The sequence below is a fragment of the Streptomyces sp. S.PB5 genome (genome assembly GCF_030403745.1).
In the GTDB taxonomy this organism is placed as follows: Bacteria; Actinomycetota; Actinomycetes; order Streptomycetales; family Streptomycetaceae; genus Streptomyces.
In genome coordinates this window covers 56,152-501,857 of record NZ_JAQMWP010000009.1, presented here as the reverse complement: position 1 = coordinate 501,857, position 445,706 = coordinate 56,152, and the positions used below count along the sequence as shown (strand labels likewise).

The following is a 445,706-nucleotide window of genomic DNA, read 5'->3' as shown; positions in this document are numbered from 1 at the left end:
TTTGGCACGCTGTTGAGTTCTCAAGGAACGGACGCTTCCTTTGTACTCACCCTTCCGGGCTTTCCTCCGGGCAGTTTCCCTTCGGTCTTGCGTCTCCGACTCTATCAGACCGTTTCCGGTCCCGATTTCCTCGGTGCTTTCCAGGTTCCCGCTTTCGCGTTTCCCTTTCCGGCGGCTCCGACTTTATCAGAGATTCTGAGTCGGAATTTCCACCCGCTTCGGGGACTGGTTCCGGCGCACGAGGCGGCCGGGTTCCCGTTCAGGCGGAGCCGTAAACGTACTGGAGCGGGGCGCCTCAATGCAAATCGAGGCGCCCCGCTCCGCGTTCACGCGTACGAGGTCCGACGGTCCGTCAGACCTCCACCACCACCGGGAGGATCATCGGCCTGCGGCGATACGTGTCAGAGACCCACTTGCCGAGGGTCCGTCGCACCAGTTGCTGCAGTTGGTGGGGTTCGACCACGCCGTCCTGAGCCGAGCGCTCCAGGACCTCGGTGATCCTGGGGATCACGTCGGTGAAGGCGGAGTCCTCGATGCCGGAACCGCGCGCCTGGATGTGCGGGCCACCCGTGATCTTGCCGGTCGACGCGTCGACGACCACGAAGACCGAGATGATGCCCTCGTCGCCGAGGATCTTGCGGTCCTTCAGCGCCGGCTCGCCCACGTCACCGACCGAGAGGCCGTCGACGTACACGTAGCCTGCCTGGACCTTGCCCGCGATCTTGGCCTTGCCCTCGATGAGGTCGACGACTACACCGTCCTCGGCGATGACGATCCGGTCGTGCGGGACGCCGGTGAGGGCGCCGAGTTCGGCGTTGGCGCGGAGGTGGCGCCATTCGCCGTGGACCGGCATCAGGTTCTTGGGTCGGCAGATGTTGTAGAAGTACAGGAGCTCGCCCGCGGACGCGTGGCCCGAGACGTGGACCTTGGCGTTGCCCTTGTGGACGACGTTGGCGCCCCAGCGGGTCAGGCCGTTGATCACGCGGTAGACCGCGTTCTCGTTGCCGGGGATCAGGGACGACGCCAGGATCACCGTGTCGCCGTTGACGATGCGGATCTGGTGGTCGCGGTTGGCCATCCGGGAGAGGGCGGCCATCGGTTCGCCCTGGGAGCCCGTGCAGACCAGGACCACCTCGCGGTCGGGAAGGTCGTCGAGCGTCTTGACGTCGACCACCAGACCCGGCGGGACCTTCAGATAGCCCAGGTCCCTCGCGATGCCCATGTTGCGGACCATCGAGCGGCCGACGAAGGCGACCCTGCGGCCGTATTCGTTGGCCGCGTCCAGGATCTGCTGGATGCGGTGGATGTGGCTGGCGAAGCTCGCCACGATGATCCGCTTGCGGGCGTTCCCGAAGACCTGGTGCAGGACGTTGGAGATGTCCCGCTCCGGCGGGACGAATCCCGGGACCTCGGCGTTCGTGGAGTCCGAGAGAAGGAGGTCGATGCCCTCCTCGCTCAGACGCGCGAACGCGTGTAGATCCGTCAGACGGTTGTCCAGCGGGAGCTGGTCCATCTTGAAGTCGCCCGTGTGGACCACCATGCCCGCGGGGGTGCGGATGGCGACGGCCAGGGCGTCCGGGATGGAGTGGTTGACCGCGACGAACTCGCAGTCGAAGGGGCCGATGCGTTCGCGGTTCCCCTCCACCACTTCGAGGGTGTAGGGGCGGATGCGGTGCTCCTGGAGCTTCGCCTCGATGAGCGCAAGGGTCAGCTTGGAGCCGATCAGCGGGATGTCCGGCTTCTCGCGGAGCAGGAACGGGACGGCACCGATGTGGTCCTCGTGGCCGTGCGTGAGCACGATGCCCTCGATGTCGTCGAGGCGATCCCTGATGGACGAGAAGTCCGGCAGGATCAGGTCGATTCCGGGCTGCTCCTCCTCGGGGAAGAGCACGCCGCAGTCGACGATCAGCAGGCGGCCGCCGTACTCGAAGACCGTCATGTTTCGGCCGATCTCGCCGAGACCGCCGAGCGGGGTGACCCGCAGGCCGCCTTCGGGGAGCGGCGGGGGCGGGCCGAGTTCAGGATGCGGATGACTCAAAAGACTCTCCTCACCACACGCGCCACGTACCGGTGGGCACGTGGCGCGCGTGACGTTCGTGCGTGTAGCAGTTGTCGTTGTGGTGCAGGCACCGGTTGTCCTGCTTATTCAGTTGTGAAGTCCGTTGCGCGCCCACGGCGCGCTAAGTCTGGTGCTAGAGCTGTACCCCGCCTGCGGCAAGATCGATCTTGAGCTGCTCGATCTCTTCCGGCGCAAGTTCCACCATCGGGGCGCGCAGCGGTCCGGCGGGCAGGCCCTGGAGGGCGAGCGCGGCCTTCGTGGTCATGACGCCCTGGGTGCGGAACATGCCGGTGTAGACCGGGAGCAGCTTCTGGTGGATCTCGGTGGCCTTCTGGACGTCACCCGAGGTGTACGCCTCGACCAGCGCGCGCAGCTCGGGCGTGACCACATGGCCGACGACCGAGACGAAGCCGACCGCGCCCACGGAGAGCAGCGGCAGGTTGAGCATGTCGTCGCCGGAGTACCAGGCGAGGCCGGAGCGGGCGATGGCCCAGCTGGCGCGGCCGAGGTCGCCCTTGGCGTCCTTGTTGGCGACGATGCGCGGGTGCTCGGCGAGCCGGACCAGTGTCTCGGTGTTGATCGGGACACCGCTGCGGCCGGGGATGTCGTAGAGCATGACGGGCAGCTCGGCGGCGTCCGCGACGGCCTTGAAGTGCCGGTACAGACCCTCCTGAGGGGGCTTGTTGTAGTACGGCGTCACGATCAGGAGGCCGTGTGCGCCGGTCTTCTCGGCGGCGCGGGCCAGCTCGATGCTGTGGTGCGTGTCGTTGGTGCCGACTCCGGCGACGACGTGGGCGCGGTCGCCGACCGCCTCGAGTACCGCTCGTACGAGGTCCGATTTCTCCGCGTCGCTGGTGGTGGGGGACTCACCGGTGGTGCCGTTGATGATCAGGCCGTCGTTGCCTGCGTCGACCAGGTGGGTGGCGAGCCGCTGTGCGCCGTCGAGGTCGAGTGCACCGTCCGCCGTGAAGGGCGTGACCATGGCGGTGAGGACCCGCCCGAAGGGGGTCTGCGGAGTGGAGGTCGGAGCCATGGGTAACACGCTACTCGCTGCTCAAGGCGGGGTCTGCCCTCGGGGGGCGGTAAAAGTCATGACAAAGGTGGAGCCCGGCACTGCCTGCTCGGGGGTTCAAGCAGTGCCGGGTCCGTTTGATCAGGCTAGATGAACTTCTCTAAATGCCGCAATACGGACACCTCGCGAGGCTGACCCGTACATCTGTGCCCGAACGGGGAACGCGGGTGCGTTACGGAGCCACACGGCCGTTCGCATTGAAGGCCGCGTACGTGAGCGGCATGAGCTTGGCCCACTCGGCCTCCATCTTCTCGCCGACCATCTCGATCTCCCGCTGCGGGAAGGACGGGACCTTGGCCAGCTCGTGCTGGGTGCGCAGGCCGAGGAAGTGCATCAGCGAGCGGGCGTTGCAAGTGGCGTACATCGAGGAGAAGAGGCCGACGGGGAGGACCGCGCGGGCGACCTCGCGGGCGACGCCGGCGGCGAGCATCTCCTGGTAGGCCTCGTAGGCCTGGCGGTAGGAGTCCTCCATCGTGCGGGAGACCAGCTCCTGCTGGGCCTCGGTGCCCTCGACGAAGACGTACTTGCCGGGGCGGCCCTCCTGGACGAGCTTGCGGTCGGCGCCGGGGATGTAGAAGACGGGCTGGAGCTCCCGGTAGCGGCCGGACTCCTCGTTGTACGACCAGCCCACGCGGTGCCGCATGAACTCGCGGAAGACGAAGATCGGGGCGCTGATGAAGAAGGTCATCGAGTTGTGCTCGAACGGGCTGCCGTGCCGGTCACGCATCAGGTAGTTGATGAGGCCCTTGGAGCGCTCGGGGTCCTTCTGGAGCTCCTCCAGGGACTGCTCACCGGCGGTGGAGACGCGGGCGGCCCACAGGACGTCGGAGTCGGCCGCGGTGTGCTTGACCAGCTCGACGCTGATGTCGGTGCGGAAGCTGGGCTTGAGGTCGTCGGCGGGGGTGTCGGTCACGGCTCGGAGGGTCCTTCCATCACTTCTCTCGGGCGGCGCCCACTCTACGACCCGGCACTGACATCGGGGCGTTCGGTGCCGGGACGCGACATCTTCGGCGAAGTTCTGTGAATTCGGGGCATCAGGGCACCTTTTCGGGCACTCGTGCGTCTGTATCAACAAGAGTCACTTATTCGAGTATCCGAGCTTGAAAGGAGCGTCCACCCGATGTTCCGTCGGCGTGAGCCCGTCCCGTTCGCCTTCGTCGCCGAGGCCGACAGGTTCCGCAGCAATGTCACTCCCCCGCCTCGGGAGAAGGCCTCCGTGGCGGAGATGGCCGGGCGTTGGCTCCTGGGCGTCACCATCGTCGCCGCGCTGGTGGGGTCCCTGGTGCTAGGGATGCCGGCGCTGACGCTCGATCACTCCTCCAACGGCACTCAGGAGTCACAGGCGTCCCAAGGACACTGACTCATCCAGGCCCCCTGAGGTGGCTCATGGAGACATCCGGCGGATAGCCTCACCGGGCACAGCCCACACATGGACGAGTGAGGACCAGCCGTGCCCCTGCCCTTCCTGACGGCCGACCGCGCGTACGAGACAGCCGACGATGCCGCGCTGCCCTTCGACGACCGCGAGCACTGGCGGCGCCCCTATCGCCCTGGGCCCTACCGGGTGGGCGCGGCGGCGCTCCTGCTGCTCCTCGCCTCGTACGTACTGTTCGCGGCGGTCATCATCGCCCTCACGGGATCCGTGTCCGAGGGCGGTGCGGTCTTCGGCGGTGCGCTCGCCATCATCGCCGTCGCGCTGCGGTTGCTGCGCGTGGGCGTGTGGGTGAACGCCCGCGGCGTGCGGCACGTGGGGTTCTTCCTGACCCGTACGGTGCGCTGGGAGCGGGTCGTCGCCGTGCGGACGGTGCAGCAGCCGGTGCGCTGGCTGGGGCTGCCGCGCACGGTGCAGGGGCAGGCGCTGACGGTCGTACGCAATGACCGGGCGGCTGAGGACACTTCGCTGCTGTTGACCACGCACAACGCGGACTTCCTGGGGCGGCCGGACGCGTTCGACCGGGCGGCCGACTCGGTGGAGGCGTGGGGCGCGGAGTATCAGCGCGGCGCCTGACACTCCGGTTGCGGCGACCACCCCGCGGCGACCGCAACCGTCAATTGAGGAACCACGACGGCGATCAGCCAGCTCCGCGAGAGCGGCGCCGGTTTAGGCGCAAAAAGCGGTCAGGCCTGGAGCGGCTTTCCGTCGTGCAGGGCGATCGCTTGCTGCATCGCCTTGCGGGCGCGCGGGGTGTCGCGGGCGTCCTGGTAGGCGACGGCCAGGCGGAACCAGTTCCGCCAGTCGTCGGGAGCGTCCTCGGTCTCGGCCTTGCGCTTGGCGAAGACCTCGTCGGCCGAGTCGCGGTCGATGCGGCCGCTGGGGGTGCGCTTCAACTCGTCGACGGGGAGGCCGCCCTCGGCGTCGAGCTCCGCGGCGAGGGCGTTGGCCTTGCGGACGAACTGGGTGTTCTTCCACAGGAACCACACGCCGATGACCGGCAGGATCAGCACCGCCACCCCGAAGGTGACGGTGAGGAGCGTGCCGGTCTGGATGAGCATGACGCCACGGCTGCCGACCAGGACGAAGTAGAAGACCAGGACGGCGGCCGTTATGGCGTAGGACAGCTTGGCGCGCATGGTGTCGTCAGCCCAGGTCCAGGAAGTGTTCCAGGCCGAAGGTGACGCCCGGGGTGGTCACCACGCGGCGGGCGCCCAGCAGGATGCCCGGCATGAAGCTGCTGTGGTGGAGCGAGTCGTGGCGGATGGTCAGCGTCTCGCCCTCGCCGCCCAGGAGGACCTCCTGGTGGGCCAGCAGGCCCCGGAGGCGGACGGAGTGGACGGGGATGCCGTCGACATCCGCGCCGCGGGCGCCCTCCAGGGCCGTCTCGGTGGCGTCCGGTGCCTGAGCCGTGCCCGCTGCCCGCCTGGCCTCGGCGATGAGCTGGGCCGTGCGGGTCGCCGTACCGCTCGGGGCGTCGACCTTCTTCGGGTGGTGGAGTTCGACGACCTCCACCGACTCGAAGTAGGGGGCGGCGATCTGCGCGAACTTCATGTTGAGGACGGCCCCGATGGAGAAGTTGGGCGCGATGAGGACGCCCGTCTCCGGGGAGGCTGCCAGCCAGCCGTTCAGCTGGGCGAGGCGCTCGTCGGTCCAGCCCGTCGTACCGACGACGGCGTGGATGCCGTGGCCGACGCAGTACTCCAGGTTGGCCATCACCGAGTCCGGCGTGGTCAGTTCGACGGCGACCTGGGCGCCGGTCTCGGCGAGCGTCTCCAGCTTGTCGCCCCGGCTCAGGGCGGCGACCAGCTCCATGTCCTCGGCGGCCTCGACGGCCTTGACCGCCTCGGAACCGATCCGGCCCTTGGCACCGAGGACCGCCACGCGCAGCTTGCTCATCACTTGCTTCCTTAAAGACGCTTTCCGAAAAGACGCCGACCTGAGACCGGCGGGATCCGGCCGGGTCCGGCGGGGTTACGCCACTGCCTCGTGCAGCCGCGACGCCTGCTTGTCCTTGAGCGGGCCGATGACCGACAGCGAGGGCCGCTGCCCCAGGATGTCGCGGGCGACCGCGCGGACGTCGTCCGGGGTGACCGAGGCTATCCGGGTCAGCATGTCGTCGACGGACATCTGCTCGCCCCAGCACAGCTCACTCTTGCCGATGCGGTTCATGAGCGCACCGGTGTCCTCCAGGCCGAGGACGGTGGAACCGCGGAGCTGGCCGATGGCGCGGGCGATCTCGTCGTCGCTCAGGCCGTGCTCGGCGACTTGGTCGAGTTCGTCGCGGCAGATCTTCAGCACGTCGTGGACCTGGGACGGCCGGCAGCCGGCGTACACGCCGAAGAGGCCGCAGTCGGCGAAGCCGGAGGTGTACGAGTACACGCTGTAGGCCAGACCGCGCTTCTCGCGGACCTCCTGGAACAGACGGGAGGACATGCCGCCGCCCAGTGCCGTGTTGAGCACGCCCAGCGCCCAGCGGCGCTCGTCCGTGCGGGCCAGGCCCGGCATACCGAGGACGACATGCGCCTGCTCGGTCTTGCGGCCGAGCAGTTCGACGCGGCCCGAGGTGCGGATCGTACGGCGGCCGTGGCGCGGGGATATGGGGCTCGCCTCGGCGTTCTTGAAGGCGCCCGCCTTCTCGAAGGCCGCGCGGACCTGCCGTACGACCTTGTTGTGGTCGATGTTGCCCGCGGCGGCCACGACCAGGTGGGTCGGGTCGTAGTGCTTCTTGTAGAAGCGGCGGATGCGGTCGGCCGTCAGGGCGTTGACGGTGTCGACCGTGCCGAGGACCGGGCGGCCGAGGGGGTTGTCGCCGAACATGGTGTGCGCGAACAGGTCGTGCACGCAGTCGCCCGGGTCGTCCTCGGTCATGGCGATCTCTTCGAGGATCGCGCCGCGCTCGACGTTGACGTCCTCTTCGAGGATCAGCGAGCCGGTCAGCATGTCGCAGACGACGTCGATGGCGAGCGGGAGGTCGCTGTCGAGCACGCGTGCGTAGTAGCACGTGTACTCCTTCGCCGTGAACGCGTTCATCTCGCCGCCGACGGCGTCGAGCGCCGAGGAGATGTCCAGGGCCGACCTGCGCGTCGTGCCCTTGAAGAGCAGGTGCTCCAGGTAGTGCGTGGCGCCGTTCAGGGACGGCGTCTCGTCGCGGGAGCCGACGTGGGCCCAGATGCCGAAGGTCGCGGAGCGGACCGACGGCAGGGTCTCGGTGACGATGCGCAGGCCGCCCGGGAGGGTGGTCTTGCGGACCGTGCCGATGCCGTTCTCGCCCTTGATCAGGGTTTGGGTACGGGCGACGGCCCGCGCCTCCGAGGAGGTGCGGGCCGTCGCCGTGGAGCTACTCGACGTCACTTGTCGGTGTCGTCCTTCTGGTCGTCAGCCGACTCCTCGCCCTCGATCACGGGGATCAGGGAGAGCTTGCCGCGGGAGTCGATCTCGGCGATCTCGACCTGGACCTTCTGGCCCACGCCGACGACGTCCTCGACGTTCTCCACGCGCTTGCCGCCGGCGAGCTTGCGGATCTGCGAGATGTGCAGCAGACCGTCCTTGCCCGGGAGCAGCGAGACGAACGCGCCGAAGGTGGTGGTCTTGACGACCGTACCCAGGTAGCGCTCGCCGACCTCCGGCATGGTCGGGTTGGCGATGCCGTTGATCGTGGCGCGGGCGGCCTCGGCGGCCGGGCCGTCGGCGGCACCGATGTAGATGGTGCCGTCGTCCTCGATCGTGATCTCGGCGCCGGTGTCCTCCTGGATCTGGTTGATCATCTTGCCCTTGGGGCCGATGACCTCACCGATCTTGTCCACGGGGATCTTGACGGTGATGATCCGCGGGGCGTTCGGGGACATCTCGTCCGGCGTGTCGATCGCTTCCATCATCACGTCGAGGATGTGGAGGCGGGCGTCACGGGCCTGCTTGAGAGCGGCGGCCAGGACGGAGGCGGGAATGCCGTCCAGCTTGGTGTCGAGCTGGAGGGCGGTCACGAACTCCTTCGTGCCGGCGACCTTGAAGTCCATGTCGCCGAAGGCGTCCTCCGCACCGAGGATGTCGGTGAGGGTGACGTAGTGCGTCTCGCCGTCGATCTCCTGGGAGATCAGACCCATGGCGATACCGGCGACGGGGGCCTTCAGCGGCACACCGGCGTTCAGCAGCGACATGGTGGAGGCGCAGACCGAGCCCATGGACGTCGAGCCGTTGGAGCTCAGCGCCTCGGAGACCTGGCGGATCGCGTAGGGGAACTCCTCGCGCGTCGGCAGGACCGGGACCAGGGCGCGCTCGGCGAGAGCGCCGTGGCCGATCTCGCGGCGCTTCGGGGAGCCGACGCGGCCGGTCTCGCCGGTGGAGTACGGCGGGAAGTTGTAGTTGTGCATGTAGCGCTTGCGCGTCACCGGCGACAGGGTGTCCAGCTGCTGCTCCATGCGGAGCATGTTGAGGGTGGTGACGCCCAGGATCTGGGTCTCGCCACGCTCGAACACCGCGGAGCCGTGCACGCGCGGGATGGCCTCGACCTCGGCGGCGAGCGTACGGATGTCCGTGACGCCACGGCCGTCGATGCGCTTCTTCTCCTTGATCACGCGCTCGCGGACGAGCTGCTTGGTCAGGGAGCGGTACGCGGCGGAGATCTCCTTCTCGCGGCCCTCGAACTCCGGCAGGAGCTTCTCGGCGGCGAGCGCCTTGACGCGGTCCAGCTCGGACTCGCGCTCCTGCTTGCCGGCGATGGTCAGCGCGGAGGCGAGCTCCGGGCGGACGGCGGCGGTGAGCGCCTCCAGGACGTCGTCCTGGTAGTCGAGGAAGATCGGGAACTCGCCGGTCGGCTTGGCGGCCTTGGCGGCGAGGTCGGCCTGGGCCTTGCAGAGCACCTTGATGAAGGGCTTCGCGGCTTCCAGACCGGCGGCGACGACCTCCTCGGTCGGCGCCTCGGCGCCGCCCTTGACCAGCTGGATGGTCTTCTCGGTGGCCTCGGCCTCGACCATCATGATCGCGACGTCGCCGTCCTCCAGGGTGCGGCCCGCGACGACCATGTCGAAGACGGCGTCCTCGAGCTCGGAGTGCGTCGGGAAGGCCACCCACTGGCCGTTGATCAGCGCGACGCGGACGCCGCCGATCGGGCCGGAGAAGGGCAGACCGGCCAGCTGGGTGGACGCGGAGGCGGCGTTGATCGCCACGACGTCGTACAGGTGGTCGGGGTTGAGCGCCATGATCGTGGCGACGACCTGGATCTCGTTGCGCAGGCCCTTCTTGAAGGACGGGCGCAGCGGGCGGTCGATGAGGCGGCAGGTGAGGATCGCGTCCTCGGACGGCCGGCCCTCACGGCGGAAGAAGGAACCCGGGATCTTGCCGGCGGCGTACATCCGCTCCTCGACGTCCACCGTGAGGGGGAAGAAGTCGAGCTGGTCCTTGGGGTTCTTGGAGGCGGTGGTGGCCGACAGCACCATGGTGTCGTCGTCCAGGTACGCCACGGCGGAGCCGGCGGCCTGCTTGGCCAGGCGGCCCGTCTCGAAGCGGATGGTGCGGGTGCCGAAGGAGCCGTTGTCGATGACGGCCTCGGCGTAGTGGGTCTCGTTCTCCACTAGCGATTTCTCCGTTACTTTTCGTCTGTTTCGTCTTTTGTCCCGCTCCGCCCGTGTGGCGGGGGGACGTGGCGGAGAAGCGCGCCGTCCGTTGCGGGCCGGTCTTCGATCGAAGCACCCGGGTTCGCAAAGCCCGGGGGCCACTACCGAGGACCGGCGGCGGCGAGGTGCACTTCTCCTCGTGGTACTGCGTGTACTGCGTTGGTACTGCGTTGTGCTACCACACTACAAAGTAGGTGTGACACTCCGCACGTTCCCGCACATACGGCTTGCCTACGGGCTCACTTTCCGTACGTACGGCAAAGGGAGCGGCCCCCGATCGTTTCGGGAACCGCCCCCTTCATGCGTCTTACTTGGCGCCCGCCGCACCACGGCGGATGCCGAGGCGGTCGACCAGCGTACGGAAACGCTGGATGTCCTTCTTCGCCAGGTACTGGAGAAGGCGGCGGCGCTGACCGACCAGGATCAGCAGACCACGACGGGAGTGGTGGTCGTGCTTGTGGGTCTTGAGGTGCTCGGTCAGGTCCGAGATCCGGCGGGACAGCATGGCGACCTGGACCTCGGGGGAGCCGGTGTCGCCCTCCTTCTGGCCGAACTCGGCGATGATCTGCTTCTTCGTAGCGGCGTCGAGCGACACGCGTACTCCTCGTAGTCTTTGAGTGGCCACCGAGTGCCCCCGGTCTTTGTCTCGGGGGAGCTTCCGTTACTCGGGAGGCGGGGATCCGCTGGGCGCGGCCTCCAGGATCCTCTGGGGACTCCGGGGGTGCGTACACAAACGGCCGTCGACCAGGGTACCAGGCAAAGGCGGAGGTGTTCGCCCCGGTTCCCGAAGCACCCCGACGGGGCACAGGGGGCCACTAGGGTGAGCGCCGGATCGTGATCACACGGCATCGCACGACGTCGGGAAGGGGTCGCCGGGACATGGCGGAGACGGCAGACGAGATCAAGGCGCGCAAGGAGCGGGAGCGGGACGAGCTCTACGCCCTGGACATCTCGGGCGTCGAATGGCACAGCGCGCCGGGTACCGAGGAGCACGAGGAGCGGGTCGAGATCGCGTATCTGCCCGAGGGCGCCGTGGCCATGCGGTCCTCGCTGGATCCGGACACCGTGCTGCGGTACACGGAGGCGGAGTGGACGGCGTTCGTGCTGGGGGCGCGGGACGGGGAGTTCGACATCGAGCCGGCGCCGGGGTCGCAAGACGCGGGGTGACGGTGAGGGGCGGTACGCACGCGCGTGCCGTGAGTCGTGGACAAGGGGCGGTACGCGTGCGTGCCGCCCCTCTTCGTTGCCTCCGCCCCAGCGCCTCGGCTCTCGTCGCTGCCGTCTCAGTGCTTCAGCCCGGCGCTCCCGACCGCGAGCGCCATCAGCACCGGGTCGGTCGGGTACTTGTCGTCGGCGGCCAGTTCCCGCTTCCCGAAGAAGACCCGGCCCTTCTCGTAGAGGATGTCCGACTGCTCCGGGTCGCTGAGCTCGCCGTCGTCGTCCTCGGGGAGGGTGAAGAGGAGCAGCGGGGTCTCCTGGTCCGTCGCCGGGTTCCAGCGCACGACGGCGGCCGGAGCGACCGCACCCGCGCCGCGTCGGTAGATCAGGAGGTCGTCGCCGCTCATCCGCAGCGGATGGACCTTCTGGAGCTCACGCCCGTCGAACTTGCCGGTCGTCCTGCCCGTGGCCAGGTCGAACGCCACGATCCAGTCCGACGGCTCACCGGCGGCGATGTTCTCGTCGCTGGTGACGAAGGCCCGGGTGCGTCCGACGACCACGCCGTCGCACGCCTCGTACTCGCCGAAGAACGACAGTCCGAAATATCGCTCGCCGCACTTCGCCTCGTAGCCGTTCAGGGCGATCGTCGTACGGTGTCTGCCCTCGCCGTCGAGCGAGATCAGGTCGGTCACCTCGCTGTCCCCCGCCGCGACGGCGAGCACCGGCGGATCGGACGACGGCAGGTAGACGGTCTGGACACCGCTCGCGACCCTGTACGTCCACCGCGCCTTGCCCGTGCGCGGGTCCAGCTCCTGCACCTGGAAGGTGACGTCCGGCAGTGAGCCGCAGCTGAGCAGGGACAGCAGCGCGCGGCCGCCGGCGAGGGCCTTGTCCTCGCACTTGGAGCCGAGGGTGCTGTTCCAGAGCTGCTTGCCGGACTTCATGTCGTACGCCACCGACCCCTGTCCCCAGGCCACGGCGACCACACCCTTCGTCAGGGTGAGGTTGGTGGTGGTGACGAAGGCGGACCCGGCCCCGGGCATCTTCTTCTGCCACAGCTTCTTGCCGGTGTCGAGGTCGAAGAAGACCACCCGGTCGCAGACGCCCTCCTTCTCCGACCCCGCGGGCTGCGGAGGCTGGACGACGACGGCGGTACGGCCGTCCGCCGTGACGTGTCGGCTGGTGGCGCAGATGTGGCCGTCGAGCTTGCGGGTCCATGCCTTCTCGTCGGCGTCGAGGGCGATGTCGTAGCCCTCGAGGCGGTCGGCGACGCCCTTGACCATGACCTTGTCGGTGGCCCAGGTGCCGGGCGCGTAGCGCGGTTTGGCGTCGTTGGTCTTGGCGAGGTTCCCCTCGTCGTGCTCGATCATCAGCAGGCCCTCGGGCGAGACGGGGGCCCGCTCGGTCGTCTCCCTGATGTCGTCCGGGCTCTGGACGAGGGACTGCTCGGCGTCGGCGGGAGCGCTGTCGCCCCCGGACGCGAGCAGCCACCCGCCTCCGCCCAGCGCGACCGCCGCGATGACCGCCACGGCACCCAGCAGTTTCGTACGGCGACGCCTGCGGGCGGTGTCGGCCGCGAGTGCGGATTGGGTGTAGATCGAGGGAGGCGGGCCGAAGCTCACGCGAAGGAATCCCTTCTGCTTCTGTCAGGAAAGATGACCGGATCGGGTTCGCGTTTCGATGATCGAATCGGCCCCACTATCCCGGTCGGCCGGTGCCGGGCGGGGGTGGGGGTCGGGCCGGGGTGGGCCGCCGCGTGCCCCAACGGCCTTGCGGGGCACGGGGCTTCGGAGATCCGCGCGGCTGTTTCCCTCACCTTCCGTTTGTGTTCGGCGTGTTCACGAACATCGCCCTCTTTCGTCACGAATGCGAAAGCTGTGTACGCCACTTCTGGGCAGGTTGTGACGCAGCGGACGTGCGCTCGGGGGTGGACGGGCCTGCCGGGGTGGGGCTTGTGGTGATTAGGCTGGTACCTGGCGCGACGCCAGACCCGTGGACCGGGCGTCGGCGTCCGAGGGGGAGAGCCGGTGGATCGGACGACCTCGCACGACTTCGAACGACTAGAAGACGACAAGAGAAGGTCGCCCCTAGCACGGTATGAGGGTGCTCGACCACACCAGGAGGAATTGTGAGCAGCGATCGGGACGGGATCCGCGGGGGCTGGGCCACACCCGGCGATGACCAGCCCGACGCCGAGTCCGCCAGCGAGATGACGGGCGAGTTCACCATCGACTACGCACCGCCCGCCTGGTACACGCAGAACGCGTCGGCGGGCTCGGGCGACGGGGCGAAGGCGGGGGGTCCGACGGGCTCGACCGGATCACCGGACGCTTCCGCTCCTTCCGGCACTTCCGGCACTTCCGGCCCTTCTGGTACGGCGGGTTCGGGCGCGGCCGGTGCGCCGGGTTCCGGTGTCTCCGGTACGCCCGCTGCCTCGCCGTCCGCCGCGGACTGGTCCTCTTCCTCGCTGCCCGGGCTGACGCCTCCGGCGCATTCGCGTCCGCAAGGTTCCACCACAGGGCCTGGGGCGCCGTTCACGCCGCCGGCTCCTGGTCCGGGGGCTCCTTTCACTCCTCCCGCGCCTGGTCCGGGGGCGCCGTTCACTCCTCCTGCAGCTGGTCCCGGGGCGCCTTTCACTCCTCCTGCGGCCGGCCCGGGAGCACCGTTCACGCCTCCCGCGCCGCCTGCAGCCGGGCCGGGGGCTGCGTTCACGCCTCCGGCGCCGAGTCCCGGGGCGCCCTTCCAGCCGCCTGCGTCGGCGCCCGCGCCGTCGGGTGAGGGGGCGGGGGCTGTGCCCAGGCTTCCGGTGGGGAGCGGGTTCGAGCCGCAGCCGCCGCAGCAGCAGAACGCGCAGCCACCGCAGGCAGAGGTGCCGCCGCGGGCCCAGGTGCCGGCTCCTGCGCCGGCCGCGGATGCCGCGTCGCCGACGGCCGTGCCGAACGTTCCGGGCTTCCAGTCCCAGTGGGGCGCGCCGGCTGCGCCGCCCGCGTCGTCGCCGTCGAGCTTCACGCTGCCTGCGCCCGCGAACCCGCCCGCCGCGACGGACCCCGGTTCCGTCCCTGCGGCGCCCACGAGCTTCACCCTGCCCGCGCCCGCGGCCCCGCCGGCTCCTGCGGCAGCCGAGTCCGAGTCCGAGTCGGAGTCCGAAAACGGTGACCTGGAGAGCGGCGCCACCATGCGGTTCTCCCCGGTCGCCCTGAAGCGGGAGATCGCGGAGCGCACCGCTGAGGCGGAGGCCGAGGCCGAATCGCCGTCGGTGGAGGAGGGCGGAGCGGTCATCGACTCCGACGCCGCCGGATCCGCCGAGGGTGCCGTGGTCGTGCCGGAGGCAGCTGCCGAAGAGGCCACTGCGGTCGAGGAGGACGCCGCGGTCGCCGACTCGGTGAACGACTCCGTCACCGACGACGAGGACGTCCCGGAGACGGTCGGTACGGGCGCCGACGACGAAGACGTCCCGGACGTGGTGGAGACGGACGTCGAGGCGCTCGCTGGTACCGCCGAGGAGGCTCCTGAGGCTCCGGCGGAGAGCGCCCCGTCGGTCCAGGACGCCGACAGCGACGACTCGGCGCTCTCGGCGGCCGAGCCGGAGGACACCGCTTCCGACGAGGAGACCGAGCCGGAGGGGGCGGCGCTTCAGGACGCCGGTTCCGGGGATGCGGCTCCTGTGGATGCCGGTTCTGTCGATGCCGGTTCCGTGGATGTCGGTTCTGTCGATGCGAGTGCCGCGGGCACCGAGCCGACGGACACCGAGTCGACGGACGCTACAGCGTCGGACGCGGAGGCCTCGGACGCGGAGGCCTCGGACGCCGAGCCCGTGGACGCGGTACCCGTCGGCACGGAACCGGCAGACGCCGTCCCGGCAGACGCCGAGCCGACCGACGCCGTACCCGCTGACGCGGCCCCCACCGACGCCGAGCCGGCGGACGCCGTACCCGCTGACGCCACCCCCGAGGACAGCGTCCCCCAGGACGCCGTTCCCCAGGACGCACCGCCCGCCTGGGCTCCCCCGCCGGCGCCGCAGGGTGGGATGCCGCCGTTGCCGCCGTCGTACCAGCCCGCCGCGCCCGCGCCCGCGGCGCAGTGGCCGGCGCAGCAGCCGGGCCCGGGGGCGGCCGTGCCGCAGCCCGCGGCCGCGCAGGCCGAGCCCCCCGTACCGCAGCAGCAGCCGCCGTTCCAGCCGCAGGCACCGCAACCCGCGCCCGCCGCCTGGAACCCGCCGGCCATGCCCCCGACCGCACCCCAGCCCGGCACCCCGGCCCCGGCAGCCCAACAGCCGCCCGCCGCACCGAACGCCCAGGGCGGATACGGCTTCCCCCAGCAGGGTGCAGCCCAGCCCACCCCTGGAACCGCACAGCCCCCGGCGCCCGACGCCCAGGCCGGCTACGGCTTCCCGCACCCCGGCGCGGCCCAGCCCGCCCCCACCCCGGGAATCCCGCACCCCCCGGCCCCCAACGCCCAAGGCGGATACGGCTTCCCCAACCCGGGCACGCCTGGCGCCCCGAACGGCCAGCCGGCCCCCGCCCCCGAGGCCCCTCAGCCTGCGAACGCCCAGGGCGGTTACGGCTTCCCGCAGCAGGGCACGGCTCAGCCGCAGCCCCCGGTTCCCAACCCGCAGGGCGGATACGGCTTCCCGCAACAGGGCGCAGCAGCCCAGCCGCAGCCCCCGGCCCCTGACCCGCAGGGCGGATACGGCTTCCCGCAGCCCGGCGCTCAGGCCCCCGTACCCGGCGCTCCGGGCGGCAACGGCACCCCCGCCGCCCAGCCGGCCCCCGCGCCCGGCTACGGCTTCCCGCACCCGGCCGCCCCCAACGCCCCGCAGGCGCCCGCCCCCGGCGGTTACGGCTTCCCCCAGCAGCCCCAGCCCGGGGCACCGCAGGCCCAGCCCGACGGTCAGCCCCCGGCGGCCGCCCCGCAGGGATTCGCGCCGCAAGCCCCTCAGGCGCCCCAGCCTCCCATCGACCCCCGCACCGGTGCCGCCTGGCCGCAGCCCATCCAGCACGACCAGCGGCAGATGACCAACCCCGGTGCCGCGCCGCTCGGTTACACCGCTGCCGTGGAGCTGTCGTCGGACCGGCTGCTGAACAACAAGAAGCAGAAGGCGAAGAGCGGACGGCCGGCGGCGCAGCAGTCCCGTTTCAAGATCGGCGGGAAGAAGGAAGAGGCCGAGCGGCAGCGGAAGTTGGAGCTGATCCGGACGCCCGTGCTGTCGTGCTACCGGATCGCGGTCATCAGCCTCAAGGGCGGTGTCGGCAAGACGACCACGACGACCGCGCTCGGCTCGACCCTGGCCACGGAGCGGCAGGACAAGATCCTCGCGATCGACGCCAACCCCGACGCCGGTACGCTCGGGCGGCGCGTGCGTCGGGAGACCGGGGCCACGATCCGTGACCTCGTCCAGGCGATCCCGTACCTCAACTCGTACATGGACATCCGCCGGTTCACGTCCCAGGCGCCGTCCGGGCTCGAGATCATCGCGAACGACGTCGACCCGGCCGTGTCCACGACCTTCAACGACGAGGACTACCGGCGCGCCATCGACGTGCTGGGCAAGCAGTATCCGGTCATCCTGACCGACTCCGGTACCGGGCTGCTGTACTCCGCGATGCGCGGTGTGCTCGACCTCGCCGACCAGCTCATCATCATCTCCACCCCATCCGTCGACGGTGCCTCCAGCGCCAGTACGACGCTGGACTGGCTGTCCGCGCACGGGTACGCCGATCTCGTCTCGCGGTCCATCACCGTCATCTCCGGTGTCCGCGAGACCGGCAAGATGATCAAGGTGGAGGACATCGTCAGCCACTTCGAGACGCGTTGCCGGGGTGTGGTCGTCGTCCCGTTCGACGAGCATCTCGCCGCCGGTGCCGAGGTCGACCTCGACATGATGCGGCCGAAGGTGCGGGAGTCGTACTTCAACCTCGCCGCGATGGTCGCCGAGGACTTCGTACGGCACCAGCAGATGCACGGCCTGTGGACCAGCGACGGCAACCCGCCCCCGGTGGCGGCCCCGCCGATGCCCGGTCAGCAGATGCCGGGGCAGCAGGTGCCCGGCCAGCCCGTCCCCGGGCAGCCGTACCCGCAGCAGGGCTACCCCCAGCAGCAGCCCCCGCCGCAGCCCGGCCAGCCGTACGCCCCTCAGCCGGGTCAGCAGCCGTACCCGCCGCAGCAGGGACAGCCGTATCCGCCGCAGCAGGGTCACCCCCAGCAGCACCCTCAGCAGCCCGGGCAGCCCTACCCGCCCGCGGCTCCCCCGCAGCAGTAGCCCGTACGACCGAAGGGCGGCCGGTGCCCATCAGCACCGGCCGCCCTTCGGCGTCGTGAGGGAGGAGCAGCGGCTACCGGGCCGCCGCCACCAGTTCCCGGCACCGCTTGACGTCCTCCGCGATCTGCACCAGAAGGGCCTCCAGCGACTCGAACTTCGCCTGGCCGCGGACGAAGGCGAGGAAGTCGACGGCCACGTGCAGGCCGTAGAGGTCCAGGCCCACGCGGTCGATGGCGTACGCCTCCACCGTGCGCTCGGTGCCGTCGAACTGCGGGTTCGTGCCGACGGAGATCGCGGCCGGCATGGCCTCGCCCTGGACGTGGAGCCAGCCGGCGTAGACGCCGTCGGCGGGGATGGCGGTGTGCGGGAGGGTCTCGACGTTGGCCGTCGGGAAGCCCATCTCGCGGCCGCGCTGGGCGCCGCGGACGACCACGCCCTCCACCCGGTGCGGACGGCCCAGGATCTCTCCGGCACCCTCCAGGTCGCCCTCGGCCACCAGACGGCGGGTGAGGGTCGAGGAGAACGGCTCGCCGCCGCCCGCCGCCCCCGACACGAACAGGTCGACGACCTCGACCTCGAAGTCGTAGGTCTTGCCCTGCTCGGCGAGGAACTCCACGTTGCCCGCGGCCTTGTGGCCGAAGCGGAAGTTGGGGCCCTCGACGACCGCCTTGGCGTGCAGTTTGTCGACGAGGACCTTGACGACGAACTCGGCGGGAGAGAGTTTCGAGAACTCCGTCGTGAAGGGGAGGATCAGGACCGCGTCCACGCCCAGTTCGGCCATGAGTTCGGCGCGGCGGTGGTGCGGGGCCAGCAGCGGGGGGTGACTGCCGGGGCGGACGACCTCGCTGGGGTGCGGGTCGAAGGTGACGACGACCGAGGGAACGCCCAGCTCACGGGCGCGTTCCACGGCATGCCGGATGATCAGCTGGTGTCCGCGGTGGACTCCGTCGTAGGAGCCGATGGTGACGACGCTGCGTCCCCAGTCCTCGGGGATGTCCTCCAAGCCACGCCAGCGCTGCACTGTGACCGCTCCTCGTCGAACCTGTGTCCGTATATACGGCTGACCTCTTACGCAGGTCTAAGGGTGCCATGCCGCGTCCCTCCGGCCCGCATCGGCATGGGGGCTGTGACCCGGCCCACGTACGGGTGACGCCGTCGAGCGGCTATGCGGGGACCCGCACACCCGCCAGGTTCTCGATCATCCGGCGCGTGCTCGGACCGACGACCGCCGCCCACTCCTGCGGAGCGTCCGTCAGCCAGCCCGCCACCTGCGCGGCGAAGCCCTGCACCTGACGGCCCAGATCGACGAGCGAGCGGTCGAAACGGGCCGCGCCGTCCGGAGTGCGCACGAGGAGGAGACCGGTGCGGTGGACGAGGTCGCGCAGACCTTCGTCGGGGTGGCGGGCGGCGGCGTGGAGCAGCGCGTCGAGGACGACCGGCGCATGCTCGTGCCTCAGCAGGAATTCGAGCAGTTCTCGACGCAACGGGCGGGAGTCCGGGGTGCCGGGGGCGGTGAGTACGGCGGCCAGGGCAACCCGTACCTCCTCGGGCGCACCGTCCAGGAGGCCCGTCACCAGCGGGAAGAGCACCGAGCGCGCCCCCGGCCCCTGGTCGAGGCGCCGGTCGACGTACGCGGCCACGTCCGCCGCGGTCTCCGGACGCTGCTCCACCGCCTCCCGCACGAGTACGGCGATCCGCCGGGCCGGTGTGGGTGTCGTGACGTCGGCGAGCGTGCGCAGCGCCTCTCCGGCGCCGGGGCGGCGCAACCGTGCTCGGAACGCGTCGAGGACCGGCTCCGGGTGCGTGGCCAGGGCCGCGACCAGCGCGCTCGGCGGGAACTGCGGGTCGCCCGCCATGAAGTGGCCCAGCGCCTGCGGGAGATGGCGGGCCCGCGTGTGGGGATCGCGGACGAGGAGGGCGAGCGCGCCGCCGTGCAGGGTGCAGTCGGCGGGGCGGGCGAGAAGCGTGAGGGCGGCATAACGGAGGAGTTCGCGATCGGCCTCCGTGGTCACGTGCGGGGCCGCGCGCAGGCCGTACGCCACGGCGGCCACCCTGCGGTCCGGCCGTTCGTCGTGCGCCCAGCGGTCCACCGCCCGGCACACCGCGGACGGCTCGTCCTCCGCGAGCACGGCCAGCAGTTCGTCGGCCCGGCGGTGCGCACAGTCGACCAGCACCTCGGTCAGGTCGTCGAGCGCCAGCTGACGGTGGGTGTGCAGCAGCGCCTGCGCGGCCCTGGCGACCGTCGCGTGCGGGGTGGCGGGGAGCGGGCGCTCGTCGTCGAACCAGCGGGTGAGGTGAGGTTGTACGGCGGTGGGATCGGCGGCGAGGAGCCGGGAGGCGGCGTCCAGGAAACGGGGGGCGGTGTCGTGTGCGGGGCCGTCGGCGAGGACCAGACGGCGGAAGAGGTCGAGGAGGGACACGGAAGGCAGGGGGAGGGCCAGCCAGAAGTCGGGGGTGAACTCGGTGGAGAGGGGGCGGGGTCGGGTGGGGTCTTGGGGGTGGTTCTGGGGTTGGGGTTGAGGTCGGAGGTGGCTTTGGGGTTGGGGGGCTGTGGGGTCCTGGGGCCGGGGCGTGGCGGGGTACTGGGTCCGTTCCCGGCGGCGCCAGTCCGCCACCCGGTCCGCCAGCAGGCGCAGCACGCCCGTGTACGGCGTCGCGTCCGGTACCCGGCGCAGGGACTCGGTCAGCAGGCGGGCCGCCCACCAGGAGTCCGGGTCGGCGTCCAGGGCCTGGATCAGCTCCTCCAGGCGGAGGGCCAGTCGGGGGGTGCCGTGCTGGCGGGCCAGGAGGAGCAGGGACTGGATGACCGGGCCGATGCGGTGGTGCGGCACCGGCAAGGGGTGCGGGGTACGACGGTGGACCAGGGCGCGCAACGCCTCGTCCAGGTCCAGGTGCATGCCCTGGATCCAGTCGGCGAGCTCCTCGTGGGCGAAGCGGTAGCCGTTGCCGGCAGGGACGAGGAGGCCTTCGGTGAGGACGGCGGACGCCCAGCCGGTGCCGCCGCCGAGCCGTGCGGGGGCCTGGCCCCAGGGGAACACCGCCTCGAAGGACTCCCGGTCCAGCTCGCCCTGGCCCGGGCCGAGGCTGCGGCGAGCCGCCTCGTGGACCTGCCCGGAGACCTTGGCCGCGAGGCGGCGTACGGCCGTGCCGCGGAGACCGTTCTCGGCGGCGAGGCGGACGGCGATGCGGAGGCACATCAGGTCCAGGTGGGCGGCGAAGACGTCGTGGCGGTCGATGCGGGGGCCGGGGGCGCCGATGTCGGTGCCGGTGTCGGGGAGGGCGGCTCGGACCTCGGAGAGGAGGCGGAGGGTGAGGGGGTGGCCTGCGTCGGTGGCGGTGAGGGTGTGTTCGGGGATGCGGTAGCGGGCGCGGGCCTCGCGGGCCTCGTCGTCGTACAGGTCTCCCAGGTGTACGCAGAGGGGAGTCTCGCCCCCGCCGCCCCTGCCCGTCCCGTCCTCCAGGGGCTGCCGCCCCTTCGACCCCGCACCCCTGGGGGCTGCGCCCCCAGACCCCCCTTCGGCCTGAACGGCCTCGTCCTCGAACTCCCCCGGAGGGGGCACCCCCGGACGGGCTGAAAGACCCGAACCTGAGAATCCCGCCCGTTCCCAGTACTCCGCCCTGCACGCCACCACCAGCCGCGCCCCCGTCTCCCCGAGCCACCTCGCCGTCCCCTCCGTCCACTCGGCCACGCGGTGGGCCAGGACGGGCGGCATCTCCTCGGGGCCGTCGAGGAGGAGCAGAAGGGGGCGGCCCGCGGCGTGCGCGAGTCGGGAAAGCCGCTCGGGGGTGACGTCTCCCAGGTCGGCGACGTACACCGACCGCGACGCCGCCACGATCCTCGCCGCCCTCGCCAGCGCCCGGCGTGCCGCGTCCGCGACGGAGGTGTCCTCGTCCTTCAGATCGGCTCCGCGCAGCCACAGAGTGGGGGCGGGGCGTGCACCCCGGTTGCGGCGGGCGGCGAGGGATGCAAGTTCGGTCGTACGGCCGCTGCCTGGCGGGCCGACGAGCGCGAGGACGGACGCCGCGCCCTGGGTGAAGGCCTCGAACTCCGCTGTCGTGGCGGCCCGTTCGACCGGTTCGACCGGGCCGAAGGCACCGGCGGGGGCCTTCCCCACGTAACCCGCCAGCGCTCCCGGCGGACCGTCCTGGCCCACCGAGGTGGCGGTCAGCTCCAGTACCCCCGCGAGGTTGAGGTCGACGCCGTACGCCGGCACGGTCGCCGCGTTCTCGGCGAGGAGGTCGGCGAGCGGGCCGTCCGGGGCCGGGAGCAGAGGGACGGCGTACCCGGCGTCGCGGCGGCCGCTCTGCAGCGCGGTGCCGAGGACGCCGAGGACCGCGCCGGTCGCGGCGTCGAGGACCGGTCCCCCGGCCGCCCCGCCGCCGAGCCGCAGCGCGTCCTGTCCGGCCGTGCCGATCGCCAACTCCAGTGCGCCGTCGAGAAGATGGAAACGGTCCGTCGCCGTGTACGTCACGGAGGCCGTGTCGAGCAACCGCGCCTCGCGCCAGCCCCCGGCGGCGATCCGCACATAGGCGCCGGTCTCGATCCGCTCCCGCACGGTCACCGGAAGCGGGTCGACGCCGAGCCCCTCCGTGCGTACGAAGGCCAGGTTCAGCTCGGGCAGCGCGGTCACCGCGTCGGCGGTCACCACGCAGTGACGGTCCTCGGCGGCGTACAGCAGGAGCCTCGGCAGCCCGTCGACCGCCTCGTGGCTGGTGATCACGGTGCCGTGGTGATCGGCGACGAATCCGGTGCCACGGGGTCGTCCGGCGAGGTCGTGGATGCGGACGAGGGCTTCATCGGGTGCACGTCCGAGAGCACCAGCGCCAGGCCCTGAACCGGAACCCGCGGGCCCCTTGCCGGAAGCCTCAGCCCACTCGTCCGCCCGCGACTCCCCGAAACGCTCCCCCACACCGGAAACCCCGGACCACCGCCCCGCACCCCAAGCCGCCGCTCGCCCCTCGGCGCCGGAAGTCGTGGTGTGTGCGCTCGTCGCGGAGCCGGCGGAACGCCCGCCCCCGCCGGGCACACCGGAGCGCCCGCCCATGTCGGAAGCCGTCGTGTCCTCACCCGCGCGTCGGCGGTCGCCCGCAGCGCGCGGGCCACGTCCCGCCATCGTCGAACCTCCCCGCCGTGCCCGTGTCCATGGGCCCGTGTTCGACGTTAGGCATGGGTTGATCGGCGGGACAGATCGCGCGGTGAACGCGCCCCCTTCCGCTCCCCCGGTTCACTCCGAGCGCCTGCCCGGTCGGGTGAATGGGCGGGGAACGTTGGATACACCCTAGGGGTGGGGGAACCGAGGGGGGACCGTGGAGCGGCGGAGTACTCCGTGACCGCCGCTCCACGGGCGGAACCTTGCGACAAGCACCTCAGCCTCAGCCGAAGACTGCCAGGCTCTTCGCCTTGCCCTTCTCTTCCTCGACCAGCGCGAGGAAACGGCCCTCCGGGTCGAAGACGGCCACGGCTCCGCGGCCCGCGTACTCGTCGGGCATCTCCAGACGTACGCCGTTGGTGAGCAGCCGGGCCCGCTTGGCGTCCACGTTCCAGCGCGGGAACGCGGCCGTGGCGGCCTCGGCGATCGGCATGACCGTCAGGTCCTTCTGCAGATCGTCCAGGGTCTTGGCGGAGTCCAGCTTGTACGGGCCCACGCGGGTGCGGCGCAGGGCGGTCAGATGGCCGCCCACTCCCAGGTCCGCGCCCAGGTCGCGGGCGAGCGCCCGGATGTACGTGCCCGACGAGCAGACCACCGAGACGACCAGGTCCAGGACCGGCGTGCCGTCCTCGGCGACCGCGTCCCGGACGTCGTACACCGCGAACGACGAGATCTTCACCGGGCGGGCCGGGATCTCGAACTCCTCGCCCTCGCGCGCCCGCTTGTAGGAGCGCACGCCGTCGATCTTGATGGCGCTGACCTTGGACGGCACCTGCATGATGTCGCCGGTCAGCTTGGCGATCCCGGCGTCGACGGCCTCTCGGGTGACCTTCGAGGCGTCTGCCGACCCCGTGATCTCGCCCTCCGCGTCGTCGGTCAGGGTCGTCTGGCCCAGGCGGATGGTGCCCAGGTACTCCTTCTCCGTGAGGGCGAGATGCCCAAGGAGCTTGGTGGCCTTCTCGACGCCGAGGACGAGCACGCCCGTCGCCATGGGGTCGAGGGTGCCGGCGTGGCCGACGCGGCGGGTCTTGGCGATCCCGCGCATCTTGGCGACCACGTCGTGCGAAGTGAAGCCCGACGGCTTGTCGACGATGACAAGCCCGTCGGGCGTCCGGTTCTTCTGGGTCATTCGGCGGAGTCGTCCTCGTCCTCGCCCGGCTTCTTGTACGGGTCGGCTTCACCGGCGTAGGTGGCGCCGGCCGAGACCTCGCGCACCTTCTCGTCGGACTGCCGCGCCTTGTCGAGGAGGTCCTCGATGGTCCGGGCGGTGTCCGGGAGGGCGTCCGCCACGAAGGTGAGGGTGGGGGTGAACTTCACGCCCGCCGCCGCACCGACCGCGGAGCGGAGCACGCCCTTGGCGCTCTCCAGACCGGCGGCCGCGGCCGCGCGCTCCTCGTCGTCCCCGTACACCGTGTAGAAGACGGTCGCCTCCCGGAGGTCACCCGTGACCCGGGTGTCCGTGATGGTGACGTGCGAGCCGAGCCGCGGGTCCTTGATCCCGCGCTGCAGCTTCTGGGCCACCACCTCCCGGATGAGGTCCGCCAGCCTCTTCGCCCGCGCGTTGTCGGCCACTGGTCCGTCTCCTTAAATGTCTTGCCTCTTGCCAAGACGTCGTCGTGCCAAGACGTCGTTCTCAGACGTCGTGCTGAGACTTCGTCGCTTCGGTCTTCGTCGCTTCAGTCTTCGTCGCTGTGGAGTCTGCGTCGAACCGAGAGCAGTTCCACCTCGGGCCGTCCGGCGACCAGCCGCTCACAGCGGTCCAGTACGTCGGAGAGGTGTCCCGTGTCCCCGGAGACCATCGCCAGCCCGATCTCGGCCCTGCGATGGAGGTCCTGATTGCCCGTCTCCGCCACGCTCACCGCGTACTTGCGCTGGAGCTCGGCCACGATCGGACGGACGAGAGAGCGTTTCTCCTTCAGCGAGTGAACGTCGCCGAGGAGCAGATCGAAGGACAGAGTCCCCACATACATGTGTGTGTCCGGATGTCCCGCCGGTTCGGGGTATGGGCGCCACGCTTCGACGCCGATACAGGAACCGTACACGCAACGGCCGGGGCCGATCGACGGAAATAACTTCCGCCGACCGGCCCCAGTCGCGTGTCAGGTCACGCGCGCGGCTTCTCGCGCATCTCGTACGTCGCGATGACGTCGTCGACCTTGATGTCGTTGAAGTTTCCGAGGTTGATACCACCCTCGTAGCCTTCGCGGATCTCGGTGACGTCGTCCTTGAAGCGACGCAGACCCTCGATGTTGAGGTTCTCCGCGATGACCTTGCCATCGCGGACGAGGCGCGCCTTGGTGTTGCGCTTGACCTCGCCGGAGCGGATGAGGACACCCGCGATGTTGCCCAGCTTGGACGACTTGAAGACCTCGCGGATCTCCGCCGTACCGAGCTCGACCTCTTCGTACTCCGGCTTGAGCATGCCCTTGAGGGCCGCCTCGATCTCCTCGATCGCCTGGTAGATGACCGAGTAGTACCGGACGTCCACACCCTCGCGCTCGGCCATCTGCGCGGCACGGCCGGCCGCACGGACGTTGAAGCCGATCACGATGGCGTCCGAGCCCATCGCCAGGTCGATGTCCGACTCCGTGACCGCACCGACGCCGCGGTGCAGGACGCGGATGTCGACCTCTTCGCCGACGTCCAGCTGGAGCAGGGAGGACTCGAGCGCCTCGACGGAACCAGAAGCGTCACCCTTGATGATGAGGTTGAGCTGCTGGACCTCGCCGGCCTTGAGCACCTTGTCCAGGTCTTCGAGGGAGACGCGGCGCGTGCGCTTGGCGAAGGCCGCGTTGCGCTCACGGGCGGCGCGCTTCTCCGCGATCTGACGGGCCGTACGGTCCTCGTCCACCACGATGAAGTTGTCGCCCGCACCCGGGACGTTGGTCAGACCCAGCACCTGGACCGGCGTGGACGGACCCGCCTCGGCGACGTTGTTGCCGTTGTCGTCGAGCATGGCGCGCACACGGCCGTAGGCGTCGCCCACGACCATCGTGTCGCCGACCCGCAGGGTGCCTCGCTGGACGAGGACCGTCGCCACGGCACCACGGCCGCGGTCGAGACGGGACTCGATGGAAATACCCTGCGCGTCCTGGTTCGGGTTGGCCCGCAGGTCGAGCGAGGCGTCCGCGGTCAGGATGACCGCTTCCAGCAGGGAGTCGATGTGCAGACCCTGCTTGGCGGAGATGTCGACGAACATGGTGTCGCCGCCGTACTCCTCGGCCACCAGGCCGTACTCGGTCAGCTGACCGCGCACCTTGGTCGGGTCCGCGCCCTCGACGTCGATCTTGTTGACCGCGACGACGATCGGGACGTCGGCCGCCTTGGCGTGGTTGAGCGCCTCGACCGTCTGCGGCATGACGCCGTCGTTGGCCGCGACGACGAGGATCGCGATGTCCGTCGACCGGGCACCACGGGCACGCATGGCGGTGAACGCCTCGTGACCCGGGGTGTCGATGAACGTGATCTTGCGCTCTTCGTCGTTGACCTCGGTCGCGACCTGGTAGGCACCGATGTGCTGGGTGATGCCGCCGGCCTCGCCCGCGATGACGTTCGTCTTGCGGATGGCGTCGAGCAGTCGGGTCTTACCGTGGTCGACGTGACCCATGACGGTGACGACCGGCGGGCGGACGACCAGGTCGTCCTCGTCGCCCTCGTCCTCGCCGAACTCCAGGTCGAAGGACTCGAGCAGCTCGCGGTCCTCCTCCTCGGGGCTGACGATCTGAACCGTGTAGTTCATCTCGCCGGCGAGGAGCTGCAGCGTCTCGTCGGAGACGGACTGCGTGGCCGTGACCATCTCGCCGAGGTTCATCATGACCGCGACGAGCGACGCCGGGTTGGCGTTGATCTTCTCCGCGAAGTCGGTGAGGGAGGCACCGCGCGACAGGCGAATGGACTCGCCGTTGCCGCGAGGCAGCATCACACCGCCGACCGACGGGGCCTGCATGGCCTCGTACTCCTGGCGCCTCTGCCGCTTCGACTTGCGACCGCGACGCGCGGGACCGCCGGGACGACCGAAGGCGCCCTGCGTGCCACCACGGCCACCGGGACCGCCGGGACGACCGCCGAAGCCGGGACGGCCACCGCCGCCGGCACCGGCACCCGGACCACCGGGACGACCGGCGAAGCCGCCGCCACCGCCACCGGGACCACCGGGACGACCGGCGAAGCCGCCGCCACCGCCGCCACCCGGACGACCGGCGAAGCCGCCGCCACCCGGACGACCGCCGCCGCCACCGCCGGGACGACCGCCGCCACCGGGACCACGGCCACCGGGGCCACCGCCGCCGGGACGCGGGCCGGCAGCAGGACGCTGCGGCATCATGCCCGGGTTCGGACGCGGACCGCCGGGGCCGCCACCGGGACGGGGACCGCCGCCCTGCGGACGAGGCATGCCGCCGGGGGTCGGACGAGCGCCGCCCGGAGCCTGCGGACGGGGACCGCCGGCAGCACCCTGGGGACGCGGACCGCCCTGACCCTGACCCTGCGGACGCGGGGCGCCGCCGGGAGCGCCACCGGGGCCACCCTGGCCGCCGGGACGCGGGGCACCGCCCGGACGGGGCGCCTGCGGGCGCGCCATGCCGGTGGAGCCACCAGAGGTGAAGGGGTTGTTGCCCGGACGGGGACCGGCCGGACGGGCACCGGGACGCGGCGCCTGGCCACCCGGACGCGGGGCGCCGGGCCGGTCACCGCGGTCACCACGACCCTGACCGCCCTGACCGGGAGCACCGGCAGGTCGGGGGGCACCCGGACGCGGGGCCTGCTGGCCGGCCGGACGCGGGGCGCCCGGACGCGGGCCGGAGCCCTGGGCGGGCGCGGCGGGAGCCGCCGGCGGTGCCGTGAACTCGGGCGTGGTCGGAGCCGGGGACGCCGGCGCGGGGCGCGGCGCGGGCTTCGGGCCCGGGGTGGGACGGGGGCCGGGAGTGACCGGCGCGGCGGGAGCCGCGGGCGTCTCGGCTGCGGCCGGCTTGGGGGCCGGCGGGCGCGGGGCGGCCGGACGGGCAGCCTGCGCCGGAGAGGGGGCGCCCGGCTTGGCCGGGGCAGCCTTACGTGCGGGGGCGGGCTTGCCGCCTCCGTTGCCCTGCTGGAGGGCGTCCGTCAGCTTACGGACGACGGGCGCTTCGATGGTCGAAGACGCCGAACGGACGAATTCACCGAGTTCTTGGAGCTTGGCCATGACGACCTTGCTCTCCACGCCGAACTCCTTGGCGAGTTCGTATACCCGGACCTTAGCCACTTCGCTCCTTTTAGGTCCGGGTTGCGTCCGGACCGTCGCTACTTCATGGGCGTACTCATCGCGTGCTCATCGAGTGCTCATCGCAATCTCGACCTACTTCCAACTCGCGGGGTACCAGGGCCGCACGGGGGTTCCGCGCGACGCTTCTTACGGTGTTGCCTGCTCAGCAACTGTCTGTCTGCTCGACGTATTGGCGCAACGCCTTTACGTCGAGCGCTCCCGGGGCGCGAAGCGCCCGCGTGAACGCCCGGCGGCGTACCGCCTGGTCGAGACAGACCAGGGCGGGGTGCACATAGGCGCCCCGGCCGGGCAGCGTACCGCGTGGATCAGGAACGCATGCGTCCTTGATCGCCACGGTCCGCAGCAGATCGGTCTTGGCCGCTCGCTGCCTGCACCCCACACAGGTGCGCTCAGGGCATGCGCGGGCGCGCGTCCGGCCAGACACTGCTAAGTCTACCTCCCCGTACCGACCTCACCCCTTTGGGGCAGGAATCGAACGGTTGTTGTCGTGATCTAAGCCAAGCGCGGCTTGGATCTATTCCCCTGCCGGTTCCCCGGCCTGCTCGGTGTCGGGCCGGATGTCGATCCGCCAGCCGGTCAGACGGGCGGCGAGGCGGGCGTTCTGCCCTTCCTTGCCGATCGCCAGGGACAGCTGGTAGTCCGGCACGGTCACCCGGGCCGAGCGGGCGGCGAGGTCCACGACCTCCACCTTGGAGACACGGGCCGGGGACAGCGCGTTCGCCACCATCTCGGCCGGGTCGTCCGACCAGTCGACGATGTCGATCTTCTCGCCGTTCAGCTCACCCATGACATTGCGCACCCGGCCGCCCATCGGGCCGATACAGGCGCCCTTGGCGTTCAGACCGGAACGGGTGGACCGTACGGCGATCTTCGTGCGGTGACCGGCCTCACGCGCGATGGCGGCGATCTCCACCGAACCGTCGGCGATCTCCGGCACCTCCAGCGCGAAGAGCTTCTTCACCAGATTGGGATGCGTACGGGAGAGGGTCACGGACGGGCCGCGGACACCCTTCGCCACTCGTACGACGTACGACCGCAGCCGCATCCCGTGCTGGTACGTCTCGCCCGGGACCTGCTCCTGCACCGGCAGGATGGCCTCCAGCTTGCCGATGTCCACGAGCACGTTCTTCGGGTCGCGGCCCTGCTGCACGACACCGGTGACGATGTCGCCCTCACGCCCCGCGTACTCACCGAGCGTGGCGTCGTCCTCGGCGTCGCGCAGCCGCTGCAGGATGACCTGCTTGGCGGTGGTGGCGGCGATACGGCCGAAGTCGGACGGGGTGTCGTCGAACTCGCGGGGCTCCTGGCCCTCCTCGAGGTCCTCCGGGTCTTCCTTCGCCCACACGACCACATGGCCGGACTGCCGGTCGAGGACCACGCGCGCGTGGCGGTGGCTTCCCTCGGTGCGGTGGTAGGCGATGAGGAGGGCCGACTCGATCGCCTCGACCAACAGGTCGAAGGAGATCTCCTTCTCCCGTACCAAGCCCCGCAGGGCACTCATGTCGATGTCCACGGCTACGCCTCCTCTTCCTTCTTGTCCTTGCGGTTGAACTCGACCTGGACGCGCGCCTTGTCGATCTCGGAGAACGCGAGCCTGCGACTGGTGGCCTTGCGGCCCTTCACTCCGGGCACCTCGACGTCGAGACCGTCGTCGTCGACCTCCAGGATCCGTGCGACCAGTTCGCCGCCCTCGGTCAGCTGGAACTTCACCAGCCGGTCGACGGCGCGCGCATAGTGCCGGTGCTCCTTGAGGGGGCGCTCCGCGCCCGGGGTGCCGACCTCGAGGGTGTACTCGCCCTCGCCCATCGCGTCCGTCTCGTCGAGCTTCGCCGAGAGCGCGCGGCTCACATCGGCGACGGCGTCCAGATCGGCGCCGCTGTCGGAGTCCACGACGACGCGGAGCACACGCTTTCGGCCGACGGAGTCCAGTGCGATCTCTTCGAGATCCAGGCCCTGGGCGGTGACGAGCGGTTCCAGGAGCTCTCGCAGCCTCTCGCTCTGGGTCGTGCTCATCCGGGTGACTCCTCGGCCGCGTGTGCTGTTGTGGGTAGGTCGCGTGTCTGGTCAAAGGGTATCCGGTCACGGGGGGTGTTGCCGTCCATCGTGCGTCCACCAAGGCCGTGGACGGTGCCGATGAGTGGCTGCGGACCTGGGCGCGGGTACCGTGATCACCGGCGGGCCGCCTCCCGCCCGTGTGTTCGTACGAGCCTCCAGAGGACGACTGCCGTGCCGTACTCCCTGCCGTCGCGCACCCCCTCGGGGCCGCGTCGAAGAACCCTTCTCGCCTCGGCCGCCGGGGCTGCCCTGCTCGTGGGATGCTCCTCGGGGTCCGAGGACACCGAGGAGAGCACCGGCGGGAGTCCGTCGGTCGTGGAGCGGGCACGCGCACGTGCGGCGCGGGACAGCCGGGGGATCGTGGAGCGGTACGACGCCGTGATCGCCGCCCATCCGGGGCTCGCGGAGCGACTGGGAGCGCTGCGGGCGGAGGCCGTGCGGCATGTGGAGGCGTTCGGGGGGAGCGCGGCGGCCACCACCGGCCCGGCGTCGCCGTCAGCCTCCGGCTCCCCCGCCTCCCCCGCCCCTTCCGCCGTGCCCGGCAGCGAGAAGGACGCCGTCGCCGGGCTCGCCACCGCCGAGCGGTCGCTCGCGGACGCGCGGGCGAAGACGCTGCTGGAGGTGCCGGGCGAGCTCGCGCGGCTGCTGGCGTCGGTGGCGGCCGCCGGGGCCGCGCACGCGTATCTGCTGACGGAGGCGGCGAAATGAGCGACGGGCGGAAGGGGCGCGGGCCGGTCCCGGCGGCGCGTGGGGACCTGATGGCGGAGGGCGTGAAGTGAGCGACGAGCAGGACGAGCGGCAGCTGACCGCGCTCCAGGCGGCACTGGCCGCCGAGCATGCCGCCGTGTACGGGTACGGGGTCGTCGGCGGAGTGATCCGGGAGGGGCGGCGCACCGAGGCGAAGTCGGCGTACGACGCCCATCGCGCCCGGCGTGACGCGCTGGTCCGTGAGGTGCGGGACCTGGGCGGCAAGCCCGTGGCCGCGGCCGCCGGGTATGCGCTGCCGTTCCCGGTGCAGGACTCCGACGCGGCCGTACGGCTGGCCGCCGAGCTGGAGGACCGGGTCGCCGGGGTGTACTCCGACCTGGTGCGGGCAGCCGTGGACGGGCGGCGCGCGCTGGGCGCCGAGGCGCTGCGGGAGGCGGCGGTGCGGGCGGTGCGGTGGCGCGGGGAGAGCGTAGCCTTCCCTGGTCTCGCCGAACGGGCGGCGACCGGGACGACGGGGACGGCGTCGCCCACGGCGTAACCGGGATCTGAAGGGAACGACTCGCGTATGGCTTTCGAACCACCGCCGCGTCTGGTGAGGGCGCTCGGTGAGACGGCACCCGGTGACGACTGGCTGGAGAAGCTGCCCGAGGCGGCTCGACAGGCGGTCGCGCTGCGCGAGTTGACCGTGGAGCGGGTGCAGGTTCCGGGGGGCCGGAGCAGCCTCGTCGTCCTGGTCCGCCGTGCCGACGGCACGCCTGCGGTGCTGAAGCTGGCGCCTCCTCGGTTCCGGCCGGAGGCGGAGCGGGCGGCGCTCGCGCACTGGGGTGGCTCGGGGGCAGTGCAGCTCCTGGAGCCGGCCGCTGCCGGGGAGGGGGTGCTGCTGCTCGAGCGGCTGCATCCCGATGTCTCCGTGCGGTCGTTGCCGGAGCCGAAGGCGCTGCTGGAGGCCGCCGGGACGTTGCGGCGGCTGTGGGTGGAGCCGCCTGGTGATCATGGCTTCGAGACCGTCGCCGAGCGGACGGGCCGCCAGGCCGAGGCCATGCGGGCCACGGCGAGCGGCTCCGCCGAGCTGGGGCCACTGGTCGATGCGGCGCTCGCCGCCCGCTCGGAGCTGCTGGCCTCGCCGCCGGAGTCCCGGTTGCTGCACGGGACGTTCCGGCAGAGCAAGGTGCTGGCCGGGGAGCGGGTGCCGTGGCTGGCCGTGGGGCCGGATCCGGTGGTGGGTGAGTGCGCGTTCGATCTGGCTCGACTGGTCCGGGACCGGGTCGAGGATCTGATCGCTCAGCCGTCGGGGGCGGCGATCACTCGACGGCGGGTGAAGAGGCTCGCCGAATCGCTGGACGTGGATCAGGAGCGGCTGCGGGGATGGACGCTCTTCCGGGCCGTGGAGTCGGGGGTCCGGGCGCGGCGGGTCGGGCGCCTTCAGGACGCGGAGTTGCTGCTGGAGTTCGCCGGGTGGCTCTAGGGGTCGAGTTCCGGCTGCGGGTACGTGGCGGCCGGCGGCGCCTCTGAGGTCGGTCGGCGCCGGCCTGGAGGTGTCGCTGTCGGGCTCTCCTGGCGCACCGGACACTCAGGCAGGCGCATGTGGTCAGCAGCGGTCAGGACCGTGCGCGCGCCATGGGGTGCGGACCGGCAACCAAGTGGGCGGGTCGACCATCTGATGCCCTGGAGGCGGACCTGCCAGTCGGCCGCCCTGCCCGGCCGGGGCTGCCCCCATACTGGGCCGTGTCGCCACCGAGGCTCATGAACACCCCGGCGGTCGGCCGCCTCGGCCGACATCGCGGCGGCGGCCTTGCAAGCGTCCCGGGCCTTGGCGGTGGCGCGGCGGACCGTGAGGCGGGCCGGGTGGTCGCGGCTCGTGGGCCCGGGCGACATCGCGATCGCAGCCGATGGCGTCCATCTCCGAGCTGGCCGTCGGGTCAACCTCGTTCTCGGTCGCCACGACGGCGCGAGATGCCGCGCCGCCGCGGTCCGCGAAGGACGCGCGGCGGACGGCATCTCGCGCCGTCGTTCTGCGAGGAGTTTCCCTACGCGCTGAGGCGAGCGATCGCCTCGTCGACGGTCAGTTCCTCGCGCTCGCCGGTCTTGCGGTCCTTGAGCTCCAGGACGCCCTCGGCGGAGCGGCGGCCCGCGACGAGGATCTTCGGTACGCCGATGAGCTCGGCGTCCGTGAACTTCACGCCCGGGGAGACACCGGCGCGGTCGTCGACCAGGACCCGCAGGCCCGCGTCGCGCAGCTTCTCGGAGACCTCCAGGGCCAGTTCGGTCTGGAGGGCCTTGCCGGCGGCGACGACGTGGACGTCGGCCGGGGCGACCTCGGCGGGCCAGCACAGGCCCTGCTCGTCGGCGCTCTGCTCGGCGATGGCCGCGACCGCGCGGGTGACGCCGATGCCGTAGGAGCCCATGGTCACGCGGACCGGCTTGCCCTGCTGGCCGAGGACGTCGAGCTTGAGGGCGTCGGCGTACTTGCGGCCCAGCTGGAAGATGTGGCCGATCTCGATGGCGCGGTCCAGCTTGAGCCCGGTGCCGCACTTCGGGCAGGGGTCGCCCTCCTGCACGACCACGACGTCGACGTACTCGCCGACCTCGAAGTCGCGGCCCGCGACGACGTTCTTGGTGTGCGTGTTGGCCTTGTTGGCGCCCGTGATCCACGCGGTGCCGGGGGCCACGCGCGGGTCGGCGATGTACTTGACCTTCTCGCCCAGGCCCTGCGGACCGACGTAACCGCGGACCAGGTCCGGGCGGCCCGCGAAGTCGGCCTCGGTGACCATCTCGACGGCCGCCGGGGCGAAGTACGCCTCGACCTTGTCCATGTCGACCTCGCGGTCGCCGGGGACGCCGACGGCCACGATCTCGCCGTCGACCTTGACGAGGAGGTTCTTCAGGGTGGCGGAGGCCTCGACGCCGAGCTGGGCGGCGAGGGTCTCGATGGTGGGGGTGTCCGGGGTCGGGATGTCCTCGGCGGCGGGCACGTCGGTGGCGTCCACCGGCTTGAGCTCGTACGTGATCGCCTCGGTGTTGGCCGCGAAGTCGCAGTTCGGGCAGTCCGCGAAGGTGTCCTCGCCGGCCTCGGCCGGGGCCAGGAACTCCTCGGACTTCGAGCCGCCCATCGCGCCCGCGGTGGCGGCGCAGATGCGGTAGTCGAGGCCGAGGCGGGTGAAGATCTTCTGGTAGGCCTGGCGGTGCAGGGCGTAGGACTGGGCCAGGCCCTCGTCCTCGGTGTCGAAGGAGTACGAGTCCTTCATGAGGAACTCACGGCCGCGCAGGACGCCGGCCCGCGGGCGGGCCTCGTCGCGGTACTTGTTCTGGATCTGGTAGAGGATGACCGGCAGGTCCTTGTACGAGGACGCCTGGTCCTTCACCAGCAGGGTGAAGATCTCCTCGTGGGTCGGGCCGAGCAGGTAGTCGCCGCCCTTGCGGTCCTGGAGGCGGAACAGCTCGGGGCCGTACTCCTCCCAGCGGCCGGTCGCCTCGTACGGCTCGCGCGGCAGGATGGCGGGGAGCAGCACCTCCTGGGCGCCGATCGCGTCCATCTCCTCACGGACGACCCGCTCCACGTTGCGCAGGACCCGCATGCCGAGGGGCAGCCAGCTCCAGATACCGGCGGCGGTGCGGCGCACGTAGCCGGCGCGGACGAGGAGCTTGTGGCTGAGGACCTCGGCGTCCGCCGGGTCGTCGCGCAGCGTCTTCGCCATCAACTGGGACATGCGCTGGACCGGTGCGTTGGCCATGGTTCTCGTACTCCTGCCGGATAAGGGTGATGGCAAGGAGGTTAGCCGGGGGTCCGGTTGTGGCGGAAATCGGTTAACGGCGGCGCAGCGGGAGGGGGGCGCCCATCACGGCGTACGGTTTCGGGGCGCTGGGGAAGAGGACCTTGCGGGCCAGGTCCTGGTAGCCGAGGGAGTGGTACAGGCCGCGGGCCGGGCTGTCCGTGTCGATCGCCGAGAGGATCGAGCGGGGTTCGGTGGCGCCGTCCGTGATCGTCGTGATCAGGGAGCGTCCGATTCCGCGGTTCTGGTAGCCGGGGTGGACGTGGAGTTCCGTGATGACGAAGGAGTCGTCCAGCCAGATGTCGTGGCCCTGGGCCCGGAGGTAGGGCTCCACGACCGTGGACCACCAGTGGGTGCGGTCGTTGGGCATGCCGTAGACGAAGCCCACGAGACGGCCCGCCGAGGTGGCGCCGAGGGCACGGGCACCGGGGTAGGTCATGTGGCGGAGGACGATCTGGCGGCGGACGGCGACTTCGTCGGCGCCGAGTCCGAAGGCGACGGCCTGGACCGCTAGTGCCTCGTCGACGCGGGCGGGGAGGTCCAGGGGGCCGATCACGATGTCGTCGTCGGGGTGGCGGCGGTGACCGTGACCGGGAAATCGCATGTGGGGATCGTATAGGGGCGCGCGTGGTGTGGGGTGCGTGTGTATCTCAGAAGAGAACGCTCATGAAAGCGCCGACCTCCTGGAAGCCGACTCGCCTGTACGTCCTTCTCGCGGCCGTGTTGAAGTCGTTGACGTACAGGCTGACCACCGGAGCCACGTCCGCCAGGGCGTAACGCAGGACCGCCGCCATTCCGGGGGCCGCCAGGCCCCTCCCCCGGTACTCCGGGGCCACCCACACGCCCTGGATCTGGCAGGCCTGGGTCGTGGCCGCGCCGATCTCCGCCTTGAAGACGACCTTGCCGTCGGCGTCGAGGCGGGCGAAGGAGCGGCCGGAGCCCACGAGTTCGGCGACCCTCGCCTGGTAGAGGAGGCCGCCGTCGCCCGCCAGCGGGGAGACGCCCACCTCCTCGGTGAACATCGCCACGCACGCCGGCATGATCGTTTCCATCTCGTCCTTGCGGATGCGGCGGACGTAGGGATCCGGGGCGATGTCGGTGGGCATGCGGTCGGTGACCATCAGCGGCTGGTGGGCGCGGACCTCGCGGGCCGGGCCCCAGCTGGGTTCGAGGAGGCGCCAGAGCTGGGCGGTGGGTTCCGAGGGGCCGACGATCGAGGAGCAGCGGCGGCCTGCTCTGCGGGCGCGGTCGGCGAAGGCGCGTACGGCCCGGGGGGTCGCGCAGATCGGGACCAGGTTGGCGCCGGCGTAGCAGAGGGACGTCAGCATTCCGTCCTCGTACCAGCCCCACATCTCGCCGCCGAGGCGCCAGGGGTCCAGGCCGGCGACCTGGACCCTTGACGTCACGAAGGCGTTCGCGACCGGCTCACGGTCGAGGACGGCGAGCGCGGCGTCCAGGTCGCTCGGTTCGAGGACCCGGGAGGTCGTCTGGGTCAACACGGGCGGGGGGCCTCACACTGGGGACAGCTGATCTCCGCACTGTACCTGCGGAAGCTGAGCGGTGCCGCCCTGTGATGGTGCCGGGTGCTTTGAGGTGCGCGGCGTTTCGGTGCCGTCGGCTGGGGGCTGCCGCCCCCAGACCCCCGCTCCGGCCCTGAACGGGCCTCGTCCTCAAACGCCGGACGGGCTGGGATTGCCTGGACCGGAACTCAAGAAGTGCCGTCAGCCCGCCACCGCCACCGACGGCTCGCCCGACTCCACGCCGTCCGCCTCCATCTGCTCGGCCAGCTTCATGGCCTCCTCGATGAGGGTCTCGACGATCTTGGACTCGGGGACCGTCTTGATGACCTCGCCCTTGACGAAGATCTGGCCCTTGCCGTTGCCGGAGGCGACGCCGAGGTCGGCCTCGCGGGCCTCGCCGGGGCCGTTGACGACGCAGCCCATGACCGCGACGCGGAGGGGGACCTCCATGCCCGTGAGGCCGGCCGTGACCTCTTCCGCCAGCTTGTAGACGTCGACCTGGGCTCGGCCGCAGGACGGGCAGGAGACGATCTCCAGGCCGCGCTGCTTGAGGTTCAGGGACTCCAGGATCTGGTTGCCGACCTTGACCTCCTCCACGGGGGGCGCGCTCAGCGAGACACGGATCGTGTCGCCGATGCCCTGGGAGAGGAGGGCGCCGAAGGCCACCGCGCTCTTGATCGTGCCCTGGAAGGCCGGGCCCGCCTCCGTCACACCGAGGTGGAGGGGGTAGTCGCACTGGGCGGCGAGCTGCTTGTACGCCTCGATCATGACGACCGGGTCGTTGTGCTTCACCGAGATCTTGATGTCCCGGAAGTCGTGCTCCTCGAAGAGGGACGCCTCCCACAGGGCCGACTCGACGAGGGCCTCAGGGGTCGCCTTGCCGTACTTCTGGAGCAGACGGCGGTCCAGGGAGCCGGCGTTGACGCCGATGCGGATCGGCGTGCCGTGGTCCTTGGCGGCCTTCGCGATCTCCTTGACCTTGTCGTCGAACTGCTTGATGTTGCCGGGGTTGACGCGGACGGCGGCGCAGCCGGCCTCGATGGCCGCGAAGACGTACTTCGGCTGGAAGTGGATGTCCGCGATGACCGGGATCTGCGACTTGCGGGCGATCGTCGACAGCGCGTCCGCGTCGTCCTGCGTGGGGCAGGCGACCCGGACGATCTGGCAGCCGGACGCCGTGAGCTCCGCGATCTGCTGGAGCGTCGCGCCGATGTCGGACGTACGGGTCGTGGTCATCGACTGGACGGAGACCGGGGCGTCGCCGCCGACCGCTACGGTGCCGACCTGGATCTGCCGGCTCTTGCGGCGCTCGGCAACCCTGGTCGGAACGGACGGCATGCCGAGAGAAATCGCAGTCATCTGCTGTGCAACCCCAAGTCGTGGATCAAGGTCCGGCGCCAACGGAACAGTGGGCTCCAGGCTTCGAGATTACGGCACGTGCGCAGGCCCGGGCACATCCCCATCGTCAACCCATACGAACGGGGACGGCCCGGCACACAGTGTGCCGGGCCGCGGTGAACGCCGTATGACTAGGAGATTCTCACCGGGTTGACCACGTCCGCGATCAGGACGAGAACCGTGAAGCAGATGAAGATTCCCGCCACCACGTAGGCGACCGGCATCAGCTTCGCCACGTCGAACGGGCCGGGGTCCGGGCGGCGGAGCACCTTCGCCACGTTCCGGCGCAGGGACTCCCACAGGGCGCCCGCGATGTGGCCGCCGTCCAGGGGGAGCAGCGGGAGCATGTTGAAGAGGAACAGGGAGAGGTTGAAGCCCGCGAGCAGCATCACGAACATCGCCAGTTGCTGGGATGCCGGGATGTCGAGGGTGGCGATCTCGCCGCCCACCCGTGCCGCGCCGACGACGCCCATCGGGGAGTCCGGTTCGCGCTGGCCGTCTCCGAAGGTCGCGTCCCACAGGGCCGGGATCTTCGACGGGAGGGCGGCCAGGGAGTCCACCGCGTCACCCACCCGGTCCGTCATCCAGACCACCGAGTCGCCGAGGTCCTGCTTGACGACGCCGGTGGCGGCGCTGAAGCCGAGGAAGCCGGCCTTGACGTACTCGCCCTGGACGTAGGCCCCGGCGGAGTCCTTCTTGGCGACGAGGTTGGTGGCGATCTTCGCCTGGAGCGGGACTTCCCTGCCGTCGCGGTCGACGACGATCGGGACCGTCTTGCCGGCGCTGTCACGGATGAGGTCGGAGAGGGTGTTCCAGTCGTCGGTCCGCACCCCGGCGAAGGAGACGATCTTGTCGCCCGCCTTCATGCCCGCCGCCGCGGCCGGGGACTTGGGGTCGGTGCTCTTGCACTCGTCGCGGTTCTCGCTCTGCGAGATCACACAGGGGGAGACCGAGCTGACGGTGGTGGTCTGCTGCTGGATGCCGAAGCCCATCAGGACCGTCAGGAACAGGACGATCGCGAGGATCAGGTTCATGAACGGGCCCGCGAACATCACGATGACCCGTTTCCAGGGCTTGCGGGTGTAGAACATCCGCGTCTCGTCGCCCGGCCTGAGCTCCTCGTACGCGGCCGAGCGGGCGTCCTCGATCATGCCGCGCCAGGGCGAGGTGGAGCGGGCCTCCAGCTTGCCGTCGGGGCCCGGCGGGAACATGCCGATCATGCGGATGTAGCCGCCGAACGGGATGGCCTTGATGCCGTACTCGGTCTCGCCCTTGTTGCGGGACCAGAGGGTCGGGCCGAAGCCGACCATGTACTGCGGCACGCGGATGCCGAAGAGCTTGGCCGTGGACAGATGGCCGAGCTCGTGCCACGCGATCGAGACGAGGAGTCCGAACGCGAAGACCGCTATGCCGAGGATGAACATCAGGGTCGTCATGCACGGGCCTCCGCCGTCTGTGCTGCCAGTTCCCGGGCCCGGGTGCGCGCCCAGGTCTCCGCTTCGAGGACGTCCGCGACGGTGAGCGAGGTTCCCGTGCGCGGGGTGCCGTGCTCGTCCACCACCCGGGTCACCGTCTCGATGATCCCGAGATACGGCAGCGCGCCGGCCCGGAAGGCCTCCACGCACTCCTCGTTGGCGGCATTGAACACCGCCGGGGCCGTGCCCGCGAGCTGCCCCACGTGCCTCGCAAGGTTGACCGAAGGAAACGCGTCGTTGTCGAGCGGGAAGAACTCCCAGGTCGACGCCTTGCTCCAGTCGAAGGCGGGGGCCGCGTCGGGGACGCGCTCCGGCCAGCCGAGGCCGACGGCGATCGGCCCGCGCATGTCGGGGGGCGTCGCCTGGGCGATCGTGGATCCGTCCGTGAACTCAACCATCGAGTGGACATACGACTGGGGATGCACGACCACCTCAATGCGGTCGAAGGGAATGTCGTAGAGGAGGTGTGCCTCGATGACCTCCAGGCCCTTGTTGACGAGGGTCGCGGAGTTGATCGTGATCACCGGGCCCATGGCCCAGGTGGGGTGGGCGAGGGCGTCCTCGACGGTGACGCTCGCGAGGTCTTCCTTCGTGCGGCCGCGGAAGGGGCCGCCGGACGCCGTCACGACGAGCTTGCGTACGTCCGCTCTGGTCCCGGAGGCCAGCGCCTGGAAGAGGGCCGCGTGCTCGGAGTCGACCGGAATGATCTGCCCGGGCTTGGCGAGGGCCTTGACCAGCGGGCCGCCGACGATGAGCGACTCCTTGTTGGCGAGCGCGAGGGTGCGGCCCGCCTCCAGGGCGGCGAGGGTCGGGGCGAGACCGATGGAGCCGGTGATGCCGTTCAGCACGGTGTGGCTGTCCGAGGCGGCGACCTGGGTGGCCGCGTCCGGTCCGGCGAGGATCTCGGGGAGCGGCTCGCCGGCGCCGTACCGGCTGGTGAGGGCTTCGCGCAGCTGCGGTACGACGTCCTCGCGGGCGACCGCGACGGTCCGTACCCCGAGGCGGTGCGCCTGCTCGGCGAGGAGGGCCACCCGGCCGCCGTTGGCGGAGAGCGCGGTGACCCGGAAGCGGTCGGGATTGCGGAGCACGAGGTCGATGGCCTGGGTGCCGATCGAGCCCGTGGAGCCGAGGATCACCACGTCCTTCGGGCCGTCGCCCGCCACCGGGTCGTAGACGAGGTGCGGGTCGGCGAGGGGGGCTGGACTGTCGCTCATCCCCCCATTGTTGCCGTAAGGACGGTGTGTGAGGACAGCGCGTCCCCCGAAGGAGGTCTCCGGGGGACGCGGTGCCATGGGCCCGTCAGCGGATCGGGCGGTGGACGTTGTCCCGTTCGCTGGGGCCGGGGGTCGCGTCGGCGATCCAGGGGCCCTCGCCGGAGGGGTCGACGATGCCGTCCTCCAGCCAGGCGTAGGTGCCGGACATGACGCCCTTGACGACCTTGCGGTCGAGGTCGTCGGTGTTGGTCCACAGGCGGCCGAAGAGTTCTTCGACGCGGATGCGGGACTGGCGGCAGAAGGCGTCGGCGAGTTGGTAGGCCTGGCGGCCGTGGTCCTCGGTGGTGCGCAGGAGTTCGGCGCGGACGCAGACGGCGCTCATGGCGAAGAGCTCGGCGCCGATGTCGACGATCCGGCCGAGGAAGCCTTGTTTCGTCTCCATGCGGCCCTGCCAGCGGGACATGGCGTAGAAGGTGGAGCGGGCCAGTTTGCGGGCCGTGCGCTCCACGTAGCGCAGGTGTACCGAGAGGTCCACCTCGCGCTTGAACTCGTTGTAGGAGTACGGGAGTTGACCCTGGCCCGCCACGAGCTTCGGGAGCCACCTGGCGTAGAAGGCGCCTGCCTGGGCGCCCGCCTTCGCCTTGTCCGTCAGGGACTTCTCCGGGTCGATCAGGTCGCCCGCCACCGTGAGATGGGCGTCGACCGCCTCTCGGGCGATCAGGAGGTGCATGATCTCCGTCGAGCCCTCGAAGATGCGGTTGATGCGGAGGTCTCGCAGCACCTGCTCCGCCGGGACCGCCCGTTCACCCCGGGCCGCCAGGGACTCCGCCGTCTCGAAGCCCCGGCCGCCCCTGATCTGGACCAGTTCGTCGGCGATGAGCCAGCCCATCTCGGAGGCGAAGAGCTTGGCCAGGGCGCCCTCGATACGGATGTCGTTCCGGTCCTCGTCGGCCATCTGGGAGGAGAGGTCGAGCACGGCTTCCAGGGCGAAGGTCGTCGCCGCGATGAAGCTGATCTTCGAGCCGACCGCCTCGTGGTGGGCGATGGGCTTGCCCCACTGCTCGCGGGCCGCCGACCACCCGCGGGCGATCTTCAGACACCACTTGCCCGCCGCGACGCAGGACGCGGGGAGGGAGAGGCGGCCGGTGTTCAGGGTCGTCAGGGCGATCTTCAGGCCCGCGCCCTCCGGGCCGATGCGGTTCGCCGCCGGGACGCGGACCTGGTGGAAGCGGGTCACGCCGTTCTCGATGCCGCGCAGGCCCATGAAGGCGTTGCGATTCTCGACCGTGATGCCCGGCGAGCCGGTCTCGACGACGAAGGCGGTGATGCCGCCCTTGTGGCCCTCGCTCCTGGGGACCCGGGCCATGACGACCAGGAGGTCGGCGACCACGCCGTTGGTGGTCCAGAGCTTCACCCCGTCGAGGACGTACTCGTCCCCGTCCGGTACGGCCGAGGTGGCGAGGCGGGCCGGGTCGGAGCCGACGTCCGGTTCGGTGAGGAGGAACGCGCTGATGTCGGTGCGGGCGCACCGGGGCAGGAAGGTCTCCTTCTGTTCCTGGGTGCCGAACAGCTTCAGCGGCTGCGGGACGCCGATGGACTGGTGGGCGGAGAGGAGGACCCCGATCGCCGGGCTCGCCGAACCCGCCAGGGCCAGCGCCTTGTTGTAGTAGACCTGCGTGAGGCCGAGTCCGCCGTACTTGGTGTCGATCTTCATGCCGAGGGCGCCGAGTTCCTTGAGGCCGTTGATGACCTCGTCGGGGATCTTCGCCTCGCGCTCGATGAGGGCGCCGTCCACCTTCGTCTCGCAGAAGTCGCGGAGCTTGGCGAGGAACTCCTCGCCGCGCTTGGCGTCCTCGGACGGCGGCATGGGGTGGGGGTGGATGAGGTCGAGCCGGAAGCGGCCGAGGAAGAGTTCCTTTGCGAAGCTGGGCTTTCGCCAGTCCTGCTCACGCGCGGCCTCCGCCACCTGGCGGGCTTCACGCTCGGTGACGACGGGCTTCTGTTGTGGTGCGGACATGAGGCTCACCTCGCCGCGAATAGGGATCTTGGGGATTTTCGTTACTGACCGGTGCTACTGGATCGTATGTACCCGATGCCGGGCGGACCCACCACCCCCCGTGCGCCGTTCACCCGTGAGCCGTCCGTGGTTGTCCCGGTATTTTCCGTCACATCACGTGATGGTGACGTGAAGACCCTTCGCTATCACCTTCACCAGATTTCTGTGAATTCCTCGAAAACTCCAGCCAACGAGTGCGGTTGTGCCCTACGTTTTTCGATCACTTGGGTACACCCGTTCGGTGGGGAACAGTTCGACATCGCGAACGGGTGTGCTGACGGCGTCGTATGGCTGGGGGGCAGCGCATGCGGGATGTCGGCGTGTCGGAATCGGCCGGGGAACCGGGGGGTCGGGCGGTCGTCGAAGAGGACGGCCCGGCGAGACCTCGACCGGAGCGGATCAGGCCGAAGGGACGGGCAGGGGACGGAAAGGCGCGGTGGTACCGGCCGCTGGCGGTGGTGACCGACACCTTCGGGGTCGGGGTGCCACTGGTCGCGGTGCTGGACGCGGACGGGCAGGACGTGCCGGTCGTCGCCGGACTGGTCGGCGCGGGTGCGTGGGCGGCGATCCGGGCGATACGGCAGCGGTACGCGGCCCAGCGGCTCGGTGAGTCGTGGGGCGTACTGGCCGCCGTACGGGACTGGGTGCTGCTGGCCGGGATCCTGGCGCTGGCGCTCGTGCTGTCGGACGTGGAGAACGGGCCCGAACCGACCCTGGCGCTGGCCGCGTTGACGCCCGGGCTGTTGTTGACGGCCACGGTCACTCCGCTCACCCGGCTGCATCTCAATCGTCAGCGGCGTGAGGCGCGGGCGGTGCGCAGGGCGCTCGTGGTCGGGGAGCCGGCCGCCGTGGATCAGGTCGTCGGGCGGCTGTCCTCGCGTACGGATCACGCGTACGTCGTGGTGGGCGTCGTACCCGTCGGGCATCAGGTGCTCGGGTGCGGGATGCCGGTGTCGGAGCGGCTGGCGTCGCTGGACATGGACCATCAGCGGGACGCCGAGGCCGTGTTGCGGGCCGTGGAGGCGTCCGGGGCGGATGTCGCCCTCGTGGTGCCGGGGTTGCGGATGACCGGGGAACGGCTGCGGCAGGTGTCCTGGGCGCTGCACGGGGCCGGGCTGCAGCTGGCGGTGGTGCCGGGCCTCTCGGAGGTGGCGCAGGCTCGCGTGCGGCCCACGTCGGCCGCGGGACTGACGGTGCTTCAAGTGGCGCCGCCCGCGCAGGAGTTCGGGCAGCCCTGGTTGAAGTCGCTGCTGGACCGGGCGGGCGCGCTGCTCGGAGTGCTGGCGCTGGCGCCGGTGTTCGGGGCGCTCGCTCTGGCCGTGCGGTTCTCCTCGCCGGGGCCGGTGTTCCATCGGCAGACGCGGTGCGGGCTCGGTGGGCGGCCGTTCACCATGTGGAAGTTCCGGACGATGGTCGTCGACGCGGAGGCCCGGCGGGCCTCGCTGGCACAGCGCAACCAGAACGACGGACACATGTTCAAGATGCGGCGCGACCCTCGGGTGACGCGGTTGGGGTCCGTGTTGCGACGGTTGTCCCTTGATGAGCTGCCTCAGCTGTTCAACGTAGTTCGCGGTGACATGTCCCTGATCGGCCCGCGTCCTCCGTTGCCGGAGGAGGTGGCGCGCTACAGCCAGGTCGAGCACCGGCGGCTCGCGGTCAAGCCGGGGATGACGGGGTTGTGGCAGGTCAGCGGGCGGTCGGATCTGTCGTGGGACGAGACGGTGGCGCTGGATCTCTGGTACGTGGACAACTGGTCGGTGTCCGCGGACATGGAGATCATGACTCGGACGCTGCGGGCGGTCGTTGACGGGCGCGGGGCGTACTGAGTGCGCGGGGTGCTTCGCGATTGCCGGGTGGGGTCGCGTTTCGTCTGCGGGTGCACTGTGGTTGCTCGCGCCCACGCGGCGGTAGCCGCAAGTTCAACACGGCCCCGCGCCCCTAAGGGGCGCGGTCGAACCGTCAGTTGTTCAGTGCTGGTTGAGCCACCACTCGTATGTCGCCGCAATGCCGTCTCTGAGTTCAACCGCCGGCTTGAAGCCCAGTTCAGTGAGGCGGGTTACATCCAGGAGCTTGCGGGGGGTGCCGTCGGGCTTCGTCGTGTCCCAGGTGATCTCGCCCTGATAGGCCGTCACCTCGCGGACGATCGACGCCAGTTCGCTGATCGGCAGGTCCTCGCCGCAGCCGATGTTCACCGGGCCCGGTTCGTCGTAGCGGTTCAGCAGGAGGGCGCAGGCCGCCGCCACGTCGTCGACGTGGAGGAACTCGCGGCGCGGGGTTCCCGTGCCCCACAGGGTGACCTGGGCGGCGTCGGCCTCCCTCGCCTCGTGGAAGCGGCGGATCAGGGCCGGCAGGACGTGGGAGGTGGCCAGGTCGAAGTTGTCGCCGGGGCCGTAGAGGTTGGTCGGCATCGCGCTGATGTAGGAGCGGCCGTACTGGCTGCGGTAGGCGTTGACCTGGGTGATGCCGGCGATCTTGGCGATGGCGTAGGCCTCGTTGGTGGGTTCGAGGGCGCCGGTGAGCAGGGAGTCCTCCCGGATCGGCTGGTCGGCGAGCTTGGGGTAGATGCAGGACGAGCCGAGGAAGAGCAGGCGGGGGACGTCGGCAGAGTGCGCGCCGGCCACCACGCTCAGCTGTATACGAAGGTTGTCCTCCAGGAACTGCACCGGATAGGTGCTGTTGGCCATGATCCCGCCCACCTTGGCGGCGGCCAGTACGACGGCGTCCGGACGGACGTCGCGCAGGAAGGCCTCGGTCCGCGCGGCGTCGCGCAGATCGAGCTGGTCCCTGCCGCGGGTGAGCACCTCGTGTCCGTCGGCTTCGAGCCGCCGGGCCACCGCGGAGCCGACCAGACCACGGTGGCCCGCGACAAATATCCGGGCCGGACGTGGAAGCAGGGAGGGCCCCGGCGTGTGCTCGGGCTCGGACACGGGCGTGAGCTTGGGCGAAGTGTCAGCTGTCATGCGCGGATTGTGTCAGCGACAGGCCCGCTCGGGGGACGTTCCGCAGTAATTCCGGTCAATTCACAGAAAAACACGGCCACTTCGGCCGCATAGAGGGGGGTACTGATGGGCAAGTCGGCACTCATCACGGGAGTCACCGGTCAGGACGGCTCGTATCTTGCGGAGCTGCTCCTGAGCAAGGGGTACACCGTGCACGGCCTGATCCGCAGGTCGTCGAGTTTCAACACCGAGCGGATCGACCACATCTACCAGGGGCCGGACCAGCCGGAGCGGTCCTTCGTGCTCCATCACGCCGATCTGTCGGACGGCGTGGCGCTGGTGAACCTGCTGCGGGATCTCAGGCCCGACGAGGTGTACAACCTGGGCGCGCAGTCCCATGTCCGGGTCTCCTTCGACGCGCCGCTGTACACGGGTGACGTCACCGGGCTGAGCGCGGTCCGGCTCCTTGAGGCGGTGCGGGCGAGCGGGATCGAGACGCGGCTGTACCAGGCCTCGTCCTCGGAGATGTACGGGTCCACTCCCCCGCCGCAGAACGAGAACACGCCGTTCCATCCGCGCAGTCCGTACGGGTGCGCCAAGGTCTTCGGCTACTGGACGACCGTCAACTACCGCGAGGCGTACGACATGTTCGCGGTCAACGGGATCCTCTTCAACCACGAGTCCCCGCGCCGCGGTGAGACCTTCGTGACCCGGAAGATCACCCGGGCCGTCGCCCGGATCAAGGCCGGGCTGCAGGACCGGCTGTATCTGGGCAACCTCGACGCGGTGCGGGACTGGGGATACGCGCCGGAGTACGTCGAGGCGATGTGGCGGATGCTGCAGCGGGACGTGCCGGACGACTACGTCGTCGCCACCGGTGAGGCGGCGAGTGTGCGGCAGTTCCTGGAGGTCGCGTTCTCCCATGTGGGCCTTGAGTGGGGGGAGTTCGTGCGCTACGACCCCAAGTACGAGCGGCCCAGCGAGGTCGACGCGCTCATCGGCGACGCCTCCAAGGCGGAGGAGCTGCTCGGCTGGAAGCCGTCCGTGAAGGTGCGTGAGCTGGCGCGGATCATGGTGGATGCGGATGTCTCCCGACTGGAGCAGGAGTTGGCCGGCACGGCTGTCAGGGTGGACAGATGAGACGGCATGTCGTGCGAAGAGCCGCGATAGGGGGTGCCGCGATATGCCGTCGAGCGGCTGCGGGTGCGTCGTGGCTGGTCGCGCCCACGCGGCGGAGCCGCAAATGTCACAGCCCCGCGCCCCTTAAAAACACTGCCCAACCGCACGGAATGAAGCGCGGCCCGATTCGGCGCGCGCTCATGTCCGTGCTTGCCCTGGTCGCCGGGCTGCTGGGCGGGAGCCTCGCCGCCGCTCCCTCCGCCTCCGCCGTCACCGCCCCCGTCGCCTTCACCGCCGACAATCTCAGCACCTGGCAGACCAACGGGATCGTGTGGGCGCTTGCCGAGCACAACGGGACCGTGTTCGCGGGCGGTACCTTCTCCACCATCCGGCCGCCCGGGGTCGCCTCCGGGGGTGCCGGGACGCGGTCGGCGGTGAACTTCGCCGCCTTCGACGCGGCGACGGGGGCGCCGACAAGCTGTTCGCTGTCGTTCACGCGGACCAGCGGTACGGCGACCGTGCGGGCGCTCGCCGTGTCTCCGGATGGTGAAACCCTGTACGCGGGTGGTTACTTCACCGCGGTGAGCGGGGTCGCCGTCAATGGGCTCGCCGCGATCGACATCGACACCTGCGCCGCGCGGGCCGCGTTCAACCCGGCCTTCAACGCGACCGTTCGGGCCCTGGACGTGGCGCCCGACGGGACGGTCTACGCGGGCGGTGACTTCACGACCGTACGGGGCACCGCGCGGGCCCGGTTCGCCGCGCTGACGCCGGCCGGGGCGCTGACCTCGTGGACGGCGGAGGCCGATCTGTCCGGGCGGGCCGTCGAGGTCACCGCGGACGGGCAGCACGTGGCGATCGGCGGGGACTTCTTCACCGTCAACGGCACCGACTCGCACGCCCTGGCCATCACCGACGCCACGACCGGAGCGGTGACACGGACATACCCCAGCGGGTTCTTCCCGAACGCCTCCGTCGTCAAGGACATCACCGCCGACGCCTCCGGCGTCTACACCGCCCACGAGGGCACCGGCGGCGGCGTCTTCGACGGCCGGGCGGCCTTCGAGCCGGACACGTTCGCACAGCGCTGGCGGGACACCTGCCTGGGTGCCACCCAGGCCCTCGAGCTCTACCAGGGCGTGATCTACAGCGGCTCGCACGCCCACGACTGCTCCTCCATGGGCGAGTTCCCCAATGTCGAGCGCAAGCATCTGCTCGCCCAGACCACGGCCGACCCGACGCTGCTGGCCTGGGCGCCGGACACCAACGAGGGCACCGGCGAGCAGCTCGGCCCGCGGGCGCTGACGCTCGCGACCAGCGGCGGCTCCGCATTCCTCTGGTTGGCGGGCGAGTTCACCACCGTCAACGGGTCGGCCCAGCAGAGTCTGGGCCGCTTCGGCACCGGTCCCGACACGGGGGCGCCCAGCACCCCCGCCGCGTGGGTCTCCAGTGACACTCCGGGCAGTGTGAACGTCCGCTGGCAGGCGAGCCAGGACCTGGACGACGGCAACCTGACGTACAACGTCTACCGGAACGGGTCGGCCACACCGATCCACACCACGACCGTGTACTCGCTGCCGTGGGAGCGGCCGCAGGTGTCGTGGACGGACACCTCGGTGACCGCCGGGACGACGTACTCGTACCGGATCACGGCGAGCGACGGGACCAACACCAGCGCGCTGTCGACGGCCCGCAGTGCCACGGCGGCGAGCGCGCCGGACGCGTACGCCTCCGCCGTGCGCGGGGACGGTGCCTCGCTGTACTGGCGGTACGACGAATCCGGGGGGACCTTCGCCTCCGACAGCAGTGGTGGCGACGACGGCGGGGCGTATGTGAGCAGCCCGTCGTACCGGCAGACACCGGCCGCGGTGCCCGGGCCCAGTACGGCTCTCGGGCTCAACGGCACGTCGGAGTACGTGTACAGCGAGAAGCGGCATGCGCGGCCGGGTGCCTTCACCGCGGAGACATGGATCCGGACGACCACCACCAGCGGTGGGCGGATCATCGGGTTCGGGGACAACTTCGGTTCCGGGCAGGGGTACTTCAGCCGCAACTCCGACCGGCTCGTCTACATGACGAACGCGGGGCAGCTCGGCTTCGGCACGGGCCGGTTCGGGACCCGGGCGACGATCCTGTCGAGCGCCGCGTACAACGACGGTGCCTGGCACCATGTGGCCGCCACGCAGGGGCCGGGCGGGATGGCGCTGTACGTGGACGGGGTGCTGGTCGGCTCCAACACGGCGACGACCGCGCTGAACTACACCGGTTTCTGGCGGGTGGGCGCGGACACGCTCACCGGGTGGCCGTCCAACCCGACGAGCATGTTCTTCGCGGGCACGGTGGACGAGACGGCCGTGTACCCGAGTGCGCTGAGCGCCGGGCAGATCGCCGAGCACCACGCGATCGGTACCGGTTCCGGCGGGGGCGGGGAGACCACGGTCACGCTGGCCGCGACCGAGGACTCGTACGTCAACGGGGCGGCGACCACGACGAACTACGGGACGTCGACCTCGCTGGCGGTGCGTGGCAGCGCGGCGTACGAGAGCTATCTGCGCTTCGCCCTGCCGGCCGCGCCCAGCGGTACCGAGCTGACGGGCGCGGTGCTGCGGCTGCGGACCACCTCGCTGAGCACGGCCGGTTCGGCGGACTCCTTCGACGTCGTACCGGTGACCGGGGACTGGACCGAGGCGGGGGTGACGTACGCGAACCGTCCCGGGCTGTCCTCGACGGTGCTTGGCACGCTGGCCGCGCCCGGCGCGGTGTCGACGGACTACGAAGTCGCCCTGGACACCGGCGGGTTGAGCCCGCTGCTCGGGACGAGTTCGTCGCTGGCGCTGACCAGTGGCGGCACCGATGCGCTGTGGCTGTGGTCCAGCGAGGTCGGGACCGAGGACTACCGGCCCGAGCTGGTGCTCACCTTCGGTCCGTCCTGAGCCCCTTTCCTGACAGCCGGGCGGCCCGGTCTCCCCTCCCCCGGGCCGCCCGGCCCTCCACTCACCACCACCCCCCGCATCCGATCGCACGGAGTACCGCTCGCAGTACAAGGAGAAAGACATGCACGGCACATCACAGAGTCGCAGAACCGGAAGGCCCGGTTCGCGAAGAGGCGTCGCGGCGTTGGCACTCGCCCTCACCGCGCCCCTTCTCACCGTCCCACTGACCGCCACCCCCGCCGCCGCGCTCACCAGCCCGGTGGCCCTGACCGCCGACGATCTGGACACCTGGCAGACCAACGGCATCGTGTACGCCCTCGCGCAGGCCGACGGGGTGGTGTTCGCCGGCGGCACCTTCTCGGCGATCCGCCCGGCCGGTGCGGCCGCCGGGGACCCCGCCGAGCAACCGGCGGTGAACTTCGCCGCGTTCGACGCCGCGACCGGTGCACCCACCGGCTGCACCCTGTCCTTCACGGTCGGCTCGGGCACCGCGACCGTCCGCGCGCTCGCCGTGTCTCCGGACGGGCAGACCCTGTACGCGGGCGGGTACTTCGGCGCCGTGAACGGCGTCGGCGTGAACAGCCTCGCCGCGATCGACATCGACACCTGCACCCCCAGCCCCGACTTCCATCCGGCGGTCACGGCGACCGTGCGGGCGCTGGACGTGACCGACTCGACCGTCTACCTGGGCGGGGACTTCAACACGGTCAACGGCGAGACCCGGCAGCGGTTCGCCGCCGTGGACACCTCCGGCGTGCTGACCTCGTGGACGGCGAACGCCGACGAACCGGGGCGGGCCGTCGCGGTCACCGCGGACGGGCAGCATGTGGCGGTCGGCGGGGACTTCTTCGACGTCAACGGCGCCAACTCGCACGCGCTGGCCATCACCGACGCCACGACCGGAGCGGTGACGCAGGCGTACCCGAGCGGGTTCTTCCCGAACACCTCCGTCGTCAAGGACATCACCGCCGACGCCTCCGGCGTCTACACCGCCCACGAGGGCACCGGCGGCGGCGTCTTCGACGGCCGGGCGGCCTTCGAACCGGACACCTTCGCACAGCGCTGGCGGGACACCTGCCTCGGCGCCACCCAGGCCCTCCAGCTCTACCAGGGCGTCATCTACAGCGCCTCGCACGCCCACGACTGCTCCTCCATGGGTTCCTACCCGGACGGGCAGCGCCGCCATCTGCTCGCCCAGACCACGGCCGACCCGGCGCTGCTCGGCTGGGCCCCGGACACCAACGACGGCATCGGCGAGGGCATCGGCCCGCGCGTGTTCGCCCTGGCGCCCAAGAACGGCACCGACTACCTGTGGATCGGCGGCGAGTTCACCACCGTCGGCGGCACGGCCCAGCAGGGTCTGACCCGGGTCTCCTCGGGCCCGGACACGGGCGCGCCGACCCTGCCGCAGGTGCGGGTGGAGAGCATCGAGGCCGGCAAGGTCGCCGTGCACTGGCGCTCCAGCTACGACACAGACGACAGCCGGCTGACGTACCGCGTCTACAAGGACGGCGGAAGCACCCCGGTGTACGAGGTCGAGGGCGACTCGCTGCCCTGGTCGCGCCCCCAGATCACCTGGACCGACACGGCGGTCGCGGCGGGCGAGACGCACTCCTACCGGATCAGCGCCTCGGACGGCACGAACACCACCTCCAGGACCACCGCCCAGTCGGTGACGGTGGCGAGCACGGCCGACGCGTACGCCACCAAGGTGCGCACTGACGGGGCCAACCTGTACTGGCGGTTCAACGAGACCGCGAACGCCTACGCCGCCGACAGCTCCAGCGGCGACGACAGCGGCGTCCACTGGAACGCGCCGACCCTGGCCGTCCCGGACGGGGCCGCCGGTTCCGCCTCCTCGGTGGGCTACACGGGCTCGCAGAGCGAGTGGACGTACACCGACAGGCGCCACTCTGCACCGTCGGCCTACTCCCTGGAACTGTGGTTCAAGACGACCTCGACCAGCGGCGGCAAGCTCATCGGCTTCGCCAACAAGGTGCAGCTGACGTCCACGTCGTACGACAAGCACGTCTACATGACCAACAACGGGCGGCTGGTCTTCGGTGTCTACACGGGCACGGTCCGCACCATCACCACGTCCCAGTCCTTCAACGACGGCAACTGGCACCATGTCGTCGCCACCCAGGGCAGCGACGGCATGAGGCTGTACGTCGACGGCACGCAGCGCGCCTCCAACATATTCGTCACCGGCAACGAGCAGTCCAGTGGTTTCTGGCGGGTCGGCGGCGACAACCTGGACAGCTGGCCGAACCGTCCGTCGAGCCGGTTCTTCACCGGGCAGATCGACGAAGTCGCCGTGTACGGGGGAGTCCTGACGTCCGGTCAGGTAGCCTCGCACTACTCGACCGGAACGACTCCATGAGGCGGCCCGTCCTCGCGGCACTGCTGCTCCTGCCCCTGCTCGCCGCGTGCGGCGGCGGGGGCGGGAGCGGTGACCAGCGCACGCAGGCGGCGGGGAACGGGGCCGGCGCCTCGGTGACCCCGTCCGCCCCCTCCGGTGCGTCCGGTTCCTCCGGTACGCCGTCCAGTGCCGCTCCCAGCAAGGCGCCCGCGGCGTCCCAGGGGCCGAAGAACACCGTCCCCGACGACGAACTCACCCCGGTCACCGGGTCGTTCACCAAGAAGGAGAAGAAGTACCTGTCGGGGCGCGTGCCCGAGGGGACCGATCCCGCGGCGATCCTGCAGGCCGGTCAGGAGACCTGCGACAAGCTCGCCGCCACCGCGAAGATCGACCGGGACGCCACGGTCGGGGCGATCATCGCCGGGGACATCAAGGACGCCGAGGGCGCGGTGAAGGGCCTGTGCCCCGAGCTGAAGCCGCTCATCGAGGACGCCGAGGGCGGCTACGCCGACGGCACCCACGAGGACCCGGCGCCGGGCACCTACCGGGCACTGACCCCGGCGAAGGACTGCTCGTGGTCCCTCGACTCGGCCACCGGCGCCAAGCACCGGATCACCATCAAGAAGGGGACCAGATCCTTCACCTCCGGCGGGTGTTACGCCTGGGCGAAGGACTCGTAGAGGGTGTGGAGGCGGTCGGTGACCGCCTCCAGCGAGAACGACGTACGGGACAGCTGCCAGGCCGCCGCGGAGGCGGTGTCCGCGGCGGCGGGTTCCAGCAGGGCGAGGATCTCGGCGGCCAGCGCCTGAGGGGTCCTCGCCACGCGTCCCGCGCCGGAGCGCGCGAGATCGTCGGCGAGACCGTTGGTGGGGGTCACCACCGACGGGACGCCCACCGACAGGGCCTCCAGGACGGACATCGGGAACGGCTCGTCCACGGAGGGCAGGACATGCACATGGGTGCGGCGCAGCTCGTCCAGTACGGCACCGGGCGCGAGGCTGCCCAGATAGTCGACCGAGTCGGACACCCCGAGCGCGTCGGCGAGCTTCAGGGCGGCCCCGAGCTCGCCCTCGTCGGCCCCGGCCATCACGAAGCGGGCGTCCGGGTGCCGCCGCAGCACCTCGGGGACGGCGGCGACGAAGTCCGACGGGCGTTTGCGGGCCTGCATCCGAGCCAGATAGAGCACCCGCGGCGGCCCCTCGGGGCGCGGCCGCCGCTCCTGCGCGGGCACCCCGTTGACCAGCCGCACGCCGTTGCCGGGGTCCTGGCCGCCCAGCACCGCGTCCAGGCCCTTGCGTTCGTACGACGTGAGGTGCAGGACGGCGTCGGCGCGCCGCAGCACCCGGCGGACCGCGACCGCGTCCAGCACCTTCGCCAGGGCCTTGTCGCTGGGGTCGACCATGCCGTGCGTCTGGACCACCAGCGGGCGGCGGGCGCTCAGGGCGGCCAGCGCGATGGGCAGGGTGACCAGGTCGCGGGCGAGGTGGACGTGGACCACGTCGGCGGCCCTGACCAGGCGGCGGGCGCCGGCGAGGAGGGCGGGCGAGGTGATGCCGCTGAAGCCGGCGCCGGGCACCACCCGGCGGGCCGGGTAGAGGAGGGCGGGGCGGCCGTCGACGTCGGTGGGGAGCGGGCCGTCGAAGCCGTCGGCGAGGGCGACGATCCGGGTCTCGACCCCGCGGGCGGCGAGGCCTCCGGTGAGGTTCACGGCGACGCGGACCGGGCCGCCGAAGGCCTGCGTCGGGGTGTGCAGGGTGACGGCGTGCAGGGCTCTCACGGGGTGGGCTCCTTCAGGGCGCGGCTGCCCTCGGCCGTGTGCAGGGTGAGTTCCGGGAGGTCGCGCCCCAGCACGGTCCCGGCGGCGACCACGGCGTGCCGTCCGACGGTCACCCCGGCGAGCACGGTCGCGCGCGCGGCGATCCAGGCGCCGTCCTCGACGCGGATGGGCGCGTTGCGGTACCGGAAGTCGGTGCTGCGGTGGTCGTGGCTGCCCGTGCACAGCAGCGCCTCCTGGGAGACGCAGACATGGGAGCCGAGAGTCACCGGTTCGAGGTTGAGCAGCCAGGCGCCCTCGCCGATCCAGGTGTGGTCGCCGACGGTCAGTTTCCAGGGCCACAGGATGCGGACGCGGTGTCTTATGAGCACGCCCTCGCCGATCTCCGCGCCGAAGGCCCGCAGCAGCGCCACCCGCACCCGCGCCGGGCAGAACCAGGCCATGAACAGCGTGTTCATCACGCAGAACCACAGCGCCTGGACGGCGATCCCGCGTCCCTTGTCGTACCCGGTCAGCGTGAACGTCCGTAGGTCGCGCATGAATTACCCCCCTCGATACCCCCTTTCCAATCACCCTAGGGATTCAGTCCGTACCTCGCACACAAATCCGTAGACTCTGTGAACTAAACGTAGAGGGGGGCTCATGTCGGCGGTAACTCTGGCTGCGCGACGGCCCGTCGAGGCCACCACCGGCGGCTCACCGCGCGGCGCGCTCCGCCGTGTCCTCGCACTGCCCCTCGTCCTCAGCCTCACCGTCCTCATGCCGGCGTTCGTCGCGCTCCAGCCCGGCGCCGGTCTGCGCGACCAGGTGTTCTGGCTCCAGCTGGTGCTCACCGTCTACTCGGGCGCCCGGCTCTCCGCGATGATCCTGGGCCGGCACCGCAAGCTGCTCCAGGGCACCTTCTGGCTGTTCGTCTACATGGCGATGGGCATCGCCGCGCTCGCCCAGGTCGTGGTGGGCAAGACACCCGTGCCGGTCGCGGGGTCGCGGTCCGATCTCGCGGCCGCCGTCGCGCTCGTCCTGGTGGCGTGCGTGGCCTTCGACGCGGGGGCACTGCTGGTCCGGCCGGGGGCGCGGTCGACCGCGCGGACCGTCTTCCGGCCCGCGATGGTCTCCCGGCGGCGCCTGGCGCTGCTCATCGCGGTGGCGTTCGTCGGGAGCGGGCTGTTCGTGATGAAGCTCGGCGGGCTCTCGGTGTTCTTCGCGAGCCGGATGGAGATCAACGAGTCGATCGCGACGAGCGGCATCTCCACGCCCGGCTCCCAGGCGAGTACGGCGATCCTGCGCGGCTTCGGGACGGTCCCGGCGCTGCTCGCGCTGATGGTGGTGACCCGCTGGCTGATCACCTCCCCGCGGGCCCGCAGCAGGCCGCTGCCGTGGATCGCGCTGGTGGCGCTCGTCGGCCTGAACGGGATCGTCAACAACCCGATCTCGAACCCGCGTTACTGGTTCCTGACCGTACTCCTTGCCCTGCTGTTCACGGTGTTCCCGCAGAGCCCGGCGATGTACCGGGCGGCCCTGTCCCTCGGTGTCGCGGCGGCGGTGCTGATCTTCCCGTTCGCCGACAAGTTCCGCTACGACGAGGCCAACACGAGGGCCACCGAGACCAGTTCGGTGCTGGACCCGCTGGTGCTCAAGGACTACGACCAGATGGCGATGTTCGCCAACACCATCACGTACGCCGACGCGGGCAACGGCCACACCTACGGCCGCCAGCTGGCCGGCTCCGCCCTGTTCTTCGTGCCCCGCTCGGTGTGGACCGACAAGCCCAAGGACACCGGCGTGATGGTGAGTGAGTGGATGGCGGCCGCCAACACCAACCGCTCCTCACCCCTGTGGGCCGAACTCTGGCTGGACTTCGGCCCGTTCGGGATGGTCGCCGGATTCGGCCTGATCGGCTGGGCCTCGGCCCGGGTCGACCGCCGCTACGCCCGCACGGTGGTCCGCCCCGGCCCGACGAGCATCCTGACCCTCGCCGTACCGCTGGTCGCGGGCTACTCCTTCATCCTGCTACGGGGCCCGCTGCTGCAGGCCTCGGGCCGGGTGGCGATCGGGATCATGTGCCTGGCGCTCATCACGACACTGCGTCCGGAACGGTGGCGGCAGCTGCGCTGACGGCCCCGCCATGGGGTCACCGGCGCCGGCAGCCGCGCCGACCTGCTGCGGCGCGAGCACCCTGGGTCCAGCCCCGAGCTTGCAGGAGCTCGACCTGGTCGCCTCTCTGCGATTCGCCGGCCTGGCGCTCATCACGACCCTGCGTCCGGGGCGGTGGCGACAGTTGCGCTGAGGGCCCGCCGCTCGGGCGACCCCTGCCGGGAGCGGTGGCGACAGACACACCGACCCGTTGCGGCGCGGGCGCCCTGGTGACCTGGATCCATGCCGCCGCGCCCTTCAGCCATTCTGCTGCCGGGGCCGCTGCTGCAGCGTCGGGGCGGCCGGCGATCGGGATCATGTGCCTGGCGCTCATCACGACACTGCGTCCGGAGCGGCGGCAACAGTTGCGCTGAGGGCCCGCCACCGGGCCACTGACGCCGGGAGCCGCGCCGACATACCGGCTTCGAGTCGCCGAGAAGGCCCCGCAGGGGTTCAGTGTGCCGCGTCCGGAGCGGTGGCGACAGCCCTACCTGCCTGGTGCGGTGCGGGCGCCCTGGTGGTCTGGATCCATGCCGCCGTGCCCTTCAGTGCCGAGCCCAGGCACAGGCCCCAGGCGGCGCCCTCGACGCCCGTCCAGGCGTAGCCGGCGAGCAGGAGGCCGGCCGAGACCGGGGAGAAGGCCAGCTGTACGGGCATCGTGGCGCGGGGCGAGAGGACGCGGAGGGCGAGGAGGCCGCAGACGCCGAAGGCCATCGCCGCGTACTGGGCGCCGGTCGCCGGGAGGACCTTCGACGCCGACTCCCAGGTGTCGCCGAGGAGTTGACGGCCCCAGCTGCTCGGCAGCGCGTACAGCGCGGCTCCCCAGCCCGCCGCCACCGCTGCCAGCGCGGTGCCCGCCAGCAGGGCCGCCTTGCGCGGGGCAGGGTGGCGGTTGAGGAGGGGTGGTCCGAAGCCGGTGGCCGCGTTGAAGGCCACGTTGAGGGGGCCGAACAGCGTGGTCGCCCCGCGCAGGGCGCCGACCGCGAGCGGGGTCGCGAAGAGGCCCAGGGCGAGGACGGCGAGCTGGCTGGTGGCGTTGCCGACGCCGAACTCGACGAGGAAGCGCCGGCCGAGGTGCCCTCGTACGAGATAGCGCCTGAGGTCGGTCCGCTCGCCCTTCGTCTGCGTCCGGAGCAGGAGCAGTGCCAGCAGGAGGGCGGGGAGTGCGGACAGGCCCCACACCAGCGTCGTACGGGCCGCTGAGGTGTTGTCCGGCTGGAGGAGGAGGGCGGGGAGGACCGCCCCCAGCCTCAACGCGTCCGTCGCCAGCGCCAGTTGGGGCTTACGGAGGACCGAGAAGCAGTAGCGCAGGGTGTCCTGGGTGAGAGTGATCGGGAGGACCAGGCCCAGAGCCGCGAAGACGGCGGCGTCCTCGGTGGCGAGGAAGGCGCCGCCCGCCAGCAGCGCACCGAGCACGGTCGAGGCGGACGCCGTGAAGGCGACCGCGCCGCGGCACGGCGGCCGCTCCTTGTGGAGGACGAGTTCCTGGCCGACGTACGCCCCGAAGCCGCCGAGGAACACGCTGAAGACGACGTAGGCCGTGGCGAAGAGGGCGAAGGTGTCGGCCTCGCTGTGGCGGGCGACCAGGACCAGGACGGCGATGTTGGTGAGCGCGCTCACCGCCTGGTCGAGGACGGAGCTGACAAGGGCCGTGCGGGCCCTCACCGAGTACCCGAGGAGAGGGTGTCCCGGGTGACGGATTCCGGGCTCAGGGTCGGGTTCGGGATGGCGGCGGTCTGCTGGGCCACCCGGCGGCGGGCCCGGCGCCGGCTGCCCGCCTGGTGCAGGACCGCGCCGAGGACCTGGCCGCCGGCGCCGTCGATGAGCTCGCGGATGCGCTCCAGTGCCGTACGGGCGACCGTGCGCGGGTCGCAGACGACGACCACGCCGTCGACGCGGTCGACGAGGGCGAGCGCGTCGGCGTAGGAGAGGACGGGCGGGGCGAGGACGACGACGGTGGTGTTGGGGGCGTCGGCCTGGTCGATGAGGCGGGTCGTGGCGGCGGAGGTGAGGGTGCGGGCCACGTGCGGGACGCGGACGCCGGGGACGAGGTCGAAGGTGCCGGACTCACCCGCGTCGACGGTGATGTGGCGGCCGCCGGGCCATGGGCTGCCGTCGAGGGGTTCGCGGTCGGCCCAGGCGGGACGGGCGCCGGGCGCCTCGGGCAGACGGCGGGCGAGGTCGGGGTGGCGCAGGTCGGCCTCGACGAGCAGGGCGGACATACCGGTCTCGGCGAAGCAGGCGGTGAGGTTGACGGCGACGACGGAGGCGGTGGTGCCCTCGCCGCCCGGCTCGACGACCAGGAGGCGGCGGCGGTCGGCGAAGTGCCGGTCGTAGGCGAGCCGGAAGGCGACCGAGCGGTACTGCTCGGCCAGTGCCCCGTCGGCGGCGAGGAGCGGCTCCTCCGGGACCCTGGGCAGGCTGCCGAGGACGGGGGCGCGCAGGGCGCGGGAGACCTGGTCGGCGGAGCGGGCCGCCGGGTCGAAGATCATCCGCAGCCAGGCGCCGAGCAGTCCGAGCGCGAGGCCGACGACTCCGCCGAGGGCGATGAGCATGGGCGTGCCGAGGCCCTCCGCGACGGCGGGCTCCTCGGCCTTGACCGTGATGTAGCCCGGGGTGGTGTCCAGGGCCTTCAACTCGGATATGTCGTTGGTGAGTTCGGCGATCTGACTGAGCAGGTTGGCCTGTGCGGCGAGCGCGGTGCTCTTCTCGGTGTCGCCTTCGAGCTGGTCGATCTGGTCGAGGAGGTCCTCGCGCTGCTTGGCCAGCGGGTCGAGCTGCTTCTTGTATCCGGCGATCATGTTGGTGACCGTGCCGGTGGTCTGGGTCTCGCGGTAGTCGAGGTAGGCCTGCGCGAAGGCTTCGGCACCCGCGGCGGCCCTCTGGGGCGTGGCGCCGACATAGGAGAACTTCAGGACCAGGGTGTCCGGCGGGTTGGTGACCTGCAGCCGCTTCTGCAGATCCCCGGCCTCGTCGGCGTCCAGGCCGAGCTTGTCGGCGGCGCGCTCGGCGACCGCGTTGCCCGCGGCGGTCTGCCGCTCGCTGCCGATGTTGATCTGCTTGTCGACCGAGACGCCGTTGGTGGCATACGGGTTGATGGTCGCCGCCCGCACGAGCACCTCGCTGGAGGACTCGTACGTCGCCGTCGACCCGTAGGCGAACCAGCCCCCGGCGAGCAGCCCGGCCAGCAGTCCCCCGGCGACCAGCACACGGTGCCGCAGAACCTGCTGGACCTGGTCGCGCAGGAGCTCGGGCTCGTCCTGCTGCCCGCGGATGTCGTCGTTCATTCCGGTGCCGCTCCTTCGTGCGCGGTGCTGCCGTTCGTGCCGAGTGCCTCGGCGAGGAGGTCGTCCAGGCGGCCGAGTCCGGCCGCGGCGCTGAGGTGTTCGTCCACGTAGACGGGCCCGCGGGACCCGAGTCGGTCCGCTTCGGCGGGGTCGGCGGCGAGTTCCTTGAGCGCGGCGAGGAGCGCGGCCGGGTCCTCCGGGGGCACCAGGACGCCGGCGCCGGAGCGGCGCACCTCGTCGGCGGTGCCGCCCTCCGCGGCGACGGAGGCGATGACGGGCCGCCCGGCGGCGAAGTAGGAGGTCAGCTTGGAGGGCACGCTCATGTCGAGCACGGACGCCCGCTGGGTGACCGCGAGGACGTCGGCGGCGGCGAGGACGTCCGGGAAGTCGGCGGTCTCGGCGGGCGGGAGGAAGTGCAGGTTGGGGATGGAGCGGGCGCGCTCCTGGAGGGCGGCGCGCTGGTTGCCGTCACCCATGAGCACGAAGTCGACCGTGGGGGCGAGGCGGGCCGCGTCGACGAGGACCTCCAGGCCCTGCTTGAGCCCCATGTTCCCGGAGTGCATGACGACTTGACGGTCGGGGGCCCAGCCGAGCCGGGCCCGGGTCTGCGTCCGTGAGGCCGAAGGACGTGACACGTGCGACCAGTTGGGGACGAGGCGGATCCGCCCGGGGTCGACGCCCATGGCCTGGATGCGGGGCCGGAAGCTGTCGTGGATGACCCCGACGAGCGCGGCCCGGCTCAGCGCGTACCGCTCGGCCCGCGCCGCCACCGCCGCCGCCCGGTCACCGCCGCTGATCCCGCTCTGCGCGGCCGCCGCCCCCATCAGGTCCTGCACGACCGGCACGAACGGCACCCGGTGCCGGGCGGCGATCCGCGCGGCGACCACCGCTCCGGCCAGGCTGGGCATCTGGGCGACCACCGCGTGCGGGCGGGGCATCCGGGGCGGGGCCACCAGCTGATGGGCGAGCAGCGAGGCCTCGAACAGGGCCCGGCGCAGGGCGGTCTGCCGCGGCGGCACGGTGTGTTTGCGCCGATGCACGGTGACCCCCGCGCGGGACTCCGTCACCCGCCAGCGCCCCGCGTAGGCCGGGTCGAGCCGCCAGGACGGATAGTGCGGCATGCCCGCGAGGACATGCGTGTCGGCACCGCGCGCGGCCCAGTGCTCGGCGAGCTGGGTGGCGTAGGGGCCGATACCGGTGTGCTCGGGCGCGTAGTTGGTGGAGACCAGCAGCAGAGTGCGGCCGGTAAGCGGGTGCAGATGTGATGCGGATCCGGTCAACGCCGGTCCCCTTCCCCCCGGAAGTGATCCTTGACCACCTTAACTGTTCACCAGATCTCCAGGGGGGCTTCACCTGTTTCTCGTGGAGGTGCCACGAACACACGTACGCATGATCATCCTTCAGGGTGAGGGCTGCGTGATCTGGGCACACGCGTGCGGCGGCCGCACATATGGTCCTGCCGTCGGGCTCGGGCTGACATCGGCATCCTGACCTGAGGCTGCGACCGGGGGGGACAGATGACGCGTGCGACAGGGACTGCGGAGGCCGGGCCCGCCCGCTACACCTACCGGCTGCGCACGTCGTCGACCGCCCGCTCCGCGTTGCTGGCCGAGTGGGGTCGCTGCCGATGGGTCTGGAATGAGTGCGTCGCCAAGTCCAAGGCCACCTATCAGCACAACAAGACCACCGGCGAGAAACAGACCTGTGGCCCGGCCCCAGCTCGACAAGATGCTTACGGCGGCCCGGCAGCACATGCCGTGGCTGCGCGAAGGCAGCTCGGTACCACAGCAACAGAGCATCCGGGACTTCGGCAAGTCCCGTGCGAAGGCACAGAAGGACATCCGGGAAGGCATTCCGCAGCGGCAGCGGGCCGGGATGCCGAGACCCAAGAAGAAGCGCGAGACCTCACCGACGCTGAACTACACGAAGCGCGGGTTCCGGATCGATGGTGATCGCCTGCACCTGGCGGGCGGGATCGCCGTATCACTGGCGTGGTCAAGGCAGTTGCCGGCCGCACCGTCCTCCGTGCGCGTGTACCGGACAGTGTCGGCCACTGGTACGCCTCCTTCGTCGTCCTCGCCCGGACGGAGCCGCTGCCCGCTACGGGGCGGGTTCTGGGGGTGGACTGGGGGGTGAAGGAGATCTCGACCACCACCTCCGACGCCCATGATCTTCCGCATCCCCAACACGGCAAGAAGGCCGAGGAGAAACTGTGCCGCTACGACCGGATGATGGCCCGCCGTAGACCCGGGAAGGGCCAGGCCGCCTCGAAGGGCTACCGAGAAGCGAAGCGGTGGCGGGCGAAGACGTACCAGAAGATGGCACGGCAGCGGCAGGACACGGCTCGCAAGTGGGCCAAGAAGGCCGTGCGGGATCACGACGCGATTGCAGTGGAGGACTTCAGGCCGAAGTTCCTCGCCAAGACGCACATGGCGAGGAAGGCGGCGGACGCGGCGATCGGCGCCACCAAGCAGGCCCTTCTGGACATGGGCCGCAAACACGCGCGGGACGTACGCCTAGTGCATCCCGCGCACACCACGATGGACTGCGGCAGGTGCGGAGCGAGAGCCAAGCACGCCTTGCCGTTGTCAGAACGCACCTACACCTGCACCGCCTGCGGACTCGTCTCCCCCAGAGACAAGAACTCCGCACGCGTGATGCTCGTCCGGGCAGGTCTGAACCCAGCTGGTGACGAGGGCGTGAGACCTCCTGGAGCGCAGCTCCAGGAGGCTGCCTGAGCCAGAAATCCCCGTTTCCTGCCCGGAGGGGAGCATTCAAAGTAAGGTCGTCGGATCATTAACCCGGACTTGGGTTGACGTTCATCCGTGGGGGGAGAACGCATGGTCCATCGTGTCGGCTACGCGCCCGGCGTCTACGACCTGTTCCACATCGGCCACCTGAACATCCTTCGACATGCCCGCAGCCAGTGCGACTACCTGGTCGCGGGGGTCGTCTCGGACGAGATGGCCGAGTTCGCCAAGGGCCGCAAACCGGTGATCCCGCTGCCGGAGCGGCTGGAGATCGTGCGCAGTGTGCGGCATGTGGATGCCGCGTTCGTGGAGACCGTGCCGGACAAGCTGGAGACCTGGAAGCAGGTCAGGTTCGACGTGATCTTCAAGGGTGACGACTGGCGGGGCACCGAGAAGGGCGAGCGCCTGGAGCGGGACTTCGCGACCGTGGGCGTCGAGGTCGTGTACTTCCCGTACACCGTGCACACGTCCAGCACCCTGCTGGGCAGGGCGCTGGACGCCCTGGTCACACCGGGATCCGGGGAAGCGCGGACAGCTCCCTGAACCATTTGCCGAGGAACGCCACGAGGAACAGTGCGTGCACGACGGCCAGGGCCGTGTAGGCCGCCCGGAACACCTCGGGCGCGCCGAGAGTGAGGAAGACCAGGCAGAACACCCCGTAGTCCACCGGGAGCAGGGCGATGGCCCGTACCCGGGAGGGCGGAGCCGCCGGGGTGCCGCCGGCCCCTTCGGCGGGACGGCCCCGCTTCAGCTGCTCGGTCAGCAGGCCGCCGCAGAAGGTGACCACGGCGGCGAGCTGGAAGCCGAGCGGGATCAACAGCCAGCCGTCACCGGGGAGTTCGAAGAACCGGTAGAAGGCGATCAGTACCGCGGTGTGCAGCGCGACCATCTTCGCGCAGTCCACGACATGGTCCAGCCACTCCCCCGCGGGCCCGCCCTTGCCGGTGAGCCGGGCGAGCTGGCCGTCCGCCGAGTCGAAGGCGAAGCCGACCACCAGGGCCGCGTACACCGCGAGCGCGAGGGGCCAGGACGGCCGCACGAGCGCCACCGCGGTGATGCCGGTGAAGGTGAACGCCGCGCTGATCAGCGTGACTTGATTGGGCGTCAGCCCCATCCGGTAGGCACCGGCCGCCAGGATCCGCCCGGCCGGCCGGTTCACGTACCGGGAGTAGAGCGACACCCCCTTCGCCGATTTCTGCGCCCCTCGCAATGCCGTCAGAGTCCCCACGAGCCCCCCTCGTGTCCCCATGCTGCGTCAGTGAACGCCATGATGACACGGGGTGAACGGACGTTCGGGACACTGGTCGATGTTGATGGAGTACACCTTGGCGTCGAGGCGCCCGCTGCCCTTGGAGACGTCCGCGCCGGAGACATGAGAGCCTGGGTGCACCCCGGCCCGCAGTCCGTGTCGAAGCGCTTCGACAACCTATGGACACCCACCCCCGCTGCGGCTACTGTCGAACCAACCCCACCCGCCCATATTCGCACCGCGCACTGTCGAAGCGCTTCACAAAGCTTGGAGAGCTGGATGGTCACCCTCGCCGAGGTCGCCCAGCACGCCGGAGTCTCGGCGAGCACGGTGAGCTATGTCCTCAGCGGCAAGCGGTCCATCTCCGGAGCCACCCGGCAGCGGGTCGAGCAGAGCATCCGCGAGCTGGGCTACCACCCGAACGCGGGCGCCCGCGCCCTCGCCAGCAGCAGGTCGAACATCATCGCGCTGATGGTCCCGCTGCGCACCGACATGTACGTACCGGTGATGATGGAGATCGCCATCGCCGTCGCCACCACGGCCCGGACGCACGGGTACGACGTCCTGCTGCTCACCGGCGAGGAGGGACCCGACGCCGTACGCCGCGTCACCGGCAGCGGGCTCGCCGACGCGATGATCCTGATGGACGTCGAGCTCGACGACGAGCGCCTGCCGCTGCTGCGCGGCACCGACCAGCCGTCCGTCCTCATCGGCCTCCCCGCCGACACCACCGGACTGACCTGCGTCGACCTGGACTTCCGGGCGACGGGCGCGCTCTGTGTCGAGCACCTCGCGATGCTCGGCCACCGCGACATCGCTGTCATCGGCGAGGCCCCCGCGGTCTACGAACGGCACACCGGCTTCGCCGAGCGCACCCTCGACGGGCTCCGGTCGCGCGCCCAGGAGCTGGGCCTACGGCTGCTGCACCGGCCCTGCGAGGGCGGGTACGACGCGATGGCCGTCACCCTCGCCCGCATCCTCGACGAACGCCCGGCCACCACCGGCTTCGTCGTGCAGAACGAGTCCGCCGTCGAGCCGCTGCTCGCCCTGCTCCGCCAGCAGGGCCGTGCCGTGCCTGAGGACGTGTCGGTCGTCGCGATCTGCCCCGACCAGGTCGCCACCCAGGCCTCGGTGCGGCTCACCTCGGTCGCCATCCCCGCGCAGGAGATGGGCCGGCACGCCGTGGAACACCTGGTGGCCAAGCTCGACGGGCGCGGCAAGGACGAAGTCGTGCTCCTGGCACCCGAGTTGACGGTCCGGGCGAGCACGGGTCCGGCACCGGAGTAGTCCAGCAGCCCCTAGTACCAGGCGTTTCCGCCCTCTCCAGGGCACCCCCATGTCTGCACTCCTCCAGGAGCACACACGTGAATCAGCCTGCCGAAAACCAGACCCGGGTAAGCCTCGCGCAGTCGTCTCCCACCGTCGGCATGTTCCGTGAGCGGGACGGCGCTCTGGAGTGGAGCGGCCGTCAGGAGACCCTCCGGATCGAGCCCTGGGGCCCGGACGCCGTCCGGGTACGGGCCCGGCTCGGCGGACCGGTCCTCGACGGACTGCCGGGTGCGCTGCTCGATGAGGCGCCCGCCACGTCGTACACGGTCAAGATCGAGGACGGTCAGGGGCAGTTGACCGTCGGCAGCCTCACCGTCGTGGTCAACGGCGAGGGCCTGATCCGCTTTCTGCGCACGGACGACGGCGGCGAACTCCTCGCCGAGGAGCGGGCCCACTTCTGGTGGCCGGGCTCGCGCCTCTACACCGCCGTCGGAGGCGGCCATCACCGGCTGGAGCAGCGGTTCGCCGCGTACGACGACGAGAAGCTGTACGGCCTGGGCCAGCACCAGCACGGGCGCCTCGACCAGAAGGGCCTGGTCCTGGACCTGGTGCAGCGCAACGCCGAGGTCGGCATCCCGGTGCTGACCTCCAGCCGCGGCTACACCCTCCTCTGGAACAACCCGGCGATCGGCCGTGTCGAGCTCGCCCACAACGGCACGCGCTGGGTGTCCGACTCGGCCCGGCAGATCGACTACTGGATCACCGAGGGCGCCCCCGCCGACACCCAGCGCCGCTACACCGCCGTCACCGGCCGCACGCCGATGCTCCCTCAGTGGGCGGCGGGCTTCTGGCAGTGCAAGCTGCGCTACCGCACCCAGGACGAACTCCTCGCCGTGGCCCGGGAGTACAAGCGTCGCGGGCTGCCGATCTCGGCGATCGTCTGCGACTTCTTCCACTGGACACACCTGGGCGACTGGAAGTTCGACCTGGCCGAGTGGCCCGACCCGGCGGCGATGGTGCGGGAGCTGGAGGAGCTCGGCATCAAGCTGGTCGTCTCCGTCTGGCCGTCGGTGTCCCCGCTCTCCGAGAACCACCAGCTCATGGAGCAGCGCGGCTACTTCATCGGCACGCAGTACGGTCCGATGGCGCACGCCGACTGGCCGGACAAGGAGGTCGCCTCCACCGTCCAGGTCGCCTTCTACGACGCCACCAACCCCGAGGCGCGGGACTTCATGTGGTCACGCGTCCGCGACAACTACCTCACCCCGTACGGCATCACGGCGTTCTGGCTGGACGCCTGCGAGCCGGAGCTGAAGCCGGGCTTCCAGGAGAACCTGCGCTACTGGGCGGGCCCGGGCCTGGAGGTCGGCAACAGCTACCCGGCGGAGAACTCCCGCACCTTCTACGAGGGCCTGCGCGCCGAGGGCGAGGAGGAGGTCATCACCCTCAACCGGTCGGCGTGGGCGGGCAGTCAGCGCTACGGGGCTGCCCTGTGGTCGGGGGACATCGGCACCGACTTCCCGACCCTGCGCCGCCAGATCGCGGCCGGTCTCAACACCGCCCTGTCCGGCATCCCCTGGTGGAACACCGACATCGGCGGCTTCCACGGCGGCGACCCGGACGACGAGGCGTACCGCGAGGTCATGGTCCGCTGGTTCCAGTTCGGCGCCCTGTCCCCGCTGATGCGCCTGCACGGCTTCCGCGACCCGGGCATGCCGCTCGGCCCCGAGATGACCGGCGGCCCCAACGAGGTGTGGTCGTACGGCGAGCAGGCCGGCGCGATCCTGGAGCGGTATCTGCGGCTGCGCGAGCGCCTGAAGCCGTATGTCCTGGAGGTCATGCGGGAGGCCCACGAGGAGGGTCTGCCGCCGATGCGGCCGCTGTTCCTGGAGTTCCCCGAGGACCAGGCGGCCTGGTCGGTCGACGACGCGTATCTCCTCGGCGCCGACCTGCTGGTGGCCCCGGTGCTGACGGCGGGCGCGACGGCCCGGACGACGTACCTCCCGGCGGGCGCGACCTGGACGGACGCGTGGACCGGTGAGACGTACGAGGGCGGGACGACCGTGACGGTCGACGCCCCGCTGGACCGGATCCCGCTGTTCCTGCGGGACGGGGCGCGGCTTCCCGTGGCGGAGTAGCGGAGTAGCTGTGCACAAGCGTGCGGCCGGTCCCGATAGGGGAGGGACCGGCCGCACGCGCGTGTCAGCGGCAGACGGAGTCGAGCGAGCGGACGAGCGCGGCGGTGTGCAGGAGGTCCGGGTGCTTCTCGTGGTGGACCTCGACCACGGCGAGGGCGAGTTCAGGGCGGCAGCCGGCCGAGGACCGGTCCGGGGTGGTGTCGGCCAGGGCGGTGACCAGACCGGTGTTGATGCGGTTGATGGTCTGCCGTACGACGCTCAGGTCCGGCTTGGTCGTCGGCGCCTCGTCGGGGTGGGCGGTCCAGCGGCGGAACAGGGCGCGCTGGACGGTCTTGTTGGCCTCGATCTGGTCGCGGAAGACGGCCCGGACCTCGTCCGGATCGGCGCCGATCTGCTGCGCCTGGGCAGCGACGGAGTCGAGGACCTGCTGTTCACGGGCGGGGTCGTCGATGGGGCTGTCGGTGCCCCACTTGGCGGCGGCCACGAGGTCGGCGGTGGCGAGGCGGTCGGCCGCCAGGGACGCGACGGGCAGCAGGGGGGAGGACGCGGGGGCCGCCGTCGCGCTGCCCGAGGAGGCGAGCAGCGCGGCGGCGGCGAACGCGGTGGTGATGAGGGGGGTGATGATGCGGGGGGTGGTGATACGCATGGGTTCATCTAACCCCGCGACCCCACCCCGTTCGGTCAACTACTGCTGACGGTCAGGTTGTTTGTTCGGAAATCAAGGCCGCCGGACGACGACGTGATCTCGTAGCCGAACTGGACGTCCCCGATGGTCTCGCTGCTGGACATCCAGCCCTTGGTGCCCGATATCCAGGTGAGGATCGGCTTGATGTCCACGGTGCCGGAGGAGGAGTCCGAGGTGCGCAGGAAGGAGAACACCTCGTTGGCGCCGTTGCTGCCCTTGTAGACGTTCCAGGAGTGGCCGCCGAGGGTGACGGACCCCTGCGAGGTGCCGAGCGGACCGACGGCTCCGTTGTAGTTGACCCAGAGCATGATCTCGTAGTCGTAGTCGGTGTCCCAGATGTCGTACGACGTGTTGTACGCGCCGGAGGACGGGACGGTGACGTTGTAGCTGCTGGTGAGCGAGCCGAGGGAGGCGATGGTCTTGTTGACCACCTTCTTGGAGTTCGGGTAGGACTTGATGCCGCCGGTGTTGGGGTGGTTGGCCCAGACGCCCCAGTTGGTACCGGAGTTGGCCCAGATGCACTGGCTGCCGGCGCCGGAGCCCCAGATGTTGTTGTAGAGCGTGTAGCCGTTCAGGCTCGTGTTGGCCCACTGGTCGCAGGAGTTCCAGACGGCGGCCGAAGCGGGGGCGGATGCGAGGCCGACGGTGGCGCCGAGGGCCATCGCGGGCGCCAGTACGGCCATGGCGGCCTTGCGCAGCTTGTTGTTCGTACTCTTTTCCATGGTGTCCCTTCCATGGGTGGGGGGAAATGCGGGGGTGATTACCACGCCTCCAGACTCAGGACGTGGTCTTCTCCGGCGACGAGGTCGAGCGGCTCGCTGCCGGAGGAAGTCCTCAGTTCGACGCGGTGGGTGCGGGTGGGGCGCAGTACCGCGGTCGTTTGCTGCGGGGTCCAGGTGAGGTCGAGTTCGGCGCCGAAGCGGGTGCGGACGCCGAGGAGTTGGCCGCTCGGGTACCGGGTGGGCAGCGCGGGCAGCAGCACCAGCCGGTCGGGCGTCGACTGCACGAGCATCTCGACGAGGACGGCCGGGAGGGTGTGGGCGGCGTCGGCGTTGTAGGTGCGGCGGTTCGGGTAGTGGGCGCTCATCAGCGAGGCGTGGAAAAAGTCGCCCTTGAGGACCTGGCCCAGGGCGTGCGCGACCCGTTCGCCGTCCCGCAGGCGGGCCGCGATCAGGGCGTGGTGCAGGTGCCCGTGGGCCGAGTCGTTCTCCGCGCCGCGCAGTGCCAGGGCACGGTGGGCGGCTTCGGCGAGGTCGGGGGTGTCGTAGGGGTTGATCTCGTCGAGGGGCCAGACGCCGTAGAGGTGGCTGAGGTGGCGGTGGTCGTAGCTGTCCTCCAGGCCCGGCCAGGCCCATTCGGCGAGGGCGCCGTCGTCGTTGATCCGGTGCGGTGGGAGGCGGTCGGCGAGGGCGCGCAGGCGGTCCGCGTCCCCCGGGTGGTAGTCGGCGGCGGTGTGCAGGGCGTGCCGGGCGGCAGAGAGGTCCATCGCCGCGTTGATCGCGCCCCAACTGGCGTTCGCTGGGCGGTTCTCGGGCGAGTAGGAGGGGACGACGACGAGGTGCCCCTCGGCATCCGTCCGGGTGAGGAAGTCCTCGTAGAACAGGGCGAGTTCGGCGAGCGCGGCGGCGGTGCGCGGATCGCGGGTGCCGGTGGTCTCGTCGTGGTCGACGAGCGGCTTGAGCAGCCAGTCGGCGCCGGCCGTCCACAGGTGCAGCGGGTATTCGCGCTCGAAGTGGTACGTCAGCCCGGACTCGCCGTCGCTGTGCGGCGGGGCGGCGATCCCGCGGGCGCCGAAGATCGCGCGGGCGTTCTCCCGCCAGTCGGGCAGCTGCCCCTGGATCAGGGAGGCGAGCGCCTCGGTCACCTCGGGGAGGGCGGCGGACGCGGCGGAGGCGGTCTGGAGGTTGACGTTGGCGTCGTTGGTGAACGCGCCCGACCAGGCGGTGTTCCAGTCGCCGGTCCACAGGCCGGTGAGGCGGGGCGGGAAGAGGCCGCTCGCGGAGAGCAGGTGGTAGCGGCCGGCGGCGAAGAGGCGCTCCATGAGCGCGGGGCTGTCGGGGTGTTCGAGCAGCTCCGAGCCGGGGAGGGCGCGTTCGGCGGGGTCGGCGTCCAGGTCGAGGGTGACGCGCTCGTAGGCGGTGCGGTGGAGAGCGGTGTGCCTTTCGAGGAGGGCGGCGTAGTCCAGGGGGAGATCGCGCAGGGCACGGGCCTCCTCCATCACGTCCAGCTCGCCGGTGTGCCGGACCACGCGGGTCAGCAGCAGCACCGACTCCGCGCCGGTGATCCGCACACCGGGCGGTGTGAGGGTGGCGGTGCCGCCGGTGACCTGGACGAGGGTGACGCCGGTGTAGCCGCGGTCGCCGCCGGCGTAGCGGGCGCGCAGGGAGAGCAGGGCGCCGCCGGGAGTGAGGACGGCGCCCTCGCCGACGCCGAGGTCCTCGGGGACACCCGGCAGCCGGTGGTCCAGGGTGATGTCGACGTCGGCCGCGGTGACCCGCTGGACGATGACGTCGTCGGCGCGGGAGACGAAGACCTCGCTGTCCCAGCCCTCGTACGAGGTGCGGGTGACGCCGGTGGCGAAGTCGACGGACCGGTGGTAGCCGGGTGCCTCCCCGCTCGTAGTCCCGCGCAGCCGGATCTGGAAGGCCGGGTGGAAGGGCTGCACCCACTGCAGCTCTCGTCCGTCCGTGAAGCGCTCGGCGGCGTCGAGCTCTCCGGCGAGCAGCCGGTCCTGGAGGTCGGGGAGGCCGGCGGCCAGCTCCGGCGGGCGGGCGTGCTCGGACCCGTTGGGGCGGACCAGCGTGTGGTGCGTGACGACGACACGCTCGTCGTTCGGTTCACCGAACACAAGGGTGCCGTGGTGGCCGTTGCCGCTCAGGAAGCCGTCCTCCCAGCGGGCGGCCGGTCGGCGTTCCCAGGTGCCGTGCACAAGGCTCATGGCTTCAGCACCGCCACTCCGTAGCGGTCGAGAGTGAGGTCGTCCGTGACGTTCATGCCGGTCAGCAGATCACGAAAGGCGCCCGGAACTCGAACAGCGACCGACTGGCGGGCATGGTTGAGCACGAAGAGCAGCTCACCCCTCCGTACGGCCTCGACGCCCGCCGGAAGCCCCTCCAGCACCGGCCGCACCCCCGCCTCGGCCGCGAACTCGGCGAGCATCACGCGCAGTTGGTCCGCCTCGGGCAGGGTCGCGAGATAGCGGGCCCGCCCCTTGCGCAGCACGGCGGGCAGCCCGTCGAGGTCACCGCCCTTGAAGGCGGTCACCACGACCGCGTCCGCATCGGCCTCGATCTCCTCCGACCACAGGGTTCCGCGGAACCCGTCGCACTCGACGGCCTCCCCCGCGTCCAGCGGCCACCACTCGTGCAGGGTGCGGATGCCGAACAGCTCCCGCAGGCGTACGTCCATCCCGCCGGGCCTGACCCGGTCGTCCTGGTCGGCGACGCCGGTGAGGAAGCCGGAGACGAGGGTGCCGCCCCGGCGGACGTACCCGAGGAGGTTCTCGATCGCCGCGTCGGTGAGGGCGTACAGCTGCGGGACGACGACGAGCTTGTACCGGCTCAGATCATGGTCGGGGTGGGCGAAGTCCGTCACGAGACCCGCCTCCCACAGGGCCCGGTGCCAGGCGGTCAGGACCTGCGGATAGTCGACCTCGCCGGAGAGCCGCCCCTCGTGGGCACCGGCCCACCAGGAGTGCCAGTCGTGCAGGACGGCGATGTCGTGGGACGTGTGCCCGCCGACGACCTCCCCGCCGATCCGTCCGAGCTCCGCGCCGAGACGCTTGACCTCCTGATACGTCCGTCCCCGCTCCCCCGCGTGGCTGACCATCCCGGAGTGGAACTTCTCGGCGCCCTGCCGGGACTGCCGCCACTGGAAGTAGCAGACGGCGTCGGCGCCGCGGGCGACGGCCTGGAGGGACCAGAGCCGGTTGAGGCCGGCCGGCTTGGGATGGTTCACGCCCCGCCAGTTGACGGGCCCGGCCGCCTGTTCCATCAGCATCCAGGGGCCGCGGGCCTGGGAGCGGGTCAGGTCCTGGACGAGGGCGGCGTGCTGGGCGCCGAGCGGGTCCCTCGGGTCGGGATAGAGGTCGACGGAGACGACGTCCTCCTCCTCGGACCAGCGCCAGGCGTCCTGCCCCGTCCACAGCGGCATGAAGTTGGTGGTGACCGGGAGGTGCGGGGTGTGCCGCCGCACGATGTCCCGTTCGGCGAGGTAGCACTCCAGGAGCATGTCGGAGGTGAACCGTTTGAAGTCGAGCACCTGGGTGGGGTTCTTCAGGTAGTGGGCGTGGCGCGGGGTGTGGACCTCGGCCCAGTCGCCGTAGCCCTGGCTCCAGAAGGCGGTTCCCCAGGCGGAGTTGAGGGCGTCGAGGGTGCCGTACCGGCGCTGGAGCCAGGTCCTGAAGCGGGCGGCGGCCTCGTCGCCCCAGTCGAAGGTGCAGTACTCGTTGTTGATGTGCCACATGGTGAGGGCCGGGTGGCTGCCGTAGTGGGCGGCGAGGTCCTCGGTGATGGCGGCGGCGTGGCGCCGGTAGACGGCGCTGGAGTGCGAGAAGTGTTGTCGGCCGCCCCACCACTCGGTGCGGCCGTCCTGGTCTACGGGCAGGGTGTCGGGGTGCAGGTGGCCCATCCAGGGCGGCGGCGAGGCGGTCGGGGTGGCGAGGACGACCCCGATGCCGTGCTCGTGCATCAGGTCCATGACCTGGTCGAGCCAGCCGAAGTCCCGTTCCCCCGGCCGGGGTTCCAGCTTGGCCCAGGAGAAGACGCCGAGCGTGACGGAGTTGACGCCGGCGTCCTTCATCAGCCGGACGTCCTCCTGCCAGGTCTCCTCGGGCCACTGCTCGGGGTTGTAGTCACCGCCGAAGAGGATGCGGCCGCGGGTGACGTCACCGAGCCCCGGCATCACACCGGCTCCCCGTACTGGATGCCGCGCCCGTTGGTGGCGAGGTACACGCGCCCGTGGACCCGCGGGTCGCCGGCGATCGCCTCACCGGTCCAGCCCCACTGGTGCTGGTCGTCGTTGATCCGCACCCAGCTCTTCGCCTCGTCGTCGGAGCGGTACACGGCGGTGATCGTCTCGGTGGAGCCGACCATGTAGAGGGCCGGGTAGTCGGCGCCGTCGGCGGCCTTGCCGAAGCCGAGGGCGTACGAGGCCCGGGAGCTGGTCACCTTGGAGAAGCCGACGCCCCCGTCGGTGGACCGGTACAGCCCGTTCCCCTTCACACTCAGCCACAGGTCGCCGGAGCGTCCGGGCGCCGCGACGAGCTCGAACTGACCGTCTCCCGACGGCAGTCCAGCCGCACGCGCGGTGAAGGTGAGCGCATTGTCAGTGCTGGCCAGTAGCGTTCCTGTGTCGGTGTCGTATGCGTAGAAGAGCGTCGGGTCGGCCGGGTCGGCGACCGGCGTGGCGCCCTTCGGGAAGGAGGGGACCTCGGTCCAGGAGGCCCCGTTGTCGGTGGAGCGGTAGGCCGGGTATTTGGTGCCGTCCCAGTGCAGGAAGACCCACAGCAGGGCGGTGCCGTCGGCATTGACGGCGATCGGTCCCGGTGCGTCCTTGGCGAGGGCGGGCTGGGCCGCGAAGGGCGCCCAGGTCTGCCCGCCATCGTTCGAGTACGCCCCGTTGCCGTGGTCGCCCCACCCGGTGCGCACGACGTAGGCCGGCTTCGCCGCGGCCTGCGCGAGTCCCGTCGCCGTCCCGAAGACGGGGTTCGAGGCCATGCCGCGCGAGGGCGACGCGGTGAGCTTCTCGTGGTACATCACACCGATGTCCCCGCACCCGCTGAGCAGGTGCGCCTCCCCGACCGGGGGCGAGATCAGCAGCTTTGCGGCGGCCTCTTCGATCCCGCGGATCTGCGGGGCCCAGCTCTTCAGGTCCCGGGTGCCGTAGAGGGTGGCGCCGGTGCCGTAGACGACATGCCGGGAGTCGTACGGGTCGAGCGCGAGCGCTTGGATCCACCAGCCGAACTTGGCCGCGTCGCCGCCCCACTTGAGATAAGGAGTCTCGGACACATCAAGGACGGCGGAGTCCTTGAGGGAGGTCCAGGAGCGACCGCCGTCGGTGGACCGGAAGACGGTGTCGACGAGGGACCACCGGTTGTTGGTGGAGACGACGAGGGTGCCCGGCCGCCGGGCGTCGACGGCGACCCCGCCGTACCCGAAGGAGTCGGTGCCGCCGTCGGGGGTGGTCCCGCCCGGCTTCACCGGCGTGACCTCGCGCCACTTCCCGTTGGCGGTGCACAGCGCGTGCACACTGCCGTCGGACTGCCCGTTGGGCCCGGGGGCGTTGGCATACGTCAGATACAGGTCGCGGGTGTTCTTGTCGTACGCGGCCCGGATCGGCACCTTGGCGGCGGCACCGGAGGGCTGTCCCGGCACGGCCTCCCACGTGACCCCGTCCGCGGTCCGGTACAGGTTGGCGGCGGTGCCGTCGGAGTCGCCCCAGCCGGCGTAAAGGGTGCGCCCGGCGGCGACGAGGAGGGTGACGCCCTGCCCGGAGGCACTGGGCGCCCCCGGGAAGCCCGTGGCGGCGGCCCAAGTGGCCCCCCTGTCCGTGGACTTGAGAAGCCCGTCGTGTCTGGTCCCGAGCCAGAGGGTGTCGCTGACGCGCGGGTCGACGAGCAGCCGCTCGCCGGCTCCTCGCCCGTCCTCGTTGGCGCCGAGCTTCACGGTGAGGTCGGTACGGGCCCAGGTGGCACCCCGGTCGTCGGACCGGAGGACGGCTCCGTTGGAGGCCCAGGCCTGCGTGTAGGTGCCGAGGGCGAGGTAGAGCCGGTTCGGGTGCGCGGGGTCGACCGCTATCGCCTCGACACCGAGGAGGTTCCAGTCGTCCCATCCGAGGTGATCGATGAGCGGGGTCCAGCGGGCGGCGGAGTCGTCCCAGCGGTAGGCGCCACCGATATCGGTACGGGCGTAGGCGAGACCACGGACGGAGGGGTGGAAGAGAACGCCGGAGACGAAGCCGGTCCCGCCTTGGACGACGTTGCGCCAGCGGTAGGCGGGGGCGGCGGCATGCGCACGCCCTTGAAGAGAGGGGACACCAGTGAGCGCAACGGCCGCGGCAGTTCCGGCAAGAACGGCACGACGGCTCAGGCTGGACGCATGCATGACACACCTCGCTGTGTGAGAAACGGGAGGGGACGTACCTGAAGGGGCGCGGGGAACTGCGCGACCAGCCACGACGAACCCGCAGCCGCCAACCGGCCAAACGCACCCCACTCAGTAGGCGCGGCTCAACCCTTCACCGCACCGGTCAACATGCCCTTCTTGAAATGCCGCTGCACAAACGGCGAAAGCACCGCCACCGGCAGCAACGCCATCACCATGACCGCCATCTGAATGGCCAGCCCCGACAGCTGCCCGGTCCGGATCGCCTGGCTCAGACCGACCGGCGCCTCCTGCCGCTGCACCAGCTGGATCATGACGTTCTGCAACGGCATCATGTCCTGCTGGTTCAGGTACAGCGACGCGTTGAACCAGGCGCTCCAGTACCCGACGGCGTAGAACAGCGTGATCACCGCGAGGACCGCCCGCGACAGCGGCATGACGATCCGCAGCAGGATCCTGAGATCCCCGGCGCCGTCGATGCGCGCGCTGTCGATGAGTTCCTGCGAGATCCCCATGAAGAAGCCGCGCAGCACCAGGATGTTGAAGACGCTGATCGCGCTCGGGAGGATCAGCGCGAGATAGCTGTCGGTCAGGCCGAGGGACTGCACCAGCAGATAGGTGGGGATGAGGCCGGCGCTGAAGAACATGGTCGCGAGCAGCGTCATCAGGATCCATCGGTGGCCGAGGGTCCCGCTGCGGGACAGGCCGTAGGCGCACAGGACGGACACCGTCATCGAGAACAGCGTGCCGAACAGGGTGACGAAGATGCTGACCAGGGCGGCGCGGGTGACCTGGCCGCCGCTCAGCAGCTCCTGGTAGGCGATGAAGGTGATGCCCTTGGGCACCAGCACCAGGCCGCCCGCCTCGTCGATGGTCTTGCGGGAGGAGAGGCTGGTGACGACCACGATCCACAGCGGGAAGAGGACCGCCAGGCAGGCGAACGACAGGGCGATGCCCTTGGCCACGAGGCCGGCCTTGGAGGGCTCCTCCTCCCAGACGGGCCGGGGCGGGGCGGCCCAGCGGCGCGGTGTGCCGACCGGTTTGTCGGCCCGTTTGTCGGCCGGTTTGTCGATGACGGCGGTCACTTCTGGTACACCCCCTGCTCGCCCATGAGATGGGCCACCTTGTTCGCGGCGAGGACCAGCCCGATGCTGACCACGCCCTTGACCAGACCCGCGGCGGCCGCGTAGCCGAAGTCCTGGTTGCGGACGCCGTTCCACCACACAAAGGTGTCGAGGACCTCTCCGGCGCCCGGTCCGACGCCGTCGCGTTGCAGCAGGATCTGCTCGAAGCCGACGGTCAGGGCGTCGCCGACGCGCAGCACCAGCAGCAGGGCGATCACCGGCCGCAGGGCGGGCAGGGTGACGTGCCACATGCGGCGCCAGCGTCCGGCGCCGTCCATCGCGGAGGCCTCGTACAGGTCCGGGCTGACCGAGGCGAGTGCGGCGAGGAAGACGATGATCCCCCACCCGGCGTCCTTCCACACGCTCTGCGCGGTGAGCAGGAAGGGGAAGGTGTCCGGGTTGGTCATGATGTTCAGGCCGTCGTAGCCGTTCTGCCGCAGCAGCTGGGAGAGCATCCCCGCGCCGCCGAACATCTGCTGGAAGACGGCGATGACCAGCACCCAGGAGAAGAAGTGCGGCAGGTACAGGACGGCCTGCGCGACGGCCCGCACCCGGGGCCTGACCACGCTGTTGATGAGCAGCGCGAGCAGGATCGGGATCGGGAAGAACAGCACGAGCTGCACGAAGAACAACACGAGCGTGTTCTCGACGGCGTTCCAGAAGGCGGAGTCCTCGAAGATCCGCTGGAAGTTCTCCAGGCCCACGAAGGGGCTGTGCAGGATGGAGACGATGCCGTTGTCGCTGATGTACGGGTCGTAGTCCTGGAAGGCGACGACGTTGCCGAGGATGGGCAGGTAGTTGAAGACCAGGAGGAGCAGGACGGCCGGCAGCGTCATGAGGATCAGGACGCGGTCGCGCCGGAACCTGTGCCGCAGGCTCAGCTTGCCCGTGACGCGTTTCTCGCGTTTCTCCCGGGGGCCGGCGGCGTCGCCTGACGCCGCCGCGGTCTTCACCGGTGTGCCGGCCTCGGCGCTGCTCCGAGGCACCGTGCTGTGGGACACGGACGTTCTCCTTGCCTCAGAGTGTGGTCAGCCCGCCGCGGAACCGTTCTCGTCGAGCAGCTTCTTGTACCAGTCGCGCAGCTTGTCGCCGCCCTTGCTCTTCCAGTCGGAGACGGCCTGCTGCATGTCGCTGATCTTCTTGTGCCCGCGGATGATGTCGTCCTCGAGCTGCTCGAAGTCGTTGGCGAGGTTGGTGTAGCGGGAGGGCTCGGTGATCTGCAGGCCCCAGAACGAGGACTTGGTGGTGAAGGCGCCCATCCGCTGCTGCCACTCGACCGAGGCCCGGGTGTAGTCCGGGAGGTCGGGGTGGGCGATGGTCGCGGCGGGGCTCGCGACCATGACGTAGGCGTTGACGACCTCGTTGTTGCCCTTGTCGTTCTTGACGGGCACGCCGTCCTTGAGCGTGTAGTGCGTGCCCTCGACACCGTAGTTGGTCATCATCCACTCCTTGGTGCCGTACGGCGCCGCGGTGACGTTGGCGACCGCCAGGGCGTCGCGGATGACGGATTCGGAGGCCTTCTTGTTGACGAAGGCGAAGATGTTGGCCGGGTTCACGGCGTACAGCGTCGGGTTCCCGCCGTCGTGGCCCCAGATGTCCATGCCCCAGACCTTGACGTCGGGGTTCTGGGTCACGAACGAGGCCTGCCGCCCGTACCAGTTGGAGATGTCGTCGTTGTAGATCAGGAACTCGCCGGCGGCGAACATGGGGGCCGAGTCGCCGATCTGGCCCTTGCCCAGGTAGAAGTTGGGGTGGACGACCTTGGCGGCGAACAGCTTCCGCGTCCACTCGATGGCTTCCAGGTACTGCGGGGTCTCGATGCGGTTGATCAGCTTGCCGTCGACGAGGTTCCACCACAGCGGCTTCTCACCGCCCCCGAGCACCCCGAAGTTGCTGAACGCGGTCCACTTCATGTCGCCGCAGGCCCACCGCTTGGCCCGGGCGTTGGTGATGTCCTTGCACAGGGCCATGAAGTCGTCGGCGGACCGCGGGACTTCGTAGCCCTCCTTGTCGAAGATGTCCTGGCGGTAGAGCGGCACGATGTTGGCGACGGTTCCGGCGGGCATCGGCAGGCCCATCAGCTTGCCGCCGAAGATGGAGCGCTGCCAGGCGTCGCTGGGGATCGCCGCGAGGTTGGGGTACTCCTTGATCTTGTCCCCGGACAGGTACGGGGCGAGGTCGGCGAACTTGCTGATGATGGCGCTCGGTATCTTGCCCATCATGTTCCAGCCGGGGACGACCACGACGTCCGGGACGTCGCTGGAGGCGAGGACCGCGCCGAGTTTCTGGTCGTAGGTGTTCCCGTCCTGGTTGCGCCACTGGACGTCGACGCCGATCAGGTCGTTCATCGACGTGTAGTAGGCGTTGTTCCCCCTGGGCGGCGAGCCCCAGAACGGCGACATGACGGTGACCTTGCCGCCCTTGCCGAGCTTCTCGGGGACCGAGGTCTTGAGGCCGGCGACGTCGAGCTTGGACGTGAAGCCCATCGCCGAGCCGTTCTTGGACGGGATGTCCGGCTGCACCACGTTGCTGGCCGCGTACGCCGGGAGGATCTTCTTGGCGTTCTTGCCCGAGGTGGTGCCCTCACGCGAGCCACCCTCCGAACCGCCGCAGGCGGCGAGGAGCGGCATCCCCCCGGCCACCGCTGCGGTGGCGACCGCCGTGGAGGCGAGGAAGCTTCTCCGGCTGGTTCCGGAAGGACCTGGGGAGGGAGCGGTGGCGTTCGGCGTCATTGCGTCAACCCTTCATGGCGTACCAGGACACCCGGCGGTGGGCCGTCGGCTGCGGTGTCTTCAGTGGAACTGCCTGAGCCGAAGCGTTCCTTCGACTTCCACGGTCGCTGTGTAGTCGAATCAGTCGAACCAGTCGAAGCGCTTCGATGTGGCTGTGAGGTTAAGTGAACCCCAGGGGGCGCACAAGGGTCGCTTCCAAGATTCCTCGGAGCTTCTGGGATCGACCTTTTCTTAAGCACTGCTTGAAAAGGCGGCACCCGTCCCTTGACACTCACCCAGGTGTCGAACCAGCATCGAAGCGCTTCGAAAGTGCTCGGCAGCTCCACTCCAAGGGGACCCCACGTGACCGCACACACGCCGCCCACGCCGCCTTTCCGCGACCCGCAACTGCCGCTCGCGAAGCGCATCGACGATCTGTTGTCGCAGCTCGGTCTCGACGAGAAGATCGGATTTCTGCACCAGTTCGCCCCGGCCGTCGAACGCCTCGGCATCGCCGCCTTCCGCACCGGCCAGGAGGCCCTGCACGGCGTGGCCTGGATGGGCCCGGCGACGGTGTTCCCGCAGGCGGTGGGCCTGGGCGCGACCTGGAACACCGAGCTCGTACGACGGGTCGGCGACACGGTGTCCAAGGAGGTCCGCGCGATGCGCGCCCGCGACGACCGCGTGGGCCTGAACATCTGGTCCCCGACCGTGAACCTCCTGCGCCACCCGCTGTGGGGCCGCAACGAGGAGGGCTACTCGGAGGACCCGAAGCTCACCTCGGCGATCGCCACCGCCTACACCCGCGGACTGCGCGGCGAGCACCCCGCGTACTGGCGCACGGCCCCCGTCCTCAAACACTGGCTGGCCCACAACAACGAGACGGACCGGGCGACTTCGTCCAGCTCGGTGCGCCCGCGCGTCCTGCACGAGTACGACCTGCGCGCCTTCCGCGAGACCGTCGAGGCGGGTGCGGTGGCCGGTGTGATGCCCGCGTACAACCTGGTCAACGGCCGCCCGAACCACGTCAGTCCGTATCTGCGCGAGCACCTGCGCACCTGGACGGACGAGGAACTGCTGGTCTGCTCGGACGCGGGCGCGCCCTCCAACCTGGTCGACTCCGAGCACTACTTCGACACCCACGAGGAGGCCACCGCGGCCGCCCTGCTGGCCGGCGTCGACAGCTTCACCGACCACGGCACGGACAGCTCGAAGATGACCGACCGGATCAAGAAGGCGTACGAGCAGGGCCTGTTGACCGAGGCCGACATCGACACGGCGGTCCGCCGTCAGCTCTCGGTCCGGTTCCGCCTCGGCGAGTTCGACGGCTACGACGAGCCGGGCGCGTACGACACCCCCGAGCACCGGGCCCTCGCCCAGGAGGCCGCCGAGCAGTCGGTCGTGCTCCTGCGCAACGACGGTGTGCTGCCGCTCGCGCCCGGCACCCGCGTCGCCGTGGCCGGTCTGCTCGCCGACGAGTGCAAACTCGACTGGTACAGCGGCACGTTGATCCACCGCTCCACCCCGCTGGAGGGCGTGTACGAGCGGTTCGGCGCCGAGCACGTCACGTTCGCGGAGGGCGTGGACCGGGTCCTGCTGAAGGCCTCGGACGGCACGTTCCTCTCCGTACCGGAGGCGGCCGCCGACGACGAGGTGCGCGGCGCCGAGGGCGCCCTCGACCCGGCCCTGCTCGCCGGCCGCACCGACCTCCCGCCGCTCACCACCGCCGCGGTCGGCACCGAACTCGCCCTGGTCGACTGGGGGGAGGACGTGCTGACCCTGCGTGCGCCCGACGGGCGCTATCTCTCGGTCGCCGAGGACGGCCGCGTCCGCGCCTCCGCCGACCAGCCCGGCGGCTGGTTCGTCCAGGAGACGTTCCGGCTCGAACCCCATGAGAACGGACACCTCCTCCGGCACCTCGGCACGGGTCGCCACGTCTGTGTCGGCGCCGACGGAGTAAAGGTTGCCGATGAGAACGCGGAACTCGACGCGAAGCCCGAAATCTTCACACTGATCATCACCGAGCACGGCACGGACGCGGTGGCCAGGGTCGCGGCCGAGGCCGACGTCGTGCTGGTGGTCGCAGGCAACGACCCGCACCTGGGCGGCCGTGAGACCGAGGACCGCAGGACCCTCGCCCTCCCCGCCCACCAGGACCGCCTGCTGCGCGCGGCCCGCGCCGCCAACCCGAACACGGTGCTGGCTCTGGTCTCCGCCTACCCGTACGCGATCGAGCCGGGTCCGCTGCGGGCCGCGCTGTGGATGTCCCACGGCGGCCAGGCCACGGGCACCGCCCTGGCCCGGATCCTGGCCGGCGACGTCTCCCCCGCGGGCCGCCTCCCGCAGACCTGGTACGCGGACGACGCCGAGCTTCCCGACCTGCTCGACTACGACGTGATCGGCGGCCGACAGACGTACCTGTACTACGAGGGCGCCCCGCTGTTCCCGTTCGGCCACGGACTGTCGTACGCGTCGTTCGCGTACGCGGATCTGAACTCCCGTGTCGGGGAAGAGGCGTTGCATGTGTCCTTCACGGTCACGAACACCGGTGACGTGACCGCCGATGAGGTCGCCCAGCTCTACACGAGGGCCGTGGACCCGTCCGTGCCGCGCCCGCGTCGCGCCCTGGCCGCGCACCGCCGGGTGACGCTGACGCCCGGCGAGAAGGTGACCCTGGACTTCGAAGTCCCGCTGTCGGAGCTGGAGTTCTGGGACGTGGCGCACAGCCGCCTCCGCCTCGAACCGGGCCCGTACGACCTGCTGGTGGGGGCATCCAGCGAGGACATCCGGCTGCGGGCGACGGTCGTCCTGGACGGCGAGCCGGGCGGCCCGCGCCCGGTGGCCGAACGCGGCCTGGACGGGGCGGACTTCGACGAACAGAGCGGCGCCGAGATCGTCGACCGCACGAGGAAGACCGGCGACGCGGTGACGCCGGCACCGGGACGCACGGCCGAACTGCTCTACCGCGCCTGCGACTTCGGGCCGGGCGTCACGGAGGTGACGGTGGCCGTGGCGGGCGAGGGCACGGTGGAGGTGTCGCTGGACGGCACCGCGGCGACGGCCGCGCTCTCACCGACGAAGCCCACGTCAGGGCCGTACGACTACGTCACGCTCGCGGCACGCATGACGGCCTCCGGTGTGCACGACGTCCGCCTCAGGCTGCGCGGCCCGCTGCGGCTCGCGCACGTCGGCTTCTCCGGTTGAGGGTCCGGAGAAGACCGGCACACAGAAGGGGCCCGGCACCGGAAGGCATCGGTGCCGGGCCCCTTGCCTGGAGCTTATCTGAAAATGGTTCCCATTAGCTAGAGGGGTCCCTCAGTAAGTGCTTCCCGAGTCCCTCAGAGAGCGAGCCCGGTGAGAACCAGCACCCGCTCGTAGGTGTAGTCGTCCATCGCGAACTTCACGCCCTCGCGGCCCACCCCGGACTGCTTGGCGCCACCGTACGGCATCTGGTCGGCGCGGTAGGAGGGCACGTCGCCGATGACGACGCCGCCGACCTCGAGGGCCCGGTGGGCGCGGAAGGCGGCCTGGAGGTCGTGGGTGAACACGCCCGCCTGGAGGCCGTACTTGGAGTCGTTGACGGCCGCGAATGCCGCGTCCTCGCCGTCCACCTTCTGCACGGTGAGCACGGGCCCGAAGACCTCCTCGCAGGAGATCGTCGTGTCGGCCGGTACGTCGGTGAGGACGGTCGGCGCGTAGGAGGCACCGTCGCGGGAGCCACCCGCGAGGAGGCCCGCACCGGCCTCGACCGCTTCCTTGACCCACGCCTCGACGCGCTTGGCGGCGTCCTCGCTGACCAGCGGGCCGACGTCGGTCTTGTCGTCGGACGGGTCACCCGTGACCTGCGCCTCGACGGCGGCGACGATGCGCGGCAGCAGCCGGTCGTACACGGACGCGTCGGCGATGACGCGCTGCACGGAGATGCAGGACTGGCCGCCCTGGTAGTTGGAGAAGGTCGCGATCCGGGTCGCGGCCCAGTCCAGGTCGGCGTCGGAGGCGTAGTCGCCGAGCACGACGGCCGCGCCGTTGCCGCCCAGCTCCAGGGTGCAGTGCTTGCGCGGCACCGAGTCCATGATCGCGTAGCCGACCTTCTCGGACCCGGTGAAGGAGATGACGGGCAGACGCTCGTCCTGGACCAGGGCGGGCATCCGGTCGTTCGGGACGGGCAGGATGCTCCAGGACCCGGCCGGGAGGTCGGTCTCGGCGAGCAGCTCACCGATGACGAGCCCGGAGAGCGGGGTCGCCGGCGCGGGCTTGAGGATGATGGGCGCCCCGGCCGCGATCGCGGGGGCGATCTTGTGGGCGCACAGGTTGAGCGGGAAGTTGAAGGGCGCGATGCCGAGCACGACGCCCTTCGGGAAGCGGCGGGTGAGGGCGAGACGGCCCTGACCACCGAGGTCGGTGTCGAGGCGCTGCGCCTCGCCGCCGTTGAACCGGCGGGCCTCCTCGGCCGCGAACCGGAACACGGACACGGCCCGGCCGACCTCACCGCGGGCCCACTTGATCGGCTTGCCGTTCTCCGCGGAGATCAGCTGCGCGATCTCCTCGGTGCGCTCCACGAGACGGCGGCTCACATGGTCGAGGGCGGCGGCCCGCACATGGGCGGGCGTGGCGGCGAACTCGTCCCGCACGGCGTACGCGGCGGCGACGGCCTCCTCGGTCTGCGCGTCGCTGGGCACGCTGACCTTGCCGACGATCCGTCCGTCCCACGGCGAGACGACATCGAAGCTGTCCTCGCCGGTGACCTGGCGGCCGGCGAGCCAGAAGGCGTGGGTGGAAGTCATATGCGGGTCCCGGCCCTTCCGCGTTGGGGGTGTGCGTTGGCTTTCGGGGTCCACGGTAGGGGTGGGGAGGCGGAGGGTCGTTTGTCCGACGTGTAGTGGCCGGCGCAGGAGACGCTCCAGATTGGTGCGCTGCATCCCAGCGACCGCGCCCAAGTGATCCAGCTCACTCCAAAAGGTCGCCAGAACCCGCGTAATGCCCGCCCCGGACCTCCCTCTCCCTCGTGACGCGATCCGCGTACGCGTACACGAAGGAAAGGGAGGTCTTCTCATGACTGGGGCGAAGACGGCGGTCGAGTGGTTGGCATCCGTGGCTCCGGAGCCCGAGGCCTGCCGGTGGGAGTGGGAGCGCAATCCGCTCGGGGTGGCGCTGCTGCCCGCCGGCAAGGCCTGGGACGTGCTCATTCTGCCGGGGGAGCTCGGGTATCCGACCCTTGATGTGCTCACCCGGATCATCGATCAACCGGGGCCGGTGCTGGTGGACTTCGGGGATGCCCGGATGGGCTTCTTCGTGCCGCCGGGGACGGCCGCGCGCTGGGTCGGTACGGGGATCCGGACGGCCGGGGCCGGGACCTGGATCGTCGTGCCGTATCCGGGGCGGTCCACCGGGGGCGTGCGATGGCTGGTGCCGCCGGACGGGTCCGGCACCCTCACCGACCCGGCGCTGCTCGAACTGGCGATGCATGAGGCGGCGGCGGGACTGGCGACGGAGGAGGGCGACCAGGGGTAGCACCACGCGCGGACGATCACCGCATCCGGCGACTCGTCGGCCGCCCGTGCGGCCGACGCCGACGGCGTCACCCGAGCAGTGAGGACAGCGGTCACTGCTGCTTTGCCGGCCGGCCGGGCGTCCCCCGCCCGATGACCAGCCACAGCGACGACAGCAGCACCACACACAGACACCAACTGGCCACGACATCCAGTGGCCAGTGGTAGCCGCGTCGCATCAGCCCGAAGGAGACGCCCAGGACGAGCAGCGCGCAGGTCAGGAGGAGCGCTCTACGGACGGCCCGGGAGACGTACGGGACGAGGAGCATGGTCGCGGAGCCGTAGGCGACGGCTGCCGTGGCGGTGTGGCCGGAAGGGAAGTAGCCCACGCCGGGTGGCATGACGGAGGTGCCGTGGCGGGCGGTCAGTACCTTGATCGGGATGATCACGACCGGGACCAGCGCCATCAGGACGGTCGCCACGAGGGGCGGCAGCCACCAGCGGTCTGTACCAGCACGGCGGGCGCGCAGGGCCGCGTATACCAGCACCACCGCGAGGACCGGGACCGCGACCTGGACGTTGCCGAGGTCGGCGAGGAGTTCCGAGGCGCGGTCGGGGTGGACCAGGGCGCGGCTGACGCGCTCGTCCAGGCGCAGCAGAGGGCCGTCCTCGACGACCTGCCAGGTGATCAGCGCGAAGAGGACGGCCGGAAGAGCCAGAAGTAGAGCGACAAGAAGGAAGAGTGCCGAGAAGGAGGTCGGCCGCCCCGGAACAGGGGGGGTGGTTCCGGGGCGGCCGTCCGGATCGGATCGTCGCGCGCCCCGGGGGGTTTGGGGCGCGTGACCGTCCGATCGGTGAGGAGATCCGGAGCCGGAGGCTCCGTTTGTGTGCGCGAGGGCACGACCAGGTCGAAGCTGGGGAGGCCCCGGCCTGAAGTCGCCCACAGTCCCCTGTGGGCGGGGTGTATCTCTCATCTGCTCTAGAACCTACGACAGGCGATGGGTGTACGACAGCCGGATTGGCTTCCTTGACGCTACCTCGCACACGTTCTTCACACGCTCTGACGGCCGCCGCCCCAGACCCGGAATCCGCCGTGGATCCGGGCCTGGGGCGGCTGTGACGGGAGTGACGAGAACCCGTGTTTCCCCTGTGGCGTCAGATGCGCGCGAAGGCCTGCTCGATGATGTCGAGGCCCTCGCCCAGGAGGTCGTCGCCGATGACCAGCGGCGGCAGGAAGCGCAGCACATTGCCGTACGTGCCACAGGTCAGGACCAGCAGGCCCTCCTGGTGGCAGGCCTTGGCGAGGGCGGCGGTCGCCTCCGCGTTCGGCTCCTTGGTGGCGCGGTCCTTGACCAGCTCGATGGCGATCATCGCGCCACGTCCACGGACGTCGCCGATGATGTCGAACTTCTCGGCCATGGCCCCGAGGCGGGCCTTCATGATCGCCTCGATGTTCTTCGCCCTGGCGTTGAGGTCCAGCTCCTTCATCGTCTCGATGGAGCCGAGCGCACCGGCGCAGGCGACGGGGTTGCCGCCGTACGTGCCGCCCAGGCCACCGGCGTGCGCGGCGTCCATGATCTCGGCGCGGCCGGTGACGGCGGCGAGCGGCAGACCACCCGCGATGCCCTTGGCGGTGGTGATCAGGTCCGGGACGATGCCCTCGTCCTCGCACGCGAACCACTGACCCGTTCGGCAGAAGCCGGACTGGATCTCGTCGGCGACGAAGACGATGCCGTTGTCGGCGGCGAACTGGCGGATCGCCGGCAGGAAGCCCTTGGCCGGCTCGATGAAGCCGCCCTCGCCCAGCACCGGCTCGATGATGATCGCGGCGACGTTGTCCGGGCCGACCTGCTTGGTGATCTGGTCGATGGCCTGCGCGGCGGCCTCGGGACCGGCGTTCTCCGGGCCGGTGGGCCAGCGGTAGCCGTACGCGACGGGGACGCGGTAGACCTCGGGCGCGAAGGGACCGAAGCCGTGCTTGTACGGCATGTTCTTCGCGGTCAGCGCCATGGTGAGGTTCGTACGCCCGTGGTAGCCGTGGTCGAAGACGACGACGGCCTGCCGCTTGGTGTACGCGCGCGCGATCTTGACGGCGTTCTCGACGGCCTCGGCACCGCTGTTGAACAGCGCGGACTTCTTGGCGTGGTCACCGGGGGTCAGCTCGGCGAGGGCCTCGGCGACCTCGACGTACCCCTCGTACGGCGTGACCATGAAACAGGTGTGCGTGAAGTCGGCGAGCTGGGCGGAGGCCCGGCGTACGACGGCCTCGGCGGAGGCGCCGACGGACGTCACCGCGATGCCGGAACCGAAGTCGATCAGACGGTTGCCGTCGACGTCCTCGATGATGCCGCCGCCCGCCCGCGCGGTGAACACGGGCAGCACCGAGCCCACGCCCTGCGCGACCGCGTTGACGCGGCGGGCCTGCAGCTCCTGCGACTTCGGGCCGGGGATGGCGGTGACGATCCGGCGCTCCTGCGGAAGTGCGCTCATGAGGGGCTCCTGGGGGTGTTGCGGACGGGTCTTTGCGGACGGGTCTTTGCGGACGCTTCTCTTCTTTTCTCGCAGGCTAGGGCGGGGGAAGGGGGGTGGGCATGCTCCATGTGGGCGTTGTCAGGAGACCGGGTTGTCCGTGGTGGACATAGCGGCGACGCGGACGGGTCACCCGGAGGCGGGATACGGACGGGGCACGTCCGGTCCGTGGACGTCGGCCGCGTAAGCGGTGAACTCCCCTTGCGGGGGCGTTAGATTGACGGCTGATGGTGGACGGAACGGCTGGTCAGGGAGCGAAGGCGATGGACAGCGACGGGACGCGGGACACGCGGGGTACGCATGCGAATCCTGTGCCTCGTCCGGCAGGACCGCCGGACGCGTCCGCGGTGCCGCCGATGCCTGCGGCGCCGCCACGGCCGGACGGGGCGCCCTTCCTGACGTGGCTGCGGACGCCCAGGCCTCAGGCGGCACCCGGCGTGTGGCGGTTCGGGCACAGGCCGAGGCCGGAGGAGGAGCCCGAGCAGATCCCGACCCGGCAGCTGCTCAGCGGGGCGCTGATCGCGTTCCTGGTGGGCTGGCTGATCTGGTCCCTGCTGTGGAACGGGTACCTCGGCGGCTGGTGGGTGCTCCCGCTGGAGCTCTTCACCCCGGACTCCTGGCTGCACAACGACGACCGCATCGGCAACGCCGTCCTCTGGTACGGCTACTACACGCTGATCGCGCTCGTGATCATGCTGGTCGTCGGCCGTCTCGGCCGGTGGCGCGATGTCTGGCAGCGCTTCGGCCCGCCCGCGTGGCGGCAGTCCGCCCCGTCGGCCGAACGCCCCCCGACGCCCGACCAGGACCCCGTCGAATGGCCCCAGCTCCGCCAGGCCGGTGCGCACGACGCCGCCGAGCGGCTCGCCGCCGAGGCGCGGGCCGGGCTGATGCGGGACGTCGACCATGCACGGATCACCCGGGCGTGGCAGGGCGTCAGGAGCGGCCGGCACAGCATGGCGACGTTCACCGGAGCCGTGCTCAGCGAGGGGGCCGCCGCCTGTATGCACCCCTCCGGAGACCGTGACCTGCCGACCCGGCTGGCCCGGCACGACCTCGTCACCGGCCAGGTACGGCTCGGCACGACCGCCGACGACCAGCGCAATCCGTACGCCTACCGCGGCACCGGCCTCGCCCTCGGCCCCGAACTGCTCGGCACCTCCCTGCTCGCCGTCGGACCGGCCGGCTCCGGCAAGACCGGCACCGTGGTGCTGCCGCTCGCCGAGTCGCTGTGTCTGCAGGCGCTCGCCGGGCGCGCCGCCGTGGTCGTGGTCGGCGCGGCGGGCGCGGGGCTCGGACCGGCCGACGCCTACGACGTCGTCGTACGGATCGGACATCCTGAATCCGTGTACGACCTCGACCTGTACGGCGGTACGACCGATCCGGACGAGGCGGCCGCGGTGCTCGCGGAGGCGTTGGCCGGGGATCTCGCCGATCCGCATCCCGGCAGCGACAGCCGGCGGTCCACGACCGTGCTCGCGCAGTTGCTGGGGCCGTTCCGGGCGGTGCACGGGAGGTTCCCGTCCGTGCCGGAGCTGCGGCAGCTGCTGGACGGTTCACCCGGGCCTCTGGGCGAGCTGCGCGGCGCGTTGGAGGGGGCCGGGCAGGACTCGCTGTTGCGCGAACTCGACGCCCGGGAGCGGCAGATGGGGCATCCGGGGGATGTGGGGGGTGTGCTCGCGGACCGTGTCGCGCTGCTCGACCGGCCCGCGTTCGCCGGGTTCTTCGACACGTCGGGGCAGACGCGGCCGTTCTCGCTGAAGGCCCTCGACCATCCGGTGCGGGTGCGGATCGATCTGCCCGCACGGGGGCACGCGGACGCCTCGCGGATACTGGCGCGGCTGGTGCTCGCGCAGTTCACGGCGAGTGTGGCGGTGCGGGAGGACCGGTCGCTGTTCGCCTGTCTGATCCTCGACGACGCGACCGGTGTGGTGACGCCGGAGGCCGTCCGTGGGGTGCAGCGGCTGCGGTCCGGGAACGCCGGGGCCGTGCTGACGCTGCGGTCGCTGGACGACGTACCGAGGCCGCTGCGTGGGCCGCTGCTCGGGGCCGCCGGGTGCCGGATGGCGCTCGCGGGGGTCACACCGTGGGACGGGCAGGACTTCGCCGAGGTGTGGGGCAAGGAGTGGACCGAGGCGCGGGATGTCACCGACCGGCAGATCATCGCCGAGACACCGGCCGGGAAGGCGGTCCACATGGTGCGGCGGGTGATCACCGGCAAGGCGCCGACCGCGCGGGCCGTGACCGTACGACAGGTCGAGCGGGAGCGGTGGTCCGCGTCCGAGCTGGCGCACGGGGTGCCGCCCGGGCATGCCGTGTTGTCGCTGACCAGTGTGAAGGGGGAGCACGCGCCGCCGTTGCTGGTGGATCTGAGGAGCTGAGGCAGACCGTACGGTGAGGCAGAATCGTCCTAGGCCGTTCATACACCGCGGCTAAATGATCACGCCGGTCACACGTCCCTGAAGGCCTCATGCCACCCACGCTCGCCTCGCTCGTCCATCACTCCGCGCTCAAGCTGACCGTGCGGGCGGGCGAGGACCGGCTCGACGTCCCCGTGCGCTGGGCGCATGTCAGTGAGCTCGCCGATCCCGTGCCGTACATGGAGGGCGGGGAGCTGCTGCTGATCACCGCGCTGAAGCTGGACGCGGAGAATCCCGAGGCGATGCGGCGGTATGTGAAACGGCTGGTCGGGGCGGGGGTGGTCGGGCTCGGGTTCGCCGTCGGGGTGAATTACGAGGACATTCCCGAGGCGCTCGTCGAGGCGGCCGCGCACGAGGGGCTGCCGCTGCTCGAAGTGCCCCGGCGCACCCCCTTCCTCGCCATCAGCAAGGCCGTCTCCGCCGCCATCGCCGCCGACCAGTACCGGGCGGTGACCGCCGGGTTCGCGGCACAGCGGGAGCTGACCAAGCAGGCGCTGACGGACGGGCCCGAGGGGCTGCTGTCCGCGCTCGCCTCGCAGGTGGACGGGTGGGCGGCGCTGTACGACGCCTCGGGTGCCGTCGTCGCCACCGCGCCGGAGTGGGCAGGGAGGCGGGCGGCCCGGCTCACGGCGGACGTGGAGCGGCTGCGGGAGCGGCCCGCGCCGGCGTCGTCCGTGGTGGGCGGGCCCGAGAACGAGGACCGGGTCGAACTGCACTCCCTGGGGACCGGACGGCGGCCGCGGGCCGCGCTCGCGGTCGGCACGGCGGCGGCGCTGGGCACGGCCGAGCGGTACGCCGTCCATTCGGCGATCGCGCTGCTGACGCTCACCACCGAGCGCTCGCGTTCACTGCACGCCGCCGAGCAGCGGCTCGGGGCGGCGGTGCTGCGGATGCTGCTGGCGGGTGAGCCCGACCATGCGCGGGCCGTGGCGGGGGATCTGTACGGGTCGTTGCTGGACGCGCCGTTCCGGATAATCGTTGCGGAGTCGGTGTCGGTGTCGGCAGTGCGGGTGCCGGGAGAGGGCGATTCGGCGCGGGCCCCGGTTGCCAAGCCGTCCGCCGCCGCGCTGGTCGCCGCCGAGGCGGAGGGTGATGCGCTGGGCGCGCTCGCCGAGGTCATGGAGTCGGCCGCTGCTCGGGCCGGGGAGGCGGTGCTGGTCGTGCCCGAGGGGGAACGGCTGGTGGTGCTGGCCGCGGACGGGGGTGCGGCGGTCGGGGCGTGCGGGGAGTACGCGGGGGTGCTGGAGGCGGCGCGGGCCGTGGCGGAGCAGGGGGCCGCCGCCGGTGAGGACGAGCTGGTCGTGGGGGTGTCGGCGCCGACGGGACCGATCGCCGCGGCGGCCGCGTACAAGCACGCCGAGCAGGCGCTGTCCGTCGCGCGGCGGCGCGGGCGGGTGTATGTGGAGCACGAGCAGCTGGCGGCGGGATCGGTGGTGCCGCTGCTCGCCGATGACGCGGTGAAGGCGTTCGCGGACGGGTTGCTGCGGCCGCTGTACGAGCACGACGCGACCGGGCGCGGCGATCTGGTGGCCTCGCTGCGGGCGTGGCTGTCGCGGCACGGGCAGTGGGACGCGGCGGCCGCGGATCTGGGGGTGCACCGGCACACGCTGCGGTATCGGATGCGGCGGGTGGAGGAGATCCTGGGGCGGTCGCTGGATGATCCGGATGTGCGGATGGAGTTGTGGCTGGCGCTGAAGGCTGCGGCGGCGGAGTAGGACGGCCTCGTCGCACGGGCTCGGACCCAGCGGTCAAGCGGCCTTCCCACGGAACGGAAACGGGGCAGCCGAAGCACCCGCACCCCTTCCCTGAGCCGGGCGCAAGCTCAGCTCAGGAAAAGGACCCCGGCGCCTGAGCCGTCAGGTGAGCGGTCAGCTGTCGAACCCCAGGCCCAGCCTGTCCATCGTCTTCAGCCACAGATTGCGCCGCCCCCCGTGCGAGTCCGCCCGCGCCAGGGACCACTTGGTCAGGGCGATGCCGGTCCAGGCGAACGGCTCGGGCGGGAAGGGCAGCGGCTTCTTGCGGACCATTTCCAGGGCGGTGCGCTCGGTGGCCTCGCCGTCCAGGAGGTCCAGCATCACGTCCGCGCCGAAGCGGGTCGCGCCGACGCCGAGGCCCGTGTAGCCGGCCGCGTAGGCCACGTTCCCGTGGTGGGCGGTGCCGAAGAAGGCCGAGAAGCGGGAGCAGGTGTCGATCGCGCCGCCCCAGGCATGGGTGAAGCGGAGGCCCTCCAGCTGGGGGAAGCAGGTGAAGAAGTGCTCGGCGAGCTTGGCGTAGGTCTCCGGGCGGTCGTCGTACTCGGCGCGGACCCGGCCGCCGTAGTGGTGGACGGCGTCGTAGCCGCCCCAGAGGATGCGGTTGTCGGCGGACAGCCGGAAGTAGTGGAACTGGTTCGCCGAGTCCCCGAGGCCCTGGCGGTTCTTCCAGCCGATCTCCGCCAGCTGCTCGCCGCTGAGCGGTTCGGTCATCAGCGCGTAGTCGTAGACCGGGACGGTGTACGAACGGACCCGCTTGAGCAGGCTCGGGAAGATGTTGGTGCCGAGCGCGACCTTGCGGGCGCGGACCGAGCCGTAGGGGGTGCGTACGGCCATGCCGGCGCCGTACGGCTTCAGGGTGAGGGCGGGGGTGTGCTCGTAGACGCGGACGCCGAGGTCGACACAGGCCCGCTTGAGGCCCCACGCGAGCTTCGCCGGGTTGAGCATGGCGACGCCGCGCCGGTCGTGGAGGCCCGCCTGGAATGTCGGTGAGTCGACTTGTTCCCTGACCGCTTCCGCGTCCAGGAACTCCACGCCCTCGGCGAGGCCCCGGCGCTCCATCTCCTCGTACCAGTCGCGCAGTTCCCACGCCTGGTACGTCTCGGTGGCGACGTCGATCTCGCCGGTGCGCTCGAAGTCGCAGTCGAGGGAGTAGCGGGCGACCGCCTTCTCGATCTCGTCGAGGTTGCCGGCGCCCAGCTCCTCCAGCTTGTGGATCTCGTCCGGCCAGCGGGTCAGCCCGTTGCCCAGACCGTGGGTGAGGGAGGCGGCGCAGAAGCCGCCGTTGCGGCCCGAGGCGGCCCAGCCCACCTCGCGGCCCTCCAGCAGGACCACATCCCGCTGCGGGTCGCGCTCCTTGGCGAGGAGCGCGGTCCACAGTCCGCTGTAACCGCCGCCGACGACCAGGAGATCGCAGGTCTCAGCGCCGGTGAGGGCGGGCTCGGGGTGGGGCTTGCCGGGGTCGTCCAGCCAGTACGGGACCGGCTGGGCGTCGGAAAGAGACTTCATGAAGTCACTGCCACGGCTCATGGCGCTTGGGGCCATGATTTCAACTCCCTACAGGGGACTACGTAAAAGACTTATGCCTTTTGCTTGTTACGGCGATTACTGATGACCATAGAGGCCAGGACGAGCAGTACGGCGACCAGGAACATGGCCGTACCGATCACATTGATCTGAACGGGCGTACCGCGCTGTGCCGAACCCCAGACGAACATGGGGAACGTGACGGTCGAGCCCGCGTTGAAATTGGTGATGATGAAATCGTCGAAGCTGAGCGCGAAGGCCAGCAGCGCGCCCGCCGCGATTCCCGGTGCCGCGATCGGGAGAGTGACGCGGATGAAGGTCTGGAAGGGGCCCGCGTAGAGGTCCTGCGCGGCCTGCTCCAGCCTCGGGTCCATCGACATCACGCGCGCCTTCACCGCCGTCACGACGAAGCTCAGGCAGAACATGATGTGGGCGATGAGAATCGTCCAGAAGCCCAGCTGCGCGCCCATGTTGAGGAACAGGGTGAGCAGCGAGGCGGCCATGACGACCTCGGGCATCGCCATCGGCAGGAAGATCAGCGAGTTCACCGCGCCGCGGGCGCGGAACCGGTAGCGGACCAGCGCGAAGGCGATCATCGTGCCGAGGATCGTGGCGCCGACCGTCGCCCAGAACGCGATCTGGAGGCTGACCGAGAGCGAGCCGCACATGTCGGCGACCCCGCACGGGTCCTTCCAGGCGTCCGTGGAGAACTCCTGCCATTCGTAGTTGAAGCGCCCCTTCGGATTGTTGAAGGAGAACACCGTGACGACGACGTTGGGCAGCAGGAGATATCCGAGCGTCAGCAGTCCCGCGATGACGACGAAATTGCGCTTGAGCCAGTTGACGCTCGTGCCGAATTTGCGACTCTGTCGCGTGTCCATTTAAACCAGATCCTCCGTTCCGGACCGGCGGATGTAGACCGTTACCATGACGAGGATGGCGGCCATCAGGATGAAGGACAGTGCCGCCGCCGTCGGGTAATCCAGAATCCGCAGGAACTGGGACTGGATGACGTTTCCGACCATGCGGGTGTCCGTCGAACCGAGCAAGTCCGCGTTGACGTAGTCACCGGCGGCCGGGATGAACGTCAGCAGCGTGCCGGAGACGACACCGGGCATCGACAGCGGGAAGGTGACCTTCCGGAAGGTCGTGACCGGCTTGGCGTACAGGTCGCCGGCGGCCTCGTGCAGGCGGGTGTCGATGCGCTCCAGCGAGGTGTACAGCGGCAGGATCATGAACGGCAGGAAGTTGTACGTCAGACCGCAGACGACGGCGAGTGGCGTGGCCAGCACACGGTCGCCGGTGGTCCAGCCGAGCCAGCTGGTGACGTCCAGGACGTGCAGCGAGTTCAGGGCGCCGACGACCGGGCCGCCGTCCGCGAGGATCGTCTTCCAGGCGAGGGTGCGGATCAGGAAGCTGGTGAAGAACGGCGCGATCACCAGGATCATGATCAGGTTCCGCCAGCGGCCCGCCCGGAAGGCGATGAGGTACGCCAGCGGGTAGCCGAGGATCAGGCAGAGGATCGTCGCCGAGCCCGCGTAGAGGATCGAGCGCAGGTACTGCGGCCAGTACTCGGACAGCGCGTCCCAGTAGGTCGCGAAGTGCCAGGTGACCTTGTAGCCCTGCTCCAGGGACCCCGTCTGCACGGACGTGGAGGCCTGGTAGACCATCGGCAGCGCGAAGAAGACGACCAGCCAGAGCAGGCCGGGCAGCAGCAGCCAGTACGGCACGAGCCGGCCGCGCCCCCGCGGTGGCTTCTTCTCCGGTGCGGTCGGGGAAAGAGGCGGCGGCGCCTCGGTGAGCGTCGCCATCAGGCCGCCGCCCCTTCCTCGACACCGGCGTCGATGTCCTGGGCGGCGTCGAGGCCGAAGGTGTGGGCGGGGCTCCAGTGCAGGACGATGTCGGCGCCGGGCACGAGCCGGGAGTCCCGCTCGATGTTCTGGACGTAGACCTCGAACTCGGGGCAGACCGCGCTGTCGATGACGTACTGCGTGGAGACGCCGATGAAACTGCTGTTGGCGATCTTGCCGGTGATGCGGTTGCGGCCCTCGGGGATCTCGCCCGCGTCGTCGGCGTGGGTGAGGGAGATCTTCTCCGGGCGGACGCCGACCAGCATCTTGCCGCCGGTCGTCGTGGGCGCGGAACATCGCGACTCGGGCAGCACGAGCTTGCCGCCGCCGGCCTTGAGGACGATGTCGTCGCCGTTCTTCGTGTCGACCTCGGCCTCGATGAGGTTGGAGGTGCCGAGGAAGTTGGCGACGAACGTCGTCTGCGGGTTCTCGTACAGGTCGGTCGGCGAGCCGAGCTGCTCGACGCGGCCCGCGTTCATCACGGCGACCGTGTCGGCCATGGTCATGGCCTCCTCCTGGTCGTGCGTGACGTGCACGAAGGTGATGCCGACCTCGGTCTGGATGCGCTTGAGCTCCAGCTGCATCTGGCGGCGCAGCTTGAGGTCGAGGGCGCCGAGGGGCTCGTCGAGGAGGAGCACCTTGGGGTGGTTGATGAGCGCGCGGGCGACGGCGACACGCTGCTGCTGGCCGCCGGAGAGCTGGTGCGGCTTCTTGCGCGCCTGCTCACCGAGCTGGACCAGGTCGAGCATCTCCACGACCTGCTTCTTCACGCTCTTGATGCCGCGCCGGCGCAGACCGAAGGCGACGTTCTCGAAGATGTCGAGGTGCGGGAAGAGGGCGTACGACTGGAAGACGGTGTTCACCGGCCGCTTGTAGGGCGGCAGGTGGGTGACCTCCTGGTCGCCGAGGAACACGGTGCCGGACGTCGGCTCCTCCAGGCCCGCGATCATCCGCAGGGTGGTGGTCTTGCCGCAGCCGGAGGCACCGAGCAGGGCGAAGAAGGAGCCCTGCGGCACGGTCAGGTCCAGCGGCTGTACGGCGGTGAAGCCGTTGTCGTACGTCTTGCTGATGCCCGAGAGGCGGACGTCCCCGCCGGTTTCGTTCTTGTTCGTCACGGTGGTCACGCCCCAGTCAGCTTCGCGAACTTCTCTTCAAAGGCCGTCTCTTCCTTCGAGCTCAGGGAGCGGAAGGCGTGGGACTTCGCGGCCATGGCCTTGTCCGGAATGATCAGCGGGTTGTTCGCCGCATCCGGGTCGAGCTTCTCCAGCTCGGCCTTCACCCCGTCGACCGGCGTCACGTAGTTGATGTACGCGGCGAGTTCGGCGGCCGGCCCCGGCTCGTAGTAGAAGTCGATGAGCCGCTCGGCGTTCGTCTTGTGCCGGGCCTTGTTCGGGATCAGGAAGTTGTCGGTCGACGTCATGTATCCGCTGTCCGGGATGATGAAGTCGATGTCCGGGCTGTCGGCCTTCAGCTGCACGACGTCACCGGCCCAGGCGATACAGGCGGCGAAGTCGCCACTGGTCAGGTCCGAGGTGTAGTCGTTGCCGGTGAACCGGCGGATCTGGCCCTTGTCGACGGCCTTCTGGATGCGGGCGATCGCCGCGTCGTAGTCGTCGGCGGTGAACTTGCCCGGGTCCTTGCCCATGTCGAGCAGCGTCATGCCGATGCTGTCGCGCATCTCCGACAGGAAGCCGACCTTGCCCTTGAGCTTGGGGTTGTCGAGCAGGTCGGAGACCGACTTCACCTCGACGCCGTCGAGCGCCTTCTTGTTGTAGGCGATGACGGTCGAGATGCCCTGCCAGACGTACGAGTACGCACGTCCGGGGTCCCAGTCGGGGTTGCGGAACTGTGCCGACAGGTTGGTGTACGCGTGGGGCAGGTTGGAGGCGTCCAGTTTCTGGACCCAGCCGAGGCGGATGAGGCGGGCCGCGAGCCAGTCGGTGAGGACGATGATGTCGCGGCCGGTGTCCTGGCCCGCCGCGAGCTGCGGCTTGATCTTGCCGAAGAACTCGACGTTGTCGTTGATGTCCTCGGTGTACTTGACCGAGATACCGGTCCGCTTCTTGAACTGGTCGAGCGTGGGGTGGTGCTTCTCGCTCTCGTCCACGTCGATGTACTCGGTCCAGTTGGAGAAGTTGACGACCTTCTCCTTGGCCGAGTGGTCCTCCGCGGAGACGCCGCCCTTGGTGTTGCCCGCCGCGGGGATGCCGCAGCCGGTCAGCGCCCCGAGGCCGCCGACCGCGAGCGCGCCGCCCGCGGAGGCGCGCAACAGGGACCGCCGGGTCATGGCGGCCCGGCCGTTGCGGAAGCTGCGCCGCATGGCGGCCACTTGGGCCGGGCTCAGGCGGTCGGGCTCGTACTGCTCCATGCGCGTGGTGCCCTTTCAGCAAGAGTCGGCCGCGGGTCAGGCGGCCTTACAACGACACCCGGCGGTAGCCGGATATTGGCTACAGCCGGTCCCCGAAGATCGTGCGGTGCCAGTCCTTCCTGACGACCGCCGTATTGTCGAACATGACGTGCTTGATCTGGGTGTACTCCTCGAACGAGTACGAGGACATGTCCTTGCCGAAGCCGGACGCCTTGTATCCGCCGTGGGGCATCTCGCTGATGATCGGGATGTGGTCGTTGACCCACACACAGCCCGCCTTGATCTCGCGGGTGGCGCGGTTCGCCCGGTAGACGTCACGGCTCCAGGCGGAGGCTGCGAGCCCGTACGGGGTGTCGTTGGCGAGCCGGATCCCCTCGTCGTCGTTGTCGAAGGGCAGGACCACGAGGACCGGCCCGAACAGCTCGGACTGGACGATCTCGCTGTCCTGGGCGGCGTCGGCCACCAGGGTGGGCCGGTAGTAGGCGCCCTTGGCGAGCTCCCCTTCCGGCGCCTCGCCGCCGGTCACCACGCGCGCGTAGGCACGCGCACGGTCGACGAAGGCGGCGACCCGGTCCCGCTGGACGTGCGAGATGAGCGGGCCGAGGTCGGTGTCGGCGGCGAAGGGATCCCCCAGCCGCACGGTCTCCATCAGGGCGGCCGTCCGCTCGACGAACGCCTCATAGAGGGGCCGCTGCACGTACGCGCGCGTGGCGGCCGTGCAGTCCTGTCCGGTGTTGATGAGCGCGCCCGCCACGGCGCCGTTGACGGCGGCGTCGAGGTCGGCGTCGTCGAAGACGACGAAGGGGGCCTTGCCGCCGAGCTCCAGGTGGATCCGCTTGACGGTGGCGGTCGCGATCTCGGCGACGCGCTTGCCGACGGCGGTGGACCCGGTGAAGGAGGTCATGGCGACATCGGGGTGCCCGACGAGGTGCTCGCCGGCCTCCTTGCCGGTCCCGGTGACGATGTTGATGACACCGTCGGGGATCCCGGCCTCGGTGGCGGCCTGCGCGAACAGCAGCGAGGTCAGGGGCGTGAGCTCGGCGGGCTTCAGCACGATGGTGTTGCCCGCGGCGATCGCCGGGAGGACCTTCCAGGCGGCCATCTGGAGCGGATAGTTCCAGGGCGCGATGGAGCCGACGACACCGATGGGCTCCCGCCGCACGTACGAGGTGTGGTCGCCGGAGTACTCACCGGCCGACTGGCCCTGCAGATGGCGGGCGGCACCGGCGAAGAAGGCGGTGTTGTCGATCGTGCCCGGCACGTCGAACTCGCGCGTGAGCTTCAGCGGCTTGCCGCACTGCAGGGACTCCGCGCGGGCGAAGTCCTCGGCGCGCTCGGCGAGCACGGCGGCGAAGCGGTGCAGGGCGTCCGAGCGCTCGCCGGGGGTCGCGGCGGACCACGCCGGGAACGCGGCGCGCGCGGCGGCGACGGCCGCGTCCACGTCGGCGGCGCTCGCCAGCTCGTACGTGTAGACCTCCTCGCCGGTCGCCGGGTCGACGACCGCGTGCGTACGTCCGGAGGTGCCCTTGGTGAGGCGGCCCGCGATGTACTGCGCGCCGTCCGCGAAGTGCTCCTGCGCGGGGAATCGGTCCGGGGTGGCGTTGCCCGGGTTGTGCATGTCGCTCTCCTCCGCCGCCGGCCCACGGTTCCCGCAGGCGAGGCGTGGCTCCAGCTCGATTTGAGTGCCGATCCTGACAGAGCGAGTGCCGTCCGACAAGGGATTCCGTTGTTGCCTTTTAGTTACGCGACGGAATCTGTCGACCAGGTGTCGAGTAGGCCTCGAAAAGGCAGGACGGAATGTCAGTGGTGGCTGCCACACTCGCATGCATGACGAAGATCGATTCTCGGGACACCCTGGTCAGGGCCGTCCAGGCGGGGGCGAGGGTCAAGTACCTGCACTTCTGGGGACACCGGCCGCGGGCGGACGGACGGCTGGGGCCGACCTGTCTCAGCCAGTGGTGGGCGTCGCCGTTCGTGGTGGACGGGGTGACCTATGCGACGGCTGAGCACTGGATGATGGCGCAGAAGGCGCGGCTGTTCGGGGACGGCGCGGCGCAACAGCAGGCGGTGGCCGCGCGAAGTCCGGCGCTGGCGAAGAAGGTCGGGCGGCTTGTGCGGGGGTTCGACGAGACGGTCTGGGAGCGGGAGCGCTTCGCGATCGTCGTCGAGGGGAGTGTCCACAAGTTCTCCTCGGACCCCGGGCTGCGGGAGTTTCTGCTGGGCACGGGGCAGCGGGTGCTGGTGGAGGCCAGCCCGGTGGACCGGGTGTGGGGCATCGGCCTCGCGGCCACCGACGAGGCGGCGCTCGATCCCGAGCTGTGGCGAGGACCGAACTTGCTGGGGTTCGCGCTGATGGAGGCGCGGGAGCGGCTGCGGTCGGCGGCCACCGCGGAAGCCTGAGCGCTCCACGCGGGAGTACGGCGAGGGGGTGGCTGTCGGTCGGCTGCGGCGCCGTCGCGGCTGGTCGTGGCCGGTCGTGCGCTGGTCGCGCCCACGCGGCGGAGCCGCACATCCGGTGCGGCCCCGCGCCCCTTCAGGGTGCTGCCGAACCGCAGCCGGCTTCAGCAGATCCGCTCAGGTCACCATCAGCAGGACGACCATCCCGATGCCCAGGGCGATGCCCACGGCCCCGCAGATGATCCCCGCCAGCGCCTGCCCCGGGTTCGTGGCCGCGCCGTTCCGTGCCTTGCCCCGGCCGATCCCGCCGAAGATCACGCCGAGGACGCCCAGGATGATCGCCAGCGGCCACAGACAGAAGACCAGGTCCGAGAGGATGCCGAGGACCAGGGCCGCCGTGCCCATCCCGTTGGCCGGCATGGGCTGCACACCGGGCCAGCCGTGGTAGCCCTGCGGGGCGGCGCCCGGCTGGCCGTACCCGGCGCCGGGATAGCCGTAGGGGACCTGTCCGGGACCGTCGGGGGCGATGGGCGGCGGGGGGACGTGACCGTCCTGGGCGTAGGGAGCGGGGCCGGCCGGGGGTGCGAAGGGATTCGGCGGCGCGTAGGAGTCGGCCGAGGGGTTCGCGGGGCCGGTCGGCGGGGCGAAGGGGTTCGGCGGCGCGTAGGGGTCGACCGAGGGGCTCCCCGGACCGACCGGGGGTGCGAAGGGATTCGGCGGGGCGTACGGGGCGGCCGAGGAGTTGCCCGGGCCGGTCGGCGGGGCGAACGGGTCGGCCGGAGCGCTCGCCGGGGTCGGGCCGCCAGGCGCGGCGAACGGGTTGGCCCACGTCGGTGACGGCGCCGGTGACGGCGCAGGAGCCTCCGGGCCCTGCATCGATGTGACGGTCTGCTGGTCGTGGACCGACGGGGGCGGCCAGGACGCAGGGTCGTTCGAGGTGACGGTTTCGCCGGGGCCGCCCGGCGCGGCGGACCGGTCGCCGACCGGGGCGAACGGGGACGCGGACACATCGCCGGAGGACGAGGCGGGCGTATGACCGGAGGACGGCACCTGTGTGTCGCCCGCCCCCGCGAGCGGTACGTCGTCCGCCGTCGCCGTCTGTTCCGCGGAACCGTCGCTCGCCGGGGGCGCCCAAGGGCTGCGCTCCCCCGCCGCCTGGTCCCGCGGCGTCGGCTTGTCCAGCCCCACCCCGGGAGTCGGCGACGGAGTCGGCCCGTGCGCGTCGCCCGTCGGCTTCTGCGCCTCGTCGGACATGTCCCGGACCCCCTCTGTCGTACCGCCCCGTCATGCTACGGCCAGGGCCGCTCCCCCGCGGGGTCGGCTTACGATGATCCCCGAGTCATCGATCAGCCGATCACCCGCGCCCGCCGCACAGCGGCCGAGAGCGCCGTTCCGGGGAGGAACCTTGACCGAGCACCTCATCGAGCCGAGCGTCCCGCGCGACCTGCACGCCTTCATCGCCTCGCTGCCCAAGGCCGAACTGCACGTCCACCACGTGGGCTCCGCCTCCCCCCGGATCGTCTCCGAACTGGCTGCCCGGCACCCCGACTCCAGGGTCCCCAGCGACCCCGAGGCCCTGGCCGACTACTTCACCTTCACGGACTTCGCCCACTTCATCGAGGTGTACCTGTCCGTCGTGGACCTGATCCGCACACCGGAGGACGTACGTCTGCTGACGTACGAGGTGGCCCGGGATCTGGCCCGGCAGCAGGTGCGCTACGCCGAGCTGACCATCACGCCGTTCTCCTCGACCCGGCGCGGTATCGACGAGCGGGCGTTCATGGACGCGATCGAGGACGCGCGGAAGGCGGCGGAGGCAGAGTTCGGGACCGTGCTGCGCTGGTGCTTCGACATTCCCGGCGAGGCGGGGCTCGTCTCCGCCGAGGAGACCGCGCGGCTCGCCACCGACGACCGGCTGCGCCCCGAGGGACTGGTCTCCTTCGGGCTCGGCGGACCGGAGATCGGCGTACCGCGGCCGCAGTTCAAGCCGTACTTCGACCGCGCGATCGCCGCCGGTCTGCACTCGGTGCCGCACGCCGGTGAGACGACCGGCCCGGAGACGGTGTGGGACGCGCTGACCCACCTGCGCGCCGAGCGCATCGGGCACGGCACCAACTCCTTCCAGGACCCCAAGCTCCTCGCCCACCTCGCCGAGGAGCGGATCCCGCTGGAGGTGTGCCCGACCTCCAACATCGCCACCCGCGCGGTGCGCACGCTCGACGAGCACCCGATCAAGGAGTTCGTGAAGGCCGGGATCGTCGTCACGATCAACTCCGACGACCCGCCCATGTTCGGCACCGACCTCAACAACGAGTACGCCGTCGCCGCCCGCCTCCTGGACCTCGACGAGCGGGGTCTGGCCGACCTCGCGAAGAACGCGGTCGAGGCCTCCTTCCTCGACGAGCCCGGCAAGGCCCGTATCAAGGAGGAGATCGACGCGCACACCGAGGCGTGGCTCGCGCCCTGAGCCGTCCGCAACGCGCCCTGGCCACCCGTCCACACGCGCCCTGCCCTCGTCCACAACAGGCCACGACGCCCACCACAATGGGCCCATGCAGAAGCTGACCGCAGTGGCCCATCGCGGCGACCCCTATCGCGTCCGTGAGAACACGCTCGACTCCGTGCGTTCCGCGCTCGAACTGGGCGCGGACGCCGTCGAGATCGACGTACGCCTCACTCGTGACGGCGTGCCCGTGCTGTTGCACGACGGGACGCTGAAGCGGCTGTGGGAGCACGAGCGGCCGCTGCTGTCGCTGTCGGCGGACGAGGTCCGAGGTCTCACCGACGGCAAGGTGCCGACGCTGGCGGAGGCCCTGGCCGTGGCCGACGGGTCCCGGCTGATGCTCGACCTGCCGGGCACCCCGGATGTGAAGGCGGCCCGCCGGGTCGTGGACGTCGTCCGGGAGGCGGGAGCCGAGGAGCGCGTCTACTACTGCGCGGGCGCCCCCGCCATGCTCGCGGTACGCGCCGCCGACCCGGCCGCCGAGATCGCCCTGACCTGGACGACACTGGCCCCACCGCGCCCCGCGCTCCTCGACGCGGTCCGCCCGCGCTGGCTCAACTACCGCTTCGGCCTGGTCGACAAGGCCCTCGCCGACCGCGTCCACCGCGACGGCTACCTGGTCTCCGTCTGGACCCCCGACACGGTCCGCTCGATGCGCCGCCTCATCGCCGCGGGCGTCGACTCGATCACGACGAACCGTGTCGACGCCCTGTGCGCCCTGCGCGACACCGACTGAGCGCTCCGCTGGAAGTACGGCGGGGGTGTCGGTCGGCTGTGGTGCTGACGTGACCGGTCGGGACTGGTCGTGGCCGGTCGCGCCCCGCGGCGGAGCCGCACATCCGGTACGGTCCCACGCCCCTTCAGGGCGCCGCCGAACCGCAGCCGACTTCACCGGATCCGCTCAGCCACTCTGCCGACGGTGGCGGTCCGCGGCGCCGTCGCGGCCAGTCGTCGCCGGCCGCGGCCGGCCGGGACTGGTCGTAGCCGGCCGGGACTGGTCGTAGCCGGCCGGGACTGGTCGTAGCCGGCGGCCGTGGCCGGCCATGGCTGCCCGTGGCTGTTCGCGCCCCCGCGTCGCACAGCCGCGGACCACCCCGCCCCCGCGCCCCTTCAAGGCGACGCCCCACCGCAGTGCACTCCGCCCGCCCGCTCAGGCCCCCGCGAAATCCAGCGGCGGCGCGATCGCCTGCGCGTCGGCCCCCTCCCCCACCCACAGTCCGATCAGCAGCGCCGCCGTCGCCTCCAGCAGCCCCGCCCGGTCCAGTCCCCCGGCGTTCAGCGGCTCGCATCCGAGGTCGCGTACGAGTCGTCGTACGACGGACAGGGCCTTCTCGTCGTCGCCGCACAGCGGTACGGCCAGTGGGCGGCCGTCGAAGACCGGCGGGGTCAGCCGCCAGATGTCGACGTGGCAGAGGTTGAAGGCCTTGACGACGTGGGCGGCCGGTGCGGCGGCCGCGATCCGTTCGGCTGCCGAAGGTCCGCCCGCGGTGAGGAGCCGGAAGCCGGGGTGGCCCACCGGGTTGGTGCAGTCGACCAACACCCGTCCGTGCAAGGTATCTTCGAGTCCGGTGACCACCTCGACGACCGCCTCGTAGGGCAGCGCAAGGAGCACCGCGTCCGTCCCGAACTCGGCCGCCGCCCGCAGCCCGCCCCGTGACCGGCTCCCGGCGAGCACCTCGTGTCCCGCCCGCCGCCACTGCGTGCCCAGCGCGTCCGCCATTCCGCCCGCGCCCAGAATTCCGATTCGCATTCCCATGGGCAGGACTGTAGGAAGCCGCTCGGGCACCATTCGGTACGTGACGTTTCTCGCCGACTGCCGCGCCCGGCTCGCCTTCGACCTGCTCGCCAACACCTGGAACGCCGTGGTCATCTGGGCGTTGCGGGACGGTCCCGTGCGGCACGGGGAGCTCAAGGACCGTATCGGCGGCATCAGTCAGAAGGTGCTGACCGAGACCCTGCGCCGGCTGGAGTTCAACGGACTCGTCCGGCGCCGCGCGTACGCCGGGTCGCCGCCCCGCGTCGAGTACGAACTCACCGATCTGGGAAGGACGTTGCTCGCCCCGATCGACGCCTTCGGCGCATGGGCCTTCGAGCACGGCGACGAGGTGATGGCGGCGCAGGAGCGTCACACGCGCGAGCGCTGAGCCACCGTCGCCGGATCGGCGGGCGTCTCGCGGGTGACGTACTGCGGTACCGGTGTGGTGTCCTTGCCGTTGTCGCGGACCAGGCCGTAGCGGACGGCTCCCTGCGGAGGGCCGTACCGGACGTCCTTCTCAGCGGCCTCCCAGGTGGAGGGGTAGACGATGAGGCCGTAGTCGGCGCCGCGTTCGTTCTGGTTGAGGACGACGGTGCCGTCGAGGTAGAAGTACTCGTTCTGCCACATCTGCTGGGCGCCGTCGGGCAGGACCGCGTAGCCGATCGAAGGGCTGCCCATGCCCGTCGTGTCGGTGCCGGTGTAGACGTCGTCCATGCGCCGGCCGCCGCCGGAGGCGACGTGGAAGAGCTCGCCCTCCAGGCCGGTCCAGGCCGGCATGGTCAGCCCGCCCGCGCGGAACTGCGGGGCGATCTGCCAGCGGACCAGGATGTAGCCCTGCCCGCTGAGCGTCACCTTCTCGCCCCGGTGCTCCATGACCGCCTTCGCGCCCCAGGTGCTGGTGATGCCGGACTCGGGGCGGTGCGGGAGGGCCGCGGGCCGGGCGTTCGGGTCGGGGGCACGGTCGACGGTGTCGACGACCGTGCCGTACAGGTTGACCTTCGGCTGCTTCGGCTGCGTGGGGGACGGTGAGGGGCTCGGGAGGGCCGACGGGGAGCTGGTCACGGCCGGCGGGCGGGCCGTGCTCGCTGCCGTGGGGCTGGAGACGGCACGCGGCGGCGGGCTGCTGTCCGAGGGCTGCGTAACGACGTACGCGCCGCCCGCGACGATCGTCGCGCCCGCCGTGACCGCGACGACGGGCTGGGTGAGCGCGGCCATCGCCTTGGCGGACCAGCCGGCCGAAGTGGCCGCGACCGACGCGACCGTGGCGGCCGCCGCCGTCTTGCCGCCGAAGGCGAGGGAGAGGGTGAAGCCGACGGGGAGCGGGACGAGGGCCATGCCGACGAGCAGGCGTTCGGCGGGTACGACGGTCTCGCGGGCGTCGCCGCAGTAGCCGCAGCCGCGGATGTGCCGGGCCAGCCGCTTGCGCCAGACGGAGTCGGGGCGGCCGTCCCAGCGGCCGGTGCGTTCGCGCAGGCCGGGACAGGCGCCGTCGAGGGCGCGCACGATGCCGCGGGCGGTCTCCACGCGCTCCTTGAGCCGCTGGACGCGGACGGCGGCGTGCTGCCGGCTGATGCCCGCGGCCGCCGCCAGCTCGCGCCGGGTCAGCTCCCCCGCGACCTCCAGCCACCACAGCGACAGCAGCTGCCGGTCCTCGTCGTCGAGCCAGCGCACCGCCTCCACGACCTCACGCCGCTGGCCCTCCAACTGGAGGCGCAGCACGGTGAGTTCGGCGAAGTCGGCGGCGTCGCTCGCGGTGGAGTCGTCGAGCGGGGCCGGGGCCGTCCGGCGCCGGGCGCGGTCACGTATCTGGCGCATGGCGATCGCCACCAGCCAGGACCGGAAGCTGTCCGGGTCGCGCAGCGAGCCCAGGTTGCCGACGGCCCGCAGCATGGTCTCCTGGACGACGTCGTCGACATCGGCATGACCGTTGAGGGCGCGGCCCACGATGTTGTAGACCAACGGCAGCCACCCCGCGACCAGTTCGTCCAGCGCCCGCCGGTCACCGGCCTGCGCCGCCGCGATGGTGTCGCGCCACTGCCGCGTCTCCACGTCGTCCTTTCCAGCTCTCCAGCCGCTGCCGCTTGGTCTCCGCACGCACACTCTCGGGCGGACCCGCGCTGCTTGGCTATGTCGGGGATCACAGCGTGGAGACGGAGTGAAGGGCGCCGCGATAACACTTTTCGGCGCCCTCCGTGCTCAAGCGGCGGCCACGGCCCAGGTGTTGGCGGGGGTCAGCGCCTCCAGCCGCTTGATCTTCCGCCGCACGACATACAGCGGGATCACCCCGAACACCCCGAAGGACATGTCGATCACCTGCCACCAGAACGGAATCCCCCGGATCGGCCCGCAGATCAGCGCGAGCGGGATGATCCCGGCACAGGCGATCATCGCGAACTCGACGACCCAGATGTTCCGTACGGGATCGCGGTAGGGCCCGTAGAAGGCGACCGCGATGACGAGATGGGCGAAGGCCAGCCAGTCGGTGCCGTAGAGGAGGAAGGGGTAGTCGGAGTCGGCGGTGTCGAGGCCCTGGCGGACGCGGGTGATCCAGTCCGTCAGGGCGTCGGGGGAGGGCAGCCGGCCGAGCAACTCCTCGGTCCAGCGCAGTTCGTGGACGAGGGGGAAGGCCGTGGCGCCGCTGAGCACCAGGCAGACGACGAAGAGGACCAACCAGGCGCGAATGCCCTTGAGCAGGGCGGCTCTGTCGCTCATGGCAGGAGCGTACGCCCGAAGTTGAACATGTTCAAAACTATTGCGGGGCGCCGTCCGACGGCTCGGTCGAGGGCACCGCGGTCGGATCGGACAGGCCGGTCGGGACGGGCGCCTCCGTCGGGCTTGACGCGGGCTCGGTCGGGGTCGGCGACTGCGACGGACCCGACGACGGCTTGCCGGGGACCTCGGTCGTGGGCAGCGCGCTGGGACCGGCACTGGGACCGGACGGTGCCGACGAGGTGGCCGGCGGCGGACTGCTCGCCGGGGGCGGGGCGAGCGGAACCGTCGGCGACGCGGGCCCCTCGGACGCCGCCGGCCGCAGCGGAAGCAGTACGGCTGCGGCGAGCCCGCAGGCCACCGCGGTCCCCGCCGCCGCGCGCAGCAGCTTGCGCCGGCTCGCGCCGCGGCGGATCGCCTCGTAACGGCCGGGCGGTGGCCCGAGATGGGCGTCGGCGGGCCGCAGGATGACGGCGAGCGGGTCGTCGGGGTCGAGGTCCGGGTCGTCGTCAGGGCGTGTGATCAAGGCTTCTCCTCAGATGGGCGCGGAGCAGTTCGCGGGCCGCGTGGAGGTCGGCCTTGACGGTTCCTTCCTTGCGTCCGGTCAGCACGGACACCTCTCGGATCGGCATGTCAGCGTAGTAGTGCAGCAGGATCGGGACGCGCAGTCGCTCGGGCAGCGACTGCACGAGCAGCCGTACGGAGGGGTCGGCCTGTTGGCCGTACGGGCTCACCGCGACCTCGTTGCCGACTCGCCGCACCGCCCGGCGCTCGCGCTCCAGCTTGCGCCAGTGGTCACGGACGAGGTTGGCCGCGGTGACGTACAGGAAGCCGCGCGGTTCCTCGACGGCCGTCCAGCGCGCCCACAGCCGGGTGAACGCCTCCGAGGCGATCTCATGGGCCGTCTCGTCGTCGTCCACCAGCCGACGGCACCAGCCGGCGAGGCGCGGATAGAGGGCGGCGAACAGCTCGGACGCCGCCCTCTCTCGGGATCGTTTCAACGTTCTCCCGTATCGCCGGCGGCATCGGTCGAAGCGGCGAAGACGATCACGTTGTCGCGGTACCCGGCACCGCTCCGGGGTCCGCCGCATGTGATGAGACGCAGCTCGGGCCGGTCGACGTTCCCGTACACGGCCCCGGCCGGGAAGTCGGCCTTGGCGACGGTACGGACCTCGGTGACGGCGAACGCCGCCGTCCCGCCGTTCTCCAGACGCGCCTCGATGCGGTCACCCCGGCGCAGTTCCCCCAGCCGCCGGAAGACCCCGTCCCCGTACGAACCGACCCTGACATGGCCGAGGATCACCGACGGCCCGGTCTGGCCGGGGGTCGGCGAGTGCTCGTACCAGCCGGCCCGGTCGTGCGCGGTGATCGGGGGCACCTCGACGGTGCCGTCCGCTGCCAGCCCCAGTCGCATGACGGGGGTGTCGACGCCGATGTCCGGTATCCGCAGCCGCACCGGCACCGAACGGCCTCGCGGTGCGGCCGACTTGCCGGAGGAGGGCGCGCTCCTCGGAGGGCTGTCCGGCGCGCCCGAGGAACCGCTCCCCGATCCGCCGCACCCCGCGAGCAACGGCGTGGTCAGCACCGCTGCGGCGAAGGCACGCCTGGAGAGCGGACTCATACGCCGGTCGCCCGCCGACGCCGTACGAGAAGAACGGCACCGCCGGTCAGCACGACGGCCGAAGCGGCACCGCCGCCGATCAGCACGCCCGAGCCGCCGGACCCGGACGACGAGGCGACGCCGGTGTCGGGCGCGCCGCTGGGCACGACGGAGACCTGACCGCCGGGCGCCTCGGTCGGGACGGCGCTCGGCTCGGCCGACGGGGCGGTCGTCGGGTCGGAGGGCGCGTCGCTGGGCACCGGGGTCGGCGCCTCGCTCGGAACGGTCGAGGCAGTCGGTGCGGGGCTCGGGGCAGTGCTCCCCCCGTCGGCGAACGCGGGCACCGCGCCCGCCAGTACGGCGGTGCAGGCGAGTGCCAGGGCACTGAGGCCGGTTCGGCGCATGAAACGCTCTCTTTCGTCGGTCCGGCCGCGCGGTGCGGACGGATCGAGCGGAGAGACGAGACAGCGACGGCACGGGTTGTAAAGAGATGGCAAAGCCGCCGGGACGGCTCAGTCGTCCGCGCGGGAAACGGTCCGCTCGGCGTCCCAGCCCGCGAAACGGAACGGTGTGGCGCGTTCGGCGTCCTCCTGTCCGCTCCAGCCGAGCGAGATGGGGGTTCCGGGGCGCAGCCGCTCGGGATCGGGCCCGAGGAACCGGTAGTGGGTGGGGTCCACCGCCGCGGATTCCAGCAGCACGGTCTCCCCCACGTGCAGTACGGGACCCAGCGCCCGGGTGGGGACGGCGGCGTCGGTCTCCACCAGGAACTCCGCGACCTCCCCCTCGGCCGGCAGTTCCGAGTCGAAATTGCGCGGGCGGCGCCATGCGTGCCGGACACGCCGGGCCGTCACCTGGAGAACGCGGGGCAGTTCGAACCGCGGCTCGGGGCCGGAGGGTTCGGGTTCGCCGGGATCCGTTGTCATGACGAGGCGCTCCTTCAGGGCTGCTTGACCAGTTGCAGGTCGTCGAAGGCCAGGGGGCGGCGCCCCTGACGGTCGTACTTGATGTGGATCTTCTGGATCCGGTCGATCCGCAGAGTGGGCCGGACCGCCAGGAAACAGTCCGCTCGGAACCGCAGTGTCTTGAGCATGGTCTTCGTCCCGCGGGGCCGCTGGAAGGGCCGGGGGACCCCGCCCACCGAGTCGGAGTCGACCCAGGCGACGGTCTTCCCGTCGTCGAGTCCCAGCAGGAACCCGGTCGCGCCCGCCGGCAAGGGACTGAGGACCACCTCGGCCGCGCGCAGCCAGATCTCCGTGCGCCGCAGGTCGAGGGTTCCCACGGTCTGGGTGAACGTCGCGCCGGTCTCCTGGGGTTGCAGCACCATGCCGGTGCTCAGCCCGGAGAAGGTCCCGTTGAACGCGCCCGCGACCTGGTCGAACGGATACTCCGCGGCCACCGCTCCACCGGACTGCGCGGTGGGCAGGCCCAGCGAGTTGAGGGCGATCCCGTTGCCGTCCTCGTGGTCGTCGACGGTCCGGGCGTCCTCCTGGGCGAAGGACTGGTGCACCAGCGAGGTGAGCACGCCGCCCGGCAGCCGGGTGCCGTCGAGGTGGGCGCGGGTGGCGTGGCCGAGGAGCGTCGAGCGGAAGAAGGCCGACCCGTAGACGTCGAGGAACCGCTCGTGCTGCCCCCGGGACACCACGGGTGTGGCACCGTCGTCGAGCGCCCACTGCCGGTTGAAGAAGTTGTGGTTGGTGCTGTGCACGTACTCCTGCGCCTTGTACGGGCCGGGCACGGCCTGGTCGTAGAACTGCGCACCGTTGTTGTCGACGACGTCGCCGTCGGCGGCCGGCAGGATCGTCAGGAAGGCGTGGCCGCTGGGGCGGATGGTGGACAGTCCGCTCCAGTAGCGGAAGTTGGTCGGCGCCAGGGCGAGGACGGCCCGGACGCTCACCCCGATCGGCGGGAGCACGGTCGGCAGGGTGACCACGGCGTCGCCACCGCGGGAATGCCCCATGAGCCCCAGCCGGGAGAAGTCGATCCGCTCGAAGAAGCGGGACTGCGGGTCGCCGTCCAGGCCCTGGAAGTGCCGGACGGAGTCGATGATCAGATCGGCTCGGTCCTCGATGTTGGCGACGCCGCCGAAGGGGCCGTTGAGGGCGTTGCAGTCCACGGAGACGGCGATGATGCCGGCCTTCGCGAGGCTGTGCTGGAAGTAGTCGTAGCCGAGATGGCTGGGGTCGGCGGGGCTGTGGTTGCCGTGTGCGAGGAACACGACGGGCACCCGTCCGGTCCCGGCGAGCCGCGCGTTGAAGGGGCGGCCCGGGCCGTCGTCCTCGGCGGGGTAGTACACGCTGCCCTTGACCGGCCCGTCGGCGTAATCGTCGGATCCCACCGGGAAGAGGTCGAGCGCGGAGGGGTCCTCGCCGCGCGGAGGGTCCACGCAGGCGACCGTGATCTGCAGGGCGAGGCGGGCCGGGCAGGCCGGGGGCAGGGACTGCACCACGTGCACGGTGTCCCCGGCGGCGACGGACCGGTTCAGCGCCACCAGCGGTGCGCTGCCCAGCCCGGCCTGGACGAGATTGACGTAGACCCTGATCTGCGCCCCGGGCACGGAGTCGGTGATGGTCACCGAGGTGTCGCCGCCCTGCAGCGGGCCGACTCCCGGCACGGGCAGGTTGGAGCACGGCTGGGGAGTGCCGGTGCCGGGCGGGCTCGGCGGGTCGGTGGGGCACAGCTGCTGGGTGGCGGTGAACGTCTCCCCCGCGCCGAACGGCGAGCCGAAGGTCACCAGCAGCGAGCCTCCCCAGCACCGATAGGTGCCGGCCGGTGTGCCGCCGCGGGTGACAAAGACGCGGGCGCCGTTGGCGACGCCTGTGACGGTGAGCTGGCTGCCGCCCTCGTAGAACGGCGCGATCCCCGGCGCGGACAGCGGTACCGGTCCCGGCTGCACGAGGTGCTCCAGCGAGAACGGGCTCAGGTCGCCGCACAGTTCGAACCGCGCCCGCACCGACTGCCCCAGGCCGAAGAAGGGGTTGACGCTGACGCCCTGCCGCGGGACCGCACAGCCGTCGACGCGGCCGGTCTCGGTTCCGTCCGCGGTGATCCACACATTTCCGCCGGCCAGCAGGTTGTCCACCCCGGTGCGGGCCCCGCAGGCGAAGAGCGGGGTGGGGCTGATCTGCGGGCGGGGCGGTCCGGCCGGATGGTCGACGGTGTGGTCGCGGACCTGCTCCGGCGCGGACCAGGCGCTGGTGCGGCCGCTGTGGCGCTGCCGGCCCCGGACGGTCTGCCCGGCCACCAGAGGGGCCGGCAGTTTGAGGGTCGCCCCCACCGGCAGCGGAAAGCCGACCGGGGCACTGAGGACGACGACGCCATCGATCTCCACGTCGATGTCGGCGAGCGGAAGGAAGTCGAGAACGGTGACGGCTGTCGCGCACCGGTACAGCGGGGCGAGCCGGGGCGGGGACAGAAGCTCGGGATCGTCCCGTAAGTCGATCTTCTTCAGGTCGACGACGACTTGCTGCCCCATGAGAACACCCCACAGCTGTCGGAAGAGGTGGACTTCATGAAGAGACGGATACCACAGGAAAAATACCTTTACAGTCCCACAATCGCGTTCGACCGCTCGGCGAACTCCACCCGCTCCGATCGCGGCTGCGGCTCCTGCTCCGGTCCGCCAGAGGTCATCGCAGGCCGCCGTAGGCCATCGCAGGTCAGCCAGGCACAGCCGCCACCGGCAGCGCCACCTCCACCACCAGCCCGCCCTCCGGCCGCGTCCGCGCCAGCACCCGGCCGCCGTGTGCGGCGACGACGGCCGCGACGATCGACATCCCGAGCCCGAGCCCGTCGCGCTTTCGGACCCGCTCAGGACCCAGCCTCCGGAACGGCTGGAACAGCCCGCTCGCCTGATCCGCCGGAATCACCGGACCGCTGTTCTCGATACGGAGACCAGGGCGCCCCGCGGCGTCCACCCCCGTCCACACACTCACCCAACTCGCCCGCGGATCCGCCAGGTTGTGCCGTACGGCGTTGTCGGTGAGGTTGACGACGAGCCGCTCGATGAGGTGCGGATCCCCGAACACGGGAGCCGGCTCCAGCCGGGCCTCGACCCGTACGGCCGAAGGCAGCCGCTCCCGCACGAGCACCGCGATGTCGACGAACTCCCGCCGCTCCAGCCCCCGTTGACTTCGGGCGAGTGTCAACAGGGCCTCGATCAACCGCTCCTGCTCCTCCCCCGCCGCCCGCACCCGCGCCAGCGCGGCCCGCAAGGTCCCGACAGAGGCGTCGGAGTCCGCGAGGGTCACGTCGATGACGGTCTGCTGAAGGGTGAGCGGGGTCCGCAACTCGTGCGAGGCGTTGGCGACAAAGGCCTTCTGCGCCTCGAACGCCCCCTCAAGGCGGGCGAGTACGGCGTCGATGGTGTCCGCCATCGCCTTCAACTCGTCGTCGGGCCCCGGCACGGCGAGCCGCTCGTGGAGATTGTCGGCGGAGATCCGACGGGCGGCCGCGGTCATGCTCCGCAACGGGTCCAGCACCCGCCCGGCCATCAGCCACCCCAGCGCCACGGACGCCACCGTCATCACGGCCAGTGCGATGCCCGACTCGACGAGCAGCTGGCGCAGTTGCTCGTCCCGCAGCACCGACAGCCGAGCCTCGACATACGAGGCGACGGTCGCCGCATCCGGCGCGGGAGACCCCTCTTGCCGGGTCGTGACCTGCGGCGCACCCCCAGTGAGCCGTGGCCCGCTGTTGGCCACGAGCACGTACGTGAAGGCGAGCAGCACCGCGCCGGCGACAGCGAACAGCACGCTGTAGAGCAGGGTGAGACGCCACCGGATGGAGCGCGGACCCCGCACTCGCACCTGCGCGAGCCACCCGGGCGCCCGCACCTCCGCCAGCCGCCCACGTGCCCGCGCCTGCGCGAGCCGCCCACGTGCCCGCATCAGAGCCGATACCCCGCCCGCTCGACGGTCTCGATCAGCGGCGGCTCCCCCAGCTTCCGCCGCAGCCGGCTCACCGTGACCTTCACGGTCTGGCTGAAGGGATCGGCGGCCTCGTCCCAGGCCCGTTCGAGAAGCTCCTCCGCGGAGACCACTCCGCCCTGCGCGGCCATGAGCAGTTCGAGCACGGCGAACTCCTTGGGGCTGAGCTGCAGTTGGGCCCCCTCCCGAGTGGCGGTACGCCGGGCGGGATCGAGCCGCAGTCCGCCCCGCACGAGAACCGGCGGCAACGCGGGCTGCGCACGCCGCGCCAAGGCCCGTATCCGCGCGACGAGTTCGGTGAAGGCGAACGGCTTGGGCAGATAGTCGTCGGCACCCAGCCCCAGCCCCGCCACCCGGTCGGCCACCGTCCCGGACGCGGTCAGCATCAACACCCGCGCCCGGCTGTCGCCTTCCGCGAGCGTCCGGCAGACCTGGTCCCCGTGCACCCCGGGCAGATCACGGTCGAGCACGACGACGTCGTACCCGTTGATCTCGGCCCGCTCCAGCGCGGTCGGCCCGTCGAAGGCCAGGTCGACCGCCATCCCCTCCCGACGCAGCCCCGCGGCGACGGTCTCGGCGAGTTCTTCGTGGTCCTCGACCACCAGCACACGCATGAGGTCAGTGTCGTGGGAGGGGGGTTACACGGCGATAAGGACGGCCGTTCCCGTGCCGTAACCGCTCCCCCGGTTGCCTGGACGACGTAACCGACTCCCGGCACCGACCGGACGATCTGGAGGACCCCATGCCCACACCGCCCACGCGGCCCCGGCGAATGGCCCTGGCCCTGGCCGCGATCACGGCCGTCACCCTGGGCACGGTCAGCGCCTCGACGGCCGCCGCATCCGACTCCTCCGGCTCCACCGGCTCCACCGGCTCCACCGACGACCCGCCCCGGCACACGCGACCGGGCCTCGCGATCGGCTACGAGCCCACGGAACACGCCCCGGACGACGTCAACGAGGCCAACGACGAATTCGCCGCGTGCATGCGGGGCGAGGGTCAGACCGCCTACCCCGACTTCCACGCGGAGAAGGACGAGAACGGCGAGATCCGCCTGCAGGTGAGGATGAAGTCCGACGGGACCGACGAGCGCCCGGACCTCATCGCCGAGGACTACCGCAAGGCCGTCGAGAAGTGCTTCCCGATCCTGAAGGAGGCCGGCATCACCCTCCCGGCGGCCCCTGACGGAATCCGCCCGCCGGACCTGCCGGGCCACCCGGACGGCGACGAACTCCCGCGGCTGCGCGGGGACATGGAGAAGGGGCCCGCAAAGAAGGCGCACACGGAGGAGGCCTGACCACCGAGGAGGGGGGAACACAGCGGCCCCGGAAGGGAGTTCATTCCCCTCCGGGGCCGCTGTGCGCTGCCGTACGGACTACGCGTCCAGGGACGTCATCACGTGCTTGATCCGCGTGTAGTCCTCAAACCCGTAACCCGACAGGTCCTTGCCGTACCCGGACTTCTTGAACCCGCCGTGCGGCATCTCCGCCACCAGCGGAATGTGCGTGTTGATCCACACGCACCCGAAGTCCAGCCTCTTGGACATGCGCATCGCGCGCCCGTGGTCCTTGGTCCACACCGACGAAGCCAGCGCGTAGTCCACGCCGTTGGCCCACTCGACGGCCTGGTCCTCGTCGGAGAAGGACTGGACGGTGATGACGGGCCCGAAGACCTCGTTCTGGATGATCTCGTCGTCCTGCTTGAGCCCGGAAACGACGGTCGGGGCGTAGAAGTACCCCTTCTCACCGACCTGGTGGCCACCGGCCTCGACCTTCGCGTGGGCCGGCAGCCGCTCGATGAACCCGGAGACCTGCTTGAGCTGGTTCGGGTTGTTGAGGGGACCGAAGAGCACGTCCTCGTCGTCGGGCTGCCCGGTCTTCGTCTCGGCGGCGGCCTTCGCGAGCGCGGCGACGAACTCGTCGTGGATGCCCTCCTGCACGAGGACACGCGTGGCGGCCGTACAGTCCTGCCCGGCGTTGAAGAACCCCGCGACGGAGATGTCCTCGACGGCCTTGGCGATGTCGGTGTCGTCGAAGACGACGACCGGCGCCTTGCCGCCCAGCTCCAGGTGAACCCGCTTGAGGTCCTTGGAAGCGGACTCGGCGACGGACATACCCGCGCGCACGGACCCGGTGATGGAGGCCATGGCGGGGATCGGGTGCTCGACCATCAGCCGCCCGGTGTCACGGTCACCCGTGACGACGTTGAAGACACCCTTGGGGAGGATCGACCCGAGGATCTCGGCGATGAGGACGGTGGAAGCCGGGGTCGTGTCCGACGGCTTCAGAACGACCGTGTTGCCGGCCGCGATCGCCGGCGCGAACTTCCATACGGCCATCATCATCGGGTAGTTCCAGGGCGCGACCTGCGCGCACACACCCACCGGCTCACGGCGGATGATCGAGGTCATCCCCTCCATGTACTCACCGGCGGACCGGCCCTCCAGCATCCGCGCCGCACCGGCGAAGAACCGGATCTGGTCGACCATCGGAGGAATCTCCTCCGACCGCGTCAGCCCGGTCGGCTTCCCGGTGTTCTCGACCTCCGCCGCGATGAGCTCCTCGGCCCGCTCCTCGAACGCGTCCGCGATCTTCAGGAGGGCCTTCTGCCGCTCGGCGGGCGTCGTGTCGCGCCATCCCGGGAAGGCCGCGGCGGCCGCGGCCATCGCGGCGTCGACGTCCGCCTGCCCGGACAGCGGCGCGGTCGCGTACGCCTCGCCGGTGGCGGGGTTGACGACGTCCGTGGTCCGTCCGTCGGCGGCGTCCCGGAACTCACCGTTGATGTAGTTGCGCAGACGACGCAGCTCGGTGCTCACTGCCGGCCTCCTGTGTCCGATCGAAGTCCTGCTCGAACCGTCCATTACTGGACTGTCCATTGGTTGAGACACCCACCCTAAACGCCCCGCCCACGTTTTCAACACCCCCGATCCCGCCAGGGCTGCGAAATCCGCAGGTCTCCCTCACGTAAACAACGAATTTCATCGCTATGGCCTTGCGAAACCGTCGAGACGTCGTGCACAGTGAGGTCGTGGCCAGTCGAAGCGCAGAGCACAGGGACTCCCGCGAGTCCAGGAACGGCACTCCTCATCTGGATGCCGTCTCCCTCGCCATCATCGAACAGCTCCAGGAGGACGGCCGCCGGCCGTACGCCGCCATCGGCAAGGCCGTGGGCCTCTCCGAGGCGGCCGTGCGCCAGCGCGTCCAGAAGCTGCTCGACCAGGGCGTGATGCAGATCGTCGCCGTCACCGACCCGCTCACCGTGGGCTTCCGGCGCCAGGCGATGGTGGGCATCCACGTCGAGGGCGATGTCGAGTCCGTGGCCGACGCGCTGACCTCCATGTCCGAGTGCGAGTACGTGGTGATGACCGCCGGCTCCTTCGACCTGATGGTGGAGATCGTCTGCGAGGACGACGACCACCTTCTGGAGGTCATCAACAAACGCATCCGACTCATCCCCGGAGTGCGCTCCACCGAGAGCTTCGTTTATCTGAAGCTCAAGAAGCAGACCTACATGTGGGGAACCCGATAACCGTGAGGACCCGATAACCGTGAGCTCCAAGGACCTCAGCCAGACCGCGTACGACCACCTGTGGATGCACTTCACCCGCATGTCCTCGTACGAGAACTCCCCGGTCCCGACCATCGTCCGGGGTGAGGGCACCTACATCTACGACGACAAGGGCAAGCGCTACCTCGACGGTCTCGCGGGCCTGTTCGTGGTCCAGGCCGGCCACGGCCGTACGGAACTCGCCGAGACCGCCTTCAAGCAGGCGCAGGAACTCGCGTTCTTCCCGGTGTGGTCCTACGCCCACCCGAAGGCCGTCGAACTGGCCGAGCGCCTCGCGCACGAGGCCCCCGGCGACCTCAACAAGGTCTTCTTCACCACCGGCGGCGGCGAGGCGGTCGAGACCGCCTGGAAGCTCGCCAAGCAGTACTTCAAGCTCACCGGCAAGCCCACCAAGTACAAGGTCATCTCCCGCGCGGTCGCCTACCACGGCACCCCGCAGGGCGCCCTGTCCATCACCGGCCTGCCGGCCCTCAAGGCCCCCTTCGAGCCGCTGGTCCCCGGCGCGCACAAGGTCCCGAACACCAACATCTACCGCGCCCCGCTCTTCGGCGACGACCCCGAGGCCTTCGGCCGCTGGGCCGCCGACCAGATCGAGCAGCAGATCCTCTTCGAGGGCCCGGACACGGTCGCCGCGGTCTTCCTGGAGCCGGTCCAGAACGCGGGCGGCTGCTTCCCGCCCCCGCCCGGCTACTTCCAGCGGGTGCGCGAGATCTGCGACCAGTACGACGTCCTGCTCGTCTCCGACGAGACGATCTGCGCCTTCGGCCGCCTCGGCACGACCTTCGCCTGCGACAAGTTCGACTACGTCCCGGACATGATCACCTGCGCCAAGGGCATGACCTCGGGCTACTCCCCGATCGGCGCCTGCATCATCTCCGACCGCCTCGCCGAGCCGTTCTACAAGGGCGACAACACCTTCCTGCACGGCTACACCTTCGGCGGCCACCCGGTCTCCGCGGCGGTCGGCCTCGCCAACCTCGACCTGTTCGAGCGCGAGGGCCTCAACCAGCACGTCCTCGACAACGAGGGCGCCTTCCGCGCCACCCTGGAGAAGCTCCACGACCTGCCGATCGTCGGCGACGTCCGCGGAAACGGCTTCTTCTACGGCATCGAGCTCGTCAAGGACAAGGCCACCAAGGAGTCCTTCGACGCCGACGAGACCGAGCGGGTCCTCTACGGCTTCCTCTCCAAGGCGCTGTACGACAACGGCCTGTACTGCCGCGCCGACGACCGTGGCGACCCGGTCGTCCAGCTCGCCCCGCCGCTGATCTCCGACCAGGGGACCTTCGACGAGATCGAGCAGATCCTGCGCGCGACGCTGACCGAGGCCTGGACCAAGCTCTAGCCTCCGGCGGTCAGCCGCTCAGCGGTTAGCCGCTTATACGGCCCGGGTGCACCCGTCCGAGTGAGAACGGTGCACCCCGGGCCGCGTGCTGTCCGGGGTTCCGGCCCCGTCTCTCTAGCGTGCCTGGTAACCGATCGGCCCTGTCTTCGTTCCCCCGCACGGGGGATTTGGCAAGGCAAAAGGATCTGAACCGAGGTGTACGCGATGGTGGCCCCGCCCGACAACGACGTCCTTTGGGCACGCGCCCTGCACTTCACCCACAAGGACGGCTCCCCCGGCCTCGGCGGGGTCTCGCTCGGCGTCCAGGAGGGCGAGATCCTCGCCGTCAGCGGCCCGCGCGGCAGCGGCAAGACGACCCTCCTGCACTGTCTGTCCGGCCTGGTCCCGGCCCAGCGCGGCGAGGTCTGGTTCAACAGCGTGCCCGTCCACACGATGGGCCCGGGCACCCGCGAGCGTCTGCGCCGCGACCGCTTCGGCTGGATCGACCCGGCCCCGGTCCTCGTCCCCGAGCTGAACGTCTGGGAGAACGCGGCCCTCCCCCTGATGCTCCGCGGCACGAGCCGCCGCCGCGCGAAGACGGCGGCCCTGGAGTGGCTGGAGCGCCTGGACGTGGGCGACAAGACGAGGAAGCGCCCGCACGAGCTGCAGCAGGCGGAACGCCAGCGGGTCTGCATCGCGAGGGCGTTGGCCCCGGCCCCCACGGTCCTGTTCGCGGACGAACCGACAGCCCCGCTGCACCGCGCGGACCGCGCCCACGTGCTCCGCACCCTCACCACGGCGGCCCGCTCGCACGGCATCACGGTGGTCCTGGCGACGCACGAGGCGGAAACGGCGGCACTGGCCGACCGCACGATCTCCCTCCTGGACGGCCGCAGGGTGAACACGGTCCACCTCCCCCCGGTCACCGAGTCGGAAGGCCGGGCCGCGTGGTCGCTCTCCGTCTGACCCGCGGCGCGAAGCCGGCCGTCCAGCTGCGCCGCCTGCTGGTGGCGACGGCGGCGGCAGGCACCGGCTTCCTCCTGCTGTGCACCCTCGGCTACGCGATGACCCACCAGGACGACCCGTCGGGTTCGCTGCTCCGCCTGGCGTGGTGCCTGACGCCGCTGGCCGCAACGGTCTACTTCGCGGTCACGGTCGCCCGCACGGACCCGGGCACCCGCCCCCGCCCGGGCCTCGCGGCGATCGGCCTGGGCCCAGCCCGCCTGATGGCCGTCTCGGCGGCGACAACGGCCCTGTCCTGCACGCTGGGCTCCATGCTGGCGCTGCTGTTCTTCCTCCACCTGCGGGGCGACCTGACGGGCATGCCCTTCGACGGAGCGGCGGCGGAATTCCTGGCAGCGGGCGAATCCCTCCCGCTCCCGGCAGCCCTGACCCTGCTGGGCCTGGTCCCGGTGACCGCCTCGGTGGCAGTCGCCCTCCTCCACCGCCCGAAGGACACCCGCACAGCCACAACCCGACAAGCCGCCCGCTCCTACGGCCGCTTCGGCGCATACGGCAGAACGAGCACAAGGGAAACCTTCGGCACCTACGGAAGATTCGGCTCCCAGCTCCGCCGCGGGGGGACGGGCGGTCGCGGCGCCACGGGTACCGACGGCCGCAGCGTCACTGGCACCGACGGTCATGGCGACGCGGGTACCGACGGCCGCCGCGACGCGGGGACTTACGGCCGCGAGCCCGGCGGCACTGCCGAATCCGCTGAGCCGGCCGCGCCCGCCCAGCCTGCGGGCGGTCGTGCCGCTGGGGCGGCACGGGTGGGCGCTGGGGGTCCCCCCTCCGAGGGAGGCACCCCGCAAGCGCGGACAAGCGAAACCCCCGCCACAGCAACCCCCACCCACGAGCACCCGCCCACCGACCTCGCCCCCCACAACCTCCCCCAGCCGCCCAAGGACGCCCCCAAGGGCCTCCCCTGGGGCATCGCCGTACTCGCCGCAGGCCTGGCCGTAGAGGCCTACTCCGCCCGAGCCACCAACACCCCCACCCTCACCATGCCCGGCGGCCTCACCCCCGGCCCCACCGCGGTCCTCCTCGGCTGGCTCCTCACCGCCACCGGCCTCGCCCTGGCCGGCCCCGGCCTCACGCACCTCTGCGGCCGCCTCCTCCAGTCGCTCCACCCGGGCGCCCTGCGCCTGCTCGCGGGCCGGGTCCTCATGGAGGAAGCCACCCGCATCGGCCGCCCCCTGGGCGTGGTCTGCGCAGTGGCCTCCGCCACCTACGCCATGGCGGAACTCCACAACCCCACGACGGACACCTTCGGCCCGCTCACCACCCTCGGCACCCTCCTGGTGACGGGCTGCGCCCTCGCGACCCTCCTCACCGCGGCAGCGGAGGCGAAACAGGCCCGCGCGGACACCACCGCCGCCCTCCTCCGCCTCGGCGCCCCGGCAACGATGCTCCGCAGCGCAGCCGCCCTCCGCACAGCCGCAGTGCTCGCCCTCTTCGGCCCCCTCACCCTCCTCGTCGCGGAGCTCGCAGCGATGCCCCTGACCCCCTGACCCGCGGCTCGTAAGAAAAAAGTGACCGCCCACCGATGAGTTCCGATCGGCGCCCCGGTCTACCCACCGAACACAACAACCCCGATGGGAGAGACCCGACATGACCGCCACGCCCTACCAGCAGATGGTCTTCCTCAACCTGCCGGTCAACGACCTCGACGCCTCGAAGAAGTTCTTCACCGAGCTCGGCTACTCGATCAACGCCCAGTTCAGCGACGAGAACGCGGCATCCGTGGTGATCAGCGACACGATCGTCGCGATGCTGCTGACGAAGCCGTTCTACTCGACCTTCACGAAGAAGGACATCGCGGACGCCACCACGACCAGCGAGGTGCTGATCTGTCTGAGCGCCGAGAGCCGCGAGAAGGTCGACGAGCTGGTCGAGAAGGCCGCCGCCGCGGGCGGCACGGTGTCGGACAAGGTCCAGGACCCCGGCTTCATGTACGGCCGCGCCTTCGACGACCTCGACGGCCACACCTGGGAGGTCGTGTGGATGGACCCGGCCGCACTGGCAGGCTGAACCCCCCTGCGGACACCACCGCGGACACCACCGCGGAAGCCATGCAGAGCAGAGGCCGTGCATAGCATGGGCGGGTGCAGACGATGCCCGCCCATGCGGCCCACCACGACGACCGTGAGATCGAGACCCTCGACGAGTTCGACGCGACGGTCTCGGCCCGCGGCACCCTCGCCGGCTTCCGCGTGCAGGCCGTCGATCTGACGGACCGCACAAGGGAGTTGCTCGCCACGGACACCGCGGGCGCCGTCTTCCTCGGCTGCCCGATGCGCGAGGACGCGGCGGCGAAGGTCCGCGCGGACGGCGCGATGGTCTTCCCGCCCGCCCCGGACCTCCCCTTCGACCCGTACCGGGGCCTGCTCTACTCCCCGGACGAACTCTTCGCCGGTCTCGACAAGGGGTACGAGGAAACGCTCGACGCCCGTGCGTACGCCTGGTTCCAGGAGACGAAGGCCGACGGGGACATACTCGCCTCGATGCTCCGCTCGATCCACGACGACGCCGTCTCGGACGCGATCGACGAACTGCTCAGGGGCACAAGGGTCGTCGGCGTCATGGGCGGCCACGCGATGGCCCGCGGCACGGACGCGTACGCCGGTGCCGCGCGCCTCGGCCGTGAGCTGACCCGAGCCGGCTTCACGGTGGCCACGGGCGGCGGCCCCGGTGCGATGGAGGCGGCGAACCTGGGCGCGTACGCCGCGCCCTTCGACGACGGAATGCTGGCCGAGGTCCTCCAACTCCTCGCCAAGGCACCGAAGTTCACGCCCTCCGTCACGGACTGGGCGGCGGCCGCCTTCGACGTGCGGTCCCGCTGGCCGCGCGGCGGCACCTCCGTCGGCATCCCGACCTGGTTCTACGGCCATGAGCCGCCGAACCCCTTCGCCTCGCACATCGCCAAGTACTTCGCCAACGCCACCCGCGAGGACGGCCTGCTGGCCCGCTCGAACGCCGGTGTGGTGTTCCTTCCGGGCGCCGCCGGGACCGTACAGGAGATCTTCGACAACGCGACGCCCAACTACTACGAGTCGCGCGGGAAGCCGACGCCGATGGTGCTCGTGGACCGGGCGCACTGGACCGAGAGGCTGCCGACGTGGCCGCTGTTGCAGGCACTCGCCCGGGAGCGGTCGATGGAGTCGCGAATCGCCCTGGTTGACCGAATCGAGGAGGCTCCAGCGGCGTTGAAACGTCTTGGCGCTTAATAAGTCGGCAAAAGCAACACAGTTGACGCCTCTACACGTTGACACTCCTTATGCTGCACTTATAAACCTGTGAGTCTCCAGGGAAGCGTGATGCCTCACCATCACCTCTCCCTCAACCCCCCGCATTTGCACCCCTTGTAAAGGACAAACGTGCCAGTTCTGTCCATATCCCGTCGCACCGTCGCACGTTCCGCGCGTGCCCTCGGTGTCGCCTCCGCCGCAGCCGCGCTCGCGCTCGGCGTCGCAGGCAACGCGATCGCCTGCAACATCAACGAGTTCTCCGCCGAAGCCAAGTGCGACGGCAAGAACGGCATCATCACCGTCACCGACGTGGACCCGGCCGGCGTGCCGGCGACCATCACCGTCTACCTGCAGAACAACGGCGCCGACCTGAAGAAGGTCGGCGAGCAGGTGGTGAAGGGTTCTCGCCAAGGCACCACCATCACCTTCACCGAGGACTGGAAGCCGAACGCCGAGTACCGCGTCCACGTCACGGCCAAGGGCTACGTCGACGAGGACATCAAGCCCAACCTGACGACCCCGGCCACGGCCTGCAAGGAGGAGGAGGAGTCCCCGACCCCGACGGCCACCCCGTCCCCGTCGGACTCCGCGTCCACCCCGGCCGAGGAATCCCCGAGCCCGACCCCGTCGGCCTCGGAGAGCGAGAGCACGGCCCCGGCCTCGACCCCGAGCAACGCCCCGACCCCGGCGGCCGGTGACTCCAACCTCGCCGAGACCGGCGCCAACTCCAACACCGGCATCATCGCCGGCGTGGCGGCCGCCCTGGTCGCCATCGGCGGAGGCGCCGTCTACTTCGGCATGCGCCGACGTGGGGCGAGCAGCAGCCGCTGACGCCTCACGAGCAGTACCTGCCGTGGCCCGCCCTCCGTCAGAGGGCGGGCCACCGTCATATCGACGGTCATATCGGAGGACGGCTCGCCCGAAGGCGGCCCGCTCCAGCCAGAACTCCAGCAGCTCCAACTACGCGCTGCCCAACGGCAGTCGACGGTAGAGGGCGAGCAACACAGCGGTCAGCGACCCCTCGAACGTGACGGTCACCTTCCCGTGACCGCGCCGACATTCGATGACGCCGTCGGCGATCGCCGACACGACCTCGTACGGCAGGCCCGCGACGAGCGTCGCGTCGCCCCGGTGGACGGTGAGCTCGCACGACATCCGGCACACCCAGAATCCGGCCCAGGCCCACACCTCGGCCATGCGGCGGCCTGCCCGGCGGCACCGCGCAACCCACCCGGCCCGCGGGCATACCTGCCGCCTAGGGCGGCACGGGTGGGCGCTGGGGGCCCCCTCTGGGGGAGGCACCCCGCCAGCGCGGGCAAGCGCCCCACCCCCACAGCAACCCACCGCACAAGCCGACGCTCAGCCCAACACCACGACTTCGTCCACGTCGAACTCCACACCCACCCGTTCCCCCACCGCCGGCGCCTCCCGCAACGCACAAGCCGCCTCCAGCACCGGCCCGCCCCCCTCCGGCCGAAGCCGTACGGCGACATGCGTACCCTTGAACGTCCGCGCGGCGACCGTGCAGGCCAACCCCTCGTCGGCGCCCACGAGCCGCACCCCGGCCGGCCGCACCAGCACGCTCCGCACCCCCTGCGCGCCCCCTTCCGGGACCGGCAGCTTGCCCCAGGGCGTGTCCGCGGCCTGCCCGCCCACCACGCCCTCGACGACGTTCTCGAAGCCGAGAAAGCGCGCCACGAACTCGTCCACCGGCCGCTGCCACACCTCAAGCGGCGTACCGGACTGTGCGATCCGCCCGTCCCGCATCACCACGACCCGGTCGGCGAGCGCGAAGGCCTCACCCTGGTCGTGGGTCACGGCCAGCACCGTCGTCCCCAACCGCCCGAACAGCTCCCGCAGTTCGACGACCAACCGCTCGCGCAGCGAACGGTCCAGCTGCCCGAGCGGCTCGTCCAGCATCAGCAGCCGCGGCCGGGGCGCAAGCGCCCGCGCCAGAGCGACCCGCTGCTGCTCACCCCCGGACAGCGAGGCGACGGCCCGCCGCCCGGCCCCCGGAAGCCCGACGAGCGCGAGCAACTCACCCACCCGCTCCGCCTGTTCAGCCTTCGAAGCCCCGTGCATCCGCAGCCCGAACCCCACGTTCCCGCCCACGTCCCGCTGCGGAAACAGCTGATGATCCTGGAACATCAGCCCGACCCCCCGCTGATGCGCGGCCACCCCCGCCTGATCACGCCCGCCCAGCAACACCCGCCCCGCATCGAGGTGTTGCAGCCCGGCCACCACCCGCAGCAGCGTCGACTTCCCGCTCCCGCTGGGTCCGAGCACACACACGATCTCGTGCTCGGCGACGGACAGATCGACCTCGTCCAGCACGGCCCGCCCGCCGAAGCGAACCGTCGCACCCTCCACGCCCAGCAGCATCAGAACTCGCCCGTCCGATCGGACCGCAGCCGCTCCAGCACCAGCAACGCCACCGCGCACACCACCATCAGAATCGCCGAAAGAGCCATCGCCTGCCCGTAGTTGAGCTCCCCGGCCCGTCCCAGCAGCCGCGCCACCGCGACCGGCAGCGTCGGACTGTCCGGCCGTGCGATGAACACGGTCGCCCCGAACTCCCCGAGCGACACGGCAAAGGCGAACCCGGCGGCGATCAGCAACGCCCGTCGTACCAGCGGCAGATCCACCTCCCGCCACACCCGCCACGGCGACGCCCCGAGCACGGCCGCGGCCTCCCGCAGCCGCTGGTCGACGGCCCGCAGCACCGGCAGCATGGTCCGCACCACGAACGGCACACCGACCAGCGCCTGCGCCAGCGGCACCAGGATCCACGACGCCCGCAGATCCAACGGCGGCTCGTCGAGGGCGATCAGAAACCCGAACCCCACGGTCACCGCGGACACCCCGAGCGGCAGCATCAGCAGCGCGTCAAACCCGCGTACGAAGCGCCCCGCGTCCCGCCGCGTCAACGCGGCCGCGGCGAGCCCGCCGATCACCACGGCGATGGCGGTGGCGGCGACGGCGTACGAGAGCGAGTTCCCGATCGCCTCGATCGGCGGCACGAGGAACACTCCCCCGTCGGCCGACATCAGCGCCCGGTAGTACCCGAAGCCGGGTGCGTCGAGCGACCGCTGCACCAGCACCGCGAGCGGCAGCAGCAGGAGGACGAGGACGGTGGCCAGCACCCCGCCCAGCAGGGCCCACTGGCCGGCCCCGCGCGGTTTCCGGGCCGTCACGGACGCGTCCACGAGCCGCAGCGCGGTCTCCCGCCGCCGTACGGTCCAGGCGTGCAGCGCGAGGATCGCGCCCACCGCCACGAACTGGATGATCGTGAGGACCGCGGCCGTGGCGAGGTCGAAGATCTCCGAGGTCTGCCGGTAGATCTCGACCTCCAGGGTCGAGAAGGTCGGCCCGCCGAGGATCTGCACCACACCGAAGGAGGTGAAGGTGAACAGGAAGACCATCAGCGCGGCGGCGGCCACGGCGGGCCCGAGCGCCGGCAGCGTCACCTTCCGCCAGGCGGCCGCCGGGGAGGCGCCCAGCATCCGGGCCGCCTCCTCCTGCCGCGGATCGAGCTGGGACCAGAGCCCGCCGACCGTCCGTACGACGACCGCGTAGTTGAAGAAGACGTGCGCGAGCAGGATCGCCCACACGGTGGTGTCGAGGCGTACGCCCCACAGCTCGTCGAGCAGCCCGCCGCGCCCGACCAGCGCCAGGAACGCCGTACCGACCACGACCGTCGGCAGCACGAACGGAACGGTGACGACGGCCCGCAGGATCTGCTTGCCCGGGAAGTCGTAGCGGGCGAACACATACGCGCCCGGGAGCGCGACCGCGAGCGTCAGCGCGGTGGAGGCGAGCGCCTGCCAGGTGGTGAACCACAGCACGTGCCGGATGTCGGACTGCGCGAGCACGTCCGCGATCCGCCCGAACTGCCAGCTCCCGTCCGCCTTGAGCCCGCGCGCGACGATCGCGGCGACGGGCCAGGCGAAGAAGACCCCGAAGAACGCGACGGGCACGACCATGAGGCCGAGCCGCGTCACGCTCCCCCTGAGCCGTGGGACTACTTCAGTACGAGCGAGGTCCACGACTTGACCCAGTCGTCACGGTTGTCGGCGATCTTCGCCGGGTCCATGGTCTCGGGGTCCTTGGCCGCGGGCCCGTACTTCGTGAACTCGGCGGGCACGGCCGCACCCTCGACCACCGGGTAGACGAACATGTTGAGCGGCATGTCCTCCTGGAACTTCTTGGTCAGGAGGAAGTCGATGAGCGCCTTGCCGCCCTCGCTGTTCTTGGCGTTGCTGAGCAGCCCCGCGTACTCGACCTGCCGGAAGCAGGTGCCCTCGACGACACCGGTGGGCGCCTCGCTCGGCTTCGGGTCGGCGTAGATGACCTCGGCGGGCGGCGAGGAGGCGTAGGAGACGACGAGCGGCCGGTCGGCCTTGGCCTTCTTGCCCCCGGCCGACCCGGAGAACTCCTCGTTGTAGGCCTGCTCCCAGCCGTCGACGACCTTGACGCCGTTGGCCTTCAGCTTGGTCCAGTACGCCTCCCACCCGTCGTCGCCGTACTTGGCGGCGGTACCGAGCAGGAACCCGAGCCCCGGCGAGGAGGTGGAGGCGTTCTCGGTGACGAGGAGGTTCTTGTAGGCGGGCTTGATCAGATCGTCGTACGACGTCGGCGGCTGGAGCTTGTGCTCGCTGAACCAGGCCTTGTCGTAGTTGAGGCAGATGTCGCCGGTGTCGACGGGCGTGACCTTGTCCCCGTCGACCCGGTAGCCGGCCTTGATCGTGTCGGCGCCCTTGGCCTCGTAGGACTGGAAGAGCCCGTTGTCGAGCGCGCGGGACAGCAGGGTGTTGTCGACGCCGAAGAAGACGTCGCCCTGCGGGTTGTCCTTGGTCAGGATCGCCTTGTTGACGGCCTGCCCGGCATCGCCGTCCTCCAGGACCTTGACCTTGTAGCCGGACTGCTTCTCGAAGGCCGCGAGGACGTCCTTGGAGACGGCCCACGAGTTGTGGCTGACGAGGGTGACGGTCTTGGACTCGCTCTTGCCGCCCTCGTCGGACGACCCGCACGCGGACAGCGTGACCAGGCCGAGGCCCACGAGGACAGCACAGTACTTCTTGGTGTTCACGGTGATGACCGAACTTCCTACCCAGAATGACCTGGGCGAGGTTCAGAGGGTCTGCGGCCCGATTGCCGCACTCTCAGCGCTGTGGCGCTCCCCTGTCGGATATGAAGATGTTCTTACGACGGTCAGACTACCGCTCACTCGCGGCAAGCTGACCGCAGGCCCCGTCGATCTCCTGACCACGGGTGTCCCGAACGGTGACGGGCACTCCGTGCGCGGCGATCGCCTCGACGAACGCCTTCTCGTCCTCGGGCCGCGAGGCGGTCCACTTCGAGCCCGGAGTGGGGTTGAGCGGGATGAGATTGACGTGCACGGGCTTGCCGCGCAGCAGCCGCCCGAGCCGGTCACCACGCCAGGCCTGGTCGTTGATGTCCCGGATGAGGGCGTACTCGATCGAAAGCCGCCGCCCGGACTTCTCCACGTACTCGAACCCGGCGTCGAGAACCTCGCGCACCTTCCACCGCGTGTTCACGGGGACAAGGGTGTCGCGCAGCTCGTCGTCGGGAGCGTGCAGCGAGATCGCGAGCCGGCACTTGAAGCCCTCGTCGGCGAACCGGTGGATGGCCGGCACCAGCCCGACCGTCGACACGGTGATGCCTCGCTGCGACAGCCCGAGCCCGTCGGGAGCGGGGTCGGTGAGCGCTCGGATCGCCGTGACGACCCGCTTGTAGTTGGCGAGGGGCTCGCCCATGCCCATGAAGACGATGTTGGAGAGCCGGGCAGGCCCGCCGGGCACTTCCCCGTCCCGCAGCGCCCGCATCCCGTCGACGATCTGGTGGACGATCTCGGCGGTCGACAGATTCCTGTCCAGCCCCGCCTGCCCGGTCGCACAGAACGGGCAGTTCATCCCGCACCCGGCCTGCGAGGAGATGCACATGGTGACCCGGTCCGGGTACCGCATGAGCACCGACTCGACGAGCGTCCCGTCGAACAGCCGCCACAGCGTCTTGCGCGTGGTCCCCTGGTCGGTCGACAGATGCCGTACGACGGTCATCAGCTCGGGAAGCAGCGCCTCCTGCAGCTTGGGCCGGGCGGCGGCCGGGATGTCGGTCCACTGCTCCGGATCGTGCGCGTACCGCGCGAAGTAGTGCTGCGAGAGCTGCTTGGCACGGAACGGCTTCTCACCGATCTCGGCCACGACGTCCTTGCGCTCGGCAGGAGTGAGATCGGCAAGGTGCCGCGGCGGCTTCTTGGCTCCGCGCGGGGCGACGAAAGTGAGTTCTCCGGGCTTGGGCATGGTCATACCAGTGTCGCAGATCAACCGGAGTGCCCCAGTCGGCCTACCGCCACCCCCAGAGATGACCGGCGACCACCCCGTCGCCCGCCTCCCTGGTCCAGAAGTTCCACGAGGAGAGACCCGGCACCTGGACGTCGACGTCATGGAAGACGTACTCGGCCGTCAGACCGGGATACGACGGAGACGGACCCCGGCGCACCCGCCGCTCGGATCCGGCGCTCACGACGACTCCGGGACCTTCGACGCCGAGCTCCTCGGCCACGCACCGCCGCGCCGTCTCGGACGCCGTCTCCCCGGGCTTCATCTTCTCGGCGGGGGCCTCGTTCCTGGGGCGCCAGCTGCCGTCGGCCATCAGCTGCGCGACCTCCACGAGTTCCTTGCCGGACTGCAGGATCCGCAGGGTGACGACGGTGACGCGACGCAGGGGCGGCTCGGACTCCAGGACCGTCTCCCCCGCCGCGATCTCGTCCCACAGCTGGTCCACGGACTTGGCCCCCTGGGTCCCCCAGGACCGGTACGGAATCCCGTGCGTGTCCAGCCACTTGCGCAGCTGCTCCGGACTGCCCGGAACCCCCATACGCCCCGCCTTTCAAGGTGTAGCCCGCTCCGACACCATCGCCGACAGTCTGAAAGCGATCGACGACTGCGACAAGGCCGTCCTCGACGGCGACACCGACCCGGACAGCAGCCGGATCGACGCCGCCGCCGATGAGCTGAAGGACGTCTGCACGTCCTAGCACCGTTGCAGTACTAGGTCGCGGTGCCTTCCAGACGCTCCTTGAGCAGCTGCTCGTCCCGCGGCAGCTCCTTGCGGACCTGCGGGCGTACGACGAGGGGGACCAGAGCCTTGCCCAGGCCGTGTCCCTCGAAGTCGATCTCGATGGTCACTCGGGAACGCCGCCCGTCGTCGAGCGGCTCGATCCGACCGTGGGTACGCGGCCGCACAGGGCCTTCGATGCCGTGCAGATCCCAGCTGTACGGCGGATCGAGCCGGTCGAACTCCACCGTCATCGGGATCTCTCGGTTTCCGATCCGCCGGGTGACCCGAACCCGGGATCCGGGGTGCACGGGCCCCTCCTCCAGCGGTTCCGCCTTGACGGCGCTCAGCTGCCATTCGGGCAGGTGGGAGGGGTCGGTGATGTACGCGTAGACGTCTGCGGGGGCGCGGTCGACGTCGATCACTTCACGGATGGTGGACATGACGCCCTCCTTCCAGGGCTTACACCGGAATCGTCCCACCGCAAAAGCCCGTAGAACAGGAGGAGCCCCCGCCGAAGCGGGGGCTCCTCCCATGTACGGAAACGATCAGGCGCACGGAAACGATCAGGTGGAACCGACGAACAGCACCAGCAGCAGCCACACCACCGGAGCCGTCGGCAGCAACGAGTCCAGCCGGTCCATGATGCCGCCGTGGCCCGGCAGCAGCGTGCCCATGTCCTTGATGCCCAGGTCGCGCTTGATCATCGACTCGCCGAGGTCACCCAGCGTCGCGCTGGCGGCGACCGCGAGACCCAGGAGCAGGCCCTGCCACCAGGTGCCGTCGTCGATCAGGAATTGCATGCACAGCGCGCCCGCCACCATCGCGAACGACACCGCGCCCAGCAGTCCCTCGCGGGTCTTGCCGGGGCTGATGCGCGGCGCAAGCTTGTGCCTGCCGAAGCGCCAGCCGATGGCGTACGCCCCGGTGTCGCTGACGACGGTCAGGACCAGGAACGTCATGACCCGGAACGCACCGTCGTCGGCGGTGAGCATCATCGCGACGAAGGTGGCCAGGAACGGCACGTAGAACGCCGCGAAGACGCCCGCGGTGACGTCCTTGAGGTAGCCCTCGGGCGGCTCGGTCATCCGCCAGACCAGGACGGCCAGCGCGGTGAGCGCCATCGCCACCCAGGCGCCCTCGGCACCCCGGACGTACCCGGCGACGACCATGCCCGCACCGCCGAGCGCCAGCGGGACGAGGGGCGCCTTGATGCCCTTGCGCTCCTCGAGGCGGGAGGTCAGCTCCCACAGACCGACGACGACGGCGACCGCTATCACACCGACGAACAGGGCCTTGACGACGAACAGCGACGCGACGATCACCACACCGAGCCCGACCCCGACCCCTATGGCCGCGCCCAGGTCGCGCCCCGCGCTCTTCTTCTGCGGCGCGGGTGCCGGCTGCGGGGCGTCGGGCATGGGCTCCGGATTCTGCGGCGCCGCCGCACGGGGCTGCGCCGACGGGGTTTCGTCGCGGAACGTCTCGTCTCGGAACAAGGGGCCGCTCAGCCGAGCGGCCCCCCGGTCGTCATCCTGGTCTCCGCCGTACGCGGGCATGTCGGGCACGATGGGCATGGGGCGAGTGTGCTGCGCCTCAGGCGCATCGTACGCGGGACCCGCCGGGGCAGCCCCCTGGACAGGCCCCTGGTCGGACGGCCCCCAGTACCCGGCTTGTGGCGGCGCTCCCCAGGAAGAGTCGTTCATCAGACCTCGAGAAGCTCCGCTTCCTTGTGCTTCAGGAGCTCGTCCACCTGGGCGACGTACTTGTGCGTCGCGTCGTCGAGCTCCTTCTCCGCACGGCGGCCCTCGTCCTCGCCGACCTCGCCGTCCTTGACGAGCTTGTCGATCGCGTCCTTGGCCTTGCGGCGGACCGAACGGATGGACACGCGCGAGTCCTCCGCCTTGCCCTTGGCGACCTTGATGTAGTCGCGGCGGCGCTCCTCGGTGAGCTCGGGGAACACCACTCGGATGATGTTGCCGTCGTTGCTCGGGTTGACGCCCAGGTCGGAGTCGCGGATCGCCTGCTCGATGTTGCGCAGCGCGCTCTTGTCGAACGGGGTCACCACGGCCATGCGCGGCTCCGGCACGGAGAACGAAGCCAGCTGGTTGATCGGCGTCGGCGCGCCGTAGTAGTCGGCCACGATCTTGTTGAACATCGCCGGGTGCGCACGGCCGGTGCGGATCGCGGCGAAGTCCTCCTTGGCGACCACGACGGCCTTCTCCATCTTCTCCTCGGCCTCGAGGAGGGTCTCTTCGATCACCACTTGCTCCTGCGTGTCTTGAAGTAGGCCCGGCTGCGGTTCCATGTGCGTGGGGCGGCGGCCGGCTGCGTCGCGTCTTCTTCCTGCACGGTTCCCGACCGACAGGACATTGTCCATCCCCCGGTCAGGGACCGGGTCCAACTGGGGTCAGTCCCGGCTGCCCTGGTCACCCACAAGCGTGCCGATCTTCTCACCCTTGACGGCGCGGGCGATATTGCCCTCGGCCAGAAGCTCGAAGACCAGGATCGGGAGCTTGTTGTCGCGGCACAGCGTGATCGCGGTGGCGTCGGCGACCTTGAGGTCGCGGGTGATGACCTCGCCGTAGCCGAGGGAGTCGAACTTGACCGCGTCGGGGTTCTTCTTGGGGTCGGAGTCATAGACCCCGTCCACCCCGTTCTTGCCCATGAGGAGCGCCTCGGCGTTGATCTCCAGGGCGCGCTGGGCGGCGGTGGTGTCGGTGGAGAAGTACGGCATGCCCATACCGGCGCCGAAGATGACCACACGGCCCTTCTCCAGGTGGCGCACGGCGCGCAACGGGATGTACGGCTCGGCGACCTGGCCCATGGTGATGGCGGTCTGCACGCGGCTGTCGATGCCCTCCTTCTCCAGGAAGTCCTGGAGGGCGAGGCAGTTCATCACGGTGCCGAGCATGCCCATGTAGTCGGAGCGGGCGCGGTCCATGCCGCGCTGCTGGAGTTCGGCGCCGCGGAAGAAGTTGCCGCCGCCGATGACGACCGCGACCTCCGCCCCGTCGCGTACGACGGCCGCGATCTCACGGGCGATCTTGTGCACCACGTCCGGGTCCACGCCCAGGCCCCCGCCACCGGAGAAAGCCTCTCCGGACAGCTTCAGCAGAAACCGGCCGTGTACTTTGCCGTCGTCGCTCTTGGTGGCCTTGGTGGTCATCGGATTCTCCTCATGGTGCACATACAAGAAGGCCATTGCCGGTGGGAACTGGTTCGTGTCCCATGCTCGGCAATGGCCTCCTCGTCAGATCTGCTGTCGTCCGTCACGCGCGTGCGTGACGGCGTACCGGACGACTGCACTCGACCCTATCGGGCCGATGCGCCGCTCGCGGCACGGACTCAGATGCCGACCTTGATACGCGTGAAGCGCTTCAGGGTGACACCGGCCTCGTCCAGAACCTTCTGGACGGACTTCTTGTTGTCGAGCGCGTACGGCTGACCGAGCAGCGTGGCGTCCTTGAAGAAGCCGTTGAGGCGACCCTCGACGATCTTCGGCAGGGCGGCCTCGGGCTTGCCCTCGGCGCGGGTGGTCTCCTCGGCGACGCGGCGCTCGGACTCGACGACCTCGGCCGGCACGTCCTCCTTGGAGAGGTACTTCGGCGCGAAGGCGGCGATGTGCTGGGCGATGCCCTTGGCCAGCTCGGCGTCGGCCTTGTCCAGCTCGACCAGGACACCGATCTGCGGGGGCAGGTCGGGCATGGTGCGGTGCATGTAGGAGAAGACGAAGCCGTCGGCGAACTGCGCGAAGCGGTCCAGGACGATCTTCTCGCCGAGGTTGGCGTTGGCCTCGTCCACGTACGCCTGGACGGTCTTGCCGGCCTCGATCTCGGAGGCGAGCAGGGCCTCGATGTCGGCCGGGGAGGTGGCGGCGACGTGCGCGGCGATCGCGGCGGCGACGGCCTGGAACTTGTCACCCTTGGCGACGAAGTCCGTCTCGCACTTCAGCTCGACCAGGACACCGGAGGTGTTGTCGTCGGCGATGAGGGAGACCACGGCGCCGTTCTCGGCGGAGCGGCCCTCGCGCTTGGCGACGCCCTTCTGGCCCTTGATGCGCAGGGCCTCTACGGCCTTGTCGACATCGCCCTCGGCCTCGTCCAGGGCCTTCTTGCAGTCCATCATGCCGGCGCCGGTGAGCTCGCGGAGCTTCTTGACGTCGGCGGCGGTGTAGTTCGCCATGATTCCTGGAATCTCTCTCGAAGTCTGAAGATCTACGGGCCGACGGCGGGGGCTTATGGGCCCCCGCCGTCAGATGACCCGAAGGGGTGAGGGGGTCAGGCCTGCTCGGCCTCGGCGGCGGGGGCCTCAGCAGCGGGGGCCTCGGCGGCAGGCGCCTCAGCAGCGGCCGGAGCCTCGGCGGCCGGGGCCTCTTCGGCCTTCTTCTCGCCCTCGAGCAGGTCGCGCTCCCACGCGGCGAGCGGCTCGCCCGCGCCCTTGTCACCCTTGTCGCCGGTGGCGACGCCGGAGCGGGCGATGAGGCCCTCGGCGACGGCGTCGGCGATCACACGGGTGAGCAGGGTGACGGAGCGGATCGCGTCGTCGTTGCCCGGGATCTTGTAGTCGACCTCGTCGGGGTCGCAGTTGGTGTCGAGGATGGCGACGACCGGGATGTTGAGCTTCCGGGCCTCGCCGACCGCGATGTGCTCCTTCTTGGTGTCCACGATCCAGACGGCGCTGGGCACCTTCTGCATCTCGCGGATACCACCGAGGGTCTTCTCCAGCTTGGCCTTCTCGCGCGAAAGAACGAGAAGCTCCTTCTTGGTCAGACCGGAAGCGGCGACGTCCTCGAAGTCGATCTGCTCGAGCTCCTTGAGGCGCTGCAGACGCTTGTAGACGGTCGAGAAGTTGGTGAGCATGCCGCCCAGCCAGCGCTGGTTGACGTAGGGCATGCCGACGCGGGTGGCCTGCTCGGCGATGGCCTCCTGCGCCTGCTTCTTCGTGCCGACGAACATGACCGTGCCGCCGTGGGCGACGGTCTCCTTGACGAACTCGTAGGCGCGGTCGATGTACGACAGCGACTGGAGCAGGTCGATGATGTAGATGCCGTTGCGCTCCGTGAAGATGAAGCGCTTCATCTTCGGGTTCCAACGACGGGTCTGGTGACCGAAGTGGACGCCGCTCTCCAGCAGCTCCCGCATCGTGACGACGGCCATGGCCGTTCTCCTTGTGTTCTCGGTTATGTCCTGACGCCCGCATGCGCCGTGCCACGAAGGACCGAGGGGCGCTGACAGGGACCGTTGCCGGCCGCCGTGTCGGGGCGTGCGAAGTCGACCCGGTGACCCGGATCGCCAGAAGAAGTGTACGGGACCCGCGAGGCACCGGGTGACGCCGCTGTCCACAACCGGGAAGTAGTCCACAGCTCCCGGCCATGATCCGGCGCTCTCGGGCACGGTTTCGCCATGCGAGCGATGCGATGTGCGAGCAGGTCCGGCCTGGCGTCACTGCTGGGTCTGCTGCTGGCTGTACTGACCCCGGGCCCGGTGTCCGGCGACCCGGCCCCTCCTCCCCCGACCACCCCGACCCCCTCGGTACCGGCGATCGCCCGCGCCTGGCCGGTGGGCACACGCCCCTCGGTCCTCCGCGGCTGGGAACCCCCGGCGACGGCGTACAGCCGCGGCCACCGGGGCGTCGACCTGGCGGCAGCACCGGGCACACCTGTACGAGCGGTGACACCGGGCCGGGTCCTGTACGCGGGCCGCGTGGCGGGAAGGGGGGTGCTCTCCGTGGAACTGACGGGCACAGACCTCCGCACGACGTACGAACCGGTGAGCACGTCGGTGAAGAAGGGCACACAGGTAACGGCCGGCGAGGTGATCGGCACGGTGGAGGCGACGGGGTCGCACTGCACGACTACGTGCGTGCACTGGGGTCTGCGGAGGGGAGAGACCTACCTGGACCCCCTGTCACTCCTGCCTCCGTGGCTGCTGCACAGGGCCCCGTCGAGGCTGCTACCGGTACTGGGAGTCCCCCTGCCTGCTTCGGCAACTTAGCCTGCGAGCGGACGGCGCCCGCTACATAGCCTGCAGGCAGGCAGCCGCTTAGCCTGCGGGCAGAGAGGCCCGCTTAGCTTGCAGTCAGGCGTGCCGCACCCTTCAAACCCACCCAGCCAGCCAGCGGGCAGGCGTGCCGCAAGGGGCGGCACGGGTGGGCGCTGGGGCCCCCTCTGGGGGAGGTACCCCGCCAGCCGCGGGCAAGCGAACCCACCCCCACAGCAACCCCCGCCGGCCTCAGCCCCGCACCCCCCGCAGAGCCATACTCACCGCAGCATCAGTGATGGCCGCAGGATCCTCCGCCGCCCCCAGCTCGATCCGCCGCACCGCCGCATCCACAACCCCCTGCAGCAACATCGCCGCAAGCCGAGGCTCCGCATGCCCGAGCTCCCCCAACGCCTCACCGATCATCGCCACCAGCCCCCCATGCGCAGCCCGGATCTTCTCCCGGGCCCCCGCATCGAGCTCACTGGCCGAGATCGCCACGACGGCCCGGTGCCGCCGGTCCCCCACCAGCGCCAGCTGCCGCCGCACATACGCCTCGACCTTGGCCTCGGCCCCCTCCGCCGCGGCCATCGCCGCCGAGACCTCCGCGGCCCACACGGGAAAGTCGACCTCGCACAGCTCCTCGACCACGGCGGCCCGCGACCGGAAGTACTCGTACACGGACGACCGCGCCAACCCCGTCCGCTCGGCGAGAGCCGGAAACGTCAGCGCCTCCGTCCCGCCCTCGGACAGCAAAGACCGAGCCGCGTCCAGCAGGGCGGCTCGCTGCATCGACCGGTGCTCGGCCACGGAGGCCGCTCGAATCCTTGGCACGTCGTCCACTTTACGGACGCACCACCCCAGAGGGGAGTCACTCGGCTCAAGGATCGGTCATTCGGCCAGGTCAACGCCCGAAGCTGGCCAGTTTCGCCCGAAGTTGCAACACCGATTTGGTGTGGATCTGACTGACCCGGCTCTCGGTCACACCCAGCACGTTCCCGATCTCGGCGAGTGTGAGCCCCTCGTAGTAGTAGAGCGTGACCACGGTCTTCTCCCGCTCGGGCAAGGTATTGATCGCCCGCGCCAGAAACCGTCGCAGCTCCCTGTCCTCGGCCACTTCCACCGGATTGTCGGCAGCGGTGTCCTCCAGCGTGTCCATCACGCTGAGCCCGTCCCCGCCCTCACCCCCGACGTGCAGCAACTCCTCCAGCGCCACCACGTTCGCCAGCGACAACTGGCTGAAGACCGAGTGGAGTTCCTCCACGGCGATCCCCATCTCCGCGGCCACCTCCCCCTCGCTCGGCGTCCGCCGCAGCCGCGCCTCCAACGTCGCGTACGCCCGCTCGACGTTCCGCGCCTTCTGCCGCACGGACCGCGGAATCCAGTCCAGTGCCCGGAGCTCGTCGATCATCGCGCCCCGGATCCGGGTGATCGCGTACGTCTCGAACTTGATCTCCCGGTCGATGTCGAACTTCTCGATCGCGTCGATGAGCCCGAAGACCCCGGAGGACACGAAGTCCGCCTGCTCCACATTCGGCGGCAGACCGACGCTCACCCGGCCCGCCACGTACTTCACCAGCGGCGAGTAGTGCAGGATCAGCTGCTCCCGCAGCCGCTCGTCCCCTGTCGTCTTGTACGAGCGCCACAGCTCGTCGAGCGTCGAGGGAGCGGGCGGCCGCACGCTGCCACCGTCACGGGCGGCTGGGGGGATCGCCGCCCGGTCGGAGCCGGAGGTGTGCTGGGGCATTCGTCGCCTTGTGCCGTTCTGCCGTGAAGTGGGGCTGCCTGGGTGAGCTGTCGGTCTGATGTGGTTCTGGTGCCGAGTTGGCGTTCTGCGCCGGAATCCCCGTGAGCGTAGCGTGACTGGAGTGTCGCGGTGTGCGAAGGATGGGCGCGAAGCCGTGCGCAGATACGTTCCGCTGACCGCTCCGCCGGGTCACAGTGGTAGCTCTGTGTGACCGGACCGAGTGGTCAACTGCGGGATTTCCCAAGGCTGTAGAGGTTCCCCCGGACGGCCGAACACGCTCGGTCAGCATCGGCTCCGGGCACCCCGGACGGAGATCATCGCCTGGCGTGTCAACTTCCAGCCATCGCCGTGTCGTTCGACGTAACCAAGTGCTCGGAGTTCGTACAATCTCGCGATCGCGTCCTCCTCCGTCGTCTGCGCACCCCGCCCCACCTCGGCGGGGGTGGCCGTACCGCGTGACGGCAGGGCGTCGAGAATCCGCCGGGCGTCCGGCTCCAGCAGATCCCGCGGCAGGACGGGCCCTCTCCGCTCCGGGGCGAGCTCCCCCATGTCCCCGACCAGCTCGACGATCTCCTCGGCATCGGTGACCAGCACCGCGTCCCCGCGCAGCAGTTCGTGCACTCCGGCGGAGAGGCCGCTGGTGGCCGGCCCCGGCACGCCCATGGTGTGCCGCCCGAGCCGCTGCGCCGCCCTCGCGGTGACGAGCGACCCGCTCCGATACGCGGCCTCGACCACGACGGTCCCCCTGGTCAAGGCTGCGATCACGCGGTTCCGCAGGACGAATCTGCTGGGCGTCGGATGCTCCTCGGGCGGCAACTCCCCGACGACCAGCCCCTGTTCCGCGATCCTGTTGAGCAACTCGGTGTGACCGCGCGGATAGGGCCGGTCGACTCCGCAGGCGAGCACGGCGACGGTGGCCCCGCCGGCTCCGAGGGCGCCGCGGTGGGCGGCCCCGTCGACGCCGTAGGCCCCGCCGGAGACGACCACCCACCCCCGCTCGGCCAGCCCGTTGGCCAGGGTCGCGGCCATATGGGCGCCGTACTCGGTGCAGGCCCGAGCGCCCACCACGGCCACGGACCGCAGGGCCCACATCCGCAGACTGGGCTGCCCCCGGACCCACAGCCCCAACGGCCGGGCATCCCCGAGATCGTCCAGCTGCCCGGGCCACTCTCCGTCCCCGGGACACACGAACCGCACCCCGGCGCCCCGGGCGACCCGCAGATCGGCCTCCGGCTCGGCCACCTTCCCCCGAGCCACCAGGCCGCCCCACCGCTTCCCGGTGACCCCCGGCAGCGAAACCTCCCGCCCCTCCCGCACCCGCCGGGCGACCTCCACCGCCCCGTGCTCCCGCACCCACCGCCCGGCGACCTCGTCACCGGGCTCGATGACCCGGGTGAGGAAGACCCGGGCGAGGAGTTCGCCGTCCGACTCCTCGCCCGTGTTCACGTGAGCGCTCCGATGGCCATGGGCACGCCCCGGGGCACCCCGGTGCGCAACTGCAGTGCGAGGGCGACGTCGGTCGCGTCGGGCCGGTCGTGTCCGACCAGGTCGGCGACGGTCCAGGCGACGCGCAGCACCCGGTCCAGCCCGCGGGCCGTCAGGACGCCGCGTTCGAGGCTGCGCTCGGCGTCGTCCATCGCGCCGGGCGAGGCGCGCCAGCGGCTGCGCAGCTCACGTCCCGGTACCTCGCTGTTGGTCAGCCACGGTGTACCGGCGAGGCGCGCCGCCGCCCGTTCCCGGGCCGCCCGCACCCGGTCCGCGACCACCGCGGTCGACTCGCCCCGGGCGGCGCGCCCGGAGAGCTGGGCCCGCGTGACACGGTCGACCTCCACCCGCAGGTCCACCCGGTCGAGCAGGGGTCCGGAGAGCCGGGCCTGGTAGCGGCGGATCGCGGACGGCGGGCACTCGCAGAAGTCGTCCGTCTGGGAGAAGCGTCCGCAGGGGCACGGGTTGGCCGCGAGGACCATCAGGAACTTCGCCGGGAACCGCACGACCCCGGCGCTGCGGGCGATCACCACATGCCCCGCCTCCAGCGGCTGCCGCAGGGCGTCGAGGGCATGACTGCTGAACTCGGGGGTCTCGTCCAGAAAGAGGATCCCTCGATGAGACAGCGACACCGCGCCGGGTCGGGCGATACCGGGGCCGCCGCCGACGAGCGCCTGCATGGTGGCCGAGTGGTGCGGGGCACAGTAGGGCGCGACGTCGATCAACGGCTTGCCCGGTGGCAGCAGGCCCGCCACCGAGTGCACCGCTGTGACCTCCAGCGACTCCGTGCGGGTGAGCGGGGGCAGGATGGCGGGCAGCCGCTCCGCGAGCATGGTCTTGCCCGCGCCGGGCGGGCCCTCCAGGAACAGATGGTGGCCGCCCGCCGCCGAGACCTCCACCGCCGTACGGGCCGACAGCTGGCCCACGACGTCCGCCAGGTCGTGGCCGTGGTCCTGCTGGGCGGCGCCGACGCTGTGCATGCCCGTGGCCGCGCCGGTCCCCGGCATGCGCAGGCCGGCGAGGAGCGGGTCTGGGCGGCCGGGGTCGTCCGGCTCCTCGTCGGGGACGGGCTCGTCCGCGAGGATCGCGATGAGCTGCCGCAGGCTGCGCACGCCCAGTACGGAGACGCCCGGCACGAGCGAGGCCTCGGCAGCCGCGCACTCCGGTACGACGACCTGCTCGTATCCCGCGTCCGCGGCGGCCAGCACCGCGGGCAGGATGCCGCGGACCGGCCGCACCCGTCCGTCGAGCCCCAGTTCCCCGATCATCACGATGTCGGCGAGGACCCGCGGGTCGATCCGCTCCGAGGCGCCGAGCACGGCGCACGCCACGGCGAGATCGAACCCGCTGCCCGCCTTGGGCACCGACGCCGGGCTGAGCCCGACCGTCAGCTTCTTCTGCGGCCACTCGCCCCCCGAGTTCACCACGGCCGCCCGGACGCGATCCCTGCTCTCGCTCAGGCTCTTGTCCGGCAGCCCCACCAATGTGAAGGCCGCGACCCCCGGCTCCAGATCCGCCTGGACCTCGACGACCACACCCTCGACGCCCACCAGCGCCACCGAGCACGTACGAGCGAACCCCATCTCAGGCCACCCCCCGCGCGTGCTCGACTACCGGCGCGCCGCGGCCCGGCAGGACGACACCCACCAGGTCGATGCGGACGCCGCCCGGGGGTGCTCCTCCGTGGGCGTGGATCCAGCAGGCGGCCAGGCCCCGCAGGCGTTCCGCCTTTTCCGGGGTCACCGCGGCCATCGGGTGCTCGAAGGCACCCGTACGCCGGGTCTTGACCTCGCAGACGACCAGGACGTCCCCGTCCCGCGCCACGATGTCGATCTCACCGGCCCTGCCACAGCGCCAGTTGCGCTCCAGGACCGTCATCCCGGCTTCGACCAGCCGCCGCGCGGCCAGGGTCTCGCCGTACTTGCCGAGTGCACTGCGTGCCCGATTGGTGTTCATGTCGGCACCACCTCCGGCGCCAACCGTCACGCAATCCGGCCGAGCGAGTTGATCTTGGTGAGCTACTCGGCGGTTGTGGAAAACTCCGTCACCCGAACGGGGCTACGGCAGCCGCCACCAGGCCCCGTCAGCTCCCCGGAAGCTCCAGATCGCTCTTGTTGAGCTCCTCAATGTTCACGTCCTTGAACGTGAGCACGCGCACCTGCTTCACGAACCGCGCCGGCCGATACATGTCCCACACCCAGGCGTCCGCCATGGACACCTCGAAGAACACCTCGCCCTGGACCGAGTGCACCTGCATCTCGTAGTCGTTCGTCAGATAGAAGCGCCGCTCGGTCTCGATCACATACTTGAACAGACCGACGACATCGCGGTACTCCCGATAGAGCTTCAGCTCCATCTCGGTCTCGTACTTCTCGAGGTCCTCGGCGCTCATGGCATGTTCCCCTTCAGCCGTGCGATCCCACCATTGTGCGCCAGTCCCGTCAGCCCCTAGACGATTTCGGTGTCAAGGGTCACGGGCCCGGCCGGGGGACCTTCGTCGAGCAGCCTGCGGAGCAGCTCGGCGAGTCTGGTCGGATACACCGTCTCATGTGCCCGGGTCAGTTCCTGACACGTCCACCAGCGCGCTCCGGCGACGCTGCGCCGCTCCAGCTCGGTCAGCGCCATGGCCGCGGTGGCCGTCTGGGTCGTACGGGCCAGGTAGTACCACTCGTCCTGGTCCCAGCGGCGCCCCGCGAACGGGAAGGAGCACATCCGGCGCCACAGCACCGGACCGAGTTCCACCTCGGTGATTCCGGTCTCCTCGGCGAGTTCCCGCACAGCGGCCTGTTCACGAGTCTCGTCGCCCTCCAGGCCTCCGCCCGGGGTGAACCACCAGTCGTCCGTCGGATCGTCCGGCTCATGGCCGTGCAGCAGCAGAATGCGGTCGTCCGGATCGAGGAGCACCACTCGGGCGACCTTGCGCAGTCCACCCTCGTAGGTGTCCTGCGAGGCCTCAGCGCGCACCCACGGGCTCCGCGTCCGTACGGGAACGGCGGCCGCCCATCCGCTTGGCGATCGGACCGTAGGCACCGCCGCCGAGCACCAGCACCGCTCCGGCCACGATCAGGATCATGATCGTGCGCAGCGGACCGGGTGAGGAGAGAGCGCCGAGCTTCTCGAAGCCGGTCGGCTTCTTCAGCATGCCGTTCATCGGCCATACGACGGCGTCCACACGGGCCGTCACCGCGGAGCGCGCGACCGTGCCGCTGGCCGCGTCGGTGAGGTGGGCGCTGGAGTCCAGGGAGCCCTGCCGCTCGTCACCGAGCAGGAACAGGCGGCCCTCGGGGACAGTCACGGTCGGGATGTTCTTCCACTCGGCAGCGGTGCCCTCGGGCAGATACGGCTCGTCGATCTGCTTGCCGTTGACCGTCAGCTTGCCGTCCGTGCAGCAGGAGACCGTGTCGCCGCCGACCGCGACCACCCGCTTGACCACGGGGGCGTTGGTCACCCAGGTCTTGTCGGTGAAGACGACGACATCGCCCCGGCGTACCTCGCTGCCGTCGATGCGCTCGGCCAGCACCCGGTCGCCGGCGCCGATGGTGGGCGCCATCGAGCTGGTGGGCACGGTGTACGGCCGGTAGACCACCGCTCCCCAGGCGAACCCGCCGAGGAACAGCACCAGGCCCAGCGCGACGGCCAGCCCGGACAGTCGCTGTCCGGTCCGGCTGCCCACCGGGCCCGTGTTGGTGCCGCCGCTGCGCGGGGCCGTACGTGTCGTGCTCTCGCCACCCATGGGTCCGCACCCTACCCGGCGGTACCGGACCCGGTCAGCCCCTCTCCGGAGAGCAAGATCAGCGGGTCTCGGCCGGCGCGGTCCTCCGGCGCCGCCACAGCACCACCGGGACGACACCCACGAGCGCGAGGCCCTGCGGGGCCACCGTCAGGGCGGCTGAGGCGGAGGACTGGGTGTTGAGGCCGTCCTGGTCGAAGGTGTCCGGCACCGGCAGGGTGCCCCAGCGGTTGATCGGCCAGGCCTTCACGATGGCGCGGCCGACGACCTCGTCGACCGGGACCATGCCGTGGTACTTGTCGTCCTGGTTGTACCGCGAGTCCCGGGAGTTCTGGCGGTGGTCGCCCATGACCCAGATGAAGCCCTCGGGGACCTTGACCTTGAACTGGCCGCCGAAGTCGTCGACGGTGCACGGGGTGTTGCCCGGGTAGACGTACGACGCCTCGTTGAGCGCCTTGCCGTTGACCTTGACCGGGCCGGTGCCCTTGCACTCGACCGTGTCGCCGCCGACGCCGATGACGCGCTTGATGAGGTCCTTCTCCTCGGCGGACGGCATCAGGCCGATCCAGCTGAGGAAGGTCTGCACGGCGTTCGGGTCCGCGGTCGGCTCGCCCGCCAGCCACTTGGTGGGGTCGTGGAAGACGACGACCTCGCCACGCTCGGGCTCGGAGCCGAACCACGGGGTGAGCTTGTCGACCAGGACGCGGTCACCCTGCTGGAGGGTGTTCTGCATCGAGTCGGAGGGGATCGAGAACGCCTGCACCAGGAACGTCTTGATCAGCAGCGCCAGCACGAGCGCGATGCCGATGAGGATCGGCAGTTCCTTCCAGAAGGAGCGCGGCTTCTTCTGCTTGGGCGTCGAGTCGCCCGGCCCACCGGCCGAGGCACCCGGCCCGCCGTCCCCGGGCGGAGTCCGCTCGTCAGCCGCGGAGTCACTCCCGGAGGTCACGGCGCTGTCCGTGGCCGGGTCGGCTGCGTCCACGGGGCGCCCGCGGTGCTCCTCGCCGTCGTGCCCGGACCGTGCGCCAACCGCCACATCCCCCACGCCAACTCCTTACTCTGTGCCGCCGCCTGCCCCAAGCACGGCGCAGGCCCACTACTCCCATAACGAGCGGGAGTTCCGCAGGGCTCGGGAGCTGGATCGTTCCGTTCGGATCGTCGGAAGCAACCCTATGCGACAGTTGGGGAGCCGCAGTCGACCTGGCGGCCGAGTCGGTAATGGATGCGTATGTTTTCGGCTCGTCGAGGGTGTTCCAGCGGCCCAGCGGCCAGGCGATGACCCTCGCCCGTCCCACCACCGAGTCCTCGGAGACCGTACCGCCGTAGTCGGTGTTCTGATGCGAGCGGGAGTCGGCGGAGTTGGCCCGGTGGTCGCCCATCACCCACAAGCGCCCCTGGGGGACGGTGATGTCGAACTCCTGGGTGGAGGGAGCGTTGCCGGGATAGAGGTAGTCCACCTCGGTGAGCGGGACGTCGTTGACGGTGACCCGCCCTTCCGCGTCACAGCACTTGACCCGGTCCCCGCCGACGCCGACGACCCGCTTGATGAGGTCCTTCTCGTTGTCGGACGGCAGCAGACCGATGAAGGTGAGCCCTTCCTTGATCTGCTTGATGCCGACGGGGTCGTCCTTCTTGGTCGTGGTCTGCTCGTCCTGCAGCCAGCCGCCCGGGTCCTTGAAGACCACGACGTCCCCGCGCTGCGGCTTGGAGCCGAACCACGGGGTGAGCTTGTCGACCAGGACGCGGTCGCCGATCTGGATCGTCTGCTCCATGGAACCGGACGGGATCACGAAGGCCTGCACCAGGAAGGTCTTCAGCACCAGCGCTATGAGCACGGCGACACCGACGAGGAGGGGTATCTCCTTGACGGCGGAGCGCCTGCGACGCCGCTTGACCTTGCGCTGCAGCTTGCGCCGCTCCGCGCGGGTACGGCCGCCGGACGGGCTGGCGGCGCGCCGGGCGCCGGTGGGCAGCAGATTGTCGGCGGCGCCTGCCGGCACACCGCGCGGCTTGCCGCGGTTACCCATCCGCGCCCGCCCCGTTCGAGTCGCGTGCTCCTCCGGCTTCGGCGGCGGGCACGCGCGCGTAGGCGGCAGGACGGTCCAGCCGGGTCCAACGGGCGGTCGGCCATACGATCCAGTCGGCGCGGCCGATGACCTCGCCGACCGGGATCATGCCGCCGCCGGGCGAGCCGAGGTGGTCGCGGGAGTCGCTGGACTCGCTGCGGTGGTCGCCGAGGACGAAGAGGGTGCCGTCGGGCACGACGACGTCGAAGTCCACCGAGGACGCGCTGTCACCGGGGTACAGGAACGTCGACTCGTCGACCGACCGGCCGTTCACCTCGATCCTCCCCTTCTTGTCACAGCAGACCACGTGGTCTCCCCCCACACCCACGACGCGCTTGATGTAGTCCGCATCTCCGAAATACCCGGATCCGTCGAACACCACCACGTCTCCGCGCCGCGGTTCGGCACCGAAACGGTACGCCAACTTATTTACGAGAACCCGGTCCCCGATCCTCAATCCGTTTTCCATGGATCCGCTGGGAATCTGGAAGGGTTGCACCACGAAAGCGTTGAGGAACAGCAAAAACAGCAGGCAGAGCAGGGCGGTCAGGGTGATCCGCCCGCCGGGCAGCCACTCGGTGATCCGTGCCGTCAACGCGAAACGCGACCGTTCCTCCCGGCCCCCTGTGTCCGAGGTCTCCTCGGGTTCGGAAGGGCGGGAGGAGCGGTCGCGCTCCGTCGGCTGTGCTTCGGTGTCCATCGGGGCCAGATGTTATCCGGCCCCTCTGTGGACCCCTGAACGCGATCAGTTGTCGCGCTTCTCCTTGATCTTCGCGGCCTTACCGCGCAGCTCGCGCAGGTAGTACAGCTTGGCGCGACGCACGTCACCGCGGGTGACGAGCTCGATCTTCTCGACGATCGGGGTGTGCACCGGGAAGGTGCGCTCGACGCCCACGGAGAAGGAGACCTTGCGGACCGTGAAGGTCTCGCGGACACCGGCGCCCTGGCGACGGATGACTACGCCCTTGAACTGCTGCACACGGGAGCGGTTGCCCTCGATGACGCGGACGTGGACGTTGACGGTGTCACCCGGGCGGAAGGCCGGGATGTCGCTGCGCAGCGACGCGGCGTCGACGGAGTCGAGCAGGTGAGACATTTCGTCTGCTTTCTTCACCCATGCCACAGGTCATAGGCGGGAGCTAGGTGTATCGGAGGATGCTGTCCGTGTCGGGACGGGCGTCGTGTCCCCCTGTGGCAGGGGCGCACGCCGGACGACGCACAACAGCGACCTATTCTTCCACGTCGGCGACCCGACGCCAAAATCGGCCGTACGGCTCCCCCGCCGGGTCGGGCGCCCAGCCCAGGATGGAGAGCATCTCGCGGTCCTTCTTGTCGAAGGTCTTGGGGGCGCAGCGCTCGATCAGGTCGGGCCGGTTGGCCGTGGTCCGCTTGAGCGCCTCGTCGCGCCGCCAGCGGGCGATCCTGCCGTGGTGGCCGCTGAGCAGCGTCTCCGGGATCTCCCGGCCGCGCCAGGCCGGCGGCTTGGTGTAGACGGGCCCCTCCAGGAGGTTCGCCATCGCGCCGGGCGCGAAGGAGTCGTCCCGGTGGGACTCGGCGTTGCCCAGGACGCCCGGCAGCAGCCGTGCCACGGCCTCCGTGACGACCAGTACGGCCGCCTCACCGCCGGCGAGGACGTAGTCGCCGATGGACACCTCGTAGACGGGCATCCGGGTCGCGTACTCGTCGATGACCCGGCGGTCGATGCCCTCGTAGCGGGCCGGCGTGAAGACCAGCCAGGGCCGCTCGGAGAGCTCCACGGCGAGTTCCTGGGTGAAGGGACGGCCGCTGGGCGTGGGGACGATGAGCGCGGGCGCGTGGGAGCCGGTCTCGTAGCCGTCGGCCAGCACGGAGTCCAGCGCGTCGCCCCAGGGCTCGGTCTTCATGACCATGCCGGGGCCGCCGCCGTACGGGGTGTCGTCGACGGTGTTGTGGCGGTCGAAGGTCCACCGGCGCAGATCGTGGACGTTCACCTGCAGCCGGCCACGCGCGCGTGCCTTGCCGACGAGGGAGACGTTCAGGGGTTCGAGGTACTCGGGGAAGATCGTGACGACGTCGAGCCTCATGCGCTGTCTTCCTCGGACGACTCCTTGGACGACTCCTTGGAGGATTCCTCAGCCGACTCCTCGGCCGACTCCCTGGAGGACGCGATCTCGGCCCGGTCGTCGATCAGCCCGGGCGGAGGGTCGATGACCGCCCGCTGCTCCTCCAGGTCGATCTCCGTGACGATCTCCTCCACGAACGGGATCATCACCTCGCTGCCGTCGGACCGCTCGACGATGAAGAGGTCCTGGGAAGGCAGGTGCGAGATCTCGGTGATCCGGCCGACCTCGACGCCGTCCTTGGTGACCACGTCCAGGTCGATCAGCTGGTGGTCGTAGTACTCGTCCTCTTCCTCCGGCAGCTCCTCCGGGTCGATCTCGGCGATCAGGAGGGTGTTGCGGAGAGCCTCGGCGGCGGTGCGGTCCTTGACGCCCTCGAAGCGCAGAAGGAGCCGGCCGCTGTGGACCCGGCCGGTCTCGATGGTGAGGGGGCCGGTGGCGGCGGGGTCCGTGAGCAGGACGGCACCGGGAGCGAGTCTGAGCTCCGGCTCGTCCGTACGGACCTCCACGGTGACCTCGCCCTTGATGCCGTGAGCACGGCCGATGCGAGCGACTACGAGCTGCACTTTTCGAAGATCTCCTGATCGTACGTACGACTACGGGCCGGGGACGGCCCAGTGGCCCTCCCCGGCCCGAGCCGGTGCTGCGATTGGCGTCAGCGGACGTGGTCGACGTCGACGAGGTCGACGCGGACACCGCGGCCGCCGATGGCGCCCACGACGGTGCGCAGAGCGCGTGCGGTGCGGCCGTTGCGACCGATCACCTTGCCGAGGTCGTCGGGGTGGACCCGGACCTCGAGCACGCGTCCGCGGCGCAGGTTGCGGGATGCGACCTGCACATCGTCAGGGTTGTCGACGATGCCCTTCACGAGGTGCTCGAGAGCCTCCTCGAGCATGCTCAGGCCTCGGTCGACTCGGACTCGGCCGCGGCCTCGTCCTTCTTCTCAGCCTTCTTCTTCTGGGTGATGGCCTCACCCTTGCCCTCGTCGTCGCCACCGAGGGCGTCGAACACCGGGCGAGCAGCCTTCGGCTCGGCCACGAGCAGCGGAGCCGGGGCCGGCAGGCCCTTGAACTTCTGCCAGTCGCCGGTCAGCTTCAGGATGGCGAGAACCGGCTCGGTCGGCTGCGCGCCGACACCCAGCCAGTACTGCGCGCGCTCCGAGTCGACCTCGATGCGCGAGGGGTTCTGCACCGGGTGGTACAGACCGATCTCCTCGATCGCACGGCCGTCACGGCGGGTGCGGGAGTCGGCGACGACGATGCGGTAGTGAGGCGAACGGATCTTGCCCAGACGCTTCAGCTTGATCTTGACTGCCACGGGAGTGGGTTCTCCTGGTTTTGACGTGGTTGGGCACGGCGAGATTGCCGCGTGGGGTTGCGGTACCCGAGTGCCCGATGGACGCGTCAGCCGGAGGAGAGAGGGGTCCTGTGCGACTGTCGAGTACAGCTAGCCATTGTGCCACACCCTGCGGGTCGCTTCGTCACCGGCGGTGCGGCGCCCGGGCACGCCGGAGGAGCACCCGGCGGCGCGCCGCCCGGCGCTGTCGGGGTGCCGCCCGCGGGCCGTACCGGCGGCACCCCGTCACTCATGCTTCACGCCTCGTCCGACCGGCAGCCACGAGTTGCCGGTGCTCGGCGCTCCTCTGTTACGCCGCCCCGACGACCTCGGGGATCCGGAACGGCTTGCCGCAGCCCCCGCAGACGATCGGCGCCTGCGCCAGCACCGACGGGACGACCCGTACGTTGCGTCCGCAGTCGCAGACCGCCTTCACCCGCACACCGCCGCCGGACGAGCCGTGCCGCGCGGCCGGGCCGCGGAAGGTACGGGCGGTGTCGGCGGAGGTGGCGGCCGTGTGGGCCTTGAGGGCGCGCTGGAGCCGCTCGATGGTCGGGCGGTAGCGGCGCTTGGCCTCGGGGTTGAGCGTGACCAGCGAGAAGCCGCTGCTGGGGTGCGGCTCCTCGGGGTGATCCAGGCCCAACTCCTCGGCGATCGCGAGGAATCTGCGGTTGTGGTATCGGCCGGCGCGGGAGGTGTCACGGACGCCGCGGGAGGCGGCGATCCCATGGACTGCCTCATGGAGCAGTCGCTCGAAGGAGAGTTCGTGTCCGCACGCGGACGACGACTCCCCGATCAGGGACTCTGGCGCGGCGAGGTCCGGCAGCTCGGGGTGGTACCGCTGAATATCGGCCCACGCCTGCGCCAGCTCGGCGGCGAGAACAGGTGGTGTCTGTGTCGTGCTCACGTAATGACAACGAGCCGGAGTGCTCCAGTGTTCCGATTCCGGGCCATCCCAAATAATTTGCACGTACCCGTCAGTTGCCGCTGATGCGTCCTGACGAGGGCGGGTGCGCTGATCTGCGGAGAAGCCTCATAGCTCGTACCAAGGCGGTACGTAGTCTGATATACGCCCCGGCACGTAGCCGATGTCCGCGCCCCGGAACCCCTGGGGTCCGCGAGTGCGCAAGAGGCGTTTCGGTCGCTCTTCCGCCGGAAGGGCGCTGCTTCGGTAAGCGCACGCGACGACCGTGACGTTACCGGGCGCCCCACCACCGCCCGGGACCGCCCCGCCCGCGGTGACGAGACACCGTACGGTCGCCGCCCGTCATGGCGTGATCGTACGGGCCCGTATTGCCGTCATGTGAAATCTCGCCACCCGCGCGGGGAACCCGCAAGCAGGACTCCGCAGACCCTGGACGCGCGCTCCGGTGCGGAGTTATCTGGCATACGGGGGAAGTGCGAGCGCACGTCACGGGGGCTATGGAAACGGGCACAGCGGTAACTCTCGGCGGATTGGGGCGCTTTCGATGACACCTACGCTCGTGCGGCAGCACCTGACTCATACGGGAGAGGCGCCCCGTGTGAACCTGGGTGCACGCGCGCGTGACTGGTCCGAGATCCAGGAGCGGATGCTGGTTCCGCTCTACGAGGCCGTCTACGAGCGACTCGAAGTGGGCACCGGCGCCCGCGTCCTCGCTCTCGGCTGCGGCAGCGGACTGGCCCTGCTCATGGCGGCCTCCAGAGGCGCCGCGGTCACCGGTGTCGACTCCTCCTCCCCCGAGCGGCTGGCCCTCGCGCGGGAGCGGCTCCTTCCCGAGGCATGGGGAGCACGCGCGCGCGTGGAGACCCGCATCGTGGACGGTCACCCTCAGGACGCGGCCGACGCGGAGACGCCCGCGTACACCCTGGTGACCGCTTTCGAGCCCATCGGGTGTCTCGCGGGCGACTCGGAGGGGCTCGGCGGGGCGCTCGCGGCCGCGACGCCGCTCGCCGAGCGGGGGGCGCCCGTGGTGCTCGCCGGCTGGGGTCCGCCGGAACGTTGCGCCACGTCGTCCGTGCTGCGGGTCGCCACCAAGCTGGCGGATCCGCTGCGCAGCACGGGCAGTTGGCGCCCCGCCCTTCGCGACGACCTGGAGGAGGTCGCCCAGCGGGCGGGCCTGAAGCCGGACGGCTCCGGCCGGGTGTCCTGCCCCTTCGGGTACGCCGACATGGACAGCGCGCTGCGGGGCCTGCTGTCGACGGGCCTCTTCGACGCGGCGATCGCGGCGACGGACCAGGTCCAGGTCGACAAGGAGGTCACGGAGTCCCTCCACCCGTACCAGCGCCGCGACGGCACGGTGTGGATGCCGAACGTGTTCCGCTACCTCATCGCGCGCGTGCCCTGACGGTCCCCGACTGCTCGCGCGCCGCCCGGATTTGGCCTGAACCGGTCGCAGCGGCCGGCACAGCTCAGGCCTCGTCCTTCGTCAGCCGGGTGATCCCGGCGATCCGGTACGCGTCCGTCTCCTCCAGGGTCTCGTTCTCCAGGAGGGCCTGGGCGAGGGCGTCCAACCGGCCGCGGTGGTCGCGGAGTTTGCGGCAGGCCTCGTCGTAGCACTCGTCGACGATCCGGCGCATCTCGCCGTCGATGACGTCGAGGGTCTGCGGCGCGGCGGCGAGACCGTACGCCTGCTGGGCGTCGTTGGGCAGCGCGGAGAGCCGGCCCACCCGTTCGCTCATCCCCCACCGCGCCACCATGCCGCGCGCGATGTTGGTGACCTGCTCCAGGTCGTTCTCCGCGCCGGTCGTGATGACGCCGTAGACGACCTGCTCGGCCGCCATGCCGCCCAGCGCGCCGATGATCCGGCCGCGCAGGTACTCCTCGGTGTAGGCGTACTTGTCGGCGTCCGGCGTCGACAGTGTCACGCCGAGAGCCCGGCCGCGCGGCACGATGGTGATCTTGCGGACGGGGTCGGCGCCCGGCTGGAGCATGCCGAGGAGGGCGTGTCCGCTCTCGTGGTAGGCGGTGCGCCGCCGCTCCTCCTCGGGCATCACCAGGGGCCGTTCGGCGCCCAGTTGGACCTTCTCCAGCGCCTCCGAGAGGTCGGTCTGCGTCACCCGCTCCTGCTTGCGCTTGACGGCGAGGAGGGCGGCCTCGTTGGCGAGGTTGGCCAGTTCGGCGCCGGTCATGCCCGGGGTCGTACGCGCCACCTGGGCGAGGTCGACGCCCTCGGCCATCGGGATGTCCCGGGTGTGGATCTCCAGGATCGCCTCGCGGCCGCCCCGGTCGGGCGGCGAGACCATGACCACCCGGTCGAAGCGGCCGGGACGGGTCAGGGCCGGGTCCAGAACATCCGCGCGGTTCGTCGCCGCGATCACGATGACGCCCTCGGAGCCGGAGAAACCGTCCATCTCGGTCAGGATCTGGTTCAGCGTCTGCTCGCGCTCGTCGTGGCCGCCCATGCCGGAGCCGCCGCCGCGGGCCCGCCCGATGGTGTCGATCTCGTCGATGAAGATGATCGACGGGGCCACCTTGCGGGCCTCGGCGAACAGTTCACGCACGCGTGAGGCACCGACGCCCACGATCATCTCGATGAACTCGGACGCGGACGCCGAGAAGAAGGGCACCCCCGCCTCACCGGCGACGGCCCGCGCGAGCAGCGTCTTTCCGGTGCCGGGAGGGCCCGCGAGCAGCACACCGCGCGGCATCTTGGCGCCCATACGGCGATACGCGTCCGGGTTCTTCAGGAAGTCGACGACGTCATTGAGCTCGCCCTCGACCTCGTCGATGCCGGCCACGTCCGCGAAGGTGGTGCGCTTCTTCCCGGCCTCCAGCTCGACCGGCTTGGGCGGGGCCTTGCGTCCGAGCATCCCGCCCGCGCCGCCCATCCCCGCGCTCATCCGCCGCGCGATGAAGATCCACAGCACCACCAGGAGCAGCATCGGGGCGAGCGAGATCAGCAGGTTGGACAGGAAGCTGCGCTGCTGGACGACCGGTTCCGCGGTGACGGTGACGTCGTGCTTGGTCAGGTCCTCCCAGAGCTGGTCGTCCGCGAAGGTCGGCCGCTCGGTCCTGAACTTGGTGTACTTCCCGTCGCCCTCGGGGTTCTCCTGCTCCTTCTTGAGCTGCCCCTGGATCGCGTCGCCCTTGGCGTAGATCTTGCTGACGTTGCCGTCGTCGACCTGCTTGGTGAACTCCGTGTACGAGATCGTCGGCTCGTCACCGTCGTTGAAGTACGACAGCACCAGGTTGGCGATCAGAAACACGATCAGCGCGGTGAGCAGCAGGCTCCACCAGCCCCCGCGCGGCCTGCGTCCACCGCCCGGCGGCTTCGGCGGCTCCTCCGGGGTGCCCTCGGTACGCCAGGGCTGGTCGGGGGACTTCCGCGACGGCGCAGGGTTGGTCATATCCGGACGTTACGACAGGAAAGCCGTCCGGGCATTCGGGCTTACGACGCCGGGGCGCCCCCGCGCAAACGCCACCGGGGGCGCCCCCACGAAGAGGAGCGCCCCCGGCGTCGTACGCGTATCAGCCGTCAGCCCATGAACTTCTTGAACTCGTCCGGGAGCTCGAAGTCCTGGCCGGCCTGCTGGCCCGGCAGGCCGAAGGCACCGCCCGGAGCGCCCTGGGCGCCCGCGGCGCGGCGGGCGGCCTCCTCCTGCTCCTGCTGCTTGCGCTTCATCGGGTTGCCGGAGCGCTGCTTGCCCTTGGCCTTCTTGGGCTGCTTCTTGGAGCGGCCGGGACCGCCACCCATGCCCGGCATCCCGGGCATCCCCGGCATCCCGCCACCCTGGGCCATGCGCGACATCATCTTGCGGGCCTCGAAGAACCGCTCGACCAGGTTCTTGACCGCGCTGACCTCGACACCGGAGCCCTTGGCGATACGGGCGCGACGGGAGCCGTTGATGATCGTCGGCTCCTGGCGCTCGGCCGGGGTCATCGACTTGATGATCGCGGCCGTGCGGTCGACGTCACGCTCGTCGAGGTTGTTGATCTGGTCCTTGATCTGCCCCATGCCGGGGAGCATGCCGAGCAGCTTGGAGATGCTGCCCATCTTCCTGACCTGCTCCATCTGGGCCAGGAAGTCGTCCAGGGTGAAGTCCTGGCCCTTCTTGGACGCCAGCTTGGAGGCCATCTTCTCGGCCTCTTCCTGGCTGAACGTCTTCTCCGCCTGCTCGATCAGGGTGAGCAGGTCACCCATGTCGAGGATGCGGGAGGCCATCCGGTCAGGGTGGAAGGCGTCGAAGTCGTCGAGCTTCTCGCCGTTGGAGGCGAACATGATCGGCTTGCCGGTGATCTGCCGGATCGACAGGGCGGCACCACCGCGGGCGTCACCGTCGAGCTTGGAGAGCACCACGCCGTCGAAGCCGACGCCGTCGCGGAAGGCCTCGGCGGTGTTGACCGCGTCCTGGCCGATCATCGCGTCGACGACGAAGAGGATCTCGTCGGGGCTGACCGCGTCCCGGATGTCCGCGGCCTGCTGCATCATCTCCTGGTCGATACCGAGGCGGCCCGCGGTGTCGACGATGACGATGTCGTGGACCTTGGACTTCGCGTGCTCGATGGAGTCCTTGGCGACCTTGACCGGGTCACCCACGCCGTTGCCCGGCTCGGGCGCGTAGACGGCCACACCGGCGCGCTCGGCGACGACGCTGAGCTGGTTCACGGCGTTGGGGCGCTGGAGGTCGGCGGCGACCAGGAGCGGCGAGTGGCCCTGGCCCTTGAGCCAGTGGCCGAGCTTGCCCGCGAGGGTGGTCTTACCGGCACCCTGCAGACCCGCGAGCATGATGACGGTCGGCGGCTGCTTGGCGAAGCGCAGGCGCCGGGTCTCGCCGCCGAGAACTGTCACCAACTCGTCGTTGACGATCTTGAGGACCTGCTGGGCAGGGTTCAGCGCCTTGGAGACCTCGGCGCCCATCGCCCGTTCCTTGACGTTCTTGATGAACGTCCGGACGACCGGGAGGGCCACGTCCGCTTCGAGGAGTGCGATGCGGATCTCGCGCGCGGTGGCGTCGATGTCCGCCTCGGAGAGCCGTCCTTTGCCGCGCAGGTTCTTGAAAGTCGCTGAGAGGCGATCGGAGAGAGTATCGAACACGGCGCTCGCGGTCCTCGGGGTCGGTGGCTGCTGGGAATCGCCCTCAAGGGTATCCCGGCGGGGCGAGTCGCCGGGATCCCCCGGTCAGGCCCGCAGCGTCTCCTCCAGTTTCCGGGCCACGGCGGCCGCCTCGTCGCCCGGCAGCGGAGCCCCCTCGGGCCCGGTGACGTAGAAGGCGTCCACCGCGTTGGCGCCCAGCGTCGACACATGCGCGCTGCGCACCCGTACGTTCGCGTCCTCCAGGGCCCGTCCGATGCGGTGGAGCAGACCGGGGGCGTCGTGCGCGCGGACCTCGATGACCGTGGCGAGGCGGGAGGCCGCCGGGGCGACCGTCACCCGGGCCGGGGGCGCGACCACGCCCCGGCGGCGCGGGTACGCGGCGTCCCGCTCGGCCAGGCGGCCCGCGATGTCCAGGGAACCGTCCAGCGCCCGCACCAGATCCGCCCGCAGCCGCGCGGCCTGCGGCAGGGAGCCGTACTCCGCCGCCACCCGCCAGTTCAGCAGCAGTACCGAGCCCTCGACGCCGTCCGGCAGGTCCAGGGCGCGCAGTTCGGCGGTGCGCACGGTCAAACGGTGCATGGCGAGCACGCCGGCCACCGCGGGCAGTACGCCCGACTGGTCGGGTACGGCGATCAGCAGCTCCACGCCCAGCGGCTCGGGGTCCCCGGGCGGCTGCTCCCCCTCCGTGAGGGCCGGCGGCTCGGTCTGCGCGCGCAGCGACAGCACCGGGCTGCCCGTCGCGACCGCCTCGATCGCGAGCCGCTCCTGCTCCGCCGTCGGCGCGGCGGCCTCGGGCTCGGTCGGCTCGTCCCCGGCGAGCACCGCCGAGACCCGCTTGACCAGGTCGGCGACGAGCGAACCCCGCCAGGACGACCAGGCAGCCGGTCCCGTGGCCAGCGCGTCCGCCTCGGTCAGCGCGTGCAGCAGCTCAAGGGTGCCCTGCGAGCCGACCGCCTCGGCGACCGACCGGACCGTCTCCGGGTCCTCCAGGTCACGCCGGGTGGCCGTGTCCACGAGCAGCAGGTGATGGCGTACGAGGGTGGAGAGCACCGCCACGTCCTCGCGGTCGAAGCCGATGCGCGCGGCCACGTCCTTGGCAATGATCTCGCCGGCCACGGAGTGGTCGCCGGGCCAGCCCTTGCCGATGTCGTGCAGCAGCGCGGCGACCAGCAACAGGTCGGGGCGGTGGACGCGCCGTGTGAACTCCGAGGCGCGGACCGCGGTCTCGATGAGGTGGCGGTCGACCGTCCAGATGTGCACGGCGTTGCGCTGCGGGCGGCACCGCACCCGCTCCCAGTCCGGCAGGAGACGTGTGATCAGGCCCTCCGCCTCCAGCGCCTCCCACACGTCGATCGTCGGCTGACCCGAGCCGAGCAGGGTGACGAGCTGTTCGCGGGCCTCGGCGGGCCAGGGCGTGGGCAGGGGGCGCGTGCCGGCGGCCATGCGCCGTACGGCGTGCAAGGAGAGCGGGAGTCCGGCCTGCGCGGCGGCAGCGGCGGCGCGCAACGGCAGTACGGGGTCGCGCTCGGGGCGTGCGGCGCGGGCGAGCACCACCTCGCCGTCCATCTCGACCACGCCCTCGGCCAGCGGGGACCGCTCGGCGACCGGCTTGCCGCCGCCCAGCATGGCGCGCAGCCGCGGCCGCACGGCGCGCGAGCGCAACACGCGCCCCACCTCACGCCATGTGACATCACTGGCGTACGACACAACCCGCGCCGCCTCGTACACCTGCCTCAGCAGGGTGTCCGCGTCGAGCAGGCCCAGCTCGGCGGCGACCTGGTCCTGTTCCTGGAGCGCGAGCCGGTCGGTCGCGCGCCCGGTGGTGAGGTGCAGGGCGTCACGGACGTCGAGCAGCCGGCGCCGGGCGTCGTCGAGGCCCTCGCGCGGGGCGTCGGCCAGCCAGGAGGCGGCGACGGCACGCAGGGCGGTGGCATCGCGCAACCCGCCGCGCGCCTCTTTCAGATCCGGTTCGAGGAGGTACTGCAGCTCGCCCTGGCGCTCGGCGCGCTCGGCGCACAGCTCCTGGAGTTCGGGGAGGCGCTTGGGCGCCTGGTTGCGCCAGTCGGCGAGGACGGCGGTGCGCAGGCCGGCGGTCAGACCGAGGTCCCCGGCGAGGTGACGGGCGTCCAGGAGACCGAGTTGGACTTTCAAATCCTCCCCGGCGGTCTTGCGGGCCTCGGCCGGGGTGCGGACCGAGTGGTCCAGGGCGAGCCCCAGGTCCCACACCGGGTACCAGATGCGGTCGGCCAAGGCCGCGACCGCACCGGAGTCGCTGCCGTCGTGCAGCAGGAGCAGGTCCAGGTCGCTGCGCGGGGACAGCTCGCCGCGGCCGTAGCCGCCGACGGCGACCAGGGAGACCCCGCGCAACCCCCCGTCGGCGGCATCGAGGACACCGGCGTTGAAGAGCCCCGACAGCCAGTCGTCCGTCAGCTCGGAGAGGGCCGAACGGCGCGGCGGCCCGGACTGCGCCCCCTCGCTGAGGAGGCGCAGCCGGGCCGCCGCGTAGCCGCTGGGTCCCGAGTCTTCTGCTTCTTTACGCACGTCCGTACTCGACACCCAGCAGCTCCTGTTCTTTTCTGGTCAGAGCGCGTCGGGGCCGCGCTCGCCGGTCCGGACCCGTACGGCCGTCTCGACCGGCAGGGACCAGACCTTGCCGTCACCGATCTTGCCGGTGCGGGCGGCCTTGACGATGACGTCGATCAACTGCTCGGCGGCGTCGTCCTCGGCCAGGACCTCGATACGGATCTTGGGGACCAGGTCGACGGTGTACTCGGCACCGCGGTAGACCTCGGTGTGGCCCCGCTGACGACCGTAGCCGCTCGCCTCGGTGACCGTCAGGCCGTGGACCCCGAAGGCCTGGAGGGCTTCCTTGATCTCGTCGAGCCGGTGCGGCTTGACGACGGCGGTGATGAGCTTCATGCGTCCACCTTCTTGCTCGCAGCGTCGTCGGCCGGGGCCGCGACGGTGGCCTTGGCGGCGCCGCCGCCGGCACCGCTGAAGTCGTATGCGGTCTCGGCGTGCTCGGCCTGGTCGATACCGGCGACCTCCTCGTCCTCGGTGACCCGCATGCCGATGGTCTTGTCGAGGAGGAAGGCGAGGATCGCGGAGGCGATCAGGGAGTAGGCGAGGACACCGCCGACACCGGCGAGCTGCTTCCACAGCTGGTCGAACTTGTGGTCGCCGTAGAAGACACCGGCCACGTCCGACTGGCCCTTGCCGCTGGCGAAGAAGCCGATGAGGACCGAGCCGACGACACCGCCGACGAGGTGGACACCGACGACGTCGAGCGAGTCGTCGTAGCCGAACTTGTACTTCAGGCCGACGGCCATGGCGCACAGGACACCGGCGATGGCGCCGACGCAGATCGCGCCGATCGGGGTGACCGCACCACCGGACGGGGTGATGGCGACGAGACCCGCGACCGCGCCGGAGGCGGCGCCCAGCGTGGTGAACGCGCCGTGGCGGATCTTCTCGTAGATGAGCCAGGCGAGCATGGCGGCGGCGGTGGCGACCTGCGTGTTGACGAACATCAGCGTGCCGACGCCGTCGTCGTTGCCGAGCCACGAACCGGCGTTGAAGCCGAACCAGCCGAACCACAGCAGACCGGCGCCGAGCATGACCAGCGGAAGGCTGTGCGGGCGCATCGGGTCCTTCTTGAAGCCGATGCGCTTGCCGATGACCAGGATCACGCCGAGGGCCGCGGCACCGGCGTTGATGTGGACCGCCGTACCACCGGCGAAGTCGATGACACCCAGGTCGAAGGCCCAGCCGCCGGTGCCCCAGACCCAGTGGGCGACGGGGAAGTAGACGACCGTGGCCCACAGGGCGATGAACAGCGCCCACGCGGAGAACTTCACACGGTCGGCCAGCGCACCGCTTATCAGGGCGGGCGTGATGATCGCGAACATCAGCTGGAAGACCATGAAGGCCAGGACCGGGATGTTGTACGGGAGCCAGAGGTCACCCTTGTCGATCCCGCTGAGGCCCACGAAGTCCGACGTCCAGCCGACGACGCTGCCCTTGTCGGCGCCGAAGGCGACGGAGAAGCCGTACAGCACCCACAGGATGGTGACGATCCCCATGCTGATGAAGGACATCATCAGCATGTTCAGGGTGCTCTTGACGCGGACCATGCCTCCGTAGAAGAAGGCCAGGCCCGGGGTCATGAGCAGCACCAGGGCGGAACAGATGAGCATGAAGCCTGTGTTGGCGGGCGACAGCTCTACGTCTGCCGCCATCGTGATGGCTGGTGCCATCGGCGTCTCCTCGTCGTTGGTACGGCCCCGTGCGGGCGAAGCCTGAGCGGATTGAGGGGTGGGCCGGTTATGCGCCATGAGATTGCAGCAGCGCGGTTTCGGTGGAAGCCCCTCGTTGTTTCGCCGCCGTGACGAAGAGGTCCTGGGTGTTACGCGTCGATGAACTGCCTGATGTCCGCCAGGTGGATCGTTATCGTGGCGCAACCTTCGGCGATGGACGCAAACCGGCCGCGGCGGCCTTCCGATGACCTGGCGTAGGGGGAGCCGAGTCGGGCAGTTCGGGAGGGCCGGCCGCGGCCGGGGTTCAGGGGTTGCCGCCTGGATTCAGACGGCCTCTGCCGTCTCCGGCAGCTCGATGGCGAGCTTCTCCGTGAGATCCACGACCTCGGCGAGATCACCGAAATCGCGTACGGCCGTGTCCACCGTCTTTCGAATACGAGTGTTCACCCGTTCGGAGCGGACATTCTTGGCGATCTGCATCGCCTCCTGGGCCAGCACCGCACTCCGCTCCGGCTCCCGCTGGAGCAGATGCACGGTGGCCATGCCGATCAGGTTGAGCGCGTAGGACCGCTGGTGCTCGGTGTCCTTGGCGAAGAGGTCCACGGCCCGCTGCATCACGGGCTCGGCCAGCGAGGCGTACGTGGGACTGCGGCCGGCGACATAGGCCAGGTCGCGGTAGGAGTGGCTGTTCTCGCCGTGCAGCTCGGCCTCGGAGAAGAAGCGGATCCAGTCGGGATCCGGCTCGTCCCACTCGTCGGCCTCGGAGAAGGTGTCCTCGGCCATCCGGACCGCACGCTTGCACTTCCCCGGCTGCCCCATGTTGGCGTACGCGCGGGCCTCCATCGCATACAGCATCGACTGGGTGCGCGGGCTCGCGCAGTCCCGGCTGCCGTACTGCGCGAGGTGGATCAGCTCAAGAGCGTCGTCGGGCCGGCCGAGGTGGATCATCTGGCGGCTCATGCTGGACAGGACGTACGAGCCCAGCGGCTTGTCACCGGCTTCCTTCGCGGCGTGCAGCGCGAGCACGAAGTACTTCTGCGCGGTCGGCTGGAGCCCCACGTCGTACGACATCCAGCCCGCGAGCTCGGCCAGCTCGGCGGCGACCTTGAACAGCTTGCGGGTGGTGGAGTCGGGCTGGGGTTCCTGGAGGAGGTCGGTCACCTCGTGGAGCTGGCCGACGACCGCCTTGCGGCGCAGGCCGCCGCCGCACTGGGCGTCCCACTGCCGGAACATCACGGTGGTGGACTCGAGGAGGTCCAGCTCCGGCTTGGAGAGCCGGCCGCCCCGGCGGGCCGCGGCCGGCGGCTCGGGCTCGCGCTGCGGGGCGGTCGGGGAGGGCACGAGCCAGCGCTGCATGGGCTCGATGAGGGACGGGCCCGCGGACAGGGCCAGCGAGGTCCCGAGGAAGCCGCGCCGCGCCAGCATCAGGTCGCTGCGCGAGAACTCGCTGAGCAGGGCCACGGTCTGCGGGCCCGTCCAGGGCAGGTCGACCCCGGACACGGACGGTGACTGGCGGGCGGCGCGCAGGCCGAGGTCCTCGACCGAGACGACACAGCCGAACCGCTCGGAGAACAGCTCCGAGAGGATCCTGGGGATCGGTTCGCGCGGATTCTCGCCGTCCAGCCAGCGGCGCACGCGCGAGGTGTCGGTGGAGATGTGATTGGCGCCCAACTGGCGGGCTCGGCGGTTGACTTGGCGGGCGAGTTCGCCCTTCGACCAGCCGCTGCGCACGAACCACGAGGTGAGCAGCTCATTGGGACGCTTGTCGCCGTTCGCCGCGCTGCCGGCGCCCGTTCCACTCTCGCCGTTGCCGCTCACTGGAACGCCCCCATCCCTGAGACCACTTGTCGCTGAGTGCGCCAAGCCCTATCAGAATGCCGGTAAATACGGCTGCCCGTCCGGTACTTCTCACCCTTCGAACGGGATGCCGAGTTGCCTCCGGCATACCCACGAGTGCATGTGCCCCAGGACTCGTGCACTCAAAGTAATCCTACGATCACCCCTCCAGCCATGGCGATCCCGGAAACGCCACCATTCGCCACCCCTTCGAATGAACTCACGGTCGCCCACACGCGATTCACTTGACATAGGACGGCCGGGAGTGGGCGGAGCGGTGCACTCAGGGGCGCACGGAACCGGGCGCACCACCCGGAGCGCATCCGGGCGCCGAGTGGACGTGCGCGGCCCCGCTCGGGTCACTATCCGTGCCCGTCTCGTAACCACCGGTGCGTCGGACCCGTTGGAGGGGGCATGGGCTTCACGATCGGCAGCAGTCGGGGGATCCGCGACATCCGGTCCTCCTCGCGTCGCCGCGGCCGCTCGTCGGAGTGCACCGCCGTGGCCGAGTTCACCGGCCTGTGGGGCTGGGCCGTGGTCCCGGGCGCCCGGGCCGCCGCGGGCGCCTGCTCCTGCGGTCGCGCCGACTGCCGCGCACCGGGTGCACACCCTCTCGACTTCGCCCCTGAGGTACCCGCCGGGGCGACCCTCGACGAGGTGACCGGTGCCTGGGCCGAGTTCCCCGGCGCCGCGGTGATGCTGCCGGTCGGCCGCGCCTTCGACATCATCGAGGTCGCCGAACCCGCCGGCCGCCGCGCACTGGTCCGCCTGGAGCGTATGGGCCTGCCGGTCGGCCCGGTGACGGCCACCCCCGAGGGCCGCGCCCACTTCTTCGTGGCCCCGGGCGCCGCCGCCGAACTCCCCGAGCTCCTCTACCGCATGGGCTGGGACGACCCGACCTCCCTCGACCTGCGCGGCCTCGGCCCGGGCACCTACATCACGGCCCCACCGTCGGACCGCGGCGGCCTGGGCCCGGTGCAGTGGATGCGCTCCCCCGCCCTGGACTCGGCGACCAAGCCGCCGGCGGCGCGGCTGCTGCTCGGGACGCTGGCGTACGTGGCGCATCGGTCACGGGCGTAGGCCTACGGCGTACACAGCGAAGGGCCCCGCCACCTCTGCACCAGGTGACGGGGCCCTTCTTTTCGCCTCCCGGCGACCGCAACCATCAATTGAGGAACCACGACGGCGAGCAACCACCTCCGCGAGAGCGGCGCCGGTTTAGGCGCAAAGGGGGGCGGTGGTCAGTCGCCGATAAGGGCGTCAACGAACGCCTCCGGCTCGAACGGCGCCAGATCGTCCGCGCCCTCACCGAGCCCCACCAGCTTCACCGGCACCCCCAGCTCCCGCTGGACCGCGACGACGATGCCGCCCTTGGCCGTGCCGTCCAGCTTGGTCAGCACGATGCCGGTGATGTCGACGACCTCGGCGAAGACGCGGGCCTGCACGAGACCGTTCTGCCCGGTCGTCGCGTCCAGCACGAGCAGCACCTCGTCGAGCGGCGCCTGCTTCTCCACGACCCGCTTGACCTTGCCGAGCTCGTCCATGAGACCGGTCTTGGTGTGGAGGCGCCCGGCAGTGTCGATCAGCACGACATCCGCACCGATCTCCTTGCCCTCCTTCACCGCGTCGAAGGCGATGGAGGCGGGGTCGCCGCCCTCGGGCCCGCGCACGGTGTGGGCACCGACCCGGTCGCCCCAGGTCTGCAGCTGATCGGCGGCGGCGGCACGGAAGGTGTCCGCGGCGCCGAGCACCACGCTCCGGCCGTCGGCGACCAGCACCCGGGCCAGCTTGCCGGTGGTCGTGGTCTTGCCGGTGCCGTTGACGCCGACGACCATCACGATGCCGGGCTTGCTGGTCTCCGGCTCGGTCTTCACGGTCCGGTCGAAGTCGGTGCCGACCAGCTTCAGGAGCTCCTCGCGCAGCAGCCCGCGCAGCTCCGCGGGGGTCCTGGTGCCGAGCACCTTCACCCGCTCGCGCAGGCCCTCGACCAGCTCCTGGGTGGGGGCGACGCCGACGTCGGCGGTGAGGAGGATGTCCTCGATCTCCTCCCAGGTGTCGTCGTCGAGGTGCTCGCGCGACAGCAGGGTCAGCAGACCCTTGCCGAGCGCGTTCTGCGAGCGGGAGAGACGGGCGCGCAGCCGCACCAGGCGGCCGGCGGTGGGCTCCGGGACCTCGATCTCGGTCGGCGGGAGCTCTTCGACGACGGGGGGTTCCTCGACGGCGACACCGGTCGAGCCGTCGGGAAGATCCACCTCCTCTATCGTGCGGCGCGGTTCGTCGCGCGGCGTCTCGGCCTCGTCGCCGACGTGCGGCTCGGCCGGAGGGGCGGTGATGTCGGGCGCTGCGGGAGGCGGCGGGGGCAGCGGCTTCTTGCGTCGGCTGCCGACGACGAGCCCGCCGAGCACACCGAGCACGACCACGGCGATGACTACAGCAAGGATGACGGTTTCCATAACGGGTCCAGTATGCGCGACCCGCTGTCTGGCCAGTCGTTCTCCGAACCGGGGTCGCGCACCTCTCGGGCCGTCCAGCGGTGCGACACCTGGGCGCCCTCGGCTCGCGTCCTCGGCGTCCTCGTCGGCGATCATGTGCAGGACGGCGGGCGGCGCCGGGATCGTCGTACCGCCCGCCGGCGACCCGCCCGTCACGGACAAGCCCGCAGCCATGGCCATCTGACGCACCGTCAGCTAGCGTCCCCCTCCACCGCCCAGCGCACCGAGGGGGACCCCATGCCCGTAACGGTCGTACGTTTCAACCTCGTGGAGCCCGGCGCCACCCCCGCCTCCCTCCGCGCCCGCTACAAAGCGGCGCTGGAGATGGCCGCCTACGCCGACGAGCACGGCATCACCACGGTCCAGACCGAGGAACACCACGGCGTCGCCAACAACTGGCTGCCCTCCCCCTTCGCCTTCGCGGGCGCGGTCTTCGGCGCGACCGAACGTCTCGCGGTCACCGTCTCCGCGGTCATCGGCCCGCTCCACGACCCGCTCCGGCTGGCCGAGGAGATCGCCGTACTGGACCTGCTGAGCGGCGGCCGCCTGGTGACGGTCGTGGGCATCGGCTACCGCCCCGAGGAGTACTCCCTGTTCGACGTGGAGTGGAAGCGGCGCGGCCGTATCCAGGACGAGGTCCTGGAGACGCTGCTGAAAGCCTGGACCGGCGAAGAGTTCGAGTACCGCGGCCGTACGGTACGGGTCACCCCGCGCCCCTTCACCGACCCGCACCCCCTGCTCCTGGTGGGCGGCTCCTCCCAGGCCGCCGCCCGCCGGGCCGCCCGTCTGAGCCTGCCCTTCTTCCCCAGCGCGCACCTCCCGGAGCTGGAGTCGTACTACAAGGAGCGGCTCGTCGAGTACGGCACGGAGGGCTGGACGATGATGCCCGCCGCCGAGACACCTCTGCTGCACATCGCCGAGAACCCGGACGAGGCCTGGTCCAGCTACGGCTCCCACTTCCTGCACGAGGCGCGGACCTACGCCTCCTGGCAGTCCGGCGACATCCGCTCCGCCGTGAAGTCGGGGGCCACGACCGTGGACGAGCTCCGCGCCGAGGGCGTGTACCGGATCCTGACGCCGGAGCAGTGCGTGGACCAGGGCCTCGACAACCTCGTCCTGCATCCGCTCGCGGGCGGCATGCCGGTGGAGGAGGGATGGCGGAGCCTGCGGCTGTTCGCGGAGGAGGTGCTGCCGGCGCTGGGGAGTTGAGCCGCGAACCGACGACGCGGTGATCCGACCCGTACGTCGAGGCCGGCGAAGACACCGTCGCCCCGGCTCGGGCAGTGGCCGAGCCGGGGCGACGGTGAGGGTCACGGGGAGAAGGGCAGCGGGGTTTGGGCCCCTCCCCCCGAGTTCATACGGGCCCTCAGCCCATCTCCTCCAGCTTCTTGCCCTTGGTCTCGGGCACGAACTTGAGGATGAACGGGATGGAGAGGAAGGCGAACACCGCGTACGCGACGTAGGTGAGCGACAGGTTCCAGTCCGCGAGGTCCGGGAAGGTGATGGTGATCACCCAGTTGGCGATCCACTGGGCCGAGGCGGCCACACCGAGCGCGGCGGCGCGGATCTTGTTGGGGAAGATCTCGCCGAGCATGACCCAGACGACGACACCCCAGGACAGGGCGAAGAAGAGCACGAAGGCGTTGGCGGCGATCAGGGCGACGTAGCCCTGCGCGGTGGGCAGCGGGTCGTTGCCGTTCTGGTAGGAGAACGCCCAGGCGGCGAGCGCCAGGGAGATGCCCATGCCGACCGAGCCGATGAGGGCGAGCGGCTTGCGGCCGATACGGTCGACGAAGATCATCGCGATCACGGTGCCGATGATGTTGATGATCGAGGTCTCGAACGAGTAGAAGAACGAGCTCGACGGGTCGACGCCGACGGACTGCCACAGCAGGTTCGAGTAGTAGAAGATGACGTTGATGCCGACCAGCTGCTGGAAGACGGAGAGTCCGATACCGATCCAGACGATCGGCAGCAGGCCGAAGCGCCCGCCCAGCAGGTCCTTGAACGTCGACTTGTGGTCGCCGCGCATGGCGTCGTCGATCTCGGCGACCCGGGCGTCCAGGTCGATGTCGCCCTCGACGTCGGTGAGCACCTTCTTGGCCTCGTCGATCCGGCCGACGCTGATCAGGAACCGCGGCGACTCGGGGATCGCGAAGGACATCAGGCCGTAGATGATCGCCGGGATCACCATCACACCGAGCATCCACTGCCAGGCCTCCAGGCCGGCGATCTTCCCGCGCTCCTCACCGTCGGCCATGTTGAGGATGGCCCAGTTCACGAGCTGCGAGATGGCGATGCCGATGACGATGGCGGCCTGCTGGAAGGAGGCGAGCCTGCCGCGGTACGCCGGCGGGGCGACCTCCGCGATGTAGGCCGGGCCGATCACCGAGGCCATGCCGATGGCGATACCGCCGAGGACCCGCCAGGAGGCCAGGTCCCATGCGGCGAAGGGCAGTCCGGAACCGACGGCACTCACGGCGAACAGCACCGCCGCGATCTGCATGACGCGGATCCGGCCGATGCGGTCGGCGATGCGGCCGGCGATCGCGGCACCGACGGCGCTGCCGAGGAGGGCACAGGCGGCGACGGTTCCGGTGGCACCGGAGCTGAGGTCGAACCGGGCCTGGATGCCGCCGTTGGCGCCGTTGATGACGGAGCTGTCATAGCCGAAGAGGAACCCGCCGAGGGCTGCCGCGGCGGTGATGAAGACGACGTGCCCGAGATGTTCGGGCGGCGCCGTCCTGGCTCCGGACTGGGGTGCCTGCGATGTGCTGGTCACGTGAGACTCCTCGGGCCACCGGCAACGCTGCCGGGTGGGGGACGACCCTCCGGGTAGGTGGTACCTGAAGGTAAAAGTAACGTTGCCGAGACTATGCCTTCAAGTTTCGAAGTCAATAGGGGGAGCGGTGTGAGATACGAGGCATGCGTGACCATGATGTGTTCAAGTCTTGAAGAGTTGCTTCAGAGGTTGAACCCGGTTCGCAGTTGAACCCGGCTAGCGAAGCCGCTGGCTGATGACCTTCGAGACACCGTCGCCCTGCATGGAGACGCCGTACAGCGCGTCGGCGACCTCCATCGTCCGCTTCTGGTGCGTGATCACGATGAGCTGCGAGGCCTCTTGCAGCTCCTGCATGATCCGGATCAGTCGCTGAAGGTTGGTGTCGTCCAGCGCGGCCTCGACCTCGTCCATGACGTAGAACGGACTCGGCCGGGCCTTGAAGATCGACACCAGCAACGCTACGGCGGTCAGTGAACGCTCGCCACCGGACAGCAGACTGAGCCGCTTGACCTTCTTGCCCGGCGGACGCGCCTCGACATCCACACCGGTGGTCAGCATGTTGTCGGGGTCGGTGAGGATCAGCCGTCCCTCGCCCCCGGGGAACAGCCGGCTGAAGACACCCTCGAACTCCCGGGCCGTGTCCCGGTACGCCTCGGTGAAGACCTGCTCGACGCGCTCGTCGACCTCCTTCACCACCTGAAGCAGATCGGCCCGGGTCTTCTTCAGGTCCTCCAGCTGCTCGCTCAGGAACTTGTGCCGCTCCTCCAGCGCCGCGAACTCCTCCAGCGCGAGCGGGTTCACCTTCCCGAGCTGCTGGTAAGCCCGCTCGGCCGCCTTGAGCCGCTTCTCCTGCTCGGCCCGGTGGAACGGCTTCGGCTGGTTGCGCGGATGCTCGGGATCGTCCGGCAGCTCCTCGCCCTCGGCGGGCGGAGAAGGCGGTACGAGCTGATGGGGCCCGTACTCGTCGACGAGTCCGGCGGGCTCGACGCCCAGCTCCTCCAGCGCCTTGGTCTCCAGCTGCTCGATCCGCATGCGCTTCTCGGCGCCGAGCACCTCGCCCCGGTGCACCGAGTCGGTGAGCTTGTCCAGCTCGGCCTTGAGATCGCGGCCGGCGGTCCGGGCGGCGGTCAGCTCCTGCTCGCGGCGGGCCTTGGCGGCGTCCGCGGCGGTGCGCTCCTGCTCGGCTCGGGTGAGGGAGACCTCGACGTGCGCGAGGAGCTGCCGCGCACCGGAGGCCACGGCCTCGGCGACCGCCGCCTCGTGCCGCAGCCTCGCCCGCCGCTGCTCGGCACGCGCGCGTGCGTCGCGCTCCGCTCGGGCGGCGCGGTCCAGGGAGTCGGCGCGGCCGGCGAGCCCCTTGACGCGCTCCTCATGCGTACGGACCTGGAGGCGGGCCTCCATCTCGGTCTGGCGGGCGTTGGCGCCGTCGGCGGCGAGGCGGTCGCGGACGGAGGTGTCGGGTTCTTCCTCCACCGGCATCTCTTCGGCCACGGCGAGGCGTTCGGCGAGTTCTTCGACGTCTTGGAGGGCCTTGTCGAGGGCGTCCTGCGCCCGCGCGGCAGCGGCGACGGAGCGCTCCGCTTCGCCGGCAGCGCCCCGGGCTTGCCCGGCGAGGCGGCCGAGCTGCTGGGCCACGGCGGACTTCTCGCGGTCGGCGGCGCGGCGGCGCTCTCCGAGTTCCTCCACGAGGGCGGTGCATTCCTTGCGCCGCTCCTGGGCCTCGTGCTGGGCCTCGCTCAGCTCCTCGCAGCGGACGGCCAGCTCTTCCAGTTCTGCGGCTGCCTCGTCCACGGAGGCCTGCACTTCGAGGAGGCTCGGGGCGCCTGCGGAGCCGCCGTGGGCGAAGTGGGCGCCGAGGAGGTCGCCTTCGGCGGTGACGGCGGTGAGGTGGGGGTGGGCGTAGACGAGGTCTTCGGCGTCTTCGAGGGTGCCGACGATGACCATGCCGTGCAGTAGCCGTCGGATGGCGGGCATGAGGTCGGAGGGGGCGCGTACCAGATCTGCCGCGTGTTGATGTGCGGCGTCCGCGGGTGCGTCGTGGCTTGTCGCGCCCCGCGGCGGTTGATGCGGCCCGGCGCCGCCCCTGAAGGGCGCGTCCTCGGGGCCCCCTGCCAAAAGGAGTGACGCCCGACCCGCGTCCTGCTTCCGCAGCAACCGGATCGCGTCCGCCGCCGCCGAAGGTGACGTCACCGCCAACGCATCCGCCGCCGCCCCGAAAGCCGCCGCCAGCGCCACCTCGTACCCCGGTGTCACCGTCAGCAGCTCTGCGGCCGGACCCAGCAACCCCGTCAGCCGGTCCTTCGCACCGAGCAGCGCGCCCGTACCGTCCTTCCTGCGCAGCCCCAGCGCCAGCGCCTCGTGCCGGGCCTGGGTCGCCGCCCGCTTCCGCTCCGCCGCCGTCGCCGCCTCCCGGGCGGCCGTGAGGGCGGCCTCCGCCTCCGCGAGCCGCTCCTTGGCCTCGGCGTGCTGCTCGGACAGCTCGGCGTCGCCCGCGTCCAGGCCGTCGACCTCGGCCTTGAGGGCCTCGTACTCCTCCTGGGCGGCGAAAGCCCGCTCCTGGGCCTCGTCCCGCGCGGACGCCAGCCGGTCGATCTCCGCCTGGGCCGATGCCGCTCGCGAACGGGCCGCGTTGACCTGACCGTTCAGCCGGGCGAGGCCCTCGCGGCGGTCGGCGATGGCACGGGCGACGTCCTTCAGTCGCCGTTCCTCGTCGGTCAGCGAACGCTCCAGCTCGGCCCGGTGCGCGACCGTGTCCTCCAGCGCCCGCTCGGCCGCCTCCAGGGCCGCCTCCAGCTCGGCCTCCTGTTCGCGGATCCGGGCGGCCTCGCGCTCCATGTCCTCGGGGTCGCGGCCGCGCCGTTCCTCGGGTGGTGCCGAGGTCGCGCTCTTCACCCGGGCGTCGGCGAGCGAGACCGTGCCGCGTACGCGCTCCGCGAGCTGGGAGAGCTCGTACCAGGTCTGCTGGGCGCGCTGGAGGCGCGGGGTGAGCCGGCGGACCTCGTCCTCCAGGAGCGCCTCCCGCTGGAGGGCCTTCTTCAGCTCCTCCTCGGCGGCTTCCTTGCGTTCCTTCAGCGCGGCCTCGTCGGCGATCTCGGACTTCAGCGCCTGGCGCAGCCGTACGAGATCGTCGGCCAACAGCCTCAAGCGGGCGTCTCGCAGGTCCGCCTGGATCACTGCCGCCCGCCGCGCGACCGCCGCCTGCCGGCCGAGCGGCTTCAACTGCCTGCGCAGCTCGTCCGTGAGGTCCTGCACGCGCGCGAGGTTGGCCTGCATCGCGTCCAGCTTGCGGAGGGCCTTCTCCTTGCGCTTGCGGTGCTTGAGGACGCCCGCGGCCTCTTCGATGAAGGCGCGGCGGCCCATCGGGTCCGCGTGCAGGACGGAGTCGAGCTGCCCCTGGCCGACGATGACGTGCATCTCGCGGCCGATGCCGGAGTCGGACAGCAGGTCCTGGATGTCGAGGAGGCGGCAGGTGTCGCCGTTGATCTGGTACTCGCTGCCGCCGTTGCGGAACATGATCCGCGTGATGGTGACCTCGGCGTACTCGATGGGCAGCGCCCCGTCGGAGTTGTCGATGGTGAGGGAGACCTCGGCACGGCCCAGGGGCGGACGCCCGGTGGTGCCGGCGAAGATGACGTCCTCCATCTTGCCGCCGCGCAGCGACTTGGCGCCCTGTTCGCCCATGACCCAGCTGAGGGCGTCGACGACATTGGACTTGCCCGAGCCGTTGGGGCCGACGACACACGTGATGCCGGGCTCGAACCGGAGCGTGGTCGCCGAGGCGAACGACTTGAACCCACGGAGGGTCAGGGCCTTGAGGTGCACGCCGCTGGACTCTACCTTCCGGGGTTGTCTCACTCCATGAACGTGCTGTTTCCCGCGGTTTCACCCATGAACGTGCAGGGCACATCAGACGTTAAAGAAGGTGTGGGGAGCACGGGGGAAAGAAAGAAGGGACGCCGAAGCGTCCCTTGCAAACTCAATCTCTGACAACTTAGCGGTTGATACGGGCAGCCCAACCACTGCGTGTCGTGGTGCGATGCAGTGATCAGGTGAGCGCAGGCTCCGCCTGGTGTGCGTCGATGCTCTCCAGAAGCGAGTCGTGAGAAGCGGCAGCCGCGAGCGCGTCGTTCTCGGCCTGGATCCGTACGAGCTCGGATTCGAGGTCCTGTACGCGCTGCTGGAGCCGTCGCATCTCGGCAATGAGTCGCGGGTCGGAGCCGCCGACGTAACCGAGAAGCGCCTTTGCCATGATGGATGGTCCTCCACACTGAGTGACCGACCGAAGCGGTGTGGGTCGTGAGGGATTCGCACCCGCGATGCTTGGCACTGTTGAGTTTGTGCTGCCGTTCATCCATGCCAAACAGCTAAGGTGCGCGGGGTGCATTCAGCGTCTCACCAAAAAGTTTGACGGTCAACACGATCACGCCCTGTATTGGCGGGCAACCCGGGGGCATGCGGCCTTGAACGGCGGCGCGGCGACTCCTGCGGGGCCCTCAGGGCGTAGCGATCATTCTTAAGTGCGGAGCCTCCCAGGAAAAGCCGTTCTTGGCAACCACCAGCACCTTTCTGCTTCAGGCAGTTGCCCGTGGCATGCCACTCCGCTTCGACCTGGCGTGCTTTACAGAACCGGCTCAGCGGATGGCGAAGCCGTCGTAACCCCCACGGGGTGTGTCCCAGATCTCGGTCACACCGTCCACGCGCCCGGGCGTGTCCTCGCCCTGGAGCCAGTCGAGGAGCCCCTCGCAGTGCTCGCGCGGACCCTCGGCGACCACCTGGACCCGTCCGTCCCCCAAATTGAGAGCAAAACCACTCAGCCCACCCAGCTCAAGGGCCTTGGCCCTGGTGAACCAGCGGAAACCCACACCTTGGACGCGTCCACGCACCCAGGCGACCAATCGCACATCCTCGCTCATGGATGCAACCTAACCAACCAATGTCTCTCTGGACTCTCCCTCCCCTGGCGCCATGCGGTACCGTCCCCTGCCAATGAATCTCATACGAAACTCACTCGATCGTGTGAGTTTTGTGAGTTCGGTCCGACCGCTGGGGGACGAGTCGGCCACAAAGACCTAGGAAGGCCAGGACACATGGGACGCCACCGACGCTCCGCCGCCGGCCGCGCCGCCACGGGCCGCGCCACGGGGGTCACAGAAACAGACGGCTCATACACGAGCGGCTACGACCGGCAGCACTCGTACGACTATGACCCGCAGCATTCGTACGGCTTGGACCAGCAGTTCTCGTACGACTTCGAGGCGGACGCCCGAGGTCACCACACGGGCGAGTACCCCGTCGTGGGGATCGCGCCCTATCTGAACCCCGAGGCGCACGTCGCCCGCAGCGAGGCCTACCTCTACGCGACGGACGACGACTACGCGTGGTCCACGGGCACCGCGAGCACCGCGATGTTCCCGAGCGAGGGCTTCTCGCCGGGCGACGGCGGTCCGCGGCGTGGGGGCGGCTCGGGCCGTCGGCGCAAGAAGAAGGTCGTGACGCCGGTCAAGACCGGTCTGCTCGGGGTCTCCGCGGCGGTCGCGATCGGCACGGTCGCGGTGGCCACCGGCGTGGTGCCCGGCCTCGACAACTACAAGCTCGGCGGCGGCAGCAACTCCGACAAGGTGCAGGCCGCGAACTCCCCGACCAACTCCGCGACCGAGCAGGGCGGCACCTCCGGCAGCGCCGACGAGAGCCGGGACGACGAGGCGGCCAGCCGCGCCGGCGGCCGTACGGCCTCACCGACGCCGTCCGCCTCGGCCTCGACGGCCGCGCCGAGCGAGGCTCCGTCGGAGAAGCCGACGGCCACGCCCAGCAAGAAGCCGAAGACGACTCCTTCGCAGAAGGAGAGGACCCCGCCGAAGAAGACCGCCGGGCCGGTGACCGTCTCCGCGGAGGCCCAGGCCGCGGCCGAGGTGCTGAAGCTGGTGAACGAGGAGCGGGCGAAGGTGGGCTGCAGCGCGGTCGCCGCCAACAGCGAGCTCGCCAAGCTGGCGGAGGCCTTCAGCGAAGCCATGGCCGCGGAGGGCTTCTTCGACCACACCGACCCCAGCGGCGAGACCCCCTGGGACCGGGCCGAGGCGCTCGGCATCACCAGCCTCGGCGGCGAGAACATAGCCCGGGGCCAGGCCACCGCCGCCGCGGTGATGGAGGCCTGGATGAGCAGCCCGGGCCACAAGGCGAACATCCTGAACTGCGACTTCAAGACGCTGGGGGTCGGTGTGCACTTCGGCTCCGGCGGTCCGTGGTGGACGCAGGACTTCGGCTACTGACCGAAGCAGGGGCCAGGGAGAAGGGAGCGCTAACCCGCGGTTAGTGCTCCCTTTTCGTTAGCGCTGTCCTCCCGTACGCTGGGGATATGGAAAGCACGCAGGAGATCGATCTCGCCTACGACGTGTTCGCCAAGGCCTGCCCCTCGCGCGGCACGCTGGAGCACATCACGGGCCGCTGGGGCGGCCTCACGCTCGGCGCCCTCCACGACGGCTCCCTGCGCTTCAACGAGCTGCGCCGACGCGTGGACGGCGTGAGCGAGAAGATGCTGTCCCAGACCCTCCAGGCCCTGGAGCGCGACGGCCTGGTGCACCGCGAGGCCCAGCCGACCAACCCGCCCCGCGTGGACTACGAGCTGACCCCGCTGGGGCGCGGGGTCGCCGAGCGGCTGATCGGCCTCATCCAGTTCTTGGAGGGCCGCATGGACGAGGTGCTCGAAGCGCGCCTGCGTTACGACGAGACGCGCGGCGCCCGCTGACACTTCGGGCAGAAGTAGCTGGACCGGTTCATCCAGGGCCGTCGGCGCATCGGCGTACCGCACCGCTTGCAGGGCTGTCCCTCGCGGCCGTACGCGTCGAGCGAGCGGTCGAAGTACCCGGACTCCCCGTTGACGTTGACGTACAGGCTGTCGAAACTCGTGCCGCCCACCGCGAGGGCCGCGTTCATCACGTCCCTTACGTGGCCCAGGAGTTCGGCCGTGCGCGGGCGGGTGAAGCCGGCGGTCGGACGCTCGTAGTGGATACGGGCGCGCCAAAGCGCCTCGTCCGCATAGATGTTGCCGACTCCGCTGATCAACGACTGGTCGAGCAGGGCCCGTTTGATGGTGCTGCGCTTGCGGCGGAGGTTCTGGTGGAAGGCCTCGTCGTCGAAGAGCGGGTCCAGCGGGTCGCGGGCGATGTGCGCGATGACGTCGGGCAGGCCGTCCTCGGTGTTGTCGTGCAACGACAGTCCGCCGAAGGTGCGTTGGTCGACGAAGCGGAGTTCCGTGCCCAGGCCGTCGGCGAACCGGACGCGGATGCGCAGATGCTTCTCGTCGGGCACCTCGTGCGGCTGGACCAGGAGCTGGCCGCTCATGCCGAGGTGGGCGAGGACCGACTGGTTGGTGTCCTCCAGGGGCAGCCACAGATACTTGCCGCGGCGGCTCGGGACGCCGATGCGGTGGCCCTTGAGGCGGTGGGTGAAGTCGTCGGCACCGGCGATGTGACGGCGTACGGCACGCGGGTGCAGCACCTCCGCCTCGGCGACCGCGCGGTGGGCGACCCACCGCTCCAGACCGCGTCGTACGACCTCGACCTCGGGCAACTCGGGCATGGGATCCCCTGTGAAAGCCGGTGTGACAAGCCGGTGCTGTGAGCCGGCGCTCTCAGCCGGTGGGTGTGTGGTGCTACGAGCCGGTGCTGTCGGCTCGGGGCTGCGAGTCCGGTTCTATCAGCTCGGTGCTGCAAGCCCGGTGCATGGGCCAGGTGCTATGCGCCCGGTGCCATGAGCCGAGCGCCCGCCCCAGGTGCGGGGCGGGCGCTTCGGTGACGCGCTGTACTTTCAGGCGGAGGCGGGCGTCTCGTCGGCGCCGGCGGCCTCGGCGGCCTTCTCGGCAGCCTTGACGCGCTCGTCCGCCGCGGCCCGGATGGACCGCCAGGCGGACTCGGCGGCCTGCTGCTCCGCCTCCTTCTTGCTGCGGCCGGTGCCGGTGCCGTACGAGACGCCTCCGACGCGGGCGGCAGCAGTGAAGGTCTTCTCGTGGTCGGGGCCGGTCTCCGAGACCTGGTACTCGGGCACGCCGAGGCCTTCGGTCGCGGTGAGCTCCTGGAGGCTGGTCTTCCAGTCCAGGCCGGCACCGAGGTTGGAGGACTTCTCGATCAGCGGATCGAACAGGCGGTGCACCAGTTCGGACGCCGCATCGAGGCCCTGGTCGAGATAGACCGCGCCGATCACCGCTTCGAGGGTGTCGGCGAGGATGGACGCCTTGTCCCGGCCGCCCGTGCCCTCTTCACCACGGCCGAGCCGGATGAAGGAGCCCAGGTCGAGCCCGCGGCCGACCTCAGCCAGCGCACGAGAATTGACCACCGCGGCCCGCAACTTGGCCAGCTGGCCTTCGGGCAGGTCGGGGTGGGTGCGGTACAGCGTGTCCGTGACCACGAGGCCGAGAACGGAGTCCCCGAGGAACTCCAGGCGCTCGTTGGTGGGCAGGCCGCCGTTCTCGTACGCGTAGGACCGGTGGGTCAGCGCACGCACCAGAAGGGCGGACTCGAGCTTGTACCCGAGCCGCCCTTCCAACAGCGTGTGGGACGAGGCCGTGTTGTCCGCAGAATTTTTCTTCGGAGTGGACACAGTGCCTCTCACCAGCCGCTCAGACCTCGAGGACCTGGCGCTTGTTGTACGTGCCGCAAGACGGGCACGCGATGTGCTGCTGCTTGGGCTCGTGGCAGCGCTCGCACGCAACCAGAGGGGTGACCGCAGCCTTCCACTGCGACCGGCGGTGGCGCGTGTTGCTGCGCGACATCTTCCGCTTCGGAACAGCCACGGCTACTTCTCCTGCTTCTCGTCGACGCCCGCTTCCGCTTCGGCGCCGCTCATCTCGTCCTTCTCGCCATCTTCGAGTGAACCGGCGAGTCCCTGCAGTGCCGCCCAACGGATGTCGACGGCGTCATGGTGGTGGTCCGGGTCGTCCGCCAGCCGGGCTCCGCACTCGGAGCACAGGCCGGGGCAGTCGTCCTGGCACACCGGCTGCATCGGCAGGGCAAGCACCACCGCGTCACGCAGCACGGGTTCGAGGTCGAACAGGCCGTCCTCGAGAAAGAGCCTGTCCTCGTCTTCCTCGGCGTCGTCGGCCGGCTCCGCTTTCACGCGGCCCCGGTCATCGGCGTCAGGGTACGAGAACATCTCCTGGAAGTCCGCTTCGAGCTCCAGCTCAAGCGGCTCCAGACACCTTACGCACTCCCCCTCGGCCTGTGCACGGGCGGTGCCTGTGACAAGCACCCCTTCCATGACCGACTCGAGCCGGAGTTCGAGCTCCACCGGGGCGCCTTCCGGCACTCCGATCACTCCCGCGATCCCGAGATCCTTGGGAGCCTCGATCTCACGGGTCAGCCGCTGAAGCGCACCGGGCCGCCGCCCCAGCTCGTGTGTGTCGAACACGAGAGGCTTGCGGTGGTCGAGACGGGCGTTCAGGGCCATTCCTGCTTTCGATCTTCGAGCTCAAGGGACGCTGCCCTTCGGTGTTCCCGGGCAGCGCTGATCGCGGACGTACACGCGACCGAAGAGCCAGGATACTGGACCTTTCGCTCACGGCCCAATCCGGTGGTTTCCTACCGGCCCCCGCGGGCGTCTACTGGCCGCGGCCCTGCTCGTAGGCCCTCAGCTGCTCCGGCGTGATCATGCCGGTGTCGAAGAGGCTGGTCTCGTCCAGGGCGTACGACTGCTGGGCGTGCTGCTGGCCCTGCTGTGCCTGTCCGGCGTCGTAGGCGGCCTGCTGGGCGTCGTACCCCTGGTAGGCGTACGGATCGGCCTGCTGGTAGCCATAGGCGTCCTGCTGGCCGTACGCCGGCTGCTGCGCGTAGCCGCCGCCGTAGGTGTCCGTCTGCTGGTAGCCGTACGCCGGCTGCGGCTCGTACTGCGGCGGTACGGGCTGCTCGGCCGCGGCCCGGCTGTCCTGCTCGGCCAGGGCCGCGAGGTCGGCGAGGTAGTCGGCGTCGCTGGAGTGCTGGACGGTGCTGTTGTCGTCGGCGAGGGCGCCGAGGTCGTCGGTGGCGATCCGCCCGTGCAGCTTGGCGCGGCCCTTGCCGACGGCCTCCAGGGTCTTGGTGAGGACCGCCTCGAAGGCGCCGAGCTTGGTGTCGACGTAGGTGTCGGCGTCCCGGCGCAGGGTCTCGGGGTCGTGGCTGCGCTCGGGGGCGTCCTCGTCCTCGTAGCCCTGCTCGTCGAGGCCCGGTCCGGTGCCGAGGAGCTTCTCGCGGCCGCGGCCGACCGAGCCGATGGTCTTGGTGAGGACGACCTCGAAGTTCGCCAGCTTGGAGTCGACGTAGTCGTCGGCCTCCGCGCGGACCTCCTCGGCCTCCCGGCGGGCCTCGGAGAGGATGCGGTCGGCCTCGGCCTGGGAGCGGCGGGCGACCTCGGTGTCGGAGATCAGGGAGCCGCGCTCGGCGTGCGCGCCGGAGATGATCCGCTCGGCCTCCTGGCGGGCCTGCTCGACCATCTGCTCACGGCCGCCGATCAGCTCCTGGGCCTGGGCGAGGGAGTCGGGCAGGGCGGCCCTGACCTCTTCCAGCATCGCGAGCAGTTCGGCGCGGTTGACCACGCACGAGGCCGACATGGGCATCGACCGGGCGCCGGAGACCGAGGCCACGATCTCGTCGAGCTTCTTCTGCACGTCCACCTGTGCTCGCCACTCTCTACAGCTGTGTTGGAGACGGACGGGACGACTGTAGCCCGTTCAGCCTTGGCGCAGACGCTTGTTGAGGGCCTCCAGGACCAGCGGCGGCACCAGGTGCGCCACGTCTCCGCCCCAGGTCGCGACCTCCTTGACGAGCGAGGAGGACAGGAAGCTGTAGGTGGGGTTGGTCGGCACGAAGAGCGTCTCGACGCCGGACAGGCCGTTGTTCATCTGGGCCATCTGCAGCTCGTAGTCGAAGTCGCTGACCGCGCGCAGGCCCTTGACGATGGCGGGGATGTCCCGCTGCTTGCAGTAGTCGACGAGGAGGCCGTGGAAGGACTCGACCTTGACGTTGCCGTATTCGGCGGTGACCTCGCGGATCAGCTCGATCCGCTCGTCGACCTCGAACAGGCCCTTCTTGGACTTGTTGATCATGACCGCGACATAGACCTCGTCGTAGAGACGGGAGGCGCGGGAAATGATGTCGAGGTGTCCGTTGGTGATCGGGTCGAACGACCCGGGACAGACGGCGCGGCGCACTTGAGATCCCTCGCTCTCCGGTCCGGTCATCGTGCGTCTTCGCACGTAGAGGCGGCGCGACCGTACCAAAAGGTTCCTTCGCCGTAACGACGGGCCCGGAGCGGCTCGAAACCGTCCGGCCACTGGAATTCGCCGCCTCTGGTGCTGCGCTCCACGGTGACGAGGGCCTCCGGCGCGAGCCAGTGTTCGGTACGGAGTGTGAGGAGAATCTCCCGAAGATCGTGATCCGTGACGCGGTACGGGGGGTCGAGGAAGACGATGTCGTACGGCGGTGCCGGCGCCGGCGTCTGGATGATCTGTTCGGCTTTGCCCGCCCTCACCTCGGCGCCGGGGAGACCGAGATTCCTGACGTTCTCCCGGATGACCCGAGCGGCTCTGGCGTCGGCCTCGACCAGGAGGGTGTGACTCGCGCCACGGGAGAGGGCCTCCAGGCCCACGGCGCCCGAGCCGGCGTAGAGGTCGAGGACGCGCTCGCCGTCCAGAGGGCCGCCCAGGAGGGACTGCCAGGTGGAGAAGAGGCCTTCGCGTGCGCGGTCGGAGGTGGGGCGGGTGCCGTTTCCTGGCGGGACTGTCAGGCGACGTCCACCGGCCTTGCCGGCGATCACGCGAGTCATCTTCGGTCCTTGTTCGGGAGTGGTTGCGAAGCCAGTTTCTCAGCCCTTTTCCAAGTACTGCTCCCTCTCCTCGTCCAAGAGGGCGTCCAGCGCGGTCCGCAGTCCGGGAAGTGCCGTCAGCTCCGGATCCGCCGCCACCACGGACGCCGCCTCCTCCCGCGCCTCGGCGATGATCTCCTCGTCGTCGATGACGGTCAGCATGCGCAGGCTGGTGCGGGCGCCGGACTGGGCCTGGCCCAGGACGTCGCCCTCTCGGCGCTGTTCGAGGTCGATGCGGGAGAGTTCGAAGCCGTCCAGGGTGGAGGCGACCGCGTTGAGGCGCTGGCGGGCGGCGCTGGCCTCGGGCATCTCGGTGACCAGGAGGCAGAGGCCGGCCGCTGAACCTCGGCCCACTCGGCCACGGAGCTGGTGGAGCTGGGAGACACCGAAGCGGTCGGCGTCCATGATGACCATCGCGGTCGCGTTCGGGACGTTGACGCCGACCTCGATGACGGTGGTAGCCACCAGGACCTGCGTCTCGCCGGCGGCGAAGCGGCGCATGACCGCGTCCTTGTCGTCGGGGTGCATCCTGCCGTGCAGGACCTCGACGCGCAGGCCGGCCAGGGGGCCCTTGGACAGCTGCTCGGCGATGTCCAGGACCGCGAGCGGCGGGCGCTTCTCGGCCTCGTCCTCGGGGGACTTCTTCTTTTTCGGGTCCACTTCCTCGTCGCCGATGCGGGGGCAGACGACGTACGCCTGATGGCCGTTCTCGACCTCCTCGCGGACGCGTTCCCAGGTACGGGCCAGGAAGTGGGGCTTGTCGGCGGCCGGGACGACATGGCTGGCGATCGGGGAGCGGCCGGCCGGGAGCTGGTCGAGGACCGAGGTCTCCAGGTCGCCGAAGACCGTCATGGCGACCGTGCGCGGGATGGGTGTGGCGGTCATGACGAGGAGGTGCGGGGGCTGCTTGCCCTTGCCGCGCAGGGCGTCCCGCTGTTCGACGCCGAAGCGGTGCTGTTCGTCCACGACGACCAGGCCCAGGTCGTGGAACTGCACCTTGTCCTCGATCAGCGCGTGCGTGCCGATGACGATCCCGGCGTCGGCGGTGACGAGGTCGAGCAGGGCCTGGCGGCGGGCGGCCGCGCCCATCGAGCCGGTCAGCAGGACCACCTTGGTGGCGTGCTCCGATCCGCCCAGCATCCCGCCCTCCGCCAGGTCGCCCATCATCTCGACGATCGAGCGGTGGTGCTGCTGGGCGAGGACCTCGGTGGGGGCGAGCATGGCGGCCTGACCGCCGGCGTCGACGGTGGCGAGCATGGCGCGCAGGGCCACCATCGTTTTCCCGGAACCCACTTCTCCCTGCAGCAAGCGGTGCATCGGATGCTCCGTCGCCAGGTCGTCGAAGATCTCCTTGGAGACCTTCTGCTGCCCCTCGGTGAGGGTGAAGGGGAGGCGGTCGTCGAAGGCCGTCAGGAGGCCGTCCGGCTTGGGTCTGCGGGCGACCGCGGGGAGTTGGGCGTCGGCGTGGCGGCGGCGGGCGAGGGCCACCTGGAGGACGAAGGCCTCGTCCCACTTGAGGCGGGCGCGGGCGTCCTCGATGTCGGCCTTGGTGTGAGGGCGGTGGATCTTGAGGAGGGCCTCGGGGAGCGGGACCAGGCCGCGGCCGGCGCGGAGGGAGTCCGGGAGGGGGTCCACGGCCTCCTGGGCGCTGGGGAGGACCGTCTGGAGCGCCTTGCCGATCTTCCAGGACTCCAGCTTGGCCGTGGCGGGGTAGATGGGGATCAGCGCGCCGGCCCAGGTCTCGACTGTTTCCTCCGTGTCTCCGCGCAGCAACTCATATGCCGGGTGCGCCAGTTGGAGGCGGCGGTTGAAGAGCGAGACCTTGCCCGCGAACATCGCGCGGGTGCCGGGCAGGAGTTCCTTGTGGGGCTTGTGGACGCCGTTGCCGAAGAAGACCAGTTGGAGGCGGCCGCTGCCGTCCGTGATGGTGACTTCGAGGCGCTGGCCCTTGCCTCGCGGGGCCTTGGCCGAGGCGAAGGTGTGCAGACGGGCGTCGGCGACCTGGGCGACCACCGTCACATGCTCGTCCATCGGGAGGTCGGCCAGGTGGGTGAGCTGGCCTCGCTCCTCGTATCTGCGCGGGTAGTGGTGCAGGAGGTCGCCGACGGTGTGCAGGCCGAGGTGCTCGGCCATCACCTTCGCGGTGGGTGGGCCGAGCACCTTCTTCAGTGGTTCTTCGAGCGCGGGCACGAGATCCATTGCACACCACCCCACTGACATCGCCGTATACGTCTCGGGAAACCCCTGGTCAGACGGGCTGTTCCGGCCCTAGGATGACGCGCCTCCGGCCATCTAGCGGTCACTGCCCCACCGGGACCGCCCGACCCCGCGCCGAGGTCCTCCCCCAACCGCGGCGCTGCAGCGATGGACTCCCAGACCTCACAGCCATCCCAGGTACCCCCGTCACCTCATACGTTCCAGGTCGACCTGCGTGGCCTGGTGGACCTGCTGTCCCATCACCTCTACTCCAGTCCCAAGGTCTATCTGCGCGAGCTGCTCCAGAACGCCGTGGACGCCATCACCGCCCGGCGCGCCGAACAGCCCGACGCCCCGGCGAAGGTGAGGATCCACGCGGAGGGCGGCTTGCTGCGGGTCGAGGACTCCGGCGTGGGACTCACCGAGTCGGACGTGCACACGCTGCTGGCGACGATCGGCCGGAGTTCGAAGCGCACCGAGGGGCTTCAGACCGGGCTCCAGGAGGTCCGCTCCGACTTCCTCGGCCAGTTCGGCATCGGCCTGCTCGCCTGTTTCGTGGTCGCCGAGCGGATCCGGGTCGTCAGCCGCAGTGCGCGTACGCCGGACGCGGCGCCCGTGGAGTGGACGGCGGGCGACGACGGTTCGTACACCGTGCGGACGCTGGCGCAGGAGGCGCGGCCCGAGCCCGGTACCACCGTGGAACTGGTGGCCCGCGCGGGTGCGGGCGAGTGGCTGGCCCCCGAGCGGGTGCTCGCCCTCGCGCGGGACTTCGGCTCGCTGCTGCCGTACGACGTGCGGGTGGACGGCGAGGCGGTCACCGATCTGCCGGCGCCCTGGGACCGTGCGTACCCCTCCCCCGCCGCCCGGAGGGTGGCTCTGGCGCGGCACTGTCATGACCTGTTCGGGTTCACTCCGCTGGACTCGATCGAGCTGGACGTGCCGCTCGCCGGGATCCGCGGGGTGGCGTACGTGCTGCCCTCGGCGGTGAGTCCGGCCACGCGCGCGACGCACCGCGTGCATCTCAAGGGCATGCTGTTGACCGAGCAGGCCGAACAGCTGCTGCCGGACTGGGCGTTCTTCGTGCGCTGTGTGCTGGACACGGACAGCCTGCGGCCGACGGCCTCGCGCGAGTCGCTGTACGAGGACGAGACGCTGGCGGCCGTACGGGAGGCGCTGGGCGAGAGGATCCGGGACTGGCTGACGGGGCTGGCGGCCGGTGATCCGGAACGCCTTGCGGCCTTCCTCACCGTGCACCACCTGGGGGTGAAGTCGCTGGCGCGGCACGACACGGACATGCTGCGCACGATGCTGCCGTGGCTGCCCTTCGAGACGACCGACGGGCAGCTGTCGCTGGAGGAGTTCGCACAGCGGCACCGGGTCGTGCACTTCACGCGGACCGTGGAGGAGTTCCGGCAGGTCGCGCCGATCGCGTCCGCGCAGGGCATCGGGGTGGTCAACGGCGGTTACACGTACGACAGCGACCTGGTCCAGGCGCTGCCGTCGGTGCGGCCGGGGACGGTGGTCTCGGAGCTGGACCCGGACACCGTGACGGCCCATCTGGACGCCGTCGACCCGGCCGAGGAGCTGGCGCTGTCCGGCTTCCTGGCGGCCGCGCGGGCCGCTCTCGACCCGCTGGGCTGTGACGTCGTACTGCGGTCCTTCCATCCGCTCACCGTGCCCGCGCTGCACCTGGACGACCGGGCGGCCCGGCACGAGCAGGCGCGGGCGGAGGCCGAGGCGCAGGCCGACGATCTGTGGGCGGGCATCCTCGGTTCGCTGCGCGCGAGCGCGCCACGCGCGCGTCTGGTGCTCAACCATCTCAATCCGCTGATCCGGCGGATCGGTTCGATCGGCGAGCCCGAGCTGATCGGCACGGCCGTCGAGTCGCTGTACGGGCAGGCCCTGCTGATGGCGCAGCGGCCGCTCAGGCCGGCGGACTCGGCCTTGCTGAACCGGGCCTTCATCGGCCTGCTGGAGTGGGCCACGAACGGCGAGGAGGGTCGCTGATGGGCGGCATCGACGGGATAACGGACTTCGACTCGCTGCGCCGGGCGATGGCGGAGAACGGCGAGCAGCCGGAGGGTCCCGCCCGCAACGCGCGCGCGGAGCAGCTGCTCACCGAGGCCGAGAAGCTGAACATCCCCCTCGCGGTGATCGAGGCGCTCGGGCATCAGCTGAAGGTCTACAACTACAGCTCCGAGAAGGACCGGATGTTCGTCCCCTTCGCGCGTCTGCTGCGCCTGTGGGACGAACGGCCCGAGGACTTCGACGAGTACGAGACCCACACCCTGCACTGGGTCTTCAAGTGGGTCTCCTCCGGCATGACCGACCAGCCGCACGTCCCGCTCGCCTCGATCGAGAAGTGGCTCGGCGAGATGGCACACCGCTACCGGCTCGCCGGGCACTCCGAACGGGCGGTGCGCAGCGCGGAGTTCAACGTGGCCGCGCACATCGGGGACGTCCCGCGCGCGGAGCGGGCGTACGCCGCGTGGCTGGCCGCCGACCGGGACCGTATGGCCGACTGCCACGCGTGCGAGCTGCACGGGCAGGGCTGGTGGCAGTCGGAGCGCGGCCGGGACGAGGAAGCCCTCCGGCTGTGGGCACCGGTCCTGGAGGGCGAGCTCACCTGCGCCCACGAGCCGCACACGTCCCTCGCGGCCTCCCTGCTGCCCCTGCTGCGGCTCGGCCGTCTCGACGAGGCACGCGCGAACCATCTGCGGGGCTTCCGGCTCGTACGGGCCATGGAGAGCATGCGCGGCGCCTACGCCGACCACGTCGAGTTCTGCGCCCTCACCGGCAACGAGGCGCGTGCGCTGGAGCTGCTCGCGGAGCGGCCCGCGTACTTCACCGACACCGGGCATCCGCGCAGCGGGCTGGAGTTCCTGAGCGTGGTGACGCTGCTCATGGACCGGCTGACCTCGCTCGGGCTCGGCGACCGGCAGGTGCCGGGGCCGGCGGACCGCTCCTGGACGGCCCGCGAACTGGCCGCACACGCGCGTGCGGAGGCGCTCGACCTGGCGGGCCGCTTCGACGCGCGCAACGGCACGACGTACGTCAGTGAACGGGCACGCGCGCGTATGGCCCAGGAGCCGCTGGTGGAGCGGCTGCCGCTGGGGGTGCGGTCGGCGCGGACGGCCACCGGACCGGATCCGGCGGCGCGGCGAGCGGCGGGGGCAGCTGTCCCGGCTCCGTCGCGGGAGGCCGCGGAACCGGATCTGCCGGCCCTGATCGCACAGGCGCGGCAGCTGTCGGACAGCCTCCGTCCAGACGCTGTCGAGGCGTGGGCGGCGGTCTCCCGGGCAGCGGAGGGCGTCGAGCTGGACCCGCGCGACCGTGCGGAGATCGCCGACCACCAGGCGATGGACCTCGGTCCTGAGGGCGCCGAGCTGTTCGAGCGTGCCGCCGAGCTGTACGCGGAGGCGGGCGACCCGGGCGAGGCGCTCGCGGCACGCACGCGTGCGGCGTTCGTCCGCGCCCTCGGGGGTGACGTCGAGGGGGCTCTCCGGGCGGTCACCGGCCCGTACGACGAGATCCTCGCGCTCTACGCCGAGGACGCGACCGGCGTACGGCAGACGGCGTCGGTCCTGATGGGACGGGCGCGGATCCTGATGCGGCGGGTGCAGGAGGCCGGGGGGACGCCGGGGGAGGTCGGCGGAGACGTGCCGGGTGACGGCACCGACGGAACGGGTCCCTCGGCCGCACCGGCCGGCTCCGGCGAGGAAGGGAGCCTTTCCGGCCCCTCCGCGGTGTACGCCGAAGCCGAAGCCGCCGTACGGGAGGTGCAGGCGCTCGTCGGTGGGCGGGGCGGGGATGACGTACAGCTTGCTTCGCGGGCCGCCGAGGCGCGGGCGATGCTGGCGGAGCTGGCCCTGCACGCCGGGGAGCTGGAGGCGGCGGCGGAGTTGTTCGGGCGGGCCGCGGCGGGGTTCGTCGCGGCGGGGTTGCCGTGGTTCGCCGTCGAGTACGAGGCGCGGTTGGCGCCGCTCGCGCACCATCTCGGCGACATCACGGAGACCGAGCGCGCGCTGCGGGCGGCCCTGGAGCACGGCGGGCCGTATCTGGAGGCGACCGGGCGGGCCCAGCTGCATCTTCAGCTCGCCGAGGTGCTGGGCGGCCGGGACCGGGTGGCGGAGGCCGCCGAACAGGCTCTGGAGGCGGCGCACTGGGCCGACGAGGCCGGTGAGGGTCCCGCGCTGGGTGCATGGGCACGGCATCTGCTCGGTGGGTTCCTGCTGCGGCAGGGGCGATGGGCGGAGGCCGCGGAGGTGCTGGAGTCGGCGCTGCCGGATCTGAGCGTCGAGACGCACGGCGACGGCGCCGTCGTCCAGGCCCGGTGGTGGCTCGGCGACTGTCTGAGCGAGCTCGGCGAGCACCGCGCGGCGGCCGAGCGGCGGCTGCAGGCGGCCGAGATCGCGAGGCTCTGGCCCGAGCAGCAGGACCACGCGACACTCGCCCATCTCGCCGCCGAGTCCCTCGGCCAGGCCGAGCTGCCGGCCGAGGCGGACCAGGCGTACGCGCGCGCGGGCGACCTGTGGCGCTCGCTCGGCGACGTCCACGGCCTGGTGCGCGCCCTCCGCGCCCGCGCGTGGCTGGCGCTGCGCGCGGAGGACGGACAGGGCGACGCCCGGGAGCTGATGGCGGCCGCGGTCCGGGAGTGCGAGGAGGCGCTGGCCGCGGACCCCGGCGACGAAGAGGCCCGCCGTCTCCTGGTCGCCGAACTCGGCCACACCCACCGCCAGTTCGGCGACCTCCTCACCCGCGGCGCCGCCGAGGACGACGACGAGGACTCCGGCCGGGCCGCCACGGAGGACGCCCTGTCCCAGGTCACCGAGGCCATCGTCGTCTTCGCCTCCCTCGGCCCCGACGCCCTCCACCACCGCACCGGCGCCGAACTCGCCGCGGGCTGGCTGGAGGCCGACCTGGGCCGCCCGGAGGGGGCGGGGGCACGCGCGCGTGCGGTGCTGAAGGCGTACGAGGCGTACGAGGGACACGACGAGGAGGAAACGGTGCGGGCCCGGCGGGCGGAGGCGGAGCAGTTGCTCCAGGCGCTGGCGGACCGGTAACCGCGCGGGACGGGCGCGGGCGGCGCGGGGTACTCACGGCCGAGCCGGCAAGGGGCCGCCGGCTCCCGACGCCGCCCTGAGGGCTGCCCACCCGGACGCGACCGGTTGCCGTCGCCGCCCTGGCGGGCTGCTCCGCACCGACACACGGCAGGCCACTCACCACCAAGACAGCGGAACACGAACGCCGACCGACGAACCACCCAAAGCCGACCCGGGCGCCCACCCGACGCAACACCACGGGCCACCGACGCCGACCCCGCAGGCTGCCCTACGCCGACCCGGCAGGCTGCTCCACGCCGACACACGGCAGCCCACTCACCACCAAGACAGCGGGACACAAGCGCCGACCGACGAACCACCCAAAGCCGATCCGCCCGCCCGCTCCACGCCAACACCACCGGCTACCGACGCCGACCCGGCAGGCTGCCCCGCACCGACACAGCAAGCTGCCCGGCGCCGCCACCCCAACGAGCTGCCCCCGCCCACTCGCCACGTCACCCCCGCCAACGCGCCCGCTTGCCCGCCTCCCCCGCCCCGGCCCGCTACTCGACGCCGATGAGCAGCAGCGCGCCCTGTCGGCCGCCCCGGTAGACCACCGTGTCGACGCCGAGGTATCCCTCACGCACGCGTGCCTCAAGGTGGTCGGCGATGGGTTCGGGGGCCTCGTCGCCGAGGACGAGGGTGACCAGTTCGCCGCCGGCCGAGAGCATGCGGTCCAGGACGGTCTCGGCCGCGGCGGTGACGTCGGAGCCGATCACGGCGACGTCGCCGTCGATGAGGCCGAGGACGTCGCCGGCCTGGCAGATGCCGGCCATGGTCCAGGACTGGCGCTCGGCGACGGCGACCTCGGCGTAACGGGTCGCACCGGCCGCCGACGTCATCGACACGACGTCCTCGTCGAAGCGGCGATCGGGCTCGTGCACGGCGAGCGCGGCGATGCCCTGGACCGCCGAGCGGGTCGGGATCAGGGCGACCCGGATGCCCTCCGTACGGGCCTGCTCGGCCGCCGCGGCCGCGGTGTGGCGCAGATCGGCGTCGTTGGGCAGCAGGACGACCTCGCGCGCGTGGGCCCGTCGTACGGCTTCGACGATCTCCCCGCTCGCGGGCGGCTCCCCGGGGCGCGCGAGCACGGTCGTCGCGCCGGCCTCGGTGTACAGCCCGGCCAGCCCCTCACCGGGCACGACGGCGACGACGGCCCGCTGCACCCGCTCCCGCAGCGGCCGCTCACCGCCCCGCGTGTGCACATCGCCGAGCCCGAAGTGCGTGATCCGGATCCGGTACGGCCGTCCGGCCTCGACCCCCGCCTCCACGGCGGCACCCGCATCGTCGACGTGCACATGGACGTTCCACAGTCCGTCGCCGCCGACCACGACGAGGGAGTCCCCGAGCCCGTCGAGCCGTCGCCGCAACCGGTCCACCGCGTCGTCCTCGGCCTCCAGGAGATAGATCACCTCGAAAGCGGGCCCACCGGCCTCCGAGGGCACGTCGTCGCACTCGTCGACGGTGACCGCCGTCCCGGCTGTATGGGCGCCCGTACCAGCACCGGGCCCATGGAACACCTCGCCGGCCTCGACGGCCTGACCGGCATCGCCGAAGCCCACCACCACAGGCCTGGCGGCAGCCGCCGTCCCCGGCCCAGCACTCCCCGCCTCAGGCCCACCAACCGCCCCCCGCAACTGCGGCGCCCCAGCCGCCACCGCCCCCGGCGCCTCCCCCGTGAACGTCTCCACCAGCGCCCCGAGCACCGCCACCAGCCCCCGCCCTCCGGCGTCGACCACCCCGGCCCGCTCCAGCACGGCAAGCTGCCCCGGGGTAGCCGCGAGAGCGTCCCGCGCTCCTTCGTAGGCGGCCCGTGCGACCGCCCCGCAGTCCCCCTCGGCCCCGGCGACCCGTCCCACCGCATCGGCCCCGACAGCCCGCCCGACCACGTCGACCGCGTCGACCGCGTCAACCGTGTCGAGCACGTCGGCCCCGACAGCCCCCTCGGTCCCAGCGCCTCGTCCCACCGCCTCCGCCGCCTCCGCCGCGGCCGAAGCCACCGAGAGCACCGTCCCCTCCACCGGATGCGCCACGGCCTGCCGGGCGGAGTCGGCCGCGCGTCGCAGGGCGAGACGGAGGCCCGCGCCGTCGGTGTGAGCGGTCTCACTGTCGGCGGCGAGCACCTGGGACATGCCCCGCAGCAGCTGCGCGAGGATCGTCCCGGAGTTCCCGCGGGCGCCTATCAGCGCGCCGTGCGCCATCGCGCGGGCGGCGTCGGCCAGCGCGGGCCTGTCCTCGTCGTAGGCGGCGAACACCGCTTCCACGGCCGCGGCGGCGGACTCCATGGTCAGGTAGAGGTTCGTGCCGGTGTCCCCGTCGGCGACGGGGTAGACGTTGATCGCGTCGATCTCCTCGCGCGCGCGACCCAGCGCCGTCAGCGCGAGGCCGCACCAGGTGCGTACCGCGAGAGCATCGAAGAATGTCTGCGGCACCTGCGCCACCTGCGCCTCCTTGAGCTGCCTGGACTGGCACGCAGCGTAGACCCCGGAGCGGTGTCCGCCGGAAGAGGGCCGGGAGCAGGCCCCTGAGCAGCCATGGTAGTTTCGTTCTACTGGCGCAGTCGTTGTATGCTGCTCCGGTTGCCCGATCCACATCGGGCCATTCCCCTGGCAGCGCCACTCAGATCTCTGATCCTACGATCTCGATCCCGGCCCGCCGGGATCCAACCGTAAGTGCATCTGAAGTCTTTGGAGTGACCCGTGGCTGCCAACTGCGACGTCTGCGGCAAGGGGCCGGGCTTCGGCAACAACATCTCGCACTCGCACCGCCGTACGTCCCGTCGCTGGAACCCCAACATCCAGCGCGTCCGTACCGTGGTCGGCGGGACGCCGAAGCGCGTGAACGCTTGCACCTCGTGCATCAAGGCCGGCAAGGTCTCGCGCTGACGCACAGCTAAGCGCGCGGCCACTGCTGGTTCGCTGCATCTAGCCGGTCCACCTCAGGGTGGGCCGGCTTTTTGCCGTACCCACGTGCTAGCCGTACCCACGTGCTAGCCGCACCCACGTACTAGCCGCACCCGCGCATGAGCCGTACCCACGTACTAGCGGAACCGCCACCCATGATCGACAGGGCCGATCCCGCCCCCCAGCGCGAACCCGCCCTTGATCGCCCCGGTGACGTACTCCTTGGCCGCCGCCACCGCCTCCGGCACGGACGACCCCTTCGCGAGCTGCGCCGCGATCGCCGACGCGAGAGTGCAGCCCGTGCCGTGCGTGTGCCGGTTGTCGAACCGCTCAGCACGCAGCCAGTGTTCCTCGGACCCGTCGGTGAGCAGGTCGACGGCGTCGCCGGGGAGATGGCCCCCCTTGATCAGCGCCCACTTCGGCCCGTACGACAGGACGGCCGCCGCGGCCCGCCGGAGGTCCTCCTCGGCCTCCACCCGGACGCCGGTGAGTTGGGCCACCTCGTCCAGGTTGGGCGTCGCGACCGTGGCGACCGGCAGCAGCCCGGTCCGTACGGAGTCCAGCGCGGAGTCGGCCAGCAGCGAGTCCCCGTGCTTGGAGATGCCGACCGGGTCGACGACGGCCGGAGCGTCCGTCCCGCCGATCAACTCGGCCACCGCCTCGACGAGTTCGGCCGAGGCGAGCATCCCGGTCTTCACCGCCTGGACGCCGATGTCGTCGACGACGCTGCGGTACTGGGCCCGCACCGCCTCCACCGGCAGCGGCCAAGCCCCTTGCACGCCGAGGGAGTTCTGCGCGGTGACGGCCGTGACGACGCTCATGCCGTGCACACCGAGCGCGAGCATCGTCTTCAGGTCGGCCTGGATCCCGGCTCCACCACCGGAGTCGGAGCCGGCCACCGTGAGAACCCTCGGCTTCACGACTCGATGTCCCCGAAGTGGTCCCAGCCGCCCTTGCTCGTCCACGGCGCCCCGTCGACCGTCACCTGGGGCAGCGCCGAGGGGTTGAGGACCTCGCCGATGACCTTCCAGCGGGCGGGAAGCTTCACGTCCGGCGGGAAGGTCGCCACGATCGCGTGGTCCTCTCCCCCGGTGAGCACCCACTGCATGGGGTCGACGCCGACGGCCTGCCCGATGTCGTTCATCTGGGACGGGATGTCGATCGCGCCGGAACGGATGTCGATGCGGACCTTGCTGGCCTCGGCGATGTGCCCGAGGTCGGCGATCAGCCCGTCGCTCACATCGCACATGGCCGTCGCGCCGAGCCCCGCCGCCGCCGGACCCGCGTGGTACGGCGGCTCCGGGCGCCGGTGCGCCTCCACGAACGCGCGCGGCGAACGGAACCCGCGCGACAGCACCGCGTACCCGGCCGCGGACCAGCCCAGCCAGCCGGTCACCGCGACCAGGTCACCGGGCTGTGCGCCGCCGCGGGTCACGGGCTCCTGGTTGCGCAGATCGCCGAGCGCGGTGATGGACACCATGATCGTGTCGCCTCGTACGACATCGCCGCCCACCACCGACGCGCCCGCCACCTGGCACTCGTCGCGCAGTCCGTCCATCAGTTCCGAGGGCCAGGTGACCGGGAGTTCGGCGGGGACGACCAGGCCGAGCAACAGGGCCGTCGGTACGGCGCCCATGGCGGCGATGTCCGCGAGGTTCTGGGCGGCGGCCTTGCGGCCGACGTCGTACGCCGTGGACCAGTCGCGGCGGAAGTGCCGTCCCTCCAGGAGGATGTCGGTGCTGGCCACGACCCGGCGGTCGGGAGCGGCCACCACCGCGGCGTCGTCGCCGGGGCCGACCCGGACCGACGGGGTGGTGGTGAGACGGGAGGTGAGCTCCCTGATGAGCCCGAACTCCCCGAGCTCACCAACAGTGCCCTTCATTGCCCTTTCGCCCCTTCTGTCCCTTGCTGTGCCCGGTCGCGCGTGACCAGTGTCCTCGATACGGTCGAAGAGACCGTCAACTTGTGTCATGCCTGCACCCCGGCGCGGAGGCCGTGGGCCGCGCAGGTCTCCCCGCGGCGAGCGGCGACGCGATACCGTGGCGTTCCTTTTCCCCACATGATCCTCGTGGCCGCCCTGGAGGTTCCGTGGTACAGGCGTACATCCTGATCCAGACGGAGGTCGGCAAAGCGTCGACCGTCGCCGAGACGATCAGCAAGATTCCTGGGGTGATCCAGGCCGAGGACGTGACAGGACCTTATGACGTGATCGTGCGGGCACAGGCCGACACCGTGGACGACCTGGGCCGGATGGTGGTCGCGAAGGTCCAGCAAGTGGACGGCATCACCCGTACCCTGACCTGCCCGGTCGTACATCTGTAGCCCCCGTCTACCCTTGGCCGGTGAACTTCTTCCGGCACCGGCACCGCACTGTCCTCGGGCTGCCCGCCCTGGCCCTGCTGATCGTCACCACAGGGTGCTCCTCAGCAGACGACAGTGACTCGGTGCCGGTTCCCAGCCCTGCGGCGAAGGTCGCGAAGCTGTGCCGAAACCTGGACAGTGTGCTGCCGGACAAGGTCGACGGTCTCGACCGGCACGATCCCGAGCCCGCGTCCACGCTGACAGCGGGCTGGGGAAGCCCGGCGATCATACTGCGCTGCGGTGTCACCCGGCCGCCGAAGATGGTCGACCCCAAGGTGGCGACCGGGAGCGACCCCGAGGCGATAGCGGGCGAGGTGAACGGGGTGGAGTGGCTCATGGAGAAGCAGGACGACGGTTCGACCCGCTTCACCACGGCCAACCGCCAGGCGTACGTCGAGGTGACGGTGCCGAAGGGGCGGGACACCGCGGGGATGCTGACCGACATGGCCTCGTCGGTCAAGAAGGCGATCCCCTTCGGCAAGTGAGCCGTAGGGCGTTACCGCAGTCCCGTCGACCGCCGCAGCGCCGCCTGGATCAGCCGGTCCACCAGCTCCGGGTAGCTGATCCCGCTCGCCTGCCACATCTGCGGGTACATCGAGATCGGGGTGAAGCCCGGCATCGTGTTGATCTCGTTGATCACGAACTCCCCGTCCTCGGTGAGGAAGAAGTCCGCGCGGACCAGGCCCTCGCAGGAGGCCGCCTCGAAGGCGTCCACCGCGAGCCGCTGGACCTCGGCCGTCTCCTCCGGCATCAGTGGCGCCGGGACGAGGCCGGGGGTCGAGTCGATGTACTTCGCCTCGAAGTCGTAGTACGCGTGGGTGTCCGGCGGCGGAATCTCCGCGGGCACCGAGGCACGCGGGCCGTCCTCGAACTCCAGCACCCCGCACTCGATCTCCCGGCCGCGCAGCGCCGCCTCGACGAGGATCTTCGGGTCGTGCCGCTGGGCCTCGGCGATCGCCTCGTCGAGTCCGGACGGGTCGTCGACCTTGGTGATGCCGATCGAGGAGCCCGCGCGCGCGGGCTTCACGAACAGCGGCCAGCCGTGCTCACCGGCCAGCTCGACGATCTTCTTGCGGGCGGCCGACTCGTCCCGCTCCCACTCGCGGGGCCGGATCACGACGTACGGGCCGACCTTGAGCCCGAAGGAGGTGAACACCCGCTTCATGTACTCCTTGTCCTGGCCGACGGCCGAGGCGAGGACGCCCGAGCCGACGTACGGGACACCGGAGAGCTCCAGGAGGCCCTGGAGGGTGCCGTCCTCGCCATAGGGGCCGTGCAGGACGGGGAAGACGACGTCGACCTCACCGAGCGCCTTGGGCACCGATCCGGGCTCGCTGTAGACGACTTCGCGGTTCGCGGGGTCGACCGGGAGCACCACTCCGCCCTCGTGCGACTCGGCGAGCTCCTCGACGTTGGGCGTACGGCGCTCGGTGATCGCCATCCGGTCCGGTTCGTCGGCGGTGAGGGCCCAGCGGCCGTCCTGGGTGATGCCGATCGGCAGGACGTCGTACTTGGTCCGGTCGATGGACTTCAGGACGGCGCCCGCAGTGACCACGGAGATCCCGTGTTCGGAGCTGCGCCCGCCGAACACGACGGCCACGCGCGGCTTGCGAGGCGGCTGCTCAGGGCTCTGGGGGAGGTTCTCGGTGCTCATATCGCGTTGAGAGTACCCGTTGGTAGAGCCCCGATACAGCGTGCCTTGACCTGCGCCGCCAAGCGTCGCTCAGCGTCGTTCGGGCTTTGCGCTGCGCGACATCAGCTCCTTGACGGCGACCACCGGAGGCTTGCCCTCGTGCACGATCGCGACGACCGTCTCGGTGATCGGCATGTCGACGCCGTGCCGGCGGGCCAGATCCAGCACGGACTCACAGGACTTGACGCCCTCGGCGGTCTGCTTGGTGACCGCGATGGTCTCCTGGAGGGTCATGCCCTTGCCGAGGTTGGTGCCGAAGGTGTGGTTGCGGGACAGCGGCGAGGAGCAGGTCGCCACCAGGTCACCCAGCCCCGCGAGTCCGGCGAACGTGAGCGGGTCGGCGCCGAGCGCGACACCGAGCCGTGCGGTCTCCGCGAGGCCGCGCGTGATGAGCGAGCCCTTGGCGTTGTCGCCGAGCCCCATGCCGTCCGCGATGCCGACGGCGAGCCCGATGACGTTCTTCACCGCGCCGCCGAGCTCACAGCCCACCACGTCCGTCTCGGTGTACGGCCTGAAGTAGGGCGTGTGGCAAGCCGACTGGAGTTTCTGCGCGACCGCCTCGTCGGTACACGCGACCACCGCGGCGGCCGGCATCCGGGAGGCGATCTCCCGCGCGAGGTTGGGTCCGGTGACGACGGCGATACGGTCCTGGCCGACCTTGGCGACGTCCTCGATCACCTCGCTCATCCGCATGGCGGAGCCGAGTTCGACGCCCTTCATGAGCGATACGAGGACCGTGCCGGGCGCGAGCACGGGCACCCACTCGGCGAGGTTTCCGCGCAACGTCTGCGAGGGGACGGCGAGTACGGTGAAGTCGGCGTCGCGCGCGGCCTTGGCGGGATCCGTCGTCGCCCGCAGATTCACGGGGAGTTCGACGCCGGGAAGGTAGTCGGGGTTCGTGTGCGTGGAGTTGACCGCTTCCGCGAGTTCGGCGCGGCGGCCCCACAGGGTGACCTCGCAGCCCGCGTCGGCGAGCACCATGCCGAAAGCGGTGCCCCATGAACCCGTGCCGAAGACGGCCGCTTTGACGGGCTTGCTCACTTCGCGCTCTCCCCTTCGAGACCGGTCTCCGCCTGGCTCCGGCGCCGCTGCTCGATCCGCTCCTGACGCGGGTCGTAGGGCGTCGCGGGCGCCTTCTCGCCGCGGATCTCCTCCAGCTGGCGGGTGACGGCGGCCATGATGACCTCGGTGGCCTCCTTCAGCAGGTCCGGGGTCATCTCCTTGTCGTAGAAGCGGGAGAGGTCCACGGGCGGGCCCGCGAACACGTGCGACGTCTTGCGGGGACGGACGTTGAGCTTCTTGGCGTACGGCGGCAGCAGTTCGTTGGCGCCCCACTGCGCGACCGGGATCACCGGGCACTTGGTCTGCAGGGCCACACGCGCGGCGCCGGTCTTGGCGGTCATGGGCCACTGGTCGGGGTCCCGGGTGATGGTGCCCTCGGGATAGAAGACGACGCACTCGCCGCGCTCCACGGCGTCGATCGCGGCCCGGAAGGCGCTCAGCGCGTCCGTGGTCTCGCGGTAGACGGGGATCTGCCCGGTGCCACGCATCATGGTCCCGACGAATCCCTTCTTGAAAAGACCGCTCTTCGCGAGGAATCGCGGAACACGGCCGGTGTTGTACTGAAAGTGTGCGTAGGCGAAGGGATCGACGTGCGAATTGTGGTTCACCGCGGTGATAAATCCGCCGTCGGCCGGAATGTTCTCCATTCCGCGCCAGTCCCGCTTGATCAGAACCACCAGCGGCGGTTTGGCGATCACCGCTGCGAGGCGGTACCAGAAGCCGATTCTGCGGCGGGGCACGCGGACACCTTCCTCTAGGGCCTGAGGGCCGGACAAGTGTCGCCCCAGGCCGCCCGTCTGTCGAGAACACCGTACGCCTCGCCGCGACGACCGCCAGATGGGCCAGGTGACGGCTGAGTGACAATGCTCGCGACAAGAGAGGGACGGAACGCTCGTGCAGTGGACCTTGGTCATACCCCTGAAGCCCCTGGAGCGGGCCAAGAGCAGGCTGTCGGACACCGCGTCCGACGGTCTGCGTCCGGGCCTGGCCCTGGCCTTCGCCCAGGACACCGTGTCCGCCGCCCTGGCCTGCCCCGCGGTCGCCGATGTGGCAGTAGTCACGGACGATCCCAGGGCCGCCCGCGAGCTGACCGCCCTGGGCGCCCGAATCATCCCCGACACCCCCCGAGCAGGGCTGAACGCGGCTCTGGCTTACGGGGCGGGCATCGTACGGGCCGCACACCCGCAAACCCCGGCAGCGGCCCTGAACGCCGATCTGCCCGCGCTGCGTCCCCTGGAATTGGCCCGGGTACTCGATGCGGCAGCGGAATTCCCGCGCGCTTTTCTTCCGGACGCGGCAGCAATCGGCACGACACTGCTGACGGCCCGGGCGGGCCAGGAATTGCGCCCGGCTTTCGGCACGGATTCCCGGGCCAGGCATCGGGCCTCGGGCGCGGTGGAACTGTGTCTGGCGGGAGTGGATTCGGTACGCCAGGACGTGGACACCGGCGAGGACCTGCGGGCGGCGCTGGCACTGGGGGTGGGGCCGCGTACGGGAGCGGCGGCGGCACAGCTCCTCGGCCCGGTCACCGGCCAGTAGGCTGCGGCCATGCAGGCGACCGCTTACACCTATGACGCCGTGACGCGCAGCGGCAGTGTGCTGCTCGACGACGGGACCCCGCTGCCCTTCGACGCTCCGGCGTTCGACGCGGGGGGCCTGCGGCTGTTGCGCCCCGGTCAGCGGGTCAGGATCGAGGTGGAGGGCTCCGCGGACACCGCCCGCATCACCCTGGTGACCCTCCAGACCTTCTGAACCGACCGTCCGCACCTTCTGGACCGGCCGTCCACGGACACGCCGCGGGCCGGACTCCGACGCGGAGTCCGGCCCGGCGCGTGAGTACCTCTGCGCCCCTACCTCTTGCGGGCGGTGGTCTTCTTGGCGGTGGTCTTGCGAGCCGTCGACTTCTTGGCGGGCGCCTTCTTGGCGGTCGCCTTCTTCGCCGGGGCCTTCTTGGCCGTCGCCTTCTTCGCGGTGGTCTTCTTCGCGGCGGTGGTCTTGGCGGCGCCCGTGGTCTTCTTGGCCGTCGTCTTCTTCGCCGTGGTCTTCTTCGCGGTCGCCGTGGTCTTCTTGGCGGTCGTCTTCTTCGCGGTGGTCTTCTTCGCCGCGGCCGTCGCCTTCTTCGCCGGGGCGGCCTTCTTGGCGGCGGCCTTCTTGACCGTCGCCGCGGCACCACCGGTCAGGCTGCCCTTGGGCGCCTTCTTGACGGCGACCTCGCCACCGCGCGGGAGCTTCTTCGAGCCGCTCACCAGGTCCTTGAAGCCCTGGCCCGCACGGAAGCGGGGAACGGAGGTCTTCTTGACCCGAACCCGCTCGCCCGTCTGGGGGTTGCGGGCGTACCGGGCCGGACGGTCGACCTTCTCGAACGAACCGAAGCCGGTGACCGAGACACGGTCCCCGCCGACGACCGCACGGACGATGGCGTCCAGGACCGCGTCGACCGCGTCGGCGGCCTGCTGACGGCCACCGACCTTGTCGGCAATCGCTTCTACGAGCTGCGCCTTGTTCACGTCTTCCCCTTCGGAGACATTGCCAGAACGAAAGTGTTCAAGCTTTTTCGCACGTTAGGCAGATATATACCGCAAATCAAACACGAAACGGGCTTATCACCCTTGTGCCGCAACGGGTTCGGCTCTCTCGGACTTGTTCAGCGTTCCTCTTCGGGGAATCGACCCGCGTCGAGGTCCGCCTCGAAGGCCTCCAGACGCCTTGCCGCATCGGCGAGATCGTGCTTGGCCGCGGCCGTAATGACCAGCAGCTTCCGGGTCAGCGCCATCCGTACGCCCTCCGGGACTTGCAGTGCGCGCACTCTTGCGTGCGCTTCCTTGAGTTGGTCCGCGACTGCCGCATAGAGCTGGAGTTGGCCGTCGTGTTCCATGCACAGATTGTGCCATCTGGGGCGAGTTGTCGCCCGCTCAGGGTGCAACTGCGCCCTCGAACGGCCTTCCGCGCCTGTGCGGAAGTTACGGCTGCACATATCGCGTACCCCGGCAACACCCCACCTAACGTGGGAAGTTGACGACGGTCACGCGCGGTCGCAGGGCCGTTCGGGTACAGACACAGCCGTACCCCCGATCGGGCTGATCGGGGGTACGGCGGGGGCGCTGCGATGGCCGAAAGTCGACCTGTTCAGTTGCTTCGCGGGAAGGACCGGGAAGGGCGCGGTCAGATCTGGAGCGTCCGCGGCTTGTACGAGGGCCGCTTGGCCTCGTACGCGGCGATGTCGGCCTCGTTCTGGAGGGTGATGGAGATGTCGTCCAGCCCGTTCAGCAGCCGCCAGCGGGAGTTCTCGTCCAGTTCGAAGCTCGCGGTGATGCCCTCGGCGCGCACCTCGCGGCTCTCCAGGTCGACCGTGACCTCGGCTTCGGGGTCCGCCTCGGTCAGCTCCCAGAGCGCGTCCACGATCTTCTGGTCCAGAACCACCGTGAGCAGGCCGTTCTTGAGCGAGTTGCCGCGGAAGATGTCGGCGAACCGGGAGGAGATGACGGCCTTGAAGCCGTAGTTCTGCAGCGCCCAGACCGCGTGCTCACGGGAGGAGCCCGTGCCGAAGTCGGGGCCGGCGACCAGGACCGTGGCGCCCTTGCGCTCGGGCTGGTTGAGGATGAATTTCTCGTCCTTGCGCCAGGCCTCGAACAGACCGTCCTCGAAACCGTCCCGAGTCACCTTCTTGAGCCAGTGAGCAGGGATGATCTGGTCGGTGTCGACGTTGGAGCGGCGCAGCGGAACGGCCCGGCCGGTGTGCTTGGTGAATGCTTCCATGACTGATCAGACTCCAGCGGCGACAGGGGCGTCGGACAGGTCGGCGGGCGAGGCCAGGTGGCCCAGCACGGCGGTCGCGGCGGCGACCTGCGGCGAGACCAGGTGTGTACGGCCGCCCTTGCCCTGCCGGCCCTCGAAGTTGCGGTTGGAGGTGGACGCGGAGCGCTCACCCGGGGCCAGCTGGTCGGGGTTCATACCCAGACACATCGAGCAGCCCGCGTGCCGCCATTCGGCGCCGGCCTCCTTGAAGACGACGTCCAGACCCTCGGAGACGGCCTGCAGACCGACCCGCGCGGAGCCGGGGACGACCAGCATCCGTACGCCGTCGGCGACTTTGCGGCCCTTGACGAGCTCGGCGGCCGCACGCAGGTCCTCGATACGGCCGTTGGTGCACGAACCTACGAAGACGGTGTCCACCTTGATGGAGCGCAGCGGCTGACCGGCCTCCAACCCCATGTATTCCAGGGCCTTTTCGGCGGCGAGGCGCTCCGATGCGTCTTCGTACGAAGCGGGATCGGGGACGTTCGCCGAAAGGGGCGCGCCCTGGCCGGGGTTGGTGCCCCAGGTGACGAACGGCGACAGCGAGGCGGCGTCGATGACGACCTCGGCGTCGAACTCGGCGTCCTCGTCCGTCTTCAGCGTCTTCCAGTACGCGACGGCCGCGTCCCAGTCCTCGCCCTTGGGGGCGTGCGGACGGCCCTCCAGGTAGTCGAAGGTGGTCTGGTCGGGGGCGATCATGCCCGCGCGGGCACCGGCCTCGATCGACATGTTGCAGATCGTCATGCGGGCCTCCATCGAGAGCTTCTCGATGGCGGAGCCGCGGTACTCCAGGACGTAGCCCTGGCCGCCGCCGGTGCCGATCTTGGCGATGATCGCCAGGATCAGGTCCTTGGCGGTGACGCCGTCGGGCAGTTCACCGTCGACCGTGATGGCCATGGTCTTCGGGCGGACCAGCGGCAGCGTCTGGGTGGCCAGCACATGCTCGACCTGGGAGGTGCCGATGCCGAACGCCAGACCGCCGAAGGCGCCGTGGGTGGAGGTGTGGGAGTCGCCGCAGACGACCGTCATACCGGGCTGGGTCAGACCCAGCTGCGGGCCCACGACGTGCACGACGCCCTGCTCGACGTCGCCCAGCGGGTGCAGGCGCACCCCGAACTCGGCGGCGTTCTTGCGCAGCGTCTCCAGCTGGATGCGGGAGACCGGGTCGGCGATGGGCTTGTCGATGTCGAGGGTCGGGGTGTTGTGGTCCTCGGTGGCGATGGTCAGGTCGAGCCTGCGCACCTGGCGACCGCTCTTGCGCAGCCCGTCGAAGGCCTGCGGGCTGGTCACCTCGTGCAGCAGGTGCAGATCGATGAAGAGGAGGTCGGGCTCGCCCTCGGCGCGCCGGACGACATGGTCGTCCCAGACCTTCTCCGCGAGTGTCCTACCCATCGCTTTCCCTCCGGCCGGCATGTGGTGCGCCGGCCCAACTAGAGATCTTCAGGAAGCAGCGCCCGTGCCCCTGGATTCCCGGGCAGCCGCCGCCGGGCCCGTTTGGTCCGCGGGCCGCTGTGTATCCAAGGGTTGCGCGTCTCACGAAAAAAGGAACTTGCGTTTCACAGAGTGAGACATGAGTATCGTTGCATGGACAACAGTAGCGGCGTCGGCGTTCTGGACAAGGCAGCCCTTGTCCTGAGCGCACTGGAGTCCGGTCCGGCCACCCTCGCGGGCTTGGTCGCGGCGACCGGACTGGCACGACCCACGGCCCACCGGCTGGCCGTGGCCTTGGAACACCACCGTATGGTGGCGCGCGACATGCAGGGTCGATTCATCCTCGGCCCTCGCTTGGCCGAGCTGGCCGCGGCCGCGGGTGAGGACCGCCTCCTCGCCACCGCGGGCCCGGTGCTCACGCATCTCCGCGATGTCACCGGCGAGAGCGCGCAGCTCTACCGCCGCCAGGGCGACATGCGCATCTGCGTCGCCGCGGCGGAGCGGCTGTCCGGCCTTCGGGACACCGTCCCGGTCGGTTCGACGCTCACCATGAAGGCCGGCTCCTCGGCCCAGATCCTGATGGCCTGGGAGGAGCCCGAGCGCCTGCACCGCGGCCTCCAGGGCGCCCGCTTCACGGCCACCGCGCTCTCCGGCGTACGACGCCGGGGCTGGGCCCAGTCCATCGGCGAGCGCGAGCCGGGCGTCGCGTCCGTCTCCGCGCCCGTGCGCGGCCCCTCCAACCGCGTGGTGGCCGCCGTGTCGGTCTCCGGCCCCATCGAGCGCCTCACGCGCCACCCGGGCCGTATGCACGCCCAGGCGGTCATCGACGCCGCCGCCCGCCTCTCCGAGGCCCTGCGCCGCACCGGCTGACACCCCGGGAGCGACAGCGGGAGACGACAGCGGGGAGGACCTGCCCCAACGCCGCGGCAGGCCCTCCCCGTCCCCCGGTCCCCCCGTCACCTGGCTTCTTCGGCCACCTTCGCCTTCGCCGAACGGTGCGCGAACCGGTCCTTCCCGGTCCGCCCGCGCCGCTCCAGCGGTATCTGCCCGTGCGCTGCCGCCAGCCCGAAGGCCGGCATGTCGGCGTAGATCGACTCGTACGATCCCTCGGGCACCACGTAGGTCTCGTGCCACAGCCCGACATGCTGCCTGGCCTTCCCGGCCTTCTCCTTGCGGTTGATGATCTGCCACGCCCGCCGGTGGAACATGTCCGGCGCCTGCGCGTACTCGTAGAGCTTCTCCTTGGCCTGCCAGTACTGGACGACGTAGTACGTCCGCGGGCTCGCCGTCAGCAGGACATGGCCCAGCAGGCCTCGCTCGGGCGCCTTCTGCAGTTCGCGCAGCATCCTCGGCATGGCCAGCAGGACCGGGAACCAGTGGTGCACCGCCCAGAAGTGGTTGATCCGCATGCCGATCAGCAGGACGACCACATCGCCCTCGGTGTCGGCGGTGGTGCGCCCCGGTGCCGGCTTGGCGAACATGACGAGCCCCCCGTTTCCCCTGTCGGATAGCGGAACTATCCTTGCGAGTGGTGCTTGGATAGTGGCACTCCCCAATGAAGGGCGCAAGACATGCGGCTGGCCGAACTGAGCGAGCGCAGTGGGGTGTCCACCGCGACGATCAAGTACTACCTGCGCGAAGGGCTGTTGACCCCCGGCCGCCAGATCAACGCGACCACGGCCGAGTACGACGAGGAGCACCTGCGCCGGCTGAAGCTGATCCGCGCGATGATCCAGGTCGGCCGGGTGCCGGTGGCGACGGTCCGGGAGGTGCTGGGCCATGTCGACGACGACTCGCTTCCCCGCGCGACGCGACTGGGGGCGGCGGTCTGGGCGATGCCGCAGGTGCCGGAGCCGGACGCGGACGACGAGTTCGTACAGGGCGCCCGGGTCGCGATGGAGGAGTTGCTGCGGACGCTGGGGTGGTCCAACGCCCTGGCCATGACGACGGTCTCGCCCTCCTTCCGCTCCCTCGTGGTCGCGGCGGCCGCACTGCGCCGGCTCGGCTACGACTGGGCCCCCGAGACCCTCGTCCCCTATGCCCGGCTGATGCGCCAAGTCGCGGAGCTGGACATGGAGTTCATGGAGTCGCATGTCTCGGAGGCCGAGAAGGCGGAGGTGGCGGTGCTGGGTGTGGTGCTCGTCGAGCCGATGCTGCGGGCGCTGCACCGGCTGGCACAGGAGGAGGAGTCGACGCGGCGATACGGCTTCGAGTGAGCAACGCGAAAGGCCCTCCACCGAAGTGGAGGGCCTTCACTGTGTACCCCCGACCGGATTCGAACCGGCGCTACCGCCTTGAGAGGGCGGCGTGCTAGGCCGCTACACAACGGGGGCGTGGAGCCTGCTGGCGTTCAGTACTGCACCGCCGCAGGTCCGAGCTGGTCTACCTGGACTCGAACCAAGACTAACTGAACCAGAATCAGTCGTGCTGCCAATTACACCATAGACCAATGTGGTTTAGACCAGTCAGTACCCCCGACCGGATTCGAACCGGCGCTACCGCCTTGAGAGGGCGGCGTGCTAGGCCGCTACACAACGGGGGCCCTAGCGATCCTGCATCGATGATGGTGGGAGCTACCCGAACCACCTTCGCGGGAAGGATCTGTACCCCCGACCGGATTCGAACCGGCGCTACTGCCTTGAGAGGGCAGCGTGCTAGGCCGCTACACAACGGGGGCTTTGCAGATGCTGTGTTTAATTCAAAGCGTCTGCGAGCTGGCCTACCTGGACTCGAACCAAGACTAACTGAACCAGAATCAGTCGTGCTGCCAATTACACCATAGGCCACTGGAACGCAAGCCCCGAGGGGGATCTTGTTCTAGTTTCACGCTGTGGGTTTCCGGCCTCTCGGCCCGCTCCCCTCGGCGCAGGAAGAACATTACCCGAAGGTGGACGGGGCTCCAAAACGGGTATCCGCGCCGAGGATCGCAGGGAGTTCGGCGAGGGTGGCGATCCGCTGCAGGCCGACGGGTGCGTCGCTCGTCGCGTACACGCCGTCACGATCGATCCAGAACGAGTGCAGGCCCGCCTCGGCGGCACCCCGACCGTCGATCTCCGGGTGGTCCCCGACGTAGGCCACCTGCTCCGGGGCGAGGTCCAGCGCCTCGCAGGCCGCGTGGAAGGCCCCGGCCTCGGGCTTGGAGACACCGAGTTCCGCCGCGCACAGAACGACCTCGAACCGGTCGTACACACCGAGGGCGCGCAGCTTGCGGTCCTGCACGTGGATGCTGGAGTTGGAGAGCACGGCGTGCCGGTGACTGAGGGCGAGGGCATCGAGCACCGGCAGCACGTCCGGGAAGAGCTCCCAGACGGTCTCGTAATGCGCGACGTACCGCTGGAACCAGGCGTCGGCCTCGGCGTCGGTCAGCTCCTCCCCCAGGAACACCCGCACCCGGTCCCGCCGCTGCTCCTGGAAGTCGACCTCGCCGGCCGAGAAGCGCGCCCACTGGGCGTCGGTGACCTCCCGCCAGCGCACGATGGCCTGCTCGACGCTCTCGTACCCGGCCAGCAGCCCCTCGGCCGCCAGATGCAACCGCATCCCGGCCCGGTCGGCGCCGGTGTAGTCGAAGAGGGTGTCGTCCACGTCCCAGACCACGGCACGGATGCTCATGATCCGACGGTAACCCGGTGCCCCGGGGCGCGTCCGGCGTTCGCGGCACGTCAGGAGGGATCGGGGGCGACGAAGAAGTCCGTGACGAAGCAGGCGACCTCACCGGTCGCGGTGCGGCCGACCCAAGTCGGGTAGAGCCCGTCACCCCAGCCGGAGGTGAAGGCCGCCAGGGTATGACCGGTGCGGGTGGACGTGACGAGGTGAGGGCCCTCCGACCAGTCACTGTTCTCGAAGGCGTCCCACAGCGGTCCCTCTTCCTCCTCGGTCTCGGGGAAGGACTGCTCGGCGGCGGCGTCGTAGAAGCAGCCGGTGCCGGCGTCGACGCCGTAGCCGAAGAACTCGTCGTCCTTGAGCTCGGCGGGGTCCTGGCCGGGAAGGAGGGCCAACTCCCAGGTGACGGTGGGTTCTTCGCGTATGACGAGGCGGGCCGCCGCAACCCGCCGGTGGGGGCGGGCGTCCGCGGGCTCGTCGGGGCGGGTGAGGGTGGCGACGGCCGCCTCGACGCGGTAGCGGCCGGGGGCGACGGTGACCGTGAACGGCTCGATGTCCCCGGAACCGAGGTAGACGAAGGGGTCGCAGGCGACGAGGTGCCCGGTGGGCAGGTCCAGCTGACCACCGTCTGCGATGTGGATCACGCCGGTGGTACCGGACTCGTAACTGAACGTGCTGCCCTGCGTGAACAGCCAGGTGTAGTCGCGAGGGGACATCGGCATGACGGCGCCTTTCCGGATCTTGGATGCGGTGAGCCGGAACAGTAGTGCGCGCCACTGACAACGACGTGTGAGGGGGCGGCGGCCACAGTGTGGCCGCCGCCCCCTCACACGCGTGTGGCGCCTACGCCGCCAGCCTCGCCAGCGCCGCGTCGATGCGGGCCAGCGTGGTCTCCTTGCCCAGGATCTCCAGGGACTCGAAGAGGGGGAGGCCGACGGTGCGGCCGGTGACGGCGACGCGGACCGGGGCCTGGGCCTTGCCGAGCTTGAGGCCGTGGGCCTCGCCTGCGGCCAGGACGGCCTCCTTGAGGGCCTCCGCCGAGGTCCAGTCCGCCGACTCCAGCTTCTCGCGGGCCGTCGTCAGGAGGGCGTCGCTGCCTTCCTTCATGGCCTTGGTCCAGCTCGGCTCGTCGAAGACCGGCTCCGGGAGGAACAGGAAGTCGACGTTGTCCGTGATCTCCGAGAGGACCTTGAGGCGGGTCTGGGCGTGCGGGGCGACCGCCTGCCACTTGGCCTCGTCGAAGTCCTCCGGGGCCCAGGGGGCGAAGGGGGCCTTGAGCCACGGGGCGCAGCGCTCCGTGAAGTCCTTCACATCGAGCATGCGGATGTGGTCGCCGTTGATCGACTCGCACTTCTTGAGATCGAAGCGGGCCGGGTTGGGCTGGACGTCCGCGATGTCGAAGGCCGCGATCATCTCGTCGATGGTGAAGATGTCCTGGTCCGCGGAGAGCGACCAGCCGAGGAGGGAGAGGTAGTTGAGCAGGCCCTCGGGCAGGAAGCCGCGCTCGCGGTAGAGGTTGAGCGAGGACTGCGGGTCGCGCTTGGAGAGCTTCTTGTTGCCCTCGCCCATGACGTACGGCAAGTGACCGAACTGCGGGGTGCCCTTGGCGATGCCGAGCTCGATCAGCGCCTTGTACAGGGCGATCTGACGGGGCGTCGAGGAGAGCAGGTCCTCGCCGCGCAGGACGTGGGTGATCTCCATCAGGGCGTCGTCGACGGGGTTCACGAGCGTGTAGAGGGGCGCCCCGTTGGCTCGTACGATCCCGTAGTCCGGGACGTTCTCCGGGGTGAACGTCAGTTCGCCGCGGACCAGGTCCGTGAAGGTGATCGTCTCGTCGGGCATGCGGAAGCGGACGATCGGCTCGCGGCCCTCGGCCCGGTAGGCCTCCACCTGCTCGGCGCTCAGGTCGCGGCAGTGGCCGTCGTAGCCGGACGGCTTGCCGGCGGCGCGGGCGGCCTCGCGGCGCTCGTCCAGCTCGGCCTGGGAGCAGTAGCAGTGGTACGCGTGACCGGCGTCCAGGAGCTTGGCCGCGACGTCCTTGTAGAGGTCCATGCGCTGCGACTGGCGGTAGGGCGCGTGCGGGCCGCCGACCTCGGGGCCCTCGTCCCAGTCGAAGCCCAGCCAGCGCATCGAGTCGAGCAGCTGGTCGTACGACTCCTCGGAGTCGCGGGCCGCGTCGGTGTCCTCGATGCGGAAGACGAGCGTGCCCTGGTGGTGCCGGGCGAACGCCCAGTTGAACAGGGCGGTGCGGACCAGGCCCACATGGGGGTTACCGGTGGGCGAGGGGCAGAAACGTACGCGGACGGGTGCGCTAGCCACGCTTGACAACCTTGTTGGTGAGAGTGCCGATGCCTTCGATGGTGACGGCGACCTCGTCGCCGACGGTGAGCGGTCCGACGCCTGCCGGGGTGCCCGTGAGGATGACGTCGCCGGGGAGCAGCGTCATGGCCTCGGAGATGTTGACGATCAGATCCTCGATCGGGTGGATCATCTCGCTGGTACGGCCGAGCTGGCGCTGCTGGCCGTTGACCGTGAGCTGGACGACGAGGTCGCTCGGGTCGAGGTCGGTCTCCACCCAGGGGCCGAGCGGGCAGGAGGTGTCGAAGCCCTTGGCCCGGGCCCACTGCTTCTCGCGCTTCTGGACGTCGCGCGCGGTGATGTCGTTGGCGCAGGTGTAGCCGAGGATGACGTCCTTGACGCGCTCGCGCGGGACCTCGCGGCACATCCGGCCGATCACCACGGCGAGCTCGGCCTCGTGGTGAAGTTCCTCGGAGAAGGACGGGTACTGGATCTCGTCGCCGGGGCCGATCACCGAGGTGGACGGCTTGAAGAAGGCGAACGGGGCGTCGGGGACCTCGTTGCCGAGTTCGCGGGCGTGCTCCGCGTAGTTGCGGCCGTAGGCCACGACCTTGTTGGGGAGCACCGGCGGCAGCAGCCGGACCTTGCTCAGCGGGACCTTCGTACCGGAGAGTTCGAAGTCGGCGAACGGGATGCCCTTGATGATGTCGAGGACGAGCTCGTCCGGCTTGTCGCCCTCGACCGCGCCGAAGGCGACGTTCCCGTCGATGGAGAATCTGGCGATGCGCACGGGATTCCTGCGCCCCTCACTGAGCTGGCTGGAGTCTGACGCTCCAGGCTAACGCGGCAAGGGGCGGGCACCTCGCGTATTACGCGGGTGCCCCGGGTCGTACGGCCGTGATCTACTCGGCGGCGGCGGTGACCGGAACGTCCATGAGGACCGTGCGGCGCGGGTTGGCGGTCTGGGCCGGGAGGTCGGCGGAGTGCTCCGGGAGCTCCGGGGTCTGCAGGTCGTCGGCGTCCTCGAGGTGCGCCAGCGTCGTGCGCCGCGGGTTGGCCATGTTGCGGAACATCATCGTCGTCTTCACGGTTGTACTGGGCCCCGTCGTGAGTGAGTTGGCAGTTTCCTACGTGTTGTAAAGCGTCAGGCTAAACATGCAATTCCCTCAGGAAGCCGGGAAGACCCCTTGATCCGCGTGTGAGTTTGCTCACCACCTCAGGGGCAAACCGGTCAATCCGGGCTCGCAACTCACCCCAACGAAACGGACATTGACCCCCTGAAGCCATCATTCCGCTCCTGATCATGGCGACTGGGACACCCCTCGCATCGCAGCGATCCGTTGACATAAGTCCGTTATGGGTGAGATCACTTTCTACGTCCGGTAACCCTTCACTCACGTGCTGTCACCTAGGTCACGGCTCGGCCTACGGCCCTTGTTGGAGATCCTGCACTGTGCTGGAATCTCACGGACCGCCGCAGGATCGAGCCGGCGCACAGGGGGCGCACCGCGCGCCGAGTGGCGGCGAGATAGGGGGAACCAGCGCCGGTCACTCACGACCATGGGGGGCGTAATTCAGGGCGCCCCCCAGTACGCCGACACCGTGTCCTTCCGTTCACGCGGAGGGGTGCCTGGTCCAGAGGTTGCGACGCTAGTGCAGGGACGTTTCAAGAGGGATGGCAGCGCTTCGGCGGAGCCGGAGCCGCACGGCGGGACTGGCCCCATGAAAGGCAGCTCCGCGCCCCAGCACGCCCAGAACCCGGCCGCGTCCGGCAACGGGGGCGAGCGCCCCGGTGCGCCGTCCTCCGGGCCGGCCGCCCCGCCGTTGAAGCCGCCGAAGGGCCCGAGCGGTCCCGGCTCGCGAATAGCGCTGCGCAACTGGCGTATCTCCACGCGTCTGGTCTCGCTGCTCGCGCTGCCCGTGGTCGCGGCCACCTCGCTGGGCGCGCTGCGCATCAGCGACAACCTGGACGACATCCAGCAGCTCGAGAACATGAAGCTGCTGACGGACATGACCAAGCAGGCCACCGCCCTGGCCGAGGCGCTCCAGAACGAGCGCGACCAGTCGGCCGGCCCGATGGCGCACGGCTCCAGCGCGAGCGACTACACGATCAAGGGTCTGCGCGACAAGACCGACCGCGCCCGCGAGGACTTCGTCGACTCCTCGGAGGAGATCGACACCGAGGGCGGCAGCCTCGAGGGCGTCCGCGACAACGTGGTGAACCTGGTCACCAACCTGCGCACCATCGAGTCGATCCGCAACGGCGCCTACTCGACCAAGGGCAACTCCACCCAGACGGTGGAGGCCTACCACCGCCTGATCGAGCAGCTGCTCGACCTCTCGCAGGACATGGCGCAGGCGACCAGCAACCCCGACATGATCCAGCGGACGCGTTCCCTGGCGGCCTTCTCCGCCGCCAAGGAGTACGCGTCCGTCCAGCGTGCCGTCCTGGCCGCGGCCCTGCCCGCGAACAAGACGCAGTTCGGCGACCTCTCCGAGAACGACCGGCTGTACGCGCAGTCGGCGCTCAGCAGCGAGGAGTCCGAGCTCAAGAGCTTCCAGTCCATCTACGGCGAGACGGCGGCCGTCGAGCTCCTGGAGCCCATCGGCGACCAGAACGCGACCATCCAGTCGACCGACACCTACGCCAGCCGCGCCCTGAGCTCCCAGAACGGCCTGGAGAACCTGGACAAGCGGTCGTACCAGGACTGGGTGGACGACAGCTCCACCAAGATCGACCAGATGAGCAAGATCGAGCTCACGCTGCTCGACCAGATGGAGCAGAAGGCCCGCGAGCTGCGCAACGAGTCGGAGCAGGAAGCCATCATCTCCGGTGCGCTGATCCTGCTCGTGCTCGGTATCTCGCTCGTCGGCGCCTTCGTCGTGGCCCGCTCCATGATCCGCTCGCTGCGCCGTCTGGAGGAGACCGCCACCAAGGTCGCCTCCGACCGGCTGCCCGAGCTGGTCAAGCAGCTGTCCGAGTCCGACCCGCAGGACGTCGACACGTCCGTGGAGTCGGTCGGTGTGCACTCCCGCGACGAGATCGGCAAGGTGGCCGCGGCCTTCGACGACGTGCACCGCGAGGCGGTCCGCCTCGCCGCCGAGCAGGCCCTTCTGCGGGGCAACGTCAACGCGATGTTCACCAACCTCTCGCGCCGCTCCCAGGGTCTTATCCAGCGTCAGCTCTCGCTCATCTCCGAGCTGGAGTCCCGTGAGGCCGACCCGGACCAGCTGTCCTCGCTGTTCAAGCTGGACCACCTCGCGACCCGTATGCGCCGGAACGGCGAAAACCTCCTGGTCCTCGCCGGTGAAGAGCCCGGCCGCCGCTGGACCCGCCCGGTCCCGCTGGTCGACGTGCTCCGCGCCGCGGCCTCCGAGGTGGAGCAGTACGAGCGCATCGAGCTGGCCGCCGTGCCGACCACCGAGGTCGCCGGCCGAGTCGTCAACGACCTCGTGCACCTCCTCGCCGAGCTGCTGGAGAACGCGACCTCGTTCTCCTCGCCGCAGACCAAGGTCAAGGTCACCGGTCACGCGCTGCCCGACGGCCGTGTCCTGATCGAGATCCACGACACCGGCATCGGCCTCTCCCCCGAGGACCTCGCGGCGATCAACGAGCGGCTCGCCTCGCCGCCCACCGTGGACGTCTCGGTCTCGCGCCGCATGGGTCTGTTCGTGGTCGGCCGGCTGTCCCAGCGCCACGGCATCCGCATCCAGCTCCGCCCGTCCGACTCCGGTGGTACGACCGCGCTGGTCATGCTGCCCGTCGATGTCGCCCAGGGCGGCAAGAAGCCGCAGCCGAAGCCCGGTCAGGGTGCCGGTGGCGGCGCCCCGTCCGCCGCGCAGGCGGCCGCCGGTGTGGCCGCGGCCCGTCGGGGCAACGGCCAGGGCGGCGGTCCCCTCGGGGCCGGTGCTCCCGCCGGTGGCGGCGGTGCCCTCGGCGCCGGTCCGCAGGCCGGTGGTCGGCTCGCCGCCGGTCAGGGTCCGCGGGCCGCACTCCCGGGCACGGGCAACGGTGGCCGTCCGGGTGCGCCCGGCGGTGCGCGTGGGCCCCAGGCTCCGCAGGGCCGGCCCGCCCCGGCCGGTGCGGGCGCCGGCTTCGGCGGCCAGGCTCCGGGTGCCCCGCAGGGTCTGCAGGCCGCCGGTACCGCAGCGCCGCAGGACGCCTTCGGCGGCACGCGCGGTCCGGTTCCGCCGCAGCAGCCCGCTCAGGGCGGCTCGGGCAATGAGCAGGGCGGTCGCCGTGGGCGGCTGCTCGGTGGCCGCGGCGGTCCGCGGGCCGAGCTGCCCGGCGGCAACCAGCAGCCCCGTACGCCCAGTTGGAGCGACGAGAACGCGCAGCCGCAGATCTCGCACACCTCCCTTGACACCCCGCGCGGCCACGACGAGGACCCCTCGCAGACCTCCCGTATGCCGCGGATCGACGACCGGCAGGGACCGGGCGCGACCACGGAGATGACGGCGATCCCGCGGGCCGGCGGTCCTCAGGGGCCCGGCGCCGTACCGGAGTTCCCGCGCCCCGACTTCGACGCGCCGCAGAACACGGGCCAGTTCGCCCGGCCGGGCACCGCACAGGACACCGGGCAGTTCGCCCGGCCCGGCGTGAACCCCGCCCAGGACCCTGGTCAGTTCGTCCGCCCCGACGTCTTCGGCACCGCGGGCCGCGACAACCCGTCCACCACGGGCCAGTTCCCGGCTCCGCAGGCCTACGACAACGGCTCCACCGGGCAGTTCCCGGCTCCGCCGCAGCCGTACGACAGCAGCTCCACCGGCCAGCACTCCCTGCCCGGCCGCCAGGCCCCGCAGAACACCGGCCAGTTCGAGCGGCCGCAGACGGGCGGCGGGCGCGGTCCGGCCGACTTCGGCACCCCGCGTCCCCCGGTCCCGCAGCGTCCGCAGCGGCCCGCCCGCCAGGAGCCCGAGGCACTGCCTCCGGCGCCCGGCGCGGGCGACGGACGTACGCCGCTGTACGACACGCTGGAGACCAACTGGTTCCACGGTCAGCAGGGACAGCAGGCGGACGGCCAGGCCCCGCAGCAGCCCCAGCAGGCTCCCGCGGTTCCAGCAGCTCCCCCGCAACGTCCCGCAGCCAACGCAGCCTGGCGCAGCTCGCCGAACGACGACCTCGTTCGGCAGGCGGAGCGCGTACGGCAGCCGGCCGCGGGCGGTGTCACCACCTCCGGTCTGCCGCGCCGGGTACCGCGGGCGAACCTCGTCCCGGGCACGGCTCAGCAGCAACAGCACCAATCCGGTCCGGCGGTCTCCCGTGCGCCTGATGACGTACGCGGCCGGCTGACCAATCTCCGTCGGGGTATCGCGCAAGGTCGTCAGGCCGGCAACGGCCAGACGGGCAGCTTCCCGAGCCCCACTCACCAGCAGGAGCGTTAGTTGAGCCAGATGAGCCAGGCGGCACAGAACCTCAACTGGTTGATCACCAACTTCGTGGACAACACCCCAGGGGTGTCCCACACCGTCGTCGTGTCCGCCGACGGTCTGCTGCTGGCGATGTCCGAGGGCTTCCCCCGCGACCGTGCCGACCAGCTGGCGGCCGTCGCGTCCGGTCTCACCTCGCTGACGGCCGGGGCCTCCCGGATCTTCGAGGGCGGCAACGTGGCACAGACGGTCGTCGAGATGGAGAGGGGTTTTCTCTTCCTCATGTCCGTCTCGGACGGCTCGTCGCTCGCCGTACTTGCGCACCCTGAGTGCGACATCGGCCTCGTGGGCTACGAGATGGCACTGCTCGTCGACCGCGCAGGGGCGGTGCTCACACCCGACCTCCGCGCCGAACTACAAGGCAGTCTGCTTCACTGACCGACCCCGGATCCACCCGCCTCACCAAATCACCGTCCGGCCGCCACAATCCCCCCATCGGCCACATCTGACGGCCCGACTTGAGACCGATTTGCTGTCCCGCCCGGAGGATTCATGACCCCGCCCACCGCCTCTCATGATCCGTACGCGGAGCCGTACGAGGATGAGGGCGACCAGCCGCTGGTACGTCCGTACGCGATGACCGGCGGCCGGACCCGGCCGCGCTACCAGCTCGCCATAGAGGCCCTGATCAGCACGACGGCCGACCCGGCAGCGCTCATGGGGCTGCTCCCGGAGCACCAGCGCATCTGCCACCTGTGCCGCGAGGTCAAGTCGGTGGCCGAGGTCTCGGCGCTGCTGTCCATGCCGCTCGGTGTGGCCCGCATCCTCGTCGCGGACCTCGCCGAGGCAGGACTCGTCGCCATCCACCAGCCGGGCGGCGACGAGAGCACCGGCGCTCCGGACGTGACACTGCTCGAAAGGGTGCTCAGTGGACTTCGCAAGCTCTGACGGAGGCCGGGCGACCACCTCCGCGAAGATCGTGGTGGCCGGCGGCTTCGGCGTCGGCAAGACCACGTTCGTGGGCGCCGTCTCCGAGATCAACCCGCTGCGCACCGAGGCCGTGATGACGTCCGCGTCGGCGGGCATCGACGACCTCACCCACACCGGGGACAAGACGACCACCACGGTGGCCATGGACTTCGGCCGTATCACGCTGGACCAGGACCTGATCCTGTACCTCTTCGGTACGCCGGGCCAGGACCGCTTCTGGTTCATGTGGGACGACCTGGTGCGCGGCGCGATCGGTGCGGTGGTCCTGGTGGACACCCGCCGCCTGGCCGACTGTTTCCCCGCGGTCGACTACTTCGAGAACAGCGGACTGCCCTTCGTCGTCGCCCTCAACGGCTTCGACGGGCACCAGCCCTACGCCCCTGAAGAGGTGCGCGAGGCGCTGCAGATCGGTCCGGACACCCCGATCATCACGACGGACGCCCGGCATCGCTCGGATGCGAAGAGCGCGCTGATCACGCTGGTCGAGCACGCACTCATGGCACGGCTGCGGTAGCACCCAAGTCGTCCGTGCCGTACGGAAGTTGTCGTAGGCGCCCCGGAGCCGGCTGTGTCCTTTGACACGGTCGGCCCCGGTGTTCATAACGTTTCGGCAGAGGAATCGGGTGATACGGCCACGCGTCGTTGCCAACCGGTCTCACTGCGCGCACAAAGGCCCCGTCTTTTGACGGGGCTCGCTCTTTATGACCGTTTTATCTGGGGCTTACATCACATCGAATCCCCGGCCTCCCATGTTTGGACGACGGTAGTCCGACATGCTGGAATGCCTGAACTGCCCAATAGTCAAAGACGTACTCACTAGTCGATGGCGCACTGGGCTCTGAGAGACTGCGGCACAACGTTGGTGCCGACCCCGCCGAGAGGTTGTTGGTCGAGTGAGGCGAAGCAAGAACGGTCCCGAGCCGTCGGCCCGGGGCAACTTCACCCCGCCGCCGCGCGGTGCGGCGCCCGCCCCTGTGCCCGGTTCGGATCCGACGGCCACGCCCGCTCCGAGCGGCAGCCGTCTCTCCCCGCGCAACTGGCGCGTGCCGACCAGGCTGAACGCGATCCTGCTCATACCCGTGCTGGTCGGCCTCGTCATGGGCGGCTTCCAGGTGAAGAGCTCGATCGACACCTGGCAGCAGGCCGAGGACGCCGAGAAGACCGCACGTCTGGTCCGGGCCGCCCTGACCTACGGCGACGCCCTCTACAACGAGCGTGACGTCACCGCCGCCCCGCTGCTGTCGGGCCTGGGCGAGGACGACAAGACGGTCGTCGCCGCGCGCAAGGCCACCGACACCGCCGCCGACGCCTTCGACGAGGCCGCGCAGAACATGCCGCAGAAGGCGGGTCTGCAGCGCCGCCTCCAGCTGTTCCGCGAGGTCGAGCCCGACCTGCAGACGCTGCGCACGACGGCGTACACCTCCAAGCGCACCGGCGTGCAGACCGAAGAGGGTTACGTCCAGGTCGCGCACCCCCTGATGGAGTTCGCCAACGAGCTCGGTCTCGGCACCGGCAACATCACCAGCTACGGCCGTACCGTCTACGCCATCGCGCTGACCAAGGCCTCGCTGTCGCTCGAGCGCTCCATCGGTATGCACCTGCTGATCAAGCCGGGCCCCGAGGCCGGCGATCTGGCCGCCCAGCGCACCGCGCTCACCTCGTACGCCTATCTCGAGGGCATCGCCATCGAGGAGTACATCGGTGGTGGCACCGAGGCCGACGCCCAGAAGCTCGACACCCTGCAGAAGCAGGCTCAGGCGGACGGCAAGGCGCTGGCCGAGGAGACCGCGAAGCAGGACCCCAAGTACGTGCCGGCGCCGTCCGACACGGCCACGTTCGTCAGGTACGTCGCCTCGCTGAACTCCACCGACGAGTCCGAGCGGGAGGCGCTCGCCACCAAGGGCGTCACCGCGAAGAACTGGTGGGCGTTCAACACGCTCAAGTACAAGGTCTACCGGACCATCGAGTCCGACATGACCGACAAGGCGGTGGCCGAGGCCTCCACCATCTCCGACGACGCCAAGCGTGACGCGTTCATCGTGGGTGCCGCCGTCGTGGTCGCCCTGCTCCTCGCCTTCATCCTGGCCGGTGCGGTCGCCCGCCAGATGTCCCGCTCGATGCGCCAGCTGCGCAACGCCGCGTTCGGCATCGCCGAGCAGCGCCTGCCGATGCTGGTCGACCAGCTCTCCCGTACCGACCCGGGCCGGGTCGACACCCGGGTCGCGCCGATCCCGATCAACTCCACCGACGAGATCGGCGAGGTCGCCCGCGCCTTCGACCAGGTCCACCGCGAGGCCGTCCGGCTCGCCGCCGAGCAGGCCCTGCTGCGGGGCAACATCAACGCGATCTTCACCAACCTCTCGCGCCGCAACCAGTCGCTGATCGAGGGCCAGCTGACCCTGATCACCGACCTGGAGAACAACGAGGCCGACCCGGACCAGCTGGAGAACCTCTTCCGCCTGGACCACCTCGCGACCCGTATGCGCCGCAACGGCGAGAACCTCCTCGTCCTCGCCGGCGAGGAGCCCGGCCGCCGCTGGGACCAGCCGGTCCCGCTGGTCGACGTGCTGCGGGCCGCCTCCTCCGAGGTGGAGCAGTACGAGCGCATCGAGCTGCAGGGCGTCCCGGAGGCCGAGATCCACGGCCGCGCCGTGACCGACCTCGTGCACCTGCTGGCCGAGCTCCTGGAGAACGCCACGACGTTCTCCTCGCCCCAGACCAAGGTCCGCGTGACCGCGACCCGTCTCCCCGACGGCCGCGTGATGATCGAGATCCACGACAAGGGCATCGGCCTGACCGCCGAGGACTTCGCGGACATCAACCACAAGCTGGCCAACCCGCCGACCGTGGACGCCGCGATCTCGCAGCGCATGGGTCTGTTCGTGGTCGGCCGGCTGTCCGACCGGCACGGCATCCGCGTCCAGCTCCGCCCCTCGGGCGAGCAGGCCGGTACGACCTCGCTGGTCATGCTGCCGGACGCGATCACCCACGGTGGTGGTGGCGGCGAGCAGCAGTCTCCCGTCGACGAGTTCACCGTCTCGCAGATCATCCCGGAGCAGAGCTTCCAGGGTGAGGACTTCAACACCGGTCTGCCGATGCGTACGGCCGCCGAGCTCGGCTTCGACGACAGCCGCTACTCCGAGGTCCCGGACGACATCCGCGAACTGGACCCCGTGGGCCGCTCCCTCATGCGTGAGGAGCGCCGCGCGGCCCTGGAGGCCCAGACCGGCCAGCCGTCCCTGGAGGCCGCCTCCAACGCCTCGTACGGCGAGGAGTTCGACGCCCGCCAGGCCGCCTACGAGAACGGCAACGGCGGCTTCCAGCAGCCCCAGGGCTACGCGGAGCAGCAGCAGTCGGCGTACGCCGAGCCGCAGCCCGCCGCGTACGAGGAGCCCCAGCAGGCGTCGTACGACGAGCAGTACTTCGCGCCGAACGGCTCGACGCCGCAGAACGACACCTTCGCGCCGAACGGCGGTTACCCCGAGCCCGCGTATGCGGAGCCGGCGCAGGAGGAGCCCGCGGCCGTCCACGCCGCCGCCCCGGAGTCCTTCCCGGCCTTCGAGGAACGGCGCTACCAGGACGACTGGCCGCAGCAGGAGACCTACCAGAACGGCTACTCGGACCAGTACGCTCCCGAAGCGGAATCCGCGCAGGCCGCTGACGTGAGTGAGCGGGACCGCGTAGGCTTCGAACGTCCGGAACCGGCTTCGTCGGCCGCCCACGACCTCACCGAGGCGGGGCTCCCCCGCCGCGGTTCCGCCGGGGGCGGGGCGAACGGCAAGGCCGGTGCGAACGGCACGAGCACCGGCACGGGCAGCCTGTTCGAGTCGCGGCACTCGAGCCAGACGTCGGCGGCCTCCGGACCGGAGAGCAACGGCAACGGCAACGGCGACTGGCGTTCGGCCAACGACGAGCGCTGGCAGCAGGCTTCGGCGCTGCGCAAGCCCAAGGCGGGCGGGGTCACCTCCTCCGGTCTGCCGCGGCGGGTACCCAAGGCCAACCTGGTCGAGGGCGCTGCCGAAACCACCCCCCAGGGGGGCCCACAGGTCTCCCGCGCTCCCGAGGACGTCCGAGGCAGGCTGAGCAACCTGCGCCGCGGTGTCCAGCGGGGTCGCAGCGCAGGAAGTGAAACGAACGGCCAGGCCACCAGGAATCAGCACGGTGGTCCTGACAGCACCTACAACCAGGAGCGTTAGTGTGAGCCCGATGAGCCAGGCGGCACAGAACCTGAACTGGTTGATCACCAACTTCGTGGACAACACCCCCGGGGTGTCTCACACGGTGGTGGTCTCCGCCGACGGACTCCTTCTGGCGATGTCCGAGGGTTTTCCGCGTGACCGCGCCGATCAGCTTGCGGCCGTCGCCTCCGGGCTGACCTCGCTGACCGCCGGCGCCTCGCGCATCTTCGAGGGCGGCAGCGTGAACCAGACGGTTGTGGAGATGGAGCGGGGATTCCTGTTCATCATGTCCATCTCCGACGGTTCCTCGCTCGCGGTGCTGGCCCACCCGGAGGCGGACATCGGCCTCATCGGGTACGAGATGGCCCTTCTGGTGGACCGTGCCGGCACGGTCCTGACGCCCGATCTGCGTGCGGAGCTTCAAGGGAGCCTGCTCAACTAACAGACAGACGGTGCGTTTTGGCGTCCCGGGGCCGTAAGGTTTCGGGACGCGGCTCCACAGTGATGCGGCGCCCGGCACAGTCGGAGGAGGAGAGAAAGTGGCAACACCCCCAGGCGGTTCATCGTCGGGCAACTGGTCGTACGGCCCCGGACAGGGCCAGAACGACGGTGCCCAGAACCCGAACCGTTACAACTTCCCCTCCGCACCCAGCCAGCGGCAGCCGTACACGCCTCAGGGCCCCCAGGGTCCCGGCCCGTCGCCGTACGACCAGCCGCCGGCACCGCGCATCCAGCCGGTGCAGCCGCAGCGACGCGCCCCTGAGCCGGCGCCCGCAGGGGCGTCGAACAACCCCTTGGTGCGCCCGTACGCCATGACCGGCGGACGGACGCGCCCGCGCTACCAGCTCGCCATCGAGGCGCTGGTGCACACCACCGCGCAGCCGCACCAGATGCAGGGCCAGTTGCCCGAGCATCAGCGGATCTGCAACCTCTGCCGGGAGATCAAGTCGGTAGCCGAGGTATCGGCGTTGCTGACCATCCCTCTCGGCGTGGCCAGGATCCTCGTCGCCGACTTGGCGGAGGCGGGCCTGGTCGCCATCCATCAGCCGGGCGGCGACGAGAACGCCGGCGGCCAGCCAGACGTGACACTGCTCGAAAGGGTGCTCAGTGGACTTCGCAAGCTCTAGCGGCGGTCCTTCCCGCTCCACCACCTCGGCGAAGATCGTGGTGGCGGGTGGCTTCGGCGTGGGCAAGACCACGTTCGTCGGGGCCGTCTCGGAGATCAACCCGCTGCGTACCGAGGCCGTGATGACGTCCGCTTCCGCGGGCATCGACGACCTCACCCACACCGGAGACAAGACGACCACCACGGTCGCCATGGACTTCGGCCGTATCACCCTGGACCAGGACCTGATCCTGTACCTCTTCGGTACGCCCGGTCAGGACCGCTTCTGGTTCATGTGGGACGACCTCGTGCGCGGCGCGATCGGCGCGATCGTCCTGGTGGACACCCGCCGTCTCGCCGACTGCTTCCCCGCGGTCGACTACTTCGAGAACTCGGGTCTCCCCTTCGTCATCGCCCTCAACGGCTTCGACGGCAACCAGCCGTACAACCCGGACGAGGTGCGCGAGGCCCTCCAGATCGGCCCGGACACCCCGATCATCACGACGGACGCCCGCCACCGCGCGGACGCGAAGAGCGCGCTGATCACGCTGGTCGAGCACGCGCTGATGGCACGGCTGCGGTAGGTCTGCGACGCGAGAACGCGACACGGCCCCTGTGGCTCCCTCGGGAGGCACAGGGGCCGTTCCCGTCCGGCCGGGTCATCACGAGGGGGGAACGTTCATGGCGGCGGTCGTCGAGGGAGCCGGGCTGGTCCGGCACATCGAGCGCATCGCGCGGGAGCAGGGCGTCGAACTAGGCGTGATACGAACGGTGTCCGGGCACGACCCCGGTGCCGAGATCGACGCCGAGCGGGGCAGGGCGAGCGTGCACCCGCGTGCGGAAGGGCAGTTCCAGGTACGGCTGTGGGTCCACACCCTCTTCGTCGGCTCGGAGGGCTGGTCGACCGACCTCGGCGCGGTGGTGACGGTCGTGGACCTGTGGCGCCGGGGAGCGCGTCTTCGGGAGCTGCACGAGCGGTTCCCGTTCATGAGCTGGAGCGCTCTGGCGCAGGGGTTCGAGGACGGTGAGCCCGCGGCGGCCAAGTGGCGCGAACTCCTGGCCAGCGACTGGCATCTGCGGGACCGCCCGTTGCTCAGGGCCGGCCACGCCCACCCCGAACTGCGGGCGTTCTACCCGGACATGAGCCACGGGAGCCTGATGCTGTGCCGCAGGCCCTTCGACCTCGAATCCGGCCTCGCGAAGATCATGCCCTTCGCGCCGGACCACTATCGGGTGACCATGCTGCCCGCCGGTCTCCGGCGTGAGGTCACGTCGCTCGACGAGGCGCTGGAGCTCGCGGCGCGCTGGTTCCGGGAAACGCAAACCCCGCCCTCCCGGTGAGGAGAGCGGGGCTGTAGCGCCTTGAAGGGCTCAGCGCCAGCTGTGCGGGGCGCGGAAGCCGCCCTCGCGCTCCAGGCGGCGCCAGCCGGCCCTGGGGCGGCCTCGGTGGGACTGGTCCGTGGTGGCGGGCTGGGCGGCGGCGCGGGCGAGGAGGATGGCCGTGATGGCGGCGACTTCCTCGGGTCCGGCGTGGCCCTTTTCGACGCGGATGTCGGGCAGGTTCATGGGTCTCAGTCTCCGGGAGAGAGGTTTCCGCGAGGGTGTCGCGGAGGGTCCGCTGGGTTACTGCGGGGGGTTGCCGTGCTTGCGGGAGGGCAGGTCGGCGTGCTTGGTCTGGAGCATCGCGAGGGACTTGATGAGGACCTCGCGGGTCTGTGCCGGGTCGATCACGTCGTCCACCAGGCCGCGTTCGGCCGCGTAGTACGGGTGCATGAGCTCGGCCTTGTACTCCTTGACCATCCGAACCCGCATCGCCTCGGGGTCCTCCGCCTCGGCGATCTGACGGCGGAAGATGACGTTGGCGGCACCCTCGGCGCCCATCACGGCGATCTCGTTCGTGGGCCACGCGTAGGTGAGGTCCGCGCCGATGGACTGGCTGTCCATGACGATGTACGCACCTCCGTACGCCTTGCGCAGGATCAGCGAAATCCGCGGCACGGTCGCGTTGCAGTAGGCGTAGAGCAGCTTCGCGCCGTGGCGGATGATTCCGCCGTGTTCCTGGTCGACGCCCGGGAGGAAGCCCGGGACGTCGAGGAAGGTCACGATCGGGATATTAAAAGCGTCACACATCTGGACAAAGCGCGCAGCTTTTTCGCTCGCCTCGATGTCCAGTACGCCCGCGAGGGACTGCGGCTGGTTGGCGACGATGCCGACGACCTGGCCGTCGAGGCGGGCCAGCGCGCAGATGATGTTGCGCGCCCAGCGCTCGTGGACCTCCAGGTACTCGCCGTCGTCGACGATCTCCTCGATGACCTTGGTCATGTCGTACGGACGGTTGCCGTCCGCCGGGACCAGGTCGAGGAGTACGTCGCTACGGCGGTCCGACGCGTCCGTGGACTCCACGCGCGGCGGGTTCTCGCGGTTGTTCTGCGGGAGGAGGGAGAGGAGGTAGCGCACCTCGGCGATGCAGGTCTCCTCGTCGTCGTAGGCGAAGTGGCAGACGCCGGAGGTCTCGGCGTGCACGTCCGCGCCGCCCAGGCCGTTCTGCGAGATCTCCTCACCCGTGACGGCCTTGACCACGTCCGGGCCGGTGATGAACATCTGCGAGGTCTCACGGACCATGAACACGAAGTCGGTCAGGGCGGGGCTGTAGGCCGCACCGCCCGCGCACGGACCGAGCATCACCGAGATCTGCGGGATCACCCCGGACGCCTTGGTGTTGCGCTGGAAGATGCCGCCGTACCCGGCCAGCGCCGAGACACCCTCCTGGATACGCGCACCCGCACCGTCGTTCAGCGACACCAGCGGCGCACCGGCCGCGATCGCCATGTCCATGATCTTGTGGATCTTCGTGGCATGAGCCTCACCCAGCGCACCACCGAAGATCCGGAAGTCATGGGCGTACACGAAGACCGTGCGGCCCTCGACCGTGCCCCAGCCGGTGATGACACCGTCGGTGTAGGGCTTCTTGGCCTCCAGGCCGAAACCGACCGCGCGGTGCCGGCGCAGCTGCTCGACCTCCTGGAAGGAACCCGCGTCAAGGAGCAGCTCGATCCGCTCCCGGGCGGTCAGCTTGCCCTTGGCGTGCTGGGCCTCGGTCGCCTTCTCGCTCGGGCCGGCCAGTGCCTGCGCACGGATCTCGTGCAGCTCGGCCACTCGCCCGCGTGCGTCCGTCGGCTCACCCGGCGCGTCATCCAAAACGGTCATGTAGCGACCTTACGAAGCACGGCAAGGAAAGCGGGCCGTCGACTCCGTACAGTCTCCGGCCCGTTTTCCTGGTACCCCTGAACAGAACCTCGGCGGCATGCAGCCGTTCCGACTGCTCAGAGGGCATGTCGCTTGTAGGGGTCACACAAAGGCGTCAGAGGAGAGCCACCTCACAACGATGGCTCGCACATGCCATCCCCGGAGTGACGCGGAGGCGCAGACGGCGTCCCGTGGAGAGGGTCTCGATCGAGTCGTCGGACCGGAGCACCTCGCGCACCGGGTGGCCCCAGGTGATCTCCAGCGGCTCTCCCGTGCGCGGCGGCTCGCTCACGCAGAGGGTGGCCGTGCGGCCCTGGCGGCGGACCAGCACGCTCGCCCCCGCGGAGGCGGTGAGCGGGCCCGCCGTACCGGCCTGCCAGAAGTTGGCCGCCGTCAAGCCGAGGGAGGGGACGTGGACGGCCTGGCGGGCGCTGTCGTTGGCGAGGACCGACAGCCAGTGGTGGTCGGCGGCGCGGGCGACGACCGTACGGCGGGACGCGCCCGGCAGCAGGACGTAGACGTACGACGCGTCCGTCGGGTCGGTGCCGTGGTCGAGCCACAGGGTCTGCCAGCGGCGCGTGGCCCGCTCCGTCGTACTGGTGGTGTTGATGTCGGACCAGGCGCCGGTGCGGTCCTCGCGGAGGGTGCGCAGTTCGCCGTACGGGACCAGCCAGCCGCCGTGACCCTCCAGGTGGGCCCAGCCGCGGCCCCGTACGAGACTCTGTGTGCCGCCCTCCCCCAGGTTCCGGTTGTCGACGACCGTCTCCACCGGGACCCCGTCGGTGCAGCTGATCCCGGCGCCCAGGCAGATCACCGCGTCCGCGACGCAGAACCATGACTTGCGGGCCTGGAGGGTCGAGCCGAGGCCCTTCAGGTGCTGGCCGACCGCCGCGTACTCGCCGTCGGTGGTGCCGCCGGCCCAGCGGACGTCGGGCTTGGGCTCACCCCACTCGCCGCCGGCCTTGTCGGGGAGGCGGAGGGTGGAGACGGTCGTGCCCGGGAGGCGGTACCAGTCGACGGTGGGCCAGTACCAGTCGGTGTACTGGTCGGCCCGGCCGCCGTCGCCCTCGGCCCACCAGTAGAGCATTCCGGCGCCCGTGTGCCAGCCGCGCGGGTTCTCGCCGTTGCCGCACTCGTAGTGCGCGATACGGTCGCTCGCCATGGCGATGTTCGCGACGAAGCCGGGGCGGCGGTGGACGGCGCGGTCCATGGCGGCGAAGAGGTGGTGGCCGACCGGGTCGGGGGCGGCGGGGACGGGTGAGGCGGCGACCGCGTGGAGGCGCGCGAGGTCGGCGACCGCGAACTGACGGGCCGTCAAGATCGGTGCGACCGTGTCCCGTTCGATCCAGCCCTTGACACGGCCGTACCAGCGCTCCCGTTCCGCCGTGCTCGCCCCGCCCGCGAGGAGGGCGACGGCGGCGATGACGCCCTGGCCGTGGAAGTGGTCGCTGCGCATGACGTGGCGGTCGTCGCTCTTGAGGTGACCCCGGCTGACGGCACGGCCGTTGACGCTGTCCATCATCAACCCGTCGTGGATCAGAGGGGCGTAGGCGTGCTCGACGCTGTCGAGGACGATCTGGCGGTTCGGGTCGGTCACCTCCCACTCGGAGCCGGCGAGGAGGGTGAAGAGGCGGCCGAGGCCGTCGAGAAGGACCTGGCCGTACGTGCCCGAGTAGGCGACCCAGGTGTGCTGGACGAAGGAGCCGTCGGCGTGGAGGCCGTCGCCCTGGACGACGTACGGGAAGACGGGTGAGAGGGCGTCGCGGGCGAGGGCGATCTTTTCGGGGGCCTTCCCGAGGATGCCCCGGAGGGCGACCGAGCGGCACAGGTCGACGCGGTTGGCGCCGGTGGAGGTGCCGGAGTAGTCCGTGAGCATCGCGTCCGGGATGAAGTGGTCGACGGCGGCGCAGGCGGCGGCCAGTCGGTCCTCGGTGAGGTGGTCGTGGAGGGCGGCCGTGAGGTCCATGAGGAGGCGGGGGCTGCCGATCTGCCACTCCCACCAGTTGCCGTAGCGGGCGGTGGCGGGGTTGTAGATCGTCGCGGAGAGGTGGTCGAGGCCGCGGAGGATGTCGGTGAGGAGGGTCTCGTCGGCGGTGGAGCCGGTGCCGGGCTGGAGGTAGGCCTGGGTCATGGTCCACAGGCAGCCGTAGCTCCGGGTGATGCCGGACGGGGGGTCGTACGGCTGGCCGGGCCAGAGGGAGGTGGGGGTCGGGGTCATCGTCGTACGGAAGGTGCGGGCGAGGGTGCCGGTCTCGGCGAGGCTGGCGGCGTAGGGCTCGGCGGTGGGGTCGTAGCCGGTGCCGAGGGCGAGGTCGAGCCAGCGCAGGCGCAGGGCGGCGTAGGGGTCGGGCGCGCCGGCGCGGGCGACGGGGGTCGCTGTGGTGAGGAGCGCCGCGGTGAGTAAGGCGGCCCGACGGGTGAACCTCAGGGGGCCTCTGTGGTGGGGGCTCATGACCTGGGCATCTACCCACCTCAGCGTAATCACGCCAACACTTCTCGGATGATGTTGAACATCGAATGGAATAGGTCTACCGTCGTCCGTGTTGGGTAATTCAACGTTCAACTTCCTCGCTCGACTCACCCACTCCTAAGGAGCACGTCATGGCGAACACCGACCTGACCGCCCTGACCGGCGACTACACGATCGACGCGTCCCACTCGGCGATCGGCTTCACCGTGCGTCACGCCATGGTGACGAACGTCAAGGGCAAGTTCCTCGACTTCAGCGGCTCGCTGCACCTGGACGGCGGCGACCCGTCCGCGTCCACGGCCTCCATCGACGTCAAGATGGACAGCATCGACACCGGTTCCGCGGACCGTGACGGCCACCTCAAGAGCGCGGACTTCTTCAAGATCGACGAGTTCCCGACGATGACCTTCCGCTCCACCAAAGCGGAGGCCCTGGGCGACGAGGACTACCGCATCACCGGTGACCTGACGATCCTCGGCACCACCAAGCCCCTCACCATCGACCTCGAGTTCAACGGCGCCGCGAAGGACCCGTTCGGCAACGAGCGCGTCGGCTTCGAGGGCAAGGCGGAGATCAAGCGCTCCGAGTGGGGTCTGACCTGGAACGCGACCCTGGAGACGGGCGGCGTGCTGGTCTCCGACAAGATCAAGCTCCACTTCGACATCTCGGCGATCAAGAACGCGTGACGTTTTCCGCCTGAGCGTGCCCGCCCTCGTGCTGTTGGGGGCGGGCGCTCGTGTTGTCGGGGGCGGGCGCTCGTGGTGCGGGCGCCTTCGTCACGCCGACTCCAACTTGGCGACGGCCGCGGCAACCTGAGCCGCTCGGCTCTCCGGGGTGAGCGCCTGCAGCACGCCGAGCATGACCTGATACCGGGCACTCTTCCCGAGCGCCTCGAAGGCCGCCCTGGCCCGCGGGCTGTCTTCCAGGGCGGTGGCGAGGCCCTCCGGCACCGCGGCCTCCTTCTGGGACGGATACGCCGCCGTCCACCGCCCGTCCGCCCGCGCCGCCTCGACCTCCACGAGGCCGGCCTCCCGCATCCGGCCCTCCTCGATCAGCTCCGCGACCCGGCGGACGTTCACCATCGACCACAGGCTGCCGCGCCGGCGCGGGGTGATGCGCTGCAGGAAGTACGCGTCGTCGAGCGCCTTGCGCTGACCGGTGATCCACCCGTGGCACAGGGCGACGTCATTGACCTCCTCCCAGGTCACCGAGGGGATGCCCGAGCCCTTCTTGGCGACCTTGACCCACAGACCGGGGTGCGGGGCGGGGTGGTCGGCGAGCCAGGCGTCGAGGTGGGCGACGGATTCGAAGGGGAGGGGGCGGGGGTGCGGGGGCGAAGGCTCGGGGCTGGTCATGGGGCCACGGTAGGAAGGAAAGAGGACGGATTCTGTCCTATACCCGGCGGGCTCGAGGCCGGGGCCGTGGAGTGACCGTGGCCGGGACCGCGAACGTGGACGTGGCTGAATCGCACCCCTTGCTCGGGCTCTCGCGGCGTTCTCATAATCCTTCAACAGTTTTGACTTGCCCATGTCAGTCGATGGGCCTTCCTTTGCTGTTCCCGGCTCTTGGCTTGGCATGGGCACGTCAGCATCCACCCCCCACGGAAGGCAGAACGTTGAAGAGACTCCTCACGGCACTCAAGAGATGCGCGGCCGTCGGTGCGGCCGCGCTCGCGATCGCCAGTCTTCAGCCCGTGTCGGCGGCGCAGGCGGCTCCCGCGCCCGTCGTCGGTGGGACCAGGGCCGCGCAGGGCGAGTTCCCGTTCATGGTGCGGCTGTCCATGGGGTGCGGCGGAGCGCTGTACACCCAGCAGATCGTGCTCACCGCCGCGCACTGTGTGAGCGGGACGGGCGCGAACACCAGCATCACCGCCACGGCCGGCGTGGTGGACCTGCAGTCGACCTCCGGGCGGGTTCAGGTGCGGTCGACGTATGTGTACCGGGCTCCCGGTTACAACGGGGACGGCAAGGACTGGGCGCTCATCAAGCTGGCCCAGCCGATCAATCTGCCGACGCTGAAGATCGCCACGACCACGCAGTACAACACCGGGACGTTCACCGTCGCCGGGTGGGGTGCGGCCACCGAGGGCGGGTCTCAGCAGCGGTACATGCTGAAGGCGACCGTGCCGTTCGTGAGTGACGCCACGTGTCGGTCGTACAGCGGGTACAGCGGGCTCATCGCGAGCGAGGAGATCTGTGCCGGGTACGCGTCCGGCGGGGTCGACACCTGCCAGGGCGACTCCGGCGGTCCGATGTTCCGCCGGGACGCGAACAACGCGTGGATCCAGGTCGGCATCGTGAGCTGGGGCATCGGCTGCGCCCGGGCGAACGCGCCCGGCGTCTACACCGAGGTGTCCACCTTCGCCTCGGCGATAGCGTCGGCGGCCGCGTCTCTCTGACGCGCGGCTTCTGCCGTACGAACTTCCGCGGGCCCGGCGTGTGATGCGCCGGGCCCGTGGGTGTTCGTGTTCGCGGAGCCGGGTGTTCGTGTTCGCGGAGCGCGTCCCTGGTCCGGCAGAGCCCGGGATCGTCCGGGATCGTCCGGGTCAGAAACCCCCTCCGAAGTCCCCTCCCCCGCCGAAGTCGCCGCCGCCACCGAAGTCGCCGCCGCCGAAGCCGCCGCTGAAGTCGTCGGTGTTGAAGTCCGCGCCCGAGATGTCGCCGCCCTCGTAGCCTCCGCCGCCGAAGTCGCCGTAGCCGGAGCCGTAGTCGGCGGCGTAGGCCGGGGCGGACATCATGCTGCCGAGCATGGTGCCGATGAGGAGGCCGGGGAGGATGCCGCCGCCGAAGTAGCCGCCGGCCCAGGGGCCGTAGGCCGGGCCCGCGTCCCAGTAGGGGCGGCGGCCGTCGGCCGTGTCGACCTCCCGCATGACCGGGTCCCTGCCGTCCGACAGACGGGTCGCGTCCGCCGCGCAGACCGGGACCTCGCGGGGTTCGCCGGAGGGGGGTGTCCAGGTGGCGTCGGTCACCGATGGGCCGTGGCGGGGGTCGAAGAAGCACGGGGGACGGCGTTCGGGGAGGGGCCTGGACTCCCGGCGGGCGGCCAGTTTCGCGAGGGAGAAGCGGCCGTCGTCCAGGGCCTGGGTGACCGCCCTGACCTCTTCCGGTTTCCGCACCCCGGCCATCAGGCGTTTCGCCTGGTCGTAGGCGTCGAGCGCGTGCTCGTAGTCCTCGCGCATCGCGTCGGTCGCGCCGGGTTCCGAGGGGTGGAAGTCCAGGCGGTCGAGTTCCTCGCCGAACGCCGTGATATCCTCGTCGACGACCACCCGCAACTTCTCCAGCGCCGCCCGCTGTTCCTCCTCGTGGCGGCGGCGGTTACGGCGGACCAGGGCGTACGCGCCCGCTCCGCCCGCCGCCAGCACGGCACCCGTGGTGATCAGCGCCGCCGTGGGGACGCCGTCGCCGCCGGAGGACGAATCCCAGCCGGCCGGGGCCGAGCCGCCCATGTTCGCCAGCGCCCGGTCGGTGAAGTCGTCCAGCTGGGTCTTGGCGTCCGTCTCCCCCTGGACACTCGTCACCAGGTTGCGCACGGCGTCCCGCGGCAGCACCGCCCCATCGGCGCCCGCGTTGAACCGGTCGCCCACGCGGACGGCGTACAGGCCTGTCACACCGGTGGCCGTGCGCAGGTTCTGGAGAAGGGTGTCGGTGTTGGGGAAGTCCGCCGGCAGGACCGCCACGAAGAGCGGCTTGTCCGCGTCCTTGATCTGCTTCGCCAGTACGTCGGCCTCCCCGGACGACAGCTGTCCGGAGGCTGCGGGGTCGACGTAGACCGGGCTCTCGCGCAGCGCTTCGGCGATCGTCGAGACGCTCGTCGCCGCCGAGGCGGGCGTGGGGGCCGTCAAGAGGAAGGTGAGGGCCGCCACCACCAGGGCCGCCAGCAACCCTGGGAGGCTTCGGGTCCGTCGGACGGACTTCATACTTCGACGCTACCCGAAGCCTCCCAAAACAGCCTCGGCCGGTTGTCGACGAACAAGCCTCAGCCGGTCGCCGACAAACAGGCCTCAGCCGGTCGTCGATGCCTTGTACGCCTCCGTCAGCTTCTCCACCGCCTTTCCGTACCGTCCGGTGAGGAGGAGGTGGTCGGCGTCGGCGAAGGGGGCCGCGAACGCCGCGGTGATCTTCTGCCTCTGCTGGACCATCAGCCGCGCCTTCTTCACCAGCGCCCGGCCCGCGTCATCGGCGCCCGCCTTCTCCGCCGCCGTCGCCGCGATGCCCAGCGCCCGCAGGGTGGCCGTACCGCCCTCCGGGACCTTGGTGAGGGTGGTCAGGCCCCAGCCGTACGGGAACTGCGGGTCGTACGCCGCGTCGCCGACGTTGATCGGCAGCTGGGCCTCCGACTTCGGCCAGGTGAGGGGGAGCTGGCCGGTGAAGGGGCGCTTGCCGTAGACGACGTCCGCGACGCCGTCGCCCTCCGTGCCCGGGAGCCAGGAGGCCACCAGGGCGTCGATCGCGTCCAGGCGGTCGCCGATCAGCTGGGGGCGGCCGGAGACGATCAGCACCGCGCACTTCATCGCCGCGCACACCTTGTCGACGGCCGCCTTGTCCGAGTCGGACAGCTGAAGATCGTGGCCGTTGCCGACGTCTCCCTGCCCCTCGGCGTACGGGGTCTCGCCGACCACGACCACACCGACGTCGTGGCCGGTCAGCGGGGCGGAGGCGTCCTTGGAGTACGTGATGTCACCGCCGGCGCCGCGCAGTCCCTCCAGGATCGTCGTGCCGGGGACGGTGTCCCCTGAGGCGCCCTGCCAGGTGACGGTCCAGCCGCCGGTCTGGTTGCCGATGTCATCGGCGTTGGAACCGGCCACGTACACCTTCTGCGACTTCTTCAGCGGCAGCAGCCCGCCCGCGTTCTTCAGCAGTACCTGCGACTCGGCCGCCACCTGCCGCGCCACGGCCCGGTGCCCGGCGGAACCGATCTTCGAGGCACCGCTCGTGTCGGCGTACGGCTTCTCGAAGAGGCCCAGGCGGAACTTCTGGGTGAGGATGCGGGACACGGCGTCGTCGATGCGCTGTCCGGTGACGCGTCCGGCCTCGGTCTCCGCGACGAGGGCCGCGTGGAACTCCCGGAAGGCGTACGGGACCATCACCATGTCCACGCCCGCGTTGACGGACGTACGGACGTCGGAGGCGCGGTCGCCGGGGATCTGGTCGATGCCGTCCCAGTCGCTGATGACGAACCCGTCGAAGTCCATACGGCCCTTCAGCACGCCGTTGATCATGTCGGCGCGGGCGTGCATCTTCACCGGGCCCTGGCCGTCGCCGAGGATGTCGAGGGAGGAGAAGGACGGCATGACCGTGCCGACTCCGCGGTCCACGGCGGTCTTGTACGGGGAGAGGTGGACGGCCTCCAGCTGTTGCCGGGTGACCTTGGTGACGCCCTGGTCGATGGTGTACGTGCCGGTGGTGGAGGAGCCGTACTCGGTGCCGCCGTCGCCGACGAAGTGCTTGGCGGTGGCGAGGACCTTGTCGTCGTCCTTCAAGTCCTTTCCGTTCTTGGCCCCTTGGAGGCCCTGGATGATCGTCTCCATGGAGTCGACCAGGGCCGGGTCCTCGCCGAAGGACTCGTAGGTGCGGCCCCAGCGTTCGTCGCGCGCGACGCAGAGGCAGGGGGCGAAGTCCCAGGGGATGCCGGTGGCCCGGACCTCGGCGGCGGTCACCTCGCCTGTCCTCTGGGCGAGTTGGGGGTTCCTGGAGGCACCGAGACCGATGTTGTGGGGCGTGATCGTGGCACCGACCAGGTTGCCGTGGCCGTGGACCGCGTCGACGCCGTAGATGAGCGGGATCTGGAACCTGGTCGCCTGGGCGCGGAGTTGAAAGCCGTCGATCATCTTGGCCCAGGCCTCGGCGGTGTTGGGCGTGGGCGTCGAGCCGCCTCCGGAGAGAAGCGAGCCGAGGACGTAGGCGGCGATGTCGGCGGGGTCCGAGACCGCGCCGCGCTCCGCCTGGGTCATCTGGCCGGCCTTCTCCGCGAGGGACATCCGGGAGAGGAGATCGGCGACGCGCGCCTTGATGGGCAACTTGCCGTTCAGATACGGCAGTCCGTGCGCGTCGATGACGACCTGCGGAGTCTCGGCCGGGGGCTTGGCCCCGGTGACGGTGAGGTTGAGCGGGATCGTCTCGGCGGACTCGGCGGGCCTGTCCTTGAGGATCGGGACGGTGACGGTCCGGGCGGTGCCGGACGTCGTACCGGCCGGGAAGGTGAGAGTGCCGGAGACGGGGGTGTAGTCCTTGCCGGGTTCGGCGGTGCCGGTGGCGGCCGTCTCGTAGGTGACGGTGACCGGTTCGTCGAGGGGGGCGGAGCCGGTGGTGGCGACGGAGATGCGCACGGTCGCCTTGCCACCCTCGTCGGTCGGGTAGACGGCGGAGTCGGTGAGGACCGAGGCGCGCAGGGACTGGTCGGCCTTGCCGTACAACTCGACGCCGTCCATGGCGAACTGGCCGGGGCCGCCGGTGGGGAGTGTGACGGCGTAACCCCACATCTCGGTGAGGCCGAGGATCTGGTCGATACCGCCGACGGGCTGGTAGTCCGTCCGGTACGCGAAGTCGCCGAACGGGATCTCGATCTGCTTCCAGCCGGTGAAGTCGTCGGTGAAGGTCGTCGTCCACAACTCGGAGGCCTCGCCGTTGGCGCCGCCGTCCTTCAGCTCGAAGGCGATCTTCTTGCCGTTGTTCTGCCCTTCCCACCAGAAGCGGATGCCCCTGTGGGCCGACCAGTCGTGGGCGGGTTCGGCGAAGGCGTAGTCGTGGGTGAAGCCGCCGTAGCCGCTGATGTCGTAGGTGCCGGAGAGGACCTTCTCGCCCTCGGGGGCGTCTGCGCGGGCGCTGAGCTGGAGTGTCGGCGGGTCGTCGGTGTCGCCGCCCCAGGTGAAGATGCCCTCGGCGGGCGGGCCCTGGAAGGGGACCTCGCCTTCGAAGCGGTCGATGGGGACGGGGGTGGGGGCGGGGTCGGCGGCGGCTTGGGCTGCCGCGAGGGGTACCAGGCCGGCTAACAGGGTGACGGAGGCGAGCAGGGCGGTTCTTCGCATGGAGCTTCCCCCTGGGCTCTCGTTCGGCTCTCGTTGTTGACTGCCCGTGAGTGAACTGACGGCTCGCAGGCCCGTCAAGACATCGCGTCGGCCATTCCGGCACGTGGGGAACAGGGCTGATGTCGCTTCTCACCAGGCGCGTTGTGCGACCGCAATGGGAATGGGGCGTCATGGTGTTCGCGGGGTGGGATCGTCGGGGGCAGGGGTCGGTGGGGGTCGGTGGGGGTGGCGGCTGTGAGAAGACGGCGGGTTGTCGTCGAGGTGGCTCTGGTGGGTGGGGCCGTGGGGTTGTTGAGCGGGTGCTCGGCTGTCGATCTGCCGCTGGCAGGAGTACGGATCGAGGCGAACGGTGCGCCACATGCGCTGTTGCGGCCGTGCGGAGACGACGAGTACATCAATCCATCGCTCGACGGGTGGACGGGGTCCGCCGAGGACGGAACGAGCACCACGGGGTGGGAGGTCGACAAGGAGAACCTGCAGGGCGACGCAGACTTCCCGCTGTTCTCACCGCCCGCCGATTGGCAGGCCCGGCACCTGGGCGCGCAGTCGCTCCTCCCCAAACACCGGTATTCGCTGCGTTTCGGGCACTACATCACCCCCGACTCCTACAACGGGGTCGTCGAATTCTCCGCCGAGGACATCGGGAAACTGGAGCCCGGCCAGGTCTGGGCCGACGGCCGGGCGATGAGCCTCGACGAGTTCGAGGAGCTCGCTGAGGACTCCTGCTGAGGGCACTCATCCGAACTCGCACCACACCACCTTGCCGGGATCCCGTTCCCGTACGCCCCAGTTGTCGGCGAGCGCGGCGACGAGGAGGAGGCCTCGGCCGCCTTCCGCCTCTGCGGTGAGGTCGGGGGCGTCCAGAGTGCGGATCTCTCCCGGGCCGCTGTCCGCTACCTCAACGAGGAGGACTTCGTCGGTGGTGAGGGTCAGACCGGTTCGCGCAGTCGTTGGTGGAGCATGAGCAGGAGGCGTACAGCTTTCTGTCGTACCAGAGCCTGGCGATTCCAGGACTGCTCCAGACCCGGGACTACTGCCGGGCCGTCTTCGGCTACCGGTATCCGGCCATCGGCAGTGAGACGGCCGAGCAGTGGGTGAGCGCGCGTATGGAGCGCCAGTTGGTGCTTCAGCGGAAGCGGCCTCCTGTCTGCCACTTCGTCATCGAGGAAGGCATCCTGCGACGGCAGGTCGGCGGGCCGGAGGTGATGCGGGAGCAGTACCAGCAGATCCTGGACTACACCGAACCGGTCCACGTGAGCTTCCAGATCATGCCGACGGAAATGGCCCCGCACGCGTGTCTCGACGGCCCCATGGTGCTGCTGGAGACGCCCGATCACGACCGGTTGGTCTACCTGGAGGTTCAGCGCGCCAGCTTCCTCGTCAGTGATCCGGAAGAGGTCCGTGACTATGACCTGAAGTATGGAATGCTGCGGTCACAGGCCCTCTCGCCGGATGAGAGTGCGCGCTTCTTGCAGGGATTGCTAGGAGACCGATGAGCACCGCACTTCACTGGTTCAAGTCCAGCTACAGCGGCAGCGAGGGCGGCGACTGCGTCGAGGTCGCCACCCAGCCCTCCGCCGTCCACATCCGTGACTCCAAGAACTCCGGGCCCCTCTTCACTGTGGCACCCGGCACTTGGGACGCCTTCCTCGGGCTGGCCCGGCGGAGCAAGCGCAGCGTCTAGGCACGGCCATGACCGACGGGGGGTTTACGTGGGGCAGTGAGCCCGAGAAGGAGCTGTACAAGAAGGCGGTTCGGATCTGTCTGGCCGACGGGCGGCTGAGCGAACTGCTGGAGCAGCGGCCGGCGGTGACGGTCGAGGCCGTGGTGGAGGCGATGTGTTCGCCTTCCCGTGTCCAGGCGGTGACGGGCGGCATCCCACGCGCGTCTCTGACGGATTACCGCACCGCGCGTCGTAGAAACGACTGGTTCCGCTGGGCGCTGCCCGAGCCCCTGTCGCCGAGCAATGTCCGGGAGAACAAGAAGTTCCTGCCCTGGATCGCGGGGGTGCTGGCCTTCTGCGCCGTGACGGTCGCGCTGTTCTTTTCGAGCCTCCCGCCCTACGTCGTTCTGGGAATCCTCCTCTTCCTGCTCTTCGCCCCAGGGCTCGCGTTGGCCCGGCCTTCCATGCCGAGCCCGCCCGCCCCGGACCCCGGCGGGGGGCTGCGGGCGCTGCGCCTGGCGCTGCTGGGGCCTGTCACGCTCGGGCTGTGGCTGCTGGAGCGGTGGCGCGGGGCAGCGTGGATCGATCAGGTCTACTTCCATGGGCTGCACGCGGAGGTGGTGCACACCGTCGAGGAGCTCATCGGCGATGACCTCGGCACGCTCCTGGTGACCGGCAGCGATGAGGGACTGCGCTCCCAGCACCAGATGTCGTACGTCGTCAGCAGCCGCTCCGCATGGCAACTTGGCAGCAAGATAGACCAGTTGGCGGACGGCACGATCGCCGTGAGCGGTCCGCGCGGCGTGGGCAAGACGACGCTCATGCGCAGTGCCGTACGGTCGCGGGACTTCTCGGTCTTCGCACACGCTCCCGCCGCGTACGCCCCGCACGAGTTCCTGATCTCCCTGTTCGTCAGCGTGTGCCGGGAGTACATCACCAGGGCGGGCCACGAGGCACCCGAGCTGGTGCGGCTGTCGTATCTCCACCGGCTGCGGCGGACGGTCGTCGAACCGCTCAGAGGTCTGTTGCGGCTGCTCCCCTACGCGCTGCCCGCGGCCCTTCTCGTCGGCCTCGGACTGTTCGCGGTCACGAAGGAGTCGGTCGAGAGCGAGCACGGCGTATGGGGATGGCCGCACGTCTCCGACGCTCTGGAGCGACTCGGCCACTTCACGCAGGACGTGCTGCAGGGCAGAGCACCGGCGGCCGCCTTCGCCCTGGCCCTCGTAGGCGGGTTCCTGTGGGTTCTGCGCCACTCCAGATCCTTCCCCAGGATCCTCGGCGGATTCGGCAGGACGGCAGTCGAGGCGATGGCTTCCGGGCTCATCGTCGTCCCGCTTGCCTCACTTGTCTTCGACCCTGATATCCGGGACCACTTCAGCAGCACGGGCACAGGTCAGGTGCTGCCCCTGTTCGGGCTGGCCGCTCTCCTGCTGGCCGCCTGGCTCGCGGCGGGTTACTACCACCTTGAGTCCTCGTTCGACCCACCCAGGTGGCACGTGGGCGTCTGGTCGGTGGACTGGAAATGGTGTCTCGGCCTCTTCACGCTGCTGTGGCCCTTCCTCATGCTGGCTCTCATCGCCGCCAACGGGACGACCAGCCCCCTCCTCACCGACGACGAGACCCCGTTCCGGCTGGGCGCCATCCTCCTCGGGCTCCTGCTCCGCAAGCTCTTGCGCCGGTCGTGGTCGCCGCCACGCCTGGCGCCGCCGCTCGTCACCGCCTGCCGAGACCACCTCTACCGGCTCCAGACCGTGCAGAACTCCACCGCCGGCATGACCACGGGCGCCACCCAGTTCCTCACCCTGGGCACCTCCCACACCAGCGGCCTGACCTCGGTCCCGCCCAACTACCCACTCCTGGTCGCCGAGTTCAGGGAACTGCTCGGCCGGATCGCGCAGGACGAGCACGACAAGGGAAACCGGGTGGTCATCGCGATCGACGAGGTCGACCGTCTCGGCACCGACGCCCAGGCCCTCGCCTTCCTCGCCGAGATCAAAGGCATCCTCGGGGTGCCGCACGTGCACTACCTGATCTCCGTCGCAGAGGACGTGGGGGCCGCGTTCGTCCGCCGCGGCCTGCCGAACCGGGACGTCACCGACAGCTCCCTGGACGACGTACTCCATGTCATGCCGGGCACGCTCCGCGAGTCGACGGACATCCTGAAGCGCCGGGCACGGGGCATCGGCGATGCGCACATCGCGCTCGCCCACGCCCTGTCCGGCGGCATACCGCGAGATCTGATCCGCTACGGCCGACGCCTGCTTGAGGTGCGGACGAACAGGGAGCAGTCCGAACTGCACCAAGTGGCCCATACGTTGATCACCGAGGAACTGTCAGAGACGCTCGCGGGCTTCCGTACTCTGCTCGCCAAGCAGCAGTGGGACCGCAACACCATGGGCGTGCTGGGGTCGTTCCGCACGCTGGTGGCCCATCTGCGGGCCACCTGTCCCTGCCCGGGACCCGACCGCGACATGCGTCTCGCGCTCACGCACTTCGCCGCCCAGGAAGCGGCCGGCGTGTCCGACGAGTCACGACGCCTCGTCGACGAGGCCGCCGCCTACGCCTACTTCTCGCTCACGCTGCTGGACATTTTCGGACGGCGCGACTTCACCGCACGCCGGACGGTCGCCGCCCAGCATCCCGACGGACGTCTCAACCTGCTCGCCGAGGCCCGTCAGGAGCTGGGCGTCTCGCCCTGCAGCGCACGCACCCTCATAGACGACATCCGCAAGGCCTGGGACCTGGCCCCGGTCACCGCACAAGGCTCACTGCCGACCGTCGTGATCCCGGCGCCCCGGGGGACCATCTGCAACTGGCACCCCCGGCGCTGGTGACAGACCGGGAAACGGGGTCCTACTCCGCCGGCTCCACCCCCGCCCGCAGCAGACCGTAGGTGTACGCATCCTCCAACGCCTGCCAAGACGCCGCGATCACGTTCTCCGCAACCCCCACCGTCGACCATTCCCCCGCCCCGTCGGACGTGGAGATCAGCACCCGGGTCGTGGACTGCGTACCGTGCACGCCCTCCAGGATGCGGACCTTGTAGTCGACGAGGTCGAGCTTGGCGAGCTGGGGGTAGATCTTCTCCAGGGCCACCCTCAGCGCGCGGTCCAGCGCGTTGACCGGGCCGTTGCCCTCCGCCGTGGCGACGATGCGCTCGCCCTTGGCGAAGAGCTTGACCGTGGCCTCGTTGGCGTGGCTGCCGTCGGGGCGGTCCTCGACGATGGCGCGCCAGGATTCGACGGTGAAGTACTTCAGGGGCCTGCCCTCGACCTCGGCCCTCAGGAGCAGTTCGAAGCTCGCGTCCGCCGCCTCGTAGGTGTAGCCCTTGAGCTCGCGTTCCTTCACGCGCTCCACGACCCGGCCGACCAGTTCGCGGTCGCCGCCGAGGTCCACGCCGAGTTCCTTGCCCTTCAGCTCGACCGAGGCGCGGCCCGCCATGTCGGAGACCAGCATGCGCATGGTGTTGCCCACCAGCTCCGGGTCGATGTGCTGGTACAGGTCCGGGTCGACCTTGATGGCGGAGGCGTGCAGGCCGGCCTTGTGCGCGAAGGCCGAGACGCCCACGTACGGCTGGTGTGTCGATGGGGTGAGGTTGACCACCTCTGCGATCGCGTGGGAGATGCGCGTCATCTCGCGCAGCTTGCCCTCCGGCAGGACCTTCTTGCCGTACTTCAGCTCCAGGGCCGCGACCACCGGGAAGAGGTTGGCGTTGCCGACGCGCTCGCCGTAGCCGTTCGCCGTGCACTGGACGTGGGTCGCGCCCGCGTCGACCGCGGCCAGGGTGTTGGCGACCGCGCAGCCCGTGTCGTCCTGGGCGTGGATGCCGAGGCGGGCACCCGTGTCGGCGAGGACCGTCGAGACGACCGCCTGGACCTGCGCCGGGAGCATGCCCCCGTTGGTGTCGCACAAGATGACCACGCTGGCGCCGGCCTCCGACGCCGCTCTCACGACCGCCTTCGCGTACTCCGGGTTCGCGCGGTAGCCGTCGAAGAAGTGCTCGCAGTCGACGAAGACGCGGCGGCCCTCGGCGACCAGGAACGAGACCGTGTCCCTGACCATCTCCAGGTTCTCGTCCAGCGTCGTGCGCAGCGCCAGCTCGACGTGCCGGTCGTGGGACTTCGCGACCAGCGTGATCACCGGGGCGCCCGAGTCCAGCAGGGCCCTGACCTGGGGGTCCTCCGACGCCTTCCCGCCCGCCCGGCGGGTCGCACCGAACGCGACCAGCTGGGCGTGCCTGAAGTCGATCTCCGCCTGCGCGCGGGCGAAGAACTCCGTGTCCCGCGGGTTCGCGCCGGGCCAGCCGCCCTCGATGAAGCCCACGCCGAAGTCGTCCAGGTGCCGTGCGATGGCCAGCTTGTCCGCGACGGTGAGGTTGATGCCCTCGCGCTGGGCGCCGTCGCGCAGGGTGGTGTCGAAGACGTGGAACTGATCGTCGAGCTCGCTGGTTGCGGTCATGGTCTCAAGGCTCCTGAGGATGAAATCGCGGTCTGTACCGGAATGACCGGCTCCACCGTCCCCACATACTCCCTCGCGCTCTCGCCTCCGGCTGCGGGTGGGCCAGAAAAGCGAAAAACCTCTCGCGGGTGCGAGAGGTCTGCGCGCGGGTCGAGGACGACGGTGTCCGCCCGTACCTGGTCGTACGTGGCGGTCACTGCGGACCGGCGCGCCTGCTGCCGATAATCATGGCGAACGAGAGCACGGGGGCAGTCTGGCACAAGTCGCCCCCGCGCTCACCGTCCGTCTCAGGATGCGAGCACGCCGCCGGTCAGCGCAGGTGGCGTACGAACACGTCCCGCTCGTCGTTGGTGTCCCCGCCCGGGATCAGCGTGCCGTCCCAGGAGACGAACACGATCCGCCGGGCACCGTCCGCGATGCCGCCCGGTTCGACCCCCGCGGAGGCCGGGGCGCCGGTGGGGTCGGGGGTGACCAGGGTGGTCGTGCCCGTCTTGAGGTCCCGCAGGTAGACCGGGTAGCGGGCGCCGCCGGGCAGACCGTCGACGCGGCCCGTGAAGGTGACGTACCGGCCGTTCGCGCTCACGGCGGGGTCCTGGGTGTAGACCCGGGAGGCACCGTCGTGGGGCGCGTGGAGGCGCTGGTTGACGCCCGTGGCGACGTCGTGCACGAACACGTTCCAGCTGGCGTCGGTGTCGCCGGGCACCAGGTGGGTGTCGGCGGACTCGAAGACGACGGTGCGTCCGTCGCCGCTGATGGACGGGGACGTCGACTCCCGTTCGGTCTGCGAGCCGTCGTAGGAGCGGTCGACGAGGGTGCGCTCGCCGGTGGTGCGGTCGTACATCCATACGTCGCCCCAGTCGTCGCCGCGCGGGCCGTTCGCGTAGTTGTACTGGTAGACGACCCGCTTGCCGTCGTCGCTGACCGTCGGCTCGGAGGCGTTGCGCGGCTCCCAGGTGGGCCTGGGCTGGCTGATCCGCTGGGTGGTGCCGGCGACCCGGTCCCGCAGGAAGACCACGCGGCCCTCGCCGGTCTCCTGGAGCGTGAAGACGGCGTAGCGGGTGTTCTGGCTGACGGAGACGTCACCGATCGGCCCCTCGAAGCCCTCGGGAGCCTCGATGCCGAACTTCACCTCCTTGCCGGTGCGCGGGTCGTTCAGGACGACGTCGTTCTGGTGGTAGAGGTAGCGCCCGTCGTTCAGGATCGCGAGGATGCTGCCGAACCCGGAGAAGCGGAGCTTCCCGGTGTGCAGGTCGCGGATGTACATGCCGCCGTGCGGCACATGGGGGTCGAGGTCCTCCGCCGTCGAATCGAAGCCGACGTAGCGGCCGTTGCGGCTGATGACGGCGTTGTCGGAAGCGCCGGCGGCCGCCTTGCCCTCCGGAGTGACGCTGATCGGCTCGGTGTGCGGGGCCCTCGGTGCGGCGGTCGCCGCGGGTGCGGTCAGGGCCGCCGTGGCGGCGGTGACAACGATGGCGAGCGCGACGGCCCGCTTCGTGCGGTGCATGGTGGTTCCCCCGTAGTGGTCGTTTGACGCTTCACCCCCGGCCCGCGCCAAGGGCTCCCTTCGAGGCAAACGCACCACCGGCCACAGGGTCAATGGGTCTTATTGCGTACAACCCGGGCGGGGCATCACGCGTCCGCGAGAAGGCCGTCGTTCAGGAAGTCCCGTACATGGCCGAGAATCATCTGCCGGTCGGTGCCTCGCAGGCCGATCGCCACATGGATGGAGAAGCCGTCCAGCAGGGCCCGCAGCCGGGAGGCGAACCGGTCCGGGTCGACGGCCCGGAACTCCCCTCGCGACACGCCCTCCGCCAGCAGGGCCACCAGGTCGCGGTGCCAGGCGCCCTCGATGGCGGCCTGGCGTTCCCGGGCGTCCGATTCGACGGCAGCGCTCTGCGAGCGGTTCCAGACCTCCAGCCAGAGGGTCCAGTGCGGGTCGCGGTGGCCGTCGGGGATGTACAGGTCGACGTACGCATCGAGCCGTTCCCGTGCGGTGCCCGTACGGGCGAGGAGCCGCCCCCGCTCTGCGCCGAGGCGTCCCTCGCTCCACTCCAGGGTCTGCAGCAGCAGCTCGTCCTTGGAGTGGAAGTAGTAGAGGAGGTGGCCGCTGCTCATCCCGACCTCGCGGCCGAGGGCCGCCATGGTGAGCTTCTCCAGGCCGCGTTCGGCGATCATCTCCATGGCGGCGGCGAGGACGTCCCCGCGCGGCGGCGCGTTCCTGCGCGCACCGGCCATCCGTCGGCTCCTAGATCTTCGGCTGCTGCTGTGTGATGCAGTGGATGCCTCCACCGCCCGCGAAGATGGTACGGGCGTCCACCAGCGTCACCGTCCGCCCGGGGAACAGTCGCCGGAAGATGCCCGCCGCGATCTCGTCGTTCGGGTCGTCGAAGGCGCAGAGCACCAGTCCGCCGTTGCAGAGGTAGTGGTTGATGTACGAGTAGTCGACCCACTCGCCGTCCTCGTCCTTGAGGACCGTCGGCGCCGGGATCTCGACGACCTCCAGGCGGCGGCCCTTCGCGTCGGTCTCGCCGCTCAGGATCTCGATGTACTCGCGCGAGCGGGCGTGGTCGGGGTGGGCAGGGTCGCGCTGGCTGTGGACGACGACCGTGCCGGGCCGCGCGAAGGCGGCGACGATGTCGACGTGGCCCTGTGTGCCGTACGTCCCGTAGTCGCCGGCGAGGCCGTGCGGGAGCCAGATCGCCTTGGTGGTGCCGAGCCGGGCGTGGATCTCCGCCTCGACCCGCTCCCGCGTCCAGCCGGGGTTGCGGCCGGAGCCGAGCTGGACGGTCTCGGTGAGCAGGACGGTGCCCTCGCCGTCGACGTGGATCGCGCCGCCCTCGTTGACGAGTGCGCTGCTTCGCACGGGCACTCCGGCCAGGTCCGCGACATGGCGGGCGATCTTGGAGTCGTGCTCCCAGCTCGCCCAGTCCTGGGCGCCCCAGCCGTTGAACACCCAGTCCACGGCGGCGAGGCGCCCTCGGCCATCGGTCACGAACGTCGGACCGATGTCGCGCATCCACGCGTCGTCGAGCTCCCGCTCCACCAACTCGACGTCCGGGCCGAGCAGTTCGCGCGCGGACTCGCCCTGGCCGGTCCCGTGCACCATCGTCACCGGTTCGTAGCGGCGCACCGCGCGGGCCACGGACGCCCACGCGGTGCGGGCCCCCGCGAGCTCCTCGTCGTCGGTGAAGGTCGCGTTGGGGCCGGGCCAGGCCATCCAGGTGCGCTCGTGGGGCTCCCACTCGGCGGGCATGCGGTAGGTCATGAGGAACTCCGGGAGTCTCAGAGGAAGTACAGGCGGTTGAGGGAGACGGACTCGGCCGGTTCGGAGCGCAGCGGTTCGCCGTCCAGGGTCACCAGTCCGGTGCGCTGGTCGACATCGACCGCTCCGGTACGGGAGTTGAGGCGCAGGTCGGCGGGGCCGATACCACGGGTGCCACGGACGGCCACGCGTCGACGCCGGGTCGGCATGGTGTCGCCTCCCTGGTCCAGGGCCGCCTGGGCGACGAAGGCGACCGAGATGTCGGCAGGGGTGGCGCCGTACGAGCCGAACTGCGGGCCGAGGACGAGCGGTTCGCAGGTGTCGGTGGCCGCATTGGGGTCGCCGACCACGCCGTACGCCGGGAAGCCGGACTTCAGGACCAGCTGCGGCTTCGCGCCGAAGTACTCCGGGCGCCACAGCACGATGTCGGCGAGCTTGCCGGCCTCGATGGAGCCGACCTCGTGCGAGAGTCCGTGCGCGATGGCCGGGTTGATCGTCAGCTTGGCCATGTACCGCAGGACGCGCTCGTTGTCGTGGTCGTCGTTCTCGGCGCCGAACTCGGCCTTCATCTTCCCGGCCATGGCGAAGGTGCGGCGGACGGTCTCGCCGGCGCGGCCCATGCCCTGGGCGTCGGAGGAGGTGATGCCGATCGCGCCCAGGTCGTGCAGGACGTCCTCGGCGCCCATGGTCCCGGCGCGGATGCGGTCGCGGGCCATGGCGGCGTCGCCGGGCAGGTCGGTCTTCAGGTCGTGGACGGAGACGATCATGCCGTAGTGCTCGGCGACCGCGTCCCGGCCGAAGGGGAGGGTGGGGTTGGTGGAGGAGCCGATGACGTTCGGGACGCCGGCCATCTTCAGGACGTTGGGGACGTGTCCGCCGCCGCAGCCCTCGATGTGGAAGGCGTGGATGGTGCGGCCCTCCAGGACCCGGAGGGTGTCCTCGACGGAGAGGCATTCGTTCAAGCCGTCGCTGTGGAGGGCGACTTGGACGTCGTGCTCCTCGGCGACACGGAGGGCGGTGTCCAGCGCCCGGGTGTGGGCGCCCATGTCCTCGTGCACCTTGAAGCCACTGGCCCCGCCTTCGGCGAGCGCCTCGATCAGGGGTGCCTTGTGGGAGGACGAACCCCGGCCCAGGAAGCCGATGTTGACCGGCCAGGCGTCGAAGGCGTTGAAGGCGTGCCGCAGTGCCCAGGGCGAGTTGACGCCGACGCCCCACACCGGGCCGAACTCCTGCCCGATGATCGTGGTCACGCCGGACGCCAGTGAGGCCTCCATGATCCGCGGCGACAGCAGATGGACGTGGGTGTCGACGGCTCCTGCGGTGGCGATGAGCCCCTCACCGGACACGATGGACGTGCCGGTGCCGACGACGACGTCGACGCCGTCGAGGGTGTCGGGGTTACCGGCGCGCCCGATCGAGCAGATCCGTCCCTCGCGGATACCGATCGACACCTTCCGGATGCCCAGCGCCGCGTCGATCACGACGACGTTGCTGATCACGACATCGCAGGTCTCCCGCACGGCGGCGGCCTTGAGGTGCAGCCCGTCGCGGGCGGTCTTGCCGAAGCCGGCGAGGAACTCGTCGCCGTACTTCTGGGAGTCGGCCTCGACGCGGATCACGAGCCCCGAGTCGCCGAGGCGGATGCGGTCGCCGGCGCGGGGGCCGTGGGTGGACGCGTACTCGTACGGGGTGAGGCGGCGGGCCTCGGCCGGGTGGCCTCCGGGACGGCTCATCGGGCGGCCTCCTCGTCGAGGGTCACCGGAGCGCCGGGGGCACCGGCGCCGGGGGAAGTCCGTCGGCCGGTCGTCTCGGCACGGATCTCCGCGCCACCGGACGCGTCGGCCCCGAGCGCAGCCTCTCGATCGGGCGCCCTGTCGCCGATGCCCGAACCACCGGGCGCACCGGCGCCGAGCACGGTCGCCCCGTCGGTCGCCCCGTCGGCCGCCCCGTCGCGGATGCCCAGGTAACCGCAGGCCGCCGCCCGGCGCAGGGCCTCCTCGCGGGCGCCCGGCGCGTCCAGCGGCCCGTCCACGAGCCCGGCGAACCCGATCGCGACCCGCGCACCGCCGATCGGCACGAGCCCGACCTCCAGCGACTCCCCCGGCCCGAACCGCACGGACGATCCGGCGGGCACCGCGAGCCGCAGGCCGTAGGCGGCGCCCCGGTCGAAGTCGAGACGCGGGTTGGCCTCGAAGAAGTGGAAGTGGGAGGTGACGGAGACGGGGACGGTCGCGGTGTTGGTGACCGTCAGCCGTACGACCGCCTCGGGCTCGGCGTGCTCGGGCCCCGGCAGCAGCGCGCCGGGGGCCTGGTCGCCCAGCCCGCCACCGATCGGATCGCTCACGACGGCGAGCCGCGACCCGTCGTCGAAGACGGCCTCGACATGCACCTCGGTGACGACATCGGCCACCCCGGGCAGCACGTCGTCCGGACCGAGCACACCCCGGGCCCGCTCGATCGCCTCGGCGAGCCGCGCCCCGTCCCGGGCGGCCTCGCACACGGTGTCGGCGATCAGCGCGGTGGCCTCCGGCACGTTGAGCCTGAGGCCGCGGGCCCTACGCGCCCGGGCCAGCTCGGCGGCGCCGAAGAGCAGCAGGCGGTCGCGTTCGGTGGGGGTCAGCCGCATGTCGTTCCTTTCGCTTTAGAGCAACACTCTAAAACGAAGATGTCGACAAACAAAGACTTGACGGCAGAGCAGAGGACAGAACACATTGAACGTCACTCAAATCGAGGGACCCAGGGAGACGCACCATGCCCATGGAACAGCGCGGAGTCGACACCATCCCCGACGAGGAACGCACCAGCGACCCCCGGGATCTCGTCTCGATCCTGCTCGGCTCGAACCTCTGCCTGGGCGTGATCGTCTTCGGCTGGCTGCCGCCGTCGTTCGGTCTCGGCTGGTGGGCGTCGGTGACCTCGGTCGTGGCCGGCACGGTGGTGGGAACCGCGTTCACCGCCCCTCTCGCACTGGTCTCGTTCCGCTCCGCGACCAACCTGTCCACGTCCTCCGGCGCCCAGTTCGGCGTACGGGGCCGGCTTGTCGGCTCGGTGGTCGGGTTGCTGCTGGCCCTGGGCTACACCGCGCTGACGGTGTGGATCGGCGGCGATGTGATGGTGGGGACCCTGGGCCGGCTGGTGGGACTGCCGGCGAGCGGGATGTCGTACGGCGTGGTCTACGGGCTGCTCGCGGCGGCCACGGTGGCGGGTGCGGTGTACGGGTACCGGGTGCTGCTGGCGATGTCCCGGGTGCTGGCGGTCGGGATGACGGCCCTGCTGGTCCTGGGTGTGTTCGCCTACGCCCCGCACTTCACGACGGACGCGCTGCCGCAGGCCGGCGGCTATCTGCTGGGCGGCTTCTGGCAGACCTGGCTCCTGTCGGCGGTGGCGGCGGGACTGTCGGGGCCGATCGCCTTCATCACCCTCCTCGGCGACTACACCCGCTACATCTCACCGGCCCGTCACTCCTCGCGCCGCGTGCTGCGCGCCACCTGGCTCGGCCTGATGCTGGGTCTGCTGGTCCCGCAGCTCTTCGGCACCTTCACGGCGTACGCGGCGGGCGCGGCCCTCGACTACGCCGGACCGCTGGTGGCCGCCTCGCCCGGGTGGTACCTGGTCCCGCTGCTGCTGGCGGCCTCCGCGGGCTCGGTGGGCAACGCCGGGCTGATGCTGTACTCGATGGGCCTCGACCTGGACGCGATACTCCCGCGGGTCTCGCGGGCGCGGGCCACGTACACGGTCGCGGTCGTCGCCACGGCCTGCGTCTTCGTCGGGCACTACGCCTCCACGGCGCAGGACGCGATGACATCCTTCGTCCTGCTCCTGACGGCCGTCGGCACCCCGTGGGCGGTCATCACCCTCATCGGCTTCGCCCGCTGTCGTGGCGTGTACGACGCGGAGGCCCTCCAGGTCTTCAACCGCCGTGCGCGCGGCGGGATCTACTGGTTCCGGGGCGGCTGGAACATCCCGGCGACGGTGTCATGGGCGCTGGGCGCGGCGGTCGGATCGCTGGCGGTGTCGCTTCCCTGGTACGAGGGTCCGCTGGTGGCGTGGACGGGCGGGGTCGACTGCGGCTTCGTGCTGTCGGGGCTGGTCGGCGGAGTCACGTATCTGCTGCTGATGCCGGCACGCGAAAGGGCCGCCGCGGAACCCGAAACGGTGTCCGCGACGGCCCTGTTGGTCGACGACTAGCCCAGCTTGTGCATCCAGCCGTGCTTGTCCTCGGCCGTGCCGCGCTGGATGTCGAGCAGCGCCTGCCGCAGCTTCAGCGTGACCTCGCCCGGCTCGCCGCCGCTCTGCTGCCACTCGGCGGTCGCGCGCTTGACCGTGCCGACCGGGGTGATGACGGCGGCGGTGCCGCAGGCGAAGACCTCGGTGAGGGTGCCGTTCTCGGAGTCGCGCTGCCACTGGTCGATGGAGACGCGGCCTTCCTCGGACCGGTAGCCGAGGTCGCGGGCGACGGTCAGCAGCGAGTCACGGGTGACGCCCTCCAGGATGGAACCCGTCAGCGCCGGCGTGACGATTTTGTCGCCGTACACGAAGTACAGGTTCATCCCGCCGAGTTCCTCGATCCACTTGTGCTCGACGGCGTCGAGGTAGCAGACCTGGTCGCAGCCCTTGGCGGCCGCCTCGGCCTGGGCGAGCAGGGAGGCCGCGTAGTTGCCGCCCGTCTTCGCGTCGCCCATGCCGCCGGGGACGGCGCGGACGCGGTCCTCGGAGAGCCAGATGGAGACCGGCTTGACGCCGCCCGGGAAGTACGCGCCGGCCGGGGACGCGATGACCAGGAACAGGTACTCGTTGGCCGGCTTGACGCCCAGGCCGACCTCGGTGGCGATCATGAAGGGGCGGAGGTAGAGGGATTCCTCGCCGCCGTGCGCCGGGACCCAGGCCTCGTCCTGCTGGACGAGGAGGTCGCAGGCCTCGATGAAGGTCTCGACCGGCAGCTCGGGCATGCCGAGGCGGTGCGCGGACCGCTGGAAGCGCTCGGCGTTCTTCTCCGGACGGAACATGGCGACGGACCCGTCGGGCTGACGGTACGCCTTGAGCCCCTCGAAGATCTCCTGCGCGTAGTGCAGGACCGTCGTGGCCGGGTCGAGCGGGATGGGGGCGTACGGCACGAGCTGGCCGTCGTGCCAGCCGCGGCCCTCGGTCCACTTGATGGTGACCATGTGGTCGGTGAAGTGGCGGCCGAACCCGGGGTTCGCCAGGATCGCCGCGCGCTCCGCGTCGGAAAGTGGCGAGGCCGAGGGCTTGAGCTCGATCGTGGGCGTCGTCATGAGTGGTTGTCCTTCACCGGTTGTGTGTGACGGGCCGCGCTCACGCCCTCTACTGTCAGTGGCCAGTGCTAGGACGTCCGAGCATGCCCTCATTCTGCGGCTCCGCGTTCGATTATCGCTCGCGGGGCGCTGAGGACGAAAACGGCGTGAATGCGACCCAGGGGATGATGGTGGCACCCGGCGGGGAGGTATGAAAAGCCGCCGGGTGCGGATGCGACCCGGCGGCTTCGAATGACTCGTGGGATTCGAGTGGCGCGGGGTCAGCCGGCTACTCGTACGGCGAGCGCGTCGCCGATCTCGGAGGTGCTGCGGGCGGGCTTGCCGGCCCGCTCGCCGAGGTCGGTCGAGACCGCGTCCTCGATACGGGCGGCCTCGGACTCGAAGCCCAGGTGACGCAGGAGCAGCGCGACGGACAGGACCGTGGCGGTGGGGTCGGCCTTGCCCTGGCCCGCGATGTCGGGCGCCGAGCCGTGGACGGGCTCGAACATCGACGGGAACTCGCCGGAGGGGTTGATGTTGCCGCTCGCGGCGACGCCGATGCCGCCGGAGACGGCCGCGGCGAGGTCGGTGATGATGTCGCCGAAGAGGTTGTCGGTGACGATCACGTCGAACCGGCCCGGGTCGGTGACCAGGTAGATCGTGGCCGCGTCGACGTGGATGTAGTCGGTGGTGACCTCGGGGAACTCCTCGGCCACCTTGTTGAAGACGTTCGTCCACAGGTGGCCCGCGAAGGACAGCACGTTGTTCTTGTGGACCAGCGTGAGCTTCTTGCGGGGGCGGGCCTGGGCGCGGGCGAAGGCGTCCCGGACGACCCGCTCGACACCGAAGGCCGTGTTCACGGAGACCTCGGTGGCGACCTCGTGCGGGGTGCCCTTGCGGATCGTGCCGCCGTTGCCGGTGTACGGGCCCTCGGTGCCCTCTCGGACCACGACGAAGTCGATCTCCGGCTCGCCGGCCAGCGGGGTGGCGACACCCGGCAGCAGCTTCGACGGCCGCAGGTTGACGTGGTGGTCGAAGAGGAAGCGGAGCTTGAGCAGGAAGCCGCGCTCCAGGACACCGGAGGGGACCGACGGGTCGCCGATGGCGCCGAGGAGGATGGCGTCGTGCTTCTTCAGCGCGTCCACGTCGGCGTCGGTGAGGGTCTCACCGGTGGCGTGGTACCGCTTGGCGCCGAAGTCGTACTCCTTCGTCTCCAGCTTCACATCCTGCGGAAGGACGGCGGAGAGGACCTTCAGGCCTTCGGCCACGACCTCCTGGCCGATGCCGTCACCCGGAATCACTGCGAGATTGATGCTGCGAGACATGTCCGGCACCCTACTCCTCGTCCCATGGAATGACACTCGATGTCCGCCATACGGACACTGGAGCGCGGCCCGGGCGTCAGCCCTTCGACTGGCGTTCACCCGTACGTATGGCGGGTGTTGAGGTTCGCTGGGAACTTCACTGCCATGGACCTTCCCGACTTCGGCATCCCGCCGCAGCTCGCACGCCGGATGAGCATGGCCGAGCAGTACGAGTACCTGCGCACCAAGCTGACCCGGCGCCGCACCCTGGTGACGGCCGGCGCGGTGGCGGGCGGCCTGCTGACCGGCTGCTCGGGAAACAGCTCCCCGTCCGGGAGGACGACCGCCACACCGTCCCCCACCGCCAAGGTGCACGGATCGGCCGTCGCCCCCTTCGGCCGCCATCTCGCCTTCGGCGCCGACCCGAAGACCCAGATGCGGATCTCCTGGCAGGTCCCGCTCGCGGTGAAGCGGCCGTACGTCCGGATCGGCACCCGTCCGGACGACCTGAGCCGCAAGATCGAGGCGGAGGTCCGCGCCCTGCACACCCCGGGCGTCACCGGCGTACGGCTGGCACTGGACCAGTACTACCTGCACGCGGCGCTCGACGGACTGCGCCCCGGGACGACGTACTACTACGGCGTGGGCCACGACGGTCTGGACCCGGCCGAAGCGGCCCACCGCTCGACGATCGCGTCGTTCCGCACCGCCCCCGCGAGCCCCGAGAGGTTCGTCTTCACGGCCTTCGGCGACCAGGGCGTCGGCAGGGCCGCGGCCGCCAACGACAACGTCCTGCTGCGCCAGAACCCCGCCTTCCACCTCCACGCGGGCGACATCTGCTACGCCAACGCCAATGGGCGGGGCGACAAGACGGACGCGTACGACCCCGGCTTCTGGGATCTGTTCCTCAAACAGAACGAGGAGGTCGCGCGGTCGGTCCCGTGGATGGTGACGACCGGCAACCACGACATGGAGGCCTGGTACTCCCCCGACGGCTACGGCGGCCAGCTCGCCCGCTGGTCCCTCCCGGAGAGCGGCTTCGACGCCCGGACCGCGCCCGGGGTGTACGCCTTCACCTACGGCAACGTCGGCTTCGTCGCGCTGGACGCCAACGACGTGTCGTACGAGATCCCCGCCAACCTCGGTCACACGGGCGGGAAGCAGACGGCGTGGCTGGACGGGAAGCTCGGTGAGCTGCGCAAGGCGAAGGGGGTGGACTTCGTGGTCGTCTTCTTCCACCACTGCGCGTACTCCACCTCGTCGCACGCCTCCGACGGCGGGCTGCGGGACGAGTGGGTGCCGCTGTTCGCCAAGCACCAGGTGGACCTGGTGATCAACGGGCACAACCACGTCTATGAGCGCACCGACGCCATCAAGGGCGGCGAGGTGGGCAGGCGGGTACCGATCGGCGCGTCGACCGACCCGACGCGGGACGGCACGGTGTACGTGACCGCGGGCGGCGGCGGCAAGGATCTGTACGGCTTCCCGGTGGGCGTGCGGGAGAGCTACGAGGGCCATGTGCACGACCACGACTCCGTCGACACCTTCCAGTGGACGAAGTCACGGGCCTCGAAGGCGGAGACCGTGGAGTGGTCACGGGTGCGCTACCGGGGGTTCTCGCTCCTGAAGGTGGAGGCGCAGAGCGGTACGGCGGCGCGGCTCAAGGTGTCGGCGCTGGCGCAGAACGGCGACAGGATCGACCATTTCGAGGTGCGGCGCGGGGCGTGAGCCCGCGCCGCACCCCGGTGCGGGTGCGGCTCCCGGATCTTCGGAACGGCGGCGGGCCTCAGTGGCCGGTCGAGCCGCCGTTGTCACGGCGGTCGAGGGCGCGCTGGAGGGCGGCCGCGGCGTTCTTGCGGTCGGACTCGCTCGTACGGGAGGTGTGACGGACTCGACGGCGGACGGTCGTCTCGGCCATGAGAAATCGACTCCTTCGAATTCATGGAGTGCACAAGTTCATGGAGTGCACAAAGGGTTGCGAGACGCCGGAAGGGGCGGGGAGCGGTGCCGCAGGGGTTGCCTGCATGGGGCCCGGCTCACGACCGCCATTCGCTTGATCGAGCGAGACGTTCGGCTTCTACAAAGCTAAGGGAGGACCGTCTGTCTGTCTCCACAATTACTCGGACTTCCTACTATCTGAGACAGTGCAGTGGGTCACACCCCACTGACCTGCGGTTTCACATGACCGCGCAACTCCCGCACCAGCGCCCGAACGGCGGCGGAGGCGGCCAGCTCGGGGGTCGTGACATACCCGACCTGACGGGTGGGACGGTCGGGCCCGAGGTCGGTGATCTCGACGGCGGACGGCACATCGGCGAGGGAGAGCGCGGGCATGATCCCCATCCCGAGCCCGCTGCCCACCATCGACAGCACCGCCCCGTCGTCCTCGGCGCGGACGGTCGCGGTGGGGATCCAGTCCTGGGCCGCCCACCAGGTGCGGGTGTAGGAGGAGCAGTTCTCCAGCCAGTCGACGAGCGGGAGCGAGCGCGGCTCGGGGTGCCCGGCCGGGTGCACCAGGGAGTACGGCTCTTCGAGGAGTACGTCGCCGACGAGCTGCGACGGGATGGGGGAACTGGTCCCGAAGGTGGCGATCCCGAGGTCGGCCCGCCCTTCCACGACCTCCCCTGCCGTGCCCGCCCCGACCTCGCGTACGACGGTGACGGTCGGCTCGATCGCGGGGTGACGGGCGGCGAGGCGTTCGAGGACGGGCGGGAGGAGGTGCAGGGCGGCGCTGCGGAAGGCGGCGATACGGAGGGGGCCGCGGACCTCGTTGCCCTCGGCGCTTCTGGTCTCGGCGACGAGCACGGTCAGCATCCGCAGGACCCGGCGCGCGTGGGCAACGGCCCGTGCCCCGGCGGCCGTCGGCCGAGCCCCGTACCGCCCTCGCTCGAACAGCACCACACCCAGCTTCCGCTCGATGCCGCGTACGGCGTGCGAGACGGCGGACTGGGTCGTGCCGAGGCGGAGGGCGGCGGCCGAGAACCCGCCCTCCTCGGCGACGGCCACGAGGGTACGGAGATCGTGCGGCGCGAGATCGACGGTGTCGTTCATGGATACGGGGTCCCCCACCTGCTGCTATGAGCCACGGCTCATGGATGTGCCTGTTCCATGAGCGCAACCCTCTGCTCCCGGCCGGCATTCCTCCCTACGGTCGGCTCCCATGACCGACACCGCGATCACCGTGCACCAGACCGCCCGCCTGACGGGCTTCCCGACCCCGGACCACTTCGCCTTCGTGGAGTCCCCGGTGCCGACGCCGGCCCCCGGCACGGCACTGGTGGAGAACCTCTACTGGTCGGTCGACCCCTACCACCGCGAAATGATGGACGGCGACTTCGAGTTGAACGCCCCGCTGGAGGGCCGCACCCTGGGCCGGGTGGTGGCCTCACGCCACCCGGGGCTTCCGGAGGGCGAGATCGTCTTCCACCGGCAGGGCTGGCGTACGCACGCGGTGGTGACTCCGGAGGAGACCAGACGCCTGCCGCACCACGAAGGCGTCCCCCTGTCCGCGTACTTGAGCATCCTCGGCGGCACGGGCCTCACGGCGTACGTCGGCCTGACCCGGATCGCCCGGCTCCGCGAGGGCGACGACGTGTTCGTCTCGGCGGCAGCGGGCGGCGTCGGCACGGCAACGGCCCGCTTCGCACGCCTGCTGGGCGCGGGCCGCCTGATCGGCAGCGCGGGCTCGCCGGAGAAGGTCCGCCACCTGACCCGACAGGTCGGCTACGACGAGGCGTTCGACTACCACGACGGCCCGGTCACCGACCTGCTGATGAAGGCCGCCCCCACCGGCATCGACGTCTTCGTCGACAACGTCGGCGGCGACCATCTGGGCGCGGCGATCGGGGCGTTGCGGGAACGCGGGCGAGTGGTCCGCATCGGCACGGTGAGCCAGTACAACACGCCGGACGCCCCGCCGGTGGTCTTCAACCACGCCGACGTGGTGGAGAAGAGCCTCCGCATCGAGGGTTTCCTGGTGAGCCACTACCGCGATGTCCAGGAGGAGCTGTACGAGTTCGCCGTACCCCATCTCCTCAGCGGGGCGCTCGCACCGGACGAGACGGTGGTGGAGGGGTTCGAGGAGATCGTGGAGGCGTTCCTGCTGATGCTGCGAGGTGGGAACACCGGGAAGATCCTGGTGCGGGCGAGGGCGTGACGCGGAGAACGGCGAGGGGAGAACGGTGGGCGGAAAAGGCGAGGGGCCGGGTGCGCCACCCGGCCCCTCAGCTTCTCTGACCGACCGTCAGCCCATGTGCGGGTACGCGTAGTCGGTCGGCGGGACCAGCGTCTCCTTGATGGCGCGGGTCAGGGTCCAGCGCATCAGGTTCTGCGGGGCGCCGGCCTTGTCGTTGGTGCCGGACGCGCGGCCGCCGCCGAAGGGCTGCTGGCCGACGACGGCACCGGTGGACTTGTCGTTGATGTAGAAGTTGCCGGCCGCGTAGCGCAGCTTCTCCATCGTGTAGGCGGCCGCCGCGCGGTCACCGGCGATGACCGAGCCGGTCAGGGCGTAGTCCGAGACCGACTCCATCTGGGCCAGCATCTCGTCGTACTGGTCGTCCTCGTAGACGTACACCGCGAGGAACGGGCCGAAGTACTCGGTCGTGAAGACCTCGTTCTCCGGGTCGGTGCACTCGACGACGGTCGGGCGCACGAAGTAGCCGACCGAGTCGTCGTACGAACCGCCCGCGACGATCGTGCAGGTGGGGTCGGACTTGGCGCGGTCGATGGCCGCCTTGTTCTTGGCGAACGCGCGCTCGTCGATGACCGCGCCGATGAAGTTCGACAGGTCGGTGACATCACCCATGGTCAGGTAGTCGACCTCGGCCGCGAACTCCTCCTTGAAGCCGGAGTTCCAGATCGACGCCGGGATGTAGGCGCGGGAGGTGGCGCTGCATTTCTGGCCCTGGTACTCGAACGCACCACGGGTCAGGGCGGTCTTGAGGATCGCCTTGTCCGCGCTCGGGTGGGCGACCACGAAGTCCTTGCCGCCGGTCTCGCCGACGAGACGCGGGTAGGAGCGGTACTTCTCGATGTTGTTGCCGACCGTCTTCCACAGGTACTGGAAGGTCTTGGTCGAGCCGGTGAAGTGGATGCCGGCGAGGTCGCGGTGGACCAGTGCGACCTTGCTGACCTCGATGCCGTCACCCGTGACCAGGTTGATGACGCCCTTGGGCAGGCCCGCCTCCTCCAGGAGCTGCATGAGCAGCACGGCGGCGTGGGTCTGGGTCGGGGACGGCTTCCAGACGACGACGTTGCCCATCAGCGCGGGCGCGGTGGGCAGGTTGCCCGCGATCGCCGTGAAGTTGAACGGCGTGATCGCGTAGACGAAGCCTTCGAGCGGGCGGTGGTCGAGGCGGTTCCAGACGCCCGGGGAGTTCGCCGGGGGCTGCTCGGCGAGCAGGTCGCGGGCGTACTTGACGTTGAAGCGCCAGAAGTCGACGAGCTCACAGGGGGTGTCGATCTCGGCCTGCTGGGCCGTCTTCGACTGACCGAGCATCGTCGAGGCGGCCAGCGTCTCGCGCCAGGGACCGGCGAGGAGTTCGGCGGCGCGCAGGATGATCGCGGCACGGTCGTCGAAGGACATCGCGCGCCAGGCGGGCGCGGCGGCGAGGGCCGCGTCGATCGCGTCCTGGGCGTCCTGCTGGGTGGCGTTGGCGTAAGTGCCCAGGCGGGACTTGTGGTTGTGCGGCTGCACGACGTCGAACCGCTCACCGCCGCCCATCCGCTTCTCGCCGCCGATGGTCATCGGCAGGTCGATCGGGTTCTCGGCCAGCTCCTTGAGCTTGGCCTCCAGGCGGGCACGCTCGGGCGAGCCGGGGGCGTAGCCGTGCACCGGCTCGTTGACGGGGGTGGGGACCTGGGTCACAGCGTCCATGAGATCCGTAACTCCTTGTACGTGAGCGGGTGTTCGGGTCAGCCCTTGGTGAGGGTCGAGCGGACGAAGAAGAGGAGGTTCGCCGGCTTCTCCGCCAGTCTCCGCATGAAGTAGCCGTACCAGTCGGTGCCGTAGGCGGTGTAGACGCGCATGCGGTGGCCTTCGGCGGCGAGCCGCAGATGCTCGTCGCTGCGGATGCCGTACAGCATCTGGAACTCGTACTCGTCGAGCTTGCGTCCGGCCTCGCGGGCGAGTTCCTGCGCGATGGAGATGAGGCGCGGGTCGTGGGAGCCGATCATCGGGTACCCCTCGCCCTCCATCAGAGTCTTCAGGATGCGGACGTACGCCTTGTCGATCTCATGCTTCTGCTGGTACGCGACCTCGGCGGGCTCCTTGTAGGCGCCCTTCACGAGCCGGACGCGGCTGCCCGCCTCGGCGAGACGGCGGGCGTCGGCCTCGGTGCGGAAGAGGTAGGCCTGGATGACACAGCCGGTCTGCGGGAAGTCCTTCCGCAGCTCCTCGTGGATGGCGAACATCGAGTCGAGGGTGGTGTGGTCCTCGGCGTCGAGCGTGACGGTCGTGCCGATGGCGGCGGCGGCCTCGACGACGGGCCTGACGTTGGCGAGCGCGAGCTCGTGGCCGCCGGGGAGCGCCTGTCCGAACATCGACAGCTTCACGGACATCTCGGCGCGGGTGCCCAGCTCCAGCTCCTTGAGCCGGTCGACGAGCTCCAGATACGCGTCCCGGGCGGCCTCGGCCTGCTCGGGGGTGGTGATGTCCTCGCCGACGACGTCCATCGTCAGCTCCAGGCCCTTGGCCGTGAGGTCCTCGATGATCGGTACGACCTCGTCGACCGTCTCACCCGGGATGAAGCGGTCGACGACCTGCTTGGTCACCGGGGCCGCCGAGATCAGGCGTCGCATCCGGTCGCTGCGCGACGCGGCAAGAATCACGGGACCCAGCACGGGGCACCTCCACAAACCAGCAGATAGAACCACCGCGAAACCTAAGGATCCCTCCGATCGTCTGCCATCGACAGCTGTCACGCATCCGTGCCGCAGATCTCAGACAGATGTATGAAGGGACTGCGATTATGCGGGAGAATGCTGGAGTGACGGTCGACTACAAAGGTGATTACCAGGAGCTGGTCGATGAGATCTCGGAGCTCCTGGGCGTCCCCGCGACCCTCGAGAACCGCGACTTCGAGCTGATCGCCTTCGGGGCGTACGACAGTGAGGGCGACCTCGATCCCTCGGCGCTCGACCCGGTCCGCACCCGTTCGATCCTGACCCGCCGCTCGACGGCCACCGTCCGGACCTGGTTCGAGGGCTTCGGCATCACGCGCGCGACCGGCCCGGTCCGCATCCCCCCGACCCCCGAGGCGGGGGTGTACCGCGGCCGGATCTGTCTCCCCGTACGCCATCGCGGTGTCGTCCTCGGTTATGTCTGGCTCCTGGAATCCGACCCCGGGCCCACCGACGCCCAACTGGCCGCCGCCATGGAGGTGACGGTCCGCATCGGCGCCCTCCTCGCGGACGAGGCCCAGCACGGGGCCGACCTCAGCCGGGAGCTGCGGGCGGTACTGACCGCCGAGCGGGGCTGGCAGGCGGACATGGCGGTGGCGGCCCTGCGCACGGCACTCGGTCCCCGAGGCGACGGCCCCCACGCCATGGTGTGCATCGCGCCCTGGCCGTCGGCCGACCCGGACGACGCCCCCTCGGCCCGTACGGTGCCGCACGCGACGGCGCTGTGCACGCTGCCGTGGGGAGCGGCGGGACAGTCGCTGGCGGTGCTGGTGCGCCTGCGGTCGACGGACAATCCGGCGCCGGCGCGGTCGGTGGCGACGCGGTTGCTGGAGCGGGCGGGCACCTCAGGTGGGGCGGCGGGCGCTTCCGACCGGCCCGGGGTCGGCGGCGCGGTCGGTGTGGCCGGGGTGGCCGGGGTGGTCGCCTCCGCCGGTATCGGCGCCGCGCGCACCGGCCTCGGGGAGCTGGCCACCGCCTGGCACGAGGCGTCGGCGGCGGCTCGGGCGGCGGGGGCGGAGGCGCGGCTCGGTCCGGTCGCGGAGTGGGGGTCGCTCGGGCCGTTCCGGTTGCTCACCGCGCTGCCTCCGGAGATCGCCGAGGACCCCGTCGTACGCCCCCTCCTCTCCCCCGCCCACCGCGAACTCGCCCGCACCGCCGAGATCTACCTCGACTGCGCGGGCCAGGCCGGCCGCACCGCCGCCGAACTCGGCATCCACCGCCAGACCCTCTACTACCGCCTCTCCCGGGTCGAACAGCTCACCGGCCTCGACCTGGACGACGGCGAGGACCGACTGCTGCTGCACATGGCGCTCAAGGGGGCGCGGCTGGGGAGCTGAGCCGGCCGGACCGGCAAGGCGCCCGATCTCCTCCCGGTTTCTTCTCGAATCCGGTCAACCATCCACCACACGTGCCCGATTTCGGGCATGAAGCATGGAAGTCGGTGCCCGGAGCCCCCTACAGTCGCCGCATGATCACCGCTTCCGCACTGGGATCGTTCGCACTGATCGTGGCCCTCCTGACCCTCACCCCGGGCATCGACACCGCGCTCATACTGCGCACCGCCGTCCTGGGCCGCCGTACCCGCGCCTGGGGCGTCGTCCTCGGCATCCAGACCGGCACCCTCGTCTGGGGCGCGCTCGGCGCCCTGGGCGTCACCGCCGTACTGACCGCCTCGCACCTCGCCTACACGGCCCTGCGCTGGGCGGGCGCCTGCTACCTCGTGTGGATGGGGGCGCGGATGGTGTGGTCGACGCTGCGGCGGAGCGGCGGGACGGCCGCCGAGCCCGCGGCGGAGACCGACAGCGGCGACGGTTTCTGGGGCGGCTGGCGCCGGGGCGCCCTGACGAACCTGCTCAACCCCAAGGTGGGCGCCTTCTACATGGCCGTACTGCCGCAGTTCGTCCCGGAGGGCGGCGCCGTCGCGCACCTCGCGAGCGGACTGCTGCTGGCCGGCGTGCACATCGCGCTCGGCGTGCTCTGGGCGGGCGCGCTGATCGCCTTCGCCCGCACGTTCCGCGACACCCTGCGCCGACCGCGCGCCCGCCGCGTCCTGGACCGCGCCGCCGGCACGGTCATCGCCGCCTTCGGCGTCCGCCTCGCCTTCGGGGAGTGAGCGTGCCCCTGCTGATGATCGACCTCGACAACACGCTGGTCGACCGCGACGCCGCCTTCCAGAAGGCGGCGTCCGCGTTCCTGGCCGCGCACGCACTGCCCGGGACCGACCTCGACTGGCTCATGACCTGCGACGCCAGTGGCTACACGCCCCGGGAGGACGTGGCCCGGGCGGTCGTCGAGCGGTACGGCCTTCCCGCGGGCCGGGTCCGGCAGTTCCTGGACTCCGGTGCCGTCGAGCACGTCACCTTGCCCGCGGAGACCCGCGAGGCGCTCACCGGGGCGCGGGAGGCCGGCTGGAGTTGCGTGATCGTCACCAACGGCCGTACGGCGAAACAGGAGTTGAAGATCCGGCGCACCGGTCTCGACCGGCTCGTCCACGCCTGGGTGGTCTCCGAGGCGGCCGGCCACAAGAAGCCCGCGCCGGAGATCTTCCACCTGGCCGCGTCCGCCGCCGGGACCGGCCTCGACGGCGCGTGGATGATCGGCGACTCGGCGCACGCGGACGTCCGGGGCGCGCTCGGGGTCGGGGCGCGCAGTGTGTGGGTCTCGGCCGGCCGGACCTGGGCGGAGACGACGTATCGCCCCACCCTCATCGCCCGGGACACGCCGTCGGCGATCACCCTCGCGACCAGCGGCGGACCTAATTATTGAAAACGATTGTCATCGTGCTACGGTCGGCGCACCGTCCCCTGACCGCCCCTTTACCCGGAGGGTCCCGTGCGCCTGCCCGCTCGCCGTCTGCTCCCCGTCACCGCCCTCACGGCGGCATCCGCGCTGCTCACCGGATGCTTCTCCGGAGCGGACTCCGCCGCCGGGGGCGGTGAGGGCAAGCGGGTGCGGGTCGCGATGATGAACCCCCCGCGCTCGGGACTCTCCCCGCTCTCCGACGACGCGTTCAAGCTGTCGCGCTGGTCGACGGCCGAGACGCTCGTGAAGCTCGACGCCGACGGGGACGCCGTACCCGCGCTCGCCACCGAGTGGCAGCAGTCCGGCCGGACCTGGACTTTCGAGATACGCGACGGCGTCACCTTCCACGACGGCACGAAGCTCGACGCCGAGGCGGTCGTACGCGCGCTCGCCACCGCCGCCGGAGCCTCCCCCAAGCCCCGCATCCTCGACGGCGTCGAACTGACCGCGAAGGCCGAGGACTCCGACACCGTCACCGTCACCACCGCCGACGAGGACCCGCTCGTCCCGCAGCGGCTCAGCTCGCCCCAGCTGTCGATCCTCGCCGCGAAGGCGTACAGCGGCAAGACGGTGAACCCCGTCGGCGCCGGCACCGGCCCCTTCGAGCTGACGAAGGTCAACGGCACCTCCTCCGCCACCCTCGACCGCTACGACGACTACTGGGGCGGCAAGGCCAAGTCCCCCGGTATCGACGTGAAGTTCGTGCCCGACGGCACCGCACGCGCCGCCGCCCTGCGCAGCGGCGAGGCCGACATCGTCGAGGCGGTCCCCGTCTCGCAGGCCGCGCTCCTCGACGAGGACCTGGTCACCGAGGTCCCGATGCCGCGCACCAACACCCTGTACCTCAACACCGAGAAGGGCGTCTTCAAGGACGCCGGTCTGCGCGCCGCCGCCCGCGAGGCCATCGACGCCGAGTCGATCGTGAAGGGCGTGTACGAGGGCCGCGCCGATGTCGCCGAGGGGCTGCTCGGGCCGGCGCTGCCGTGGGCCGCCGAGCTGCGGTCGGACGTCAAGCGCACGTCCACCGCCGCGAAGCCGAACGGCCGGACCGTCACCATCGGCACCTTCACCGACCGCGCCGAACTCCCCGAGGTCGCCGCCACCCTGCAACAGCAGCTCCAGAAGGCCGGGTTCAAGGTCAAGCTGGATGTGCGCGAGTACGCCAACATCGAATCCGACGCCCTCGCGGGCGAGTTCGACGCCTTCATCCTCTCCCGCGCGACCGTCCTCGACTCCGGCGACCCGGCCGCCTACCTCTACAGCGACTTCGCCTCCGACGGCTCCTTCAACATCGCCCAGCTCGCCGACCCCACGGTGGACGCCGCCCTGAAGACGGCCGCCGGCACCGGGACCGGTGAGGCCCGGCGCAAGGCCGTCATCGCCGCCGAGGCCGCCGTGCTCGCCACCGACGCCGCCGTCCCGATGCTCCACGAGCGGGTGATCCAGGGCGACGCCGCCGGGGTCGTGGCCGCCGCGCACGACCCGCGCGAGCGCGAGCTGGTCACGGCGGACACCTACGTCAAGTGAAGCCCCTTTCCCGGGGGTTGCCGACCCCGGCCGCTCTCACCCGGGTCCTGTGCCTCCTCGCGGTCGTGACCGCCGTCGGTCTCCTCCCCTGGCTCTCCGGCCGGGACCCGGCCCTGACCGTCCTGCGCGCCCGCTCCGCCGAGCAGGAACCGACGAAGGAGGCCCTGGACGCCGTACGACGGGATCTCGGGCTGGACGCCGGTCCCCTTTCCCTGCTGGGGAGTTGGGCGTCCGATCTGGTCCGCGGGGATCTCGGCACGTCGTGGGTGTCGGGCACCGAGGTGCTGCCGTCCGTGGTCTCGGGACTGCAGGTGTCGCTGGCGCTGATGGGCGCGGCCTTCGTCGTCGCGGCGCTGCTCGGCTGCGCGCTGGTCGCGCCGGTGCTGGTACGGGGGCGGGGGTCGGCCGGGGCGTTCGCCGCGATGCTGGCCGCCGTGCCCGAATTCCTGCTGGCCACCGTGGCGTTGCTGGTCTGCGGGGTGTGGCTGGGATGGCTGCCGACCTCCGGGTGGCAGGGCCCCGAGTACATGGTCCTGCCCGCCCTCGCCCTCGGTGTCCCCGCGGGCGGACTGCTCGGGCGGCTGGTCGCGGACGCACTGCCCGCCGTGCTCGACGAGCGGTGGGTGGAGCTGTGGCGCGGGTCCGGGGTGAGCCGGGCACGGGTCTGCGCGGCCGCGCTCCGACGCGTACTGCCCCCGCTCGTCCCGCAGTTCGGGATGGCCGCGGTCGGGCTCACCGGTGGCGCGGTCGCCGTGGAGACCGTGTTCGCGGTGCCGGGGATCGGACGTACGGCGCTGGGGGCCGCCAAGTCCCAGGACCTGCCGCTGCTCCAAGGGGCCGTGCTCGCCCTGCTGTTGCTCGGCCTGGCGGTGGGCGCACTGTCGGCGCTCACCCGACGCCGGCTGCTGGGGCCCGCCCTACGGGACGCCTCGCTCACCCTGCCCCCGCCCCGGCCGGTACGCACGCATCCGGCCGTCCCGCTGACGCTGCTCGCCGTTCTCACGGTGACGATCGGATGGGGTCTGCTGCGCGACCCGTACGCCATCGACACGACGAACCGGCTGGCGGCGCCCACCTGGGCCCACCCCCTCGGCACCGACGGCCTCGGCCGTGACGTCCTCGCCCGGCTCGGGCACGGGGCGGCCGCCACGGTAGGCACGGCCGCCGCCGTCTGTCTGCTGAGCCTGGCCGTCGGGCTGGCGCTGGGCTTCCTGCCCGGGGTCGCCGCGGGCGCCGCCGACATCGCCAACGCCCTGCCCCCCGTGATCGTCGGCATCCTGGTCGCCGCGGCCGCCGGACCAGGCACCGGGGGCGCGGCCCTCGCGGTCGCCCTGATCTCCTGGCCACCGCTGGCCGCGCACGCGGGGGCGCTGGTGCAGGAGGTACGGGCGTCCTCCTTCCTGATGGCCCAACGCGCCATCGGCGCACCCCCGTTGTGGATCCTGACCCGGCACGTCCTGCCGTCGGTGGCCGCCCCCGTGGCCCGCCACGCCCTCCTCCGGCTCCCCGGCATCGCCCTCGCCCTCGCCTCCCTGGGCTTCCTGGGCCTGGGCGCCCAGCCACCCGCCCCGGAGTGGGGCCTGCTCCTCGACGAGTCCCGCGCCTACGTCGAACGCGCCCCCTGGGCCGCCCTGGCCCCGGCGGTGGCCCTGGCCCTGCTGGCGGGGCTCGCGGTGTCGGGAGCGGCGTACGCACAAGGACGCCGGGCCCGTCGTACGGGCGGTAGGCGCGACGCTCGCACCGGCAGGGGGCGCGACGCTCACACCAGCGGAGAGCAGGTCACTCACACCAGCGGAGAGCGGGTCGCTCACACCGGCGGGGAGGCAAGTGGCTCGCACCGCAACCGTCAAGAAGGAGGGCCCCGTTGAGGTCTGAGGTGTCCGACGTGCTGCTGTCCGTGCGGGATCTGCGGATCGGCTTCGGCGGAGTGGAAGCCGTGCGCGGTCTGTCCTTCGACGTGCACGCCGGCGAAGTGCTCGCCCTCGTCGGCGAGTCCGGCGCGGGCAAGTCCCTCACGGCCCGGGCACTGCTCGGGATGCTGCCCGCCGAGGCCACGGTGAGCGGCACGATCCGCCCGGACCTCTCCGCCCAGCGGGGCCGCCGTATCGCCCTCGTCCCCCAGGACGCCCTGTCCGCGCTGTCCCCGGTGCACCCCGTGGGCGACCAACTCGCCGCCGCCGTAAGGTCGGTGGCCCGCGTCTCCCGCACGGAGGCCCGGTCGCGGGCCGTCGCCGCGCTCGACCGCGTCGGCATCCCGGACGCCGCCCGCCGAGCCCGCGCCTACCCGCACGAGTTCTCCGGCGGCATGCGGCAACGGGCGGTCATCGCGATGGCGACCATCAACGAACCGGACATCCTGATCGCCGACGAGCCGACGACCGCACTCGACGAGGAGCGCCGGGACCAGGTGCTGAAGGTCCTCACCGACCGGCGGGAGGCCGTCGGGGCGGCCCTGGTGCTGGTCACGCACGACCTCGACGCGGTACGACGGCACGCGGACCGGGCGCTGGTCATGTACGCCGGCCGCCTGACCGAACTGGGCCCGACGGAAAGCGTGTTGACCAAGCCTCTGGCCCCGTACACGGCGGGCCTACTGGCCTCGCTCCCGCAGCCGGCAGTGGATGCGACGGGTGCCCGGGATCCCCGGCGTGACGGGGATCCCCAGCGTGCCCTGGACCTCCAGAACGCCCTGGACTCCCGGCGTGCCCTGGACCTTCAGCACGGCCGGGACCAACAACCCGGCCGGGGGCCCCAGCAGGTCCCGGACCCCGAGCACCCCGAAGACCACCAGCGCACCCCGGGCACCCGGCACGCCCTGGACTCCCGGCATGCCGGAGAGCACCAGCGCGCTTCCGGCACCCAACACACCGGAGAGCGCCAGCTCGCCTCGAACCCCCGGCACGCCGAAGACCGTCAACACACCCCGAACCCCCAGCACGTCCCAGACCGCCAACACACCCCGAACCCCGAGCAAGCGGGCACCCCCCGCCCCGCCCGAGGCCGACGGCTCCCCACCCTCCCCGGCACTCCCCCGTCCCCCGGAGCCCTTCCGCCGGGCTGTGCCTTCGCCCCGCGCTGCGCTCGCGCGACGGACCTCTGCCATCGCGACGAGCCGGAGCCGACGCGGACGGACGACGAGCGGCTGGTCGCCTGTCATCACCGGGAGGAAGTATGAGCACCCCCCTGGAGGAAGCGTGAGCACCCCTCTGCTCGACGTCCGCGAACTCGTCGTCCGCTACGGGGCGGTGACCGCGGTGGACGGAGTGAGCTTCTCCCTGGCCCCCGGTGAGACCCTCGCCCTCAACGGCCCCTCCGGCTGCGGCAAGTCCTCCACCGCGCTGGCGGTGCTCCAGCTGCGCCGCCCGCACTCCGGCGAAGTCCATTTCGAGGGACGGGAGTTGACGGCCCTGTCGGAGCGCGAGCTCCGCCCCCTGCGCCCGCGTATGCAGCCCGTCTTCCAGGACCCTTACGGCTCCCTCAGCCCCCGCCACCGCATCCGCGACGCGGTGGCGGAACCGCTCCGCCTCCAGGGCGGCCGCCCCACCCCCGCCGAGGTGGCCGAACTCCTCGACCGGGTCGGTCTGGACCCCTCGTACGGCGACCGCCGGCCGCACGAGCTCTCCGGAGGCCAGTGCCAGCGCGTGGGTATCGCAAGGGCGTTGGCCTCCGACCCGCGTCTGCTGGTCCTCGACGAGCCGGTGTCGGCCCTGGACCCCTCCGTCCGGGCCGGGATCCTCAACCTCCTCGCCGATCTCCAGGACGAGCTGGGTCTGGCGTACCTGTTCATCTGCCACGACCGGGCCGTCGTACGGCATTTCGCGGACCGGGTGCTGGAGATGCGGGACGGGCGGATCAGCTCTTCGTGATCCCGGCGATCACCTGACTCAGCCCCTCGGTGAGCGCGTCGGCGTCCGGCGCGTTCTCGGGGTCGAAGACCCACTGCGCGATGAGACCCGTCATCAGGGCCGTGTAGAACCTGCCGACCGTGTCCAGGGTCTCGTCCGGGACGTCCTCCTCCCGCATGCCCATGAACAGCGCGACAAGGGCTCGTCCGGCCTCACGCTGTTGCTGCGCCAGATGGTCCCGCACCACCGGCAGTTGGTCGCCCATGGCCACGATCTCCACGCTGAGGCGCCACATCGAACCGGGCCCCCGCATGGTGCCGATGATGTTCGACCACACCTCCCGGAACCGCTCGATCGAGCCGGGCGCCGCCACGATCCCGGCGGCCTCGCCGTCGAAGGCTTCGGAGAGATCCCCGACCAGCGCCAGGTACGCCTCCGCGAGCAGCGCGTCCTTCGAGCCGTAGTGGTAGCCGATCGAGGCCAGATTGGTCCCCGACTCCTTGACGATGTCGCGCGCGGTCGTGCGCACGAAGCCCTTCTCCAGCAGGCAGCGCTTGGCGCCTTCGAGCAGATCCTCACGGTGTCCCATGCCCCCACCCTATCTAGACAAGCGACTTATACAAGCGTCATAGACAATCGTTTAGGACGCTCGTACAGTCACCGTCATGACGAACTCGACGAGCACCACCAACTCCCGCGCCGGACGCCGGGAATGGACCGCCCTCGGCGTCCTGATGCTTCCGCTGCTGCTGGTCTCGATGGACGTCTCCGTCCTCTACTTCGCGATCCCCTCCATCAGCGCGGACCTGGAGCCGTCCGGCACCCAGCAGCTGTGGATCTTCGACATCTACGCGTTCGTGCTCGCCGGCCTGCTGATGACGATGGGCTCGCTCGGCGACCGCATCGGCCACCGCCGCCTCCTGCTGATCGGCGCCACCGCCTTCGGCACCGCCTCGCTGATCGCGGCCTACGCGAACAGCGCCGAGACCCTGATCGCCGCCCGCGCGCTCCTCGGCATCGGCGGCGCGACCCTGATGCCGTCGACGATGGCCCTGCTCCGCACGATGTTCACCGACCCCGGACAGCGAGCGAAGGCGATCGGTACGTGGTCCGGCGTGATGACGGCCGGGATCGCGCTCGGCTCGGTGATGAGCGGGGTGCTGGTCGAGTACTTCTGGTGGGGTTCGGTCTTCCTGGTCAACCTGCCCGCGATGGCCCTGCTGCTGATCCTCGGCCCGGTCCTGCTGCCGGAGTCCCGCGACCGCGCCCCCGGCCGCTTCGACCGGCTGAGCGTCCCGCTGTCGATGGCCGCGGTGCTGCCCGTGGTCTACGGCCTGAAGGAGATCCCGTCGGAGGGCTGGAACGTTCGATACGTCGTCTCGATCACGGTCGGTCTGCTCTTCGCCGCCCTCTTCGTCCACCGCCAGCGCACCTCGGCCTCCCCGATGATCGACCCGGCACTGTTCCGCGGCCGCGGCTTCGCGCCGTCCGTCGCCCTGAACCTCGTCTCGGCGTTCGGGATCATGGGGTCGGCCTACTTCACCACGCAGTATCTGCAGTCGGTGCTCGACAAGAGCGCGCTGGAGGCGGCTCTGTGGGCGCTGCTGCCGTCGGTGCCGATCGGAGCGGCGGCGCCGGTCGCGACCGCGCTGGTGCAGAAGGGCGTCGACCGCGCCCACGTCGTCGCCGCGGGCTTCGCGATCTCCGCGTGCGGCTTCGCGCTGCTCTCCCTCGCCGGTACGGACTCGATGGGGCTGGTGCTGGTCTCGTGCGGTGTCCTCGCGGTCGGCGGTGTCACCGTGATGTCCCAGATCATGGACCTCGCGATGGGCACCGCCCCGGTGGAGCGGGCGGGTGCCGCGTCCTCGCTGATGGAGACGGGCGCGGAGTTCGGCGGGGCGCTCGGGATGGCGGTGCTCGGGTCGATCGGTACGGCGGTCTACCGGCACGAGATGCCGGGTGCGGCGCCGGACGTGGCCCGCGAGACGCTGGGCGGGGCGCTGGCCGTCGCGGATCAGATGCCGGGCCTCGCGACGGTGGCCAGGGAGGCGTTCACGAGCGGGATGCAGGGGGCGGCGATCGCAGGGGCGGTGATTCTCGCGGGGGCGGCGGCGCTGGCGGCGGTGACGCTGCGGGGCGTCGAGGTGCGGAAGGAGGCGTGCGAGCGGGAGAAGGCCGCCGTATGACCGAACGAACTCCCGCACGCAGAACGCCGGACGGGCTGACCGACCAGCCCGTCCGGCGTTTGAGGACGAGGCCCCTTCAGGGCCGAAGCGGGGGTCTGGGGGCGGCAGCCCCCAGGGACCGCACGTCAGACCAGGTTCACCGCGCGGGCGGACGTGGCGCCGATCTCCTCGGCAACCTCCGTCAGCACGTTCGCCGGAACCGTGTCGTCCACGGTCAGCACGGCCAGCGCCTCGCCGCCGGCGACCGCACGCGACACCTGCATGCCGGCGATGTTGATGCCGGCCTCGCCGAAGACGCGGCCGACGGTGCCGACGACGCCGGGACGGTCCTCGTACTTGAGGACGACCATGTGGTCGGCGAGGGCCAGGTCGACGTCGTAGTCGCCGACGGCCACGATCTTCTGCAGGTGCTTCGGACCGGCCAGCGTGCCGGAGACCGCGACCTCCTCGCCGCTGCCGAGCGTGCCGCGGACGGTGACGACGTTGCGGTGGTCGGCCGACTCCGAGCTGGTCGTCAGACGGACCTCGACACCGCGCTCCTGCGCGAACAGCGGGGCGTTGACGTAGGAGACCGTCTCGTCGACGACGTCCTCGAAGACACCCTTGAGGGCGGAGAGCTCCAGCACCTTGACGTCGTGCTGGGTGATCTCGCCGTACACCTCGACGTCGAGGCGGACCGCGACCTCGCCCGCGAGCGCGGTGAAGATGCGGCCGAGGCGCTCGGCGAGCGGGAGGCCCGGCTTGACGTCCTCGGCGATGACACCACCCTGGACGTTCACGGCGTCGGGGACGAGTTCACCGGCGAGCGCGAGGCGGACGGAGCGGGCGACGGCGATGCCGGCCTTCTCCTGGGCCTCGTCCGTCGAGGCACCGAGGTGCGGGGTGGAGACGACCTGGTCGAACTCGAACAGCGGGGAGTCCGTGCAGGGCTCCTTCGCGTACACGTCGAGGCCGGCACCGGCGACCCGGCCCTCCTTGAGCGCCGAGTACAGCGCCTCCTCGTCGACGATCCCGCCGCGCGCGGCGTTGACGATCCGCACGCTCGGCTTGACCTTGCGCAGCGCCTCGTCGCCGATCAGGCCGACCGTCTCGGGGGTCTTCGGGAGGTGGACGGTGATGAAGTCGGAGACCTCGAGGAGCTCGTCCAGCGACAGCACCTTGACGCCCATCTGCGCGGCGCGGGCGGGCTGGATGTAGGGGTCGTAGGCGACGACCTTCATCCCGAACGCGGACATGCGCTGTGCGACGAGCGCGCCGATGCGGCCGAGGCCGACGACACCGAGGGTCTTCTCGGCGAGCTCGACGCCCGTGTACTTGCTGCGCTTCCACTCGCCCTGCTTGAGCGCGGCGTTGGCCTGCGGGATGTGGCGCGCGGTGGCCAGCAGCAGACCGCATGCCAGCTCGGCGGCGGTCACGATGTTGGAGGTCGGGGCGTTGACGACCATCACGCCGGCCTTGGTGGCGGCGGAGACGTCCACGTTGTCCAGGCCGACGCCCGCTCGTGCGACGACCTTCAGCTTGTTCGCGGCGGCGATCGCCTCGGCGTCGACCTTGGTGGCGGAGCGGATCAGGATCGCGTCGACGTCGGCGATGGCCGGGAGCAGTTCGGCTCGGTCCGCTCCGTTGCAGTGCCGGATCTCGAAGTCCGGGCCAAGCGCGTCCACAGTCGCGGGCGACAGCTCTTCAGCGATGAGTACGACAGGTTTCGAGCTCACGTGAGTCCTCACAAGTCCAATGCATGCGGACGGCCGTCCCGACGGCCGCAGGCGGTGGAGGGTTGCTAGCCGCGTGGAAGACGCACGACACTGTGGGCCTGACGCGTATGTAGTACGGCAGTGTAGTGGCGCTTCACGGGTCCTCCTGCGCCTCTACGAAAGGATCACCCGTCCGTGATCTGACGGGTTGGACAAAGGGGCCGGAGCACACCGCTCCGGCCCCCTCGTCCGAGGCTCACGCCTCCTCGTTCACCCAGCTCATCAGCTTGCGCAGCTGCTTGCCGGTGGTCTCAAGGAGGTGCTCGGAGTCCTGCTGCTTGTACTCGTTGTACTTCTTCAGACCGCCGTGGTACTCGGCCATCCACTCACGCGCGAAGGTGCCGTCCTGGATCTCGGCGAGGACCTTCTTCATCTCGGCCTTGGTGGCGTCCGTGATGATCCGCGGGCCGGTGACGTAGTCGCCCCACTCGGCGGTCTCGGAGACGGACCAGCGCATCTTCTCCAGGCCGCCCTCGTACATGAGGTCGACGATGAGCTTCAGCTCGTGCAGGCACTCGAAGTACGCGATCTCCGGCTGGTAGCCCGCCTCGGTCAGCGTCTCGAAACCGGCCTTGACCAGCGCGGCGGTGCCACCGCAGAGGACGGCCTGCTCACCGAAGAGGTCGGTCTCGGTCTCCTCGGTGAAGGTCGTCTTGATGACGCCCGCGCGGGTGCCGCCGATGCCCTTGGCGTACGACAGGGCCAGCGGGAAGGCGCTGCCCGTGGCGTCCTGCTCGACGGCCGCGATACAGGGAACGCCGCGGCCCTCCTCGTACTGACGGCGGACGAGGTGGCCCGGGCCCTTCGGGGCGACCATGCAGACGTCGACGCCGGCCGGGGGCTTGATGAAGTCGAAGCGGATGTTCAGGCCGTGGCCGAAGAACAGCGCGTCGCCGTCGTTGAGGTTGTCCTTGATGGACTCCTCGTAGACCTGGGCCTGGATCGGGTCCGGCACCAGGATCATGATGACGTCGGCCTCGGCGGCGGCCTCGGCGGGCGTCACCACGCGCAGGCCCTGCTCCTCGGCCTTGGCCTTGGACTTCGAGCCCTCGTGCAGACCCACGCGGACGTCGACACCCGAGTCACGCAGCGACAGCGCGTGGGCGTGGCCCTGGCTGCCGTAACCGATGACCGCGACCTTGCGGCCCTGGATGATGGACAGGTCGGCGTCGGCGTCGTAGAACAGCTCGGCCACTTTGGGTTCTCTCCTTGAGTACAGGTGTTGCGTCCCACCGTATGACGGCGGGGTGAGGGGAAGTTTCGGGGTCTCGCTATACGGGCGGCCGACGGTCACGGCCGCCCGTTCAAAGCGTCACGCGGATCGGTCGAGGGCGCGCAGCGAGCGGTCCGTGATCGAACGGGCGCCGCGGCCGATGGCGATGGTGCCGGACTGGACGAGCTCCTTGATGCCGAACGGCTCCAGCATCTTGAGCATGGCCTCCAGCTTGTCGGCGCCGCCGGTGGCCTCGATGGTGACGGCGTCCGGGGAGACGTCGACGGTCTTGGCGCGGAAGAGCTGGACGATCTCGACGATCTGGGAGCGCGTCTCGTTGTCGGCGCGCACCTTCACCAGAACGAGTTCACGCTGAACGGCCGCACTCGGCTCCAGCTCCACGATCTTCAGCACCTCGACGAGTTTGTTGAGCTGCTTGGTGACCTGCTCCAGGGGCAGCGCGTCGACGCTCACCACGATCGTGATGCGGGAGATGTCGGCGTGCTCGGTGACACCCACGGCGAGCGAGTCGATGTTGAAGCCGCGGCGGGAGAAGAGGGCCGCGATCCGGGCGAGGATGCCCGGCTTGTTCTCCACCAGGACGGAGAGCGTGTGCTTGGACATGTCTTTTACGTCTCTCTCGCTCAGTCGTCTTCGCTGTCGCCGAAGTCGGGGCGGACGTCCCGGGCGGCCAGGATCTCGTCGTTGGAGGTGCCTGCGGCGACCATCGGCCACACCATCGCGTCCTCGTGGACGATGAAGTCGATGACGACCGGGCGGTCGTTGATGGAGTTCGCCTCTTCGATGACCTTGTCGAGGTCGGCGGGGTCCTCGCAGCGGATCGCGTAGCAGCCCATGGCCTCCGACAGCTTCACGAAGTCGGGGACCCGGGTGCCGCGGGCGTCGGGGTTGACGTCGTCCGGGCCGGAGTGCAGCACGGTGTTGGAGTACCGCTGGTTGTAGAAGAGGGTCTGCCACTGGCGGACCATCCCGAGGGCGCCGTTGTTGATGATGGCGACCTTGATCGGGATGTTGTTCAGGGCGCAGGTGGTGAGCTCCTGATTGGTCATCTGGAAGCAGCCGTCGCCGTCGATCGCCCAGACCGTCTGGTCCGGGGCGCCGGCCTTGGCGCCCATCGCGGCGGGGACCGCGTAGCCCATCGTCCCGGCGCCGCCGGAGTTCAGCCAGGTCGCGGGCTTGTCGTACTCGATGTAGTGCGCGGCCCACATCTGGTGCTGGCCGACGCCCGCGGCGAAGATCGTGCCCTCCGGGGCGAGTTGGCCGATGCGCTGGATGACCTGCTGGGGGGAGAGCTGGCCGTTCTCCGGGTGCTCGTAGCCCAGCGGGTAGGTCTCGCGCCAGCGGTTGAGGTCGTTCCACCAGGCGGTGTAGTCGCCCTTGTGGCCCTCGCTGTGCTCCTTCTGCACGGCCTGGACCAGGTCGGCGATGACCTCGCGGGCGTCACCGACGATCGGCACGTCCGCGGCGCGGTTCTTGCCGATCTCGGCCGGGTCGATGTCGGCGTGGACGATCTTGGCGTACGGGGCGAAGCTGTCCAGCTTGCCGGTGACGCGGTCGTCGAAGCGGGCTCCGAGGGCGACGATCAGGTCGGCCTTCTGCAGCGCGGTGACGGCGGTGACCGCACCGTGCATGCCCGGCATTCCCACGTGCAGCGGGTGGCTGTCGGGGAATGCGCCGAGCGCCATCAGGGTGGTGGTGACGGGCGCTCCGGTGAGCTCGGCGAGAACCTTGAGCTCGGTGGTGGCGTGTGCCTTGATGACACCGCCGCCGACGTAGAGGACGGGCCGCTTGGCGGCGGTGATGAGCCTCGCGGCCTCGCGGATCTGCTTGGCGTGCGGCTTGGTGACGGGCCGGTAGCCGGGCAGGTCCATGACGGGCGGCCAGGAGAAGGTGGTCTGCGCCTGGAGGATGTCCTTGGGGATGTCGACCAGGACCGGGCCGGGGCGCCCGGTGGAGGCGATGTGGAACGCCTGCGCGATGATCCGCGGGATGTCCTCGGCCTTGGTGACCAGGAAGCTGTGCTTGGTGATCGGCATGGTGATGCCGACGATGTCCGCCTCCTGGAAGGCGTCGGTGCCGATCGCCGCGGAGACCACCTGGCCGGTGATCGCCACGAGCGGCACCGAGTCCATGTTCGCGTCCGCGATCGGGGTGACCAGGTTGGTGGCGCCCGGTCCCGAGGTCGCCATGCAGACGCCGACCTTCCCGGTGGCCTGCGCATAGCCGGTGGCGGCGTGACCGGCGCCCTGCTCGTGGCGGACCAGGACGTGGCGCACCCGGGTGGAGTCCATCATCGGGTCGTACGCCGGCAGGATCGTGCCGCCGGGGATGCCGAACACCGTGTCGACCCCGACCTCCTCAAGCGAACGGATGAGCGACTTCGCGCCCGTGACGCTCTCGGGGGCGGACTGCTGTCCTCCGGATCGGGGCCGCGGCTGCGGATGGGCCCCGGTGGCCTGCTCGGTCATCGTCATTCTCTTCTCGATGCTGAGGGTTTTTGCGAGGTTTGTCGGTGTTACGCCTGGTGCCTGTGCAACAAAAAACCCCTCGTGCCGGGAGGCAAGCGAGGGGAGCGCGCCGGGTGTGGTCGCTGGGAGTTCCGGGTCCGTCCGGACATCACCAGCTCAGCCGACGCGCTTTCCAAGTACGAGAATTCGGGTGCGCATGGCACAGACCCTCCCCCCGGCGCACACCCAGTGTCAAGCGGGTGGGACGGGAGTCTCATTATGTGAGCGAAGGGCACTTCCGCCTCCGAGAACAGCCGGGACACCACTTGTGTACACCGGCGAGCCCCCGCCCGCGAATGCGGGCTCTGCCGGTCCATGTGGAACCGGATAATGGCCTGAACCGAGCGCCCGGCGCAGCCGGTACTCGTCCAGCGGACCGGAGAACGCCATCCCCTGCCCGTGCGTGCAGCCCATCGCCCGCAGCGCCACGACCTGCTCCGGCAGGTCGACCCCGTCGGCCACGGACTGCAGCCCGAGATCGCCGGCGATCCTGAGCAGCCCACTGGTGATCTTGTGCAGTCGAGCGGACTCCACCACTCCCTCCACCAGACTTCGGTCGAGTTTCAGTACGTCGACGGGGAGCCGCCGGAGCGCGGTGATGGCCGCGTACCCGCTCCCGAACCCGTCCAGGGCGATCCGGACACCGAGTCTGCGCAGGGCACCGAGGCGGCGCTCCAGCTCGTCCAGCGAGACCCGGGGGTCCGTTTCGGACAGCTCGATCACCAGGGCCCCGGAGGGCAGCCCGTGCCGGGTCAGGAGGGCCTCGATCGAGCCGAGCGGCAGCGAGCGGTCCAGCAGTCTCCTGGCACTCATCCGGACCGCCACCGGCACGGCGAGGCCGCTCGCGGCGCGCTCGGCGGCCTGCTCGACGGCCTCCTCCAGCATCCAGCGGCCCAGCTCGGCCGTCTTGTCGTTGTCCTCGGCCACCCGCAGGAACTCGGCCGGTGTGAAGAGCACCCCCTGCGAGGAACGCCAGCGCGCCTGAGCGGCGACCGAGGTGATCCGGCCGTCCTCCAGACAGACCACGGGCTGGTGCAGCAGCGCGAACTCGCCGTCGTGCAACGCGGCACGCAGGCGCGTGGCCAGCTCCGCCTTGCGGACGACGTCCTGCTGCATCTGCGGCGCGTACAGCTCGACGCGGCCCTTTCCGGCCGACTTGGCGCGGTACATCGCGAGGTCCGCGTTGCGCAGGATCTCCCCCGCACCGAGTCCCGGCTCCGAGAAGGCGACGCCGATGGACGCGGCGACGCGGACATCGTTGCCGTCGATGAGGTAGGGCTGCGAGAGGGTGATCCTGAGGCGGTCGGCGAGCTCCAGGATGTGGCGTTCGCGGGCGGCGCGGTCCCGGGTGCCGTCCCCGACGATGAGGGCCGCGAACTCGTCGCCGCCGAGCCGGGAGGCGGTGTCGCCGTGCCGGACCGCGTCCTGGAGTCTGCGGGCGGCCTGGACGAGCAGCTCGTCCCCGGCCTGGTGCCCGATCGTGTCGTTGACGGCCTTGAATCCGTCGAGGTCGATGAAGAGAACGGCCGTGCCACCAGCAGCAGCGCCGCGGTCGGAGGCACGGCGGCCGGAGAGCGCCTGCTGGACGCGCTTGGTGAACAGGGCGCGGTTGGGCAGGTCGGTGAGCGGGTCGTGTTCGGCGTTGTGCTGGAGCTGCGCCTGCAGGCGCACTCTTTCGGTCACGTCCCGGCTGTTGAAGATGAGGCCGCCGTGGTGGCGGTTGACGGTGGACTCGACGTTGAGCCAGCGGTCGTCGCCGGACCGGAAACGGCACTCGATACGGGTGGTGGGTTCCTCGAGAGGGCTGGCGGCGAGGAAGCGGCGCACCTCGTGCACCACGCAGCCCAGGTCCTCCGGGTGGATGAGATTGGCCAGTTCGGTCCCCACGAGGTCCTCCGCGGGGCAGCCGTAGACACCGGCGGCGGCCGGGGAGACGTAGCGGAGGATTCCGTTGGGCGCGGCGATCATGATGACGTCGCTGGAGCCCTGCACCAGGGAGCGGAAGTGGTTCTCCTTCTGCGCCAGTTCCTGGGTGAGGGTGATGTTGTCGAGCAGCATGATGCCCTGGCGCACCACGAGGGCGAGCACCACGGTGCCGCCGGTCAGGAGCACCACGCGGTCGACGCTGTGGCCGTTGAGGACGTTGTAGAGGATCCCCAAGGTGCAGACGGCAGCGGCGAGATAGGGCGTGAGCGCGGACAGGGAGCCGACGATGGGCCCCGCGGCCGGATACCGGCTGTGATCACCTCCCTGCGGGGGCACGTGGTGGTGGATGCCGCCGCGCTGTCCGGGCACGTGCTCGTGGACCACGCGCGTGTGCCCGGTCCCGTCCTGGCGCGACCCGTCCTGCCGTTCGGCACCCTGGCCGCTCCGGGGAGCGACCCAGGGGGCGTAGGCGAGCAGCAGGGAGCCGGCGAACCAGCCCGCGTCCAGCAACTGCCCCGAGCGGTAGTTGTTGTGCAGCAGCGGCGAGGTGAACAGGGCGTCGCACATCACGGTCAGGGCCAGGGCACCGATCGCGGTGTTGATCGCCGAGCGGTTCACCGAGGAACGCCGGAAGTGCAGTGCGAGCACCACGCTGACCAGAGCGATGTCGAGCAGCGGGTACGCCAGGTTCAGCGCGGCCTCCGCCACGTTGGGCCCGTCGGACCGCGCGGTCTGGGCGAGGGCGAGGCTCCACGAGATGGTCAGCAGGGAACCGCCGATCAGCCACGCGTCGAGGCCCAGACAGACCCAACCGGCCTTCGTGACGGGCCGCTTGGCGAGGACCAGGAGGCCCACGATGGCGGGCGGCGCGAAGCACAGGAAGAACCCGTCGGCGTAACTGGGGCTGGGCACCGGCCGTTGCAGCACTACCTCGTACCACCCCCAGACCAGGTTGCCCAGGGAGGCCATGGCCGAGGAGAGCGCGAACAGCAGCCAGGCCGGCCGAAAGCGGACACGGCGTCGACGGGCGTGGAGGAAGCAGGACACGGCGGCGATTCCGGCCGCCACACTCAGCCCGAAGTCGCCCATGATGAGCGCGACTTGCTGCGAGCCCCAGCCGAGCGCGGAACCGACGGCGTACCCCGCGCACACGAGGGCCAGCAGGAGTTGGTGGACCAGGCTCGACCCGCCGCCGGAGACCGGCGGTCGGGGCAGCAGTGCCCCCGGCGAAGGCTGTGCCCGCAGCGCTCCGTTGAGGGTGGTCGTGGGAGGCGGCGGTGAACTCACCGGGTCCTCCCGGTCCGCACCGCTCCAGGGTCCCGGGAGTCCGGGGTCGCTGGATGCGCATGCCTCCTGCGGCTGCTGTGCCTGCGGTGGTGATGGCCGTGACGACAGCCGTGGCTGCCGTGGTGACCGCGTCTGCGCGCGGCAGTGCGCCAGGGTCGCCGTCGGCGGCTTCGCCGCGTCGGATCGTTCGTCCATAGGCCGTGCATCGCCCGTCGCCCCCCTCACAGTCTGCAATGTCCATCCCCGGCGCCGAACGGTGCGCGGCGCAGCCCCTGTCGGGACGATACACCAGTCTCGTCACTCAGGGACATAGTTCCTCTACGCTCCGTGACGACCAGCGGCGATGCGAGCACGTACCGCGTCCGGAAGGTAGCGGAGGGTACCGGAAACGGATTACGCGCTTGTTGCTCCGCGGCTCTGAGCACTTGTGGGACCCGTCGTAAGGATCACGTTGCGCAAGGGCTCCCGGTTCACGAAACGTCCCAACTGGTCCACCAGCAAGCGCTTGGCGCGCGGCAGGAACGCGGAAGTGGGCCCGCCGACGTGCGGGCTGATGAGCACGCCGGGCGCCCGCCACAACGGGTGTCCCTCGGGCAGCGGTTCGGGGTCGACGACGTCCAGGGCGGCGGTGATACGGCCGCGCTCCAGTTCGGCGAGGAGCGCCTTGGTGTCGACGACGCCGCCGCGGGCGACGTTGACCAGCAGAGCGCCGTTCTTCATCCGGGCCAGGAACTCGGCGTTCACCAGGTGGCGGGTGGAGTCGTTCAGCGGGGTGGAGAGGATGACGACGTCCGCCTCGGGGAGCAGGGCGGGCAGTTCGGCGAGCGGATGCACCGGTCCGCGCTCCGTGGTGCGCGCGGAGCGCGCGACGCGCGCCACCCGCGCGACCTCGAACGGGACGAGCCGGTCCTCGATGGCGGCGCCGATGGAGCCGTAGCCGACGATCAGCACGTTCTTGTCGGCGAGCGCGGGGCGGAAGCCGCCCTGCCACTGTTCCTGTTGCTGAGCGCGCACGAAACCGGGGATGCCGCGCAGCGAGGCCAGCGTCAGGGTGAGGGCGAGTTCGGCGGTGCTGGCTTCGTGCACCCCGCGCGCGTTGCACAGCCGCACACCCGGAACGATGTCGTCCAGGCTCGCCAGGACGTCGTCGACGCCGGCGGTGAGCGTCTGGACGACCTGGAGACCGCGCATCTCCTTGAGCGGGCGGACCTTCACCGGCTGACGCTTCATGTAGGGCACGACGTACAGGACACAGTCGACCGGGTCGCCGGGGAACTCCTGTGTCCCGTCCTCACCTCCGTCGTAGAAGAGGTAGTCGGGGCCTTCCGGCAGCCCCGCGATCTCGTCCGGCGGAATGGGAAGCCACACGTCAGCAGCAGTCATGGGCATGAGGCTATGTCAGGCACGTGAGGACGCAGAGGTTAGGTTGTGGGGTGCCGGAAGAGGGAGGGTCACAAGCAGGTGGAGCGCAGGACGATCGGCGCGGGGGCACTCGCGATGGGGGCCGTCGGACTCGGCTGCATGCCGATGAGCTGGGCGTACAGCGGGTCGCGGCAGCGGGGCGAGGAGTCGCTCAGGGCCGTGCACCGGGCACTGGACCTGGGCTCGACGCTGCTGGACACGGCCGACATGTACGGCCCGTTCACCAATGAGCTGCTGGTGGGGCGGGTGTTGAAGGAGCGGCGCGGGGACGCCTTCGTGTCGACGAAGGTGGGGCTGCTGGTCGGCGAGCAGCACATCGTGGCCAACGGCCGCCCCGGTTATGTGAAGCGCGCCTGTGACGCGTCTCTGCGGCGCCTGCAGACGGACGTCATCGACCTCTACCAGCTGCACCGTGCGGACCCCGAGGTCCCGGTCGAGGAGACCTGGGGCGCGATGGCGGAGCTGGTCCAGGCGGGGAAGGTGCGGTCGCTGGGCCTGTGCGCGGTGGGCGCACGGGGCGGCCGCCGCTCGGGGGCCCGGCTCCACGACGCGACGATCCGGCAGCTGCAGCGCGTCCAGCAGGTCTTCCCGGTGAGCGCGGTGGAGGCCGAGCTCTCCATCTGGTCGCCGGAGGCGCTGGAGGCCCTGCTGCCGTGGTGCGAGGCCCGCGGTGTCGGCTTCCTGGCGGCGATGCCCCTGGGCAACGGCTTCCTCACCGGCACACTCACCCCCGGCGAGGGCTTCGAACCGGACGACGTCCGCGCCCGCCACCCCCGCTTCACGGCCGAGATGATGGCGGCCAACCAGCCGATAGTGGCAGGCCTGCGCCGCATCGCCGCCCGCCACGGCGACGGGACCACCCCCGCCCAGGTCGCCCTCGCCTGGGTCCTGTCCCGCGGCCGCCACGTGATCCCGGTACCGGGCACCAAACAGGAGCGCTGGGTGACGGAGAACACGGCGGCCTCCGAGCTACGCCTGTCCGCACAGGACCTGACGGAGGTGGCGGAGCTGCCGGGGGCACAGGGATCCTGGGACTGAGAGCGCGGGCGGGTATGCGGTACCGGAGGCCCGGGGGAACCTGGCGGGCGCGGGTTCGACGCCGTACGCGGCCCGGCAGCCCGACGCGCGGACCAGGCCCGAGGAGACCGGCCGGTCGAGTCGCCGGCGGCCTGCCCCGCATCGCGCGCCCAGAGGCCAGGAACCCCGGACGAAAAGCACCCCCGCGCATCGGGACTCGACGACCGGAAACCTGATCGGCCCGGTTCCCGCCATCCGCGGCCCGGCGCCCCCACCAGACCCGAGGAAGCCGGCACCCCACCGGCCCGAGGAAGCCAGACCGACGCGTCGCCGACGGCCTGCCCCCGCATCGCGACCCCGAGGCCAGGAACCCCGGACGAAAAGCACTCCTGCGCATCGGGTCTCGGAGATCGGGAACCTGTGAGGCGCGAGCGGTGTATGACAAGTAGAACCCGCCGCTTCGAAGGGACCGAGATCGAGCGACGGCGAGCTGTATCGGCCGTGCTGGCCGCGACCGCCCTCCTGCTGACGGCCGGATGCTCCTCGGACGACGGCGGCGGCGCGTCGTCCGACGGCGGTACGCCACCGAGCGGTGGTACGGCATCGGAGTCCTCCCCTACTCAGCAGGCCGCCGAGGAGACCCCGCCCGCCAAGGGGTCGGTGAAGGTGCTCCGGACCGTCGCCACCGGCCTGGACACCCCCTGGGGCGTGGCCCCGCTGCCCGACGGCGATCTGCTGGTCTCCTCCCGCGACGACGCGACGATCACCCGGGTCGACGGGGAGACCTGCAAGAAGACCGAGCTGGGCGAGGTGCCGGGCGTCTCCCCGGCCGGCGAGGGCGGGCTCATGGGCCTCGCGCTGTCCCCGGAGTACGCCTCTGACCACATGGTGTACGCCTACTTCACCTCGGCCTCGGACAACCGCATCGTCCGCATGCTGTACGAGGAGAAGAAGCCCGCCGGCGAGCAGCTGGGCGCCCCGGACACCGTCTTCAAGGGCATCCCCAAGGGCTTTGTCCACAACGGGGGCCGGATCGCCTTCGGCCCGGACGACATGCTGTACGCGGGCACGGGCGAGAGCGGCGACGAGGGCCTCTCCCAGGACAAGAAGTCCCTGGGCGGCAAGATCCTGCGGCTGACGCCGGAGGGCGACCCGGCCCCCGGCAACCCGTTCCCGGACTCCGCGGTGTACTCCTACGGCCACCGCAATGTGCAGGGCCTGGCCTGGGACTCCAAGCAGCGCCTGTTCGCCTCGGAGTTCGGCCAGGACACCTGGGACGAGCTGAACGCCATCGAGCCGGGCGGCAACTACGGCTGGCCCGAGGCCGAGGGCACGTCCGACGAGGGCGACTTCATTGACCCGACAGCCCAGTGGGCCACGGACGACGCCTCCCCCAGCGGTATCGCCTACGCCGAGGGCTCGATCTGGATGGCGGGTCTGAAGGGCCAGCGCCTGTGGCGCATACCTCTCAACGGCACGGAGGCATCGGCCGATCCGGAGGCGTTCCTGGAGGGCGACCACGGCCGGCTGCGCACGGTGGTGTCGGCGGGCGGCGACAAGCTGTGGCTGATCACCAGCAACACGGACGGGAGGGGAAACCCGAAGGACGGGGACGACCGGATCCTGGAGATACAGGTGAGCTGACCCGGCCGTCACTCCTGCGTGGACTCGTCCTCCTGCGGCTTCGGCGGTCGCACGACCACCTTCCCGGACGAAAGATCTATCGGACCGCGCCCGGGGTCGCCGTCGCCGACGTCCTCCCGGGTCAGTTCGAGCCGGTTCTGTTCGTCCTGGGTGTGCTTTCGGCCCGGGGAGAAGAGTTCCTCGAAGGCGTTGAACACGGGTCCTCCCTCAGCCGGGGTCCTTTACAGCGTAAGTCTCATCCCGCCGTTCGGCCCATGGCCCGTTCCGGAGGGAACAGCCCCAGCCGGTGGGCCACCGCCGCCGCCTCGCCCCGGCCCGAGACGCCGAGCTTGGCGAGGATGTTCGACACATGGACGCTGGCCGTCTTCGGGGAGATGAAGAGTTCCTCGGCGATCTGGCGGTTGGTGCGGCCGGCGGAGACCAGGCGCAGCACATCGCGCTCCCGTCCGGTGAGGCCGAGGACCTCTGCGGGGTCGCCGGGGTCCAGGCTCTGCTTCGGGGTGTGGGCCAGGGTGAGGCGGGCGCGCTGGGCGAGGCGGCTGACGGAGTCGGACAGCGGGCGGGCGCCGAGGTGGTCGGCGACGGCGTTGGCGAGGCGGAGCAGCTCCGTGGCGCGGTCGCGTTCGTCGTCGCCGCCGGTCGCAAGGAGGGACTCGGCGAGGCGGTGGCGGACGCGGGCAAGGTCGTAGGGGCGGTCCAGGCACTCGAAGGCGGCGGTCACCTCGGACCAGTCGTCGGGGTCGCTGTGGCCCTCGGCGCGCAGGAGCTCGGCGCGGACCCAGCGTTCATGGGCCTGCCAGACGGGGACATTGGTGACCAGGGTCTTGGCGGCCTTGCGGATGGTCTCCAGGGTCTCGGCGCGACCGGGGTCGGCGGCGGGCAGGCCGAGGGTGTCGGCCTCCATTTCGGCGGCGGTCAGGAGGAGGGGCCAGGCGTAGCGCTGGGTGTCGGGCGGGAAGCCTGCGCCGGCGATGCGTTCGAGTTCGGCGCGGGCGTCCAGGAGGCGGCCCTCACCCGCGGCGATGCCGATGCCTATGCGGGTGAGAGGCAGTTCGTTCTGGGGTGGCCGGTCATGGGCGCCGAAGTGGCCTCGGGACGCGGCCAGTTGGAGACCGGCCTCGGCCAGGTCGCCGCGGGCGAGGGCGAGTTCGGCGCGCAGGAGGGCGTGGAAGCCGCGGGGCTTGGCGCTCTGGCCGACATGCTGTGCCTTGCCGGCGGCTGCGGCGGACTCGTCCCAGCGGCCCAGGCTGTAGAGGGATTCGGCGAGATTGCCCCAGGCCCAGGCCTCGCTGTCCAGGAGGCCGACCTTCCGGGTGTAGGCGATGCCTTCCTCCAGGATGGGGACGGCCTCGGCAGAGCGGCCGACAGCTTCGAGGGCGTCCGGCAGATTCACATAGACCCGGGCCGCGACGGCGGAGAGGCCGTCCTCGACCGTCTGCCGCTTGACCTCATGCATCTCGGCGAGCCCTGCCGTCAGGTCGCCGGAGTGGACCAGGAGGCTGCCGTGGGTGAGCCGGGCGGACATCTCGGTCTCCCGGGCGCCGACCATGCGGGCGTACTCCACGGCACGTTCGGCGGCGGCGAAGGCGTCCGGGCCGGGGACGTGCACCAGGGACCAGTTGGCGATGTTGGAGAGGACCTCGGCATGCACCTCGGAGGGCGGCAGACCGCGCACCAGTTCCTGGGCGGTGGCCAGTTCCTCCCAGCCGTCGCCGCGGGCGAGGGCCTGGATCAGCCGGGAGCGCTGGACCCAGAACCAGGCGCTGCGCAGCGGGTCCCCTTCCTCCTCCAGGAGGTGCAGGGCGCGCTTGGTGATCTTCAGGGCGCGTTCGCGCTCGCCGCAGAGCCGGCCGGCGACCGCGGCCTCGGCCATCAGGTCGAGGTAGTGCAGAGGGGTGGTGGCGGGGTCGCAGCCGCAGGGCGGGTACACCTCGGTGTAGTCGACGGGGCGCAGGGTGGCACGAATGGATTCGGGGGCGGTGTCCCAGAGCTCCATCGCGCGTTCCAGGAGCCTGAGTTGTTCGGAGTAGGCGTGCCGGCGGCGGGCGGTGGCGGAGGCTTCGAGGACGGCGGGCAGGGCCTTGGCGGCGTCATGGGCGTGGTACCAGTAGCTGGCCAGGCGCATCACGCGGGCGCCGGCGGCCACGAGCGTGGGATCGGCCTCCAGGGCTTCGGCGTAGCGGCGGTTGAGGCGGGAGCGTTCGCCGGGCAGCAGGTCGTCGCTGACGGCCTCGCGGACCAGGGAGTGGCGGAAGCGGTAACCGTCGTCGTCGGGTGCGGCGCTGAGGATGCTGGCGTTCACGGCGGCACGCAGCGCCTCGATGAGGTCGTCCTCGGCGAGCTGGGCGACGGCGGCGATCAGCCGGTACTCGACGGTGGAGCCGCCCTCGGCGACGACCCGGGCGACCCGCTGGGCGCTCTCGGGCAGGCCTTCGACACGGACCAGGAGCAGGTCGCGGAGGGAGTCGGTGAGTCCGGTGCAACAGCCCTCGTGGGCGGCGACGGCGAGTTCTTCGACGAAGAAGGCGTTGCCGTCGGAGCGTTCGAAGATGTCGTCGACCGTGGCCGGTTCGGGTTCGGCGGCGAGGATGCCGGCGATCTGGCGGCCGACCTCGGTGCGGTTGAAGCGGCCGAGTTCCAGGCGGCGGACGGTGCGCAGCCGGTCGAGTTCGGCGAGCAGGGGGCGCAGCGGGTGGCGGCGGTGGATGTCGTCGGCGCGATAGGTGGCGAGGACGAGGAGGCGGCCGGTGCGCAGGGTGCGGAACAGATAGGACAGGAGGTGGCGGGTGGAGGCGTCGGCCCAGTGCAGGTCCTCCAGGGCGACGACGACGGTGCGGTCGGCGGCGGCGCGTTCCAGGAGGCGGGCGGTGAGTTCGAAGAGGCGGGCCATGCTCTGTTCGTCGTGCCGGCCCGAGGGTGCCTCGCCCAGTTCGGGCAGGAGCCGGGCCAGTTCCTCCTCCTGGCCCGCGGCCGCGGCGGCCATCTCGTCCCGCAGTTCCCGGCGCAGGGCGCGCAGGGCGGTGGAGAACGGGGCGAAGGGCAGCTCGTCGGCGCCGATCTCGACACAGCCGCCGAGCGCGACGACGGCGCCCTGCCGGCCGGCGGCGGTGGCGAACTCCTCTACGAGGCGCGTCTTTCCGACGCCTGCCTCACCACCGATGAGCAGCGCCTGGGGCTCACCGGCGGCGGCGCGGGCGAGCGCCTCGTTCAAGGTGTTCAGCTCATCGGTGCGACCGACGAACACGGGACTGACGGACCTGGTCTCCACGGGCCCGAGCATCGCACGCAGGTCCGACAGCGCGGCACCGGATTTCGCTCGCAGCGCGATCTTGGACGCCTCGCCCGTCACAGGGGTCGCGGTGTTCGGCTCAACGGGGTCCGACGCCGCCCCGGCGTGCGGGACGGCGTCGGATTTCTGTGACGCGGGTTTCTGTGACGCGGGTTTCTGTGCCTCGGGTTTCTGTGCCTCGGGTTTCTGTGCCTCGGTCTTCCGGAGGACGGCCGCTTCGCCATGCGATGTGCGGCCGTCCTCCCTCCCCCCGGCGCTCACGCCGCGCGCAGGAACCGGAGCCGGCGGTGGCGCCTGGTATGCGACTCGCTCTCCGCCTCCTTGCGGGCGGCCTCGAGTCGAGCGGCGCGGCGGCCGCGGAGGGCCTCACGGACCAGGCGCTCGTGGTCGGCCTGGCGGATGAGTTCGTCGGTGCGGACCTGGATGAGGGCGATCTCGTTCATGGTGTGTCCCTTGTGAGAACCGGTTTCGTGCTTCGCTTTCTGCGATGCCTCAACCTTCGTCTCCAAGGTGGGTCCGCCACATCGGGAGAGTTCCGCATCTTCGGCGGCCGGTGGGGCCTTAGACATGCCTAAGGGGCCTCAGGCGCTGCGTAAGGTGCTTACGGCAGCCCTAAGACCCCTCGGGACCTGCGGTGGTTCAGCTTGCGGAGGGCAGTCCGAGCAGGACGTCGGTGTACTTGAGCACGGCCAGGAGCAGGCCGATGACGCCGAGCGCGACACCGCCCCAGGCGACCGACTTGATCCACACGGCCTGCGGCTTGCCGGGCGCCCCGAAGGCGGGCCGGATCAGCACGAGGACGCCCACGATCAGCGCGACCAGCGCGAAGAGGCCGGCCCACAGCGCGGACGCCTGCCAGGCGTCGCCGTAGATCTCCTTGACCTGCTTGGCGACGCTCGCGGTCGACGCGGTCTCCAGCTGGCCCACGAGGTTCTCGCGGGCGGAGGCGACGGTGCCGATCCAGCCACCGGTCAGGGAGACCAGGCCGAGTGCTGCGGACACCACGGCCGCCGCGCCCTGGCCGACGCCGGTGGGACCCTCCTGCTCCTTCTCGGCGAGGCCCTCGGCCTCGCCGTCGTCCTCGGAGTCGTCGCCCTCGGCCCCGGAGCCGGCCTCGGTCACCTCGTCGGTGGCGTCGGCGTCGGTGGCGTCGGTCTTCGTGACGTCAGCCTTGGTGACGTCCACCTTCTCCTCGTCGGTCGTCGCCTCGGGGCCCGTCTCGGCCCCGGTCTCGTCAGCAGTCTTGGTTCCCATACCTCGCACCGTACGTACGTCGTCTGAGAGGTCTCTTAATGATCGTTGTGGGCGGCACGCGCGCGTGCCTCACGCCACTCGGGCGCCAGCACCGACCAAACCTCGAGATCGTGCCGCACCCCACGATAGAGGTGGGCCTGCCGGCGGACGCCGTCGCGGGTCAATCCCAGCCGCCGGGCGACGTTGAGGCTCGCGGTGTTGCCCGCGGCGGCGACCCATTCGACCCGGTGGATGCCGCGTTCCTCGACGCACCAGTCGATGAGGAGCCGCATCGCGCGGGTGATCAGCCCGCGCCCGGTGGCGGCGCGTTCCAGCCAGCAGCCGACCTCGGCGTTGCCCTGGGCGGCGTCGAAGTTGAGGGTGAGCACCCCGCCCACGAGCTTTCCGTCCAGCCAGATGCCGTGGTAACCGCCGGTGTCGTCGGCGCGCATCCGGGCGTAGCGCTGGAGCGTCTCCCGCGCGGACTCCACGTCGACGACCGCGGAGCCGAAGGGGATGAACTGCCCGATGAACTCCCGACCGCGCTCCAGGTTCGCGAGGAACTCCTCGGCGTGCCAGGGCTCCAGGGGCCGCAGTTCGGCGCCGTCACCCAGCGATGTCGCGTACATCCTCGTCCCGCTCCTTCTCGATGTCCTCGATGTCGTCGATGTCGTCGATGTCACCCACGACGGCGTCCACCCTTTCATGGGCGGCCCGGGATTCAGGAGGCTCGATGCTGATGCGGGGCATCCGGCGGTCCAGCCAGCCCGGCAGCCACCAGTTGGCGCCGCCGAGCAGATGCATCAGGGCGGGGACGAGAAGGGTCCGCAGGACGAAGGCGTCCAGAGCGACGGCGGCGGCGAGTGCGATGCCGAACATCGCGATCACCCGGTCACCGCTGAGGACGAAGGCGAGGAAGACCGAGATCATGATGACCGCGGCGGAGTTGATCACCCGGCTGGTCTCGGCGAGCCCGACGCGGACGGCCCGCCGGTTGTCGCCGGTCTCCAGCCACTCCTCGTACATCCGGCTGACCAGGAAGACCTGGTAGTCCATGGAGAGTCCGAAGAGCACGGACACCATGATCACGGGCAGGAAGGGCTCGATCGGTCCGGCCCGGCCGAGGCCGAGGAACTCGCTGCCCCACCCCCACTGGAAGATCGCGACCACGATCCCGAACGCGGCGGCCACCGCGGCGACGTTCATCGCGGCGGCCTTCAGCGGGATGCCGACGGACCGGAAGGCGAGCAGGAGCAGCAGGCAGCCCAGACCGATGACGACCCCGACGAACAGCGGCAGCTTGCCGACGATCACCTCGGCGAAGTCGTCGTACGACGCCGTCACCCCGCCGACCTGGATGTCGAGGGAGGTTCCGGTCTCCGCGCGGGGCAGCACCTCGGAGCGCAGCCGGTCGACGAGCTCGCTGGTCCGCTGGGACTGCGGGGCGGAGTCCGGGACGATCGTGAAGTACCCGGTGTCGCCGCCCGCGTTGTAGGTCACCGGCGTCGCCGAGGCGACGCCCTCGGTGGTGCGGATGGTGGCGTCGAGGTTGTCGAGGAGCAGCTTGTCCTCGGCGCCGTCGACGTGGGTGACCAGCGTCAGCGGACCGTTGACGCCGGCGCCGAAGCCGTCGGCCAGGAGGTCGTAGGCCTGGCGGGTGGTGGACGTCTCGGGGTTGTTGCCCTGGTCGGAGGTGCCGAGCCGCAGGCCCAGGGTGGGCAGGGCGAAGACGGTGATGACGACCAGCGCGATCGCGCCGAGCAGCTTGGGGTGGCGTTCCACGAACGCCGACCAGCGTGCGGCGAGCCCGGTGGGCAGTTCGGGCTGGGGCCCGTGCTCGTTCAGGTGCCGCCGTTCCCGTCGGCTCAGGGCACGCATGCCGATGAGGGAGAGCAGCGCGGGCAGCAGGGTGACGGAGGCGGCGACGGTGAGGACGACGGTCAGCGAGGCGGCTATCGCGACGCCGTTGAGGAAGCTCAGCCGCAGGATCAGCATCCCGAGCAGGGCGATGCAAACCGTGGCACCCGCGAAGACGACCGCGCGTCCGGTGGTCGCGACGGCGTTGGTGATCGACTCGCCGACGTCGAGGCCGCGTTTCAGCCCGCGCCGGTGTCTGGTCACGATGAACAGCGCGTAGTCGATGCCGACGCCCAGCCCGATCAGAATCCCGAGCATGGGTGCGAAGTCGGCGACCGTCATCGCGTGCCCGAGCAGCACGATCCCGGCGTAGGCCGTGCCGACGCTGACCAGTGCGGTGGCGATGGGCAGCAGCGAGGCGGCGAGGGAGCCGAAGGCGAGGAAGAGCACGACCGCGGCGACGAGCACCCCGACGGCCTCGGCGAGATGCCCGCCGGACGACTCGGTGAGCGCGATGGCACTGCCGCCCAGCTCCACCTCGAGCCCGTCGCGCCCGGCCGCCTCGGCGGTGCTGACGACGGCCTGCGCCTCGGCCTTGTCGATGTCCTCGGCGCGGTCGTCGAAGATGACGGTGGCGTAGGCGGTACGGCCGTCCCCGCTGATCTGCGCCGCGCCCTGGACGTCGTACGGGCTGGTGACGGCGGCCACTCCGGGCAGTTCGGCGATCTGGTCCAGCGTCTGCGTCATCGTCTGTTCGACGGTGGCGGCGCGGACGGTCCCGGAGGTGGTGTGCCAGACGACGGTGTCGGTGTCGCCGCCGAGCTCCGGGAAGCCTTCCCGCAGCAGCTGGGTGGCGCGGCCCGACTCGGTGCCGGGGACCTCGTAGTCGTTCGAGTACGCCGAGCCGGTGACGGCGGCGGCCGCGGTCACCCCGCCGAAGGCGAGGAGCCACAGCAGTACGGCGACGAGGCGGCGCTGGACACACCAGCGTGCGAGGGCTGCCACGAAACGTGCTCCCGGGTGGATTTATGGATCTTTGACCGGGAACAGTCGCCCATCATGTGAACGGCCCGCAAAGAACGCATGAGCAATGCAAGGACCACTCTTGCAGCCGGAAGTGATCGTTTACGCCATTCGTGGGTTTATTCACAGGAGTGGGAGGCAGATCACAGGACAGTAACGGCCGCTCTGTCACCCTCGGTCGACCTGGTCACCCAGAGCCATCACCATCACTCCGCCGATCAGCAGCCACAGCGCCCGCCGGGTCCGCCCGCGCGCCCCGAGGACCGCCGCGAGCGCACACACCACGGCGCCGAGGGCGTACGCGGCCGGCACCAGCGTGGGCGCCGTACCGCTCAGCCGGAGCGCCGACGCCGCCAGGCCCACCAGGGCCAGCAGTCCCCCGGTCCCGGACGCCGTCCAGCGGGCCCGCCGGGCGTCGAGGACCTGGTCGTCGTACTCCTCCTGTATGTCGGAGTCGGAATCCGGGTGCGCGTTCATGGCGGGCGAGCGTAGCGTGTCCGGCTGAGAATCCCCGGGCCTGTGCGCCCCTGGCCGAAGCAGGTGCATTGTTTGAGCGTCCGACCGAGCTCCGACGTATCCCTTTCCGCTTTCCCGGACTCAAGGAGCCCGTTCACCGATGCAGGACATCACCACCCCGAGGATCTCGGATGAGGCCCTCGCCCAGCGGCTGACCCACCCCCGCTATCCGCGCAGCAACCACTACGACGTCCGCTGGGTCGTCGAGAACCAGATGGGCCCGAACGCCCTGTGGCTGCTGGAGTGGCTGGCCCCCGCGCTCGGCCTGGACGGTCTGCGTCCCGGCGCCCGGGTCCTCGACCTCGGCTGCGGCCGCGCGATGACCTCGGTCTTCCTCGCACGGGAGTACGACGCCCAGGTCACCGCGGCCGATCTGTGGATCAGGCCCGACGAGAACGCCCAGCGCATCGCCGAGGCCGGATTCGCCGACCGCGTGCTGCCCGTGCACGCGGAGGCGCACGACCTGCCGTTCGCCGAGGCGAGCTTCGACGCGATCGTGAGCGTCGACGCGTATCAGTACTTCGGCACCAACGATCTCTATCTGCCCACCCTGACCCGGCTGTTGAAGCCCGGCGGGCGGATCGGGATCGTCGTCCCCGCGGTGCGGGAGGAACTGGACGGCACCGAGCCGCCCGAGCACCTCAAGGGGCACTGGGAGCCCGACTGGTGGTGCTTCCACTCCGCCGACTGGTGGCGCCGCCAGTGGACCCGCAGCGGCGCCGTCGCCGTGGAGACGGCGGACTGGCAGCCGGACGGCTGGCGGGACTGGCTGCTGTGGTGCGACGTGATCGCCGAGGAGAGCCCGGAGGAGTTCCATCGCACGATGGCCCGCCGGGTCGGCGAGGCGGTACGGGCGGACGAGGGCCGGGCACTGGGCTTCGTCCGCGTCGTGGGCCGCCGTCTGTGAGCTGACCTGAAGGAGCTGACATGAAGGAGGGGGCCTCATCCGTACGAGTTTTCGTACGGATGAGGCCCCCTTCTTCGTGCGCTCAGCCCTCGCTGACGCCCAGCTTCTCCAGGATCAGCTCCTTGACGCGGGCCGCGTCGGCCTGGCCGCGGGTCGCCTTCATGACCGCGCCGACCAGGGCGCCGGCGGCGGCGACCTTCCCGGAGCGGATCTTGTCGGCGATGCCCGGGTTGCCGGCGATGGCCTCGTCGACGGCGGTGCCGAGGGCACCCTCGTCGGAGACGACCTTCAGACCGCGCTTCTCGACGACCTCGTCCGGGGTGCCTTCGCCCGCGAGGACGCCTTCGATGACCTGACGGGCCAGCTTGTCGTTGAGGTCGCCCTTCGAGACGAGCTCGGAGACACGGGCGACCTGCACCGGAGTGATGGCCAGCTCGTCCAGGGACGTGCCCGACTCGTTGGCGCTGCGAGCGAGTTCACCCATCCACCACTTACGGGCGGAGGCAGCGTCGGCACCGGCGTCGATCGTGGCGACGATCGGGTCCAGCGCACCGGCGTTGAGGATCGCCTGCATGTCGGTGGCGGAGATGCCCCACTCGGCGAGCAGCCGGGTACGGCGGGCGAGCGGCAGCTCGGGAAGCGCCGCCCGGATCTCCTCGACCCACTCACGCGAGGGGGCCACGGGGACCAGGTCGGGCTCCGGGAAGTACCGGTAGTCCTCGGCCTCTTCCTTCACACGACCGGAGGTCGTGGACCCCGTGTCCTCGTGGAAGTGCCGGGTCTCCTGGATGATCGTCCCGCCGCTGCTCAGGACGGCCGCGTGCCGCTGGATCTCGAAGCGGGCCGCGCGCTCCACGGAACGCAGCGAGTTGACGTTCTTCGTCTCGGAACGCGTGCCGAACTTCTCGGTGCCGTTCGGGCGCAGCGACAGGTTCACGTCGCAGCGCATCTGCCCCATCTCCATGCGGGCTTCCGACACACCGAGCGCCTTGATGACCTCGCGCAGCTCACGGACGTACGCCTTGGCGACCTCGGGAGCGCGCTCGCCCGCGCCCTCGATCGGCTTGGTGACGATCTCGATGAGCGGGATGCCGGCGCGGTTGTAGTCGAGGAGGGAGTGCGAGGCGCCGTGGATACGGCCCGTCGCGCCGCCCACGTGGGTCGACTTGCCGGTGTCCTCCTCCATGTGGGCGCGCTCGATCTCCACACGGAAGGTCTCGCCGTCCTCCAGCTGTACGTCGAGGTAGCCGTTGAAGGCGATCGGCTCGTCGTACTGGGAGGTCTGGAAGTTCTTCGGCATGTCCGGATAGAAGTAGTTCTTCCGGGCGAAACGGCACCACTCGGCGATCTCGCAGTTCAGCGCGAGACCGATCTTGATCGCCGACTCGACTCCGGTCGCGTTGACGACCGGGAGCGCGCCGGGCAGGCCGAGGCAGACGGGGCAGGTCTGCGTGTTGGCGTCCTGACCGAGCTCGGTCGAACAGCCGCAGAACATCTTGGTCTTGGTGCCGAGTTCGACATGGACCTCAAGGCCCATGACGGGGTCGTACGACGCGAGTGCGTCCTCGTACGACACCAGGTCGGTCGTGGTGGTCACGGTGAAACTTCCCTCTCAGCCCAGCAGGACGTCGTCGTCGCCCAGCCGCTTCAGCTCGCGGTACAGGATGGCGAGGCCGGTGACGATCGCGACCGCGGAGACGGTGGCGTCGATCAGCCGGAGCGTGTCCTGCTCGGTGCGGGCCTTCTTGATCTGCTTGGCGACACCGAACGCGCCGAACGCGGTGGTGGCCATCGACAGGTACGTACCGGACTTGGACTTCTTGAAGTCCTTCGCCTTGGTCAGCTTGCTCACAGTGACGGTGCCTCCTCGAGAAGCGGGTGCCCCCACTTTTCCACGAAGGCGGCCTCGACGGCGGCGCCGACCTTGTAAAGACGGTCGTCCTTCAGCGCCGGGGCGATGATCTGCAGACCGACCGGGAGGTTGTCCTCGGGTGCCAGACCGCACGGGAGTGACATGGCCGCGTTGCCCGCGAGGTTGGTCGGGATGGTGCAGAGGTCCGCCAGGTACATCGCCATCGGGTCGTCGGCGCGCTCGCCGATCGGGAAGGCGGTGGTGGGCGTGGTCGGCGACACGATGACGTCGACCTGCTCGAACGCCTTCTCGAAGTCGCGCGTGATGAGCGTACGGACCTTCTGGGCGCTGCCGTAGTACGCGTCGTAGTAGCCGGAGCTGAGCGCGTACGTGCCGAGCATGATGCGGCGCTTCACCTCGGGGCCGAAGCCCGCCTCACGGGTGAGGGAGGTGACCTCTTCGGCCGAGTGGGTGCCGTCGTCGCCGGTACGCAGGCCGTAGCGCAGGCCGTCGAAGCGGGCGAGGTTGGAGGAGCACTCGGAGGGCGCGATCAGGTAGTACGCCGACAGGGCGAGGTCGAAGGACGGGCAGTCCAGCTCGACGATCTCGGCGCCGAGGTCCTTCAGCAGCGCGACGGACTCGTCGAACCGCTGGATGACACCGGCCTGGTAGCCCTCGCCGCGGAACTGCTTCACGACGCCGACGCGCATCCCGGCGACGCTGCCGTTGCGGGCGGCCTCGACGACCGGCGGGACGGGCGCGTCGATGGACGTGGAGTCCAGCGGGTCGTGCCCGGCGATGACCTCGTGCAGGAGCGCCGCGTCCAGGACCGTACGGGCGCAGGGGCCGCCCTGGTCGAGGGAGGACGAGAACGCCACCATGCCGTAGCGGGAGACCGCGCCGTACGTCGGCTTGACGCCGACCGTGCCGGTGACGGCGGCCGGCTGGCGGATCGAACCGCCGGTGTCGGTGCCGATGGCGAGGGGCGCCATGTGCGCGGCGAGCGCGGCGGAGGAACCGCCGCCGGAGCCGCCGGGGATGCGGGTGAGGTCCCACGGGTTGCCGGTGGGGCCGTAAGCGCTGTTCTCCGTCGACGACCCCATGGCGAACTCGTCCATGTTGGTCTTGCCGAGGATGACGACGTCGGCGGCCTTGAGGCGCTTGGTGAGGGTCGCGTCGTACGGCGGGATCCAGCCTTCGAGGATCTTCGAGCCGACGGTCGTCGGGATGCCCTCGGTGGTGAAGATGTCCTTCAGCGCGAGCGGCACACCGGCCAGCGGGCCGAGCTTCTCGCCGCGCTCCCGCTTCTCGTCGACGGCACGGGCCTGGGCCAGCGCGCCCTCGCGGTCGACGTGCAGGAAGGCGTGCACCTTCTCGTCGACGGCCTCGATACGGGCCAGGTGGGCCTCGGTGACCTCGACCGCGGTGAGCTCGCCGGAGGCGATCTTCGCGGCGGTCTCGGCGGCGGTGAGCTTGATGATGTCCGTCATGGCGATTAGTCCTCCCCCAGGATCTGCGGCACCTTGAAACGCTGCTGCTCCTGGGCCGGGGCGCCGGAGAGCGCCTGCTCGGGGGTGAGCGACGGACGGACCTCGTCCGCCCGCATGACGTTCGTCAGCGGGAGCGGGTGCGAGGTCGGCGGTACGTCTTGGTCGGCGACCTCACTGACGCGTGCGACCGCGCCGATGATGTCGTCCAGCTGTCCCGCGAAGTGCTCGAGCTCTTCGGGCTTCAGCTCCAGACGCGCCAGCCGGGCGAGGTGGGCGACCTCCTCGCGCGTGATGCCAGGCATGCAGCGATCCTCTGGGGTGAGTGTGTGTGGTTTGGGGCCAATCCTATGGGGCGGGGGCCGGTGACGGTGACGCGGTTTCCTCGCCCCCGCCGCCCCTACCCGTCCCATCCTTCTGGGGCTCCGCCCCAGACCCCGCTCCTCAAACGCCGGAGGGGCTGGGTTTTTCAGCCCGTCCGGCGTTTGAGGACGAGGCCCGTTCAGGGCCGAAGCGGGGGTCTGGGGGCGGCAGCCCCCAGTGATGGGACGGGTAGGGGCGGCGGGGCGAGGAAAAGCCCTACTCGTCGGCCGCAGCTGCCGGCAGCGCCGCCCGCGGCCGCTGCCAGCCCCGTGAACCCCGCGCCCGCAGCCACGCCGTCGTCTCCTCGGCCGGCATCGCCGCCGCGACCAGCCAGCCCTGCACCGCGTCGCAGCCCAGGTCGCGAAGCCGCTCCCAGGTCTCGTCGTCCTCCACGCCCTCGGCGACCACCAGGAGGCCGAGCGAATGGGCCAGATCGACCGTGCAGCGCACGATCTCGGCGTCCTCGGCGTCCACCGCAAGGCGCGCCACGAACGAGCGGTCGATCTTCAGTTCGCTGACGGGAAGGCTGCGGAGGTGGACGAGGGAGGAGTAGCCGGTGCCGAAGTCGTCGAGGGACATCTTCACGCCGTGCCCCGTCAGACCGGCGAGGGTGTCGGCGGCGCGCTGCGGGTCCTCCAGGAGCACGTGTTCCGTTATCTCCAGCTGGAGCGAGCCCGCGGGGACGCCGTGGCGGGCCAGCCGGGCGGCCACCGAGCCCGCGAAACCCGGGGTGTGGACGTCACGGGGGGAGACATTGACCGCGACCGGGACGTGCAGGCCCTGAGCGCGCCACACGGCGACCTGGCCGAGCGCGGTGTCGAGGACGTACTCCGTGAGGTGCGGCATCAGCCCGGAGGACTCGGCGATGGCGATGAACTCGTCCGGCGGCACCTTCCCGCGCTCGGGATGCACCCAGCGGACCAGGGCCTCGAGGCCCGCCACCTGTCCGTCGAAGCGGACCTTGGGCTGGTAGTGCAGCTCGACCTCGTGCGCGTCGAGCGCGCGCCGCAGGTCGCCCAGCAGGCCGAGGCGGTCCGGAGTGTTGGAGTCCCGCTTGGACTCGTACACCTCCACGCCCGTACGGTCCCGCTTCGCCTGGTACATCGCCACGTCCGCCCGCCGCAGCAGCCCCTCCGCGTCGAGCGCGTGGTCGGGGAAGACGGCGACTCCGGCGCTGGCCTCCAGGACCAGGGTGAGGCCGTCGAGGTCGAGGGGGGAGCTCAGGGCCGCGACGAGGTTGCGGGCGACGCGGGTCGCGGACGTCGTGGAGTCGGCGACGGGCAGTAAGACGGCGAACTCGTCCCCGCCGAGCCGTGCGGCCTCCGCCCCGCGCGGCAGGGCCCGCTGCAGCCGGTCGGCTATCTGCAGGAGCAGCCGGTCACCGGCCAGGTGGCCCAGGGTGTCGTTGACCGACCGGAAGCGGTCGAGGTCGATGAGCATCAGGGCGGACCGGGCGCCGATGCGCTCGGCGTCGTCCAGGGCGGTCCAGATGCGTTCGAGGAGCCACTGGCGGTTGGGCAGCCCGGTCAGCGGATCGCGCAGCTGCTCCTCCGCCCGGGCCCGGGCTATCCACAGGGTGGAGTCGAGGGCGATGAGCGGGATGGCGAACAGTGGCAGCAGCACCGGCTTGGCGACCGCGACGACGCAGACCAGCGGGGCGATGCCGAGCAGCGCGACCGCGACCAGGCCCTGTCTCAGGAGGGCGGTGCGGGCGACCGTGGGCAGGCCGCCGGTGCGCGGGGCGTGCAGATACCACAGGAGCGTGCGGGTGACCACGAGGTAGGCGGCGGCCACGAGGAGTACCTGGGGGGCGGTGTAGACGGTCCAGGTGTCCGGGTTCCAGGGGGTCTCGACGGACGGGACGCGGCCGAACACGGCGAGCACCAGGGCGCCGGCGCCGATGCCGAGGATGTCCACCGCGCCGTGCAGCACCCCCTGTCGCCAGCGGTTCCGCCTGGCTATCCCGACCAGCACGACGACGGTGAGGCTGACCATGCCGGCCGGCACCCAGCCGTACAGCATCAGCACGGCGAGGGTGAGGGCGGCGCCGGAGCCGGTGCCGCCCCACCAGCGGGCGCGGCCGAGCGCGACCAGATGGCCGACGATGACGCCGGTCAGCACGGCGAGCGACCAGCCGACGGTGCCGGACGGGAAGAGCGCGTGGCTGCCGGTGAAGGCCCGGTAGAAGCCGGCGCCGAGCACGAACCCGGCGGCCGCGACGACCGCCGTGGGCAGCGCGGGCCAGGACAGATGACGTTCGGGCCCGGCTCCCGGCAGCCCGGAAGTGTGCTGGGCGGCGAGTTGTACGGCGGTAGGGTCGTCCACCGCGGTGTAGAGTCCGCCGACGCGCCCCGCCTCGCCCGGACGGTTCGCGGACGACCGCGTCGTCCACCGGCTCCCCCGAAGGGCGCCCGTCATCCGGCGCAGCCGTGAGTCAGGGGCGGCGCTCTCGGTCGGTTCCATTCCCGTCCCTCTCACAGCCGGCGGTGCCCACGCCACGCGGCCCGTTGCCCGACAAACCCTCTACGGCGCCGCGTTGGAAAGCCCTTCCCCCTGCTCTCGAGGAGCAAGGGGATGCCCCAACCGCAGCTGGGCACGGCAGGCGCACATCTCAACAGTAGGCCGCAGAAGGCTTCCACGGGCAGCGGTCGTCGACGGTTGCCCGAATGCGCCCCGGCCACCCGTATGCATCTGGTATGCGCCGATCGGGTGGCCTTCAACCGCTACTCCGTCCTGCTCCTTGCCTACTCCTCGGTGGGAAGTGCGACTTCGGCGGCTGCCTCCGGGCCCTGTTCCAGCAGGACGTCGAAGCCGTCCTCGTTCAGAACCGGCACCTTCAGCTGCATCGCCTTGTCGTACTTCGAACCAGGATTGTCGCCTACAACGACGAAAGACGTCTTCTTCGAAACAGAACCGGTCACTTTCGCGCCCAGAGTTTGCAAAGCCTCCTTGGCTCCGTCGCGGGTGAACCGCTCCAGCGTGCCGGTGACCACGACGGTCAGGCCTTCGAGGGGGCGGGGGCCCTCGTCCTCGCCGGAGCCCTCCTCCTCCATACGGACGCCCGCGGCCCGCCACTTGCGGAGGATCTCCTGGTGCCACTCCTCGGCGAACCACTCCTTGAGCGACTTCGCGATGATCCCGCCGACCCCGTCGGTGCCCGCCAGCTCCTCTTCCGTCGCCTGCTCGATGCGCTCGATCGAGCGGAACTCACGAGCCAGCGCCTCGGCCGCGACCGGCCCGACATGCCGGATCGACAGCCCGGTGAGGACGCGGGCGAGCGGCCGCTCCTTGGCCGCCGCGATGTTCTCCAGCATCGCGACCGCGTTCTTCTTCGGCTCGCCCTGCTGGTTGGCGAAGACCGTGGCGATCTTCTCCTCGCCGGTCTTCGGGTCGCGCTTGGGCAGACCGCTGTCCTGGTCGAGGACGTACGCCTTGATGGGCAGCAGCTGCTCGATGGTGAGGTCGAAGAGGTCGCCCTCGTCGGTCAGCGGTGGATCGGCGGGCTCCAGCGGCTTGGTGAGCGCGGCCGCGGCGACGTACCCGAAGTGCTCGATGTCGAGCGACTTGCGGCCCGCGAGGTAGAACAGGCGCTCGCGCAACTGGGCCGGGCAGCTCTGGGCGTTGGGGCAGCGCAGGTCGACGTCGCCCTCCTTCATGGGCCGCAGGGCCGTGCCGCACTCGGGGCACTCGGCCGGCATCACGAACTCGCGCTCGCTGCCGTCGCGCAGGTCGACGACCGGTCCGAGGATCTCGGGGATCACGTCACCGGCCTTGCGCAGCACCACAGTGTCGCCGATGAGGACGCCCTTGGCCTTGACGACGTCCTGGTTGTGCAGGGTCGCGAACTCGACCTCGGAGCCGGCGACGGTGACCGGTTCGACCTGGGCGTAGGGCGTGACGCGGCCCGTGCGGCCCACGCCCACGCGGATGTTGATGAGCTTGGTGTTGACCTCTTCGGGCGCGTATTTGTATGCGATCGCCCAGCGCGGGGCGCGGGAGGTGGAGCCGAGGCGGCCCTGGAGGGGGATCTCGTCGAGCTTGACGACCGCGCCGTCGATCTCGTGCTCCACCGAGTGCCGGTTCTCGCCGAAGTACGCGATGAACTCCCGTACGCCGTCGAGCCCGTCGACCACCTTGTTGTGCTTGGCGGTGGGCAGGCCCCACTCCTTGAGGAGGTCGTAGGCCTGGGAGAGACGGGTCAGGCCGTCGAAGCCCTCCAGGGCGCCGATGCCGTGGACGACCATGTGGAGGGGGCGGGTGGCGGTGACGCGCGGGTCCTTCTGGCGCAGCGAACCGGCCGCCGCGTTGCGCGGGTTGGCGAAGGGCTTGTCGCCGGCCTCGACCAGGCGGGCGTTGAGCTCCTCGAACTTCTCCATCGGGAAGTAGACCTCGCCGCGGATCTCCACGAGGTCGGGGACCCTGTCACCGGTGAGCCGGTCCGGGATCTCGGCGATGGTGCGGACGTTGGGCGTGATGTCCTCGCCGGTGCGGCCGTCGCCGCGGGTCGCCGCGCGGACGAGGCGGCCGTGCTCGTAGGTGAGGTTGACGGCGAGGCCGTCGACCTTCAGCTCGCACAGGAGGTGGTAGTCGGAGGTGCCGACGTCCTTGGCGACGCGCTCGGCCCAGGCCGCCAACTCCTCGTCACTGAAGGCGTTGTCCAGGGAGAGCATGCGGGAGCGGTGCTCGACCGAGGTGAACTCCGTCTCGTACGCCCCCGCGACCTTCTGGGTCGGCGAGTCCGGCGTCCGCAGCTCGCTGTACTCCTCCTCCAGCGCCTCGAGAGACCGCAGGAGCTTGTCGAACTCCGCGTCGCTGATGACCGGAGCGTCCTTCACGTAGTACCGGAAGCGGTGCTCCTCGATCTGCTCAGCGAGCTTCGCGTGCTTCTCCCGTGCCTCGGCGGGCACCGTCGTCTCCGCTTGCTTGTCGCCGGCCACCGTGTTGTCCTCCCGTTACTCTGGGTTGTCCGCGAGGGATCTCGCCGCCTGGACGCAGTGGGCGAGAGCCCTGCGCGCGTAACTCGGGGAGGCCCCCGCGAGTCCGCACGCCGGGGTGACCGTGACCGCCTCCGCGAGAAGCCCCGGATGCAGCCCCAGCCTGCGCCACAACGTCCTGACACCCATGACGCTACCGGCAGGGTCTGACAATGCCGTGTCCGTGCCCGGTACGACACCGGCGAAGAGCCGGGTGCCGCTCTCCACCGCCTCGCCGATCGCGTCGTCGTCACGCTCGGTGAGAAGACCGAAGTCGAAGGAGATCGCCGCCGCACCCGCCCGGCGCAGGAGGGCGAACGGGACGTCCGGTGCGCACGAGTGGACCACGACGGGGCCGTCCGCGTGAACCCCGATGACGTCGCGGAGGGCGGCCTCGACGATCTGGCGGTCCACGGCCCTGTGGGTGCGGTAGCCGCTGGCGGTCTTGACCTGCCCCCGGAGCACGGTGATCAGGGAGGGCTCGTCGAGCTGGAGGACGAGCTGGGCGCCGGGGACGCGGCGGCGCAGCTCCGCGAGGTGCTCGCGCAGGCCCTCGGCGAGGGAGGCGGCGAGGTCGCGGCAGGCGCCCGGGTCGCCGAGGGCCGCCTCGCCGTTCTTGAGCTCCAGCGCGGCGGCGAGGGTCCAGGGACCCACGGCCTGCACCTTCAGCTGTCCCTCGTAGCCCTGGGTGAACTCCTCCAGCGCGTCGAGGTCTTCGCCGAGCCATGACCTCGCGCGCTTGGTGTCCCGGCCCGGGCGGTCCCCGATCCGCCATCCGCTGGGCTCCACGCGCGCGAACACCTCGACGAGCATTCCGGCGGTCCGGCCGATCATGTCCGCGCCGGGGCCGCGGGCGGGGAGTTCGGGCAGGAAGGGGAAGTCTTCGAAGGACCCGGTGGCGGTCCTGGCGGCCTCTCGGGCGTCGCCGCCGGGGAGGGAGCCGATGCCGGTGGCGGGGGCGAAGGTGAAGTCTGCGGTCACGTGTGAAGCCTACGTAGGTGGTGGGGCGCGGTGCGCCGGCCCCGGCCTGGACCGTTTTTCGCCCCCGCCGCCCCTTCCCGTTCCCGTCCCAGGGGGCGCTGCCCCCTGGACCCCCGCTCCTCAAACGCCGGAGGGGCTGTTTTCAGCCCGTCTGGGGGTGCCCCCTCTGGGGGAGTTTGAGGACGAGGCCCCTTCAGGGCCGAAGCGGGGGTCTGGGGGCGGCAGCCCCCAGGTACGGGACGGGTAGGGGCGGCGGGGGCGAAGAAAAGTCCCCGCTACCGCCCCGGGCGGACCGTCAGGTCGTTGATCTCCGCGTCCCGAGGGAGATCGAGCGCCGTCAGGATCGCCGTCGCCACCGACTCCGGGTCGATCCACCGCGACGCGTCGTACTCCTTGCCCTCCTGCTGATGGACCTTCGCCTGCATGGGACTGGCCGTACGCCCGGGATACACCGAGGTGACCCGCACCCCGTTGCCGTGCTCCTCGTGCCGCAGCGAGTCCGCCAGGGCCTTCAGACCGTGCTTGGACGCCGCGTACGCGGACCACTCGGCGTGCGCGTTCAGACCGGCGCCCGAGTTCACGAACACCACATGGCCCTGCGCGACCCGGAGTTGGGGCAGGAAGTGCCGGGTCAGCTCCGCCGGGGAGACGAGGTTGACGTTCAGCTGGTGGCGCCAGGACTTGGGGGTGAGGTCGCCGACGCGGCCGAGGTCGACCACGCCCGCGATGTGGAGCAGCGAGTCGACCCGGTCGGGCAGCGACTGGTGGGAGAAGGCCCAGGACAGCTTGTCCGGATCCGCCAGATCCCCCACGAGCGTCTTCGCGCCGGGGAACTCCGCCGCCAGATCCTTCGCACGGGCCGCGTCGCGCGCGTGGAGCACGAGTTCGTCCCCGCGCGCGTGGAGGCGGCGGGCGACGGCCGCGCCGATGCCGGAGCCGGCCCCGGTGATCACATGAGTAGCCATGGACGTCATCGTCGCATCAGGCGCCGCTCACTCGATGCCCTGCCCGCGGCGTCAGCCGCTGATGTACACGTCCTCCAGGTACGCCAGCGCCCCCACCGGCTCCTCCGCGAAGAACACCAGGTCGGTGAGGGGGACGGGCAGGAATCCCTCGTCCTCCATCCGCCGGAACTGCTGCTTCAGACCGTCGTAGAAGCCCGCCGTGTTCAACAGCACCACCGGCTTGTCCGTGTGCCCGTGCTTCTTCAGCTCCAGGATCTCCGTCGCCTCGTCGAGCGTGCCGGTACCGCCCACCATGACCACCACGGCGTCGGCCTTCTCCAGGAGCAGCTTCTTGCGTTCGGCGAGGTCCTTCGCGATCACCATCTCGTCGACGCCGGGACGGACCTTGGCGGCGAGGAACTCCACGGAGACGCCCACGAGCCGGCCGCCCGCCTCGTGCACACCGTCCGCCACGACCTTCATCAGGCCGACGTCCGAGCCGCCCCACACCAGCGTGTGACCGCCCTTGCCGAGCAGTTCCGCGAACTCCCGCGCGGGGCGCGTGTAGCGGTCGTCGAGGTCGGCGGCGGAGAGGAAGACGCAGATATTCATGGGGCTCACCGTACGCGGGAAGAACTCGGGGCCCGCGAGCGCTCTTCCGGTATGGCAGACGGACACACGATCACCATCGAGCAAGGCGACCAGCACGTGCGCGTGGTGCACGGCGACCAGGTCCTGGCGGAGAGCGCCCGACCGCTGATCCTCAGGGAGACGGGATCTCCCGTCCGGTACTACCTCCCCGCCGAGGACGTACGCCTCGACCTCCTGACCCCGTCCGACACCCACACCTACTGCCCGTTCAAGGGAACCGCGTCCTACTGGTCGCTCCCTGACGCGGCCGATCTGGTGTGGTCCTATCCCGAGCCCAAGCCCGACGTCGCGCAGATCAAGGACCACCTCTGCTTCTACGAGGTGGAGGTCTCCGATTAGTTCCACGGCCCGTGGGAGTCTCCACAGGCATGGACAAGAAGACCCTTTCCCGGGACGGCACCCCCATCGCCTACGAGAGCACCGGCCAGGGCCCCGCCGTCATTCTCGTGAGCGGTGCACTGTCGGCGGGCGGCTCGGTGGCCCCGCTGGCCGTGCCCCTGTCGGACCGGTTCAAGGTCCTCGTGTACGACCGCCGGGGCCGTGGGGAGAGCGGCGACACGGCTCCCTACGCGGTGGAGCGCGAGGTCGAGGACCTCGCCGCGCTGATCGGGGCGGCGGGCGGTGAGGCGTGCCTGTACGGCATCTCGTCGGGCGGCGCGCTGGTCCTCGAAGCGGCGGCGAGCGGGCTACCGGTCCGCAAAGTCGCCGTCTACGAGACGCCGTTCGCCGACTTCTCCGAGGGCGGTGCGAAGGAGCGCGCCGTGTACACCGAGAACCTGACCGCGGCGCTCGCGGAGGGCCGGCGCGGGGACGCGGTCGAGCTGTTCATGCGGCTCGTCGGCATGCCCGAGGAGATGATCCAGGGCGCCCGCCGGTCCCCCATGTGGCCCGGCATGGAGGCGATCGCACCGACGCTGGCGTACGACGACACCGTCCTCGGCGACGGTCTCCTCCCCCGGGGCCGGCTGGCGTCGGTCACCGTGCCCGTGCTGGCCGTCGCGGGCGGTGGAAGCCCCGGGTGGCTCCAGGAGGCCACCCGCGCGGTCGCAGAAGCGGCGCCGAAAGGGTCGTACCGGAGTCTGGCGGGTCAGACCCACATGGTGGATCCGGGCGCCCTGGCCCCGTTGCTCGCCGAGTACTTCGCCCTCTAGGGCGGCGCTCGACGGGCGCCTGACAGGACGCCCGGAGCCTGAGGCGCCGTCAGGCGGTCGCGGCCGCCGTCGCGCGCGTGGTCGTCGCGATCGTCGCCGAACCGACCACGCGCGTGCCGTCGTACAGCACGATCGCCTGGCCGGGGGCCACGCCGCGGACGGGCTCCGTGAAGGACACTCGCAGCTCGCCGTCGACCAGTTCCGCGGTCACCTCGGTCTCGCCGCCGTGGGCGCGGAGCTGGGCGGTGTAGGTGCCGGGTCCGGTCGGGGCGGCGCCGCACCAGCGGGGCTTGATCGCAGTCAACCCGGTCACGTCCAGGGACGCGGCCGGGCCTACCGTCACCGTGTTGTTCACCGGGGAGATGTCCAGGACGTAGCGCGGCTTGCCGTCGGCGGCCGGGGTGCCGATCCGCAGGCCCTTGCGCTGGCCGATGGTGAAGCCGTACGCGCCCTCGTGGGTGCCGATCTTCGTGCCGGACTCGTCGACGATGTCGCCCTCGGCCTTGCCGAGGCGGTTCGCGAGGAAGCCCTGGGTGTCGCCGTCGGCGATGAAGCAGATGTCGTGGGAGTCGGGCTTCTTGGCCACCGCAAGGCCCCGGCGCTCCGCCTCGGCGCGGATCTCGTCCTTGGTCGTCACCGTGTCGCCGAGCGGGAACAGGGCGTGCGCGAGTTGCTTGTCGTCCAGGACACCGAGGACGTACGACTGGTCCTTCGCCATGTCGGAGGCGCGGTGCAGTTCACGGGTGCCGTCCTCGCGGACGATCACCTGGGCGTAGTGGCCGGTGCAGACCGCGTCGAAGCCCAGGGCGAGCGCCTTGTCGAGCAGGGCGGCGAACTTGATCTTCTCGTTGCAGCGCAGGCACGGGTTGGGGGTGCGGCCGGCCTCGTACTCGGCGACGAAGTCCTCGACGACGTCCTCGCGGAAGCGGTCGGCCAGGTCCCAGACGTAGAACGGGATGCCGATGACGTCCGCCGCGCGACGGGCGTCGCGGGAGTCCTCGATGGTGCAGCAGCCACGCGCGCCCGTGCGGAACGATTGCGGGTTCGCCGAGAGGGCGAGGTGGACGCCGGTCACGTCATGGCCGGCTTCCGCGGCGCGGGCGGCGGCGACGGCGGAGTCCACGCCGCCGGACATGGCGGCGAGGACACGGAGGGGGCGCTGCGTGGAGTGAGTCATAACTCCTCCAGGGTACGGGGGCGCGGGAACCGGAGGCGCCGAGTATCCGTTCACGATCACATGGGGGCGAGAAAAGCATCCGAGGACGGCGACCGGCGCATCGGCCGGCGGGCGCTCATCGTGGGCGGGGCGGCGGCCGCGGTGGGCACCGGCGTGCTGGCGCGGGACGAGCTGGCGCGCCTGTGGTGGCGTACGCCCGGCGTGGAGAAGCCGCGCAAGGAGGGCGAGGTCGACTATGCGAGCGCGCGCTGGGTGGCGGCCTCCGAGGCGAACTGGCGGCGCGCGGACCGGCCCGACGACTACGGCATAGACATGGTGATCATCCATGTCACCCAGGGCAGCTTCGACAGCGCGGTGAAGGCCTTCCAGGACCCGGGTCACCAGGCGGCCGCGCACTACATCGTCGGGCAGAACGGCCGGGTCGCCCAGATGATCCGCGAGCTCGACGTGGCGTACCACGCGGGAAACCGCGACTACAACGAGCGCAGCGTCGGCATCGAGCACGAGGGCTTCGTGGACCGGCCCGAGGACTTCACCGACGCGATGTACGAGGCCTCGGCGCGCCTCACGGCCCGGATCTGCGCGCGCTACGACATACCCGTGGACCGCGAGCACATCATCGGGCACGTGGAGGTGCCGGGGACGGACCACACCGACCCCGGGAGGCACTGGAACTGGGACCGGTACATGAAGCTCGTACGGCAGGCGCGGACGGCATCGACCTGACCGTCACGGCACCGCCGCGGTCGGCACCGCGAGGGCGGTCACTGGAAGATCTCCAGCCAGTCCAGCGACCGGTGGAAGAAGGCCCGCACGGCCCCACCGCGGGTGAGATTACGGGTGTTGACGCCGCACAGCACGGCGGCGAGGGCGAGGTCCGTGGCATCGGCCGGTCCCAGGACGGTGAGCGTGGCCTTCTTCCGTGCGCCCCTGCCGTGCCGGGTGGTCCGGATCTCCACGCCCTCGCGGATCAGGGCGCGGTCGCGGTGCCGTGCGCTGGTCGCGAGGTAGCGGTACTCCCGCCCGGAGACCTCCATCCGCAGGGCCCGGCCGGCTCTGGTCCGCGCCCAGCGGTTGCGCCTGAGCCGGACCCCGGCCCCGCCGACGCTGAGCTTCGCCAGGTGGAGCGAGGGCTTTCGTCCGTAGGCCCAGCCGACGAAGGAGGCGGCGGGCACGAAGTCGCCCCCGGCCTCGGTGACATGGCGCTCGCCGAGCCGTCTCGCCGGGTAGACCACCTCGATCCGCCCGAACTCCGCGACCGTGCCCCGGTATCCAAACCTCCAGGTCAGCCGGTGACCGGACCGGTCCTCCCAGTGGTCGAGGGTGTAAGCGGGCACTACGTCAGGCCTGCCGCCCGCGCCCGCTCCACCGCCGGGCCGATCGCCTTGGCGACGGCTTCCACGTCGGCCTCGGTGGAGGTGTGGCCGAGGGAGAAGCGGAGGGTGCCGCGGGCGAGGTCCGGGTCGGTGCCGGTGGCGAGGAGGACATGGCTGGGCTGGGCGACCCCGGCGGTGCAGGCGGAGCCGGTGGAGCACTCGATGCCCTGGGCGTCCAGGAGGAGCAGCAGGGAGTCGCCCTCGCAGCCCGGGAACGTGAAGTGGGCGTTGGCCGGGAGCCGGTCGACCGGGTCGCCGCCGAGGATCGCGTCGGGGACCGCCGTACGGACCGCCTCGATCAGCTCGTCGCGCAGGGCGCCGATCTCGCGGGCGAACCATTCGTGCTGTTCGGCGGCGAGCCGGCCGGCGACGGCGAAGGAGGCGACGGCGGGGACGTCGAGGGTGCCGGAGCGGACATGGCGTTCCTGGCCGCCGCCGTGCAGAACGGGGACGGGGGTGTACTCGCGGCCGAGGAGGAGGGCGCCGATGCCGTACGGGCCGCCGATCTTGTGGCCGGAGACGGTCATCGCGGCGAGGCCGGAGGCGGCGAAGTCGACCGGGACCTGGCCGTAGGCCTGGACCGCGTCGGCGTGCAGCGGGACGTCGAACTCCCTGGCCGCGTCGGCGAGTTCGCGGACCGGCATGACCGTGCCGATCTCGTTGTTGGCCCACATCACGGTGGCGACGGCGACGTCGTCGGGGTTGCGGGCGATGGCCTCGCGCAGTGCCTCGGGGTGGACCCGGCCGTAGGCGTCGACCGGGAGGTACTCGACCGTGGCGCCTTCGTGCTCGGCGAGCCAGTGCACGGCGTCGAGGACGGCATGGTGCTCGACGGGGCTGGCCAGGACTCGGATGCGGGCCGGGTCGGCGTCGCGGCGGGACCAGTACAGGCCCTTCACCGCGAGGTTGTCGGCCTCGGTTCCACCGGAGGTGAGAACGACCTCGCTGGGGCGGGCGCCCAGTGATTCGGCGAGGGTCTCGCGGGCCTCCTCGACGGTGCGCCTGGCGCGGCGGCCGGATGCGTGGAGGGAGGAGGCGTTGCCGGTGACGGCCAGCTGTTCGGTGAGCGCCTCGACTGCCTCGGGAAGCATCGGGGTGGTCGCGGCGTGGTCGAGGTAAGCCATGGTGAGCCGATTCTACGGGCCCGGCCCATGGACCTCGTTTCAAGGTCCGGGAAGGTCCGGGGAGGTCCTGGCTAGAAGCTCCAGGACACCGTGTTGTCCATCTGCATGAACGCCACCAGCACCACGAGGTCGGCGACGCCCAGGCCGAGCCCCAGGAAGGCGCGGCCGCGACGGGCGGTGCCCCGCCACAGGGCCACCGACGCCAGGACGATGGCGATCGGGCCGAGGAAGATGTTCAGCGCGATGAGGCCGATGAGGCCGAGGATGAAGGACGCGACGGCCATTCCGTCGGCGTCACGGACTGCGGTGCGGCCGGAGGCCGGTGCGGTGAGCTGCATGGTGATCGTCTCCCCTGGATCAGTGAGTCGAGTGGATCAGTGGGTCGAGCTGTGGCGACGGGCGTGCCGCTCGCGGAGCGCGAAGATGCCGAGCCAGACGGCCACGACGACGGTCGCGACGGCGGTGAAGGTGAACGGCGCGTGGGCCACGGTGCCCAGGACGGCGCCGAAGAGCAGGAGTGCGGCGACGAGGAACAGCATGGGACGGATCCCCCTCCGAGATGCTTGCGTGGTGCTTCTCGTTACGTTTGAGTGAACAGTTGTAGTAACACTTGTTCACTGACTCCAGAGTCTAGCGCGTACGACGACTTCTCAATTCCAGAGAACAGTTGTTTACTGATGACATGAGTCACACCCTCGGCATCCGGCAGGCCCAGAAGCAGAAGACCCGACAGGCGCTCCTCGACGCCGCGTTGGGACTGCTGGAGGAGCAGAGCCTGAGCAGTCTGGGCCTGCGCGAGGTCACTCGGGCCGTCGGCGTCGCCCCGACCGCCTTCTACCGGCACTTCCGTTCCACCGCGGACCTCGGTGTCTCCCTCGTCGAGGAGGCGCTGGGCAGCCTGCACCCGATGATCCGAACGGCGGTCGGCACGGCCGGCAGCGCCGAGGAACGCATAGCCCGCGCCGTCGAGTTGACCGCCCACCACGTCGCCACCCACCCGGCCCACGTCCGCTTCATCGCCCGCGAACGGCACGGCGGGGTCCAGCCGGTGCGCGAGGCCATCCGCGGCCAACTGACCCGGTTCGCGGTGGAGGTGAAGGCGGAGCTCGCCAAGGACCCGGAGTCCGAGGGCTGGAGCGAGGACGACCTGCTGATGCTGGCGAACCTCTACGTCGACCAGATGCTCATCACCGCCTCCCTGTTCCTGGAGGCGCTGGAGGGCTCCGAGGAGGACCGGGAGCGGATCCGTCAGGTCGCCACCAGCCAGATGCGGCTCATCAGCATCGGCCGGGACCACTGGCTCCGCTGAGCGCGGCACGGCCTCGACACACAGGGGCGGCACCCCCGTTCACCGGGAGTGCCGCCCCTGCCCTTCGCCCGCTCCCTGGTACAGGCCCGTGACAGCAGCGGCCGCCCGGGCCAGTTCCTCGCGCACCTCCGGCGGGGAGAACACCTCGACGCGGTCGGAGAACTGCAGGAGTTGACGGGCCTCGCCGACAACTCCGTACGACAGCCTGGCCGTCACCCACTCCCCCTCGCCGCCGTCCTCGCGGAGTTCGGCCAGCCAGGGCGCGTTGAGCCGCAGGAACAGGTCGAGACGGTCGCGCCGGACCCGTACGACGACGTCGATCCCTCCGTGACGTTCCTCGACCTTCCGGCGCAACGCCTCCCAGACGTCGGCGAGTTCGACGCCCGGCCGCCGTCGCACGGTGTCGTCCAGGACGGTCGCCGAACGCACCCGGTCCGCGCGGAATGCGGCCCGCCCCGCCGGTCGGCGACCAGGTACCAGACGCCGGCCTCGGAGATCAGGCCGTACGGATCGACGGTGTACGTCCACGGCTCGGGCTGTCCGCTGTGCCGGTAGCGCAGCCGCAGCCGGCGGTCGGCGAAGACGGCGTCCTGCAACACGTCCAGGTCCACGGCGACTTGGGGGCCGCCCTTCCAGCGCGTCGCGTCGACGAGGATGCGCTGCGAGGCCGCCTCGGCGGCCGGGCGGTGCGGGGCCGGGAGCGCGGCCATCACCTTGCGCAGCGCCGAGCCGGGGGCGGTGTCCAGACCGAGAGCGGCATGCGCGCCCTGGGCGGTCAGGATGAACAGGGCGCGGGACTCGTCGGCGGTCAGTCCCGTCACGTCCGTGCGGAATCCGGCGAGCAGTTCGATGCCGCCGTTCCGCCCGCGTCCGGCGTAGACAGGGACGCCGGAGGCGGAGAGGGCCTCGATGTCCCGGTAGATCGCGCGCACGGACACCTCAAGGCGCTCGGCGAGCCTCGGGGGCGGGAGCCTCTCACATCCTGACGCGGGCCAGCTGACGCGACTGGGCCACCAGTCGGTCCGTGCTGTCCCAGACCTCGGCGTCCTCCTCCAGGAAGCCGCCCGCGAGGTTGCGGGTGGTGATGGAGACGCGGAGGGGGCCCGGGGCGGGGCGGCAGCGGATGTGGACGGTCAGTTCGACCGTGGGGACCCAGCCCTTGATGCCGAGCTCGAAGGCGGTGGGCGGCAGCGCGTCCACCGCGAGGAGCAGGGAGAGGGGGTCGGCGTCGCGTCCGTCGGCGAGGCCGAACCAGGAGCGCATCTCGCCCTTGCCGGAGGGGGCGCCGAGGGCCCAGCCCAGGGTGGACGGGTCCAGCTTGAGCATCAGGCGCTCGGTGATGGCCGAGCTGCCCTCGACGGGCGCAGGACCGTCTTCGGGGCCGAAGCACTGGTCCATCGGCGGGAAGGCGGGCGGCTTCGCCGTCGTACGGACGTCGTCCGGGAGGGAGTCGAGGTCGCCGTAGGAGGCGAGGACGCGGATGCGTTCGACCTCGTTGCCCTGGTCGTCGTACTGGAGCAGGGAGGCCTGGCCGGTCGACAGGGTGCGGCCGGTCCTCACCACGTCCGTGCGGACGACCGCCGGGCCCGACTGGGACGCCGTCAGGTAGTGCGCGGAGATGGTGAACGGATCCGCGTGCGGGAGGGCGTCCGCGAGGGCGCGGCCGAGGACGGCCAGCAGGTAGCCCCCGCTGACGGCGCTGATGATCGTCCAGCCGGCGGAGAGGTCGATGTCGTAGACGCCGGGCTCGCGGAGGGTGAGCGCGGTGTCCCGGTCGAACTCGCTGTCGCCGATGGTGGCCTTCGTGGCGGAAGCTGCTTCTGGCATGCCTGAACGGTACAACAGGTGATTACTAAGCGGTAGCTTTTTCCTCACCCCGCAGTCCTCACCCAACAGCCCTCACCCAGGGTGAGAGCAGGCCAATTTCCTGGTAAGTGTCCGTACTCGTCCGTAAACCCGGCGGCCCGATCCGCCCTCCTCAGATGCATGAGCCTCACCGGGACCGCGTTCCTCTACACGCTGATCGTGCTGTCCGTCGTCGCCGTCGTCCTCCCGCTCGCCCTGTGGTCACGCCTGCGGGGACCGAGAGCCCTGCGTGCCCTCGCCCGTCTGCTGATGGTCGTGTTCGCCCAGGGGACCGCCGTCGCCCTCGTCTTCGTGCTGGTCAACAACCAGAACAACCTCTACGACAACTGGGCCGACCTGCTCGGCACCGGCGACCATGTCCAGCAGGCCGCGAACCTGGGCGCCGACGGCACCGGCGGCATAGCGCTGAAACGGCTGCCGAAGGTCAGGCAGCACTTCACCGACGTCTCCGGGCCCGGCATGCGGGGCGTGCGGGAGACCCAGCTCAAGGGCCGGATCTCGGGCGTGGACGCCGAGGTCTACGTCTGGCTGCCCCCGCAGTACGGCGAACCCGCCTACCGGCACCACAGGTTCCCCGCGGTGGAGCTGCTCTCGGGCTACCCCGGCTCCGCCAAGGCCTGGTTCGGCTCACTGCACGCGGCGAACCAGCTGCGGCCGCTGATGCGGAGCGGCAAGGTGGCGCCGTTCATCCTGGTCGCCCCGCGCATGAACCTGCTGGCCGGCGTGGACACCGGCTGCGCCAACATCACGGGCACGGTGAACGCCGACACCTGGCTCAGCGTCGACGTACCGAAGATGGTCGACGACAACTTCCGCGCCCAGGCCGGACCTGCGGGCTGGGCGGTCGCCGGGTACTCGGCCGGCGGGCACTGCGCGACCAAGCTCGCCGTCGCCCACCCCGACCGCTACCGGGCCGCGGTCAGCATGTCCGGCTACAACGACCCGATCGGCGAGCGCAATTCACTGGCGGCCGAGACCCCGGCCCTGCGCCGCGCCAACAACCCCTACGTGCTCCTGCGCGGCGCCCGCACCCCGCCCGCCGTCGCGCTCTACGAGTCCGGCCAGCCCGGAGACGGCTACGAGGCGGGCGTGGGCCTCGAACAGATCGCGAAGGCGCCGACGACCGTGCACGTCGTCTACATCCCCAAGAGCGCGGGCGGTCACAACATGGCCCTCTGGCAGCCGCAGGTGGTCCCGGCGTTCCGCTGGCTGACCGAGGAGATGGGTCTGCTGCACGGCCGGGCAGGCGCGGGAGGCGTGCCTCGCACTGTCTCTGCCACTACTCCTGCCGCTACTCCTCACGCACGGTCGAGCGCCGGTTCCAGGCCCGCGGAGCTCGCCAGTGGTACCGCATCGCCAGCAACCGCAGCACGAAGGCCGTGATCACCGCGAGGCCGCTGGTGACGGGGGTCAGGGCGTCGTAGCGGATGCAGACGACGACCATGGTGGCGCCGACGATCGCCGGGACCGCGTACAGATCGCGGTCCCAGCGCAGCAGCGACGGCACCTCGTTGGCCAGCACGTCCCGGAGCACACCGCCGCCGACCGCGGTGGCGAGGCCCAGGGTCGCGGACTGGGTGAGGCCCAGCCCGTAGTCGTACGCCTTCGTCGTCCCGGTGACGCAGAAGAGGCCGAGGCCCGCCGCGTCGAAGACGTTGACGCCGAGCTGGATGCGCTCCACCTGCGGGTGGAGGAAGAAGACCAGGAGGGCGGCGAGGAGGGGGGTGATGAAGTACCCCAGGTCCGTGAAGGCCGCCGGGGGCACGGCGCCGATGATCAGATCCCGGAACAGTCCACCGCCGAGCGCCGTGACCTCGGCGAGGACGGCGATGCCGAAGAGGTCGAAGTTCTTGCGTACGGCCAGCAGGGCGCCGGAGATCGCGAAGACGAAGATGCCGATCAGGTCGAGCGTGTGCTGGACGGACGGGCTGAACAGGTTCTGGAACACCCGTACATTCTCACCCAGCAGAAAGCCCCCGCCTTGCAAATGAAGGCGGGGGCTCGCTGACGGTGCTTACTTCTCCTTGGAAGGAGCCTCAGGCTCTTCCGTGTCCGCGGGCTCCTCGGTCGTCTCGGCGGCGACCTCGGCCGCCACCGCCGCCGACGTCTCCGCCGACTCGGCCAGCACCTCGTCCGCGACCAGTTCGGCCGCCTCCTTGGCGACCGTCAGCAGCACGGTGTCCTGCGGTGCCTGGTCCTCGAAGCTCTCGGGGTGGTGGCAGGCGACCTGCTGACCGGGCTTCAGCTCGATGAGCGCGGGCTCGGTGGTCTTGCAGATCTCCGTGGCCTTCCAGCACCGGGTGTGGAAGCGGCAGCCGCTGGGCGGAGAGATCGGCGAGGGGACGTCACCCTTGAGCAGGATGCGCTCGCTCTTGGCGTTCCTGCGCTTGGGGTCCGGGATCGGCACCGCCGACATGAGCGCCTTGGTGTACGGGTGCATCGGCGCCCGGTACAGCGCGTCGCGGTCGGCCAGCTCGACGATCTTGCCGAGGTACATGACCGCGATCCGGTCCGAGACGTGCCGGACGACCGAGAGGTCGTGCGCGATGATCACGTACGTCAGGCCGAGCTCCTGCTGGAGGTCGTCCAGCAGGTTGACGACCTGGGCCTGGATCGACACGTCGAGCGCGGAGACCGGCTCGTCGGCCACGACCAGCTTCGGGTTCAGGGCCAGCGCGCGGGCGATGCCGATGCGCTGGCGCTGGCCGCCGGAGAACTCGTGCGGATAGCGGTTGTAGTGCTCGGGGTTGAGGCCCACGACCGACAGCAGCCGCTGCACCTCGGCCTTGATGCCGCCCTCCGGCGTGACGCCCTGGAGCTTGAAGGGGGCGCCGATGATCGTGCCGATGGTGTGGCGCGGGTTCAGCGACGAGTACGGGTCCTGGAAGATCATCTGCACATCGCGGCGGAGCGGACGCATGCCGCTCACCCCGAGGTGGGTGATGTCCTTGCCCTCGAACTCGACCGTGCCGGCGGTCGGTTCGAGCAGCCGGGTGATCAGCCGGCCCATCGTCGACTTGCCGCAGCCGGACTCGCCCACGACACCGAGGGTCTCACCGGACTTGACCTCGAAGTCGATGCCGTCGACCGCACGCACCGCGCCGACCTGCCGCTGGAGCAGGCCCTTCTTGATCGGGAAGTGCTTCTGGAGCCCGGTCACCTTCAGCAGGGTCTCGCCGGGGGCGGCGTCGCCCTTGGTGATCACCGTGCCTTCGCTCTGCGCAGGGATGCTCACGTTGTCCTCGCTCACAGCTTCGGCGCAATCTCTTCGATCCAGATACGCTCCCGCTGCTCCTGCGACATGTGGCAGGCGGCCCAGTGCTGGCTGCCCACCTCGGTCAGCTCGGGGCGGACGGTGCGGGTGACGTCGTCCTTCGGGATGTCCGCGTACGGGCAGCGCGGGTTGAAGGCGCAGCCGGACGGGATGTTGATCAGCGAGGGCGGGGAGCCCTTGACCGGGATCAGACGCTCCTGCTGCTCACGGTCCAGGCGCGGCATCGAGCCGAGCAGACCCCAGGTGTAGGGGTGCCTGGGCTCGTAGAACACCTTCTCCGCGGGACCGCGCTCGACGCAGCGGCCGCCGTACATGACCAGGATGTCGTCGGCGAGCTCGGCGACGACGCCCAGGTCGTGGGTGATGATGATGACCGCGGAGCCGAACTCCTTCTGCAGATCCCGGATCAGGTCGAGGATCTGCGCCTGGACGGTCACGTCCAGGGCGGTCGTCGGCTCGTCGGCGATGAGCAGTTCGGGGTTGTTGACCAGCGACATCGCGATCATCGCGCGCTGGCGCATACCGCCGGAGAACTCGTGCGGGTAGTTGTCCACCCGCTTGTCCGGCTGCGGGATGCCGACCCGGTCGAGCATCTCCACCGCGCGGCGCTTGGCGGTCTTCTTGTCCACCTTGTGGTGGATGCGGTACGCCTCCACGATCTGCTGGCCGATCGTGTAGTACGGGTGCAGCGCGGACAGCGGGTCCTGGAAGATCATCGCCATCTCGCGGCCGCGCAGCTTGCGGACGTGGTCCGGGTCGGCGGACAGCAGCTCGGTGCCGTCCAGCCAGATCTCGCCGGAGATCTGCGCCTTGCGCTTGCCGTACTGGCCGGCGGTGTGCAGGCCCATGATGCCGAGCGAGGTCACCGACTTGCCGGAGCCCGACTCGCCCACGATGCCGAGGGTCTTGCCCTTCTCCAGCTTGAAGGAGAGCCCGTCGACGGACTTGACCAGACCGTCGTCGGTCGGGAAGTGCACCTTCAGGTCGCGCACTTCCAGGAAGGCGGTCGGCGCGGGCGAGGCGGGGGTGGGCTCGCCCACGGCCGCTCCGCTCTTGCTGAGTTCGGTCATGCGAGCCTCACTCGGGGGTCGATCACGGCGTACAGGACGTCCACCACGAGGTTGGCGATCAGCACAGCGACGGAGGTGATCAGGGTGACGCCCAGGATGATGGGCAGGTCCTGGTTCTTGATGCCGCTCAGCACCGCCTGGCCGAGGCCGGGGAGGCTGAACGTGGTCTCGGTCAGGATCGCGCCGCCGATGAGGGCGCCGAGGTCCATGCCGAGCATGGTCAGGATGGGGGTCATCGTGGAGCGCATGGCGTGCTTGCCGATGACGACCGGTTCCCTGAGGCCCTTGGCGCGCGCGGTGCGGATGTAGTCCTCGCCGAGGATCTCCAGCATGGTGGCGCGGGTGATCCGGGCGTACATCGCGGCGTAGAGGAACGCCAGGGTGATCCAGGGCAGGATCATGCCGCCGAGCCAGCCGGTGAAGCTGTCCTCGAGGGGCACGTACTCGCCCTCGATCCAGCCGAGCCCGTACGAGAAGATCGCGAGGCTCAGCAGACCGGTGAAGTAGATCGGGAGGGAGACACCCGCGAGGGCGACGACCATCGCGCCGCGGTCCCAGAGGCTGCCCCGCTTGAGCGCGGAGAGCACACCGGCGGCGACACCGAAGATCAGCCACAGCACGGCGGCACCGAGAGCGAGACCCAGGGTCACCGGGAAGCGGTCGGTCAGCACCGGCCAGACGGCCTGCTCGCTGCGGAAGGAGTAACCGAAGCACGGTGCGGAGCAGTGCACGGTGTCGCCACCGCCCACATAGGTGCGGCCCGCGAAGATGCCCTTGAAGAACTCCCAGACCTGGGCGTAGATCGGGTCGCCCAGTCCCAGCTTCTGCCGCACGCCCTCGACGGCGGCGGGGTCGGCCTGCTTGCCCACGAAGCTCAGGGCAACGTCGACACCGGCCCACTTGGGGACCAGGAAGAAGATGCCGAAGACCACCATGATGATGACCACGAGCATCACTGCGGCGGCGAACAGCCGCCTGACGAGGTAAGCGAGCACAGCTCTCGGCCCGCCGCGGATCGCGGGCCACCGGAGGTCTTCCGGTGGCCCGCGATCACACGTCGCCGGCCTTCACCTGCCTTTCGTGCCTGTTCGGCGGGTGTGCCGGGTTACTTCGCGGACTTCAGACCGAGGTTGACGAAGTCGTACTGACCGCTGTAGTTGTCCGAGGTGTAGACGTTGGCCAGACGGCTGCCGCGCCAGTTCACGAACTTCTCGAAGACGAACGGCAGGTAGACGCCGGTGTCCATCACCGCGTGGTTGATGTCCTTGGCGAGCTGCAGCTTGGCCGCGTCGTCCTGCTCCTTGACGTAGGTGTCGAACAGGCCGTTGATCTTCTTGTCGTCGATCATGCCGAAGTTGTTGTTGCCGCTCTCAAGGATGTACTTGCCGTCCCACAGCGGCAGACCGAAGCCCTGGACGGACGGGAAGTCCGCGCCCCAGCCCATGATGATGATGCCGAAGCCCTTCTTCTCCACGTTGGAGGGGCTGCCGATGATGCCGGAGGTCTGCGAGCCGTCGTACTGCTCGATGTCGGCGGTGATGCCGATCTTCTTCAGCGAGGCCTGCAGGGACTCGGCCGTGGCCACCTCGACCGGCTTGTTGTTGCGCACCGCGATGGTGGTCTTGAAGCCGTTCGGCTGACCGCAGGCCTTCAGCTCTTCCTTGGCCTTGGCGGCGTTGCCGTTCTTGTTGGCGCCGGCGATGCCGTACGGGTCGTACGACTGGCCCTCGGAACCGGGGACGGTCGGCGGGAGCATGTTGGTGCCGATGTCACCACCGGCGACCGGGCCACCGCGCGCGGTCTGCAGCGAGACGTGGTCGGCGCCGTAGATCACGGCCTTGCGGCAGTGGATGTTGTCGAACGGCTTCACGGTCTGCGGGAAGGCCGCGTAGCGGATGTAGCCGGAGACCGGGTTGTCCAGGTTGGCCTTGTGCTCCTGCAGGGCGGTGGTGCGGCCCTGCGGGGACAGACCGGTCTGGTTGATGTCCAGGTCGTAGTCACCGGCGATGAGGCGGGCGTCCAGGTCGTTGGCGTTCGAGAAGAACTTGACCGAGATCTTGTCCGGGTACGCCTTGCGGACCGGGTCCGAGGCCTGCTTCCAGTTGGTGTTGCGGACCAGGACGAGGTCCTTGCCCGGGCTGTACGACTCGAACTTGTACGGGCCGGAGGAGAACGGCTTCAGGCCGTACTTGGACTTGGTGTCCTTGTCCTGGCGGACCGGGGAGGCCGAGACCAGGGCGAGGATGTCCTCGAAGTCGGCGTTGGCCTCCGGGAGGTGGAAGACGATCGTCTTGTCGTCCGGAGTGTCGATCGCCTTCAGACCGAGCTTGTCGGGGGAGGTGTCCTTGTAGGGACCCTTGTACTCGCCCTTGGGGTCGAGGACGTCCTTCAGGTACACCGGGCCGCCGGACAGCACGTCCTGCGCCCAGACGCGCTCGATGCCGTACTTGATGTCCTTGGACGTGATCGGCTTGCCGTCCTCCCACGTGATGCCGTCACGCAGGGTGTACGTGTAGGTCTTGCCGTCGTCCGTGACCTTGGCGAGGCCGGTGGCGAGGTCCGGGGTGAGCTTGGTGCCGGCCTCGCCGGGCGCGGCGGCACCCGTCACGAGCTGACGGCTGTAGTAGCGCGCGAAGTTCCACATGAACCCGTAGTAGCCACGCGTGGTGTCCCACGAGTCGGCGTCCTGGGCACCGCCGAACTTCAGCTCGCCGCCCTTCTTCGCCAGCGAGGCCTGGGCGACCTTGTTGTTCGCGGCGTTGAAGCCGGCCGCGCCCGTCGTCGAGTCCTCGTTGTCGTCATTGCCACCGCCGCCGCACGCCGCCGTGGTCAGCAGCGCGGCGACCGCGGCGACAGCGGCAAACGCCTGCTTCCGCCGCCCTGAGGTGCGTTGGGTAGTCACGATCTCGGATCCTCCGGATTTGATGAGAGACCCCGTGCTGGTGCCACGGGACGCTTTGGGTACGGCAGTTCAGCGGGAGCCCTTCGGGTCCAGCGCGTCCCGCACGCCGTCGCCGAAGAGGTTGAAGGCAAGAACCGTGATGAAGATCGCTACACCCGGGACCACCATGTAGGTGGGATCCGACTTGTAGTAGTCGATCGCGTTCGAGAGCATCTGCCCCCAGGAGGCCGTGGGCGGCTTGACGCCCACGCCCAGGAAGCTGAGTGCCGCCTCGGTGAGGATGTTGGTGGGGATCATCATCGTCGTGTACACGATGATCGGGGCGACCAGGTTGGGCAGCAGTTCCTTGAACAGGATGTAGAACCGTCCGGCGCCCAGCGAACGGGCCGCCTCGACGTACTCGCGCTCACGCATCGAGAGGGTCTGGCCGCGCACCACGCGTCCGATGTAGGGCCAGCCGAAGAAGCCGATCACCAGGATCATCACGAACAGGCGGACGCCCGTACCGGTCAGTCCCAGCATCTCGTTCGGCATGACGGAGACCAGCGCGATGATGAAGAGCAGCTGCGGGAAAGCCAGCAGACCGTCCATGACCCGGCTGATCAGGGAGTCGACCCAGCCGCCGAAGAAGCCGGCCAGGATGCCCATGACGGTGCCGATGACGACGGCGACGATCGCGGACAGGAAGCCCACGAGCAGGGAGATCCTGGCGCCGTAGAGGATCCGGGCGAAGATGTCGCGGCCGTTGACCGGCTCGACGCCCAGCAGGTGTTCGCCGCTGATCCCGCCGAAGGAACCCGTGGGGGTGCCGAACAGCGGGTCGATCAGGTTCTCGTGGTACTCGTTCGGATCCTGGTCGAGCAGGCCGGTGATCACGGGCGCGAGCAGCGCGACCGCGATGAGAAGGAGCACGACGACGCCGCCCGTGAGGGCGAGTTTGTCCCGCTTGAGGCGCTCCCAGGCGATCCGGCCCAGGGAACGACCCTGTACGGCCTTCGCGTCGGCGCTGACTGCCGCCGCTTCTTCGGCCGCGCTCGGGGCCGCTTCCGCGGTCGGCTCGTGCAATGGTGCCGTCATCTGGCAGGGACCCCTCTCAACCGGCGGTAGCCGGCCCGCACTTGCCGCTGTAGCGGCGTGATCAGTCCGTCGTACACAGGGGCGAACCACCCCTGGAGCGGGAGTCTTCAACGCTTTGGCGATCTGTTGCCAGACTTGACGGGGAATGGATGCGTAAACGTGATGCGGGCTGGGGGGTTCCGTTATCCGGACAGCGGGTAACGGCCGCCGGACGAACACCAGTTGGGGCAATAAGGGCCTCGTGGGGCCTTCCGACCTCATCTACGCGCGAAGACACACTCCCGTAACACGGGAGACTGTGATCGTGTGCTCGTCGAGCGGTCGCCGTACGGTTCAGTAGCCGCCGGGTGCCGGAGGGTAGCCGTAGCCGGCCGCCGGAGCCTGGGCCGGGGCGGCCGCGTGGGCCTCACGGTCGTAGAAGGGACGGGCACCGGCCCGCATCCACATCGCGACCGGGTCGTACTCGTCGGACATCGCCACCGTCGACACCGGCAGGCCGTCCGGGACCACGCCGATGGACTGCTGCATCATCGCGCGCACCGAGTCCACGGCCTGCGGGCTGGTGTCGTACACATCCAGGCCGATGGCGAGGTACGGCGCCCCGAGCGCGGGCTGCACCCAGGCGCGGCGCAGCGAGCGGACGGCCGGGGTGCGATGGGCGTTGTGCGCGATCAGGGCGTAGAACTGCGGGATCTCGATACCGGGCTCCGACAGCCGCAGCGGCCCCGCGGGCTGACGCTCCAGACCGGTCGCGATCCGGCGCAGGTCGAGCCAGGGGATGCCGACGCCGCCGCCGGGGGCGTGCGGGTTGAGCCAGAGACCGTAGTGGTCGGGGTAGAGGGTGCGGGCCACGTCGATGCCGTCGACCACTTCGTACGAGCGGTTCCATCCGCTCGCGCTCAGTTCCTGGGCGGACGTGACGCACGGGGCGTACCCGTGCCCGTCGACCTCCATGTTTCCGTACTGGGCGTCCGGCGATCCGGCCTGGCCGTGCCAGAGGAGCATCCAGATCTGGCCGGAGGACGGGGTCGCGAGGGCACGGAGGAGCGCCTCGTAGGCGTCGTAGCGCCCCGGCGTCACCTGGCGCAGCATGTGCTCGACCGTGCCGGTCGCGGTGCCGGTGCCGCTGGCGCTCACGTCGTTCCGCCCCTTCGGGAAAACTGCGGGTGTCTGCCGACAGCTTAAGCGGTGGGAGCTCGGGGCTTACTGCTGTCTGCGGGGTGCGGGTCGTGGGGGTTGATCGCGTCCCGCGGCGGAGCCGCATACCGACCCAGCCCCGCGCCCCTTGACCGGCGATGCCGCAAGGCCCGTCTACAAGGCATCCTGGTAGAAGGGCCTTACCTTCTCGCGCATCCAATGACCCACCGGATCGTCCGCCACGTCCAGCAGGACCAGGTTCACCTGCCACCGCACCGGGGTCTGCCCCAGCGCCCGGCCCAGTGCGTCCATCGGGAGGGTACGCAAGTCACCCTCCCATTGGGAGAGTTCCACGCCCACGAACATGACGGGCTCGGCCGTCTCGATCGCGGCCAGGCAGCGGCGGGCCGTGCGGACGACTCCCGTCGCGGCGAACTCGGCGGAGGCGGTGGCGAGGAAGTCGACCGGGTCGTCCTGCCAGTCGGGCTCGAAGAGCTTGACCCGGCCGCCGGTGTTGGGGCCGTCGAGCGGGGTGCGGCCCACCCGGCAGAGCTCGGCGACGGCCTCGGGCGGCAGGGGGACGCCGACCACGCCGTCCGGGTTCACGGCGATGCCGACCTGCGGGGGCAGACCGCGGGCGAACTCGACCGCCGGGGCGATGGTGTACGACATGTGTCCGCCGGCGACCTGGCGGAACTGCTCCTCGGAGCTGAAGACCGGGACGTACGTCCCGCCCTCGATCTGCATGCTGGGCAGGTCCAGCGGGCCGCTGTCCGGGCCGCCGCCGTTGGGCAGGGGGATCCAGATGAAGCTGCGGCCCAGGACCTCGATGATCCGGCCGCCCGCCGAGGACATGCCGAGGGAGGCCGAGAGCACCTCCTCCAGCTCGTTGCCGGGCCATCCGCCGCCGTGCGGGTGGGGGTGTGCCTGTGCCGGGAATGCCATCTCTTCGTCCGCCTGCCGAGTCCTGCTGTGCGCCTGCTTGTCTGTGGCTGAAAAGGCTAACGGGTGCGGCGGCGGCCGGTGTCAGCCTGTGAAGCCGATGCGGCGCAGGGTGTTTGCCGCGTCCCGGTCGAGCAGCACCGCCGAGCCGACGCCCTGCGGCAGCTCGCCCTTCTCCACGGAGCGGATCAGCCGGGCGGCCGCCGTGCGGTGCCGCAGGAAGGCGTACTTCGAGACACCGCGGCCGCGCTCGCGCTGACCGGCCAGGGCGGTGTCCGGGGTGACGTCGAGCAGCAGCAGATGCAGGGTGCCGCCACGGCGGCGGGCGTGGCGGGCCAGCCAGCCGCGCACCCAGGACTGGGTGCCGCAGTCGTGCACCACGACCCCGTGGCCGGAGCGCAGGGCGCGGAACAGACCGAGGTAGTGCGCGGCCCGGACCAGGGGCCGGTAGACCGCGTACGGCAGGAAGCGCGGCGTCCGCTCGTCGAAGCGGTCGCGGGTGTCCTGGGAGTCGATGCGCATGCCCTTGACGGTCCGCTGCATCAGGGTGGACTTGCCGCTGCCGGGCAGGCCGGTGATCACGACCAGGTCGTCGGGGGCGAAGAGCAGGGCGTGCGAGCTGTGCCCGGCACGGTCGCGCAGGTCGCGGACGACCGGCTGCGGTGCGCAGGCCTCCCGGGCCGGAGCGGTCGGCTGCGCGGGCAGCGCGACGGCCGAGGTGGTGGCGTACGCAGTGGGCCTGTTCACCGTGATCGTCCTCCTCCGGGGTCAGGGGGGTTCCCCTCCCCACCGAGCGTAAAGAGAAGGTAATGGGGTGTGTCTCCTGTTTTGGTGATCGTCCTGCCACAAGCCAGTCACAAAGGGCAGAGCGGAGCTGACCCTGCCACCCGTGGCCGATGCGTGCAATGATGTCCGCGCCAACTGCATACCGGCCGTTTGAATCCGCGCGGGAGAGTTCCCAGCCCTGGGCTGGGGCGCCGAAGGAGCAAGTCCCTCCCTTGAATCTCTCAGGCCCCGTTACCGCGCGGGCGAGGCACATCTGAAAAGCGGGTCACCGTTTCCGGTGGCTCCACCCAAGGTGCAAGCCAGGATCTTTTGACGATCATGGCGAACCTCTCAGGTTCCGATGACAGATGGGGAGGAACGACCTCGCCCGTCATGCCGTGGATCCCAGGGAGACAACCGTCCGATGAGCAGCACTGAACCCCGCCTCACCGCGCTCGATGCTCTGCATCGTTCGCTCGGCGCGACGATGACCGACTTCGCCGGCTGGGACATGCCCCTGCGCTACGGCTCCGAGCGCGACGAGCACAACGCCGTCCGCACCAAGGCCGGGCTCTTCGACCTCTCCCACATGGGCGAGATCACGGTGACCGGGCCGCAGGCCGCCGCCCTGCTGAACTTCGCCCTCGTCGGCAACATCGCCTCCGTCGGCGTCGGCCGCGCCCGCTACACCATGATCTGCCGCGAGGACGGCGGCATCCTCGACGACCTGATCGTCTACCGGCTCGCCGAGACCGAGGCCGGTTCTTCTGAATACATGGTGGTCGCCAACGCCTCCAACGCCCAGGTCGTGCTGGACGCCCTCGTCGAGCGTTCCGCCGGCTTCGACGCCGAGGTGCGCGACGACCGGGACGCGTACGCCCTGATCGCCGTCCAGGGCCCCGAGTCCCCCGGCATCCTGAAGTCGCTCACCGACGCCGACCTCGACGGACTGAAGTACTACGCCGGTCTGCCCGGCACGGTCGCCGGCGTCCCGGCGCTGATCGCCCGCACCGGCTACACCGGCGAGGACGGCTTCGAGCTGTTCGTGCAGCCCGAGCACGCGGTCGAGCTGTGGCAGGCCCTGACCAAGGCGGGCGAGGGCGCCGGGCTGGTCCCCTGCGGACTGTCCTGCCGTGACACCCTGCGCCTGGAGGCGGGCATGCCGCTGTACGGGCATGAGCTGTCGACCGACCTGACCCCCTTCGACGCGGGCCTCGGGCGCGTGGTGAAGTTCGAGAAGGACGGCGACTTCGTCGGGCGTACGGCGCTGGAGGCCGCCGCCGAGCGCGCCGCCTCGGCCCCGCCGCGTGTCCTCGTCGGCCTGGTCGCCGAGGGCCGCCGGGTCCCCCGCGCCGGGTACGCCGTGGTCGCCGACGGCCAGGTGATCGGCGAGGTCACCTCCGGCGCCCCCTCCCCCACCCTGGGCAAGCCGATCGCGATGGCGTACGTCGACGCCGCGCACTCCGCGCCGGGCACGGCCGGGGTCGGTGTGGACATCCGGGGCAGTCACGAGCCGTACGAGGTCGTGGCTCTGCCCTTCTACAAGCGCCAGAAGTAGACACTGGACGCACGGCTGCGCCCCCGCGCGTGACCCTGCGCACATTTCCGCTGCTCACACGCGTTTCCAGCAGTCCCCCAACCATCAGCACTCCCCCGCGTACAGGAGAATTCAGGCCATGAGCAACCCCCAGCAGCTGCGCTACAGCAAGGAGCACGAGTGGCTGTCGGGCGCCGAGGACGGCGTCTCGACGGTCGGCATCACGGAGCACGCGGCCAACGCGCTCGGCGATGTCGTCTTCGTGCAGCTCCCGGAAGTCGGTGACACGGTGACCGCGGGCGAGACCTGCGGCGAGCTGGAGTCGACCAAGTCGGTCTCCGACCTGTACTCGCCGGTCTCCGGTGAGGTCACCGAGGTCAACGAGGACGTCGTCAACGACCCGTCGCTGGTGAACTCCGCCCCCTTCGAGGGCGGCTGGCTGTTCAAGGTACGGATCGCGGAGGAGCCGGCCGACCTGCTCTCCGCCGACGAGTACACCGCCTTTTCCGCCGGCTGAGAGGTCGTAAGCACCGCATGTCCGACAAGTCGCTTCTGAACACGTCCCTGCATGAGCTGGACCCGGATGTCGCCGCCGCCGTCGACGCCGAGCTGAACCGTCAGCAGTCCACGCTCGAGATGATCGCCTCCGAGAACTTCGCGCCGGTCGCGGTCATGGAGGCGCAGGGCTCGGTCCTGACCAACAAGTACGCCGAGGGCTACCCCGGCCGGCGTTACTACGGCGGCTGCGAGCACGTCGACGTCGCCGAGCAGATCGCCATCGACCGGGTCAAGGAGCTGTTCGGCGCCGAGTACGCCAACGTCCAGCCCCACTCCGGCGCCTCCGCCAACCAGGCGGCGCTGTTCGCGCTGGCCCAGCCCGGCGACACCATCCTCGGCCTGGACCTGGCCCACGGCGGCCACCTGACCCACGGGATGCGGCTGAACTTCTCGGGCAAGCAGTTCAACGTGGTCGCCTACCACGTGGACGACGCCGGCCTGGTCGACATGGCCGAGGTCGAGCGCCTCGCCAAGGAGCACCGCCCGAAGGTGATCATCGTCGGCTGGTCGGCGTACCCGCGGCAGCTGGACTTCGCCGAGTTCCGCCGGATCGCGGACGAGGTCGAGGCGTATCTGTGGGTGGACATGGCGCACTTCGCCGGTCTGGTCGCGGCGGGCCTGCACCCGAACCCGGTCGAGTACGCGGACGTGGTCACCTCCACGACCCACAAGACCCTCGGCGGCCCGCGCGGCGGCATCATCCTGGCGAAGCAGGGCTTCGCGAAGAAGCTGAACTCCTCTGTCTTCCCGGGCTTCCAGGGCGGCCCCCTGGAGCATGTGATCGCGGCGAAGGCGGTCTCCTTCAAGGTCGCGGCCTCGGAGGAGTTCAAGGAGCGCCAGCGGCGTACGGTGGAGGGTGCGCAGATCCTCGCCGAGCGTCTGACGGCCGCGGACGCCCGCGAGGCGGGGGTGAACGTGCTGTCCGGTGGCACGGACGTGCACCTCATCCTGGTGGACCTGCGCGAGTCGGAGCTGGACGGCCAGCAAGCCGAGGACCGTCTCCACGAGGTCGGCATCACGGTCAACCGCAACGCCGTCCCCAACGACCCGCGCCCGCCCATGGTGACGTCCGGCCTGCGGATCGGCACCCCGGCCCTGGCGACCCGCGGCTTCACGGCCGAGGACTTCGCCGAGGTCGCGGACGTCATCGCGGAGACCCTGAAGGCGCCCTCTCCCTTCCAGGGGGCCGACGCGGAGGCCCTGAAGGCCCGGGTCAGGGCCCTGGCCGGCAAGCACCCGCTCTACCCCGGCCTGAGCAAGCAGTAGTTCCCTGGTGGGGGCACCCGAGGATGTGTGCCCCCACCCTTTCTCTAGGAGTCCCCGTGGCCATCTCGGTCTTCGACCTGTTCTCGATCGGCATCGGCCCGTCGAGCTCACACACGGTCGGCCCGATGCGTGCGGCCCGTATGTTCGCCCGCCGTCTGCGCAACGAGGGTCTGCTGCCCTCCGTCGCCTCGGTCCGCTCGGAGCTCTACGGCTCCCTGGGCGCGACCGGCCACGGCCACGGCACCCCGAAGGCGGTGCTGCTGGGACTTGAGGGATCCTCTCCCCGCACGGTCGACGTGGAGGGGGCGGACGAGCGGGTGGAGGAGATCAAGCAGTCCGGTCTTCTGAAGCTCCTGGGCGAGCGGGAGATCCCCTTCTCCTTCGACGACGACCTGGTCCTGCACCGCCGCAAGGCCCTCCCGTACCACGCCAACGGCATGACGCTGTGGGCGTACGACGCCTCGGGCACGGAGCTCCTGTCCAAGACGTACTACTCGGTCGGCGGCGGCTTCGTCGTCGACGAGGACGCAGTCGGCGAGGACCGCATCAAGCTGGACGACACGGTCCTGAAGTACCCCTTCCGCACGGGCGACGAGCTGCTGCGCCTGACGAAGGAGACGGGTCTGTCGATCTCCGCGCTGATGCTGGAGAACGAACGCTCCTGGCGGACCGAGGAGGAGATCCGCGCGGGCCTGCTGGAGATCTGGCGGGTCATGCAGGCGTGCGTCTCGCGCGGCATGTCCCGTGAGGGCATCCTGCCGGGCGGACTGCGGGTCAAGCGCCGGGCCGCGGTGACGGCCCGTCAACTCCGGGCGGAGGGCGACCCGTTGGCCCACGCGATGGAGTGGATCACGCTCTACGCGATGGCGGTCAACGAGGAGAACGCGGCCGGCGGACGTGTCGTGACCGCCCCGACGAACGGCGCGGCCGGCATCATCCCGGCGGTCCTGCACTACTACATCAACTTCGTGCCCGGCGCCGACGAGGACGGCGTGGTCCGCTTCCTGCTGGCCGCCGGCGCGATCGGCATGCTCTTCAAGGAGAACGCCTCCATCTCCGGCGCCGAGGTCGGCTGCCAGGGCGAGGTCGGCTCGGCCTGCTCCATGGCGGCGGGGGCGCTGGCGGAGGTCCTCGGCGGCTCCCCCGAGCAGGTCGAGAACGCGGCCGAGATCGGCATGGAGCACAACCTGGGGCTGACCTGCGACCCGGTCGGCGGCCTGGTCCAGATCCCCTGCATCGAGCGCAACGGCATGGCCGCGGTGAAGGCGGTGACCGCGGCACGGATGGCGATGCGCGGCGACGGCTCGCACAAGGTGTCCCTCGACAAGGTCATCAAGACCATGAAGGACACCGGGGCGGACATGAGCGTGAAGTACAAGGAGACGGCTCGGGGCGGGCTTGCGGTGAACATCATCGAGTGCTGAGGGAAGGGGGCCTGAACAGCGCGTTCGTGTCTTTCGGCGCTGTCGGGGCCTTTCCTGCTTACGCGGCGGAAAGCGCCTGGAGACTCCCTGGGGCAGACGTGAAAGTCCCTGAAAAGTCCCTGGGACATCCCCCTGGAAAGGGCTTTTGACCTGCAGGTTCGCGGCACGTGATCAACGCCGGATGTGCCGCTCACCCACCAGCTGATGTATCAAATCGATCCCCCACCCCCGCTCAAGGGGTGCCATTCGATACATGAACGCTGCGGAAAACCCGCGCTTGGAGCAGCGGCCGGCCTTTCCCCCACATTCACGACGGAGCAGGCGCGACAGGCCCTGCTCTCCCCATCGCGATCTGGCGCACTTGGTCATGGAGGGGGAGATAGACGAACTGTCCCGTGGGGGTGTACCGGCGGGCAGACGCCCCGGAAACGGCGCACGCGGATCTGCTGGCCGTGTGCGCACGGGCCCCTCGCGCCGTCTTGTGCGGGAATCCGCCCTGGCCCTGCATGAGCTGATCGACGACACCCCCGCAGCCGTACACATCGCCGTGCCGCGCGGTACACACCGCCCGACGCTTTCCTACCCGCCGATGGTGGTGGCGCAGTACGCCCCGAAGACCTTCCCTCTCGGTATCGAACCGTTCGAAGCAGCCCCGGGAGAGACCGTCCCCAGCCTCGTCGCAGGACAAACGGGATCACGTCGTCCGGCGTGGGCCGGTGCGCGTGTTCGTCGGCGCGCGGACGACGGCGAGGAAGGCGTGGGCCGGCATCGCGAGGGTGAACCGGCGGGCCCAGGCGGGACAGCGGCGGACCTGGTGCCCATCCAGCCTGCCCGGCCCTGGTGACGACTGATGCCGCCAGAGGTCGTTGTGCCTGATCAAACCACATGCGTTGTACCGGGCGCCGGTGCCTCGTACCGCAACCCCCAAAGGCGTCCGGCCACCCCATGGCCACCCGGAAGATGGCCGCCGCCCCTGAAAGTCACCCAACGCCAGCTGCTGCGTCTGAACACCTACGGGCCCAGCTCACGCCCCGCGTCACGGCGGCCGCTCGTGCGGACCGGCCCCCTGTGGTGCGCGCAGGCCACGGAAGTCCACCCGTGGGACGACTCTGTCCGCCGTATCATGACGGCACACGGGAAGGAGCACCGTCCATGAGTGTCGACGCGATCACGCACACCGAGTTCCCCGCGGGATATGTGGTGTTCTTCGGCGTCGACGGAAAGATCATCATGACCCCGCAGAGCGAAGAGCACTCCAGCACGATCAGGTCGATGCAGATCGACTCTCTCGCCCTCGGCCGTCATGCGAAGGTCACCTCGGACGTCTACATCGACTTCCCCGCCGACGAGAACTCCGCCCCCGACCTGGCCATCCTGCGCGAGGACGCGCGCAAGGAGGGCAAGCGCTACAGCTTCGAGGACGTCCTGTTGATCTCGGAGGTCGTCTCCACGTCCTCGGCACGCAAGGATTACGACGACTGCACCGCGAAGTACGGCCGGTACGGCATCCCCGTCTACCTCGTCGTGGATCCCTACGCGCGGGAAGTCGTCCTGCACACCGAGCCCACCTCCAGCGGCTACAGCACCGCCCACACCCGCGCATACGGCACAGGCAAGCTCCCCATCCCCCTGGCCGACGGCCGCACCTTCACCCTCGACCTCGACGAACTCCCCCTCCCGGACCCGGAGCCCGACACTCACTGAGTCTGAGAAAACGCGCCCCGAAGCAGGAAGAGGCCCGGCAGCCGGTCGGCGCACGCAGGATCATCGAAACCGCGACGGAAGAGCTTCCACGCATTGGGGCGCCCCGGGTTTGGTGATCACTCCCGGTGTTTCCCTGCCCTTCCGGCCTCATTCTGGCCCCAGGAAGGCCCGGCGGCGGGCTGGGCCGGGCCCCGTCGGGCAGGACTCCAGTGCTGAACCCACCCCCCGGTCGAGCAGATCGAGGCCGCGTCTCGCGAGTACGAGGGCGCCGCCGACCAGGCCCGCCGCACTGACCGCGGCGCGCCGCGAAGAAGGTCCTCGACAAGCTGCCCGCCGGCACCTACGGCACATGGCGCGTCTTCCGCACCCCGTCTCGATGAAGGCCTGCACCCCGAGCCGCAAGGTAGAGCTTGCCGGGCCGCAGCATCTGTCGGTAGTCCGGACGGATGTGAGCGAGTACCAGCAGCACCACGAGTTCCGGGCCATCAACCGGCCGTTGCCCAAGGGCGAGCTGAAGTAAGTGTGGGTCCTGTCGAGCCGCGCCCGGATCGCTCGGTTCCGAGAAGCCCTCTTGCGGAGATGACGGGACGAACACTTCTTCCTAATATATCCCCTTCGTCGAGCACGGTGGCCATGATGCAGTGGCACGCGAATGGGAGCCGAGCGCGTTGAGGGGCAACCGGTCGCGCTCTGATCATGCTTCTGTGCCGCCACCTGGGACGTTCGGCCCCTGTCCGTCGTCAAGCGCTGGCGCGACCCTGCTGGTAGGGAGACATGGAGCAGGACGCGGTGAGTGCGATGAAGTGGAAGAAGCGGAAGGCGCCGACGACGGAAGAGACGATCGCCGCGCTCCGCGCGCGGCTGGCTCGATTCGTCCGCGCCGGCGACACCGACGCTGTCCTGGGCGACTCCGCGCTCGACGAAGCACGCGTGCTGCTCGGGGACTTGCCCGAAGGTCGGGCTGGCGCCGAGACGCTGAGCCTCTGCGGCATGCTGCACTTCGCCCGTTTCCAGGTGCTGCCCGCCGGCCAGGATCAGCAGGAGCTGTTCATCGCGGTGCAACTGTTCACGCTGCTGGACATCGTCGCTCCCGAGATGGTGCCGCCCGAACTCCGTCCACTCATCCGCTTGGATTCTGCAGGCCCAAAGGCCGATCGGACTGCGCCGCAAAGTGGTGCCGAGGCGGATGCCGAACGGGCCCTTGACGTTGTGCGATTGGCACCAAACGCCCCCCACTCTCTGGATGAGGCGGTGCATCTCCTCCGAGAGGCGCTGCGCGAGCTTCCCCGCGACCATCCGAACCGGGGCCGCTACCTGGCGGCTCTGGATGACGCGCTGGAGCAGAGGTTCGAGCTCAAGGGCGCCCCCGAGGACCTGGACGAGGCCATAGAGGTCAGCCGGGAGGCAGTCACTGTCTCTCCGCCCTCGCATCCCGATCACGCCTCCGCGCTGTCCAATCTCGGCAATGCCCTGGGCATGCGGTTCGACCTAGCCCAGCAGCCCGCCGACTTGGACGAGGCCATCACGGTCGGCCGCAAGGCACGCACAGCGGCCCGGGCCGACCACCCCGCTCGCGCGCAGATCCTGTCCAATCTGGGGGCGAATCTGCGGGGCCGATACGAGCGGAACGGCAAGGCGGCGGACCTGAAACAGGCCGTCACCCTGCTGCGGCAGGCAGCCGACCTGCTGCCCCACGGGCATCCCGTTCGCGCGGCCGTGGTGTCGAACCTCGGCGGCGCTCTCGTGTCCCGCTATGGCCGCTCGAACGACCCCGCCGACCTGGACGAGGCGATTGTGCTCTACCGGGAGGCCATACGGCCTCTGCCCCCCGGGCATCCAAAGGTGAGCGGACTCCAGTCGAACCTCAGTGGCGCCCTCTGCCTGCGTTTCGAGCACGCCCACGACCGCGGCGAACTGGACGAGGCGATCGACCTCAGCCGACAGGCCGTGGCCTCGACCCCGCCCGGCCACTCCACCCGTGCGGCGATACTCGACACCCTGGCCAGGGCGCTGCAGACCCGATTCGATCACGCCGGTGATAGGGAGGACCTCGACGCCGCTGTGGCGGCCCGGCGCGAGTTGCTGGCAGCCACGCCTGCCGACCACCCTGACCGGCGCCGGTACCTGATGGTCCTCAGCGAGCTGCTGCGGGACCGCTTCGAGCGCGCCCAAGACCGCACCGACCTGGACGAAGCGATCGAGTCGGGCCGTCAGGCCACCCGAGCCGACGACGCCGTGGCGCTGGCCAACCTGGGCACCAGCCTCCTGACCCGCTACGAGCACAGCCATGGCCTGCCCGACCTGGACGAAGCGATCAAGAGCTACCAACAGGCCGCGGGTGCAGACCTGAAGACGGTCCGAGCCCGGACGCACGTGTCGGCCATGCTGTGCGTCGCCCTTGTCGATCGCTACGAACACACCGGAGATACGACCGCTCTGGAGGAGGCGGTCGCGGAAGGCCGCCGTGCCGTCGCCGCCGCGCGTCGGCACCTGGCCCCGGACAGCGCCACCGCCGTCGGGGCGCTGGTCAACCTGGGTATCGCGCTGCGCAGAAGCTACGAGCGCCATGGCCGCCAGGACGACCTCGCCGAGGCCGTCGAGGTCACTCGACAAGCCGTGGCGGCAGTGCCTGCCGACTCCCCCCGATCCGCCCAGGTGCTCACCAACCTCGGCGGCATCATGTTCCGCTTCTACGAACTGACCGGAGAACTCGGCTTCCTGAACGAATCCGTCGACGTCCAGCGCCGCGCAGCGCAGGCGAACGCCCCCGATCCACGAGCCCACACCATCTGCCTGGCCAACCTGGGCATCGCGCTGCACATCCGGTTCGAACACAGCGGCAACCAGACGGACTTGGAGGAGGCCATCACGGTGGACCGCCAGGCGCTGGACTCCACACCCGGCGATCACGCCGACCGGCCCCGCCGCCTGATCAGCCTCGGCAACGCGCTCGCGGCACGCGGCACCATCGAGGACCTGGACGAGGCCGTGGAGTTGAGCCGACAGGCCGTCGCCGCCATGCGTGGCCACCACGACCGGGCCCGGTATCTGGTCAACCTGAGCAACGCGCTGAGGAAGCGGTCGGAGCACGACGGAGCACCCGGCTACCTGGACTCGGCCATCGAGCAGTGCCGGGAAGCTCTGGACCTTACGCCGCCAGGGCATCCGACACGGGCCACCCAACTCCTCGCCCTCGCCGAAGGCCTCCGCCAGCGTGCCGCCCACACCCCGACGACCGCCGATCTCGACGAAACGGTCGCACTCTGCCAAGAGGCGGCGCGCGTCATGGAGGCGCCGCCAATCATGCGGGCCAGGGCCGCCCGGCTATGGGGCCGCGCGGCGGCTGACGCCGGCAGCTGGGCCGTGGCGGCGCAGGGGTACAAGGGGGTGGCCGAGCTGCTCGCCTACGTGACGCCGCGAGGGATGAACCGCTTGGACCAGGAGCACTGGCTCGCCGAGCTGACCCTCCTGGGAAGCGACGGGGCAGCCTGCTTCCTGCAGGCCGGGCAGCCCGAACAGGCAGTGGAGTTCTGGGAGTTCGGCCGCGGCCTGCTCCTGAGCCGCGCGCTGGACACCCGGATCGACCTGGCCGCCCTGCCTCCGCAGAAGCGGCACCTGGCCACCGATTTCGTACGCCTGTGCGACCAATTGGACCGCGCCTCCGCCGGCGGAGCACCGGGGGTGTCCAACTGGGGCGAGTGGGCGCCGCCCGGCAGGGGCGCTGATCACCGTCAGCAGCTCAGAGAGGAACTCGAACAGGTCGTCGGCACGATCCGCGCCTTGCCGGGCCTGCAGCACTTCGGGCTCCCCACCCCGGCGGACGAGTTGCTCACGGCGGCCCGGCGAGGCCCGATCGTGCTTCTCACCGTCAGCGCCATCCGGTCCGACGCTCTGCTCCTCACACCCGAGGGGATACGGGTGGCGCGCCTGCCGCAGCTGACACCGGACGCCCTGGTCGAGCAGTTGGTGACGTTCCAGAACTCAGTGGACCTGCACCACATCGCGGGTCTGACCGAGCGCGCGGAGCAGGGCCTGCACGACGTCCTTCGCTGGCTCTGGGACGCCGTGACCGAACCGGTGCTCGACGCCCTGGGCATGACGGAGAGGGGCGGCTCGGCGCCGGACGGGCGATGGCCGCGTATCTGGTGGTGCCCGGCGGGTCCGCTGTCCTTCCTGCCGCTGCACGCCGCGGGCGATCACTCCACACGCTTCGACCCGGTCCCGCGTACGGTGCTCGACCGTGTCGTCTCGTCCTACACGCCCACGATCCGCGCCCTGACGTACGCCCGCCGCTCCCCTGCCGCAGCAGGTCCGGGCGGACTGCTTGCGGTCGCCGTGCCGAGCGCGCCGGGCGTGGTGCCTCTGCCGTTCGTCATGGCCGAGGCAGACGCGGTGGTCAGGGAATGGCCCGGCCAAGTGGACGTCCTGTACGGCGATGTGCAGCAGGCCAGGGCGAAGCAGCCGGATGTCCCCATGGACGCACGGGCCGACTTCGCCACCGTGATCCGGGAGCTGCCCCGCCACCGGTCGGCGCACTTCGCCTGCCACGCGACCAGCGACATGACCACACCCTCCGCCAGCTGCCTGGTACTCGCCGACCACCGCAGCCACCCGCTGACCGTCACCGACCTGGCCCGGCTGCACCTGGCCGATGCGGACCTCGCGTATCTGTCGACCTGTGCCACGGCGCGCAGCGGACCGCCGAGGCTCGCGGACGAGGCGCTCCACCTGTCCTCGGCCTTCCAACTCGCTGGCTACCGGCATGTGATCGCCACTCTGTGGCCGATCACCGATGAGTCGGCCCTCTTCGCGGCCAGGATGTTCTACCAGCGGGTCGCCAGGCAGGCTCCCCACAGCCTCTCTGACACCACCGCCGCCGACGCCCTGCACGATACGGTCCGCGCCCTCCGCGACTCCCTGGGTGCACAGCAGCCGTGGAAATGGGCCGCGCATCTGCACAGCGGCGGCTGAGCCCCGGAGAGGAGTACGTGATGGAGGTCGAAGGACTGCTGGAAGCGGCCCGCTGCATACGCCCGTATCTCAGCGACCTCATCGGGCCGCAGGCGGACTCGCTCGACGAGGACCTTGCCACGCTGCTGGCAGCCGCCCACGACGGCCAGGACGTCGCCGAGCCGCTCCGCTCGCTGCTCAGTGACTACACCGCGACCGAAGCCTTCCTCACACAGGTACTCGAGGACGCTCCGCGCTATCGGCCGCCCCAGCTGCATTGGGCCGCGTCCCGTGGCGGCCCGCAGCCGTTGGCGGGGGACATCGGGCCGATCTTGTATGCCGGCAGCTACGCATGTCCCCAGGGGGACTATGTCTGGTACCGGCCCGAGGTGGGCGAGCCTGTCCCCCCGTGCCCCACTCACGGCATCGCACTCGTGCGCCGCTGACCAGGAGTCAGGGGCATGCTGGGCAGGTTCTGGGAAGGCCTCAGCGGTCCGCTCGCGGAGCGCTGGGCAGGAGTCGCGGCTCCCGCGGCGGTGTTTTGGCTCGGCGGGCTGCTCGCCTGGGCCAGGGGCCGAGGCGGCCTGGACGCGCTGGGCGACGTGACGGGCTGGCTGGACCGGCAGCAGACGGGCACCCAGGCCGCCGCACTCGTTGCCGTGCTCGTCGCCGTCGGTGCCTCGGCAGCCGTCGTCGAGCGCTTCACCGCGCCCGCTCTACGGCTGCTCGAAGGCTACTGGCCGCGAGGGCTCGGCCGGCTCGCCGACCACCTCATCGCCAAGGTGCGGCGGCGGGCCACGTCCGACGAGGACGCCTGGCAACGGCTCGCCCCCCGCGTATGGGCCACCCCGGCCACCGCAACCGCCGACGAGTTGGCCCGCTTCTCCCGCCTGGACCAGCGGCGCCGACGCCGCCCCGCGGCACCCGACCGCTGCCTGCCTACGCGCCTGGGCAACATCCTGCGCGCGGCCGAAAGCCGCCCCGCCGACAAATACGGTCTTGACGCAGTCGCTCTGTGGCCCAGGCTGTGGCTGGTGCTGCCCGACACCACCCGGCGGGAACTGCTGGCGGCCCGCGGCGCCCTGGACCGGACCGTCGCCGTCGCCGTCTGGGGCTTGCTGTTCGGCGCCTTCACCGTCTGGGACCCCCTGGCCCTGCCCGTCGGTCTTACGGTGAGCCTCATCGCCGTGACGCTATGGGCGCCACCCCGTGCGGAACTCTTCGCGGACCTGCTGGAAGCGGCCTACGACCTCCACCGCGTCGCGCTCTACCAGCAGCTGCGCTGGCCCCTCCCGGCCAACCCTGCGCAGGAGGCCGCATACGGCCGACAGCTGTCCGCCTACCTGTGGCGCGGCTCGGACGCACCGCACCCTACTTTCACCCCGCCGGAGGGGTCCGGTCCCCGCCCATGACCGGCTGACGCCTTGTCGACGGCTGCAGCCTGGGCGGGTACCTGCGGCGTGCGGTCAACGCAACCTGCGTGCCATCGTGAGTGCGCGGTAGCCGAGAACTCATGGCGGCTGGCCATGACCCGGTCAAAGTTCGCTGACCGTCATGGTGAGGAGGTAACAGTGGGTGCGTGGGAGGGGCTCTGCTGCTTTTGAGCCCAGTCGACAATGATGTTCGGGTCGCTCGGGGGAATCTCACCCCGGACGACCTGACCAGACCCCTACGCCGGAGAAGTCGTCCTGCACACCCGCCCCCTGGCCGACGGCCGCACTTTCACTCTCGACCTCGACGAGCTTCCCCGACCGGAGCCGGAAGCCGACGCTCACTGAGAAGACTCGCCGAGTCACGAAGAGACGCAGGCGGAGGGCCCCAGGAAGCTCGGGATCGTCCTCGGCCTCTGGCGCTTTCACCGGGTCAGGCACCGGTGAGGTCGGCAAGGAGCACGGACAGGAGGCGCTCCTCCATGACCGCGCCGGCCGCAGGCGGTGTGGACTCGCCCTCGCCGTGTGCCGCCGTGTAGTCGGCGGCGGTCATCCGCCAGGGATGGCCGCCGTGACGGCCCACGGCCTCCGCGGTGATGCACAGTCCGGCCCAGCCGGGTCCGCGCGCCAGTGCAGCCGGGCTCACGCGCGTACGGCGTCACCGGGCAGTCTGTGGCAGGCGGCGGACGGGACGCCCTCCGTACAGAGAGCCGCGGTGGTGTCCTGGAGTTCGCCGGCGACGGCGCGCAGTACGGCCGGGTTCTCACCGAGCAGCCCGGAGGCGACCTCAGCCGCTGCCCACCCCGGCGGCCCTGAAGTCGCCGTGGTCCGCCGGAAGCTCCTTTTGCGAGCGGCACTTGCCCGAAGTCCGAAGTCCGAACGAACAGCGAAACGCGTGGGGCGGGCAGCCAGGCTGCCCGCCCCACGCCGGTGGCGCTGCTCCGTGTCAGTCCTGCCGTGCCTGTGCCATCGCGGCCCTGCTGTGGATACGGCCCCGACGCCTGGCCGCCCGCAGGAACAGCATCGTGGGTACGACGCAGACGAGGACGGCGAAGATGCTGGCCTCAGGGCCGAAGTCGCCGCCGGTCAGTGCCTGGGGGCCGCTGACGGAGGCGTCCAGCAGGCCGCCGGTGCCGGTCCCGGAGCCGGAGACCGCAGTGCCGTAGATGCCCTGCTCGGCCATGTTCCAGCCCAGGTGCAGGCCGATCGGCAGCCACAGCGAGCGGGTGGCGGCGTAGAGCGCGCCGAACATCAGGCCGGCCTCGACGGCGATGGCCAGCGCGCCCCAGATCGTCGCGTCCGGGTTGATCAGGTGCAGGCCGCCGAAGGCGAGCGCGGAGACGGCCAGTGCACCCCACGTCCCTGTCTTCTCCTCCAGCACCCTGAACAGCCCACCGCGGAAAGCCAGTTCCTCGGTGACCGCCACGCAGCTCATCACGCCCAACGTGGTCAGCGCGCCACCGATCGAGCCCCAGCCCTGGATGTCGTAGCCGCCGGTCATGGCGACCAGCGCGATGGTGGCCGTGAACAGACCCACGCCGAGGAGGCTGCCCCGGCGCAGTTCCGGCCGTGCCCGCTCGGGAGCGAGCTCCTGCGGCCTGGTGCGGCCCTCCAGGTACCGCACCAGCCGGACATAGGCGAGCAGAGCAAGCCCTGCGGTGACCACTCCGGCGATCAGGGCGGTCAGCGGTGTGGCGTCGGCGACACCGTTGACCGCACTGGTGATCCCGTTCACGACCAGCATCAGCACGAACAGCACCGGCAGGCGTACCCACGCCGACGCGGCCCACCGCGCGCCGCGCCCGGTGTTCTTCACGGTGGGGTCGGTCAAGGGGCTGTCGGGGGTGGACGACATCGACATGGGTTCCTCCTCGGGGCCGCTCCTGACGGGCGGCGGCGGTCCGGCACTCTCGATGCCGGAAAACTACGGGCCGCGACCCCTGTGGATCGTCACCGGCGAGTGGGCACTTGCGGCACCCCGCCGTCCCCCGAGCGAGCTACCCCGCTGTTCTCCCCCGGGGGACCCAACCGCCGTACAAAGACGCTACGTTCGCCCCGCGGGACCCTCCGGCCCGTGACGCCGTACGACGCCGACGCCAGACCTACGGAATCGTGGACGATGACGGAAGACCAAGCAGTGCGCGGCGCAGCAGCCCGCACCCACTCGGGCCCGGCGCGCGCGAGCCTCCCGGCCGCAGCTGCCGCTGCCGCCCGCCTCCGCCGGCTGTCACGGTGGTGGGGAGCACGCCCCGCCGCCGTCAGGGACCGTGAGTTCGCGCTCGTCTTCACGGTGTTGTCGTTCGCGGAGCCGCTGTCGCGGGTCGGGGCGCGGTTCGGCGATCTCCCCGCCCGCGGTGCCTCCGTCGCGAGCGTGCTGCTGGTCCTGGGGCAGACGCTGCCGCTCGCGGTGCGCACACGGTGGCCGGCCGTCTGTCTCGCGCTGACGGGGACCTCGTTCGCCGTCCACGAGTGTCTCGGATACCCGGCGACCTTCGGGAGCCTGGGGCTGTACATCGCGCTGTACTCGGTGGGTGCCCACCAGGAACCCCTCCGACGGGCCATACCGGCGGCGGCGACGGGCGGGTATGTGGTCTTCGCCATCGCCCTGCACGCGCTGGGCTCCCCCGCAGGCCTGATCGACTACTTGGTCTACTACCTGGTCCTGGTGGCGATAGGGGGGCTGGGTGTCCTGGTCCACGGACGGCGGGCGCACGAGGCCGAGCGGCGGCGGCTGTCCACACAGGCGGCCATCGACGCGGAACGCAGGCGCCTGGCCCGGGAGATGCACGACGTGGTGACCCACCATGTGACCGCGATGGTGGTGCAGGCCGGCGCCGCGCAGTACCTCACCCACTCACCGGACCGCCTCGGCGAGGCCCTCGACGCCATCAACGGCACCGGCCGCCGCGCGCTGGCCGAACTGCGGTTCCTGCTCGGTGTGCTGGAGGCGACCGGCGAGTCGGCGCCCCACGAGCGGACGCCGTTGCCGGGCCGGGTGCCCGATCTGGTGGAGCAGACACGGGCGGGCGGCCAGCCGGTCGAGCTGGTCGAGGACGGTGAACAGCCGGCCATGGCGATAGGCGCCCGGCTCACGACGTACCGTGTCGTGCAGGAATCCCTGACGAACGCCGTCAAGTACGCTCCGGGCCGGCCGACCCTGGTACGGCTCGCGCACACCCCCGACTGGACGGACGTCGAGGTCACCACAGCCGACGACGGGCCCGGGGCCGGCGCCCCGCGGGGCGCCGACCCACACGTCTCGGGCGGCCGCGGCCTTGCCGGGCTGCGGGAACGGGTGGAGATGCTGGGCGGCCAGTTCGCGGCAGGCCCTCACCCCGACGGCAGGTTCCGCGTGCACGCACGCATCCCCAACGGAGGTGCCGCGTGAGTGTCCCGCCCCCCGCGATCAGGGTGCTGGTCTGCGAGGACCAAGCCCTCGTGCGCGCCGGCTTCGTCACGATCCTGGATGCCCAGCCCGACATGGAGGTCGTGGGCGAGGCCGTAGACGGCCTCGCGGCGATCCACCGCACCGAGGAGCTGAAGCCGGACGTCGTCGTCATGGACATCCGCATGCCGCTGCTCGACGGCATCGAAGCCACCCGCCGCCTGGCGGGCCCCGACTCCCCCAACCCCGCGAAGATCCTGATAGTCACGACCTTCAACGTCGACGAGTACGTGTACGAGGCCCTCCGCGCCGGCGCCAGCGGCTTCATCCTGAAGGACGCCCCGCCGCCCGAACTGGTCAACGCCGTACGCACCGTCGCCCGCGGCGAGTCCCTGCTGGCCCCGTCTGTCACCCGCACCCTGATCGGCCGCTACGCCGAACACGTTCGCCCCGCCACGGCCCCCGCCTCCCCCGAGCGCGACCGCCTCAAGACCCTCACCCCCCGTGAGCACGAGGTCCTCCTCCTCGTCAGCGAGGGCCTGTCGAACGCCGAGATCGCCGCCGAGCTGGTCATCAGCGCGGAGACCGTGAAGACCTATGTCTCCCGCATCCTCACCAAACTGGACCTCCGCGACCGGGTCCAGGCGGTGGTCCTGGCCTACCGGGCGGGGATCGCGGGAGGCGGTGACCGAGCCTGACGTTACGGTCCCCCATGGCTGACGTGCGGTTGACGCCCTCCTCCTACCTCGTGCTCGGGATCACCGACAAGCTGGGCGAGGCGAGCGCCTACGACACGAAGACGGAGGCGGCGCGGACGGTGGCGCCGTTCTGGTCGGTGCCGCACGCCCAGGTGCACGCGCAGTGCGGGCGGCTGCTGGAGGCGGGGGTGCTGTCGCCTATACGGCAGGAGAGCGGGCGCAACCGCCGCGTGCTGGCGCTGACGCGGCAGGGCCGGGAGGCCCTGGAGGAGTGGCTCGGCGACCCGAGGCGCTGGCCCCGGTCCAGCTGGACGAGCACCGGCGCACCCTGCGGTCGTACGAGCAACTCGCGGAGGAAGTCGGGGAGTTGCTCACCCCCTGGCAGCGCGAGGCGCTGGAGTTCGGGATCCGCTACGAGCGGATGATGACCGACTTCTGGCATGGGTGCGGCGCCGAAAGGAACGTACGCCCGCCGGCTCCTGAAGGCGATCGTGCCGGACCGTTGACCTCGGTGACAGCCATTCCTATCGTCTGGACAGTCCGATGCGGACCGTACAAAAGAGACTATGGACGCGGGCAGGGGGCCATCGTGCGTGGTCCGACGAACAGCGCATGGCGCCGCGGCGCCACGATCACGGTCACGGTGATGCGCGTCGCCTACGCCCCGATCGTGATGACCGAACTGTGGCCCTACGCCCGACCGGGCACCCCCGCGATCGGCGAGCGGCTGCTGTCCCAGACCGTCTCAACGCGCTATGTCGCCGACGCCCTGGCCACCAGGATCGAGCCCAACCGGCACAGCCTGCTGCCGATGATCGCGCCCTCGGTGCTCGGCGGCCTGCTCATGCTCCTCGGCCCCGCCCAGCTGCTGACGACGGCGCGACGACGCATGCACCTCCATCGCGTGCTCGGCGTGGTCTTCATGGTCACGGTGTACGCCTCGATGGCGGGCGCCGGACTGTACCTGGCGCGCACCAATCCCGAGGACACCTTCAGCGGGGCGGCGTTCTGGATCGTGCTCGCCACCATCCTGGCAGGCACCGTGTCGAGCGTGACCTGCGGCATCCTGGCCTCCGTCGGCGGCTTTCCGGACCTGTACCAGCAGTGGATGCTGCTGTGCTACGGCTTCCTGCTGACCGCTCCTCTGCTGCGGCTGGAATGGGGCGGTCCGCCGCTACTGCTGCCAGGACTGTCCATGGCCGAGATCAACCAGGTCGCGATCGCCCACCTGGGGTCGGTGGTCGCGCTCGGCGCGCTCGACGCCTCGCGCGCCCGGGACCGACGTACGACGGTCGACGGGACGACCCAGCGTGGCTGCGTGAGGGGGTTCGGGCGGCGGCCGCGGTCAAGAGCGCGGCGCGACGAATCGACGACCTGAACCCGTGGCTGATATTCGTACTCACGCTACAGAGGTTCGCTGTCTTGCCGACAAGGGATACCAGGCGACGCTTTCACAGCCCGTTGATGCGGCCACAAGCATGCACATTGTGAACCTGCCACAAAGTTCCCAGAGCTTCTGATGGCTCCCGCCGAGGCATACAGCAGGCGCAACCCGCACAGGGAGATGTGGGCGCCCACCGGAATCACACCGGAAATGATGGCGCCACACGGCAACAGTCACTGCGCGATCTTTACCATGAAACAAAAAGCCAGGTCACAGCCTTGGCCATCGATCCCGAATGCGCACCCCTTGCGCTCCCCTCCATGGACGAGCATCACGTCATCTGACCAGCCATCAGGAGTGCAGCGCAAAAGACCAGGTCAGAGCACATCCGACCTGGTCTCAGCTGGAGCCGCCTTCGGGATTCGAACCCGAGACCTACGCATTACGAGTGCGGGGCTCGCCGACGCCGTCCGACAGTGCGCCGCTGCAGCCGCTGTCGCGCCCAGGCGACGAAGCCCGGGAACACCCCGTCCGCCTCGGCCTTGTCGACCAACGCGGCCACGTCCGCGACCGGGTCGTCGTCGATGCGCAGCACGATCTCGCTCTGCGCGGCGCCCCACATCCTGACCAGTTCGCCGTTCGGGTTGGTACGGGTCTCCTCCAGAAGGGTCTTGCGGTCGAGCAGACGCGTCATGCGCGGAAGGTCCTCTTCCACGAGGACGCGGGCGAGTTCCCGCCCGCACAGGTCACGCGTCCGCGGCTCCATGAAGGCCCACCGGGATCTGAACGGCGTCTCCTCGTCGGGCTCGTGGGCGACCTCTGCCGGCGGGATCACCGGGCAGGTGGCAAGGGCGCCACTGGCATCGGGGGCCGGCGGGTCGACGTCCTGCCGCTTGACGAACTCCCAGTACGGCAGCGGGACGACCCAGAAGGTCACGTCGAAGACGTGCCTGCCCGGATCGACGGCGTGGGTGTCGAACCGCAGGAACAGGTGGTCGCCGTTCTCGGCCGCGAGACGGAAGGTCCGGCCCTTCTTGGTGAAGCCGACCGCCTTCATGACCGGGGCCACATGCTGCTTGACAAGGGTGTCCAGGGGATTCATGTCCGCCGCTTCCTGCTCACGCATCCAGTTCTAAGAGACTGGCAGCGACGGTCGCGCTCACCGGTACGGTCACACTGTTTCTGTGGAGCGCGGCAGGGCATACAACAACTCCAACTCTTGTCACCCCACTGACACTTGAGAGAGTCCCATGCTCCGCGGCATAGACGTCAGCGCCTACCAGTCCTCCTCGTACGACACGGACGGCATCTCCTTCGTCTTCGTCAAGGCGACGGAGGGCCGTACGTACACCAACCCCAAACTGGCGACCCAGACCAAGCGCGCCCGCGACGCCGGCCTGGTCGTCGGCTTCTACCACTTCCTCTGGCCCGGCAACCTCACCGCCCAGGCGCAGTACTTCGTGAGCAAGGCGCCGGAGCGGGCGGGCGACATCCTCGCGGTGGACTGGGAGACGACGGGCGACGGCACGCACGCGACCAACGCCGAGAAGGACCGGTTCATACGGAAGGTGAAGGAGCTCCGGCCCGGCCACAGGGTCGTCCTCTACTGAAACCGCCACTACTGGTTGAACGTCGACAGCACCTCGTACGCCGGCGACGGCCTCTGGATCGCCGACTACGTCACCGCGGGCAAGCCCCGCATCAAGGCGAAGTGGCGCTTCCACCAGTACAAGGACGACCCGGTGGACACGAACGTGGCCGACTTCGCGAGCAAGGCGGCGCTGCGGGAGTGGGCCAAAGGCTCCTGACGTTACGCGCGGAACTCCGGCTTACGTTCCGGGCTTGCCTCCGCCAGGGCCTTCGTGACCGCTTCCGCCCCGGCCCGCAGGCCGTACACCGGGGTGTCCGGCTGCTGGCGCCAGGAGTCGTCGAGGCCGCCCGCGTCGACCGTGTCGAAGCCGAGTTCCTCGATGAGGGCGCGGACCTTGGTCTTGGCGGCCTCGTCGTCGCCGGCGACCGGGAGGGCCTGGCGGTCGGGGGCGCCGGCGGGGCGGTGGCGGTCGAGGATGTCCTCGGCGTAGGTGCCGTTGAAGGCCTTGATGACGGGGTGGCCGAGGTGGCGTTCGGTCCAGCGGCTCTCCGTCAGGCCCTCGTCCTCGATCTCCGCGATGCGGCCGTCGCGCTGCTTGGGGTAGTAGTTGCCCGTGTCGATGACCGCCACGCCCTCCGCCGCTCCGTCGAGGACACCCGCCGGCAGGCCCGGGACGGCCTTGAGGGGGATCGTCACCACGACGACCTCCGCGCCCCGTGCCGCCTCCGTCACCGGTACCGGTGTCGCGCCGGTCTCCTTCGCCAGGTCGGTGAGCGTCTCCGGGCCGCGGGAGTTGGCCACGGAGACGTCATGACCCAGCGCGGTGAGGCGTCGGGTGAGGTTGCCGCCGATGTTGCCCGCACCGATGATGCCGATCTTCATGACAGTCCTCCAGAGCGACCAGATTCCATGCGTGTGCATGATTCTGTTGGGCGACAACCCGGGAGGGCGGAGGGGTATTCCGGGGGGACCTCAGACGCGTACGACGATCTTCCCCATGTGCTGGTTCGACTCCATCAGGCGGTGGGCGTCCTGGATGCGGTCCAGGCCGTCGAAGACCTCGGCGATCACGGGGCGGAAGCCGCCGTCGGCGAGGCCCGCGTTCAGGAACGCGGTGGAGCGGCGGCGGCCGCCAGGCGTCTCGGTGAGGTTCATGTTGGCGTACGTGTGGATCGTGAAGGGCCAGTTCCAGGGGATCTCGGCGGGGCGGCGGTCCAGCCAGCCGTAGACCAGGACCGAGCCGCCCTCCGCGAGGGCCTCGGCCAGCAGGCGGAAGCCGGGGCCGCCGATCGCGTCGAAGATCACCTCGGCGCCGCGGCCGCCGGTGAGCCGCCTGACCTCCTTGGCCACCGTCTCGGCGTCGCCGTCGGAGACGATCACCTCGGCCGCCCCCAGGTCCAGCAGCCCCTGCCGCTTCGCCTCCGTACGGGTCGTGGCCAGCGGAACGGCCCCGATGCGGCGGGCCACCTGGATCGCCGCGGTGCCGACCCCGCTGGAGGCGCCCGTGATCAGCACATGGTCGCCGGGCTTGAGGCCGGCCGTCTCCAGCAGCCCGCCGTACGCCGTCGTGTACGTCAGCCAGGACGCCGCCCCCGTGACCGCGTCCACGGAGGCGGGGCGGGGCAGGACCGCGGTCTCGGGCAGTACGACCCGTTCCGCGTACACGCCCTGGGCGCTCATCTCGATGCCGGGTCCGGTCGTCACCGGGTCGCCGACGGCGAGTGCGGTGACGCCGTCGCCGACCGCCTCGACGACGCCGGAGGCCTCGTAGCCGAGACGGGAGGCGGGGAGGGCGGGCTGGTAGTAGTAAGTGCCGGACCGGAACAGGGCTTCGGCGCGATTGAGGCCCAACGCCTCCACCCGTACGGCGACTTGACCGGGCCCGGGGGCGGGCACGGCGACGTCCTCGATCCTCAGTACCTCGGGTCCGCCGATTTCATGAAAGAGCACGGTACGTGCGGTAGTTGACATGCCGTCCACGCTAGGAGCGGCGGACAAGGCGATCCATGTCCGTCGATCTCCCTTTCCTGTCCGTACGTCTTCGTCGCCGCCGCCCCGTCCGACTCCCGGTTACGGTTGCCTGCATGGACGTACTCAGCGACGCGATCGCCGCGATGCGCACCGGGCGGCCGCACTCGGGGCGCCGGAACAAGTACGCCCCCTGGGGAATGCGGATCGAGGACTCGGACGGAGCCGGATTCCATGCGCTGCTGCGGGGCTCGGCCTGGCTGATCCCGGGGGCGGGCGAGCCGGTGGCGCTCGGGCCGGGGGACGTGGTGTTCCTGGCGCACGGGCGCGGTTACGCGCTGACCAGCGACCTGGACGTGGAGCCGGACGTCGTACGATTCGGCGCCGACGGCCGCCTTCCCGAACCTCCCGCCCCCGCACCGGGCTCCACCCCGGACACGGTCATGCTGTGCGGCGCGTACTGGCTCGACCGCACCCGCGCGCACCCCCTGCTCTCCGAACTGCCCGAGGTCGTCCATCTGCCCGCCGGGTCCGGCGCCCACGGTTCGCTGCGGGCGGCGGTGGAGCTGCTGAGCACGGAACTGGCGGAGCCTCAGCCGGGTGCGGACCAGATCGTCACCTCGCTCCTGGACACCCTGCTGCTCTACATCCTGCGCGCCTGGTGGCAGGGCGAGGCCCGTGGCCAGGACCACCCCACCGGCTGGGCGGCCGCACTCGCCGACCCCGCGGTGACGGCGGCCCTGCAGGCCATCCACGCCGCCCCGCACCACCCCTGGACGGTGGAGGAACTCGCCACCCGCGTCGGCCTGTCCCGCGCGGCCTTCGCCCGCCGGTTCACCACGCTCGTGGGCCGCCCCCCACTGACGTACCTCACCTGGTGGCGCATGACCACGGCCGGCCGGCTGCTCCGCGACGACGCCCTGCCCCTCCGGCACGTCGCCCAACGCACGGGCTACACCTCGGAGTTCGCCTTCGCCAAGGCCTTCAAGCGGGAGTACGGGGTGGCGCCGGGGCAGTACCGCAAGGAGGCGTCCTAGCCCGCAGGCCCGCAGGGCCGCGAAGGAGTCCCGCGCGAGGCCGGGGGCAGCGGCGGGCACGACGAAGGGGGCGCCCCGGGCCCGAAGGCGGGGCGCCCCCTTCTCGTGCGCGTCACTTGCTCAGGTACACCCAGAACTCGTCGAAGGACAGGACCTTGTCGCCGTTCAGGTCGCGGGCCTTGATGAGGACCTCGGCGACGGACTCGGTGACGTTCCAGTCGCCTTCCTGGGCGAGGGCGGTCTTGAACTCGGCAGCAGTGATGAAGCCGTCACCGTCCGTGTCGATCCGCTCGAAGTGCTTGCGTGCCTCGTCGATGTCGGCCACCGATCCGCCCCTTTTCGTCGTACCTTGCTGGCTTGTTGCCGAAGGTCAGATTAACCGGCGGTACGAGCGCGCAACGCGGCGACCACCCACGCGAACTCCTCCTCGTACGCCGCCTGCGGTCCGAGCCCCGCCACCGTCGCCCACAGCTGCCGGTACCGGGCCACCCGGACGTTGGTGCCGGCCTCCAGGCGCTTCAGCATCTCGGCCGGGTCCGCGTCACCGAGCAGCCCCCGCAGCAGGTCGGCGGCCTCGGGCGCCTCTGGCGCGACACCCCGCTCCAGGGCCTCCCCCGCGAGCTGCACCAGCCGGCTCATGAACCACAGCGAGGTGCCCGGGGGCACGTCCGGGCCGCGGTCGGCCGCGTTGAACTCGATCATCCTGCGCATCAGCACCCGGAACTCCGGGTCCTGCATCATCTCGGCGAGTTCCACCCACGCGTCCACCTGCTCGGGCGTCGGGTCGTCCGGCAGGTCCGCCGGGGGGTACCGCAGCCGCCTGCGGATGTCGGGGTCGGCGGTGTCGAGCCCGTCGAAGATCTCCGTCGTGAAGTCCTCGACGATCCGGGCCCGTTCGGCCGCCGACAGCCGTGCCAGCTTGTTCATCAGGGTCATCTCCTCTGCGGTCGAACCGCGTCGCGCCACGGTCGACAGCACCGCCCTGGTCACCTTCAGCGAGCGGATCTGCGCGTCCAGCGCCGTCACATGCGCCGCCGCCACCTCCGCGACGGTCCGCTCCCCCGCCAGCACCTTCCGTACGTCCTCCAGGCCGAGGCCCAGTTCGCGCAGGGTGCGGATCAGCTCCAGGCGGGCGGCGCACGAGGCGTCGTACAGCCGGTAGCCCCCGGTCGAACGGGTCACCGGTTCCAGGACCCCCTCGTCCGACCAGTAGCGGATGGTGCGCACGGTCAGTCCGGTGGCCCGGGCCAGCTCTCCGATGGTGAAAAGTCCGGTGCCGTCGTCGATCATGTCTGCGAGTCTGGGCCTTCCAGTGGGTGGAGACTCAAGGAGCGGGTGCGGTGGAGACTCTTCGGGACATTCTCGACGCCGCGGCCCGCGGAATCTTCCCGCCGGCGGACGGCCGTACGACGGTCGTGCCGCAGCAGTCGCCCCGGGACGCGGGCGTCCTCGCCTTCACCGCGCACTCCGTCGTCTTCACGGACGAGGATCCGGACTGGGTGTACGAGACGCTGCGCGGGCTGGACTGCGACCCCCTCGCCTCGACCATGAACCCGCTGTTCCTGGCGGCCTTCCTGGCGAAGACGGGGCGTACGGCCGAGACCATCGACTCGATGCTGGCCGGCTCGCCCCTGCCCGGTCGGCCGCCCGTCACACTCACGGAGATCAAGGACGCCGGTCATCCGCGGATCACGTACGCCCGCAGGCGCCGGGACGACGTGCGGGCCTGGACGGCGGAGGGTGGGGTGCTGGTGACGGGGCGCGGGATCGGTGGGCGGCTGGAGGTCTCGGTCGAGGTGGACGAGGGGGTACGGCATCGGGGGCTGGGGCGCGCGCTCGTCACCGCCGCCCGGCATCTCGTCGACGAGCCGCTGTGGGCCCAGGTCGCCCCGGGGAACGCCCGCAGCGCGCGGGCGTTCCAGGCCGCCGGTTACCGTCCGGTCGGCGCGGAGGCGTTGCTGCTCAGTGCCATGCCTCGTGGTGCGGGTTGCCCTGACAGCCGCTCATGATCTCGGGCTTGGTGGTCTTGTCCACCGGGCGGACAACCGTGGGCCCACTGCCAGTCGCACCGCTCATCAGCGCCGCGAAGCCGCGCGAGGCGGCCACGGCCGAGGCTGCGTGACGGCGGCGAGGGACAGCGAGGGACAACAGGACGGCAGCGGTGCGCCGGTGTGTCAGCGGAAGATTCCGGTGTGCCCCAGTGAGTAGCGTCCGGGCTGCGGGTAGACGGCGAGCCCGTGCGGTCCGCTGCCCACCGGGATCCGGGCCAGCTGCTCACCGGTGCGGGTGTCGACGGCGTACACCTCGGCGTCGTAACGCCCGGACAGCCACAGCACCTTGCCGTCCGCCGAGACGCCGCCCATGTCGGGGCTGCCGCCGTCGGGGAGGTGCCACTTCCTGGTGACCTTGTTCTGGGCGAAGTCCCAGACGGAGATGGTTCCTTCGCCGCGGTTGGAGACGTACATCTCGCGCGAGTCGCGGCTGACGTACAGGCCGTGGGTGCCCTTGCCGATGGGCAGGAGCGCCGGCTCGTCGAACTTGTCGCCGTCGAGGACCCACATGCCGTCGGCCATCATGTCGGCGACGTAGAACCGCTTGCCGTCGGGCGAGATCTTCACGTCCTGCGGCATGGCCCCGTCGAAGGGGAGCTTCTGCTGCCCGACGACCTTCATCTTCTCGGTGTCGACCTTGAGCAGTTCGCCGCTGAACTCGCAGGAGACGATGAAGTACTTGCCGTCCAGGGAGAAGTCGGCGTGGTTGACGCCGTAGCAGGTGACGGGGACGGTCTTCTTCCGGTCCATGGTGTGCGGGTCGCGGAAGACGAGTTCGCGGTCGAGGGAGGCCATGACGACGGCGTACTTGCCGTTGGGCGTGAAGTAGAGGTTGTACGGGTCGTGCACCTCGACCGGCTTGCCTGCCTTGCCCGTCTTCGGGTCGATAGGGGTGAGGGTGTGGCCGCGGTTGTTGTTGACCCACAGGGTCTTCATGTCCCAGGAGGGGACGACGTGTTGGGGCTGGCGGCCGACCCGGATCGTCTCGACGATCTCGTACGTCCTCGGGTCGATGACGGAGACCGTGTCGGACTCGGTGTTGGGGACGTAGACCCGTGACGGGAAGTCCTTGACCGCCGGGGAGAGTTTGCCCGGGCGGTCGGCGGCGTACACGTCCTTCGGGTTCAGGACGGGCGGCATCCCGGGCAGCCCCTGCACGGGCTTCTTCTTCGGCGGCGCGGGGACGGCCGCGGCCTTGGTGGTGCGGTGTCCGGTGGAGGCGTGGTCCCGGGTCTCGGTGCCGCAGGCGGCGAGGACCGTGAGAGCGGTGAGTACGGCGCTCGCGGCCAGGGTGTGCTTCACATGGCGGTGCATCAGCTGAACAGCTCCGTGGTGGTCACCGCGGCCAGACCGCGGCGGTCGAGTTCTTCCAGTACGGCGGGGAGGGCGGCGACCGTGTCGGCGTACCCGAAGTGCAGGCTCACCACGGACCCGGCCCGGATCCCGCCGAGGACCTCGCGGGTGACGGCGGGGGCGCCGGGCGAGGTGAAGTCGAGGGAGTCGACGTCGTACGAGAGCACGTGCGGGTAGCCGGTCTCGCGGGCGAGCCGTTCGACGAGCGGCGAGGCGCGGGCGGCACGTGAGGGCCGGAACCAGCTGCCGATCGAGCCGGTGAGCCGCCGCAGCCGCTGTGCGCAGCCCTCGATCTCGACGCGGGCCTCGGCCTCGGACATGTCGTTGATGCCGAGGTGGTGGAGGGTGTGGTTGCCGAGGTCATGGCCGCCGTCGAGGATGCGGCGGGAAACGTCCGGGTGTGCGTCGAGCCAGGTGCCCACGGCGAGCACGGTGACACGGGCGCCGGCCTGTTCGGCCTCGCGCAGGAGGGCGTGGGCGGTGGCGGGGTCGCCGTTGCCGTGGAAGGTGAGGGCGACGCGGGGGTGGGTGCGGGGGCCGTGGGTGAGCTGGGCGGGGAGGCCGGGGAGCCGGCGGGGACCGGGGGCGGGCGAGGGTTTCGCCGGGGCGCGGAAGCGGGTGGGGTGGGGGACGGCACCACTGGTGCCACACCCGGTGGTGAACGCGCCTGCGGTGACAAGTCCCGCGCTGGCGCGCAGCACCGTACGGCGATCGGTCGTGGTCACCCGGACCATTTAAGGGGGATGGATCGGGAAAAGCCCCGATTGACCCGTTCGGCGGCCCTATCGGATCGTCCGAGGGCCCTGCCGGATCGCCAGAGGGCCCTGCCGGATCGTCCGACGGCTCTGCCGGCTCAGCGGTCCGCGACCCGCATCTCGAACCAGGTCGTCTTCCCGCGCGGCAGCAGATCGACTCCCCAGCGGTCGGACAGCTTGTCCACCAGGAAGAGCCCCCGGCCGCTGAGGTCCATCTCCTGAACCGGCATCAGACAGGGCAGTCCACGGGAGGGATCGCGCACCTCGACCCGGATCCATCCGCGACGGCGTCGCATCCGCAACCCGAAAACCCGTGCGCCCGTGTGCCGTACGGCATTTCCCACGAGCTCGGACACGAGCAGGACGGCGTCCTCGGTCATCTTGGGGGTGAGTCCCCACTGGCGCAGCACCACGACCTGGGTCAGCCGGCGTGCCGTCGCCGCGGACTCGGGACGGGAAGGCAGCGGAACCTCCGCCTCCGTCGGGTTGCCGAACAACTCCAGCGCCTTGAGCGCGTGTTCGTCCTCTACCGTGGGCGACCACCGCGCCTCGGTCGCACGGCCGTGTCCCCGCGGCTGTTCGATGCCCTCCAGCCCCGCCATGCCCCCATCATGGCCGCACCGCGGGCCTTCCGGGGCCGTCTCTACGGAATACGCCCCCCGGAAGCCACCATTCCGCCGATTCCGATCGGCATATGCCAAGGGCATTTCATGGCTCGATACAACCCCTCTGACCTGCTGCGGAGGCTCGGTTTGAGGCAATCGAAGGCTCCCTCGACAAGGCAGACTTAAGATTGCCTTAAGGCTCCCATAAACCGCCCCATCGAGGGAACGGGATCAGACATCCCGTCAACAGCAAGCGCTTCAGGGAAGTTTTCTCAGAGGAACTTCGCCTTGCCGGGACCTTCCTCGACGAAGCTGCGCATACCGGTCTCACGGTCGGCGGTGGCGAACAGACCCGCGAACCAGTTCCGTTCGACGGCAAGGCCGGTGTCGATGTCCGTCTCCAGCCCGGTGTCGATGGACTCCTTCGCCGCCCGCAGCGCGATCGCCGGGCCCTGCGCGAGCTTCGCCGCCCACGCGTGCGCCTCGGTGTACACCTCGGCGGCCGGGACGACCCGGTCCACCAGACCCAGCTTCTCCGCCTCGTCGGCCTTGACCATCCGGCCGGTGAAGATGAGGTCCTTCGCCTTGGACGGGCCGATCAGCCGGGCGAGCCGCTGGGTGCCGCCGGCGCCCGGGATCAGACCGAGCAGGATCTCGGGCTGGCCCAGCTTGGCGTTGTCGGCGGCGATCCGGAAGTCCGCGCACAGCGCGAGTTCACAACCGCCGCCCAGCGCATACCCGGTGACGGCCGCGACGACCGGCTTGGGGATGCGGGCGACCGCGGTGAAGGAGTCCTGGAGGGCACGGGCGCGCAGGACCATCGCGGTGTGGTCCATGGCCTGCATCTCCTTGATGTCCGCGCCCGCCGCGAACACCTTCTCCCCGCCGTAGATCACCACGGCGCGCACGTCCTCGCGGCGCGCGGTCTCCTCGGCGAGCTCCTTGAGCCGGTCCTGGATCGCGATGTCCAGCGCGTTCATGGGCGGGCGGTCGAGGCGCAGGGTGCCGACGCCGTCGGCCACTTCGAGAGTCACGGTCATGAGGGAAGGTTAACGGGCACTAACGACAACGGCCCCGGTGCGATGTCTCACACCGGGGCCGCCGTCGTCGTACGAGCTCGGACTCAACGTCGTGCGACGCGGACCGCTACTTCTTCCACTCCGCCCACGACATGTTCCAGCCGTTGAGGCCGTTGGCCGGGTCGACCGTCGGGTCGGTGGAGTTCTTGACGGTCACCACGTCGCCGATGATGGAGTTGTTGAAGAACCACGCGGCCGGGAGCGACTTGTCGTAGCCGCCGCGGACGTCGCGCAGGCCGATGCAGCCGTGGCTGGCGTTGTAGTTGCCGAACGCGTCGCCGCCCCAGTAGTTGCCGTGCACGAAGGTGCCGGAGGTGGTCAGCCGCATGGCGTGCGGGACGTCCTTGATGTCGTACTCGCCGTCGTAGCCGACGGTGTCGCCGTTCATCCGGGTGACCGTGAACTTCTCGCTGATGACCATCTGGCCGTTCCAGGTGGCGTAGCCGGGCTTGCCGGTGGTGACCGGGATGGTCTTGTAGAGCTTGCCGTCCCGCATGACCTTCATCGTCCGCTTCTTGGCGTCCACGACGGAGACCTGGCTGCGGCCGATGGTGAAGGACACCGTCTTGGACTGCTTGCCGTAGACGCCGTTGCGGCCCTCGACGCCGTCCAGGTTGAGCTCGACGGTGACCTTGGTGCCGGCCTTCCAGTAGTTCTCGGGGCGGAAGTCGAGGCGGTCGTTGCCGAACCAGTGACCGGCGACCTCGACGGCCGGCTCGGTCTTGACGGTGATGGCCTTCTCGACGTCCTCGGGCTTGGTGATGCCGCGGGTGAAGCGGAGCGAGAACGGCATGCCGACGCCGACCGTGGAGCCGTCCTCGGGCGTGAAGGTGCCGATGAAGGTGTTCTTCGGCGTGAGCGTGGTGAAGCTGGAGTCCTCGGCGGCCTCACGGCCCTCGGAGTCCTCGGCGACCGCGTGCACCGTGTACTTGGTGGCGGCGGCCAGATGGCTGGACGGCGTCCAGGAGGCGCCGTCGGCGGATATCTCGCCGTCGATCTTCTCGCCCTTGGAGTCCTTGACCTCGACCGTGGTCAGCTTGCCCTTGGCGGCGCCGATCTTGAGGGCGCCACTGGTCTCGACGGACTTCGCGCCGTCCTTGGGCGCGATGGAGACGACGGCCACCGACTGCTTGCTCTGCGCGGAGCCGGAGTCCTTGCCCTTGCCGGGGCCGGTGTCGGCGTCCGTGTTCCCGCCCCCTCCGCCCCCGCACGCGGTGACGGCGGTCAGCACGACGCCCAGCACAAGCGCGGCCGCTCGCCTGCGGCCACGCCCCTTCTTCTCCGCCCCGCGTGCGTCAACCGACGCCCCCGATATCGGTTGCACGTTCACGTCTTCTCTCCCCTCGCCGGGCCCGGTCCCAGGCCCGTCTCCCCTGCGCGTCCCGCGCGTCCGGCGATATTAACCGCAAGATCAGGCCCGTCGGCGGGGTGTGATTGTCACCGTTCAGTCCCAACTGCACCCCGCGCGCCCCGGACCCGACCCGGCCCCCCACCTGGTTACTTCACCGCGCTGCCCGCCTTCCACTCCTTCCAGCCCATATTCCATCCTCCGAGGCCGTTGTCAGGAGCGACCTTTTTGTCATCGCTGTGGACGACCTCGATCACATCTCCGATGAGACTCCGGTCGAAGAACCAGCCCGCGGGAGTGTCCGAACTTCCGCCCTTCACATCCCTCAGACCGACGCAGCCGTGGCTGACGTTGACCTTGCCGGGGGCGTTCGGCGCCCAGTAGTTGCCGTGCAGGAAGGTGCCGGAGTCGGTCAGGCGCATGGCGTGCGGGACGTCCGGGATGTCGTACTCGCCGCCGAAGCCGACCGTGCGGCTGTTCATACGGGTGACCTCGAGCATCTCGGAGACGACCATCTTCCCGTTGTACGTCGTCGTCCTGGGCGCCCCCGCCGTGATGGGCACGGTCGCGAGCAGCTCGCCTTCCCGCCGCACCTCCATGGTGTGCTCGGCCGCGTCCACCAGGGAGACCTGGCTGCGGCCGACGGTGAAGGAGAACGTCTTGTACTGCAATCCGTAGACCCCGGGCGCCCCTTCGACGTCCCGCAGCCGCAGCGCGACGGTGACCTGCGTGCCGGGCTTCCAGTAGTGCCGGGGGCGGAAGTCGAGGCGGCCCTTGCCGAACCAGTGGGGGCGGATCTCGACGGGGGGCTTGGCGGTGACGTGGACGGCGCGTTCCACGGCGGCGCGGTTCTCGATCTCCCGGTTGAACTCCAGGGAGACGATCATTCCGGTGCCGACCGTGGAGCGGTTCTCGGGGCTGACGTATCCGATGAAGCGCTCGTCGGGGACGTATGTGGTGAAGGTGGTGTGGCGGGCGGATCGCCGCCCGTGCCCGTCGAGGGCGACGGCGTCGACGGTGTACTTCGCGGCGAGCGCGAGCCGTGCCTCGTCGGGCTCCCAGCGCAGACCGTCCTCGGAGATGTGGCCGGGCACCGGGGTGTCCTGTGCGTCCCGCGACTTGACGACCTTCACCGACTCAAGGCGTCCGCTGGGCACCCGGATGCGCAGCTTGCCGTCCTGCTGGACGCCCTCGCTGCCGTCGTCCGGAAAGACGCGGATGACGTCCTCGGGTGCGGGGGGCTTGCCGAGCCCGCCGAGATCGATACCGGCCTCGCCCGAGGTGCAGCCGGCCAGCAGCCCGGCCCATGTCAGTACGGCGGCCAGTGCGGCCCCTGCGCGCCGAGCGCGCCCTTGTACGTGCCTCACAGGGGGCCCAACGACGGGGCCGCCGTGGGGAAACGTGAGTGCGACGCGCTCCGCTGGACAAGCCGTGGTGGATCCGCGGCCCGGTGGGGCCGGTCGCGGCCACGCGGCGGAGTCGCATGTCGTTACGGCCCCGCTCCCCTCGGGGGCGCGGGTCGGTTGGCCAACCGTTGGGCAGAACAGTGGGGAGGACGACGCGACGGGGAGCCGCGGCCGCGACTGAGCCGTAGGGGCGCGGCACCGTCGAGTGGCCGAGCGCGCGGAGGCCCGAAGGGCTGAGCACGGTCGGTCGCTCGACGGTGCCGAAAAGCGCCCCGGAGGTGAAAGAGCCGGAAAGAGTCGCCGCCGTGCGCCCTTTTTGTCGTCGTTCCGCGAGCCGTGGGAGGCCCAGTGTCGAGCGCAGCCGAGCAGAAGGCGGTGGCCGAGGAGCAGCTGCCGGCCGCCGTCGTCAATGGTGCGCGGCGGGCCGCGCCGCCGCCGGCCGTGCCCGTGTGGCCCGGTGCGCCGATGCCGCTGGGAGCCCGGTTCAGGGTGGGTCCGGACGGCGTCGCGGGCACCAACTTCGCACTGTGGGCGGGCGGGGCCGAGGGGGTCGAGCTGTGCCTCTTCGACGAGCGCGGCAAGGAGACCCGGGCCCGGCTGACCGAGCTGACGCATGAGATCTGGCACGGCTTCGTGCCGGGGGTCATGCCCGGGCAGCGGTACGGCTACCGCGTGCACGGCCGCTGGGACCCCTGGACCGGCGGCCGCTGGAATCCGGCGAAGCTCCTCCTCGACCCGTACGCCCGCGCCGTGGACGGTGACTTCAGCCTGCCGCCCGAGACGTACGGGCATGTCCGTGACTGGCCGCAGCAGCAGGTCGCCGACACCGTGCGCGACGACCGGGACTCGGCGCCGTTCGTCCCGAAGGGGGTGGTCGTCCACGATGACGACGACTGGGCGGACGACCGCCGGCCGAAGACGCCGTGGGCGGACTCGGTGATCTACGAGCTGCACGTGCGGGGCTTCACGAAACTGCACCCCGGGATACCGGAGGAACTGCGCGGCACCTACGCCGGTCTCGCGCACCCGGCCGCCGTCGAGCACCTGGTGAAGCTGGGCGTGACGGCGGTGGAGCTGCTCCCGGTCCATCAATTCGCCCACGAGGACCACCTGTTGCGGCGGGGCCTCAAGAACTACTGGGGCTACAACTCCATCGGCTACTTCGCCCCGCACGCCGCGTACGCCGCTTCCGGTACGACGGGTCAGCAGGTCGGCGAGTTCAAGCGGATGGTGCGCGCGCTGCACTCGGCCGGGATCGAGGTCATCCTCGACGTGGTCTACAACCACACGGCGGAGGCGGGCGAGCTGGGCCCGACACTGTCGTTGAAGGGCATCGACAACCGGGGGTACTACCGGCTGCAGTCGGACGCGCGGCGGTACGCGGACTACACGGGGTGCGGGAACACGCTGCACGTGGTGCAGCCGCATGTACTGAGGCTCATCACGGATTCCTTGAGGTACTGGGTCACCGAGATGGGCGTCGACGGCTTCCGCTTCGACCTCGCGGCCGCGCTGGCCCGTTCCATGCACGACGTCGACATGCTGTCCCCGTTCCTCGCGGTGATCGCCCAGGACCCGGTGCTGCGGCGCGTGAAGCTGATCGCCGAGCCCTGGGACGTCGGCTCGGGCGGCTACCAGGTCGGCGCCTTCCCGCCCCTGTGGACGGAGTGGAACGACCGTTACCGCAATGCCGTACGGGACTTCTGGCGGGGCGCGCTGCCGGACGTACGGGACCTGGGGTACCGCCTGTCGGGGTCCAGCGATCTCTACGCCTGGGGCGGTCGCCGCCCGTACGCCTCGGTCAACTTCGTGACGGCGCACGACGGTTTCACGCTGCGGGACATGGTGTCCTACGAGCGCAAGCACAACGAGGCGAACGGCGAGGGCAACCGGGACGGCTCGGACGACAACCGGTCCTGGAACTGCGGGGCGGAGGGCGAGACCGACGACGAGCGGGTACGGGGGCTCAGGCGCCGTCAGCTGCGGAATCTGCTGACGACGCTGCTGCTGTCGACGGGTGTGCCGATGCTGGTCGCGGGCGACGAGTCGGGGCGCACCCAGCGCGGCAACAACAACGCGTACTGCCAGGACAACGAGATCAGCTGGCTGGACTGGGAGTTGCTGGAACAGCCCGGCTGGAAGGCCTTGTTCGACCTCACGTCGAGGCTCATCGCACTGCGCCACCGGCACCCGGTGCTCCGCCGCCGGGCCTTCTTCTCCGGGCGGGCGCACTCGGCGGACGGAATACGGGACCTCGCCTGGTTCACGGCCCAGGGCACCGAGATGACGGAACGGGACTGGTACGCACCGGCCGCCACCCTCGGCATGTACCTCTCCGGCCGTGACATACCGGGCCGCGACGAGCGGGGCGCCCCGATCCTCGACGACAGCTTCCTCGCCGTCCTGCACGCCGGGGACCGCCCGGCGAGCTTCGTCCTGCCGGGACCGCCGTGGGCGGAACGGTACGAGGTGGTGGTGGACACGTCCCGGGAGGAGCAGGGGGCGGCGCCCGGGGTGGTGCATCGGGCGGGGGCGGCTGTCACGGTGCCGGCTCGGGCGGTGTTGTTGTTGCGGGTGGAGGCGTGACATTGCGGGCCCGTGAACAGCTCATGTGATCCCTGGCCAATACACGGACCCGGTGATCAGACTCAACCGCGTGTCTGTGATGTCCCGCCGTGCCTTCGGTGGTCTCGTCGGTGGCGGTGCCGTGACCGCCGTCGCCGATACGGCCACCGCCGCCGAGGCCGCCTCCGCCGCCGAGCGCCCCTTCTCGGCCCGCGCCGGAGCCGCCGCCGGCCGCCGCCCCGACATCCTCGTCATCCTCGGTGACGACCTCGGCTGGGCCGATCTGTCCTCGTACGGCGCCCCGCACATCAGGACGCCGCACCTGGACCGGCCGGCCCGGCAGGGTGTGCGGTTCACGGACGCGTACTCGGGGTCGGCGACCTGCTCGCCGACGCGGTTCAGTCTGTACACCGGGCGGTATCCCGGCCGTACGCCGGGCGGGCCGGCCGAGCCGATCGCCAACAGGACGCAGGGCCTCGACCCGAACCACCCCACCCTTGCCTCCCTGCTGAAGAAGGCGGGTTACGCCACCACCCTGATCGGCAAGTGGCACTGCGGCCCGCTGCCCGACCACAGCCCCACCACGTCGGGCTGGGACGAGTTCTTCGGCAACCACGGTGGCGCCCTGGAGTACTTCTCCAAGCTCGGCCAGTTCGGCGAATACGACCTCTACGAGGGCGACGCCACCTACAAGGACCTGCGCTACTACACGGAGATCCTGACCGAGCGGGCCGCCGAGTACGTCGGCCGCAGGCACGACCGGCCGTGGCTGCTGAACCTCAACTTCACGACCCCGCACTGGCCCTGGCTCGCGGAGGGCGACGAGGAGACCGGCGCCGAGATCGAGGCGAGGATCCGCGCCGCCAAGTCCCAGGCCGAGGTGTTCGCCGCGCTCACCCACCACGACGGCGGCTCGGTCGAGAAGTACACGGAGATGGTGGAGTCCCTGGACGCCGCCGTCGGCGAGCAGGGTCGCCGTCCAGTCGGGGGAGAAGTTGGGTTCGTGGCTGACCTGGTGGCCGTCGATTCGGGCGGGGAGTTCGGCGGCGCCCGGAGCGCGACCTGTTCTGGCGGGTGCGGGCCAACCGGGCGCTCAGGCGCGGCGACTGGAAGTACTACCAGGACGCCGACCGGACGGACCACCTCTACAACCTGGCCGCCGACGCCCGCGAACAGGCCGATCTCGCCCCGGACGAGCCGGAGTTGCTGGCCGAGCTGAAGGCTGCGTGGGAGAACAAGGCCGCCACGCTGCTGCCGTATCCCGGCTAGCCCAGAATCCCCCGCTGGTACGCCGTCGCGACCGCCGCCGCGCGGTCGTTGACGCCCAACTTGGCGTACAGGTGGGTGAGATGGGTCTTCACGGTCGCCTCGCTGATGAACAGCTCGCGGGCGATCTCGCGATTGGACGTGCCCTTGGCGACGAGTGCCAGCACTTCGCGCTCGCGTGCGGAGAGCGGCTCGTTGCCAGGGGTGCCTGGGCTGCGGACCGCCGAGATCAGGCGGGTGGCGACGGCGGGTGACAGCACCGTGCGGCCGGCCGCCGCCGCGCGGACAGCCGTGAACAGCTCGTCTCTCGGGGCGTCCTTGAGCAGATAGCCCGTCGCGCCGGCCTCGATGGCGGGCAGGGTGTCGGAGTCGGTGTCGTACGTCGTCAGCACCAGGACCCTGGCGCGGGCGCCGCGGCGGGTCAGCTCCCGGATGGCGTCGACTCCCCCGCCGCCCGGCATGCGCAGGTCCATCAGGATCACGTCGGGGTCGAGGGCGGCGGCCTTCTCCAGCGCCTCGACGCCGTTGGACGCCTCGCCCAGGACCGTGAACCCGGGGGCGTTCTCGAACATGCCGCGCAGACCGTCCCGTACGACGGGATGGTCATCGACGATCAGCAGTGTGACCTCTTCTTCAGTCATGGCGGACCAAAGGTACGCGAGCCGACAGCGCGGTGCCGTGGCCCGGCTCGGACTCGACCGTGAGGGAGCCGGCGATGCGTTCGGCGCGGGCGCGCATGCCGTCGAGGCCGAAGCCGCCGGCGTGGGTGCGGGCGGGGACGGCGCGGGGGTCGAAGCCCTGGCCGTCGTCGCGGATGTCGAGGAGGACCTCGTCGCCGGCGAAGCTGAGGGTCACGCCGAGACGGGTGGCGCGGGCGTGGCGGGCGGCGTTGGAGAGGGCCTCCTGGACGATCCTCAGCAGGGTCGCCGCGACCTCCTCGTGCAGTTGCTCCGAAGGGCCGGTGACGGTGAACTCGGCGCGTACGCCGGTCTGTTCGCCCCATTCGGCGACCGTCTTCTTCAGCGCCTCCGGCAGTCCGGCGTTCTCCAGGGCCACCGGGGCGAGGTTGTGCACCGAGCGGCGGGCCTCGCCGAGGCTGTGGCGGGCCAGGTCGGAGGCGCGGGCCAGGTGGGTGCGGGCGACGTCCAGGTCGGGGGCGTTCGCGACGACCTGGAGCTGGGCGATGATGCCGGTCAGGCCCTGGGCGATGGTGTCGTGGATCTCGGCGGCCAGGCGCCGGCGCTCGTCGGCGACGCCCGCTTCCCGTGCCTGGACGAGGAGTTGGGCGTGGAGGGCGGCGTTCTCGTCGAGCGCCTGCTGCAACGCCGTGTTGGTGCGTTCGAGTTCGGTGATGGTGACGGCGCGGTCGCGGGAGCGTTGTTCCTCCTGCTTGGCGAAGTGGCCGACCATCATCAGCAGGGTGCTGTTCACGATGAACATCACACCGAACAGCACCCACTGGACCCAGCTGTGGAACGGGAACCCGCCGGCCTGCGAACCCGCGATCGCGACGGCGTGGGCGCAGAGGCCGAGCCGCTGTCCGCGCCGGCTGGCAATCAGTTCGTCGCTGTCGAAGTAGCCGGTGGACGCGTAGAACGCGAAGAACGGGTTGATCCAGGTCAGCCCGAAGGACACCGCCCAGCGCAGCGTGTAGACGACGGCTCCGCCGCGGGAGGGGGTCCGGGGGCCGTGGCGCGGGCCGAGCCGGAGCTGGAGCCCGATCGCGGCGGCGACGAGAGCCCCGCCCGCGTACCACTGGGCAGGACTCTCGATCAGTTCGTGCGAGGCGAGCGAGAGGACGGTGGAGACGAGGAGCAGCCCGTAGGGGCCCCAGCTGTGGAACTGGTCCTGGCGCCGGTCGATCTGCGCGTACGACACGGTCATCTCCTCAGTCTGCACGGCGACTCCCCTACTCCCACCGGAACCAGCGCGACGCGGCGGCGGTGAGCAGCAGAGTCCAGGCCACCAGGACGACCAGGTGGGTCAGGCCCGGCCAGTCGCCTGCCGCCGCCTGATCGAGGGCCTGGGCGGCCGCGCCGAACGGGGTCCAGCCGACGACCTCGGCCAGCACGTCCGGCATGGCCTGCACCGGCAGCCACACGCCCGTGCAGAACATCGCCGGGAAGAACACCGCCGACCCGATCGCCGCCGCGATCTTCGTCGTACGGGACAGCGCGCAGATCACGGCGCCGAGCGCGAGGACGGCGAGCCCGGCCAGGACGAGGGCGAGGGCGTATCCGAAGGGCTGCTCGGGCAGTCGTACGGCGAAGACGAGACGGCCGACGAGGAGGGCGGCCAGGGCCGATGCCAGGGCCGCTGCGGCGTAGACCACCAGCTGTGCGGAGAGCAGTGCGGCGGGGCGGACCGGGGTGGCGGACATGCGGCGCAGGATGCCCTGTTCGCGGTAGCCGGTGAGAGTCTGGGGCATGGCCTGGATGCCGCCCACGATCAGTCCGAGCAGCACCGCCACGGGGACGTAGACGTCGATGGTCCTGAGGCCCCCGAGGTTCTCCTCGTGTTCGCGGAAACCCGGGATCGAGCCGAGGATCACCAGCAGCAGGGTCGGGAAGGCGAGCATCCAGAACAGGGCGCCGGGTTCGCGGCGCAGGAGGCGGAGCTCGGTCTTCAGCACGGCGGTGTTCATGCCGCGGTCTCCTTGGTCTCGGTATCGGTATCGGTATCGGTCTCGGTCTTCGTCTCGGTGAGGTCGAGGAACGCGTCGTCCAACGTGGCGTCGGTGACCCTGAGTTGGTGGGCGGTGACGTGGGTGCGGGCGAGGAGGGTGAGGACGGCGTCGACGGTCTCGTCGGTGCCGGACAGGGTGATACGGCCGTCCTTGTGCTCGATCGAGGCGAGTGCGGGAAGGGTGTTCAGGTCGCGCTCGTCCAGCTGGGCGGACGGCGTGAAGCTGATGACGGTCGCGCCCGCCGAGCGGCGGATCAGACCGGCCGGGGTGTCCAGGGCGGCGATCCGGCCCTTGTCGATGACCGCGATCCGGTCGCAGAGGCGCTGGGCCTCCTCCATGAAGTGGGTGACGAGAAGGACGGTGACGCCGTTCGCCCGGACGTCCTCGATGAGCTCCCAGGTGTCGCGACGGGCGCGGGGGTCGAGGCCGGTGGTCAGCTCGTCCAGGACGACGACCCTGGGGTTGCCGATGAGCGCGAGCGCGATGAACAGGCGCTGCTTCTGGCCGCCGGAGAGCTTCGCGAACCGGGTGGTCAGCTTGCCGGTGAGGCCGAGGCGCTCGGCGAGGGGGCGCCAGTCGGCGGGCTTGTCGTAGAAGGCGGCGTACAGCTCCAGGGCCTCGCGGACGGTGAGCTTGGGCTGGAGCTCGCTCTCCTGGAGCTGGGCGCCGAGGACGCGGGCGACCTTCTCGTGGTCGGCGACCGGGTCGAGGCCGGTGACGCGGACGCGGCCGGAGTCGGGGACGCGCAGGCCCTCGACGCACTCGACGGTGGTGGTCTTGCCGGCTCCGTTCGGGCCGAGGACGCCGAAGATCTCGCCTTCCTCGACCGCGAAGGAGACACCGTCCACGGCGGGCCTGCCGCCGTAGGACTTGCGCAGTGCGGTGACTTCGATGACGGACATGGCTTCAGCGTCGCGGTGGGCGGGGTGCGCGCACATCGGCCGTCGCGCTCGAAGCGGCATCAGCCGATCGGTTGATGCGGGAGTACGACCGGGCCGGGCCGGTACCCGCTGCTGTGCGGTTGCTGCTGTGCGGCGGGTCGAACGCGCAGGTCGTAGGTCCAGCGGCCGAACCAGGTCCGGCCAAAACTCGGTGGGCGTTGTCAGTGGCGGTCCGTAGGCTCGCTGCTGATGTCCTCGACACGTGCAACCACCAAGGATCGTTCCGCCGTCCGTACTCTGCTGCGGCTGTGGCCGTATGTCCGGCCCGTCCGGGCGCGGCTGTTCACCGCCGCGTTCGTGGCGATCGTCGCGTCCTGTGTGGGACTGGTGATCCCGCTCGTCCTCAAGTGGATGGTGGACGGGCCGATCGCCGGTCAGGACCCCGCGGGGGTGTGGCTCGGGGCGCTGTTCCTGCTGTTGCTCGGGCTGACGGAAGCTGTGTTGTTCGGGTTGCGGCGGTGGCTGGTGGCTCGGCCGCTCTCGCATGTCGAGGCGGAGATGCGGGCGGATCTCTACCGGCATCTGCAGCGGCTGCCGGTGTCCTTCCATGACCGGTGGGCGTCCGGGCAGTTGCTCTCCCGGGGCACGACCGACCTGATGCTGGTGCGGATGTTCCTCGCGTTCCCGTTGACGTTTCTGCTGGTCAACGGGGTCACGATCCTCGTCGGTGTGATCATCATGCTGCTCCAGGACTGGACGCTGGGGCTGGTGATCCTGGGGCCTGCCATCCCTGTGATCGTCACCTGTGTGCTCTTCGAGCGGCGGTACTTCCATGTGGCGCGGCTCGCTCAGGACCAGGTCGGGGATCTGACCACGGTCGTCGAGGAGAGCGTGCTCGGGATCCGGATCATCAAGGGGTTCGGGCGGCACCGGAGTCAGGCGCGGGCGTTCCGGGAGCTGTCGCGGACGCTGCGCGGGACGGAGCTGCGCAAGGCCCGGCTGCTGGCGTCGATCTGGGGTGTCATCGTGACGCTGCCGGAGATCGCCATCGGGGCGGCGCTGGTCCTGGGGTGTGTGCAGGTGGCCGACGGTGACCTGTCCGCGGGGACGCTGGTGGCGTTCCTGTCCACGGCTCTGGCGCTGCGGTGGCCCATCGACTCGATCGGGTTTCTGCTGGCGATCAGCCAGGACGCGGCCAGTGCGACTCAGCGGTACTTCGAGGTGATGGACGAGGTGCCGGAGGACACGACGGTCGACGTGGCCGACGGCGCCGGTGAGGACAGCGGGCTGCGGTTCGACGGGGTCGTGTTCCGGTATCCCGATGCCCCCCTCGACTCGGTCCCCGTCCTCGAGCGCATAGACCTCCACATCCGCCCCGGCGAGTCCATGGCCCTCGTCGGTGCCACCGGCAGCGGCAAGACCACGCTCACCGCGCTGGTCCCCCGGCTGCACGAGATCACGGACGGGCGGATCACCCTCGACGGCGCGGACATCACCGCGATGTCCCGTGAGGAGCTGCGCTCCAAGGTGGCCGTCGCCTTCGAGGAGCCCACGCTGTTCTCGGCGACCGTCGGTGAGAACGTGCTGATGGGCGACGAGGGCGGAGATCTGGACCGGGCCCTCGGCGTGGCCCAGGCCGACTTCGTGCACGCCCTGCCCCAGGGCACCGCCACCCAGGTCGGGGAGCAGGGGCTCAGTCTCTCCGGTGGGCAGCGGCAGCGGCTCGCTCTCGCGCGGGCGGTGGTGGGGCGGCCCCGGTTCCTGGTGCTGGACGATCCGCTGTCCGCCCTCGACGTGCACACGGAGGCCGCGGTCGAGGCCGCCCTGCGCGACGTGCTCGCCGAGACCACCGCCCTCATCGTGGCGCACCGCCCGTCGACCGTGCTGCTCGCCGACCGGGTCGCCCTGCTGTCCGGCGGCCGTATCGCCGCCGTCGGCACCCATCAGGAACTGCTGCGCACGAACGCCGAGTACGCCCATCTCATGGCAGGGGCCGGGGAAACGGAGGACGACCGATGACGGCGCCGACGAAGGCCGCGCCCGCCACCGCCGACGAGGAACCGGACGTCCGGAAGGGCTCCGGCAAGGGTGACCCCTTCGACCGGGACGCCCTGCCCACGCCACCGCGCGCGACCGCCGGCCTCCTGCGCTCCCTGCTCGCGCCGATGAAGGGCCGGGCGATCGGCACCGCGCTGCTTCTGCTGCTCCAGCAGGCGGCGGTGCAGGCCGGCCCGCTGCTGGTGGCGTACGCGATCGACCGTGCCGTACCGGCGTTCCGGGACGACCGGCACGGGCCGCTGATCGCCGTGGCCGTCGGCTATCTGCTGTGCGCGCTGGCCGCGGGCGGCCTCCAGTACGCCTTCATCCTCGCCTCGGCCCGGGTCAACCAGGATGTGCTGCTCGATCTGCGCGGCCGGATCTTCCGCCACGCCCAGGCCCTCAGCGTGGACTTCCACGAGCGCTACACATCGGGCCGGCTGATCTCCCGTTCCACCGCGGACGTCGAGTCCCTGCGCGAACTCCTCAGCGAGGGGCTGCAGGAGCTGGTGACGGTCATCCTGTCCTTCGTCTACATCTCGGCGATGCTGCTCTGGCTCGACCTGGGCCTCGGCGCGGTCGCGGTGGCGTCCTTCGTGCCGCTCTACCTCCTCGTACGGGTCTACCAGCGGCGCGCGGGAGAGGTGTACACCCGCCGGTCCACGGCCATCGCCGCCGTCATCGTGAAGTTCGTCGAGACGATGAACGGCATCCGCCCGGTGCGGGCGTTCCGGCGCGAGTCGGCCAACGACGCCGACTTCGCCGTGCTCAACAAGCGCCACGAGCGCACCAACGGCGACGCGCTGCTGGAGATGGCCCGCTATGTCGTCGGCTCCCGTCTCGTGGCCAACACCGCCGTCGCGCTGATCGTGCTGTGGGGTGCCCACCGGGTCGCGGGCGGCACGCTGGAGCTCGGTGTGCTGGCCGCGGCGGTGCTGTATCTGCGGCGGCTGTACGACCCGATCGACCGGCTCGGGATGTTCCTCAACTCGTACCAGTCGGCGGCGGCCTCCCTGGAGAAGATCGCGGGCCTGCTCGCGCAGACACCGTCCGTGCCCGAGCCCGCAACGCCCCTGCAGCTGCCGCCTCTCGAGTCGGAGCACCCGGGTCGCGAGGTCGTCTTCGACGGTGTCCGCTTCGCCTACCGCACCGGCGGCGAGGTCCTGCCGCGCTTCGACCTCACCCTCCCCGCCGGACAGACGGTCGCGGTCGTCGGCTCGACCGGCGCGGGCAAGTCGACGCTGGCCAAGCTCCTCGCCCGCTTCTACGACCCCTCCGAGGGCCGTGTCCTCCTCGACGGGGTCGACCTGCGCGACCTGACCGTGCCCGAGCTGCGCCGCGGGGTCGTCATGGTGACCCAGGAGGCCTTCCTCTTCTCCGGCACGGTCGCCGACAACATCGCCATCGGCCGGCCCGACGCCACCCGCGAGGAGATCGAGCGCGCCGCGAAGGCGATCGGCGCCCACGAGTTCATCACCGCCCTGCCGGACGGCTACGACACGGACGTACGCAAGCGGGGTGGCCGTATCTCGGCCGGCCAGCGCCAACTGGTCGCCTTTGCGCGGGCGTTGCTCGCCGACCCGGCGGTGCTCATCCTCGACGAGGCGACCAGCTCGCTTGACATCCCGGGTGAACGGGCCGTGCAGCGCGCGATGTCGACGGTCCTGCACGGCCGTACGGCGGTGGTGATCGCCCATCGCCTCTCCACGGTCGAGATCGCGGACCGGGTGCTGGTGATGGAGCACGGCCGGATCGTCGAGGACGGCACGCCCGCCGAACTCATCGCGGGAACGGGCAGGTTCGCGGAACTTCACCGGGCCTGGCGGGACAGTCTGGCGTAAGGAATCGGGGGAACGACAGGTGATCGACGCGTACGAGGATCCCGGCACGCCCGACATCCGCGGCGGCTGGTGGTACCTGTGGTGGCTGGTGCGCCGCCAGCCGGGCCGGTGCGCCCTCGGCTCGCTGATCGCCAGTGTCTGGATGGTGCTGCTGGCCGCGACGCCGTACCTGATGGCGAAGGCGATCGACGAGGGCCTGGAGCCGGGCCGCATGGGCGCGCTCGTGGGCTGGTCCGCCGTCCTCTTCGCGGTGGGTTCGTTCAACGCGTGGCTGAGCATCATGCGGCACCGCACGATGACCCGGGTGCGGATGGACGCCAACTTCCGCACGGTGAAGGTGGTCGTGGGCCACGCGGTCCGGCTCGGCTCCGCGCTGTCGCGCCGGGCGGGGACCGGTGAGGTCGTCACGATCGGCGTGGGCGACGTCCAGACCATCGCGCAGGCGCTGACCGTGGTCGGCCCGGGCTTCGGAGCCGTCATCGCCTATCTGGTGATCGCCGGCCTGCTGGTGTCGGTCTCCCCGCTGATCGCGGCGGTGGTCCTGCTGGGCATCCCGGCCATCGTCGTCCTCGTCGGCCCGCTCCTCACCCGCCTCCAGGGCACCGAGACCGAGTACCGCGAACGCCAGGGCGTCCTCACCGCCCGGATCGCCGACCTCGCGGGCGGCCTCCGCGTCCTCAACGGCCTGGGCGGCAAGAACCTGGTGGCGGACGCCTTCCGGCGCGACTCCCAGCACCTGCGCGCCCAGGGCTACCGCGTGGGCGCGGTCACCAGCTGGGTCCAGGCCCTCGGCGTGGGCCTGCCCACCCTGTTCCTAGCGGTGGTGACCTGGCTGGCGGCGCGGCTGGCCGCCCAAGGGCACATCACCATCGGTGAGTTGGTCTCGGTCTACGGCTATGTGGCGGTCCTGATCGGCCCGGTGGCCTTCTGGGTCGAGTGCGGTTACATGCTGAGCCGTGGGGTCGTGGCCGCGCGCAGGGTCGTACGCCTCCTGCACCTGGAGCCGATGGAGGACAAGGGCACGAGACCCGCTCCCGCCGAACCGTCGGTACTCCACGACCCCGAGTCGGGCGTGAGGATACGACCGGGCCGCCTGACTGCACTGGCCGGCGCGCATCCGGCGGAGACGGCGACAGTGATCGACCGCCTCGGCAGATACACCCCGTCAAGAACGACATGGGGCGAAGTCCCGCTGGACGAGATCCCGTTGAAGGAGATCCGCGCCCGCATTCTGGTGGCGGACCACGAGGCAGACCTCTTCGCAGACACGTTGCGCAATGTCATCGAACCACCCGCACACGCTGTACGACCTTCCGTGGCACCCCAGGACGCGCACCTCACCCAAGCCCTCCACGCAGCCGTCGCGGACGACATAGTCCAGGCCCTCCCGGGCGGCCTGGACTCCCCCATCGACGCCCAGGCCCGCAACCTCTCCGGCGGCCAGCGCCAACGCATCCGCCTGGCAAGAGCCCTCGCCGCCAACCCCGAGATCCTCCTCGCCGTGGAACCCACCTCCGCCCTGGACGCCCACACGGAGGCCCGCGTCGCCGACCGGCTCCGCACCGCCCGCAGCGGCCGTACCACCGTCGTCACCACCACCTCCCCCCTCGTCCTGGACCGGACGGACACCGTCGTCTACCTGGTCGACGGAAAGGTCGCCGCCACCGGAACCCACCAGGAGCTTCTCGACACCACCCCCGGCTACCGAGAACTCGTCGCGAGGGACACCGACTCCGAGGAGGCCGTACGGTGACGACGTCCGGACACCTGCCCGTCGCCGAACCCGCGGACGTCCGCAAGGCGTCCCTCCGTCTGACCCGAGCGGACGCCCGGGCGTTCACCACCGCCCTCGCCCTCAACTCCCTGGCCGCGGTCGCGGGTCTCGGCGGTCCCTGGCTGCTCGGAAAGATCATCGACGAGGTGCGCGCCGGCGGCGGAGTGGGCGTGGTGGACCGGCTGGCCCTCGCCCTGCTGCTCTGCTCCCTCGCCGAACTCCTCCTCGCCCGCTGGGCCCGCTATGTGGGCCACCGCTTCGGCGAACGCACCCTCGCCCGGGTCCGCGAGGAGTTCGTGGACCGCACCCTCGCCCTGCCCGCGTCGGTGGTGGAACGCGCGGGTACCGGCGACCTCACCGCCCGCGGCACCGCCGACGTGGCCACGGTCGGCCAGACACTCCGCGACGCGGGCCCCGACCTGTTCATCAACACCGTACGGTCCCTGTTCGCGCTGGTCGCCATCTTCCTGATCGACCCGGTCCTGGGCCTCGTGGGCGTACTCGGCCTCACCCCGATCTGGTTCGCCCTGCGCTGGTATCTGCGCCGCGCGAGGGACGGCTATCTCGCCGAGGGCGCGGCCACCTCGGACGTCGCCGAGATCGTCGCGGCGACGGCGGCAGGCGCCCGTACGGTCGAGGCGCTGCGGCTGGAGGAACGGCGGGTCCGGGCCGGCCGGGACACCATCGAGACGGCCCGCCGCACCCGCTTCCACACCCTCTATCTGCGCAGCGTCTTCTTCCCCTCGGTCGAGGTGTCGTACATCGTCCCCATCGCCGGGATCCTGATCGTCGGCGGACTCCTGCACACGCACGGGACGATGAGCCTGGGCTCGGTCGTGGCGGCCACGCTCCTCTACAACCAGCTGATCAACCCGCTCGACCAGATCCTGGTCCGGGTCGAGCAACTGCAGAGCGCCAGTGCCTCGTTCGCCCGGGTGGAGGGGCTGGCGCGCGCCCCGCGGGCCACCGGGGCCAGGGCCCTCCGGCCGGCCGGGGACCGCATCGACGTGACCGGGGTGCGCTACTCCTACGGCCGCGGCGGCGAGGTGCTGCACGGGGTCGATCTGACGGTACGGCCCGGGGAGCGGCTCGCGGTCGTGGGTCCGTCCGGTGCCGGGAAGACCACGCTCAGCCGTCTCCTCGCGGGCGTCGACGCGCCCACCGAGGGGACCGTGACCGTCGGCGGGGTGCCCGTCGTCGACCTCGGCCCCGAGCAGCTGCGCCGCCAGGTCGTCCTGGTCACCCAGGAGCACCATGTGTTCCTGGGCACGGTCCGGGACAACCTGCTGATCGCCGAACCCTCGGCGGGGGACGAGGAGTTGTGGTCCGCGCTGGAGGCGGTCGGCGCCGACGCCTGGGTACGGGAGCTGCCCGAGGGGCTGAGCACCGCGCTCGGGGACGGCGGTCACGCCACCGACGGTTCGCAGGCGCAGCAACTCGCCCTCGCCCGGGTCGTGCTGGCGGACCCGCACACGCTGATCCTGGACGAGGCCACGGCGTTGCTCGATCCGACCACGGCCCGGCACACCGAGCGCGCCCTGGCCGCCGTACTGGAGGGCCGTACCGTCATCGCGATCGCGCACCGGCTGCACACCGCGCACGACGCCGACCGGGTGGCCGTCATGGAGGACGGACTGCTCACCGAACTCGGCTCGCACGAGGAGCTGGTGGCGGCGGGCGGGGCGTACGCGGCGCTGTGGCACTCGTGGCACGGGGACCGGCCGTCCTGAGCCTCGGGGCACGGGCCCGGTGTTCTTGACGATCAGGCAAATTGCCCGCATACCGAACATGACCATCCGGGCAACGAACGATTTCCGGCCAACTTCCTGACGCGCCCCTGACAGAAACCGCAAACTCCTGCCACTCTTCCCACGGCCACGACACAGCAACCCCACAGCACCAGCACACAGCTGTGCCGCGGCCGGACTTCCGCACGCGCAATGCCCGTTCTGCCCGGCCGGCCCACCAGCCGCCCGGTCTCCCCCGGCCGCGCGATCCGCGGCCCGCAGACGCAGGAGTCAGTGTTGAGAGAGAGTTCCTCCCACAGACGCACCTCCCACACCCCCCACCGCAAGGCGGCCGCTGTCGCTCTCATCGGTGTTTCCGCCCTGATCGCCGCGGCCGTCCAGACGGGCGCCGCCACCGCAGCACCGGAGAAGGCACCGTCGGCTGCGGGCAAGGTCCTTCCGGGCGCGGAGTCGGTCAAGCTGAGCCCCGCCCAGCGCGCCGAACTGATACGCACGGCGAACGCAGGCAAGGCGGACACGGCCAGGGAACTCGGCCTGGGCGCCAAGGAGAAGCTGGTCGTCCGTGACGTCCTCAAGGACGGCGACGGAACGATCCACACCCGCTACGAGCGCACCTACGACGGTCTGCCCGTCCTCGGCGGCGACCTGGTCGTCGAGTCCACGAAGGCCGACGCGACCGCGGCCGTCGTCAAGGCGACCCGCGCCGCCATCAAGCCGGCCACCACCACGGCCGCCGTCTCCACCGCCAAGGCCAGGACCCAGGCCCTCAAGGCGGCCAAGGCCGAGGACGCCAAGAGCCCCGAGGTCAACCGCGCCCCGCGCAAGGTGATCTGGGCGGCCGACGGCAAGCCGACACTGGCGTACGAGACGGTCGTGGGCGGATTCCAGCACGACGGCACCCCGCAGGAGCTGCACGTCGTCACCGACGCGGCGACCGGCGAGAAGCTGTACGAGTGGGAGGCCATCGAGACCGGCACCGGCAACACGGTGTACTCGGGCACGGTCAACCTCACGACCACGCAGTCGGGTTCGACGTACAACCTCACCGACGGCGCGCGCGGCAACCACAAGACGTACAACCTCAACCGCGGCACCTCCGGCACCGGCACGCTCTTCTCCGGCTCGGACGACGTCTGGGGCAACGGCACCGCCTCGAACCTGGAGTCGGCCGCGGCGGACGCGCACTACGGTGCCGCGCTGACGTGGGACTACTACAAGAACGTGCACGGGCGCAGCGGTATCCGCGGTGACGGCGTCGGGGCGTACTCCCGGGTCCACTACGGCAACAACTACGTCAACGCGTTCTGGTCCGACAGCTGCTTCTGCATGACGTACGGCGACGGCTCGGGCAACGCCAACCCGCTGACGTCGATCGACGTGGCCGCGCACGAGATGACCCACGGGCTCACCTCGAACACGGCCGGGCTCAACTACAGCGGTGAGTCCGGCGGCCTGAACGAGGCGACGTCCGACATCTTCGGCACGACCGTCGAGTTCTACGCCAACAACTCCAACGACGTCGGTGACTACCTCATCGGCGAGGAGATCAACATCAACGGCGACGGCACGCCGCTGCGTTACATGGACCAGCCGAGCAAGGACGGCTCGTCGTACAACAACTGGACGTCCAGCATCGGCAACGCCGACGTGCACTACTCGTCCGGTCCGGCGAACCACTTCTTCTACCTCCTGAGCGAGGGCAGCGGCGCCAAGACCATCAACGGCGTCAGCTACAACTCGCCCACCGCGGACGGGCTTCCGGTCACCGGTATCGGCCGCGACAAGGCGGAGAAGATCTGGTTCCGCGCGCTGACCACCAAGTTCACCTCCACCACCAACTACGCGGGCGCCCGTACCGGCACCCTCGCGGCGGCCGGTGAGCTGTACGGCACGACGAGCGCCGAGTACACGGCGGTCGCCAACGCCTGGGCCGGTGTGGCGGTCGGTTCGCGTCCCGGTGGCGGCGGCGGTGGCGGCACCACCTTCGAGAGCGGCACCGACGTGTCGATTCCGGACAACGGCGCCGCGGTGACGTCGTCGATCACGGTCTCCGGCCGGACGGGCAACGCGCCGTCGAACCTCGCGGTGGCGGTCGACATCGTGCACACCTACATCGGTGACCTCCAGGTGCAGTTGGTCGCGCCCGACGGCACGGCGTACACGCTGAAGGCGTACGGCACCGGCGGCAGCACGGACAACCTCAACACCACCTACACGGTGAACGCGTCCTCCGAAGTCGCGAACGGGACCTGGCAGTTGAGGGTCCAGGACAACGCGGCCGTGGACACCGGCTACATCAACAGCTGGTCGCTCACCTTCCCGTAGCCCGGAAGGTGCTGAACGGCTGAACGGCTGAGCGACTGATCGACAGGGCGCCGCCCCGGTGGTTCGACTCCCCGGGGCGGCGCCCTCATGCGGTGTGCGGTCACGCGAGTTCACACGCCCGAAACGTTTACCGGACAGTCGCCTTTCGGCCAACATCACTTGGGGGTCCTGACATGTACGCGCCCTCGGTGTCACTCTTCCCTCACCCGCCGCACAACTTCTCACCTTCCCCACATAAGGAGCTTGTGTGACCCCCCTCTACGCGCGTCACAAGCGCACCACTCTGGCCATCGCCACCGCTGTCGCGGCCGGAGCCCTGCTGACCACCGGTCTGACCACCGGCAGCGCCGCAGCCCAGACCCCGGCGGACAGCGCCGGCACCAGCACCGGCGCCAAGCCCCTGGCCGCCCCCACCACGCTCGCGCCGGCCGCGCGTGCCGCGCTGATCAAGCAGCAGCAGAGCGCCGCGAGCGACACCGCCCAGGAGATAGGCCTCGGCGCCAAGGAGAAGCTGGTCGTCCGCGACGTCATCAAGGACGCCGACGGCACCGTGCACACCCGCTACGAGCGCACCTACGCGGGCCTGCCGGTCCTCGGCGGCGACCTCGTCGTCCACGAGTCGAAGTCGGGCACCACGCAGGGCGTCACCAAGGCGACGAAGCAGACCATCAAGGTCGCCTCGCTGAAGCCGACGCTTGCTGTGGCCAAGGCCGAGAAGCAGGCGCTGACCCTCGCCAAGGCGGCCGGCTCGGAGAAGACCGAGGCCTCCGAGGCTCCCCGCAAGGTGATCTGGGCGGGCAACGGCTCCAAGCCGACCCTCGCCTACGAGACCGTCGTCGGCGGCCTCCAGGAGGACGGCACCCCCAACGAACTGCACGTCATCACCGACGCGGCCACCGGCGAGAAGCTCTACGAGTACCAGGGCATCGAGACCGGCACCGGCAAGAGCGTCTACTCCGGCACGGTGACGCTCGGCACGTTCCTCTCCGGCTCGACGTACCAGCTGTACGACACCTCGCGCGGCGGCCACAAGACGTACAACAAGGCCCGCAGCACCAGCTCCTCGGCCGGCACGCTCTTCACCGACGCGGACGACACCTGGGGCACCGGCGCGGCCTCCAGCTCCTCCAGCGACCAGAGCGCCGCCGTCGACGCCGCCTACGGTGCCCAGACCACCTGGGACTTCTACAAGAACACCTTCGGCCGCCTCGGCATCAAGAACAACAACGTCGCCGCCTACAGCCGCGTCCACTACGGCAACGGGTACGTCAACGCGTTCTGGTCCGACACCTGCTTCTGCATGTCGTACGGCGACGGCGAGGGCAACACCAAGCCCCTGACGTCCCTCGACGTGGCCGGCCACGAGATGACCCACGGCGTCACGTCGAACACCGCGGGCCTCAACTACAGCGGTGAGTCGGGCGGCCTGAACGAGGCCACCTCCGACATCTTCGGCACGGCGGTCGAGTTCTACGCGGCGAACTCGAATGACGTCGGCGACTACTTGATCGGGGAGAAGATCGACATCAACGGGGACGGCACGCCGCTCCGTTACATGGACCAGCCGAGCAAGGACGGCTCGTCGGCCAACTACTGGTCGTCGAACCTGAAGAACCTGGACGTGCACTACTCGTCGGGCCCGGCGAACCACTTCTTCTTCCTGCTGAGCGAGGGCAGCGGCAGCAAGACGATCAACGGGGTGTCGTACAACTCCCCGACGTCCAACGGCTCCACCATCACCGGCATCGGCCGCGTCAAGGCGGTCCAGATCTGGTACAAGGCGCTGACGGAGTACATGACGTCGACGACCACGTACGCGGGCGCCCGCACGGCGACCCTGAGCGCGACGGCGGCCCTGTACGGCTCCGGCAGCACGGAGTACTCGACGGTCGCGGCGGCCTGGTCGGCCGTGAACGTCAGCTAACCCGAGGGGGTTGGCAGAGGGCCGGCAGAGGGCTGGCAGGGGGCGGCACCCGGGACGAAGGCATTCCCGGGTGCCGCCCTACTCTTGTTTCCCATGCCGTCGAAAGAGCCCGCGATCGATCCGTCGAACGACTTCACATACGCCGACGTAGGCGCCACCCGCAAACCGGGCTTCTGCCCACCGGACTTCCACCCCCTCCACGTCCGCACCCGCATCGGCGAGGGCGAGTCCGTCTTCCGCCGCGCCGCCGAAGCGGTCCTCACCTGGGAGATGCACCGGGCGATGGGCGTGGGCATCGACGCGACGGCGGAACGCGCGGCACCGGATGTCGACGTCACGGTGACCCTGGCCGGCGTGATCAAGGCACCGTGCCGCGTGGTGTGGACCGTGGAGGAGCCCCGGCGCGCCGGGTGGGCGTACGGAACGCTTTCCGGCCATCCCGAGTGCGGGGAGGAGGCGTTCGTGGTGGACCGGACCGGGGACGGGACGGTGTGGCTGACGGTGTCCGCGTTCAGCCGGGCCGCGAAGTGGTACGCGAAGGCGGGCGGAGTGGCTACGCGGGGGTTGCAGCATGCGTATGCGCGGCGGTGCGGGGTGGTGTTGCGGAGGTTGAGCGGGGCGGAGGAGGAGTAGTCCGCCAGGGCGTAACCGGGCGCCGCCCAGTCGGAGCGGCCCGATTCGGAGCGGTCAGTGATCAGTGATCAGTGATCCGATGCTGCACGGCTTGCCGCCCCGTCGCCTCGGCGAGCTGCCGTGCCATCTCGGCGACGATGAGATCGGCCGTCTCCAGTGACGGCACATCCTCGACATCGACGTACCACGTACCGAGCAGCTCCCAGGACGCGCTGACGGTCGCAGCGCCGGTGCGGAACGTGAGCACCTCCGAGTCCTCGACGACCTCGCACTCGAACGACCTGGGCCGCAGCACGGCGGCGAGGCTCACACCAAGGGCCGGCCAGTCGTCGCCGTCGGCTGTGCTGATCGTGTACTCGGGCATGGAAGCATCTTCGCACCGGTCCACCGGAGGCGATCAATGGACCTGTCCCTTGCCCCTTACCCGAGGACGGCACCGGCACGGTCTGCGGCTACCGCTCCGTGGCCGAAGTGCCCCGGGCCGCCTCGTTCCTCTCCTCCCTGGACATCCAAGAGGTGACGAGCAAGGCGCCCCAGGTCCTGTCCGAGGTCATCCGCGGAGGCATCCCCAGCGGCTATCTGGAGGGGGCTGATCCACGGTCACCGCATCAACACCCCCGCCCCCTCCACCACATCCTCCGAAGGCACAGCCACCAACCCCAGCTCCGCCCCGGACGCAAGAAGCCGATGCGACGGCAGAATCCGCACCGTGTACCCGAACGGCCCCGTCCGATCCAGCGCAAGCGGCCCCTCGTACACCCACCGCCCCTCAGGATCCGGCCCCCCGACAGGCTTCAGCGGCACAGTCGCACCGTCCGCGATCCGGTCCTCCTCGTCCACCCGCCCCGACACGGCCTGTACCTCGACATCCTCGGGATTCAGCCCACCGAGCCCCACCCGCACCCGGAGCCCGAGCGTCGACCCCAGCTCCGCGGTAGCCGTAGCCACCGACGTCTCCACATGGTCGACAGTCACCGCCGACCAAGACCCCCGCACACGCGCCTTCCACCCCGCCAGCTCCCGCGCCAGATCCGGAGTCATCGCACGGTGGGCATGCGCGGCCGGGGTGTACAGCCGCTCCACGTAGTCCCGGACCATCCGCCCGGCCAGCACCTTCGGCCCCAGCAAGGTCAACGTCTGGCGGACCATCTCGATCCACCGATCCGGCAGCCCACCCTGCCCCCGCTCATAGAACCGGGGCGTCACCCGCTGCTCCAGCAGGTCGTACAGCGCCGCCGCCTCCACATCATCCCGGTGGTCAGGATCCGTCCCCGTACCGTCCGCCGTCGGGATCGCCCACCCGAAGTCCGGCTGGAACCACTCGTCCCACCAACCGTCCAGGACCGACAGGTTGAGGCAGCCGTTCAGTGCCGCCTTCATCCCGCTCGTCCCGCACGCCTCCAGCGGCCGCAGCGGGTTGTTCAGCCAGATGTCGCACCCGGGATACAGCTTCTGCGCCATCGCCATGCCGTAGTCCGGCAGGAACACGATCCGATGCCGCACCCTCGGGTCGTCCGAGAACCGCACCAGCTCCTGCACAAGCCGCTTTCCGCCGTCGTCCGCCGGATGCGCCTTCCCCGCGACCACGATCTGGATGGGCCGCTCAGGGTGCAGCAGCAGGTCCATCAACCGGTCCCGGTCGCGCAGCATCAGCGTCAGCCGCTTGTACGACGGGACCCGGCGCGCGAATCCGATCGTCAGGACGTCCGGGTCAAGCACCCCGTCGATCCACCCCAACTCGGCCGTACCCGCACCCCGTTGGCGCCACGACACCCGCAGCCGCTCCCGCACCTCCGTCACCAGCTGCTCGCGCAGCACCCGCCGCAGTTCCCAGATGTCCTGATCCGGGATCTCCGCCACCGCGTCCCAACGATCCGAACCGCCCACCGTCAGCGCGTCCTCGGTCCGCTGGGCGCCGATCTGCCGGGCCCCGAGCCGGAAGACCTCCGGCGCCACCCACGTCGGGGCATGCACCCCGTTCGTCACGGACGTGATCGGCACCTCGTCGGGGTCGAATCCCGGCCACAAACCCGAGAACATCTCCCGGCTCACATGCCCGTGCAACAGCGAGACACCGTTCGCCCGCTGCCCCAACCTCAGCCCCATCACCGCCATGTTGAACAGATTCGGCTCGCCACCCGGGTACGTCTCCATCCCCAGCTGCAGAATCCGCTCGACGTCGATACGCGGCAACTCCGCGTCCGCGCCGAAGTGTCGGGCCACCAACTCACGGTCGAACCGGTCGATGCCGGCGGGGACGGGCGTGTGGGTCGTGAAGACCGTCCCCGCCCGCACCGCCTCCAGCCCCGCGTCGAAGTCGAGCCCCTGATCGCAGAGTTCGGCGATCCGCTCCAGGCCGAGGAACCCCGCATGCCCCTCGTTCGTGTGGAAGACCTCGGGCGCGGCATGTCCCGTCAGTCGGCAGTACGTCCGTACCGCCCGCACCCCGCCTATCCCCAGCAGCATCTCCTGCAGCAGCCGGTGCTCACTGCCACCGCCGTACAGCCGGTCGGTCACTCCCCGCTCGCCGAGGTCGTTCTCCTCGACGTCCGAGTCGAGCATCAACAGCGGTACCCGGCCCACCTGGGCCAGCCAGATCCGCGCATGCAGCTGCTTGCCGCCGGGCAGGGCCAACGACACCTGTGTCGGCGTGCCGTCCGGCTCCCTCAGCAGGGCCACCGGCAGCTCGTTGGGGTCGAGGACCGGATAGTGCTCCTGCTGCCAGCCGTCCCGGGACAGCGACTGGCGGAAGTAGCCGTGGCGGTAGAGCAGACCCACGCCTATCAGCGGAACGCCCAGGTCACTGGCCGCCTTCAGATGGTCGCCGGCCAGGATTCCCAAACCGCCGGAGTACTGCGGGAGGGCCGCCGTGATGCCGAACTCCGGCGAGAAGTAGGCCACGGCCGCCGGGAGTTCGCCCGTCTGTGTCTGGTACCAGCGGTCGCCGGAGACGTAGTCCTGCAAATCGTCGGCCACGGCCGTCAGGCGGCGCAGGAAGCGGCGGTCCTCCGCCAGCTCCGCAAGGCGCCGGGGCGGCACGTCGCCCAGGAGGCGTACGGGATCACAGCCCGAAGCGGTCCAGCACTCCGGGTCGACGGACTGGAAGAGGTCGCGGGTCTCCGCATGCCAGGACCAGCGCAGGTTGCGCGCCAGGTCGCTCAGGGGGCGGAGCGGCTCGGGGAGTACGGGGCGGACGGTGAAGCGACGGATAGCCTTCATGGGCACTGCCACCTCGTCAGGCGTGCGGAAGCGGACGCACCGCGTTGTGCGTCCCGTCGTCGACATCGACGGTATCGGTGAGACGGCTCCGGAACCACGGCGCGTCAGAACACACATCCGCACACACATCCGCACACGCGAAAGCGCACACGTCAGCACACGCGTCCGCACAAGCGCCTGTCCACGCAGAAGTCCGGAAATCACCGCAACCCTGCCGCACCCTTCACGCGCACCCCATGGCCGATATGGCCGATTCCGCCCCGTAGGCGTCCTTGTGGTGGCTTCACAGCCCACGAGAGGCTGCAAAGTGGCGTACCGGTCACGCCGGTCGACTCCCGGCAAACCAGGACCGCCGTACGCCCAGTTGAGGAGGGGAACTCACACCATGGCACGGACGCGAACCCGGCGTCTGCGCTGGGCGGGGGGCTTGACCGCGGTGACCTGTGCCGCCGCGCTTTCGGCCATCACCCTGCCCGCGCACGCCGTACCGGAGGGGCGGATACTCGGCGCCGATGAACCCGGCGCCGTCAGCGGAAGTTACCTGGTGACGCTCAAGGGCGGAACGAAGGCCCCGTCGACGGCGGGGAAGAGCCTCGCCGACAGGTACGGGGCGAAAATCAGCCACACCTACAGCACGGTCCTCAACGGCTATGCGATCAAGGCCGATGAGAGACAGGCCAAGCTGCTCGCCGCCGACTCCCGTGTGGCGTCGGTCGTCCAGGACACCCGGGTGACGCTGGAGCACACCCAGCAGAACCCGCCGTCCTGGGGGCTCGACCGGATCGACCAGCAGAACCTGCCGCTGGACAAGAGCTACACCTGGCCCGATTCCGCGGGCGCCGGGGTGACGGTCTATGTCATCGACACCGGTATCCGCATCTCGCACAAGGACTTCGGCGGGCGCGCGAGCTACGGCTGGGACTTCGTCGGCAACGACCGGTTCGCCGCCGACGGCAACGGCCACGGCACCCATGTCGCCGGCACCGTCGCGGGCGCCAGGTACGGCGTCGCCAAGAAGGCCGAGCTCGTCGCCGTACGCGTCCTCGACAACTCCGGCTCGGGTACGACGGCCCAGGTCATCGCGGGTATCGACTGGGTCACCAAGCACGCCGAGAAGCCGGCGGTCGCCAATGTGAGCCTCGGCGGCTACCGCAACGCCCAGCTCGACGCCGCCGTACGGAACTCGATCAAGTCGGGGGTCACGTACACGGTCGCGGCGGGCAACGACGGACTGCCGGCGTCCCTCTACTCGCCCGCCGGCGTCAAGCAGGCGATCACCGTCGGCGCGGCCGACAAGAAGGACGCGCGCGCCGACTTCTCCAACTACGGCGCGGCCCTGGACCTGTTCGCCCCCGGCGTCGCCATCACCTCGGCGTCCAACAAGGGAGACAGCGCCAAGGCGACCTACTCGGGTACGTCGATGGCGTCGCCGCACGCGGCGGGGACGGCCGCGCTCTATCTGGCCGACCACCGCAAGTCCACACCCGCGCAGGTCTCCAAGGCACTGGTCGCACTTTCCGCATCCGGCAAAATCTCGGGCCGCGGCCTCGCCTCGCCGAACAAACTTCTGCAGGTCCCGCCCTCGTAAGGGCAGTTCACAGGTACCGGCCCCCTTCATCACGAACGGGGCCGGTCTTGTGTGTAGACATACGCGTGAGTAGTTAACAAAGTGCCGGATTGCCCACCCGAATAGGGTGGGAAGGCTCCTCCGGTACGACCCCCGGCCAGATCACGGGAACACCAGGCAACTCCAGGCACCACCCCGCAGGACCCACCTCCCCACAGCCATCCGCCCACCCACGTTGACGCGGACAGGAGCGGTCATGCCCGCCACGCACCACTCGTCAGCACCCCCGACGACCGGCACCGAGACACCCCCCGAGCGGCATTCGGTCACCCCCGGACCGCCGCCCCCCGAACCACCCGACACGGGCGACGGCATCGGACGCATACCCGTCCTCGACGTGCGCCCGGTCGTCCAGCGCGGACGCCGGCCCGCGAAGGCGGTCACCGGCGAGACCTTCCAGATCTCGGCCACCGTGTTCCGTGAGGGCCATGACGCGGTCGCCGCCAACGTCGTACTGAAGGACCCAGAGGGCCGCGCCGGCCCCTGGACCCCGATGCGCGAACTCGCCCCGGGCACCGACCGCTGGGGCGCCGACGTCACTCCGGACACCGAGGGCCTGTGGAGCTATCTGGTCGAGGCCTGGGGCGACCCAGTCTCGACCTGGCGCCACCACGCCCAGATCAAGATCCCGGCGGGCATGGACACCGACCTGGTCCTGGAGGAGGGCGCACGCCTGTACGAACGGGCCGCCGCCGATGTCCCCAAGGGCGAGGGCCTGCGCAAGGTGCTCCGGACCGCCGTGGAGGCCCTCCGGGACGAGAACCGCCCGGCCACGGCCCGGCTGGCGGCCGCCCTCACCCCCGAGGTGGACGGGGTGCTGGCCCGGTATCCGTTGCGGGAGCTGGTGACCGCGTCGGAGGAACTGCCGCTGCTGGTGGAGCGGGAGCGGGCGCTGTACGGGTCCTGGTACGAGTTCTTCCCGCGCTCCGAGGGCACGCCCGAGCAGCCGCACGGCACCTTCCGCACGGCCGCCCGGCGCTTCGAGGCGATCGCCGAGATGGGCTTCGACGTCGTCTATCTCCCGCCTATTCATCCCATCGGAACCACCTTCCGCAAGGGGCCCAACAACACGCTGTCGGCGACCGCCGAGGATGTCGGGGTGCCGTGGGCGATCGGGTCCCCCGAGGGCGGCCATGACGCGATCCACCCCGATCTGGGGACGCTCGAGGACTTCGACTGGTTCGTGCGCGAGGCCCGCCGGCACGGCCTGGAGATCGCTCTCGACTTCGCCCTGCAGTGCTCGCCGGACCATCCCTGGGTGCACAAACATCCGGAGTGGTTCCATCACCGCCCGGACGGCACCATCGCCTATGCGGAGAACCCGCCGAAGAAGTACCAGGACATCTACCCCGTCGCCTTCGACGCCGACCTGGACGGTCTGATCACCGAGACGCTGCGGGTGCTGCGGCACTGGATGGACCACGGGGTGCGGATCTTCCGGGTGGACAATCCGCACACCAAGCCGGTCATCTTCTGGCAGCGGGTGATCGCGGACATCAACGCCACCGACCCCGATGTGATCTTCCTGGCCGAGGCGTTCACCCGCCCGGCGATGATGCACACCCTCGCGCAGATCGGCTTCCAGCAGTCCTACACGTACTTCACCTGGCGCAACACCAAGGACGAACTCACCGAGTATCTGACACAGCTGTCCGGCGAGGCGGCGGCCTACATGCGGCCCAACTTCTTCGCCAACACCCCCGACATCCTGCACGCCTACCTCCAGCACGGCGGCCGCCCCGCCTTCGAGGTCCGCGCCGTCCTCGCCGCGACCCTCTCCCCGACCTGGGGCATCTACAGCGGCTACGAACTGTGCGAGAACACCCCGCTGCGCGAGGGCAGCGAGGAGTACCTCCACTCGGAGAAATACCAACTCCGCCCCCGCGACTGGGAGAACACCGACTCCATCACACCCCTGATCACCCGCCTCAACCAGATCAGGCGCGCCAGCCCCGCCCTCCAGCAGCTGCGCGACCTCCACTTCCACCACGCGGACCAGGAAGCGGTGATCGCGTACTCGAAGCGGAGCGGCTCGAACACGGTTCTGGTGGTCGCCAACCTCGACCCTCACCACACCCAGGAGGCCACGGTCTCGTTGGACATGCCGCAACTCGGCCTGGAATGGCACGAGTCGGTGCCGGTGCGCGACGAGCTCACCGGCGAGACCTATCACTGGGGCAGGGCGAACTACGTGCGTCTCGAACCGGGCACTCGCCCCGCGCACATCCTCACCGTCCTGCGACCGTCCACCCCGCAGATCGGAGGGTCACCCACAACATGATCGTCAACGAGCCCGTCCAGGACACCTTCGAGGACACCCCCGCCAAGGACCGTGACCCCGACTGGTTCAAACGCGCGGTCTTCTACGAAGTCCTCGTCCGTTCCTTCCAGGACAGCAACGGCGACGGCGTCGGCGACCTCAAGGGCCTCACCGCCAAACTCGACTACCTGCAATGGCTGGGCGTCGACTGCCTGTGGCTGCCACCCTTCTTCAAGTCGCCCCTCCGGGACGGCGGTTACGACGTCTCCGACTACACCGCCGTCCTGCCCGAGTTCGGCGACCTCGCCGACTTCGTCGAGTTCGTCGACGCCGCCCACCAGCGCGGCATGCGCGTCATCATCGACTTCGTCATGAACCACACCAGCGACCAGCACCCGTGGTTCCAGGAGTCACGAAAAGACCCCGACGGCCCCTACGGCGACTACTACGTCTGGGCGGACGACGACAAGCAGTTCCAGGACGCGCGGATCATCTTCGTCGACACCGAGGCCTCCAACTGGACCTTCGACCCGGTCCGCAAGCAGTACTTCTGGCACCGCTTCTTCTCCCACCAGCCGGACCTCAACTACGAGAACCCGGCGGTCCAGGAGGAGATGATCTCCGCGCTGCGGTTCTGGCTGGACCTCGGCATCGACGGCTTCCGCCTCGACGCGGTGCCGTACCTCTACCAGCAGGAGGGCACCAACTGCGAGAACCTCCCGGCGACCCATGAGTTCCTCAAGCGGGTCCGCAAGGAGATCGACGCGCACTACCCGGACACGGTGTTGCTGGCGGAGGCCAATCAGTGGCCCGAGGACGTGGTCGACTACTTCGGCGACTACCGATCCGGCGGCGACGAATGCCACATGGCCTTCCACTTCCCCGTCATGCCCCGCATCTTCATGGCGGTGCGGAGAGAGTCCCGCTACCCGGTCTCCGAAATCCTCGCCAAGACCCCCGCCATCCCGTCGAGCTGCCAGTGGGGCATCTTCCTGCGCAACCACGACGAGCTCACCCTCGAAATGGTCACCGACGAAGAACGCGACTACATGTGGGCCGAATACGCCAAAGACCCCCGCATGCGCGCCAACATCGGCATCCGCCGCCGCCTCGCGCCTCTCCTCGACAACGACCGCAACCAGATCGAGCTGTTCACCGCGCTCCTGCTGTCACTCCCCGGCTCGCCGATCCTCTACTACGGCGACGAGATCGGCATGGGCGACAACATCTGGCTCGGCGACCGCGACGCAGTGCGTACGCCGATGCAGTGGACACCGGATCGCAACGCAGGTTTTTCGTCCTGTGACCCTGGGCGGCTCTATCTGCCGACCATCATGGACCCGGTCTACGGCTACCAGGTCACCAACGTCGAGGCGTCGATGTCGTCGCCCTCCTCGCTGCTGCACTGGACCCGCCGCATGATCGAGATCCGCAAGCAGAACCTGGCGTTCGGGCTCGGCTCGTACACGGAACTCCAGTCGTCCAACCCGGCGGTGATCGCGTTCCTGCGGGAGTACGAGGACGACCTCGTCCTGTGCGTGCACAACTTCTCCCGCTTCGCACAGCCCACCGAGCTGGACCTGAGCACGTTCAACGGGCGGCACCCGGTCGAGCTGTTCGGCGGGGTGCGGTTCCCGGCCATCGGGGAGCTGCCGTACTTGCTGACGCTGGCGGGGCACGGTTTCTACTGGTTCCGGCTGCGCAAGGACGCCGTATAGAAGCCCGGCGGGACGGAGTTCCTCGGTTTCTCCCGTCCCGCCCGGGGCACGCATCAGTAACACCCCGCCCACCCGGGGAAAGGACGCGACGCCATGTCGGAAGCCGTCATCCGTACTGCCACGACAAGTCCCGCCCTGCTCGCGTCACTTGATCCACTGCTGCGGGAGTGGCTGCCGCGCCAGCGCTGGTTCGCGGGCAAGGGGCGTCCGGTCACCGGGTTCTCCCTGGTCGCGGAGACCGAGCTGCTTCCGGCCCACAGCAGGCTGGGCCTGTACCACCTGCTGGTCCGCGCCCACCAGCCGCTCGCCCTGGGCGCCGAGTCGCACCCCGGCGACTGCTACCAGCTCCTCATAGGTGTGCGCGAGGCGCTGCCACCCCATCTCGCGCCCGCGCTGATCGGACATCTGGAGGAGGGCCCGCTCGCCGGCCACACGGTGTACGAGGCCCTGTACGACCCCCGGCCCGCCGAGGTCCTCCTGGAGGCGCTGCGCGCGCGGGCCCGGATCGGCGGGCTGCGCTTCGAGCGCGACCCGGGGCAGGAGATCCGGCCGGGACTCGTGCCGCGCATGATGACCGCCGAGCAGTCGAACTCGTCGATCGTCTACGGAGATACGTTCATCCTGAAGCTGCTGCGCCGGGTCACGCCCGGCGTCAATCCCGACCTCGAACTGCCGTTGGCGCTGGCCCGCGAAGGCTGCCCGCGGGTACCGGCGCCGACGGCGTGGCTGCACGCGGACCTCGGCGACGGGACCGAGGAGTCGTACGTCCTCGGGGTGCTCCAGCCCTTCGTCAAGGGCGCGGCGGACGGCTGGGAACTGGCCTTGCGCGAGCTGGCCAAGGGGGAGGACTTCGCCGGGGAGGCCCGGGCGCTGGGGCGGGCCACCGCCGAGGTGCACACCGCGCTCGCCCGGGCACTGCCCGCGGTGGCCCTGGGCCACGCCCAGCTGCAACCGCTGGTCGACGGCATGATCGAACGGCTGGAGACGGCCGTGCAGGCGGTCCCCGCGCTCCGGGCGTACGCCCCCGGTCTGTACTCGGCGTTCACGGCGCTGGCCGACCTGGCGGCGGAGGGCCGTACCTGGACGGCGCAGCGCATCCACGGCGATCTGCACCTCGGTCAGTGCCTGCGCTCGCCCGCCGGTTCGTGGTCGCTGATCGACTTCGAGGGCGAGCCGTCGAAGCCGCTGGCCGAACGCCGGCTGCCGCAGCCTCCGGCCCGGGACGTGGCCGGCATGCTCCGCTCCTTCGACTACGCGGCCCTCTCGGCCGACCCCCCGATGCCTGGCTGGGCCCACGCCTGCCGGGCCGCCTACTGCTCCGGATACGCCGAGGTCTCCGGCACCGATCCGCGTACCGACCCGGTGCTGCTGCGCGCCTACGAGACGGACAAGGCGATCTACGAGGTCGTCTACGAGGCCCGTCACCGGCCCGACTGGCTCCCCGTGCCGATGGCCGCGATCGAGCGGTACGCCACATCCGATCTGACCTGATCCGACCCGCACAGCCGAGGAGGCTCCACCCGTGACGCCGCGCCCCCCGTCCAGCGATCCGGATCCGAAGAAGTCGGCCAAGAAGGCCGCGAAAAGCGTGAAGAAGGCAGCGGTCAAGAAGGCAGCCGCCGAGAAGCCCGCCGTGAAGAAGGCCGCGGCGAAGAAGGTCCCTGCGAAGAAGACCGCCGCGAAGAAGACCGGCACGAAGAAGACGACCACGAAGAAGACGACCACTGCAGAGACGGTCACCGCAAAGGCGACCACCTCCAAGGCAGCCACCGCCAAGGCGGCCTCGCCCGCCCCCGCTCAACCGCCGGAGGCGTCCGCCCTCGACGCCCACGACCGCGACCGCCTCCTCTCCGCCACCCACCACTCCCCGCACTCCGTCCTCGGCGCCCACCCGGTGCCCGGCGGTGTCGCCTTCCGTGTCTTCAAGCCGTACGCCCTGTCCGTCACGGTCGTCTCGGGAACCCTGCGAGCCGAGCTGCACGACGACGGCGACGGCTTCTTCTCGGGCCTGCTGCCGCTGCGTGACGTGCCGGAGTACCGGCTGCTCGTGGCGTACGAGGGGAGCGCGCAGGAGACCGAGGACGCGTACCGTTTCCTGCCCGCCCTGGGCGATCTGGACCTTCATCTGATCGGCGAGGGCCGGCACGAGCAGCTGTGGACGGCGCTCGGGGCCCAGCCGATGACCCACCAGGGCGTGCCCGGCACCCGCTTCACGGTGTGGGCGCCGAACGCGCGCGGTGTGAGCCTGGCCGGCACCTTCAACTTCTGGGACGGCACCGGATTCCCGATGCGCTCGCTGGGCTCCTCCGGGATCTGGGAGCTCTTCGTGCCCGGGATCGGCGAGGGCGAGCTGTACAAGTTCGAGATCACCCGGCCGGACGGTTCGAAGACGCTGCGTGCCGACCCGCTGGCCCGCCGCACGGAGGCCCCGCCGAACACCTCGTCGATCGTGCACGCCTCGCACCACGAGTGGCAGGACGAGGCGTGGCTGGAGCGGCGCGGGGACATCCCGGCGCACGAGGGACCGTTCTCGGTGTACGAGATCCATCTCCCGTCCTGGCGCCCTGGGCTGACGTACCGTCAACTCGCCGAGCAGCTTCCCGCGTACGTCAAGGACCTCGGGTTCACCCACGTCGAGCTGATGCCGGTCGCCGAGCACCCGTTCGGCGGCTCATGGGGTTACCAGGTCACCGGGTTCTACGCGCCGACGGCCCGCCTTGGCACCCCGGACGACTTCAAGTACCTGGTCGACGCCCTCCACCAGGCCGGTATCGGCGTGCTGATGGACTGGGTGCCGGCGCACTTCCCGCGCGACGACTGGGCGTTGGCCGAGTTCGACGGACGGCCGCTGTACGAGCACGAGGATCCGCTGCGCTCCGCCCACCCCGACTGGGGCACGCTGGAGTTCGACTACGGACGCCGCGAGGTGCGCAACTTCCTGGTCGCCAACGCCCTTTACTGGTGCGAGGAGTTCCATATCGACGGGCTGCGGGTGGACGCGGTCGCCTCGATGCTCTACCTCGACTACTCGCGCGAGCCGGGCCAGTGGGTGCCGAACGAGCACGGGGGCCGGGAGAACCTGGACGCGGTGGCGTTCCTGCAGGAGATGAACGCGACCGTGTACCGGCGGGTGCCGGGTGTGGTGACCATCGCCGAGGAGTCGACCGCCTGGGACGGCGTCACCCGGGCCACGCATCACATCGGGCCGGGCGGCTTCGGTGGCCTCGGCTTCGGGCTGAAGTGGAACATGGGCTGGATGCACGACTCGCTGGGGTATGTGCAGCACGAACCGGTGCACCGCAAGTACCACCACAACGAGATGACCTTCTCGATGGTGTACGCGTACAGCGAGAACTACGTCCTGCCGATCTCCCACGACGAAGTCGTGCACGGCAAACGGTCGTTGGTGTCGAAGATGCCGGGCGACTGGTGGCAGCAGCGGGCCACCCACCGGGCCTATCTGGGCTTCATGTGGGCCCACCCCGGCAAGCAACTCCTCTTCATGGGCCAGGAGTTCGCCCAGGGCGCGGAGTGGTCCGAGGCGCACGGTCCGGACTGGTGGCTGCTCGACCCGGCGTACGGCGCCGAGGCCGATCACCGTGGGGTGCGGGACCTGGTCCGTGACCTCAACATCGTCTACCGCCACACCCCGGCGCTGTGGCAGCGGGACACCACCCCCGACGGCTTCCAGTGGATCGTGGGGGACGCGGCCGAGGACAACGTCTTCGCCTTCCTCCGCCTCGACGCGGAGGGCGTGCCGCTCCTCTCGGTCTCCAACTTCTCCCCCGTCGTCCGCCACGACTACCGGCTCGGCGTCCCCGACGACGTCCCCGCCTGGCACGAGTCCCTCAACACCGACGTCGGCAAGTACGGCGGCGGCGACATCACCAACCCCGACCCGGTCAAACCGGAGGCGACGGCCTGGCACGGCCGCCCCGCGAGCATCACCCTCACCCTGCCGCCCCTGGCAACGGTGTGGCTGCGGCCGGCCTAGGGATCCGAACCGGGCGGCACGAGGGACTTCTCGGACGATCGCGTCGGCCTGCCCTGGCCCGCTCGCGTCACCAGAACGACGCGAGGTCAGCGTCCGCCGAACATCAGCTTGCGCAGGATCGACAGCAACCCACGCGACTCGTGCTCCGTCGACTGGTTCGCCGGGACCGCCGCAGGGGGCGTGCGCCGGGGTGCGGAAGGAGCCCTGGGCCCCAGCTCGTAGCGCACCGGCAGCAGGCGCAGTCCCCGGACCACCGGGCCGGAGCGCCACGGCAACTGGTCCGGGGGCAGGGTCAGTTCCGCGCGGGTGAAGTGGTCGAGGACGCGGCCGACCGCGGTCGTGACGATCATTCCGGCCAACTCGCGGGCCGCGCTGGGGCATTGGTGCGTTCCGGCACCCCAGCCCAGGTGCGCGCGGGTGGAGACCATGGAGCCCACCATGTGGGAGGAGCTGAGCGCCAGCAGGTCGCGGTGGGCGGCCGCGGCCGACGGGGAGACGATGTCGCCGGCCCGCACCCACACGTTCCCGAGCTGCACGTCCCGCGCGGCGAACCGGAAGCACATGTTGGCCACGGGCGGGTTGACGAGGGCCGCCCGGTTGACGGTCTCGCCGAGCTGCCCGGTCGGCAGGCTGCGCCGGACGGTCGCGTTGCCGCGCAGGACCTCCAGCAGCGTGTTGAGGACCATGTTGCCGGTGATGTCGTTGAGGTAGACCGCGTTCATGAACAGCTCGCGCCCGAGCTGCTCGTCGCTCAACTGCGGGTCGGAGAGCAGCATGTAGGAGGTGAGGTCGTCGCCGGGCCGGGCCCGCCGGTGCGCGGCGAGCCGGGTGAACGCCCCCAGCGCCCGTCCCGTCGCCGGTCCGGAGTCCGGTCCGCCGTCCAGCATCCGCCACACGTCCATGACGAGTTCGTCGCCCATCTCCACGGGGCAGCCGAAGAGCCTGGTCGTGATCATGAGCAGCAGCGGCCGGGTGTACTGGGCGCCGAGGTCGGCGAAGCCCACGGACCCCGACTCGGCGGCGAGCAGCCCGACCAGTTCGTCGGCGTACCGGGCGACGGCGGCCCGCAGTTCCCAGCCCTCGGGGTTGCGGGTGTCCTGGAAGGGGCCGAGCGCCGAGTGCAGGGTGCGGCGGGCCGCCCGGTGCTCCTCGTCGTCCATGAACATCGTCTGCCGCACCTCGTACCCGGCCAGCAGCGGCCAGTCCCGCGGCAGTCGTCCCTCGGCCCGGGCCCGCCAGTACCGGACGTCCCGCCGCCACTGGCCCTCGTTCCGCAGCACCTCGGTGACCTCGGCGTACCCGAGCACCAGCCACACCGGCACGCCCATCAGCCCGACCGGGGCGACCGGGCCGTAGGTGTGCCGCAGCCGCTCGTACACCGCGCCGGGGTCGACGTCGAACTCCGCGGTGAGCAGCGGCTCGACGGGCAGCGACTCGAGCGGGGTGCCGTCGGCCGGTGGCGGGGTCGTGTGCGGGTGGACGTTCATACGCACACGCTTACCGCACCGGCCGTGCACACGCGGTGACGGGTGCGCGAACTGTTACGGCTTGGTGATGACTTCTGCGGATGTGTCGACCATCCCCTTTGCGTCCGCCACCCCTTTTGTCTCCGCCATCCCCTTCGGCAGCCGCCCGGTGTGCAGCACCCCCAGCCGCTGGGTGGCCCGCGTCAGTGCCACATACAGATCGCTCGTGCCGTACAGCCCCGGCTCGACCACGAGCACCGAGTCGAATTCCAGCCCCTTCGACTGCCGCGGATCGAGGAGTACGACGGTCCGCGTCAGGTCGGGCTCGGCGCCGGCCGTCACCCCGTCCAGCTGTGCCGCGAGCCTGCGGTGCAGATGCCGCGGCGCGATGACCGCGAGCCGCCCCTCGGCGGGCGTCAGCTCCTCGACCGCCTTGGCCACGGCGCCGGGCAGGTCGTCGGTGCCGCGCACCCAGGGCCGTACGCCTGTCGACCGCACCGAACTCGGCGGTTCGAAGTCCGGGTTGTCGGCCCGTACGACGGCCGCCGCGAGGTCCATGATCTCGGCGGGGGTGCGGTAGTTGACGCCGAGGCGGGTGTGCTCCCAGCGGTCCTCGACGTACGGCTGGAGGATCTTCTCCCAGGAGCCCACGCCCGCCGCCTCCGCGGTCTGCGCCGGGTCGCCGACCAGGGTCATCGAGCGGGTCGGGCTGCGCCGCATCAGCAACCGCCAGGCCATCGGCGACAGTTCCTGCGCCTCGTCGACGATGATGTGCCCGAACGCCCAGGTCCGGTCGGCGGCCGCGCGCTCGGCGGCGCTGCGGTGGTCGTCCTCCTCGTGCCGCTCGGCGAACCGCTCGGCGTCGATGATGTCGTGGGCGGACAGCACCTCGGAGTTCTCGTCGTCGATGTCCTCGAACTCGTAGGTCCGGGAGGCATACGACACGTCGAGCACGCCCTGTGCGTACGCGACCTGCGTCTCCCGTTCGCGGTCCGCCCGCGCCCTGGCCAACCGCTCGTCGACACCGAGGAGTTCGGCGGCCTCGTCGAGCAGCGGTACGTCCGCCACGGTCCAACCCCGTGTCACCGGGCGGCGGATGGCGGCCGCGTCCTCGTCGGGGAGGTAGCCGACCGGGTCGGCGAGGAAGTCCGCGACCAGGCGCTGCGGGGTGAGCCGCGGCCACAACTGGTCGATGGCGGACCACACTTCGGGGTTTTCGGCGATCTCGTCGCGGATCTGCGTCAGGTCGCTCGCGTCGAGCAGACTCGTGCCGTCGTACGGATCGGTGCCGACCCGCTCGGCGTACAGCTCGGTGAGCGTGTTGAGGATGTGGCCCTCGAAGTGCTCGCGGGCCACGTTGTGCGGCAGCCGCGCGGCCCGGGTCTTCTCGCGCGCCACCTTCACCAGCCCGTCGTCGAGCATCAGGACCTCCCGGTCGTGCTCGATGGCGATCACCGGGTCGGGCAGCGCCTGCCAGTCGCGTACGGCGTCGGCGAGCACGTCCGCCATGTCGGCGCGGCCCTTCACCGCGGCCGCCTCGCGGGTGTCGGCCGCCGTCGCCTTCACGCCGGGGAACAGCTCGCCGACCGTCGCGAGGAGCACGCCGGTCTCGCCGAGGGCGGGCAGCACCTCGCCGATGTAGCCGAGGAAGGCGGGGTTGGGGCCGACGATGAGGACGGCACGCTTGGCCAGCAACTCCCGGTACTCGTAGAGGAGATACGCGGCCCGGTGCAGGGCCACGGCCGTCTTGCCGGTGCCGGGGCCGCCCTCGACGACCAGTACCCCGCGGTACGGGGCGCGGATGATCTCGTCCTGTTCGGCCTGGATGGTCTGCACGATGTCGTGCATCCGGCCGGTGCGCGCGGCGTCGAGCGCGGCGAGCAGCACGGCGTCTCCGGTCGGGTCCTCGTGGCCGGTGCGCCGCTGGTCGCCGAGGTCGAGGATCTCGTCGTGCAGCGCGGTGACCGTACGGCCGTCGGTGGTGATGTGCCGGCGTCGGCGCAGGCCCATCGGGGTGTGGCCGGTGGCGAGGTAGAAGGGGCGGGCGACGTCGGCCCGCCAGTCGATCAGGACGGGGGTACGCTCGGCGTCGTCGGTGCGCAGTCCGATACGGCCGATGTGATGGCTGGTCCCCGAGGTCAGGTCGATCCGCCCGAAGCACAGCGAGCCGTCGACGGCGTTGAGCGCGGCCAGCAGCCCGGACCGCTCGGCGACCAGGATGTCCCGCTCCAGACGGGCCTGCATGGGCGTGTTGCCCTGGGCGAGCGCGTCGGTGACTCCGGCCTCGGTGTCCCCTCGCAGGGCGTCCACGCGTGCGTACAGGGTGTCGATGAATTCTTGCTCACCGCGAATTTCATCGCTGTTTGACAATTCCACTCCCACGCCGATATACTGTGCCTACTGAGCTTCTCCGCGACCTAATTCCCGTAAAGTCGCGAACCATTGAGTGTAAGCAAAAGAATCCCCCCGGCGCAATTGCCGAGGGGATTTTTGGGTTATGGGAAGTCAGATCACGTCGGCCAGTTCCTCCAGCAGACGGCGCTTCGGCCGGGCTCCCACCATGGACTTCACGGGCTCACCGCCACGGAAGACCATGAAGGTCGGCATCGAGAGAACCTTGTAGGCGTTCGTGGTCAGCGGATTGTGGTCCACGTTCAGCTGCACCACCTTGAGCCGGTCGCCCTCCTCGGCCGCGAGGGCGCGCAGCACCGGCCCCATCTGCCGGCACGGCGGGCACCAGTCGGCCGTGAACTCCACCAGCACCGGCAGATCGGCGCCGATCACTTCCGCCGCGAAATCCGCGTCCGTCACGTCAATCACTGTTCCTGCCCTCCCAGTTCGCACAACGGTGGCTCTCCTACGGCCGCGGCCAGCCGTACGCCGATCTGCGCACGGACCGCCTGCAGCTCGCCGATCAGCCCGTCCAGCTCCGCCAGCTTGCGCCGGTAGATGTCGAGCGAGGCCGGGCAGGAGTCACCCTCGGGATGCCCGGACCGCAGGCACTCCACGAAGGGCCGCGTCTCCTCCAGGTCGAACCCGAAGTCCTGGAGCGTCCTGATCTGCCGCAGCAGCTTCAGATCGCTCTCGTCGTACGTCCGGTACCCGTTGCCGCCGCGCCGCGCGGGCAGCAGACCCCGCGACTCGTAGTACCGCAGCGTCCGCGTGGTGGTCCCGGCCCGTGCGGCCAGCTCGCCGATTCGCATGCCTACGAACGTAAGCCTTGACGTCGGCGTCAAGGCAACAAGGGCTTCCGCTCCACCGGGGACGTCAGGACGATCGAGGTGGTCGTGCGGCCCAGCGCGGAGACCTCCTCCAGCACCTCCTCCAGATGGACGGTGTCCCGGACGGCGACCTTGAGGATCCAGCAGTCCTCGCCGACCGCGTGGTGCACCTCGATGATCTCGGGGCGTTCGATGAGCTCCAGGGTCCTGGGATGCTTCAGGTTGTAGCCGCCGTGCGGATTGACCCGGATGAACGCCTGGATGCCGTACCCGAGCCGGCTCGGCACGACATGCGCGCCGTACCCGCCGATCACCCCCGCCGCCTCCAGCCGCCGCACCCGCTCGGTGACCGCCGCCGGGCTCAGCCGCACGCGGCGCCCCAGCTCGCTCAGCTTGATCCGCCCGTCGGTCTGGAGCAGCTGGAGGATCTGCCGGTCCAGCTCGTCGAAGGCCACCGAGGTTTCGCTGGTGGCGGGGCGCAGATGCCGGGGTTCTTTCGGTGCGGCGGCCTGAACTCCCATGGTTCCCCCTTCAGGACGTGGATGTACGCCGGGAGAATTATGGTCATGAAAAAGGCACGGGAGATACTGGTCATCGGCGGCAGCCGCTATTTCGGCAAGCGGCTCATCACACGTCTGCTGGCCGCCGGGGACCGGGTGACGGTACTGAACCGCGGCTCGGCCGGCCCGCCGCCCGGCGTGACGCACCTGGTCGCCGACCGGAACGACGAGAGGTCCCTCACCGAGGCGCTCGGTTCCCGCACCTTCGACGTCGTCGTCGACCAGGTCTGCTACACACCGAAGCAGGCGGAGATCGCCCGGCGGGTGTTCACGGGACGGACCCGGCGCTATGTGATGACGTCGACGGTCGAGGTGTACGAGTACGAGGACTCGATCACGCCGGTCCGTGAGGACGCCGTCGATCCGCTGAGCGTGCCCGTGGATCTCGAACTCCCCTGGGAGGACCCGGAGTTCCTCGACTCCCACTACGGCGAGGGCAAGCGACAGGCGGAGGCGGTGTTCGCGGCCGCGCCGGACTTCCCGTACGTGGCCGTCCGGGTGGCCCATGTGCTGGGCGGGGCCGACGACTTCACGGGGCGCCTCGACCACTACGCCTCCCGGATCCGGGCCCGCGAGCCGATCGCCGTGCCCTTCTCCAACCAGCCCGCCACCTACATCCACGTCGAGGAGATCGCCGACTTCCTGGTGTGGGCGGCGGGCGAGGACTTCACCGGCCCGGTCAACGCGGCCTCCCACGGCCCGCTGGCCACCGTCGACCTGTGCGAGGCGATCGTCGCGCACATCCCCGACGGCAAGGTCGTGCTCCAGCTGGTCGAGGTCGGCGAGGTCTCGCCGTTCTCCTTCTTCCGCTCCTACGGCATGGACAACTCCCGCGCCACGAGGCTCGGTTTCGCCTTCCGTGCCGCACCGGCCTGGCTGTCGTCGGCCGTGGCGGAGACGCTCGGAAAGGACGGGAACTGACATGCGGTACCGCACACTCGGCGACCTCAAGGTGAGTGCCGTGGGCCTCGGTGCGATGCCGCTGTCCATCGAGGGACGGCCGGACGAGGAGCGCGCCCTGGCGACCGTGCGGGCGGCGCTGGACGCAGGGGTGACCCTGTTCGACACCGCCGACTCCTACCATCTGCCCGGCGCCGAACCCGGCCACAACGAACGGCTCGTGGCCCGCGCCCTCGCGGGCGCCCGCTCCGAGGTGCTGGTCGCCACGAAGGGCGGCCGGGGCCGGCCGGCCGACGGCAGCTGGACGGTGAACGGCGACCCCCGGCATCTGAAGCGGGCCGCCGAGGGATCACTGAAGCGCCTCGGCGTCGAGGCCATCGGCCTCTACCAACTCCACAAGCCGGACCCCGCCGTGCCCTTCGAGGATTCGGTCGGCGCACTGCGCGAACTGCTCGACGAGGGCAAGATCCGGCTGGCCGGAGTCTCCAACGCGGATGCGGAGCAGATCCGTACGGCCCGTGCGATCCTCGGCGACCGGCTGGTGTCGGTGCAGAACGAGTACTCGCCGGCCGTACGGTCCGCCGAGGCCGAGCTGCGGCTGTGCGCGGAGCTCGGGCTGGCCTTCCTGCCGTGGAGTCCGCTGGGCGGGATCTCGCGCAGCTCGCTGGACGGGCCGTCGGGACTGCCGGGAAGGGGGCGGTACGGGGCCTTCCACGAGGTAGCGGCAGAGCGCGGGGTGAGTCCCCAACAGATCTGCCTGGCCTGGCTGTCGGCGAAGTCGCCGACCCTGATTCCGATCCCGGGGGCGAGCCGTCCGGAGACGATCCGGGACTCGGCGGGGGCGGCGGAGCTGGTGCTGAGCGCGCAGGAGCTGGCGCGGCTGGACGGTCAGCGCGGCGGCGGTGTGTAGAAGCCCCTGACGATCGGCCTCGCCCTTGACTCTCCCTCGTCCTCGTCGCCGTCCGGCATCCAGTCCTCGTCCTCGACGTCCTCCCCGCCCGGCACCCCGAGCAGTCGCCGCGTCAGCCGGTCATGGTCGGACAGCAGCTCGTCGAGGGCCGCGCGGACGTCCCGCGGTTCCGTGCGCGCCGACTCCCGCTCGGCGGCGACGAGCACGGACCGCCGTACCAGCTCCTTGGTGAAGGAGGCGGTCGTGCCCTCGGTACGCGCCACCACTTCCGCGACGATCTCCGCGTCGAGGCCGAGCCCGCCGCCGTAGAGGTCGAGGAGCCGGGCCCGGCCCTCGGCGTCGGGGAGGGGGATCTCGACGGCCAGGTCGACGCGGCCCGGGCGTTGTGCCAGGGCGGGTTCGAGGAGGTCGGCGCGGTTGGTGGTGAGGAGGAAGGCGACGTCGGCATCGTCTCCGAGGCCGTCCATCTCGTTCAACACCTGGAAGAGCAGGGGCTGTTCACCGCCTCCGAAGTGACGGGCCTCCGCGATGAGGTCGCAGTCCTCCAGGACGACGAGGGCAGGCTGGAGCATCCGCGCCAGGGCGCAGGCCGGGGCGATCGCGCCGATGGTGACGCCGGAGAGGATGACGGCCGTGAACTCCGGGAGGTGGGAGAGGAGATAGCGGACGGTGTGGGTCTTGCCGGTGCCGGGCGGGCCGTAGAGAAGTAGCCCCCGGCGCAAGTGCTGTCCGGCCGCGCGCAGTTGCTCGCGGCGCCGGGCCACACCGACGACCTGCCGGTCGACGCGGTCCAGCAGACCGGCCGGCAGCACGATCTCCTCACGGGTCAGGCCCGGCCGACGGTGGAAGCGGAACGGCCCGAGGCCGTGCCCGAACTCCGAGCCCTCGAAGGACAGCACCTGACCGCGGAAGACGTTGTGTTCATGTACGAGCACGTCGATCTCGGCGAGCACGCGGTCCGAGAACTCCTTCTCCGCCGCGATGACCTCGATCTCGACCTTGTTGCGCCCGTACTCGTCGGCGGGCCCGCGCAGCAGTACCGCGAACCGCTCGCCGCCCTCCTCGCCGAGAAAGAACCCGCAGGACACGCAGGCGAGTTCGGCGTCCGGGGAGACCGGCAGATGGGCGTACTCGACGGCGCCGACGGTGAACCGGTCATGGCGGTCGGCGGACTCGATGATGTCACCGAGCGAGAGATCACCGCGGTGCCGGGAGCCGCGCAGCCCGACCAGCTCGTGGGAGCGGCCGTCGGCGGCGAACCAACTCTCCAGCGCGAGATGGACGTTGGGCAGGTCGTACGGCGGATAGGCGGCCTTGACGACGGGCCACCCGGACGGATCGGACCCCAGGTGGGCCTGCAGCCGCCGGCTCAGATTCCGGCCGTCCTCCCGCGCCTGGTCCACCGGCCGGGCGACCGCCATGAGGAACTCCGTGAACAACTCCTCGATCCGGTCGAGCGAATGCGCCGCCACGGGCTCCGCCGCCCCCACGGACACGACCGCATGCCCCGCCCCCGCTCCCTGCGTGGCCCCGTACACCTCGGACTCCCCCATGGCCGCCTCCGTACGTCCGGTGCCGAGGCTTTCCAGCGTGGGGCCGAGCGGACGGGCGGGTCAAAGGATTTTGGGCAAGTGGCGGCGAAGGGTCCGGAAAGGGGCGAGAGGTGTCGGCCGATATGTCACCGAGGACCGGAGAACGTCACCGAGGACGGGAGGACGTCATCGAGGACGTCACCGGGGAGCCATGCCCCCCGTCCACGGCTCCCCGGCGCGTTCGGCCCACTCACGGGCCGCGTCCGGGCGGCCGGTGAGCAGGAGCAGCAGTGCCGAGACGGGACCGCTGATCTCCGCCCCCTCGCCCCGCGTCCACGCGATGTCCGTGGCGATGAGCCGCGCCTTCGGCAGGGGCCACGGCCGGGGCGGGAACCGCATGGTCCACACGCGGTCGGCGGAGTCGCGGGCGGCGGCCGGGGGCATCTCGCGGTGGCGGCCGAGGGCGAGGGCGATGTCCTGGCCGTGGACGAGGAGGTCGAGGAGGGGTTCGCGGGGTGAGGTGGTGGGGGCGAGGCGGCGGGAGCCGATGATCGAGCGGAGGTTGCCGACGATGTCCCCGACCGGCAGCGCGGCCTCGCGGACGGCGGAGTCATGGATCATCCGGTTCCAGTCGCCACGGGCCCGGAGCATCTCCCGTACGACCTGCCCGTAGGTGAAGCGCGCGGCGATCGTCAGATGCGCGGCCACATCCCTGACCCGCCAGTCACCGCACCGCGTCCGCGTCTCCCACTCCTCCGGGCTCAGCCCGTCCAGGAGATCGGCCAGGCTCTCCCGCTCCCGGTCGACGATCTGCCAGAGCTCGTCGGTGTCCAGCGCGGCTTCCGATACGGCACCCATGGGAATCACCCACTCAAGTGGTAAGCTTCTCTGACCAAATTAGTCAGAGACTCTGACCAATGTCAAGCACCGGATCTGGAGACAGCGACCATGGCGACGGAGAGCGACCTCAACACGGGCGTGCTCCTGTTCCTCCCGTACCGGGCCCTGGAGAACCGCGTCTTCGCCGCCCTCGCCGAGGCCGGCTTCGACGACTTCACGCCCGCCCAGGCCCGGGTCATGCAGCGCATCGGCCCCGACGGCACGCGGCTGACCGAACTGGCCGAACAGGCCCAGATCACCAAGCAGACCGCGGGCTTCCTGGTCGACCAGCTGGAGAAGTCGGGCTACGTACGACGCGTCCCGGACCCGACCGACAGGCGGGCCCGGCTGGTGTGCGGCGCGGAGAAGGCGTGGGCGGCGAAGGAGGTCGCCGACGGGGTGGTCGCCGAGGTCGAGAGGGAGTGGAAGGAGCATCTCGGCGAGCGGCGGATGAAGCAGCTGCGCGAGGCGCTGACACTGCTGCGGGAGATCACGGACCCCTGGGCCTGACGTCCCGCCGGGTCAGGCGGGCACCTTCGCCGCCGCCTCGACCTCCAGCAGCGACGCACTGCGCCGCTCCGCCTCGAAGGCTCGGTGCCCGCCGCGCAGCCCGAACAGCCGCTTGGCCAGCAGGATGTATACGACGGCGAGGATGTTGAGGACCAGCGTGCCGATCTTCAACCAGCTGATGTGCTCGGTGAGTTCGTAGATCTCCAGGGGGAGGAACGCTGCCGTGGCGACCACCGTCAGATACTCCGCCCAGCGCTTGGCGTACCAGAGGCCGACCGCCTCGACGAGTTCGATCACCGCGTAGGCGAGCAGCAACACCGCCACCAGGACAAGGGTGTCGTGGCGGTAGCCGAAGGTCTTCTGGACGGTGCCGACGACCGGTGAGTGGTCGAGGTCGTAGTGGAAGTGCCGGAACACCGGGCGGAAGACGTCCAGATACTCGTCGAAGAGGCGGCGCACCGCGTCCTGGCTGTTGCTGAACTTCCAGACGGCCAGCGCCACCAGCACGACGAACACCCCGCGCACGGCCCGCTCGACGGCCAGGAAGCGCAGGATGAACAGGTCACGCAGGACCGTGCCGCGCGGTACCAGAGGGGCCTCGGAAGCCGGTCCCGCGCCATGCGGCTCCCCCAGCGCGAAGTCGCCGCAGCGCAGACAGCGCCAGACCTCCCCGAGGGCGGTCTCGGCGTGCAGCCGGACCCGCAGCCGGGGGTCGTCCGGCGCGTACGTCACATGCCCGCGGCGCGCACACGTCCGCCGGTCCCAGTCGATCGCCATCCCCCGCGCCTCCACCACTGTTCTGCGTCCGTACCGGACAGACGCGGCACGCTAGTGGGAGGGGGTAAGAGTCCGGTGAGCCGACGGTGAGCGGGGTGCCCGGCCCCGGCAGCCGGAGAGGCGGTACGCCCGCCGCGGTCACCGTTTTGACCGCGGCGGGCGTACCGCCTCTCGTGCCACCGGACTGTGGTGGCGAAGCCGAGCGATTGAGTTGTCGTTCCGAGATCGAGTTACCGTTCCCGGTTGATCATTGCCCGGGCGGCTGAGCGACGGGGGAGCTACTCAGCCGCCCGGAGTCCGTTCCCCGGCTGGGCCGGGGCTGGCGGCCGGGCCGGGGGGACGGCCGGGCCGGGGCTAGGCCTTGGCGAGTTCCTTCTCGCCGCCCTGCTCCGGCACCTCCGCGGGAGCGGTGCCGTGGCCGTCGTCGAGGAGGGTCTTCTCGTCGAAGGGGAGGTGGCCGGCGAGGACCTGGTCGACGCGCTGGCGGTCGATCTCCTTGGTCCAGGTGCCGATGAGGACCGTGGCGACGGCGTTGCCCGCGAAGTTGGTGAGGGCGCGGGCCTCGCTCATGAAGCGGTCGATGCCGACGATGAGGCCGATGCCGTCCACCAGGGCGGGCTTGTGCGACTGGAGGCCGCCGGCCAGGGTCGCGAGACCGGCACCGGTGACACCCGCGGCGCCCTTGGAGGCGACCAGCAGGAAGAGCAGCAGCGGGATCTGCTCACCGATCGACATCGGCGTACCCATGGCGTCGGCGATGAACAGCGAGGCCATGGTCATGTAGATCATGGTGCCGTCGAGGTTGAAGGAGTAACCGGTCGGGACGGTGATGCCGACGACGGGCTTGCTGACGCCCAGGTGCTCCATCTTCGCGATGAGGCGCGGCAGCGCCGACTCGGAGGAGGAGGTGGACAGGATCAGCAGGAACTCACGGCCCAGGTACTTGAAGAACGTGAGGATGTTCAGACCCGAGACGATCTTCAGCAGCGCGGCGAGCACGATGAAGACGAAGAGGAAACAGGTGGTGTAGAAGCCGAGCATCAGCACCGCGAGGCTCTTGAGCGCGTCCAGACCGGCGGAACCGGTGACGGCGGCGATGGCACCGAAGGCACCGATCGGCGCGGCCCACATCACCATGGCGAGGATGCGGAAGACGAGGCGCTGGATGTGCTCCACACCACGGATGATCGGCTGACCTGCGTCACCCATGGCCTGCAGCGCGAACCCGGCGAGCAGCGCGACGAGCAGGGTCTGGAGCACCTCACCGCCGGTGAAGGCGGAGACGATCGTGGTCGGGATGATGCCCAGCAGGAACTCGGTGGTGTCCTTGGCCTCCGCGTCGACCTGTGCGTGACCGGCGTCCTTGACCGCGTCGGTCACCGCGAGGCCGGTGCCCGGGTCCAGGATGTTGCCGACGACCAGGCCGATGCCCAGCGCGACCAGCGACATGATCGTGAAGTAGACCAGGGCGATACCGCCGACGGCGCCGACCTTGGCGGCCTTCCGTACGGAGCCGATGCCGAGCACGATCGTGCAGAAGATGATCGGGGAGATCATCATCTTGATCAGGTTCACAAAGCCCGTACCGATGGGCTTGAGCTCGACGGCGAAGTCGGGAGCGGCCAGACCGACGGCGACGCCGAGGGCGACCGCGATGATCACGGCGATGTAGAGGTAGTGCGTGCGGTCTTTTTTGACTGCGGGTGCCGTTTCGGGGGTGCTGGCGGCCACGGCTGCCCTCCTTTGACGTCTTCGTCGGTTCGCACCGGCGTGCGGCTCACGTCCGGGCTTTAGAGGAATGCCGTGACTATCTCCCGCCCTGTGAGGGCGGTCACCCTTCCGTTCATTTAGTTCATGCTTAACCTCGGAGGCACACTGACGACATGCGCATCCCCGTCCCGAGACCCCGCAGCCTGGCCGGCCAGCTCTTCGCCATGCAGGCCGTGCTCATAGCGGTGCTCGTCGCCGGATACGCGCTCTTCACGTACGTCAGCGACCGCAGCCAGGCGGAGGACGCGGCGGGCCGGCAGGCGATGGCGGTGGCGCGTACGGTCGCGGACTCCCCGTCGGTCCGGGAGGCGATCGGCACCTCCGACCCCTCGGCGCGGCTCCAGCCGTACGCGCTACGGGTCATGCGGGACGCCGAGGTCGACTTCGTCACGATCATGGATACGCGGGGCACCCGCTGGACCCACCCGACGGAGTCGGAGATCGGCAAGACGTTCCGCGGCCACATCGCCCCGGCGCTGGCCGGCGAGTCCTTCACCGAGACCTACACCGGCACCCTCGGCCGCTCCGTCCGCGCGGTCACCCCGATCCAGGCGGACGGCAAGGTCATCGGCCTGGTCAGCGCCGGTATCAAGGTAGAGGCGATCAGCAAGCGGGTGCAGGGCCAGCTGACCGCCCTGCTGGGAGTCGCAGGCGGGGCTCTCGCCCTGGGCGCGGTGGGCACCTACGTCATCAACGCCCGCCTCCGCCGCCACACCCATGGCATGAACGCGGCCGAGCTCAGCCATATGCACGACTACCACCAGGCCGCGCTGCACGCCGTACGCGAGGGCCTGCTGATGCTGGACGGGCAGTACCGGGTGGCGCTGATCAACGACGGGGGGCGGGAGCTGCTGGGCGTGGCCGAGGACGTCGTAGGCCGCTCTGTCGCGTCACTGGGTCTGCCCGCGCCGCTGACGGGAGCGCTGCTGGCGTCGGAGCCGCGGGTGGACGAGGTGCATCTGACGGCGGACCGGGTACTGGTGGTGAACACCTCGCCGGTGTCGGGCGGCGAGCGCAGGGGAACGGTCGTCACACTTCGAGACGTCACCGAACTCCAGTCCCTGATGGGCGAGTTGAATTCCGAGCGCGGGTTCACGCAGGCGTTGCGGTCACAGGCGCACGAGGCGGCGAACCGGCTCCACACGGTCGTCTCGCTGATCGAGCTGGGGCGGGCGGACGAGGCTGTGGACTTCGCGACGGCGGAACTGGAACTGGCGCAGGCGCTGACGGACCAGGTGGTGGCGGCGGTGAGCGAGCCGGTGCTGGCTGCGCTGTTGCTGGGGAAGACGGCGCAGGCGAACGAGCGGGGCGTCGAGCTGGTCGTGTCGGAGGACAGCCGCCTGGACGACGGCCTCCTGCCGGAGTCACTCCCCGCACGCGACCTGGTGACGATCCTCGGCAACCTGATCGACAACGCGGTGGACGCGGCGCAGGGCAGCGTGGGCGCCCGGGTCACCGTGACCGCCTACACGGACAGCGCCGACGAGCTGGTCCTGCGGGTCTCCGACACGGGGGAGGGCGTGCACCCCGCGCACGCGGAGGCGGTCTTCCAGCGAGGCTTCTCGACCAAGCCGGCGGGGCCGGGCGGACGAGGGCTGGGCCTGGCCCTGGTACGGCAGGCGGTCGCCCGGCACGCGGGCACGCTGACCGTGTCGGAGGCCGCCGGGGGCGGGGCGGAGTTCGAGGTCCGTCTGCCGTTGCGGGGGGCCGCGCGTGCGCAGACGGCGGCGGTGCCCGAAGATGCGTCGACGACAGGTGCCGTATCGGCGGGGATCGAGCCGCGAGCCCCGGGGCCGGACGGTGCCGAGCCGGACGGTGCCCATCCGCAGGGCATCGAGCCCGGGACCCCGGAGCCGGAGGGCGCCGGTTCACGGGGTACCGCATCGGGAGGCGACGCATGACGACCCAGCCACAGCCGATCCGCGTCCTGGTCGTGGAGGACGACCCGGTCGCCGCCGACGCACACGTCATGTACGTCAACCGGGTGCAGGGCTTCACAGCGGTGGGCAAGGCCCACACCGGCGCGGAGGCGCGGCGGCTGCTGGACCGTACGGCGGTGGATCTGCTGTTGCTGGATCTGCATCTGCCGGACGTCCACGGCTTGCAGTTCGCCCGGTCGCTGCGGGCGGCCGGCCATCAGACAGACGTCATAGCGGTGACGTCGGCCCGGGACCTGACGGTGGTGCGGGAGGGGGTCTCGCTGGGGGTCGTGCAGTACGTACTGAAGCCGTTCACGTTCGCGACGCTCCGGGACCGGCTGGTCCGGTACGCCGAGTTCCGGGGCGCCGCCGGTGAGGCGAGCGGGCAGGACGAGGTGGACCGGGCGTTGGCGACGCTTCGGGCACCGGGTCCGGCCGCGCTGCCCAAGGGGTTGAGCGGGCCGACGCTTGAGCGGGTGACGGGGGCGCTGCGGGACAGCAGGGAGGGACTTACGGCCACGGGGTTGGCCGAGGTGGTGGGGATTTCGCGGATCACTGCTCGGCGGTATCTGGAGCATTTGGTGGAGGCGGGGAGGGCGGCGCGGGCTCCGCAGTACGGGACTGTGGGGCGGCCTGAGTTGCAGTATCGGTGGGTCAAGGGGCCGTAGGTGGGGGGTGGGGGGTTGTTTAGGGCGGTGGCTCGGGTTTGGGCTTGGGCGGCTCGGTCGGGGGCGTCGGCGAAAGTGAAGGCGTCGGCGGCTAGCAGGTAGGCGGCACGGGCCTCGGCGGGACGGCCGACCGCCTCCAAGGCGAAGGCCAGGTTCTCAAAGGTCCGGCCGTAGCTGTACCAGTCGTCGAACCCCTGGAGCGCCTCCAGGGCCGCACGGTACGCCTCGATCGCCTCCCCCGCCCGGCCCACCTCCCACAGGGCGCTGCCGAGGTTGTGCCACGCGGTGGCCTCGCGGTGGCGGTCCCCGGCCGCCTGGTACAGGTCCCGGGCGCGGGTGTGGGCCTCGATCGCCTCCCCCGCCCGGCCTACCTCCCGCAAAGCGCCACCGAGGTTGTTCCACGCGATGGCCTCGCCGTGAAAGTCCCCGGCCTCCTGGAACAGGTCACGGGCACGAGTGTGGGCCTCGATCGCCTCTCCCGCCCGCGCCCCCGTCCCCGCCCTCGCCTCATCCGGCTGAAGCGCCCGCAGCAACGCCCCCACCTGCTCCTCCCGCCCGGTGAACCCACCGGGCCTCGGCGGCAATCCGGCCAGCGCCTCGGGTACGGCGGCGCCCCCGCCCTGCTGGATCACGACCTGTACGCCGATCACCTCGCGCAGGAAGACACCGTTCCGGAAGTCGGTGTGGTCGCCGTCGTACCAGGAAGCCCCGCTCCCCGGCGCGTGCCGTTCCATGGCCTTAGCGACCGCACCGGCCGCCGCCCCCTCGGGATCCCCCGCGAGCAGCCGCGCCACCGACTCGCCCCACTCCCACACGGCATCCCGCCGCGCCGGATCCCCCGCGGCCTCGGCGATCTCCTGCACGGACGCCCCCGCGTCCAACCCCATGGCCCGCGCCAGCGCCGGCACGGCCTGACGCCCGCCGTCCCCGCCCGCGCCCTCCGCCAGGGCCGCCAGCAACGCCGCCTTCATCGTTCGTCCCGCCCGCCCGTTCCATGCCACCCGGTGCCGCCCCCGTCAGCCGGCAAGTGACCGTAAGTCAAAGGTAGGGCTGTGCAACGGACTTCACGCCCGCTTCGCGTACCCCACGACCTGCCACCCGAGCCCGCCCACGGTGAGCGCCTCCACCACCGACACGGCGACGAGCGACCGGCTCCCCCCTGCCAGCCAGAACACCGCCAGCGCGGCGATCGGCACGACACAGAACGCCATCAGGTCGACGCCCATCTGCACGGCCTTCCGCGACTTCCTCCGCGCGTCCCCCCGATGCGCCGTCTCCCACCCGAACGCCTCGAACCCGCCGCCCGGCTCCGCCAACTCCGCGAGCCTGGGCCCGAGTTGGTCGCGCACATAGGCACCGATCGCGGAGATCTTCTGGTCGTTCACGAGATACGTCCACCCGAGCACGACACACACCGGCGGCAACGCCAGGAGCATCGACGCCTGTTTGGCCTGCGCGGCTGCCGCGATGACGGCGGCGACGACAGCGAGGGTGACGTACAGCAGGTTGTCGCGGAACCCTATTCGCGCCTTCTGCTCGTCCTTGATCGTCTGGTACTCGGCGAGCAGCAACTGCCCGACGGTGACGTCCTGTTCAGCCACGCGTTTCCCTTCCCCCGGCGTACCTTATGAGTGTGCCGGAGACCATATCCACCGCTCTCGTCCTGACTGCGCTTCCCCTCGAATACGACGCCGTACGCGCGCACGTCGAGGAACGTCAGGAGCGCGTCCACCGCGACGGAACCCGCATCGAGCAGGGCCGACTCCCCGGCACCGCATGGCAGATCGCCCTCGCCGAGCTGGGCGTGGGCGCCGACCGGGCCGCCGCTCTCACCTCCCAGCTCATCAACTGGCTGCGCCCGGAGGCCGTGTTCTTCGTCGGTGTCGCAGGCAGCCTCAAGGACGACGTGGAGATCGGAGACGTCGTCGTAGGGACGCAGGTGTACGAGATCCACGGCGGCAAGCAGACACCGGACGGCTTCCTGGTCCGCCCGAAGTCGCTGCCGGGTTCGCACGCGCTGGAGCAGGCGGCCCGTTTCGCCGTCAAGGACATGCCCGACGTACGGCCGCACTTCGCGCCGATCGCCACGGGGGATGTCGTCCTGGCGGACGCGGACTCCGCGATCGCCGCCTTCATCCGCCGGAACTTCAACGACGCGGCCGCGATCGAGATGGAGGGGTACGGAGCGACCCAAGCTGCCCATCTGAACGGGCGGTTGGACTCCTTGATCGTCCGTGGCATCAGCGACCACGCCAACGCGGACAAGCACAAGGCCGACGCCAAGGGTTCCCAGCCGCTCGCCGCCAGGCAGGCGGCCGCGGTGACGGTTGCGGTGCTTCGTCGGCATGGGCCTCGTGGTGGTTCCTCCGACCAGGAGGGGCCCCATTCACGCGGGGACGGTCGGGACGGCGGAGACGGCGGATCTACGTACGGCGGAGACCACATCGACTTCCGGGGCGGGGCCTTCTACGGGTCCGTCACCGGGAAGAGAACCGAGCGGCGGTAGGGGAACCGCCCACGGTCCGGTCCCGCGCGCCACAGCCACGCTGCCGCTGCGCCCACCCGGCTTCACGGGCCGGTCGGCGGAACTGGACCGCCTGCTGCCGCACCTAGCACCGACCGACGACGATACGACCGCCCTCCCGGTCCTCATCTTCGCCGTCACCGGCATGGGCGGCATCGGCAAGACGGCGCTGGCGGTGGAGGCGGCGCACCGGGCACGGGGGAAGGGCTGGTTCCCCGGCGGAACGCTATTTGTGGACCTGCGCGGTTACGACGACGACCCGGTCACGGCCGATCAGTCGGTGCTGGCGCTGCTGGACGCGCTGGGTGTGCGGGACCAGGACTTGCCGCCGACGACCGAGCGCCAGTACGACGCGTATCGCGAGCTGCTTGCCGTGCACCGGGAGCGGACGCTGCTGATCCTGGACAATGCGTCGGATCCGTCGCAGTACTTGCCGCTGCTGCCGGGCACGGACCGCCACAGGGTGCTGATCACGTCACGGGACCGCCCCGACGCGCTGCCGATCCGCCTCATCGACCTGGAGACTCTCTCCCCTGACGACTCCGTGGCCCTGGTGACGCGCGCCTTGCACGACACCGACGAACGCGACGAACGCGCGGCGCGGGAACCCGACGCGCTGCGCGAACTGGCCGACCTGTGCGGCCATTTGCCCCTCGCGCTCCAGATCGCCGCGGGGATGTTGCGTCGGCGACGGAATCGGGAAATCGCCTCCTTGGTGACCGAGATCCGGGAGGCCGGGGACCCGACCTCGGTCCTCGACGGTGGCAGTCCCGGCACGGATCTGTATGGGCGCTCGCTCGTTCTGCGGCCTGTGCTGGAGGCGTCGTACCGACGGCTGCCGGACGATCAGGCCCGGCTGCTGCGACTGCTTTGCCTGGCGCCGGGGGCGGAGACGGGCACAGAGACGATCGCCGCCCTGACTGACCTCGACAGGGGGACCGCGCTGTCACTGCTCGAGGATCTCGCCGCGACTCATCTCGTCACATCGGTGCGGGGTGTTGACGGTTCACCAGCCGCTACGCGGTGGCGGGTGCATGACTTGGTGCGCGCGTTCGGGGCGGGCGTGGTGGCGGGGGATATGGGGTTGCGTGAGGAGGGGGACGCGGCTCAGGAGCGGGTACTGGCGTTCTATTACCGGTGGGCGGACGCGGCGGATGACCGGTTGCGGTGGCTGCCGGGGATGCCGGTACCGGAGCGCTTCAGGGACCGAGCGGGGGCGTTAGCGTGGTTTGACGGAGAGCGGGCGGGTCTGGTGGCGGCGGTGGGCTGGGCGCGGGACGAGCGGTTCACGGACGCAGGAGTGCATCTGGCTGAGTGTCTGACTGTGTATCTGCGCTGGCGGCGGTATTTCGACGACTGGATCGCTGTTGCAGAGACAGCACGGGAGGCCGCGCACCGGGCTGAGGACCGGCTGGGCGAGGCAATGGCATGGAATAACCTCGGCGGCCCCCTGCGGGAGCTGGGCCGGGCCGAGGAGGCGGTCGAGGCCCACGCCCGCGCACGCAACTTGTTCCGGGATGTTGGAGACCGTCACCGCGAGGCCAGCGCATGGGACAACCTCGGCAACGCCCTACAGGATGCAGGCCAGACCGAGGAGGCGATCGAGGCCCACACGCGCGCACGCGACCTGCACCGGGCCGTCAGGGACCGCCATCGTGAGGCCACCGCGTGGAACAACCTCGGCAATGCCCTGCGGAAGGCGGGCCGGGCGGGGGAGGCTGTCGAGGCCCATTCCCGGGCCTGCGACCTCTACCAGGCCGTGAAGGACCGTCACCGCGAGGCCATCTCGTGGGGCAACCTCGGCATCGCCCTGCGAGTGGAGGGCCGGGTGGAGGAGGCAATTGAGGCGTACGGCACGTCACTTGAGACACTCCGAGAGTTCGAGGACTGGTACGTCGAGGGGCGGACCTTGGAGAATCTGGCCCGCGCCTACGAGGACGCCCACCGCACCGCCGAGGCCCGCGCCGCCTACCTCCAGGCCACCAACGCCTACACGCGCGCCAACGCCCCAGAGCGAGCCGCCCAAGCCCGCGCGTGGGCCGCCGAACTCCGGGAGTAGCCCGCCCTCACTCCACCCCCAAATACCCCCGAGCCCCCGCCTAGGCACCACCGCCTACATCCGAGTCCCACCCCCAGGCTCCCGAGCCTCCCGAACCCCCACTCCCCCAAACACACCCGCACTACGCACCCCAACACCCGCAACGCCGCTCGCCTACGTGCGCCGCAGGCCGCCCCCAGCCCAAAACAGGGGCCGCCAGACCGGGAAGCCGCGTCCGCGCGTGGCTCTCCGTCACGCTCAGATGTCGCCGTCGCCCACGTCATCAGGTGTGACCGTAATGATCGCGACCGCCGGTGGAGGCGGCTGAAGCGTGTACAGGTAAGCCACCGCCAGCCCCGGCATTCCTTCGCGCCGTTCGAGTCGCGTCTTGTAGACCTCCTGTCCGCCTCGCGCACAGCGAAGGACGCCAAGACGCGGCGTGCCCTCAAGCTCCTGCCGCAGCGCCTCGACCGCTTGCCCTGCGACAGGTCCGAGCAGCTCAAGGCATTTCACCACGGACTCTGTGATCACGGCGACGACACGGGTCACGCGTGACCGTCCTTCTTGATCTTGGCGATGAGGGCAAGACCTTCCTGAAGCGCGTCGTCGAAACCGGGATCCGAGTACACGCGGATGCGCCCCCGGTAGTCGACGATGACCGCCGCGACCGCCGTGAGGTCGGTTTCCGTGGAGGCCTCAAGGGCACGAGTGAGGTCCGCTTCGAAGTCCTCCCTGTCGCCAGGGAAGCCGCGCCCCTCGCGCAGGGCGGCCCGGATGTCTCCTATCGTCCTCAGCGGGAGTGGGGAGTGATGTCCGGAGGGTGTCTCGTCGTGCTGCGCACCCATGAGGTCTCCTCGCGCTGGGAATGCGGTTACCGCCATTATCGTCCTCACCGATCGATCACGAGCCGGCTGCGCCGCACTCACCCGTCCCCGCCCTGCCGTACGACCAGCGGCTCAGCCGCGTGCACCCGCATCGACGGCCCCTCGTCCAGCCCCAGCACCACGACGGACCCGTCCCCCGTGTCCCCCTGACCGCCCACACTGACGACGACCCGCCACGCACCCCACACACTGACCCGCGGCCCAGGTCGGACCAGCACCGCCGCAACCTCCCGCACGGCGGGCTCGACCACGATGTCCGGGGCCTTCAGTCCGCGGACACCGTCTTCCCGATACCGGCCGAGCGCTCCTCGTAACCCCACCGAAGCCGCCAGTGCCCGCACCCAAGCCGACTCCCTCCCCTAACAACCCCATCCCCCCGCCACCCCCACCCGAGGCAAAACCACCCACATCCGAGTCCCACCCCCCGGCTCCCGAGCCTCCCCGAACCCCCACTCCCCCTCACACACCCGCACCACGCACCCCAACACCCGCAACGCCCCCCGCCTCCGCGCATCGCAAGCCTCCACAAGCCGCGGATGACTGTGCCGCGGATGCCCGTCATAGAGGCTCACCCGCAACGCCCCGTCCCGGAACCGCAACGACACATACACCTCGGCGTCGGGCGTGAACCGGCAGGCACAGGCGGCGAGTTCGGCGACGACCTGCACGGCGGCGTCGGTCATGTCCTCCAGCTCATGTGCCCGCAGGACGACACGAGTCGCCGCCCGGGCAACTCGCGAACTCATCGGCCCGGCAGGCAGCGTGAAGCTGTAGGCGAGGGAGTCGGGTGAGGGCGGGGCGAACTCCCGTACGTCGTCGGAGAGGGGGCAGGCGGACACGGACAGCACAGCGGACATGGCAACTCCTCTGAGGGCAGCGGACATTGAACGGCTGCCGACTCACCCGGTGGCCTGTCGCACGAACGCAGGCAGGCTCGCGCGATGCACTTCCGGGCAACAGCACGCCGTAAGTGAACCGTCACCGACGGTAGGGCATTTGGGGGCACGTGTGCCACCTCATCTCAAGCATTGCCTCCGAGAGGTTTGGCCTCACGCGCCCGCGCCGTGCAGACTGACCCAGTCCACGACGGGGAGGAAGGTGCCGATGCCAACAAGGCCCGCACCGACGGAACGCCAGAAGCGCCTGGGCGCCGAGCTGCGCAAAATGCGGCTCGCGGCAGGCCGGACCACGGAGTACGCCGCCGGGCTACTCGGTCTGGACCGCACGAAGGTGTCCAACATGGAGTCGGGAGTACGGGCCACCTCACCCGAGCGAGTCCGCATACTCGCCAGCAACTACGACTGCGCCGACGAGGTTTACATCGAGGCGCTGGCCACCATGGCCGATGCGCGAAAGCGCTGTTGGTGGGACCAGTTCAGGGGAAACCTGCCACAAGGCCTTCTGGACGTAGCCGAGTTGGAGTGGTTCGCCTCCCGGCTGCGCAGCTACCAGACCGTCCACGTTCCCGGCCTGCTCCAGCTCAGCAGCTACGCCCGCGCCATCTTCGCGGCAGCCCTGCCCCCACTGCCGAAGTCAGAGGTGGAACTGCGCGTGATGCAGCGCATGCAGCGGCAGCAGGTCCTCGACCGGGACACCCCCGTCGACTACGTCGCGTACGTGCACGAGTGGGCCCTGCGCATGCAGTTCGGAGGCCGCCGCGCCATGCGCGAGCAGCTGCTGCACCTGTGCGAGATGTCCGAGCACGACAACATCGAGCTACGCGTACTCCCCGTCGAGGCCGGAGCCTTCCCCGGCGCTGGACACGCGGTTCTGTACGCCGAAGGCCCCGTACCTCAACTCGACACCGTCCAGCTCGACTCCGCACACGGCGGCGAGTTCACTCACAGCGACGCCCAACTCGCCAAGTACCGGGCCCATATGGAGTGGTGGCACGCCCACACCGCGAACTCGCAGGACTCACGCGACCTGATGCACACCATCGCCCAGCACCTCTGAGGAGATCCCCCATGCCCGAGATCACCTGGGAAGAACCCTTCTGCGCCGAAGGAAACAACTGCTTCCGCCTAGGCACCGACCCCCACGGCAACGCCTACATAGCCATAGCCGGCCGCGAACACGAACCCCTCACCGACACCCGCGAAGCCCTCGCCACCCTCATCCGGGACATCAAGGCCGGCAAAGCAGACCACCTACTCTGACGCCCCCGCACCCGGGACCGTACCCGCACCCCCGTCCCTGCCCTCCCCCTCCGGCAACACCCCCGCCCGAAACGGCTCCACCCCCACAACCCACCGAACCCGCACCGGCTCGATCAACAACATCACCCGCCGCTCCCCGGGGAGGAGCCACGGATACCGCTCCTCCCCGATGTACTTCTGCGTCAGCCGGTCCATGGACCGCTCCGCCTCCTCCCCCTCCACGAACCGGACCACCCGCCCCCGGATCTCCACCCGGTCATAAGGGTTCTCCGGATCATGGTGGGACAGTGAAACGGCGGGATTGCGCCGCAGGTTCTCTTCCTTCACACGTCCGATTGCCGTGTTGACCATCACGTACTCCCCTTCGAGATCCGCCCACATGGGCGAGATCTGCGGCGTCCCGTCGGAGCCCACCGTCGCGAGGTGCCAGAAGTTCGGCGCCAGCAGCCGCTCGCGAATATGCCCCTCTACCTTGCCGTTCACCTCGTACACGGAACCGCCGCCCTTCCGGTCACGCACTCAAGATCTGTGACGAGCCATCCTGGCCACGACCCCGCCCCACCGACAGCAACGCACCAGCCACCCGAACCCTTGGCCGAAACCGTACGTTCCTACAATCCGTGATCCTGGCCGAACAGACCGTAGTCTCCACAGCCCCGCGCCCCTACGTTGTGCCCGTGCGCCGACCCCCAGCCCTCCCGAACCAGCCAGGCCCTCCCTTCAACGCCCCCGCAGCCCGCAGACTCCGTGCCGCCCTGAACATGGGCCCCGAGCATGTCGCCTACGGCATGCGGGCCTCATACGGCCTCCCCTACGTCACCCCGGACCTCGTCATCGCCTGGGAACGCGGGATGTCCAACCCCACCAGCCCCGAACTCACAGCCCTCGCAGGCGTGTTGTGGTGCTCCCCCGGTGAACTCATCGGAAAGCCCCGCACGTTGCGCGAACACCGCATCAGCCGCGGCCTGGCCCCCGAGGACGTCGCCCATGCCCTCGGTCTCGAACTCCTCGCGTATCTGCGCATGGAGGAGAACAACGACTGGCGCGGCAACGACCGCCAGTCCGCCGTCCTCGCCGAGGTCCTCGACCTGGCCCTGCCGGACTTCGTCACGGTCACCGGCCGCGAGGCGCGGCTCGCCGAGTATCTGCGCAGCGCCGTCACCACCCGCTGGCAGGCGTACGTCCGCCCCATCGCCAAGCTCGTCCCCCTGGACCGGCGCCTCCTGGAGGACGTCCTCCAGGAGCTGCACCAGCAGTACCAGGGGCAGATGGTCGCGACGCTGAGCTGGGGAGAAGGAAACGCGGCCGGTGACTCCAGTCACTCCGGCCGCGATTACCTCGACAGGATCGTCGACAACTTCTGGACGAACGTCCAGCAAATCACGGGCTAGAGGTCCCGACGAAAGGGACCGCCTACCCGACGAAACGAAAGGGACCGCCTAGAAGACCGACTCCGCCTCGTCCATCCGATCCTTCGGCACCGTCTTCAACTCGGTCACCGCCTCCGCCAACGGCACCATCACGATGTCCGTCCCGCGCAGGGCGGTCATCCGGCCGAACTCCCCACGGTGCGCCGCCTCCACCGCATGCCACCCGAACCGCGTCGCGAGCACCCGGTCGTACGCCGTCGGCACACCACCCCGCTGCACATGCCCGAGGATGACCGGCTTGGACTCCTTGCCGAGCCGCCGTTCCAGCTCGTACGCCAACGCCGTACCGATGCCCTGGAACCGCTCGTGTCCGAACTGGTCGATCTCACCCTTGCCGTAGTCCATGGACCCCTCGGCAGGATGCGCACCCTCGGCCACGCAGATCACCGCGAACTTCTTCCCTCGCGAGAACCGCTCCTCGACCATCTTCACCAGGTCAGCCGGATCGAACGGACGCTCGGGCAGACAAATACCGTGCGCACCCGCCGCCATCCCCGACTCCAGCGCGATCCAGCCCGCGTGCCGGCCCATGACCTCGACCACCATCACCCGCTGGTGGGACTCGGCCGTCGTCTTCAGGCGGTCCATCGCCTCCGTCGCGACACCGACCGCCGTGTCGAAGCCGAACGTCCGGTCCGTCGACGAGATGTCGTTGTCGATCGTCTTCGGCACTCCGACCACCGGCAGCCCCGCGTCCGACAGCATCCGCGCCGCCGTCAGCGTGCCCTCGCCGCCGATCGGGATCAGGGCGTCGATGCCGAACTCCGCGACCATGTCCTCGGCCCGCTCGCAGGCCTCGCGCAGACGGTCGCGCTCCAGCCGGGAGGAGCCGAGGATGGTGCCGCCGCGGGCCAGGATGCCGCTCACGCTGTCGAGGTCAAGCGCACGGTAACGGCCGTCCAGCAGTCCGGAGTATCCGTCCTCGAAGCCGATGACCTCGTCGCCGTAGTTGTCGACCGCTCGGTGCACGACCGACCGGATCACTGCGTTCAGGCCGGGGCAGTCGCCGCCTGCGGTGAGAACTCCGATACGCATCGTGCTGTGTCTCCTGCTCGCTGTTGATACCGGTGAGCCAGCACGATTGTTTCACGATCCCCAGGTCGATGACGATTCCGTACGGTTTCCGTACGGTCCGTCCTGGTAGGCCACCGGAGGCCTTTCGTCCCGCCTCCGGGCCCTTGGGCCTGACGGGCGCCTTATCTACCTGCGGGGGTACTGTCAAGAGGGTTCTGCTCACCCCGGTGGGCGATCTTTGTACCCCTCTGAACTGTGCCCCTACTTCCTGAACTGCGCCCCCTCTTTCTGAACGGAGAGCACGCGTGACCCGCAGCGTGTACGTGACCGGAATCGACCGCGGCGACGGCCGGCAGGTCGTCGAGCTGGGAGTCATGGAGCTGCTGACCCGGCAGGTCGACCGGGTGGGTGTCTTCCGGCCCCTCGTCCACCACAGTCCCGATCGCCTGTTCGAGCTGCTGCGCGCGCGTTATCGCCTCTCCCAGGACCCGGCCACCGTCTACGGCATGGACTACCACGAGGCGTCCGCCCTCCAGGCCGAGCGGGGGACGGACGAGCTGGTCTCGACGCTCGTCGACCGGTTCCATCTCGTCGCGCGGGACTACGACGTCGTACTCGTCCTGGGGACGGACTACGCCGACACCCAGCTGCCCGACGAGCTCTCCCTCAACGCCCGGCTCGCCAACGAGTTCGGCGCCTCGGTGATCCCCGTCGTCGGCGGCCGCCGGCAGACCGCCGAGTCCGTGCTCGCCGAGACCCGCAACGCCTACCGCGCCTACGACGGTCTGGGCTGTGACGTCCTCGCGATGATCGCCAACCGGGTCGCCCGCGAGGACCGGGACCTCATCGCCGAGCGGCTGGACTCCTCGCGGATGCCCGTCCCCTGCTACGTCCTCCCCGACGAGCCCGCGCTCTCCGCGCCGACCGTCTCCCAGATCGGCCAGGCCCTCGGCGCCAAGGTGCTGCTCGGCGACGACTCGGGGCTGGCCCGGGACGCGCTCGGGTTCGTCTTCGGTGGCGCCATGCTGCCGAACTTCCTCGGCGCCCTGACGCCGGGGTGTCTCGTCGTGACCCCGGGCGACCGCGCCGACCTGGTCGTCGGCGCACTGGCCGCGCACAGCGCCGGCACCCCGCCGATAGCCGGCGTGGTGCTCACCCTCAACGAGGTGCCGGGCGACGACGTCCTCACCCTCGCCGCCCGTCTCGCCCCGGGCACCCCGGTCCTCTCGGTCCCGGGCCTGAGCTTCCCCACCGCCGAGCAACTCTTCGCCATGGAAGGGAAGTTGAACGCGGCCACCCCGCGCAAGGCGGAGACCGCGCTCGGCCTCTTCGAGCGGTACGTCGAGACCGGCGACCTCCTCAAGCGGGTCTCCGCACCCAGCAACGACCGGGTCACACCGATGATGTTCGAGCACAAGCTCCTCGAACAGGCCCGCTCGGACAAGCGCCGTGTCGTCCTCCCCGAGGGCACCGAGCCCCGCGTCCTGCACGCCGCCGAGGTGCTGCTGCGCCGCGGGGTCTGCGAACTCACCCTCCTCGGTCCCGTCGACCAGATCCGCAAGAAGGCCGCCGACCTCGGTATCGACCTCGGCCAGGCCCAGCTGATCGACCCGGCCACCAGCGAACTGCGCGACTCCTTCGCCGAGAAGTACGCCGCCCTGCGCGCCCACAAGGGCGTGACCGTGGAGCTGGCCTACGACGTCGTCTCCGACGTCAACTACTTCGGCACGCTGATGGTCCAGGAGGGGCTCGCCGACGGCATGGTCTCCGGCTCCGTGCACTCCACGGCGGCGACCATCCGGCCCGCCTTCGAGATCATCAAGACCAAGCCGGACGCCGACATCGTCTCGTCCGTCTTCTTCATGTGCCTCGCCGACAAGGTCCTCGTCTACGGCGACTGCGCCGTGAACCCCGACCCCGACGCCGAGCAGCTCGCCGACATCGCCATCCAGTCGGCCGCCACCGCCGAGCAGTTCGGGGTGGAGGCGCGGATCGCGATGCTGTCGTACTCGACGGGCACGTCGGGGTCGGGCGCCGACGTCGACAAGGTGCGCGAGGCCACCGAGCTGGTGCGGCTGCGGCGGGCCGATCTGAAGATCGAGGGGCCGATCCAGTACGACGCGGCCGTCGAGCCGACCGTGGCCGCGACCAAGCTGCCGGAGTCCGAAGTCGCCGGTCAGGCAAGCGTGTTGATCTTCCCCGACCTCAACACCGGCAACAACACCTACAAGGCCGTGCAGCGTTCGGCCGGCGCGATCGCCGTCGGGCCGGTCCTGCAGGGGCTGCGCAAGCCGGTCAACGACCTGTCCCGGGGCGCGCTCGTCCAGGACATCGTCAACACCGTCGCCATCACGGCGATCCAGGCCCAGTCCCCCGCCCCGTCGTCCCCGACCGAGAAGGCAACCGCCCAGTGAGCTCCCCCCGCGGAACCCGCGTCCTCGTCCTCAACTCCGGCTCCTCGTCGGTGAAGTACCAGCTGCTCGACATGAGCGACAGCAGCCGGCTGGCCATGGGACTCGTCGAGCGGATCGGCGAGGAGACCTCCCGCCTCAAGCACACGCACGTCGAGTCCGACACCACCCGCGAGTGGACCGGACCGATCCGCGATCACGAGGCCGCCCTGAAGGCCGTATCGGAAGAACTCGCCAAGGACGGGCTCGGGCTCGACTCGCCCGAGCTGGCCGCCATCGGGCACCGGGTCGTGCACGGCGGCCAGACCTTCACCGCGCCCACCGTCATCGACGACAAGGTCCTCGCCGAGATCGAGCGGCTCATCCCGGTCGCCCCGCTGCACAACCCCGCCAACCTCACCGGCATCCGCACCGCCCAGGCGCTGCGCCCCGACCTCCCCCAGGTCGCCGTCTTCGACACCGCGTTCCACACGACGATGCCGGAGTCGGCCGCCCGCTACGCCATCGACACCGCGACCGCCGACGAGTACCGCGTCCGGCGCTACGGCTTCCACGGCACCTCGCACGCGTACGTCTCCCGGGCGACGGCGAAGCTGCTGGGCAAGGCGCCCGAGGACGTGAACGTCATCGTGCTGCACCTCGGCAACGGGGCGTCCGCCTCCGCCGTACGCGGTGGGCGGTGCGTGGACACCTCCATGGGGCTGACGCCTTTGGAGGGGCTCGTGATGGGTACGCGATCCGGAGACATGGACCCTGCCGTCATCTTCCATTTGATGCGCGTTGGCGGAATGTCCACGGACGAGATCGACACTCTTCTCAACAAGAAGAGCGGTCTCATCGGGCTCTGCGGGGACAACGACATGCGGGAGATCCGCCGCCGCGTGGACGAGGGTGACGAACAGGCGCAACTCGCCTTCGACATCTACATTCACCGTTTGAAGAAGTACATCGGCGCGTATTACGCCGTGCTCGGCCGGGTGGACGCGGTCGCCTTCACAGCGGGAGTCGGGGAAAACGCGAGCCCCGTGCGAGAGGCTGCGGTGGCGGGCCTTGAGGAACTGGGCCTCATGGTGGACAGCGAGCTCAACGCCGTACGGAGCGACGAACCGCGGCTGATCTCGCCGGAGCACGGTCGCGTGGCCGTGGCCGTGGTGCCCACCGATGAAGAACTGGAGATCGCGACTCAGACCTACGCACTGGTCGGAATGAAGGGCTGAGGGATTACACGGCAGTAACACGCCTGAGCGCATTGCCGCCCATTTGTATCTTCCACCAGACGGAATATTCCGTAGCGAAACAAACCGATAGGATCGCCCCATGCGCCGTTCGAAAATCGTCTGTACTCTCGGCCCCGCGGTCGACTCCCATGAACAGCTGGTGTCGCTGATCGAGGCCGGCATGAATGTGGCCCGCTTCAACTTCAGCCACGGCACGCACGCAGAGCACCAGGGGCGGTACGACCGCGTCCGTGCCGCCGCCAAGGAGACGGGCCGGGCCGTCGGTGTCCTCGCCGACCTCCAGGGTCCGAAGATCCGTCTGGAGACCTTCGCCGAGGGTCCGGTGGAGCTGGAGCGCGGTGACGAGTTCGTCATCACCACCGAGGACGTCCCGGGTGACAAGCAGATCTGCGGGACCACCTACAAGGGCCTGCCGGGCGATGTCTCGCGCGGCGACCAGATCCTCATCAACGACGGCAACGTCGAGCTGAAGGTCCTGGACGTCGAGGGCCCCCGGGTCAAGACGATCGTCATCGAGGGCGGTGTCGTCTCCGACCACAAGGGCATCAACCTGCCCGGCGCGGCCGTCAACGTGCCCGCGCTCTCCGAGAAGGACGTCGAGGACCTCCGGTTCGCGCTGCGCATGGGCTGCGACATGGTCGCGCTCTCCTTCGTCCGGGACGCGAACGACGTGCAGGACGTCCACAAGGTGATGGACGAGGAGGGCCGCCGGGTCCCCGTCATCGCCAAGGTGGAGAAGCCGCAGGCGGTGGCGAACATGGAGGACGTCGTGATGGCGTTCGACGCCGTCATGGTGGCCCGCGGCGACCTCGCCGTCGAGTACCCGCTCGAGAAGGTCCCGATGGTGCAGAAGCGCCTCATCGAGCTGTGCCGCCGCAACGCCAAGCCGGTGATCGTGGCGACCCAGATGATGGAGTCGATGATCACCAACTCCCGCCCCACCCGCGCCGAGGCCTCCGACGTGGCCAACGCGATCCTGGACGGCGCGGACGCGGTCATGCTCTCGGCGGAGTCCTCCGTCGGCGCCTACCCGATCGAGACCGTCAAGACGATGTCGAAGATCGTCCAGGCGGCCGAGCAGGAGCTGCTCTCCAAGGGCCTGCAGCCGCTCGTCCCGGGCAAGAAGCCGCGTACGCAGGGCGGTTCGGTCGCCCGCGCCGCCTGCGAGATCGCCGACTTCCTCGGCGGCAAGGGCCTGATCGCCTTCACCAAGTCCGGTGACACGGCCCGTCGTCTGTGCCGCTACCGCGCGGCCCAGCCGATCATCGCCTTCACCACGGACGAGGGCACCCGCAACCAGCTGACCCTCAGCTGGGGCGTGGAGTCGCACGTCGTGCCGTTCGTCAACAGCACCGACGAGATGGTCGACCTGGTCGACGGCGAGGTCTCCAAGCTGAACCGCTTCAGCGAGGGCGACATCGTCATCATCACCGCGGGCTCGCCCCCCGGCGTCCCCGGCACCACCAACATGGTCCGCGTCCACCACCTGGGCGGCGAGAAGTAGCCAGCCGCAAAAGGCTCTGTACGGCGCTGAGGGCGCCCCCTGGATCAGGGGGCGCCCTCAGGCGTGTTGCGGCTCCCGAACGGGCTTGTGGGGGCGCTCAGTCGGTCTGGTAGCTGTGCAGCCCGGGCACGTGCAGGGTGCCGCCGAACTGGCCGGCCTGCACGACCTTCACCTTGGTGAAGTAGATCAGCGGGATGTTCAGCGGCGGCGGGCTCTTCGGGCTGAACGTCACCGGGATCAGACCCAGCAGGTTGCCGGAGATGCTCTCCGTGTACATCACCGTGTCGCCGTCACGGATCGTGGAGGTCGAGCCCTTGGCCGCCTGCACGTGGTAGGTCTTGCCGGACTGCTCGTCCTCCACCGTCTGGTGCAGGTCGCCGATGTCGGTGCCGTCGGAGATGACGTACTTCAGCACTTCCTTGGTGGTGCCGTTGGCCGTCCTCACCTTGACGATGCCCTTGTAGTCGGCGCCCTTCAGCAGCAGCGAGCTGGCGTTCAGGTACCAGGGCTCGTCCGGCAGCGGAACGGGGTTGTCGACACCGCCCACGGCGTCCGTGGCGACCGGGCAGTCGTCCGGGTCCGTGCTGGAGCTCGCGGACGGCGACGGGCTGGCGGTGGCCTCCTCGGCCGCCTCCTTGACCGCGTCGGTGGTGTCCTCGGCCGCCTTGGACGCCGCGTCGGTCGTGTCCTTCACGGTGTCCTTGACCGTGTCGGTGACCTTGTCGGTGGTGTCCTTGACGGCGTCGGCCGCGTCGTCGGTCTTGCCGTCCTCGGACGCGCTCTCCGAGGCCGAGGCGGACGGCGTCGGGCTGGCGCTCGCGGACGGCGTCTCGCTCTCGCCGCCCGTGAAGATGCCCGTGATCGCGTCGCCGATCTCCTCCAGCACGTTGCCGCCGCTCTCGGAGGCCGAGGGCGAGGGCGTCGGGGTGGAGCCGGACTGAGGCTCGCCGGACGGCGAACCGGCGGACGCCGACGGAGTGGGCTCGGTCTCGTCGTCGGAACCTGAATCCGACGAAGAGCCGCCGCCCGAACCGGAGTCGGAGCCCGGGTCCGGGTCCGAGGTCGCGGACGCCGAGGGGGTCGCCTCCGCCTCGTCCTCCGACTCACCGGCGCTCGCGGACGGCGAGGCCGAGGCGGACGCGCCGTCCTCCAGGGCCGCGACACAGTCCTTGTACTCGTCGGCCGTCAGGCTCTTCGAGGCGGGCTGGTCCTCGGCGTTGGCGAGCGTCGGTGTGAACCCCATCCCCATGAGGACCGCCGTCGGCATCGCCGCCAGGGCTATCGCTTTTCCGGCCGGCATGTGGAACCGGGTGAACAGCGGCTTCTTGGGCGCGGCATGCCGCGGCCCGGTTCTCGCACGGGACTCCACATCAGTCCCGTGGGTCACCTCGTCAGCCGGCACTGCGCCTCCCGTTCGCCCCGTTCGCCGGGCTCGTTCCAGACAGATCGTTCGGCTCACCGCCGTCGTACGTGCCCTTGTCGTACGCGTCCTTGTCGTGCGTGTCGTCGGCGTACGCGTCCTTGTCGTGCGTGTCGTCGGCGTACGCGTCCTTGTCGTACGTGTCCTTGCCGTACGTGTCCTTCGAGAGCGTGGGCACCGCACCCTCGGGGGTGCTGCCCTCCGCACCGCCCTTCTGGACCGGCTCCGGCGCCGGCGGCTCGCCCGGCACCCACGCCACGGCCATGGCCCCGCCGATGAGGGCGAAGAGGAAGCCGATGAGGAAGCCGCCCAGGTTGGACACCGGGATGGACACCAGGGCCAGCAGGATCGCCGCGACGCCCGCGAAGGTGCGGACGTGCTTCTGGAACCAGAGGCTGACACCGAGGACGACCAGCAGCACGCCGATGATCAGGGATCCCGCGCCCGCCGTCGTGGCCATCGCCAGCGTCAGATGGCCGATCTGGAGGTTCGCGTACGGGAAGTAGGCGATGGGGAATCCGCCGATCATGATGAACAACCCGGCCCAGAACGGCCTCTCGCCCCGCCAGGCGCGGAACTTCCGCTTGATGACCCGGAGGTAGTGCTCATCGCGGCCGGGTACGGCAGGAGTCTCGGCGCTCATGGAAAACAGCTCCCTGTCACGGCGTTGCTGTGGTGGTGAGTTGTGCTGAGTGCGGCCGCTTGTGGAGAACGTGCGAACAGCGGCCGGAGAGTGGACGGGCGGGGGCGCCGTCGGCTCCCCCGCCCGTCACAGAGTGCTTAGTAGCACTCCTTGGTACCCGTCGACAGCGACATCTTCAGGCCGCTGAGCTTGAAGGTTCCGGCGGTGGTGGCCCACGCCGTCTGCTTCACGTCGGTCAGCGTGGCCCTCTCGGCCTGCTGGGCGAACCCGAACGGGTTGGCGGTGTCACCCTTGGCGATACCCGGACCCTTCGAGGCGTCCTTGGCCGCAACACCGATGTCGATGTTCTCGAAGGTCGCGTTGGCCTCGAGCTCCTCGATGTCGACGTAGAGGTTCTCGGCCTCGACCGGCGTACCGCCGCCGCCGGCCTTCAGCTGCAGGCTGACGGTACCGATGAGCGGGATGTTCGGGGTGACCACCGACTGGCACATGTTGGTGAGCGTCGCGTTCTTGAACGCGGACACCGCGACGGGGTGAGCCGTCTTCTTGCCGTCGAGGGTGTAACCCGAGTCAATGGCGCCGTACTGGGAGAAGCCCGTACCGACGAGCTTGTCCGCCGTCACCTTGAACGACTGACCCGACACACTGAACGACGCGGCGAGGGCGCCCTGCGCGAGGGCGACACCTATCGCGGCCGTGGCGGCCACGCTGGGCACCATCACGACGGCGAACCGCTTCCATCTGGTCCCGCCACGCACCTGGGACTCCATATTTCCTCCTTCTCGGACGTACATCTCCTGACCCTGACTGCCCCTGTCGAACAAGACGGCCCAGCCGGGCAGGGATGGGAGAAGTGCTACGTCCTCGGGAAGGAGAGCGCCCGTACTCAGGCGCGAACCGCGCACCGATCACCGGCGATCACCCCCGAGCGACAACCACTGGTCGCGCCTGACGCACATCACGCACAACCTTGCTGGACAGGCTTCGCCGGAAGGCGAAGACCCCCCTGTCCAAGAGACGGCGCCACTGCCGCCGGCTCTACTCGGTGGGGACCCAGGAGTTCCCGCGGGCCCGACCGGCTGTCGGGGTACGGGGAATGGACCGAGCGTCGCCGATCGTGGTGCATTCTCGCCGCCCGCACAAGGGGCTTCGTTACTCGGTAGTAACGGCCGGATAACCGAACAACGACCCGCTGGTCTCGACCGACGACTCTGGGTGTGTCGTAGGGGCCGGACAAAGATGTTGATGAAGGGACAGAATCCGACAGATCAACGCCCGAAACTTACTTGCAGTAACAGCGGCCGCGATTACCAAGATTTGGTAAAGCGCGGCCGCAGTGGCACTCCGTCGGCAGACTTTTCACTCGGGCACCACATGCCCGAGTGTTTAGCGACTGGTCAGAACAGGGCTCGTGCCCCGGTCAGAACAGCGCACGCGCAAGCGCGCGGCGAGCCGCGACCACCCGCGGATCATCGGCCCCCACGACGTCGAAGAGCTCCAACAGCCGCACACGTACGGCGTCCCGGTCGTCACCGAACGTGCGCCGCACGGTGTCGATGAGCCGCCCGAAGGCGTCCTCCACATGTCCGCCGGCGAGGTCCAGATCGGCGGCGGCGAGCTGCGCCGGCACGTCGGCCGGCTTCTCCGCCGCCTCCTTGCGCACCTGCTGCGGGTCGAGAGACTGCACCCGCTGGAGCAACTCGGCCTGGGCGAGGCCCAGTTTGGCCTCCGTGTTGCCCGGGTCGTCACTCAGTACGTTCTTGTACGCCTGCACCGCACCGCCGAAGTCCCCGGCGTCCAGGGCCTGTACGGCCGCCTCCAGGAGCGCGTCGTACGGCCCGGCGGGCACGGGCGGAGCGGCGGCGCGCTCGGCGCCGGGCTGGGCGTCGGGGTCGACGGTGAGGCCGGTGAGGCCGAACCGCTGCTCGGAGACCTGCACCAGCTGGTCCAGGGTCTGCTGGATCTGCTCCTTGCCGGCGGCTCCCTGGAAGAGGGGCAGGGCCTGCCCGGCGACGACGGCGAAGACGGCCGGGATCCCCTGGACCCCGAACTGCTGCATCAGCATCTGGTTGGCGTCGACGTCGATCTTCGCGAGGAGGAGCCGGCCGTTGTACTCGACGACGAGCTGTTCGAGCACCGGGCTCAGCTGCTTGCAGGGCTCGCACCACTCGGCCCAGAAGTCGATGACGACGGGCACCTCGGTGGAGCGCTGCAGGACGTCACGCTCGAACCCGGCCTCGTCGACGTCGATGACGAGATCGGCGGGCGACACCGCACCCGGGCCGCCGCCCTGCCGGGCGGCTTCGGCGCGTGCCTGCTCCGCCTTGGCCTTGGCCTTGGCCTCCTGGGCCGCCTTCACCGCGGCGAGGTCGACGACTCCGCTCATGGACATGTTCCGTGGCTGCATGCGTCTATCCTCCCCCGTCGGCGTGCGCAAGTGCTCCATACCCCGGGGGAGGCTGCATTCAACAGCGGTTCCGCCGCGGGCGGGCCCCGGCCGATTCTCGAGCGGAGGCCTGTCTGTCCGGTCTTCTTCTCTTCTTCGTTCGGTCTTCGACGCCGGGTCCCCACCCCACGCCAGTGGTTTCGCTACGAGTCGTAGCGTAATGGCACCGGGTGCCTCCGCGGTACCACGACCTGGTGATCTCCCTCACGGCCACACAGGAAACGCCGGTTATGGTCATGGGATGCAGAGCCGCACTCCCGCCCCACGCGCCACAGGACGCCCCCGCAGCGCCGCCGCGGACACCGCCATCCTCGCGGCCACGCGTCAGGCCCTGGTGGAGCTGGGCTGGTCCAAGCTCACCCTGGGAGACGTGGCGACGCGGGCGGGGGTTGCGAAAACGACGCTCTACCGTCGCTGGCCGGGCAAGAACGAGCTGGTCGTGGACGCCGTCGCCGAACTCTTCGACGAACTGGAACTGCCCGACCGGGGCACGCTGGCCGCGGACATCGAGGGCGTGGTCCTGCAGTTCGCGTCCCTGCTGGCCCGGCCGGAGGCGAAGAGCGGCCTGATGGCGGTGGTGGCGGAGTCGATCCGCGACGACGCGCTCCGCGAGCGCATCCGCTGCTCGATCGTCGAGCGCCAGAAGCGGCTGGTCCTGGAGGGCCGGGCCCGGGCCGAGGCGCGCGGTGAACTCCCCCCGGAATCCGACCCGTCCGAGGCCGCCCGCACGGTCGACCTCATCTTCGACGTGGTCGCGGGTGCGGTGGTCCACCGCACCCTGGTCAGCGCGGAACCGGCGGACGAGGAGTGGGTCCACAGTTTCACGAGAGTCCTGCTCCTGGGCCTCATGGGAGCAGCGACGTAGCGCGCAGGACACCAGCCACGCAGCCTGCGGGCAGGCGTGCCACCGGGCGTGCGGCACGGGTGGGTGCAGACGGCACCGGGCCACGCACCCATCCCGCCTCGACGGCAAAGCCGCGGGCTAGAACCCCGCCGGCTCCGTGTACACCCCCCACTCGTCCCGCAGCACCCCGCAGATCTCCCCGAGCGTCGCCTCGGCCCGTACGGCGTCCAGCATCGGCCCGATCATGTTGCCGCCGTCCCGTGCGGACGCGAGCATCGCGTCGAGTGCGACCCGCACCGCGCCCTCGTCCCGCGCCGCCTTCCGCGCACCCAGCGTCCGGACCTGCTCGCGCTCCACCTCGTGGCTGACCCGCAGGATCTCCAAGTCCCCGGTGACGGACCCGTGATGGACGTTGACGCCCACCACCCTCTTGTCACCCTTCTCCAAGGCCCGCTGGTACTGGAACGCGGACTCGGCGATCTCCCCGGTGAACCATCCGTCCTCGATCCCCCGCAGAATCCCGGAGGTGACCGGCCCGATGGGGTGCCGCCCGTCGGGATGCGCCCTCAGGCCCCGCTCCTTGATCTGCTCGAAGATCTTCTCGGCGTCGGCCTCGATGCGATCCGTCAACTGCTCGACGTACCAGGAACCCCCCAGCGGATCGGCCACATTGGCGACCCCGGTCTCCTCCATCAGCACCTGCTGCGTCCGCAGCGCGATCTCCGCGGCCTGCTCGCTGGGAAGCGCGAGGGTCTCGTCGAGGGCGTTGGTGTGCAGGGAGTTGGTACCGCCGAGCACGGCGGCGAGCGCCTCGACGGCGGTCCGTACGACGTTGTTGTAGGGCTGCTGCGCGGTCAGTGACACACCGGCGGTCTGCGTGTGGAACCGCAGCCACTGCGCCTTCTCGGACTTCGCCCCGTACACATCCCGCATCCACCGCGCCCAAATCCGCCGCGCGGCCCGGAACTTGGCGATCTCCTCGAAGAAATCGACGTGGGCGTCGAAGAAGAAGGAGAGCCCGGGAGCGAACACATCCACATCGAGCCCACGGCTGAGCCCGAGCTCCACGTACCCGAACCCGTCGGCGAGCGTGTAAGCGAGCTCCTGAGCGGCCGTCGACCCCGCCTCCCGGATGTGATACCCGGACACGGAGAGCGGCTTGTAAGCAGGAATGCCCGCCGCGCAGTACTCCATCAGGTCCCCGATGAGCCGCAGATGGGGCTCGGGCTGGAAGAGCCACTCCTTCTGCGCGATGTACTCCTTGAAGATGTCGGTCTGGAGGGTCCCGTTGAGCACACGGGGATCAACCCCTTGCCGCTCAGCGGCAACGAGATACATGCAGAAGACCGGAACAGCGGGCCCGCTGATGGTCATGGAGGTGGTGACGTCCCCGAGCGGGATGTCCTTGAACAGCACCTCCATGTCGGCGGCGGAGTCGATGGCGACCCCGCAGTGCCCGACCTCTCCGAGCGACCGCGGATCGTCGGAGTCCCGCCCCATGAGAGTAGGCATGTCAAAGGCGACGGACAGCCCGCCCCCGCCATTGGCGAGGATCATCTTGTACCGCTCATTGGTCTGCTCGGCGTTCCCGAACCCGGCGAACTGCCGGATGGTCCACGTCCGCCCCCGGTACCCGGTCGCGTAGAGCCCCCGCGTGTACGGATACTCCCCCGGCCACCCGATCCGCTCGAACCCCTCGTACCGATCCCCCGCCCGAGGCCCGTACACGGGCTCCACCGCGTCCCCGGACAACGTGGTGAAGTCCGCCTCCCGCTTACGAGAGGCGTCAAACCGGGCCTGCCACCGTCGGCGGCCCTCTTCGATGGCGTCAGCGTCCATGCTTCGAATTTACTAGGACGTCCTAGTAAATGTCGACGGTGAACCACCCGTTACTCTCGACGGCATGAAGAAGAGCGTCCTGACCCGCTACCGGGTGATGGCCTACGTCACCGCCGTCCTGCTCATCCTGCTGACGATCGGTGTGATCGGGAAGCGGCTGCTGGGTATGGACGGGTTCGACGGCTTCGTCTCGGTGGTCGGCATCGCCCACGGCTGGCTGTACGTGCTCTACCTGGTCTTCGCCTTCGACCTGGGCACCAAGGCGAAGATGCCGCTGGGCCGCCTCGCCTGGGTGCTCCTCGCCGGTACGGTCCCCACCGCCGCGTTCTTCGTCGAGCGCAAGGTGACCCGAGAGGTCACCCCCCTCATCACCGAGGACGCCGCCCCCAAGGCCGCCGCGGCCTGACCCTCACTTCGTGATGAAGTGGCACTGCGTGGCCCGCAGCTTGCCGTTCACGTAGAACCTGGCGCAGGCCTTGCCGTACTTCGGCAGCGTCTGCGCCGAGTTGCGCCGCAGCGGATCACGCCTGCACTCGGTGTGCGTCCTGCCCCGCGAGGTCTTGTACGTGCGGTTGCCGGTGTCCGCGTAGGTGAAGTCGATCCTCCAGTTGCAGAACTTGGAGAAGGTCGCCGCGAGCCCCATGCAGTCCACACCCGCCAGCCGGCTGGTGATCCGCTTGCCGGATCCGTCGATGGAGTGCGTCAGAAAGCACCCGACCGGCACCTTCACGCCGGCCCCGCGCAGGTCGTAGTCGAACGTCCCGATCGCAGTGGTCCCGGTGGCACTGGCGCTCGCCACTCCCCCGGTCCCCCAGCGCGACGGCACCGATGACCACGACGGCACTTCCGGCGGTCAGTAAGCGACGAGCGGCACGACGAAGCTTCGACAAGGCAGGTTCCCCTGTTCCCGTTGGGCCCGGACGCCGATCGTCCGGACGATGACCGCCCAACAAGATCGCAGGGGAAACGGCAGACCTCCGCCGCCGTATCGATCATGCAGCGGAGAGATCACCCACGGGCGTGACCCGTCCCGCGGGCGTTGACCGGCGTCGCAGACCGCCCGCGCCGCGCCCCTCAGACCTCGTCGAAGTCGTTCGCCGCGACCCGCAGTGGGCGCAGCATCGCGAAGATCTCGCCGCATTCCTCCGCGTCGTACACCCCGAGGCCGAAGTCCATGGCCATGAGGTCGGCGGTGGCGGCGTCGACGACCTCTCGGCCCTTGTCGGTGATGACGGCGAGGGTGCCGCGGCCGTCGTTGGGGTTGGGTTTCTTGTCGACGAGGCCCGACTTCACCAGGCGGTCGATGGTGTTGGTCACCGATGTCGGGTGGACCATCAGACGTTCGCCGATCTTGGACATGGTCAGCTCGCCGGCCTTGGAGAAGGTGAGCAGGACCAGGGCCTCGTAGCGCGCGAAGGTCAGTCCGTAGGGTTTGACCACCGCGTCGACCTCGGCCAGCAGGATCTGGTGGGCGCGCATGATCGACGTGATCGCCGCCATGGACGGCACGTTTCCCCAGCGCTGCTTCCAGAGCTCGTCGGCGCGGGCGATGGGATCGAAGGGGAGACTGAGGGGCTTCGGCACGGCACCAGACCTTACCGGCCGGTCACATCGTGGTCAGCCCCGTCTTGTCATTCGGTCCGCCGGGCCTCCACAGCCAGCAGCGCACAGCACACCGCCCCCAGCAGCCCCGCCCCCGCGACCGTCACCGTCACCCCCACGAACTCCGCCGCCACCCCCGCGAGCGCCATCCCCACCCCCTGGATCGTCATCAGCCCTGCCGTCAGCAACGTCATCGCCCGCCCCCGCAGCTCCTCCGGCACCGCCCGCACGAACCACTGGTCCAACCCCAGCGTGTACGCCGATCCCGCCCCCGAGACGAACAGGAGGAGCAGCGAGACATCCAGCCCCGGGTGCAGCGCATAACCCGCGTACGGCAGCAGCATCACGCACACCAGCGGCAGCGCGATCCGTTCCCGCGCCGACGGCCGCAGCCGGGCCCCCGCCCACAGCTCCCCCGCGATCACACCGACCGGCAGCGCGCACATCAGCAGACCCAGCCCCACCGAGCCCACCCGCAGCTCGTCCGCGTACGGCGCCGCCAGCGCCTCCGGCACCACCGCGAACATCGGCGGCACCCAGAAGAGCAGCAGGAGCACCCGCACCCGGCGGTTCGCGAGCACCTGCCGGGCCCCCTTCAGCGACTCCGTCACCAACGCACCGCCCGCCCCCGCCCGCGCGGGCCGCCGCCGCGTCCCGAAGCGCAGCAGCACCGCCGACGCCCCGAACGTGACCACCGTGATCAGCAGCGCATGGCGCGGCGACACCACGGTCAGCAGCACCCCGCCCACCCCGTACCCCGCGAGCAGCGCGCTCTGCGACACGATCCGCAGCAGCGAGCGCCCGAGCACGAACAGGTCCCCGTCGCCGAGGATGTCGGCGAGCGTCGCCATCCGCGTCCCCTGGAACACCGGCGCCACCACCGCCAGACAGCAGCGCAGGCTCAGCAGTACGGCGATCCCCGCCCCCGGCACCGTCATCGGCAGCACGCACGCCGCGCAGACCAGGTCGCACACCACCAGCACCCGCCGGGCCGGGAAGCGGTCGGCGACCCCGGCGAGAAGGGTGCCGCCGACGACGTACGGCAGGAAACCGAGCGCGAACGCCAGGGCGCTGAGCAGAGGGGAGCCGGTGAGGTCGTAGACGAGGACGGAGAGGGCGATCTCGCTGATCACCACGCCCAGGAGGGAGAGCAGGTGCGCGGCGAAGACGGCACGGAATTCGCGTACGGCCAGGACGCGGGCGTAGCCGGTGGCCGGTGGGGTGGTGGCGGTGAGCGTGTCGTCGTCCGTCATGTGCAGCAGCGTGGCCGCGGCCGTGCTCGCGGCCTAGAGTTTCGGCCGTGGCCGAATCTTCCGTCCTGGCCCTCATCCCTGTCTCTCCTCGTCTCTCCTCGGTCAGGAACCTCCATGCCCTCTCGACTCCACTTCGGTGAGGACGACTTCCTCCGGTGCCGTTTCGCGATCTCTCCGCTCTGGGAGACCCAGGAGGTCGTGCGCACCCTCAAGCGGCCCGAACGGCACGGTTACCACGCGCCCTGGCTGCGCCGGATCCGGGCCGCGGCCGCCGAGCTGGATCTGACGGCGTTGTGGATGCTGATGCCTCGCCGCGGTCACTCCCCCGACTGGTTGAGTCCGCCGCCGACAGGCCCCGCGGCCACCTTCGAGGAGGAGATCGCGGCCGTACGGGCTCATGACCCGGTGGCCGCCCGCGCGGACACCGCGAAGTCGCTCGCGTGCACGCCCGGCGCGCTGGAGTCGGCTCAGGGCCGGGCCTGGCTGCGGGACCCCGTGCGGATGGTGCGGGAGCTGTCCGACGCGATGGAGGAGGTCTGGCACACCCTCGTCGCCCCGGACTGGCCTCGGCTGCGCGCCCTGCTGGAGGCCGACGTCGCCTTCCACTCCCGACGGCTCGCCGAGGTAGGGCTCGGCGGGCTGCTGCCGGAGATCAGCGGGCGGTTCGGGTGGGACGCCGGGACGCTGACCGTCGAGTTCCGGGGCGAGCACGAGCGCCGGCTGGAAGGACAGGGGCTGGTGCTGATGCCGAGCGTGTTCATCTGGCCCGACGTGGTCAGCACCTATGACGCGCCCTGGCAGCCGACTCTCGCGTACCCGGCGCGGGGCATCGGCGGCCTGTGGACCGAGCCGGACGACCGTACGCCCGACGCGCTCGTACGGCTGCTGGGACGCGGGCGGGCCGCCGTACTGGCCGACCTCGGCGAACCGGCCACGACGACGGCCCTGGCCCACCGGCTCGGCCTCGCCCCGTCGTCCGTGTCGGCGCATCTGTCGGTCCTGCGGGCGTCGGGTCTGCTGACGTCGAGGCGATACGGCCATCAGGTCCTGTACGAGCGGACGCCGCTGGGCATCGCGCTCAGCGGGGCCGGCCGCGACGAAACCGCACCCGTCGAACCCGCACCCGACACACGCCCCTCCCCGTCCGGCTCGGACAAGTGATCCATGTGACGATGGGTAACAAACCATCACGTAACGTCACATTTGCGCAAGGGAGCAGCATGTCCCGGCTGACCCACACCCTCGCGGCCCTCACCGTCCTCGCGCTCGCCGCGGGCTGCTCGTCCGCGTCCGACGTCGACGAGGCCTCCGTCGCCGGCGCGGCGAGCAGGAAGGAGGGCCCGGACCCGGCGTCGCCGTTCTGGGTGGATCCGAACAGTCCCGCCGCCGAGCAGGTGCTGCTGTGGCAGCGGGAGGGGCGCGCCCAGGACGCGGCGCTGCTGCGGCGGATCGCGGACCAGCCGGCCGCGCTGTGGCCGGCCGGGGAGATCGACCCCGGGCCGACGGTGCGGGCGGCGACGGCCTCGGCGGCGGCCGAGGACCGTACGGCGCTGTTCGTGGCGTACAACATCCCGCACCGGGACTGCGGTCAGCACTCGGCGGGCGGGGCGGCGGACGCGGACGCCTACCGGGCGTGGATCGGGAAGTTCGCCGACGCGCTGGGCTCCGCGAAGGCACTGGTCGTGCTGGAGCCCGATGCGGTCGCGCACATCGTGGACGGCTGCACGCCCGGTGAATACCACGCCGAGCGCGAGCAGTTGCTGAGCGAGGCGATCGACCGGCTGAAGCAGCAGCCGAACACCAAGGTGTATCTGGACGCCGGCAACCCGTCCTGGATCCGGGAGTCCTGGAAGCTGGTCGAGCCGTTGCACCGGGCGGGGGTGGAGAAGGCGGACGGGTTCGCGCTGAACGTCTCCAACTTCCAGACCGACGAGGTCACCAAGGAGTACGGCCTGCATCTCTCCGAGGACCTCGGCGGCAAGCACTTCGTCATCGACAGCAGCCGCAACGGCAACGGGCCGCTGCCGGGGGTCTGGTGCAACCCGCCGGGCCGGGCGCTCGGCACCCGTCCGACGACCACCACCGGCGAGCCGGCCCTGGACGCCTATCTCTGGGTCAAGCGGCCCGGCGAGTCGGACGGCACCTGCGAGGGCGGTCCGAACGCCGGGCAGTGGTGGCCGGAGTACGCCCTGGGGCTGGCGCGCAACTCCCAGGGCTGACACTCCGGTCGGCCTCGGCCGGCCGCTACTTCACCTGGATCCACTTCGCTTCCGACGGCGTCCCGTCCGCGTCCGTCGCGAACAGCATGTACCAGCCGGGCGGCACCAGCGACGGGTCCTTCGGTACGTCGAAGGTGACGGCCCTGGCGTTCTTGGTGATGCCGAGTTCGATGGAGCGCTGCTCGACGTCGGTGGTGTGCGTCACCGCGCTGGGGCGCATCAGCCGCGCCTTGACGATCCGGTCCGCGTCGTCCGTGCGGAACGTCACCCGGTGGTTCTCGTCGAGTTCCTTCGGCCCGTCCCTCAGTACGAGGCGGTCGGCGCCGCCTCTGTGCAGGGCGGGCGGTGTGAAGATCTCCATGCGCTGCTCGAAGTGGCCGAGCTTGGTGTTCTGCTGGTCGTCGTAGAGCGGGTCGGAGCCGAAGCTGGCGACCCTTCCGTCGGGCAGCAGCAGTGCCTCGGAGTGGTAGTTGCGGCCGACCGTCGGGGCCGCGGCCTCGCGGAAGACGTTGTCCTTGGGGTCGTAGAACTGCGCCTTGAGGATGTTGCTGGCGCTGCGGCCGCGGTAGTCCTCGGAGCCGTTGGCGGTGAAGACGGTGTCGTCCGGCATGATCACGCTGTTCAGATACCGGGTGCCCTGGGGGAGGTTGGGGCCGTCCTCGAAGACCGGGTTGTCCTTCTTGAGGTCGACGACGGCCGTGCGCGGGGTCGACCTCCTGGACTCGCCGACGCCTCCGCCGCCGAGGATCATCACCTTCTGATCCTGTGCGGGAGGCAGGAGGAGGGAGGCCGAGGTCTCGGTCTCGTCGGGGTCGCGCAGGCCGGGGACCTTGGTGAAGGTGTTGGTCTTCAGGTCCCACAGGCCCGGCTCGCGGCCCATGTCGGCCGGCCCGTAACCGGCGTTGGAGGCCGGGTAGAAGAGCTTGCCGCCCTTGGTGAGGAAGAGGGCGGGGTAGGTGGGGAAGTAACGCTTGGGCCCGCGGGACCACTTCTTGGTCTTCGGGTCGTAGATCTCGTTGTCGCCCGGGTCGATCATCCCGACGTCGTCCAGGCCGGAGACGGCGAGGACACGGCCGTCGTCGAGGCCGACCAGGGTCGGGTACCAGCGGGCCTTGTCCATCGGGTCGACCGGGATGTACTTCTCGGCGAGCGGATCGAACTCGTAGGCGGCGCGGATCCCCTGGAAGTCCTGCTTGTCGAGGGTGATCTTCTCGGAGAGGCCGTAGGTGTTGTCCGCGTCCTTGCCGCTCAGGCCGACGATCTCGTACTGGGCCTGCTTCTCGGTGACGGACATCGGGCCCTTCTCGACGGCCTCGACGAAGACGCGCGACTCGGCGGCGGTCACCTTCGTCTGCCAGGGCTGCATGACGCCGCGGGCGTTGTAGGTGACCTTGAAGGACCTCTTCGCCTTGGGGACGGTCACGCCGAACTTCGTGACGTACTCGACCCCGGCCGGTGAACGGAAGCGGGTGCCCTTCTTCAGGAACATCGCCTTGTCGGGGTTCTCGTTCTTCACGCGCATGCCGCCGCCGGCGCGGTCGACCTCGCCTTCGAGGAGCTCGTAGCGGGCGGTGCCGCCGGCCACGAGGAGGCGGCCGTCGGGGAGTTGGGCGTGGCCCGAGCAGAAGAAGTCGTCGGGGGTGGGGATCTTCTTGAAGGTGTTGGCGGTGGGGTCCCAGAGGACGGTGTCGAAGGAGCCCTCGTCGAACTTCTCCTGCTCGTTGCCGGAGCCCGCGACGATGAGGACCTTGCCGGTGTGCAGGAGCGCCGCGTGGATGGCGTTGGTGCGGTACTCCTCCGGGATGTCGACCTTGGTCCAACTCCCGTACTTCGCCTTGTACCCGGGCTGGGCGATCTTGTACGCGGTGTACCGCTCGCCCGCGAAGTCGAGGGCCGCCGGGGCGTTGAGGCCGGCGAGGATCGCGATGCCGCCGATGCCGAGGACGGTCTTCTTGGTGCGCTGGGACGGCTGGTAGGGCATGGCCTAGTCGCCTCCTGTCGTGGTGCTGGAGGTGGTGGCGAGGGCGGGCTCGGTGCCGTCGACGGGGCGGGCGGTGGTGGCTCTGGCTGTGGTTGTGGCTGTGGAGCGGTGGGTCTGGCGTTCCTTGAGGCGGGTGGCGAGCCACACCGCGACCGGGGCCAGGGATATCGCCGTCGCCAGGACCGCCCAGGTGCGCATCGCGATGTGCGTGTGGTTCAGGACGACGGAGGCGGCGAGGGAGGTCACGAGGACGGTCGCCCAGAACAGGTGGATGCGGAAGGTGAGGAGGCGGTCGGGGCTGGCGCCGTCGCCCTTGGGGGTGACCACGAAGCGGCTGGGGCGGCGGACGAGGGCCTCGCCGAAGGACTTCAGGTAGATCGGCGCCGAGAGGGCCGACATCGCCATGCCCGCCAGGCCGCCCGATCCTTGCGGTTCGTGCGGGGAGACGTTGTGGCGGCGGTTCCAGAGGTAGAGGCCGATCTGGAGGGCGGCCGCGTCGCTGTAGAGCATCAGCCACACGGATGCGGCGACCTGGGTGCCGGAGGCGCCGAACCAGAGGAACAGGACGCAGCTCAGGATGCCGAGGAACCAGTTGACGGCCGTCATCGGGTAGTAGACGAGCATCATCGTGTACGAGAAGAGGCGGCCCGGGGGCATCGTGAACGGGGCCTTCCAGTACTGCTTGAAGAGGGTCTCGTAGGTGCCGCGTGACCAGCGCATCTGCTGGGTGAAGAAGTCGGTCCACGAGGCGGGGCCCTCACCCACGGCGAGGACGTCCGGGGTGTACACGCTGCGCCAGTGGCGGCGGGTGGCGGGGTTGCGGTGGCGGTGGAGTTCGAAGCCGGTTGCCATGTCCTCGGTGATCGAGTCGTAGAGGCCGCCGATCTGCTTGACGGCTGCGATGCGTACGACGTTGTTGGTGCCGACGAACATGGGGGCGCGGTAACGGTTGCCGGCGCGCTGGATGAGGGCGTGGAAAAGGAACTGCTGGGACTCCGCGGCCTTGGTGACGGGGTGGTGGTAGTTGCCGTACACCTGGGGGCCGACGACGAAGGCGACGTCCGGATCCCTGAAGTAACCCATCATCCGTTCGAGGAAGTTGGGGAGCGGGACGTGGTCGGTGTCGACGGAAGCGAAGAAGTCGTACTCGTCGCCGTGCATGGCGATCCACGCGTTGTAGTTGCCGTGCTTGGTGCAGGCCTTGTGGACGCCCTTGGGGCGGTTCCACTCGGGGACGCCGTTGCGGGTGAAGTGCCGTACGCCGAGCTCGGTGCAGAGGGCCTTGGCCTGTTCGTCGTCGCCCTCGTCGAGGAGCCACACGTCGAGAACGCTGCCGGGGCCGGTGTGGGTGATCTTCGTCGCGCCTTCGAGGGTGGCGCGGACCATCTCCAGGGGTTCCTTGCCCGGGACGTACGTCGTGAGGAAGGCGACGCGGGTGCCGGGTTCGGGGGTGACCGGGACGGGGTCGCGGGCGACGAGGGTCGCGTGGGCGACAGAGGCGACGTTGACGACCATGAACAGCTCGATGAGGCCGATGGCTATGAGCATGGTGATGTCGAGGCCGACCATCCACTCGTCACCGCCCTCGCGCTCGACCCAGTGGGTGGGCCAGACGAGGTAGACGAGCAGGGCGCCGGTGAGGATCGGCGCGAGGGTCATCAGGAGGACCGCGCGTATCCGGTGCGGCTCGCGTGCGAGGAGCGAGGCGTACTGCACCCGGTACTCGTCGGCGGACGGCTCCGTGAGCGGTCCGGCAAGTCGGCTGTGGGTGTCGTAGTCATAGCCCTCCGGCCGCACAGCGCCCTCCAGTTTTCGAACGAGCCGATACCCACACAAAAGTGGAGATTTCCGGGCGTGTCGAACTGGGAGGGTCCAGGTGGGTGTGCCGTGTGCCTCCGGCGGTGGGGCGGGGTGCCTGCGGCGGCCTGCGCGGGTGGGGTGGGGGTTCGCGTTGCGCACTACTCGCCATCGGGGGTCGGGGCCGCGCCGGGGGGTGTCCGTCCTCGGTCGGGCGGCTCGGCTTCTTTCAGGGGTGCGTGGTGTCGGACGCCCGCCGCTGCGGGCGGACACCCCCCGGCACGTCCCCTGCTCGCCGTTGCGCCGGTGCGGGTGCGATGCGATGCCCTGTTCGACGCCGGTCCGCGTCACTCAGCCCGTCCGAGGCCCCTTCAGGGCCGAAGCGGGGGTCTGGGGGCGACAGCCCCCAGGGACGGGACGGGTAGGGGCGGCGGGGGCGAGAACAAGGTCAGCGGCGGGTCGTGCGGCGCAAGTGGTGGCGTACCGCCCGCTGGGCCACCGGCCCGAGTTCCTCCAACGCCGTGACCAGGACACCCAGTTGCTCCAGCGCGTCCAGCGCCGCCGTCGCCCCCGGCATGTCCACCCCCTCGTACAGCTCGATGCCCACGAAGGACGCCGCGACCGCCTTCGCCAGCCCCGCCGGATCGGTGAACTCCTCGAAGGGGGTGCCCGCCAGGACCCGTCTGAGGACCTTCTCGATCTCCGTGATCCAGGTCTCCAGGCCCGCCGCGGTCGCCGCCGCGAGGCTCTCGTGGGTCTGGGCGCCGGCGAGGAGCTGGCCCAGGAGGGCCACGTGGCCGCCGGAGCGTTCCTCTTCGTGGATCTGCCTGCCCACCACGAGGAGTTCGGAGAGGGAGCCCACCTTGTCGAAGCGGGGACGGTAGCGGGAGACCGCCTGTTCGGCGCCGTATCGGCAGGCCGCGGCCAGGAGTTCGTCGACGGAGCCGAAGTGGTAGAAGACCAGGGCCTGGTTGACGCCCGCCGTCGAGGCGATCGTACGGGCGGATGCCTTCGCGATGCCCTGTTCCACGAGGGTGCGCAGGGCGCCTTCGATGAGCTTGGTCTTCGTCTCCAGCGACTTCGGTGTCTCGGGGCTCACGCGCGGGACTCCTCGCGGACGGGCCGCAGACCGGGACGGACACCGCGGGCACGGACGTCCGTGTACGTCGCCCTGAAGCTCCCCTCGTAGCCGAAGAGCGGGCCGAAGTGCTTGTTGACGACCTTGACCTGGATGCGGAAACGGCCGGTCGCGTCGTCGTACGACTCCCGGACCTCGGCCGTCGCACCGATCAGTTCCGGCACGCGTACGTCCACCATGCCCTCCCTGAACCGGTGTTCGCCGGAGCGGATCAGCAGGGAGCCGTCGGGCTCGGCGTGGAAGTGGAGGTCGCTGGCCAGGTGCTGATGGGTGCCGAGGTAGTCGAGGATGCGGTCGCCCTGGGGGCCGAGGACCATCTGGGCGTCGAAGCGGCGGGGGCGGCCGGGGAGGTCGAAGGTGCGCACGAAGGTCACCGTCTCACGGCCGTAGGTGTCCGTGTACGGCACGTTCTCGATGACGAAGGGGATGTTCCGCCCGGTACGGGGGACGAGGATGTTGCGTGTCGTGCCCAGGGCCAGGAACGGTTTCACGAAGGCGCCGCCGTGCCAGATGCGGTCCATCACCCCGTGGCCGGTGCAGGCCTCGCCCGTGGTCAGGCCGACCGAGAAGCGGCGCTGGAGCTGGGGATGGAGGCCGTCGAAGGCCGGGCCCATCACCGTGCGGAAGATCGACGTCATCGCGGGTTCTCCAGGGTGCGCAGGAGACGCGGGGCGCGAACCCGCGTGGGAGGCCGGCGCAGACAGCGGCGGGCCGCCGGTGTGCAGGGCAGCGGTGGTGCGAAGAGGGTCGCGAAGAACACGACGGTGAGCATGAGCGGCCAGCAGAACGCCATCAGTACGGCCAGCGGGCCGAAGGCGGGGAGTACCGATTCCGTCAGCACTCCCGCGCCGGTGGCGATCAGGAGCAGGGTGCGGGCGACCATCTCGACCAGCCAGTTCAGGCGGGCCCGTTCCGGGCTGATGCCCCACTCCAGCCAGAGGCGGAGGCGGTCGAACGACCACGCCGTGGCCCAGCCCATCAGGGGGCGGAAGAGGAAGCGGTCGGCCGTCGCGCCGAAGCGGCCCCAGCGCGGCCGGTAGTCGTAGCCCGTGAAGAAGCGGACACCGTCGCCGTCGGGGACGTAGCGCCAGTAGCCGCTGCCTTCGGCTAGGAGGGACAGGGGGTGCGGGGAGCTGAAGCGGAGGGCCGAGGTGCGGGTGCCGTCCGAGCGTTCCTTCTCGCCGGCCGAGACGCCGGTGCCGGCGATCGTGAGGCCGGGCAGGACGCGGGTGGCGTAGCGGAAGTGCTGCGCAGCGCCCTCCGCGCGCGGGAGGTGGTCGATGTCGGTGAAGCGGAGGTCCCAGCGCTGGTGCTGGGCCGGCTCCTGGGTGCGGGACCAGAGGTCGTCGAGGTCGGTGCGGATGTGTGCCTCGATGTAGAGCCCACGTTGCTGCCCCATGCGTATCCCCCTGTGAGCTGGCCTTCTCAGTATTTTTTGAGCGACTGCTCAAACATTGCTGGCAGGACCGTACACCTATTTGAGCGATCGCTCAAACATCAGGCACAAGAAAACCCCGGTCCGCGCGGGACCGGGGTTCATCGGGCTGCCCCTACTCGGCGAGGTGTCGCTCCACCGTCGCCACCTTGGAGGTCAGACCGTCCGTCACACCGGGGCGGATGTCCGCCTTGAGGACCAGGGACACCCGCGGGGCACGCTGCTCGACCGCGGCGACGGCGCGCTTGACGACGTCCATGACCTCGTCCCAGTCGCCCTCGATCGAGGTGAACATCGCGTCGGTCCGGTTGGGCAGGCCCGACTCGCGGACGACCCGTACGGCGTCGGCGACGTACTCCCCCACGTCCTCGCCGACACCCAGAGGCGTCACGGAGAAAGCGACGATCACGACGTCTTCACCGCCTGCTCCTGGCGGGCGCGGGAGGCGATGACCGCGTTCTCGGCCTCGCGCTTGAGCTTGCGCTCGGCGAAGAAGCCGCCGGTGGGCAGGACCGAGAGGACGAAGTAGAGGGCGGCGGTGCCGAACGGCCACTTGGCTCGGCTCCAGGCGTCCGCCCAGAAGATCACGTACAGGATGAAGAGAACGCCGTGGACCATGCCCATCACGGGCACCGCGTTGAAGTCCGTGGTGCGCTTCAGGACCGAGCAGACGAGCAGGAGCAGGAACGAGACCGCCTCGGGGGCGGAGACGAGGCGGAGGCGGCGGAGGGCGCTGGCGGTCTTGAGGTCCACGGGTCACCTTCGGTGGAGGGGCGTCTACGCTTTGTGAATGCGTGCACAAACGTCTGTCCATTGTGGCAAACGGCTGAGGGGGACCAGCGTGCGGGGGCAGCCACGATGAGCCGCGCGCCGCGTACGGCGCGCAGGGGACGGGGTGGGGGGTGTCCGCCCGCAGCGGCCGGCGTCCGTCACCCAGCACATGTCGACAGGCCGAGCCGCCGGACCGAGGACGGATACCCCCCACCCCGGCCCCGACCCACCCACCGGCCCCGATGCGCCCCACACGCCCCCACCGGGCCCGCAGCTGCGCCGCAGGCATCCAGGGGCGCGGGGAACTGCGCAAAACGCCCGCCCCCACCGAACCCGCACAGACCCCGAAGCCAAACCCGTACAGACCCCCGAAGCCGATCTCAGGGTCCGTCTCCACCCACGGACCCTGTCGGCGGAGCCGCCCACCGGGCTACCGTCACGACGTGGCGATGTTCCGACTTCAAGGCAGCAAGGTGCTCGCCGTCGAGATGACCGGGGACTTCGTGAAGGCGAAGAACGGCTCGATGGTCGCGTACGACGGGCAGATGGCGTTCAAGAAGCTCAGCGGGGGCGGTGAGGGGATCCGCGGGATGGTGACCCGGCGGATCACCGGTGAGCAGATGACGGTGATGGAGGTGAGAGGCCAGGGCACCTGCTGGTTCGCCGACCGCGCCTCCGAGATCAATCTCGTCGGCCTCCAGGGCGACAAGCTCTACGTGGAGTCGAGCAACCTGCTCGCGACCGACGGTTCGCTCAGGACCGGGACGACGTTCACCGGCCTGCGCGGCGCCTCGCAGGGCAACGGACTGTTCACGACCACCGTCGAGGGCCACGGCCAGGCGGCCATCACCTCGGACGGGCCGGCCGTGGTGCTCCGGGTCAGCCCGCAGTACCCGCTGAGCGTGGACCCGGGGGCGTACATCGCGCACCAGGGGAATCTGCGGCAGTCCTTCCAGTCCGGTGTGACGTTCCGCACACTCATGGGCGAGGGTGGCGGCGAGGCCTTCCAGATCCGGTTCGAGGGGGACGGCCTGGTGTACGTCCAGCCCAGCGAGCGGAACACGATCGCGGGGGATGTCTGAGATGACCTTCCGTGAGCTCAACTCGAAGATGATCGAGGCGACCGTGATGCCCGGGCAGCGGCTGTTCAGCCAGCGCGGGGCGATGCTCGCCTACAAGGGCGAGGTGTCCTTCACGCCCAACATGACCGGCGGTCAGGGCGGGATCATGTCGATGATCGGGCGCCGGGTCGCCAATGAGGCGACGCCGCTGATGACCGTGGAGGGCAGCGGCACCGTGCTGTTCGGGCACGGCGGCCACCACGTCCAGGTGATCCGCCTCTCCGGCGACACCCTGTACGTCGAGGCCGACCGGCTGCTCGCCTTCGAGGGCACCCTGACGCAGGGCACGATGTTCCTGGGCTCGCAGGGCGGCGTCATGGGCATGGTCCGGGGCCAGGTCAGCGGGCAGGGGCTGTTCACCACCACCCTCAAGGGCCAGGGCGCGGTCGCCGTGATGGCCCACGGCGGTGTCATCGAGCTGCCGATCACCCCGGGGCGGCCGGTCCATGTCGACCCGCAGGCGTACGTCGCCCACCACGGGGACGTGCGCAACAAGCTCTCCACCGCGCTCGGCTGGCGCGACATGGTGGGCCGCGGCTCCGGCGAGGCCTTCCAGCTGGAGCTCAGCGGCAATGGTGCGGTGTACGTCCAGGCGTCGGAGGAGAAGCTGTGAGCACCTACCCGGGCGCGGGCCCCACCGTGTACGACCCCATGACGCTGCCCGTCGACGACAACGTCAACAACTACACCTTCTGCGTGGAGCTCAAGGGGAGCCAGTGGTTCCTGCAGAAGGGGAAGATGATCGCCTACTACGGCTCGATCGACTTCAACGGCATCGGGCACGGACGTCTGGACCGACTTGTCCGTACGTCCTTCCATTCGCCTCTGCACGCGAGCGACTGGGTCGTGGCCGAGGGCTCGGGCAAGATGCTCCTCGCCGACCGTGCCTTCGATGTGAACTCGTACGACCTCGAGGACGGCAACCTCACCATTCGCTCGGGCAATCTGCTCGCTTTTCAGCCAAGTCTTGCCCTCAAGCAATCGATCGTGCCGGGTTTTCTGACACTGATCGGAACCGGGAAGTTCGTGGCTGCATCTAACGGGCCGGTGGTGTTCATGGAACCCCCGATCCGGGTGGACCCGCAGGCGCTCGTCGGCTGGGCCGACTGCCCGTCGCCGTGCCATCACTACGACCACGGCTACATGACCGGCCTGATGGGCGGTCTACGTGCGATGACAGGCCTCGGAGGGGCCTCCGGGGAGGAGCATCAGTTCGAGTTCGTGGGAGCTGGCACCGTGCTGCTCCAGTCCACCGAGGCGCTCATGGCGGAGCAGGCCACGGGCGCGGTCCCGCAGCAGGCCGGAGTACCCGGTTCCGGGGTACCGTCCACAGGCCCCTCACAGCAAGCGGGCACACCGCGCCTTCCCGGACAGCTGGGAGACCTCCAGCGTCGCTTCGGGCTGTGAGCGGTAGTCTGCGGAGTGTGACGTCGAACGTGTGCACGCCGTCACGCCCCAACCCTCACTAGTTCGCCTTTCAACTTCTTAGGTAGACTTCATTCATGGAGACCGAGACGGCTACGCCCTGGCTGACCGATGCGGAGCAGTGCGCCTGGCGCACCCACCTGGAGGTCAACAGGCTGTTGACGTACCAGCTAGAGAAGGACCTCCAGCCGTTCGGCCTGACAATGAACGACTACGAGATCCTGGTGAATCTCTCCGAGTCGGAGGGCGTACGGATGCGGATGAGCGATCTCGCGTCCGCCACCCTCCAGTCCAAGAGTCGCCTCTCGCACCAGATCACCCGCATGGAGAACGCGGACCTGGTGCGGCGTGAGAACTGCGAGTCGGACCGCCGCGGTCTGTACGCGGTCCTCACCGAGCACGGCATGGAAACGATGAAGAAGGTCGCGCCGCACCATGTGGCGTCCGTGCGGCGGCACTTCATCGATCTGCTCAACCCCGAGTCCCTGGCGGAACTCGACAAGTCGCTCAAGCCCATCGCCGAGCACCTGCGCGGACAGCGCGGGCGCCCGTAACCGCACCGACGGCTAGGCGAGCGGCAGGCGGAGTTCGAACAGGGCTCCGCCTGTCGGTGCGTCGCGGACCGTGAGGGTGCCGCCGTGGCGGGCGGCGACGTCCCGGGCGATGGCGAGCCCGAGCCCGGCGCCGCCGTCGTCCCTGCTCCGCGCCTCGTCGAGCCGTACGAACCGCTCGAAGATCCGCTCCCGGTCCGCCTCGGCCACCCCGTCCCCGTCGTCGGCGACCTCCACGACCGCCGACGCCCCGTCCCGCCGTACGGTCACCGCGACCGTCTCACGGGCGTGCCGCTGCGCGTTGTCCAGCAGATTGCCGACCACCCGCTCCAGCTGGCTCCGGGACCCGGCCACCTCCACGCCGTCCACGGCCGCGACGGTCACCCCCTCGCGCCCCCGTGCCTCCCGCCGCGCCACCTCCGCGAGGTCCAGCCGCTTGTCGCCGGGCCCCTCCCCCGCGTCCAGCCGGGCGAGCAGCAACAGATCGGCGGCGAGCCGCTGCAGTCGTACGGTGTCCTCGACCGCGCCCGGGACGTCCAGCAACTCCGGGTGGGCGGCGCCCACTTCGAGCTGGGTGCGCAGGGAGGCGATCGGGCTGCGCAGTTCGTGCGAGGCGTCGGCGACGAACCGGCGCTGGCGCTCGACGGAGGTCTCCAGGGCGGCCAGGGTCTCGTTGGTCGTACGGGCCAGGCGCGCGACCTCGTCATGGGTGTCCGGCTCGGGGACGCGGCGGGCGAGGTCCTCGGAGGCGGTGATCGCGGCCATCTCGCGACGGATGCCCTCCACCGGACGCAGGGCGCGGCGGGTGACCAGCCAGGTCGCGGCGGCGACGACGCCGATCAGCAGGGGGAAGCCGGTGAGCATGCCGGTCGTGGCGGTGTCCACGGCGCTCTGTTCGGCGCCGAGGGAGCCACCGGCCCAGACGGTGAGTTCGCCCCATGTCCGGGTCTCCACCGGGACGGCGGCGAAGCGGTAGTCCTCGGTGTCGCCGCCGACCGTCGCGGAGCCGTCGGTGAACGCCACGTCGCCGATCTCGCCGACGTCCTGGGACGCGGTGTCGTCGTCCGCGTCACCGTCGTCGGAGTCATCCGTGTCGGTCGTCCCGGTCGTCCCGCCGGTAGCGCCCGTGCCGGCCGACTGCGCCTTCGCCTTCACCTCGTCGGTGTCCGTGCCGCTGATCCGCTCCAGACCCTCACTGGCCGCGACCAGCGTCTTGCTCCCGTCGACGACCTGGACCGGGTTCTCGTCGTCCAGGTCCAGCTCGCCGAGGCTCTTCACGGTCAGCAGCTGGGAGGCGACGTCCCGCGCCTCACGCTCCGCCTTCGTCCCCGCCTGATCGACCAGATTGGACCGCAGCGACAGCAGTACGGCCGCCCCCGCCGCCACCAGCGCCACGGCGACGACGAGCGTGGCGCCCAGCGTCGCCCGCGCCCGCACCGACCCGAAAAGCCTTCTCATCGCGCCGTCTCCAGCCGGTAACCCGCGCCCCGGACCGTCCTGATGAGCCCGGAGCGCAGCTTGCGGCGCAGGGCGCTGATGTAGACCTCGACGATGTTGGGGTCGCCGTCATAGGCGAAGTCCCAGACGTGCTCCAGGATCTGCGCCTTGGAGACGACCTCGCCGGGGCGCAGGACGAGCTGCTCCAGGACGGCGAACTCCTTGGCCGTGAGGGTGACTTCGTCCTCGTCGAGGAAGACCTGGCGGGCCGCGGTGTCGACCTTCAGATCGCCGTGCACGAGAACCGGCGAGGCGCCGGGGCCCTGGGCGCGCCGGCGCAGCAGCGCCTTGATGCGGGCGACGAGGACGACGTACGAGAAGGGCTTGGTGAGGTAGTCGTCGGCGCCCGTGTCGAGCCCCTCGGCCTCGTCGTACTCGCCGTCCTTGGCGGTGAGCACCAGGATCGGCACGTCGTGGCCTGCGGCGCGCAGGGCGGCGCAGACCTTGTAGCCGTTGAGGCCGGGCAGCATGATGTCGAGGATCACGAGGTCGTACGTCCCCTCGGTGGCCATGTGCAGGCCTTCCCGGCCGTCATGGACCACGTCGACGGCGTATCCCTCGGCGGTCAGGCCCTTCGCCAGTGACAGGGCCAGCCGCTTCTCGTCCTCCACGATCAACAGGCGCATGCGTAAAGGTTCGCAAAGCGAAGCTGAAGATCGCTTCAGGTGCCTTCAGGTTCTCCTCAGCGTCGGTCGGCGATGTTTGTTCACGTCGAAAGCGAGCGAATCGCCGAGACCGAGTGAAGTCGATCGAAGAGGCAGGAACCCCCATGAAGCGGAACATCGTCATCGCCACCCTGACCGCCGCCGCCCTCGTCACCGGCGGAACCGTCGCGGCCTTCGCGGCAGGCGACGACGACACGACGCCCCAGGGCCGGACGAGCGCCGCCGCACAGGCCGTCGTGGACCGTGACGACACCGACGACGTGAACGACCGCAACGACGACGCCGACGACGTGAACGGCATCGACGACGACCGTACGACGGTCACCACCGGCGACATCACCGCCGCCCAGGCCATAGAGGCCGCCCTGAAGCACACCCCGGGCACCGCCGTCTCCGCCGACCTCGACGACGGCACCTGGGACGTGGACGTCATGAAGAGCGACGGCACCGAGTACAGCGTCAAGGTCGCCCCGGACACCGGCAAGGTCCTCGGCGCCCACCGCGACGACGACTCCGACGACGACAGCGAAGACCGCGCCGAGCCGGCCGCCCTGAAGAGCGCCGAGTTCGACGCCCACGAGATCGCCCTGGCGGCCGCCTCCAAGGGCACGGTCACCGAGATCGGCGCCGACGACGACAACGGCACCGTGGTCTGGTCCGTGGACACCGTGAAGGACAAGAAGACCTCCGAGTGGAAGGCCGCCCTGAACACGGGCAAGCTCACGGCGGACCACGACGACTGACAGCTCGGTAGACGACCGACCGCCCCTGGGGGACCGAGCCGCGCTCCGACGAGGACCGCGGGTCCCTGGGGGCGATCGATCCGAGAGCGGCCTGTCGCCTCCGGCGGCGAGCGTTCCTTCGGCGACCACCGACGCTCAACGGCGGCGATCCGACAGCACCCCCTCGCCCCACCGGCGACCGTCCCCGCACCAACGCCTGCCCGCGTCGGAGAGAGTCCCCGAAGCGCCCCAGGCAGCCGGGGCCCTCACAGCTCCGCCCCCTCGCCCCCGGCCGTGAGCGTTCCCTCAGCAATCGCCGACGCTCAACGGCGGCGATCCGACAGCACCCCTCACCCCACCGGCGATCACCCCCACAGCGACCGCCAGGACCCCCACACCGAACACCCCGCCCACGTCGGAGAGCGTCCCCGCAGTGCCCCAGGCAGCCGGGGTACCCCACGGCGGCCCCTCGCCCCGACGACCGACCCTCCCGACCGCCGGCCCGGCCTCCCTCCGCCGGGCCGGCGACACCCCCCACACGGCGGGCGCGGCTTCCCCGGCCGCGCCCGCCGAACACGTCGTACGACCGCCAGGGCCCCCTGCGCCTCGGCCCGACCACGCCACACGACGGCCACCGCGGCGATGACGGGCCGCCTGATGCGCCTCAGGACCGGGTGACCGTCCGTGTCTCCGCGGGCGCAGGAGCCGCGGCCTGCGGAGGTCGCCGGCGCCCCGGCGGTAGCGGAAGCCTCGGTGGCACCGGCGGGCGCGGATGCCCCGGGGAAGATCGCGTCGGCCCCGGAACCGGAAGAGACGTCTGAGCGAGGTCGGCCGGAGGCCTGGGCGCCTCAGCCTCCTCCGCGACGGGGCCGGAAGGAGATGCCTGAGGAGCCTCCTCGACCACCACTGCGACAGAACCGGAAGACGCGGGCACCCCCGCCGCCCCGCCCCCTCCATCGTCGTAACGGATCGGAAGACCCCCGTCCCTCACCTCTCAGCCGGAGGCACGGTTCACGGCGAGCATCAGGGACAGCGGGACGGTGCCGGACGACAGCCTGCCGACGAGGGCGGCGGCGAAGGTGCGGGGGCAAGGGGAATGCGCAGCACGCGCGCGTGGGACGCGGACATGGCGGGTTCCTCGGAGGAGAGGCGGAAGAAGGGACACCCGGGAGCCGGGGGAGCGATGTGCTCGGTCTCGGCTCGGTGTGCGCTCCATGCCTGCGAGAGGAACATGTGGATCGACGTATCCGCGGCGCACGGGAGTCGATCGGGGCGCCGCCTCAGCCCTGCGTCAGCCCCGTCACCAGTTCGTCCGCCGCCCGGTACGGGTCCAGTTCACCGGCGACGATCCGCTCCGCGAGGGCGTCCAGGCGGCGGTCCCCGTGGAGGTCGCCGATGCGCTCGCGCAGGGCCGTGACGGCGATCGTCTCCACCTCGCGGGCGGCGCGGGCGCGGCGGCGCTCGGCGAGGACGCCGCGCTCCTCCATCCACGCGCGGTGCTTCTCCAGGGCCTCGACGACCTCGTCGACGCCTTCCGCGCGCGCGGCGACCGTCTTCACGATCGGCGGGCGCCAGTCGCCGGGTCCGCGGGACTCGCCCAGGCCCAACATGTGGTTGAGCTCGCGGGCCGTGGCGTCGGCGCCGTCACGGTCGGCCTTGTTGACGACGTAGACGTCGCCGATCTCCAGGATTCCGGCCTTGGCCGCCTGGATGCCGTCGCCCATCCCCGGGGCGAGGAGGACGACCGAGGTGTCGGCCTGGGAGGCGATCTCCACTTCCGACTGACCGACGCCGACCGTCTCGACGAGGATCACGTCGCAGCCCGCCGCGTCCAGGACCCGGATCGCCTGCGGGGCCGCCCAGGCAAGGCCGCCGAGGTGGCCGCGGGTCGCCATCGAGCGGATGTACACGCCGGGGTCGGAGGCGTGGTCCGACATCCGCACCCGGTCGCCGAGCAGGGCGCCGCCCGAGAAGGGCGAGGACGGGTCGACGGCCAGGACGCCGACCCGCCTGCCCTGCTTGCGGTACGCGGTGACCAGCGCGGACGTGGACGTCGACTTGCCGACGCCCGGTGAGCCGGTCAGGCCGACGACGTACGCGTTGCCCGTGAGCGGGGCCAGCGCCGCCATGACCTCGCGGAGTTGCGGGGACGCCCCCTCCACCAGGGAGATCAGCCGGGCCACGGCCCGTGGCCTGCCCTCCCTCGCCTGGGCCACCAGAGAGGAGACGTCCTGCATCACAGCTCCGTTCGCAGAGAACCTGGACCGTTGAACTCGGAAAACCTACGGACCTCAGGCCTTGGGTACCCGCACGATGAGCGCGTCACCCTGACCGCCGCCGCCACACAGCGCGGCCGCGCCGACCCCGCCGCCGCGCCGCTTCAGCTCCAGCGCCAGGTGCAGCACCAGACGGGCGCCGGACATGCCGATCGGGTGCCCCAGGGCGATGGCACCGCCGTTGACGTTCACCGTTTCGGTGGACACGCCGAGGTCCTTCATTGACTGGACGGCGACGGCGGCGAAGGCCTCGTTGATCTCGATCAGGTCGAGGTCGGAGACCTCCAGGCCCTCCTTCTTCAGGGCGTGCAGGATGGCGTTGGACGGCTGGGACTGGAGGCTGTTGTCCGGCCCTGCCACGTTGCCGTGGGCGCCGATCTCGGCGAGCCAGTCCAGACCCAGCTCCTGCGCCTTGGCCTTGCTCATCACGACGACGGCGGCGGCGCCGTCGGAGATCTGCGAGGCGGAGCCGGCGGTGATGGTGCCGTCCCGGGTGAACGCCGGGCGGAGCTTGCCCAGCGACTCCGCGGTGGTCTCGGCGCGGATGCCCTCGTCCTTGCTGAAGACGACCGGCTCGCCCTTGCGCTGCGGGATCTCGACCGGGGTGATCTCGGCCTCGAAGATGCCGTTCTTCTGGGCGGCCGCGGCGCGCTGGTGGGAGAGGGCGGCGATCTCGTCCTGCTCGGGGCGCTGGATACCGAGGCGGGTGTTGTGCTTCTCCGTCGACTCGCCCATGGCGATGCCCTCGAAGGAGTCGGTCAGGCCGTCGTACGCCATGGCGTCGAGCATCTCGATGGCGCCGTACTTGAAGCCCTCGCGGGACTTCGGGAGCAGGTGGGGTGCGTTGGTCATGGACTCCTGGCCGCCGGCGACGATCACGTCGAACTCACCGGCGCGGATCAGCTGGTCGGCGAGCGCGATGGCGTCGAGGCCGGACAGACACACCTTGTTGACGGTGAGGGCCGGGACGTTCATCGGGATGCCGGCCTTGACCGCGGCCTGGCGGGCCGGGATCTGGCCCGCACCGGCCTGGAGGACCTGGCCCATGATCACGTACTGCACCTGGTCGCCGCCGATCCCCGCACGGTCGAGGGCGGCCTTGATCGCGAATCCGCCCAGATCCGCGCCGGAGAACGACTTGAGGGAGCCCAGCAGCCGACCCATGGGAGTACGGGCGCCCGCGACGATGACGGACGTCGTGCTGTTCGAACCAGACATGAGGTGCGATCCCCTTTCAGCTGCACAGCTGAGGAGTGAACGAGGGTTTACTTCGAATGTACTGAGTGGCACTCCGTGCCGTCACCGGGCCGTCGGTGTGATCGCTCGCACGTTGCGCTTCCGCGGCGGGAGCGCTGCACTGACAGCATGCTGACGCGAATCGACCACATCGGGATCGCCTGCCACGACCTCGACGCGACCGTCGAGTTCTACAAAGCCACTTACGGCTTCGAAGTGTTCCACTCCGAGATCAACGAGGAGCAGGGCGTACGGGAGGCCATGCTCAAGATCAACGACACGTCCGACGGTGGCGCCTCCTACCTGCAGCTCCTCGAACCCACCCGCGAGGACTCCACCGTCGCCAAGTGGCTGGCCAAGAACGGCGAGGGTGTGCACCACATCGCCTTCGGTACGGCAGACGTCGACGCCGACGCCGCCGACATCAAGGACAAGGGCGTACGCGTTCTGTACGAGGAGCCGCGACGCGGCTCCATGGGGTCACGGATCACCTTCCTGCACCCGAAGGATTGCCACGGCGTACTGACAGAACTGGTCACTTCGGCGCCTGTTGAGTCACCTGAGCACTGACCCGCGTACATATGGGCCGGTAGGGTTGGGGTCGGTCGCCGCTCCACCCAGGGCGACCGGGTCCTGTCTTTCGGCGGGACCACGCCGGGGTCCGGGTTTCGGGGGACGAGCGTCGGGGCTGCAGCCCATGCTCCGCCGTTGATCTGACACCATTCCCCGGGGGCCCCGTTCGGTGGATGGACGGAGCTCGTTTGGCCAGACATGCGACCAGGGGACGGATGGGACCGCGCAGTGCGGGGCTACGAACGCCAGGAGCGAGAGCCGGCGGCTGACGTCGACCACCTCTCTCGGTTCGAGGCCGAGATGGATCGGCTGAAGACCGAGCGGGAGAAGGCGATCCAGCACGCCGAGGACCTCGGCTACCAGGTCGAGGTGCTGCGCGCCAAGTTGCACGAGGCGCGTCGCACCATCATGTCCCGACCGTCCTATGACGGCGGCGACATCGGCTATCAGGCCGAACAGATGCTCCGCAACGCCCAGATCCAGGCCGACCAGCTGCGCCAGGACGCCGAGCGGGAGCTGAGCCAGGCCCGGGCGCAGACACAGCGCATCCTCCAGGAGCACGCCGAGAACGCGGCGCGGCTCCAGGCGGAGCTGCACCAGGAGGCGGTCACCCGCCGCCAGCAGCTGGACCAGGAGCTCGCCGAGCGCCGGCAGACCGTCGAGTCGCACGTCAACGAGAACGTGGCGTGGGCCGAGCAGCTGCGGTCCCGCAGCGAGGCGCAGGCCCGCCGGCTCCTGGAGGAGTCCCGCGCGGAGGCCGAGCAGGCCATGGCGGCCGCCCGTGCCGAGGCCGAGCGGGTCGCAGCCGAGGCCCGCCAGCGGCTCCAGAGCGAGGCCGAGTCGGCCCGTGCGGAGGCGGAGCAGCTGCTGCGCCGGGCCCGCACGGACGCCGAGCGGCTGCTGAACGCGGCGTCCACGCAGGCCCAGGAGGCCACCGACCACGCCGAGCAGCTGCGCACCTCGACCGCGACCGAGTCGGACACCGCCCGCCGTCAGGCGACCGAGCTGAGCCGCGCCGCCGAGCAGCGGAGGTCGGAGGCCGAGGAGGCGCTGCGCAAGGCGCAGGCCGAGGCGGAGAAGCTGGTCACCGAGGCGAAGGCGAACGCCGAGAAGGCCCTCGCGAGCGCCGAGTCGGCGAACGAACAGCGCATCCGGACCGCCAAGGAGCAGGTCGCCCGGCTGGTCAACGAGGCCAACCAGGAGGCCGAGACCACCAAGGCGGACGCCGAGCAGGTCGTCGCGGACGCCCGCGCGGAGGCCGAGAAGATCGTCGCCGAGGCCGCCGAGAAGGCCCGCACGATCACCGCCGAGGAGACCGCGTCCCAGCTGGGCAAGGCGGCCAAGACCGCCGAGGACGTCCTGAACAAGGCGTCCGAGGACGCCCGTAAGACCACCAAGGCGGCCGCCGAGGAGGCCGAGCGGATCCGTTCCGAGGCCGAGGCCGAGGCGGACCGGCTGCGGGCCGAGGCGCATGACATCGCCGAGCAGCTCAAGGGTTCGGCGAAGGACGACACCAAGGAGTACCGCGCCAAGACGGTCGAGCTGCAGGAGGAGGCCCGCCGGCTGCGCGGCGAGGCCGAGCAGCTGCGCGCCGACGCGGTCGCCGAGGGCGAGAAGATCCGCGCGGAGGCCCGCAAGGAGGCCGTCCAGCAGATCGAGGAGGCGGCCAAGACCGCCGAGGAGCTGCTGGCCAAGGCCAAGCAGGACGCGGACGAGCTGCGCCAGACGGCCACGACGGACAGCGAGCGGGTCCGCACCGAGGCCATCGAGCGCGCGACCACGCTGCGCCGGCAGGCCGAGGAGACCCTGGAGCGCACCCGCGCGGAGGCCGAGCGGCACCGCGCGGAGATCGTCGAGCAGTCCGAGGGCATCAAGGCGGACGCCGAGCGGGCCGCCCTGGAGCTGCGCGAGGAGACCGAGCGCGCCATAGAGGCCCGCCGCACCGAGGCCGCCGACGAGCTGACCCGGCTGCAGACCGAGGCCGAGGAGCGGCTCGCCGCCGCCGAGCAGGCGCTGACGGAGGCCCGTGAGGAGGCCGCGCGGATCCGCCGCGAGGCCGCCGAGGAGACCGACCGGCTGCGCAGCGAGGCCACCGAGCGGATCCGCACCCTGCAGCAGCAGGCCGAGGCGGAGGCCGAGCGGCTGCGCACCGAGGCCGCGGCCGACGCGTCCGCGTCCCGCGCGGAGGGCGAGGCCATCGCCGTACGGCTCCGTTCGGCGGCCGCGGCCGAGGCCGAGCAGCTGAAGGCGGAGGCCCAGGACACCGCCGACCGGGTGCGCGCGGAGGCGCAGGCCGCCGCCGAGCGGCTGGCGACGGAGGCGTCCGAGACGCTGGCGGCCGCGCAGGAGGAGGCCGTACGGCGTCGCCGGGAGGCCGAGGAGACCCTCGGTTCGGCCCGTCAGGAGGCCGACCAGGAGCGTGAGCGGGCCCGCGAGCAGAGCGATGAGCTGCTGGCCGCGGCGCGGGGCCGCGTGGAGGAGGCGCAGGCCGAGGCGCTGCGCCTGGTCGAGGAGGCGGACCGGCGCGCCACCGAGATGGTGTCGGCGGCCGAGCAGCACGCCCAGCAGGTACGGGACTCCGTGGCCGGGCTGCACGAGCAGGCCCAGGAGGAGATCACCGGGCTGCGCAGTGCCGCCGACCACGCGGCGGAGCGCACCCGGCGCGAGGCCCAGGAGGAGGCCGACCGCGTCCGCGCGGACGCCTACGCCGAGCGGGAGCGGGCCACCGAGGACGCCAACCGGGTCCGTCGGGAGGCGAGCGAGGAGACCGAGGCCGCCAAGGCGCTGGCCGAGCGGACCGTCACGGACGCGATCGCGGAGGCCGAGCGGCTGCGCTCGGAGACCGCCGAGCACGCCCAGCGGCTGCGCACCGAGGCCTCGGACGCCCTCGCCGAGGCCGACCAGGCCGCGGCCAGGACCCGGGCGGACGCCCGCGAGGACGCCAACCGGATCCGTTCGGACGCGGCTACGCAGGCGGACACCCTCATCACCGAGGCGCGCAACGAGGCGGAGCGGCTCACCACCGAGACGATCACGGACACCGACCGGCTGCGGCAGGACACGGTCGCCGAGGCGGAGCGGCTGCGCCAGGAGACCGCCGCGGAGGCCGAGCGGGTGCGGGCCGAGGCGATCGCCAAGGCCGAGAAGCTGATCGCGGACGCCACCGGGGACGCGGAGCGGCTGCGTGCCGAGGCCGCCGACACCGTCGGCTCCGCCCAGCAGCACGCCGAGCGGATCCGCACCGACTCCGAGCGGGTCAAGGCGGAGGCGGCGGCGGAGGCCGAGCGGCTCGTGGGCACCGCGCGCGAGGAGGCCGATCGCACCCTCGACGAGGCCCGCAAGGACGCCAATAAGCGGCGCCAGGACGTGGCCGAGCAGGTCGACACGCTCATCACGGAGACCACGGCCGAGGCCGACAAGCTGCTCACCGAGGCGCAGCAGCAGGCGCACAAGACGACCGCGGAGGCGGAGGCGCAGGCCGACACCATGGTGGGCGCCGCCCGCAAGGAGGCCGACCGGCTGGTCTCCGAGGCGACGGTCGAAGGCAACTCGCTGGTGGAGAAGTCCCGTACGGACGCGGACGAGCTGCTCGTCGGCGCCCGCCGGGACGCCACCGCCATAAGGGAGCGTGCCGAGGAGCTGCGCGACCGGATCACGACCGAGATCGAGGAGCTGCACGAGCGGGCCCGCCGCGAGGCCGCCGAGACGATGAAGTCGACCGGCGACCGCTGCGACGCGCTCATCAAGGCGTCCGAGGAGCAGCTCGCGAAGGCGCAGGCGAAGGCCAAGGAGCTGGTCTCGGAGGCCAACTCCGAGGCGGGCAAGGTCCGCATCGCCGCCGTGAAGAAGGCCGAGGGGCTTCTGAAGGAGGCCGAGCAGAAGAAGTCGGCGCTCATCAAGGAGGCCGAGGAGCTCAAGGCGGAGGCGATCCGCGAGGCCAGGCGCACGGTCGAGGAAGGAAAGCGCGAGCTGGAGATCCTGGTGCGCCGCCGCGAGGACATCAACGCCGAGATCTCCCGTGTCCAGGACGTCCTGGAGGCGTTGGAATCCTTTGAGGCCCCTGCGGCGGGCAAGGACGGCGGCGTCAAGGCCGGCGTCTCCGTCGGCGCCCCTCGTTCGGGTGGCAAGTCGTCAGACAGTTAGGCGACGGACAGCTGAACGACAGGTCGAATTCCGGTGTCGTCTGGGGCCTTTGACCAAGTTTTTGGCAAGCCGTCCCAGGGTTAGCCACTCAAAAGGGGTGTCATTCTCCAGATCAAACACGTATCCGCTCGATGACACACCGCTTCGGCCCCTAGGATTCCCCCTATCACCTCACCGGTCTCATTTGACAGGAACCCCATGAGCGACACTTCCCCCTACGGCTTCGAGCTTGTGCGGCGTGGGTACGACCGCGCTCAGGTGGACGAACGTATCTCCAAGCTCGTCTCCGACCGTGACAGCGCTCTCTCCCGCATCACCGCTCTGGAAAAGCGCATCGAGGAGCTCCACCTTGAGACGCAGAACGCCCAGGCTCAGGTCAGCGACGCCGAGCCGTCGTACGCCGGTCTCGGCGCGCGTGTCGAGAAGATCCTCCGCCTCGCCGAAGAGGAGGCCAAGGATCTGCGCGAGGAGGCCCGTCGCGCGGCCGAGCAGCACCGTGAGCTCGCCGAGTCGGCGGCCCAGCAGGTGCGCAACGACGCGGAGTCCTTCGCCGCCGAGCGCAAGTCCAAGGCCGAGGACGAAGGCGTCCGGATCGTAGAGAAGGCCAAGTCCGACGCGTCGCAGCTGCGCGCCGAGGCCCAGAAGGACGCGCAGTCCAAGCGCGAGGAGGCGGACGCCCTCTTCGAGGAGACCCGCGCCAAGGCCGCCCAGGCCGCCGCGGACTTCGAGACCAACCTGGCCAAGCGCCGCGAGCAGTCCGAGCGCGACCTCGCCTCGCGTCAGCAGAAGGCCGAGAAGCGTCTCGCGGAGATCGAGCACCGCGCGGAGCAGCTCCGCCTGGAGGCCGAGAAGCTGCGCACGGACGCCGAGCGCCGCGCCCGCCAGACGGTGGAGACGGCTCAGCGCCAGGCCGAGGACATCGTGGCCGACGCCAACGCCAAGGCCGACCGGATCCGTTCGGAATCCGAGCGCGAGCTGGCCGCTCTCACCAACCGCCGCGACAGCATCAACGCCCAGCTGACGAACGTGCGCGAGATGCTCGCCACGCTCACGGGCGCCGCGGTGGCCGCGGCCGGTTCGCCGGTCACGGACGACGAGCCGATCTCCCGTGGGGTTCCGGCTCAGCAGTCCCGGTAAGCAGTAGCGCGTCTCAAGGGCCCGTACCGTCTCCCCCGAAGGTGCGGGCCTTTGGCGTGCCGTGGACCAGTGGCAGGAGGACGTCGTCCACGATCTCGGCGGGCGCCTCGTCCGTCACCGGCGCCCGGCTCAGCGGGATCTCCTGTCGCAGCAGCTCCGCGGGCAGCGTGAGCACCCGCCGGGGAAGGCCGGCCGTCGGTGTCCGCGACCGCATCCCGCACGGCAGCACCACCGTCCGGATCGTGCAGCAGCTCGGCGGCTCCTTCGGCACCGCGGTCCGGCGTTCACTGTTCTTGCCGCTCTCGTCGGGCTCTGTTTGCCCGCACGAGTGGCAGCCGCCAGGCCCCCGTCTTAGCGTGGCCGCATGATCGAGCTCGAGGGCCTGACCAAGCGGTACGGCGAGAAAGTCGCGGTCAACAACCTGACCTTCACCGTCAGACCGGGCATCGTCACGGGCTTCCTCGGGCCCAACGGCGCCGGCAAGTCGACGACGATGCGGATGATGCTCGGGCTGGACCGGCCGACCGCCGGTGACGTGCGGATCGACGGACAGCACTACGACCGTCTGAAGGACCCCCTCAAGTACATCGGCGCCCTCCTCGACGCCAAGGCCATGCACGGCGGCCGCAGTGCCTTCAACCACCTCCTGTGTCTCGCACAGAGCAACGGCATCCCCCGCAAGCGGGTCGACGAGGTCCTCGACACCGTCGGACTGACCGCGGTGGCGAAGAAGAAGGCCAAGGGGTTCTCGCTCGGCATGGGGCAGCGGCTCGGCATCGCGGGCGCGCTGCTCGGCGATCCGCGGATCCTGATGTTCGACGAGCCGGTCAACGGGCTCGATCCCGAGGGCATCCACTGGATCCGCAATCTGATGAAGTCGCTGGCCGCGCAGGGCCGTACCGTCTTCGTCTCGTCCCACCTCATGAGCGAGATGGCGCTGACCGCCGACCACCTCGTCGTCATCGGACAGGGACGGCTGCTCGCCGACACGTCCATGGCCGAGTTCATCGAGCAGAACTCGCGGTCGTACGTCCGGATCCGCTCGCCCCAGCGCGAGCGGCTGCTCGATGTGCTGCACGGGGCCGGGATCACGGTCGTGGAGACCGGGAACGGCACGCTGGAGGTCGACGGCGGCAAGCCCGAGCACATCGGGGAGCTGGCGGCGCAGCACCAGATCGTGCTGCACGAGCTGAGCCCGCAGCAGGCTTCCCTGGAGGAGGCGTTCATGCAGCTGACCGCGGAGTCGGTCGAGTACCACGCACACGCCGAGACGCCCGTCGCCGCCGCGCCGAGGCAGCCGTGGGGCGCCGACTGGAAGGGGAACTGACCATGGCGGCGATCCAGGTCGTACGGTCCGAGTGGACCAAGATCCGGTCGGTGGCCTCCACGGTGTGGACGCTCTCCCTGGCCGTGGTCGTCACCATCGGGCTCGGGATCCTGATCTCGGCCCTGTCGAAGAACGAGTTCGACAAGATGAGCCGCAAGGACCAGCTCTCCTTCGACCCGACCTTCATCAGCTTCGCCGGGATGAGCCTCGGCCAGCTCGCGATGATCGTGTTCGGGGTGCTCGTGGTGTCGAACGAGTACAGCACCGGCATGATCCGCACCTCGCTGGCCGCCGTGCCGCAGCGCGGGACCTTCCTGTTCAGCAAGATCGCGGTGGCGGCCGGGCTCTGCCTGGTCGTCGGCCTGGCCACCAGCTTCGTCGCCTTCTTTCTCGGGCAGGCGATGCTCGGCGACCACCGCGCGGAGATCGGCGACCCGGGCGTGCTGCGCGCGGTCATCGGCGGCGGGCTCTACATGACCCTCATCGCCGTGTTCTCGATGGGCGTCGCCGTGACGCTGCGCTCGCCGATGCTGTCGCTGGGCATCCTGATGCCGTTCTTCTTCCTGATCTCCAACATCCTCGGCAACGTCTCCGCGACGAAGAAGATCGGCCGGTACCTGCCCGACCAGGCCGGGAGCAAGATCATGCAGGTGGTCACCCCGATCGACGACGACACCCCGTACGGGCCGTGGGGCGGGCTCGCCATCATGGTGCTCTGGGTCGTCCTGGCGCTCGCCGGGGGTTACGCCCTGCTGAAGGAGCGCGACGCCTGAGTCTTTGCTCGCTCTTGAGTGGAACCGTCAGCGCCCGGATAAGCTCCTAACCCTTACGGGGGCGTGCGCCCTGCTGTCCTGAACCTTTCGATGGGTGCGGAGCATGATCGAAGCAGTCGGCCTGACCAAGCAATATGGCGACAAGACCGCTGTGTACAACCTTTCCTTCCAGGTGCGGCCCGGTGCCGTCACCGGCTTCCTGGGCCCCAACGGCTCCGGCAAGTCGACGACGATGCGGATGATCCTGGGCCTGGACAACCCCACCTCGGGGCAGGTGACGATCGGCGGCTACCCGTACCGCAAGCTGCCCAACGCCCCCCGTCAGGTGGGCGCGCTCCTCGACGCCAAGGCCGTGCACGGCGGCCGGCACGCCCGTAACCACCTGCTCTGCCTCGCCCAGCTCTCCGGCATCCCGGCCCGCCGGGTCGACGAGGTGCTCGGTGTCGTCGGTCTCCAGGACGTGGCCAAGAAGCGCTCCAAGGGCTTCTCTCTCGGCATGGGCCAGCGGCTCGGCATCGCCGCGGCGCTGCTGGGCGACCCGCAGGTCCTTCTCTTCGACGAGCCGGTCAACGGTCTCGACCCCGAGGGCGTCCTCTGGGTGCGGAACCTGATGAAGTCGCTGGCCGCGGAGGGGCGTACGGTCTTCGTCTCGTCGCACCTCATGAGCGAGATGGCGCTGACCGCCGACCATCTGATCGTCATCGGCCGCGGGCAGCTGCTGGCCGACATGAGCGTGCAGGACTTCATCGCCGCGAACTCCGCCGGGTTCGCGCGCGTGCGCACCCCCGACACCGAGCTCGACCTGCGCGAGAAGCTGACGTCCGCACTGACCGAGGCGGGCGGCCACGTCCTCCCGGAGCAGGACGGCGCCCTCCGCGTCACCGGGCTGCCCCTCCCCCGCATCAGCGACATCGCCCACGACAGCGACGTACGCCTGTGGGAGCTCTCTCCGCACCAGGCCTCGCTGGAAGAGGCGTACATGCGGATGACCCAGGGCTCCGTGGACTACCGCTCCACGATCGACCAGAAGGCCGGCCTGCAGCAGCCCCTCCCGCCCGGCGCCCAGCCGCCGATGCCGGTCCCGGGCCAGGGCCAGCCCGGCTGGTACGCGCCCCCGCCGCCGCAGCAGGGCGGCCAGCCCTTCGCACCGCCGCAGGCACCCGCGGGGGCGTACGGCCCCGGACAGCCCCCGGCGGGCCCCTACGGCGCCCCCGGCGCGGGCCAGCCGAACCCGTACGCCCCCGCGCCCTCCCAGGCGCCCCAGGCGCCCCAGGGAGCCCCGGCCCAGCCCTCCGCGCCCGCGGCTCACCAGCCCGCGCCGAGCGCCCCCGCAGCCGAGCCGGCCGCCGCCGAGGCTCCGGCAGCGCCCGCCACGCCTCCCGCGGCACCGCAGCCGCCCGCCGCTGCCCCCGCCCCGCCGGCCCCGGCCGCCGCAGGCACCCCGCAGCCCGCCGCCGACCTGACGAAGCCCGAGGACGCCCGATGAGCACCCCCCAGCCCCCGATGCCGCAGGCCGCCGCGCCCAACTGGCAGGCTGCGCCCGCGCCTTCGTACCCCACGTACACCTCGCCGATCCCCGTGGTGCGCACGCATCTCGGGCACGCGCTCGCCTCGGAGTGGACGAAGATCCGGTCGGTGCGCTCGACGATGTGGACGCTGGGCGTCTTCGTACTGCTCGTCGTCGGGATCGGACTGCTGGCCGCGGCGCTGGTGTCGAACAGCGCCACCGAGGGCGATCTGGCCGGTGAGAACCCGTTGTCGTTCGGCTTCTTCGGACTGCTGCTCGGCACGATGTGCGTCATCACGCTGGGCGTGCTGTCGACGGCCTCGGAGTACGGCACCGGCATGATCCGTACGACGATGACCGCGTGCCCGAGCCGCGGCCGGGTGCTGGCCGCCAAGGCCATCGTGTTCTTCCTGGTCGCCTTCGTCGTCACGTTCGTGTCGGTCGTGCTGGTCGCCCTCGCCGACGTCGCCCTGCTGAGCAACACCGGCGTCAAGGACCCCTCCGGCGGCGAGTGGCTCAAGGGCACGCTCGGCATCTCGCTCTACATCGCGCTGCTCGGCCTGCTCTCGCTGATCGTCGGCTCGATCATCCGGCACTCGGCGGGCGCGATCACCATCATGATCGGCCTGGTGCTGGCCCCGCTGGTCATCGCGCTGTTCATGTTCTCGTCCTCGCTGGAGGACCTGCGCCAGGCCCTGTTCGAGTACTCGATCCCGAACCAGCTGAGCGTCTTCTACTCCAACTCCCTGACCGAGACCGGCCCTTCGGGCTGGGACCCGCTGTGGATCATCCTGGGCGTGACGGCCGTCGCGTTCGCCGGTGCGCTGGCCCTGCTGAACCAGCGCGACGTCTAGAACCTCGGTGCGTTACGGGACCGCTGCACCCGCGAGGTGCGGCGGTCCTTCGCGTTCCAGCACGCCTTGTGCCAGTGCCGGCGCTCGTCGACGCCCGAGTGGTCCGGCCAGGCCACCACGTGCGGGACCCCGTCCGGGATCAGCTGGTCGCAGCCCGGGCAGCGGTACGACTTGCCCTGCGCACTCGCCCCCGCCACATGACGGACGTTCCACTCCTCGCCCTGCCAGCTCTCCGTGGACTGGAAGCCGCCGTAGCGGCCGGAGCGGTCGTCTCCGCCCGGGCCTGACGAGTCGGCTCCCTTGGGACGGTTGCGACGCGGGGACACGGAACACCTCACGGGGCTATACAGGAAGCACGGGCCGTGTCCAGCCTACGCGGCGCGAACCGGGGTAGGCGTACGGGACCAACCCCCACAAGTGCCCCTTCACGCCGACCCATTCTGCAGACAATCCGAGTATTTCCACGCCAGGCCGTGTCCTCGGCACGTGTCAGACGGTTATGCCGGGTGGGGGAGCTCCGCGTCGGAGCCAAGGAAGCAGGAAAAGCAATGCACGTTGGAAGTTTTGTGTTGGCGGCCCAGTTCCCGGGGCAGGGCCAGGGGGAGGCGCTGCACCGCGCGGTCCGCTCGGCCGAGGTGGCCGAGG

Annotated in this window: 376 protein-coding genes, 6 tRNA genes, 9 pseudogenes and 2 riboswitches (1 of these 393 running past the window's edge); of the genes and pseudogenes, 144 read left to right on the top strand and 247 right to left on the bottom strand. The window is 70.4% G+C overall.

From position 1 onward, the window contains the following. Positions 1 to 352: 352 nt before the first annotated feature. From PH203_RS25810 to thyX, 3 genes are all read right to left on the bottom strand, one after another. Entirely contained in the window at positions 353 to 2,038 is a 1,686-nt protein-coding gene (locus PH203_RS25810) for a ribonuclease J (protein WP_289922866.1), read from the bottom strand. A gap of 154 nt (positions 2,039 to 2,192) precedes the next feature. After that, on the bottom strand, positions 2,193 to 3,092 hold the full coding sequence (gene dapA / locus PH203_RS25805) for a 4-hydroxy-tetrahydrodipicolinate synthase (protein ID WP_289922865.1): 900 nt from the start codon (positions 3,090 to 3,092) through the stop codon (positions 2,193 to 2,195). Between the two features lie 211 nt (positions 3,093 to 3,303). Then, a complete protein-coding gene (gene thyX / locus PH203_RS25800; protein ID WP_289922864.1) occupies positions 3,304 to 4,044 on the bottom strand; it encodes an FAD-dependent thymidylate synthase in 741 nt (246 codons plus the stop codon). Positions 4,045 to 4,251: 207 nt separating this feature from the next. On the opposite strand from thyX, the gene PH203_RS25795 reads away from it, so the two are divergent. Then, on the top strand, positions 4,252 to 4,491 hold the full coding sequence (locus tag PH203_RS25795; protein ID WP_289922863.1) for a hypothetical protein: 240 nt from the start codon (positions 4,252 to 4,254) through the stop codon (positions 4,489 to 4,491). A 90-nt stretch (positions 4,492 to 4,581) separates the two neighbouring features. Next, complete coding sequence (locus PH203_RS25790; RefSeq protein WP_289922862.1) at positions 4,582 to 5,139, top strand: hypothetical protein; 558 nt, start codon at positions 4,582 to 4,584, stop codon at positions 5,137 to 5,139. A gap of 110 nt (positions 5,140 to 5,249) precedes the next feature. Here the strand turns inward: PH203_RS25790 and PH203_RS25785 are convergent, their stop codons facing one another. The 5 genes from PH203_RS25785 to rpsO all read right to left on the bottom strand — a co-directional run bounded on the left by PH203_RS25785 (position 5,250) and on the right by rpsO (position 10,770). Next, positions 5,250 to 5,702, bottom strand: a complete 453-nt coding sequence (locus PH203_RS25785; RefSeq protein ID WP_289922861.1) for a hypothetical protein — start codon at positions 5,700 to 5,702, stop codon at positions 5,250 to 5,252. A gap of 7 nt (positions 5,703 to 5,709) precedes the next feature. After that, positions 5,710 to 6,462 (bottom strand): 4-hydroxy-tetrahydrodipicolinate reductase, encoded by a 753-nt coding sequence (gene dapB, locus PH203_RS25780; protein ID WP_289922860.1) that lies wholly within the window; start codon positions 6,460 to 6,462, stop codon positions 5,710 to 5,712. 75 nt (positions 6,463 to 6,537) lie between these two features. After that, on the bottom strand, positions 6,538 to 7,917 hold the full coding sequence (locus tag PH203_RS25775; RefSeq protein ID WP_289922859.1) for a pitrilysin family protein: 1,380 nt from the start codon (positions 7,915 to 7,917) through the stop codon (positions 6,538 to 6,540). Further along, entirely contained in the window at positions 7,914 to 10,133 is a 2,220-nt protein-coding gene (locus tag PH203_RS25770) for a polyribonucleotide nucleotidyltransferase (RefSeq protein WP_289922858.1), read from the bottom strand. The genes PH203_RS25775 and PH203_RS25770 overlap by 4 nt, the downstream gene beginning before the upstream one ends. Positions 10,134 to 10,482: 349 nt before the next feature. Further along, positions 10,483 to 10,770 (bottom strand): 30S ribosomal protein S15, encoded by a 288-nt coding sequence (rpsO, locus tag PH203_RS25765; protein ID WP_016432306.1) that lies wholly within the window; start codon positions 10,768 to 10,770, stop codon positions 10,483 to 10,485. A 284-nt stretch (positions 10,771 to 11,054) separates the two neighbouring features. Here rpsO and PH203_RS25760 point away from each other — a divergent pair, with 284 nt between their 5' ends. Continuing rightward, on the top strand, positions 11,055 to 11,342 hold the full coding sequence (locus PH203_RS25760) for a DUF397 domain-containing protein (RefSeq protein WP_289922857.1): 288 nt from the start codon (positions 11,055 to 11,057) through the stop codon (positions 11,340 to 11,342). A 116-nt stretch (positions 11,343 to 11,458) separates the two neighbouring features. Here PH203_RS25760 and PH203_RS25755 read toward each other — a convergent pair whose 3' ends face one another. Then, complete coding sequence (locus PH203_RS25755; RefSeq protein ID WP_289922856.1) at positions 11,459 to 12,955, bottom strand: PQQ-binding-like beta-propeller repeat protein; 1,497 nt, start codon at positions 12,953 to 12,955, stop codon at positions 11,459 to 11,461. Positions 12,956 to 13,461: 506 nt separating this feature from the next. Between PH203_RS25755 and PH203_RS49700 the strand changes: the two are divergent. Next, positions 13,462 to 13,590 (top strand): annotated as a pseudogene (locus tag PH203_RS49700) (SCO5717 family growth-regulating ATPase); the annotation flags it as partial. Between the two features lie 918 nt (positions 13,591 to 14,508). Further along, positions 14,509 to 17,592 carry an AAA family ATPase gene (locus PH203_RS25750; protein WP_354671260.1) on the top strand — a complete coding sequence of 1,028 codons (3,084 nt, stop codon included), beginning with the start codon at positions 14,509 to 14,511 and terminating at the stop codon, positions 17,590 to 17,592. A 73-nt stretch (positions 17,593 to 17,665) separates the two neighbouring features. Here PH203_RS25750 and PH203_RS25745 read toward each other — a convergent pair whose 3' ends face one another. From PH203_RS25745 to rimP, 9 genes are all read right to left on the bottom strand, one after another. Continuing rightward, the gene (locus PH203_RS25745) at positions 17,666 to 18,613 is read right to left on the bottom strand and encodes a bifunctional riboflavin kinase/FAD synthetase (RefSeq protein WP_289922854.1); all 948 of its coding nucleotides are present in this window, start codon (positions 18,611 to 18,613) and stop codon (positions 17,666 to 17,668) included. Positions 18,614 to 18,755: 142 nt separating this feature from the next. Continuing rightward, entirely contained in the window at positions 18,756 to 22,373 is a 3,618-nt protein-coding gene (locus PH203_RS25740) for a trypsin-like peptidase domain-containing protein (RefSeq protein WP_289922883.1), read from the bottom strand. Positions 22,374 to 22,965: 592 nt separating this feature from the next. After that, positions 22,966 to 23,871 (bottom strand): tRNA pseudouridine(55) synthase TruB, encoded by a 906-nt coding sequence (truB, locus tag PH203_RS25735; RefSeq protein ID WP_289922853.1) that lies wholly within the window; start codon positions 23,869 to 23,871, stop codon positions 22,966 to 22,968. Then, complete coding sequence (gene rbfA, locus PH203_RS25730) at positions 23,868 to 24,314, bottom strand: 30S ribosome-binding factor RbfA (RefSeq protein ID WP_289922852.1); 447 nt, start codon at positions 24,312 to 24,314, stop codon at positions 23,868 to 23,870. Before rbfA ends, truB begins: the two co-directional genes overlap by 4 nt. A 104-nt stretch (positions 24,315 to 24,418) precedes the next feature. Then, a complete protein-coding gene (locus PH203_RS25725) occupies positions 24,419 to 24,712 on the bottom strand; it encodes a DUF503 domain-containing protein (RefSeq protein WP_289922851.1) in 294 nt (97 codons plus the stop codon). Positions 24,713 to 24,846: 134 nt separating this feature from the next. Further along, entirely contained in the window at positions 24,847 to 27,978 is a 3,132-nt protein-coding gene (gene infB, locus PH203_RS25720; RefSeq protein ID WP_289922850.1) for a translation initiation factor IF-2, read from the bottom strand. A gap of 163 nt (positions 27,979 to 28,141) precedes the next feature. Beyond that, positions 28,142 to 28,423 carry a YlxR family protein gene (locus PH203_RS25715; protein ID WP_266821404.1) on the bottom strand — a complete coding sequence of 94 codons (282 nt, stop codon included), beginning with the start codon at positions 28,421 to 28,423 and terminating at the stop codon, positions 28,142 to 28,144. Between the two features lie 90 nt (positions 28,424 to 28,513). After that, complete coding sequence (gene nusA / locus PH203_RS25710) at positions 28,514 to 29,512, bottom strand: transcription termination factor NusA (RefSeq protein WP_289922849.1); 999 nt, start codon at positions 29,510 to 29,512, stop codon at positions 28,514 to 28,516. A gap of 2 nt (positions 29,513 to 29,514) precedes the next feature. Then, complete coding sequence (gene rimP / locus PH203_RS25705; protein WP_289922848.1) at positions 29,515 to 30,012, bottom strand: ribosome maturation factor RimP; 498 nt, start codon at positions 30,010 to 30,012, stop codon at positions 29,515 to 29,517. A 213-nt stretch (positions 30,013 to 30,225) separates the two neighbouring features. Here rimP and PH203_RS25700 point away from each other — a divergent pair, with 213 nt between their 5' ends. The 3 genes from PH203_RS25700 to PH203_RS25690 all read left to right on the top strand — a co-directional run bounded on the left by PH203_RS25700 (position 30,226) and on the right by PH203_RS25690 (position 32,227). Then, positions 30,226 to 30,762, top strand: coding sequence for a hypothetical protein (locus PH203_RS25700; RefSeq protein ID WP_289922847.1), 537 nt, complete (start codon positions 30,226 to 30,228; stop codon positions 30,760 to 30,762). Positions 30,763 to 30,829: 67 nt separating this feature from the next. Then, the gene (locus PH203_RS25695) at positions 30,830 to 31,300 is read left to right on the top strand and encodes a ferritin-like domain-containing protein (RefSeq protein ID WP_289922846.1); all 471 of its coding nucleotides are present in this window, start codon (positions 30,830 to 30,832) and stop codon (positions 31,298 to 31,300) included. Positions 31,301 to 31,327: 27 nt separating this feature from the next. Further along, positions 31,328 to 32,227, top strand: coding sequence for an aminoglycoside phosphotransferase family protein (locus PH203_RS25690; RefSeq protein WP_289922845.1), 900 nt, complete (start codon positions 31,328 to 31,330; stop codon positions 32,225 to 32,227). Positions 32,228 to 32,789: 562 nt separating this feature from the next. On the opposite strand, the gene PH203_RS25685 is transcribed toward PH203_RS25690, so the two are convergent. From PH203_RS25685 to PH203_RS25655, 7 genes are all read right to left on the bottom strand, one after another. Next, the gene (locus PH203_RS25685) at positions 32,790 to 34,493 is read right to left on the bottom strand and encodes a proline--tRNA ligase (protein ID WP_289922844.1); all 1,704 of its coding nucleotides are present in this window, start codon (positions 34,491 to 34,493) and stop codon (positions 32,790 to 32,792) included. Positions 34,494 to 34,566: 73 nt separating this feature from the next. Beyond that, positions 34,567 to 35,136: a GNAT family N-acetyltransferase gene (locus tag PH203_RS25680; protein WP_289922843.1), complete on the bottom strand. Its 570-nt coding sequence runs from the start codon at positions 35,134 to 35,136 to the stop codon at positions 34,567 to 34,569. A gap of 46 nt (positions 35,137 to 35,182) precedes the next feature. Further along, positions 35,183 to 36,031, bottom strand: a complete 849-nt coding sequence (locus PH203_RS25675; protein ID WP_289922842.1) for a GNAT family N-acetyltransferase — start codon at positions 36,029 to 36,031, stop codon at positions 35,183 to 35,185. A gap of 222 nt (positions 36,032 to 36,253) precedes the next feature. Beyond that, positions 36,254 to 37,411: a flavodoxin-dependent (E)-4-hydroxy-3-methylbut-2-enyl-diphosphate synthase gene (gene ispG / locus PH203_RS25670; protein ID WP_289922841.1), complete on the bottom strand. Its 1,158-nt coding sequence runs from the start codon at positions 37,409 to 37,411 to the stop codon at positions 36,254 to 36,256. A gap of 170 nt (positions 37,412 to 37,581) precedes the next feature. Next, a complete protein-coding gene (locus tag PH203_RS25665; RefSeq protein ID WP_289922882.1) occupies positions 37,582 to 38,874 on the bottom strand; it encodes a site-2 protease family protein in 1,293 nt (430 codons plus the stop codon). Between the two features lie 8 nt (positions 38,875 to 38,882). Continuing rightward, on the bottom strand, positions 38,883 to 40,139 hold the full coding sequence (gene dxr / locus PH203_RS25660) for a 1-deoxy-D-xylulose-5-phosphate reductoisomerase (protein WP_289922840.1): 1,257 nt from the start codon (positions 40,137 to 40,139) through the stop codon (positions 38,883 to 38,885). Between the two features lie 85 nt (positions 40,140 to 40,224). Next, a complete protein-coding gene (locus tag PH203_RS25655; protein WP_289922839.1) occupies positions 40,225 to 42,156 on the bottom strand; it encodes an acyl-CoA dehydrogenase family protein in 1,932 nt (643 codons plus the stop codon). 497 nt (positions 42,157 to 42,653) lie between these two features. Here PH203_RS25655 and PH203_RS25650 point away from each other — a divergent pair, with 497 nt between their 5' ends. Further along, positions 42,654 to 44,021, top strand: coding sequence for a sugar transferase (locus PH203_RS25650; RefSeq protein WP_289922838.1), 1,368 nt, complete (start codon positions 42,654 to 42,656; stop codon positions 44,019 to 44,021). 141 nt (positions 44,022 to 44,162) lie between these two features. On the opposite strand, the gene PH203_RS25645 is transcribed toward PH203_RS25650, so the two are convergent. Further along, positions 44,163 to 45,155, bottom strand: coding sequence for a GDP-L-fucose synthase (locus PH203_RS25645; protein WP_289922837.1), 993 nt, complete (start codon positions 45,153 to 45,155; stop codon positions 44,163 to 44,165). Positions 45,156 to 45,260: 105 nt separating this feature from the next. Between PH203_RS25645 and gmd the strand changes: the two genes are divergently transcribed. From gmd to PH203_RS25625, 4 genes are all read left to right on the top strand, one after another. Continuing rightward, the gene (gmd, locus tag PH203_RS25640) at positions 45,261 to 46,274 is read left to right on the top strand and encodes a GDP-mannose 4,6-dehydratase (RefSeq protein ID WP_289922836.1); all 1,014 of its coding nucleotides are present in this window, start codon (positions 45,261 to 45,263) and stop codon (positions 46,272 to 46,274) included. Positions 46,275 to 46,453: 179 nt separating this feature from the next. Continuing rightward, complete coding sequence (locus PH203_RS25635) at positions 46,454 to 49,186, top strand: LamG-like jellyroll fold domain-containing protein (protein WP_289922835.1); 2,733 nt, start codon at positions 46,454 to 46,456, stop codon at positions 49,184 to 49,186. A 121-nt stretch (positions 49,187 to 49,307) separates the two neighbouring features. Then, positions 49,308 to 51,569 carry a LamG domain-containing protein gene (locus PH203_RS25630; RefSeq protein ID WP_289922834.1) on the top strand — a complete coding sequence of 754 codons (2,262 nt, stop codon included), beginning with the start codon at positions 49,308 to 49,310 and terminating at the stop codon, positions 51,567 to 51,569. Continuing rightward, positions 51,566 to 52,228 (top strand): hypothetical protein, encoded by a 663-nt coding sequence (locus tag PH203_RS25625; RefSeq protein ID WP_289922833.1) that lies wholly within the window; start codon positions 51,566 to 51,568, stop codon positions 52,226 to 52,228. Before PH203_RS25630 ends, PH203_RS25625 begins: the two co-directional genes overlap by 4 nt. Here PH203_RS25625 and PH203_RS25620 read toward each other — a convergent pair. Continuing rightward, entirely contained in the window at positions 52,204 to 53,325 is a 1,122-nt protein-coding gene (locus tag PH203_RS25620; protein WP_289922832.1) for a glycosyltransferase, read from the bottom strand. The genes PH203_RS25625 and PH203_RS25620 overlap by 25 nt on opposite strands. Then, on the bottom strand, positions 53,322 to 53,861 hold the full coding sequence (locus PH203_RS25615; protein ID WP_289922831.1) for a WcaF family extracellular polysaccharide biosynthesis acetyltransferase: 540 nt from the start codon (positions 53,859 to 53,861) through the stop codon (positions 53,322 to 53,324). The genes PH203_RS25620 and PH203_RS25615 overlap by 4 nt, the downstream gene beginning before the upstream one ends. Positions 53,862 to 53,964: 103 nt before the next feature. Between PH203_RS25615 and PH203_RS25610 the strand changes: the two genes are divergently transcribed. Then, positions 53,965 to 55,437, top strand: a complete 1,473-nt coding sequence (locus tag PH203_RS25610) for a hypothetical protein (RefSeq protein WP_289922830.1) — start codon at positions 53,965 to 53,967, stop codon at positions 55,435 to 55,437. Positions 55,438 to 55,908: 471 nt separating this feature from the next. Here the strand turns inward: PH203_RS25610 and PH203_RS25605 are convergent, their stop codons facing one another. The 3 genes from PH203_RS25605 to PH203_RS25595 are packed head-to-tail and all read right to left on the bottom strand — an operon-like array spanning position 55,909 to position 59,971. Further along, the gene (locus PH203_RS25605) at positions 55,909 to 57,120 is read right to left on the bottom strand and encodes a hypothetical protein (RefSeq protein WP_289922829.1); all 1,212 of its coding nucleotides are present in this window, start codon (positions 57,118 to 57,120) and stop codon (positions 55,909 to 55,911) included. Continuing rightward, entirely contained in the window at positions 57,117 to 58,742 is a 1,626-nt protein-coding gene (locus PH203_RS25600; protein ID WP_289922828.1) for a lipopolysaccharide biosynthesis protein, read from the bottom strand. The genes PH203_RS25605 and PH203_RS25600 overlap by 4 nt, the downstream gene beginning before the upstream one ends. Beyond that, the gene (locus tag PH203_RS25595) at positions 58,739 to 59,971 is read right to left on the bottom strand and encodes a glycosyltransferase (RefSeq protein ID WP_289922881.1); all 1,233 of its coding nucleotides are present in this window, start codon (positions 59,969 to 59,971) and stop codon (positions 58,739 to 58,741) included. Before PH203_RS25595 ends, PH203_RS25600 begins: the two co-directional genes overlap by 4 nt. 288 nt (positions 59,972 to 60,259) lie before the next feature. Between PH203_RS25595 and PH203_RS25590 the strand changes: the two are divergent. Further along, positions 60,260 to 61,480, top strand: a pseudogene (locus PH203_RS25590) (transposase). Positions 61,481 to 61,582: 102 nt separating this feature from the next. Continuing rightward, positions 61,583 to 62,035 carry an adenylyltransferase/cytidyltransferase family protein gene (locus PH203_RS25585; protein WP_079310266.1) on the top strand — a complete coding sequence of 151 codons (453 nt, stop codon included), beginning with the start codon at positions 61,583 to 61,585 and terminating at the stop codon, positions 62,033 to 62,035. Here the strand turns inward: PH203_RS25585 and PH203_RS25580 are convergent. After that, entirely contained in the window at positions 61,998 to 62,741 is a 744-nt protein-coding gene (locus tag PH203_RS25580; protein ID WP_289922827.1) for a CDP-alcohol phosphatidyltransferase family protein, read from the bottom strand. The two genes, PH203_RS25585 and PH203_RS25580, sit on opposite strands and share 38 nt — an antisense overlap. A 279-nt stretch (positions 62,742 to 63,020) precedes the next feature. Here PH203_RS25580 and PH203_RS25575 point away from each other — a divergent pair, with 279 nt between their 5' ends. After that, positions 63,021 to 64,028, top strand: a complete 1,008-nt coding sequence (locus tag PH203_RS25575; RefSeq protein ID WP_289922826.1) for a LacI family DNA-binding transcriptional regulator — start codon at positions 63,021 to 63,023, stop codon at positions 64,026 to 64,028. Between the two features lie 77 nt (positions 64,029 to 64,105). Beyond that, positions 64,106 to 66,148, top strand: a complete 2,043-nt coding sequence (locus tag PH203_RS25570; protein ID WP_289922825.1) for a glycoside hydrolase family 31 protein — start codon at positions 64,106 to 64,108, stop codon at positions 66,146 to 66,148. 64 nt (positions 66,149 to 66,212) lie between these two features. Here PH203_RS25570 and PH203_RS25565 read toward each other — a convergent pair whose 3' ends face one another. From PH203_RS25565 to PH203_RS25530, 8 genes are all read right to left on the bottom strand, one after another. Then, positions 66,213 to 66,794, bottom strand: coding sequence for a chorismate mutase (locus PH203_RS25565; RefSeq protein WP_289922824.1), 582 nt, complete (start codon positions 66,792 to 66,794; stop codon positions 66,213 to 66,215). A gap of 35 nt (positions 66,795 to 66,829) precedes the next feature. After that, positions 66,830 to 67,555, bottom strand: a complete 726-nt coding sequence (locus PH203_RS25560) for a hypothetical protein (RefSeq protein WP_289922823.1) — start codon at positions 67,553 to 67,555, stop codon at positions 66,830 to 66,832. Positions 67,556 to 67,593: 38 nt separating this feature from the next. After that, the gene (locus PH203_RS25555) at positions 67,594 to 69,771 is read right to left on the bottom strand and encodes a glycoside hydrolase N-terminal domain-containing protein (RefSeq protein WP_289922822.1); all 2,178 of its coding nucleotides are present in this window, start codon (positions 69,769 to 69,771) and stop codon (positions 67,594 to 67,596) included. Further along, on the bottom strand, positions 69,768 to 71,735 hold the full coding sequence (locus PH203_RS25550; RefSeq protein WP_289922821.1) for a beta-galactosidase: 1,968 nt from the start codon (positions 71,733 to 71,735) through the stop codon (positions 69,768 to 69,770). Before PH203_RS25550 ends, PH203_RS25555 begins: the two co-directional genes overlap by 4 nt. Further along, positions 71,735 to 73,936, bottom strand: coding sequence for a sialidase family protein (locus tag PH203_RS25545; RefSeq protein WP_289922820.1), 2,202 nt, complete (start codon positions 73,934 to 73,936; stop codon positions 71,735 to 71,737). The genes PH203_RS25550 and PH203_RS25545 overlap by 1 nt, the downstream gene beginning before the upstream one ends. Before the next feature lie 125 nt (positions 73,937 to 74,061). Further along, complete coding sequence (locus tag PH203_RS25540; RefSeq protein WP_289922819.1) at positions 74,062 to 75,021, bottom strand: carbohydrate ABC transporter permease; 960 nt, start codon at positions 75,019 to 75,021, stop codon at positions 74,062 to 74,064. Then, positions 75,018 to 76,061, bottom strand: coding sequence for an ABC transporter permease subunit (locus PH203_RS25535; RefSeq protein ID WP_289922818.1), 1,044 nt, complete (start codon positions 76,059 to 76,061; stop codon positions 75,018 to 75,020). Before PH203_RS25535 ends, PH203_RS25540 begins: the two co-directional genes overlap by 4 nt. Positions 76,062 to 76,088: 27 nt before the next feature. Then, the gene (locus tag PH203_RS25530; protein ID WP_289922817.1) at positions 76,089 to 77,792 is read right to left on the bottom strand and encodes an extracellular solute-binding protein; all 1,704 of its coding nucleotides are present in this window, start codon (positions 77,790 to 77,792) and stop codon (positions 76,089 to 76,091) included. A gap of 342 nt (positions 77,793 to 78,134) precedes the next feature. Here PH203_RS25530 and PH203_RS25525 point away from each other — a divergent pair, with 342 nt between their 5' ends. Beyond that, positions 78,135 to 80,975, top strand: coding sequence for a glycoside hydrolase family 3 C-terminal domain-containing protein (locus PH203_RS25525; protein ID WP_289922816.1), 2,841 nt, complete (start codon positions 78,135 to 78,137; stop codon positions 80,973 to 80,975). Positions 80,976 to 81,109: 134 nt separating this feature from the next. Here PH203_RS25525 and PH203_RS25520 read toward each other — a convergent pair whose 3' ends face one another. Continuing rightward, positions 81,110 to 82,555 carry an aldehyde dehydrogenase family protein gene (locus PH203_RS25520; protein ID WP_289922815.1) on the bottom strand — a complete coding sequence of 482 codons (1,446 nt, stop codon included), beginning with the start codon at positions 82,553 to 82,555 and terminating at the stop codon, positions 81,110 to 81,112. A gap of 268 nt (positions 82,556 to 82,823) precedes the next feature. On the opposite strand from PH203_RS25520, the gene PH203_RS25515 reads away from it, so the two are divergent. After that, a complete protein-coding gene (locus tag PH203_RS25515) occupies positions 82,824 to 83,282 on the top strand; it encodes a hypothetical protein (protein WP_289922814.1) in 459 nt (152 codons plus the stop codon). A gap of 91 nt (positions 83,283 to 83,373) precedes the next feature. On the opposite strand, the gene PH203_RS25510 is transcribed toward PH203_RS25515, so the two are convergent. Together PH203_RS25510 and gabT are read right to left on the bottom strand one after the other, a co-directional pair. After that, positions 83,374 to 84,204, bottom strand: a complete 831-nt coding sequence (locus PH203_RS25510) for a phosphatase PAP2 family protein (RefSeq protein WP_289922813.1) — start codon at positions 84,202 to 84,204, stop codon at positions 83,374 to 83,376. A 211-nt stretch (positions 84,205 to 84,415) separates the two neighbouring features. Beyond that, positions 84,416 to 85,750: a 4-aminobutyrate--2-oxoglutarate transaminase gene (gene gabT / locus PH203_RS25505; protein WP_289922812.1), complete on the bottom strand. Its 1,335-nt coding sequence runs from the start codon at positions 85,748 to 85,750 to the stop codon at positions 84,416 to 84,418. Between the two features lie 302 nt (positions 85,751 to 86,052). On the opposite strand from gabT, the gene PH203_RS25500 reads away from it, so the two are divergent. After that, the gene (locus tag PH203_RS25500) at positions 86,053 to 88,167 is read left to right on the top strand and encodes an ATP-binding protein (protein ID WP_289922811.1); all 2,115 of its coding nucleotides are present in this window, start codon (positions 86,053 to 86,055) and stop codon (positions 88,165 to 88,167) included. Between the two features lie 89 nt (positions 88,168 to 88,256). Next, positions 88,257 to 89,921 (top strand): PucR family transcriptional regulator, encoded by a 1,665-nt coding sequence (locus tag PH203_RS25495; protein ID WP_289922810.1) that lies wholly within the window; start codon positions 88,257 to 88,259, stop codon positions 89,919 to 89,921. A gap of 153 nt (positions 89,922 to 90,074) precedes the next feature. Here the strand turns inward: PH203_RS25495 and PH203_RS25490 are convergent, their stop codons facing one another. The 6 genes from PH203_RS25490 to PH203_RS25465 form a co-directional block, all read right to left on the bottom strand. Beyond that, on the bottom strand, positions 90,075 to 91,502 hold the full coding sequence (locus tag PH203_RS25490; protein ID WP_289922809.1) for an FAD-dependent oxidoreductase: 1,428 nt from the start codon (positions 91,500 to 91,502) through the stop codon (positions 90,075 to 90,077). Positions 91,503 to 91,537: 35 nt separating this feature from the next. After that, positions 91,538 to 92,365 (bottom strand): ABC transporter permease, encoded by an 828-nt coding sequence (locus tag PH203_RS25485; RefSeq protein ID WP_289922808.1) that lies wholly within the window; start codon positions 92,363 to 92,365, stop codon positions 91,538 to 91,540. Further along, positions 92,366 to 93,295, bottom strand: a complete 930-nt coding sequence (locus PH203_RS25480) for an ABC transporter permease (protein ID WP_289922807.1) — start codon at positions 93,293 to 93,295, stop codon at positions 92,366 to 92,368. Then, positions 93,295 to 94,458: an ABC transporter ATP-binding protein gene (locus PH203_RS25475; protein WP_289922806.1), complete on the bottom strand. Its 1,164-nt coding sequence runs from the start codon at positions 94,456 to 94,458 to the stop codon at positions 93,295 to 93,297. The genes PH203_RS25480 and PH203_RS25475 overlap by 1 nt, the downstream gene beginning before the upstream one ends. Beyond that, on the bottom strand, positions 94,455 to 95,702 hold the full coding sequence (locus tag PH203_RS25470) for a spermidine/putrescine ABC transporter substrate-binding protein (RefSeq protein ID WP_289922805.1): 1,248 nt from the start codon (positions 95,700 to 95,702) through the stop codon (positions 94,455 to 94,457). Before PH203_RS25470 ends, PH203_RS25475 begins: the two co-directional genes overlap by 4 nt. A 79-nt stretch (positions 95,703 to 95,781) precedes the next feature. Then, positions 95,782 to 97,320, bottom strand: coding sequence for a gamma-aminobutyraldehyde dehydrogenase (locus PH203_RS25465; protein WP_289922804.1), 1,539 nt, complete (start codon positions 97,318 to 97,320; stop codon positions 95,782 to 95,784). A gap of 179 nt (positions 97,321 to 97,499) precedes the next feature. Here PH203_RS25465 and PH203_RS25460 point away from each other — a divergent pair, with 179 nt between their 5' ends. Next, positions 97,500 to 98,102, top strand: coding sequence for an NADAR family protein (locus tag PH203_RS25460; protein WP_289922803.1), 603 nt, complete (start codon positions 97,500 to 97,502; stop codon positions 98,100 to 98,102). 174 nt (positions 98,103 to 98,276) lie between these two features. Here the strand turns inward: PH203_RS25460 and PH203_RS25455 are convergent, their stop codons facing one another. Continuing rightward, positions 98,277 to 99,353 (bottom strand): hypothetical protein, encoded by a 1,077-nt coding sequence (locus tag PH203_RS25455; protein WP_289922802.1) that lies wholly within the window; start codon positions 99,351 to 99,353, stop codon positions 98,277 to 98,279. A gap of 151 nt (positions 99,354 to 99,504) precedes the next feature. Here PH203_RS25455 and PH203_RS25450 point away from each other — a divergent pair, with 151 nt between their 5' ends. After that, positions 99,505 to 100,566 carry an adenosine deaminase gene (locus PH203_RS25450; protein ID WP_289922801.1) on the top strand — a complete coding sequence of 354 codons (1,062 nt, stop codon included), beginning with the start codon at positions 99,505 to 99,507 and terminating at the stop codon, positions 100,564 to 100,566. A gap of 85 nt (positions 100,567 to 100,651) precedes the next feature. Further along, the gene (locus tag PH203_RS25445) at positions 100,652 to 101,338 is read left to right on the top strand and encodes a glycerophosphodiester phosphodiesterase (protein WP_289922800.1); all 687 of its coding nucleotides are present in this window, start codon (positions 100,652 to 100,654) and stop codon (positions 101,336 to 101,338) included. A gap of 414 nt (positions 101,339 to 101,752) precedes the next feature. On the opposite strand, the gene PH203_RS25440 is transcribed toward PH203_RS25445, so the two are convergent. Further along, a complete protein-coding gene (locus PH203_RS25440; protein WP_289922880.1) occupies positions 101,753 to 102,352 on the bottom strand; it encodes an NAD(P)-binding domain-containing protein in 600 nt (199 codons plus the stop codon). 46 nt (positions 102,353 to 102,398) lie between these two features. On the opposite strand from PH203_RS25440, the gene PH203_RS25435 reads away from it, so the two are divergent. Next, on the top strand, positions 102,399 to 102,746 hold the full coding sequence (locus PH203_RS25435; protein ID WP_289922799.1) for a helix-turn-helix domain-containing protein: 348 nt from the start codon (positions 102,399 to 102,401) through the stop codon (positions 102,744 to 102,746). Here PH203_RS25435 and PH203_RS25430 read toward each other — a convergent pair. From PH203_RS25430 to PH203_RS25385, 10 genes are all read right to left on the bottom strand, one after another. Next, the gene (locus PH203_RS25430) at positions 102,728 to 104,407 is read right to left on the bottom strand and encodes a sigma-70 family RNA polymerase sigma factor (RefSeq protein ID WP_289922798.1); all 1,680 of its coding nucleotides are present in this window, start codon (positions 104,405 to 104,407) and stop codon (positions 102,728 to 102,730) included. The genes PH203_RS25435 and PH203_RS25430 overlap by 19 nt on opposite strands. Before the next feature lie 147 nt (positions 104,408 to 104,554). Next, positions 104,555 to 105,070, bottom strand: a complete 516-nt coding sequence (locus PH203_RS25425) for a hypothetical protein (protein WP_289922797.1) — start codon at positions 105,068 to 105,070, stop codon at positions 104,555 to 104,557. A gap of 37 nt (positions 105,071 to 105,107) precedes the next feature. Next, complete coding sequence (locus PH203_RS25420; protein ID WP_289922796.1) at positions 105,108 to 105,593, bottom strand: hypothetical protein; 486 nt, start codon at positions 105,591 to 105,593, stop codon at positions 105,108 to 105,110. Then, on the bottom strand, positions 105,577 to 106,068 hold the full coding sequence (locus PH203_RS25415) for an RNA polymerase sigma factor (protein WP_289922795.1): 492 nt from the start codon (positions 106,066 to 106,068) through the stop codon (positions 105,577 to 105,579). The genes PH203_RS25420 and PH203_RS25415 overlap by 17 nt, the downstream gene beginning before the upstream one ends. Beyond that, the gene (locus tag PH203_RS25410; RefSeq protein WP_289922794.1) at positions 106,065 to 106,688 is read right to left on the bottom strand and encodes a class F sortase; all 624 of its coding nucleotides are present in this window, start codon (positions 106,686 to 106,688) and stop codon (positions 106,065 to 106,067) included. Before PH203_RS25410 ends, PH203_RS25415 begins: the two co-directional genes overlap by 4 nt. Then, complete coding sequence (locus tag PH203_RS25405) at positions 106,685 to 107,071, bottom strand: sortase-dependent protein (protein ID WP_289922793.1); 387 nt, start codon at positions 107,069 to 107,071, stop codon at positions 106,685 to 106,687. Before PH203_RS25405 ends, PH203_RS25410 begins: the two co-directional genes overlap by 4 nt. A gap of 108 nt (positions 107,072 to 107,179) precedes the next feature. Then, on the bottom strand, positions 107,180 to 107,590 hold the full coding sequence (locus PH203_RS25400) for a hypothetical protein (protein ID WP_289922792.1): 411 nt from the start codon (positions 107,588 to 107,590) through the stop codon (positions 107,180 to 107,182). A gap of 14 nt (positions 107,591 to 107,604) precedes the next feature. Continuing rightward, positions 107,605 to 110,139 carry a hypothetical protein gene (locus tag PH203_RS25395; RefSeq protein WP_289922791.1) on the bottom strand — a complete coding sequence of 845 codons (2,535 nt, stop codon included), beginning with the start codon at positions 110,137 to 110,139 and terminating at the stop codon, positions 107,605 to 107,607. A 184-nt stretch (positions 110,140 to 110,323) separates the two neighbouring features. Then, the gene (locus PH203_RS25390; RefSeq protein WP_289922790.1) at positions 110,324 to 111,553 is read right to left on the bottom strand and encodes an ATP-binding protein; all 1,230 of its coding nucleotides are present in this window, start codon (positions 111,551 to 111,553) and stop codon (positions 110,324 to 110,326) included. Continuing rightward, entirely contained in the window at positions 111,553 to 112,206 is a 654-nt protein-coding gene (locus tag PH203_RS25385) for a response regulator transcription factor (protein WP_289922789.1), read from the bottom strand. Before PH203_RS25385 ends, PH203_RS25390 begins: the two co-directional genes overlap by 1 nt. 128 nt (positions 112,207 to 112,334) lie before the next feature. Between PH203_RS25385 and PH203_RS25380 the strand changes: the two genes are divergently transcribed. Continuing rightward, positions 112,335 to 112,889, top strand: coding sequence for a hypothetical protein (locus tag PH203_RS25380; RefSeq protein ID WP_289922788.1), 555 nt, complete (start codon positions 112,335 to 112,337; stop codon positions 112,887 to 112,889). 78 nt (positions 112,890 to 112,967) lie between these two features. On the opposite strand, the gene PH203_RS25375 is transcribed toward PH203_RS25380, so the two are convergent. Next, positions 112,968 to 114,407, bottom strand: coding sequence for a gamma-aminobutyraldehyde dehydrogenase (locus PH203_RS25375; protein ID WP_289922787.1), 1,440 nt, complete (start codon positions 114,405 to 114,407; stop codon positions 112,968 to 112,970). 197 nt (positions 114,408 to 114,604) lie between these two features. Between PH203_RS25375 and PH203_RS25370 the strand changes: the two genes are divergently transcribed. The 7 genes from PH203_RS25370 (at position 114,605) to PH203_RS25340 (ending at position 121,564) form a co-directional block, all read left to right on the top strand. Beyond that, complete coding sequence (locus PH203_RS25370; RefSeq protein ID WP_289922786.1) at positions 114,605 to 115,120, top strand: Lrp/AsnC family transcriptional regulator; 516 nt, start codon at positions 114,605 to 114,607, stop codon at positions 115,118 to 115,120. A gap of 19 nt (positions 115,121 to 115,139) precedes the next feature. Next, entirely contained in the window at positions 115,140 to 116,504 is a 1,365-nt protein-coding gene (locus PH203_RS25365; protein ID WP_289922785.1) for an aspartate aminotransferase family protein, read from the top strand. A gap of 204 nt (positions 116,505 to 116,708) precedes the next feature. Beyond that, positions 116,709 to 117,449 carry an ATP-binding cassette domain-containing protein gene (locus PH203_RS25360; RefSeq protein ID WP_289922784.1) on the top strand — a complete coding sequence of 247 codons (741 nt, stop codon included), beginning with the start codon at positions 116,709 to 116,711 and terminating at the stop codon, positions 117,447 to 117,449. Continuing rightward, positions 117,431 to 118,996 carry a hypothetical protein gene (locus PH203_RS25355; protein WP_289922783.1) on the top strand — a complete coding sequence of 522 codons (1,566 nt, stop codon included), beginning with the start codon at positions 117,431 to 117,433 and terminating at the stop codon, positions 118,994 to 118,996. The genes PH203_RS25360 and PH203_RS25355 overlap by 19 nt, the downstream gene beginning before the upstream one ends. Before the next feature lie 100 nt (positions 118,997 to 119,096). After that, the gene (locus PH203_RS25350) at positions 119,097 to 119,516 is read left to right on the top strand and encodes a VOC family protein (protein WP_289922782.1); all 420 of its coding nucleotides are present in this window, start codon (positions 119,097 to 119,099) and stop codon (positions 119,514 to 119,516) included. A 74-nt stretch (positions 119,517 to 119,590) separates the two neighbouring features. Further along, complete coding sequence (locus tag PH203_RS25345) at positions 119,591 to 120,712, top strand: LOG family protein (RefSeq protein ID WP_289922781.1); 1,122 nt, start codon at positions 119,591 to 119,593, stop codon at positions 120,710 to 120,712. Between the two features lie 150 nt (positions 120,713 to 120,862). Next, positions 120,863 to 121,564 carry an LAETG motif-containing sortase-dependent surface protein gene (locus PH203_RS25340; protein WP_289922780.1) on the top strand — a complete coding sequence of 234 codons (702 nt, stop codon included), beginning with the start codon at positions 120,863 to 120,865 and terminating at the stop codon, positions 121,562 to 121,564. 129 nt (positions 121,565 to 121,693) lie between these two features. On the opposite strand, the gene PH203_RS25335 is transcribed toward PH203_RS25340, so the two are convergent. The 6 genes from PH203_RS25335 to PH203_RS25310 form a co-directional block, all read right to left on the bottom strand. Continuing rightward, the gene (locus PH203_RS25335) at positions 121,694 to 121,930 is read right to left on the bottom strand and encodes a hypothetical protein (protein WP_354671258.1); all 237 of its coding nucleotides are present in this window, start codon (positions 121,928 to 121,930) and stop codon (positions 121,694 to 121,696) included. Between the two features lie 162 nt (positions 121,931 to 122,092). Continuing rightward, complete coding sequence (locus PH203_RS25330) at positions 122,093 to 123,115, bottom strand: ABC transporter ATP-binding protein (RefSeq protein ID WP_289922779.1); 1,023 nt, start codon at positions 123,113 to 123,115, stop codon at positions 122,093 to 122,095. Next, complete coding sequence (locus tag PH203_RS25325) at positions 123,115 to 124,716, bottom strand: iron ABC transporter permease (protein WP_289922879.1); 1,602 nt, start codon at positions 124,714 to 124,716, stop codon at positions 123,115 to 123,117. Before PH203_RS25325 ends, PH203_RS25330 begins: the two co-directional genes overlap by 1 nt. A gap of 38 nt (positions 124,717 to 124,754) precedes the next feature. Beyond that, complete coding sequence (locus PH203_RS25320; protein ID WP_289922778.1) at positions 124,755 to 125,822, bottom strand: thiamine ABC transporter substrate-binding protein; 1,068 nt, start codon at positions 125,820 to 125,822, stop codon at positions 124,755 to 124,757. After that, positions 125,819 to 125,926: riboswitch (TPP riboswitch) on the bottom strand. It overlaps the preceding gene by 4 nt. A 23-nt stretch (positions 125,927 to 125,949) precedes the next feature. Continuing rightward, positions 125,950 to 127,056 (bottom strand): 23S rRNA (adenine(2503)-C(2))-methyltransferase RlmN, encoded by a 1,107-nt coding sequence (gene rlmN / locus PH203_RS25315; protein WP_289922777.1) that lies wholly within the window; start codon positions 127,054 to 127,056, stop codon positions 125,950 to 125,952. A gap of 43 nt (positions 127,057 to 127,099) precedes the next feature. Continuing rightward, positions 127,100 to 127,540 (bottom strand): NUDIX domain-containing protein, encoded by a 441-nt coding sequence (locus tag PH203_RS25310; RefSeq protein ID WP_289922776.1) that lies wholly within the window; start codon positions 127,538 to 127,540, stop codon positions 127,100 to 127,102. A gap of 46 nt (positions 127,541 to 127,586) precedes the next feature. Here PH203_RS25310 and PH203_RS25305 point away from each other — a divergent pair, with 46 nt between their 5' ends. Continuing rightward, complete coding sequence (locus PH203_RS25305; RefSeq protein WP_289922775.1) at positions 127,587 to 127,793, top strand: hypothetical protein; 207 nt, start codon at positions 127,587 to 127,589, stop codon at positions 127,791 to 127,793. A 13-nt stretch (positions 127,794 to 127,806) separates the two neighbouring features. On the opposite strand, the gene PH203_RS25300 is transcribed toward PH203_RS25305, so the two are convergent. The 6 genes from PH203_RS25300 to rpsB all read right to left on the bottom strand — a co-directional run bounded on the left by PH203_RS25300 (position 127,807) and on the right by rpsB (position 132,972). Next, positions 127,807 to 128,256, bottom strand: a complete 450-nt coding sequence (locus tag PH203_RS25300; RefSeq protein ID WP_289922774.1) for an SRPBCC family protein — start codon at positions 128,254 to 128,256, stop codon at positions 127,807 to 127,809. Between the two features lie 123 nt (positions 128,257 to 128,379). Continuing rightward, positions 128,380 to 129,519, bottom strand: coding sequence for a phosphatidate cytidylyltransferase (locus PH203_RS25295; protein WP_289922773.1), 1,140 nt, complete (start codon positions 129,517 to 129,519; stop codon positions 128,380 to 128,382). Further along, positions 129,519 to 130,076, bottom strand: a complete 558-nt coding sequence (frr, locus tag PH203_RS25290) for a ribosome recycling factor (protein WP_041821334.1) — start codon at positions 130,074 to 130,076, stop codon at positions 129,519 to 129,521. The genes PH203_RS25295 and frr overlap by 1 nt, the downstream gene beginning before the upstream one ends. Positions 130,077 to 130,223: 147 nt before the next feature. Next, positions 130,224 to 130,982, bottom strand: coding sequence for a UMP kinase (gene pyrH / locus PH203_RS25285; RefSeq protein WP_289922772.1), 759 nt, complete (start codon positions 130,980 to 130,982; stop codon positions 130,224 to 130,226). A 179-nt stretch (positions 130,983 to 131,161) separates the two neighbouring features. Further along, positions 131,162 to 131,998, bottom strand: coding sequence for a translation elongation factor Ts (gene tsf, locus PH203_RS25280; protein ID WP_289922771.1), 837 nt, complete (start codon positions 131,996 to 131,998; stop codon positions 131,162 to 131,164). Positions 131,999 to 132,093: 95 nt separating this feature from the next. Beyond that, the gene (gene rpsB / locus PH203_RS25275; protein ID WP_289922770.1) at positions 132,094 to 132,972 is read right to left on the bottom strand and encodes a 30S ribosomal protein S2; all 879 of its coding nucleotides are present in this window, start codon (positions 132,970 to 132,972) and stop codon (positions 132,094 to 132,096) included. 246 nt (positions 132,973 to 133,218) lie between these two features. Here rpsB and PH203_RS25270 point away from each other — a divergent pair, with 246 nt between their 5' ends. After that, a complete protein-coding gene (locus tag PH203_RS25270; protein ID WP_289922769.1) occupies positions 133,219 to 133,809 on the top strand; it encodes a M23 family metallopeptidase in 591 nt (196 codons plus the stop codon). A 237-nt stretch (positions 133,810 to 134,046) separates the two neighbouring features. Here PH203_RS25270 and PH203_RS25265 read toward each other — a convergent pair whose 3' ends face one another. From PH203_RS25265 to PH203_RS25185, 17 genes are all read right to left on the bottom strand, one after another. Beyond that, entirely contained in the window at positions 134,047 to 134,604 is a 558-nt protein-coding gene (locus PH203_RS25265) for a TetR/AcrR family transcriptional regulator (protein WP_289922878.1), read from the bottom strand. Positions 134,605 to 134,698: 94 nt separating this feature from the next. Then, on the bottom strand, positions 134,699 to 135,541 hold the full coding sequence (gene whiG / locus PH203_RS25260) for an RNA polymerase sigma factor WhiG (protein WP_289922768.1): 843 nt from the start codon (positions 135,539 to 135,541) through the stop codon (positions 134,699 to 134,701). A 282-nt stretch (positions 135,542 to 135,823) separates the two neighbouring features. Then, complete coding sequence (gene dprA / locus PH203_RS25255) at positions 135,824 to 136,987, bottom strand: DNA-processing protein DprA (protein ID WP_289922767.1); 1,164 nt, start codon at positions 136,985 to 136,987, stop codon at positions 135,824 to 135,826. Beyond that, positions 136,984 to 138,609 (bottom strand): YifB family Mg chelatase-like AAA ATPase, encoded by a 1,626-nt coding sequence (locus PH203_RS25250; protein WP_289922766.1) that lies wholly within the window; start codon positions 138,607 to 138,609, stop codon positions 136,984 to 136,986. The genes dprA and PH203_RS25250 overlap by 4 nt, the downstream gene beginning before the upstream one ends. A 1-nt stretch (position 138,610) precedes the next feature. After that, positions 138,611 to 138,982 (bottom strand): YraN family protein, encoded by a 372-nt coding sequence (locus PH203_RS25245; RefSeq protein WP_289922765.1) that lies wholly within the window; start codon positions 138,980 to 138,982, stop codon positions 138,611 to 138,613. A 127-nt stretch (positions 138,983 to 139,109) separates the two neighbouring features. Then, the gene (locus PH203_RS25240; RefSeq protein WP_005311352.1) at positions 139,110 to 139,418 is read right to left on the bottom strand and encodes a DUF2469 domain-containing protein; all 309 of its coding nucleotides are present in this window, start codon (positions 139,416 to 139,418) and stop codon (positions 139,110 to 139,112) included. Positions 139,419 to 139,474: 56 nt separating this feature from the next. Further along, positions 139,475 to 139,990: an NUDIX hydrolase gene (locus PH203_RS25235; protein ID WP_289922764.1), complete on the bottom strand. Its 516-nt coding sequence runs from the start codon at positions 139,988 to 139,990 to the stop codon at positions 139,475 to 139,477. Beyond that, positions 139,980 to 140,759, bottom strand: coding sequence for a signal peptidase I (gene lepB, locus PH203_RS25230; RefSeq protein WP_289922763.1), 780 nt, complete (start codon positions 140,757 to 140,759; stop codon positions 139,980 to 139,982). Before lepB (PH203_RS25230) ends, PH203_RS25235 begins: the two co-directional genes overlap by 11 nt. Positions 140,760 to 140,817: 58 nt before the next feature. Then, positions 140,818 to 141,801, bottom strand: coding sequence for a signal peptidase I (gene lepB / locus PH203_RS25225; RefSeq protein ID WP_289922762.1), 984 nt, complete (start codon positions 141,799 to 141,801; stop codon positions 140,818 to 140,820). Next, complete coding sequence (lepB, locus tag PH203_RS25220; protein ID WP_289922761.1) at positions 141,689 to 142,783, bottom strand: signal peptidase I; 1,095 nt, start codon at positions 142,781 to 142,783, stop codon at positions 141,689 to 141,691. Before lepB (PH203_RS25220) ends, lepB (PH203_RS25225) begins: the two co-directional genes overlap by 113 nt. After that, a complete protein-coding gene (lepB, locus tag PH203_RS25215) occupies positions 142,776 to 143,522 on the bottom strand; it encodes a signal peptidase I (RefSeq protein WP_289922760.1) in 747 nt (248 codons plus the stop codon). Before lepB (PH203_RS25215) ends, lepB (PH203_RS25220) begins: the two co-directional genes overlap by 8 nt. 45 nt (positions 143,523 to 143,567) lie before the next feature. Beyond that, on the bottom strand, positions 143,568 to 143,918 hold the full coding sequence (gene rplS, locus PH203_RS25210) for a 50S ribosomal protein L19 (RefSeq protein WP_020138756.1): 351 nt from the start codon (positions 143,916 to 143,918) through the stop codon (positions 143,568 to 143,570). Between the two features lie 133 nt (positions 143,919 to 144,051). Next, a complete protein-coding gene (gene trmD, locus PH203_RS25205; protein WP_289922759.1) occupies positions 144,052 to 144,885 on the bottom strand; it encodes a tRNA (guanosine(37)-N1)-methyltransferase TrmD in 834 nt (277 codons plus the stop codon). Next, positions 144,882 to 145,487: a ribosome maturation factor RimM gene (gene rimM, locus PH203_RS25200; RefSeq protein WP_289922758.1), complete on the bottom strand. Its 606-nt coding sequence runs from the start codon at positions 145,485 to 145,487 to the stop codon at positions 144,882 to 144,884. Before rimM ends, trmD begins: the two co-directional genes overlap by 4 nt. 89 nt (positions 145,488 to 145,576) lie before the next feature. Beyond that, positions 145,577 to 145,816, bottom strand: a complete 240-nt coding sequence (locus tag PH203_RS25195; RefSeq protein WP_003973401.1) for an RNA-binding protein — start codon at positions 145,814 to 145,816, stop codon at positions 145,577 to 145,579. Between the two features lie 2 nt (positions 145,817 to 145,818). After that, complete coding sequence (rpsP, locus tag PH203_RS25190) at positions 145,819 to 146,238, bottom strand: 30S ribosomal protein S16 (RefSeq protein ID WP_289922757.1); 420 nt, start codon at positions 146,236 to 146,238, stop codon at positions 145,819 to 145,821. A 328-nt stretch (positions 146,239 to 146,566) separates the two neighbouring features. Beyond that, on the bottom strand, positions 146,567 to 147,163 hold the full coding sequence (locus tag PH203_RS25185) for a hypothetical protein (protein ID WP_289922756.1): 597 nt from the start codon (positions 147,161 to 147,163) through the stop codon (positions 146,567 to 146,569). A 562-nt stretch (positions 147,164 to 147,725) separates the two neighbouring features. On the opposite strand from PH203_RS25185, the gene PH203_RS25180 reads away from it, so the two are divergent. Next, positions 147,726 to 148,583 carry an SAM-dependent methyltransferase gene (locus PH203_RS25180; protein ID WP_289922755.1) on the top strand — a complete coding sequence of 286 codons (858 nt, stop codon included), beginning with the start codon at positions 147,726 to 147,728 and terminating at the stop codon, positions 148,581 to 148,583. Between the two features lie 64 nt (positions 148,584 to 148,647). Here PH203_RS25180 and ftsH read toward each other — a convergent pair whose 3' ends face one another. The 6 genes from ftsH to PH203_RS25150 all read right to left on the bottom strand — a co-directional run bounded on the left by ftsH (position 148,648) and on the right by PH203_RS25150 (position 158,347). Further along, complete coding sequence (gene ftsH / locus PH203_RS25175) at positions 148,648 to 150,585, bottom strand: ATP-dependent zinc metalloprotease FtsH (RefSeq protein ID WP_289922754.1); 1,938 nt, start codon at positions 150,583 to 150,585, stop codon at positions 148,648 to 148,650. A gap of 128 nt (positions 150,586 to 150,713) precedes the next feature. Then, positions 150,714 to 152,273, bottom strand: a complete 1,560-nt coding sequence (gene ffh / locus PH203_RS25170) for a signal recognition particle protein (RefSeq protein ID WP_289922753.1) — start codon at positions 152,271 to 152,273, stop codon at positions 150,714 to 150,716. Positions 152,274 to 152,357: 84 nt separating this feature from the next. Next, positions 152,358 to 154,829: a [protein-PII] uridylyltransferase gene (locus tag PH203_RS25165; protein WP_289922752.1), complete on the bottom strand. Its 2,472-nt coding sequence runs from the start codon at positions 154,827 to 154,829 to the stop codon at positions 152,358 to 152,360. 24 nt (positions 154,830 to 154,853) lie between these two features. Beyond that, on the bottom strand, positions 154,854 to 155,192 hold the full coding sequence (locus tag PH203_RS25160; protein WP_289922751.1) for a P-II family nitrogen regulator: 339 nt from the start codon (positions 155,190 to 155,192) through the stop codon (positions 154,854 to 154,856). Further along, a complete protein-coding gene (locus tag PH203_RS25155; protein ID WP_289922750.1) occupies positions 155,189 to 156,529 on the bottom strand; it encodes an ammonium transporter in 1,341 nt (446 codons plus the stop codon). The genes PH203_RS25160 and PH203_RS25155 overlap by 4 nt, the downstream gene beginning before the upstream one ends. A 324-nt stretch (positions 156,530 to 156,853) precedes the next feature. Next, entirely contained in the window at positions 156,854 to 158,347 is a 1,494-nt protein-coding gene (locus PH203_RS25150) for a hypothetical protein (RefSeq protein ID WP_289922749.1), read from the bottom strand. A 432-nt stretch (positions 158,348 to 158,779) separates the two neighbouring features. Here PH203_RS25150 and PH203_RS25145 point away from each other — a divergent pair, with 432 nt between their 5' ends. Then, entirely contained in the window at positions 158,780 to 159,445 is a 666-nt protein-coding gene (locus PH203_RS25145) for a bifunctional DNA primase/polymerase (protein WP_289922748.1), read from the top strand. A 161-nt stretch (positions 159,446 to 159,606) separates the two neighbouring features. Here the strand turns inward: PH203_RS25145 and ftsY are convergent, their stop codons facing one another. Further along, on the bottom strand, positions 159,607 to 160,818 hold the full coding sequence (ftsY, locus tag PH203_RS25140; RefSeq protein WP_289922747.1) for a signal recognition particle-docking protein FtsY: 1,212 nt from the start codon (positions 160,816 to 160,818) through the stop codon (positions 159,607 to 159,609). Between the two features lie 276 nt (positions 160,819 to 161,094). Between ftsY and PH203_RS25135 the strand changes: the two genes are divergently transcribed. Next, positions 161,095 to 162,066 (top strand): LLM class flavin-dependent oxidoreductase, encoded by a 972-nt coding sequence (locus PH203_RS25135; protein WP_289922746.1) that lies wholly within the window; start codon positions 161,095 to 161,097, stop codon positions 162,064 to 162,066. A gap of 157 nt (positions 162,067 to 162,223) precedes the next feature. Here PH203_RS25135 and PH203_RS25130 read toward each other — a convergent pair whose 3' ends face one another. From PH203_RS25130 to PH203_RS25115, 4 genes are all read right to left on the bottom strand, one after another. Further along, complete coding sequence (locus tag PH203_RS25130) at positions 162,224 to 163,639, bottom strand: sugar porter family MFS transporter (RefSeq protein ID WP_289922745.1); 1,416 nt, start codon at positions 163,637 to 163,639, stop codon at positions 162,224 to 162,226. Between the two features lie 216 nt (positions 163,640 to 163,855). After that, positions 163,856 to 167,461 carry a chromosome segregation protein SMC gene (gene smc, locus PH203_RS25125; RefSeq protein WP_289922744.1) on the bottom strand — a complete coding sequence of 1,202 codons (3,606 nt, stop codon included), beginning with the start codon at positions 167,459 to 167,461 and terminating at the stop codon, positions 163,856 to 163,858. A 223-nt stretch (positions 167,462 to 167,684) separates the two neighbouring features. Further along, on the bottom strand, positions 167,685 to 167,888 hold the full coding sequence (locus PH203_RS25120; protein ID WP_037649730.1) for a hypothetical protein: 204 nt from the start codon (positions 167,886 to 167,888) through the stop codon (positions 167,685 to 167,687). Between the two features lie 382 nt (positions 167,889 to 168,270). After that, positions 168,271 to 168,552 carry an acylphosphatase gene (locus PH203_RS25115; RefSeq protein ID WP_289922743.1) on the bottom strand — a complete coding sequence of 94 codons (282 nt, stop codon included), beginning with the start codon at positions 168,550 to 168,552 and terminating at the stop codon, positions 168,271 to 168,273. Positions 168,553 to 168,726: 174 nt separating this feature from the next. Here PH203_RS25115 and PH203_RS25110 point away from each other — a divergent pair, with 174 nt between their 5' ends. Both PH203_RS25110 and PH203_RS25105 read left to right on the top strand, forming a co-directional pair. Beyond that, on the top strand, positions 168,727 to 169,905 hold the full coding sequence (locus PH203_RS25110; protein WP_289922742.1) for a CAP domain-containing protein: 1,179 nt from the start codon (positions 168,727 to 168,729) through the stop codon (positions 169,903 to 169,905). Between the two features lie 86 nt (positions 169,906 to 169,991). Continuing rightward, positions 169,992 to 170,381, top strand: coding sequence for a helix-turn-helix domain-containing protein (locus tag PH203_RS25105; protein WP_289922741.1), 390 nt, complete (start codon positions 169,992 to 169,994; stop codon positions 170,379 to 170,381). Here the strand turns inward: PH203_RS25105 and mutM are convergent. The 8 genes from mutM to recG all read right to left on the bottom strand — a co-directional run bounded on the left by mutM (position 170,354) and on the right by recG (position 177,664). Further along, entirely contained in the window at positions 170,354 to 171,214 is an 861-nt protein-coding gene (gene mutM / locus PH203_RS25100) for a bifunctional DNA-formamidopyrimidine glycosylase/DNA-(apurinic or apyrimidinic site) lyase (RefSeq protein WP_289922740.1), read from the bottom strand. The two genes, PH203_RS25105 and mutM, sit on opposite strands and share 28 nt — an antisense overlap. 228 nt (positions 171,215 to 171,442) lie before the next feature. Then, on the bottom strand, positions 171,443 to 172,231 hold the full coding sequence (rnc, locus tag PH203_RS25095; protein ID WP_289922739.1) for a ribonuclease III: 789 nt from the start codon (positions 172,229 to 172,231) through the stop codon (positions 171,443 to 171,445). A 19-nt stretch (positions 172,232 to 172,250) separates the two neighbouring features. Continuing rightward, positions 172,251 to 172,424: a 50S ribosomal protein L32 gene (gene rpmF, locus PH203_RS25090; RefSeq protein WP_015657589.1), complete on the bottom strand. Its 174-nt coding sequence runs from the start codon at positions 172,422 to 172,424 to the stop codon at positions 172,251 to 172,253. Positions 172,425 to 172,426: 2 nt separating this feature from the next. Further along, positions 172,427 to 173,077 (bottom strand): YceD family protein, encoded by a 651-nt coding sequence (locus tag PH203_RS25085; RefSeq protein WP_289922738.1) that lies wholly within the window; start codon positions 173,075 to 173,077, stop codon positions 172,427 to 172,429. Positions 173,078 to 173,228: 151 nt separating this feature from the next. Continuing rightward, complete coding sequence (locus tag PH203_RS25080) at positions 173,229 to 174,275, bottom strand: ATP synthase F0 subunit B (protein WP_289922737.1); 1,047 nt, start codon at positions 174,273 to 174,275, stop codon at positions 173,229 to 173,231. A 57-nt stretch (positions 174,276 to 174,332) separates the two neighbouring features. After that, positions 174,333 to 174,812 (bottom strand): pantetheine-phosphate adenylyltransferase, encoded by a 480-nt coding sequence (gene coaD / locus PH203_RS25075; protein ID WP_289922877.1) that lies wholly within the window; start codon positions 174,810 to 174,812, stop codon positions 174,333 to 174,335. 26 nt (positions 174,813 to 174,838) lie between these two features. Beyond that, on the bottom strand, positions 174,839 to 175,426 hold the full coding sequence (gene rsmD / locus PH203_RS25070; RefSeq protein ID WP_289922736.1) for a 16S rRNA (guanine(966)-N(2))-methyltransferase RsmD: 588 nt from the start codon (positions 175,424 to 175,426) through the stop codon (positions 174,839 to 174,841). A gap of 39 nt (positions 175,427 to 175,465) precedes the next feature. Beyond that, positions 175,466 to 177,664, bottom strand: coding sequence for an ATP-dependent DNA helicase RecG (recG, locus tag PH203_RS25065; RefSeq protein WP_289922735.1), 2,199 nt, complete (start codon positions 177,662 to 177,664; stop codon positions 175,466 to 175,468). A gap of 165 nt (positions 177,665 to 177,829) precedes the next feature. Here recG and PH203_RS25060 point away from each other — a divergent pair, with 165 nt between their 5' ends. Together PH203_RS25060 and PH203_RS25055 are read left to right on the top strand one after the other, a co-directional pair. Further along, positions 177,830 to 179,668, top strand: coding sequence for an HSP90 family protein (locus PH203_RS25060; protein WP_289922734.1), 1,839 nt, complete (start codon positions 177,830 to 177,832; stop codon positions 179,666 to 179,668). Further along, on the top strand, positions 179,668 to 182,724 hold the full coding sequence (locus PH203_RS25055) for a tetratricopeptide repeat protein (protein ID WP_289922733.1): 3,057 nt from the start codon (positions 179,668 to 179,670) through the stop codon (positions 182,722 to 182,724). The genes PH203_RS25060 and PH203_RS25055 overlap by 1 nt, the downstream gene beginning before the upstream one ends. Before the next feature lie 542 nt (positions 182,725 to 183,266). Here PH203_RS25055 and PH203_RS25050 read toward each other — a convergent pair. Next, positions 183,267 to 185,204, bottom strand: coding sequence for a DAK2 domain-containing protein (locus PH203_RS25050; protein WP_289922732.1), 1,938 nt, complete (start codon positions 185,202 to 185,204; stop codon positions 183,267 to 183,269). A 258-nt stretch (positions 185,205 to 185,462) separates the two neighbouring features. On the opposite strand from PH203_RS25050, the gene rpmB reads away from it, so the two are divergent. Next, positions 185,463 to 185,648 carry a 50S ribosomal protein L28 gene (gene rpmB / locus PH203_RS25045; RefSeq protein WP_003993230.1) on the top strand — a complete coding sequence of 62 codons (186 nt, stop codon included), beginning with the start codon at positions 185,463 to 185,465 and terminating at the stop codon, positions 185,646 to 185,648. A 155-nt stretch (positions 185,649 to 185,803) separates the two neighbouring features. Here rpmB and thiD read toward each other — a convergent pair whose 3' ends face one another. Next, positions 185,804 to 186,586: a bifunctional hydroxymethylpyrimidine kinase/phosphomethylpyrimidine kinase gene (thiD, locus tag PH203_RS25040; RefSeq protein ID WP_289922731.1), complete on the bottom strand. Its 783-nt coding sequence runs from the start codon at positions 186,584 to 186,586 to the stop codon at positions 185,804 to 185,806. Next, a complete protein-coding gene (locus PH203_RS25035; protein ID WP_171142019.1) occupies positions 186,583 to 187,548 on the bottom strand; it encodes a thiamine-phosphate kinase in 966 nt (321 codons plus the stop codon). The genes thiD and PH203_RS25035 overlap by 4 nt, the downstream gene beginning before the upstream one ends. A 206-nt stretch (positions 187,549 to 187,754) precedes the next feature. On the opposite strand from PH203_RS25035, the gene PH203_RS25030 reads away from it, so the two are divergent. Next, positions 187,755 to 187,988: an Lrp/AsnC ligand binding domain-containing protein gene (locus PH203_RS25030; RefSeq protein ID WP_003997603.1), complete on the top strand. Its 234-nt coding sequence runs from the start codon at positions 187,755 to 187,757 to the stop codon at positions 187,986 to 187,988. A 20-nt stretch (positions 187,989 to 188,008) separates the two neighbouring features. Continuing rightward, the gene (locus PH203_RS25025; protein WP_289922730.1) at positions 188,009 to 188,512 is read left to right on the top strand and encodes a DUF3515 domain-containing protein; all 504 of its coding nucleotides are present in this window, start codon (positions 188,009 to 188,011) and stop codon (positions 188,510 to 188,512) included. Between the two features lie 11 nt (positions 188,513 to 188,523). Here PH203_RS25025 and PH203_RS25020 read toward each other — a convergent pair whose 3' ends face one another. The 3 genes from PH203_RS25020 to PH203_RS25010 all read right to left on the bottom strand — a co-directional run bounded on the left by PH203_RS25020 (position 188,524) and on the right by PH203_RS25010 (position 191,522). Next, positions 188,524 to 189,681 carry a D-alanine--D-alanine ligase family protein gene (locus PH203_RS25020; RefSeq protein WP_289922729.1) on the bottom strand — a complete coding sequence of 386 codons (1,158 nt, stop codon included), beginning with the start codon at positions 189,679 to 189,681 and terminating at the stop codon, positions 188,524 to 188,526. 69 nt (positions 189,682 to 189,750) lie between these two features. After that, a complete protein-coding gene (locus PH203_RS25015; protein ID WP_289922728.1) occupies positions 189,751 to 190,761 on the bottom strand; it encodes an NAD(P)H-dependent glycerol-3-phosphate dehydrogenase in 1,011 nt (336 codons plus the stop codon). Beyond that, entirely contained in the window at positions 190,758 to 191,522 is a 765-nt protein-coding gene (locus tag PH203_RS25010; RefSeq protein ID WP_289922727.1) for a lysophospholipid acyltransferase family protein, read from the bottom strand. Before PH203_RS25010 ends, PH203_RS25015 begins: the two co-directional genes overlap by 4 nt. Before the next feature lie 154 nt (positions 191,523 to 191,676). On the opposite strand from PH203_RS25010, the gene cofC reads away from it, so the two are divergent. Then, positions 191,677 to 192,321, top strand: a complete 645-nt coding sequence (gene cofC / locus PH203_RS25005) for a 2-phospho-L-lactate guanylyltransferase (protein WP_289922726.1) — start codon at positions 191,677 to 191,679, stop codon at positions 192,319 to 192,321. Positions 192,322 to 192,330: 9 nt separating this feature from the next. Continuing rightward, complete coding sequence (locus tag PH203_RS25000; RefSeq protein WP_289922725.1) at positions 192,331 to 192,534, top strand: hypothetical protein; 204 nt, start codon at positions 192,331 to 192,333, stop codon at positions 192,532 to 192,534. Positions 192,535 to 192,632: 98 nt separating this feature from the next. On the opposite strand, the gene PH203_RS24995 is transcribed toward PH203_RS25000, so the two are convergent. The 4 genes from PH203_RS24995 to leuC all read right to left on the bottom strand — a co-directional run bounded on the left by PH203_RS24995 (position 192,633) and on the right by leuC (position 195,969). After that, positions 192,633 to 193,289 (bottom strand): HU family DNA-binding protein, encoded by a 657-nt coding sequence (locus PH203_RS24995; RefSeq protein WP_289922724.1) that lies wholly within the window; start codon positions 193,287 to 193,289, stop codon positions 192,633 to 192,635. Positions 193,290 to 193,426: 137 nt separating this feature from the next. Next, the gene (locus tag PH203_RS24990) at positions 193,427 to 193,657 is read right to left on the bottom strand and encodes a hypothetical protein (protein ID WP_289922723.1); all 231 of its coding nucleotides are present in this window, start codon (positions 193,655 to 193,657) and stop codon (positions 193,427 to 193,429) included. A 287-nt stretch (positions 193,658 to 193,944) separates the two neighbouring features. After that, the gene (leuD, locus tag PH203_RS24985) at positions 193,945 to 194,538 is read right to left on the bottom strand and encodes a 3-isopropylmalate dehydratase small subunit (RefSeq protein ID WP_289922722.1); all 594 of its coding nucleotides are present in this window, start codon (positions 194,536 to 194,538) and stop codon (positions 193,945 to 193,947) included. A 6-nt stretch (positions 194,539 to 194,544) separates the two neighbouring features. Continuing rightward, positions 194,545 to 195,969 carry a 3-isopropylmalate dehydratase large subunit gene (gene leuC, locus PH203_RS24980; protein ID WP_289922721.1) on the bottom strand — a complete coding sequence of 475 codons (1,425 nt, stop codon included), beginning with the start codon at positions 195,967 to 195,969 and terminating at the stop codon, positions 194,545 to 194,547. A gap of 192 nt (positions 195,970 to 196,161) precedes the next feature. Here leuC and ndgR point away from each other — a divergent pair, with 192 nt between their 5' ends. Beyond that, positions 196,162 to 196,878, top strand: coding sequence for an IclR family transcriptional regulator NdgR (gene ndgR, locus PH203_RS24975; RefSeq protein ID WP_015036427.1), 717 nt, complete (start codon positions 196,162 to 196,164; stop codon positions 196,876 to 196,878). An 86-nt stretch (positions 196,879 to 196,964) separates the two neighbouring features. Here the strand turns inward: ndgR and PH203_RS24970 are convergent, their stop codons facing one another. Next, positions 196,965 to 197,489, bottom strand: a complete 525-nt coding sequence (locus PH203_RS24970; RefSeq protein WP_289922720.1) for a DUF4188 domain-containing protein — start codon at positions 197,487 to 197,489, stop codon at positions 196,965 to 196,967. 90 nt (positions 197,490 to 197,579) lie between these two features. Between PH203_RS24970 and PH203_RS24965 the strand changes: the two genes are divergently transcribed. Then, positions 197,580 to 198,224 carry a MerR family transcriptional regulator gene (locus PH203_RS24965; protein ID WP_289922719.1) on the top strand — a complete coding sequence of 215 codons (645 nt, stop codon included), beginning with the start codon at positions 197,580 to 197,582 and terminating at the stop codon, positions 198,222 to 198,224. Positions 198,225 to 198,268: 44 nt separating this feature from the next. Here the strand turns inward: PH203_RS24965 and PH203_RS24960 are convergent. From PH203_RS24960 to PH203_RS24915, 10 genes are all read right to left on the bottom strand, one after another. After that, a tRNA-Glu gene (locus PH203_RS24960) sits at positions 198,269 to 198,341 on the bottom strand. Positions 198,342 to 198,385: 44 nt separating this feature from the next. Next, positions 198,386 to 198,457: transfer RNA gene (locus tag PH203_RS24955), tRNA-Gln, on the bottom strand. A 20-nt stretch (positions 198,458 to 198,477) separates the two neighbouring features. Beyond that, positions 198,478 to 198,550: transfer RNA gene (locus PH203_RS24950), tRNA-Glu, on the bottom strand. Between the two features lie 62 nt (positions 198,551 to 198,612). Continuing rightward, a tRNA-Glu gene (locus tag PH203_RS24945) sits at positions 198,613 to 198,685 on the bottom strand. Positions 198,686 to 198,722: 37 nt separating this feature from the next. Beyond that, positions 198,723 to 198,794, bottom strand: a tRNA-Gln gene (locus PH203_RS24940). A 91-nt stretch (positions 198,795 to 198,885) separates the two neighbouring features. Continuing rightward, positions 198,886 to 199,617 carry an HAD family hydrolase gene (locus tag PH203_RS24935; RefSeq protein ID WP_289922718.1) on the bottom strand — a complete coding sequence of 244 codons (732 nt, stop codon included), beginning with the start codon at positions 199,615 to 199,617 and terminating at the stop codon, positions 198,886 to 198,888. A gap of 50 nt (positions 199,618 to 199,667) precedes the next feature. Further along, positions 199,668 to 200,330 (bottom strand): DUF4241 domain-containing protein, encoded by a 663-nt coding sequence (locus PH203_RS24930; RefSeq protein WP_289922717.1) that lies wholly within the window; start codon positions 200,328 to 200,330, stop codon positions 199,668 to 199,670. A 121-nt stretch (positions 200,331 to 200,451) separates the two neighbouring features. Continuing rightward, positions 200,452 to 201,936: a glutamate--tRNA ligase gene (gene gltX, locus PH203_RS24925; RefSeq protein WP_289922716.1), complete on the bottom strand. Its 1,485-nt coding sequence runs from the start codon at positions 201,934 to 201,936 to the stop codon at positions 200,452 to 200,454. Beyond that, the gene (locus tag PH203_RS24920; protein ID WP_289922715.1) at positions 201,920 to 202,696 is read right to left on the bottom strand and encodes a fumarylacetoacetate hydrolase family protein; all 777 of its coding nucleotides are present in this window, start codon (positions 202,694 to 202,696) and stop codon (positions 201,920 to 201,922) included. The genes gltX and PH203_RS24920 overlap by 17 nt, the downstream gene beginning before the upstream one ends. 112 nt (positions 202,697 to 202,808) lie before the next feature. Next, on the bottom strand, positions 202,809 to 202,994 hold the full coding sequence (locus PH203_RS24915; RefSeq protein WP_289922714.1) for a hypothetical protein: 186 nt from the start codon (positions 202,992 to 202,994) through the stop codon (positions 202,809 to 202,811). A gap of 565 nt (positions 202,995 to 203,559) precedes the next feature. Here PH203_RS24915 and PH203_RS24910 point away from each other — a divergent pair. From PH203_RS24910 to PH203_RS24870, 9 genes are all read left to right on the top strand, one after another. After that, positions 203,560 to 207,291 (top strand): sensor histidine kinase, encoded by a 3,732-nt coding sequence (locus PH203_RS24910; RefSeq protein WP_289922713.1) that lies wholly within the window; start codon positions 203,560 to 203,562, stop codon positions 207,289 to 207,291. A gap of 9 nt (positions 207,292 to 207,300) precedes the next feature. Then, complete coding sequence (locus PH203_RS24905; RefSeq protein WP_003973453.1) at positions 207,301 to 207,714, top strand: roadblock/LC7 domain-containing protein; 414 nt, start codon at positions 207,301 to 207,303, stop codon at positions 207,712 to 207,714. Positions 207,715 to 207,828: 114 nt separating this feature from the next. After that, the gene (locus PH203_RS24900) at positions 207,829 to 208,224 is read left to right on the top strand and encodes a DUF742 domain-containing protein (protein WP_289922712.1); all 396 of its coding nucleotides are present in this window, start codon (positions 207,829 to 207,831) and stop codon (positions 208,222 to 208,224) included. After that, positions 208,205 to 208,780 carry an ATP/GTP-binding protein gene (locus tag PH203_RS24895; RefSeq protein ID WP_015657619.1) on the top strand — a complete coding sequence of 192 codons (576 nt, stop codon included), beginning with the start codon at positions 208,205 to 208,207 and terminating at the stop codon, positions 208,778 to 208,780. Before PH203_RS24900 ends, PH203_RS24895 begins: the two co-directional genes overlap by 20 nt. Before the next feature lie 379 nt (positions 208,781 to 209,159). After that, a complete protein-coding gene (locus PH203_RS24890) occupies positions 209,160 to 212,462 on the top strand; it encodes a nitrate- and nitrite sensing domain-containing protein (protein ID WP_289922710.1) in 3,303 nt (1,100 codons plus the stop codon). Between the two features lie 10 nt (positions 212,463 to 212,472). Then, complete coding sequence (locus PH203_RS24885; RefSeq protein ID WP_004983065.1) at positions 212,473 to 212,886, top strand: roadblock/LC7 domain-containing protein; 414 nt, start codon at positions 212,473 to 212,475, stop codon at positions 212,884 to 212,886. Positions 212,887 to 212,983: 97 nt separating this feature from the next. Beyond that, positions 212,984 to 213,571: a DUF742 domain-containing protein gene (locus PH203_RS24880; RefSeq protein WP_289922709.1), complete on the top strand. Its 588-nt coding sequence runs from the start codon at positions 212,984 to 212,986 to the stop codon at positions 213,569 to 213,571. Next, the gene (locus PH203_RS24875; RefSeq protein ID WP_026248371.1) at positions 213,552 to 214,133 is read left to right on the top strand and encodes an ATP/GTP-binding protein; all 582 of its coding nucleotides are present in this window, start codon (positions 213,552 to 213,554) and stop codon (positions 214,131 to 214,133) included. Before PH203_RS24880 ends, PH203_RS24875 begins: the two co-directional genes overlap by 20 nt. Positions 214,134 to 214,230: 97 nt before the next feature. Then, positions 214,231 to 214,890 carry a DUF6193 family natural product biosynthesis protein gene (locus PH203_RS24870; protein ID WP_289922708.1) on the top strand — a complete coding sequence of 220 codons (660 nt, stop codon included), beginning with the start codon at positions 214,231 to 214,233 and terminating at the stop codon, positions 214,888 to 214,890. 30 nt (positions 214,891 to 214,920) lie between these two features. Here PH203_RS24870 and PH203_RS24865 read toward each other — a convergent pair whose 3' ends face one another. From PH203_RS24865 to PH203_RS24855, 3 genes are all read right to left on the bottom strand, one after another. Further along, entirely contained in the window at positions 214,921 to 215,115 is a 195-nt protein-coding gene (locus PH203_RS24865; RefSeq protein ID WP_289922707.1) for an acyl-CoA carboxylase subunit epsilon, read from the bottom strand. A 57-nt stretch (positions 215,116 to 215,172) separates the two neighbouring features. Continuing rightward, complete coding sequence (locus PH203_RS24860) at positions 215,173 to 216,756, bottom strand: acyl-CoA carboxylase subunit beta (protein ID WP_289922706.1); 1,584 nt, start codon at positions 216,754 to 216,756, stop codon at positions 215,173 to 215,175. A 154-nt stretch (positions 216,757 to 216,910) separates the two neighbouring features. Further along, positions 216,911 to 219,247 carry a polysaccharide lyase 8 family protein gene (locus tag PH203_RS24855; RefSeq protein WP_289922705.1) on the bottom strand — a complete coding sequence of 779 codons (2,337 nt, stop codon included), beginning with the start codon at positions 219,245 to 219,247 and terminating at the stop codon, positions 216,911 to 216,913. A gap of 149 nt (positions 219,248 to 219,396) precedes the next feature. Between PH203_RS24855 and PH203_RS24850 the strand changes: the two genes are divergently transcribed. Then, positions 219,397 to 219,951, top strand: a complete 555-nt coding sequence (locus PH203_RS24850) for a YceI family protein (protein WP_289922704.1) — start codon at positions 219,397 to 219,399, stop codon at positions 219,949 to 219,951. A gap of 90 nt (positions 219,952 to 220,041) precedes the next feature. On the opposite strand, the gene PH203_RS24845 is transcribed toward PH203_RS24850, so the two are convergent. Further along, on the bottom strand, positions 220,042 to 220,620 hold the full coding sequence (locus PH203_RS24845) for a YdeI/OmpD-associated family protein (RefSeq protein ID WP_289922702.1): 579 nt from the start codon (positions 220,618 to 220,620) through the stop codon (positions 220,042 to 220,044). Between the two features lie 260 nt (positions 220,621 to 220,880). On the opposite strand from PH203_RS24845, the gene PH203_RS24840 reads away from it, so the two are divergent. Beyond that, entirely contained in the window at positions 220,881 to 221,663 is a 783-nt protein-coding gene (locus tag PH203_RS24840; RefSeq protein ID WP_289922701.1) for a serine protease, read from the top strand. A 147-nt stretch (positions 221,664 to 221,810) separates the two neighbouring features. On the opposite strand, the gene PH203_RS24835 is transcribed toward PH203_RS24840, so the two are convergent. Continuing rightward, a complete protein-coding gene (locus PH203_RS24835) occupies positions 221,811 to 223,181 on the bottom strand; it encodes a hypothetical protein (RefSeq protein WP_289922700.1) in 1,371 nt (456 codons plus the stop codon). An 84-nt stretch (positions 223,182 to 223,265) separates the two neighbouring features. Beyond that, positions 223,266 to 226,289: a glycoside hydrolase family 3 N-terminal domain-containing protein gene (locus tag PH203_RS24830; protein ID WP_289922699.1), complete on the bottom strand. Its 3,024-nt coding sequence runs from the start codon at positions 226,287 to 226,289 to the stop codon at positions 223,266 to 223,268. A gap of 270 nt (positions 226,290 to 226,559) precedes the next feature. Here PH203_RS24830 and PH203_RS24825 point away from each other — a divergent pair, with 270 nt between their 5' ends. Beyond that, positions 226,560 to 227,018 carry a hypothetical protein gene (locus tag PH203_RS24825; protein WP_289922698.1) on the top strand — a complete coding sequence of 153 codons (459 nt, stop codon included), beginning with the start codon at positions 226,560 to 226,562 and terminating at the stop codon, positions 227,016 to 227,018. 6 nt (positions 227,019 to 227,024) lie between these two features. On the opposite strand, the pseudogene PH203_RS24820 reads toward PH203_RS24825, so the two are convergent. Continuing rightward, positions 227,025 to 227,207: pseudogene (locus PH203_RS24820) on the bottom strand (ATP-binding protein); the annotation flags it as partial. A gap of 35 nt (positions 227,208 to 227,242) precedes the next feature. On the opposite strand from PH203_RS24820, the gene PH203_RS24815 reads away from it, so the two are divergent. From PH203_RS24815 to PH203_RS24805, 3 genes are read left to right on the top strand one after another with little or no spacing between them, the layout of a single operon-like run. Then, a complete protein-coding gene (locus PH203_RS24815) occupies positions 227,243 to 227,785 on the top strand; it encodes a DUF5753 domain-containing protein (protein ID WP_289922875.1) in 543 nt (180 codons plus the stop codon). Next, positions 227,782 to 227,973, top strand: coding sequence for a DUF397 domain-containing protein (locus PH203_RS24810; RefSeq protein ID WP_289922697.1), 192 nt, complete (start codon positions 227,782 to 227,784; stop codon positions 227,971 to 227,973). The genes PH203_RS24815 and PH203_RS24810 overlap by 4 nt, the downstream gene beginning before the upstream one ends. Before the next feature lie 8 nt (positions 227,974 to 227,981). Beyond that, complete coding sequence (locus PH203_RS24805) at positions 227,982 to 230,786, top strand: hypothetical protein (RefSeq protein WP_289922696.1); 2,805 nt, start codon at positions 227,982 to 227,984, stop codon at positions 230,784 to 230,786. 19 nt (positions 230,787 to 230,805) lie between these two features. Here the strand turns inward: PH203_RS24805 and cimA are convergent, their stop codons facing one another. The 6 genes and pseudogenes from cimA to ureA form a co-directional block, all read right to left on the bottom strand. Further along, a complete protein-coding gene (gene cimA, locus PH203_RS24800; protein ID WP_289922695.1) occupies positions 230,806 to 232,410 on the bottom strand; it encodes a citramalate synthase in 1,605 nt (534 codons plus the stop codon). A gap of 310 nt (positions 232,411 to 232,720) precedes the next feature. Then, complete coding sequence (locus tag PH203_RS24795; protein ID WP_289922694.1) at positions 232,721 to 233,914, bottom strand: hypothetical protein; 1,194 nt, start codon at positions 233,912 to 233,914, stop codon at positions 232,721 to 232,723. Positions 233,915 to 234,039: 125 nt separating this feature from the next. Beyond that, entirely contained in the window at positions 234,040 to 234,645 is a 606-nt protein-coding gene (locus tag PH203_RS24790) for a TetR/AcrR family transcriptional regulator (RefSeq protein WP_289922693.1), read from the bottom strand. A gap of 10 nt (positions 234,646 to 234,655) precedes the next feature. Then, complete coding sequence (locus tag PH203_RS24785) at positions 234,656 to 235,675, bottom strand: agmatine deiminase family protein (protein WP_289922692.1); 1,020 nt, start codon at positions 235,673 to 235,675, stop codon at positions 234,656 to 234,658. Positions 235,676 to 235,692: 17 nt separating this feature from the next. Further along, the gene (locus tag PH203_RS24780) at positions 235,693 to 237,405 is read right to left on the bottom strand and encodes an urease subunit alpha (RefSeq protein ID WP_289922691.1); all 1,713 of its coding nucleotides are present in this window, start codon (positions 237,403 to 237,405) and stop codon (positions 235,693 to 235,695) included. Positions 237,406 to 237,626: 221 nt separating this feature from the next. Then, a pseudogene (ureA, locus tag PH203_RS24775) lies at positions 237,627 to 238,298 on the bottom strand (urease subunit gamma); the annotation flags it as partial. A gap of 125 nt (positions 238,299 to 238,423) precedes the next feature. Here ureA and PH203_RS24770 point away from each other — a divergent pair. Further along, on the top strand, positions 238,424 to 239,860 hold the full coding sequence (locus PH203_RS24770) for a cytosine permease (RefSeq protein ID WP_289922690.1): 1,437 nt from the start codon (positions 238,424 to 238,426) through the stop codon (positions 239,858 to 239,860). Here PH203_RS24770 and PH203_RS24765 read toward each other — a convergent pair. Both PH203_RS24765 and PH203_RS24760 read right to left on the bottom strand, forming a co-directional pair. Further along, positions 239,857 to 240,945, bottom strand: a complete 1,089-nt coding sequence (locus PH203_RS24765; protein WP_289922689.1) for a branched-chain amino acid aminotransferase — start codon at positions 240,943 to 240,945, stop codon at positions 239,857 to 239,859. The two genes, PH203_RS24770 and PH203_RS24765, sit on opposite strands and share 4 nt — an antisense overlap. Before the next feature lie 260 nt (positions 240,946 to 241,205). Continuing rightward, positions 241,206 to 242,249, bottom strand: a complete 1,044-nt coding sequence (locus PH203_RS24760) for a 3-isopropylmalate dehydrogenase (RefSeq protein WP_289922688.1) — start codon at positions 242,247 to 242,249, stop codon at positions 241,206 to 241,208. A 144-nt stretch (positions 242,250 to 242,393) separates the two neighbouring features. Between PH203_RS24760 and PH203_RS24755 the strand changes: the two genes are divergently transcribed. After that, positions 242,394 to 243,956 (top strand): metallophosphoesterase family protein, encoded by a 1,563-nt coding sequence (locus PH203_RS24755; RefSeq protein ID WP_289922687.1) that lies wholly within the window; start codon positions 242,394 to 242,396, stop codon positions 243,954 to 243,956. Between the two features lie 58 nt (positions 243,957 to 244,014). Here PH203_RS24755 and PH203_RS24750 read toward each other — a convergent pair whose 3' ends face one another. Both PH203_RS24750 and PH203_RS24745 read right to left on the bottom strand, forming a co-directional pair. Continuing rightward, complete coding sequence (locus PH203_RS24750) at positions 244,015 to 244,146, bottom strand: hypothetical protein (protein ID WP_106982032.1); 132 nt, start codon at positions 244,144 to 244,146, stop codon at positions 244,015 to 244,017. Positions 244,147 to 244,382: 236 nt separating this feature from the next. Beyond that, positions 244,383 to 245,279 carry a LysR family transcriptional regulator gene (locus PH203_RS24745; protein WP_289922686.1) on the bottom strand — a complete coding sequence of 299 codons (897 nt, stop codon included), beginning with the start codon at positions 245,277 to 245,279 and terminating at the stop codon, positions 244,383 to 244,385. Between the two features lie 109 nt (positions 245,280 to 245,388). Between PH203_RS24745 and PH203_RS24740 the strand changes: the two genes are divergently transcribed. Continuing rightward, complete coding sequence (locus PH203_RS24740; protein WP_289922685.1) at positions 245,389 to 246,384, top strand: NADP-dependent oxidoreductase; 996 nt, start codon at positions 245,389 to 245,391, stop codon at positions 246,382 to 246,384. An 87-nt stretch (positions 246,385 to 246,471) separates the two neighbouring features. On the opposite strand, the gene pruA is transcribed toward PH203_RS24740, so the two are convergent. Together pruA and PH203_RS24730 are read right to left on the bottom strand one after the other, a co-directional pair. Continuing rightward, a complete protein-coding gene (gene pruA / locus PH203_RS24735) occupies positions 246,472 to 248,103 on the bottom strand; it encodes an L-glutamate gamma-semialdehyde dehydrogenase (protein WP_289922684.1) in 1,632 nt (543 codons plus the stop codon). A 38-nt stretch (positions 248,104 to 248,141) separates the two neighbouring features. Continuing rightward, complete coding sequence (locus PH203_RS24730) at positions 248,142 to 249,068, bottom strand: proline dehydrogenase family protein (protein ID WP_289922683.1); 927 nt, start codon at positions 249,066 to 249,068, stop codon at positions 248,142 to 248,144. A gap of 128 nt (positions 249,069 to 249,196) precedes the next feature. On the opposite strand from PH203_RS24730, the gene PH203_RS24725 reads away from it, so the two are divergent. The 7 genes from PH203_RS24725 to PH203_RS24695 all read left to right on the top strand — a co-directional run bounded on the left by PH203_RS24725 (position 249,197) and on the right by PH203_RS24695 (position 257,323). Beyond that, positions 249,197 to 250,465: a helix-turn-helix domain-containing protein gene (locus tag PH203_RS24725; RefSeq protein WP_289922682.1), complete on the top strand. Its 1,269-nt coding sequence runs from the start codon at positions 249,197 to 249,199 to the stop codon at positions 250,463 to 250,465. 131 nt (positions 250,466 to 250,596) lie between these two features. Beyond that, the gene (locus PH203_RS24720; RefSeq protein WP_289922681.1) at positions 250,597 to 251,241 is read left to right on the top strand and encodes a LysE family translocator; all 645 of its coding nucleotides are present in this window, start codon (positions 250,597 to 250,599) and stop codon (positions 251,239 to 251,241) included. A 2-nt stretch (positions 251,242 to 251,243) separates the two neighbouring features. Next, a complete protein-coding gene (locus PH203_RS24715; protein ID WP_289922680.1) occupies positions 251,244 to 251,894 on the top strand; it encodes an HAD-IA family hydrolase in 651 nt (216 codons plus the stop codon). 66 nt (positions 251,895 to 251,960) lie between these two features. Continuing rightward, positions 251,961 to 253,457, top strand: a complete 1,497-nt coding sequence (locus PH203_RS24710; protein WP_289922679.1) for an ABC transporter substrate-binding protein — start codon at positions 251,961 to 251,963, stop codon at positions 253,455 to 253,457. After that, complete coding sequence (locus tag PH203_RS24705) at positions 253,454 to 255,325, top strand: ABC transporter permease subunit (RefSeq protein WP_289922678.1); 1,872 nt, start codon at positions 253,454 to 253,456, stop codon at positions 255,323 to 255,325. The genes PH203_RS24710 and PH203_RS24705 overlap by 4 nt, the downstream gene beginning before the upstream one ends. Continuing rightward, a complete protein-coding gene (locus tag PH203_RS24700) occupies positions 255,322 to 256,632 on the top strand; it encodes an ABC transporter ATP-binding protein (RefSeq protein ID WP_289922677.1) in 1,311 nt (436 codons plus the stop codon). The genes PH203_RS24705 and PH203_RS24700 overlap by 4 nt, the downstream gene beginning before the upstream one ends. 19 nt (positions 256,633 to 256,651) lie before the next feature. Then, positions 256,652 to 257,323 (top strand): dipeptide/oligopeptide/nickel ABC transporter ATP-binding protein, encoded by a 672-nt coding sequence (locus PH203_RS24695; protein ID WP_289922676.1) that lies wholly within the window; start codon positions 256,652 to 256,654, stop codon positions 257,321 to 257,323. Here the strand turns inward: PH203_RS24695 and PH203_RS24690 are convergent. Then, entirely contained in the window at positions 257,310 to 257,891 is a 582-nt protein-coding gene (locus PH203_RS24690; RefSeq protein ID WP_289922675.1) for a TetR/AcrR family transcriptional regulator, read from the bottom strand. The genes PH203_RS24695 and PH203_RS24690 overlap by 14 nt on opposite strands. Positions 257,892 to 257,967: 76 nt before the next feature. Between PH203_RS24690 and PH203_RS24685 the strand changes: the two genes are divergently transcribed. Next, positions 257,968 to 259,488: an MFS transporter gene (locus tag PH203_RS24685; protein WP_289922674.1), complete on the top strand. Its 1,521-nt coding sequence runs from the start codon at positions 257,968 to 257,970 to the stop codon at positions 259,486 to 259,488. A gap of 125 nt (positions 259,489 to 259,613) precedes the next feature. Here the strand turns inward: PH203_RS24685 and serA are convergent, their stop codons facing one another. From serA to PH203_RS24655, 6 genes are all read right to left on the bottom strand, one after another. Beyond that, positions 259,614 to 261,203 (bottom strand): phosphoglycerate dehydrogenase, encoded by a 1,590-nt coding sequence (gene serA, locus PH203_RS24680; RefSeq protein WP_289922673.1) that lies wholly within the window; start codon positions 261,201 to 261,203, stop codon positions 259,614 to 259,616. A 235-nt stretch (positions 261,204 to 261,438) separates the two neighbouring features. Further along, a complete protein-coding gene (gene ilvC, locus PH203_RS24675) occupies positions 261,439 to 262,437 on the bottom strand; it encodes a ketol-acid reductoisomerase (RefSeq protein WP_289922672.1) in 999 nt (332 codons plus the stop codon). 117 nt (positions 262,438 to 262,554) lie between these two features. Continuing rightward, complete coding sequence (gene ilvN / locus PH203_RS24670) at positions 262,555 to 263,079, bottom strand: acetolactate synthase small subunit (protein WP_289922671.1); 525 nt, start codon at positions 263,077 to 263,079, stop codon at positions 262,555 to 262,557. A gap of 20 nt (positions 263,080 to 263,099) precedes the next feature. Next, positions 263,100 to 264,944 carry an acetolactate synthase large subunit gene (locus PH203_RS24665; protein WP_289922670.1) on the bottom strand — a complete coding sequence of 615 codons (1,845 nt, stop codon included), beginning with the start codon at positions 264,942 to 264,944 and terminating at the stop codon, positions 263,100 to 263,102. Positions 264,945 to 265,175: 231 nt separating this feature from the next. Next, positions 265,176 to 268,196, bottom strand: a complete 3,021-nt coding sequence (locus PH203_RS24660) for an EAL domain-containing protein (RefSeq protein WP_289922669.1) — start codon at positions 268,194 to 268,196, stop codon at positions 265,176 to 265,178. A 393-nt stretch (positions 268,197 to 268,589) separates the two neighbouring features. Continuing rightward, on the bottom strand, positions 268,590 to 269,579 hold the full coding sequence (locus tag PH203_RS24655) for a 2-hydroxyacid dehydrogenase (RefSeq protein WP_289922668.1): 990 nt from the start codon (positions 269,577 to 269,579) through the stop codon (positions 268,590 to 268,592). A 78-nt stretch (positions 269,580 to 269,657) separates the two neighbouring features. Between PH203_RS24655 and PH203_RS24650 the strand changes: the two genes are divergently transcribed. Together PH203_RS24650 and PH203_RS24645 are read left to right on the top strand one after the other, a co-directional pair. Further along, positions 269,658 to 270,656 carry an aldo/keto reductase gene (locus PH203_RS24650; RefSeq protein WP_289922667.1) on the top strand — a complete coding sequence of 333 codons (999 nt, stop codon included), beginning with the start codon at positions 269,658 to 269,660 and terminating at the stop codon, positions 270,654 to 270,656. A 417-nt stretch (positions 270,657 to 271,073) separates the two neighbouring features. Beyond that, on the top strand, positions 271,074 to 272,279 hold the full coding sequence (locus PH203_RS24645; protein ID WP_289922666.1) for a PQQ-dependent sugar dehydrogenase: 1,206 nt from the start codon (positions 271,074 to 271,076) through the stop codon (positions 272,277 to 272,279). 8 nt (positions 272,280 to 272,287) lie between these two features. Here PH203_RS24645 and PH203_RS24640 read toward each other — a convergent pair whose 3' ends face one another. The 7 genes from PH203_RS24640 to PH203_RS24610 form a co-directional block, all read right to left on the bottom strand. Continuing rightward, complete coding sequence (locus PH203_RS24640; RefSeq protein ID WP_289922665.1) at positions 272,288 to 272,476, bottom strand: DUF6191 domain-containing protein; 189 nt, start codon at positions 272,474 to 272,476, stop codon at positions 272,288 to 272,290. 38 nt (positions 272,477 to 272,514) lie between these two features. Then, a complete protein-coding gene (locus PH203_RS24635; RefSeq protein ID WP_289922874.1) occupies positions 272,515 to 275,559 on the bottom strand; it encodes a helix-turn-helix transcriptional regulator in 3,045 nt (1,014 codons plus the stop codon). 266 nt (positions 275,560 to 275,825) lie between these two features. Continuing rightward, positions 275,826 to 276,011: a hypothetical protein gene (locus PH203_RS24630; protein ID WP_289922664.1), complete on the bottom strand. Its 186-nt coding sequence runs from the start codon at positions 276,009 to 276,011 to the stop codon at positions 275,826 to 275,828. Positions 276,012 to 276,207: 196 nt separating this feature from the next. Further along, positions 276,208 to 276,822: a hypothetical protein gene (locus PH203_RS24625; RefSeq protein ID WP_289922663.1), complete on the bottom strand. Its 615-nt coding sequence runs from the start codon at positions 276,820 to 276,822 to the stop codon at positions 276,208 to 276,210. Positions 276,823 to 276,857: 35 nt separating this feature from the next. After that, a complete protein-coding gene (locus PH203_RS24620; RefSeq protein ID WP_289922662.1) occupies positions 276,858 to 277,430 on the bottom strand; it encodes a GNAT family protein in 573 nt (190 codons plus the stop codon). Beyond that, positions 277,408 to 279,663 (bottom strand): MMPL family transporter, encoded by a 2,256-nt coding sequence (locus tag PH203_RS24615; RefSeq protein ID WP_289922661.1) that lies wholly within the window; start codon positions 279,661 to 279,663, stop codon positions 277,408 to 277,410. The genes PH203_RS24620 and PH203_RS24615 overlap by 23 nt, the downstream gene beginning before the upstream one ends. Before the next feature lie 186 nt (positions 279,664 to 279,849). Then, entirely contained in the window at positions 279,850 to 280,158 is a 309-nt protein-coding gene (locus PH203_RS24610; RefSeq protein ID WP_289922660.1) for a hypothetical protein, read from the bottom strand. A 139-nt stretch (positions 280,159 to 280,297) separates the two neighbouring features. Here PH203_RS24610 and PH203_RS24605 point away from each other — a divergent pair, with 139 nt between their 5' ends. Further along, positions 280,298 to 281,104 carry a methyltransferase domain-containing protein gene (locus PH203_RS24605; protein ID WP_289922659.1) on the top strand — a complete coding sequence of 269 codons (807 nt, stop codon included), beginning with the start codon at positions 280,298 to 280,300 and terminating at the stop codon, positions 281,102 to 281,104. A gap of 82 nt (positions 281,105 to 281,186) precedes the next feature. Here PH203_RS24605 and gatB read toward each other — a convergent pair whose 3' ends face one another. From gatB to PH203_RS24560, 9 genes are all read right to left on the bottom strand, one after another. Continuing rightward, complete coding sequence (gene gatB, locus PH203_RS24600; RefSeq protein ID WP_289922658.1) at positions 281,187 to 282,701, bottom strand: Asp-tRNA(Asn)/Glu-tRNA(Gln) amidotransferase subunit GatB; 1,515 nt, start codon at positions 282,699 to 282,701, stop codon at positions 281,187 to 281,189. Between the two features lie 15 nt (positions 282,702 to 282,716). Then, positions 282,717 to 282,956, bottom strand: coding sequence for a hypothetical protein (locus tag PH203_RS24595; protein WP_097269292.1), 240 nt, complete (start codon positions 282,954 to 282,956; stop codon positions 282,717 to 282,719). Further along, positions 282,953 to 284,446 (bottom strand): Asp-tRNA(Asn)/Glu-tRNA(Gln) amidotransferase subunit GatA, encoded by a 1,494-nt coding sequence (gatA, locus tag PH203_RS24590; RefSeq protein WP_289922657.1) that lies wholly within the window; start codon positions 284,444 to 284,446, stop codon positions 282,953 to 282,955. Before gatA ends, PH203_RS24595 begins: the two co-directional genes overlap by 4 nt. 5 nt (positions 284,447 to 284,451) lie before the next feature. Beyond that, positions 284,452 to 284,748: an Asp-tRNA(Asn)/Glu-tRNA(Gln) amidotransferase subunit GatC gene (gene gatC / locus PH203_RS24585; RefSeq protein WP_007384860.1), complete on the bottom strand. Its 297-nt coding sequence runs from the start codon at positions 284,746 to 284,748 to the stop codon at positions 284,452 to 284,454. 274 nt (positions 284,749 to 285,022) lie between these two features. Then, positions 285,023 to 287,269 carry a bifunctional diguanylate cyclase/phosphodiesterase gene (locus PH203_RS24580; RefSeq protein ID WP_289922656.1) on the bottom strand — a complete coding sequence of 749 codons (2,247 nt, stop codon included), beginning with the start codon at positions 287,267 to 287,269 and terminating at the stop codon, positions 285,023 to 285,025. Positions 287,270 to 287,550: 281 nt separating this feature from the next. Continuing rightward, complete coding sequence (gene ligA / locus PH203_RS24575) at positions 287,551 to 289,743, bottom strand: NAD-dependent DNA ligase LigA (protein WP_289922655.1); 2,193 nt, start codon at positions 289,741 to 289,743, stop codon at positions 287,551 to 287,553. Positions 289,744 to 289,758: 15 nt separating this feature from the next. Continuing rightward, positions 289,759 to 290,760: a methionine synthase gene (locus tag PH203_RS24570; RefSeq protein ID WP_289922654.1), complete on the bottom strand. Its 1,002-nt coding sequence runs from the start codon at positions 290,758 to 290,760 to the stop codon at positions 289,759 to 289,761. 275 nt (positions 290,761 to 291,035) lie between these two features. Continuing rightward, entirely contained in the window at positions 291,036 to 291,734 is a 699-nt protein-coding gene (locus PH203_RS24565) for an SDR family oxidoreductase (RefSeq protein ID WP_289922653.1), read from the bottom strand. A gap of 42 nt (positions 291,735 to 291,776) precedes the next feature. Continuing rightward, positions 291,777 to 292,316 carry a TIGR00730 family Rossman fold protein gene (locus tag PH203_RS24560; protein ID WP_289922652.1) on the bottom strand — a complete coding sequence of 180 codons (540 nt, stop codon included), beginning with the start codon at positions 292,314 to 292,316 and terminating at the stop codon, positions 291,777 to 291,779. A 51-nt stretch (positions 292,317 to 292,367) separates the two neighbouring features. Between PH203_RS24560 and PH203_RS24555 the strand changes: the two genes are divergently transcribed. Both PH203_RS24555 and PH203_RS24550 read left to right on the top strand, forming a co-directional pair. Then, positions 292,368 to 292,694 carry a DUF427 domain-containing protein gene (locus tag PH203_RS24555; protein ID WP_289922651.1) on the top strand — a complete coding sequence of 109 codons (327 nt, stop codon included), beginning with the start codon at positions 292,368 to 292,370 and terminating at the stop codon, positions 292,692 to 292,694. A gap of 29 nt (positions 292,695 to 292,723) precedes the next feature. Continuing rightward, positions 292,724 to 293,506, top strand: a complete 783-nt coding sequence (locus PH203_RS24550) for an alpha/beta hydrolase (RefSeq protein ID WP_289922650.1) — start codon at positions 292,724 to 292,726, stop codon at positions 293,504 to 293,506. Positions 293,507 to 293,555: 49 nt separating this feature from the next. Here the strand turns inward: PH203_RS24550 and mnmA are convergent, their stop codons facing one another. Next, positions 293,556 to 294,683, bottom strand: a complete 1,128-nt coding sequence (gene mnmA, locus PH203_RS24545; RefSeq protein ID WP_289922649.1) for a tRNA 2-thiouridine(34) synthase MnmA — start codon at positions 294,681 to 294,683, stop codon at positions 293,556 to 293,558. 60 nt (positions 294,684 to 294,743) lie between these two features. Here mnmA and PH203_RS24540 point away from each other — a divergent pair, with 60 nt between their 5' ends. Next, a complete protein-coding gene (locus PH203_RS24540; RefSeq protein WP_289922648.1) occupies positions 294,744 to 295,409 on the top strand; it encodes an N-acetylmuramoyl-L-alanine amidase in 666 nt (221 codons plus the stop codon). A gap of 38 nt (positions 295,410 to 295,447) precedes the next feature. Here the strand turns inward: PH203_RS24540 and PH203_RS24535 are convergent, their stop codons facing one another. From PH203_RS24535 to PH203_RS24520, 4 genes are all read right to left on the bottom strand, one after another. Beyond that, positions 295,448 to 296,020 carry a hypothetical protein gene (locus PH203_RS24535; RefSeq protein WP_289922647.1) on the bottom strand — a complete coding sequence of 191 codons (573 nt, stop codon included), beginning with the start codon at positions 296,018 to 296,020 and terminating at the stop codon, positions 295,448 to 295,450. Further along, the gene (locus PH203_RS24530; protein ID WP_289922646.1) at positions 296,020 to 297,183 is read right to left on the bottom strand and encodes a cysteine desulfurase family protein; all 1,164 of its coding nucleotides are present in this window, start codon (positions 297,181 to 297,183) and stop codon (positions 296,020 to 296,022) included. The genes PH203_RS24535 and PH203_RS24530 overlap by 1 nt, the downstream gene beginning before the upstream one ends. Before the next feature lie 71 nt (positions 297,184 to 297,254). Beyond that, entirely contained in the window at positions 297,255 to 297,521 is a 267-nt protein-coding gene (locus tag PH203_RS24525; protein WP_289922645.1) for a DUF4190 domain-containing protein, read from the bottom strand. Positions 297,522 to 297,557: 36 nt separating this feature from the next. Next, the gene (locus PH203_RS24520) at positions 297,558 to 297,722 is read right to left on the bottom strand and encodes a hypothetical protein (protein ID WP_289922644.1); all 165 of its coding nucleotides are present in this window, start codon (positions 297,720 to 297,722) and stop codon (positions 297,558 to 297,560) included. A 143-nt stretch (positions 297,723 to 297,865) separates the two neighbouring features. On the opposite strand from PH203_RS24520, the gene PH203_RS24515 reads away from it, so the two are divergent. Then, a complete protein-coding gene (locus PH203_RS24515; protein WP_289922643.1) occupies positions 297,866 to 298,492 on the top strand; it encodes a TetR family transcriptional regulator in 627 nt (208 codons plus the stop codon). Between the two features lie 39 nt (positions 298,493 to 298,531). Here the strand turns inward: PH203_RS24515 and PH203_RS24510 are convergent. Beyond that, a pseudogene (locus tag PH203_RS24510) lies at positions 298,532 to 299,448 on the bottom strand (WYL domain-containing protein); the annotation flags it as partial. 19 nt (positions 299,449 to 299,467) lie between these two features. Further along, positions 299,468 to 300,319 (bottom strand): thioesterase family protein, encoded by an 852-nt coding sequence (locus tag PH203_RS24505; protein WP_289922642.1) that lies wholly within the window; start codon positions 300,317 to 300,319, stop codon positions 299,468 to 299,470. 159 nt (positions 300,320 to 300,478) lie between these two features. Here PH203_RS24505 and PH203_RS24500 point away from each other — a divergent pair, with 159 nt between their 5' ends. Further along, positions 300,479 to 301,741, top strand: a complete 1,263-nt coding sequence (locus PH203_RS24500) for an alpha/beta hydrolase-fold protein (RefSeq protein WP_289922641.1) — start codon at positions 300,479 to 300,481, stop codon at positions 301,739 to 301,741. On the opposite strand, the gene PH203_RS24495 is transcribed toward PH203_RS24500, so the two are convergent. The 9 genes from PH203_RS24495 to PH203_RS24455 form a co-directional block, all read right to left on the bottom strand. After that, entirely contained in the window at positions 301,650 to 302,306 is a 657-nt protein-coding gene (locus PH203_RS24495) for a trimeric intracellular cation channel family protein (RefSeq protein WP_289922640.1), read from the bottom strand. The genes PH203_RS24500 and PH203_RS24495 overlap by 92 nt on opposite strands. A gap of 66 nt (positions 302,307 to 302,372) precedes the next feature. Then, positions 302,373 to 303,593 carry a dipeptide ABC transporter ATP-binding protein gene (locus PH203_RS24490; protein ID WP_289922639.1) on the bottom strand — a complete coding sequence of 407 codons (1,221 nt, stop codon included), beginning with the start codon at positions 303,591 to 303,593 and terminating at the stop codon, positions 302,373 to 302,375. 11 nt (positions 303,594 to 303,604) lie between these two features. Next, entirely contained in the window at positions 303,605 to 304,702 is a 1,098-nt protein-coding gene (locus PH203_RS24485; protein ID WP_289922638.1) for an ABC transporter ATP-binding protein, read from the bottom strand. Continuing rightward, the gene (locus PH203_RS24480) at positions 304,699 to 305,697 is read right to left on the bottom strand and encodes an ABC transporter permease (RefSeq protein ID WP_289922637.1); all 999 of its coding nucleotides are present in this window, start codon (positions 305,695 to 305,697) and stop codon (positions 304,699 to 304,701) included. The genes PH203_RS24485 and PH203_RS24480 overlap by 4 nt, the downstream gene beginning before the upstream one ends. A gap of 110 nt (positions 305,698 to 305,807) precedes the next feature. Continuing rightward, complete coding sequence (locus PH203_RS24475; protein ID WP_289922636.1) at positions 305,808 to 307,604, bottom strand: ABC transporter substrate-binding protein; 1,797 nt, start codon at positions 307,602 to 307,604, stop codon at positions 305,808 to 305,810. 69 nt (positions 307,605 to 307,673) lie between these two features. Beyond that, positions 307,674 to 308,681: an ABC transporter permease gene (locus PH203_RS24470; protein WP_289922635.1), complete on the bottom strand. Its 1,008-nt coding sequence runs from the start codon at positions 308,679 to 308,681 to the stop codon at positions 307,674 to 307,676. A gap of 333 nt (positions 308,682 to 309,014) precedes the next feature. Further along, a complete protein-coding gene (locus PH203_RS24465; protein WP_289922634.1) occupies positions 309,015 to 309,818 on the bottom strand; it encodes an enhanced serine sensitivity protein SseB C-terminal domain-containing protein in 804 nt (267 codons plus the stop codon). A 174-nt stretch (positions 309,819 to 309,992) separates the two neighbouring features. After that, positions 309,993 to 310,763 (bottom strand): enhanced serine sensitivity protein SseB, encoded by a 771-nt coding sequence (locus PH203_RS24460; protein ID WP_289922633.1) that lies wholly within the window; start codon positions 310,761 to 310,763, stop codon positions 309,993 to 309,995. An 81-nt stretch (positions 310,764 to 310,844) separates the two neighbouring features. After that, positions 310,845 to 311,507: an AAA family ATPase gene (locus PH203_RS24455; protein ID WP_289922632.1), complete on the bottom strand. Its 663-nt coding sequence runs from the start codon at positions 311,505 to 311,507 to the stop codon at positions 310,845 to 310,847. Positions 311,508 to 311,697: 190 nt separating this feature from the next. Continuing rightward, a riboswitch (glycine riboswitch) is annotated at positions 311,698 to 311,793 on the top strand. A gap of 156 nt (positions 311,794 to 311,949) precedes the next feature. On the opposite strand from PH203_RS24455, the gene gcvT reads away from it, so the two are divergent. From gcvT to PH203_RS24410, 9 genes are all read left to right on the top strand, one after another. Beyond that, complete coding sequence (gcvT, locus tag PH203_RS24450; RefSeq protein ID WP_289922631.1) at positions 311,950 to 313,083, top strand: glycine cleavage system aminomethyltransferase GcvT; 1,134 nt, start codon at positions 311,950 to 311,952, stop codon at positions 313,081 to 313,083. A 118-nt stretch (positions 313,084 to 313,201) separates the two neighbouring features. Next, positions 313,202 to 313,579 (top strand): glycine cleavage system protein GcvH, encoded by a 378-nt coding sequence (gene gcvH, locus PH203_RS24445; RefSeq protein ID WP_059198155.1) that lies wholly within the window; start codon positions 313,202 to 313,204, stop codon positions 313,577 to 313,579. A 17-nt stretch (positions 313,580 to 313,596) separates the two neighbouring features. Then, positions 313,597 to 314,886 carry a serine hydroxymethyltransferase gene (glyA, locus tag PH203_RS24440; RefSeq protein ID WP_289922630.1) on the top strand — a complete coding sequence of 430 codons (1,290 nt, stop codon included), beginning with the start codon at positions 313,597 to 313,599 and terminating at the stop codon, positions 314,884 to 314,886. 56 nt (positions 314,887 to 314,942) lie between these two features. Beyond that, positions 314,943 to 316,310 (top strand): L-serine ammonia-lyase, encoded by a 1,368-nt coding sequence (locus PH203_RS24435; protein WP_289922629.1) that lies wholly within the window; start codon positions 314,943 to 314,945, stop codon positions 316,308 to 316,310. 1,152 nt (positions 316,311 to 317,462) lie between these two features. Then, the gene (locus PH203_RS24430; protein ID WP_289922628.1) at positions 317,463 to 318,014 is read left to right on the top strand and encodes a Uma2 family endonuclease; all 552 of its coding nucleotides are present in this window, start codon (positions 317,463 to 317,465) and stop codon (positions 318,012 to 318,014) included. A gap of 349 nt (positions 318,015 to 318,363) precedes the next feature. After that, on the top strand, positions 318,364 to 318,534 hold the full coding sequence (locus tag PH203_RS24425; protein ID WP_289922627.1) for a hypothetical protein: 171 nt from the start codon (positions 318,364 to 318,366) through the stop codon (positions 318,532 to 318,534). 254 nt (positions 318,535 to 318,788) lie between these two features. After that, on the top strand, positions 318,789 to 322,985 hold the full coding sequence (locus PH203_RS24420; protein WP_289922626.1) for a CHAT domain-containing protein: 4,197 nt from the start codon (positions 318,789 to 318,791) through the stop codon (positions 322,983 to 322,985). A 20-nt stretch (positions 322,986 to 323,005) separates the two neighbouring features. Then, positions 323,006 to 323,410 carry a hypothetical protein gene (locus tag PH203_RS24415; protein WP_289922625.1) on the top strand — a complete coding sequence of 135 codons (405 nt, stop codon included), beginning with the start codon at positions 323,006 to 323,008 and terminating at the stop codon, positions 323,408 to 323,410. Positions 323,411 to 323,425: 15 nt separating this feature from the next. Beyond that, the gene (locus PH203_RS24410) at positions 323,426 to 324,376 is read left to right on the top strand and encodes a hypothetical protein (RefSeq protein WP_289922624.1); all 951 of its coding nucleotides are present in this window, start codon (positions 323,426 to 323,428) and stop codon (positions 324,374 to 324,376) included. A gap of 451 nt (positions 324,377 to 324,827) precedes the next feature. Here the strand turns inward: PH203_RS24410 and PH203_RS24405 are convergent, their stop codons facing one another. Then, complete coding sequence (locus PH203_RS24405; RefSeq protein WP_289922623.1) at positions 324,828 to 325,040, bottom strand: DUF2399 domain-containing protein; 213 nt, start codon at positions 325,038 to 325,040, stop codon at positions 324,828 to 324,830. 300 nt (positions 325,041 to 325,340) lie between these two features. Further along, on the bottom strand, positions 325,341 to 326,255 hold the full coding sequence (locus tag PH203_RS24400; protein WP_289922622.1) for a CPBP family intramembrane glutamic endopeptidase: 915 nt from the start codon (positions 326,253 to 326,255) through the stop codon (positions 325,341 to 325,343). 258 nt (positions 326,256 to 326,513) lie between these two features. Here PH203_RS24400 and PH203_RS24395 point away from each other — a divergent pair, with 258 nt between their 5' ends. The 4 genes from PH203_RS24395 to PH203_RS24380 all read left to right on the top strand — a co-directional run bounded on the left by PH203_RS24395 (position 326,514) and on the right by PH203_RS24380 (position 329,855). After that, on the top strand, positions 326,514 to 327,782 hold the full coding sequence (locus tag PH203_RS24395) for a histidine kinase (RefSeq protein WP_289922621.1): 1,269 nt from the start codon (positions 326,514 to 326,516) through the stop codon (positions 327,780 to 327,782). Beyond that, positions 327,779 to 328,477 (top strand): response regulator transcription factor, encoded by a 699-nt coding sequence (locus tag PH203_RS24390; RefSeq protein WP_289922620.1) that lies wholly within the window; start codon positions 327,779 to 327,781, stop codon positions 328,475 to 328,477. The genes PH203_RS24395 and PH203_RS24390 overlap by 4 nt, the downstream gene beginning before the upstream one ends. A gap of 14 nt (positions 328,478 to 328,491) precedes the next feature. Continuing rightward, positions 328,492 to 328,902 carry a PadR family transcriptional regulator gene (locus PH203_RS24385; protein ID WP_289922619.1) on the top strand — a complete coding sequence of 137 codons (411 nt, stop codon included), beginning with the start codon at positions 328,492 to 328,494 and terminating at the stop codon, positions 328,900 to 328,902. Between the two features lie 164 nt (positions 328,903 to 329,066). Further along, on the top strand, positions 329,067 to 329,855 hold the full coding sequence (locus PH203_RS24380; protein WP_289922618.1) for a hypothetical protein: 789 nt from the start codon (positions 329,067 to 329,069) through the stop codon (positions 329,853 to 329,855). Between the two features lie 410 nt (positions 329,856 to 330,265). Here the strand turns inward: PH203_RS24380 and PH203_RS24375 are convergent. Next, positions 330,266 to 330,372: transfer RNA gene (locus PH203_RS24375), tRNA-OTHER, on the bottom strand. A 739-nt stretch (positions 330,373 to 331,111) separates the two neighbouring features. Between PH203_RS24375 and PH203_RS24370 the strand changes: the two are divergent. Next, positions 331,112 to 331,669: pseudogene (locus PH203_RS24370) on the top strand (glycoside hydrolase family 25 protein). Positions 331,670 to 331,671: 2 nt separating this feature from the next. Here PH203_RS24370 and PH203_RS24365 read toward each other — a convergent pair. Continuing rightward, on the bottom strand, positions 331,672 to 332,334 hold the full coding sequence (locus tag PH203_RS24365) for an NAD(P)-binding domain-containing protein (protein ID WP_289922617.1): 663 nt from the start codon (positions 332,332 to 332,334) through the stop codon (positions 331,672 to 331,674). Between the two features lie 90 nt (positions 332,335 to 332,424). Next, positions 332,425 to 333,423, bottom strand: a complete 999-nt coding sequence (locus PH203_RS24360) for a zinc-dependent alcohol dehydrogenase family protein (protein WP_289922616.1) — start codon at positions 333,421 to 333,423, stop codon at positions 332,425 to 332,427. A 113-nt stretch (positions 333,424 to 333,536) separates the two neighbouring features. Between PH203_RS24360 and PH203_RS24355 the strand changes: the two genes are divergently transcribed. Further along, the gene (locus PH203_RS24355; protein ID WP_289922615.1) at positions 333,537 to 334,457 is read left to right on the top strand and encodes an AraC family transcriptional regulator; all 921 of its coding nucleotides are present in this window, start codon (positions 333,537 to 333,539) and stop codon (positions 334,455 to 334,457) included. Positions 334,458 to 334,569: 112 nt separating this feature from the next. Here PH203_RS24355 and PH203_RS24350 read toward each other — a convergent pair whose 3' ends face one another. Together PH203_RS24350 and PH203_RS24345 are read right to left on the bottom strand one after the other, a co-directional pair. Next, on the bottom strand, positions 334,570 to 334,782 hold the full coding sequence (locus PH203_RS24350) for an EF-hand domain-containing protein (protein WP_289922614.1): 213 nt from the start codon (positions 334,780 to 334,782) through the stop codon (positions 334,570 to 334,572). Positions 334,783 to 334,832: 50 nt separating this feature from the next. Beyond that, positions 334,833 to 335,747, bottom strand: coding sequence for a MerR family transcriptional regulator (locus PH203_RS24345; RefSeq protein WP_289922613.1), 915 nt, complete (start codon positions 335,745 to 335,747; stop codon positions 334,833 to 334,835). Between the two features lie 50 nt (positions 335,748 to 335,797). Here PH203_RS24345 and PH203_RS24340 point away from each other — a divergent pair, with 50 nt between their 5' ends. Beyond that, positions 335,798 to 336,466: a GNAT family N-acetyltransferase gene (locus PH203_RS24340; RefSeq protein ID WP_289922612.1), complete on the top strand. Its 669-nt coding sequence runs from the start codon at positions 335,798 to 335,800 to the stop codon at positions 336,464 to 336,466. A gap of 165 nt (positions 336,467 to 336,631) precedes the next feature. On the opposite strand, the gene PH203_RS24335 is transcribed toward PH203_RS24340, so the two are convergent. The 6 genes from PH203_RS24335 to PH203_RS24310 form a co-directional block, all read right to left on the bottom strand. After that, on the bottom strand, positions 336,632 to 337,822 hold the full coding sequence (locus PH203_RS24335; RefSeq protein ID WP_289922611.1) for a YncE family protein: 1,191 nt from the start codon (positions 337,820 to 337,822) through the stop codon (positions 336,632 to 336,634). Then, a complete protein-coding gene (locus tag PH203_RS24330) occupies positions 337,822 to 338,595 on the bottom strand; it encodes a polysaccharide deacetylase family protein (protein ID WP_289922610.1) in 774 nt (257 codons plus the stop codon). Before PH203_RS24330 ends, PH203_RS24335 begins: the two co-directional genes overlap by 1 nt. 119 nt (positions 338,596 to 338,714) lie before the next feature. Continuing rightward, on the bottom strand, positions 338,715 to 339,218 hold the full coding sequence (locus PH203_RS24325) for an ATP-binding protein (protein WP_289922609.1): 504 nt from the start codon (positions 339,216 to 339,218) through the stop codon (positions 338,715 to 338,717). A 275-nt stretch (positions 339,219 to 339,493) separates the two neighbouring features. Beyond that, positions 339,494 to 340,261, bottom strand: coding sequence for an enoyl-CoA hydratase-related protein (locus PH203_RS24320; RefSeq protein ID WP_289922608.1), 768 nt, complete (start codon positions 340,259 to 340,261; stop codon positions 339,494 to 339,496). Between the two features lie 106 nt (positions 340,262 to 340,367). After that, complete coding sequence (locus tag PH203_RS24315; protein WP_289922607.1) at positions 340,368 to 341,630, bottom strand: Ig-like domain-containing protein; 1,263 nt, start codon at positions 341,628 to 341,630, stop codon at positions 340,368 to 340,370. Between the two features lie 167 nt (positions 341,631 to 341,797). Continuing rightward, the gene (locus PH203_RS24310; protein WP_289922606.1) at positions 341,798 to 343,015 is read right to left on the bottom strand and encodes an Ig-like domain-containing protein; all 1,218 of its coding nucleotides are present in this window, start codon (positions 343,013 to 343,015) and stop codon (positions 341,798 to 341,800) included. A gap of 387 nt (positions 343,016 to 343,402) precedes the next feature. Between PH203_RS24310 and glgX the strand changes: the two genes are divergently transcribed. Then, entirely contained in the window at positions 343,403 to 345,640 is a 2,238-nt protein-coding gene (gene glgX / locus PH203_RS24305) for a glycogen debranching protein GlgX (protein WP_289922605.1), read from the top strand. A gap of 79 nt (positions 345,641 to 345,719) precedes the next feature. Beyond that, positions 345,720 to 346,523 (top strand): annotated as a pseudogene (locus PH203_RS24300) (sulfatase-like hydrolase/transferase); the annotation flags it as partial. A 361-nt stretch (positions 346,524 to 346,884) separates the two neighbouring features. Here PH203_RS24300 and PH203_RS24295 read toward each other — a convergent pair. From PH203_RS24295 to PH203_RS24280, 4 genes are read right to left on the bottom strand one after another with little or no spacing between them, the layout of a single operon-like run. Then, entirely contained in the window at positions 346,885 to 347,526 is a 642-nt protein-coding gene (locus PH203_RS24295; RefSeq protein WP_289922604.1) for a response regulator transcription factor, read from the bottom strand. Continuing rightward, a complete protein-coding gene (locus PH203_RS24290; RefSeq protein ID WP_289922873.1) occupies positions 347,519 to 348,769 on the bottom strand; it encodes a sensor histidine kinase in 1,251 nt (416 codons plus the stop codon). The genes PH203_RS24295 and PH203_RS24290 overlap by 8 nt, the downstream gene beginning before the upstream one ends. A gap of 25 nt (positions 348,770 to 348,794) precedes the next feature. Further along, positions 348,795 to 349,529, bottom strand: a complete 735-nt coding sequence (locus PH203_RS24285; RefSeq protein ID WP_289922603.1) for an ABC transporter permease — start codon at positions 349,527 to 349,529, stop codon at positions 348,795 to 348,797. Continuing rightward, positions 349,526 to 350,473, bottom strand: coding sequence for an ABC transporter ATP-binding protein (locus PH203_RS24280; RefSeq protein ID WP_289922602.1), 948 nt, complete (start codon positions 350,471 to 350,473; stop codon positions 349,526 to 349,528). The genes PH203_RS24285 and PH203_RS24280 overlap by 4 nt, the downstream gene beginning before the upstream one ends. Positions 350,474 to 350,701: 228 nt before the next feature. Between PH203_RS24280 and PH203_RS24275 the strand changes: the two genes are divergently transcribed. The 7 genes from PH203_RS24275 to PH203_RS24245 all read left to right on the top strand — a co-directional run bounded on the left by PH203_RS24275 (position 350,702) and on the right by PH203_RS24245 (position 362,734). After that, on the top strand, positions 350,702 to 352,471 hold the full coding sequence (locus PH203_RS24275) for an ABC transporter ATP-binding protein (RefSeq protein ID WP_289922601.1): 1,770 nt from the start codon (positions 350,702 to 350,704) through the stop codon (positions 352,469 to 352,471). Next, entirely contained in the window at positions 352,468 to 354,330 is a 1,863-nt protein-coding gene (locus PH203_RS24270; protein ID WP_289922600.1) for an ABC transporter ATP-binding protein, read from the top strand. The genes PH203_RS24275 and PH203_RS24270 overlap by 4 nt, the downstream gene beginning before the upstream one ends. 19 nt (positions 354,331 to 354,349) lie before the next feature. Continuing rightward, the gene (locus PH203_RS24265; protein ID WP_289922599.1) at positions 354,350 to 356,083 is read left to right on the top strand and encodes an ABC transporter ATP-binding protein; all 1,734 of its coding nucleotides are present in this window, start codon (positions 354,350 to 354,352) and stop codon (positions 356,081 to 356,083) included. After that, the gene (locus PH203_RS24260; protein ID WP_289922598.1) at positions 356,080 to 357,834 is read left to right on the top strand and encodes an ABC transporter ATP-binding protein; all 1,755 of its coding nucleotides are present in this window, start codon (positions 356,080 to 356,082) and stop codon (positions 357,832 to 357,834) included. Before PH203_RS24265 ends, PH203_RS24260 begins: the two co-directional genes overlap by 4 nt. 294 nt (positions 357,835 to 358,128) lie before the next feature. Then, positions 358,129 to 360,177, top strand: coding sequence for a M4 family metallopeptidase (locus PH203_RS24255; RefSeq protein ID WP_289922597.1), 2,049 nt, complete (start codon positions 358,129 to 358,131; stop codon positions 360,175 to 360,177). A gap of 247 nt (positions 360,178 to 360,424) precedes the next feature. Beyond that, positions 360,425 to 362,101 (top strand): M4 family metallopeptidase, encoded by a 1,677-nt coding sequence (locus tag PH203_RS24250; protein WP_289922596.1) that lies wholly within the window; start codon positions 360,425 to 360,427, stop codon positions 362,099 to 362,101. A 93-nt stretch (positions 362,102 to 362,194) separates the two neighbouring features. After that, positions 362,195 to 362,734 (top strand): DUF1990 domain-containing protein, encoded by a 540-nt coding sequence (locus PH203_RS24245; RefSeq protein ID WP_289922595.1) that lies wholly within the window; start codon positions 362,195 to 362,197, stop codon positions 362,732 to 362,734. Between the two features lie 61 nt (positions 362,735 to 362,795). On the opposite strand, the gene PH203_RS24240 is transcribed toward PH203_RS24245, so the two are convergent. Next, the gene (locus tag PH203_RS24240) at positions 362,796 to 363,098 is read right to left on the bottom strand and encodes a hypothetical protein (protein ID WP_289922594.1); all 303 of its coding nucleotides are present in this window, start codon (positions 363,096 to 363,098) and stop codon (positions 362,796 to 362,798) included. Positions 363,099 to 363,334: 236 nt separating this feature from the next. Then, a complete protein-coding gene (locus PH203_RS24235; RefSeq protein WP_289922593.1) occupies positions 363,335 to 365,953 on the bottom strand; it encodes a glycosyltransferase family 1 protein in 2,619 nt (872 codons plus the stop codon). A gap of 385 nt (positions 365,954 to 366,338) precedes the next feature. Here PH203_RS24235 and PH203_RS24230 point away from each other — a divergent pair, with 385 nt between their 5' ends. The 5 genes from PH203_RS24230 to glgB all read left to right on the top strand — a co-directional run bounded on the left by PH203_RS24230 (position 366,339) and on the right by glgB (position 375,552). Continuing rightward, positions 366,339 to 367,541: a S8 family peptidase gene (locus PH203_RS24230; RefSeq protein WP_289922592.1), complete on the top strand. Its 1,203-nt coding sequence runs from the start codon at positions 366,339 to 366,341 to the stop codon at positions 367,539 to 367,541. A 235-nt stretch (positions 367,542 to 367,776) separates the two neighbouring features. Continuing rightward, on the top strand, positions 367,777 to 369,861 hold the full coding sequence (locus tag PH203_RS24225; protein WP_289922591.1) for an alpha-1,4-glucan--maltose-1-phosphate maltosyltransferase: 2,085 nt from the start codon (positions 367,777 to 367,779) through the stop codon (positions 369,859 to 369,861). Next, entirely contained in the window at positions 369,858 to 371,558 is a 1,701-nt protein-coding gene (treS, locus tag PH203_RS24220) for a maltose alpha-D-glucosyltransferase (RefSeq protein WP_289922590.1), read from the top strand. The genes PH203_RS24225 and treS overlap by 4 nt, the downstream gene beginning before the upstream one ends. Positions 371,559 to 371,651: 93 nt before the next feature. After that, a complete protein-coding gene (locus PH203_RS24215; RefSeq protein ID WP_289922589.1) occupies positions 371,652 to 373,049 on the top strand; it encodes a maltokinase in 1,398 nt (465 codons plus the stop codon). Between the two features lie 31 nt (positions 373,050 to 373,080). After that, entirely contained in the window at positions 373,081 to 375,552 is a 2,472-nt protein-coding gene (glgB, locus tag PH203_RS24210) for a 1,4-alpha-glucan branching enzyme (protein ID WP_289922588.1), read from the top strand. Positions 375,553 to 375,638: 86 nt separating this feature from the next. On the opposite strand, the gene PH203_RS24205 is transcribed toward glgB, so the two are convergent. From PH203_RS24205 to PH203_RS24185, 5 genes are all read right to left on the bottom strand, one after another. After that, positions 375,639 to 377,039: a cytochrome gene (locus PH203_RS24205; RefSeq protein ID WP_289922587.1), complete on the bottom strand. Its 1,401-nt coding sequence runs from the start codon at positions 377,037 to 377,039 to the stop codon at positions 375,639 to 375,641. A 54-nt stretch (positions 377,040 to 377,093) separates the two neighbouring features. Then, positions 377,094 to 379,370 carry a UvrD-helicase domain-containing protein gene (locus PH203_RS24200; RefSeq protein ID WP_289922872.1) on the bottom strand — a complete coding sequence of 759 codons (2,277 nt, stop codon included), beginning with the start codon at positions 379,368 to 379,370 and terminating at the stop codon, positions 377,094 to 377,096. Between the two features lie 153 nt (positions 379,371 to 379,523). Continuing rightward, positions 379,524 to 379,838, bottom strand: coding sequence for a thioredoxin domain-containing protein (locus PH203_RS24195; protein ID WP_289922586.1), 315 nt, complete (start codon positions 379,836 to 379,838; stop codon positions 379,524 to 379,526). Then, a complete protein-coding gene (locus PH203_RS24190) occupies positions 379,835 to 380,221 on the bottom strand; it encodes a MerR family transcriptional regulator (protein ID WP_289922585.1) in 387 nt (128 codons plus the stop codon). Before PH203_RS24190 ends, PH203_RS24195 begins: the two co-directional genes overlap by 4 nt. A 29-nt stretch (positions 380,222 to 380,250) precedes the next feature. Beyond that, positions 380,251 to 380,760: an Lrp/AsnC family transcriptional regulator gene (locus PH203_RS24185; RefSeq protein WP_289922584.1), complete on the bottom strand. Its 510-nt coding sequence runs from the start codon at positions 380,758 to 380,760 to the stop codon at positions 380,251 to 380,253. Between the two features lie 45 nt (positions 380,761 to 380,805). Here PH203_RS24185 and PH203_RS24180 point away from each other — a divergent pair, with 45 nt between their 5' ends. Together PH203_RS24180 and PH203_RS24175 are read left to right on the top strand one after the other, a co-directional pair. Beyond that, the gene (locus PH203_RS24180; protein ID WP_289922583.1) at positions 380,806 to 381,720 is read left to right on the top strand and encodes an NAD-dependent epimerase/dehydratase family protein; all 915 of its coding nucleotides are present in this window, start codon (positions 380,806 to 380,808) and stop codon (positions 381,718 to 381,720) included. Position 381,721: 1 nt separating this feature from the next. Then, positions 381,722 to 382,609, top strand: a complete 888-nt coding sequence (locus tag PH203_RS24175) for an aldo/keto reductase (RefSeq protein WP_289922582.1) — start codon at positions 381,722 to 381,724, stop codon at positions 382,607 to 382,609. Here PH203_RS24175 and PH203_RS24170 read toward each other — a convergent pair. Together PH203_RS24170 and PH203_RS24165 are read right to left on the bottom strand one after the other, a co-directional pair. Further along, positions 382,588 to 384,162 (bottom strand): AAA family ATPase, encoded by a 1,575-nt coding sequence (locus tag PH203_RS24170; protein WP_289922581.1) that lies wholly within the window; start codon positions 384,160 to 384,162, stop codon positions 382,588 to 382,590. The genes PH203_RS24175 and PH203_RS24170 overlap by 22 nt on opposite strands. Positions 384,163 to 384,339: 177 nt before the next feature. Beyond that, entirely contained in the window at positions 384,340 to 384,999 is a 660-nt protein-coding gene (locus PH203_RS24165; RefSeq protein WP_289922580.1) for a maleylpyruvate isomerase family mycothiol-dependent enzyme, read from the bottom strand. A gap of 90 nt (positions 385,000 to 385,089) precedes the next feature. Between PH203_RS24165 and PH203_RS24160 the strand changes: the two genes are divergently transcribed. Beyond that, positions 385,090 to 385,530: a MarR family transcriptional regulator gene (locus PH203_RS24160; protein ID WP_289922579.1), complete on the top strand. Its 441-nt coding sequence runs from the start codon at positions 385,090 to 385,092 to the stop codon at positions 385,528 to 385,530. Positions 385,531 to 385,542: 12 nt separating this feature from the next. Here the strand turns inward: PH203_RS24160 and PH203_RS24155 are convergent, their stop codons facing one another. Continuing rightward, on the bottom strand, positions 385,543 to 386,307 hold the full coding sequence (locus PH203_RS24155; protein WP_289922578.1) for a DUF2127 domain-containing protein: 765 nt from the start codon (positions 386,305 to 386,307) through the stop codon (positions 385,543 to 385,545). A gap of 354 nt (positions 386,308 to 386,661) precedes the next feature. Beyond that, entirely contained in the window at positions 386,662 to 388,038 is a 1,377-nt protein-coding gene (locus PH203_RS24150) for a cation:dicarboxylase symporter family transporter (RefSeq protein ID WP_289922577.1), read from the bottom strand. Between the two features lie 152 nt (positions 388,039 to 388,190). On the opposite strand from PH203_RS24150, the gene PH203_RS24145 reads away from it, so the two are divergent. Beyond that, the gene (locus tag PH203_RS24145) at positions 388,191 to 389,978 is read left to right on the top strand and encodes a sensor histidine kinase (RefSeq protein WP_289922576.1); all 1,788 of its coding nucleotides are present in this window, start codon (positions 388,191 to 388,193) and stop codon (positions 389,976 to 389,978) included. Beyond that, positions 389,975 to 390,664, top strand: a complete 690-nt coding sequence (locus PH203_RS24140) for a response regulator (RefSeq protein WP_289922871.1) — start codon at positions 389,975 to 389,977, stop codon at positions 390,662 to 390,664. Before PH203_RS24145 ends, PH203_RS24140 begins: the two co-directional genes overlap by 4 nt. Before the next feature lie 95 nt (positions 390,665 to 390,759). On the opposite strand, the pseudogene PH203_RS49695 reads toward PH203_RS24140, so the two are convergent. After that, positions 390,760 to 391,398, bottom strand: a pseudogene (locus tag PH203_RS49695) (tetratricopeptide repeat protein); the annotation flags it as partial. Positions 391,399 to 391,728: 330 nt separating this feature from the next. Beyond that, positions 391,729 to 392,265 carry a hypothetical protein gene (locus tag PH203_RS24130; protein ID WP_289922575.1) on the bottom strand — a complete coding sequence of 179 codons (537 nt, stop codon included), beginning with the start codon at positions 392,263 to 392,265 and terminating at the stop codon, positions 391,729 to 391,731. 26 nt (positions 392,266 to 392,291) lie between these two features. Between PH203_RS24130 and PH203_RS24125 the strand changes: the two genes are divergently transcribed. After that, a complete protein-coding gene (locus PH203_RS24125; RefSeq protein WP_289922574.1) occupies positions 392,292 to 393,170 on the top strand; it encodes a 5'-methylthioadenosine/S-adenosylhomocysteine nucleosidase in 879 nt (292 codons plus the stop codon). Positions 393,171 to 393,264: 94 nt separating this feature from the next. Beyond that, on the top strand, positions 393,265 to 395,247 hold the full coding sequence (locus PH203_RS24120; RefSeq protein WP_354671259.1) for a tetratricopeptide repeat protein: 1,983 nt from the start codon (positions 393,265 to 393,267) through the stop codon (positions 395,245 to 395,247). Positions 395,248 to 395,301: 54 nt separating this feature from the next. Here the strand turns inward: PH203_RS24120 and PH203_RS24115 are convergent. From PH203_RS24115 to PH203_RS24095, 5 genes and pseudogenes are all read right to left on the bottom strand, one after another. After that, positions 395,302 to 395,426 (bottom strand): annotated as a pseudogene (locus tag PH203_RS24115) (ATP-binding protein); the annotation flags it as partial. A 58-nt stretch (positions 395,427 to 395,484) separates the two neighbouring features. Further along, positions 395,485 to 395,775, bottom strand: coding sequence for a hypothetical protein (locus PH203_RS24110; RefSeq protein ID WP_289922572.1), 291 nt, complete (start codon positions 395,773 to 395,775; stop codon positions 395,485 to 395,487). After that, positions 395,772 to 396,071, bottom strand: a complete 300-nt coding sequence (locus PH203_RS24105) for a DUF6247 family protein (RefSeq protein ID WP_289922571.1) — start codon at positions 396,069 to 396,071, stop codon at positions 395,772 to 395,774. Before PH203_RS24105 ends, PH203_RS24110 begins: the two co-directional genes overlap by 4 nt. 77 nt (positions 396,072 to 396,148) lie before the next feature. Beyond that, positions 396,149 to 396,451, bottom strand: coding sequence for a hypothetical protein (locus PH203_RS24100; RefSeq protein ID WP_289922570.1), 303 nt, complete (start codon positions 396,449 to 396,451; stop codon positions 396,149 to 396,151). Positions 396,452 to 396,469: 18 nt separating this feature from the next. Then, a complete protein-coding gene (locus PH203_RS24095; RefSeq protein WP_289922569.1) occupies positions 396,470 to 396,967 on the bottom strand; it encodes an ATP-binding protein in 498 nt (165 codons plus the stop codon). Positions 396,968 to 397,214: 247 nt separating this feature from the next. Here PH203_RS24095 and PH203_RS24090 point away from each other — a divergent pair, with 247 nt between their 5' ends. Further along, positions 397,215 to 398,066, top strand: coding sequence for a helix-turn-helix transcriptional regulator (locus PH203_RS24090; protein WP_289922568.1), 852 nt, complete (start codon positions 397,215 to 397,217; stop codon positions 398,064 to 398,066). Positions 398,067 to 398,077: 11 nt separating this feature from the next. Next, positions 398,078 to 398,269: a hypothetical protein gene (locus PH203_RS24085; RefSeq protein ID WP_289922567.1), complete on the top strand. Its 192-nt coding sequence runs from the start codon at positions 398,078 to 398,080 to the stop codon at positions 398,267 to 398,269. Here PH203_RS24085 and PH203_RS24080 read toward each other — a convergent pair. After that, entirely contained in the window at positions 398,261 to 398,761 is a 501-nt protein-coding gene (locus PH203_RS24080) for a PPOX class F420-dependent oxidoreductase (RefSeq protein ID WP_289922566.1), read from the bottom strand. The two genes, PH203_RS24085 and PH203_RS24080, sit on opposite strands and share 9 nt — an antisense overlap. A gap of 185 nt (positions 398,762 to 398,946) precedes the next feature. Here PH203_RS24080 and PH203_RS24075 point away from each other — a divergent pair, with 185 nt between their 5' ends. Continuing rightward, a complete protein-coding gene (locus PH203_RS24075; RefSeq protein WP_289922565.1) occupies positions 398,947 to 399,660 on the top strand; it encodes an XRE family transcriptional regulator in 714 nt (237 codons plus the stop codon). Between the two features lie 48 nt (positions 399,661 to 399,708). Here the strand turns inward: PH203_RS24075 and PH203_RS24070 are convergent, their stop codons facing one another. Next, positions 399,709 to 400,734: an ATP-dependent 6-phosphofructokinase gene (locus tag PH203_RS24070; protein WP_289922564.1), complete on the bottom strand. Its 1,026-nt coding sequence runs from the start codon at positions 400,732 to 400,734 to the stop codon at positions 399,709 to 399,711. Positions 400,735 to 401,018: 284 nt separating this feature from the next. Here PH203_RS24070 and pta point away from each other — a divergent pair, with 284 nt between their 5' ends. The 3 genes from pta (at position 401,019) to pyk (ending at position 405,866) form a co-directional block, all read left to right on the top strand. After that, positions 401,019 to 403,127 carry a phosphate acetyltransferase gene (gene pta, locus PH203_RS24065; protein ID WP_289922563.1) on the top strand — a complete coding sequence of 703 codons (2,109 nt, stop codon included), beginning with the start codon at positions 401,019 to 401,021 and terminating at the stop codon, positions 403,125 to 403,127. Beyond that, the gene (locus tag PH203_RS24060) at positions 403,124 to 404,341 is read left to right on the top strand and encodes an acetate kinase (RefSeq protein ID WP_289922562.1); all 1,218 of its coding nucleotides are present in this window, start codon (positions 403,124 to 403,126) and stop codon (positions 404,339 to 404,341) included. Before pta ends, PH203_RS24060 begins: the two co-directional genes overlap by 4 nt. A 100-nt stretch (positions 404,342 to 404,441) precedes the next feature. Then, a complete protein-coding gene (gene pyk / locus PH203_RS24055; RefSeq protein WP_289922561.1) occupies positions 404,442 to 405,866 on the top strand; it encodes a pyruvate kinase in 1,425 nt (474 codons plus the stop codon). A 97-nt stretch (positions 405,867 to 405,963) separates the two neighbouring features. Here pyk and PH203_RS24050 read toward each other — a convergent pair whose 3' ends face one another. The 4 genes from PH203_RS24050 to PH203_RS24035 form a co-directional block, all read right to left on the bottom strand. Beyond that, a complete protein-coding gene (locus tag PH203_RS24050) occupies positions 405,964 to 407,268 on the bottom strand; it encodes a hypothetical protein (protein ID WP_289922560.1) in 1,305 nt (434 codons plus the stop codon). After that, on the bottom strand, positions 407,258 to 407,929 hold the full coding sequence (locus PH203_RS24045; protein WP_289922559.1) for a DUF6114 domain-containing protein: 672 nt from the start codon (positions 407,927 to 407,929) through the stop codon (positions 407,258 to 407,260). Before PH203_RS24045 ends, PH203_RS24050 begins: the two co-directional genes overlap by 11 nt. Before the next feature lie 137 nt (positions 407,930 to 408,066). After that, on the bottom strand, positions 408,067 to 408,699 hold the full coding sequence (locus PH203_RS24040; protein WP_289922558.1) for a DUF6230 family protein: 633 nt from the start codon (positions 408,697 to 408,699) through the stop codon (positions 408,067 to 408,069). A gap of 650 nt (positions 408,700 to 409,349) precedes the next feature. Further along, entirely contained in the window at positions 409,350 to 410,336 is a 987-nt protein-coding gene (locus PH203_RS24035) for a tetratricopeptide repeat protein (protein WP_289922557.1), read from the bottom strand. 280 nt (positions 410,337 to 410,616) lie between these two features. Here PH203_RS24035 and PH203_RS24030 point away from each other — a divergent pair, with 280 nt between their 5' ends. Then, on the top strand, positions 410,617 to 411,240 hold the full coding sequence (locus PH203_RS24030; protein WP_289922556.1) for a TetR/AcrR family transcriptional regulator: 624 nt from the start codon (positions 410,617 to 410,619) through the stop codon (positions 411,238 to 411,240). A gap of 117 nt (positions 411,241 to 411,357) precedes the next feature. Here PH203_RS24030 and PH203_RS24025 read toward each other — a convergent pair whose 3' ends face one another. Next, positions 411,358 to 413,058: a methylmalonyl-CoA mutase family protein gene (locus tag PH203_RS24025; RefSeq protein ID WP_289922555.1), complete on the bottom strand. Its 1,701-nt coding sequence runs from the start codon at positions 413,056 to 413,058 to the stop codon at positions 411,358 to 411,360. Positions 413,059 to 413,122: 64 nt separating this feature from the next. Between PH203_RS24025 and PH203_RS24020 the strand changes: the two genes are divergently transcribed. Continuing rightward, positions 413,123 to 413,464: a DUF3817 domain-containing protein gene (locus PH203_RS24020; RefSeq protein WP_289922554.1), complete on the top strand. Its 342-nt coding sequence runs from the start codon at positions 413,123 to 413,125 to the stop codon at positions 413,462 to 413,464. 3 nt (positions 413,465 to 413,467) lie between these two features. On the opposite strand, the gene PH203_RS24015 is transcribed toward PH203_RS24020, so the two are convergent. The 3 genes from PH203_RS24015 to PH203_RS24005 form a co-directional block, all read right to left on the bottom strand. Beyond that, positions 413,468 to 413,857, bottom strand: coding sequence for a hypothetical protein (locus PH203_RS24015; protein WP_289922553.1), 390 nt, complete (start codon positions 413,855 to 413,857; stop codon positions 413,468 to 413,470). A gap of 275 nt (positions 413,858 to 414,132) precedes the next feature. Then, a complete protein-coding gene (locus tag PH203_RS24010; protein ID WP_289922552.1) occupies positions 414,133 to 414,642 on the bottom strand; it encodes a MarR family transcriptional regulator in 510 nt (169 codons plus the stop codon). 47 nt (positions 414,643 to 414,689) lie between these two features. Then, positions 414,690 to 415,913, bottom strand: a complete 1,224-nt coding sequence (locus PH203_RS24005; RefSeq protein ID WP_289922551.1) for an MFS transporter — start codon at positions 415,911 to 415,913, stop codon at positions 414,690 to 414,692. A 114-nt stretch (positions 415,914 to 416,027) separates the two neighbouring features. On the opposite strand from PH203_RS24005, the gene PH203_RS24000 reads away from it, so the two are divergent. Both PH203_RS24000 and PH203_RS23995 read left to right on the top strand, forming a co-directional pair. Next, the gene (locus tag PH203_RS24000) at positions 416,028 to 417,074 is read left to right on the top strand and encodes a DUF5937 family protein (protein WP_289922550.1); all 1,047 of its coding nucleotides are present in this window, start codon (positions 416,028 to 416,030) and stop codon (positions 417,072 to 417,074) included. 59 nt (positions 417,075 to 417,133) lie between these two features. Further along, positions 417,134 to 418,132 (top strand): glycoside hydrolase family 6 protein, encoded by a 999-nt coding sequence (locus tag PH203_RS23995; protein ID WP_289922549.1) that lies wholly within the window; start codon positions 417,134 to 417,136, stop codon positions 418,130 to 418,132. Positions 418,133 to 418,157: 25 nt separating this feature from the next. Here the strand turns inward: PH203_RS23995 and PH203_RS23990 are convergent, their stop codons facing one another. The 7 genes from PH203_RS23990 to PH203_RS23960 all read right to left on the bottom strand — a co-directional run bounded on the left by PH203_RS23990 (position 418,158) and on the right by PH203_RS23960 (position 425,236). Continuing rightward, positions 418,158 to 420,113, bottom strand: a complete 1,956-nt coding sequence (locus tag PH203_RS23990; protein WP_289922548.1) for a kelch motif-containing protein — start codon at positions 420,111 to 420,113, stop codon at positions 418,158 to 418,160. Positions 420,114 to 420,116: 3 nt separating this feature from the next. Then, positions 420,117 to 421,910 (bottom strand): cellulose synthase catalytic subunit, encoded by a 1,794-nt coding sequence (locus PH203_RS23985; protein ID WP_289922547.1) that lies wholly within the window; start codon positions 421,908 to 421,910, stop codon positions 420,117 to 420,119. 448 nt (positions 421,911 to 422,358) lie between these two features. After that, complete coding sequence (locus PH203_RS23980; RefSeq protein ID WP_289922546.1) at positions 422,359 to 423,009, bottom strand: TetR/AcrR family transcriptional regulator; 651 nt, start codon at positions 423,007 to 423,009, stop codon at positions 422,359 to 422,361. Beyond that, positions 423,006 to 423,686, bottom strand: a complete 681-nt coding sequence (locus PH203_RS23975) for a DUF4166 domain-containing protein (RefSeq protein WP_289922545.1) — start codon at positions 423,684 to 423,686, stop codon at positions 423,006 to 423,008. Before PH203_RS23975 ends, PH203_RS23980 begins: the two co-directional genes overlap by 4 nt. After that, positions 423,683 to 424,447 carry a hypothetical protein gene (locus PH203_RS23970; RefSeq protein WP_289922544.1) on the bottom strand — a complete coding sequence of 255 codons (765 nt, stop codon included), beginning with the start codon at positions 424,445 to 424,447 and terminating at the stop codon, positions 423,683 to 423,685. The genes PH203_RS23975 and PH203_RS23970 overlap by 4 nt, the downstream gene beginning before the upstream one ends. Before the next feature lie 151 nt (positions 424,448 to 424,598). Further along, on the bottom strand, positions 424,599 to 424,892 hold the full coding sequence (locus tag PH203_RS23965) for an MTH1187 family thiamine-binding protein (protein ID WP_289922543.1): 294 nt from the start codon (positions 424,890 to 424,892) through the stop codon (positions 424,599 to 424,601). Further along, entirely contained in the window at positions 424,889 to 425,236 is a 348-nt protein-coding gene (locus PH203_RS23960; RefSeq protein ID WP_289922542.1) for a DUF3817 domain-containing protein, read from the bottom strand. The genes PH203_RS23965 and PH203_RS23960 overlap by 4 nt, the downstream gene beginning before the upstream one ends. A gap of 467 nt (positions 425,237 to 425,703) precedes the next feature. Here PH203_RS23960 and PH203_RS23955 point away from each other — a divergent pair, with 467 nt between their 5' ends. The 4 genes from PH203_RS23955 (at position 425,704) to PH203_RS23940 (ending at position 428,354) form a co-directional block, all read left to right on the top strand. Beyond that, complete coding sequence (locus PH203_RS23955) at positions 425,704 to 426,336, top strand: AIM24 family protein (RefSeq protein WP_289922870.1); 633 nt, start codon at positions 425,704 to 425,706, stop codon at positions 426,334 to 426,336. Between the two features lies 1 nt (position 426,337). Continuing rightward, a complete protein-coding gene (locus PH203_RS23950) occupies positions 426,338 to 426,988 on the top strand; it encodes an AIM24 family protein (RefSeq protein WP_289922869.1) in 651 nt (216 codons plus the stop codon). Next, the gene (locus tag PH203_RS23945; protein ID WP_289922541.1) at positions 426,985 to 427,782 is read left to right on the top strand and encodes an AIM24 family protein; all 798 of its coding nucleotides are present in this window, start codon (positions 426,985 to 426,987) and stop codon (positions 427,780 to 427,782) included. Before PH203_RS23950 ends, PH203_RS23945 begins: the two co-directional genes overlap by 4 nt. A 95-nt stretch (positions 427,783 to 427,877) precedes the next feature. Then, positions 427,878 to 428,354 carry a MarR family transcriptional regulator gene (locus PH203_RS23940; RefSeq protein WP_289922540.1) on the top strand — a complete coding sequence of 159 codons (477 nt, stop codon included), beginning with the start codon at positions 427,878 to 427,880 and terminating at the stop codon, positions 428,352 to 428,354. A gap of 12 nt (positions 428,355 to 428,366) precedes the next feature. On the opposite strand, the gene PH203_RS23935 is transcribed toward PH203_RS23940, so the two are convergent. Both PH203_RS23935 and PH203_RS23930 read right to left on the bottom strand, forming a co-directional pair. Continuing rightward, complete coding sequence (locus PH203_RS23935; protein WP_289922539.1) at positions 428,367 to 429,809, bottom strand: HAMP domain-containing sensor histidine kinase; 1,443 nt, start codon at positions 429,807 to 429,809, stop codon at positions 428,367 to 428,369. Further along, complete coding sequence (locus PH203_RS23930; RefSeq protein WP_289922538.1) at positions 429,806 to 430,474, bottom strand: response regulator transcription factor; 669 nt, start codon at positions 430,472 to 430,474, stop codon at positions 429,806 to 429,808. Before PH203_RS23930 ends, PH203_RS23935 begins: the two co-directional genes overlap by 4 nt. A 143-nt stretch (positions 430,475 to 430,617) precedes the next feature. On the opposite strand from PH203_RS23930, the gene PH203_RS23925 reads away from it, so the two are divergent. Beyond that, on the top strand, positions 430,618 to 431,256 hold the full coding sequence (locus PH203_RS23925; RefSeq protein WP_289922537.1) for a PepSY domain-containing protein: 639 nt from the start codon (positions 430,618 to 430,620) through the stop codon (positions 431,254 to 431,256). Between the two features lie 1,259 nt (positions 431,257 to 432,515). Here the strand turns inward: PH203_RS23925 and meaB are convergent. Together meaB and PH203_RS23915 are read right to left on the bottom strand one after the other, a co-directional pair. Further along, positions 432,516 to 433,472: a methylmalonyl Co-A mutase-associated GTPase MeaB gene (gene meaB, locus PH203_RS23920; protein WP_289922536.1), complete on the bottom strand. Its 957-nt coding sequence runs from the start codon at positions 433,470 to 433,472 to the stop codon at positions 432,516 to 432,518. 54 nt (positions 433,473 to 433,526) lie between these two features. After that, on the bottom strand, positions 433,527 to 434,729 hold the full coding sequence (locus tag PH203_RS23915; RefSeq protein WP_289922535.1) for an acetyl-CoA C-acetyltransferase: 1,203 nt from the start codon (positions 434,727 to 434,729) through the stop codon (positions 433,527 to 433,529). A gap of 147 nt (positions 434,730 to 434,876) precedes the next feature. Here PH203_RS23915 and mce point away from each other — a divergent pair, with 147 nt between their 5' ends. The 3 genes from mce to PH203_RS23900 all read left to right on the top strand — a co-directional run bounded on the left by mce (position 434,877) and on the right by PH203_RS23900 (position 440,600). Continuing rightward, positions 434,877 to 435,317, top strand: a complete 441-nt coding sequence (gene mce / locus PH203_RS23910) for a methylmalonyl-CoA epimerase (protein ID WP_289922534.1) — start codon at positions 434,877 to 434,879, stop codon at positions 435,315 to 435,317. A 231-nt stretch (positions 435,318 to 435,548) separates the two neighbouring features. Beyond that, positions 435,549 to 439,463, top strand: a complete 3,915-nt coding sequence (gene scy, locus PH203_RS23905) for a polarized growth protein Scy (RefSeq protein ID WP_289922533.1) — start codon at positions 435,549 to 435,551, stop codon at positions 439,461 to 439,463. A 198-nt stretch (positions 439,464 to 439,661) separates the two neighbouring features. Continuing rightward, positions 439,662 to 440,600, top strand: a complete 939-nt coding sequence (locus tag PH203_RS23900; protein WP_289922532.1) for a cellulose-binding protein — start codon at positions 439,662 to 439,664, stop codon at positions 440,598 to 440,600. A gap of 13 nt (positions 440,601 to 440,613) precedes the next feature. On the opposite strand, the gene PH203_RS23895 is transcribed toward PH203_RS23900, so the two are convergent. Then, on the bottom strand, positions 440,614 to 440,832 hold the full coding sequence (locus PH203_RS23895) for a hypothetical protein (RefSeq protein WP_289922531.1): 219 nt from the start codon (positions 440,830 to 440,832) through the stop codon (positions 440,614 to 440,616). Positions 440,833 to 440,964: 132 nt separating this feature from the next. On the opposite strand from PH203_RS23895, the gene PH203_RS23890 reads away from it, so the two are divergent. From PH203_RS23890 to PH203_RS23875, 4 genes are all read left to right on the top strand, one after another. Further along, positions 440,965 to 441,927: an ABC transporter ATP-binding protein gene (locus tag PH203_RS23890; RefSeq protein ID WP_289922530.1), complete on the top strand. Its 963-nt coding sequence runs from the start codon at positions 440,965 to 440,967 to the stop codon at positions 441,925 to 441,927. A 2-nt stretch (positions 441,928 to 441,929) separates the two neighbouring features. Continuing rightward, positions 441,930 to 442,700 carry an ABC transporter permease gene (locus tag PH203_RS23885; protein WP_289922529.1) on the top strand — a complete coding sequence of 257 codons (771 nt, stop codon included), beginning with the start codon at positions 441,930 to 441,932 and terminating at the stop codon, positions 442,698 to 442,700. A 103-nt stretch (positions 442,701 to 442,803) separates the two neighbouring features. Beyond that, positions 442,804 to 444,186 (top strand): ATP-binding cassette domain-containing protein, encoded by a 1,383-nt coding sequence (locus PH203_RS23880; protein WP_289922528.1) that lies wholly within the window; start codon positions 442,804 to 442,806, stop codon positions 444,184 to 444,186. Further along, a complete protein-coding gene (locus tag PH203_RS23875; protein WP_289922527.1) occupies positions 444,183 to 445,061 on the top strand; it encodes an ABC transporter permease in 879 nt (292 codons plus the stop codon). The genes PH203_RS23880 and PH203_RS23875 overlap by 4 nt, the downstream gene beginning before the upstream one ends. On the opposite strand, the gene PH203_RS23870 is transcribed toward PH203_RS23875, so the two are convergent. Then, positions 445,058 to 445,387, bottom strand: coding sequence for an ATP/GTP-binding protein (locus PH203_RS23870; protein WP_289922526.1), 330 nt, complete (start codon positions 445,385 to 445,387; stop codon positions 445,058 to 445,060). The genes PH203_RS23875 and PH203_RS23870 overlap by 4 nt on opposite strands. 222 nt (positions 445,388 to 445,609) lie before the next feature. Here PH203_RS23870 and PH203_RS23865 point away from each other — a divergent pair, with 222 nt between their 5' ends. Continuing rightward, positions 445,610 to 445,706: the 5' portion of an LLM class flavin-dependent oxidoreductase gene (locus PH203_RS23865; RefSeq protein WP_289922525.1), read on the top strand. Its footprint extends 932 nt past the window's final position; the window shows 97 of its 1,029 coding nt (coding positions 1-97); its start codon is at positions 445,610 to 445,612; its stop codon lies beyond the right edge, outside the window.

Coding starts and splice junctions, on each gene's coding strand:
- dapA (WP_289922865.1), bottom strand. CDS start 3,092: ATGGCTCCGACCTCCACTCCGCAGACCCCCTTCGGGCGGGTCCTCACC.
- PH203_RS25795 (WP_289922863.1), top strand. CDS start 4,252: ATGTTCCGTCGGCGTGAGCCCGTCCCGTTCGCCTTCGTCGCCGAGGCC.
- PH203_RS25785 (WP_289922861.1), bottom strand. CDS start 5,702: ATGCGCGCCAAGCTGTCCTACGCCATAACGGCCGCCGTCCTGGTCTTC.
- dapB (WP_289922860.1), bottom strand. CDS start 6,462: ATGAGCAAGCTGCGCGTGGCGGTCCTCGGTGCCAAGGGCCGGATCGGT.
- PH203_RS25760 (WP_289922857.1), top strand. CDS start 11,055: ATGGCGGAGACGGCAGACGAGATCAAGGCGCGCAAGGAGCGGGAGCGG.
- PH203_RS25750 (WP_354671260.1), top strand. CDS start 14,509: ATGCGGTTCTCCCCGGTCGCCCTGAAGCGGGAGATCGCGGAGCGCACC.
- truB (WP_289922853.1), bottom strand. CDS start 23,871: ATGACCCAGAAGAACCGGACGCCCGACGGGCTTGTCATCGTCGACAAG.
- PH203_RS25725 (WP_289922851.1), bottom strand. CDS start 24,712: ATGTATGTGGGGACTCTGTCCTTCGATCTGCTCCTCGGCGACGTTCAC.
- rimP (WP_289922848.1), bottom strand. CDS start 30,012: ATGAGCACGACCCAGAGCGAGAGGCTGCGAGAGCTCCTGGAACCGCTC.
- PH203_RS25690 (WP_289922845.1), top strand. CDS start 31,328: ATGGCTTTCGAACCACCGCCGCGTCTGGTGAGGGCGCTCGGTGAGACG.
- PH203_RS25685 (WP_289922844.1), bottom strand. CDS start 34,493: ATGGCCAACGCACCGGTCCAGCGCATGTCCCAGTTGATGGCGAAGACG.
- PH203_RS25680 (WP_289922843.1), bottom strand. CDS start 35,136: ATGCGATTTCCCGGTCACGGTCACCGCCGCCACCCCGACGACGACATC.
- ispG (WP_289922841.1), bottom strand. CDS start 37,411: ATGACTGCGATTTCTCTCGGCATGCCGTCCGTTCCGACCAGGGTTGCC.
- PH203_RS25665 (WP_289922882.1), bottom strand. CDS start 38,874: ATGTTCATCCTCGGCATAGCGGTCTTCGCGTTCGGACTCCTCGTCTCG.
- dxr (WP_289922840.1), bottom strand. CDS start 40,139: ATGAGCGACAGTCCAGCCCCCCTCGCCGACCCGCACCTCGTCTACGAC.
- PH203_RS25655 (WP_289922839.1), bottom strand. CDS start 42,156: ATGTCCGCACCACAACAGAAGCCCGTCGTCACCGAGCGTGAAGCCCGC.
- PH203_RS25645 (WP_289922837.1), bottom strand. CDS start 45,155: ATGACAGCTGACACTTCGCCCAAGCTCACGCCCGTGTCCGAGCCCGAG.
- gmd (WP_289922836.1), top strand. CDS start 45,261: ATGGGCAAGTCGGCACTCATCACGGGAGTCACCGGTCAGGACGGCTCG.
- PH203_RS25635 (WP_289922835.1), top strand. CDS start 46,454: ATGTCCGTGCTTGCCCTGGTCGCCGGGCTGCTGGGCGGGAGCCTCGCC.
- PH203_RS25630 (WP_289922834.1), top strand. CDS start 49,308: ATGCACGGCACATCACAGAGTCGCAGAACCGGAAGGCCCGGTTCGCGA.
- PH203_RS25625 (WP_289922833.1), top strand. CDS start 51,566: ATGAGGCGGCCCGTCCTCGCGGCACTGCTGCTCCTGCCCCTGCTCGCC.
- PH203_RS25615 (WP_289922831.1), bottom strand. CDS start 53,861: ATGCGCGACCTACGGACGTTCACGCTGACCGGGTACGACAAGGGACGC.
- PH203_RS25610 (WP_289922830.1), top strand. CDS start 53,965: ATGTCGGCGGTAACTCTGGCTGCGCGACGGCCCGTCGAGGCCACCACC.
- PH203_RS25600 (WP_289922828.1), bottom strand. CDS start 58,742: ATGAACGACGACATCCGCGGGCAGCAGGACGAGCCCGAGCTCCTGCGC.
- PH203_RS25585 (WP_079310266.1), top strand. CDS start 61,583: ATGGTCCATCGTGTCGGCTACGCGCCCGGCGTCTACGACCTGTTCCAC.
- PH203_RS25580 (WP_289922827.1), bottom strand. CDS start 62,741: ATGGGGACACGAGGGGGGCTCGTGGGGACTCTGACGGCATTGCGAGGG.
- PH203_RS25575 (WP_289922826.1), top strand. CDS start 63,021: ATGGTCACCCTCGCCGAGGTCGCCCAGCACGCCGGAGTCTCGGCGAGC.
- PH203_RS25565 (WP_289922824.1), bottom strand. CDS start 66,794: ATGCGTATCACCACCCCCCGCATCATCACCCCCCTCATCACCACCGCG.
- PH203_RS25560 (WP_289922823.1), bottom strand. CDS start 67,555: ATGGAAAAGAGTACGAACAACAAGCTGCGCAAGGCCGCCATGGCCGTA.
- PH203_RS25555 (WP_289922822.1), bottom strand. CDS start 69,771: ATGAGCCTTGTGCACGGCACCTGGGAACGCCGACCGGCCGCCCGCTGG.
- PH203_RS25550 (WP_289922821.1), bottom strand. CDS start 71,735: ATGCCGGGGCTCGGTGACGTCACCCGCGGCCGCATCCTCTTCGGCGGT.
- PH203_RS25545 (WP_289922820.1), bottom strand. CDS start 73,936: ATGCATGCGTCCAGCCTGAGCCGTCGTGCCGTTCTTGCCGGAACTGCC.
- PH203_RS25530 (WP_289922817.1), bottom strand. CDS start 77,792: ATGACGCCGAACGCCACCGCTCCCTCCCCAGGTCCTTCCGGAACCAGC.
- PH203_RS25520 (WP_289922815.1), bottom strand. CDS start 82,555: ATGACTTCCACCCACGCCTTCTGGCTCGCCGGCCGCCAGGTCACCGGC.
- PH203_RS25515 (WP_289922814.1), top strand. CDS start 82,824: ATGACTGGGGCGAAGACGGCGGTCGAGTGGTTGGCATCCGTGGCTCCG.
- gabT (WP_289922812.1), bottom strand. CDS start 85,750: ATGAGCGCACTTCCGCAGGAGCGCCGGATCGTCACCGCCATCCCCGGC.
- PH203_RS25500 (WP_289922811.1), top strand. CDS start 86,053: ATGGACAGCGACGGGACGCGGGACACGCGGGGTACGCATGCGAATCCT.
- PH203_RS25495 (WP_289922810.1), top strand. CDS start 88,257: ATGCCACCCACGCTCGCCTCGCTCGTCCATCACTCCGCGCTCAAGCTG.
- PH203_RS25490 (WP_289922809.1), bottom strand. CDS start 91,502: ATGGCCCCAAGCGCCATGAGCCGTGGCAGTGACTTCATGAAGTCTCTT.
- PH203_RS25485 (WP_289922808.1), bottom strand. CDS start 92,365: ATGGACACGCGACAGAGTCGCAAATTCGGCACGAGCGTCAACTGGCTC.
- PH203_RS25480 (WP_289922807.1), bottom strand. CDS start 93,295: ATGGCGACGCTCACCGAGGCGCCGCCGCCTCTTTCCCCGACCGCACCG.
- PH203_RS25470 (WP_289922805.1), bottom strand. CDS start 95,702: ATGGAGCAGTACGAGCCCGACCGCCTGAGCCCGGCCCAAGTGGCCGCC.
- PH203_RS25465 (WP_289922804.1), bottom strand. CDS start 97,320: ATGCACAACCCGGGCAACGCCACCCCGGACCGATTCCCCGCGCAGGAG.
- PH203_RS25460 (WP_289922803.1), top strand. CDS start 97,500: ATGTCAGTGGTGGCTGCCACACTCGCATGCATGACGAAGATCGATTCT.
- PH203_RS25455 (WP_289922802.1), bottom strand. CDS start 99,353: ATGTCCGACGAGGCGCAGAAGCCGACGGGCGACGCGCACGGGCCGACT.
- PH203_RS25445 (WP_289922800.1), top strand. CDS start 100,652: ATGCAGAAGCTGACCGCAGTGGCCCATCGCGGCGACCCCTATCGCGTC.
- PH203_RS25440 (WP_289922880.1), bottom strand. CDS start 102,352: ATGCGAATCGGAATTCTGGGCGCGGGCGGAATGGCGGACGCGCTGGGC.
- PH203_RS25425 (WP_289922797.1), bottom strand. CDS start 105,070: ATGAGCGACAGAGCCGCCCTGCTCAAGGGCATTCGCGCCTGGTTGGTC.
- PH203_RS25410 (WP_289922794.1), bottom strand. CDS start 106,688: ATGAGTCCGCTCTCCAGGCGTGCCTTCGCCGCAGCGGTGCTGACCACG.
- PH203_RS25405 (WP_289922793.1), bottom strand. CDS start 107,071: ATGCGCCGAACCGGCCTCAGTGCCCTGGCACTCGCCTGCACCGCCGTA.
- PH203_RS25400 (WP_289922792.1), bottom strand. CDS start 107,590: ATGACAACGGATCCCGGCGAACCCGAACCCTCCGGCCCCGAGCCGCGG.
- PH203_RS25395 (WP_289922791.1), bottom strand. CDS start 110,139: ATGGGGCAGCAAGTCGTCGTCGACCTGAAGAAGATCGACTTACGGGAC.
- PH203_RS25390 (WP_289922790.1), bottom strand. CDS start 111,553: ATGCGGGCACGTGGGCGGCTCGCGCAGGCGCGGGCACGTGGGCGGCTG.
- PH203_RS25385 (WP_289922789.1), bottom strand. CDS start 112,206: ATGCGTGTGCTGGTGGTCGAGGACCACGAAGAACTCGCCGAGACCGTC.
- PH203_RS25380 (WP_289922788.1), top strand. CDS start 112,335: ATGCCCACACCGCCCACGCGGCCCCGGCGAATGGCCCTGGCCCTGGCC.
- PH203_RS25360 (WP_289922784.1), top strand. CDS start 116,709: ATGGTGGCCCCGCCCGACAACGACGTCCTTTGGGCACGCGCCCTGCAC.
- PH203_RS25350 (WP_289922782.1), top strand. CDS start 119,097: ATGACCGCCACGCCCTACCAGCAGATGGTCTTCCTCAACCTGCCGGTC.
- PH203_RS25335 (WP_354671258.1), bottom strand. CDS start 121,930: ATGGCCGAGGTGTGGGCCTGGGCCGGATTCTGGGTGTGCCGGATGTCG.
- PH203_RS25330 (WP_289922779.1), bottom strand. CDS start 123,115: ATGCTGCTGGGCGTGGAGGGTGCGACGGTTCGCTTCGGCGGGCGGGCC.
- PH203_RS25325 (WP_289922879.1), bottom strand. CDS start 124,716: ATGGTCGTGCCCGTCGCGTTCTTCGGGGTCTTCTTCGCCTGGCCCGTC.
- rlmN (WP_289922777.1), bottom strand. CDS start 127,056: ATGCCCAAGCCCGGAGAACTCACTTTCGTCGCCCCGCGCGGAGCCAAG.
- PH203_RS25300 (WP_289922774.1), bottom strand. CDS start 128,256: ATGTCCACCATCCGTGAAGTGATCGACGTCGACCGCGCCCCCGCAGAC.
- PH203_RS25295 (WP_289922773.1), bottom strand. CDS start 129,519: ATGAACGACTCTTCCTGGGGAGCGCCGCCACAAGCCGGGTACTGGGGG.
- pyrH (WP_289922772.1), bottom strand. CDS start 130,982: ATGACCACCAAGGCCACCAAGAGCGACGACGGCAAAGTACACGGCCGG.
- tsf (WP_289922771.1), bottom strand. CDS start 131,998: ATGGCGAACTACACCGCCGCCGACGTCAAGAAGCTCCGCGAGCTCACC.
- rpsB (WP_289922770.1), bottom strand. CDS start 132,972: ATGGCCGTCGTCACGATGCGGGAGCTGCTGGAGAGCGGCGTCCACTTC.
- PH203_RS25270 (WP_289922769.1), top strand. CDS start 133,219: ATGCGAGCGATGCGATGTGCGAGCAGGTCCGGCCTGGCGTCACTGCTG.
- whiG (WP_289922768.1), bottom strand. CDS start 135,541: ATGCCCCAGCACACCTCCGGCTCCGACCGGGCGGCGATCCCCCCAGCC.
- PH203_RS25250 (WP_289922766.1), bottom strand. CDS start 138,609: ATGGGGTTCGCTCGTACGTGCTCGGTGGCGCTGGTGGGCGTCGAGGGT.
- PH203_RS25245 (WP_289922765.1), bottom strand. CDS start 138,982: ATGAACACCAATCGGGCACGCAGTGCACTCGGCAAGTACGGCGAGACC.
- PH203_RS25240 (WP_005311352.1), bottom strand. CDS start 139,418: ATGAGCGCCGAGGACCTCGAGAAGTACGAGACCGAGATGGAGCTGAAG.
- lepB (WP_289922763.1), bottom strand. CDS start 140,759: ATGGGTGGCGAGAGCACGACACGTACGGCCCCGCGCAGCGGCGGCACC.
- lepB (WP_289922761.1), bottom strand. CDS start 142,783: ATGGGTAACCGCGGCAAGCCGCGCGGTGTGCCGGCAGGCGCCGCCGAC.
- lepB (WP_289922760.1), bottom strand. CDS start 143,522: ATGGACACCGAAGCACAGCCGACGGAGCGCGACCGCTCCTCCCGCCCT.
- rplS (WP_020138756.1), bottom strand. CDS start 143,918: ATGTCTCACCTGCTCGACTCCGTCGACGCCGCGTCGCTGCGCAGCGAC.
- trmD (WP_289922759.1), bottom strand. CDS start 144,885: ATGAGGCTCGACGTCGTCACGATCTTCCCCGAGTACCTCGAACCCCTG.
- PH203_RS25195 (WP_003973401.1), bottom strand. CDS start 145,816: ATGCTCGAGGAGGCTCTCGAGCACCTCGTGAAGGGCATCGTCGACAAC.
- PH203_RS25180 (WP_289922755.1), top strand. CDS start 147,726: ATGACACCTACGCTCGTGCGGCAGCACCTGACTCATACGGGAGAGGCG.
- ftsH (WP_289922754.1), bottom strand. CDS start 150,585: ATGACCAACCCTGCGCCGTCGCGGAAGTCCCCCGACCAGCCCTGGCGT.
- PH203_RS25160 (WP_289922751.1), bottom strand. CDS start 155,192: ATGAAGCTCATCACCGCCGTCGTCAAGCCGCACCGGCTCGACGAGATC.
- PH203_RS25155 (WP_289922750.1), bottom strand. CDS start 156,529: ATGGCACCAGCCATCACGATGGCGGCAGACGTAGAGCTGTCGCCCGCC.
- PH203_RS25145 (WP_289922748.1), top strand. CDS start 158,780: ATGGGCTTCACGATCGGCAGCAGTCGGGGGATCCGCGACATCCGGTCC.
- ftsY (WP_289922747.1), bottom strand. CDS start 160,818: ATGGAAACCGTCATCCTTGCTGTAGTCATCGCCGTGGTCGTGCTCGGT.
- PH203_RS25135 (WP_289922746.1), top strand. CDS start 161,095: ATGCCCGTAACGGTCGTACGTTTCAACCTCGTGGAGCCCGGCGCCACC.
- PH203_RS25120 (WP_037649730.1), bottom strand. CDS start 167,888: ATGGCAAAGGCGCTTCTCGGTTACGTCGGCGGCTCCGACCCGCGACTC.
- PH203_RS25115 (WP_289922743.1), bottom strand. CDS start 168,552: ATGAGCGAGGATGTGCGATTGGTCGCCTGGGTGCGTGGACGCGTCCAA.
- PH203_RS25110 (WP_289922742.1), top strand. CDS start 168,727: ATGGGACGCCACCGACGCTCCGCCGCCGGCCGCGCCGCCACGGGCCGC.
- PH203_RS25105 (WP_289922741.1), top strand. CDS start 169,992: ATGGAAAGCACGCAGGAGATCGATCTCGCCTACGACGTGTTCGCCAAG.
- mutM (WP_289922740.1), bottom strand. CDS start 171,214: ATGCCCGAGTTGCCCGAGGTCGAGGTCGTACGACGCGGTCTGGAGCGG.
- PH203_RS25085 (WP_289922738.1), bottom strand. CDS start 173,077: ATGGCCCTGAACGCCCGTCTCGACCACCGCAAGCCTCTCGTGTTCGAC.
- rsmD (WP_289922736.1), bottom strand. CDS start 175,426: ATGACTCGCGTGATCGCCGGCAAGGCCGGTGGACGTCGCCTGACAGTC.
- recG (WP_289922735.1), bottom strand. CDS start 177,664: ATGGATCTCGTGCCCGCGCTCGAAGAACCACTGAAGAAGGTGCTCGGC.
- PH203_RS25060 (WP_289922734.1), top strand. CDS start 177,830: ATGGACTCCCAGACCTCACAGCCATCCCAGGTACCCCCGTCACCTCAT.
- PH203_RS25055 (WP_289922733.1), top strand. CDS start 179,668: ATGGGCGGCATCGACGGGATAACGGACTTCGACTCGCTGCGCCGGGCG.
- PH203_RS25035 (WP_171142019.1), bottom strand. CDS start 187,548: ATGAAGGGCACTGTTGGTGAGCTCGGGGAGTTCGGGCTCATCAGGGAG.
- PH203_RS25020 (WP_289922729.1), bottom strand. CDS start 189,681: ATGAGCACCGAGAACCTCCCCCAGAGCCCTGAGCAGCCGCCTCGCAAG.
- PH203_RS25000 (WP_289922725.1), top strand. CDS start 192,331: ATGCAGGCGACCGCTTACACCTATGACGCCGTGACGCGCAGCGGCAGT.
- PH203_RS24990 (WP_289922723.1), bottom strand. CDS start 193,657: ATGGAACACGACGGCCAACTCCAGCTCTATGCGGCAGTCGCGGACCAA.
- leuD (WP_289922722.1), bottom strand. CDS start 194,538: ATGGAAGCATTCACCAAGCACACCGGCCGGGCCGTTCCGCTGCGCCGC.
- leuC (WP_289922721.1), bottom strand. CDS start 195,969: ATGGGTAGGACACTCGCGGAGAAGGTCTGGGACGACCATGTCGTCCGG.
- ndgR (WP_015036427.1), top strand. CDS start 196,162: ATGGACAACAGTAGCGGCGTCGGCGTTCTGGACAAGGCAGCCCTTGTC.
- PH203_RS24970 (WP_289922720.1), bottom strand. CDS start 197,489: ATGTTCGCCAAGCCGGCACCGGGGCGCACCACCGCCGACACCGAGGGC.
- PH203_RS24965 (WP_289922719.1), top strand. CDS start 197,580: ATGCGGCTGGCCGAACTGAGCGAGCGCAGTGGGGTGTCCACCGCGACG.
- PH203_RS24935 (WP_289922718.1), bottom strand. CDS start 199,617: ATGAGCATCCGTGCCGTGGTCTGGGACGTGGACGACACCCTCTTCGAC.
- PH203_RS24930 (WP_289922717.1), bottom strand. CDS start 200,330: ATGCCGATGTCCCCTCGCGACTACACCTGGCTGTTCACGCAGGGCAGC.
- PH203_RS24905 (WP_003973453.1), top strand. CDS start 207,301: ATGAGCCAGGCGGCACAGAACCTCAACTGGTTGATCACCAACTTCGTG.
- PH203_RS24900 (WP_289922712.1), top strand. CDS start 207,829: ATGACCCCGCCCACCGCCTCTCATGATCCGTACGCGGAGCCGTACGAG.
- PH203_RS24885 (WP_004983065.1), top strand. CDS start 212,473: ATGAGCCAGGCGGCACAGAACCTGAACTGGTTGATCACCAACTTCGTG.
- PH203_RS24870 (WP_289922708.1), top strand. CDS start 214,231: ATGGCGGCGGTCGTCGAGGGAGCCGGGCTGGTCCGGCACATCGAGCGC.
- PH203_RS24865 (WP_289922707.1), bottom strand. CDS start 215,115: ATGAACCTGCCCGACATCCGCGTCGAAAAGGGCCACGCCGGACCCGAG.
- PH203_RS24860 (WP_289922706.1), bottom strand. CDS start 216,756: ATGACCGTTTTGGATGACGCGCCGGGTGAGCCGACGGACGCACGCGGG.
- PH203_RS24855 (WP_289922705.1), bottom strand. CDS start 219,247: ATGAGCCCCCACCACAGAGGCCCCCTGAGGTTCACCCGTCGGGCCGCC.
- PH203_RS24850 (WP_289922704.1), top strand. CDS start 219,397: ATGGCGAACACCGACCTGACCGCCCTGACCGGCGACTACACGATCGAC.
- PH203_RS24845 (WP_289922702.1), bottom strand. CDS start 220,620: ATGACCAGCCCCGAGCCTTCGCCCCCGCACCCCCGCCCCCTCCCCTTC.
- PH203_RS24835 (WP_289922700.1), bottom strand. CDS start 223,181: ATGAAGTCCGTCCGACGGACCCGAAGCCTCCCAGGGTTGCTGGCGGCC.
- PH203_RS24830 (WP_289922699.1), bottom strand. CDS start 226,289: ATGCGAAGAACCGCCCTGCTCGCCTCCGTCACCCTGTTAGCCGGCCTG.
- PH203_RS24810 (WP_289922697.1), top strand. CDS start 227,782: ATGAGCACCGCACTTCACTGGTTCAAGTCCAGCTACAGCGGCAGCGAG.
- PH203_RS24805 (WP_289922696.1), top strand. CDS start 227,982: ATGACCGACGGGGGGTTTACGTGGGGCAGTGAGCCCGAGAAGGAGCTG.
- cimA (WP_289922695.1), bottom strand. CDS start 232,410: ATGACCGCAACCAGCGAGCTCGACGATCAGTTCCACGTCTTCGACACC.
- PH203_RS24795 (WP_289922694.1), bottom strand. CDS start 233,914: ATGCACCGCACGAAGCGGGCCGTCGCGCTCGCCATCGTTGTCACCGCC.
- PH203_RS24790 (WP_289922693.1), bottom strand. CDS start 234,645: ATGGCCGGTGCGCGCAGGAACGCGCCGCCGCGCGGGGACGTCCTCGCC.
- PH203_RS24785 (WP_289922692.1), bottom strand. CDS start 235,675: ATGACCTACCGCATGCCCGCCGAGTGGGAGCCCCACGAGCGCACCTGG.
- PH203_RS24780 (WP_289922691.1), bottom strand. CDS start 237,405: ATGAGCCGTCCCGGAGGCCACCCGGCCGAGGCCCGCCGCCTCACCCCG.
- PH203_RS24770 (WP_289922690.1), top strand. CDS start 238,424: ATGCCCATGGAACAGCGCGGAGTCGACACCATCCCCGACGAGGAACGC.
- PH203_RS24765 (WP_289922689.1), bottom strand. CDS start 240,945: ATGACGACGCCCACGATCGAGCTCAAGCCCTCGGCCTCGCCACTTTCC.
- PH203_RS24760 (WP_289922688.1), bottom strand. CDS start 242,249: ATGTCTCGCAGCATCAATCTCGCAGTGATTCCGGGTGACGGCATCGGC.
- PH203_RS24755 (WP_289922687.1), top strand. CDS start 242,394: ATGGACCTTCCCGACTTCGGCATCCCGCCGCAGCTCGCACGCCGGATG.
- PH203_RS24750 (WP_106982032.1), bottom strand. CDS start 244,146: ATGGCCGAGACGACCGTCCGCCGTCGAGTCCGTCACACCTCCCGTACG.
- PH203_RS24745 (WP_289922686.1), bottom strand. CDS start 245,279: ATGAACGACACCGTCGATCTCGCGCCGCACGATCTCCGTACCCTCGTG.
- PH203_RS24740 (WP_289922685.1), top strand. CDS start 245,389: ATGACCGACACCGCGATCACCGTGCACCAGACCGCCCGCCTGACGGGC.
- pruA (WP_289922684.1), bottom strand. CDS start 248,103: ATGGACGCTGTGACCCAGGTCCCCACCCCCGTCAACGAGCCGGTGCAC.
- PH203_RS24725 (WP_289922682.1), top strand. CDS start 249,197: ATGCGGGAGAATGCTGGAGTGACGGTCGACTACAAAGGTGATTACCAG.
- PH203_RS24720 (WP_289922681.1), top strand. CDS start 250,597: ATGATCACCGCTTCCGCACTGGGATCGTTCGCACTGATCGTGGCCCTC.
- PH203_RS24690 (WP_289922675.1), bottom strand. CDS start 257,891: ATGGGACACCGTGAGGATCTGCTCGAAGGCGCCAAGCGCTGCCTGCTG.
- PH203_RS24685 (WP_289922674.1), top strand. CDS start 257,968: ATGACGAACTCGACGAGCACCACCAACTCCCGCGCCGGACGCCGGGAA.
- ilvN (WP_289922671.1), bottom strand. CDS start 263,079: ATGTCCAAGCACACGCTCTCCGTCCTGGTGGAGAACAAGCCGGGCATC.
- PH203_RS24665 (WP_289922670.1), bottom strand. CDS start 264,944: ATGACCGAGCAGGCCACCGGGGCCCATCCGCAGCCGCGGCCCCGATCC.
- PH203_RS24655 (WP_289922668.1), bottom strand. CDS start 269,579: ATGACTGCTGCTGACGTGTGGCTTCCCATTCCGCCGGACGAGATCGCG.
- PH203_RS24645 (WP_289922666.1), top strand. CDS start 271,074: ATGACAAGTAGAACCCGCCGCTTCGAAGGGACCGAGATCGAGCGACGG.
- PH203_RS24635 (WP_289922874.1), bottom strand. CDS start 275,559: ATGCTCGGGCCCGTGGAGACCAGGTCCGTCAGTCCCGTGTTCGTCGGT.
- PH203_RS24630 (WP_289922664.1), bottom strand. CDS start 276,011: ATGAACGAGATCGCCCTCATCCAGGTCCGCACCGACGAACTCATCCGC.
- PH203_RS24625 (WP_289922663.1), bottom strand. CDS start 276,822: ATGGGAACCAAGACTGCTGACGAGACCGGGGCCGAGACGGGCCCCGAG.
- PH203_RS24620 (WP_289922662.1), bottom strand. CDS start 277,430: ATGTACGCGACATCGCTGGGTGACGGCGCCGAACTGCGGCCCCTGGAG.
- PH203_RS24610 (WP_289922660.1), bottom strand. CDS start 280,158: ATGAACGCGCACCCGGATTCCGACTCCGACATACAGGAGGAGTACGAC.
- PH203_RS24605 (WP_289922659.1), top strand. CDS start 280,298: ATGCAGGACATCACCACCCCGAGGATCTCGGATGAGGCCCTCGCCCAG.
- gatA (WP_289922657.1), bottom strand. CDS start 284,446: ATGACGGACATCATCAAGCTCACCGCCGCCGAGACCGCCGCGAAGATC.
- gatC (WP_007384860.1), bottom strand. CDS start 284,748: ATGCCTGGCATCACGCGCGAGGAGGTCGCCCACCTCGCCCGGCTGGCG.
- PH203_RS24580 (WP_289922656.1), bottom strand. CDS start 287,269: ATGGAACCGACCGAGAGCGCCGCCCCTGACTCACGGCTGCGCCGGATG.
- PH203_RS24565 (WP_289922653.1), bottom strand. CDS start 291,734: ATGACGTCCATGGCTACTCATGTGATCACCGGGGCCGGCTCCGGCATC.
- PH203_RS24560 (WP_289922652.1), bottom strand. CDS start 292,316: ATGAATATCTGCGTCTTCCTCTCCGCCGCCGACCTCGACGACCGCTAC.
- PH203_RS24555 (WP_289922651.1), top strand. CDS start 292,368: ATGGCAGACGGACACACGATCACCATCGAGCAAGGCGACCAGCACGTG.
- PH203_RS24550 (WP_289922650.1), top strand. CDS start 292,724: ATGGACAAGAAGACCCTTTCCCGGGACGGCACCCCCATCGCCTACGAG.
- mnmA (WP_289922649.1), bottom strand. CDS start 294,683: ATGACTCACTCCACGCAGCGCCCCCTCCGTGTCCTCGCCGCCATGTCC.
- PH203_RS24540 (WP_289922648.1), top strand. CDS start 294,744: ATGGGGGCGAGAAAAGCATCCGAGGACGGCGACCGGCGCATCGGCCGG.
- PH203_RS24530 (WP_289922646.1), bottom strand. CDS start 297,183: ATGGCTTACCTCGACCACGCCGCGACCACCCCGATGCTTCCCGAGGCA.
- PH203_RS24525 (WP_289922645.1), bottom strand. CDS start 297,521: ATGCAGCTCACCGCACCGGCCTCCGGCCGCACCGCAGTCCGTGACGCC.
- PH203_RS24520 (WP_289922644.1), bottom strand. CDS start 297,722: ATGCTGTTCCTCGTCGCCGCACTCCTGCTCTTCGGCGCCGTCCTGGGC.
- PH203_RS24515 (WP_289922643.1), top strand. CDS start 297,866: ATGAGTCACACCCTCGGCATCCGGCAGGCCCAGAAGCAGAAGACCCGA.
- PH203_RS24505 (WP_289922642.1), bottom strand. CDS start 300,319: ATGCCAGAAGCAGCTTCCGCCACGAAGGCCACCATCGGCGACAGCGAG.
- PH203_RS24500 (WP_289922641.1), top strand. CDS start 300,479: ATGAGCCTCACCGGGACCGCGTTCCTCTACACGCTGATCGTGCTGTCC.
- PH203_RS24485 (WP_289922638.1), bottom strand. CDS start 304,702: ATGACCGAACTCAGCAAGAGCGGAGCGGCCGTGGGCGAGCCCACCCCC.
- PH203_RS24470 (WP_289922635.1), bottom strand. CDS start 308,681: ATGACGGCACCATTGCACGAGCCGACCGCGGAAGCGGCCCCGAGCGCG.
- PH203_RS24460 (WP_289922633.1), bottom strand. CDS start 310,763: ATGGCATTCCCGGCACAGGCACACCCCCACCCGCACGGCGGCGGATGG.
- gcvT (WP_289922631.1), top strand. CDS start 311,950: ATGAGCAGCACTGAACCCCGCCTCACCGCGCTCGATGCTCTGCATCGT.
- gcvH (WP_059198155.1), top strand. CDS start 313,202: ATGAGCAACCCCCAGCAGCTGCGCTACAGCAAGGAGCACGAGTGGCTG.
- glyA (WP_289922630.1), top strand. CDS start 313,597: ATGTCCGACAAGTCGCTTCTGAACACGTCCCTGCATGAGCTGGACCCG.
- PH203_RS24430 (WP_289922628.1), top strand. CDS start 317,463: ATGAGTGTCGACGCGATCACGCACACCGAGTTCCCCGCGGGATATGTG.
- PH203_RS24425 (WP_289922627.1), top strand. CDS start 318,364: ATGGCGCGTCTTCCGCACCCCGTCTCGATGAAGGCCTGCACCCCGAGC.
- PH203_RS24420 (WP_289922626.1), top strand. CDS start 318,789: ATGGAGCAGGACGCGGTGAGTGCGATGAAGTGGAAGAAGCGGAAGGCG.
- PH203_RS24415 (WP_289922625.1), top strand. CDS start 323,006: ATGGAGGTCGAAGGACTGCTGGAAGCGGCCCGCTGCATACGCCCGTAT.
- PH203_RS24410 (WP_289922624.1), top strand. CDS start 323,426: ATGCTGGGCAGGTTCTGGGAAGGCCTCAGCGGTCCGCTCGCGGAGCGC.
- PH203_RS24400 (WP_289922622.1), bottom strand. CDS start 326,255: ATGTCGATGTCGTCCACCCCCGACAGCCCCTTGACCGACCCCACCGTG.
- PH203_RS24395 (WP_289922621.1), top strand. CDS start 326,514: ATGACGGAAGACCAAGCAGTGCGCGGCGCAGCAGCCCGCACCCACTCG.
- PH203_RS24385 (WP_289922619.1), top strand. CDS start 328,492: ATGGCTGACGTGCGGTTGACGCCCTCCTCCTACCTCGTGCTCGGGATC.
- PH203_RS24365 (WP_289922617.1), bottom strand. CDS start 332,334: ATGAAGATCGGCATCATCGGTGCGGGCAACATCGGCGGCAACCTCACC.
- PH203_RS24360 (WP_289922616.1), bottom strand. CDS start 333,423: ATGTCAACTACCGCACGTACCGTGCTCTTTCATGAAATCGGCGGACCC.
- PH203_RS24355 (WP_289922615.1), top strand. CDS start 333,537: ATGGACGTACTCAGCGACGCGATCGCCGCGATGCGCACCGGGCGGCCG.
- PH203_RS24345 (WP_289922613.1), bottom strand. CDS start 335,747: ATGATCGACGACGGCACCGGACTTTTCACCATCGGAGAGCTGGCCCGG.
- PH203_RS24335 (WP_289922611.1), bottom strand. CDS start 337,822: ATGCACCGCCATGTGAAGCACACCCTGGCCGCGAGCGCCGTACTCACC.
- PH203_RS24330 (WP_289922610.1), bottom strand. CDS start 338,595: ATGGTCCGGGTGACCACGACCGATCGCCGTACGGTGCTGCGCGCCAGC.
- PH203_RS24325 (WP_289922609.1), bottom strand. CDS start 339,218: ATGGCGGGGCTGGAGGGCATCGAACAGCCGCGGGGACACGGCCGTGCG.
- PH203_RS24320 (WP_289922608.1), bottom strand. CDS start 340,261: ATGACCGTGACTCTCGAAGTGGCCGACGGCGTCGGCACCCTGCGCCTC.
- PH203_RS24295 (WP_289922604.1), bottom strand. CDS start 347,526: ATGACTGAAGAAGAGGTCACACTGCTGATCGTCGATGACCATCCCGTC.
- PH203_RS24290 (WP_289922873.1), bottom strand. CDS start 348,769: ATGACCGTGTCGTACGCGCAGATCGACCGGCGCCAGGACCAGTTCCAC.
- PH203_RS24285 (WP_289922603.1), bottom strand. CDS start 349,529: ATGAACACCGCCGTGCTGAAGACCGAGCTCCGCCTCCTGCGCCGCGAA.
- PH203_RS24280 (WP_289922602.1), bottom strand. CDS start 350,473: ATGTCCGTCATCGAAGTCACCGCACTGCGCAAGTCCTACGGCGGCAGG.
- PH203_RS24275 (WP_289922601.1), top strand. CDS start 350,702: ATGTCCTCGACACGTGCAACCACCAAGGATCGTTCCGCCGTCCGTACT.
- PH203_RS24270 (WP_289922600.1), top strand. CDS start 352,468: ATGACGGCGCCGACGAAGGCCGCGCCCGCCACCGCCGACGAGGAACCG.
- PH203_RS24245 (WP_289922595.1), top strand. CDS start 362,195: ATGCCGTCGAAAGAGCCCGCGATCGATCCGTCGAACGACTTCACATAC.
- PH203_RS24240 (WP_289922594.1), bottom strand. CDS start 363,098: ATGCCCGAGTACACGATCAGCACAGCCGACGGCGACGACTGGCCGGCC.
- PH203_RS24235 (WP_289922593.1), bottom strand. CDS start 365,953: ATGAAGGCTATCCGTCGCTTCACCGTCCGCCCCGTACTCCCCGAGCCG.
- PH203_RS24230 (WP_289922592.1), top strand. CDS start 366,339: ATGGCACGGACGCGAACCCGGCGTCTGCGCTGGGCGGGGGGCTTGACC.
- PH203_RS24225 (WP_289922591.1), top strand. CDS start 367,777: ATGCCCGCCACGCACCACTCGTCAGCACCCCCGACGACCGGCACCGAG.
- treS (WP_289922590.1), top strand. CDS start 369,858: ATGATCGTCAACGAGCCCGTCCAGGACACCTTCGAGGACACCCCCGCC.
- PH203_RS24215 (WP_289922589.1), top strand. CDS start 371,652: ATGTCGGAAGCCGTCATCCGTACTGCCACGACAAGTCCCGCCCTGCTC.
- PH203_RS24205 (WP_289922587.1), bottom strand. CDS start 377,039: ATGAACGTCCACCCGCACACGACCCCGCCACCGGCCGACGGCACCCCG.
- PH203_RS24190 (WP_289922585.1), bottom strand. CDS start 380,221: ATGCGAATCGGCGAGCTGGCCGCACGGGCCGGGACCACCACGCGGACG.
- PH203_RS24185 (WP_289922584.1), bottom strand. CDS start 380,760: ATGGGAGTTCAGGCCGCCGCACCGAAAGAACCCCGGCATCTGCGCCCC.
- PH203_RS24180 (WP_289922583.1), top strand. CDS start 380,806: ATGAAAAAGGCACGGGAGATACTGGTCATCGGCGGCAGCCGCTATTTC.
- PH203_RS24175 (WP_289922582.1), top strand. CDS start 381,722: ATGCGGTACCGCACACTCGGCGACCTCAAGGTGAGTGCCGTGGGCCTC.
- PH203_RS24170 (WP_289922581.1), bottom strand. CDS start 384,162: ATGGGGGAGTCCGAGGTGTACGGGGCCACGCAGGGAGCGGGGGCGGGG.
- PH203_RS24165 (WP_289922580.1), bottom strand. CDS start 384,999: ATGGGTGCCGTATCGGAAGCCGCGCTGGACACCGACGAGCTCTGGCAG.
- PH203_RS24160 (WP_289922579.1), top strand. CDS start 385,090: ATGGCGACGGAGAGCGACCTCAACACGGGCGTGCTCCTGTTCCTCCCG.
- PH203_RS24155 (WP_289922578.1), bottom strand. CDS start 386,307: ATGGCGATCGACTGGGACCGGCGGACGTGTGCGCGCCGCGGGCATGTG.
- PH203_RS24145 (WP_289922576.1), top strand. CDS start 388,191: ATGCGCATCCCCGTCCCGAGACCCCGCAGCCTGGCCGGCCAGCTCTTC.
- PH203_RS24140 (WP_289922871.1), top strand. CDS start 389,975: ATGACGACCCAGCCACAGCCGATCCGCGTCCTGGTCGTGGAGGACGAC.
- PH203_RS24125 (WP_289922574.1), top strand. CDS start 392,292: ATGAGTGTGCCGGAGACCATATCCACCGCTCTCGTCCTGACTGCGCTT.
- PH203_RS24105 (WP_289922571.1), bottom strand. CDS start 396,071: ATGGGTGCGCAGCACGACGAGACACCCTCCGGACATCACTCCCCACTC.
- PH203_RS24095 (WP_289922569.1), bottom strand. CDS start 396,967: ATGTCCGCTGTGCTGTCCGTGTCCGCCTGCCCCCTCTCCGACGACGTA.
- PH203_RS24090 (WP_289922568.1), top strand. CDS start 397,215: ATGCCAACAAGGCCCGCACCGACGGAACGCCAGAAGCGCCTGGGCGCC.
- PH203_RS24085 (WP_289922567.1), top strand. CDS start 398,078: ATGCCCGAGATCACCTGGGAAGAACCCTTCTGCGCCGAAGGAAACAAC.
- PH203_RS24070 (WP_289922564.1), bottom strand. CDS start 400,734: ATGCGTATCGGAGTTCTCACCGCAGGCGGCGACTGCCCCGGCCTGAAC.
- pyk (WP_289922561.1), top strand. CDS start 404,442: ATGCGCCGTTCGAAAATCGTCTGTACTCTCGGCCCCGCGGTCGACTCC.
- PH203_RS24045 (WP_289922559.1), bottom strand. CDS start 407,929: ATGAGCGCCGAGACTCCTGCCGTACCCGGCCGCGATGAGCACTACCTC.
- PH203_RS24040 (WP_289922558.1), bottom strand. CDS start 408,699: ATGGAGTCCCAGGTGCGTGGCGGGACCAGATGGAAGCGGTTCGCCGTC.
- PH203_RS24035 (WP_289922557.1), bottom strand. CDS start 410,336: ATGCAGCCACGGAACATGTCCATGAGCGGAGTCGTCGACCTCGCCGCG.
- PH203_RS24030 (WP_289922556.1), top strand. CDS start 410,617: ATGCAGAGCCGCACTCCCGCCCCACGCGCCACAGGACGCCCCCGCAGC.
- PH203_RS24025 (WP_289922555.1), bottom strand. CDS start 413,058: ATGGACGCTGACGCCATCGAAGAGGGCCGCCGACGGTGGCAGGCCCGG.
- PH203_RS24020 (WP_289922554.1), top strand. CDS start 413,123: ATGAAGAAGAGCGTCCTGACCCGCTACCGGGTGATGGCCTACGTCACC.
- PH203_RS24005 (WP_289922551.1), bottom strand. CDS start 415,913: ATGACGGACGACGACACGCTCACCGCCACCACCCCACCGGCCACCGGC.
- PH203_RS24000 (WP_289922550.1), top strand. CDS start 416,028: ATGCCCTCTCGACTCCACTTCGGTGAGGACGACTTCCTCCGGTGCCGT.
- PH203_RS23995 (WP_289922549.1), top strand. CDS start 417,134: ATGTCCCGGCTGACCCACACCCTCGCGGCCCTCACCGTCCTCGCGCTC.
- PH203_RS23990 (WP_289922548.1), bottom strand. CDS start 420,113: ATGCCCTACCAGCCGTCCCAGCGCACCAAGAAGACCGTCCTCGGCATC.
- PH203_RS23975 (WP_289922545.1), bottom strand. CDS start 423,686: ATGACGTCGATCTTCCGCACGGTGATGGGCCCGGCCTTCGACGGCCTC.
- PH203_RS23970 (WP_289922544.1), bottom strand. CDS start 424,447: ATGGGGCAGCAACGTGGGCTCTACATCGAGGCACACATCCGCACCGAC.
- PH203_RS23955 (WP_289922870.1), top strand. CDS start 425,704: ATGTTCCGACTTCAAGGCAGCAAGGTGCTCGCCGTCGAGATGACCGGG.
- PH203_RS23950 (WP_289922869.1), top strand. CDS start 426,338: ATGACCTTCCGTGAGCTCAACTCGAAGATGATCGAGGCGACCGTGATG.
- PH203_RS23940 (WP_289922540.1), top strand. CDS start 427,878: ATGGAGACCGAGACGGCTACGCCCTGGCTGACCGATGCGGAGCAGTGC.
- PH203_RS23935 (WP_289922539.1), bottom strand. CDS start 429,809: ATGAGAAGGCTTTTCGGGTCGGTGCGGGCGCGGGCGACGCTGGGCGCC.
- PH203_RS23930 (WP_289922538.1), bottom strand. CDS start 430,474: ATGCGCCTGTTGATCGTGGAGGACGAGAAGCGGCTGGCCCTGTCACTG.
- PH203_RS23925 (WP_289922537.1), top strand. CDS start 430,618: ATGAAGCGGAACATCGTCATCGCCACCCTGACCGCCGCCGCCCTCGTC.
- meaB (WP_289922536.1), bottom strand. CDS start 433,472: ATGCAGGACGTCTCCTCTCTGGTGGCCCAGGCGAGGGAGGGCAGGCCA.
- PH203_RS23915 (WP_289922535.1), bottom strand. CDS start 434,729: ATGTCTGGTTCGAACAGCACGACGTCCGTCATCGTCGCGGGCGCCCGT.
- mce (WP_289922534.1), top strand. CDS start 434,877: ATGCTGACGCGAATCGACCACATCGGGATCGCCTGCCACGACCTCGAC.
- PH203_RS23900 (WP_289922532.1), top strand. CDS start 439,662: ATGAGCGACACTTCCCCCTACGGCTTCGAGCTTGTGCGGCGTGGGTAC.
- PH203_RS23890 (WP_289922530.1), top strand. CDS start 440,965: ATGATCGAGCTCGAGGGCCTGACCAAGCGGTACGGCGAGAAAGTCGCG.
- PH203_RS23885 (WP_289922529.1), top strand. CDS start 441,930: ATGGCGGCGATCCAGGTCGTACGGTCCGAGTGGACCAAGATCCGGTCG.
- PH203_RS23880 (WP_289922528.1), top strand. CDS start 442,804: ATGATCGAAGCAGTCGGCCTGACCAAGCAATATGGCGACAAGACCGCT.
- PH203_RS23875 (WP_289922527.1), top strand. CDS start 444,183: ATGAGCACCCCCCAGCCCCCGATGCCGCAGGCCGCCGCGCCCAACTGG.